The 458430-nt window shown below is 64.8% G+C and carries 410 protein-coding genes and 5 tRNA genes (1 of these 415 cut by a window edge); 178 read left to right on the top strand and 237 right to left on the bottom strand.

Features of this window, described 5'->3' with window-relative positions:
* Nucleotides 1-27: 27 nt before the first annotated feature.
* Entirely contained in the window at nucleotides 28-681 is a 654-nt protein-coding gene (locus FHS75_RS02915; protein ID WP_179406204.1) for a carbonic anhydrase, read from the bottom strand.
* A 65-nt stretch (nucleotides 682-746) separates the two neighbouring features.
* On the opposite strand from FHS75_RS02915, the gene lipA reads away from it, so the two are divergent.
* Together lipA and FHS75_RS02905 are read left to right on the top strand one after the other, a co-directional pair.
* Nucleotides 747-1673 (top strand): lipoyl synthase, encoded by a 927-nt coding sequence (gene lipA, locus FHS75_RS02910; RefSeq protein WP_179406203.1) that lies wholly within the window; start codon nucleotides 747-749, stop codon nucleotides 1671-1673.
* Entirely contained in the window at nucleotides 1673-2134 is a 462-nt protein-coding gene (locus FHS75_RS02905) for a type II toxin-antitoxin system RatA family toxin (RefSeq protein ID WP_179406202.1), read from the top strand. The genes lipA and FHS75_RS02905 overlap by 1 nt, the downstream gene beginning before the upstream one ends.
* Here FHS75_RS02905 and FHS75_RS02900 read toward each other — a convergent pair.
* Genes FHS75_RS02900 through FHS75_RS02890 form a run of 3 tightly spaced genes read right to left on the bottom strand, consistent with a single transcriptional unit; the run spans nucleotide 2095 to nucleotide 4283 of the window.
* Complete coding sequence (locus tag FHS75_RS02900; RefSeq protein ID WP_179406201.1) at nucleotides 2095-2592, bottom strand: CinA family protein; 498 nt, start codon at nucleotides 2590-2592, stop codon at nucleotides 2095-2097. The genes FHS75_RS02905 and FHS75_RS02900 overlap by 40 nt on opposite strands.
* A 3-nt stretch (nucleotides 2593-2595) precedes the next feature.
* Entirely contained in the window at nucleotides 2596-3126 is a 531-nt protein-coding gene (locus tag FHS75_RS02895) for a hypothetical protein (RefSeq protein WP_179406200.1), read from the bottom strand.
* Nucleotides 3127-3137: 11 nt separating this feature from the next.
* Nucleotides 3138-4283 (bottom strand): bifunctional 2-C-methyl-D-erythritol 4-phosphate cytidylyltransferase/2-C-methyl-D-erythritol 2,4-cyclodiphosphate synthase, encoded by a 1146-nt coding sequence (locus tag FHS75_RS02890; protein WP_179406199.1) that lies wholly within the window; start codon nucleotides 4281-4283, stop codon nucleotides 3138-3140.
* 77 nt (nucleotides 4284-4360) lie between these two features.
* On the opposite strand from FHS75_RS02890, the gene dusB reads away from it, so the two are divergent.
* From dusB to hflX, 7 genes are all read left to right on the top strand, one after another.
* Nucleotides 4361-5377, top strand: a complete 1017-nt coding sequence (gene dusB / locus FHS75_RS02885) for a tRNA dihydrouridine synthase DusB (protein ID WP_179406198.1) — start codon at nucleotides 4361-4363, stop codon at nucleotides 5375-5377.
* Entirely contained in the window at nucleotides 5374-6498 is a 1125-nt protein-coding gene (locus FHS75_RS02880; RefSeq protein ID WP_179406197.1) for a two-component system sensor histidine kinase NtrB, read from the top strand. The genes dusB and FHS75_RS02880 overlap by 4 nt, the downstream gene beginning before the upstream one ends.
* Nucleotides 6495-7913 carry a sigma-54-dependent transcriptional regulator gene (locus tag FHS75_RS02875; RefSeq protein WP_179406196.1) on the top strand — a complete coding sequence of 473 codons (1419 nt, stop codon included), beginning with the start codon at nucleotides 6495-6497 and terminating at the stop codon, nucleotides 7911-7913. Before FHS75_RS02880 ends, FHS75_RS02875 begins: the two co-directional genes overlap by 4 nt.
* Before the next feature lie 57 nt (nucleotides 7914-7970).
* Nucleotides 7971-10196: a sensor histidine kinase gene (locus FHS75_RS02870; protein WP_218845093.1), complete on the top strand. Its 2226-nt coding sequence runs from the start codon at nucleotides 7971-7973 to the stop codon at nucleotides 10194-10196.
* Nucleotides 10197-10203: 7 nt separating this feature from the next.
* Nucleotides 10204-11598 (top strand): nitrogen assimilation response regulator NtrX, encoded by a 1395-nt coding sequence (ntrX, locus tag FHS75_RS02865; protein WP_179406195.1) that lies wholly within the window; start codon nucleotides 10204-10206, stop codon nucleotides 11596-11598.
* A 120-nt stretch (nucleotides 11599-11718) separates the two neighbouring features.
* Nucleotides 11719-12282 carry an RNA chaperone Hfq gene (hfq, locus tag FHS75_RS02860; RefSeq protein ID WP_179406194.1) on the top strand — a complete coding sequence of 188 codons (564 nt, stop codon included), beginning with the start codon at nucleotides 11719-11721 and terminating at the stop codon, nucleotides 12280-12282.
* 18 nt (nucleotides 12283-12300) lie between these two features.
* Nucleotides 12301-13632, top strand: coding sequence for a GTPase HflX (gene hflX, locus FHS75_RS02855; RefSeq protein WP_179406193.1), 1332 nt, complete (start codon nucleotides 12301-12303; stop codon nucleotides 13630-13632).
* Here the strand turns inward: hflX and mazG are convergent.
* From mazG to FHS75_RS02805, 10 genes are read right to left on the bottom strand one after another with little or no spacing between them, the layout of a single operon-like run.
* The gene (gene mazG, locus FHS75_RS02850) at nucleotides 13609-14388 is read right to left on the bottom strand and encodes a nucleoside triphosphate pyrophosphohydrolase (protein WP_179406192.1); all 780 of its coding nucleotides are present in this window, start codon (nucleotides 14386-14388) and stop codon (nucleotides 13609-13611) included. The genes hflX and mazG overlap by 24 nt on opposite strands.
* Before the next feature lie 57 nt (nucleotides 14389-14445).
* On the bottom strand, nucleotides 14446-14616 hold the full coding sequence (locus tag FHS75_RS02845; protein ID WP_179406191.1) for a hypothetical protein: 171 nt from the start codon (nucleotides 14614-14616) through the stop codon (nucleotides 14446-14448).
* Nucleotides 14613-15392: an MBL fold metallo-hydrolase gene (locus FHS75_RS02840; protein WP_179406190.1), complete on the bottom strand. Its 780-nt coding sequence runs from the start codon at nucleotides 15390-15392 to the stop codon at nucleotides 14613-14615. The genes FHS75_RS02845 and FHS75_RS02840 overlap by 4 nt, the downstream gene beginning before the upstream one ends.
* Nucleotides 15389-16165, bottom strand: a complete 777-nt coding sequence (locus FHS75_RS02835) for a TatD family hydrolase (protein WP_179406189.1) — start codon at nucleotides 16163-16165, stop codon at nucleotides 15389-15391. The genes FHS75_RS02840 and FHS75_RS02835 overlap by 4 nt, the downstream gene beginning before the upstream one ends.
* The gene (metG, locus tag FHS75_RS02830; protein WP_179406188.1) at nucleotides 16165-17730 is read right to left on the bottom strand and encodes a methionine--tRNA ligase; all 1566 of its coding nucleotides are present in this window, start codon (nucleotides 17728-17730) and stop codon (nucleotides 16165-16167) included. Before metG ends, FHS75_RS02835 begins: the two co-directional genes overlap by 1 nt.
* A gap of 28 nt (nucleotides 17731-17758) precedes the next feature.
* The gene (locus tag FHS75_RS02825) at nucleotides 17759-18742 is read right to left on the bottom strand and encodes a DNA polymerase III subunit delta' (RefSeq protein WP_179406187.1); all 984 of its coding nucleotides are present in this window, start codon (nucleotides 18740-18742) and stop codon (nucleotides 17759-17761) included.
* A complete protein-coding gene (gene tmk / locus FHS75_RS02820; RefSeq protein ID WP_179406186.1) occupies nucleotides 18739-19377 on the bottom strand; it encodes a dTMP kinase in 639 nt (212 codons plus the stop codon). The genes FHS75_RS02825 and tmk overlap by 4 nt, the downstream gene beginning before the upstream one ends.
* Entirely contained in the window at nucleotides 19374-20522 is a 1149-nt protein-coding gene (locus FHS75_RS02815) for a D-alanyl-D-alanine carboxypeptidase family protein (protein ID WP_229735472.1), read from the bottom strand. Before FHS75_RS02815 ends, tmk begins: the two co-directional genes overlap by 4 nt.
* Before the next feature lie 47 nt (nucleotides 20523-20569).
* Nucleotides 20570-21583 carry a septal ring lytic transglycosylase RlpA family protein gene (locus FHS75_RS02810; protein ID WP_179406185.1) on the bottom strand — a complete coding sequence of 338 codons (1014 nt, stop codon included), beginning with the start codon at nucleotides 21581-21583 and terminating at the stop codon, nucleotides 20570-20572.
* Complete coding sequence (locus FHS75_RS02805) at nucleotides 21567-22604, bottom strand: lytic murein transglycosylase (RefSeq protein ID WP_179406184.1); 1038 nt, start codon at nucleotides 22602-22604, stop codon at nucleotides 21567-21569. The genes FHS75_RS02810 and FHS75_RS02805 overlap by 17 nt, the downstream gene beginning before the upstream one ends.
* Before the next feature lie 152 nt (nucleotides 22605-22756).
* Here FHS75_RS02805 and FHS75_RS02800 point away from each other — a divergent pair.
* The 7 genes from FHS75_RS02800 (at nucleotide 22757) to FHS75_RS02770 (ending at nucleotide 37568) form a co-directional block, all read left to right on the top strand.
* Nucleotides 22757-22846, top strand: a tRNA-Ser gene (locus FHS75_RS02800).
* A 402-nt stretch (nucleotides 22847-23248) separates the two neighbouring features.
* Nucleotides 23249-25471: a TonB-dependent receptor gene (locus tag FHS75_RS02795; protein WP_179406551.1), complete on the top strand. Its 2223-nt coding sequence runs from the start codon at nucleotides 23249-23251 to the stop codon at nucleotides 25469-25471.
* A 30-nt stretch (nucleotides 25472-25501) separates the two neighbouring features.
* Nucleotides 25502-27157: an alkaline phosphatase D family protein gene (locus tag FHS75_RS02790; RefSeq protein WP_179406183.1), complete on the top strand. Its 1656-nt coding sequence runs from the start codon at nucleotides 25502-25504 to the stop codon at nucleotides 27155-27157.
* A gap of 360 nt (nucleotides 27158-27517) precedes the next feature.
* Entirely contained in the window at nucleotides 27518-28762 is a 1245-nt protein-coding gene (locus tag FHS75_RS02785; protein WP_179406182.1) for a heparinase, read from the top strand.
* Nucleotides 28763-28951: 189 nt separating this feature from the next.
* Nucleotides 28952-33052, top strand: coding sequence for an Ig-like domain-containing protein (locus FHS75_RS02780; protein ID WP_179406181.1), 4101 nt, complete (start codon nucleotides 28952-28954; stop codon nucleotides 33050-33052).
* Between the two features lie 475 nt (nucleotides 33053-33527).
* Nucleotides 33528-37076, top strand: a complete 3549-nt coding sequence (locus tag FHS75_RS02775; protein WP_179406180.1) for an Ig-like domain-containing protein — start codon at nucleotides 33528-33530, stop codon at nucleotides 37074-37076.
* Between the two features lie 168 nt (nucleotides 37077-37244).
* The gene (locus FHS75_RS02770) at nucleotides 37245-37568 is read left to right on the top strand and encodes a PilZ domain-containing protein (protein WP_179406179.1); all 324 of its coding nucleotides are present in this window, start codon (nucleotides 37245-37247) and stop codon (nucleotides 37566-37568) included.
* A 21-nt stretch (nucleotides 37569-37589) separates the two neighbouring features.
* Here FHS75_RS02770 and lpdA read toward each other — a convergent pair whose 3' ends face one another.
* Together lpdA and FHS75_RS02760 are read right to left on the bottom strand one after the other, a co-directional pair.
* Nucleotides 37590-39002 (bottom strand): dihydrolipoyl dehydrogenase, encoded by a 1413-nt coding sequence (gene lpdA / locus FHS75_RS02765; RefSeq protein ID WP_179406178.1) that lies wholly within the window; start codon nucleotides 39000-39002, stop codon nucleotides 37590-37592.
* 23 nt (nucleotides 39003-39025) lie between these two features.
* Complete coding sequence (locus tag FHS75_RS02760) at nucleotides 39026-40342, bottom strand: pyruvate dehydrogenase complex dihydrolipoamide acetyltransferase (protein WP_179406177.1); 1317 nt, start codon at nucleotides 40340-40342, stop codon at nucleotides 39026-39028.
* A gap of 133 nt (nucleotides 40343-40475) precedes the next feature.
* Between FHS75_RS02760 and FHS75_RS02755 the strand changes: the two genes are divergently transcribed.
* Nucleotides 40476-40931: a universal stress protein gene (locus FHS75_RS02755; protein ID WP_179406176.1), complete on the top strand. Its 456-nt coding sequence runs from the start codon at nucleotides 40476-40478 to the stop codon at nucleotides 40929-40931.
* Nucleotides 40932-40938: 7 nt separating this feature from the next.
* Here the strand turns inward: FHS75_RS02755 and rnr are convergent, their stop codons facing one another.
* The 10 genes from rnr to radA form a co-directional block, all read right to left on the bottom strand.
* Nucleotides 40939-43197 (bottom strand): ribonuclease R, encoded by a 2259-nt coding sequence (gene rnr, locus FHS75_RS02750; protein WP_179406175.1) that lies wholly within the window; start codon nucleotides 43195-43197, stop codon nucleotides 40939-40941.
* Nucleotides 43197-44519, bottom strand: a complete 1323-nt coding sequence (locus FHS75_RS02745) for a M20/M25/M40 family metallo-hydrolase (RefSeq protein WP_179406174.1) — start codon at nucleotides 44517-44519, stop codon at nucleotides 43197-43199. Before FHS75_RS02745 ends, rnr begins: the two co-directional genes overlap by 1 nt.
* A gap of 39 nt (nucleotides 44520-44558) precedes the next feature.
* A complete protein-coding gene (locus tag FHS75_RS02740) occupies nucleotides 44559-45146 on the bottom strand; it encodes a DUF805 domain-containing protein (protein ID WP_179406173.1) in 588 nt (195 codons plus the stop codon).
* Nucleotides 45147-45160: 14 nt separating this feature from the next.
* A complete protein-coding gene (locus FHS75_RS02735) occupies nucleotides 45161-46702 on the bottom strand; it encodes an aminoacyl--tRNA ligase-related protein (protein ID WP_179406172.1) in 1542 nt (513 codons plus the stop codon).
* A gap of 47 nt (nucleotides 46703-46749) precedes the next feature.
* On the bottom strand, nucleotides 46750-47310 hold the full coding sequence (gene phaR, locus FHS75_RS02730) for a polyhydroxyalkanoate synthesis repressor PhaR (RefSeq protein ID WP_179406171.1): 561 nt from the start codon (nucleotides 47308-47310) through the stop codon (nucleotides 46750-46752).
* A gap of 103 nt (nucleotides 47311-47413) precedes the next feature.
* Nucleotides 47414-48463: an alanine racemase gene (alr, locus tag FHS75_RS02725; RefSeq protein ID WP_179406170.1), complete on the bottom strand. Its 1050-nt coding sequence runs from the start codon at nucleotides 48461-48463 to the stop codon at nucleotides 47414-47416.
* Entirely contained in the window at nucleotides 48456-49832 is a 1377-nt protein-coding gene (locus tag FHS75_RS02720; RefSeq protein ID WP_229735471.1) for an MFS transporter, read from the bottom strand. Before FHS75_RS02720 ends, alr begins: the two co-directional genes overlap by 8 nt.
* A gap of 46 nt (nucleotides 49833-49878) precedes the next feature.
* Nucleotides 49879-50295, bottom strand: a complete 417-nt coding sequence (locus FHS75_RS02715; protein ID WP_179406168.1) for an iron-sulfur cluster assembly scaffold protein — start codon at nucleotides 50293-50295, stop codon at nucleotides 49879-49881.
* 7 nt (nucleotides 50296-50302) lie between these two features.
* Nucleotides 50303-50824 (bottom strand): CvpA family protein, encoded by a 522-nt coding sequence (locus FHS75_RS02710; protein ID WP_179406167.1) that lies wholly within the window; start codon nucleotides 50822-50824, stop codon nucleotides 50303-50305.
* A gap of 12 nt (nucleotides 50825-50836) precedes the next feature.
* Entirely contained in the window at nucleotides 50837-52204 is a 1368-nt protein-coding gene (gene radA, locus FHS75_RS02705) for a DNA repair protein RadA (protein ID WP_179406166.1), read from the bottom strand.
* A gap of 72 nt (nucleotides 52205-52276) precedes the next feature.
* On the opposite strand from radA, the gene FHS75_RS02700 reads away from it, so the two are divergent.
* Nucleotides 52277-54610, top strand: a complete 2334-nt coding sequence (locus FHS75_RS02700; RefSeq protein ID WP_179406165.1) for a patatin-like protein — start codon at nucleotides 52277-52279, stop codon at nucleotides 54608-54610.
* Here FHS75_RS02700 and dnaJ read toward each other — a convergent pair.
* Entirely contained in the window at nucleotides 54607-55731 is a 1125-nt protein-coding gene (gene dnaJ, locus FHS75_RS02695) for a molecular chaperone DnaJ (protein WP_179406164.1), read from the bottom strand. The two genes, FHS75_RS02700 and dnaJ, sit on opposite strands and share 4 nt — an antisense overlap.
* Before the next feature lie 78 nt (nucleotides 55732-55809).
* Nucleotides 55810-57738, bottom strand: a complete 1929-nt coding sequence (gene dnaK, locus FHS75_RS02690) for a molecular chaperone DnaK (RefSeq protein ID WP_179406163.1) — start codon at nucleotides 57736-57738, stop codon at nucleotides 55810-55812.
* A gap of 202 nt (nucleotides 57739-57940) precedes the next feature.
* Here dnaK and FHS75_RS02685 point away from each other — a divergent pair, with 202 nt between their 5' ends.
* Nucleotides 57941-58453, top strand: a complete 513-nt coding sequence (locus tag FHS75_RS02685) for a copper chaperone PCu(A)C (RefSeq protein WP_179406162.1) — start codon at nucleotides 57941-57943, stop codon at nucleotides 58451-58453.
* An 80-nt stretch (nucleotides 58454-58533) separates the two neighbouring features.
* Entirely contained in the window at nucleotides 58534-58968 is a 435-nt protein-coding gene (locus tag FHS75_RS02680) for a vgr related protein (protein WP_229735470.1), read from the top strand.
* Nucleotides 58969-59025: 57 nt separating this feature from the next.
* Here the strand turns inward: FHS75_RS02680 and FHS75_RS02675 are convergent, their stop codons facing one another.
* The 3 genes from FHS75_RS02675 to hrcA form a co-directional block, all read right to left on the bottom strand.
* Nucleotides 59026-59313: a glycine zipper domain-containing protein gene (locus FHS75_RS02675; RefSeq protein WP_179406161.1), complete on the bottom strand. Its 288-nt coding sequence runs from the start codon at nucleotides 59311-59313 to the stop codon at nucleotides 59026-59028.
* Nucleotides 59314-59428: 115 nt separating this feature from the next.
* The gene (gene grpE, locus FHS75_RS02670) at nucleotides 59429-60019 is read right to left on the bottom strand and encodes a nucleotide exchange factor GrpE (protein WP_179406160.1); all 591 of its coding nucleotides are present in this window, start codon (nucleotides 60017-60019) and stop codon (nucleotides 59429-59431) included.
* 17 nt (nucleotides 60020-60036) lie between these two features.
* A complete protein-coding gene (gene hrcA / locus FHS75_RS02665; protein ID WP_179406549.1) occupies nucleotides 60037-61080 on the bottom strand; it encodes a heat-inducible transcriptional repressor HrcA in 1044 nt (347 codons plus the stop codon).
* A gap of 84 nt (nucleotides 61081-61164) precedes the next feature.
* On the opposite strand from hrcA, the gene rph reads away from it, so the two are divergent.
* Genes rph through FHS75_RS02645 form a run of 4 tightly spaced genes read left to right on the top strand, consistent with a single transcriptional unit; the run spans nucleotide 61165 to nucleotide 64564 of the window.
* Nucleotides 61165-61881, top strand: a complete 717-nt coding sequence (rph, locus tag FHS75_RS02660) for a ribonuclease PH (protein ID WP_179406159.1) — start codon at nucleotides 61165-61167, stop codon at nucleotides 61879-61881.
* Nucleotides 61878-62507: an RdgB/HAM1 family non-canonical purine NTP pyrophosphatase gene (gene rdgB / locus FHS75_RS02655; protein ID WP_179406158.1), complete on the top strand. Its 630-nt coding sequence runs from the start codon at nucleotides 61878-61880 to the stop codon at nucleotides 62505-62507. Before rph ends, rdgB begins: the two co-directional genes overlap by 4 nt.
* A gap of 9 nt (nucleotides 62508-62516) precedes the next feature.
* Nucleotides 62517-63668 carry a radical SAM family heme chaperone HemW gene (hemW, locus tag FHS75_RS02650; protein ID WP_179406157.1) on the top strand — a complete coding sequence of 384 codons (1152 nt, stop codon included), beginning with the start codon at nucleotides 62517-62519 and terminating at the stop codon, nucleotides 63666-63668.
* Entirely contained in the window at nucleotides 63665-64564 is a 900-nt protein-coding gene (locus FHS75_RS02645) for a tyrosine recombinase XerC (protein WP_179406156.1), read from the top strand. The genes hemW and FHS75_RS02645 overlap by 4 nt, the downstream gene beginning before the upstream one ends.
* Here the strand turns inward: FHS75_RS02645 and FHS75_RS02640 are convergent.
* From FHS75_RS02640 to rsmI, 4 genes are read right to left on the bottom strand one after another with little or no spacing between them, the layout of a single operon-like run.
* A complete protein-coding gene (locus FHS75_RS02640) occupies nucleotides 64543-65160 on the bottom strand; it encodes a DedA family protein (protein WP_179406155.1) in 618 nt (205 codons plus the stop codon). The two genes, FHS75_RS02645 and FHS75_RS02640, sit on opposite strands and share 22 nt — an antisense overlap.
* 18 nt (nucleotides 65161-65178) lie before the next feature.
* Complete coding sequence (gshB, locus tag FHS75_RS02635; RefSeq protein WP_179406154.1) at nucleotides 65179-66150, bottom strand: glutathione synthase; 972 nt, start codon at nucleotides 66148-66150, stop codon at nucleotides 65179-65181.
* A gap of 17 nt (nucleotides 66151-66167) precedes the next feature.
* Nucleotides 66168-66524, bottom strand: a complete 357-nt coding sequence (locus tag FHS75_RS02630; protein ID WP_179406153.1) for a YraN family protein — start codon at nucleotides 66522-66524, stop codon at nucleotides 66168-66170.
* Nucleotides 66521-67348: a 16S rRNA (cytidine(1402)-2'-O)-methyltransferase gene (gene rsmI / locus FHS75_RS02625; protein WP_179406152.1), complete on the bottom strand. Its 828-nt coding sequence runs from the start codon at nucleotides 67346-67348 to the stop codon at nucleotides 66521-66523. The genes FHS75_RS02630 and rsmI overlap by 4 nt, the downstream gene beginning before the upstream one ends.
* Before the next feature lie 40 nt (nucleotides 67349-67388).
* Here rsmI and FHS75_RS02620 point away from each other — a divergent pair, with 40 nt between their 5' ends.
* The 3 genes from FHS75_RS02620 to FHS75_RS02610 all read left to right on the top strand — a co-directional run bounded on the left by FHS75_RS02620 (nucleotide 67389) and on the right by FHS75_RS02610 (nucleotide 71921).
* Complete coding sequence (locus FHS75_RS02620; protein ID WP_179406151.1) at nucleotides 67389-68546, top strand: penicillin-binding protein activator; 1158 nt, start codon at nucleotides 67389-67391, stop codon at nucleotides 68544-68546.
* Between the two features lie 58 nt (nucleotides 68547-68604).
* Entirely contained in the window at nucleotides 68605-70590 is a 1986-nt protein-coding gene (gene parE, locus FHS75_RS02615) for a DNA topoisomerase IV subunit B (RefSeq protein ID WP_179406150.1), read from the top strand.
* Nucleotides 70591-70670: 80 nt separating this feature from the next.
* Nucleotides 70671-71921 (top strand): DUF3422 domain-containing protein, encoded by a 1251-nt coding sequence (locus tag FHS75_RS02610; RefSeq protein WP_179406149.1) that lies wholly within the window; start codon nucleotides 70671-70673, stop codon nucleotides 71919-71921.
* Nucleotides 71922-71938: 17 nt separating this feature from the next.
* Here FHS75_RS02610 and FHS75_RS02605 read toward each other — a convergent pair whose 3' ends face one another.
* Nucleotides 71939-72670, bottom strand: coding sequence for an NYN domain-containing protein (locus FHS75_RS02605; RefSeq protein ID WP_373284963.1), 732 nt, complete (start codon nucleotides 72668-72670; stop codon nucleotides 71939-71941).
* 64 nt (nucleotides 72671-72734) lie between these two features.
* On the opposite strand from FHS75_RS02605, the gene FHS75_RS02600 reads away from it, so the two are divergent.
* From FHS75_RS02600 to FHS75_RS02590, 3 genes are all read left to right on the top strand, one after another.
* Nucleotides 72735-73433: a DUF2238 domain-containing protein gene (locus FHS75_RS02600; RefSeq protein WP_179406147.1), complete on the top strand. Its 699-nt coding sequence runs from the start codon at nucleotides 72735-72737 to the stop codon at nucleotides 73431-73433.
* Nucleotides 73434-73503: 70 nt separating this feature from the next.
* Entirely contained in the window at nucleotides 73504-74352 is an 849-nt protein-coding gene (locus tag FHS75_RS02595; RefSeq protein WP_373284962.1) for an AAA family ATPase, read from the top strand.
* A gap of 9 nt (nucleotides 74353-74361) precedes the next feature.
* Nucleotides 74362-75543 (top strand): vWA domain-containing protein, encoded by a 1182-nt coding sequence (locus tag FHS75_RS02590; protein WP_179406145.1) that lies wholly within the window; start codon nucleotides 74362-74364, stop codon nucleotides 75541-75543.
* Between the two features lie 19 nt (nucleotides 75544-75562).
* Here FHS75_RS02590 and FHS75_RS02585 read toward each other — a convergent pair whose 3' ends face one another.
* The 3 genes from FHS75_RS02585 to FHS75_RS02575 all read right to left on the bottom strand — a co-directional run bounded on the left by FHS75_RS02585 (nucleotide 75563) and on the right by FHS75_RS02575 (nucleotide 77927).
* Nucleotides 75563-75976 (bottom strand): hypothetical protein, encoded by a 414-nt coding sequence (locus tag FHS75_RS02585; RefSeq protein WP_179406144.1) that lies wholly within the window; start codon nucleotides 75974-75976, stop codon nucleotides 75563-75565.
* A 209-nt stretch (nucleotides 75977-76185) separates the two neighbouring features.
* On the bottom strand, nucleotides 76186-77391 hold the full coding sequence (locus FHS75_RS02580) for an exo-beta-N-acetylmuramidase NamZ family protein (RefSeq protein ID WP_179406143.1): 1206 nt from the start codon (nucleotides 77389-77391) through the stop codon (nucleotides 76186-76188).
* Nucleotides 77388-77927, bottom strand: coding sequence for a DOMON-like domain-containing protein (locus tag FHS75_RS02575; protein ID WP_179406142.1), 540 nt, complete (start codon nucleotides 77925-77927; stop codon nucleotides 77388-77390). Before FHS75_RS02575 ends, FHS75_RS02580 begins: the two co-directional genes overlap by 4 nt.
* A gap of 48 nt (nucleotides 77928-77975) precedes the next feature.
* Here FHS75_RS02575 and tyrS point away from each other — a divergent pair, with 48 nt between their 5' ends.
* The 6 genes from tyrS (at nucleotide 77976) to FHS75_RS02545 (ending at nucleotide 84853) form a co-directional block, all read left to right on the top strand.
* Entirely contained in the window at nucleotides 77976-79208 is a 1233-nt protein-coding gene (tyrS, locus tag FHS75_RS02570) for a tyrosine--tRNA ligase (RefSeq protein ID WP_179406141.1), read from the top strand.
* 109 nt (nucleotides 79209-79317) lie between these two features.
* On the top strand, nucleotides 79318-79650 hold the full coding sequence (locus FHS75_RS02565; protein WP_179406140.1) for a PilZ domain-containing protein: 333 nt from the start codon (nucleotides 79318-79320) through the stop codon (nucleotides 79648-79650).
* 86 nt (nucleotides 79651-79736) lie between these two features.
* A complete protein-coding gene (locus FHS75_RS02560) occupies nucleotides 79737-81914 on the top strand; it encodes a TonB-dependent receptor (RefSeq protein WP_179406139.1) in 2178 nt (725 codons plus the stop codon).
* A gap of 55 nt (nucleotides 81915-81969) precedes the next feature.
* A complete protein-coding gene (locus FHS75_RS02555; RefSeq protein WP_179406138.1) occupies nucleotides 81970-83235 on the top strand; it encodes an MFS transporter in 1266 nt (421 codons plus the stop codon).
* Entirely contained in the window at nucleotides 83235-84152 is a 918-nt protein-coding gene (cysK, locus tag FHS75_RS02550) for a cysteine synthase A (protein WP_179406548.1), read from the top strand. The genes FHS75_RS02555 and cysK overlap by 1 nt, the downstream gene beginning before the upstream one ends.
* The gene (locus FHS75_RS02545) at nucleotides 84149-84853 is read left to right on the top strand and encodes a dienelactone hydrolase family protein (protein WP_179406137.1); all 705 of its coding nucleotides are present in this window, start codon (nucleotides 84149-84151) and stop codon (nucleotides 84851-84853) included. The genes cysK and FHS75_RS02545 overlap by 4 nt, the downstream gene beginning before the upstream one ends.
* Here the strand turns inward: FHS75_RS02545 and FHS75_RS02540 are convergent, their stop codons facing one another.
* The 3 genes from FHS75_RS02540 to FHS75_RS02530 form a co-directional block, all read right to left on the bottom strand.
* Entirely contained in the window at nucleotides 84854-86653 is a 1800-nt protein-coding gene (locus FHS75_RS02540) for an acyl-CoA dehydrogenase C-terminal domain-containing protein (RefSeq protein WP_179406136.1), read from the bottom strand.
* A 42-nt stretch (nucleotides 86654-86695) separates the two neighbouring features.
* Nucleotides 86696-87064 (bottom strand): phosphoribosyl-AMP cyclohydrolase, encoded by a 369-nt coding sequence (gene hisI, locus FHS75_RS02535; protein WP_179406135.1) that lies wholly within the window; start codon nucleotides 87062-87064, stop codon nucleotides 86696-86698.
* Nucleotides 87065-87422: 358 nt separating this feature from the next.
* Nucleotides 87423-88163 carry a ComF family protein gene (locus FHS75_RS02530; protein ID WP_179406134.1) on the bottom strand — a complete coding sequence of 247 codons (741 nt, stop codon included), beginning with the start codon at nucleotides 88161-88163 and terminating at the stop codon, nucleotides 87423-87425.
* A 75-nt stretch (nucleotides 88164-88238) separates the two neighbouring features.
* On the opposite strand from FHS75_RS02530, the gene FHS75_RS02525 reads away from it, so the two are divergent.
* Nucleotides 88239-89000: a class I SAM-dependent methyltransferase gene (locus FHS75_RS02525; protein WP_179406547.1), complete on the top strand. Its 762-nt coding sequence runs from the start codon at nucleotides 88239-88241 to the stop codon at nucleotides 88998-89000.
* Here FHS75_RS02525 and ppdK read toward each other — a convergent pair.
* The 3 genes from ppdK to FHS75_RS02510 form a co-directional block, all read right to left on the bottom strand.
* A complete protein-coding gene (ppdK, locus tag FHS75_RS02520) occupies nucleotides 88997-91666 on the bottom strand; it encodes a pyruvate, phosphate dikinase (protein ID WP_179406546.1) in 2670 nt (889 codons plus the stop codon). The genes FHS75_RS02525 and ppdK overlap by 4 nt on opposite strands.
* Nucleotides 91667-91794: 128 nt before the next feature.
* The gene (gene glyS / locus FHS75_RS02515) at nucleotides 91795-94068 is read right to left on the bottom strand and encodes a glycine--tRNA ligase subunit beta (RefSeq protein ID WP_179406133.1); all 2274 of its coding nucleotides are present in this window, start codon (nucleotides 94066-94068) and stop codon (nucleotides 91795-91797) included.
* Nucleotides 94065-94967, bottom strand: coding sequence for a glycine--tRNA ligase subunit alpha (locus FHS75_RS02510; protein ID WP_179406132.1), 903 nt, complete (start codon nucleotides 94965-94967; stop codon nucleotides 94065-94067). Before FHS75_RS02510 ends, glyS begins: the two co-directional genes overlap by 4 nt.
* A 110-nt stretch (nucleotides 94968-95077) precedes the next feature.
* On the opposite strand from FHS75_RS02510, the gene FHS75_RS02505 reads away from it, so the two are divergent.
* From FHS75_RS02505 to pth, 4 genes are all read left to right on the top strand, one after another.
* The gene (locus FHS75_RS02505) at nucleotides 95078-95989 is read left to right on the top strand and encodes a TraB/GumN family protein (RefSeq protein ID WP_179406131.1); all 912 of its coding nucleotides are present in this window, start codon (nucleotides 95078-95080) and stop codon (nucleotides 95987-95989) included.
* On the top strand, nucleotides 95937-96854 hold the full coding sequence (locus FHS75_RS02500; RefSeq protein WP_229735469.1) for a TraB/GumN family protein: 918 nt from the start codon (nucleotides 95937-95939) through the stop codon (nucleotides 96852-96854). The genes FHS75_RS02505 and FHS75_RS02500 overlap by 53 nt, the downstream gene beginning before the upstream one ends.
* A 112-nt stretch (nucleotides 96855-96966) precedes the next feature.
* Complete coding sequence (locus FHS75_RS02495; RefSeq protein WP_179406130.1) at nucleotides 96967-97632, top strand: 50S ribosomal protein L25/general stress protein Ctc; 666 nt, start codon at nucleotides 96967-96969, stop codon at nucleotides 97630-97632.
* A 48-nt stretch (nucleotides 97633-97680) separates the two neighbouring features.
* A complete protein-coding gene (gene pth, locus FHS75_RS02490; RefSeq protein WP_179406129.1) occupies nucleotides 97681-98250 on the top strand; it encodes an aminoacyl-tRNA hydrolase in 570 nt (189 codons plus the stop codon).
* Between the two features lie 12 nt (nucleotides 98251-98262).
* Here pth and FHS75_RS02485 read toward each other — a convergent pair whose 3' ends face one another.
* On the bottom strand, nucleotides 98263-98433 hold the full coding sequence (locus FHS75_RS02485) for a hypothetical protein (protein WP_179406128.1): 171 nt from the start codon (nucleotides 98431-98433) through the stop codon (nucleotides 98263-98265).
* Nucleotides 98434-98642: 209 nt separating this feature from the next.
* Between FHS75_RS02485 and FHS75_RS02480 the strand changes: the two genes are divergently transcribed.
* Both FHS75_RS02480 and FHS75_RS02475 read left to right on the top strand, forming a co-directional pair.
* Nucleotides 98643-98894, top strand: coding sequence for a PEP-CTERM sorting domain-containing protein (locus FHS75_RS02480; RefSeq protein WP_179406127.1), 252 nt, complete (start codon nucleotides 98643-98645; stop codon nucleotides 98892-98894).
* Nucleotides 98895-98906: 12 nt separating this feature from the next.
* Complete coding sequence (locus FHS75_RS02475; RefSeq protein ID WP_179406126.1) at nucleotides 98907-99617, top strand: cistern family PEP-CTERM protein; 711 nt, start codon at nucleotides 98907-98909, stop codon at nucleotides 99615-99617.
* Nucleotides 99618-99684: 67 nt separating this feature from the next.
* On the opposite strand, the gene FHS75_RS02470 is transcribed toward FHS75_RS02475, so the two are convergent.
* Entirely contained in the window at nucleotides 99685-101193 is a 1509-nt protein-coding gene (locus FHS75_RS02470; protein ID WP_229735468.1) for a tetratricopeptide repeat protein, read from the bottom strand.
* 141 nt (nucleotides 101194-101334) lie between these two features.
* Between FHS75_RS02470 and ychF the strand changes: the two genes are divergently transcribed.
* The 3 genes from ychF to FHS75_RS02455 all read left to right on the top strand — a co-directional run bounded on the left by ychF (nucleotide 101335) and on the right by FHS75_RS02455 (nucleotide 104100).
* Nucleotides 101335-102435, top strand: coding sequence for a redox-regulated ATPase YchF (ychF, locus tag FHS75_RS02465; protein ID WP_179406124.1), 1101 nt, complete (start codon nucleotides 101335-101337; stop codon nucleotides 102433-102435).
* Between the two features lie 75 nt (nucleotides 102436-102510).
* Nucleotides 102511-103335 (top strand): DUF1206 domain-containing protein, encoded by an 825-nt coding sequence (locus FHS75_RS02460; protein WP_179406123.1) that lies wholly within the window; start codon nucleotides 102511-102513, stop codon nucleotides 103333-103335.
* 3 nt (nucleotides 103336-103338) lie between these two features.
* Nucleotides 103339-104100, top strand: a complete 762-nt coding sequence (locus tag FHS75_RS02455; protein ID WP_179406122.1) for a MauE/DoxX family redox-associated membrane protein — start codon at nucleotides 103339-103341, stop codon at nucleotides 104098-104100.
* A 6-nt stretch (nucleotides 104101-104106) separates the two neighbouring features.
* Here the strand turns inward: FHS75_RS02455 and FHS75_RS02450 are convergent, their stop codons facing one another.
* From FHS75_RS02450 to mutL, 3 genes are all read right to left on the bottom strand, one after another.
* Nucleotides 104107-105192, bottom strand: a complete 1086-nt coding sequence (locus FHS75_RS02450) for a hypothetical protein (RefSeq protein ID WP_179406121.1) — start codon at nucleotides 105190-105192, stop codon at nucleotides 104107-104109.
* Nucleotides 105193-105296: 104 nt separating this feature from the next.
* Nucleotides 105297-105800, bottom strand: coding sequence for a hypothetical protein (locus tag FHS75_RS02445; protein ID WP_179406120.1), 504 nt, complete (start codon nucleotides 105798-105800; stop codon nucleotides 105297-105299).
* A gap of 83 nt (nucleotides 105801-105883) precedes the next feature.
* Nucleotides 105884-107686: a DNA mismatch repair endonuclease MutL gene (gene mutL / locus FHS75_RS02440; RefSeq protein ID WP_179406119.1), complete on the bottom strand. Its 1803-nt coding sequence runs from the start codon at nucleotides 107684-107686 to the stop codon at nucleotides 105884-105886.
* A 186-nt stretch (nucleotides 107687-107872) separates the two neighbouring features.
* Between mutL and FHS75_RS02435 the strand changes: the two genes are divergently transcribed.
* The 6 genes from FHS75_RS02435 to FHS75_RS02410 all read left to right on the top strand — a co-directional run bounded on the left by FHS75_RS02435 (nucleotide 107873) and on the right by FHS75_RS02410 (nucleotide 113771).
* On the top strand, nucleotides 107873-108919 hold the full coding sequence (locus tag FHS75_RS02435; protein ID WP_280526239.1) for a rod shape-determining protein: 1047 nt from the start codon (nucleotides 107873-107875) through the stop codon (nucleotides 108917-108919).
* Between the two features lie 64 nt (nucleotides 108920-108983).
* Nucleotides 108984-109877 carry a rod shape-determining protein MreC gene (gene mreC / locus FHS75_RS02430; protein WP_179406118.1) on the top strand — a complete coding sequence of 298 codons (894 nt, stop codon included), beginning with the start codon at nucleotides 108984-108986 and terminating at the stop codon, nucleotides 109875-109877.
* A complete protein-coding gene (locus FHS75_RS02425) occupies nucleotides 109874-110431 on the top strand; it encodes a rod shape-determining protein MreD (RefSeq protein ID WP_179406117.1) in 558 nt (185 codons plus the stop codon). The genes mreC and FHS75_RS02425 overlap by 4 nt, the downstream gene beginning before the upstream one ends.
* Entirely contained in the window at nucleotides 110432-112477 is a 2046-nt protein-coding gene (mrdA, locus tag FHS75_RS02420) for a penicillin-binding protein 2 (protein ID WP_179406116.1), read from the top strand.
* Nucleotides 112477-113589: a rod shape-determining protein RodA gene (rodA, locus tag FHS75_RS02415; RefSeq protein ID WP_179406115.1), complete on the top strand. Its 1113-nt coding sequence runs from the start codon at nucleotides 112477-112479 to the stop codon at nucleotides 113587-113589. Before mrdA ends, rodA begins: the two co-directional genes overlap by 1 nt.
* Nucleotides 113590-113695: 106 nt before the next feature.
* Nucleotides 113696-113771: transfer RNA gene (locus FHS75_RS02410), tRNA-Lys, on the top strand.
* 297 nt (nucleotides 113772-114068) lie between these two features.
* Here the strand turns inward: FHS75_RS02410 and FHS75_RS02405 are convergent.
* The 7 genes from FHS75_RS02405 to FHS75_RS02375 all read right to left on the bottom strand — a co-directional run bounded on the left by FHS75_RS02405 (nucleotide 114069) and on the right by FHS75_RS02375 (nucleotide 126748).
* Nucleotides 114069-116018, bottom strand: a complete 1950-nt coding sequence (locus tag FHS75_RS02405) for an outer membrane protein assembly factor BamB family protein (protein WP_229735467.1) — start codon at nucleotides 116016-116018, stop codon at nucleotides 114069-114071.
* Nucleotides 116019-116137: 119 nt separating this feature from the next.
* Nucleotides 116138-118333, bottom strand: coding sequence for a xanthine dehydrogenase family protein molybdopterin-binding subunit (locus FHS75_RS02400; RefSeq protein ID WP_218845091.1), 2196 nt, complete (start codon nucleotides 118331-118333; stop codon nucleotides 116138-116140).
* Between the two features lie 2 nt (nucleotides 118334-118335).
* Entirely contained in the window at nucleotides 118336-119349 is a 1014-nt protein-coding gene (locus tag FHS75_RS02395; RefSeq protein ID WP_179406114.1) for an FAD binding domain-containing protein, read from the bottom strand.
* Nucleotide 119350: 1 nt separating this feature from the next.
* A complete protein-coding gene (locus FHS75_RS02390) occupies nucleotides 119351-119950 on the bottom strand; it encodes a (2Fe-2S)-binding protein (RefSeq protein ID WP_179406113.1) in 600 nt (199 codons plus the stop codon).
* Between the two features lie 71 nt (nucleotides 119951-120021).
* The gene (locus tag FHS75_RS02385) at nucleotides 120022-120228 is read right to left on the bottom strand and encodes a hypothetical protein (protein ID WP_179406112.1); all 207 of its coding nucleotides are present in this window, start codon (nucleotides 120226-120228) and stop codon (nucleotides 120022-120024) included.
* Nucleotides 120228-124490 carry a translocation/assembly module TamB domain-containing protein gene (locus FHS75_RS02380; RefSeq protein WP_179406111.1) on the bottom strand — a complete coding sequence of 1421 codons (4263 nt, stop codon included), beginning with the start codon at nucleotides 124488-124490 and terminating at the stop codon, nucleotides 120228-120230. The genes FHS75_RS02385 and FHS75_RS02380 overlap by 1 nt, the downstream gene beginning before the upstream one ends.
* Complete coding sequence (locus FHS75_RS02375) at nucleotides 124490-126748, bottom strand: autotransporter assembly complex protein TamA (RefSeq protein ID WP_179406541.1); 2259 nt, start codon at nucleotides 126746-126748, stop codon at nucleotides 124490-124492. The genes FHS75_RS02380 and FHS75_RS02375 overlap by 1 nt, the downstream gene beginning before the upstream one ends.
* 84 nt (nucleotides 126749-126832) lie before the next feature.
* Here FHS75_RS02375 and FHS75_RS02370 point away from each other — a divergent pair, with 84 nt between their 5' ends.
* From FHS75_RS02370 to FHS75_RS02355, 4 genes are all read left to right on the top strand, one after another.
* On the top strand, nucleotides 126833-127939 hold the full coding sequence (locus FHS75_RS02370; protein WP_229735466.1) for a YihY/virulence factor BrkB family protein: 1107 nt from the start codon (nucleotides 126833-126835) through the stop codon (nucleotides 127937-127939).
* 81 nt (nucleotides 127940-128020) lie between these two features.
* Nucleotides 128021-129046 carry an acyltransferase family protein gene (locus FHS75_RS02365; protein ID WP_179406110.1) on the top strand — a complete coding sequence of 342 codons (1026 nt, stop codon included), beginning with the start codon at nucleotides 128021-128023 and terminating at the stop codon, nucleotides 129044-129046.
* 54 nt (nucleotides 129047-129100) lie between these two features.
* Nucleotides 129101-129523, top strand: coding sequence for a 6,7-dimethyl-8-ribityllumazine synthase (ribH, locus tag FHS75_RS02360; protein WP_179406109.1), 423 nt, complete (start codon nucleotides 129101-129103; stop codon nucleotides 129521-129523).
* On the top strand, nucleotides 129516-130439 hold the full coding sequence (locus FHS75_RS02355) for an aldo/keto reductase (RefSeq protein WP_179406108.1): 924 nt from the start codon (nucleotides 129516-129518) through the stop codon (nucleotides 130437-130439). Before ribH ends, FHS75_RS02355 begins: the two co-directional genes overlap by 8 nt.
* A gap of 19 nt (nucleotides 130440-130458) precedes the next feature.
* On the opposite strand, the gene eno is transcribed toward FHS75_RS02355, so the two are convergent.
* A complete protein-coding gene (eno, locus tag FHS75_RS02350; RefSeq protein ID WP_179406107.1) occupies nucleotides 130459-131745 on the bottom strand; it encodes a phosphopyruvate hydratase in 1287 nt (428 codons plus the stop codon).
* A 171-nt stretch (nucleotides 131746-131916) separates the two neighbouring features.
* On the opposite strand from eno, the gene FHS75_RS02345 reads away from it, so the two are divergent.
* The 5 genes from FHS75_RS02345 (at nucleotide 131917) to FHS75_RS02325 (ending at nucleotide 134079) form a co-directional block, all read left to right on the top strand.
* Nucleotides 131917-132459, top strand: coding sequence for a hypothetical protein (locus FHS75_RS02345; protein WP_179406106.1), 543 nt, complete (start codon nucleotides 131917-131919; stop codon nucleotides 132457-132459).
* A 28-nt stretch (nucleotides 132460-132487) separates the two neighbouring features.
* Nucleotides 132488-132871, top strand: a complete 384-nt coding sequence (locus FHS75_RS02340) for a phage holin family protein (protein ID WP_179406105.1) — start codon at nucleotides 132488-132490, stop codon at nucleotides 132869-132871.
* Nucleotides 132868-133164 carry a hypothetical protein gene (locus FHS75_RS02335; protein WP_229735465.1) on the top strand — a complete coding sequence of 99 codons (297 nt, stop codon included), beginning with the start codon at nucleotides 132868-132870 and terminating at the stop codon, nucleotides 133162-133164. The genes FHS75_RS02340 and FHS75_RS02335 overlap by 4 nt, the downstream gene beginning before the upstream one ends.
* Nucleotides 133165-133175: 11 nt before the next feature.
* Nucleotides 133176-133787 carry a hypothetical protein gene (locus tag FHS75_RS02330; protein WP_179406104.1) on the top strand — a complete coding sequence of 204 codons (612 nt, stop codon included), beginning with the start codon at nucleotides 133176-133178 and terminating at the stop codon, nucleotides 133785-133787.
* Between the two features lie 70 nt (nucleotides 133788-133857).
* Nucleotides 133858-134079 carry a DUF4170 domain-containing protein gene (locus tag FHS75_RS02325; protein ID WP_179406103.1) on the top strand — a complete coding sequence of 74 codons (222 nt, stop codon included), beginning with the start codon at nucleotides 133858-133860 and terminating at the stop codon, nucleotides 134077-134079.
* A gap of 89 nt (nucleotides 134080-134168) precedes the next feature.
* Here FHS75_RS02325 and greA read toward each other — a convergent pair whose 3' ends face one another.
* The 3 genes from greA to carA all read right to left on the bottom strand — a co-directional run bounded on the left by greA (nucleotide 134169) and on the right by carA (nucleotide 139285).
* Nucleotides 134169-134645, bottom strand: coding sequence for a transcription elongation factor GreA (gene greA, locus FHS75_RS02320; RefSeq protein ID WP_179406102.1), 477 nt, complete (start codon nucleotides 134643-134645; stop codon nucleotides 134169-134171).
* Between the two features lie 90 nt (nucleotides 134646-134735).
* Entirely contained in the window at nucleotides 134736-138065 is a 3330-nt protein-coding gene (gene carB / locus FHS75_RS02315; RefSeq protein ID WP_179406101.1) for a carbamoyl-phosphate synthase large subunit, read from the bottom strand.
* A gap of 53 nt (nucleotides 138066-138118) precedes the next feature.
* Nucleotides 138119-139285 (bottom strand): glutamine-hydrolyzing carbamoyl-phosphate synthase small subunit, encoded by a 1167-nt coding sequence (carA, locus tag FHS75_RS02310; protein WP_179406100.1) that lies wholly within the window; start codon nucleotides 139283-139285, stop codon nucleotides 138119-138121.
* A gap of 157 nt (nucleotides 139286-139442) precedes the next feature.
* Here carA and FHS75_RS02305 point away from each other — a divergent pair, with 157 nt between their 5' ends.
* The 3 genes from FHS75_RS02305 to rpoD are packed head-to-tail and all read left to right on the top strand — an operon-like array spanning nucleotide 139443 to nucleotide 143803.
* Nucleotides 139443-139895: a GatB/YqeY domain-containing protein gene (locus FHS75_RS02305; RefSeq protein ID WP_179406099.1), complete on the top strand. Its 453-nt coding sequence runs from the start codon at nucleotides 139443-139445 to the stop codon at nucleotides 139893-139895.
* A gap of 14 nt (nucleotides 139896-139909) precedes the next feature.
* A complete protein-coding gene (gene dnaG, locus FHS75_RS02300; RefSeq protein WP_179406098.1) occupies nucleotides 139910-141742 on the top strand; it encodes a DNA primase in 1833 nt (610 codons plus the stop codon).
* Between the two features lie 30 nt (nucleotides 141743-141772).
* Nucleotides 141773-143803, top strand: a complete 2031-nt coding sequence (rpoD, locus tag FHS75_RS02295; protein WP_179406097.1) for an RNA polymerase sigma factor RpoD — start codon at nucleotides 141773-141775, stop codon at nucleotides 143801-143803.
* A gap of 37 nt (nucleotides 143804-143840) precedes the next feature.
* Here the strand turns inward: rpoD and FHS75_RS02290 are convergent, their stop codons facing one another.
* Complete coding sequence (locus tag FHS75_RS02290; RefSeq protein WP_179406096.1) at nucleotides 143841-144206, bottom strand: response regulator; 366 nt, start codon at nucleotides 144204-144206, stop codon at nucleotides 143841-143843.
* Nucleotides 144188-145333 carry a PAS domain-containing protein gene (locus FHS75_RS02285; protein ID WP_179406095.1) on the bottom strand — a complete coding sequence of 382 codons (1146 nt, stop codon included), beginning with the start codon at nucleotides 145331-145333 and terminating at the stop codon, nucleotides 144188-144190. Before FHS75_RS02285 ends, FHS75_RS02290 begins: the two co-directional genes overlap by 19 nt.
* Nucleotides 145334-145554: 221 nt before the next feature.
* Between FHS75_RS02285 and rpiB the strand changes: the two genes are divergently transcribed.
* Genes rpiB through FHS75_RS02260 form a run of 5 tightly spaced genes read left to right on the top strand, consistent with a single transcriptional unit; the run spans nucleotide 145555 to nucleotide 148748 of the window.
* Nucleotides 145555-145989 (top strand): ribose 5-phosphate isomerase B, encoded by a 435-nt coding sequence (rpiB, locus tag FHS75_RS02280; protein WP_179406094.1) that lies wholly within the window; start codon nucleotides 145555-145557, stop codon nucleotides 145987-145989.
* Between the two features lie 16 nt (nucleotides 145990-146005).
* The gene (gene glyA / locus FHS75_RS02275; RefSeq protein ID WP_179406093.1) at nucleotides 146006-147304 is read left to right on the top strand and encodes a serine hydroxymethyltransferase; all 1299 of its coding nucleotides are present in this window, start codon (nucleotides 146006-146008) and stop codon (nucleotides 147302-147304) included.
* 4 nt (nucleotides 147305-147308) lie between these two features.
* Nucleotides 147309-147539, top strand: coding sequence for a hypothetical protein (locus FHS75_RS02270; RefSeq protein ID WP_179406092.1), 231 nt, complete (start codon nucleotides 147309-147311; stop codon nucleotides 147537-147539).
* Between the two features lie 11 nt (nucleotides 147540-147550).
* Nucleotides 147551-148012 carry a transcriptional regulator NrdR gene (nrdR, locus tag FHS75_RS02265; protein WP_179406091.1) on the top strand — a complete coding sequence of 154 codons (462 nt, stop codon included), beginning with the start codon at nucleotides 147551-147553 and terminating at the stop codon, nucleotides 148010-148012.
* Nucleotide 148013: 1 nt separating this feature from the next.
* A complete protein-coding gene (locus FHS75_RS02260) occupies nucleotides 148014-148748 on the top strand; it encodes an RNA methyltransferase (RefSeq protein WP_179406090.1) in 735 nt (244 codons plus the stop codon).
* Here FHS75_RS02260 and FHS75_RS02255 read toward each other — a convergent pair.
* Entirely contained in the window at nucleotides 148745-149059 is a 315-nt protein-coding gene (locus FHS75_RS02255; protein WP_179406089.1) for a chorismate mutase, read from the bottom strand. The two genes, FHS75_RS02260 and FHS75_RS02255, sit on opposite strands and share 4 nt — an antisense overlap.
* 238 nt (nucleotides 149060-149297) lie before the next feature.
* Here FHS75_RS02255 and rpsD point away from each other — a divergent pair, with 238 nt between their 5' ends.
* Nucleotides 149298-149912: a 30S ribosomal protein S4 gene (gene rpsD, locus FHS75_RS02250; RefSeq protein ID WP_179406088.1), complete on the top strand. Its 615-nt coding sequence runs from the start codon at nucleotides 149298-149300 to the stop codon at nucleotides 149910-149912.
* 66 nt (nucleotides 149913-149978) lie between these two features.
* On the opposite strand, the gene parA is transcribed toward rpsD, so the two are convergent.
* The 5 genes from parA to FHS75_RS02225 form a co-directional block, all read right to left on the bottom strand.
* Complete coding sequence (parA, locus tag FHS75_RS02245; protein ID WP_179406087.1) at nucleotides 149979-150614, bottom strand: ParA family partition ATPase; 636 nt, start codon at nucleotides 150612-150614, stop codon at nucleotides 149979-149981.
* A 78-nt stretch (nucleotides 150615-150692) separates the two neighbouring features.
* Nucleotides 150693-151817 carry a tRNA guanosine(34) transglycosylase Tgt gene (gene tgt / locus FHS75_RS02240; protein WP_179406086.1) on the bottom strand — a complete coding sequence of 375 codons (1125 nt, stop codon included), beginning with the start codon at nucleotides 151815-151817 and terminating at the stop codon, nucleotides 150693-150695.
* Between the two features lie 6 nt (nucleotides 151818-151823).
* Complete coding sequence (locus tag FHS75_RS02235; protein ID WP_179406085.1) at nucleotides 151824-152744, bottom strand: DUF481 domain-containing protein; 921 nt, start codon at nucleotides 152742-152744, stop codon at nucleotides 151824-151826.
* An 18-nt stretch (nucleotides 152745-152762) separates the two neighbouring features.
* Complete coding sequence (locus FHS75_RS02230; protein WP_179406084.1) at nucleotides 152763-153527, bottom strand: ABC transporter permease; 765 nt, start codon at nucleotides 153525-153527, stop codon at nucleotides 152763-152765.
* Nucleotides 153524-154471 (bottom strand): ABC transporter ATP-binding protein, encoded by a 948-nt coding sequence (locus FHS75_RS02225; RefSeq protein ID WP_179406538.1) that lies wholly within the window; start codon nucleotides 154469-154471, stop codon nucleotides 153524-153526. Before FHS75_RS02225 ends, FHS75_RS02230 begins: the two co-directional genes overlap by 4 nt.
* A gap of 124 nt (nucleotides 154472-154595) precedes the next feature.
* On the opposite strand from FHS75_RS02225, the gene FHS75_RS02220 reads away from it, so the two are divergent.
* Complete coding sequence (locus FHS75_RS02220) at nucleotides 154596-155822, top strand: aromatic ring-hydroxylating oxygenase subunit alpha (RefSeq protein WP_179406083.1); 1227 nt, start codon at nucleotides 154596-154598, stop codon at nucleotides 155820-155822.
* A gap of 4 nt (nucleotides 155823-155826) precedes the next feature.
* Here the strand turns inward: FHS75_RS02220 and queA are convergent, their stop codons facing one another.
* The 5 genes from queA to FHS75_RS02195 form a co-directional block, all read right to left on the bottom strand.
* The gene (gene queA, locus FHS75_RS02215) at nucleotides 155827-156861 is read right to left on the bottom strand and encodes a tRNA preQ1(34) S-adenosylmethionine ribosyltransferase-isomerase QueA (RefSeq protein ID WP_179406082.1); all 1035 of its coding nucleotides are present in this window, start codon (nucleotides 156859-156861) and stop codon (nucleotides 155827-155829) included.
* Nucleotides 156862-156908: 47 nt separating this feature from the next.
* Nucleotides 156909-157580, bottom strand: a complete 672-nt coding sequence (locus FHS75_RS02210) for a peptidylprolyl isomerase (protein ID WP_179406081.1) — start codon at nucleotides 157578-157580, stop codon at nucleotides 156909-156911.
* Between the two features lie 124 nt (nucleotides 157581-157704).
* On the bottom strand, nucleotides 157705-158229 hold the full coding sequence (gene coaD, locus FHS75_RS02205; RefSeq protein WP_179406080.1) for a pantetheine-phosphate adenylyltransferase: 525 nt from the start codon (nucleotides 158227-158229) through the stop codon (nucleotides 157705-157707).
* The gene (locus FHS75_RS02200; RefSeq protein ID WP_179406079.1) at nucleotides 158229-159137 is read right to left on the bottom strand and encodes a polyprenyl synthetase family protein; all 909 of its coding nucleotides are present in this window, start codon (nucleotides 159135-159137) and stop codon (nucleotides 158229-158231) included. The genes coaD and FHS75_RS02200 overlap by 1 nt, the downstream gene beginning before the upstream one ends.
* Before the next feature lie 2 nt (nucleotides 159138-159139).
* Nucleotides 159140-159394: an exodeoxyribonuclease VII small subunit gene (locus FHS75_RS02195; RefSeq protein ID WP_229735496.1), complete on the bottom strand. Its 255-nt coding sequence runs from the start codon at nucleotides 159392-159394 to the stop codon at nucleotides 159140-159142.
* Between the two features lie 86 nt (nucleotides 159395-159480).
* Between FHS75_RS02195 and purL the strand changes: the two genes are divergently transcribed.
* Nucleotides 159481-161697, top strand: coding sequence for a phosphoribosylformylglycinamidine synthase subunit PurL (gene purL / locus FHS75_RS02190; RefSeq protein ID WP_179406078.1), 2217 nt, complete (start codon nucleotides 159481-159483; stop codon nucleotides 161695-161697).
* 124 nt (nucleotides 161698-161821) lie between these two features.
* Nucleotides 161822-162181, top strand: a complete 360-nt coding sequence (locus FHS75_RS02185; protein ID WP_179406077.1) for a hypothetical protein — start codon at nucleotides 161822-161824, stop codon at nucleotides 162179-162181.
* Nucleotides 162182-162193: 12 nt separating this feature from the next.
* On the opposite strand, the gene serB is transcribed toward FHS75_RS02185, so the two are convergent.
* Entirely contained in the window at nucleotides 162194-163078 is an 885-nt protein-coding gene (gene serB / locus FHS75_RS02180) for a phosphoserine phosphatase SerB (protein WP_229735464.1), read from the bottom strand.
* Between the two features lie 64 nt (nucleotides 163079-163142).
* Here serB and miaA point away from each other — a divergent pair, with 64 nt between their 5' ends.
* The 6 genes from miaA to leuA all read left to right on the top strand — a co-directional run bounded on the left by miaA (nucleotide 163143) and on the right by leuA (nucleotide 169967).
* Nucleotides 163143-164078, top strand: a complete 936-nt coding sequence (gene miaA, locus FHS75_RS02175) for a tRNA (adenosine(37)-N6)-dimethylallyltransferase MiaA (RefSeq protein ID WP_229735463.1) — start codon at nucleotides 163143-163145, stop codon at nucleotides 164076-164078.
* Nucleotides 164079-164234: 156 nt separating this feature from the next.
* On the top strand, nucleotides 164235-165977 hold the full coding sequence (ilvB, locus tag FHS75_RS02170) for a biosynthetic-type acetolactate synthase large subunit (protein WP_179406075.1): 1743 nt from the start codon (nucleotides 164235-164237) through the stop codon (nucleotides 165975-165977).
* Nucleotides 165978-165988: 11 nt separating this feature from the next.
* Entirely contained in the window at nucleotides 165989-166504 is a 516-nt protein-coding gene (ilvN, locus tag FHS75_RS02165) for an acetolactate synthase small subunit (protein WP_179406535.1), read from the top strand.
* A gap of 105 nt (nucleotides 166505-166609) precedes the next feature.
* The gene (gene ilvC / locus FHS75_RS02160; RefSeq protein WP_179406074.1) at nucleotides 166610-167629 is read left to right on the top strand and encodes a ketol-acid reductoisomerase; all 1020 of its coding nucleotides are present in this window, start codon (nucleotides 166610-166612) and stop codon (nucleotides 167627-167629) included.
* A 90-nt stretch (nucleotides 167630-167719) separates the two neighbouring features.
* A complete protein-coding gene (locus tag FHS75_RS02155) occupies nucleotides 167720-168097 on the top strand; it encodes an I78 family peptidase inhibitor (protein ID WP_179406073.1) in 378 nt (125 codons plus the stop codon).
* Nucleotides 168098-168290: 193 nt separating this feature from the next.
* Nucleotides 168291-169967 (top strand): 2-isopropylmalate synthase, encoded by a 1677-nt coding sequence (gene leuA / locus FHS75_RS02150; protein ID WP_179406072.1) that lies wholly within the window; start codon nucleotides 168291-168293, stop codon nucleotides 169965-169967.
* A 3-nt stretch (nucleotides 169968-169970) separates the two neighbouring features.
* Here leuA and FHS75_RS02145 read toward each other — a convergent pair whose 3' ends face one another.
* The 3 genes from FHS75_RS02145 to FHS75_RS02135 form a co-directional block, all read right to left on the bottom strand.
* Entirely contained in the window at nucleotides 169971-170516 is a 546-nt protein-coding gene (locus FHS75_RS02145) for an AHH domain-containing protein (RefSeq protein WP_179406071.1), read from the bottom strand.
* 3 nt (nucleotides 170517-170519) lie between these two features.
* A complete protein-coding gene (locus tag FHS75_RS02140; RefSeq protein WP_179406070.1) occupies nucleotides 170520-171281 on the bottom strand; it encodes a hypothetical protein in 762 nt (253 codons plus the stop codon).
* 103 nt (nucleotides 171282-171384) lie between these two features.
* Nucleotides 171385-171867, bottom strand: coding sequence for a flavodoxin family protein (locus tag FHS75_RS02135; protein ID WP_179406069.1), 483 nt, complete (start codon nucleotides 171865-171867; stop codon nucleotides 171385-171387).
* 106 nt (nucleotides 171868-171973) lie between these two features.
* Between FHS75_RS02135 and recJ the strand changes: the two genes are divergently transcribed.
* The 3 genes from recJ (at nucleotide 171974) to FHS75_RS02120 (ending at nucleotide 174029) form a co-directional block, all read left to right on the top strand.
* Nucleotides 171974-173758: a single-stranded-DNA-specific exonuclease RecJ gene (gene recJ, locus FHS75_RS02130; protein WP_179406068.1), complete on the top strand. Its 1785-nt coding sequence runs from the start codon at nucleotides 171974-171976 to the stop codon at nucleotides 173756-173758.
* Nucleotides 173759-173837: 79 nt separating this feature from the next.
* Nucleotides 173838-173912 (top strand) — tRNA-Glu (locus FHS75_RS02125).
* 42 nt (nucleotides 173913-173954) lie between these two features.
* Nucleotides 173955-174029 (top strand) — tRNA-Glu (locus tag FHS75_RS02120).
* Nucleotides 174030-174039: 10 nt separating this feature from the next.
* Here FHS75_RS02120 and FHS75_RS02115 read toward each other — a convergent pair.
* Together FHS75_RS02115 and FHS75_RS02110 are read right to left on the bottom strand one after the other, a co-directional pair.
* Nucleotides 174040-174762 (bottom strand): hypothetical protein, encoded by a 723-nt coding sequence (locus FHS75_RS02115; protein WP_218845088.1) that lies wholly within the window; start codon nucleotides 174760-174762, stop codon nucleotides 174040-174042.
* 80 nt (nucleotides 174763-174842) lie between these two features.
* Complete coding sequence (locus FHS75_RS02110; RefSeq protein ID WP_179406533.1) at nucleotides 174843-175874, bottom strand: S66 peptidase family protein; 1032 nt, start codon at nucleotides 175872-175874, stop codon at nucleotides 174843-174845.
* Between the two features lie 136 nt (nucleotides 175875-176010).
* On the opposite strand from FHS75_RS02110, the gene FHS75_RS02105 reads away from it, so the two are divergent.
* Complete coding sequence (locus tag FHS75_RS02105; protein WP_179406067.1) at nucleotides 176011-178056, top strand: acyltransferase family protein; 2046 nt, start codon at nucleotides 176011-176013, stop codon at nucleotides 178054-178056.
* Here the strand turns inward: FHS75_RS02105 and FHS75_RS02100 are convergent.
* The 3 genes from FHS75_RS02100 to FHS75_RS02090 form a co-directional block, all read right to left on the bottom strand.
* Nucleotides 178053-178772 (bottom strand): extensin-like domain-containing protein, encoded by a 720-nt coding sequence (locus FHS75_RS02100; protein WP_179406066.1) that lies wholly within the window; start codon nucleotides 178770-178772, stop codon nucleotides 178053-178055. The genes FHS75_RS02105 and FHS75_RS02100 overlap by 4 nt on opposite strands.
* A 57-nt stretch (nucleotides 178773-178829) precedes the next feature.
* Nucleotides 178830-179027 carry a hypothetical protein gene (locus FHS75_RS02095; protein WP_179406065.1) on the bottom strand — a complete coding sequence of 66 codons (198 nt, stop codon included), beginning with the start codon at nucleotides 179025-179027 and terminating at the stop codon, nucleotides 178830-178832.
* A 76-nt stretch (nucleotides 179028-179103) separates the two neighbouring features.
* The gene (locus FHS75_RS02090) at nucleotides 179104-182607 is read right to left on the bottom strand and encodes an error-prone DNA polymerase (protein ID WP_179406064.1); all 3504 of its coding nucleotides are present in this window, start codon (nucleotides 182605-182607) and stop codon (nucleotides 179104-179106) included.
* A 162-nt stretch (nucleotides 182608-182769) separates the two neighbouring features.
* On the opposite strand from FHS75_RS02090, the gene FHS75_RS02085 reads away from it, so the two are divergent.
* The gene (locus FHS75_RS02085; RefSeq protein ID WP_179406063.1) at nucleotides 182770-183678 is read left to right on the top strand and encodes an alpha/beta fold hydrolase; all 909 of its coding nucleotides are present in this window, start codon (nucleotides 182770-182772) and stop codon (nucleotides 183676-183678) included.
* Between the two features lie 62 nt (nucleotides 183679-183740).
* Here the strand turns inward: FHS75_RS02085 and FHS75_RS02080 are convergent, their stop codons facing one another.
* From FHS75_RS02080 to FHS75_RS02065, 4 genes are all read right to left on the bottom strand, one after another.
* The gene (locus FHS75_RS02080; protein ID WP_425325953.1) at nucleotides 183741-185303 is read right to left on the bottom strand and encodes a DUF6504 family protein; all 1563 of its coding nucleotides are present in this window, start codon (nucleotides 185301-185303) and stop codon (nucleotides 183741-183743) included.
* Entirely contained in the window at nucleotides 185227-185961 is a 735-nt protein-coding gene (locus FHS75_RS02075) for a hypothetical protein (protein ID WP_179406061.1), read from the bottom strand. Before FHS75_RS02075 ends, FHS75_RS02080 begins: the two co-directional genes overlap by 77 nt.
* 85 nt (nucleotides 185962-186046) lie before the next feature.
* Entirely contained in the window at nucleotides 186047-187627 is a 1581-nt protein-coding gene (locus tag FHS75_RS02070; RefSeq protein ID WP_179406060.1) for an amino acid permease, read from the bottom strand.
* A 96-nt stretch (nucleotides 187628-187723) separates the two neighbouring features.
* The gene (locus tag FHS75_RS02065; protein WP_179406059.1) at nucleotides 187724-189157 is read right to left on the bottom strand and encodes a sodium-dependent transporter; all 1434 of its coding nucleotides are present in this window, start codon (nucleotides 189155-189157) and stop codon (nucleotides 187724-187726) included.
* Between the two features lie 107 nt (nucleotides 189158-189264).
* Here FHS75_RS02065 and panB point away from each other — a divergent pair, with 107 nt between their 5' ends.
* The gene (panB, locus tag FHS75_RS02060; RefSeq protein ID WP_179406058.1) at nucleotides 189265-190137 is read left to right on the top strand and encodes a 3-methyl-2-oxobutanoate hydroxymethyltransferase; all 873 of its coding nucleotides are present in this window, start codon (nucleotides 189265-189267) and stop codon (nucleotides 190135-190137) included.
* Here panB and FHS75_RS02055 read toward each other — a convergent pair.
* The 5 genes from FHS75_RS02055 to FHS75_RS02035 form a co-directional block, all read right to left on the bottom strand.
* Nucleotides 190134-191102 carry a bile acid:sodium symporter family protein gene (locus FHS75_RS02055; protein ID WP_229735462.1) on the bottom strand — a complete coding sequence of 323 codons (969 nt, stop codon included), beginning with the start codon at nucleotides 191100-191102 and terminating at the stop codon, nucleotides 190134-190136. The genes panB and FHS75_RS02055 overlap by 4 nt on opposite strands.
* Before the next feature lie 75 nt (nucleotides 191103-191177).
* Nucleotides 191178-192986, bottom strand: a complete 1809-nt coding sequence (locus FHS75_RS02050) for a tetratricopeptide repeat protein (protein WP_179406056.1) — start codon at nucleotides 192984-192986, stop codon at nucleotides 191178-191180.
* On the bottom strand, nucleotides 192970-194334 hold the full coding sequence (gene prsR, locus FHS75_RS02045) for a PEP-CTERM-box response regulator transcription factor (protein ID WP_179406055.1): 1365 nt from the start codon (nucleotides 194332-194334) through the stop codon (nucleotides 192970-192972). Before prsR ends, FHS75_RS02050 begins: the two co-directional genes overlap by 17 nt.
* Entirely contained in the window at nucleotides 194334-196448 is a 2115-nt protein-coding gene (prsK, locus tag FHS75_RS02040; protein ID WP_179406054.1) for an XrtA/PEP-CTERM system histidine kinase PrsK, read from the bottom strand. Before prsK ends, prsR begins: the two co-directional genes overlap by 1 nt.
* Entirely contained in the window at nucleotides 196448-197833 is a 1386-nt protein-coding gene (locus tag FHS75_RS02035) for a TIGR03013 family XrtA/PEP-CTERM system glycosyltransferase (RefSeq protein ID WP_179406053.1), read from the bottom strand. The genes prsK and FHS75_RS02035 overlap by 1 nt, the downstream gene beginning before the upstream one ends.
* A 244-nt stretch (nucleotides 197834-198077) precedes the next feature.
* On the opposite strand from FHS75_RS02035, the gene FHS75_RS02030 reads away from it, so the two are divergent.
* The gene (locus tag FHS75_RS02030) at nucleotides 198078-198629 is read left to right on the top strand and encodes a hypothetical protein (protein WP_179406052.1); all 552 of its coding nucleotides are present in this window, start codon (nucleotides 198078-198080) and stop codon (nucleotides 198627-198629) included.
* A gap of 16 nt (nucleotides 198630-198645) precedes the next feature.
* On the opposite strand, the gene FHS75_RS02025 is transcribed toward FHS75_RS02030, so the two are convergent.
* The 6 genes from FHS75_RS02025 to efp form a co-directional block, all read right to left on the bottom strand.
* A complete protein-coding gene (locus FHS75_RS02025; protein WP_179406051.1) occupies nucleotides 198646-199962 on the bottom strand; it encodes an amidohydrolase in 1317 nt (438 codons plus the stop codon).
* Nucleotides 199963-199980: 18 nt separating this feature from the next.
* The gene (locus tag FHS75_RS02020) at nucleotides 199981-200421 is read right to left on the bottom strand and encodes a hypothetical protein (RefSeq protein ID WP_179406050.1); all 441 of its coding nucleotides are present in this window, start codon (nucleotides 200419-200421) and stop codon (nucleotides 199981-199983) included.
* 12 nt (nucleotides 200422-200433) lie between these two features.
* The gene (locus tag FHS75_RS02015) at nucleotides 200434-201291 is read right to left on the bottom strand and encodes a hypothetical protein (protein ID WP_179406049.1); all 858 of its coding nucleotides are present in this window, start codon (nucleotides 201289-201291) and stop codon (nucleotides 200434-200436) included.
* 69 nt (nucleotides 201292-201360) lie between these two features.
* Nucleotides 201361-201445, bottom strand: a tRNA-Leu gene (locus tag FHS75_RS02010).
* 69 nt (nucleotides 201446-201514) lie between these two features.
* Entirely contained in the window at nucleotides 201515-202333 is an 819-nt protein-coding gene (locus tag FHS75_RS02005; protein ID WP_179406048.1) for an inositol monophosphatase family protein, read from the bottom strand.
* Nucleotides 202334-202359: 26 nt separating this feature from the next.
* Entirely contained in the window at nucleotides 202360-202923 is a 564-nt protein-coding gene (efp, locus tag FHS75_RS02000) for an elongation factor P (RefSeq protein WP_179406047.1), read from the bottom strand.
* Nucleotides 202924-202937: 14 nt separating this feature from the next.
* On the opposite strand from efp, the gene FHS75_RS01995 reads away from it, so the two are divergent.
* A complete protein-coding gene (locus tag FHS75_RS01995) occupies nucleotides 202938-203408 on the top strand; it encodes a hypothetical protein (protein WP_229735461.1) in 471 nt (156 codons plus the stop codon).
* A 25-nt stretch (nucleotides 203409-203433) separates the two neighbouring features.
* On the opposite strand, the gene FHS75_RS01990 is transcribed toward FHS75_RS01995, so the two are convergent.
* Together FHS75_RS01990 and FHS75_RS01985 are read right to left on the bottom strand one after the other, a co-directional pair.
* Entirely contained in the window at nucleotides 203434-205959 is a 2526-nt protein-coding gene (locus tag FHS75_RS01990; RefSeq protein ID WP_179406046.1) for a penicillin-binding protein 1A, read from the bottom strand.
* A gap of 53 nt (nucleotides 205960-206012) precedes the next feature.
* The gene (locus FHS75_RS01985) at nucleotides 206013-206879 is read right to left on the bottom strand and encodes an N-acetylmuramoyl-L-alanine amidase family protein (protein WP_179406045.1); all 867 of its coding nucleotides are present in this window, start codon (nucleotides 206877-206879) and stop codon (nucleotides 206013-206015) included.
* A gap of 481 nt (nucleotides 206880-207360) precedes the next feature.
* Between FHS75_RS01985 and FHS75_RS01980 the strand changes: the two genes are divergently transcribed.
* Entirely contained in the window at nucleotides 207361-210105 is a 2745-nt protein-coding gene (locus FHS75_RS01980; protein ID WP_179406044.1) for an Rne/Rng family ribonuclease, read from the top strand.
* A 37-nt stretch (nucleotides 210106-210142) separates the two neighbouring features.
* Here FHS75_RS01980 and FHS75_RS01975 read toward each other — a convergent pair whose 3' ends face one another.
* Entirely contained in the window at nucleotides 210143-210775 is a 633-nt protein-coding gene (locus tag FHS75_RS01975) for a class I SAM-dependent methyltransferase (RefSeq protein WP_179406043.1), read from the bottom strand.
* A gap of 193 nt (nucleotides 210776-210968) precedes the next feature.
* Between FHS75_RS01975 and FHS75_RS01970 the strand changes: the two genes are divergently transcribed.
* From FHS75_RS01970 to zapE, 3 genes are read left to right on the top strand one after another with little or no spacing between them, the layout of a single operon-like run.
* The gene (locus FHS75_RS01970; RefSeq protein ID WP_179406042.1) at nucleotides 210969-211751 is read left to right on the top strand and encodes a succinate dehydrogenase iron-sulfur subunit; all 783 of its coding nucleotides are present in this window, start codon (nucleotides 210969-210971) and stop codon (nucleotides 211749-211751) included.
* A gap of 18 nt (nucleotides 211752-211769) precedes the next feature.
* The gene (locus FHS75_RS01965; RefSeq protein WP_229735460.1) at nucleotides 211770-212231 is read left to right on the top strand and encodes a PaaI family thioesterase; all 462 of its coding nucleotides are present in this window, start codon (nucleotides 211770-211772) and stop codon (nucleotides 212229-212231) included.
* Nucleotides 212228-213346, top strand: coding sequence for a cell division protein ZapE (gene zapE / locus FHS75_RS01960; RefSeq protein ID WP_179406041.1), 1119 nt, complete (start codon nucleotides 212228-212230; stop codon nucleotides 213344-213346). The genes FHS75_RS01965 and zapE overlap by 4 nt, the downstream gene beginning before the upstream one ends.
* A gap of 283 nt (nucleotides 213347-213629) precedes the next feature.
* On the opposite strand, the gene FHS75_RS01955 is transcribed toward zapE, so the two are convergent.
* The 13 genes from FHS75_RS01955 to FHS75_RS01895 all read right to left on the bottom strand — a co-directional run bounded on the left by FHS75_RS01955 (nucleotide 213630) and on the right by FHS75_RS01895 (nucleotide 231748).
* Nucleotides 213630-215903: an EAL domain-containing protein gene (locus FHS75_RS01955; RefSeq protein ID WP_179406040.1), complete on the bottom strand. Its 2274-nt coding sequence runs from the start codon at nucleotides 215901-215903 to the stop codon at nucleotides 213630-213632.
* 88 nt (nucleotides 215904-215991) lie between these two features.
* On the bottom strand, nucleotides 215992-217887 hold the full coding sequence (locus FHS75_RS01950; RefSeq protein ID WP_179406039.1) for an XrtA/PEP-CTERM system amidotransferase: 1896 nt from the start codon (nucleotides 217885-217887) through the stop codon (nucleotides 215992-215994).
* Between the two features lie 14 nt (nucleotides 217888-217901).
* Entirely contained in the window at nucleotides 217902-219464 is a 1563-nt protein-coding gene (gene xrtA / locus FHS75_RS01945) for an exosortase A (protein WP_179406038.1), read from the bottom strand.
* Entirely contained in the window at nucleotides 219454-220689 is a 1236-nt protein-coding gene (locus FHS75_RS01940; protein WP_179406037.1) for a TIGR03087 family PEP-CTERM/XrtA system glycosyltransferase, read from the bottom strand. Before FHS75_RS01940 ends, xrtA begins: the two co-directional genes overlap by 11 nt.
* Nucleotides 220689-221765: a FemAB family XrtA/PEP-CTERM system-associated protein gene (locus tag FHS75_RS01935; RefSeq protein ID WP_179406036.1), complete on the bottom strand. Its 1077-nt coding sequence runs from the start codon at nucleotides 221763-221765 to the stop codon at nucleotides 220689-220691. Before FHS75_RS01935 ends, FHS75_RS01940 begins: the two co-directional genes overlap by 1 nt.
* Nucleotides 221762-222634 carry an XrtA system polysaccharide deacetylase gene (locus FHS75_RS01930; RefSeq protein ID WP_179406035.1) on the bottom strand — a complete coding sequence of 291 codons (873 nt, stop codon included), beginning with the start codon at nucleotides 222632-222634 and terminating at the stop codon, nucleotides 221762-221764. The genes FHS75_RS01935 and FHS75_RS01930 overlap by 4 nt, the downstream gene beginning before the upstream one ends.
* A gap of 21 nt (nucleotides 222635-222655) precedes the next feature.
* A complete protein-coding gene (locus FHS75_RS01925; RefSeq protein WP_179406034.1) occupies nucleotides 222656-223849 on the bottom strand; it encodes an XrtA/PEP-CTERM system-associated ATPase in 1194 nt (397 codons plus the stop codon).
* 14 nt (nucleotides 223850-223863) lie between these two features.
* Nucleotides 223864-225591, bottom strand: coding sequence for a preprotein translocase subunit YajC (locus tag FHS75_RS01920; protein WP_179406033.1), 1728 nt, complete (start codon nucleotides 225589-225591; stop codon nucleotides 223864-223866).
* A 2-nt stretch (nucleotides 225592-225593) separates the two neighbouring features.
* Nucleotides 225594-226601 (bottom strand): AAA family ATPase, encoded by a 1008-nt coding sequence (locus FHS75_RS01915; protein WP_179406032.1) that lies wholly within the window; start codon nucleotides 226599-226601, stop codon nucleotides 225594-225596.
* Between the two features lie 10 nt (nucleotides 226602-226611).
* Nucleotides 226612-228132: an XrtA system polysaccharide chain length determinant gene (locus FHS75_RS01910; RefSeq protein WP_179406031.1), complete on the bottom strand. Its 1521-nt coding sequence runs from the start codon at nucleotides 228130-228132 to the stop codon at nucleotides 226612-226614.
* 25 nt (nucleotides 228133-228157) lie between these two features.
* Nucleotides 228158-228802, bottom strand: a complete 645-nt coding sequence (locus tag FHS75_RS01905; RefSeq protein ID WP_179406030.1) for an XrtA/PEP-CTERM system exopolysaccharide export protein — start codon at nucleotides 228800-228802, stop codon at nucleotides 228158-228160.
* Between the two features lie 187 nt (nucleotides 228803-228989).
* Nucleotides 228990-230228: a pyridoxal-dependent decarboxylase, exosortase A system-associated gene (locus FHS75_RS01900; RefSeq protein ID WP_179406029.1), complete on the bottom strand. Its 1239-nt coding sequence runs from the start codon at nucleotides 230226-230228 to the stop codon at nucleotides 228990-228992.
* Nucleotides 230225-231748 carry an acyl-CoA ligase (AMP-forming), exosortase A system-associated gene (locus FHS75_RS01895; RefSeq protein ID WP_179406530.1) on the bottom strand — a complete coding sequence of 508 codons (1524 nt, stop codon included), beginning with the start codon at nucleotides 231746-231748 and terminating at the stop codon, nucleotides 230225-230227. The genes FHS75_RS01900 and FHS75_RS01895 overlap by 4 nt, the downstream gene beginning before the upstream one ends.
* 34 nt (nucleotides 231749-231782) lie before the next feature.
* Here FHS75_RS01895 and FHS75_RS01890 point away from each other — a divergent pair, with 34 nt between their 5' ends.
* From FHS75_RS01890 to FHS75_RS01875, 4 genes are read left to right on the top strand one after another with little or no spacing between them, the layout of a single operon-like run.
* Complete coding sequence (locus FHS75_RS01890; RefSeq protein ID WP_179406028.1) at nucleotides 231783-232796, top strand: GNAT family N-acetyltransferase; 1014 nt, start codon at nucleotides 231783-231785, stop codon at nucleotides 232794-232796.
* A 41-nt stretch (nucleotides 232797-232837) separates the two neighbouring features.
* Nucleotides 232838-233101 (top strand): acyl carrier protein, encoded by a 264-nt coding sequence (locus FHS75_RS01885; RefSeq protein WP_179406027.1) that lies wholly within the window; start codon nucleotides 232838-232840, stop codon nucleotides 233099-233101.
* A complete protein-coding gene (locus FHS75_RS01880) occupies nucleotides 233098-233778 on the top strand; it encodes an alpha/beta hydrolase family protein (RefSeq protein WP_179406026.1) in 681 nt (226 codons plus the stop codon). Before FHS75_RS01885 ends, FHS75_RS01880 begins: the two co-directional genes overlap by 4 nt.
* Complete coding sequence (locus FHS75_RS01875) at nucleotides 233775-234548, top strand: hydrolase 1, exosortase A system-associated (RefSeq protein ID WP_179406025.1); 774 nt, start codon at nucleotides 233775-233777, stop codon at nucleotides 234546-234548. The genes FHS75_RS01880 and FHS75_RS01875 overlap by 4 nt, the downstream gene beginning before the upstream one ends.
* On the opposite strand, the gene trxB is transcribed toward FHS75_RS01875, so the two are convergent.
* Nucleotides 234545-235516, bottom strand: a complete 972-nt coding sequence (gene trxB, locus FHS75_RS01870) for a thioredoxin-disulfide reductase (RefSeq protein ID WP_179406024.1) — start codon at nucleotides 235514-235516, stop codon at nucleotides 234545-234547. The genes FHS75_RS01875 and trxB overlap by 4 nt on opposite strands.
* Nucleotides 235517-235670: 154 nt before the next feature.
* On the opposite strand from trxB, the gene fumC reads away from it, so the two are divergent.
* Nucleotides 235671-237053 (top strand): class II fumarate hydratase, encoded by a 1383-nt coding sequence (gene fumC, locus FHS75_RS01865; RefSeq protein WP_179406023.1) that lies wholly within the window; start codon nucleotides 235671-235673, stop codon nucleotides 237051-237053.
* On the opposite strand, the gene FHS75_RS01860 is transcribed toward fumC, so the two are convergent.
* The gene (locus FHS75_RS01860; RefSeq protein ID WP_229735459.1) at nucleotides 237054-237449 is read right to left on the bottom strand and encodes a nuclear transport factor 2 family protein; all 396 of its coding nucleotides are present in this window, start codon (nucleotides 237447-237449) and stop codon (nucleotides 237054-237056) included.
* Nucleotides 237450-237582: 133 nt separating this feature from the next.
* On the opposite strand from FHS75_RS01860, the gene FHS75_RS01855 reads away from it, so the two are divergent.
* The gene (locus tag FHS75_RS01855) at nucleotides 237583-237930 is read left to right on the top strand and encodes a Rieske (2Fe-2S) protein (protein ID WP_179406022.1); all 348 of its coding nucleotides are present in this window, start codon (nucleotides 237583-237585) and stop codon (nucleotides 237928-237930) included.
* Between the two features lie 87 nt (nucleotides 237931-238017).
* Nucleotides 238018-238446, top strand: coding sequence for a nuclear transport factor 2 family protein (locus FHS75_RS01850; RefSeq protein WP_179406021.1), 429 nt, complete (start codon nucleotides 238018-238020; stop codon nucleotides 238444-238446).
* Between the two features lie 96 nt (nucleotides 238447-238542).
* On the opposite strand, the gene FHS75_RS01845 is transcribed toward FHS75_RS01850, so the two are convergent.
* Nucleotides 238543-241032, bottom strand: coding sequence for a TonB-dependent receptor (locus tag FHS75_RS01845; protein ID WP_179406020.1), 2490 nt, complete (start codon nucleotides 241030-241032; stop codon nucleotides 238543-238545).
* Nucleotides 241033-241179: 147 nt separating this feature from the next.
* Here FHS75_RS01845 and FHS75_RS01840 point away from each other — a divergent pair, with 147 nt between their 5' ends.
* Both FHS75_RS01840 and FHS75_RS01835 read left to right on the top strand, forming a co-directional pair.
* The gene (locus FHS75_RS01840) at nucleotides 241180-242184 is read left to right on the top strand and encodes an NADP-dependent oxidoreductase (RefSeq protein ID WP_179406019.1); all 1005 of its coding nucleotides are present in this window, start codon (nucleotides 241180-241182) and stop codon (nucleotides 242182-242184) included.
* 11 nt (nucleotides 242185-242195) lie between these two features.
* Nucleotides 242196-242993 carry a ThuA domain-containing protein gene (locus FHS75_RS01835; RefSeq protein WP_179406018.1) on the top strand — a complete coding sequence of 266 codons (798 nt, stop codon included), beginning with the start codon at nucleotides 242196-242198 and terminating at the stop codon, nucleotides 242991-242993.
* A 22-nt stretch (nucleotides 242994-243015) separates the two neighbouring features.
* Here the strand turns inward: FHS75_RS01835 and FHS75_RS01830 are convergent, their stop codons facing one another.
* Both FHS75_RS01830 and FHS75_RS01825 read right to left on the bottom strand, forming a co-directional pair.
* Nucleotides 243016-243780 (bottom strand): SDR family NAD(P)-dependent oxidoreductase, encoded by a 765-nt coding sequence (locus FHS75_RS01830; RefSeq protein ID WP_179406017.1) that lies wholly within the window; start codon nucleotides 243778-243780, stop codon nucleotides 243016-243018.
* 85 nt (nucleotides 243781-243865) lie between these two features.
* Complete coding sequence (locus FHS75_RS01825) at nucleotides 243866-246163, bottom strand: TonB-dependent receptor (RefSeq protein ID WP_179406016.1); 2298 nt, start codon at nucleotides 246161-246163, stop codon at nucleotides 243866-243868.
* A gap of 147 nt (nucleotides 246164-246310) precedes the next feature.
* Here FHS75_RS01825 and FHS75_RS01820 point away from each other — a divergent pair, with 147 nt between their 5' ends.
* Entirely contained in the window at nucleotides 246311-247321 is a 1011-nt protein-coding gene (locus FHS75_RS01820) for an NADP-dependent oxidoreductase (RefSeq protein ID WP_179406015.1), read from the top strand.
* A gap of 135 nt (nucleotides 247322-247456) precedes the next feature.
* On the opposite strand, the gene FHS75_RS01815 is transcribed toward FHS75_RS01820, so the two are convergent.
* Nucleotides 247457-248641, bottom strand: a complete 1185-nt coding sequence (locus FHS75_RS01815; protein ID WP_179406014.1) for an aromatic ring-hydroxylating oxygenase subunit alpha — start codon at nucleotides 248639-248641, stop codon at nucleotides 247457-247459.
* Between the two features lie 4 nt (nucleotides 248642-248645).
* The gene (locus FHS75_RS01810; protein WP_179406013.1) at nucleotides 248646-250046 is read right to left on the bottom strand and encodes an aromatic ring-hydroxylating oxygenase subunit alpha; all 1401 of its coding nucleotides are present in this window, start codon (nucleotides 250044-250046) and stop codon (nucleotides 248646-248648) included.
* Nucleotides 250047-250243: 197 nt separating this feature from the next.
* On the opposite strand from FHS75_RS01810, the gene FHS75_RS01805 reads away from it, so the two are divergent.
* From FHS75_RS01805 to FHS75_RS01785, 5 genes are all read left to right on the top strand, one after another.
* Nucleotides 250244-250621 (top strand): limonene-1,2-epoxide hydrolase family protein, encoded by a 378-nt coding sequence (locus tag FHS75_RS01805; protein WP_179406012.1) that lies wholly within the window; start codon nucleotides 250244-250246, stop codon nucleotides 250619-250621.
* Nucleotides 250622-250729: 108 nt separating this feature from the next.
* Nucleotides 250730-252124 carry an aromatic ring-hydroxylating oxygenase subunit alpha gene (locus FHS75_RS01800; protein WP_179406011.1) on the top strand — a complete coding sequence of 465 codons (1395 nt, stop codon included), beginning with the start codon at nucleotides 250730-250732 and terminating at the stop codon, nucleotides 252122-252124.
* Nucleotides 252125-252274: 150 nt separating this feature from the next.
* Nucleotides 252275-253408: an epoxide hydrolase family protein gene (locus tag FHS75_RS01795; RefSeq protein ID WP_179406010.1), complete on the top strand. Its 1134-nt coding sequence runs from the start codon at nucleotides 252275-252277 to the stop codon at nucleotides 253406-253408.
* 75 nt (nucleotides 253409-253483) lie between these two features.
* Nucleotides 253484-253876: a nuclear transport factor 2 family protein gene (locus FHS75_RS01790; protein WP_179406009.1), complete on the top strand. Its 393-nt coding sequence runs from the start codon at nucleotides 253484-253486 to the stop codon at nucleotides 253874-253876.
* A 22-nt stretch (nucleotides 253877-253898) separates the two neighbouring features.
* Nucleotides 253899-254750 (top strand): metal-dependent hydrolase, encoded by an 852-nt coding sequence (locus tag FHS75_RS01785; protein ID WP_179406008.1) that lies wholly within the window; start codon nucleotides 253899-253901, stop codon nucleotides 254748-254750.
* 14 nt (nucleotides 254751-254764) lie between these two features.
* On the opposite strand, the gene FHS75_RS01780 is transcribed toward FHS75_RS01785, so the two are convergent.
* The 5 genes from FHS75_RS01780 to FHS75_RS01760 are packed head-to-tail and all read right to left on the bottom strand — an operon-like array spanning nucleotide 254765 to nucleotide 260322.
* Nucleotides 254765-256045: a hypothetical protein gene (locus tag FHS75_RS01780; protein WP_179406007.1), complete on the bottom strand. Its 1281-nt coding sequence runs from the start codon at nucleotides 256043-256045 to the stop codon at nucleotides 254765-254767.
* 10 nt (nucleotides 256046-256055) lie between these two features.
* Nucleotides 256056-257255 (bottom strand): cytochrome P450, encoded by a 1200-nt coding sequence (locus tag FHS75_RS01775; protein WP_179406006.1) that lies wholly within the window; start codon nucleotides 257253-257255, stop codon nucleotides 256056-256058.
* Nucleotides 257252-258202, bottom strand: coding sequence for an NAD-dependent epimerase/dehydratase family protein (locus tag FHS75_RS01770; RefSeq protein WP_179406005.1), 951 nt, complete (start codon nucleotides 258200-258202; stop codon nucleotides 257252-257254). The genes FHS75_RS01775 and FHS75_RS01770 overlap by 4 nt, the downstream gene beginning before the upstream one ends.
* Nucleotides 258203-258236: 34 nt before the next feature.
* Nucleotides 258237-259166 carry a 3,5-dioxohexanoate:acetyl-CoA acetone transferase gene (kce, locus tag FHS75_RS01765; RefSeq protein WP_179406004.1) on the bottom strand — a complete coding sequence of 310 codons (930 nt, stop codon included), beginning with the start codon at nucleotides 259164-259166 and terminating at the stop codon, nucleotides 258237-258239.
* Between the two features lie 34 nt (nucleotides 259167-259200).
* The gene (locus tag FHS75_RS01760; RefSeq protein ID WP_179406003.1) at nucleotides 259201-260322 is read right to left on the bottom strand and encodes an NADH:flavin oxidoreductase; all 1122 of its coding nucleotides are present in this window, start codon (nucleotides 260320-260322) and stop codon (nucleotides 259201-259203) included.
* A gap of 225 nt (nucleotides 260323-260547) precedes the next feature.
* On the opposite strand from FHS75_RS01760, the gene FHS75_RS01755 reads away from it, so the two are divergent.
* Entirely contained in the window at nucleotides 260548-261363 is an 816-nt protein-coding gene (locus tag FHS75_RS01755) for a tyrosine-protein phosphatase (RefSeq protein WP_179406002.1), read from the top strand.
* Entirely contained in the window at nucleotides 261360-262154 is a 795-nt protein-coding gene (locus FHS75_RS01750; RefSeq protein ID WP_179406001.1) for an enoyl-CoA hydratase-related protein, read from the top strand. The genes FHS75_RS01755 and FHS75_RS01750 overlap by 4 nt, the downstream gene beginning before the upstream one ends.
* Nucleotides 262155-262163: 9 nt before the next feature.
* Here FHS75_RS01750 and FHS75_RS01745 read toward each other — a convergent pair whose 3' ends face one another.
* The 4 genes from FHS75_RS01745 to FHS75_RS01730 are packed head-to-tail and all read right to left on the bottom strand — an operon-like array spanning nucleotide 262164 to nucleotide 265542.
* On the bottom strand, nucleotides 262164-263000 hold the full coding sequence (locus FHS75_RS01745) for an SDR family NAD(P)-dependent oxidoreductase (protein ID WP_179406000.1): 837 nt from the start codon (nucleotides 262998-263000) through the stop codon (nucleotides 262164-262166).
* A gap of 33 nt (nucleotides 263001-263033) precedes the next feature.
* Complete coding sequence (locus FHS75_RS01740; RefSeq protein ID WP_179405999.1) at nucleotides 263034-263531, bottom strand: hypothetical protein; 498 nt, start codon at nucleotides 263529-263531, stop codon at nucleotides 263034-263036.
* Entirely contained in the window at nucleotides 263528-264625 is a 1098-nt protein-coding gene (locus FHS75_RS01735; RefSeq protein ID WP_179405998.1) for a phosphotransferase family protein, read from the bottom strand. The genes FHS75_RS01740 and FHS75_RS01735 overlap by 4 nt, the downstream gene beginning before the upstream one ends.
* Before the next feature lie 17 nt (nucleotides 264626-264642).
* Nucleotides 264643-265542, bottom strand: a complete 900-nt coding sequence (locus tag FHS75_RS01730) for an SDR family NAD(P)-dependent oxidoreductase (protein ID WP_179405997.1) — start codon at nucleotides 265540-265542, stop codon at nucleotides 264643-264645.
* A 224-nt stretch (nucleotides 265543-265766) separates the two neighbouring features.
* On the opposite strand from FHS75_RS01730, the gene FHS75_RS01725 reads away from it, so the two are divergent.
* Nucleotides 265767-265997 (top strand): biotin/lipoyl-containing protein, encoded by a 231-nt coding sequence (locus FHS75_RS01725; RefSeq protein ID WP_179405996.1) that lies wholly within the window; start codon nucleotides 265767-265769, stop codon nucleotides 265995-265997.
* On the opposite strand, the gene FHS75_RS01720 is transcribed toward FHS75_RS01725, so the two are convergent.
* The 4 genes from FHS75_RS01720 to FHS75_RS01705 form a co-directional block, all read right to left on the bottom strand.
* Nucleotides 265990-267441 (bottom strand): FAD-dependent oxidoreductase, encoded by a 1452-nt coding sequence (locus FHS75_RS01720; RefSeq protein ID WP_179405995.1) that lies wholly within the window; start codon nucleotides 267439-267441, stop codon nucleotides 265990-265992. The two genes, FHS75_RS01725 and FHS75_RS01720, sit on opposite strands and share 8 nt — an antisense overlap.
* Nucleotides 267442-267447: 6 nt before the next feature.
* Nucleotides 267448-268719, bottom strand: a complete 1272-nt coding sequence (locus FHS75_RS01715) for a cytochrome P450 (protein ID WP_179405994.1) — start codon at nucleotides 268717-268719, stop codon at nucleotides 267448-267450.
* Nucleotides 268720-268753: 34 nt separating this feature from the next.
* A complete protein-coding gene (locus FHS75_RS01710) occupies nucleotides 268754-270193 on the bottom strand; it encodes an aromatic ring-hydroxylating oxygenase subunit alpha (protein ID WP_179405993.1) in 1440 nt (479 codons plus the stop codon).
* A gap of 102 nt (nucleotides 270194-270295) precedes the next feature.
* On the bottom strand, nucleotides 270296-271054 hold the full coding sequence (locus tag FHS75_RS01705; protein ID WP_179405992.1) for an SDR family NAD(P)-dependent oxidoreductase: 759 nt from the start codon (nucleotides 271052-271054) through the stop codon (nucleotides 270296-270298).
* Nucleotides 271055-271467: 413 nt separating this feature from the next.
* On the opposite strand from FHS75_RS01705, the gene FHS75_RS01700 reads away from it, so the two are divergent.
* Nucleotides 271468-271911, top strand: a complete 444-nt coding sequence (locus FHS75_RS01700) for a nuclear transport factor 2 family protein (RefSeq protein ID WP_179405991.1) — start codon at nucleotides 271468-271470, stop codon at nucleotides 271909-271911.
* 23 nt (nucleotides 271912-271934) lie between these two features.
* Nucleotides 271935-272939: a hypothetical protein gene (locus FHS75_RS01695; protein WP_179405990.1), complete on the top strand. Its 1005-nt coding sequence runs from the start codon at nucleotides 271935-271937 to the stop codon at nucleotides 272937-272939.
* A 51-nt stretch (nucleotides 272940-272990) separates the two neighbouring features.
* On the opposite strand, the gene FHS75_RS01690 is transcribed toward FHS75_RS01695, so the two are convergent.
* The gene (locus FHS75_RS01690) at nucleotides 272991-273791 is read right to left on the bottom strand and encodes an enoyl-CoA hydratase/isomerase family protein (RefSeq protein WP_179405989.1); all 801 of its coding nucleotides are present in this window, start codon (nucleotides 273789-273791) and stop codon (nucleotides 272991-272993) included.
* A gap of 127 nt (nucleotides 273792-273918) precedes the next feature.
* On the opposite strand from FHS75_RS01690, the gene FHS75_RS01685 reads away from it, so the two are divergent.
* Nucleotides 273919-275460: an AMP-binding protein gene (locus FHS75_RS01685; RefSeq protein ID WP_179405988.1), complete on the top strand. Its 1542-nt coding sequence runs from the start codon at nucleotides 273919-273921 to the stop codon at nucleotides 275458-275460.
* A gap of 18 nt (nucleotides 275461-275478) precedes the next feature.
* On the opposite strand, the gene FHS75_RS01680 is transcribed toward FHS75_RS01685, so the two are convergent.
* A complete protein-coding gene (locus tag FHS75_RS01680; RefSeq protein ID WP_179405987.1) occupies nucleotides 275479-276636 on the bottom strand; it encodes a phosphotransferase family protein in 1158 nt (385 codons plus the stop codon).
* A 10-nt stretch (nucleotides 276637-276646) separates the two neighbouring features.
* A complete protein-coding gene (locus FHS75_RS01675; RefSeq protein ID WP_268234533.1) occupies nucleotides 276647-277408 on the bottom strand; it encodes an SDR family NAD(P)-dependent oxidoreductase in 762 nt (253 codons plus the stop codon).
* 179 nt (nucleotides 277409-277587) lie between these two features.
* Here FHS75_RS01675 and FHS75_RS01670 point away from each other — a divergent pair, with 179 nt between their 5' ends.
* Nucleotides 277588-278397, top strand: coding sequence for an SDR family NAD(P)-dependent oxidoreductase (locus FHS75_RS01670; protein ID WP_179405985.1), 810 nt, complete (start codon nucleotides 277588-277590; stop codon nucleotides 278395-278397).
* Nucleotides 278398-278409: 12 nt separating this feature from the next.
* Nucleotides 278410-279252, top strand: coding sequence for an SDR family NAD(P)-dependent oxidoreductase (locus tag FHS75_RS01665; protein ID WP_179405984.1), 843 nt, complete (start codon nucleotides 278410-278412; stop codon nucleotides 279250-279252).
* A gap of 52 nt (nucleotides 279253-279304) precedes the next feature.
* Here the strand turns inward: FHS75_RS01665 and FHS75_RS01660 are convergent, their stop codons facing one another.
* Entirely contained in the window at nucleotides 279305-280942 is a 1638-nt protein-coding gene (locus FHS75_RS01660) for a GMC family oxidoreductase (RefSeq protein WP_179405983.1), read from the bottom strand.
* A 127-nt stretch (nucleotides 280943-281069) separates the two neighbouring features.
* On the opposite strand from FHS75_RS01660, the gene FHS75_RS01655 reads away from it, so the two are divergent.
* From FHS75_RS01655 to FHS75_RS01640, 4 genes are read left to right on the top strand one after another with little or no spacing between them, the layout of a single operon-like run.
* Entirely contained in the window at nucleotides 281070-281888 is an 819-nt protein-coding gene (locus FHS75_RS01655; protein WP_179405982.1) for a hypothetical protein, read from the top strand.
* A 28-nt stretch (nucleotides 281889-281916) separates the two neighbouring features.
* The gene (locus FHS75_RS01650; protein ID WP_179405981.1) at nucleotides 281917-284160 is read left to right on the top strand and encodes a molybdopterin-dependent oxidoreductase; all 2244 of its coding nucleotides are present in this window, start codon (nucleotides 281917-281919) and stop codon (nucleotides 284158-284160) included.
* 7 nt (nucleotides 284161-284167) lie between these two features.
* Nucleotides 284168-284857, top strand: a complete 690-nt coding sequence (locus FHS75_RS01645) for a histidine phosphatase family protein (protein ID WP_179405980.1) — start codon at nucleotides 284168-284170, stop codon at nucleotides 284855-284857.
* Complete coding sequence (locus FHS75_RS01640; RefSeq protein WP_179405979.1) at nucleotides 284850-286019, top strand: sulfotransferase family protein; 1170 nt, start codon at nucleotides 284850-284852, stop codon at nucleotides 286017-286019. The genes FHS75_RS01645 and FHS75_RS01640 overlap by 8 nt, the downstream gene beginning before the upstream one ends.
* 3 nt (nucleotides 286020-286022) lie before the next feature.
* On the opposite strand, the gene FHS75_RS01635 is transcribed toward FHS75_RS01640, so the two are convergent.
* The 11 genes from FHS75_RS01635 to FHS75_RS01585 all read right to left on the bottom strand — a co-directional run bounded on the left by FHS75_RS01635 (nucleotide 286023) and on the right by FHS75_RS01585 (nucleotide 296799).
* Nucleotides 286023-286949 carry a DUF6473 family protein gene (locus FHS75_RS01635; protein ID WP_179405978.1) on the bottom strand — a complete coding sequence of 309 codons (927 nt, stop codon included), beginning with the start codon at nucleotides 286947-286949 and terminating at the stop codon, nucleotides 286023-286025.
* A gap of 6 nt (nucleotides 286950-286955) precedes the next feature.
* Entirely contained in the window at nucleotides 286956-287933 is a 978-nt protein-coding gene (locus FHS75_RS01630; RefSeq protein WP_179405977.1) for an alpha-ketoacid dehydrogenase subunit beta, read from the bottom strand.
* Nucleotide 287934: 1 nt separating this feature from the next.
* A complete protein-coding gene (locus FHS75_RS01625) occupies nucleotides 287935-288912 on the bottom strand; it encodes a thiamine pyrophosphate-dependent dehydrogenase E1 component subunit alpha (RefSeq protein ID WP_229735458.1) in 978 nt (325 codons plus the stop codon).
* Complete coding sequence (locus FHS75_RS01620) at nucleotides 288909-289331, bottom strand: cupin domain-containing protein (protein WP_179405976.1); 423 nt, start codon at nucleotides 289329-289331, stop codon at nucleotides 288909-288911. Before FHS75_RS01620 ends, FHS75_RS01625 begins: the two co-directional genes overlap by 4 nt.
* A 9-nt stretch (nucleotides 289332-289340) precedes the next feature.
* On the bottom strand, nucleotides 289341-290756 hold the full coding sequence (locus FHS75_RS01615; protein ID WP_179405975.1) for an aromatic ring-hydroxylating oxygenase subunit alpha: 1416 nt from the start codon (nucleotides 290754-290756) through the stop codon (nucleotides 289341-289343).
* 117 nt (nucleotides 290757-290873) lie between these two features.
* Nucleotides 290874-292007, bottom strand: coding sequence for an acyl-CoA dehydrogenase family protein (locus FHS75_RS01610; protein WP_179405974.1), 1134 nt, complete (start codon nucleotides 292005-292007; stop codon nucleotides 290874-290876).
* Nucleotides 292004-293209, bottom strand: coding sequence for an acyl-CoA dehydrogenase family protein (locus FHS75_RS01605; RefSeq protein ID WP_179405973.1), 1206 nt, complete (start codon nucleotides 293207-293209; stop codon nucleotides 292004-292006). The genes FHS75_RS01610 and FHS75_RS01605 overlap by 4 nt, the downstream gene beginning before the upstream one ends.
* Nucleotides 293210-293304: 95 nt before the next feature.
* A complete protein-coding gene (locus tag FHS75_RS01600) occupies nucleotides 293305-293835 on the bottom strand; it encodes a nuclear transport factor 2 family protein (protein WP_179405972.1) in 531 nt (176 codons plus the stop codon).
* A 20-nt stretch (nucleotides 293836-293855) separates the two neighbouring features.
* Nucleotides 293856-295301, bottom strand: coding sequence for an FAD-dependent oxidoreductase (locus FHS75_RS01595; protein WP_179405971.1), 1446 nt, complete (start codon nucleotides 295299-295301; stop codon nucleotides 293856-293858).
* Nucleotides 295298-295909, bottom strand: a complete 612-nt coding sequence (locus FHS75_RS01590) for a nuclear transport factor 2 family protein (protein ID WP_179405970.1) — start codon at nucleotides 295907-295909, stop codon at nucleotides 295298-295300. Before FHS75_RS01590 ends, FHS75_RS01595 begins: the two co-directional genes overlap by 4 nt.
* Before the next feature lie 92 nt (nucleotides 295910-296001).
* Complete coding sequence (locus FHS75_RS01585; protein WP_179405969.1) at nucleotides 296002-296799, bottom strand: enoyl-CoA hydratase/isomerase family protein; 798 nt, start codon at nucleotides 296797-296799, stop codon at nucleotides 296002-296004.
* 97 nt (nucleotides 296800-296896) lie between these two features.
* Between FHS75_RS01585 and FHS75_RS01580 the strand changes: the two genes are divergently transcribed.
* Nucleotides 296897-297349, top strand: a complete 453-nt coding sequence (locus FHS75_RS01580; protein ID WP_179405968.1) for a nuclear transport factor 2 family protein — start codon at nucleotides 296897-296899, stop codon at nucleotides 297347-297349.
* Here FHS75_RS01580 and FHS75_RS01575 read toward each other — a convergent pair.
* Nucleotides 297321-298577, bottom strand: a complete 1257-nt coding sequence (locus tag FHS75_RS01575) for an MFS transporter (RefSeq protein WP_179405967.1) — start codon at nucleotides 298575-298577, stop codon at nucleotides 297321-297323. The two genes, FHS75_RS01580 and FHS75_RS01575, sit on opposite strands and share 29 nt — an antisense overlap.
* 139 nt (nucleotides 298578-298716) lie before the next feature.
* Between FHS75_RS01575 and FHS75_RS01570 the strand changes: the two genes are divergently transcribed.
* Nucleotides 298717-299247: a VOC family protein gene (locus tag FHS75_RS01570; protein WP_229735457.1), complete on the top strand. Its 531-nt coding sequence runs from the start codon at nucleotides 298717-298719 to the stop codon at nucleotides 299245-299247.
* A 13-nt stretch (nucleotides 299248-299260) separates the two neighbouring features.
* Here the strand turns inward: FHS75_RS01570 and FHS75_RS01565 are convergent, their stop codons facing one another.
* Nucleotides 299261-299746, bottom strand: coding sequence for a MarR family winged helix-turn-helix transcriptional regulator (locus FHS75_RS01565; RefSeq protein ID WP_179405966.1), 486 nt, complete (start codon nucleotides 299744-299746; stop codon nucleotides 299261-299263).
* A 167-nt stretch (nucleotides 299747-299913) separates the two neighbouring features.
* Here FHS75_RS01565 and FHS75_RS01560 point away from each other — a divergent pair, with 167 nt between their 5' ends.
* Complete coding sequence (locus FHS75_RS01560) at nucleotides 299914-300702, top strand: SDR family NAD(P)-dependent oxidoreductase (protein ID WP_179405965.1); 789 nt, start codon at nucleotides 299914-299916, stop codon at nucleotides 300700-300702.
* Nucleotides 300703-300730: 28 nt separating this feature from the next.
* On the opposite strand, the gene FHS75_RS01555 is transcribed toward FHS75_RS01560, so the two are convergent.
* Nucleotides 300731-301504: an SDR family NAD(P)-dependent oxidoreductase gene (locus FHS75_RS01555; protein ID WP_179405964.1), complete on the bottom strand. Its 774-nt coding sequence runs from the start codon at nucleotides 301502-301504 to the stop codon at nucleotides 300731-300733.
* Nucleotides 301505-301615: 111 nt separating this feature from the next.
* On the opposite strand from FHS75_RS01555, the gene FHS75_RS01550 reads away from it, so the two are divergent.
* Nucleotides 301616-302134 carry a VOC family protein gene (locus FHS75_RS01550; protein ID WP_179405963.1) on the top strand — a complete coding sequence of 173 codons (519 nt, stop codon included), beginning with the start codon at nucleotides 301616-301618 and terminating at the stop codon, nucleotides 302132-302134.
* 17 nt (nucleotides 302135-302151) lie between these two features.
* Here the strand turns inward: FHS75_RS01550 and FHS75_RS01545 are convergent, their stop codons facing one another.
* On the bottom strand, nucleotides 302152-303474 hold the full coding sequence (locus FHS75_RS01545) for an aromatic ring-hydroxylating oxygenase subunit alpha (RefSeq protein WP_179405962.1): 1323 nt from the start codon (nucleotides 303472-303474) through the stop codon (nucleotides 302152-302154).
* 105 nt (nucleotides 303475-303579) lie between these two features.
* On the opposite strand from FHS75_RS01545, the gene FHS75_RS01540 reads away from it, so the two are divergent.
* Nucleotides 303580-304989: a phosphotransferase family protein gene (locus FHS75_RS01540; RefSeq protein ID WP_179405961.1), complete on the top strand. Its 1410-nt coding sequence runs from the start codon at nucleotides 303580-303582 to the stop codon at nucleotides 304987-304989.
* A gap of 6 nt (nucleotides 304990-304995) precedes the next feature.
* Here FHS75_RS01540 and FHS75_RS01535 read toward each other — a convergent pair whose 3' ends face one another.
* Nucleotides 304996-305763 carry an SDR family NAD(P)-dependent oxidoreductase gene (locus FHS75_RS01535; protein WP_179405960.1) on the bottom strand — a complete coding sequence of 256 codons (768 nt, stop codon included), beginning with the start codon at nucleotides 305761-305763 and terminating at the stop codon, nucleotides 304996-304998.
* A gap of 83 nt (nucleotides 305764-305846) precedes the next feature.
* Between FHS75_RS01535 and FHS75_RS01530 the strand changes: the two genes are divergently transcribed.
* Complete coding sequence (locus FHS75_RS01530; protein ID WP_179405959.1) at nucleotides 305847-306641, top strand: ThuA domain-containing protein; 795 nt, start codon at nucleotides 305847-305849, stop codon at nucleotides 306639-306641.
* Nucleotides 306642-306644: 3 nt separating this feature from the next.
* On the opposite strand, the gene FHS75_RS01525 is transcribed toward FHS75_RS01530, so the two are convergent.
* A complete protein-coding gene (locus FHS75_RS01525; protein ID WP_179405958.1) occupies nucleotides 306645-307739 on the bottom strand; it encodes a Gfo/Idh/MocA family protein in 1095 nt (364 codons plus the stop codon).
* A gap of 139 nt (nucleotides 307740-307878) precedes the next feature.
* Here FHS75_RS01525 and FHS75_RS01520 point away from each other — a divergent pair, with 139 nt between their 5' ends.
* Nucleotides 307879-308301, top strand: a complete 423-nt coding sequence (locus FHS75_RS01520) for a nuclear transport factor 2 family protein (protein WP_179405957.1) — start codon at nucleotides 307879-307881, stop codon at nucleotides 308299-308301.
* 10 nt (nucleotides 308302-308311) lie between these two features.
* The gene (locus FHS75_RS01515; protein ID WP_179405956.1) at nucleotides 308312-309166 is read left to right on the top strand and encodes an enoyl-CoA hydratase-related protein; all 855 of its coding nucleotides are present in this window, start codon (nucleotides 308312-308314) and stop codon (nucleotides 309164-309166) included.
* A gap of 129 nt (nucleotides 309167-309295) precedes the next feature.
* Here FHS75_RS01515 and FHS75_RS01510 read toward each other — a convergent pair whose 3' ends face one another.
* The gene (locus FHS75_RS01510; protein ID WP_179405955.1) at nucleotides 309296-311875 is read right to left on the bottom strand and encodes a TonB-dependent receptor; all 2580 of its coding nucleotides are present in this window, start codon (nucleotides 311873-311875) and stop codon (nucleotides 309296-309298) included.
* A 282-nt stretch (nucleotides 311876-312157) separates the two neighbouring features.
* Between FHS75_RS01510 and FHS75_RS01505 the strand changes: the two genes are divergently transcribed.
* Nucleotides 312158-313159, top strand: a complete 1002-nt coding sequence (locus FHS75_RS01505; RefSeq protein ID WP_179405954.1) for a DUF7064 domain-containing protein — start codon at nucleotides 312158-312160, stop codon at nucleotides 313157-313159.
* Nucleotides 313160-313188: 29 nt separating this feature from the next.
* Nucleotides 313189-313497: a DUF1330 domain-containing protein gene (locus FHS75_RS01500; RefSeq protein ID WP_179405953.1), complete on the top strand. Its 309-nt coding sequence runs from the start codon at nucleotides 313189-313191 to the stop codon at nucleotides 313495-313497.
* A gap of 1 nt (nucleotide 313498) precedes the next feature.
* Here FHS75_RS01500 and FHS75_RS01495 read toward each other — a convergent pair whose 3' ends face one another.
* Both FHS75_RS01495 and FHS75_RS01490 read right to left on the bottom strand, forming a co-directional pair.
* Nucleotides 313499-314314, bottom strand: a complete 816-nt coding sequence (locus FHS75_RS01495; protein ID WP_179405952.1) for an enoyl-CoA hydratase/isomerase family protein — start codon at nucleotides 314312-314314, stop codon at nucleotides 313499-313501.
* A 113-nt stretch (nucleotides 314315-314427) separates the two neighbouring features.
* A complete protein-coding gene (locus FHS75_RS01490) occupies nucleotides 314428-315840 on the bottom strand; it encodes an aromatic ring-hydroxylating oxygenase subunit alpha (protein WP_179405951.1) in 1413 nt (470 codons plus the stop codon).
* 188 nt (nucleotides 315841-316028) lie between these two features.
* On the opposite strand from FHS75_RS01490, the gene FHS75_RS18170 reads away from it, so the two are divergent.
* Nucleotides 316029-316886: a MaoC/PaaZ C-terminal domain-containing protein gene (locus FHS75_RS18170; RefSeq protein ID WP_218845086.1), complete on the top strand. Its 858-nt coding sequence runs from the start codon at nucleotides 316029-316031 to the stop codon at nucleotides 316884-316886.
* Nucleotides 316887-316896: 10 nt separating this feature from the next.
* Here FHS75_RS18170 and FHS75_RS01480 read toward each other — a convergent pair whose 3' ends face one another.
* Nucleotides 316897-318492: a class I adenylate-forming enzyme family protein gene (locus FHS75_RS01480; RefSeq protein WP_179405950.1), complete on the bottom strand. Its 1596-nt coding sequence runs from the start codon at nucleotides 318490-318492 to the stop codon at nucleotides 316897-316899.
* A gap of 106 nt (nucleotides 318493-318598) precedes the next feature.
* Between FHS75_RS01480 and FHS75_RS01475 the strand changes: the two genes are divergently transcribed.
* Nucleotides 318599-319369: a glutathione S-transferase family protein gene (locus FHS75_RS01475; RefSeq protein WP_179405949.1), complete on the top strand. Its 771-nt coding sequence runs from the start codon at nucleotides 318599-318601 to the stop codon at nucleotides 319367-319369.
* A gap of 4 nt (nucleotides 319370-319373) precedes the next feature.
* On the opposite strand, the gene FHS75_RS01470 is transcribed toward FHS75_RS01475, so the two are convergent.
* Nucleotides 319374-320459 (bottom strand): phosphotransferase, encoded by a 1086-nt coding sequence (locus FHS75_RS01470; protein ID WP_179405948.1) that lies wholly within the window; start codon nucleotides 320457-320459, stop codon nucleotides 319374-319376.
* A 106-nt stretch (nucleotides 320460-320565) separates the two neighbouring features.
* Here FHS75_RS01470 and FHS75_RS01465 point away from each other — a divergent pair, with 106 nt between their 5' ends.
* On the top strand, nucleotides 320566-321573 hold the full coding sequence (locus FHS75_RS01465; protein WP_179405947.1) for an alcohol dehydrogenase catalytic domain-containing protein: 1008 nt from the start codon (nucleotides 320566-320568) through the stop codon (nucleotides 321571-321573).
* Between the two features lie 27 nt (nucleotides 321574-321600).
* On the opposite strand, the gene FHS75_RS01460 is transcribed toward FHS75_RS01465, so the two are convergent.
* The 15 genes from FHS75_RS01460 to FHS75_RS01390 form a co-directional block, all read right to left on the bottom strand.
* Nucleotides 321601-323076 carry a phosphotransferase family protein gene (locus FHS75_RS01460; protein WP_179405946.1) on the bottom strand — a complete coding sequence of 492 codons (1476 nt, stop codon included), beginning with the start codon at nucleotides 323074-323076 and terminating at the stop codon, nucleotides 321601-321603.
* 61 nt (nucleotides 323077-323137) lie between these two features.
* On the bottom strand, nucleotides 323138-324412 hold the full coding sequence (locus tag FHS75_RS01455; RefSeq protein ID WP_179405945.1) for a cytochrome P450: 1275 nt from the start codon (nucleotides 324410-324412) through the stop codon (nucleotides 323138-323140).
* A 123-nt stretch (nucleotides 324413-324535) separates the two neighbouring features.
* Nucleotides 324536-325696 (bottom strand): epoxide hydrolase family protein, encoded by a 1161-nt coding sequence (locus FHS75_RS01450; RefSeq protein WP_179405944.1) that lies wholly within the window; start codon nucleotides 325694-325696, stop codon nucleotides 324536-324538.
* Nucleotides 325693-326166: a nuclear transport factor 2 family protein gene (locus FHS75_RS01445; RefSeq protein ID WP_179405943.1), complete on the bottom strand. Its 474-nt coding sequence runs from the start codon at nucleotides 326164-326166 to the stop codon at nucleotides 325693-325695. Before FHS75_RS01445 ends, FHS75_RS01450 begins: the two co-directional genes overlap by 4 nt.
* Nucleotides 326167-326190: 24 nt before the next feature.
* Nucleotides 326191-326967: an SDR family NAD(P)-dependent oxidoreductase gene (locus tag FHS75_RS01440; protein ID WP_179405942.1), complete on the bottom strand. Its 777-nt coding sequence runs from the start codon at nucleotides 326965-326967 to the stop codon at nucleotides 326191-326193.
* Nucleotides 326964-328175: an Rv3169 family protein gene (locus FHS75_RS01435; protein ID WP_179405941.1), complete on the bottom strand. Its 1212-nt coding sequence runs from the start codon at nucleotides 328173-328175 to the stop codon at nucleotides 326964-326966. Before FHS75_RS01435 ends, FHS75_RS01440 begins: the two co-directional genes overlap by 4 nt.
* Before the next feature lie 51 nt (nucleotides 328176-328226).
* The gene (locus FHS75_RS01430; protein ID WP_179405940.1) at nucleotides 328227-329660 is read right to left on the bottom strand and encodes an FAD-dependent oxidoreductase; all 1434 of its coding nucleotides are present in this window, start codon (nucleotides 329658-329660) and stop codon (nucleotides 328227-328229) included.
* A gap of 55 nt (nucleotides 329661-329715) precedes the next feature.
* Nucleotides 329716-330699, bottom strand: a complete 984-nt coding sequence (locus FHS75_RS01425) for an alpha-ketoacid dehydrogenase subunit beta (protein WP_179405939.1) — start codon at nucleotides 330697-330699, stop codon at nucleotides 329716-329718.
* Nucleotides 330700-330711: 12 nt separating this feature from the next.
* On the bottom strand, nucleotides 330712-331695 hold the full coding sequence (locus tag FHS75_RS01420) for a thiamine pyrophosphate-dependent dehydrogenase E1 component subunit alpha (protein ID WP_179405938.1): 984 nt from the start codon (nucleotides 331693-331695) through the stop codon (nucleotides 330712-330714).
* A gap of 25 nt (nucleotides 331696-331720) precedes the next feature.
* Nucleotides 331721-332866, bottom strand: coding sequence for an acyl-CoA dehydrogenase family protein (locus tag FHS75_RS01415; RefSeq protein WP_179405937.1), 1146 nt, complete (start codon nucleotides 332864-332866; stop codon nucleotides 331721-331723).
* Nucleotides 332863-333768, bottom strand: a complete 906-nt coding sequence (locus FHS75_RS01410) for an HpcH/HpaI aldolase/citrate lyase family protein (RefSeq protein ID WP_179405936.1) — start codon at nucleotides 333766-333768, stop codon at nucleotides 332863-332865. The genes FHS75_RS01415 and FHS75_RS01410 overlap by 4 nt, the downstream gene beginning before the upstream one ends.
* Before the next feature lie 4 nt (nucleotides 333769-333772).
* Entirely contained in the window at nucleotides 333773-334231 is a 459-nt protein-coding gene (locus FHS75_RS01405) for a MaoC family dehydratase (protein WP_179405935.1), read from the bottom strand.
* Complete coding sequence (locus FHS75_RS01400) at nucleotides 334231-335427, bottom strand: acetyl-CoA acetyltransferase (protein WP_179405934.1); 1197 nt, start codon at nucleotides 335425-335427, stop codon at nucleotides 334231-334233. Before FHS75_RS01400 ends, FHS75_RS01405 begins: the two co-directional genes overlap by 1 nt.
* Nucleotides 335428-335430: 3 nt before the next feature.
* Nucleotides 335431-336879, bottom strand: a complete 1449-nt coding sequence (locus FHS75_RS01395; RefSeq protein WP_179405933.1) for a 3-oxoacyl-[acyl-carrier-protein] synthase III C-terminal domain-containing protein — start codon at nucleotides 336877-336879, stop codon at nucleotides 335431-335433.
* Between the two features lie 10 nt (nucleotides 336880-336889).
* Nucleotides 336890-338056: an acyl-CoA dehydrogenase family protein gene (locus tag FHS75_RS01390; RefSeq protein ID WP_179405932.1), complete on the bottom strand. Its 1167-nt coding sequence runs from the start codon at nucleotides 338054-338056 to the stop codon at nucleotides 336890-336892.
* 316 nt (nucleotides 338057-338372) lie between these two features.
* On the opposite strand from FHS75_RS01390, the gene FHS75_RS01385 reads away from it, so the two are divergent.
* The 3 genes from FHS75_RS01385 (at nucleotide 338373) to FHS75_RS01375 (ending at nucleotide 340951) form a co-directional block, all read left to right on the top strand.
* Nucleotides 338373-339386 (top strand): aldo/keto reductase, encoded by a 1014-nt coding sequence (locus tag FHS75_RS01385; RefSeq protein WP_179405931.1) that lies wholly within the window; start codon nucleotides 338373-338375, stop codon nucleotides 339384-339386.
* 44 nt (nucleotides 339387-339430) lie between these two features.
* On the top strand, nucleotides 339431-339850 hold the full coding sequence (locus FHS75_RS01380) for a nuclear transport factor 2 family protein (RefSeq protein WP_179405930.1): 420 nt from the start codon (nucleotides 339431-339433) through the stop codon (nucleotides 339848-339850).
* A gap of 72 nt (nucleotides 339851-339922) precedes the next feature.
* A complete protein-coding gene (locus tag FHS75_RS01375) occupies nucleotides 339923-340951 on the top strand; it encodes an NADP-dependent oxidoreductase (protein ID WP_179405929.1) in 1029 nt (342 codons plus the stop codon).
* 3 nt (nucleotides 340952-340954) lie between these two features.
* On the opposite strand, the gene FHS75_RS01370 is transcribed toward FHS75_RS01375, so the two are convergent.
* Entirely contained in the window at nucleotides 340955-341269 is a 315-nt protein-coding gene (locus FHS75_RS01370; protein WP_179405928.1) for a YciI family protein, read from the bottom strand.
* Nucleotides 341269-341790, bottom strand: coding sequence for a MarR family winged helix-turn-helix transcriptional regulator (locus tag FHS75_RS01365; protein WP_179405927.1), 522 nt, complete (start codon nucleotides 341788-341790; stop codon nucleotides 341269-341271). Before FHS75_RS01365 ends, FHS75_RS01370 begins: the two co-directional genes overlap by 1 nt.
* Before the next feature lie 251 nt (nucleotides 341791-342041).
* Here FHS75_RS01365 and FHS75_RS01360 point away from each other — a divergent pair, with 251 nt between their 5' ends.
* Nucleotides 342042-343154 (top strand): alkene reductase, encoded by a 1113-nt coding sequence (locus FHS75_RS01360; RefSeq protein ID WP_179405926.1) that lies wholly within the window; start codon nucleotides 342042-342044, stop codon nucleotides 343152-343154.
* A 1-nt stretch (nucleotide 343155) separates the two neighbouring features.
* Here the strand turns inward: FHS75_RS01360 and FHS75_RS01355 are convergent, their stop codons facing one another.
* The gene (locus FHS75_RS01355; protein WP_179405925.1) at nucleotides 343156-343728 is read right to left on the bottom strand and encodes an SRPBCC family protein; all 573 of its coding nucleotides are present in this window, start codon (nucleotides 343726-343728) and stop codon (nucleotides 343156-343158) included.
* Nucleotide 343729: 1 nt separating this feature from the next.
* Nucleotides 343730-345358: an FAD-dependent oxidoreductase gene (locus FHS75_RS01350; protein WP_179405924.1), complete on the bottom strand. Its 1629-nt coding sequence runs from the start codon at nucleotides 345356-345358 to the stop codon at nucleotides 343730-343732.
* A 184-nt stretch (nucleotides 345359-345542) separates the two neighbouring features.
* Between FHS75_RS01350 and FHS75_RS01345 the strand changes: the two genes are divergently transcribed.
* From FHS75_RS01345 to FHS75_RS01330, 4 genes are all read left to right on the top strand, one after another.
* Nucleotides 345543-346286, top strand: a complete 744-nt coding sequence (locus FHS75_RS01345) for an enoyl-CoA hydratase/isomerase family protein (protein WP_179405923.1) — start codon at nucleotides 345543-345545, stop codon at nucleotides 346284-346286.
* An 81-nt stretch (nucleotides 346287-346367) separates the two neighbouring features.
* A complete protein-coding gene (locus FHS75_RS01340; RefSeq protein ID WP_179405922.1) occupies nucleotides 346368-347519 on the top strand; it encodes an aminoglycoside phosphotransferase family protein in 1152 nt (383 codons plus the stop codon).
* A gap of 158 nt (nucleotides 347520-347677) precedes the next feature.
* Nucleotides 347678-348460 carry an SDR family oxidoreductase gene (locus FHS75_RS01335; RefSeq protein WP_179405921.1) on the top strand — a complete coding sequence of 261 codons (783 nt, stop codon included), beginning with the start codon at nucleotides 347678-347680 and terminating at the stop codon, nucleotides 348458-348460.
* Nucleotides 348461-348464: 4 nt separating this feature from the next.
* The gene (locus FHS75_RS01330) at nucleotides 348465-349511 is read left to right on the top strand and encodes a helix-turn-helix transcriptional regulator (protein ID WP_179405920.1); all 1047 of its coding nucleotides are present in this window, start codon (nucleotides 348465-348467) and stop codon (nucleotides 349509-349511) included.
* 64 nt (nucleotides 349512-349575) lie between these two features.
* Here FHS75_RS01330 and car read toward each other — a convergent pair whose 3' ends face one another.
* A complete protein-coding gene (car, locus tag FHS75_RS01325; protein WP_179405919.1) occupies nucleotides 349576-353124 on the bottom strand; it encodes a carboxylic acid reductase in 3549 nt (1182 codons plus the stop codon).
* A 98-nt stretch (nucleotides 353125-353222) separates the two neighbouring features.
* Nucleotides 353223-354497 (bottom strand): MFS transporter, encoded by a 1275-nt coding sequence (locus tag FHS75_RS01320; protein ID WP_229735494.1) that lies wholly within the window; start codon nucleotides 354495-354497, stop codon nucleotides 353223-353225.
* A 278-nt stretch (nucleotides 354498-354775) separates the two neighbouring features.
* Here FHS75_RS01320 and FHS75_RS01315 point away from each other — a divergent pair, with 278 nt between their 5' ends.
* Both FHS75_RS01315 and FHS75_RS01310 read left to right on the top strand, forming a co-directional pair.
* Complete coding sequence (locus tag FHS75_RS01315) at nucleotides 354776-357169, top strand: TonB-dependent receptor (RefSeq protein ID WP_179405917.1); 2394 nt, start codon at nucleotides 354776-354778, stop codon at nucleotides 357167-357169.
* Nucleotides 357170-357252: 83 nt separating this feature from the next.
* Entirely contained in the window at nucleotides 357253-358419 is a 1167-nt protein-coding gene (locus tag FHS75_RS01310) for an acyl-CoA dehydrogenase family protein (RefSeq protein WP_179405916.1), read from the top strand.
* Here the strand turns inward: FHS75_RS01310 and FHS75_RS01305 are convergent.
* Genes FHS75_RS01305 through FHS75_RS01295 form a run of 3 tightly spaced genes read right to left on the bottom strand, consistent with a single transcriptional unit; the run spans nucleotide 358413 to nucleotide 360790 of the window.
* Nucleotides 358413-359288 carry an XdhC family protein gene (locus FHS75_RS01305; RefSeq protein ID WP_179405915.1) on the bottom strand — a complete coding sequence of 292 codons (876 nt, stop codon included), beginning with the start codon at nucleotides 359286-359288 and terminating at the stop codon, nucleotides 358413-358415. The genes FHS75_RS01310 and FHS75_RS01305 overlap by 7 nt on opposite strands.
* Before the next feature lie 17 nt (nucleotides 359289-359305).
* Nucleotides 359306-359968 (bottom strand): SDR family oxidoreductase, encoded by a 663-nt coding sequence (locus tag FHS75_RS01300; RefSeq protein ID WP_179405914.1) that lies wholly within the window; start codon nucleotides 359966-359968, stop codon nucleotides 359306-359308.
* Nucleotides 359969-360010: 42 nt separating this feature from the next.
* Nucleotides 360011-360790: an SDR family NAD(P)-dependent oxidoreductase gene (locus FHS75_RS01295; RefSeq protein WP_179405913.1), complete on the bottom strand. Its 780-nt coding sequence runs from the start codon at nucleotides 360788-360790 to the stop codon at nucleotides 360011-360013.
* Nucleotides 360791-360945: 155 nt separating this feature from the next.
* Here FHS75_RS01295 and FHS75_RS01290 point away from each other — a divergent pair, with 155 nt between their 5' ends.
* Nucleotides 360946-361869 carry an NAD(P)H-dependent flavin oxidoreductase gene (locus FHS75_RS01290; RefSeq protein ID WP_229735456.1) on the top strand — a complete coding sequence of 308 codons (924 nt, stop codon included), beginning with the start codon at nucleotides 360946-360948 and terminating at the stop codon, nucleotides 361867-361869.
* Between the two features lie 57 nt (nucleotides 361870-361926).
* On the opposite strand, the gene FHS75_RS01285 is transcribed toward FHS75_RS01290, so the two are convergent.
* Entirely contained in the window at nucleotides 361927-362730 is an 804-nt protein-coding gene (locus tag FHS75_RS01285; protein WP_179405911.1) for a 4-(cytidine 5'-diphospho)-2-C-methyl-D-erythritol kinase, read from the bottom strand.
* A gap of 103 nt (nucleotides 362731-362833) precedes the next feature.
* Between FHS75_RS01285 and FHS75_RS01280 the strand changes: the two genes are divergently transcribed.
* Complete coding sequence (locus FHS75_RS01280) at nucleotides 362834-363517, top strand: hypothetical protein (protein ID WP_179405910.1); 684 nt, start codon at nucleotides 362834-362836, stop codon at nucleotides 363515-363517.
* 66 nt (nucleotides 363518-363583) lie between these two features.
* On the opposite strand, the gene FHS75_RS01275 is transcribed toward FHS75_RS01280, so the two are convergent.
* Nucleotides 363584-365236, bottom strand: a complete 1653-nt coding sequence (locus FHS75_RS01275) for an electron transfer flavoprotein-ubiquinone oxidoreductase (protein ID WP_179405909.1) — start codon at nucleotides 365234-365236, stop codon at nucleotides 363584-363586.
* Between the two features lie 88 nt (nucleotides 365237-365324).
* Between FHS75_RS01275 and FHS75_RS01270 the strand changes: the two genes are divergently transcribed.
* The 4 genes from FHS75_RS01270 (at nucleotide 365325) to FHS75_RS01255 (ending at nucleotide 369561) form a co-directional block, all read left to right on the top strand.
* Nucleotides 365325-366131 (top strand): uracil-DNA glycosylase family protein, encoded by an 807-nt coding sequence (locus FHS75_RS01270; protein ID WP_179405908.1) that lies wholly within the window; start codon nucleotides 365325-365327, stop codon nucleotides 366129-366131.
* A 68-nt stretch (nucleotides 366132-366199) separates the two neighbouring features.
* Nucleotides 366200-367936, top strand: a complete 1737-nt coding sequence (locus FHS75_RS01265; protein ID WP_179406525.1) for a transglycosylase SLT domain-containing protein — start codon at nucleotides 366200-366202, stop codon at nucleotides 367934-367936.
* Nucleotides 367926-368453: a molybdenum cofactor biosynthesis protein B gene (gene moaB, locus FHS75_RS01260; RefSeq protein WP_179405907.1), complete on the top strand. Its 528-nt coding sequence runs from the start codon at nucleotides 367926-367928 to the stop codon at nucleotides 368451-368453. The genes FHS75_RS01265 and moaB overlap by 11 nt, the downstream gene beginning before the upstream one ends.
* A 73-nt stretch (nucleotides 368454-368526) precedes the next feature.
* Complete coding sequence (locus FHS75_RS01255) at nucleotides 368527-369561, top strand: sodium:calcium antiporter (protein ID WP_179405906.1); 1035 nt, start codon at nucleotides 368527-368529, stop codon at nucleotides 369559-369561.
* A gap of 1 nt (nucleotide 369562) precedes the next feature.
* Here the strand turns inward: FHS75_RS01255 and FHS75_RS01250 are convergent, their stop codons facing one another.
* Nucleotides 369563-370417 carry an arylamine N-acetyltransferase family protein gene (locus FHS75_RS01250; RefSeq protein WP_179405905.1) on the bottom strand — a complete coding sequence of 285 codons (855 nt, stop codon included), beginning with the start codon at nucleotides 370415-370417 and terminating at the stop codon, nucleotides 369563-369565.
* A gap of 77 nt (nucleotides 370418-370494) precedes the next feature.
* Here FHS75_RS01250 and FHS75_RS01245 point away from each other — a divergent pair, with 77 nt between their 5' ends.
* The gene (locus FHS75_RS01245) at nucleotides 370495-371574 is read left to right on the top strand and encodes a PA0069 family radical SAM protein (RefSeq protein WP_179405904.1); all 1080 of its coding nucleotides are present in this window, start codon (nucleotides 370495-370497) and stop codon (nucleotides 371572-371574) included.
* Nucleotides 371575-371676: 102 nt separating this feature from the next.
* A complete protein-coding gene (locus FHS75_RS01240) occupies nucleotides 371677-371985 on the top strand; it encodes a hypothetical protein (RefSeq protein WP_179405903.1) in 309 nt (102 codons plus the stop codon).
* Nucleotides 371986-372042: 57 nt separating this feature from the next.
* Here the strand turns inward: FHS75_RS01240 and FHS75_RS01235 are convergent, their stop codons facing one another.
* Entirely contained in the window at nucleotides 372043-373629 is a 1587-nt protein-coding gene (locus tag FHS75_RS01235; RefSeq protein ID WP_179405902.1) for a long-chain fatty acid--CoA ligase, read from the bottom strand.
* Nucleotides 373630-373651: 22 nt separating this feature from the next.
* Entirely contained in the window at nucleotides 373652-377164 is a 3513-nt protein-coding gene (gene dnaE, locus FHS75_RS01230; RefSeq protein ID WP_179405901.1) for a DNA polymerase III subunit alpha, read from the bottom strand.
* Nucleotides 377165-377319: 155 nt separating this feature from the next.
* On the opposite strand from dnaE, the gene FHS75_RS01225 reads away from it, so the two are divergent.
* Nucleotides 377320-378492: a Yip1 family protein gene (locus FHS75_RS01225; RefSeq protein WP_179405900.1), complete on the top strand. Its 1173-nt coding sequence runs from the start codon at nucleotides 377320-377322 to the stop codon at nucleotides 378490-378492.
* Between the two features lie 47 nt (nucleotides 378493-378539).
* On the opposite strand, the gene FHS75_RS01220 is transcribed toward FHS75_RS01225, so the two are convergent.
* The 4 genes from FHS75_RS01220 to FHS75_RS01205 form a co-directional block, all read right to left on the bottom strand.
* Nucleotides 378540-379022 carry a glutathione peroxidase gene (locus tag FHS75_RS01220; RefSeq protein WP_179405899.1) on the bottom strand — a complete coding sequence of 161 codons (483 nt, stop codon included), beginning with the start codon at nucleotides 379020-379022 and terminating at the stop codon, nucleotides 378540-378542.
* A 24-nt stretch (nucleotides 379023-379046) separates the two neighbouring features.
* Entirely contained in the window at nucleotides 379047-379331 is a 285-nt protein-coding gene (locus FHS75_RS01215; protein WP_179405898.1) for a hypothetical protein, read from the bottom strand.
* Between the two features lie 63 nt (nucleotides 379332-379394).
* The gene (locus FHS75_RS01210; RefSeq protein WP_179405897.1) at nucleotides 379395-380084 is read right to left on the bottom strand and encodes an ABC transporter ATP-binding protein; all 690 of its coding nucleotides are present in this window, start codon (nucleotides 380082-380084) and stop codon (nucleotides 379395-379397) included.
* Nucleotides 380077-381318: a lipoprotein-releasing ABC transporter permease subunit gene (locus FHS75_RS01205; protein ID WP_179406524.1), complete on the bottom strand. Its 1242-nt coding sequence runs from the start codon at nucleotides 381316-381318 to the stop codon at nucleotides 380077-380079. The genes FHS75_RS01210 and FHS75_RS01205 overlap by 8 nt, the downstream gene beginning before the upstream one ends.
* 196 nt (nucleotides 381319-381514) lie before the next feature.
* Between FHS75_RS01205 and purF the strand changes: the two genes are divergently transcribed.
* The 3 genes from purF (at nucleotide 381515) to FHS75_RS01190 (ending at nucleotide 384133) form a co-directional block, all read left to right on the top strand.
* The gene (gene purF / locus FHS75_RS01200) at nucleotides 381515-382984 is read left to right on the top strand and encodes an amidophosphoribosyltransferase (RefSeq protein WP_179405896.1); all 1470 of its coding nucleotides are present in this window, start codon (nucleotides 381515-381517) and stop codon (nucleotides 382982-382984) included.
* Nucleotides 382981-383700 carry an SDR family NAD(P)-dependent oxidoreductase gene (locus FHS75_RS01195; RefSeq protein ID WP_179405895.1) on the top strand — a complete coding sequence of 240 codons (720 nt, stop codon included), beginning with the start codon at nucleotides 382981-382983 and terminating at the stop codon, nucleotides 383698-383700. The genes purF and FHS75_RS01195 overlap by 4 nt, the downstream gene beginning before the upstream one ends.
* Before the next feature lie 82 nt (nucleotides 383701-383782).
* Entirely contained in the window at nucleotides 383783-384133 is a 351-nt protein-coding gene (locus tag FHS75_RS01190) for a PilZ domain-containing protein (protein WP_373284969.1), read from the top strand.
* Between the two features lies 1 nt (nucleotide 384134).
* Here the strand turns inward: FHS75_RS01190 and FHS75_RS01185 are convergent, their stop codons facing one another.
* Nucleotides 384135-385382, bottom strand: a complete 1248-nt coding sequence (locus FHS75_RS01185) for an SAM-dependent methyltransferase (RefSeq protein ID WP_179405893.1) — start codon at nucleotides 385380-385382, stop codon at nucleotides 384135-384137.
* Between the two features lie 37 nt (nucleotides 385383-385419).
* On the bottom strand, nucleotides 385420-386799 hold the full coding sequence (locus FHS75_RS01180; protein WP_179405892.1) for a cryptochrome/photolyase family protein: 1380 nt from the start codon (nucleotides 386797-386799) through the stop codon (nucleotides 385420-385422).
* Between the two features lie 51 nt (nucleotides 386800-386850).
* Between FHS75_RS01180 and FHS75_RS01175 the strand changes: the two genes are divergently transcribed.
* Entirely contained in the window at nucleotides 386851-387582 is a 732-nt protein-coding gene (locus FHS75_RS01175; protein WP_179405891.1) for a phosphatase PAP2 family protein, read from the top strand.
* Here FHS75_RS01175 and FHS75_RS01170 read toward each other — a convergent pair.
* The 4 genes from FHS75_RS01170 to FHS75_RS01155 all read right to left on the bottom strand — a co-directional run bounded on the left by FHS75_RS01170 (nucleotide 387579) and on the right by FHS75_RS01155 (nucleotide 392316).
* Nucleotides 387579-388244 carry a hypothetical protein gene (locus FHS75_RS01170; protein WP_179405890.1) on the bottom strand — a complete coding sequence of 222 codons (666 nt, stop codon included), beginning with the start codon at nucleotides 388242-388244 and terminating at the stop codon, nucleotides 387579-387581. The genes FHS75_RS01175 and FHS75_RS01170 overlap by 4 nt on opposite strands.
* A gap of 95 nt (nucleotides 388245-388339) precedes the next feature.
* A complete protein-coding gene (locus FHS75_RS01165; RefSeq protein ID WP_179405889.1) occupies nucleotides 388340-389284 on the bottom strand; it encodes a metal-dependent hydrolase in 945 nt (314 codons plus the stop codon).
* A 24-nt stretch (nucleotides 389285-389308) separates the two neighbouring features.
* The gene (locus FHS75_RS01160; RefSeq protein ID WP_179405888.1) at nucleotides 389309-390343 is read right to left on the bottom strand and encodes a 2-oxoacid:ferredoxin oxidoreductase subunit beta; all 1035 of its coding nucleotides are present in this window, start codon (nucleotides 390341-390343) and stop codon (nucleotides 389309-389311) included.
* 11 nt (nucleotides 390344-390354) lie between these two features.
* Nucleotides 390355-392316 carry a 2-oxoacid:acceptor oxidoreductase subunit alpha gene (locus tag FHS75_RS01155; RefSeq protein ID WP_179405887.1) on the bottom strand — a complete coding sequence of 654 codons (1962 nt, stop codon included), beginning with the start codon at nucleotides 392314-392316 and terminating at the stop codon, nucleotides 390355-390357.
* A gap of 228 nt (nucleotides 392317-392544) precedes the next feature.
* On the opposite strand from FHS75_RS01155, the gene FHS75_RS01150 reads away from it, so the two are divergent.
* Complete coding sequence (locus tag FHS75_RS01150) at nucleotides 392545-393027, top strand: RNA pyrophosphohydrolase (protein ID WP_179405886.1); 483 nt, start codon at nucleotides 392545-392547, stop codon at nucleotides 393025-393027.
* A 48-nt stretch (nucleotides 393028-393075) separates the two neighbouring features.
* On the opposite strand, the gene FHS75_RS01145 is transcribed toward FHS75_RS01150, so the two are convergent.
* From FHS75_RS01145 to FHS75_RS01125, 5 genes are all read right to left on the bottom strand, one after another.
* Nucleotides 393076-393618, bottom strand: coding sequence for a tetratricopeptide repeat protein (locus FHS75_RS01145; protein WP_179405885.1), 543 nt, complete (start codon nucleotides 393616-393618; stop codon nucleotides 393076-393078).
* A gap of 13 nt (nucleotides 393619-393631) precedes the next feature.
* Nucleotides 393632-394804, bottom strand: coding sequence for an RsmB/NOP family class I SAM-dependent RNA methyltransferase (locus tag FHS75_RS01140; protein WP_179405884.1), 1173 nt, complete (start codon nucleotides 394802-394804; stop codon nucleotides 393632-393634).
* 9 nt (nucleotides 394805-394813) lie between these two features.
* Nucleotides 394814-396271 (bottom strand): IMP dehydrogenase, encoded by a 1458-nt coding sequence (guaB, locus tag FHS75_RS01135; protein ID WP_179405883.1) that lies wholly within the window; start codon nucleotides 396269-396271, stop codon nucleotides 394814-394816.
* A 76-nt stretch (nucleotides 396272-396347) separates the two neighbouring features.
* The gene (locus FHS75_RS01130) at nucleotides 396348-397838 is read right to left on the bottom strand and encodes a M28 family metallopeptidase (protein WP_179405882.1); all 1491 of its coding nucleotides are present in this window, start codon (nucleotides 397836-397838) and stop codon (nucleotides 396348-396350) included.
* A gap of 65 nt (nucleotides 397839-397903) precedes the next feature.
* The gene (locus FHS75_RS01125) at nucleotides 397904-398659 is read right to left on the bottom strand and encodes a 3-hydroxybutyrate dehydrogenase (RefSeq protein WP_179405881.1); all 756 of its coding nucleotides are present in this window, start codon (nucleotides 398657-398659) and stop codon (nucleotides 397904-397906) included.
* Nucleotides 398660-398768: 109 nt separating this feature from the next.
* On the opposite strand from FHS75_RS01125, the gene ypfJ reads away from it, so the two are divergent.
* The 4 genes from ypfJ (at nucleotide 398769) to FHS75_RS01105 (ending at nucleotide 402388) form a co-directional block, all read left to right on the top strand.
* A complete protein-coding gene (gene ypfJ / locus FHS75_RS01120) occupies nucleotides 398769-399641 on the top strand; it encodes a KPN_02809 family neutral zinc metallopeptidase (RefSeq protein ID WP_179406523.1) in 873 nt (290 codons plus the stop codon).
* Nucleotides 399642-399674: 33 nt separating this feature from the next.
* Nucleotides 399675-400277, top strand: a complete 603-nt coding sequence (locus FHS75_RS01115) for a hypothetical protein (RefSeq protein ID WP_179405880.1) — start codon at nucleotides 399675-399677, stop codon at nucleotides 400275-400277.
* 77 nt (nucleotides 400278-400354) lie between these two features.
* Nucleotides 400355-401503, top strand: coding sequence for an alpha-hydroxy acid oxidase (locus tag FHS75_RS01110; RefSeq protein ID WP_179405879.1), 1149 nt, complete (start codon nucleotides 400355-400357; stop codon nucleotides 401501-401503).
* Nucleotides 401504-401569: 66 nt separating this feature from the next.
* Complete coding sequence (locus tag FHS75_RS01105; RefSeq protein ID WP_179405878.1) at nucleotides 401570-402388, top strand: hypothetical protein; 819 nt, start codon at nucleotides 401570-401572, stop codon at nucleotides 402386-402388.
* Here the strand turns inward: FHS75_RS01105 and creD are convergent.
* The 3 genes from creD to FHS75_RS01090 all read right to left on the bottom strand — a co-directional run bounded on the left by creD (nucleotide 402385) and on the right by FHS75_RS01090 (nucleotide 406007).
* A complete protein-coding gene (creD, locus tag FHS75_RS01100) occupies nucleotides 402385-403800 on the bottom strand; it encodes a cell envelope integrity protein CreD (protein WP_179405877.1) in 1416 nt (471 codons plus the stop codon). The two genes, FHS75_RS01105 and creD, sit on opposite strands and share 4 nt — an antisense overlap.
* A gap of 99 nt (nucleotides 403801-403899) precedes the next feature.
* Complete coding sequence (locus FHS75_RS01095; RefSeq protein WP_179405876.1) at nucleotides 403900-405624, bottom strand: M56 family metallopeptidase; 1725 nt, start codon at nucleotides 405622-405624, stop codon at nucleotides 403900-403902.
* Nucleotides 405621-406007, bottom strand: a complete 387-nt coding sequence (locus FHS75_RS01090) for a BlaI/MecI/CopY family transcriptional regulator (protein WP_179405875.1) — start codon at nucleotides 406005-406007, stop codon at nucleotides 405621-405623. Before FHS75_RS01090 ends, FHS75_RS01095 begins: the two co-directional genes overlap by 4 nt.
* Nucleotides 406008-406206: 199 nt before the next feature.
* On the opposite strand from FHS75_RS01090, the gene FHS75_RS01085 reads away from it, so the two are divergent.
* Nucleotides 406207-406671 (top strand): DUF305 domain-containing protein, encoded by a 465-nt coding sequence (locus FHS75_RS01085; RefSeq protein WP_179406522.1) that lies wholly within the window; start codon nucleotides 406207-406209, stop codon nucleotides 406669-406671.
* Nucleotides 406668-407177: a DUF6692 family protein gene (locus tag FHS75_RS01080; protein WP_179405874.1), complete on the top strand. Its 510-nt coding sequence runs from the start codon at nucleotides 406668-406670 to the stop codon at nucleotides 407175-407177. Before FHS75_RS01085 ends, FHS75_RS01080 begins: the two co-directional genes overlap by 4 nt.
* On the opposite strand, the gene FHS75_RS17775 is transcribed toward FHS75_RS01080, so the two are convergent.
* The 5 genes from FHS75_RS17775 to sdhC all read right to left on the bottom strand — a co-directional run bounded on the left by FHS75_RS17775 (nucleotide 407167) and on the right by sdhC (nucleotide 411303).
* Entirely contained in the window at nucleotides 407167-407631 is a 465-nt protein-coding gene (locus tag FHS75_RS17775) for a hypothetical protein (RefSeq protein WP_229735454.1), read from the bottom strand. The two genes, FHS75_RS01080 and FHS75_RS17775, sit on opposite strands and share 11 nt — an antisense overlap.
* A 97-nt stretch (nucleotides 407632-407728) precedes the next feature.
* A complete protein-coding gene (locus FHS75_RS01070; protein WP_179405873.1) occupies nucleotides 407729-408508 on the bottom strand; it encodes a hypothetical protein in 780 nt (259 codons plus the stop codon).
* Between the two features lie 180 nt (nucleotides 408509-408688).
* Nucleotides 408689-410512, bottom strand: coding sequence for a succinate dehydrogenase flavoprotein subunit (gene sdhA, locus FHS75_RS01065; protein ID WP_179405872.1), 1824 nt, complete (start codon nucleotides 410510-410512; stop codon nucleotides 408689-408691).
* Nucleotide 410513: 1 nt separating this feature from the next.
* Complete coding sequence (gene sdhD, locus FHS75_RS01060) at nucleotides 410514-410897, bottom strand: succinate dehydrogenase, hydrophobic membrane anchor protein (RefSeq protein WP_179405871.1); 384 nt, start codon at nucleotides 410895-410897, stop codon at nucleotides 410514-410516.
* Between the two features lie 10 nt (nucleotides 410898-410907).
* Nucleotides 410908-411303: a succinate dehydrogenase, cytochrome b556 subunit gene (gene sdhC, locus FHS75_RS01055; protein ID WP_179405870.1), complete on the bottom strand. Its 396-nt coding sequence runs from the start codon at nucleotides 411301-411303 to the stop codon at nucleotides 410908-410910.
* Between the two features lie 158 nt (nucleotides 411304-411461).
* On the opposite strand from sdhC, the gene FHS75_RS01050 reads away from it, so the two are divergent.
* The 6 genes from FHS75_RS01050 to FHS75_RS01025 all read left to right on the top strand — a co-directional run bounded on the left by FHS75_RS01050 (nucleotide 411462) and on the right by FHS75_RS01025 (nucleotide 416268).
* Complete coding sequence (locus tag FHS75_RS01050) at nucleotides 411462-412169, top strand: SDR family NAD(P)-dependent oxidoreductase (RefSeq protein WP_179406520.1); 708 nt, start codon at nucleotides 411462-411464, stop codon at nucleotides 412167-412169.
* Between the two features lie 5 nt (nucleotides 412170-412174).
* On the top strand, nucleotides 412175-413131 hold the full coding sequence (locus FHS75_RS01045; RefSeq protein WP_179405869.1) for a 50S ribosomal protein L11 methyltransferase: 957 nt from the start codon (nucleotides 412175-412177) through the stop codon (nucleotides 413129-413131).
* A complete protein-coding gene (locus FHS75_RS01040; protein WP_179405868.1) occupies nucleotides 413113-413784 on the top strand; it encodes a DUF2459 domain-containing protein in 672 nt (223 codons plus the stop codon). The genes FHS75_RS01045 and FHS75_RS01040 overlap by 19 nt, the downstream gene beginning before the upstream one ends.
* An 81-nt stretch (nucleotides 413785-413865) precedes the next feature.
* Nucleotides 413866-414393, top strand: a complete 528-nt coding sequence (locus FHS75_RS01035; protein ID WP_179405867.1) for a nuclear transport factor 2 family protein — start codon at nucleotides 413866-413868, stop codon at nucleotides 414391-414393.
* A 1-nt stretch (nucleotide 414394) separates the two neighbouring features.
* Nucleotides 414395-415219: a mycofactocin-coupled SDR family oxidoreductase gene (locus FHS75_RS01030; RefSeq protein WP_179405866.1), complete on the top strand. Its 825-nt coding sequence runs from the start codon at nucleotides 414395-414397 to the stop codon at nucleotides 415217-415219.
* 137 nt (nucleotides 415220-415356) lie between these two features.
* Complete coding sequence (locus tag FHS75_RS01025; RefSeq protein ID WP_179405865.1) at nucleotides 415357-416268, top strand: hypothetical protein; 912 nt, start codon at nucleotides 415357-415359, stop codon at nucleotides 416266-416268.
* Between the two features lie 24 nt (nucleotides 416269-416292).
* Here the strand turns inward: FHS75_RS01025 and ligA are convergent, their stop codons facing one another.
* The 10 genes from ligA to FHS75_RS00975 all read right to left on the bottom strand — a co-directional run bounded on the left by ligA (nucleotide 416293) and on the right by FHS75_RS00975 (nucleotide 427215).
* Nucleotides 416293-418359, bottom strand: coding sequence for an NAD-dependent DNA ligase LigA (gene ligA / locus FHS75_RS01020; RefSeq protein WP_179405864.1), 2067 nt, complete (start codon nucleotides 418357-418359; stop codon nucleotides 416293-416295).
* Nucleotides 418356-420020: a DNA repair protein RecN gene (gene recN / locus FHS75_RS01015; RefSeq protein WP_179405863.1), complete on the bottom strand. Its 1665-nt coding sequence runs from the start codon at nucleotides 420018-420020 to the stop codon at nucleotides 418356-418358. The genes ligA and recN overlap by 4 nt, the downstream gene beginning before the upstream one ends.
* A 62-nt stretch (nucleotides 420021-420082) precedes the next feature.
* Nucleotides 420083-420232, bottom strand: coding sequence for a hypothetical protein (locus FHS75_RS01010; RefSeq protein ID WP_179405862.1), 150 nt, complete (start codon nucleotides 420230-420232; stop codon nucleotides 420083-420085).
* A 211-nt stretch (nucleotides 420233-420443) separates the two neighbouring features.
* Entirely contained in the window at nucleotides 420444-421241 is a 798-nt protein-coding gene (locus FHS75_RS01005; RefSeq protein WP_179405861.1) for an outer membrane protein assembly factor BamD, read from the bottom strand.
* Nucleotides 421242-421328: 87 nt separating this feature from the next.
* The gene (locus FHS75_RS01000; protein ID WP_179405860.1) at nucleotides 421329-421814 is read right to left on the bottom strand and encodes a hypothetical protein; all 486 of its coding nucleotides are present in this window, start codon (nucleotides 421812-421814) and stop codon (nucleotides 421329-421331) included.
* Nucleotides 421815-421832: 18 nt separating this feature from the next.
* Nucleotides 421833-423602 (bottom strand): hypothetical protein, encoded by a 1770-nt coding sequence (locus tag FHS75_RS00995; protein WP_179405859.1) that lies wholly within the window; start codon nucleotides 423600-423602, stop codon nucleotides 421833-421835.
* On the bottom strand, nucleotides 423599-423955 hold the full coding sequence (locus FHS75_RS00990; RefSeq protein ID WP_179405858.1) for a hypothetical protein: 357 nt from the start codon (nucleotides 423953-423955) through the stop codon (nucleotides 423599-423601). The genes FHS75_RS00995 and FHS75_RS00990 overlap by 4 nt, the downstream gene beginning before the upstream one ends.
* Before the next feature lie 63 nt (nucleotides 423956-424018).
* Nucleotides 424019-425176, bottom strand: coding sequence for a transporter substrate-binding domain-containing protein (locus FHS75_RS00985; RefSeq protein ID WP_229735453.1), 1158 nt, complete (start codon nucleotides 425174-425176; stop codon nucleotides 424019-424021).
* A 49-nt stretch (nucleotides 425177-425225) separates the two neighbouring features.
* The gene (locus FHS75_RS00980) at nucleotides 425226-426425 is read right to left on the bottom strand and encodes a cytochrome P450 (protein WP_179405857.1); all 1200 of its coding nucleotides are present in this window, start codon (nucleotides 426423-426425) and stop codon (nucleotides 425226-425228) included.
* 19 nt (nucleotides 426426-426444) lie between these two features.
* Entirely contained in the window at nucleotides 426445-427215 is a 771-nt protein-coding gene (locus FHS75_RS00975; protein WP_179405856.1) for a hypothetical protein, read from the bottom strand.
* Nucleotides 427216-427713: 498 nt separating this feature from the next.
* On the opposite strand from FHS75_RS00975, the gene FHS75_RS00970 reads away from it, so the two are divergent.
* From FHS75_RS00970 to FHS75_RS00950, 5 genes are all read left to right on the top strand, one after another.
* Entirely contained in the window at nucleotides 427714-429204 is a 1491-nt protein-coding gene (locus FHS75_RS00970) for an Ig-like domain-containing protein (protein ID WP_179405855.1), read from the top strand.
* Nucleotides 429205-429244: 40 nt separating this feature from the next.
* Nucleotides 429245-431410 (top strand): SGNH/GDSL hydrolase family protein, encoded by a 2166-nt coding sequence (locus tag FHS75_RS00965; protein WP_179405854.1) that lies wholly within the window; start codon nucleotides 429245-429247, stop codon nucleotides 431408-431410.
* A 103-nt stretch (nucleotides 431411-431513) separates the two neighbouring features.
* A complete protein-coding gene (locus FHS75_RS00960) occupies nucleotides 431514-433265 on the top strand; it encodes an N-acyl-D-amino-acid deacylase family protein (protein WP_179405853.1) in 1752 nt (583 codons plus the stop codon).
* A gap of 65 nt (nucleotides 433266-433330) precedes the next feature.
* On the top strand, nucleotides 433331-434035 hold the full coding sequence (locus FHS75_RS00955; protein ID WP_179405852.1) for a hypothetical protein: 705 nt from the start codon (nucleotides 433331-433333) through the stop codon (nucleotides 434033-434035).
* A 366-nt stretch (nucleotides 434036-434401) separates the two neighbouring features.
* Nucleotides 434402-434611 (top strand): hypothetical protein, encoded by a 210-nt coding sequence (locus FHS75_RS00950; RefSeq protein WP_179405851.1) that lies wholly within the window; start codon nucleotides 434402-434404, stop codon nucleotides 434609-434611.
* Between the two features lie 18 nt (nucleotides 434612-434629).
* Here FHS75_RS00950 and FHS75_RS00945 read toward each other — a convergent pair whose 3' ends face one another.
* The 6 genes from FHS75_RS00945 to FHS75_RS00920 all read right to left on the bottom strand — a co-directional run bounded on the left by FHS75_RS00945 (nucleotide 434630) and on the right by FHS75_RS00920 (nucleotide 444006).
* Complete coding sequence (locus FHS75_RS00945; protein ID WP_179405850.1) at nucleotides 434630-435493, bottom strand: HNH endonuclease; 864 nt, start codon at nucleotides 435491-435493, stop codon at nucleotides 434630-434632.
* A gap of 55 nt (nucleotides 435494-435548) precedes the next feature.
* Entirely contained in the window at nucleotides 435549-436007 is a 459-nt protein-coding gene (locus tag FHS75_RS00940) for a PIN domain-containing protein (RefSeq protein WP_179405849.1), read from the bottom strand.
* Nucleotides 436007-437146 carry a helix-turn-helix domain-containing protein gene (locus tag FHS75_RS00935; RefSeq protein ID WP_179405848.1) on the bottom strand — a complete coding sequence of 380 codons (1140 nt, stop codon included), beginning with the start codon at nucleotides 437144-437146 and terminating at the stop codon, nucleotides 436007-436009. Before FHS75_RS00935 ends, FHS75_RS00940 begins: the two co-directional genes overlap by 1 nt.
* Before the next feature lie 99 nt (nucleotides 437147-437245).
* Nucleotides 437246-439063 (bottom strand): translation elongation factor 4, encoded by a 1818-nt coding sequence (gene lepA, locus FHS75_RS00930; RefSeq protein WP_179405847.1) that lies wholly within the window; start codon nucleotides 439061-439063, stop codon nucleotides 437246-437248.
* A gap of 75 nt (nucleotides 439064-439138) precedes the next feature.
* Nucleotides 439139-441289 (bottom strand): EAL domain-containing protein, encoded by a 2151-nt coding sequence (locus FHS75_RS00925; protein WP_179405846.1) that lies wholly within the window; start codon nucleotides 441287-441289, stop codon nucleotides 439139-439141.
* A gap of 131 nt (nucleotides 441290-441420) precedes the next feature.
* Complete coding sequence (locus FHS75_RS00920; RefSeq protein WP_179405845.1) at nucleotides 441421-444006, bottom strand: EAL domain-containing protein; 2586 nt, start codon at nucleotides 444004-444006, stop codon at nucleotides 441421-441423.
* Nucleotides 444007-444273: 267 nt separating this feature from the next.
* Here FHS75_RS00920 and FHS75_RS00915 point away from each other — a divergent pair, with 267 nt between their 5' ends.
* Nucleotides 444274-445584 (top strand): FAD-dependent oxidoreductase, encoded by a 1311-nt coding sequence (locus tag FHS75_RS00915; RefSeq protein ID WP_179405844.1) that lies wholly within the window; start codon nucleotides 444274-444276, stop codon nucleotides 445582-445584.
* Between the two features lie 19 nt (nucleotides 445585-445603).
* Here FHS75_RS00915 and dnaN read toward each other — a convergent pair whose 3' ends face one another.
* The 5 genes from dnaN to FHS75_RS00890 form a co-directional block, all read right to left on the bottom strand.
* Nucleotides 445604-446722 carry a DNA polymerase III subunit beta gene (gene dnaN / locus FHS75_RS00910; protein ID WP_179405843.1) on the bottom strand — a complete coding sequence of 373 codons (1119 nt, stop codon included), beginning with the start codon at nucleotides 446720-446722 and terminating at the stop codon, nucleotides 445604-445606.
* Nucleotides 446723-446890: 168 nt separating this feature from the next.
* Nucleotides 446891-447658, bottom strand: coding sequence for a 3-oxoacyl-[acyl-carrier-protein] reductase (gene fabG / locus FHS75_RS00905; protein ID WP_179406518.1), 768 nt, complete (start codon nucleotides 447656-447658; stop codon nucleotides 446891-446893).
* Between the two features lie 14 nt (nucleotides 447659-447672).
* Nucleotides 447673-448608: an ACP S-malonyltransferase gene (gene fabD, locus FHS75_RS00900; protein WP_179405842.1), complete on the bottom strand. Its 936-nt coding sequence runs from the start codon at nucleotides 448606-448608 to the stop codon at nucleotides 447673-447675.
* Nucleotides 448609-448681: 73 nt separating this feature from the next.
* The gene (locus tag FHS75_RS00895; protein WP_179405841.1) at nucleotides 448682-449209 is read right to left on the bottom strand and encodes a VOC family protein; all 528 of its coding nucleotides are present in this window, start codon (nucleotides 449207-449209) and stop codon (nucleotides 448682-448684) included.
* A 12-nt stretch (nucleotides 449210-449221) separates the two neighbouring features.
* Nucleotides 449222-450043: an LD-carboxypeptidase gene (locus FHS75_RS00890; protein WP_179405840.1), complete on the bottom strand. Its 822-nt coding sequence runs from the start codon at nucleotides 450041-450043 to the stop codon at nucleotides 449222-449224.
* 56 nt (nucleotides 450044-450099) lie between these two features.
* On the opposite strand from FHS75_RS00890, the gene FHS75_RS00885 reads away from it, so the two are divergent.
* On the top strand, nucleotides 450100-451515 hold the full coding sequence (locus FHS75_RS00885) for a glutamate ligase domain-containing protein (RefSeq protein ID WP_179405839.1): 1416 nt from the start codon (nucleotides 450100-450102) through the stop codon (nucleotides 451513-451515).
* Nucleotides 451516-451525: 10 nt separating this feature from the next.
* Here the strand turns inward: FHS75_RS00885 and FHS75_RS00880 are convergent, their stop codons facing one another.
* Nucleotides 451526-452491, bottom strand: a complete 966-nt coding sequence (locus FHS75_RS00880; protein WP_179405838.1) for a DUF808 domain-containing protein — start codon at nucleotides 452489-452491, stop codon at nucleotides 451526-451528.
* 279 nt (nucleotides 452492-452770) lie between these two features.
* On the opposite strand from FHS75_RS00880, the gene rpsF reads away from it, so the two are divergent.
* The 4 genes from rpsF to FHS75_RS00860 all read left to right on the top strand — a co-directional run bounded on the left by rpsF (nucleotide 452771) and on the right by FHS75_RS00860 (nucleotide 455575).
* On the top strand, nucleotides 452771-453130 hold the full coding sequence (rpsF, locus tag FHS75_RS00875; RefSeq protein WP_179405837.1) for a 30S ribosomal protein S6: 360 nt from the start codon (nucleotides 452771-452773) through the stop codon (nucleotides 453128-453130).
* Nucleotides 453131-453133: 3 nt separating this feature from the next.
* Complete coding sequence (gene rpsR / locus FHS75_RS00870) at nucleotides 453134-453358, top strand: 30S ribosomal protein S18 (protein ID WP_179405836.1); 225 nt, start codon at nucleotides 453134-453136, stop codon at nucleotides 453356-453358.
* Between the two features lie 13 nt (nucleotides 453359-453371).
* The gene (rplI, locus tag FHS75_RS00865) at nucleotides 453372-454007 is read left to right on the top strand and encodes a 50S ribosomal protein L9 (RefSeq protein WP_179405835.1); all 636 of its coding nucleotides are present in this window, start codon (nucleotides 453372-453374) and stop codon (nucleotides 454005-454007) included.
* Between the two features lie 140 nt (nucleotides 454008-454147).
* The gene (locus tag FHS75_RS00860; RefSeq protein ID WP_179405834.1) at nucleotides 454148-455575 is read left to right on the top strand and encodes an AMP nucleosidase; all 1428 of its coding nucleotides are present in this window, start codon (nucleotides 454148-454150) and stop codon (nucleotides 455573-455575) included.
* 4 nt (nucleotides 455576-455579) lie between these two features.
* Here FHS75_RS00860 and FHS75_RS00855 read toward each other — a convergent pair whose 3' ends face one another.
* From FHS75_RS00855 to FHS75_RS00845, 3 genes are all read right to left on the bottom strand, one after another.
* Entirely contained in the window at nucleotides 455580-456866 is a 1287-nt protein-coding gene (locus FHS75_RS00855) for an MgtC/SapB family protein (protein ID WP_179405833.1), read from the bottom strand.
* 85 nt (nucleotides 456867-456951) lie between these two features.
* Nucleotides 456952-457953 carry a YncE family protein gene (locus FHS75_RS00850; protein ID WP_229735451.1) on the bottom strand — a complete coding sequence of 334 codons (1002 nt, stop codon included), beginning with the start codon at nucleotides 457951-457953 and terminating at the stop codon, nucleotides 456952-456954.
* Nucleotides 457950-458430, bottom strand: partial view of a M2 family metallopeptidase gene (locus tag FHS75_RS00845; RefSeq protein WP_179405832.1) — the 3' portion only. The gene runs 1367 nt beyond the window's last position; only the last 481 of its 1848 coding nucleotides appear in the window; its start codon lies off the right edge, out of view; its stop codon occupies nucleotides 457950-457952. The genes FHS75_RS00850 and FHS75_RS00845 overlap by 4 nt, the downstream gene beginning before the upstream one ends.

The raw sequence follows: 458430 nt of genomic DNA, 5'->3' as shown, positions 1-458430 counted from the left end.
GGGAAACCGTCGCCTTTTTCTTGGCAATCAAGTGCAGGGCGAGAATTCGCCGGTGCCTTCATCCATCAGGTGAAGGACACCGTCCGAAATGGCGAAAAAGGCCCCGCGCAACTTCAGGGAACCGTCTCGCTCGCCCTGCTGTATGCAGGGAAAGGTGCGAAGGTTCTGCAGGCTGACCCGCACGCCTGCATGTTCCATCTCCCGTTCGGCCTCGCGGCTTTCCGTTCCGAGTCGTTCGGCGATGGGTGCGCGGGCATCGTCAAGCAAGCCGATCCAGTCCGCGATGAAGCCCCCTTCGCCGGGCCTCGTGCCGTGCATTTCCTGCGTCAGAGCAGCCTTGCAACCTCCGCACATACCGTGTCCCATCACCACGATTTCCTTAACCTTGAGCACCTGAACCGCGAATTCCAGGGCGGCGGAAACCCCGTGCAGGCCAGGTGTCGTCTCGAAGGGAGGGACCAATGCGGCGACGTTTCGCACGACGAAGATTTCACCCGGATCGACATCGAAGATTTGCGCAGGATCCACCCGGCTGTCGGAACAGGCGATCACCATCGTTTCCGGCTGCTGGCCTTTGCGCAGTTTGCTCCACCGCTCGCGGTGGGGGGTCCATCCGGTGTGCCTGAAGCGGCGATACCCATCGAGTAGTGTCGATAGCTCTTGCGAAACGTTCTCGGTCATTGGCGTCTATTGGCGTCGGGAATTGGGGCTGGCAAGCTCCGGCACATGTGATTATCTGCAATCACATGAACGATCTGTCCTCCGCTCCCCGTCCCGAACGCCAGCGCAAGCCCGACTGGATTCGCGTAAAAGCGCCAGTCTCGAAGGGCTATGGCGAGACGCGCAAGCTCATGCGCGACCTCAATCTCAACACCGTTTGCGAGGAAGCGGCCTGCCCGAACATCGGCGAGTGCTGGACCAAGAAGCATGCGACGGTGATGATCCTCGGCGATACATGCACACGCGCCTGCGCATTCTGCAACGTCAAGACCGGAATGCCGGGCAAGGTCGACGAGCAAGAGCCCGAACACGTCGCAGAGGCGGCGGCGAAGATGGGGCTCGAGCATATCGTGATAACTTCTGTCGATCGCGACGACTTGCCCGACGGGGGCGCAAGCCAATTCGTGAAGGTCATCGAAGCGCTTCGCCGCAACACGCCGGGCACGACCATCGAAATCCTTACTCCCGATTTCCGCGGTCGCATGGACGCCGCGGTCGAAGCGATCGTGGCGGCAGGACCCGACGTCTACAATCACAACCTGGAAACCGTGCCTCGGCTCTATCCGACGATCCGGCCTGGCGCGCGCTATTACGCCTCATTGAAGCTGCTCGAGCGCGTCAAGCAACATGCGCCGCATGTTTTCACGAAATCGGGAATGATGCTGGGCCTCGGAGAGCAACGGCTCGAGGTCCATCAGGTAATGGATGACATGCGATGCGCGGACATCGATTTCCTAACGCTCGGCCAGTACCTGCGACCGACGCCGAAGCACGCCGAGGTGAAGGAATTCGTGACGCCTCAGGCTTTCGACGCCTATGGCGCCATCGCGCGGGCGAAGGGCTTCCTGCAAGTTGCATCGACGCCATTGACCCGCTCGAGCTACCATGCGGGCGACGATTTCAAGGAAATGCGCGCCGCGCGCGAAGCCCGGCTCGCCAAGCAGAGGGCCTGATGCCCGGCATCCACGAATTCCGCAGGCTGCCGTACAGCGCGGAGCAGATGTACGACCTCGTCGCGGACGTGGACAGCTACCCGCAGTTTCTGCCTTGGGTGATCGCCACCCGCGTAAAATCGGACTCCGAGACCGAAATGGTCGCCGACATGCTTGTCGGGTTCAAGGCACTTCGGGAAAAGTTCACGTCGCGCATCACCAAGCGGCGCCCGGAAGAAATCCGCGTGCACTATGTCGACGGACCGTTGCGGGACCTCGACAACGTCTGGAAATTCCACCCTGCGGGGCCAGACGCATGCGAGATCGAGTTCGACGTACAGTTCACCTTCAAGAACCGCATGTTCGAGGCGCTTGCAGGTCAGTACTTTGATCGCGCCTTTCGCAAGATGGTGGCCGCCTTCGAGGCGCGCGCGGCCGAACTTTACGGCAGCAATAGTTCCAGCGCGCACAGCGCTGCCTGATGGCGCACGCCCGAACGGCTCGTTCCGTCGAATTGCCGCTCTTCCGCCTGTATCTCTTCGCTCTCGCGCTCGCACCTGGCGAATACGACCAGTCCCACGGGCTTTAGCTCGCTGCCGCCGCCGGGCCCGGCGATACCGCTGATCGACACCGCCACGTCGGCATCGCTTCGGGCCAGGGCGCCCTGCGCCATGGCCCATGCAGTAGCGGCCGAAACCGCCCCGAACGTCTCCAGAATGTCCTCTGCAACGCCAAGCAGGGCGCATTTCGATTCATTTGAGTAGGTGATGAATGCGCGGTCGAGGACCGACGAAGAGCCCGGCACCTCGGTGATCGCCGCGCTTACCAGTCCGCCGGTGCAGCTTTCCGCCAGGGCGACCTTGCGCCCGGCCTGCGCGTTTGCCTGCACTACCCTTTCGGCAAGCGCGTAAATGTCGCGAGGCAGGATACGGTCGGCCATCGCTCAGCTTGGGCAGATCGCGATCTTGCCGACCTTGGCCTTTTCGCTCTTGGATCCGAGGCCGACCGCCAGTGCGATCAGTTCGGCGGTATTTTCCGCGGGCAGGGGCGACAGCAGGCGTACGAAACGATCGATCGTCTTGCATCGCTCGAGCGGAATCTCGGAACTGACCATGCCTTCGATCACCGCATCGAGCATCTGCTTCATCGACTCGTCGGGCATGCGGGACAGAAGGTCGTTCGCGTCCTGGTTGGTGTCCGCGCTGAGCTTGAGGAATGCTTTCTTGGCGCCAGGCCACGACACGGGTTTGCGCTTGGCGTAGCGGGCGGCGAGCTCATCCCCGTTGGTGCGAAGATAGGCATCGGCCGAAAGCGCGCTTGCGCAACGCTGCGATGTGCCCTTGATCACGCTCGGCATCGAATATCCCGCAAGCGAAGAAAACTCGGCAGGTGTCAGGCACGGAGGCTCGGCCGCGTGGGCGGTTCCAGCGATCGCAAGCGAGCAGGCAGCGAAAAGTCCGGAAATTCTGCGCATCGAGTATTCCTTCAGTACTGGACGAGGCATGCCATGGCCTGTGCTGCGATCCCTTCGCCGCGACCGGTATAGCCCAGTTTTTCAGTCGTTGTGGCCTTCACGCTAACCGCACCGATGTCAACGGCGAGCAGTTCCGAGAGGCGCTGCCGCATCGCTTCCCGGTGCGGTCCGATCTTCGGGGCTTCGCAGATGATCGTCAAATCGACGTTCCCGATCCGGTAACCCGCTTCGCCGACGAGCTTCACGGCCTGCGCCAGGAAGCGGTCCGAAGCAGTTCCACTCCACTGCGGATCGCTCGGCGGAAAATGCTGACCGATGTCGCCCGCGCCTATCGCACCCAGGAGCGCGTCGACCAGCGCATGTATAGCGACATCGGCGTCGCTGTGCCCGGCCAGGCCCATGTCGTGATCGATCATGACACCGCACAACCACAGGTCCTCGCCTTCCGCCAGGCGGTGGACATCGTAGCCGGAACCGATCCGGAAGGCCGGACCGGACTTCTCGAAGTCCGATGAGAAAGTAAGCTTCGACAAGGCTTCGTCCCCTTCAACAAGCCCGATCTCGAGGCCCGCTGCCTGCGCCACTTGCGCGTCGTCTCCGGCGTCGGGCGGGCCATCCCAGGCGCGGTGGGCGGCCAGGATTTCGGCAAAGCGGAAGGCTTGCGGCGTCTGCACCCGTCGGAGCCCCTCGCGCCGAGCCGGGCTGCCCATAATGTCGGCATTTGCGTGGACCACGCTGTCCACCACCGGCAGCACGGGTATGACGCCGGGCTGGTGTTCCAAGGCTGCCAGTAGCCTGTCGATGACATCGGTAGACAAGGCCGGTCGCGCAGCGTCGTGGATCAATACCGCGGTTGGCATAGTGCCTTCCAGCGCCTCAAGCCCCTTCCTGACCGACAACTGCCTGGTATCTCCGCCCGCGAGAGTTTTCACGTCCAGCCCGGCAAGCGCTCCCGCCGCGACGTCGCGAAAGTCGTCCGGTATCACCACCACGACAGGCGAAATCCCGGAAGCGAGAAGTGCCTCCACCGAGTGCCTGACCAGCGGTTTCCCGCGCCAGATCGCAAACTGCTTTGGAACGGACTGCCCCGAACGCAGGCCTTTGCCGGCCGCGACGACCACCGCTGCGGTTCCACCGATTGATGCCCGGTAATTCATCGACCTGCCCGGTAAACCCTTGCCGTGGCAAGAGCAATCGCCTAAAGGCTGCCCGTTTTTTAGGCACATCATTTGTTATGACGCAGCTTCCGAATTCCCCCGCGCTCAGTCCGATCGACATCGGCCCGATCCGCATCGATTGCCCGGTTATCCTGGCACCGATGACGGGCGTGACCGACCTTCCGTTCAGGCGGATGGTCCGCAGGTTCGGCTCGGGCCTGAACGTGACCGAGATGATCGCCAGCCCCGCTGCCATCCGCGAGACGCGGCAGTCCGTTCAGAAAGCAGCTTGGGATCCGATCGAGGAACCGGTGTCCATGCAGTTGGTCGGGTGCGATCCGGTGCAGATGGGCGAGGCAGCCAGGCTCAGCGAGGATCGTGGCGCGGCTATTGTCGACATCAACATGGGCTGCCCGGTTCGGAAAGTGACCAACGGAGATGCCGGATCGGCGCTCATGCGCGACCTTGGACTCGCCGCCAGCCTGATCGATGCGACCGTGAAGGCGGTAAGCGTTCCCGTCACCGTCAAGATGCGGATGGGCTGGGACCACGATTCGCTCAACGCTCCGGAACTGGCGCGGATCGCGCAGGATCTCGGCGCCAAGATGATCACGGTGCACGGACGGACGCGCAACCAGATGTACAAGGGCGAGGCCGACTGGCGCTTCGTGCGGCGTGTGAAGGATGCGGTCTCGGTGCCTGTCGTGGTAAACGGTGACATCTGCTCGATCTCAGATGCGGCTACCGCGCTCGATCAATCCGGCGCGGACGGCCTGATGATCGGGCGTGGCGCCTACGGCAAGCCCTGGCTGCTATCGCAGGTCATGCACTGGTGGCGCAATGGAACAGCCAAAGCCGACCCGGACATGGACGAGCAGTACGCCGTGCTGACCGATCACTATCGCGAGATGCTCTCGCACTACGGCCGCGAAGTCGGCACGAAGATGGCACGCAAGCACCTCGGCTGGTACACGAAGGGACTGCCCGGTTCCGCAGACTTCCGCAACAAGGTCAACGTCATGGATGACGCGGACGATGTGATCCGCGCCCTTGCCGACTTCTACCGCCCGTTCCTGCGGCGTCAGGCGGCATGACGACGATATCCCGTCTGGCCGTGCCGGACGCGGGTCTGCAACTTGCCAGCCTGCCGCTAGCCGTCCTCCTGCTCGCGCCGCGCCTCAGGATCGCTTCGGCCAACCCCGCAGCCGAGCAATTCTTCGGGCAGAGCGTTCGCCGGCTCACCGGGCGCAAGCTGACAGAAGTGCTGGTATTCGGGGATTCACGCTTCGAAGAGCGGATCGCCGACTTCGAGACACCGGTTTCCGCGCGCGAGATCGATGTCCTTGTTTCGGGCTCGTTCGCCCGCCGAATAGACATGAGCGTGGCGCCCATCGCAGACGTGGCCGGCTGGCAGATGCTGACGCTTCACGACCACTCTGCCACCGAGGCTCTCGGAGAGGATTCGGGCGGAGCCGACAACGCGGCGCTCCGCGGTCCGGAAATACTCGCGCACGAAATCAAGAACCCGCTCGCCGGCATACGCGGCGCATCGCAGTTGCTGGCGCGCAAGGTCGGCAAAAGGGACCGCCCGCTCACCGAACTGATCACCGCCGAAGTCGATCGCATCGCACTGCTGATCGACCAGATGCAGACGCTCAGTCGCAGGACTGCTGCCCCGGTGGAACCGTGCAACCTGCACGTGGCGGCGCGCAGGGCGATCGCGGTGCTGGGCGCCGCCGACGGGAGATCGGCACCCAGGGTCGAGGTCATCGAGGAATTCGACCCGTCGCTGCCGCCTGTCCTGGGGAGTCCGGACGGACTCGTCCAGGTCCTCATCAATCTGCTTTCCAACGCGTTCGAGGCGTGCAGCGGCGAGAAGCGACCGCTCGTTCTAGTGCGGACACGCTTTGCCAGCGGCCTGCAACTCCACACGACCGACAGCGGACGGCCTGTCAGACTGCCGATAGAACTGCGGGTAAGCGACAATGGCCCAGGCGTCGATCCCGCCATGCGCGAGCACATTTTCGAGCCATTCGTGACGAGCAAGAATTCGGGCCAGGGGCTGGGCCTCCCTCTTGTCAGGAAGCTGGTCCGGGACATGAATGGGCGCATCAGTCACGAACGGGACGATACGCGCGGCCTGACGCACTTTCGCGTCCACCTGCCGCTCGCCGAACGCGACGACTCTGTTCAGGACGAGGGAGCGGCAGCGTGAAAATCCTGCTGCTCGAGGACGATCGCTCCATCGCCGTCGTGATCACTGCCGCGCTCGAGGCCGAAGGTTTCGAGGTGGTGCATTGCGAAACCATCGCCGAGCGGGACCGACTTCTGGCCGAAAGCACATTCGCGGCATTCGTGACCGATGTCATGCTGCCCGACGGCGACGGAATCGGCACGATTGGCGCCGTGCAAGCCGCCTGTCCCGGCCTGCCGATCATCATCCTGTCGGCTCAGAACACTCTCGATACCGCGGTACGGGCGACTGACACCGGTGCATTCGAATACTTTCCGAAGCCCTTCGACATAGACGAGCTTGCCCGGGCGGTGACCCAGGCCGTGGGCGATCGGAACGCCGCAGGGCAGGGGGGCGAAGACCCCGAAGCCGGAGGCTTGCCGCTGGTTGGCCGCAGCCCGGCCATGCAAGCGGTCTTCCGCATGATCACGCGGGTACTGCGCAATGACCTGACGGTCCTTGTGACCGGCGAATCGGGTACCGGCAAGGAGGTCGTTGCCGAGGCGATCCATCAACTGGGCGACAGGCGGAGCGGGCCGTTCGTGGCGATCAATACCGCAGCCATTCCTGCCGAACTGATCGAAAGCGAGCTGTTCGGACACGAGAAGGGCGCTTTTACGGGTGCGGTCGCTCGCCACATCGGCAAGTTCGAGCAGGCGAGGGGCGGAACGCTGTTTCTCGACGAAATCGGCGACATGCCGATGGAGGCCCAGACAAGGCTTCTCCGCGCGCTGCAGTCCGGCACCATCCGCAGGGTAGGCGGAACCGAGGATGTCGCAATCGACGCGCGGATAGTCGCGGCTACGAACCGCGACCTGAAGCCGATGATCGCGGCGGGACAGTTCCGAGAAGATCTGTTTTACCGATTGAATGTTGTGCCGATCGAGATGCCTCCGCTTCGCGATCGGGCGGAGGACATCGAGGCGCTTACGAAGCATTTCTTCCAGCTCGCAGCGGCAGAAGGTCTGCCGAGGCGCCAACTTTCGGCAGAAGCGATCGATGTACTCCGTCATCACTCCTGGCCCGGAAACGTGCGCGAATTGAAGAACTTCGTCTACCGCGTGGCGCTGCTTGCACGCGAAGAGACAGTGGATGCCCCATCGGTTTCTGTCCTGCTCAAGGAGGCCCCGGTCCAGGCCGACCAGAACCCGGCTGATGCTCCGGCGGATCTTGAGCGCGCCGTGCTGAACTGGCTCGCCAGCGAAGCTCCGCCGCGCGGCACGATTTACGCCAGCGCCCTGGCCGCGCTCGAGAGGCCATTGTTCGCGCAGGTCCTTTCGGAAACCGGTGGCAACCAGCTTCGCGCCGCCGAGGCGCTGGGGATAAATCGTAATACCTTGCGCAAGCGGCTGAACGATCTTGCGCTGGACCCCGAGGAATTTGCGCCGCGCCGATGAGGCGCATGAAGAAACCTCTTGTAAAATCGCAACAGCTACTGTTGTAATCTGGCAACGATGGATCGGGAGTTGCCTACCCAAAAGCGGCGCTGGCCGCGCTGGTGGCGGCGCGTGCAGGTTGCCGCGCGGCGCGCCAATTTTTTCGCCGTGATGGAAATCGTCTCGGTCATCGGTTTCCTCATCATGACCGCAGCGACGTGGATCGCTCTAGACGCGCAGGCTGCGAAAAGGGAATTGCTTCCTTCCGACCTCACGGCGACCCTGCTTGTCGGCACTCTGGTTCCGGCCATGGCGATACTGATCCTGCTGGGTCGTCGAATGGCGCTCAGGCGGGCGAAGGAAAGCATCGGCGGCACCGGTCGCATGCATGTGCGGCTCGTCTTCATATTTTCGCTGATCGCTGCGGTACCGACGCTTCTGGTGGTGATCTTCGCATCGTGGTTGTTCCAGTCTGGCGTGGAGTTCTGGTTTTCGGACAGCTCGCGCGGCATGCTCGAGAACGCAAACAAACTGGCGCGCGGATACTACGAGCAGGCTCAGCGCGACGTCGGCTACGAATCGATCGCCATGGCCGAGGATCTCGGCAGTTTTCTGAGCGAGGAGTCGATCGCCGGTCCGGATTTCGCAGAATTCTATTCCTTCCAGGTCATCAACAGGAAGCTTACTGAATCGGCCATTCTCCAGGAGTCGGACCAAGGTCAGCTGCGGACAGTGGCGATCGTCGATCCCGAAGGCAACAATACACACAAGCGGGTTACTCCGGACGTCGTGGCGCAACTCAGCCAGGGCAACCCGATGGTAGTCTCGGCCGACGCGAACCGTATCGAGGCTGTCATACCGATAGATCGCAGCGCCGGCATCTACCTGTACACCGCGCGCAGTTCGGACCTGCTCGCCTTCAGCCAGGGGCAGAGGGCCGAAAACATCGTCCAGGCCTATGAAGTACTCACGAGCAGGGCCCGTGTGTTGCAATTGCGCTTCAACGTCGCATTGTTCGTGGCGTCTCTGGCGCTTGTCGGACTGTCCGTTTGGTTCGCGCTTCGCTTCGCGGACCGGCAGGTCAAACCGCTGTACGAACTGGTCGAAGCGGCGAAACGCGTCGGCAGCGGCAATTTCTCCCTGAGAGTGGAGGGCCGTACCGGGGCCGACGAAATCGGGCTTCTCAACCGTGCCTTCAATCGCATGACAGCTCAGATCGAGAAGCAGACCAAGGCCCTGGTAGGCGCGAACCAGCAGTTGACGGAGCGCCGCGCTTTTATCGAGGCCGTGCTCGAATCCGTGACCGCGGGCGTGATTTCCCTCGACGAGCGAGCGCGCATCCTGCTGATGAACAGTTCGGCTCAAAAGCTGCTTCTGGACCGGCTCGGTCCTGCTCCGGTGGGCCTCGAACTGTCCGAACTGGCCCCGCAGATGGCTTCGCTAATCGACTCGGGCGGGCGCCACGGCATCGTCCAGTACAACAACGCGGGCGACTTGCTGACGCTAGCGGTGAAGATCAGCGAGGATCGAACGGGGTACGTGATCACGTTCGAGGACATCACGCGCCAGCTCCTCGACCAGCGACAGGCCGCATGGTCTGACGTTGCGCGGCGTATCGCGCACGAGATCAAGAATCCGCTCACTCCTATCCAGCTTGCGACCGAGCGCCTGAGCCGCCGTTACCGCAAGCAGATCGAGGACAATCCCGAACTCTTCGAGGAATTGACCAGCACGATCATCCGGCAGGTGGGCGATCTGCGAAAGATGGTCGACGAGTTCTCGTCCTTCGCCCGGCTGCCGAAGCCCGTTTTCCGGACCGAGGACCCCGTCGCCCTGACGCGGCAGGCGCTCTTCCTTCAGGAAGTCGCACGGCCCGACCTTGCGTTCTCGTTCATCGAGGAGGGCGAGATCGGGATGATCGCATGCGACCGCCACCAGTTCGGTCAGGCCATGACGAACGTTCTCAAGAATGCGGTAGAAGCCGTTGAAACAAGGATTAAAGACGAGGCAGAGAACTTTCGCGGAAAAGTCACGGTTTCGATCCGGCGCGACGGAGAAGACATCATCGTGTCGATCGCGGACAACGGCATCGGACTGCCCCAGGATCGCGAGCGGATCGTCGAGCCCTACGTGACCACGCGCGAGAAGGGCACCGGTCTCGGTCTCGCCATCGTCAAGAAGATCGTCGAGGAACACGGCGGCGACATGCAGTTCGCCCCTTCGGATAGCGGCGGCACGACGGTTTCGATGACCTTCGCGCGCGACCCTCTCCTGGGAAGACATAAAAACGAGGCAGCAGAATGAGGATCCAATGGCGCTCGATATTCTGATCGTCGACGATGAACGCGATATCCGCGAACTCGTCGCAGGTGTCCTGAGCGACGAAGGCTACGAGTGTCGCACGGCTGGCGACAGCCGGTCTGCGCTCGATGCGGTCGACGAACGGCGCCCGTCGCTCGTGCTCCTCGACGTATGGCTGCACGGCAGCGCGATGGACGGGCTCGAGGTGCTCGACGCGATCAAGGCAAGGGAGCCCGAGCTGCCGGTCATCATCTTTTCCGGTCATGGCAATATCGACACAGCGGTTGCCGCGGTCAGCCGCGGCGCCGTGGATTTCATCGAAAAGCCGTTCGAAGCGGAAAAACTGCTCCATCTCGTGGCCAAGGCCACCGAAACCGACCGGCTGCGTCGGGAAAATGCGCAACTGCGGCATGATTTCTCGATCGGCGAGGAGTTCACGGGCAATAGTTCGGCGATCAACCAGGTGCGCGCCACTCTGAAACGCGTTGCCAATACCGGCAGTCGCTTGCTGATCAGCGGCCCGGCCGGGGCAGGCAAGGAAGTGGCGGCCCGCCTGCTCCACTCATGGAGTCCGCGCGCCTCGAACCCGTTCGTGTGTGTCAATTCCGCGAGGATCACGCCCGAAAGGTTCGAGCAGGAACTGTTCGGCGAGGAGGCGGAGGGAAGCCTCGTCCGCCCCGGGCTGCTGGAAAGCGCCGACGGCGGAACGCTCTATTTCGACGAAGTTGCCGACATGCCACTGTCGACTCAAGCGAGAATCCTGCGGGTCCTCACCGATCAGGCTTTTGTCAGGGTGGGCGGCAACCGGCAGATACGCGTCGATGTCAGGGTCGTTTCCTCGACCTCGCGCGAGCTGGAGAAAGAGATAGCCGAAAGGCGCTTCCGCGAGGACCTCTTCTATCGTCTCAATGTCGTCCCCGTGCAGGTCCCGGCGCTTCGCGAACGGAGAGAGGACATTCCCTCTCTCGTCGACCACTTTTTCGCCCGGTTCGCCAACGAACAGGGGGTTCCACCGCCGGAAATCGCCGCCGAAGCCATGACTGCCCTGCAGGCGTACGAATGGCCGGGAAATGTCCGTCAGTTGCGCAATGTGATCGAGCGAACGGTAATCATGGCCCCGCGCGAGAAGCTCGGAAATATCGTCGTCGACATGCTTCCGCCTGAAATCCTCGACAACCGCGTCGAGGGCGATTCCCGCATTTCCAGCATGATGAGTTCGCCGCTCAGGGAAGCCAGGGAAAGCTTCGAGCGCGAATACCTGAAAGTCCAGATCCGGCGATTCTCGGGCAACATCTCGAGGACGGCAGCGTTCATCGGAATGGAGCGGTCGGCACTCCATCGCAAGCTCAAGCTTCTCGGAATGTCGGAAAAGCGGGAAACGGAGAAGGAAGAGGAGGGCAGTTGAACGGGCCGGGATTTTTCGGATTTACTGCACTGCAGCAAAACGATAGGATCGCCGGCATCGGCCTTTGAAGGGGCCAGAATGCGGACCGCAGAAGCGGCTGCCAAGAATAAGGAGCAAGACATGGCAGGACGTACTCTTTCAGCCCGGCCCCGGCCGGCACCGCCCGTTCCTGCGAAGGTCGAGGCACCGGCGAACGGAGGCAAGGGCCAGAACCTCCAGGACCAGTTCCTTAACCTCCTGCGCAAGAACAAGACTCCCGTAACGATGTTCCTGGTAAAAGGCGTCAAGCTTCAGGGCATCGTCACCTGGTTCGACAACTTTTCGATCCTGCTTCGGCGCGATGGCCAGTCGCAACTCGTCTACAAGCACGCAATCTCGACCATCATGCCAAGCGCTCCCATCGATGCGGCGCAATTTGGCGGCGTGACGGATGGCAGCAAGAAGGCACGCCTCCTTCAGGACGTCTTCCTGTCCAGCATCCGCAGCGCCGAGGTGCAAGTCACGATGTTCCTGGTCAACGGTGTCATGCTCCAGGGCAGGGTGGCGGCCTATGACCTGTTCTGCATGCTGCTCGAACGTGAAGGTTACGTGCAACTTGCCTACAAGCACGCCGTTTCGACGATACAGCCCGTCACTCCGGTCGACTTGCAGTCGCACGAGGATGACGGCGACGACGACGGTTGAACGAAAAAGCGAGACGATTTGGAAGAGGAACTGAAGGGAGAGGTGACGCGCGGCGCACGTGCCGTCGTAGCTTATCCGCATCTGCGCGGGCGATCGGACCTCGATCCTGACGCCCGACTGGAAGAAGCAAAGGGCCTGGCACTGGCGATCGGGATCGTGGTGGCCGATGCCTTCGTGATACCAATACGCGATCCGCGCCCGGGCACGCTCTTCGGTGAGGGGCAGGTCCAGAACATCGCCGTCGCCTGCGAACAGTCAGAAGCCGAGCTGGTGATAGTCGACGGCGCGCTTTCGGCTATCCAGCAGCGCAACCTCGAAGAGAAACTTAAACGCAAGGTCATCGACAGGACCGGGCTGATCCTCGAGATATTCGGGGAGAGGGCGGCCACTGCCGAAGGCCGCTTGCAAGTCGAACTGGCACACCTCGATTATCAGGCGGGCAGGCTCGTCCGAAGCTGGACCCACCTCGAGCGCCAGCGCGGCGGCTTCGGGTTTCTCGGCGGTCCCGGCGAGACGCAGATCGAGGCCGACCGCCGCATGATCCGCGACCGCATGGCGAAGATCAGGCGCGAGCTCGAGCAGGTTCGCAAGACCCGTGGCCTCCACCGCGATCGACGGGGAAAGGCACCATGGCCGGTAGTGGCACTTGTGGGCTACACCAATGCGGGAAAATCCACTCTTTTCAATCGTCTGACGGGTGCGGACGTCATGGCGGAAGACCTTCTTTTCGCGACTCTCGACCCGACGATGCGAGCAATTTCACTTCCGGCCGTCGAGAAGGCAATTCTGTCCGATACCGTCGGCTTCATTTCGGACCTTCCGACACAGCTCGTCGCGGCATTTCGCGCAACCCTCGAGGAAGTCACCGCAGCCGACATAATCCTGCATGTCCGGGATATCGCGAATCCGGACAGTGAGGCTCAGAAAACCCAGGTCCTCGACGTGCTTTCCGACCTCGGCGTCATTCAGACAGGGGAGGATGGAGAGCCGGATCTACCGACTGTACCGATTGTCGAAGTGTGGAACAAATGGGACTTGCTCTCGCAAGCAAGGCAGGTCGAACTGCGTAAGATCGTGGCTCGACGCGATGAGGAGATAATCGTTCCCCTATCGGCACTTACGGGCGAAGGTTGCGACGAGCTGCTGGATACGGTCGGAGCAGCCCTGACTGAAGATGCTACGACCTGTACCTTCCTGATTCCTGCCGCCGAAGGCAGGAAGCTCGCATGGCTTCATGCTCGCGGCGAAGTCCTGTCCGAGGAGATGGCAGGCGAGGGCGACAACGGCCCTCTCACGCGGATTACGGTTCGCCTTGCGCCTCGCGAACTAGGCCGCTTTTCCGCCCTCTGACTGCTTAACTCGTTGCCAGAGTTCTTCCTGCTCGCCAAGCGACAGGGCTGCGAATCCATCCAACCCGTCATCTGCCAGATTTTCCATGGATCGGAACCGGCGTTCGAACTTGGCATTGGCCGCCCGCAGCGCATTTTCCGGATCGATCCCGTAACTGCGCACGAGGTTGACGGCGGCAAACAGCACGTCCCCGGCTTCCTCGAAGCGCGAGTCTTCGCCGTCGGCCGCGGCGAGTTCCTCGCATTCCTCGCGAACCTTGTCAGCGGGTCCCCGTGGATCCGGCCAGTCGAACCCGACACGCGCCGCTCTTTTCTGCAATTTCTCGGCGCGCATCAATGCCGGGAGGGCCAGAGCGACGCCGTCCATTGCGCTCGTCGCGCCCTTCGCCTTGCGCTCGGCTTCCTTGAGACTCTCCCATCGCGCCGTCTGCGATCGTTCGCTCGATTGTTCGGACCCGAAGATATGCGGATGCCGCGCTTCAAGCTTGTCCGACACGCTACGGGCGACGTCCTCGAATTCGAACGCGCCGTCTTCCTGCGCGATACGGGAATGAAACACGACCTGCAGTAGCAGATCGCCAAGCTCGTCGCGCAGCGAAGAAAGGTCGTTGCGCGCAATCGCGTCCGCAACCTCGTATGCCTCCTCGATCGTATAGGGCGCGATCGTCCCATAGGTCTGCTCACGATCCCACTCGCATCCCGAAACCGGATCCCGGAGGCGAGCCATTATCGAGAGAAGGCGGTCGATCTCGGTCATGGACGACTCTCGACTGATAGATTGATAATATATATTATGTTAAATACCGTTGGATGTTCAGACGCCGATATGCGAGAGGATGAATGCCAGCCCCGCGATGATCAATGCCCACAGGCCCGCCATCCAGAACTTCCGCTCGGTCGAAACACCGTGCGATTGCAATCCGCGCCATGCCAGGATCAACGCACCCAGAAGGAACACGATCGAGGCAACGACGCTCCCGGTCATGCCGCCAGTTCCATCCCGTCGTGTCCGACGAGAACATGGTCTGGCGTCTCGTCGCTCAGGATTGCGTAGTCCATCGACTTGTCGAGATGTGTCAGCACGGCCCGCCTCGCCCGCGAAGCGTCTGCCAGCTCTATCGCCATGCCAAGATTTGCATGGGTCGGATGCGGCTCACGACGCAGGCAGTCGACGACAAGGATGTCGCATCCTGAGAACAAGTCGACCATATCGCGCGTGATTTCACTGAAGTCCGTCGCATAACAGATTGATTTGCCGTCACATTCAAACCGGAAGCCGGTAGACTGAGCCGGTCCGTGCGGCATCTGGCACGACTGGACGCTGAACCCGGCGAACATGCGAAGATTCTCGAGAGTTTCGATCGAGACTATGGTCGGATAGCCATGCTGGCCGGCAAAGACATAGCCGAATCGCTGCCGTAACCGACGAACGGTCTCATCGGCAGCGAATCCCGGTATCGGTCCACCGCGCCCATATCGCAGCGGCCTCAGGTCGTCGATTCCGTGGCAGTGGTCGGCATGGTCGTGTGTCCAGAAGACGGCATCGAGCTTTGCGATCCCGGTCGCGAGGAGCTGGCTGCGCAGGTCCGGCGATGTATCGACGAGCAGTCTGCTGCCTTCATCGTTCTCGACTACGATCGAGACGCGACTGCGCCGGTTCTTCGGATTGTCGGGATCGCAGGCGCCCCAGTCGATGCCGGTTTCGCCGCCAAGCCGGGGAACTCCCGTCGACGTTCCAGAACCGAGGACGATGAGCTTCACGTCGCTGCTTTCCGGAACAGTGAGTAGAAGTTGCGCGTCGTGACTTCAGCGAGTTCCTCCGGCGAGACGTCGCGCAACCCCGCAACGAACCGCGCCGTATCGGCCGTGTAGGCCGGCTCGCAGGTACGCCCGCGATGCGGAACCGGCGCAAGAAACGGAGAATCCGTTTCCACCAGCAGCCGATCGGAGGGAAGCTCCCCGGCGACTGCCTGAATGTCGCGCGCATTCTTGAACGTGACGATGCCCGACAGCGAAATCGACAATCCCAGATCGAGCATCGCGCTCGCAAACTCGGAAGATGCCGTGAAGCAGTGGATCAGGGCCGGAAACGCACCCTTCTCCATTTCCTCGCTCACGATGCGGATCGTGTCCTCTTCCGCGTCGCGCGTATGGATGATGACCGGTAGGCCAGTTTGGCGCGCTACGGAGAGATGCGTCCTGAACAATGCCTGCTGCGTCTCGCGGTCCGACTTGTCATAATAATAGTCGAGACCGGTTTCACCGATGCCGATGACTTTTGGATGCTCTGCCGCTTCCAGAAGCGCGGCTTCGCCAAGGTCGGCATGGGCATCGGCTTCATGCGGATGGATGCCGATGCTGGCCCAGACATCGTCCTCGCGCTCTGCCGTTCCTACCACGCGATCCCACTCGCGCCGCCGGGTGGATATGTTTAGAAATCCGCCGATTCCGGCTTCGCGTGCGCGCGCAAGTACGGCGGCCTGATCCTCGACGAGGCCTTCGTATTCGAGATGACAATGGGAATCGATCAGCATCAGGGTGCATCCTCCCCGGGCATTTCGAGCCTTGGAAAGACGCCGACCGGTTTCTCGACCGCGAAACGCGAATTGCAGAGCCTTTCGAACCAGGCGCGATCGGAAAGGGCCGCGAAGTCCCGCTCGCCCTCAGGGATACCCAACTGGTCGAGCAGGCGATCCGAAGAGGACGGAACCACCGGCCTCACAGCTATTGAAAGCGCCCTGACGCACCTGAACATCGTCATCAGGACGGCTTGCATTCTCTCGGGATCGGTCTTGCGCAAAGCCCATGGCGCCATCTCGTCCACGTATTGGTTGCAGGCGAAGACAGCCCTCATCCAGGCGCCGAGCCCCTCGGAAAAATCCAGTGTCTCGAACGCGGACGGCAAGTCTCTCGTGCAGGCTTCGAGGACCGCTTCCTCCAGCCGATCATCCGCCTCCAACGCCTGATAGTCCGTAGTCAGTCTTCCATCCAAATTCTTGAATATCATCGACAAACTGCGCTGCGCGAGATTCCCGAAGCTGTTTGCCAGCTCGGCATTGGCGCGCGTGACGATTGCCTCCTGCGAATAGCTTCCATCCTGCCCGAAAGCGATTTCACGCAGCAGGAAATAGCGCAGCGTGTCCACGCCGAACCGGTCGGCGAGTTCGACAGGATCGGTCACGTTGCCGACAGATTTCGATTCCTTCTGCCCGCGGTTCAGCAGGAAGCCGTGACCGTAGACCTGCTTCGGCAATTCGATCCCGGCGCTCATCAGGAAGGCGGGCCAGTACACCGCATGGAAGCGGACAATATCCTTGCCGATCAGGTGGAGATTCGCAGGCCAGAACTTGCGATAGTCTTCGGTATCGTCCGGATATCCCAGACCCGTCAGGTAATTGGTCAGGGCATCGACCCAGACATACATGACGTGCTTTTCCGCGCCCGGAACGCGAACGCCCCAGTCGAAGCTCGTCCGGGAAACGGACAAGTCGCGCAAGCCACCCTCGACGAAACGCATCACCTCGTTGCGGCGCGTTTCGGGTCGTATAAAACCGGGGTTCTCGCGATAGAGCGCAAGCAGCGGCTCCTGGTATCGCGACAGGCGGAAGAACCAGCTTTCTTCCACAGTCCATTCTACCGGGGTTCCCTGCGGCGAAAGCTTTTCGCCTCCCTCCCCTTCGGCGATCTCGCTCTCGTCATAATAGGCCTCGTCCCTGACTGAATACCAGCCCTCGTAGCGATCGAGATAGAGGTCGCCGTTCGCCTCCATCGCGCGCCAGATGGCCTGGCTCGCCTCGTGATGCTCAGCTTCCGTAGTCCGGATAAAGCGATCGTATCGGATATCCAGTTTGTCGAACAGATCCCTGAAATGGCGGGACATTTCGTCCGCAAGCTCGCGCGGTGACATGCCGAGGTCACGGGCCTTCTGGGCCATCTTGAGGCCGTGCTCGTCGGTTCCGGTCTGGAAACGGACTTCGCGTCCACGCGCGCGCTGGAAGCGGGCCATGACATCCGCCGCGATCGTTTCATAGGCATGCCCGATGTGCGGCTTGCCGTTCGGATAGTGAATGGCGGTTGTGATGTAGTAGGGCTCGGCCATCGATGGCGGGCAATCTTTCAAGGTCGTGTCAGCGGGCTTCGACGGCCTCTGTAGGCACCGCCGCAGATGCCAGCAACCCGCCAATTTCCATGACGAGCAAGCCCGGGTCGAAATTATAGGTCGGCGCTTCGGCGGAAAGCCGTGCCATTGCGCCGTGCGCTTCGATGATGAGCAGCTGCTGGCGACGCCCGGCGCCATCGAGTGCGCCTGTCAGCGCGGCGCGCGCGAGATCGAGAGCGCCAAGCAGCTTTTCGCGTGACGGCCGGGCCCCCATTTCATCCGCGAGCATGCCGCGCAAGGTAAAGTCCCGATCTCCTTGCCGCACGATCCGCTCCATAAGCTCATGGAGCTTGCCGAGGCTTTGTCGGGCGAAGGCAAGGGCCACACCGGGAGAGCCCTGCGCCGCAGCGATCGCAGCCTTGCGGGCGTCGAACGAGACATCCGGAGCTTGCTCGCGCAGCAGGCCATCGATCGCCTCGTCGGGGAGTGCCGGGAACCGCAAGATCCGGCAGCGCGAGCGAACTGTCGGCAACAGTCGTCCCGGACGGTGCGAAACCAGCAGGAAATGCGTACCGGCAGGAGGTTCTTCCAGACTTTTCAGCAAGGCGTTGACGCCGGCCTTTTCTAAATCGTCCGCCGGGTCGATGATGACCGCGCGGTTGGCACCCAGCGTAGCCCGCGTGGTGAGGCGCTGCTGCATCGTCCTTATTTGCTCGACCGTGATGTTCCGCTTCACCTGAAAGGGCTTGCCATCCGCCTTCTTGCGCGCCTCTTCATCGTTCGACGGCAAATGGTCGAGCACGAGGATATCGGGATGCGCGGACGGTTCCGGCTGCCTGCCTTCCCCTTTGCCGACCAGTTCGAGCGCAGCCTTGCGCGCAAACCCGCCCTTGCCGATGCCCTCCGGACCGGTCAGCAGCCAGGCATGATGCATGCGCTCCGAAGAGAGCGCAGTGCGCCATTCGCGCCAGGCTTCGTCATGACCGACATACCGGGCCGGAAGTTCGGTCATGCCTGCCCGACCCCGATCCGGGTCAACGCAGCCATGACCTTCGCATGGGTTTCGTCGGCATCGGCATTGCCGTCGACCCTCACGAACCGCTCCGGCTCCTGCCGCGCGAGCCGGGCGAATTCGGCCGCGACGCGCGCGTGATAATCTGCGGCGCGCCCCGCGATGCTGTCTGAACGGCCCTGGTCCCTGAGCGAGATCCGCTCGGCAGCGCGTGCGGGAGATACCTCGATCAGGATCGTCAGATCGGGCAGCAATCCTCCACTTCCCAGCTGGTGAAGGGCAAGGATGTCCTTGTCCCAAAGCCCGCCCCCGCCGCCCTGATATGCACGTGTGGAATCGATGAAGCGGTCGGAAATTACCCATTTGCCCGCGTTCAGCGATGGCAGAATTAGCCGTTCCACATGGTCCGACCTTGCAGCCGCGAAAAGCAGCGCTTCCGCGCGAGGATTCCAGCCGGGCCCGGGAGCTGCGAGGAGCAGGTCGCGGATCGCTTCTGCGCCCTTCGTCCCTCCGGGTTCGCGCGTGATGACTACTTCGTATCTGTGCGCTTCCAGAGCCTGGGCCAGCAGGCGCGCCTGGGTCGACTTGCCGACCCCCTCCCCTCCCTCGAACGTGATAAAGCGCCCCGGATTCACGAGAACAGCCCGTAGAGGCCATTCATGATCCGGTCGAGCGGTCCTGCTTCGCCCACGGGCTTTGCGGCCACAAGCGGAACCCTTCCGTCAGGCAAATTGTCTACGACGATTTCCAGACTGCCGACGCGCTGGCCTTTGCGGACCGGAGCTTCGAGGGGGCCATCGTAGCGTACGCGCAGCCTGATTTTCTCGCCGCCGGATACGGGCACGACCGCGTAGACCGGCGCTGTTGCGGCAAGTGGCACGGAGCGACTTTCCCCGCCCTGCACGCGGGCTGTTGCGACCGTCTTGCCGGCGGCAAACAGCGGGCGCGCCCGCCATTGCGTGAAACCCCATTCGATTAGTGCGCGGGCAGCTTCGGCGCGTTGTGCTCCCGTCTTGTTGCCGGCAACGACCATCACAAGGCGCCGTTGTCCGCGCTGGGCCGATCCGAGGAAGTTGTAACCGGCCTCGCGCGTGTATCCGGTCTTGATGCCATCAGCACCCTCGACGACTTCGATTGTCGGATCGTGGCTCTGGCGAGTAACGCCTTCGAAGGTCATGCGCTTCTTGCCGACGTATCGCGAATACAGATCGGGATACTGGCGGATCATCGCGCTCGCGAGCCGAACAAGATCTCGCGCGCTGACGAACGTTTTGCCTTCGTCCGGCCACCCGTTCGGAGTGTTGAAGCTGCTTTTCGTCATTCCGAGGCGGCGCGCCTCGCCGTTCATCATGGCCGTCCATACCGGGACGCTGCCCGCATATTCTTCTGCCAGCACGACAGAGGCATCGTTGGCGGAAACCGTCATTATGCCGCGAAGGAGCGTATCGACGCTGACTTCCTGCCCCGGGCGAAGGTACAGGCTGGTGCCCTTCCCGCTCCACTCCCGTGAGGTTCCCTCACCGACCGTGTATGTCCTGTCGGCACCCAGCCTTCCGGAAGCGAGCGCCCCGAACGCGACGTAAGCCGTCATGACCTTTGTCATCGATGCGGGAACGAAGCTCAGATTCTCCTGCCGGGCGATCAGTTGCTGGCCGGATCCGAGATCGACCAGCAGAACGACCGGGACATCTTCGATTTCAGGAGGGGGAGCAGGCAGTGCGGCAATCGCATCGCCGGCCAGCAAGAGGCCCGCAATCGATGCTATCAGAATTCTGGACAAGAAAGGGCTGCTCCGCGACGGACAATTCCGCGCGAAGGCCTGACGGCTCAGTCCGCGCGCTGGATTCGTGCGTCGGTATAGCCTGCGGATCGGGCCTTCGCCAAGGCGGTGTCGGCTTCTTTGGGGTCGGCAAAGGGGCCTATCCGCAAGTGCCAGAACCGGCCGGAGTGCCGAACGAAACCGCCCAGTGCGCTTGCGGCCTTCATGGCTCGCTCTTCGGTCGAGAATGCCGCTGCCTGGACCACGAGACCATCGACCGGCGCTTGCTGCTCCGATGCTTCGGCGACATTTCCGGTGCCGGCATCGATCGGTTCATCTGGCTTTAGTGCGGGCTCGGCAGCCTCTGCGACGGCATGTACCTCTGCCTTTGTTTCGGGAGAATCCTCGCTTGCCGCCACACTTGCCGTGGCAAGTGGCGCCACTTCTGACCGAAACGCTTCGCCGAATGTCGCCGCGGCATCCGGATCGACCGATTTTGGTGTGTCGAGCCGTTCGGCCACCTGCGGCTCCTGCTCGCGCAACTTGCGCATCAGGACTTCGCGAAGCGGCTTGGGCGTCGCCATCCGCTCCGGAGCGCGCTCTCCCCGACGAAGCAGCGCTCGCTCCAGCTCGGGAGGATTCACACGCCTGACCCTGACGGCGTTGCGCATAGCGGCATTGATGCCGAGCTGATCCGCGGCAGCACCCGAAAGCTCGAGAAGCGTGTCGTTGGACATCGGCCCCCGTTCCTCGACGCGGGCCAGGATCGTGCGACCGCTTTCAAGCGAAGTAACTTCCACATAACTGGGAAGCGGAAGGGTCTTGTGCGCCGCCGACACCTTGTCCCCGGCATCCTGCGACACCTCGGCATAGCCCACGGCGTCGTAATTCAACTTGTCTTCCGGACGATAAGTCTTTCCGTCGATGGTAAACGGCTCTCCGATGACCATCGGATAGTCGGCTGCCGGACCGGTGGGATCCGGCGGCGGCGCGACACTCGCGCGGCTGCCCCCTCCGAGCATGCAACCGTTCAGGAAAACCAGCGCCGCAAGCGGCAGGACGTGGTCAGCGGACAATCTCATCTGCAAGCAACCCCACGGACATCGCGTAGTAGTTCGAGCAGTTGTATTGCAGGATAACCCTATAATTCCCGGTTAATAGCCAAGCCGGAGTGCCGGGTCCGTCGGGCTGGAAAAGCGATGCCATCGTGTCGTTCGCGATCGAGGCCTGGGGACGGACGCCAAGCGCGATCCATTCGGATACCGGCTTCCACTGCGAATGCCTTTCATGCACGCGCTCGCACGAAGGGGCAAAGAGCTGGGCATCGTATGCTCCCGAATTGAAATTGGAAGGCACGCTCGCCCGCACGCCCCAAGGCTCGCCCTTCCGCCAGCCGGCCATCCTGAAGTAGTTGGCGATCGAAGCGAGCGTGTCCGCCTCACTGTTCCAGATGTCGCGATCGCCATCGCCGTCGCCATCGACTGCGGTCGTGAGATAGACGCTCGGCAGGAACTGCGGATTGCCGAACGCTCCGGCCCAGCTTCCCTTCAGCCGGGACATGGGAACGCCGCGATCGACCATCTTCATGAGCGCTATCAGCTCGCCCTCGAAAAGTTCGCGACGGCGGCCTTCGTAAGCCAGGGTAGCGAGCGAGCGCGGCAGATCGAAGTTGCCGGTGTAGCTGCCGTAATTCGTCTCGTGCCCCCAGATGGCGAGCAGCATCTTGCCGGGAACGCCGTACTCGCGCTCGATCCCGGGCAACAACCTGGCTACGCGACCGTAGCTCCGTTTGCCGCCGGCGATCCTGGCAGAGTCCACATGGCGGTTCAGATACGGCTGGAGCGGCGGCGGCGTGCTGCGTCGACCGGGCTGACCACCGTCAAGCTCGACGACCCGCGGGTTGGGCGTAAGGCCGCTCAGCGTCCGTGAGATCGCGGTTTCGCTGACACCCTCGTTCCGGGCCTTCGCGGCCACGAGCTGGAGGTAGGATTCGAACCCCTGCTGGCTGAGGATCTGGGCCTGCGAGCGGGGCATCGGCTGCGTAACCGCGAGCGCGACCGCACCCAGGGCGACGAGACTGCGAAAGTTGGCGAGGAGCTTCATGGAAGGCGATCTTGCACAGTTTGCCTGAACTGTGAATGGCGACCCCGGCGGTTAGAGACGTTATCGTCCCTTGCCAGCATCGCTTCATCGCTTCGACCGCCGCGCCCCGGCCTTGCGCGCCCGCTCTTTTCGGTTATGCGGCGAGAGCAGCGGGACAGGTGGCCGAGCGGTTGAAGGCACTGGTCTTGAAAACCAGCAACGGGGCAACCCGTTCGTGGGTTCGAATCCCACCCTGTCCGCCACCTTCCACTGGCTTCGTCGCATTTTCAGGGAGCGTGTTGTCGTCCGTGGTCAGCCGACAACTGCTCCAGCCGCGCGTGCCACCCGGTCGCAGCGGCGAGGCGTGCCTGTGACGCCCTTGGATACCGCTGTTTGCCTGAACTATTTCGCACTGCAGCACGCCGATCGGGTGATTGCGATAGGAAAAGTATTTCTCACAATCCGGTTCACTGAACCGTCACGGAAGGGACACCGGCTCGTCACAGGCCGGGAATATTCGCCGCATCGCAGCATGCAGGGGAGTATTCGTCGTGAAACGCAATCTGATTCGAGCTGTTCTACTGACCTCGGCCCTCTCGATTCCCGGCGCGGCGCTTGCGCAGTCGTCGGCGCAGGCTTCCGACCAGCCCAGCCCCGGCGACACGATGGCGCTAGGCGGAAACGAAATCATCGTCACCGCGCAAAAGTTCGAACAGCGGGCGCAGGACGTCCCCATCACCATCTCTGCCGTAGGCGGCCAGAGGATCGAGGAACTGGGCATCACTGACCTCGACGAGCTGTCGAACTACGTTCCCGGCCTCAATATCCAGGAGCAGAGCGCGAACAATCCCGGCATCGTCATCCGCGGCATTACTTCGGATTCGGGCTCGTCGCAGCAGGGGCCCCGCGTCACCCTGTACTACAACGGCGTAGACATCTCGCGCTCACGAGGTTCGTACCAGGCCATCTACGACGTGGACCGGATCGAAGTCGTGAAGGGTCCGCAAGCGACCTTGTTCGGCACTGCCTCCGCCGTCGGCGCGATCAGCATCATCTCTGCCCGCCCGCAGCCCGGCTTTTCAGCCGAGATCAAGGGTGGCTATGGCAATTACGATGCCACGCTGCTTTCAGGCTTCGCGAATGCGGGCAACGATGTCGTCGCCGGCCGCGTCGCCTTCGAATGGCGAAAGCGGGACGGTTATGTAGAGAACCTTGCATCCTCGCAAACGGACGACCTCTACGCGCAGGACCAGCTGGGCATCCGGGCATCGCTTCGTTTCACGCCTGGCGAACGTTTCACACTGGACCTGATCGGCACATACGACCGCCAGCGCAACGGCGGCACGCCGTTCATTTCCGGGACCTATCCGACGGAGGCCGGCCCGGCCGACCCGTTCGGTTCCGCCAACCTTGGCGGATCGCCGCTTTCGGAACAGGTGCTTGGAAATTCCCAGCTCGGCCTTGAGCGCGACGTCTACGACATCAACCTGACTGCCACATACGAGATTTCCGACACAATCAGCTTCACGACGGTGAACGGATACCGAGAGTTCGATAGCGCAGAAGTGTTCGATGCCGACGGGTCTGCCGCCTGGTATCTGGAGTTCGCCGAAATCGCCGAAGGATGGCAGTTCAGCCATGAGGGGCGGTTCGCCTACAACACGCCCGCGCTCCGTGCCTCGCTCGGCTGGAACTACTTTACCGAGGACGGGCGACAGAACGTGCCGTTCTCGTCGGAAGAGGGCATCTTTCTCCAGTGCGCTGCCAATATCATTCCCGGGCTTGGCTGCGTGGTCCCCGGCGGCGTCGTGACTGCAGCCCAGACAACCGCGCTTGCGACCGGCGGTGCGGTTTCGCAAATTCCCTACCGTTCGGTCTTCGAGAACCAGGGCCAGAACGACAGCTATTCCATCTTCGCCGATGCCACGTGGGCGCCGATCCCCGAGATCGAGCTGACTGCGGGTGTTCGTGCGCTATGGGAGAAGCGCAAGTCGGGCTACTACGCCGAAGTGGCGCCCTCGGTGCTGACCGGCGGCCCCTCTCTGATCCCCGGCCAGATCGATACGAACGGCCAGACGTTCGAGGCGAGCGAGGACTACTCGGCTGTCCTGCCGCGTTTCAACCTCCTTTGGCGCGCGTCGGATACGGTGAACCTCTATGCCACGGTCGCGAAGGGACGGCGTTCTCCGGTCGTCCAACTCAATGCGAGACGCGACCCGGCCGGCAATCCGGTTCCCAACCTGCAACTCGTTCCGCAGGAAACCGTTTGGAACTACGAGGGTGGCGTCAAGATCAGCTCGGGCTTCTTTTCCGGATCGCTTGGCGTCTACTATCAGAAGTACGACGGTTTCCAGGTGAGCGTGATCCAGGATGACGGCACGACGATCACGCAAAGTGCCGGTACGGCCAGCAATCTCGGCGTCGAGGCGGAAATGCGCGTGCAGCCGACCGACTGGCTGAGCGTGTTCTTCAACATCGGCTACATCGATGGCGGCATCGACGACGACAACACCTTCGCGCCGCAGGTTTCGGGAGCGCGCTTCCGCCTCCAGCCGGAATGGCAAGCTTCGGCAGGCCTTACGGTCGACTACCCGATCACCGAAAGCACGCGTGTTTTCTTCACGCCAAGCTTCACGCATCGCAGCCGCATCTTTTTCGAGGTGCCCAACAACCCGTTGATCTCGCAGGGTCCGGTTACGCTGGTGAACCTTCGCGGCGGCTTCAGCTTCGCCGACGAGCGGTTCGAGATCGCCGGCTTCATGCGCAACGCCACGGACGAGGACTACTTGCTCGACGCCGGCAACACCGGCGGTGCCTTCGGAATACCGACCTTCATTCCGGCGGAACCGCGCTTCTACGGCGTCGAACTGACCGCACGCATTTTCTGATTTGGGCCAGCTAGCACAGGGAATGAAGCCATGAAGATGAATCGAAGAGGTGCCCTTGCCCTTCTCGGCGGTGGCCCTGCCCTCGCCGTTCCGCGCATTGCTCTCGGTCAGGAGACCGGGCCGGTCGAGTTTGCGCATGGCGTGGCAAGCGGGGATCCATCCGCCGATGGCGCGGTCCTCTGGACCCGCGCGACGGCGAAATCCGAAAAGGCAGGCGACATACCGCTTACCTGGTCGGTCTCCCGTTCGCCCGACGGTGCGCCTTTGAAATCCGGTCGCGTCGTTGCCCGCGCCTCCGCGGATCACACCGCCAAGGTCGTGGTCGATGGGCTCGGTGCGGGTGAGGAATACCACTACCGGTTCGATGGCCCGAATGGTGAGCGGTCACCTGCGGACCGCTTTCGCACGCTCCCCGAAGGCGCCGTCGAAGACATCGTCGTCGCTGTCGCATCCTGCCAGCTCTACCCCGGCGGTCTGTTCAACGCGTATGCCGACATGGCTGCGCTCGACCGGCTCGACGCAGTCATCCACCTCGGCGACTACATCTACGAATACGGCGAGACCGGTTACGGCGCAGCCACCGGTCGCAAGCTGAACCGCCTTTCCGATCCGCCGCACGAGATCGTGACCCTTGCCGACTACCGGCGACGCCATGCACAGGTAAAGCGCGACCCCGACCTGCAGGCTGCGCACGCCCGCGCCGCGTTCATCTGCGTGTGGGACGATCACGAGGTCACGAACGACGGCTGGCTAGGCGGAGCAGAGAACCACCAGCCCGAAACCGAAGGCGCATGGTCGGCCCGCAAGGCGGTTGCGATGCAGGCCTACTTCGAGTGGATGCCGATCCGCGATCCCGAACCGCTCCGTGCGCACGAGGCGATTTTCCGCAGCTTTGAATTCGGCGATCTCGCAACACTTGCGATGGTCGAGACGCGGCTGCTTGCACGCAGCAGGCAGGTGGGACCGGAAGCCGGCATGCCTGCTGGAGAGGTCTACGCGAAGATGCTCGAGGAGCGCGACGAAACCAGCCGCGAACTGCTGGGAGCGCCGCAGCGGCAATGGCTCGAAGAGGTGCTTTCCGCATCTGTCCGTGCCGGGAAGCCCTGGCAGCTTCTTGGCAACCAGGTGGTCATGGCCCGGGTCGCGGGGCCCGACTTGAAGGCCAGCCTCGGAGACGAGAAATACGCGGGGATGCTGGCGCGCATTCCGGAGGACTATCGCGTTCCGGTCGAACGTGCGCAGGCCGGATATCGCGCTGGTGTCCCGTTCAACCTCGAGGGCTGGGATGGCTATCCGCATGCCCGCCAACGGCTCTATGAGACGTTCAGGCGAGCCGGATCGAAACCCATCGTCCTGTCTGGAGATAGCCACGCGGCTTGGGCCAACAACCTGCGCGACTCCTCGGGATCGCTAGCCGCAGTCGAATTCGGCTGCACCGCGATCAGCAGTCCGTCCTACGGTGCCCTGTTCCCCGGCCTCGGGAACCTGATCTCCGCTGCGAATTCCGAAGTCGCCATCTGCGATCAGGACGCCAAGGGCTACACGCTGCTGACCCTGACCGCCGAATCCGCCCGGGCGGACTTCGTTGCCGTATCGACAGTCATGGAAAAGCCATTCGATCGGGATGTCGTCGCAACATTCCGCGTCGATCCCGGCAACGGAGGCGGACCGCTCACAAGGGCCTAGGGTTTCGGTATCCCGAAGGTTCTTTCGAAGAACGGAGTGGCAATGGCGAATTCGGACAACGGCTGCCACGAATTGCCGCAGCGAACGAGAACGAGGAGGCAAGTTCTCGACGAGGCCCTTCGTGCGTCGGTTGCGGGAGCAGCGTTTTTCGCCGCCGGCTGCGGGGGAGACGGCAGCACGCCCGCTCCAGGTTCTCCCGCACCTGTTCCGGCTCCCACACCGTCACCGACGCCAACCCCTACGCCAAGCCCCAGCCCGACGCCGACCGGCCCGTCGGCGTTCGTGTCGCTGGCGGGGCCGAGGCCTTCGTCCATCGTGCTAAGCCGCAATTATCTGGGGCTCAGCATGGAGGGCGTCGCGATGACCTTTCCCGACTACTTCAGTCCTGCCAATCGAGACCTCGTGCAGCTTTTCAAGCTTATGGGCCCGAGCATTCTCAGGCTGGGCGCAGGTTCGGTCGAAGAGATAACCTGGAAGGGGTTCTCGCCCGTCAAGCGGACGCTCGATCCGGCCATGATCGACAGGACGGCGAACTTCGTCGCTGAAACCGGGTGGACGATCGTACACGGCATCAATTTCGCGAGAAATTCGCCTGCGAACGCCGCCGATGAAGCCGCGTATGTCTCGCAGCGCTATGGCGATCGCCTGCGCGCGCTCGAATTTGGAAACGAGGTCAACGGATACCCTTCGAACGTGCCGTTCGGCGGCCATCGCCCCACGACCTGGCGGTACCCGGACTTCCTCGGGGAATGGCATGCCCTGTATGAGGCAGTATCGAGGGCAGTGCCCCGAGCGCGCTTCGTCGGACCGTCCACGGTTGGCAACTACGAATGGGCGCAGCGATTTGCTGGCGATGCCGGTTCGCTTATCGCCGAACTGACCCATCACTACTATATCGATGACGGTGCCAAACCGACCTCGACGATCGAGAAGATGCTTGCGCCTGATCCGTTCCTTGAACGGATGACGACCGATCTGGTCCAGACGGCAGCCAGTCACGGAATCCGTGGTGGCCTCGTGCTCAACGAAGCCAACAATTTCTACAACTACGGAAGCGATGCCGTCAGCAACACTTATGCATCTGCATTCTGGGTGATCGATTTCACCTTCAGGACAGCGCTTGCGGGCTGTCGCGGCATCAACATTCACTGTACCGGGACCGGGCAAGGATACGCGCCACTGGTAATAACAACCGGCGGACAAGTGCTCGAAGTAAGGCCCGAATTCTACGGGATGGTCCTCCTCTCCCGCGCCATGGAAGGTCGGGTCGTCCAGACCGAGGTGGAGACCTTGAACACCGAAGCCCCGATCCGCGCCTACGGAATTGCGAGAAGCGACGGCGGCCGCAACGTTGTCCTGACTAATACCGACGCACGTTCGACAGTGCCCGTCGAACTGGATCTCGGAATTATGGCAGCCGAACTGGACCCGCTTTACCTCGAAGGACCGTCGCTTGCGGCGACTTCCGGGCAGACGCTAAACGGCTCGTCGATCAGGACCGACGGGACCTTTGCACCTGGTCGCCGGGAGCCTTTGCGCGTTAGCGGCGGTCGTGCCGTCGTGAGCGTGCCTCCGCTTACCGCAATCCTGCTGAAGTCGCGGTGACGCCAAGTTCCGCTTTTTCATCCAAGTCCTTAGGCACGTTACATTTTTCGTCATTGAAGCGTAATCGAACTGTCTTTCCGCGCGACTAGGTCTTGACGCCGTTCGGCCGGTTTCCGGCCTCGGGCGATTCGTGCAGGGCCCTTGCCGATGGCAGGGCCAGCTGGACACGCACCAGGAAAGGTCCTCGATATGGGTATGCTCTATTTCTCGCTTGCTTCCGGAAATTACAGCCAGGACTGGAGCGATACCGGACTGATCACGACCGACGACGACTGGTCTGGCGTCGACAACATTACCGGGTTTCGCGGCGACGGCCTGACCGGCAGCACCGGCACCGACCCTCAGACCATTCTCGGAGAGAATACGACCGAGATCGACGTCATTGCCAACCAGACCAGCACCGGGCTGTCCACCGGAGGCGTCGTCGAGTTCGAGCTGGCAGACCCGGTCGTGGCTTTCCAGGGCTCCGGAACGGCCGATGCGCCCTACCTCGTATTCTACATGGACACGACCGGCCGCGCGAACGTGACCTTCGCGGCGACTTTGCGCGACATCGACGACGGAACCTCCGCCGTGCAACCTGTCGCGTTCCAGTACCGTGTCGGCGAAACCGGTGATTTCACCAACATCGCCTCTGCCTTCGTTTCCGATGCCAACACCGGCGGCACAACGCCCGTGTCCTTCACGCTGCCGGGAGACGCGGAAGATCAGGCGCTGGTACAGATCCGGGCCATCACTTCCAACGCCGCCGGCTCCGACGCCTTCATCGGGGTGGACGACATCGTCATTTCGAGCGACGCGACTGTGGCCGCAACGACGATCTTCGAAGAGGACTTTACCGGTTTCACCGGCGCCGGATTCGCCCCCACGCCATCGGCAGGTCAACTCGACAGCGACATTTACTCGGTCACGGGTCTGAGCGACGGTGACATTGCCTTTGGCGGTACCGGCGACAGCGGCGACTTCGCGCGCGGAACGACGGCGGGCGGCGTGACCACGGGCGGTGTCTTTGCCATCGACCGCAGCGGCGACACCGGCATCTGGTTCCAGCCGGCGGGCAGCGACTTCACGCCCGGCGAATTCATCATTGCCGTCACCAACTCGGCCGGACCGACTGATACCTTCACCCTCGCCTACGACCTTCTGTTTCTGAACGACCAGGCTCGCGGCAACACGCTTGAAGTCGCAGTCTCGACGGACGGTACGACGTACACCGACTTGAGTGCATTCGATTTCGTGACACCGGAAGCCAGCGACGGATCTGGTGTCCAGACCGTGGCGTACTCCGACAGCTTCACCCTTGGCTCGAATGTTGCGACCGGCGATACGTTCTACATCCGCTTTGCCTCGGACGATTTAGTTGGCGGAGGCAGCCGGGACGAACTCGGCCTGGACAACATCGTCGTAACCACGGGAACTGTCGCTCCGCCTGCGACCGGCGTGCTCTCGATCGCCGATGCCGGCTCGGTTCTGGAGGGCGACAGCGGTTCGAAGACGGTCTCGTTTACCGTCACACGCTCGGGAGATACGACCGGCGCCGCTTCTGCCGATTGGACCGTGACCCCCGGGGACACCGACGCTGCGGACTTTGCCGGCGCCACCTCCGGTACGGTCAGCTTCGCGGATGGAGAGGACACCGCGACGATCGATATCCTCGTCTCGGGCGACACCGATATCGAAGACGACGAGGCCTTCGAGATCATCCTCACCAACCCGGTCAACGCGACCATCTCCGATGGCACGGCCACTGCGACTATTGCCGACGACGATGCGCCGCCCATCCCGATCTACGAGATCCAGGGTGCCGGTCACCTTTCGACTTACGAGGGGCAGACCGTGCTGACCACCGGCATCGTCACCGCCGTCCAGGACGACGGCTTCTACCTCCAGGATGCGGCAGGCGACGGCGATATCGCCACGTCGGATGCGATCTTCGTCTACACCCGGACAGCGCCGACCGTGGCGACCGGAGACGATGTGCGCGTCACCGGCATCGTCAGCGAATTCATTCCGGGCGGGGCGTCGAGCGGCAACCTGTCGATCACCGAAATCGTCAGCCCGACCGTGGTGACGGTCAGCACGGGCAATGCGCTTCCCGACGCGGTCGTGCTGGGCGTCGACCGCGTCGCTCCCACCGAGATCATCGATGACGACGGCCTGACGAGCTTCGACCCGGTGAGCGATGGCATCGACTTCTACGAAAGCCTTGAGTTCATGCGCGTATCGGTGAACGATCCGGTCTCGGTATCGTCCACGAACCGCTTCGGCGAGTTTTACGTCGTCGCCAATGACGGGTCGGGTGCGACGAACGTTTCGGCTCGCGGCACCGTGACGATAGACGGAACGGGCGGTATCCTCGGCGTGACCGATGTCGACACCGGCGATTTCAACCCCGAGCGGTTGCAGATCGACGCCGGAGACTTCACTCCTGGAGCCATCCCCGACGTAATTGTCGGCACTCAGCTCGAGAACTTGACCGGCGTCCTCGGCTACAGCTTCGGCAATTTCGAACTGCTCGCCACCGAAGGCGTCGCCATCCGGTCCGCTTCGCCGATTGCCCGGGAAGGCAGCCTGATCGTTGGCGACGCCGACAACCTGACGGTCGCTACCTACAACGTCCTCAACCTCGATCCGGGAGACGGTGCGGCCCGCTTCGAATTGCTGGCCGAGGACATCGCATATTCGCTCAATGCGCCCGATATCGTCGCCCTGCAGGAAGTGCAGGACAACAACGGCGCGACCAACGACGGCACGGTTTCCGCCGACGTCACGCTCCAGATGCTGACCGACGCGATCTTCGCCGAATCCGGCATCCGGTACGAGTGGATCGACAATCCCTTCATCGCGGACGGCACCAACGGCGGTGAGCCGGGCGGCAACATTCGTACGGCCTTCCTCTACAACCCGGACCGCGTCGACCTCGTTTCGGGTTCGATCCGCTCGATCGAGGTGGCGGGACAGCAGACCGACACCGACAACCCTTTCTATGATGCACGCCTTCCGCTCGTCGCGTCGTTCGAGTTCAACGGCAGCACGATCACACTTGTGAACAACCATTTCTCCTCAAAGGGCGGCTCCGATCCGCTTTACGGCTCGACGCAGCCGCCGGAAAACGGAAGCGCGGACGAACGCTTTGCGCAGGCGCAAGCGGTGGCCGACTTCGTCGCGACGGAAGAGGGCAGCGTCGACGGCGTAATCGTCCTTGGCGACCTCAACGAGTTCGCTTTCGAGGACCCGCTCGACCCTCTGCGGGATCAGGGGCTATCGGACCTGCTAGGGCTGCTTCCGGTCGAAGAGCGCTATAGCTACCTGTTCGAGGGCAACGCGCAGGCGCTCGACCACATTTTCGTAACCTCGTCGCTCCTCGGCCTTGCTGCCATCGATGCGGTGCACATCAATGCGGAGTTCGACGAAGGCGACGTCGCTTCGGACCACGATCCGCTTCTTGCCAGCTTCACAATCCCGGCAAACGCGGATCCCGTGGCGACCGACGACCGGGCGGAAACGAAATTCAACGGCTCGGTGCGCATCGACGTTCTCGCGAACGACACGGACAGCGATGGCGACCAGCTGGAGATCGTCTCGATCGCCGATCCCGGCCAAGGATCGGTTGTCGTCAATTCGGATGGATCGCTTACCTACACTCCCGATGCCCGGTCCCGTCGGGGTACCGATGAGTTCGAATATACCGTTTCCGACGGCAATGGCGGCTTCGACACTGCGACTGTGACGGTCGAGATTTCTCGGCGTGGACCGCAGCTCGACGACGCCAGGATCGGCGACGAGGGCCGCAATGTGCTTGCAGGCGGAAGCGGCGACGACTTCCTCGATGGACGCGGCGGCAACGACTTTCTGATCGGCAATTCCGGCGACGACATCCTGCTCGGCGGTGCCGGCGACGACATGCTGGTCGACCTGATGGGCAGCAACGTGCTGCGCGGCGGCGAAGGCCGGGACGTCATGAAGGGCGGTTTCGGATCGAACCGCTACGTCTTCGACGATGGCGACACGGGCGCCGATATCGGCAGCGCGGACGTCATCCATGGCCTCGAGGGCTCCATCGGGAACATCATCGACCTTTCGCTGATCGATGCGATCGACGGCGGCTCAGACGATGCCTTCACGTTCCTCGGCGACGGTGCCTTTACCGGCAGCTCCGGCGAGCTTCGGTACGAAAAGGACGGCCCTTTCACCCAGATCCAGGCGGACACCGATGGAGACCAGGTCGCCGACTACGTCATCCTTGCGTTCGGCCGGATCGATTTCATCGCGAGCGATTTCGCGTTCTGATCTCGCTCAAGGCACATCTCTAAGCGGTCGGCAGGCTCAGGTCCGCCGGCCGCTTTTCGTTTGGCGGTGTGCGACAGCGACGATCGGCAGCCGGTCATGAAGTGGTGTCGGCAGTTTTTCCAATCGCACGCCAATCGAATCGCCGATTTCGGCACCATATGCCCGCGTCGGACATGCGCTCCGGAGCGCCTCATCTGGGACGAAGCGTGCTCACAAATGCACGGTTTTTCCGGACTTTAGGCATTTCTCCCTAGAGTCGTCGCGACTGAACGCAGCGAAAACACGAGCCGTCGAAAACCTTTGGTTAAGTGTGCGATGTAACGGGCGATTAAGGATGGAAGGCCATAAGGGGCGACACGTTCGGGGGTCGTTTCTTTCATCGACCAGATATTGACAGCAGGCGGGGATATCCCGCCGCGCCCGGCCTTCGGGCTCGAGGACGCTTGACCAGGATTCACAGGAACAGGATCGTAATATGCCCGCGCCAACCGCACAGGAACAATACTTCCTGGAACTCATCAACGACACGCGTCTAGACCCGCTGGGCAACGCGGCTCGTTACATCACTTCCTACGGGACGCTGACGTCGAACGACCCTGCGATCCAGAACGCTCTGAACTTTTTCGGCGTGAAGGGTTCTGCGCTTCTTTCCGCGTACCAGTCGCTCGTGCCTGTCGGCCCGGTTGCCTGGAACGATGCGCTCGCAACGGCTGCGCATAACCACTCCGCCGCGATGATCTCGGCGGACGAGCAGTCGCACCAGGTCGCGGGCGAGGCAGGGCTTGGCCAGCGCGCCACCGATGCCGGCTATTCCTATCGCCTCCTCGGAGAGAACGTCTATGCGTTCTCCGAAAGCGTGATGTACGGACACGCGGGCTTCATGGTCGACTGGGGGAACGGTCCCAACGGCATGCAGGACCCCGCCGGCCACCGCATCAACATCATGGACGGTCGCTTCACCGAAATCGGCATCGACGTGACCATGGAATCGAACGCGTCGACCCAGGTCGGCCCGATGGTGGTAACGCAGGACTTCGGTTCGCGCGGCGAATTCTTCGTCACCGGTGTCGCCTACAACGATAGCGACAACGACGACTTCTACTCGGTCGGCGAGGGCGTCGGCGGCCTGAAGGCCACCTGGGGTTCGAGCTCGGCGACGAGCGGTTCGGCGGGCGGATATTCGCTCAATGTCGATACCGGCCCGATCACCGTCGTCCTCACCGGAGGCGGTCTGTCTGGCGCCGTCACCGTCAACACCACGATCTCCGGTGAGAACCTGAAGCTTGACGTGGTCGATGGCGACACGCTCCTGACCTCGGGATCGATCGTCGTGTCTGGCCCGCTCGACCACATCCGCGCGCTCGGCATCGAAGCGGTTTCGATCACCGCCGGCGGTGGCAACCAGACCATCGAGGGAACCGACGCGAACGATACGCTCAACGGCGGCGACGGTAACGACCTGCTGCTTGGCGGCGGCGGGAACGATGTTCTCGACGGCGGCAGCGGTAACGACCAGTTCCGCGGCGAGGCCGGAAACGACACCGTCAACGGCGGCGCCGGTGCCGACCTGATCATCTATAGCGGAAACCACACGGCCTACACGGTTTCGACCGCAGGCGGCGAAGCGGCCAAGATCGTCGGGTCCTCGACCGGCACCGACATCGTCAGCGGCGTCGAGACCTTCCGCTTCGACGACGGCGACTATCGCTACGACAGCGCGAGCGGCAAGCTGGTTTCGGCCACCGCACCGCAGCCGAACCGCGCTCCCACCGTCTCTTCGGGCCAGACCGTGACGGTCGCGGAGGACAGCTCCGTCGCGATCACGGTCGCGGCCAGCGACGCGGACAACGACAAGCTGACCTTCAGCGCCGGTACGGCAGCCAACGGGTCGGTCAACGGCGGCGGCGGAAGCGGCAACTTCACCTATACGCCGGACGAGGACTTCTTCGGTTTCGACAGTTTCGTGGTCACCGTCAGCGACGGCAAGGGCGGGAGCGCCAACCAGACGGTGACGGTCAACGTCACGGGCGTGAACGACAAGCCCGTCATCGCATCGGTGATCGACATCACCGTTCCCGGCGGAGTCACGACGCAGATCAATATCGAGGCCTACGATCCTGACGGCGACCCGCTGACCTTCTCGGCCGCGCCGATGTTCAATGGCTGGATGCGCGAAACCGACGTCGAGGGCGTCTTCAACTTCACGCCGCACACCGGGTTCACGGGCGAGGACAGCGTCCTTATCACCGTCACCGACGGCAAGGGGGGCATGAACTTCCAGACGGTGAACATCACCGTAACCGAAGGCACGCCCCAGAATGTCGCGCCGGTCGTGACTTCGAGCGTCAACGTGACGACGGACGAGGACAAGGCCCTCCAGGTCAAGGTGAACGCGAGCGACGCCAATGGCGACACGCTGACCTACACCGCCGGACCGGCGGGACACGGTACCGTCACGGGCGGTACCAATGGCCAGTTCGTCTATACGCCGTTCGAGAATTACACGGGTGTCGACAAGTTCGTCGTCACGGTGAGCGACGGTCGCGGTGGTACGGCGAAGCAGACCGTTAACGTCGGCGTCGGCCCCGTGAACGATGCGCCCGTTGCCGAGGATAGCGTGAGCTTCGTCGCAACCGAGAATACCTCGCGCCTCATCCAGATCGAAGCGACCGACCCGGATGGCGACCCCCTTAACTACAGTGCCGGTATCGCGAAGCACGGCTCGGTCTCGGGTGGTGCAAACGGCGAATTCACCTACACTCCGAACAACGGCTACACCGGACAGGACAGCTTCCTGGTCACGATCGCCGACGATTGGGGCGGCGTGAAGTACCAGACGGTCAATGTTACGGTTTCCGAGGGTATCGACACGTCCGAGCCGCTTGAAACCGATGCCAAGCTTTATGCGAGCAATGGTTTCTCCGGCGGCGTCGGAGGAGCGGTCGCAATTACCGGAACGAATGGTTTCCAGGACATCACCCTTTACGACGAACCCGGCGCCGTCACCTTCGACGCCTCGTTCAACCGCGGCGGCGACATCATTCGCCTCCCGCACAATGCCAGCGCCTACACCGCGAAAGTGGCCGGATCCTCGGTCATTCTCTCCGACGGCGATTCGGCCTACGCCATTCCGCTCGGTTCGGTCGGGACGTCGCTGGTGTTCACCGACGGCACCCGCACCCTGATCTTCGACATGGCGAGCGGTTCGGTGAAGATCGGCGGACAGTCGGTCGGTTCAGCGCCGACAATCCTCTCGACGCCGAGCGAATCCTCCTCGATGCCGGCCAGCGATACCGAGATCATCTCGCGCCTCTATCTTTCCGATGGAGCAGACGTGACCGTTGGCGGCGATTTCCGCATCTTCGGTACCACGCAGGGCGAAACGGTCACTTACCTTGGCGGCAAGGTAACGCTCGATCCGTCCTTCAACCGCGGCGGCGACACCATCGTGTTCGAGGAAGGCTATTCGGCCTACTCGATCTCGGTGTCGGGTTCGTCGATCACGATCTCGCGTAATGGCGACGAGATCGAGATCCCGTTCGGCAGCAACGGAACCCTGCTCGATTTCGACGGTGATGCGCGGATCCTGCGCTACGATGCCGTGACCAAGTCGGTGATGCTCGGCGACGTCGTTCTGCTCGGCACCGGCGGCGGGGAAACCGGTGGCGACGGCGACGATATCTCGCTCGACATCGGCAATGGCGCGCGCGTCGAAACCGTCTCGCTCGCCGGTTCGACCGAGTACGTCCTTTCCGACGATGCCTCCGTCGAAACCAATGTCATCATCAAAGGCTTCGACAGCGACGACATCATCGAGGTCAGCGGCGCGACGGGCTCGCAGTACAACTTCGGAACCGGCGATGCGGACCGCGACGGCGTGAAGGACGATCTCCTGATCTCCTACAACAATGCCGGAACCGCGAACCTGATCGCCATCACCGATGCGGTGAACCCGAACGATATCGTGTTCAACCTGAGCACCGCCGAAGCGGCCGTCGGGGACACGTTCATCACCTTTGGCTGAACCTGACACAGGTTCAGCCGACCGATCAGCCCCGCGTGAGCCGGCCCGTGCTCACGCGGGGCTTTTCCATGACCGACCGCTTATCCACAAGTCATTGCTGGTGAAAGGATTTCGCTAACGCCTTGGTAAGATTTGCGCTGCAAATCTGTTCTCAAGAAGGAGCGATTCTTGAAGCAGCAGCGCACGACGAAGGCGCCGCCCTCCCCTCGCGAGGACGGTGAAAGGGCAGACATTGCCCTCCGCTGCGAGGCGCGTCAGGGAACGCGGCCGTGGTCGCTCGCGACCTTGGGAGAGATGTCGCGTTCCGGCTTCCGCATATCCGGCATCCCCTCGCCATTGCCAGAGGTTCCGCTGCGCATACGCATACCGGGTTTTCAGACGCTCACAGCGCACATTCGCTGGATCGAAGGCGACACGATCGGCTGCGAATTCGCGCAACCGCTGCACGTCGCGGTCTTCGATCACATCGTCCGGATAGCCAGAGGGGGCTGAACGGCGCAGCCCCCGCTCGCGTCACATGTGGATGACCTTGCCGTACGCCGACAGCACCGATTCGTGCATCATCTCGCTCAACGTCGGGTGCGGGAAGATCGTGTTCATCAATTCGGCTTCGGTTGTCTCCAGCGTCTTGCCGACGACATAACCCTGGATGAGCTCGGTGACTTCGGCGCCGATCATGTGCGCGCCGAGCAGCTCGCCGGTCCTGGCATCGAACACCGTCTTGATGAAGCCTTCCGCCTCGCCCAGTGCAATCGCCTTGCCGTTGCCCATGAACGGGAACGTTCCGACCTTCAGTTCGTACCCCTCTTCCTTCGCCCTGGCTTCGGTCAGGCCGACCGATGCCACTTGCGGATGGCAGTAAGTGCAGCCCGGGATGTTGCGGCGGTCGAGGGCGTGAGGGTGGACTTCGGAATTGCCGAGTTCCCGCGCGATCGACTCGGCTGCGGTCACGCCCTCGTGGCTGGCCTTGTGCGCCAGCCAGGGCCCCGGTGTGCAATCGCCGATAGCCCACAAGCCGTCGACGCCGGTGCGGCCGTAGTCGTCGATCTGGATAAATCCCTTCTCGAGTTCGACGCCAAGTTCCTCCAGCCCGAGGTTTTCGGTGTTCGCCTGGATGCCGATGGCGACGATGACGTGGCTGAATTCGGTTTCCTCGACCTTTCCGTCCTTGCCCTTGATCTTCGCCTTCACATGATTCTTGCCGACATCGAGAGCTTCGACCCCGGCGCCCGACATGATCGAGATGCCCTGCTTTTTGAGCGACTTCTCAAGGAATGCCGAGACGTCCGCATCCTCGACCGGCACGATCCGGTCGAGCATTTCGACGACCGTGACGTCCGCTCCCATATCGTTGTAGAAGCTGGCGAATTCGATGCCGATAGCGCCCGAGCCGATGACGAGGAGCTTTTCCGGCATCTCTTTCGGCACCATCGCATGGCGGTAGGTCCACACGCGTTCGCCGTCAGCCTTGGCAAAAGGCAGGTCCCGCGCCCGTGCACCGGTGGCCACGATCACGTGCCTGGCGGAGATCGTCTCCGCCCCCTTCTCGCCTTGCACTTCGATAGAGGTCGGGGACTTCAGCGTACCTTCGCCCATGTGCACCGCGATCTTGTTCTTCTTCATCAGGTGCGTGACGCCCTGGTTGAGCTTGTCGGCAACCCCGCGCGAGCGTTTCACGACCGCGTCGAGATCGGCCTCGATCTCCTTGGCCGCGAGCCCGTAATCCTTGGCATGCTGCATGTAGTGAAAGACTTCGGCAGACCGCAGCAGCGCCTTGGTCGGGATGCAACCCCAGTTGAGGCAGATGCCGCCAAGCCGTTCGCGCTCGACGATCGCCGTCTTCAGCCCGAGCTGCGCGCAACGGATCGCGGCGACGTAGCCGCCGGGGCCTGAACCAAGGACGATGACGTCGTACTGATCGGACATTCGCTTCTCCCGAAGAACTCTGATTAGACGACCATGCCGAGCGGAGCTTCGACATAGTTCCTGAAGGCGGCCATGAGCCGGGCACCATCGGCACCGTCGACAGCCCGGTGATCGAAACTTCCCGTAGCCGTCATGACCGTCGCGACGGACAGGTCGCCGTCTGGCATGACCCATGGGCGCTTTTCACCTGCCCCAATGGCGAGGATGGTCGATTGCGGAGGATTGATCACCGCGGTGAACTGCTTGATCCCCATCATGCCCATGTTCGAAATGCTGGCGGTGCCGCCCTGATATTCGTCGGGCTGCAGCTTCCCTTCCTTCGCGCGCTGGCCGAGGTCCTTCATCGCAGCGGCGATGGAAGACACGGTGCGACCGCTTGCGTCGGACACGATGGGCGTGATGAGACCGTTCGGGATGCTGACCGCCACCGAGATGTCGGCGCGCGAATAGCGGATAAGTTCGTCGCCGGCGAAGGTCACGTTGCATTCGGGCACGTCGATCAGCGCCCGTGCGAGAGCTTTGATCAGCATGTCGTTGACCGAGACCTTGATGCCCTGCGGCTCCAGCGAGGCGTTGATCTCGCTGCGCAGCGCCAGCAGCTTGTCGAGCTGGATGTCGACGGTGAGATAGATGTGAGGCGCCTGCTGCATCGATTGCGCAAGCCTTCGGGCAATCGTCTTGCGCATGCCCGAAAGCTTCTCGACCGTGTGCGGGACACGTTCGTCGAGAAGCGCCTTGGTATCCTGCGCAATTTCGATTTTCGGTGCGGCGGCGTCCGGTGCCTTTCCGGCCGACTTCGCAGCGTCCGCCTTCTCAGGACCGTGCTTCGCGGAATCGATGTCGGCCTTCACGATCCGCCCATGCGGACCGCTGCCGGAAACCGTGGCGAGATCGATGCCCTTTTCCTTCGCGAGCCGGCGCGCAAGCGGGGATGCAATGATGCGTTCTTCGCTCTCGGATCGGGCGACGGGCTCGGGTGACGGCTCCGCTTCGACAGGAGCAGCAGCGTCTGCCGCTTTCTCTTCTGCCTTCTGTGGTTCCGGAGACTGAGGCGCAGGCTCCGAAATCTCGAGGGACTTGGCTTCCTCCGGATCCTCGTCCTCGCCGGCAATCACGGCAATGGTAGTGCCGACCAGAACGTGCTCGGTTCCCTCTTCGACAGTGATCCGGGCGACAGTGCCTTCGTCGACAGCCTCGAATTCCATCGTTGCCTTGTCGGTCTCGACCTCGGCCAGGATGTCGCCCGCCGAAACGCTGTCTCCCTCCTTCACCAGCCACTTGGCCAGCTTGCCCTCCTCCATCGTCGGAGAGAGGGCTGGCATCTTGATTTCGATCGGCATCGGCGCGGGCGTCCTCGAAAGGTCGGAGGTTCGTGGGCAAAGCTGTCCTTGGCCCAAAACGGGGGCGCGTAGCAAGTTCCTTGCGCCGCGCCGGGTTTATCAGGATAGGGAGGCAAATGGAGAGGAGATCGCCATGCGCGTATATCTCGTGATCGTCGATGAAAGCGAGGAAGCTCGCTCAGCCCTGCGCTTTGCGGCGCGTCGTGCAGCCAAGACCGGTGGCAACGTCCATCTCCTCGCGATCGTGCCGCCGCAGGAATTCAACGCCTTTGCGGGCGTCCAGGCGACGATCGAGGAAGAAGCGCGCGCGCGCGCGGAAACGCTGGTCACCGCCGCTGCGGGGAACCTGCTTTCCGAAAGCGGCCGCATGCCGATCATCTCGGTAATGTCCGGGGAGGGCGAAAAGGTTATCCGCGAATACCTGGCCGAACACCCCGAAGTATCGGCGCTGGTGCTTGGGGCCGCGAAGGAAGGCAGCCCGGGTCCGCTCGTAACCCACTTCGCCGGCGCGCAGGCAGGGCAGCTCCCCTGCCCGGTGTTCATCATCCCGGGCTCGCTTTCGACGGACGATCTCGACAAGCTGAGCTGAAGCCCGACTACTTCTTCCGCCTGCCCTGGTGCCGGATATTGCCGGGACGTCCGCGCTTGCCGGCAAGATGCTTTCCCTTGCGCTTGAGCGGAGAAGGCTTGCCGCGCTTCTCCACCGGCGCTCCCTCGCTGTCCGGGAGTTCGAACTTCAGCGCACCCGTCAGCGGATTGGCTTCGGCAAGCCGCAGCTTCAGGCGATCGCCCATCGCGAACGTCGTGCCACTCTCGTCTCCTTCGAGCGTCTGCTTGCGATCGTCGTAGTAAAAGCGCTCCGCACCCAGGGTCGATACGGGGACGAGGCCGTCGCCCCCGAAACCGAGAATGGTCGCGAAGAAGCCAAACTTCTGGACGCCGGTGATCCGCGTTTCGAATATCTCGCCGACCCGGCCGGCAAGCCAGGCGGCGACATACCTGTCGATGGTATCGCGTTCGGCCTCCATCGCGCGGCGTTCGGCGGAACTTATCGCGTCGCTGATCTTCCCCAGATCCTCGCGGTCCCGGTCCGAAAGACCCGAAGTCTTGGGAACGTCCGCTTTCGGTGCCGGCTGTTCGAGGGCGAAGGCATCGACCAGCGCCCGGTGCACCAGCAGGTCCGCATAGCGACGGATCGGCGAAGTGAAATGCGCGTAGGAGCCGAGCGCCAGACCGAAATGCCCTGCGTTGCGCGGCCCGTAATAAGCCTGCGTCTGGCTGCGCAGAACGGCCTCCATGATGAGCGCCTTCTCGGCCTCGTCCGAAACGTCCTTCAGCATCCGGTTGAACAGGCCGGGCGTGACGACCTGACCAAGCGCAAACTTCCTGCCGAAGGTCGCGAGGTAATCCTTGAGCGCGACCAGCTTCTCGCGGCCCGGCGTCTCGTGGATACGGTAGACGACGGGTGCGACCTTGCTTTCAAGCGCCTTGGCCGCGGCCACGTTTGCCGAGATCATGAAATCCTCGACGACGCGGTGGGCATCTAGCCTTTCACGCACCGCGATCTCGGCAATGCGCCCCTTCTCGTCGAGCACCACCCGCCGCTCGGGCAAGTCGAGGTCGAGCGGATCGCGGTCCTCGCGCGCGGCAGCAAGCAGCCGCCAGCATTCCCACAGGTTGCGAAGCGATTGCCCGGCGCTGCCGTCGTCGATCCGCGCCTGCGCATCCTCGTAGGCGATCGTCTCGGCAATCCGCACGATGGCCCGTGCAAACCGCCAGTTGCGTACCCTGCCATCCCTGTCGATCTCGAGGTGACAGGCCATCGCGGCGCGATCCTCGCCTTCGCGCAACGAGCATACATCGGCTGACAGCACTTCCGGCAGCATCGGTACGACGCGGTCGGGGAAATAGACCGAATTGCCGCGCTTCCTTGCTTCGTGATCGAGATCTCCGCCGGGCCGAACGTAGAAGGATACGTCCGCAATCGCCACGAGCGCGCGAAAGCCGCCGTTCCCATCGGGTTCGGCCCAGATCGCATCGTCGTGGTCGCGGGCGTCGGCCGGATCGATCGCAACGATCGGCAGGTCTCGCAGATCTTCGCGCCTTTCCTCCGAAAGGGGCAGCTTCGCGGCGACTTCGGCTTCCTCGACGGTCGAGTCGGGAAAGACGTGCGGTATGCCGTGCTTGTGGATGGCGATGAGGCTGAACGCGCGCGGCGCCAGCGGATCGCCGAGCACTTCGGTGACCTTGACGCCCGCTCTCGGCGAGCGCCCGACCCGCTCGGCAAGGACGAGGTTGCCTTCCTCGGCGCCGCCGATGTCGGCAATCGAGGAAGAATGGCGCTCGCGCTTGTCCACGGGTGCGAGCCAGGCCTTTCCCGATCCGTCGATCTCGACGATTCCGAGCATCTGTTCGGACCTTGTCGGCAGTTTCTTCATCGGATGCGCGCGCCAGCCCGATCCGGCTTCCTCGGTCCGGGCAAGGACCCTGTCGCCACGCTTGAGCGCGCTACCCCTGCCCTTTTCGACGATACGCAGGCGCATCGGGGGCTTACCGTCGTCGGGGTCCCAGTTGTCGGGTATCGCGATGGCCTCGCCATCCTCGATGTCGATCACGCGCAGGACGGTCACGCGCGGAAGGCCGCCCATCTTGTGATAGGCCGTCTTTCGACCGTCGATCAGCCCCTCGTCCGCCATGTCCCTGAGCAGCGCCTTGAGCTGGATTTTTTCCTGCCCCTTCACGCCGAAGGCACGGGCGATCTCGCGCTTTCCCGCCGAGGTCGGCGATTCCGCGATGAAGTCGAGGATCTGCTGCCGCGTCGGCAGGCCTTCGGGTCGCTTCGACTTGCCGGCCATCAGTCGGCGTCGCTCTTGTAGAAGGCACCGCCGGGCACTGCGGAAGCGACGGGGCTTTCACTTCCGTCTGCACCGATGGCACTGACGCCGAACAGCCAGTCGTCCCCGCGGACGCCATCGAGCCTGACCGCGGTCTGACCGGCCTTCGCCTCGGCGATCCGCTCCCAGTCGCGCGCATCGGTCCTGCGACGCCACACCGCATAGCCAGCAGCGCCGTCGACAGGCAGCCAGGAGACATCAGTAAAGGTCTTCACCGCTCCATCGGCGCTCGCGACGGGCGGCAGCGGTGCTGAAGCAAGCCGGTCGATCGTAGCCACGTTGAGCCGCGTCACCCCGGCAAGATAGGCGAAGTCCATCTCGTCCACGGTATCGCCGTACTTTATGCCGTTTTCGGTGCGCGGGTCCTGATGCTGGTGCTCGTAGTCCTCGATGGCGACCGAAAACCGCACGGCCGGAATCCCCTTGTCGAGGAAGGGAATCTGGTCGCCGCCGCGACCCATCCGGTCGGTTCGCCAGATCTGCCGCACCGTCAGCCCGTCGGGCAGCGTCTGTGCAAAATCGGCGATGTAGCGCGACAGGTTTCGGCCGGGGCTGTCGTTCTCGCCGCCATAGCGCCGCGAGTTCGCGCGCATCTCGTCCGTCGCATCGGCACGCGGGCCTTCGGAAAACACGCGCACATGCCCGTCCTCGACACGCCCGTCGGAGCCGCGCGAGCCGCCGACGATGTCGTTGTTGAGCACCGCCTTCACCGTCCAGCCCTGCTCCTCGGCATAGTCGGCCATCAGCTTTCCGCCGTACAGGCCCTGCTCTTCTCCGGAGAGCGCGGCATAGACGATGGTCGACGGGAAGCTCCGGGCGGAAAGTACACGGGCCGCCTCGAGGACCAGCGCGACTCCCGATGCATCGTCGTTCGCTCCGGGCGCATCGCTGATTGCGTCCATCACGTCGGTCACCCGGCTATCGATGTGGCCCTGGACGATGACGACTTCGTCCGGCCGCTCGGTCCCGCGCTGGATCGCGACGACGTTAACGAGCCGCGTCGGTTCGGGTACCCGCCGTCCTTCGATAATCCTCTCGGGCAAGGCGATTTCAAGGCACCCGCCGCACCGTTCCGAGGTTTCGCGGAACTCGTCCGCCGCCCAGCGGCGCGCGGCGCCGATGCCGCGCCGGGGATCGTCCTGCGCCGAAAGGGTATGTCGCGTGCCGAAGGAAACCATGTCCTCGACATCGGAGCGCAGCCGCTCCTCCGAGACCTCGGGTTCCTGGGCGACAAGCACGACGGGGGAGGCCAGCAGGCCCGCGAACAACGCTAGTTTCCTCATGCCCCGCATGTCGGGGTTCGAGGCGGCAATAGCAAGCGGTCAGGTCCGGACAGGCTGATCGCCATACCGGTTCGGTCCTTCGGTCGGCTTCAGCAATCCGAATACGAGGATGAACAACAGCGGGATCCAGCCCACGAGACCGTAAAGTGCGTAACGCTTCTGGCGCGCTACGATCGCTTCGAGGTTCTCCGGATTGGTGGCAACAGTCATGAAATCGCGCATCTCGTCGATCAGGCTGACAGTGATCGCAAGCGAGGCGAGTTGCGCTGCAAGCGGAAGGATAACCCACCAGCCGCTATGACCGGAGTCGTGAATTCGCCTGACCATCGCGGCTATGACGAGCGCCGCCATGAGGACGCCGGTTGCGACCGATATCCAGATCGTCGTTTCGATCCAGGCGCCCATCTCGGCCATCATCTGTTCGGTGACGGCCTCCTCCGGAATGCCGGAGCCGATGCCGCGAAACACGCCCTCCATCATGCCCGCCATCATCGGCACGCTGGCCAGCGTGGATATCGCGACATTGAGGATGACGAGCGCTAGGACGTAGAACCAGAACGTCTGGCGGCTGTCCCGCCCATCAAAACTAATCAGGTTCGAAAGACAATGGCGGACCGCTTCAAGCATGCATCAGGTCTCGCTCAATATGCGCGGGCGACATAGATCGTCTCGACCGCCGGCTTCCCGGTGAACAGGCAGGTGCCCGAAGGAGCGGCGGCTGCAATCGGCGTGTTGCGGATCGTGAGCTTCAGCGCCTTGAGCGTCTGCACGACCTGCTCGAGCTGGGCGCCGGTCGGCTTCGACCAGCCCAGCTCGACCCAGCCCGGATACCTGTTGTCCTCACCATAGAATTCGGCGAGCTGGTCCAGAGTCTCGATGCCGCGAACGAGATTGGCATCGCGGCGCTCGGCCGCTTCGGAAAACAGCGAGGACTGGATGTCCTCGAGCTCGCCCGCGGCGGTCGCGACGAAATCGTCGCGCGTCATGGCACGAAAATCCGCCTTGGCATTCTCGTTCCAGAGCCTGTCCCGGCGCAAAACCGAAACCTGGCCGCCACTTGCATCCCTCCCCCCGATCTCGAGGATGAGCGGCACTCCCTTCTTGACCCAGCCCCAGCGCTTCTGCGTTGCCTTGCCCGCGCGTTTGTCCAGCAGCACACGCACCGGTTCGCCGAGTGCGTACTGGCTCGCCAGTTCGCGGTAGATCGCTTCGCAATAGGCAAGCAGGGCCGCATCGCCATCGTCTTCGCGCAACATCGGCAGGATCACGATCTGGTGCGGAGCGAGCGTCGGCGGGACGCGCAGACCATCGTCGTCGCCGTGGGTCATGATGACCCCGCCGACCATGCGGGTCGAAGTACCCCAGCTCGTCGTATGGCAATACTGCTGCTCGCCCTCGCGATCCTGGTAGCGAATGTTGGCGGCCTTCGAAAAACCCGTTCCCAGGTAGTGCGACGTACCGGCCTGCAGCGCCTTTCCGTCCTGCATCATTGCCTCGATGCTGTAGGTCGCGACGGCGCCGGGAAAGCGCTCGTTCTCGGGCTTCTCGCCGGCGATGACCGGCATCGCCAGCGCCCTTTCCGCGAAGGCTCGGTACATTTCGAGCGCTCGCAGCGTTTCTTCCATCGCACCTTCGCGGTCGGCATGGGCAGTATGGCCCTCCTGCCAAAGAAATTCGGAAGTGCGCAGGAACATGCGCGTTCGCATCTCCCAGCGAACGACGTTGGCCCACTGGTTGGTGAGCAAGGGCAAGTCGCGCCAGGACTGTATCCAGCGCGACATCGCCTGTCCGATCACAGTCTCGGACGTCGGCCGGACGACGAGCGGCTCTTCGAGCTTCGCTTCGGGATCGGGAACCAGCCCCTTGTCGCCATCGGAGATCAACCGGTGATGCGTGACGACCGCCATTTCCTTGGCGAATCCCTCGACGTGTTCGGCTTCCTTTGCAAAATACGAAAGAGGAATGAAAAGCGGGAAATAGCAGTTGTCGACACCGGCGGCCTTGATGTCGGCGTCCATCAGCTTCTGGATGCGCTCCCAGATGCCGTATCCCCATGGCCGGATGACCATGCATCCGCGCACGCCCGATTCCTCGGCGAGTTCTGCCTCGGAAATGACTTCCTGATACCACTGGGCGAAATCGTCTTCGCGTTTCGTCGACAGGGCATGACGTATTGCGGGCACGGTTCGCGGCCTCTCCGGATGAATCTTCAGAGGTGGCGCGCTGCCGCCTATTTACCCAGTGCGTCAAGCCTCTTTTGCATTTCGGCCATTTGCTCGCGCAGAGCGGACAGGTCGTCCTCCCCCTTCGCCGATGCACCCTCGCCCTGATCCTTCTCGTTTTCGGGCATGAACGCTTTCGTGGCCGCCTTGAACATCGCCATGTTCTGCTCGGCAAGCTTGGCAAGGGGGTTGTTGCCCAGACTGTCCTCGAACGCCTTTGCAAGCTTGGTCTGGTTGGCCTGGAAATTCGCCATCGACGCTTCGAGATAGTGCGGGATCAGCGACTGCATCGAATTGCCGTACATCGAGATCAGCTGGCGAAGGAAACTGACGGGCAGCATCTGCTCGCCGCTGGCCTCTTCCTCCATGATGATCTGCGTGAGGATTTGGTGCGTTATGTCGTTGCCGCTCTTCGCGTCGAGCACCTTGTAGTCGATATTCTCACGCGTCATCTTCGCCAGGTGGTCGAGCGTGATGTAGCTTGACGACCGGGTGTTGTAGAGGCGGCGGTTCGCGTACTTCTTAATGACGACCGTATCGTCGTCCTTGTTCTTGTGCTTTTCAGCCATCTCTGAACCCCGCAGGTTTATCGTGACGAGACGTTAGCACCTGCAACAACTGCAATGCAACAAATCTGCTGCGCAGCATTGGCCGCAACATGTCACCGTTTGCCTAACGCTTCGCGCGGTCGAAGCGATCCCCGAGCAGCGTGAGCAATTCGTACTGCGATAGCCCGGTGGCTGCGGATGCCTCGGGGAGGTCGTATGCCACCTGAAGCCAGTCGCCCTCCCGCAAGTCGGCTGCATTGCCGATATCGACCACCGTCATGTCCATGCTTACCCGGCCCAAAATCGGAAGGTTCCGCCCGTTCGAGGTCATGCTGCCCTTGCCCGTCCAGGCGCGCAGGAAGCCGTCGGCATAGCCCAGCGCAACGGTTGCAACGCGCATGGGGCGTTCGGCCACGAAAACGGAATTGTACCCAACGCCCTCCCCCGGAGCGATGTCGCGCACCTGCATGATCGCGCATTCGAGCATCGCGACCGGGCGGACGCGATCGGCAAGCTCGCGACGCGGGATGCCGCCGTAAAGCGACAGTCCCGGCCTGGTGAGTTCCCCATGAAAAGCTTGGCCGAGGACAATTCCGGCGCTGTTCGCAAGGCTCGACCGGCGCCAGTCGAGCGCGGCTTTCGCCTCGTTCCACCGCGCGCATTGCGCCTCGTTCAACGCGATATCCTCGTCTGCGGAGGCAAGGTGCGACATGAGCAGATCGATATCCAGTCGGCCGATCGCTTCGTCGCCGATTTCGGCCATCGGAAGCCCCAGACGGTTTATGCCGGTGTCCACCATCAGGTCGCACGGCCCCCCGCCGGCATCGAGCCAGCGTCTCGCCTGCGGCACTGAGTTGACGACCGGCTTCGCGCCCGATGCATGGGCGTACCTGACGTCTTCCTCGCCAAGCGGACCGTGCAAGACCGAAATAGATTGCGGATCGACGTGATCCGCCACGGGTTCGACCTCGCTCCAGTGCGCCACGAAAAAGTCGCGGCAGCCTGCGTCGCGAAGCGCGGGGACGACGAGGTCGACTCCCAGGCCGTACCCGTCGGCCTTGACCGCGGCGCCGGCAGCCGCCTTGCCGGAAAGCGCATCGAGTGCGCGCCAGTTCGCTGCCAGCGCCCCGGTATCGACTCTCAGCCTTAGCGTTGCCGGAGGCTTGTCAGGCATGGTCTTCGACGAAGTCCTTCGGCGGACCGCCCGAAAGGCCCCAAGCGGAAACGACCAGCGCCATAAGAACGACCAGCCAGGTGTACCACAGCCCGGAATAGGGATCGCCTGTCCGGGAAACGATATAGGTAGCGATAAGCGGCAGGAATCCGCCGAAATAGCCAGTGCCGATATGGTAGGGAATCGACATCGAGCTATACCGCACGCGCGGCGGGAACATCTCGGACAGGAGGGCAGCAACAGGACCGTAGGTCATCCCAGATAGCGCCGACAGCAACAGCAGCGCCCCGATGATCACCGCGATGGCGAAGGGGCGTGGCATGATCGGTCCCTCGGTTGTGGCCAGCTGCGGCTCGAGCGCCCATCCCATCGCCCAGAAGCAGGGAAACAACAGGAGCAATGTCAGCGCATAGCCGACGACGATCGGCAGCTTGCGCCCGACACGGTCGGAAAGCTTCCCGAACATGATGAAAAAGATCATGCCGAAGAAGGCGGCAGTCCCGACGATGATTTCCGCCGCGGTTTCCTCTACGCGCATCGGGCCACGCAGGAAGGTCAGTCCCGAGAACATCGCCGTGTACCAGATCACCGTAAGGCCTGCCGCAACGCCGAACAGCGCGATAGCGATGCGGCGTTTGTTGCCGGGATAGGTAAAGCTTTCCTTGAACGGATTGGCAGATGTCTTGCCCTCGGCCTTCATCGCCTTGAACACCGGGCTTTCCGATAGCTTGACCCGCATCCAGAGCGAGATCGCGAGGAGCACGAGCGAAAGCAGGAACGGCACGCGCCATCCCCAGTCGGCCCAGATTTCCGGTCCCAGCGCCGCCCGGCTTCCAAGGACCACGACGAGGCTCAGCACGAAGCCTCCGACCACGCTCGCCTGGATGAAACTCGTGTAGAACCCGCGCTTGTCCGACGGCGAATGCTCGGACACGTAGATCGCCGCGCCGCCATACTCGCCACCAAGCGCGAGACCCTGAAGTATGCGGAGAACGATGATGATGACGGGAGCAACGAGGCCGATATCCTGAACCGATGGCACGAGTCCCACGCCCGCCGTCGCGATGCCCATCAGCGTGACCGTGACGAGGAACGTGTATTTGCGACCGAGCCTGTCGCCGAGAAATCCGAACAGGATCGCTCCGAGCGGACGAAAGCCGAAGCCCACGGCGAACCCGGCCCAGACGACGAGCTGGCGCACGAGTTCGTTGTCCGACGGCACGAAAGTCGCGCCGATCACGGTCGCCAGCGTTCCGTAGATGAAGAAATCGTACCACTCGAAAATCGTGCCCGCCGAAGATGCGCCGATAACCAGCCGGATATCGGACGAAGTCGGTTCTGCCTCTTCTCGCGCTGTAGCCTCGCTCAATTCCCGCCCCCGCCTTTTCGAAACGCACCCTCTAGCGGCGACACGGTCAAGAGGAAAGGCAGTCCGCAGCTGCTCTCCACGCAAGCAGTATCGCGGCGTGGCGGCCAGGATAGTCCCGTGCCCTTGCGATGGCATCGAGACCGGGCCAGTCCGGCGTGTTCCCCTCGCCTGAAAGCCAGGTGTCGATCTGCGAAAGCGCAGCTTCGACGTCTGCCCTGTTCAGGCCCTGCGCATGCGAGGCGAAAATCGCTGCGGCAGACTGCCCGATTGCGCATGCGTGCGAACGCACATGGACGCGTTCGATCCGTCCTTCGCGGTCCACCGAGAGGCCGAGGTCGATCACGCTCCCGCAGCTTTTCGAGCGGGCCTGCGCCTTCAGCGGCGCGGCCTCGTCCCACGGCCATTCGGATAGCCGCGTCGCCAGGCCGAGCACTTCGGGAGAATACAGGACCGCTGAAGACATCGGATGCTCAGCCCTCTCCGTCCTCCGCTTCGAGGCTTACCCGACGCCTTTCGGAGATCATCTGGACGAGCGCCTCGCTGCTGGCGTTGACGAAAGGATATGTTCGCGCCTGGGTGATCCAGTCGGGACGTCCCCCGACGCCCCAGACCGTATCGTAGCCCAGTACGAGCACGGAAAAAGCAAGCACCACGATGATCATGCCCTTGAGGCCGCCGAAACCGAATCCGAGCACCCGGTCGATGGGACCGAGGATCGACTTGCGGCTCTTGGCCCCCGCCCAGTTCGCCACGAGCTTTATCGCCGCGTAAGGCACGAGCAGAAGCAACGCAAAGGCGAGCACGGCCGCACCAGAAAGCGTGCCGACCAGCGGAATGAGAAATTGCGTCATCGGAGTGTGCAGGAAATGAATTGCGAAAAGCGATAAGACCCATGCCGCCAGCGCCAGGATTTCCTGCACGAATCCACGGACAAAGCCGGTGATAGCGCCGAAGCCGACGACCAGTAGAACAGCGATATCGAAGCCTGTCATTGCGCCGCGTACCTATGACGCGCCCATAACCCGGTCAACGAGATTTGGGAGAAGCGTGATCGCGGTGTAGGGAGCGTCCTTGCCGCCGCCGCTTTCGTCCGGAGGTCCGAAGGCGCGCCGAAATCCCAGCTTTGCAGCTTCCTTGCGCCGAACCGGAGCGTGAGCCACGGGGCGCACCTCTCCCGCGAGCGAGACTTCCCCGAACCAGACCGCATGGGATGGCAGCGGCTTTTCGCTCAGCGCGGAAACGAGGGCCGCAGCAACAGCGAGATCGGCAGCCGGATCGGCAAGGCGGTAGCCGCCAGCGACGTTGAGATAGACTTCGGCATTCGAAAAACTGAGGCCGCAGCGCGCCTCCAGCACCGCAAGCAGCATGGCGAGCCGCCCGCCGTCCCAGCCCACGACGGCGCGGCGCGGAGTAGCTCCGCTCGAAAGGCGCACTACGAGCGCCTGGATTTCGACGAGCACCGGGCGAGTGCCTTCCATCGCGGGAAAGACGGCGCTGCCCGGCACCGCCTCGTCGCTTCCGGAAAGGAACAACATCGAGGGATTGCCGATTTCCTCGAGCCCCTGCCCCGCCATTGCGAACACACCGATTTCGTCGACGGGACCGAACCGGTTCTTTAGCGATCGCAGGATCCGGTACTGGTGGCTCCGCTCGCCTTCGAAACTCATGACAACGTCGACCATGTGCTCCAGCACGCGGGGACCGGCGATCGCACCGTCCTTGGTGACATGCCCCACAAGGACCAGCGACACGCCGTTCTCCTTGGCATATCGGATGAGTTCGAAGGCGCAGCCGCGAACCTGGCTGACCGTTCCAGGAGCGCCCTCGATCTGGTCCGAATGCATCGTCTGGATCGAATCGATGACGAGCAGCGCCGGCGGCTCCATCGTGCCGAGCGTCGTGAGAATGTCCCTGACCGACGTCGCCGCTGCAAGCTGGATCGGAGCCTTGGCGAGCCCAAGCCGCTCGGCGCGCAGCCGCACCTGCCCCGCCGCCTCTTCTCCGGAGATGTAGACGGCAGTTCCGCCCGAGAGCGCGATCTTGGCGCTGGCCTGCAAAAGCAGGGTCGACTTTCCGATCCCCGGATCGCCGCCCATGAGGATCGCCGAACCAGGTACGAGACCCCCGCCCAGAGCCCTGTCGAATTCGGGGAGTCCGGTCGAGCGGCGCGACAGCTTTTTTGACGGCGCATCGAGCGGTTCGAACGATATGGGCCTTCCGCCGGACGAAAGATCGTGTTTTGCGGAGAAGACGGTCTCCGGTCGCTCCTCGATCAGCGAGTTCCATTCGCTGCAGTCCGGGCACTGTCCCTGCCAGCGGTTCGTGACGCTGCCGCAGGCCTGGCAGATATATCGGCGCTTGGGTTTGGCCATGGCAATCGCTTAGTCGGAACGAAATAAGAACGCAATTGCCTTCGTCGTCACGTTTCGCCTAAGCTTGCTGGCATGCAGCAGAAGGAATTGCGGATTGCCCTCGTCTGCTATGGCGGCATCAGCCTGGCCGTCTACATGCACGGGGTCACCAAGGAACTGTGGAAGGCGATCCGGGCAAGCCGCTCCTTCTGGTCGGAAGAAGCGGAGTCCGGCGGGACCGAAGCGGTCTACGCCGAACTGCTTTCCCTGCTCGAAACCCGGCACGGACTGCGCCTGCGAGTAATGACCGATATCGTCGCCGGGGCGAGCGCCGGGGGCGTCAATGCCGTGTTCCTTGCCCAGGCGATCCACTCCGGGCAGTCGCTCGAGCCGCTGACCGACCTCTGGCTCGAGCGGGCGGACGTCGACGTGTTGCTCGATCCCGATGCGCGACCCTGGTCGAACGCGGCCAAGTTCTGGGCGAAACCGATCGTCTCCTGGCTGCTGCGGCGTAAGGACAACGCTGTTTCCGAAAGCGTCGCTCCGGAAACGCGCGAGGAAGTGCGAACCAAGCTGTCCCGCCTGATCCGCTCGCGCTGGTTCGAGCCGCCTTTCAGCGGCATTGGATTCTCGCGGCTCATTTTCGAGGCGCTGGAGGCGATGAAGCGTACGCGAACCGGCAAGCCATTGCTGCCTGCAGGGCATCCGCTCGACCTTTTTGTGACCGCCACCGACTTCAAGGGGCATCTGGAAACTTTGCACCTGCATTCGCCGCCTGTGGTCCTGGAAAGCGAACACAGGCTGCCGATCGGGTTCCGGGCGCGCACCCCGGAGGACGCGGGCCACGACCTTGCCTCTCCTCTCGAGCTTGTTTTTGCCGCCCGCGCGACCGCAAGTTTTCCGGGAGCCTTCCCGCCTCTCGGACTCGGCGAGATCGAGACCCTTGCACAGGACAAGGGCGTCGCATGGGACAGCAGGGACCGTTTCGTAGAGCGGGTCATGCCCGAACATTCGACGCAGGGCGATGTCGGCGGCGTGGCGCTGATCGACGGCTCGGTGCTTGTGAACGCGCCGTTCGCCGATGCGATGGCCGCCCTGCACGACAGGCCTGCCTACCGCGAAGTGGATCGCCGGTTCGTCTATATCGACCCGAGACCAGACGCCATCGGCGGGAAGGAACGCTCCGATCCGACACCGCCCGGTTTCTTCTCGGTAATCTTCGGATCGCTGTCCTCGATCCCCAGGGAACAACCGATTCGCGATAATCTCGAGACGATCGAGAAACAGTCGCGGGAAACCGAAACGCTGCGTTCGATCGTGAGTTCGCTGCGTCCCGAGGTGGAGCAGGCGGTAGAAAAGCTGTTCGGCAAGACGCTGTTCTTCGACCGGCCCACGGCAAGGCGTCTCGCCAGCTGGCGGGCCAAGGCGCAGGCGGCGGCAAGCGTGCAGTCCGGATTCGCCTATCACGGTTACATGCAGGTCAAATTCGCCAGCATCGTGCAGTCGCTGGCCAGGACGATCCACATGTCGGCTCCGGGACTGAAACTGAGTTCGCCCGAGCCGATCCAGCGCCGCATCGCGTCCTTCCTCGCGACGAAGGGGCTCGATCGGATCGGAGCACTGCGCGGCGGGGCTTCGCCCGAAGCGATCGAATTCTTCCGCTGGCACGACCTGACCTACAGGATTCGTCGGCTCCGCCTGCTTGCGCGCCGCGTCACGCAGGAATGGGAAGGCGGAGAGGACATCGCCGAGGTCGACCGCGACGGCGCGCGCGAGACGATCTACGGGCTACTCGCGCTCTACCTTGAGCGCGAACCGGCATCCTGGCTCGGAGAGGACTTTCCCGACCTGGCCGAGCGCGTATTCGAGGATCCGGGCGACGTAATCGGAGCGATAGCCGACCGGAGGCAGCTCGTCTCTATCGATTCATATGCCGACGAGGTACTTGCCGAAGCGATGGCTGAAATGCCGCACCAACTGCGGCGACGACTGCTTCTCGCCTATCTCGGCTTTCCCTTTTACGACACGGCCACGCTGCCCCTGCTTCGCGGCGAGGAACTGACCGAATTCGACCCTGTGAAAGTCGATCGCATTTCGCCCGACGACGCGCCTTCGATCCGAGACGGAGGCACGCAGGAAACCTTGCGCGGAACCGAGTTCTACAACTTCGGCGCCTTCTTCAGCCGGGCCTACCGCGAAAACGACTACCTCTGGGGCCGCCTCCACGGTGCCGAACGCATGATCGACCTCATCGCATCGACGCTTCCGCGATCCCAAACGATCGAGAAGGCAAGCCTGGTGCGCCTCAAGACCAAGGCCTTCCTGGCCGTTCTCGACGAGGAGCAGGATCGCCTGACCACCGACCCGACGCTGATCGACCAGATACGCGGGGAAGTACTGACGGCGGCAGAAGCCTCCTCGACCTAGTCGGTCAGGTCGCTCCATGCCGTCTTTATGCGCTCGAAGAAGCCGAGCGACTGCGGGCATTCCTCGCCGGTCTCGGTCGATTGCAGTTCGCGCAGGATTTCCTTCTGGCGCGAACTGAGCTTCGTCGGGGTTTCGACGGTGATCTCGATGACCATGTCGCCGCGACCGCGCCCCTGCAGGACCGGCATTCCGGCACCGCGACGGCGAAGCTGCTTGCCCGACTGGATGCCGGCAGGAATGCCGATCGTGAGCCGCTCGCCGTCGACGCCGGGAATCTCGATCTCGCCGCCGAGGGCGGCGGTCGTGAAGGTGATCGGAACACGCGTGACAAGCGTGGTGCCCTCGCGCTCGAACACGTCGTGGCGCTTGAGGTGGACGAAGATGTAGAGGTCGCCGGGAGGCGATCCGAACGGCCCTGCCTCGCCCTTGCCGGTAAGCCTGATACGCGTTCCGGTATCGACGCCCGGCGGGATCGTCACTTCGAGTGTCTCGGGTTTGTCCACACGCCCTTCGCCGCCGCAGGCACGGCACGGAGCCTCGATGACCTCACCGCGCCCGTGGCACGTCGGACATGTTCGCTCGACCATGAAGAAGCCCTGCTGGGCGCGGACCCGGCCGACACCGCCGCACAGGTTGCAGCGCCGCGTGCCGGTTCCCGGTTCGGCACCCGAGCCGCCGCACGGCTCGCAGGTCTGCGAAACCTCTATCTCGATGGACGTCTCGGTGCCGTGGAAGGCTTCTTCCAGGCTGACCGCCATGTCGTAGCGCAAGTCGGCGCCGCGACGGGCCTGCTGGCGTCCGCCGCCGGCGAAGCCCGAACCGAAGATCGATTCGAAGATGTCCCCGATGTCGGAAAAGCCCGCGCCCCCGGCACCGCCCATCCCGGCCTGCTCGAAGGCGGCATGGCCATAACGGTCGTAGGCAGCGCGCTTTTGCGGATCCTTCAGGCAGTCGTAAGCCTGGCTGATTGCCTTGAACTTTGCTTCGGATTCCTGGCACCCGGGGTTCTTGTCCGGGTGATAGCGCATCGCCAGCCGGCGATAGGCGGACTTTATCGTCTTGTCGTCCGCGCCCCTTTCGACCTCGAGCAGTTCGTAGAAATCTATTTCAGTGGCTGACACGTATTCGTTCCCCGCATGCAACCTAGCCGCCACGGATGCGGATTGCACCCGTGGCGGCCATGGTTTTCATCAGGACCATCAGCCCTTGTTGTCGTCGACTTCCGAGAACTCGGCATCGACGACGTCCTCGTCGTCGTTACCGTCCGCACCGCTCGCTGCCCCGGCATCGCCCGGTGAACCGGCAGCCGCCTGCTCCTTCTCGTAGATCACCTGTCCCATCTTCATGGCCTTCTCCGTGAGGGCCTGGGACTTTTCGGTCATCTGCTCGGCGTCGTCGCTCTCGATCGCGGTCTTCAGCTCGGCAACGGCGGTTTCAACCTCGGATTTCAGCCCCGCGTCGATCTTGTCGCCGTGCTCGGAAAGCTGCTGTTCGGTGGCATGGACGAGGCTTTCGGCGTTGTTCTTCGCCTCGGCCGCGGCGCGCCGCTTCTTGTCTTCCTCGGCAAACTTCTCGGCATCCTTGACCATCTGGTCGATGTCGGTGTCCGAAAGGCCGCCCGACGCCTGGATGCGGATCTGCTGTTCCTTGCCCGTGCCCTTGTCCTTGGCGGACACGTTCACGATGCCGTTCGCATCGATGTCGAAAGTGACCTCGATCTGCGGCACGCCACGACGCGCAGGCGGAATGCCGACGAGGTCGAACTGGCCGAGCAGCTTGTTGTCGGCCGCCATCTCGCGCTCGCCCTGGAAGACCCGGATCGTCACCGCCTGCTGATTGTCCTCGGCGGTGGAATAGACCTGGCTCTTCTTGGTGGGGATCGTGGTGTTGCGGTCGATCATGCGGGTGAACACGCCGCCCAGCGTCTCGATGCCGAGCGAAAGCGGGGTCACGTCGAGCAGCAGGACGTCCTTGACGTCGCCCTGCAGGACGCCTGCCTGGATCGCCGCGCCCATGGCGACGACCTCGTCGGGGTTCACGCCCGTATGCGGCTCCTTGCCGAAGAAGTCCTTCACCGTCTCGCGGACCTTGGGCATGCGGGTCATGCCGCCGACGAGCACGACGTCGTCGATGTCCTTGGCCGAAACGCCGGCATCGGCGAGCGCCTTCTTGCAAGGCTCGAGCGTGCGCTGAATCAGGTCGGACACCAGGCGCTCGAGGTCCGAGCGGCTGATCGTCTCGACGAGGTGGAGCGGCGTGGTCGAGCCGCCTTCCATGCGCGCGGTGATGAACGGCAGGTTCACCTCGGTGGTCTGCGCGCTAGAAAGCTCGATCTTCGCCTTCTCGGCCGCTTCCTTGAGACGCTGGAGCGCGAGCTTGTCGCTGCGCAGGTCCATGTTCTCCTTCTGCTTGAACTTGTCGGCCAGGTACTCGACGATCTTGGAATCGAAATCCTCGCCGCCAAGGAAGGTATCGCCGTTGGTCGACTTCACTTCGAAGACGCCATCGCCGATCTCCAGGATCGAGATGTCGAAGGTCCCGCCGCCAAGGTCGTAAACGGCAATGGTCTTGCCTTCTTCCTTGTCGAGGCCATAGGCGAGTGCCGCCGCAGTCGGCTCGTTGATGATCCTCAGCACTTCGAGGCCGGCGATCTGGCCGGCATCCTTGGTCGCCTGCCGCTGGGCATCGTTGAAGTAGGCAGGCACGGTAATCACCGCCTGCTCGACCTTCTCGCCCAGGTAGCTCTCGGCGGTCTCGCGCATCTTCTGCAGGATGAAGGCGGAGATCTGCGACGGACTGTAGTCCTCGCCGCCCGCCTGCACCCACGCGTCGCCGTTCTTGCCCTTGGAGATCGTGTAGGGGACGAGTTCCATGTCCTTCTTGGTCATGGGATCGTCGAAGCGGCGGCCGATCAGGCGCTTCACCGCGAAAACCGTGTTGTCCGGATTGGTGACCGCCTGGCGCTTGGCCGGCTGGCCGATCAGCCGTTCACCGTCCTTGGTGAAGGCGACGATCGAAGGCGTCGTGCGCGCGCCTTCCGAATTTTCGACCACCTTGGGCTTGCCGCCGTCCATGACGGCGACGCAGCTGTTGGTGGTTCCGAGGTCGATACCGATTACTTTTGCCATTATCCCCATTCCTCACGTCTGGATTGACGCCGCGCAGGCAGCCTCCCGTCATGCGGCAAGACCATTCGGCGGCTCGATGACGTTCCACGTCGTCAGGCGCGATATAGGTGCGGTTTCTCTTGGCACAAGTCTACCGGCAGGGCATTACCCCACCCCGGTATCGGCAAACGACATATCAAGGAAAAGCAACGTGAAAGCTTTGATGAAAACCCTTCTCGGCCCCACACGGATCGGGGCGCTGGCGATAATCGGGGCGCTGGCGGGATGCCAGCAGGCGAACGAGCCGGAGGACGGCCTGCAGCCTGCGGTGGAAGCTTCTCCAGATGCCAAGCCGGGAATGGAACTGACCGACGTTCGCCTCGTCCTTCCGGCAGTTTCAGGCAATCCCGGCGCTGCCTATTTCGTCGTGAATAACGGTGGCGAGAATGGCGCGACGCTGGCCGGGGTCCATATCGACGGAGTGGGCAAGACCGAGATTCACGAAACGAGCGGCGGCAGCATGCGCAAGCTCGAGCGGCTCGAGATCGCGCCCGACGGTTCCGCCGTCTTCGAACCCGGCGGAAAGCATGTCATGGCTTTCGATATTTCCGACGAAATGAAGGCGGGCGGTGTGACCGAGATGACACTGACTTTCGCGGACGGCGACAAGATTTCCATGCCCGCGACGATAGAATCGGCAGGCGGAGCGATGCCCATGGGGGGAATGGAAAACTGAGCACGGCGGAACTCGGCGATTTCACTTCCAGCTGCCCGACAGGCGGCGAACGCCCGCTATCGCGCGGCGAGACGGAACTGGTGCGCTCGGTCTTCGGGACGGCGATCGATTGCGGCCCGGTAAGGATCAAGCGGCGCCGCTGGTTCCCGTTTCAACCGCGCGACACACTGATGGCTCCGACCGGGCACATCCATTTTCATCCCGGCACGGATCTCTACTGCGACGATTTCGCCGACGCGCCGCTGCCCCGGCAAGGGCTCTTCCTGCACGAGATGACGCACGTGTGGCAGGCGCAACGCAAGGGCCGATGGTATCTGCCGCTGATGCGGCATCCCTTCTGCCGCTACCATTACAGCCTGAAGCCGGGCTGGAAGCTAGAGCGGTACGGTATCGAGCAGCAGGCCGAGATCGTCCGCCATGCTTTTCTGCTGCGAAACGGATGGAAGCTGGCGGGAGCGCCGGATCCGGCTGCCTACGACATGCTCGTCGATTTCCCGGGCGTCACGCTTGCATAGGAAAAGGGCGGAGCACCGCTCCGCCCTTTCCGGGTATTAGAAAGACCGGCGCTCGCCTCAGTAGCGCGGATCGACCGGATAGCCCCGCGTGCCGTAGCAATCGTCGTCCAGACGACCGTCGCGGTCGTAGCCGTCGCACCCGTCGTTCTTGTCGATGAAGTAGCCGCCCGCTGCACCGGCAGCAGCGCCGATTGCGGCGCCCGTGGCGATGTCGCCGCCGGTCACGGCGCCGATCGCGGCCCCTGCCGCGCCGCCGGCCAGCGCGCCTTCGCCCGCATAGTTGCTTTCACACGCGCCGAGCGACAGGGCTCCGGCTGCGACGACGGGAAGGATCAAAGCACGCATTCCAAAATCTCCATTTGCGACCATACGGTTATGCAAACGTTGCTGGGCGGCTCCTGTTCCCCTTATCGTTCCTCGCCTTGTCGTGCGCCAGATGCCGATTGGCGCTTAACCTGGGTCAATCGGGCTTCTTGGCGACGGCAACCATGGCCGGGCGCAGCAGGCGATCCTTGATCGTGTAGCCCGCCTGCAGTTCCTGCACGATGGTTCCGGGCTCGGCTTCCTGCGACGGAATTTCGATCATCGCCTGATGGTGGTTGGGATCGAGCGGGAGGCCCATCGCCGCGACGCGCTTGATGCCGTGCGCGTTGAAGACCTTCTCGATCTCCCGCGAAGTCGCCTCGATACCCGCGACGAGGCCCTTCATTTTCTCGTCTTCGCGCAAGTCGGCGGGAATGGCATCGAGCGCTCGCGCCAGGTTGTCGGAAACCGACAGGATGTCGCGGGCAAAGCCGGTCGCCGCGTAGGCGTGCGCGTCGGCAATGTCCTTTTCGAGGCGTCGGCGTACGTTCTGTGCCTCTGCCTTCGCATAAAGCACTTCCTGCTTCGCGGCCTCAAGGTCATCGCGCAGGCGCACCAGCTCGCCCCCGAGTGCATCGCCGCTGGCCGCGGTTTCCGCATCGTGGTCCTCGAGCATTTCCTTCGGCACGCCCTTCAATTCCTCTTCGACCGCCGGATCGCCGTGCGGCTGTGTCTTGTCGTCGTTCATTGTCGATGTAGGTCCAGCTATCCGATGAGCTTGCCCAGGCTCTGGGCGGTGAAATCAACCATGGGGACAACGCGCGCATAATTCAACCGCGTCGGGCCGATGACGCCGACGACGCCGACGACCTTCCCATCGCGGTCGCGGTAGGGCGATGCAACCACCGACGATCCGGACAGGGCGAACAGCCGGTTCTCTGCGCCGATGAAAATGCGGGTCGACCGTGCGCTTCGCGCGGTTTCGAGAAGCTGGGCGATCGACTGCTTGTTCTCGAGATCGTCCAGCAGCGACCGGACTCGCTCGATATCCGACAGCGCGCTTTCGTCCAGAAGGTTCGCCTGTCCGCGAATGACGAGGACAGGGCGTTCCATGACGTCCTCGCTCCAGATCGCGAGGCCGCGTTCGACGAGGTCGCTGGCGGCCCGGTCGAGCGCCGACTTGCCGGAACTGATGTCGCGCTTCATCGCAGCTGCCGCCTCGGCGAGAGTGCGCCCCGCCAGGTGCGCGGTGATATAGTTCGATGCCGTTTCGAGGACGCCGGGAGGCACCGCTTCTGAAAGTTCGAGCACCCGATTCTCGACCCCGCCATCTTCGCCTACGAGCACCGCGAGCGCCCTGCCCGGCGAAAGGTTCACTAGCGAAAGTTGTTGCAGGCGCGGTTCGCGGCGGGGGACCATGACGACCCCCGCGCAGGCCGAAAGGTCGGAGAGCACCGCACTCGTTGCCTCGAGCGCCGCCTCGATAGGACCCGGTTCGGCAAGCCGGCGTTCGATCGCCGCGCGCTCCTCGGGCGTGGGCTCGGCAACCTGCATCATGCCGTCGACGAAAAGCCTCAGGCCGATTTCGGTCGGCATTCGCCCCGCGCTCGTGTGCGGCGCAGCGAGCAGCCCGGCCTGCTCGAGGTCGGCAAGGACCGAGCGGATCGAGGCGGGGGACAGGTTCAGCGCGCCCTCGCCCGCCAGCGTCTTCGATCCCACCGGTTGTCCCGACGCGAGGTAGCTTTCGACGACGAGCCGGAAGATTTCCCGCGCGCGGTCGCTCAGTTCGGTTACGGGAGCCCTGTCCATGACCTGCAATTTAGGCATCGGGCTTGCGGCCTCAAGCCTGTTCGGCCAAACGGCGGCGGCATCAGACACCAGAGGACCAGACCCATGCGACCTTCAGGCCGCGCCGCAGACGAAATGCGCGCGCTTTCCTTCGAGACCGGATTCACCAAGCACGCCGAAGGGTCGGTGCTGGTTTCCTTCGGGGACACGCGGGTTCTCGTGACCGCGAGCGTCGAGGAACGGGTGCCGCCGTTCCTGCGCGGCAAGGCCACTGGCTGGGTGACAGCCGAGTACTCGATGCTTCCGCGCGCGACGCACACCAGGGGCAGCCGTGAGGCGGCGAAAGGCAAGCAATCGGGCAGGACGCAGGAAATCCAGCGCCTGATCGGGCGCTCGCTTCGTGCGGTCACCGACATGGCGAAGCTGGGCGAGCGCCAGATCGTGCTCGACTGCGACGTGATCCAGGCCGATGGCGGGACCCGGACCGCAGCCATTTCCGGAGCATGGGTCGCGCTTCGCATCGCAGTCGACAAGCTCATGGCGTCCGGCGCCATCGCCGAAGATCCGCTGGAGCGCAAAGTGGCGGCGGTAAGCTGCGGCATTCACAAGGGCACGCCCGTTCTCGACCTCGACTATGCCGAGGACAGCAGCGCCGATGCCGATGCGAATTTCGTTCTGATCGAGGGCGGTCACATCGCCGAGGTCCAGGCGACCGCCGAAGGCGCGACCTACGACGAGGAAGCACTCCTTCGCCTGCTACGCCTCGCCCGGCTCGGCTGCGACCGGATTTTCGCGGCGCAGGACAAGGCTGTTGGCCGGTGACACGGCGGCTCGGCGGCGGCAAGCTCGTCATCGCGACGCACAATTCGGGGAAGCTGAAGGAAATCTCGGCGCTTCTCCAGCCTTACGGGATCGATTGCATCTCGGCCGGAGCGCTCGGCCTGCCCGAGCCCGCCGAAACGGGCAAGACCTTCGTCGAGAACGCGCTCATCAAGGCGCGCGCGGCGGCCGAGGCCGCGCAAATGCCCGCGCTGGCCGACGACAGCGGCTTGTCGGTCGCGGCGCTGAACGGACGTCCGGGCGTCTACAGCGCCGACTGGGCAGAGCGGCAGTGGTTCGAAGGCGATCCGGGGCGCGACTGGTACATGGCGATGGGCAAGGTCGAGGGCATGCTTAGCGAAGCCGGTCCCGGCGCCGATCGATCGTGCTGGTTCTCGTGCGTCCTTGCCATCGCTTGGCCGGAAGGCGACAACGCGGTTTACGAAGGGCGCGTCGACGGGACTTATTCATGGCCGCCGAGAGGGAACATGGGCTTCGGATACGATCCCGTCTTCGTCCCCGAGGGGCGCGACGCAACTTTCGCCGAACTCGATCCGGAAGAGAAGCATCGCATCAGCCATCGCGCCGATGCTTTTGCAAAGCTGGTCGCGGAGCAGTTCGGCGGGTAAAAGGCGGCAATGGCCCGCGCGCTCTACATTCACTGGCCCTTCTGCCTTGCGAAATGCCCCTATTGCGACTTCAACAGTCATGTCCGCGAAACAGTCGATCATGACCGCTGGGAAGCCGCCCTGCTGGCCGACATGCGTCACGAGGCACGCATCGCGGGCGGGGAAAAGCTCGAATCGATCTTCTTCGGGGGCGGCACCCCTTCGCTGATGCCCCCTTCCCTCGTCGGCCGCCTGCTTGGCGAAGCTGAAAAGCTCTGGGGCTTTTCCGACGAAATCGAGATCACGCTGGAAGCCAATCCCTCCTCGGTCGAGGCGGCCCGGTTTGCAGCGCTTGCGGGCGCCGGAATAAATCGCGTTTCGCTTGGCCTGCAGGCGCTCGACGACGAAACACTGAAGTTTCTCGGTCGCCTGCACGACGCCGCCGAGGGGATCGCGGCGCTGGAGGTCGCGCAGCGGCACTTCGGGCGGGTCAGCTTCGACCTCATCTACGCGCGCCCCGGCCAGTCTCCCGGCCAGTGGCAGCAGGAGCTGCGCAAGGCGATCAGCTTCGGCACGTCGCACCTGTCGCTCTACCAGCTCACCATAGAGCCGGGCACACGGTTCGAGACGCTCGTCCGGCAAGGCAGGTTCACGCCGCTGGATGAGGACGCCTGCGCCGACATGTTCGCGACGACGCGCCAGATGACGTCCGAAGCGGGCATCCCGGCCTACGAGGTCAGCAATCATGCCCGCAGCGGCGAAGAAAGCCGGCACAACCTTGCCTATTGGCGCTACCTCGATCACTGCGCCATCGGTCCCGGCGCGCACGGCAGGCGAAAGGGTGAGGCGACGGTTCGCCACCGCAAGCCCGAGAACTGGCTGTCCGAAATCAGCGCGAGCGGACACGGCATTCGCGAAGCGCGCCGTCTCGAACGTAAAGAGCAGGCCTCGGAAGCGATGCTGATGGGCCTGCGACTGACCGAGGGGATCGATCTGGCGGCATTGTCGGCGCGCTTCGCGATGCCGCAGGACCTGCTTTGCGACCCGCAGAAGCTCGACTTCTACCGGCGGAAGCACCTCGTCTGGAGAGAGGGCGATTTCATCGGAATTACCGAGGCCGGAATGCCGCTGCTCGATGCCCTGCTTGGCGAACTCGTGCCCGGCGCGCTCGTCGCAGCATGATTCGCGAAGACATTCTTGACGCCTGGCGCGCGCATCTTGCCGATGGCAGGCGCCGCAGCCCGCATACGGTCCGCGCCTACGTAGCGGCGGCAGCGAGACTGCTCGATGCCGAAGCGGACCGGAGGACCTGGGCGTCGCTGGCTTTCATCGACACTGCTACATTGCGCGACCAGCTTGCACGGCGCAGGGCGGAGGGCCTCTCCAATGCGTCTGCCGCCCGCGAACTTTCCGCCCTCAAGGGGTTCATCGCCTTCGCGCGCAGGCAAGCAGGCGTCGAGGATGCAGCACCGCCCCGGATGCGTGGCCCGCGCATCAAGAAGGGCCTGCCACGCCCGGTAACGCCCGACGATGCGCTCAACCTCGCCCTCGAAGTCGCCGCCGACGGCAGCGAGGCATGGATCGGATCGCGCGACCGCGCCGTCCTCCTGCTGATGTACGGTGCGGGCATGCGTATCGCCGAAGCGCTGTCGTTGCGCGGACACGCGCTGCCGCTGGGCGAGACGCTGACGGTTACCGGCAAGGGCAGCAAGCAGCGCGTCGTGCCGCTGCTGCCAGTCGTGCGCGATGCGATAGCGGACTATGCCAAGCTATGCCCTTGGCCGATCGAACCTGACGGCCCTCTGTTCATCGGCGCGAAGGGCGGCCCGCTTTCCCAAGGCATGGTGCAAAAGGCGATGGCGCGGGCGCGAACCGTGCTCGGCCTTCCCGCTAGCGCAACGCCCCACGCGCTACGCCACAGTTTCGCGACGCACCTGCTGGGTGCTGGTGCGGACTTGCGCAGCCTTCAGGAACTGCTCGGGCACGCCAGCCTGGGCTCGACGCAAATCTACACGAAAGTCGATGCCGCCACTCTGCTCGACGTCTATCGCGAGGCTCACCCGCGCGAGCGCCGCTGATCGCGCGGCTTCCAGCTAAGTACGCGCCAGATGTAGAGCGCGACGGAGATGACCAGGAAGGCCGCCGTCCCCCATCCCAGCCAGTGCTGAGCCTCGGCCAGCTTGTCGCCCAGCCACTCTCCGGCCTTGATCAGGATAACGTTCCAGACCGTCGCTCCCGCGGCGGTGAATATCAGGAACCTGGTGCGGCCCATATGGCTGAGGCCCGCGGGAAGCGAGATGATCGTCCGCAGGAACGGCGAGAACCGCATGAAGAAGACGACCCAGTGCCCGTGGTTGCGGAAGAACCGGCTGGCACGCTCGACGTCCTCCCATTCGATGGTGAGCCACCGTCCCCAGCGATCGATGAACGGTCCCGTCCGCTCGTAGCCCCACATGTGGCCGGCCCAGTACCATGCGTAGTTGCCGATTACGGTGCCGACGGTCCCGGCAAGCAACAGCGGCCAGAAATCCATGGCGCCGCGCGAAACAGCGACGCCGCCGAAGCCCATGATCACTTCCGAAGGTATGGGAGGAATGATGTTCTCGAGCGCCATCAGGAACACGATGCCCCAGTATCCCCCGCCTTCGATGACGGCGAGGATCCACTTATCCATCGGCGCCTCGCGCCAGGATCACATGGCGGCGTGACGCCTTTCGATCGCTTCCCAGATGAGCGCAGCGGTGTCCGTACCGTTGAACCGGTCGATGGCCACAATGCCGGTCGGGGACGTCACGTTGATTTCCGTCAGCCATTCACCGCCAATCACGTCGATGCCCACGAAAACGAGGCCGCGGCGCTTAAGTTCCGGCCCTAGCGCCGAACAGATCTCTTCCTCGCGTGGAGTGAGCCCTGCGGCCTCCGCCGATCCCCCGACGGCAAGGTTCGAGCGGAATTCGCCCTCTCCCGGCTTGCGGTTGATCGCGCCTGCGAATTCCCCGTCGACAAGGACGATGCGCTTGTCCCCATCGGCAACGCCCGGAAGGAAAGGCTGCACCATGAACGGCTCGGGCCAGACCTGTCCAAACAGTTCAATGAGAGCCCCGAGGTTGTCGCCGTCGGCCGGGATGCGGAACACCGCCTTGCCGCCATTGCCGTGCAGCGGCTTGACCACGAGTTCGCCGGGATGCCTTGCATGGAATTCCTGCACGTCCGCCAGTCCGCGCGCGATGAACGTCGGCGGCATGAACTTTGCAAAATCGAGTACGAAGACCTTTTCCGGGGCGTTGCGAACAGACGCCGGATCGTTAACGACAAGCGTCTGGCCGGCGAGCCTTTCGAGCAAATACGTGCCGGTAATGTAGCCGAGGTCGAAAGGGGGATCCTGCCGCATCAGGACGACGTCGACGTCGCGCGAAAGGTCGATCCTGCGATGCTCGCCCATGGAGAAATGGTCGCCCGCGACGGCGCGGACCTCTGCCGGCGCGGCACGCGCGGTCAGCAATCCGCCCGCCCCCTCGTGCGCGTCGTAGGCCAGCGTGCGGACATCGTAGTGGAGGAGTTCGTGGCCCCTCGCCTGTGCCGCCAGCATGAGCGCGAACGAGGAATCGCCGGCGATATTTATCCGGTCGATCGGGTCCATCTGGACGGCGACGCGCAAGCTCATGACGGTTCGATTCCTCCTCAGGGCATCCAGGCGTTGACGATGTGGCGCGGCCACTTGCCGGGCGCAAGCAGAAGGACATCGATGCGCATCTCGTCGCCATCGCCAGCGAAGCGGTGCGCCACGGCCTCTACCGCAGCGGCGACACGGCGCAGGCGGTAATCGTCGATCGCGCGGTCGCGTTCACGTACGGTGGAGCGCCACTTCACCTCGACGAAAACGACCTTGCGTCCTTTCCGCACGACGAGATCGACTTCGCCTCTCGGAGTCTTCACACGCTGGGCAAGCACCCGCCAGCCCCGAAGCCGGAAATACCAGGCGGCCAGCGTCTCGCCGCGCCTACCGCGGCCTTCGGCGCGCTTGCGGCGATCGCTCATTTCAGCTCGAGCGCCCGCGCGTAGAGTGCCTTGCGGTCCAGGCCGGTGGCCTTCGCGACCCGTGCCGCCGCCTGCGAGGCCTTGTGGGCGGCCAGTTCCGACAGGAGCATGGCGTCCGCCTCCGCCGCGCCGATTACCTTCTCGCCCGGCGGTCCGATCATCAGGACAATCTCTCCTTTCGGAGGATGAGTTCGGTAATGGCTGGCAAGTTCTTCCGCGCTTCCGGTACGGCATTCCTCGAACCGCTTCGTAAGCTCGCGCGCCACCGCGACGTCCCGGCCCGGCAAGGTTTCGGCAAGGTCGGCAAGCGAATCGCACAGGCGCGGGCCGGTTTCGTAGAAGATCAGCGTCGCCGCCACGTTGCCCAGTTCGCGCAGGACATCCTTCCGGCCCTTTGATTTCGGGGGCAGGAATCCTGCGAACAGGAACCGGTCCGACGGCAGCCCGCACAGCGTGAGCGCGACGGTGGCGGCCGATGCTCCTGGAATGCTCGTGACCGGAAGGCCACGTTCGCGCGCGGTGCGCACCAGTCTGTACCCCGGATCGGAAATCAGCGGCGTCCCCGCATCGCTGACGAGTGCCACGGGCTCTTGCGCGATTCGGGTCAGCAGCCGTTCGCGGTCCGTATCGCTTGCATGATCGTCATAGCGCACCATCCGCGTATCGATGCCGAGATGGTTGAGCAGCTTGCCGGTAACGCGCGTATCCTCGCACGCTATCGCGGCAGCGCCACGCAGCACCTCTATCGCGCGCAAGGTGATATCGCCGAGATTGCCAATCGGCGTGGCGACTATATACAAGCCCGGCGAAAGAAGCTGGTCCATCCGGGACCTTGTGGACCAGCCTTACCGGGAGCGGCAAGAGATGTTGAATTGGCTAGTCGATCGGCGCAAGCTGGCAATGACGGCGGCGCTGGCCTTCCTGGCCGGTTGTCAGGTGATCCCGAAGGGTCCCGCGCCCGAAGCGCCTCCGCCGGTGACCGTACCCACCCCGGATGCCCTCCCGGACGAGGATGTAGAGCGCCATCGCGTCGCGCTTCTCGTTCCGCTGAGCGGGTCAAACGCTGAGGTCGGCCAGTCGATCGCTAATGCCGCCACGATGGCGCTGCTCGATACCAATGCCGATAACCTGCGCGTGACTACCTACGACACGTCGTCCGATCCGTCTTCGGCGGCATCGCGCGCGATCAACGATGGCAACGCGCTGATCCTCGGACCGCTGCTTTCGGACAACATACCTGCGGTTTCAGGCGTCGCGAGCCGCGCGGGCGTGCCCGTGATCTCGTTCTCGAACGACGAGACGGCGGCCTCTTCGGACGTGTTCATCATGGGCACGCTGCCCAGCCAGTCGGTCGACCGGACGGTTCGCTATGCCCGCTCGCAGGGAATAGCCAGCTTTGGAGCGCTGGTGCCGCGCGGCGAATACGGCCAGCGAGCATCTTCGGCACTCATGTCCGCAGCTCGGGCTTCCGGCGCGTCGGTAATCGGCATGGAAGCCTACGACCGGGGCAACACCTCGCTCGTCAGCGCGGCCGAGCGACTGAAGGCGAAGGGCGGCTACGGGGCCGTGCTTATAGCCGACAGCGGACGGATGGCAGCACGGGCCGCGCCGGTCGTGAAGGCCGGAGCGGCCAATCCGCGAATCCTGGGCACCGAATTGTGGAGCGGCGAAGGCGCTGTCGCCAACACGCCCGCGCTCGAAGGTGCATGGTTCGCCGCCGTGCCCGACGCGCGCTTCCGCCAGTTCAGCGAAAGCTACAAGTCGCGCTTCGGCTCCCAGCCCTACCGTATCGCGACGCTCGGCTACGATGCCGTGCTGCTCTCGCTGCGCATCGCCCGCGAATGGACGCCGGGACGCGGTTTCCCGCGCAACCAGCTTCTCGACAAGGGCGGGTTCCTGGGTCTCGACGGCCCGTTCCGGTTTTCGCGCGGCGGCGTGATAGAGCGTGCGCTCGAAGTGCGCCAGGTGACGAGCGGCGGCTTTACGGTAGTCAGCCCGGCCCCGACCCGCTTCGAGGACTGAGGATAACGCATCGCGCTCCGCTTGCGGGCGGAATCGCGCGTGTTCTATAGACGTTCGCATGTCCGACGATCTGTTCGAGAAGCTGCCATCTTCGGGCGGCGAATCCTATGACGGCTCTACCATCGAAGTGCTCGAAGGGCTGGAGCCGGTTCGACGGCGCCCCGGCATGTATATCGGCGGCACCGACGAGCGGGCGCTCCATCACCTCGCCGCCGAAGTGCTCGACAACGCGATGGACGAAGCCGTCGCGGGGCACGCCAACCGGATCGAGGTAACGCTCGAGGAAGGCAACCGCCTGACGATCACCGACAACGGTCGCGGCATCCCGGTGGACGAGCATCCGAAGTTTCCCGGAAAGTCCGCACTCGAGGTGATCCTGTCGACGCTGCACTCGGGCGGAAAGTTCTCGGGCAAGGCCTATGCGACCAGCGGGGGCCTGCACGGCGTTGGCGTCTCGGTGGTAAACGCATTGTCGAGCCACACGCGGGTCGAGGTGGCGCGCAACAGGGAATTGTTCGCGCAGGAATTCGCGCGCGGTCAGGTTCTCGGCCCCCTCGAAAGCCTGGGAGGCACGCCGAACCGCCGCGGCACGAGCGTGACCTTTACCCCCGACGCCGAGATCTTCGGGGCGAATGCGAAGTTCAAGCCCGCACGTCTGTTCAAGCTCGCCCGCTCGAAGGCCTATCTCTTCGCTGGAGTTGAAATCCGCTGGAAATGCGCCGGATCGCTCGCAAGCGACGATGTCCCCGCCGAAGCGGTCTTCCAGTTTCCCGGCGGACTTGCCGACCACCTGACCGAACAGGTCGGCTCTCGCGAGTGCGTCACCAGCGAGTTCTTCTCGGGCAAGCAGGACTTTCCCGGCGAGCAGCAGGGCAGCGTCGAGTGGGCGATCGCATGGCCCCTGTGGTCCGATGGCGCCTATTCCTGGTACTGCAACACGATCCCGACACCCGACGGCGGCACGCACGAGCAGGGCCTGCGCGCGGCGCTTACCAAGGGCATCCGCGCATTCGGCGATCTCGTCGGGCAGAAGAAGGCCAAGGACATCTCCGCCGACGACGTGATGACCGGCAGCGAGATCATGCTTTCGCTGTTCATCCGCGATCCGCAGTTCCAGTCGCAGACCAAGGATCGCCTGACATCTCCCGAGGCCGCCCGGCTCATCGAGAACGCGGTGCGCGATCACTTCGACCACTACCTCGCCGACAACATGGATCGCGGAAAGGCGCTTCTCGGCCACGTCCTCGAACGCATGGACGAACGCCTGCGCCGGAAGGCGGAGCGCGAGGTAAAGCGCAAGACCGCGACCAATGCCCGGAAGCTGCGCCTGCCAGGCAAGCTGACCGACTGTTCGGGTGAGGGCGACGGCGAAACCGAACTGTTTATCGTCGAGGGCGATTCGGCGGGCGGCAGTGCCAAGCAGGCCCGCGACCGCAAGACCCAGGCAATCCTGCCGATCCGGGGCAAGATCCTCAACGTCGCTTCGGCCAGCGCCGACAAGATCCGCGCCAACCAGGAAATTGCCGATCTCGTCCTCGCGCTCGGTTGCGGCATTCGCAAGGACTGCGACACGCAGGCGCTGCGCTACGACCGCATCATCATCATGACCGACGCGGACGTCGACGGAGCACACATCGCCACCCTGCTGATGACATTCTTCTTCCAGGAGATGGCCGAGATCGTTCGCGGTGGGCACCTGTTCCTCGCGCAACCGCCGCTCTACCGCCTGACCGCCGGCAAGGAGAGCCGGTACGCCCGGGACGACGCGCACCGGCGGGAACTGGAAGAGACGGTGTTCAAGGGCAGGAAGGTCGATGTCGGCAGGTTCAAGGGCCTTGGCGAAATGAACCCGCAGCAGCTTCGCGAGACGACGATGAGCCCGGAGACGCGCTCGCTGATCCGCATCACGCTGCCGACCGAATACGAACAGCGGGCCGGGGTAAAGCGTCTCGTCGACGAGCTAATGGGCCGCAACGCCGAGCATCGCTTCAACTTCATCCAGAACCGCGCGGGCGAGCTCGATCCCGAAATGATCGACGCCTGAGGCACGGCCCTCCTGCGCAAGACCTGCTGCGCAAGCGGCGCGTTTCGTGGTAGGACCATGCATCGACGGCAGGGGCGGCCATGCGCGAGCACGAACTTCGACGCAGGATCATCGAGGAAATGCACCTGCGGCGCTGGCCGCGGCTTTCGGCGCCGAGCACCATCCTGCAAATCCTGCGCATCGTCGATGTCCCGGAGCGCGAGGCCGAAACGCGATACCTCGAGGAGTCCTTGTCCCCGCTTGGGATCGAAGTAGCCCGCTCGGCCCGCCATGTCGCCGGATCGCTGTCTAACGACGCCACCTTCGCATGGGAGCGCCACACCGAGGGTTCGAGTATCACGCTGTTCCTCTCGGGCGACGTCGATGCCGAAACGACGGACGAAGCGCGGCGCTGGATCGAGGACTTTCCCGGAAGAGTGATCAGGGCTACGCGCATCGCGATCGTCGGCGACGAGCAAATGGCCGCAGGGCCGCTGGAGGCGTTCAAGTTCAACCCCGACGAGCTCGTCTCTTGCCGCATCCGGGGCGGAATCCGGATGTGGTCCGATTTCAGGCTGCACGATGCCGGATACGGCCAACTGCTGGTGGCGGCAGGCGAGGCCGACCCCATCACGCTTTCGCGCATCGTGCAGCAGCTGCAGGAGCTTGGAAACTACCGCAACATGGCGCTGCTCGGCCTTCCCGAAGTGCGCGCCCAGTGGACCGGTCTCGATGCCATCGAAGCCCGGCTGCGCCAATTCGCGCTCGATGTCGGTGATCCCTCGATCCTCGACGACCTGCTGCTGGAACAGGTGTCGGGACTGGCGGGGGAGCTGGCGACGCTCAGCAACCGGATCGGATACCGGCTCGATGCCACGCAGGCCTACGCGACCCTCGTGGAGGAACGGCTTGCGGACCTGGGACCGATACCGATCGCTCACTACCATTCGCTTGCCGATTTCATCCGCCGGCGTTTTTCTCCCGCGGTACGGACGTGCGGGGCGCACCGCGAAAGGCTCGCCCAGCTCAACACGCGGGCGAGCGACCTGGCAGCGCTCCTGCGCGCGCGCATCAACACGCGGATCGAGAACCAGAATGCCCGGCTGCTCGAATCGATGGAGCGACGGACAGAGGCGCAGTTACGGCTCCAGCAGCTGGTCGAAGGGCTCTCGATCTTTGCGCTGGCCTATTACGGGATCGGCCTGCTCGGATATGTCCTGCGCGCGCTGGACATCTACATCGACATGCCGCCGCCCATGCTGATCGAGGGCGTGGCGGTTCCGCTGTTCATGGTCGCACTGTGGATCGCGGTTCGCTGGTTCAAGCGACGCATTCTGGGATCGCACGACTAGCGGCGCCCCGGATCTGCTTAGCGAAGGCGCTTTATGAACAGCCCCCCGTCGCGCTTGGACGTCTCGAAATTGGGCAGCGATTCGATAAGTTCCGAAAGGCGCGAAAAGCCGTAGCTGCGCGCATCGAAGCTCGACCGGTTGGCTACGCGCTGGCCGACTTCCGAAAGACTGGCAAAGCCGTCGTCGTCGCGCTTCGATGCCTTCCAGGCGTCACCCAGGAGCTTCACCAGTTCGTCATCCACCGCGGGCATTTCCCTGACGACGCCATTGTCCTCGTCATCGGGGATCTTGGTCATGTCGATGAAGCGGGTGCAAGCCTGCCGGAATCCTTCGGGAGCCTTGCTCGAACCGAAGCCGTAGACGGGAATGCCGTCTTGCCGGATGCGCATTGCCACGGGCATGAAATCGCTGTCGCTGGTCATGAAGCCGAAGCCATCGACGCGCCCGCCATAGAGCAGGTCCATCGCATCGATGGTGATCTTCATGTCGGTAGCGTTCTTGCCCTTGGTGATGTCGAACTGCTGCTGCGGCTCGATGGCATAGCGATGGATGATCTTGGCCCAGCCCGACAGCCCGGTCTTCTTCCAGTTGCCGTAGACCCGCCGGATATTGACCGTACCGAGGTCGCCAAGGATCGTGAGCGCAGTCTCGAGGTCGCGCGGCGAGGCGTTGTCGGCATCGATCAGCAGGGCGATGTTGCGGCCTTCGGTCGTCGTCGATTTCATTTCGCGGTGTTCCTCCCTGAGCATCTGCACCTCCATATCGCACGAAAGGCCATAGCGGCTCCCGGCCTTCGCCGCTAATCGTCCGCGCATGACGACCGATGCCGACACGAGCACCCTCGACCAGACCGGCTGGAGCGCCTCGCGCCTGCACCTGTTCCTGCTGCTGGTGCTGGAGGCGATCATGGCCGCAGAACTTGTGGCGCTGGTCGTTTCGGAACGCTGGATGCAGGTTGCCATAGTCACCGCTCTGATGGCGGTGATCGCGCTGCCCGTCGCCTTCCCGCACAAGATGCCGGTGCCGATCCCGAGCGAGATCCAGATTTTCGCGACGCTGTTCATCTTCGCGACGCTGTTTCTTGGCGAGGTGCAGGATTTCTATCACCGGTTCTGGTGGTGGGACCTCCTGCTCCATGCGACGTCGGGCGTCCTCCTGGGATTGCTGGGTTTCCTGTTCGTCTATCTCCTCAACGAAAACGAGCTGGTCGACGTCCAGATGCGACCGTCCTTCGTCGCGCTCTTCGCCTTCTTCTTCAGCCTGGGGATGGGCGCGGTCTGGGAAATCTTCGAGTTCGCGATGGATCAGCTTCTCGGACTTAACATGCAGAAGGCGATGTTCGACGATCCTTCGGGCCTGACCGACACGATGTGGGACCTGATCGTCGATGGCGCCGGCGCTTTCGTCATGGCCTGCGCGGGCTGGCTATACATGCGCCGCGCCCGTCGCGAACGCACCGATCACTGGCTTCGCCGCTTCGTCGAGCGCCATCCCCGCCTTTTCCGACGCTGAGCCGTCCCTTGTCATGCTGCGCTGCGATACCTATCGCAGGTGCGAAACGTTACGGACAAGGATGATCGAAATGCAGCGCTTCGAAGGCACCCGGAACTATGTCGCGACCGACGACCTCAAGGTCGCGGTCAATGCGGCAGTCATGCTGCGCCGGCCGCTGCTGGTGAAGGGCGAGCCGGGAACCGGCAAGACTGTGCTGGCTCACGAGATCGCAAAAGCGACCGGCGCGCCCCTGATCGAGTGGAACGTCAAGTCGACGACGAAGGCGCATCAGGGCCTTTACGAATACGACGCGGTCGCCCGCCTTCGCGACGGCCAGCTAGGCGACGAGCGCGTCCACGACATCGGCAACTACATCAAGCGTGGCAAGCTGTGGGATGCCTTCACCTCCGAGCAGCTTCCCGTCCTGCTGATCGACGAGATCGACAAGGCCGACATCGAGTTTCCGAACGACCTCCTGCAGGAACTCGATCGCATGAGCTTCGACGTATACGAAACCGGGGAGCGCATCGAGGCGAAGGAGCGGCCCATCGTGGTCATCACCTCGAACAACGAAAAGGAACTGCCCGACGCGTTCCTACGCCGCTGCTTCTTCCACTACATCAAGTTTCCCGACCGCGAGACCATGCAGGCGATCATCGACGTCCATTTCCCGGACATCCAGAAGACGCTTGTCTCCAGGGCGATGGACATCTTCTACGAGGTGCGCGAGGTGCCCGGCCTGAAGAAGAAGCCGTCGACCAGCGAGCTTCTCGACTGGCTGAAACTGCTGCTGAACGAGGACATGCCGCTCGAAGTGCTGCAGGACCGGGACACCTCCTCGGCCATCCCGCCGCTGCACGGAGCACTCCTCAAGAACGAGCAGGACATCATGCTGTTCGAACGGCTGGCGTTCATGTCGCGAAGGCAGGGCGGCTGAGCCGCAGCGATGTTCTTCAACTTCGTCGACGAACTGCGCGCCGCGGGCATTCCGGCCAGCTTCAAGGAGCACCTCGTGCTGCTCGAGGCGCTGGACAGGAACGTTATCGAGCAGACGCCCGAGGCATTCTACTACCTGTCGCGCACCACGTTCGTGAAGGACGAGGGCCTGCTCGACCGGTTCGACCAGGTGTTCCAGAAGGTTTTTCGCGGCGTCTTCACCGAATACGGTCAGCAGCCCGTCGACATCCCCGAGGAATGGCTCAAGGCCATCGCCGAGAAGTACCTCTCCCCTGAGGAGATGGAGAAGATCAAGTCGCTCGGTTCGTGGGACGAGATCATGGAGACGCTGAAGAAGCGGCTCGAGGAACAGCAGGGCCGCCACCAGGGCGGCAACAAGTGGATCGGCACCGGCGGCACGTCGCCCTTCGGCAATTCGGGCTACAATCCCGAGGGCGTGCGCATCGGAGGCGAGAGCCGGCACAAGCGCGCCGTGAAGGTCTGGGAAAAGCGCGAGTTCCAGAACCTCGACAACACGCGCGAGCTGGGCACCCGCAACATCAAGGTCGCGTTACGCCGGCTACGCAGGTTCGCGCGCGAAGGCGCTGCCGAGGAACTCGATCTCGACGCCACGATCCGCGGGACAGCCAAGCAGGGCTGGCTCGACATCCGCATGAGGCCAGAACGGCACAATGCCGTGAAGGTGCTGCTGTTCCTCGACGTCGGCGGCTCGATGGATCCGCACGTCAAGATCGTCGAGGAGCTGTTCAGTGCGGCGACCGGCGAATTCAAGAACCTCGAGTTCTTCTATTTCCACAACTGCCTTTACGAGGGCGTCTGGAAGGACAACCGGCGCCGGTTTTCCGAGCGGACGCCGACCTGGGACGTGCTCCACAAGTTCGGGCACGACTACAAGGTGATCTTCGTCGGGGACGCTGCCATGAGCCCTTACGAAGTCACCTACCCCGGCGGCTCGGTCGAACACTACAACGAGGAAGCAGGAGCCGTGTGGCTCGAGCGGGTGACGAACACCTACCCGGCCACCGTCTGGCTCAACCCCGTGCCCGAACGCCAGTGGCAGTACACGCATTCGACGCGAGTTGTCCGCGATCTGATGGGCGGATCGATGTATCCGCTCACGCTCGACGGACTGGAGGACGCGATGCGCGAACTGACGCGCAAGAAGCATTGAGCCGTGAGGCTCGCGCTCATCAGTCGCGCAAGGCGCTTTCGGTGCGCACTCGACCTGTCAGCGTAACGCCCTGAGGAAGCGGTTCAGCGGGCTTCACTTGCACGCGGCTCGCATCGAAGTAGAAGCAGTTGCCCGGCCTCAGGACCGCACTGTACTGACCATCCCAAGAGATGCGCAGCGGGTAGCCCTCGTCGGCTGCGCCCACGCCGCCCGGTTCGGGCAGGCAGAGTTCGACATCGCGCGGACTCGTATAGCGGATCAGCTCAGTGTCATCGTTGCTGTCCAGCCAGAATGTGCCGGCGGGAGCATTCATCCGGCTCCATTGAACGAGCGGGCTATTGGCATCGCCGTCCACATCCTGCGCAAACGCGGGCAATGCTATCGTGGCGGCAGCCCCGGCAATTACGGCAGTGAGCGTTTTCGTGAGTTTCATGTTCAGCCTCCTCATTGAAGATCGAGGGTGCGGGATACTAAGCAGTCTGTCGATGTTAAGTCGCCAGCGCTCTGGATCAGCGGGCACCCGCTTTTGAAATCCATGGAGGACCGTATCGTTCCCTGGCTCCACTGAGTGAAAACCGGAATTTAACTTTCGAATGCGCGTCTATAACCTTTGTTATTATCTTGAGATGTGCTCGGATCGACCTATGCGTATAGCAACAGGTTCTCGGTTTCTTCTCGCCAGGCTTTCTCGTTTCTCGCTGCCGCTTGATCGAGATCGCCGGCCCCGGCCTCGCTGTCGTCCACCCATTCGCGCAGGAGAGGTCCGCCATTGATGACGTCGATCGCCAGTCGGTCGAATTCGTACTCGTAGGGAAAGTCGCGCCAGAGTTCGTATCCGGGGTGGAGGTTACGGATCGCCTTGAAGGCAAGCGCCTGCAATCGCCAGGGCCGGAACGCATCGTGATCGTAGAATCTTCCCTCGGCGTGGACCATCAGCGCGCTGCAGAGCCTGCCGCTGTGCTTGTGGAAGGTCGGCTCGAAGAAGCACTCGCGCAGGGCGCATCCCGCCAGCCAGTGCGGAGCGATACGCTCCATCTCCGCGAGCACGTCCCTGCCTTCCAGATCGGGTGCTCCGAAAAGCACTTCGAGCGGGCGCGTGGTTCCACGCCCCTCGGAAAGCGTGGTACCCTCCAGCATTACCGTTCCGGCATAGGCCCTCGCCATGTTGAGATTGGCGGCATTTGGGCTCGGATTGATCCAGATCCGGTCCTGCGGCCAGCCGTGCCCCGGTCCGGCATGGGGCGTCCAGCCTTCCATCTCGATGACCCTGTAAGGCACGTCGATCCCGAAATGCCGGACGAACCAGTGCCCCATCTCCCCAAGGGTCAGTCCGTGCCGCATCGGCATCGGCCCAGCCCCGACGAAACTCTCCTGCCCCTCGATCAGCAAGGTCCCTTCCACCGGGCGTCCGGCGGGATTCGGACGGTCGAGCACCCAGACCTCCTTGCCGTGGCGCGCAGCCTCCTCGAGCATGTAGAGCAGCGTCGTGACGAAGGTGTAGATGCGGCAGCCGAGGTCCTGCAGGTCGAACAGGAAGACATCGGCGCTCGACATCATCTGCCCGGTGGGACGGCGCACCTCCCCGTAGAGACTGAAAACCGGAATGCCGTAGAACGGGTCGGTCTCGTCCCTCGTTTCGACCATGTTGTCCTGCTTGTCGCCCTTCAGCCCGTGCTGCGGGCCGAAAGCGGCGGTCAGGTTGATCTCCTCGCACGCTGCAAGCGCGTCGAGCGAGTGGGTCAGGTCCGCTGTCACCGATGCGGGGTGTGCGACAAGCGCGACCCGCTTTCCGGCAAGCGGGGCACGGAGCGGGGGTTCGGACAGGAGCCGGTCGATACCGAATTTCATCGGGTTGCGGGTGCCCCAAGCGGCAGCGCGAAGCAAGCCGGGTGATGGAAATCGGGCTCGTCCGTCGCGTGCGCCAGCGCCCAGTAGCTCTTCGTCCCGTCCCGCTCGGCGATCACCGCGCTGAGGCCGGCCGCCCTCGTTGCCTCAAGCGGTGGCGAAAAGAGCACGACCGTCTGGACAAAGAGGTATTCGCCCGATGCCGACGAGATTTCGGGCTGCGGATCGACTTCGACGGGTGCCATCCCCTCGCGCCGGGCCGCAAAGCCGTAGGCCGCCCAGCGACCGGAAGGGGAGAAGTTGTACTCACGGTATCCCGGCCCCTGCACGTCCTGCAGGAACAGTTCGAAGCAGGTGGTGCGCCAGAGTTCGTCGGCGCGCCCGCGACCGGCGTAGTCGGGCACATGGAGCGCGTCCTTTCCGTCGACCTGATACCGCAGCATCAGCCTGCCATCGGTGAATTCCGTCCAGCGCACCTGGACCGACCTGACCCCGGAGGGCGGCGTCTCCGGATGCGGGACGAGCCTGTGCGTTCCCAAGCGGACAACTCCATGCTAGTCGCGCGCCTCCGAAGAAGACGGCGAGCCATGACCCAATACGAATCGACATTGCTGCGCCTGCTCGACGAGCGGGGCTACATCCACCAGATGACCGATGCACAGGGGCTCGATGCTCTGGCGGCAAGGACGATCGTGCCCGGCTATATCGGCTTCGACGCGACCGCGCCATCGCTGCATGTGGGAAGCCTCGTCCAGATCATGATGCTGCGCCGGTTGCAGCAGGCAGGGCACAAGCCGATCGCCGTCATGGGCGGCGGCACGACCAAGGTCGGCGATCCGTCGGGCAAGGACGAGAGCCGCAAGATGCTGACGTCGGAGACGATTGCCGACAACATCGCCTCGATCCGCACGATCTTCGAACGCCTGCTGACGTTCGGGGACGGACCGACCGATGCGGTGATGATCGACAACGACAAGTGGCTGAGCGAGCTCGGCTATATCGAGCTGCTGCGCGATGTCGGGCCGCATTTCACGATCAACCGCATGCTGGCCTTCGACTCGGTCCGGCTTCGGCTCGACCGTGAGCAGCCGCTCACCTTCCTCGAATTCAATTACATGATCTTGCAGGCCTACGACTTCCGCGAGCTTTCGCAGCGCCACGACTGCCGGCTGCAGCTCGGCGGATCGGACCAGTGGGGCAACATCGTCAACGGCATCGAGTTGACGCGGCGCATGGACGGCAAGGAACTCTTCGGGCTTACGACCCCGCTGCTGACGACCGCCGATGGTGCGAAGATGGGCAAGACCGCGGCAGGCGCGGTCTGGCTCAACGAAGCGCAGCTTCCGGCCTATGATTTCTGGCAGTACTGGCGCAATTGCGACGACCGCGATGTCGGCCGGTTCCTTCGGCTGTTCACCGACCTGCCTCTGAACGAAATTGCCAGGCTCGAAGCGCTCGAGGGTGCCGAAATCAACGACGCGAAGGTCGTGCTCGCCAACGAGGTGACCGCACTGTGCCGTGGCGAAGATGCAGCGCGCGCATCCGAGGATACGGCGAAGGCAACTTTCGCGGGCGGCGGGCTCGGCCAGGATCTGCCGACGCTGGAAGTGCCTGCCGAAGGCATCCGCCTTGCCGCCGCTTGCACCGAGATCGGCTTCACCGCGTCCAACGGAGAGGCGAAGCGCAAGATCGCGGAAGGCGCAGTGCGACTCGACGACGAACCCGCAAGCGATCCGGGATTTCTGGTAACCGTTCCCGACGGTTTGACCCGAAAGCTGAGCGTCGGCAAGAAAAAGCACGGCATACTGCGCTGCGCCTGAGATGGCGCGGAGCCGCGGATTTGCGGCAAATTGCTGCCGGTTTACCGATTATTCGTCATTCCCGTGCATCTAAGCCGTTCAGGGCCACAGCAATCGCGATGAACGGAACATGGGCGCACAACTCTCGGTAACGGACCAGCGGCAAGCCGTAAGGCATCCGGTCGACCACAAGGTCATTGCCGAACATCGCCAGCTCGGGGACGTTCACCTGCACATCGTCAACCTGTCTGCGCACGGGTTCATGGCGAGCGGCGATCATGGTCTGGGTCGCGGAGAGCGCTTGACGATCCGCTTACCCATCGTCGGGAGGATAGAGGCGCACATAATCTGGACGCACGAGGAGCGTGCCGGCTTCCAGCTCGAACGGATAATCCGCGCCGACGAGTTCCTGAAGCTCGTCGACAAGCTCCAGCCCAATCCGCGGCTTCGCCCGCGACGCTGAAGCCTTTGGCCGCAGCAGTGCGGCAGGCCACATCACAAGCGCACCCCTCTCTTGTTATAATATAACATCTCGTTAAATTGCCCGGCATGACGAGAATCTCCTTGTGCCTCACCTCAGCGACAGCCATCGCCCTTGCCTCGTATCCGGCAAGCGCTCAGGAAGCCCCCTCAACCCCGCAAGCCTCGTCCGGCCCCGGCCATCGCGCAGCGCATTCGGAAGAGCCAGCCGGCAACGAGATCGTTGTCACCGCGCATCCCCCGATCGACTTCGGGCTCATGGCCGGGACCGAGTCGATCGAGGGCGACCGTCTCATCGCGCAATCGCGCGGGCAGATCGGGGAAACCCTGGCAAAGCTTCCCGGGGTCTCTGCCACATCGTTCGCGCCGGGCGCGTCTCGCCCGATCCTTCGGGGTTTCAGCGGCGCGCGAGTCACGGTGCTGACCGACGGCATCGGTTCGATTGACGCGTCGAGCGTCTCCGAAGACCACGCCGTCGTCCTCGATTCGCTGACCGTCGATCACATCGACATCCTTCACGGACCGGCAGTCCTGGTGTTCGGCGGTCAGGCGATCGGCGGTGCGGTCAATGCCCTCGACAAGCGGATCCCAAGGCGCGTTCCGGATGCGATATCGGCAGATTTCGTCGGCGGTTATGGCAGCGCGGCGGACGAGTGGTCGGTAGGCGGTGCAATCGAGTTGCCTCTTGGCGAACGCTTCGTCGCTCACCTCGATGCAAGCTGGCGCGATAGCGACGACCTCGAGATCGGCGGCTTCGTCAACTCGGCCCCGCTTCGCCGCGAATTGCTCGCCGAGGCCGAGGAACTGCGCGCCGAGGGCGAAGCCGGAGAAGCCGGAGAGTTCGAGGAACTCGCTTCGCTGCGGGGAGTCGTGCCGAACACCGCGGCAAGGACATGGACGGTCGGCGCGGGCCTCGCCTTCATCGACGCAGGCGGCAATCTCGGCATCTCGTACCACCGCTTCGACACGCGCTACGGCGTCCCCCTGCGCCCGGGCGCCGGCCATCACGGCGACGAGGAGCACTCCGAAGGCGAGATTCACCTGGGCGAAGAGGAGGAAGGCGATGGGCATCGCGCGGAAACCGTCTCGATCGATCTCGTCCAGGACCGCTTCGATCTGCGCGGCGCGATCGAACTGGGCGGCATCTTCGAAAGCCTTCAGTTGCGCGGTGCCTATGGCGACTATGAGCACGTCGAACTGGAAGGAGACGAGGTCGGAACCCGTTTTTCGGGAGAGGGGATCGAATTTCGTGCCGACCTGATCCAGAACGATCGCGACGGCTGGCGGGGACGCAGCGGTGTCCACTATCTGGGCCGTTCCATGGACATCGAGGGGGCGGAGGCTTTCACGCCCGACTACGACGTCGAAAGCGTCGGCTTCTTCACGTTGCAGGCGCTGGAAATCGGGAGCGGAATAGAGCTGGAGGCCGCAGGCCGTTTCCAGACCACGAAGGTCACTTCGAACGACGTCGATTTCCGTCGCAGTTTCGACCAGTGGTCGGCAGGAGCCGGTGTGTCCTGGACGCCTGCCTACGGCCTTAAGCTGGGGGCGAACTACCTGCGTGGAGCCCGCGCACCCTCGCCCGAGGAGCTGCTGTCGGACGGCCTCCATGTCGCGACGCAGGCCTACGAACTCGGCGACCCCGGCTTCGGCGTCGAGAAAAGCGACGGGCTGGAAGCATACGTCCGATGGGACGGCGAGCGCGGACAGGTTTCGATCACGGGATACGTAACCGAGTTCGACAACTTCATCGCGGCGATCCCCACGGGCGAGGAGATCGAGGACTTTCCCGTTTTCCGCTACCGCCAGCTTCCCGCGACCTTCAAGGGGTTCGAGGCATCGGCAAGCTATCGTCCGCTCGAATGGGCGGGCGGCTCGCTGCAAGTCGACGCGGCTGCCGACTATACCCATGCCAAGCTAGACGGCATCGGCCCCGTCCCGCGTATCCCGCCCCTCCGCTTGCAAGGGGGCGTCGAGGCCCGGCACGAGAAACTGCGCATCCGCGCCGAGGTGGAATGGAACGACCGGCAGGACCGCGTCCCGCAGCTCGCCAACGCGGTACCGTCCTTCACACACGTGAATCTCAGCGGCGACTGGCACCCGATGGGAGAGGACGGCCCCGTCACCCTGCTGGTGGCGGCGAACAACATCTTCGACACCACGGGACGCCGCGCAGCATCGTTCACACGCGATTTCGTGCCGCTGCACGGGCGCGACCTGAGAGCGACGCTCAAGGTCAGCTTCTGACGCTGCAAGCACAGGAGCGCTTGGCAATGGCGTGTGGCGCTGCCATTGCGCGCAGGTGACCGAGGCCACCTCCCCTCTCCAGATCCGGGATTACCGCTTCTTCTGGCTGGCGCGTTTCATCTCGGTCGTGGCGACGACCGGGATGGTCGTCATCATCGGCTACCAGCTCTACGACGTCGCCCGCGCCGACTACGGCATGAGCATCCCGGAAGCGGCATTCCAACTCGGCCTTCTGGGACTCGCGCAATTCGTGCCACTGTTCTTCCTGACGCCGGTCGCAGGCCTTGTCGCGGACAGGTTCGACCGGCGGCGCATAGCCGCTGCGGCCATGTCGCTCGATCTGCTGATCGCGCTCGGGCTCGGCGCGGTGACGGCGGCGGAGTGGCGCAGCCTGCCGGCACTCTATGTCCTCGCGGCACTTCATGGCACCGCACGCGTCTTCGTGAACCCTTCGCTGGCAGCGATTGCTCCGAACATCGTTCCCGCAAGCCTGATCCCGCGCGCCATCGCCTTCAATTCGATTGCCTGGCAGGCCGGGACGGTCGTCGGCCCGGCTGCCGCCGGCTTCATGTTCGCGGCGGAGCGGGAGCTTCCCTACTGGGTGTCCGCCGGGCTGCTTGTCGTGGCGGTGATCTGCACGCTGGCGGTCAAGCGCCTGCCGCCGCCGGTCCACCCGCAGAAGCGCCATCCGGTGCGCCAGATCGTCGATGGCTTCCATTTCGTGTGGAACGAGCGGTTCCTGCTGGGATGCATCACGCTCGACCTGTTTGCCGTGCTGCTTGGCGGGGCGACCGCCCTGCTCCCCGTCTTCGCACGCGATATTCTCGAGGTCGGGCCGGAGGGCCTCGGGCAAATGCGTGCGGCTCCGGCTGTCGGGGCCGCGCTGGTAGCGCTATGGCTTTCGTGGAGGCCGCTGGCGACGAACGTCGGCAACAAGATGCTCTGGGCGGTCGGCATCTACGGGGCCGCTACCCTGGCCTTCGGGCTGTCGCGCGAATTTCTCGTTTCGATGGGGTTCCTCGTCCTGCTCGGCGCAGCCGACATGATTTCGGTGTTCATCCGTAACACGCTGATCCAGCTCAACACGCCCGACGACGTGCGCGGCAGGGTCTCGGCGATCTCGGGCCTCGCCATATCGGCATCCAACGAGCTGGGAGAGATGCAATCGGGCATCGCCGCCGCCATCCTCGGGGCGACCGGCGCGGTTGTCTTTGGCGGGGCCGGTGCCATATTCGTGACCGTGCTGTGGGCGTGGCTCTTCCCCGAACTGGGACGCGCCAGGACCTTCGCCCCGCAATACCGGAAAAGGGAGCCAGGATGATGAAGGCCGACAATATCCTCGCAACGATCGGCAACACGCCGCACATCCGCCTGTCGCGGCTGTTTCCCGACCACGAGGTCTGGGTGAAGAGCGAGCGCGCCAATCCCGGCGGCTCGATCAAGGACCGCATCGCGCTCGCCATGGTCGAGGCGGCGGAAAAGGACGGCAAGCTCAAGCCCGGCGGAACAATCGTCGAGCCCACTTCGGGCAACACCGGCATCGGCCTTGCCATGGTGGCTGCGGTCAAGGGCTACCGCCTTGTCCTCGTCATGCCGGAATCGATGTCGATCGAGCGGCGACGCCTGATGCTGGCCTATGGCGCGAGTTTCGACCTCACGCCCAAGGAAAAGGGCATGAAGGGCGCCATCGAGCGGGCCAGGGAACTCGTCGAGGAGACCGAAGGCGCGTGGATGCCACAGCAATTCGACAACCCGGCCAACGTCGACGTCCACGTTCGCACCACCGCGCAGGAAATCCTGAACGATTTCGCCGACAGCCCGATCGACGTGATGATCACCGGCGTCGGCACCGGCGGACACCTGACAGGCTGTGCCGAAGCGCTCAAGGCAACCTGGGCGACGATGAAGGCCTACGCGGTCGAGCCTGAGCTGTCCCCGGTCATTTCCGGCGGCCAGCCCGGTCCTCACCCGATTCAGGGCATCGGCGCAGGGTTCATTCCCTCGAACCTGCACACGCAGGCCATCGACGGCGCCATTCAGGTCGATGCCGAGCAGGCCAAGGACATGGCCCGCCGCGCGGCTCGCGAGGAAGGGATGCTCGTCGGGATCAGCTCCGGCGCGACGCTGGCGGCGATCGCGAAGAAGCTGCCCGATCTCGCGGCGGGAACGCGCGTACTCGGCTTCAACTACGATACCGGAGAGCGCTATCTCTCGGTGCCGGACTTCCTGCCCGAATGATCCCGCTCGAGCGGGTCGGCTACCGCGACGGAGAAGTCGAGCTCACCGGGCTGCTCGCACGGCCATGGCCAAAGCCGCGCGCTGCCGTGATCCTGTTCCCGACCATCGCCAACCAGAACGACGCGGTCGAGCGCCGTGCCGAAATGCTCGCGGATGCGGGCTTTCTCGCCCTTGTCGCCGACTTCTACGGCTTCAACCCGGGTCCCGACGCAATGTTCGAGGCTGCCGAGCCCCTGCGCGCCGATGCGGAGGTGTTCCGCAAGCGCTTGCGCCCGGCGGTCGCCAGGATGCGCGAGATCGCCGGAGACGAGACGCCGCTGGCGGCGATCGGGTACTGCCTCGGGGGTCAGGCCGCGCTGGAGATCGCTCGCGACGGCGCTGACCTTGCGGCCGCCGTGAGCTTCCATGGACTTCTCGGCACGCACAAGCCCGCCGGTCCTGGCTCCATCAGGGGGCGCATCCTCGTATGCCATGGAGACGCCGACCCGCTGGCTCCCCGCAGCGACGTCATGGCGTTCTGGGAAGAGATGGACCGCGCGGGGGCGGACTGGCATTTCCACAGCTACGGCAAGGTTCGCCACGGCTTCACCGATCCCCTGAGCGACGAGCGCGACATGGACGCGGTCGCCTACGACGCCAGCGCCGATCGCCAGAGCTGGGCGGCGATGACGAGCCTGTTCGACGAGCTTTTTCCCGACTGATCAGGCGGTCGCAAAGGCCTCTGGCGCAAGCGCCATCATCGCTTCCGCGCCGGTCTCGATCTCGCGGCGAAGCGCGCCGGCCTGCGGCATGTGCCGCTCGGCGAAATAGCGCGCGGTGACGAGCTTGGCCTCGTAGAAGGGGTCGTCCGCACCGCCGTCCATGGCAGCCGTCGCCGCTTTCGCCATGCGCAGCCACATCAGCCCGACGGCGACGATCCCGGCAACGTGCATGTAAGGATAGGCACCCGCCCCGGCGTTGTTGGGGTTGGCCATCGCATTCTGCATGAACCACATCGTCGCGGCCTTCAGCTCGCCGTTGGCCTTGCCCAGACGCGTGGCGATGTCCGCAAGCCTCTCGTCCGGACCTGCTGCCTCGCATTCCTTGTCGACCACGGCGAAAAGCGCCTGGATCGCGCGACCGCCGTTTTTGGCGAGCTTGCGCCCGACCAGGTCCATCGCCTGTACGCCGTTCGCCCCTTCGTAGATCTGGGCGATCCGCGCGTCTCGTACGAACTGCTCCATGCCGTTCTCGACGATGTATCCGTGCCCGCCCCAGACCTGCTGCATGTCGGTTGCCACGGCATAACCCTTGTCGGTCCCGTAGCCCTTGATGACGGGGGTAAGCAGTCCGACCAGATCGTCGGCGTGTTCGCGCTCCTTTTCGTCCTCGGCCTTCTCGGACACGTCAACGAGCAGCCCGCACCATAGCGCCAGCGCGCGCAGTCCCTCGGTAAGTGCCTTGCCGTCCATCAGCATGCGCCGCACGTCGGGGTGCACGAACAGCGGATCGGCCTTTTCCTCCGGCTCCTTCGGCCCGGTCAGCGCCCTGCCCTGCCGGCGCTCCATCGCGTAGGATACGCCATTCTGGTAAGCGACTTCGGCCTGCGAAATCCCCTGGATGCCGACGCCGAGGCGCGCGGCGTTCATCATGATGAACATGGCGGCAAGGCCCTTGTTTTCCTCGCCGACCATCCAGCCCTTCGCGCCGTCGTAATTCATCACGCACGTCGCATTCGCGTGGATGCCCATCTTGTGCTCGATCGAGCCGCAGGAGACCCCGTTTCGCTCGCCCAGCGATCCGTCATCGTTCACCAGGACCTTGGGCACGACGAAGAGCGAAATGCCTTTCGTACCCTCCGGTGCGTCGGGCGTCTTGGCCAGCACCAGGTGGATGATGTTCTCGGCAAGATCGTGCTCGCCCGCCGAGATGAAAATCTTGGTACCCGTGATCGCAAACGACCCGTCGGACTGCGGCTCCGCTCGCGTGGTGATGAGGCCGAGGTCGGTGCCGCACTGCGGTTCGGTCAGGTTCATCGTGCCCAGCCACTGGCCGGACACCATGTTCGGGACATAGCGCTCCTGCTGTTCGGGCGACCCCTTCGCCAGCAGCGCGGCGACGGCGCCCTTGGTCAGCCCGGGATACATCGCGAACGACTGGTTTGCCGAGGACATGAATTCTTCGATCGCGAAGCCGAGCACTTCGGGGAGGCCCTGACCGCCGAACTTCTCGGGCGCGGACAGGGTGGCCCACCCAGCCTCGCGGAACTGCGCGTGGGCCTGGATGAAACCCTCGGGCGTGCTGACCGAACCATCCTCGTTGCGCTGGCACCCTTGCGCGTCACCCGAGGCATTGAGGGGCGCCAGCACTTCGGATGCGAACTTGCCCGCTTCCTCTATCACCGCATCGACAAGGTCCGCGCTGGCGGATTCGAAGCCGGGTTTTCCGGCCAGTGCGGGAAGATCCAAAACCTCGTTGACGATGAAGCGCGCGTCGCGCACGGGTGCCTTGTAGATCGGCATGCCTGTTGACCTCTCCTCGATGTTTCGGGGCTTATATAGGGATCAATTGCCCACCGGGATAAGCCCCTCCTCACCCAGTTTTCGATAAAAGCAGCTGCGCGCGCCGGTATGGCAGGCAGGCCCCTGCGGCTCGACGACAAGCAGCAGCGCATCCTGATCGCAATCGACGAGGATGTCCTCGACCTTCAGGAAATGACCGGAAGTCTCACCCTTCAGCCAGAGCTCGCCGCGCGAGCGCGAATGGAAATGCGCCAGCCCGGTCTTGCGAGTCCTGACGAGCGCTTCCTCGTCCATGAAGGCAACCATCAGGATGTCTTTCGTCGCGCTGTCGACCGCAATCGCCGTGAGAAGTCCGTTCGCATCGAAGCGAGGCATGAAATCGCTTCCGCTCTCGCGGACACTGTCGGCCATCGAAAATCCACCCATCGAAGCGTGCTGTTAGGATGTTGCATGATAACAACAACGCGCGGTCAAAATCCACGTGCCGTCGTATCCGCTCTTTCCATTTCGGGCAATTCGGTCGATGGAAGGCTCCGCAGCTGGGGGGCTGCAAACACCGACCGACGGTGCTCATTAACGAAGCGCCATGGTTCAGGGGCACGGAACGCGCGATTGTTCGCTGCGAACCGTGATGAGGGAAATTGGGCGAAGCGGTCACCAGGGGGGATCGCTAAACTGCAAAGGCAGCGCCTCACAGTTTCGTCACGAGGACGCCCGGAGCTTCGGTTCCGGGCGTTTTTGTTTGCATTCAGGGCGTCCCTTCCGGCTTTCAGGCGTGCGGCAGCGATTCGTCGAGGACCCGCGCGAAACAGGCGATGACGACCTTGCGTGCCCCGGCCCGTTTCAGTGCCGCAACGCAGGCATCGCTCGTCGCGCCGCTCGTCAGGACATCGTCGACGACCACCACGTTCGCGTCTCGCACGATGCCGGAATGGCGAGGATTGCATGCGATCGCTCCGGAGAGCGCCCGCGCTCTTGCCTTCTGGCCAAGTCCGCCCAGCGTCGGTGTGGCCTTCCTGCGCTGGAGCAGGTCGACGCAGAGCCTTGAGGATCGCAGCCTCGCAACCTCTTGAGCCAGCAGAGCGGCCTGATTGTAACCCCTGCGCCACAGGCGCCAGCGGTGAAGCGGCACGGGCGCCACAATCCAGTTCTCGTCCACCGCCTTCAACTTCGCCGACATCAGCCGCGCCATGAGCGGCGCCAGCGCGATCCGGTTGCCGTGCTTGAAGGCCAGCACGAGCTTTCGCGACGCCTCGTTGTAGAGAGTGCCCGCGGCAATCCCGTCGTGTCGCGGCGGATTGGCCATGCAGGGCGCGCAGGTGAGGCCGCTTGCCGCATCCTCGGCGAACGGCCGGTGACAGAGCGAGCAGGCCGGCTCGCCGGGGATGGCAAGCTCGCTCCAGCAACTGCCGCAAAGCCCCGACTGCGCCCCGATCGCATCGCCGCATAGCGGGCATCGGGGCGGGAAGACGAGGTCGACGATGGGCGCCAGCGTGTGGGCGATTGCCATGTTTCACGGTTCTAGGCACTTCGCATCGAAGGACAAGTGCTTGCGATGGCTGGACGTCGTCGCCACTCTTGCCCGATGGCATCCAATGCGCCCCCCAGGATTTTCGACCCGCAACGCCGCCTTGCCGCGAGGCGGCGGATGCGGGCGCCGCGATCGGCCTGCGATGCCCCCCGCTACATCATCGACGACATGGTCGAGGACGTAATCGAACGCCTCGCATTCCTGCGCATCGAGCCGCCGGCCGCGCTCGTTGTCGGCGACTGGACGGGCGAACTCGCCAAATCGCTTCGTAGCCTTGGAGCCTCGGTTTCCGAGGCCGAGCCGGCGGACGGGTTCGACATCGAGCGCCCCTATCCGCATGGCGGCTTCGATTTCGTCGCCAGCCTCGGCGTGCTCGATACCGCGAACGACCTGCCGGGAGCGCTGATCCACATCCGCAACGCTCTCTCGCCCAGAGGCATGATGGTCGCGAGCTTCGTCGGCGCAGGCAGCCTGCCGGTGCTGCGATCCGCCATGCTTGCCGCCGACGGAGAGCGACCCGCACCGCGCCTCCATCCGCAAGTCGACGTGCGCGCAGGCGGACAGCTCCTGCAACGGACCGGTTTTGCCGACCCGGTCATCGACAGCCGGCCGCTCAGGGCCAGTTTCCGCTCGCTCGACGCGCTCGTCGCCGACTTGCGGGCGATGGGTCTCGGCAACGTCCTGGCGAACCCCGGACCGCCCCTCGGCAAGGCGGCGCTCGACAGGGCACGCGCCGCGTTCCTGTCCGAGGGCGAGCACGGCAGGACCGTAGAGACTTTCGAGATCCTGACCCTCTCGGGCTGGCGTCCCGGCTAGTCCCTGGCCAGCGCAGCCTGCGCAGCGGCGAGCCTTGCGATCGGCACGCGGTAGGGCGAGGCGCTGACGTAATCGAGCCCGACTTCCTCGCAGAACGCGATGCTGGCGGGATCGCCGCCGTGCTCGCCACAAATGCCCAGCTTGAGGTCGGGCCGCTCCGCCCTCCCCCGCTCGACGCCGAGGCGAACGAGCTGGCCGACACCGTCGCGGTCTATGCTGACGAACGGATCGCGCGCGAACACGCCCTTCTCGACATAGGTGCCGAGAAAACGGCCCGCATCGTCGCGCGAGATGCCAAGCGTCGTCTGCGTCAGGTCGTTGGTCCCGAACGAGAAGAACGCCGCCTCCTTGGCGATTTCGGACGCCATGAGCGAGGCGCGCGGCAATTCGATCATCGTACCGACGTGGTAATCGAGTTCGCGGCCCTTTTCCTCGAACACGGCGCTGGCGACGCGCTCTACCAGCGTGCGCATCAGTTCCAGTTCGCGGCGCGTCGCGACGAGCGGGATCATCACTTCGGGGATCGGAGCCTCGCCGCTTTGCGCCGCGACGTCGCAGGCCGCCTCGAAGATGGCGCGCGCCTGCATCTCGTATATCTCGGGATACGTAATGCCGAGGCGACAGCCGCGATGGCCGAGCATCGGGTTGAATTCGTGCAGTTCCCCCGCCCGGCGCTTGAGCGTGTCGGCGCCGATGCCGATCGCGTCGGCGAGCTCCTCGAAGTCCTCGTCCTCCTGCGGCAGAAATTCGTGAAGCGGCGGATCGAGAAGGCGGATGGTGACCGGAAGGCCCGCCATCACCTCGAAGATCGCGTGGAAGTCGCCGCGCTGTTCGGGCAGCAGCTTGGCGAGTGCGGCGCGCCTGCCCTTCTCGTTCTCGGCAAGGATCATCTGGCGCACCGCACTGATCCGGTCCTCGTCGAAGAACATGTGCTCGGTCCGGCAAAGGCCGATGCCCTCGGCCCCGAACTGGCGGGCCATCCGGCAGTCGGCGGGCGTTTCGGCGTTGGTGCGCACCCTCATCCGGCGCTTGCCGTCGGCCCATTCCATCAGCGTCCCGAAATCGCCGGCCAGCTCCGGCTCGATGGTCGGGACCTCGCCCGCCATGATGTCGCCCGAGGCACCGTCGAGCGTGATGACCTCGCCTTCCCTGAGCTCGCGGTGGCCGATGCGCACCGTCCGCGCGTTGCGGTCGATCGAGAGGCCCGACGCGCCGGAAACGCAGGGGCGACCCATGCCGCGCGCCACCACCGCCGCATGGCTGGTCATGCCGCCGCGCGCGGTGAGAATGCCCTTCGCGGCGTGCATGCCGTGAATGTCCTCGGGGCTTGTCTCGATCCGCACGAGGATCACCGCCTCGCCCAGTTCGGCGCGCTTTTCGGCGGTATCGGCATCTAGCACGATCGCGCCCGAGGCGGCTCCCGGCGATGCCGGCAGCCCGCGCCCGAGAATGTCGCGCGGCGCATCGGGATCGAGCGTCGGGTGAAGCAGCTGGTCGAGCGCCATCGGGTCGACGCGGGCGACGGCGGTCGCCTCGTCGATCAGGCCTTCGCCGACCATGTCGACCGCCATCTTGAGCGCCGCCTTGGCGGTACGCTTGCCGGTGCGGGTCTGGAGCATCCACAGCTTGCCGCGCTCGACGGTGAACTCGATGTCCTGCATGTCGCGGTAGTGCGACTCGAGAGTGCCGAACACCTGCTCCAGCTCTCCGTAGGCTTCGGGCATCGCTTCCTGCATCGACAGGGGCTTGGCGCTGGCGTCCTCGCGCGCCTTCCTCGTCAGGTACTGCGGCGTGCGGATGCCCGCGACGACGTCCTCTCCCTGTGCGTTCGCGAGCCATTCGCCGTAGTAGGCCTTCTCTCCGGTCGAGGGATCGCGGGTGAAGGCAACGCCGGTGGCCGAGGTCTCGCCCATGTTGCCGAAGACCATCGCCTGCACGTTGACCGCCGTGCCCCAGTCGGCGGGAATGCCGTTGAGGCGGCGATAGATCTTGGCGCGTTCCGAATCCCACGAATCGAAAACCGCCCTGATCGCGCCCCACAGCTGGTCGTTCACGTCCTGCGGGAACGGCTCGCCCTGCTCGGCCACGACGATCGCCTTGTACTCGTCGACGAGCGCGTGCCACTCCTTGGAACCCATCTCCACATCATTCAGGAAGCCGTTGTCTTCCTTTGCGATTTCCAGCGCCTCCTCGAACAGGCCGTGGTCGAGGCCGAGGACGACGTCCGAATACATCTGGATGAACCGGCGATAGGAATCCCACGCAAACCGCTCGTCGCCCGAAGTCCTTGCCAGCCCCACGACCGTCTCGTCGTTGAGGCCGAGGTTGAGCACGGTGTCCATCATGCCCGGCATCGATACGCGCGCGCCCGAACGGACCGAGACGAGCAGCGGGTCGGCGGCATCGCCCAGCTTCTTGCCCACCGTCTTCTCGATATGGCCGAGCGCCCCGGCGACTTCGGCGCGCAGCGCGTCGGAAAAGTCGGCGCCCTCGTTCAGGTACTTCACGCACTCCTCGGTGGTGATGGTGAAGCCCGGCGGCACCGGCAGCCCGATCGAGGCCATTTCCGCGAGGTTCGCGCCCTTGCCGCCCAGCAGCAGCTTGTCCCTTGCGCGGGGATCGTCGTGCCGTGCATCGCCGCCGAACGTGTAGACCTGCTTCACCATCGTGCTCACCGCTTTCCGTTTTCGCAAAGGCGACGAAGTTGACACCCTGTCGCCCTTAACATCGCCTCCCAAGATAATGAGACGACGCGATTTTGTTCCCGCAGGTCAAGTTGACACCTTGTCGGGCATCATCCCTCGATCTTCGAGAAATCCGCCACATTGTGCACTGCAGCACGAAAGCGATCAAGCAGCGCAAGTCGGGCGCGACGCTTTTCCGCGTCGGGATCGTTGACCGTCACATTGTCAAAGAACGCGTCGATCGGCGCACGCAGCGATGCCAGCGCCGCCATCGCGCCCGCGAAATCCTCCGCCTCGATGGCGGCGGCAGCGCGCGGCTCGGCAGCGTCGAGCGCGTCGATCAGGTCCTTCTCGGCCGGTTCGGGCGTGTAGGACAGCGATTTGTCGGCGGCGTGGCGCATTTCCATCTTGGCGTCGATCACCGCCTTCAGGTCGGGATCGTCGACGAGCGCCAGCGGGTCCTCCTCGCCGGTCTGCGCGATCTCGCCCTCGATACCCTGCCAGTCCTCCTTCCTGAGGATGTTGGCCGCGCGCTTGTACCCCGCGAGCAGGTTCGCGCCGTCCGCGGTTCCCATAAAATCTTGAAGCGCATTTGCTCGGCTAACCATCGCTGGAACCGAACCTGCTTTCGAATATAGTACAGCTTCTATAAAATCTGGCCGTTTCCCTTCGACTTTAAGCTGGGCAATCATCCGCTTTCCGAAAAAAGCCCATAGCCTCGCACCTAAAAGAAGGTGAAGCGCGAAAATCTTATCTAGATGAATATCCCCTTGATGGGGAACTCGCGTCCGAAAGTCTTCAAGCGCTCGATCAGAAAACTTGGTAAAATCCATCGGACAACGATCAATGTGTGCGGCGTAATGCGCACCACTTATCTCGAGCGCTCGGCCAAAATCTAGCCGAACATCATTCCTCACTAAAGTGGAATTTATTCCGATCGCCGCTCTTCTCAACGCAAATGGATCTTTGGACCCAGTAGGCTCCTCCCACATCGAAAACATATGCAGGACGGTATCCAGCTTGTCCGCCAGCGAAACCGCAACCGTGACCGGTGCTGTCGGCACCTCGTCGCCCTGCCCCACGGGCTTGTAGTGGTCCCGAATGGCGTCGGCGACGGCGTCGGGCAGGCCTTCGGCGCGGGCGTAGTAGCCGCCCATCAGGCCCTGCAGCTCGGGAAACTCGCCGACCATCTCGGTGACGAGATCGGCCTTGGCAAGGCGCGCGGCCTGTTCGGCCATGTCCGGGTCCGCGCCCCTGACGATCCCCTCCTCGACCAGCCAGCGCGCCAGCTTCGCGACACGCTCCACCTTGTCGGCGACCGTGCCGAGCTTCTCGTGGAAAGTGATCCGCTCGAGGCCTTTCGCGTGCTCGGCCAGCGTCTTCTTGCGGTCCTGCTCCCAGAAGAAGCGCGCGTCCGAAAGCCGCGCCGCGAGGACCTTGCGGTTGCCCGCGACGATGGCCTCCCCGCCGTCCGCCGCGTCGATGTTGGCAGTGCAGACGAAGGCGTCGGCCAGCGTGCCGTCCTTCTCGCACACGAAGTACTTCTGGTTCACCCGCGCTGTAAGCTGGATGACTTCGGGCGGCACTTCGAGGAATTCGGGGTCGAACCGCCCGAGCAGCGGCACCGGCCATTCGGTCAGCCCGGCGTTCTCGATCACCAGCCCCTCGTCCTCGACGATGGCAAGCCCGGCGGCGCGGGCGGCCCCGGCGGCCTTCTCGCGGATCAGGTCCTGCCGTTCCTCGTGGTCGACGATAACGTGGCAGGCGCGCAGCTTGTCGGCATAGTCCTCGGCGCTGCCGATGGTGATTTCGTCGGGATGGTGGAAGCGATGGCCGAGCGTCGCATAACCCGATTCGATGCCGCCCACGGTGCAGGGTACCAGTTCCTCGCCGAAGATCGCGACGATCCCCGATAGCGGGCGCACCCAGCGCAGGCTCTCGGTCGAGATCGAGGCCGCGCCCCAGCGCATCGACTTGGGCCAGGGAAAGGCGCGCACGATCGCCGGAATCGCCTCGGCCAGCACGTCGCGCACCGCCCTGCCCGGCTTTTCGACCACCGCGAACCAGGTGTCCTTGCCCTTCACGTCGCGCTTCTCGAGCCGGTCCTTCGAGAGCCCGACCTTGCGGAGGAAGCCGTCGAGCGCCTGTTCGGGCGCGCTCGTCGCCGGGCCCTTGGTTTCCTCGCGCACGGCCTGCGTCTCGGCAGGCAGGTCCCTGGCGATCAGCGCAAGGCGGCGCGGTGTGGACCAGACGGTGACCTTGCCCACGGCGACGCCCGCCTCGTCCAGCTGCTTGCGGAACAGGCGTTCGAGATCGGCGCGAGCGCCGGCCTGCATCCGGGCGGGGATTTCCTCGCAGCGCAGTTCGAGAAGGAAATCGCTCATGCGCTCCACCCCTCGTTCTGCTCCGCCCATTGCGCCTCGTTCTTGCTGATCCACGCCTCGCACGATCCCTTGGCGAGATCGCGGACGCGGCCGATGTAGCTGGCGCGTTCCTGCACCGAGATCACGCCGCGCGCCTGCAGGAGGTTGAACAGGTGGCTCGCCTCGATCGCCTGGTCGTATGCGGCGAGCGGAACGCCTGCCTCGATACAGCGCACGCACTCGGCCTCGGCATGCTGGAACCCGCGGAACAGCTGGTCGGTGTCGGCAACCTCGAAGTTGTACTTCGAATGCTCGCGCTCGTTCTCGAGGAAGACGCGCCCGTAGGTCTCGCCCGCGGCGTTGAACCTGAGGTCGTAGACCCGGTCGACGCCCTGGATATACATCGCGAGGCGTTCCAGCCCGTAGGTCAGCTCGCCCGCGACCGGCTTGCAGTCGAACCCGCCGACCTGCTGGAAATAGGTGAACTGGGTGACTTCCATGCCGTCGCACCAGACTTCCCAGCCCAGACCCCACGCGCCCAGCGTCGGGCTTTCCCAGTCGTCCTCGACGAAGCGGATATCGTGATTCAGCGGATCGATGCCGATCGCGGCGAGGCTTTGCAGGTAGAGCTCCTGCAGGTTGTCGGGGCTGGGCTTCAGGATGACCTGGTACTGGTAGTAATGCTGCAGGCGGTTCGGGTTCTCGCCATATCGCCCGTCGGTCGGCCGGCGCGAGGGCTGGACGTAGGCGGCCTTCCACGGCTCAGGGCCCAGCGCGCGCAGCGTGGTCGCGGGATGGAAGGTCCCCGCGCCCATGCGCATGTCGTAGGGCTGGAGGATCAGGCAGCCCTTCGCGCTCCAGAAGCCGTGGAGCGTGAGGATCATGTCCTGAAAGCTGAGAGGTTCGGCGGCGTGCGACATGGTGCGGCGCTTTGGCCGATGGGCTCGGAACGGTCAATAAGCGAGCGCGCTGCGACGGGCCGTGCTCACCGTTCATCGACTGGCGAGAATTGCACCCTATATCCCGGTTCATGACCCGTATCCTTCGCAAGATCGTCGCGCTGTTCGCCTGCCTTGCCGCGCTGTTCCAGGTTCCCGCCGCCGCCGAAGTGCTGCGCCTGACAGAGGAAGGCCGCGCAGCGCAGGCCCGCCCCGCCCTCTGGAAGATCGCCGACAAGGACACCACGATCTGGCTGTTCGGCACGATCCACGCGCTGCCCGACGGCATCGCATGGTTCAGCGGGCCGGTATCCGAAGCGTTCGAGGCATCGGACGAACTCGTCACCGAGATCGTGCCCGAGGAACCGGCGACGATGCAGCGGCTGGTGCTCGACAAGGCGGTGATGGACGAAGCGACGACGCTGCGTTCGCTGATGGCCGATACCGACCGCGCCGAATTCGAGGCCGCGCTCGGCACGCTCGAACTGCCGCCCGAAAGCTTCGACCGGTTCGAGCCGTGGTACGCGGCGGTGACCCTGTCGACGATTCCGCTGCTGCGCGATGGCTTCCAGTCCAAGAACGGCGTCGAGGAAACGCTGGCGCTCCACGCGACCGAGGCGGAAATGCCGCACGCGGGGCTGGAGACGGCAGAGCAACAGCTTTCGATGTTCGATTCGCTGCCCGTCGATGTGCAGGTCCGCTATCTCGACGACGTGGTCGAGCAGCTTCCCGGACTGCGGCAGGACCTGCTCTCGATGGTCGAGGCCTGGAAGATCGGCGACGCGGCCAGGCTGGCCGAGCTGATCAACGCCGAGGAGGACGAGCCCGCGCTCGTCGAGGCACTGCTCACCGGGCGCAACAGGGCATGGGCGGGCTGGATCTCGGAACGCATGCAGAAGCCGGGCACGGTCTTCCTTGCAGTCGGCGCCGGTCATCTGGCAGGGCCGGGCAGTGTCCAGCAGCAGCTCGAAACTCTCGGCATTTCCGCACAGCGCATTCAGTAGCGCCTTGCGCGCCCTGTTCGCGGCGCTGCTTGCCGCGCTCGCTGCCGCCTGTGCGCCGGAGCCGGTGCCCGCCGATCCCGCGCTCTGGGAAGTGACCGGGCCGGACGGCGAGCGCGGCTGGCTGTTCGGCACTGTCCATTCGCTCGAGCGACCCGCCCGCTGGCGCACCGCCGAAGTCGACCGCGCACTGTCGCGGGCCGATACGGTGGTCGTCGAGATCGCCGACCTTGCCGACGGTTCCGGGATGGCAGACACGTTCGCGCGCCTCTCGCGCACCCCCGGACAGCCGCCGCTGAGCCGCCGGCTGAGACCCGAGCTGCGGCCGCGCCTTGCGCAGGTGCTCGCCGACACCGGACTGTCGGACGACGGGTTCCCCGATACCGAGACCTGGGGCGCGGCGCTCACCCTTGCGCAGGCCGGGGGCGGCGACCTGAAGGCGAAGTACGGGATCGACCGCGCTGTGATCGAGGTCGCAGGAAGCCGCCGGATCGTCGAACTCGAAGGCGTGGCAGGCCAGCTCGCCATCTTCGACACCCTGCCCGAGGCCGAACAGCGCGACCTCCTTGCCGCCATCGTGAGCGACGCCGGCGCGCTCGAAACCGAAAGCGGCGGGCTTGCCGACGCCTGGCTGGCGGGCGACATGGAGCGGATAGAGCGCGAGACCAATCGCGGCCTGCTCGCGGATCCGGAGCTGCGCGATGCGCTTTACGTCAAGCGCAACGAGGCATGGAAGGGACGCATCGTCGCGCTGCTCCTCTCGGGAGCGCGACCCTTCGTCGCGGTCGGAGCGGCGCACATGGCCGGGCCGGAAGGGCTGCCTGCGCTTCTGGAAGCTGCCGGGTACCGCGTCCGCCGCGTCGATTGAGCGTTGCTTTTGCGCCGTCCGTCCGTTAAGGGCGCGCGCTTCCCGTCATGGTCATCCCTGGAGGCGTGGCGGCGAAGAAACACGTATTCACCGTTTTCGAAAGGTAGTGAAGATGAGCGACACGCTTACCCTGCCGGCCGAGGCGCGCGAACGGGCTGGCAAGGGAGCCTCCCGTGCACTGCGTCGTGATGGCCGCGTCCCCGCCGTTGTATATGGCAACAACGAAGATCCGCTGACGATTCACGTCGAGGAGAAGGAACTGCGCCGCCAGCTCGGCACCGGTCACTTCATGAACTCGATCGTGATGGTCGAGGTTGGCGGCAAGAAAGTTCGGACGCTGCCGAAGGACGTCGCCTTCCATCCCGTGAACGATCGCCCGCTGCACGTCGACTTCCTGCGCCTTTCGAAGGACGCGAAGGTCGAGGTTGCGATCCCGGTACACTTCGCCAACGAAGAGAAGTCGCCGGGGCTGAAGCGCGGCGGCGTGCTCAACGTCGTTCGCCACGAACTCGAGCTGGTCTGCGAAGCGGACAAGATCCCCGAGGAAATCACCATCGACGTGACCGGGCTGGAGGTCGGCGATTCGATACACATCAGCAGCGTGTCTCTTCCCGAGGGTTCGGAAAGCGCGATCACCGACCGCGATTTCACCATCGCGACCATCGTTGCTCCGTCGGCGCTCAAGAAGGCCGAAGGCGCCGAGCGTGCCGAGGGTGAAGATGCCGAGGGCGAAGAGGGCACCGAGGCCACCGAACAGGCCGAAGATCCCGAAGCCTGACACTGACATGGGAGCCCCTCCCCTTGCGGGAGGGGTACTCTTCGCAAGATGCAAATTTGGGTAGGCCTCGGCAATCCCGGTCCGCAATACGCCATGAACCGGCACAACGTCGGCTTCATGGCCGTGGACACGATTGCCGAGGTCCACTCGTTCGGCCCTGTCCAGAAGAAGTTCCAGGGCTGGATGCAGGACGGCAGGGTCGGCGCAGAGCGCGTGATCCTGCTCAAGCCCGCGACATTCATGAACGAAAGCGGGCGCTCCGTCGGCGAGGCGATGCGCTTCTACAAGCTGGAACCCGACGCTCTCACCGTCTTCCACGACGAGCTCGATCTCGCGCCCTTCAAGGTCAAGGTAAAACAGGGCGGCGGGGCGGCCGGGCATAACGGCCTGCGCTCCATCGGGCAGCATGTCGGCCCCGATTTCCGGCGCGTCCGGCTCGGCATCGGTCACCCCGGACACAAGGACCGGGTGACCGGTTACGTGCTGGGCAACTACGCCAAGGCCGAGATGGACGATCTTGCCGGAATGCTGGGCGCAGTCGCCGTCGAGTCCGAATGGCTCGCGCAGGGCGACGATCCCCGCTTCATGAGCGACGTTGCGCTGCGCCAGGGCGCCTGAGCAGCCCGCGCGTCAGCGGCGCGCGTCTTCCGCTTCCAGTTCGTGCCGAAGCTCGCGCGTCTTCGCGTCGGTATAGGCATCGCGGCCTTTCGGGCGCTTCCAGTACCGGATAGTCGCGTAAAGGATCGCGCCGATCAGCAGGATCGGACCAATCACGACGGTTACAAACCATAGCCAGTCCATCGAAAATTCTCCTTTGATGATAGAATGATCGGCAGGCACCGGCGTTCCGAAAAGGCACCTGGCATGCCATCCGGACTGTCGGTCGATATTACAGGTCGAGAGGTCCCGGCGACGCGTTAACCACCGCAAGCCCTGCAAATCCTTGTTTGGCACACCCCTTGCGTCTGATGACGTCGAGAATTGTTAAGGGTTTCCAAAGGGGAAGAACGATGAAGAAGAAGGTACTCGTCCTCGCCGCCATCGCAGCTTCGATGGTCGCGACGACGACGCCCGCTCATGCGACCCGCTACTGGTTCAAGCACTCGCACTATTGCGGTTGCGGACACCAGACCTGCAACCCGCAGCCCCCGGGCTCCTCGAGCAGCGGCGGCAGCGAAGTGCCCGAGCCCGGCATGCTCGGCCTGCTCGGTCTCGGCCTCATCGGCCTCGGCTATGCACGTCGCCGCTCGCGCAACGCCTGAAAGGAAACTTCGATGAACCTTCGCGCCACTCTCGCATGCGCCACGGCGATCGCCGGACTCGCCCTGTCGAGCCCCGCGCTTGCCGACGCAATCACGCTCGATTCCTCGAACATCGGGGACAGCTTCACCGTCAATTACGATGGGTTCGCCGATGGCAACCCGATCGACGGGCTTACCGGCACGGCGACCTTCACCCTGACCGGGATCAGCGGATCGAGCTACATGTTCGACTACTCGGTTTCGAACACCAGTAGCATGGGTGTGGACTCACGCATCTCCAGTTTCGCGTTCGACGTCGATCCCTCGATCACCGGCGCCAGCAGCACCGGCGACTTCCCGTTCACCGTGCTCGACAGCAATTACCCGAACGGCATCGGCAACGTCGACGTCTGCTTCAAGGGCGGGTCGAGCAACAGCTGCGCGGGCAATTCGGGCGGCGTGACTGCCGGCAACACCGGTTCCGGCTCGCTCTCGCTCGATTTCGCGGGCGGCTCGCCCAATGCGATCACGCTCGACGACTTCTTCGTGCGCTACCAGTCGATCACCGGCGCGGGCAACGTCACCTCGGCGAGCGGCTCGGGCACGATCAGTTCGACCGGCGGCAGCACCGGCGGCACGCCGGTTCCCGAACCGGGCATGCTCGGCCTTCTCGGCCTTGGTCTTGCGGGTCTCGCGTTCGCGCGCGGCCGCGCACGGCGCAAAATGGTTCCGGCAGCGGCCTGAAGTCGCACCGGCTAATATCCCAACGGAATACTCGGGGCCTTTCCGCAATCGCGGGAAGGCCCCTTTTCTATCCCCGCTCGGCGGCGGCAAGATGCTTTGCGATGGTCCGGTTTCCGGGCGCCTTTCGCGCAGCCTGGCGGAGCAGCGCGAGACCGCGTGGCTTGTCCTTGCCGGTCCGGTGAAGCAGCCAGCCCGCCGTATCCATGACCGAGGGATTGTCGGGCGCCAGCGCCAGCGCCTTCTCGGCATAACCCAGCGCCTTTGCCGGATCTCCCGCCTCGCTGTGCGCGAACGCGAGGTTGTTGAGGACGAGCACGTTGCGCCCGTCGGTCGCGCCAAGGATCGTCTCGTAGGCGGCAATCGCGGCATGCCAGTTGCCCGCCCGGATCGCGGCATCGCCGCGCGACAGTTCGCTGGCGAGCAGCTCGGGCGTCGGGAAAGCGGCCCGCGCGCTGTAGTTGCTGGCCTCGGGCGCTCCTGCCTCCCTGGCTGCCTTCGCGACGAGCGCGAGTTCCTCGGGCTTCGCATCGGGACGCGCGGCCAGCGGGCGGAGCGTTTCCAGTGCCCCGGAGGCGTCGCCCGACTTCAGCTTCGCTTCGCCAAGCAGCCGCGTCACGTCGCGATCGCCGGGTTCGCGCAGGGCCAGCGAGGAAAGCCGGATGCGCGCCTGCTCGGCATGCCCGAGTTCCATCATCGCCTTGGCGTAGAGCATGTTCGCGGCGGGCCGGCCCTCCAACGTCTGCTCCAGAGGCTGCAGCATCTTGCGGACCTTGCCCCAGTCGCCGTCCTCGCTGGCGAGAAGCGCGGCGAAATACGTGAAGTCGGGGTCCTGCGGGTTGCGTTCGAGTGCACCCGAAACCAGCGTTCGCACTTCGTCGAGCCGTCCGGTCTCGCCCAGCACGCCGATCCGGCCGATCGTTGCTGCACGGCTCTCTGGATAGGCGGCGAGCGCGCGGTCGTAGAATCTGAGCGCATCAGCCGTGCGTCCGCGCGCCATCGCGACATCGGCGTTGACGATGATCGCCTGAAGCGCCTCGGGCTTTTCGGCGAGCGCCTTCGAGGCAAGCTTCGCAGCGCCTTCGAGGTCGTCCTGCGCCATGCGGAAATGCGCGTAGTCGGCGAGAAGGCGGCCCTTCGCTCCCCTGGCCTGCGCGCCCTCGGCGAACGCCTTCGCGGCGGCATCGAGGTCTTCGCGGCCGACGTGGGCGAGCGCGCGAATCCGGAACGCCTCTGCCGATTCGTCTCCCGCTACCCGCTCGAGCGCCTTGTCGAACTGGCCGCGCATGAGATCGGTCTCCGCGTAGAGATTGTGCGCATCGGCAGGCAGCTTGCCGGTAGCGGCCAGCCTGTCGAGCACGGCGGCGGCGGAAACCGGGTCCTGCAAGGCGAGGTGCGTGCGCGCCAGCATTTCCAGCGCCTGCACGTTCGCCGGATCGTCCTTGATCGCGGTTACGAGGTCGAGCCGCGCTTCGGAATAGCGATGAGCCTCGAACGCTGCCTGCGCCCTTTCGAAACGTTCCTCGGGAGTAACACCGCAAGCCGTCAGGAGAACGGCAGCGGCAAGCGGAAGGGTCATGCGAATGGCGTTTTGCATGGTCCGGATGCGTAGCGCGGCGGAGTGAAGATTAGGTGAAACTGGCCAAGTCGCGCTGCGACCGCTATGGGCGCCCGCTTGGAGCGGCGGCCAGGTCCGAAGGCCCGCCAGCAGGAGTGTGAAATGGGATTTCGTTGCGGGATCGTCGGCCTGCCCAATGTCGGCAAGTCGACCTTGTTCAATGCGCTTACCGAGACGCAGGCGGCGCAGGCGGCGAACTATCCCTTCTGCACCATCGAGCCGAACGTCGGCCAGGTTGGCGTGCCCGATCCCCGGCTGGACAAGCTGGCCGAGATCGCGGGTTCGGCGAAGATTATCCCGACCCAGCTGAGCTTCGTCGACATCGCCGGCCTCGTGCGCGGCGCATCGAAGGGCGAAGGCCTCGGCAACCAGTTCCTCGCCAACATCCGCGAGGTCGACGCGATCGTCCACGTGCTGCGCTGCTTCGAGGACGACGACATCCAGCACGTAGACAACCGCGTCGATCCCATCGCCGATGCCGAGACGGTCGAGACCGAACTGCTGCTTGCGGATCTCGAAAGCCTGGAGAAGCGCGTTCCCGCGGCGCAAAAGCGCGCGACCGGCGGCGACAAGGAAGCGAAGATCGCGGCAAGCGTGCTCGGCCAGGCGCTCGAACTGCTGCAGAACGGCAAGCCCGCGCGGCTCACCGAACCGAAGGACGACGAGGAAGCCCGCCTGTTCGGCCAGGCGCAGCTACTCACCGCCAAGCCGGTACTTTACGTCTGCAACGTCGAGGAAGACGCTGCCGCCGAGGGTAATGCCCATTCGGCTCGCGTCTTCGAAAAGGCGAAGGCGGAGGGCGCCAATGCGGTTATCGTGTCGGCGGCGATCGAGGCCGAACTGATCGGCATGGAATCCGCCGATCGCCTCGATTTCCTGGCCGAGATGGGGCTGTCCGAAACCGGCCTGTCGCGCATCATCCGCTCTGGGTACGACCTCCTGCACCTGATCACGTTCTTCACCGTCGGCCCCAAGGAAGCGCGGGCGTGGACCGTGCATCATGGCGCAAAGGCTCCCGAGGCGGCCGGCGAAATCCATTCGGACATGCAACGCGGCTTCATCCGCGCCGAAACCATCGCCTACGACGACTTCGTTTCGCTCGGTGGCGAAAGCGCGGCTAAGGATGCGGGCAAGCTGCGGCAGGAAGGCAAGGACTACGTGGTGAAGGACGGCGACGTCCTGCATTTCAAGTTCAACGTGTGATTCGTTGCTGACCCGGCCGGTGGGCACCATCCACCCGTCCGTGCGTTGACCTTCCTGAAAGCAGGAGGATCAAACGTGGTCGACAAGTCTGAAAAATTCCGCTGGCTCGCACGGCTCGGCTTTGCCGCGCGCGGCGTGGTCTACACACTCGTGGGCTACCTGTTCCTGACGGGAGGAAGTGGCGGAAACAGCGGCAGCGGCGGCGCGCAGAGTGCTTTCGCGTGGATACAGGAAGTGCCCGGCGGCACGGTCATCCTCTATCTCTGCGCGCTCGGCCTGTTCGGCTATGCGCTCTATCGCCTCGCCTCGCCTGCATTCGACATCGAGAATTACGGCAGCGACAAGAAGGGCGTCGGCCACCGCATCGGCCATGCCGCGAGCGGTGTCGCCCACCTTGTCCTGGCCTATACCGCCTTCCAGTTCGCCAGCGGCGACAAGCAGTCGTCGGGCAGTGGCAGCGGCGGTGGCGGCGCGCAGGAAGCGGCAGGAACCGTGCTTTCGGTCGAGTTCGGGTCGGTGATCCTCGGCATTGTCGGCATCGGCTTCCTGATCGCGGCATTCGCCCAGGCAAAGAAGGCAGTATCGGGCGATTTCATGAACCGCGTTTCCCCGCGCGCGCCGGGCTTCGTGAAGCCGCTCGGCCACGCAGGCTACGCCGCGCGCGCAGTCGTCTTCGCGATCATCGGCTGGTCGCTCGTTCAATCGGCCTGGATATCGAGCAGTTCGCAGGTCAAGACGCTGGGCGATGCGGTCATGTCGCTGCGGGACGACGGCATAATTTTCACGCTGGTCGCACTCGGCCTGCTGCTCTTCGGCATCTTCAGCCTATTCCTGGCGCGCTATCGCATCGTGCCCGATCTCGGCCCGGACGGACGCACGCCGACATATCGACTCGGGTGAGCCATGGCGAGCGACGCGAAAGCGAACGAAAGCACCAGGGCCTCGCTCTACCGGATGGTGATGGACAAGCACGTCTGTCCCTACGGCCTGAAATCGAAGCACCTCCTCGAAAGCGAGGGCTTCGAGGTCGAGGATCACTGGCTGACCACGCGGGCGGAAACCGACGCCTTCAAGGAAAAGCACGACGTACCGACGACTCCGCAGACCTTCATCGGAGGCGAGCGGATCGGCGGTTACGACGCACTTCGCAAGCATTTCGGCAAAAAGGTCAAGGACCCGGACGCGACGAGCTACAAACCCGTCCTTGCCGTCTTCGCGACGGCTGCGGGCATCGCCCTGGCGGTAAGCTATTTCGCTTTCGGAACACCGCTGACCGTCCGCGCCGCCGAATGGTTCGTGTCGATCACGATGATGTTGCTTGCCATGCTCAAGCTGCAGGATGTCGAGAGTTTCTCGACCATGTTCCTCAACTACGACCTGCTGGCGAAGCGCTGGGTGCCCTACGGATACGTCTATCCGTTCGGCGAGTGGCTGGCGGGCGCGCTGATGACCGCGCATTTCCTGCCGTGGCTGTCCATCCCGATCGCACTGTTCATCGGCACGATCGGCGCGGTCTCGGTCTTCAAGGCAGTCTACGTCGACAAGCGCGAACTCAAGTGCGCCTGCGTCGGCGGGGGCAGCAACGTGCCGCTGGGCTTCGTGTCGCTTACCGAGAACCTGTTCATGATCGGCATGGCGATCTGGATGCTGTTCACGGCGGGGTGAACGAAGTCAGCCGAACTTGCTGATGCTTTCCAGCTTCTTGTAGCCGGCGAAGACTGAAAGCTGCGCACCGCCTGCGGCAATGTCGATGAAATCCAGGCCCGGCTTGGTACCGTCGAAACCCGCGCAAGTCAGGAGCGTCTTGGCAAGCTCGACATCGTTCATCCTCTTGAGCGCGTCGACGAAGCCCTTGTCCTTGCCGAGCGACCAGTAGATTTCCTTGCCCTTTTCCAGCAGCGCCGTCCACTTGTTCGACAGGTCCTTCAGTTTCTTGACTTCGTCGAAAATCTTTTTCTGCTGTTCGAACTGCTTCAGCGTCTTGTTCACCGATTCGTATGCATTCGCGTAAAAATTGAGGCGGCTGAGCGCAGGCCCGTATTTAGTCGCCGACTTGGCGAGGTTCTTCCAGCTCGGGCCGGCATCGAGCGAGAAGTCGACCTCGAAGGACACCCGGTTCTTCATTTCGTCGATGTTCTTGTAGCCGGGAAGCAGCATGATACCGCCGCCGCCCGAAGCACCGGCGCCAAGCGCCGCATAGCCGCCCCAGCCCGCCACGAGGTACTTCTTCTCGAAATTGCCGAGCTTCCAGACCAGCCCGAGGAAGAAGGAGCCGCGCATCGCCCAGGCGGACCCGCTGAAGCCGAAATAGGGGCCGATCCAGAAATTGGAGACTTCGGGAGTTGTCTTGCACGACCACAAGCCCACCGGCTTCATCGCATCGTAGTTCAGGACACGGGTGGAACTGCCCTGATTGCCAAGGCTCTTCACGGTTTTCAGGTCCAACAGGTAGGCGTTGGCCCACTCTGTGTTGGCGGGGATATTTATCGCCGGATTGCGTCCGAGGGCGAGACAATGCTTGTGCGCATTGATGTTCAGGAGAAAATGATCGTAATGCACGAAGCCCGGCGGTGGAGGAACGAAATAAACCTGCCCTGTCAGCGACGTAACGAGCTTTCTATGGGGGATTGGCTTGATGACCCGCCACCCCTTCCGCTCTGTCATCGTTATGAGGTAATCGTTCATGCCGATGGTAGCGTCGGCATCGATATTCGTGAAATCGCCGCCAGGTTGCCAGATCGTCAGGGTTTTCATCATGCCCTCCGTTAGCCAAAGTAATCGTGAATACTAACGGAAGCAAAGTCAAAGCCTATCGGGCAGTATAAGTCCTCACACGTACGGGATCGGGACAGTCGGCAAGTCTAGGCCCCGCACTGTACCGTGCCGGCGGCGGTGTAGACGAGGCGTCCGTGGGCGTCGCGAAGCGTGACGCGGCCGGAGTAGTCGGTCGTCTCGTCTCCCGATCGCTCGCCCTCGCCCGACAGTTGCAAGTCGAGCGACATTTCGCGCCCGTCGTAATGGGCGCGCGCTCCGTATGGCAATTCCTCGCTACCGGTATCGGCGGAGAACTGGATCATCAGGCCGTCGGGCTTGAGCCAGGCTGCTTCAGCCATTGCTATGACGACAGGCGGTTCCTGCGACGATGCCGTGAAGGCGCAACTCGCCCCGAAAGCCTCGCTCTGCTCGATATCCTCGAACGTGATGGGAACGAGCCGGACGATCTCCACCGGCGGCACGGGATCCTGCGCGGCCTCGACCTGTGCGATGGCACGCGTGTCCATGCCCTCTTCGTCCGGCGACTGTGCATCGCACGCCGACAGCATGAAGGCCGGAAGTCCGAGCAGACAGCTTGCCCAGCGGATCATTTCCGAAATCCCCGATCACGTTGCCACCGTGCGAAAAAATCATGCATTGCCGAACGGTTGTCAATCCACTTGACATTGAAACGCTATTTTCGGCCGAACAGCTTTTCAATGTCCTCGTGCGCGAGCTTGACCCACGTCGGTCGCCCGTGATTGCACTGCCCCGAGCGTGGCGTTCGCTCCATTTCGCGCAGAAGCGCGTTCATCTCCGCCACCGACAGCGAACGCCCCGCCCTTACCGACCCGTGGCAGGCCATCGTCGCGAGCACCAGGTCGAGCTTCTCGCCGAGCAGGAGCGCATCGCCGTGCCGTGCAAGGTCGTCGGCGATATCGCGCACCAGCGCTTCCGCGTTGCTCCTGCCGAGAACCGAAGGCACCGCCCGGACAAGCATCGCGGCAGGACCGAACCGTTCGATCGCCAGGCCCAGCTTCGCCAGTTCCTCCGCGCGCTCCTCGAGCCGGTCGCACGCCGGTTCGTCGAGTTCGACCACTTCGGGCATGAGGAGCGCCTGCGACCGCGCCACCGCGTCTCCGGCCCCTGCAGCACGCAGCCGTTCGAGGACGAGCCGTTCATGCGCCGCGTGCTGGTCCACGATGACGAGGCCGTCGTCGGCTTCGGCGACGATGTAGGTCTGCGCGATCTGCGCCCGCGCAGCGCCGAGCGGAAAGTCGGTCGGCCCATCGTCGGTTGTCTCCCCGCGCGCCTCGACCCTTGCGGAAGGCTCGATCAGGTCCCGCTCCAACCCGCGCCATGGCGCGGCGCTTTCGCCGACCCGGGCCTGCGGCATCGAGTGCTCGCGCGCGAAGAGAGCCTGCAGCGAGGGTGCCTTGGGAGTGGCGGATGCGGGCTCCACCTGCCAGTTCGCCATGCCGGAAGCCGACGGCGTCTGCGCGCTGCGCTGGCCCGCCGCTTCCAGCGCTTGGCGCAGCGCGCCGACGATGAAACCGCGCACGAAGGCGGGATCGCGAAAGCGGACTTCGGTCTTCGCCGGGTGGACGTTCACGTCGACATCTTCGGGCGGCAGGTCAAGGAACAGCGCCAGCACAGCGTGCCGGTCGCGCGCGAGCATGTCGGCATAGGCACCGCGCACCGCGCCGACGAGCAGGCGGTCCTTTACCGGCCTGCCGTTGACAAAGAGGTACTGGTGATCGGCGACGCCGCGATTGAAGGTCGGCAGGCCGGCAAGCCCGGTCAGCCGCGCATTCTCGCGCTGCGCATCGATGACGACGCCGTCCTCCGACAGTTCGCGCGCCACGATCCGCGAGACGCGCGCCGCCAGTTCCTCACCCGCCTGCACTGCCAGCGTTTTGCGCCCGTCGTGTTCGAGCACGAAGCCGATGTCGGGCCGCGCCATCGCCAGCCGGCGCACCACGTCGAGGCAGGCGGCGTATTCGCTGCGCGGGGTGCGCAGGAACTTGCGACGGGCGGGGACCTTGCCGAACAGGCGCTCGACCCTGATGCGCGTTCCGGGCGGGAGCGCGGCGGGAGCGTCCTCCGTGACCGCGCCGTGATCGACGACCCGGCGCCACCCTTCGGCACCCGCGCCCGGACGGCTCTCGATGGTCAGGCGCGCGACGCTGGCGATCGATGGCAGTGCCTCGCCCCGAAAGCCGAGCGTCGCCACCTGTTCGATGCGCTCGTCGGGCAATTTGGAAGTCGCGTGCCTTTCGAGCGCCAGCGCGATTTCGGCGGGAGACATCCCGCAACCGTCGTCGGTCACCTCGATCAGGTCGAGGCCCCCCGATGCGAGTCGCACCGCGATCGACCGCGCCCCGGCGTCGATGGCATTCTCGGTCAGTTCCTTGAGCGCGGACGCGGGGCGTTCGACCACCTCGCCAGCGGCGATTCGGTTGACGAGTTCCTCGGGAAGGCGCCGGATTTCGGGCATATCCGCAACCTAACGACCAGCCGCAGTCTTTTCGAGACGGAAGCCCAAGCTTATCCGCCGATTCCGGCACAAAATTTTGGCGTTTCGCCAAAGCATCGGCTAAGGAGCCGCCTTCCACGCTCCACGGCCCGTCGGATTCAGCCGCTTCCTGTGCGGTAAGTGGCGGGCAAATCTATGGTTTCTTCAATGGCTTCGATGATGTCGCGATTCTTCAAATTCGGTTCGCAGAACATGGCGATCGACCTCGGTACCGCCAACACGCTCGTCTACGTGCAGGACAGGGGGATCGTGCTCAACGAACCTTCGGTGGTCGCGATCGAGACGCTGCACGGCATCAAGAAGGTCAAGGCGGTCGGCGACGACGCGAAGATGATGATGGGCAAGACGCCCGACAATATCGAGGCGATCCGACCCTTGCGCGACGGCGTCATCGCCGACATCGAGATCGCCGAGGAGATGATCAAGCACTTCATCCGCAAGGTGCACGGCAAGAAGAGCCTGTTCCGCTATCCCGAGATCGTGATCTGCGTTCCCTCCGGCTCCACTTCGGTCGAGCGCCGCGCGATCCGCGATGCCGCATCGAATGCAGGCGCGAGCCAGGTCTACCTGATCCTCGAGCCGATGGCCGCCGCGATCGGCGCGGACATGCCGGTGACCGAACCGGTCGGATCGATGGTCGTCGACATCGGCGGCGGCACCACCGAAGTCGCGGTGCTTTCGCTTCGCGGCCTTGCCTATACCACTTCCGTCCGCGTGGGTGGCGACAAGATGGACGAGGCGATCGTCTCCTACGTGCGCCGTCACCACAACCTGCTGATCGGCGAAGCGACTGCCGAGCGGATCAAGAAGGACTATGCGACCGCGGTCGTCCCGGCCGACGGCACCGGCGAGACGATCACCCTCAAGGGCCGCGACCTCGTCAACGGCGTGCCCAAGGAAATCACGATCACGCAGGCGAACATCGCAGAGGCGCTGTCCGAACCCATCGGCGCGATCATCGAGGGCGTGCGCATCGCGCTGGAAAACACCGCTCCCGAACTGGCCGCCGACATCGTCGACCAGGGCATCGTGCTCACCGGCGGCGGCGCGCTGATCAAGGGTCTCGACGACTACCTGCGCGAAGAGACCGGCCTGCCTGTCAGCATCGCCGAAGATCCGCTATCGTGCGTCGCGCTCGGTACGGGGCGTGCGATGGAGGATCCCATCTATCGCGGCGTCCTGATGACCGCCTGATCCAGCAACACCCGCGGTCCGTCCTGGCAGCTCAGGCGGGCCGCCCAGGAGGGAGACGACCGCAGTGGCGCCCCCGTCGAAACGGCGCTCAGGCTACTCGCGAAGGGCGCAGTACAGCACCTTTTTCGGCTATATCGCCGGCGTTGCGGGCGTGCTTGTTGGAGCGGCGTTCCTCCTCGTATCCTTCCTCGAGCCCGGAGCGTTCTCCTGGGCGCGCAACGCCGCGGCCACGGCGGCCGAACCGGCGGGCGGCGCATCGGCAAGGGGACGCTCCGCCGGCAAGAGCGTGATCGACGTCGTCGAAGGGTACATCCTTGCAGGGAGCGAGAACGCACGGCTGCGGCGCGAACTGGCCGAATCACGCACCCGCCTTGTCGAAGCCGAAGCCGCGCACGAGGAGAACGAGCGCCTCAAGGCGCTGCTCGGCCTCGCCCGCCGCGATCCCGCACCGGTCGCCCTCACCCGCCTGACCAGTTCGAGCGCGTCGAGCTCGCGCCGTTTCGCGACGCTGGGAGCAGGAAGCGCTGACGGCGTGGAAGCGGGCATGCCGGTCACGTCCCCGCTCGGCCTGATCGGCCGCGTCCTCGAAGCCGGTCCGTCCACTTCGCGCGTGCTGCTCGTCACCGACACCGAGAGCCTCGTCCCGGTCCGCCGCTCCGGCGACGGCGTTCCGGCGTTCGCGCAAGGACGCGGCGACGGAACGATTCAGATCAGGCTCATCAACCTCGGCATAAACCCGCTGAAGAAGGGCGATGTCTTCGTCACTTCGGGATCGGGCGGGCTCTACCGGCCCGGCACGGTCATGGCCGTGGCGACCGAGGTGACGAGCGACGGGGCAATAGCACGCGTGCTCAGCGATCCCGCGGCGACCGAGTTCGTCGCCGTCGAGGATGTCTGGGGCCCGGTGCCGCAGCCCGGCCCGCCGCCATCGGAGGAAGAGGACCAAGACGGCGAATGAACGGCCTGCGCTTTCCCGGTCAGCGTTCGCGATGGCGCGCGAAACAGATCAACCGCGCCCCGTCTCCGGCGCTGGCGGTCGGGCTGCCGTGGCTGAGCATCATGGTCGGCTCTCTCGTCCCGGGCTGGATCATCATCGCCTCGGCGCCGGTGCTGCCGCCGCTCGGCTTCCTCATGTTCGTGGCGTGGCGACAGCTTCGCCCCGGTCTCATGCCGGTCTGGGCGGGTCTTCCGCTCGGCCTGTTCGACGATCTCTACAGCGGGCAGCCGCTCGGCAGCGCCGTGCTCCTGTGGTCAGCCACCGCGATCACCCTCGACGTCATCGAGGCGCGCCTTCCCTGGCGCAATTTCTTCATAGACTGGCTGGTAGCCGCAGGCCTCATCGCCGCCTATATCGTACTGGGCCTCGGAATCGCGAACATGCTGGGGGGGTCGACACCGCTTCACGTCATGGTGCCGCAGATTATCGTCTCGATCTTTTTCTATCCCCTCGCGGGCCGCATCGTCGCCTTCGTTGACAGGGTCAGGCTCAGCCGCATCCTGGAAATCGGCTGAATGTTCGGAAAGCTGCGCCATGTCAGCCTGGCGACGCTGCGCAACAGCTTCGACAGGCGCAGTGCCGTCCTCGGCACCTTGCAGGGCACCATCGGCGTGCTGCTCGCCGCGCGGCTCGGCTACCTTGCCGTCGCGCAGAACGAGAAATGGGAGCTCGAGGCCGAAAGCAACCGCGTGAACCTGTCGCTGATCCCTCCGCGTCGTGGCTGGATCCTCGACCGCAACGGTGCACCGCTCGCCTCGAACCGGGCGGACTTCCGCGTCGACATCATTCCCGATCGCATGGGGAACAACGGCAAGACGATAGACACCCTGGGCGAGCTCCTGAACCTCGACGAGGTCGAGCTTCGCGACTTGCGCGACAAGATCGAGAAGTCGAGCGGCTTCGCCCCGGTCGAGGTCGCGTCCGGGCTGGACCTCGAACGCTTCGCGGCGGTGAGCGTGCGCCTGCCCGAACTGCCCGGCGTGGTCACGCAGCGGGGATACTCTCGCTTCTACCCCACCGGACCCTCGGTCGGACATCTCATCGGCTATGTCGGTACCGCGTCTGCCGAGGACTACGAGGAGGATCGCAACCCGCTTCTCATCACGCCCGGCTACAAGATCGGCAAGGACGGTCTCGAGAAGCAGTTCGAGAAGGACCTGCGCGGATACCCCGGTGCCCGCCGCGTCGAGGTGACCGCCAGCGGGCGGATCATCCGCGACCTCGAGACCCGCGAGGACGTGCCCGGCAAGCCCGTGAAGCTGACCATCGACGGGCCGCTGCAGGATTACGCCGCGCGCAGGCTCGGCCCGGAATCGGGCTCGGTCGTCGTCATGGACTGCCACAACGGCGACATCCTGTGCGCGTCCTCGATGCCCAGCTTCGATCCCAACAGCTTTTCGGACGGCATCGGTCGCATCGAGTGGAAGATGCTGTCGGACGACGACCACGTGCCGTTGCGCAACAAGGTGCTGCGCGGGCTCTATCCGCCAGGCTCTACGGTCAAGCCGATGGTCGGTCTCGCCTTCCTCGAAGCGGGACTCGATCCCGAGGAGACGGTTTTCTGCGGCGGCGGCCTGCGCGTGGGCAATCGCGTGTTCCACTGCTGGAACCGGCGCGGCCACGGCACCGTCAACATGGCCAAGGGCATCTACCAGAGCTGCGACGTATACTTCTATTACTTCGCGCAGAAGATCGGGATGAACCCGATCGCCGCGATGGCGCGCAAGCTGGGCCTTGGCGCGGAGTATCCGCTGCCCGTGGTCGGCCAGTCGTACGGCACGGTTCCCGATCCGCAGTGGAAGGAAAGGAAGTACGGCCGCGAGTGGCAGACGTTCGACACCGTCAACGCCACCATCGGCCAGGGCTATTTCCTCGTGAACCCGCTGCAGCAATGCGTGATGGCCTCTCGCATAGCCAGCGGAAGAAATCTCATGCCCCGGCTCATCCATGGCCAGGGCGGGCAGGACGCGGCATCGCTCGACATTCCGCAGGAACACCTCGACTATATCCATCAGTCGATGTCCGACGTCGTCAACGGCCCGGGAACCGCCGGCCGCGCGAGACTGCCGATCGAGGACGTGAAGCTCGCTGGCAAGACCGGCACGGCGCAGGTCGTCTCGCTCAGCGTGTCGAGCGGCAAGACCGGCCCCTGGAAGTACCGCGACCACGGCCACTTCATCTGCTACGCCCCGTTCGACAAGCCGCGCTATGCATGCGCCGTCACCATCGAACACGGCGGCGGGTCGGGCGCGGCCTACCCGGTCGCGCGCGATGTGATGACGTTCCTCTACGACCCCGGCAAGGCGATGGAAAAGCTTTACGAGTTCGAGGAAGGCTGGGGCGGCACAGCGCGCGAGCGGCTCGACCGCAAGTACGCTGCCTACGTCGAGCAATACGGGCCGAACGCGCCCAAGGTCGGCGATGCGGCCGAGAAGAAACAGGCCGAAGCCGCCGCCGCTTCCGATGGCGAGCCGTCGCAGCCCATCGTCCGGACCGCGCAGTCGCCGCGACCCGAGCCGGGAGCCTCGGGCGCTCCCTCCACCGCGCCTGAGGCCGACTGATGGCGCTCGGCATAATTCCCGATCCGGTCGCGCGGCAACCCTGGCGGGTGATCCTGCCGCTGCTGGCGCTCGTCCTGCTGGGCGCGGCGGTGCTGTATTCGGCGGCGGGCGGGCATCTGCAGCCCTACGCGGCATCGCACATGGTGCGTTTCGGGATTTTCCTCGTGATGGCGTTCGTCATGTCGTGGCTGCCGCGAGACTGGTTCAAGATGGCAGCCTACCCGGTTTACGGCGCGGTCTTCCTGCTACTCATGCTGGTCGAGGCAATCGGTGCGATAAACGGCGGCAGCCAGCGCTGGCTGAACCTCGGCTTCATGACGCTGCAACCTTCCGAACTGATGAAGCCCACGATCGTCCTCGTCCTGGCGCGCTTCTACGACACGCTGCCTGCGCCGATGACGGCAAGCTGGCGCGGCCTCATCCCGGCGGGCGCTCTGATCGGACTGCCGGTCGGGCTGGTGATCCTGCAGCCCGACCTCGGCACCTCTCTGGCCATCGTGTTCGGCGGAGTGGTCGTGATGTTCCTTGCCGGTCTGCCGCTGCGCTGGTTCGTGGGCGCGGGCGTGGCTGCGGGGATCGCCGCGCCGGTGGGCTTCTTCACCTTTCTCCACGACTACCAGCGCCGCCGCGTGACTACGTTTCTCGATCCCGAGAGCGATCCGCTGGGCGCTGGCTATCACATCACCCAGTCGAAGATCGCCATCGGTTCCGGCGGCATCTTCGGCAAGGGCTTCGGCAACGGATCGCAAAGCCATCTCGAATACCTGCCCGAGGCACATACCGACTTCGTGTTCGCCACTATGGCGGAGGAGTGGGGCATGATCGGCGGCGTGTTCGTGCTGCTGGTCTTCGCCGCGCTGTTCCGCTGGGGCCTCGTCGTCGCGCGCCGGGGGCCGGACAGGTTCTCGCGCCTGCTCGCCTCCGGCATGACCGCGACGATCTTCTTCTACGTCGCGATCAACCTGATGATGGTGATGGGCCTCGCGCCCGTGGTGGGCATTCCCCTGCCCTTCATGAGCCATGGCGGGTCCTCGATGCTGACGGTGATGATCTGTTTCGGAGCGATCCTGGCCGTCGACCGCTGGAGCAAGCGCCCGACAGGCCTCACCTGAAAAATCCGCGTTTCTCGAAAAATTGTCGCGCGCCCCCTTCACCTTCGCCGCGCAGCCGCTATATGGGCCGCTCCTGTCGATTCGGGACCGTCCGAAACCGGACAGTGGACGCATAGCTCAGTTGGTAGAGCAGCTGACTCTTAATCAGCGGGTCCTAGGTTCGAGCCCTAGTGCGTCCACCATTTTCTCCCATCCATCCCCAATACGTATTCGCAAGCCGGACGCCGAAGTTTTTCCGGTTTTCGGGAACCTTTCGTCGTTCCTGCGCGTAGATTTGTTGCTGCCGTTTTCCGGCTCCCTGGACCAAGGCTCAAAGAGGAGAGCGGCAGCGAATTCCCTTTCGGACAGGACGACGCAGAACACGGACGACGCGTGCGCGGCTCCCTTTCGGGAACCGCTATGCGTCACGACATAACCGGCGGTGTCTCCGGCCGCGCAGACTGCTTGCGCGCGTCGACTGATCGCCTGCGAAGCGGCGATCAGTCGACGCCGTAGACCAGCAGCACGTTGCCCGTCATCTTGGCGGTGAACCCGTACCCCGATGGAACGATCAGCATGCCGTTCCAGGCGATCGGTGCGACGCCGCCGGCGATCGCGCCGCCGTTGCCCGTGGAACCATTGACGGTCTCGTAAGTCGTCGCGGTGTCGGTTTCCCAGAGGACCGTGCCGGTATCGGCATCGAAGACCCTGAGATACCCGTCGATGCTGCCTGCCATCACCAGTTCCGAGGTCGCCGTCACGGCGCCCGAGTAACCGGGGCTGCAAAGCGGCTTGCCCTCGCAGGTGTCGAGCGGCGAAGGAGCCTCCCAGAGACGCTCTCCGGTCGCGATGTCCAGCGCGTAGACGCCCGGCTTGGCTGCCATGTCGTATTCCACACCATCGGCGCTGTCGCTGACCGGAACGAAGACCTTTCCTTCCGAAGCGGCGATACCGAAGTGGATGCCGCCCATCACGCCGCCACGACCGACGCGGGTCTTCCAGGCCAGTTCGCCGGTGTCGGCATCGATCCCGTAGGCGATGCCCGATTTCTGTCCGGCGAGGACGTACTCCTTTCCGTCCTTGCCCTTCGCGATCGCGACGTTGGCGCCGAAATCGAAGTCCGGCCCGGCATCTTCGGGGCAATTTGCCTTGTTGACCTCGCTGCACGAGGCGTTCCAGGCATCGCCTTCGAGCGCCTGGTAGGACCATTTGATCTCGCCGCTCTTGAGGTCGAGCGCAACGATCGCGTCGCTGAGGTCGGTCGTGGGCGTGGTGTAGTTGTCGCCGGTCGCGAAGACGAGAAGTCCGCGCTTTTCGTCGACCGAGGGCGTATTCCACACCGCGACGCCGGAGGGTCCGTAATTGCGCGCGCCGGCGGAATTGACCTCGGTGTGCTTCGGCTCGTCGACAAGGTAGGTTCGCCAAAGCTCCTTGCCGGTCAGCGGATCGACCGCGAGGATCGAACCGCGAAAGGTGCAGCATTCGTAAAGCGGATCGCCCGCCGCGCCTTCCTCGAGCGACGATACCGGGATGTATAGGATACCGTCGTACAGCGTCGGCGAGGCCGTGAGCGTCGTGCTCGGGTGCGGGTCGCCGCGAAGCCGCCAGACCTCCTCACCCGTTCGCGCGTCGATGCCGTAGGCGTTGCCCACGATGTCGGAGAAATAGGCCATCGGCCGCGCGTCGGCATCGCCCGCTTCCCACGACGAAACGACAATGCCGGTACGCACCTCGCTGCCGGCGTGGAAGACCCACTTGATGCAGCCGGTTTCGGCATCGACCGCGTAGACGGAACCGTCATGCGTGCCGGTGATGATGCTGCCGCCCGCAATGGCCGGCTGCGAACGCATCCTTATCGTGCTGGGGAAGGCGACGGCATATTTCAGGCTGAGCTTGCCGACATTTTCGCGGTCGATCCCGGCCACGTCATCCGGGATCGCGTGTGTGCCGGCATTGTCGAGGCCCCACCCCGCGAAGGCCGGCGGCTGGTCGAGATCGAATGCCGCCCTGTCGCCGGTGCACATCTTCAGGTCGGCGGCGGCATCGGCATGACCGAAGGTTCGGTTGGCGACGTATTGCGAAACCGCTTTCTTCTCGTCGTCGGACAAACCGGTCGACATCGGCGCCATGACGCCGGTCGTCAGCGCGCGATATATCGATTCCGGCGTCATCTGCGAAAGGATGTAGCGCTCCGGAGCGCGGTCCGCGCCGCCCGAATGGCATGCGACGCAGAGCCCGTCGTAGACGCGCTGCCCCGTCGCCGCGACCGCCGGGTCGAGCTCGTCTCCGACATCGCGATAAGTATCCGCCGCAGCCACCTTGCCGCCCGAAGCGGGCGCGGCGGAGAGTTCACCGGAAATCGAAAGGGCGCTGGTGCCCACGGCCAGGCCAAGGGCCGCCAGCAATGCTGCGCGCCCGAAAGGCATGCGACGTGCAATCAGGTTTTTCATCGACCCCGGTCTCTCCTCATCCCACCCGGTCTCCTTGCCGGGCGAAGCCCGTCTAGGGCGTTATCGCGCCCGAGTGACCTGATCAATAGTGGGGGTAAGGAGGTCCTGCCTGGGGTCCGTCAGAGCAACTTGTCCATGGTAACCGGCAATTCGCGAATACGCCTTCCGGTGGCGTGGTAGACGGCGTTGGCGATCGCTGCGGCGGTACCCACGTTGCTGACCTCGCCGATGCCCTTCACGCCGAGCGAATTCACCTGGTTGTCGACTTCGGGGACCATGATGATGTCGACTTCGGGGACGTCGGCATTCACCGCAACGAGGTATTCCGCGATGTTGTCGTTGATGTAACGGGCGCGGAGCAGGTCGAGTTCGGTCTTTTCCAGGAGCGCCTGCCCCAACCCCCAGATCATGCCGCCGAGATACTGGCTGCGCGCGGTGCGCGGATTGACGATCCGGCCCGCCGCGAAGGCCCCGGTCATCCGGGGCACGCGGATTTCGCGCGTGAGCCGGTGGACGCGGACTTCGACGAACTCGGCTCCGAAAGCATACATCAGCGGCTTTGGCTCGTCGCCGCCGCCACCGCCGAACTTGCCCTTGTAAAGCGCCTTGATCGCGTCTTCGCCCGAGCCGGGCGGCGCCCATTCGGCGTATTCCTCGATGCGGTTGCTGCCGAGCTTGCGGAAGGCGGCAGACATGTCGTCGACCGCGGGAACGGTGCCGCCGAAACGCTGGCGCACCTTCTCGCACGCGGCCTTCACGGCGGAACCCGCGCTCGCCGTGGTCATGGAACCTCCCGAAACGGGACCGGGCGGGAGGGTCGTATCGCCCATCCTTACTGTAATCGCGGCAGGGTCGATGCCAAGCTCGTCGGCGGCGATCTGCTGCATGACGGTGTAGGCACCGGTGCCGACGTCGTGCGCCGCGATCAGCACTTCGGCCCTGCCTTCCGGCGTCAGCACGATGCGCGCAGTGGCGGGCATCATGTTGGTGGGATAACATGCGGTCGCGCAACCGTATCCGATCAGCCAGTCGTCCTGCGCCATCGACATCGGCTGCGGGTTGCGCTTGCTCCATCCGAAGGAGCTGGCCGCCTCGTCGTAGCATTCCATCAGCGAGCGGCTGGTATAGGGCGCGCCGGTTGTCGGGCTGGTTTGCGTGTCGTTGATCCGGCGAAACTCGACCGGGTCGATACCCAGCTTCTCGGCCATCTCGTCCATCGCCGATTCGAGCGCGTACATGTACGGCGTCTCGGGCGGGGAGCGCATGAAGCCCGGTGTGTTCCGGTCGGCCTTCACAAGGCTGACGCCGGTGCGGATGTTGGGGCAGGCGTACATCTCCGCCGTGGCGGTCGTGCCAGCGACGAAATAGTCGTCCTGCCGCGAGGTGACTTCGCTGCCCTCGTGAGACAGCGCAACCAGCTTGCCGTTGCTTTCCGCGCCCATGCGGATGCGGTGCCTGGTTTCGGCGCGATAGGTCGCAAGGGTATAGCCCTGGTCGCGCATCACCACGTTCTTGACAGGGCGGCGCAGGTCGCGCGCGATCGCCGCGATCAGGCCGGTGCGCTGCGTCATGATGCCCTTCGATCCGAACGCGCCGCCGACGAAGGGGTTCTTCACCTCGACCTTGGCGGCATCGACGCCCAGCGTTTCGGCCGCGCCGTTTTTCAATTGCCAGACGAACTGGCTGGGCTCGTGAATGACCAGGTTGTCGCCGTCCCAGGCCGCGGCGGTGGAGAACAGCTCCATCGGGTTATGGTGCATCGTCGGCGTCTCGTACTCGACGTCGAGCGTGACCGGAGCGGAACCGTACGCGGCATCGAAGTCGCCGACATCGTGCTTGCCCGCCGTAATCTGCTTTTCCTCGGCCCCGGCGCTGCCGAACGTCGTTGCGGGCTGTTCTGCCTGATAGGAGATCTTCAGCCGGTGGGCGGCGTCGCGCGCGGTCGCGAGATCCTCTGCCACCACGACCGCGACGATCTCGCCATCGTTGACGATATTCGGGCCGGCGAGCGGCATCACGCTGTCAGCGACGTAGCCGCCCTTCATGAAGTGCCGCAGGTCCTGCCGCGACGGAGCATTCTCGTGCGTGTAGACCTTGAGGACGCCCGGCAGGCCTGCTGCTTCCGACGTGTCGATCGACGTGATCGATCCTTTCGCGATGCCGCTCGTCACGAAAAGTGCCGTCGCCGGATTGGGGAGCGGCATGTCGTCGGCGTAGAGCGGCGCGCCGGTGACCTTGGCGCGCGCCTCGTAGCGGGGCAGCGCCTTGCCCATGTTGGTGCCGGGTTCGGGGACGGGCGGTGTCGGATCGGCCATGCTCAGATTTCCATTGCCTTGGCTTCGGTAAGCGCGCGGACCAGCGTCGCCTTGCCGAGCGGAACCTTGAATGCGTTGTGTTCGTGCGTGACGGCATCGGCGAATTCCGCCTCCGCCGCAGCTTCCATCGCCGCCTCGCCCAACGGGCGGCCGCGAAGCTGCGCCTCGGCCTTGCTCGCGCGCCAGGGTACCGTTGCAAGACCGCCGAGCGCGATGCGCACGTCGGTGGCGATATCGCCTTCCATTTCGAGCGCGACTGCCGCGCTGGCGTTGGCAAAGGCGTACGACTCGCGGTCGCGGACCTTCACATAGGTAGATCGCGGCCAGGGGCCGTCGGGGATGGTGAAGCCCGTAATCAGCTCGCCCGGCTTGAGAGTCGTTTCGATATGCGGAGCATCCGACGGCAAACGGTGCAGCCCCGAGAACGGCAGCACGCGCGGCCCGTCGGGCCCCAGCACCGAAACCGACGCATCCAGCGCGACGAGGGCCTGCGCCCAGTCGCCGGCATAGGTCGCGATGCAGGACCCGCTCGTTCCGAGAACGGCATGGAGCCGGTTGAACCCGTCGAGCGCCGCGCATCCCGACCCCGGAACGCGCTTGTTGCACTGATCGTAGGTCGTATCGCGGAAATAGGGGCAGCGCGTGCGCTGAAGGACGTTGCCGCCAAGCCGCGCCATGTTGCGAATCTGCGGAGACGCGGCTTTCCACAAGGCATCGCGCAGCACCGGGTAATCGCGCTCGATCATGCCGTTGTCGGCCAGTTCGGCCATCGACACCAGGGCGCCGATGTGAAGGCCCTGATCGGTTTTCTTCACCGCGTTCAGGCTGTCGCCCCCGATCCCGTCGATGGCGACGACGCGCTCGGGACGCATGACGCCCAGCTTCATGAGGTCGAGCAGCGTCGTGCCGCCGCCGATGTACTGGACGGGGGAACCGACGTGCGACTGCGCTGCGGCTTCCGAAAGCGCCACTGCCTGGGCCGCGTCCTGCGGAGTCTCGTAATCGAAAGGTCGCATCTCAGCCCTCTGCGTCTCGCGCCTGCTCCACGGCGGCGACGATGTTGGGATAGGCGGCGCAGCGGCAGATGTTGCCGCTCATGTATTCGCGAATTTCGGCGGGCGTTCGCGCATGGCCTTCAGCGATGCAGGCGACGCCGGACATGATCTGGCCGGGGGTACAGTACCCGCATTGGAACGCGTCGTTGTCGATGAACGCCTGCTGCAGGGGGTGAAGCTCATCGCCGTTCGCAAGGCCTTCGATCGTCGTGACTTCCTTGCCCTCCAGCCCGGCCACGAGCGTGAAGCAGGAGAGCATGCGCTGACCGTCGACATGCACGGTGCAGGCTCCGCACTGGCCGTGATCGCAGCCCTTCTTGCTGCCCGGCAGGCCGAGCGGGCCGCGCAGGGCATCGAGGAGCGTGAGCCGCGTATCGGCCTCCATCTCACGCCGGTCCCCGTTGACGGTGAAGGACACGGTCCGTTTCTTCGCCCGGTCTGCCGAAGCGGAAGACTGGGCCTTCGCTTTGCCGGCTCCCACCGATCCTGCGGCGGAGATGGCAGCGGCGCTGCCGCCGATGAAGCTGCGCCGGCTTACCGGCATTGCGGGTCTGGAACTCATGAAATACCCCTGCGCGCACTTGGCTGCCATATGATGACAGCGCTCTTCATCGGTCAACGAGGCTCGGGCGGTCAGGTTCCAGCCTGTTTCTCCGCATTCTCGGCCTGGTCAGCCGGAGCATCGGTCGCCTGTTGCGACGCCCTGGTCGCGATCTCTTGGTCTATCTCCTTGGCGGTAGAGCGAATTTTCTCCTCCGCCGCCTCGTACCGCTGGTCGAAGGTCGGCTCGCTCTTGCAGGCCGCGACCAGGGAAAAAAGGATGATGGCCGCAAGGCGCATCAGTAGCTCTTCTTGATACGGACGTTGAGGTTGCTGACACCCGAACCGCCCGCCTGCGCGAGAAGCGAGAGCCAGCGCGTCAGGCTGATTTCCAGCTGGGTCGCGGTGAAGCCGCGCGCATCGGTGATGAGTTCGATGTAGACATCGTCGGTCAGGTACTGCCCTGCCGCCAGTGCGGTCCCGCGCCCGGTACTCTCGTCCTCGCCAAGGATGCGCAGGCGGTCGATCCCGGTGGCGGAACGCAGCTTGCCGAGCGGATTGAGCCCGCCCCCGCCCGATCCGCGCAGCGAGTTGAGCGACGCTGCAAGCTGGACCGCCTGGATCGCCGACAGGTTCTCGATCGAGCTTCCGAACAGGATGCGCGAGACGATCTCGTCCTGCGGCAGGCCCGGCGTGCTGCTGAAGGCGATCTGCGGGTCCATCGCGCGACCCGACACGTTCACGTTGACGGTGACGTCCTCGATGTCCTCGGTCGCGACCATGCGCACGACCGGGTTGATTTCCGCACCCCCGGTGAAGGCGACGCGACCCTCGGTCAGTTCGAAGGATCGCCCGGCGAAACCCAGCGTGCCTCGGATCAGCTCGACTTCTCCCGAGAGACGGGGATCGGCGCTGGAACCGCCAACGTTGAGGTCGGCGCTCCATTCGGATTCGAGCCCCATGCCCGAAACGTAAAGCCTTTCGGGCGCGCGCAGGTCGATGTCGAGGCGGATGAGATCGAAGATGCCACCGGAGGGTTCGGCAGGCTCGTCGCCGGTGATCCGTTGCCGTCCGCGCGGCGGCTTGAAGCGCACGCCCGTCAGTTCGGGCACTTCTGCCGCACCCGAGGTCACGATCTCGTAGCGCGTTTCCGGCAACCTGATCTGACCGGCGAGCAGCGCCGTCTCACCGGCGCTTTTCGACAGGCGCAATTGCCCGGTCGCGCGCGCCGAAATGGCGTCGCTGCGCGCGAGCCGCGCATTTTCGAGCGTCATCGAGACATCCATCGGGTAGCCCGCGTCGGAGGCAAGGCTGACGTAACCGCTGGCGCTCACCGTCCCGTCGCCCGCCGTCGCCTCCAGGGTCTCGATCTGCAGGCGATTGCCATCGAACCGGCCGGCAAGCTGCATGTTCGACAGCCGCGTCCCGTAGGTCAGGTTCTCGTAGACGAGGTTGTTGCCCCGGACGATGCCGTTCAGGCACGGATCGGCCACCTGGCAGGAGAAGTCTGCCGCAACGCCGATCGGGCCGGACAGGCGCTGGTCGGGCTGGCCCGCGAACGAGAACAACGTCGCGGCCGGCCCGTTGTAGCGGATACCGCCGCCAAGCGGAGCTTCGAGCAGGCGCTCGGTCCACGGTCCCGCACCGGGCGGCAAGGGCCGCAACGATGCGACCATGCGTCCGATGACGGTGCCGCGGCTGCGCATCACCGCCCGCGCCTCGCCACCGTCCGCCAGCAGCTTGCCGACGAAGTTGACGTCTACCGGGCTGCTGACCGATGCAGCGGTGGTGCGCGTGAAATCGTCGATCTTCAGCCGGGCATCGGCGCGAGGGAACGCGGTCGCCGTGGGTTGAGCGAAATCGAGGCTGCCGCTGGCCCTGCCGCCGAGCCCGAGGCCCGGCACGAAGCTGTTTACCAGCGACATGTCGAGGTTCTCGAGCCGGCTCTGCAGCTTCATTCCGTCGCCGTAGGTACCCGCGAGCCGAACGTTGCCGTCGCCGAAAGCGATGCGGGTGGGGAGCAGTTCGTAGCTGCCGTTGCCGGGCACGATGCGTGCGGGGCTGGTCGTGCGGAATTCGATCCCGCGTACCTTGCCCCGGATCGCGGCCTTCCAAAGTTCGGGTTCGAGCACGGCATTGGCCGATACCCGGAACGGCGCGCCGCTCGTCCCTTCTAGCAGGGCCTTCGCATGGCCGCGGCCGTCGCGGTAGTCGACGATCACGCGGCCCGCGTTGATGTCGAACGCCCCGTACCGCGTGTTCGCGAGTTGCACGTCGCCCACGACGTAGGGCTGTTCGTAAAGCACGACGCGCGCGTCGATGATCGCCGAGCCGATGGAAAGCCGCGCCGGTCCCTGAAAGACGGTGTCGTTCGCGCGCAGGTTGACGATGGCTTCCTGGTACCGGCCTTCGGCCCCGAGCCTTACCACGCCGCCGAGGCCGTTGCCGTTCGCCGTCAGTTCGCCCGCGAAGGGTCCTGCCGCCGTCTGGCGCAGCGATCCCGCGAAATCGATGCCCGCAAGGTTCGCGCTGTTGATCTGGAGCGAGAGCCTGTCGCCGGTGCCAAGCGTTACGTCGGCCTGCAGCGGGCCGTAGTCGGTGTCGCCGGTCAGGTCGAGCCGGTAGCCACCCCTTGCCCCCGTGATCTCTGCGTCGAGATTGGCAAGACCGATGCCGAGGTCCGGGCGATCCGCGGTGATACGCGCCTGCGGGTCGCTGATCGTCCCGGCGACGCGAACCCCGATATTGCCGTACCGGTCCGAAATCGCATCGGCATTCAGCGCGATGCGTCCGTCGGGATTGTAATAGCCCGATCCGCCGACCACGCGCAGGTCGGGCGCCTCGAGCCGCAGGTTGGCGAAGCGTACGGTGCCGTCGCCGCCATAGCGGACATCGGTCGACGCAACGAAATTGCCGCCGAGATAACTCTGCAGGCTGTCGTTGAGCAGCCGCGTCGAGCGGGCGCGCACCCGCCCCTCCATCGCGAAACCCCCACCCTGCTCGGTGCGCAGGTCGATATCGGTCTCGATGTTGAAAATCCCGACGCTCTCTACCCGGTAATTGTCGATCCGCCCGTCAATCGCGCCGGTATAAAGGCCGGTCGAGGTGTCCGCGAGCAGGATCGCGGTCGCGTCGATGCGGTCGGATCGCACGCGCATGTTGTCCGAAAGTACCCGCGTGCCGTCGATCGCGACATCGCCGTCCAGGCGGACGTTCGTAAGGGTGCCGCCCGCGACCGAATCGAGGCCGGTAATCCGCGCTGCCCGGGCGCTGACCGGGATCAGTATCCGGTCGGCGTTCACCTGCGCCGCGCCCGTCGCGTTGAAATCGACAAGGCCCATGTCGTTCATAACGATGCGGTTGGCATCGATCGCGTATTGCACCGTCGGCGTCGCGAATTCGCCGTCCAGAGCGAGTTGGGCGCGCAGGCCGCTCCCTGCCAGATTTTCGGCCAGCGCGGAGGGACGCAGCAACACGAAGCCGAGGCGCATGTCCTCGAAGCTGTTGTCGGACAGGTCGACGAGACCGTTCACGTTCAGGCGGAAGGCATCGCTGTTGACGTTGCCGGCAAGGTCGGCGCGGCGCTCGTCCAGCGCGGCGGTAAGGTCGAGATTGGTGACCGGGCCGAGCAGGTTCGCGACCGGGCCCGACTGGAACAGGCGCGCAATCCGGGTCGGGCCTTCGACGGCAAACGTGCCGTCGCGCGCGCGGAGCGCAAGGCGGGCGAACTCCGCGCCGCCAAGGTTTGCGGCGAGCCTGCCGTCCCATGCCTGCCAGTCGCCGCTTCCCTTCAGGCGAACAGTCGCCGACTGGCCGAGACCGGCTAGCGAAGCGACGACGCCGTCGGCCGGTGCATCGAGGACGAGATCGACGGCAAGGCGGTTTGCCTCGGGCACGGCATCGAGCGTCAGGTCGATCCGGTCGCCGCCCGCCATGCCCGGCCCGGCTATCGTGCGCCCGTCGAAATCGACCTGCGCGCGGCCATCGGCGATGTGCACCTCTCCTCCGAGCGATGCCACGCGGCGCTCGCCCGTCACGGGTTCCTCGAGGATGAAGCGGTCGACCTGCAACCGGCCGATGTCGATATCGAGATCGGGCAGCAGCGGCTCGTCGCTCGGCGGGGTCTCGTTGAATTCCGGGAGCCTGCGCATGACGATGCGCTCGGCGGTGAGCGAGCGAACGTCGACATGGTTGTTGATGAACCTGAACGGACGCCAGTCGACATGGACCTCGGGCGAGAAGACGAACTCGCCCTTCGGATCGCGGATCGAGAGGTCGTGAACGACCATCTCTCCGTAAAGCGATCCCTCGATCCGCCCGATGCCGATCTGCATCCCGTTCTCGAATTCGAGGCCCTGGATCTGGTCGGCGACGAAACGGCGACCGGGTCCGGTGTCGATCAGGAACACGACGAGTGCCACCAGTGCGACGATGCCGAGCAGCGTCAGCCCGACCCACTTGGCGATACGCCGCGGCCAGCTGTGACGACGCCGCACCGGTTCCTCGTGTACGTCGCTTTCGGGTGCGCCGGCCACCGGTTCGGGTTCGAGCTCGTCCGCCATCAGAACGCCTGGCCGATCGAGACATAGACATTGATGCGGCTTTCACCCGGTCGCCGGTCGAGCGGGGTTGCCACGTCGAGGCGGAATGGGCCGAAATTCGTGTAGAAGCGCCCGCCAAGCCCGACGCCGAAGCGCAGGTCGTCGAACTGCGGCATCGTCGATGCGTAGGCCTGCCCGACATCGACGAAGCCGACGATGCCGAAATTGCCGAACCGATAGCGAACCTCGGCCGCAGCCTCGTTCAGGCTGCGCCCGCCGATGGGATCGCCATCGGGATCGAGCGGTCCGAGCTTCTGGTACGCGAAGCCGCGAACCGATCCGCCGCCGCCCGCGTACATGCGGCGCGACGGCGCGATGTCGAACCTGTCGACGCCCTGGATCGTGCCGAGCCTGATGCGCCCGGCAAGCACGATGCTTTCGCTTGCCGGGAAATAGCCCGATGCATCGATCCTCGCGCGGACATAGGGATTGAAGCCGTCCTCCAGCGAGCCTTCCGGCTGGACGAGCGCCGTGACGCGGAAGCCCTCGGTCGGGTTCAGCAGGTCGTCGGTGAGGTCGAGGCCCACCTGTCCGCTGAGGCCGGCGATGTAGAATGTTCGCCGGTCGCGCCTTCCCAGCGCGAAGTCGTAGTCCTTCTCGGCCGTCGCGAGCAGCTCGACACCCAGCGAGTAGGTGAGCGTCTTTTGCCAGATAGGCGTGGAATCGTAGCGGATCAGCCCTGCCAGCCTGCCCGTGTAGGCATCGTACGCGTCGTAGTCGCTGCGCAGCGCCTCGGCAGTCAGTTCGAAGGTCCGGTCGCGCCTGCCCGCGTTGGACCGGCGAAAAGTGACGCCCGCACCCTGCTCGGACGTACCCGCCACGCCATGGACGATCAGTGCGCCCTCGGGCGGGAACATGTTGCGATGGGTCCAGCTCGCCTCGAGGCGCAAGCCCTCGCCCGTTCCGTAACCGGCTGCGCCAGCGATGGTTCGCGGCGGACCGGCATTCTGTTCGGCGTTGACCGTCACGTACTCCGTGCCGTCTCCCACCGCTTCGCCGGTCCGTTCGGGAGCGACGGTGACGGTCGAGAACAGGCCGGTCGCGACCATCGCCTTGCGCAGGTCGTCGACCTTGCTGGCATCGTAGAGTTCGCCCGGCTTGAAGCGCGCCAGGACGCCGACATGCTCGGCATCGAAGGCAAGATCGCCTTCGGTGGTAATCCCGCCGAAACGGGCGCGCGGTCCGGTTTCCACGGGCAGCGTGTAGACACCCTCGCCCGTATACTGGTCGAGCAGGATGTCGCGCTGGCCGACTTCGGCGAAGGGATATCCGTTTTCGGGAAGCGCGACGGCGACCTGCGCCTCGGCACCCTGCACGCGCTGCGCGACGATAGGCTCGCCCACCTCGAGCGCGAGGTTGTCGCGAATGAGGTCGGAAGGTTCGGTCGGCTGCGCTTCGATGTTGATCTCGGAGAACGCGAACCGCTGGCCCGGGTTCACGTCGAGCACGGCGACGATCCGCTGGTCGCCGCCGTCATCGGTGGGGCGGTCGATCCGCGTCTGCACATCGGCTTCGTACCAGCCTTCGGAGGCCAGTATGCGCTTCAGCAACTCGCTGTCTTCGGTCAGCCGCGCGGCGATCATGGCCACGTTGGCCGCTTCCCCGTCGCCGTCGCGCAGGGCCGACAGGTCATTGAACATCGACCGCATCGCCGCGTCGGTTTCCTCGTCGGCATCCTCGAGGCCGTTGACGGCCACGCGGTAGTCGATCTCGACGGTCTCGCGGTCCTCGGCATCCTCGGCGAACTCGACGGGCTCGACCTCGAATTCGCCGAGCGGGGGCAGAGGTTCGGTCAGCGCCGTATCGGATATGGGCGCATCGCCGATTTCCTCTACTGGGTCGCCATCGGCCAGCGCGGGATCGCCAAGCGGCGCCTCGGACCCCTCCGCGGGTTCGGCGTCGGATTGCTCGGCGGCAAGACGGCGTTCGAAAGCCTCGATGGATTCGAGCGGCCGGTCGAGCTCGGGATCGTCCCCGGCGTCGAGATCGGGGACCGTCTCGTTGAACTCCTCGTCGGGAATGATCGGCTCGACTTCGGGAAGCGCGACTTCGGGCGGCGGCGGGGGCACCGGGACGGACCCTGCGCGCAAAGCGTCGGACTCCGGCGCATCGCCCTCGCCTTCCTGGGCGAGTGCGGGTTGGGTTGCGAGAGCGACTATAATTGTAGTCAGCACGGTCCGCGAAACGCGGCGCCGGGAACCGGATATGCCGTTAATCATTAGCTTGGGCATAGACCCCCGGGACACCCGTTTCTACCATCGAGGCATTCCTTGCTAAGCGCCCCATCCGGACCAGAAGCGGACATGACGACCAAAAGTTCCCGCGCGATTCCGGAACATTACGACCAGGACGACGCCGAAGACGCGGTATCTTCGCGCACCACCGCCCCCGGCGCAACCGCCGAGTCGCCGTGGCATCTGCCCTGGCGAGCCTGGATACAGGTGCTCAAGCGTGTCTGGATCATGATCGGCTTCCACCAGATCAGCCTGCTTTCGGCGGGTGTCGCCTTCTTCGTCTTTCTCGCGATCACCCCGCTCATCGCCGCGACGACGCTCATCTACGGGCTGATCGGCGATCCGGCGACCGTGGCCGACCAGATGGCGAGGATCGTCGAGGTCGTGCCCTCCGACGCCGCACAGCTTATCGAGGAGCAGCTGATCGGCGCAGTCACGACCAGCAAGGGCGTCGTCGGACTTGCGCTCATCATCGCGCTGTTCTTCGCGCTGTTCGGCGGTATGCGCGCGGCCAACGGCATGATCGCGGCGCTGAACATCATCAACGAGGAGCGGGAGACGCGCGGCATCGTCTCCCTCACCCTGCGCGCAGCCTCGCTGACGCTCGCGGCGATCTTCATCGCCATCGTCGGACTGGCGAGCGGCGGCGTCTTCGCGTGGCTGCAGACCCAGACCAGCTTCCTGCTGGGCGGTGGTACCGCGTTCCTGTTCAAGGCGCTGACCTGGATTGCGGCCATCGCGCTCGGCAGCGCCGGCTTCGCGCTCATCATGCGCTACGGACCGGACAGGCGACCGGCCAAGTGGCGCTGGCTCACGCCGGGATCGGTGCTGTCGACGCTGCTGTGGATTCTGATCAGCTTCGGCTTCTCGCTCTACGTCGCCTACATCAGCGACTACAACGCGACCTACGGCTCGTTGTCGGCCATCGTCGTATTCCTGATGTGGCTGTTCCTTTCGGCCTACGGCGTGCTGCTCGGCGCGCTTCTCAATGCCGAGATCGAGCGACAGATCTACTGCGACACCACGATCGGCCCCGACCGCCCCGCAGGACGTCGCGGCGCCGTACTGGCCGACATGATCGATGCGTCGATGCCCAAGGAAGAGGCGTTGGAAAAGCGGCGCCACCGGCAGGCCGAACGCGCGCGTCACAAGGCCGACGAGGGCGAGAAGCTCTGACGCGAATTAACCGGTCGTAAGCCATGTTCGCCCTATCGTCGGCCGGTCATGGCAGACTTGCCGCCAGCAGACCGGCCCGCGATGCCGGCACGACGCCTCGAAGGCCTCGACGCCCTGCGCGGGATCGCGGCGCTGTGCGTGTTCCAGTTCCACGCCTCGTTCATCCTTGGCGGCGCTACTCCCGAAGCGAGCGGCGCGGGTTACCTGGCAGTCGATTTCTTCTTCATGCTCAGCGGCTACGTCATGGCGCGCACGTACGAGCAGCGGCTGGCGAAGGGCTTCGGCGCGATGCGCTTCCTCGGGGCGCGATACCGGCGCCTGTGGCCGATCATGGCCATCGGAGGCGTCATCACCGCGCCGATGCTGGCGATGGACCTTGGCGACCCGGCGACCTTCGCGGCGATTTTCGTTGCCAACCTGCTCTTCATCCCGGTCTTCTTCACCGGCACGATCACCTTTCCGCTCAACAGCGTCGCGTGGTCCATTCTTGCCGAGCTTTTCGCGAACGCGGTCCACGCGGTCGTGCTCTGGCGCTGGCGCACGCGCGCCGTCTTCGCGCTGGCGGCGTTCTGCCTCCCGGCCCTTGCGGCCACAGCCTGGTATCACGGCACGCTCGACCTCGGCGCGGGTGTCGACAACGTCTGGGCGGGGTTACTGCGCGCGCTTTTCGCCTATGCCATCGGGATCGTGCTTTACCGAAAGTGGCGGGACGAACCGCCTTTCCGCCTTTCGCCGCTGCTGGCGTTCGCCGCGATGCCGGCACTGTTCGCTTGGTCGCTGTGGGTCGGCGAGAGCTCGTGGCTTTTCGATGTCGCCTTCGTCGCGCTTGTCTGCCCGCTGCTCGTCGGCGCCGGACTGGCGTGGCAGCACAGCCACTGGCTCGCACGCTGGCTGGGGCTCCTGTCCTTCCCGCTCTACGCCGTTCACCTGCCGATGCTGCAGTGGGGTCGCGGGCTGCACGTCGAACCCGTGCTGACCATGGCGGCGACGATCGCCCTTGCGTTGTACATCGCTTGGCGCAATGAGGCCCCCAAGCGTGGCAAGTCGCCGCGCAACCAGCCTGCCGCAGCGGCAGAGCCCGTACCGACGCCGCGCGGCCTCGCCTGAGGACCTTCCGCGCGGCCAGCCGGAGAGGCCGTCCGCCAACCGGGAAGGAAGCACATGGCGAAATTCCTCATTGTCGAGGCGCGTTTCTACGACCACCTCAACGACATGCTGAACGAAGGCGCGCGCACCGCTCTGCAGGCTGCCGGGCACGAGGCGGAAATCCTCACCGTCCCTGGCGCGCTGGAGATACCGGGCGCGATCGCACTCGCCGAACCGACCGGCCTCTACGACGGGTTCGTCGCCATCGGCGTCGTGATCCGGGGGGAAACCTATCACTTCGAAATCGTCGCAGGCGAAAGCGCGCGCGGCATCATGGCGCTGACCATGGACGGCATTGCCATCGGCAACGGCATCCTGACGGTCGAGAACGAGGAACAGGCCCTCGTCCGCGCCGATCCCGCGCAGAAGGACAAGGGCGGCGAAGCGGCGAAAGCGGCCATCGCGCTGCTGAACCTGAGGAGCAGGTTCGATGGTTGAGCGGCACCCTTCCATCGCCGGCCTGCGCTGGGTCTTCGGCGGCAACGTCTTCGGCTGGACACTCGACCGCGACGCAAGCTTTCGCATCCTCGATGCCTTTTACGAGGCAGGCGGGCGCATGATCGATACTGCCGAGGGGTACTCCTCTTGGGTGGAGGGCAATTCGGGCGGCGAGTCCGAGGCGATCATCGGCGAATGGCTCGAAAGCCGCGGCGTGCGGGCGGACATGCGCATCGGCACGAAGACCAACCAGAACGGCGAAGCGGGCGGTCTTGCCGCCGATCGCGTGAAGAAAGCGCTCGAAGGTTCGTTCGAGCGCCTGCGGACCGACTACGTCGATCTCTACTACGCTCACCAGAACGACCCCGAAACGCCGGCAGATGAGGTCGTCGCGACATTCGACGAGCTGGTGAAGGCCGGAAAGGCCCGCGAACTCGGATGTTCGAACTTCGAGACGGCCCGGCTCACTGAATTCCTCGACGCCGCAAAGTCCGCCGGGCGACATGGCTTCACGGTGATCCAGCCGTTGTACAATCTCGTGACGCGCGAGGCTTTCGAAGGCGCGATGCAGGACCTCTGTGTCGGGCGCGACATTGCGGCGCTGCCCTATTTCGGTCTCGCCTCGGGTTTCCTCACGGGCAAATACAGGAGCGCCGGCGACTGGGCCGGAAACCCGCGCGCCTTCGTGCTCGACGGGATCGCCAGCGACCGGTCGTGGGCCAAGCTCGAAAGGCTGCGCACGGTTGCAAGCCAGCTCGATGCAACACCGGCGCAGGTCGCATTCGCCTGGCTCAATTCGCGCGCAGGCGTCGCGGCGCCGATCGCCAGCGCGACCAGCGTCGAGCAGGTATCCCAGCTTGCCGAGGCGACCCGGCTCGAACTGTCGGCGAAGCAGCGCGCATTGCTCGACGGTTGAGCCGGATGATGCCGGGCTCTCAGACGCTCAGGCGTCCGAAAGCCCCCTCGCCCGCGTAAGTCGCCGCATCGCCCAGTTCTTCCTCGATGCGGATGAGCTGGTTGTACTTTGCCAGCCTGTCCGAACGCGCAAGGCTTCCCGTCTTGATCTGTCCGCAGTTCGTCGCGACCGCGAGGTCGGCGATCGTCGCATCCTCGGTTTCGCCAGAACGGTGCGACATCACTGCCGTGTACCCGGCGCGCTGCGCGATGGACACGGCCTCGAGCGTTTCGGTCAGCGAGCCGATCTGGTTGACCTTCACCAGCAACGAATTGGCGAGCCCGTCGGCGATGCCCTGCGAAAGCCGTTTGGGGTTCGTCACGAACAGGTCGTCGCCGACCAGCTGGACCTTGCCGCCGACCTTGCGGGTCAGCGCCGCCCAGCCTTCGAAATCGTCCTCCGACATCCCGTCCTCGATCGAGCGGATCGGGTAGGCGTCGCAGAGTTCCGCCAGGTAGTCGGCCATTTCCTCGCCGCTCAACGACAGCCCCTCCCCCGCAATGTCGTAGCGACCGTCCGAGAAGAACTCGGTACTGGCGCAATCGAGTGCAAGCGCGATTTCCGAGCCGGGCTTGAAGCCAGCCTTCTCGACCGACTCCATGATGAAATCAAGCGCATCGCGTGTGCCTGCAAGGTTCGGCGCGAAGCCGCCTTCGTCACCCACGGCGGTCGACAGGCCCTTCTGCGCAAGGCCCTTCTTGAGCGTGTGGAAGATCTCGGCACCCCAGCGCACCGCCTCGGCCAGCGTCGGGGCGCCGACGGGCATGACCATGAATTCCTGAAAATCGATGGGGTTGTCGGCATGCTCTCCGCCGTTGATGATGTTCATCATCGGAACCGGCATCACGTGGGCCGAGACCCCGCCGACATAGGCATAGAGCGGCAGCCCCCGGGCGTTCGCCGCTGCCTTGGCGACCGCGAGGCTGACACCGAGGATGGCGTTGGCGCCCAGGCGGCCCTTGTTCTCGGTCCCGTCGAGGTCGATCAGCGCAAGGTCGATATCGCGCTGGTCCTCGGCATCGGCGCCGATCAGGCTCTCGGAAATCTCGCCGTTCACCGCATCCACGGCCCGGGTCACGCCCTTGCCCAGGTACCGGTCCTCGTCGCCGTCGCGAAGCTCGACCGCCTCGTGCGCGCCGGTCGATGCGCCGGAGGGAACCGCGGCGCGTCCAAAGCTGCCGTCCTCAAGCAGGACGTCCACCTCGACCGTCGGATTTCCCCGGCTGTCGAGAATTTCGCGGCCGTGGATGTCGATTATCGCGGTCATCGGTGATTCCTCCTGGCAAGTGTCTGCAATTGCTGCGTTGCGGCGCTCTTAGCAGGGGAACTTTCGCTGACAAGTTGCGTTGCAGCAGTATGCGAGTCTTGTGTTACCATGGTAACATATCGATATCGAATGCAGGCTTCCATCAACACGAATACCGACAGGAGCGAGTACATGGCCGATCCGACCACCACTCCAGAGACCACTTCCACCGCCGGAGCCGGCGGTGAAGCAGCCAAGAGCCACTTTGCAAAGGCGATGGAAGAGGCAAAGGCCGGTGCCCGCGCCCTGCGCGACGAAGCCCAGGTCCGCGCCGACACCTATCGCGCCAAGTACGACGAGAAGCGCGGCGAGTATCGCGCCAAGTACGAGGAAACGAAGGGCGAGGCCAAGGTTCGCGGCGACGAGGCCAAGGAGCGCGCCGCCTACTACGCGAACGAAGGCAAGACCCGCGCCAGCGCCGGGCTTTCGAGCCTTGCCCGGACCATTGAGGACAACGCCGCGATGATCGACGAGAAGGTCGGTCCCAAGTACGGCGACTATGCCCGCAACGCCGCGCGCTCGATGAACGATACCGCAGGCTATCTCAACGAACGCGAGCTCGAACAGCTAGGCGAGGATGCGATGGACTTCGTGCGGCGCAACCCCGGCCTTTCGGTCGGCATTGCGGCGGTCGGAGGGTTCATGCTGGCGCGTATGTTCAAGGGCTCGGATTGATCGCGGCGGCGTATAGAACGGCGTCACGATGAACGACCAGTCGCAGAACTTCACGCCCCCGCTCGACGAGGCCAAGGAGCGCTCGCTCAACGAAGACGTCCGGCAACTCGCACAGGACGCCCGCGTCTTGGCCGAGGCGGAGCTTGCCTACCAGAAGTCGCGCGCGTCCTACGCCGGACAGGAGGCAAAAGGGATCGCGATCCTGGGGGCTTCGGCCCTCGTCCTGCTGTTCTTCGCCACGATGGCGCTCGTCGTGGGCCTCGTGCTCGCGCTTGCACCCATCCTCACGGCGTGGGGTTCGACTGCCGTTGTCACCGGCGCGCTGCTGCTCCTTACCGCGATTTGCGGTCTGTCGGCGGCAGGCAAGTACAAGCGGATGATGGCAATGATATCCGACAAGAAGGCTGAATGATGGGGCAACTGGCGCGACAGCTCGAGCATGACAAGGCGGTCCGCGATTCCGCCCGCTCGCAATTCGACACCCGTCTCGCGCAGGTGAAGACCGATCTCGAGGCACGCGGAATCGGCGGTCGCATCGCCGACAAGGTGGCCAACGATGCCATGGCAATCGCCGACGAGGCATCGGATGTCGCCAGCGAGCATCGCGGCGTCATTGCAGGAACCATCGTCGCGCTGGCGCTTTGGTTCTTGAGACACCCGATTATCGCCTGGATCGACACTCTTCTGGGCGATGAAGACGACTGAGAGGCAACGACATGAGCGAGACCCGGACCAACCCTCCCATCAGGACCGTTCCCGACCCCGAGGCCGAGCGTGACGATAATGTTGTGCCGATGCGCACGCGGGTGAAGGACGATTCCAGGGCCGCCTTCACCGATTTCGTCCGTGACCATCCCGGCATCGCCCTTGCCGGCGGTATTGCCATCGGCATGGTGGTAAGCGCGCTCCTGCCGCGCCGCGCACCGCAGAAGCTCGCGAAATCGACCGCCGCGCTGGCTGAGGCCGTGAGCGCTTCCGCATTGCTGCTCGGCCAGCAGGCACTCGAGCGCGCCGAGGCGGCAGGTCATAGCCTGAAGGAAACCGGCGAAGACCTGGCAGGGCGCGCCGAACACCTCGGCGGTCGCGCTCTCGGCAGGGCCGAGCGCGCCGGATACGCCGCCGCAGGCCGCGCGGAGCGGTTCGGGAAGCGTACCGCCGGCGAGGCCGAACGCTACGGCGAAGCCGCCATCGGCCAGCTGGAGCGCCTCGGACAGGCTGCTATCGGCACCGCCGAGCGTTTCCTTTACCCCGCTGAGAAGAAGGCCGAGACGACTGGCAATCGCATCGCGCGCCGCGCGCGGGAAATGCGCAAGCGCGTCCGTCGTTAAGAGCCTTGCAGTTCGCGACTGCACAACGCTATCAGGCAGAAATTGCCCTCGTTAAAGGGAATAACTCCTGATGCAGAAACTACATCTCGTGATGGGCGGAAGGGTCACCGACCCGCGCGGTTTCGATTTCGTCGATCTCGACGAGGTGGATCTCGTCGGCATCTATCCGGACTACTCGTCCGCCGAGGATGCCTGGCGTTCTCAGGCGCAGCGTACGGTCGACGATGCGGAAATGAAGTACGTCATCGTTCACCTGCACAAGCTGCTCGAACCCAAGTTGCCCGACGCCTGACAAATACACCGTCCGAACGATAAATGCGGAAAGGGCCGTACCGGCATGACCGGTGCGGCCCTTTTTCCGTTACGCGCCGGCCACGGGGGTCAGACGAATTCTATTTTCTCGACGAGATAGAAGCGGTCGCCCGAGGGCACGGTGACCTCGATCTCGTCACCCACCTTGCGGCCGATCAGCGCCTTGCCCAGCGGCGAATTGTAAGTGATGCGCCCCTTTTTGGCATCGGCCTCGTAGGGGCCGACGATCTGGTACTTGACCGGCTTGTCCTCGTCGTCGAGCAGCGTGACGGTGGCTCCGAACACGATCCTGTCGCCCGAGAGCGTCGTCGGATCGATGATCTGGGCGCGGCTCATCTTGTCCTCGAGGTCGGCGATCGTGGCCTCGACCTGCCCCTGTCGCTCCTTGGCGGCATGGTACTCGGCGTTCTCCGACAGGTCGCCGTGCGCACGAGCTTCCTCGATGGCGTCCACGATCTTCGGGCGTTCCTGCCGAAGTGCCTTCAGCTCGGTCGTGAGCATCTCGTAGCCCTCGGCGAGCATGGGGACCTTTTCGACACTTGCCATACAAATTCCTCCTGCTGCCTCCGCCACCGGGACTAGAAGTCCGGCCGTTCCGATGGGGAACGGTCCCGGACGTCCGCAATGTGGGGAGGATCAATTGGTGCTATAATAATCTTGTAACGAGCGTACTTCAAGCTGGCTGCCTCGCATGGCGGCGATGGCCTCGCTCGCGGCCCGGCTTGCCGCCGCGGTCGTGAAGTACGGAATCTTCTCGGTCAGCGCCGTCGCGCGGATCGAATGCGAGTCCTTCAGCGACTGCCAGCCTTCGGTCGTGTTGAAGATCAGCGCGATCTCGCCGTCGATCATCTTGTCGACGATATGAGGGCGTCCCTCCGCCACCTTGTTGACGCGCTCGACCGGCAGGCCGGCATCGGCGAGGTACTTCTGCGTGCCGCCCGTCGCGACGATGCGGAAGCCCTGTTCGACGAGCTCCTTTACGGCAGGCAGGATGTACTCCTTGTCGCTGTTCTTGACCGACACGAAGGCGGTGCCTTCCTCGGGCAGGTGCATGCCCGCACCGAGCTGGGCCTTGGCGAACGCCAGCGGGAAATTCTTGTCGATTCCCATCACTTCGCCGGTGGACTTCATTTCCGGACTGAGCACCGGATCGACACCGGGGAACTTGGAGAACGGGAAGACCGCCTCCTTCACCGCCATGTAGCTGATGTCGCGTACGAGCGGCGGGAAATCGGCCAGTTTCTCGCCCGCCATGATGCGTGAGGCGATCTTGGCGACCGGCTGGCCGATGGCCTTGGCAACGAACGGAACGGTGCGGCTGGCGCGCGGGTTCACTTCGATGAGGTAGACTTCCTCGTCCTTCACCGCGAACTGCACGTTCATCAGCCCGCGAACCTTGAGGCCGCGGGCAAGCGCCCCGGCCTGCCGGATCATCTCGTCGACAACCGCCTCGGACAGGCTGTGCGTCGGCAGGGTGCAGGCACTGTCGCCCGAGTGGATGCCCGCCTCCTCGATGTGCTGCATGACGCCCGCCACGACGACCTCGTCGCCGTCGCAAAGCGCGTCGACATCGCACTCGATAGCGTCGCGCAGGTACTGGTCGATCAGTACCGGGCTGTCGCCCGACACGGTAACGGCGCTGGCGATGTAGTCGTCGAGCTGCGACTGGCTGTCGACGATTTCCATGGCGCGCCCGCCCAGCACGTAGCTGGGTCGGATCAGCACGGGATAGCCGATGCGGTTCGCCACTGCGACCGCCTCGTCGCGGCTGCGTGCGATGCCGTTAGCAGGCTGCTTGAGCTTGAGCTTTTCGACAAGCGCGGCGAACCGCTCGCGGTCCTCGGCCAGGTCGATGGCGTCGGGCGACGTGCCGAGGATCGGGATTCCCGCATATTCGAGCGCGGCCGCAAGTTTCAGCGGCGTCTGTCCGCCGAACTGCACGATCACGCCTGCAAGCTCGCCCTTCTCCTGCTCGACGCGCAGGATCTCCAGTACGTCCTCGCCGGTCAGCGGTTCGAAGTAGAGGCGGTCGGACGTGTCGTAGTCGGTGGAAACCGTCTCCGGGTTGCAGTTGATCATGATCGTCTCGTACCCGGCATCGGCAAGCGCGAAGCAGGCGTGGACGCAGCAATAGTCGAATTCGATGCCCTGCCCGATGCGGTTCGGACCGCCGCCGAGGATGACTACCTTCTTGCGGTCGGAGGGCATCGCCTCGTCCTCGGCTTCGCCGAACAGCGGCGTTTCGTAGGTCGAGTACATGTAGGGCGTGATCGCCTCGAATTCGGCGGCGCAACTGTCGATCCGCTTGAAGACGGGGAAGACGCCGTGCTTCCAGCGCAGCGCGCGCACTTCGGACTCGCTCGTCGCGCCCGCCATCGCGCGCAGCGTATCGTGCAGGAGGCCCGAGCGCAGCGCCTGTGTCTCTCCCAGGCCGCCGGCGACGTGGACAGAGCGCACCGCCAGCTTGGCGAGGCGAGCGTCGGAAAAGCCCATCGCCTTCAGGCGGCGCAGGCCCGCCGCGTCGTTGGGCAGTCCCTCGCTGATGATATTCTGCTCCTCGAGGACGATGTCCTCGATGTGCCGCAGGAACCAGCGGTCGTAGTGCGTGATCGCGTGGATGTCCTCGACCGTGAAGCCTTCGCGGAACGCCTGTGCAGCCTTGAGCAGCCGGTCGGGCGTCGCCCTGGCGAGCGCGGCGGCGATTTCTTCGCGGCTTGCGCCTTCCAGTTCCTCGACCCGGTTGAAGCCGTCCAGCCCGGTTTCGAGGCCGCGCAGCGCCTTCTGCACCGATTCCTTGAAGTTGCGGCCGATCGCCATGACCTCGCCGACCGACTTCATCGCGGTCGAAAGCTCGGCCTTCGCGCCCTTGAACTTCTCGAAGGCGAAACGCGGGATCTTGGTGACGACGTAGTCGATGGTCGGCTCGAAGCTGGCGGGAGTCGCGCCGGTGATCTCGTTGGTGATCTCGTCGAGGGTGTAGCCGACCGCCAGCTTGGCCGCGACGCGCGCGATGGGAAAGCCGGTGGCCTTCGAAGCGAGCGCCGACGAGCGCGAGACGCGCGGGTTCATCTCGATGACGATCAGCCGCCCGGTCTTGGGATCGACTGCGAACTGTACGTTCGAACCGCCTGTTTCGACGCCGATTTCGCGCAGAACCTCGAGCGAGGCGGTGCGCATGATCTGGTATTCCTTGTCGGTCAGCGTCAGCGCCGGGGCGACGGTGATCGAATCGCCGGTATGCACGCCCATCGGATCGACGTTCTCGATCGCGCAGATGATGATGCAGTTGTCGTTCCTGTCGCGAACGACCTCCATCTCGTACTCTTTCCAGCCGAGTAGCGATTCCTCGATGAGGACTTCGGTGCGCGGGCTGGCGTCGAGGCCGTCACGCACAATCTGCTCGAACTCGGAACGGTTGTAGGCAACCCCGCCGCCGGTGCCGCCGAGCGTGAAGCTGGGGCGGATGATCGCGGGCAACCCGGTCGTTTCGAGTACCTTGTAGGCCTCGTCCATCGTGTGCGCGACCCCCGAGCGCGCGGATTCGAGGCCGATGCTGTCCATCGCCTCGCGAAACCGCTGGCGGTTCTCGGCCTTGTCGATGGCGTCCGCGTTGGCACCGATCATGGTAACGCCGAACTTCTCGAGCGTGCCGTTCTCGAACAGGTCGAGCGCGCAGTTGAGCGCGGTCTGGCCGCCCATCGTGGGGAGCAGCGCGTCGGGCCGCTCCTTCTCGATGACCTTGGCGACGACCTCGGGCGTGATCGGCTCGATGTAGGTGGCGTCGGCCATGTCGGGATCGGTCATGATCGTGGCCGGGTTGGAGTTCACCAGGATCACCCGGTAGCCTTCTTCCTTCAGCGCCTTGATCGCCTGCGTGCCCGAATAGTCGAACTCGCACGCCTGGCCGATGATGATGGGCCCCGCACCGATGACGAGGATCGAGGAGATGTCGGTTCTTTTGGGCATACGGCGAAATGTCCCGAAACTAGAATGTGGTCAGTGCGATGCGGGCGGCGCGATCAGCGCAACATCCCCACGAATTTCTCGAACAGGTAGAAGCTGTCCTGCGGGCCGGGGCTGGCTTCGGGGTGGTACTGCACGCCGAACGCCTTCCTGCCGGTGAGCGCGATGCCGCAGTTGGTGCCGTCGAACAGCGAGACGTGGGTCTCCTCGACGCCTTCGGGCAAGGTCTTGCCGTCGACAGCGAAGCCGTGGTTCATGCTCGTGATCTCGACCACGCCGTCGGACTTGCGCTGCACCGGGTGGTTGGCGCCGCGGTGGCCCTGGAACATCTTGGCGGTCTTCGCGCCCGCCGCGATGGCGAGCATCTGGTGGCCGAGGCAGATGCCGAACAGAGGGATGTCGCGATCGAGCAGGCCCTTGATCGTCGGCACCGCGTACTGCCCCGTCGCCGCCGGATCGCCCGGCCCGTTCGACAGGAACACGCCGTCGGGCTTCAGTTCGAGGATCTTTTCGAGCGACGTTTCGGCGGGAACGACGGTAACGCGCGCCCCGGCCTTCACCAGGTTGCGGAAGATGTTGTCCTTCGCGCCGTAGTCGATCGCCACGACGTGCGGCCGCTCGTCGCGCGGGGAGCGCCCGTAGCCTTTTTCCAAGGTCCAGGTTGAACCTTCCCAGCCCTCCTCGATCTGGCGGCTGACGATCTTTGCCAGGTCCATGCCCTCGAGGCCCGGCCAGGCCTTCGCCTTCTGGACCAGCGCGGGCACGTCGAACGCGCCGTCGGGGTGGTGCGCGATGACCGCGTTGGGCGCGCCCGACTTGCGGATGCGGCGGGTAAGCGCGCGGGTGTCGACACCGGCGAGGCCGATCTTGCCGTGATCGCGCAGCCAGTTGCCGAACTCGCCGCGCGAGCGGAAGTTCGATGCCTGCGTCACGTCCTCGCGCACGATGCAGCCGACGGCGCTGTCGACGCGCGATTCGATGTCTTCCTCGTTGATCCCGACGTTGCCGATATGCGGGAAGGTGAAGGTGACGATCTGCCCGGCATAGGACGGGTCGGTAATCACTTCCTGGTATCCGGTCATCGAGGTGTTGAAGCAGACCTCGCCCACGGCATCGCCGATGGCGCCGAATCCGCGGCCCCAGATGACCTGGCCGTCGGCGAGGACGAGGACCCCCGTCGCTCCTTCGGGTTTGGGCGCGTGCGAAGATGCGGGGTCGGCCATGCGGGTCGCTCCGTTCGTTGGGTCCGGACAATGGGTGCTAAGGCCCACCGGCTAAAGGTGGACAGTGCCCCCGTCAAGCTGGCAAAACCGGCACGAAGCGCCTAGGTTCCCATGTTCCGCCGTGCTTTCGGCGACGATCCTTTCTAATGAGAGACTTATGCTACGCGACTCCCTCAAGTCCGCGCAGGTCGCGGCGATGAAATCGGGCGACAAGCCCCGCCTGCAGGCAATCCGGCTCATTCTCGCCAAGGTCAAGGACCGCGACATCGAGCTGCGCACCGCCGAAAAGAAGCCCGAGGACGATGCGCTCATCGTCGAGGTTCTCCAGAAAATGGCGAAGCAGCGCCGCGAATCCATCGACCTGTTCGAGCAGGGCGGGCGCGAGGAGCGCGCGGCAGAGGAACGCGCCGAACTCGCCGTGATCGAGGAATTCCTGCCGCAGCAGATGGGCGAGGAGGAAACGAAAGCCGCGATCGAGCAGGTCAAGGCCGACACCGGGGCCGAGGGCATGAAGGACATGGGCAAGGTCATGGCCGAGCTGAAGGCGCGGCACGGTGCCCAGCTCGACATGAGCAAGGCCAGCGGCCTCGTGAAAGCCTCGCTGGCCTGAGGCGGGCGGGCGGCATGGCGCTTTCCCCCCAATGGCTCGACGAGCTGCGCTCTCGCCTGACGCTTTCGAGCGTGATCGGGCGGAGCACGCGGCTTACGAAGGCCGGGCGGGAATTCAAGGCCTGCTGCCCCTTCCATAACGAGAAGACGCCCAGCTTCACCGTTTCCGACGAAAAGGGATTCTACCACTGCTTCGGCTGCGGCGCGCATGGGGACGTGATCCGCTGGATGACCGACCAGCGCGGCCTTTCGTTCATGGACGCGGTGAAGGAACTGGCCTCGGAGGCGGGGATGGACGTCCCCGCCCCCGACCCGCGCGAGGCCCGCCGTGCCGAACAGCGCGCCTCGCTGCACGACGTCATGGCGGCGGCGCAGGAGTGGTTCGTCGCGAACCTGCGGGGTCCGGATGGCGAGAAGGCACGGCGCTACCTTGAGGGGCGCGGCTTCGATGCGCATACGATCGCGCGGTTCGGTTTCGGCTATGCGCCCGAAGACCGGCAGGCGCTGAAGGCAGCGCTCCTGCAGTTTCCGGACGAGATGCTGGTCGAGGCGGGGCTGCGCATCGCGGTCGACGGGCGCGATCCCTACGACCGCTTCCGAGGGCGCCTGATGCTGCCCATCGAGGATACGCGCGGGCGCGTGATCGCGTTCGGCGGCCGCATTCTCGACGCGCAGAAGACCGACGCGCCCAAGTACCTCAACTCGCCCGATACGCCGCTGTTCGACAAGGGACGCACGCTATACAACCTGCACCGCGCCGCGCCCGCCGCGCGCCAGTCCGGGCGGCTGATCGTCGTCGAGGGGTACATGGACGCCATCGCGCTTTCCGCCGCCGGGATCGACGAGGTCGTGGCCCCGCTCGGCACCGCGCTGACCGAGCAGCAGATCGAACTCCTCTGGCGGCACGTGGAGACCCCCGTGCTCTGCTTCGATGGCGACGCGGCGGGCCAGCGCGCCGCGATGCGCGCCGTCTCGCGGGCGCTGCCGCTCCTGCGGCCCGCGCACAGCCTGCGGCTGGTGACGCTGCCGGCGGGTCTCGACCCCGACGACCTTTTGAAGAAACAGGGCGTTGCGGCGATGGAGCGCCTGCTGGCCGACGCGCGCGGCCTGCTCGACACGCTCTGGCTGCACGAGCGCGATGCGGCACCGCTCTCAACGCCGGAGGACAAGGCCGGCCTGAAGGCGCGATTGCTCGACCATGTCGATGCCATCGCGCATCCCGATATCAAGGCTCTCTACAAGCGCGAACTGCTCGAACGCTTCTCAGCCTATGCCTTTCCGCCGCGCCAGCGGACGTGGCGCGGCAAACCTGCCGATGGCGCCGTTTCCCGGCCTCCGAGCGCCGAGAACGTCGCGAAACTGCGTGCCGCCATCGGCACCGGGGGCCGGGATGCGCTCTCGGCTGCGGTGATCGCCGGTCTCATCCGCTTTCCGGAGGAGATCGCCCGTCACGACGAATCGCTCGCCCGCCTGGCTGCGAGCGATCGGCGATTCGGCATCCTGCTCGATAGCTGCGACGCCGTGGATTCGCTTGAAAGCGAAGGCCTTGCGCCCATATTGTCCGCAAAAGGACTGGAAGTGCCGGCACCTTCCGAGTACGCCGCCCGTCCCTTCGGTTTCCTGCGTCCCGATACGCCGCGCGATCTTGCGGTTTCGGAGCTTGCGCAGGCGATCGATCTCCTGGTCGAGCGGCCCGCGCTGGAAGCGGCCCTTGCCGAGGCGACCGAACGGTTCGAAAGCGAGCTTTCGGAGGAGGCATACGAGGAACAGCAGCGCTTGCTGAAGAGAAAACTGGAATTTGACGCAAGGCTCAGGCAAATGGCCAGTTCGCGCGCGGCGGTTCCCTGAACGATACCCTCGAGGAATACGGCTTAGTACATGAAGCTCGACAAGAACGAAGAAGCACAGGGCGACAAGGCGGACGGCAACGACGCACCGCTGATCGATCTCAACGAAGCCTCGATCAAGAAGCTGATCGCGCGCGCCAAGCGCCGCGGCTACATCACCTATGACGAGCTGAACGAAGCGCTCCCGCAGGGCGAGATGTCCTCCGACCAGATCGAGGACATCCAGTCCGCGATTTCGGAGATGGGCGTCCAGATCGTCGAGAACGACGAGGATGCGCAGGGCGAGGACGACCAGGGCCCCGACGAGATCGACGACAGCAGCGATTCGAGCTCGCCCAAGCCGCCGACCGAGACCAAGAAGAAGGAAACCGTCGAACGCACCGACGACCCGGTGCGCATGTACCTGCGCGAGATGGGCGCGGTCGAACTGCTCAGCCGCGAGGGCGAGATCGCCATCGCCAAGCGCATCGAAGCCGGGCGCGACACGATGATCCTGGGGCTGTGCGAGAGCCCAATCACCTTCCATGCGATCATTCTCTGGTCCGAGGCACTCAACAACGGCGAGATGCAGCTTCGCGAGATTCTCGATCTCGACGCGATGCTGACGAAGGAGCCTGCGCCGGAGAGCCTTTCCGACGACGAGGACGACGACAGCGGCGAAATCAACGAGGCAACTGCAGGCCCGTCCTACAAGGAAGACGACGACGAGGACGACGAGGAAGAGTCCTCGGGCGACGACGACGAGGACGGCGAAGGATCTTCGAACCGCCGCAACGACGACGACGAGGACGACAACACCCTCAGCCTCGCGCAGATGGAAGCGGCGCTGAAGCCCGAGGCGCTCGAGAAATTCGCGACGATCACCGAGCTCTTCCGCAAGTTCGAGAAAATCCAGACCGAACGGCTCGATGCGCTGGGTGTCGGCAACGATTTCCCTGCCGCCCGGGAAAAGAAATACCAGGAACTGCGCGAGGAACTGACCGCGCAGGTCGAATCGGTGCAGTTCCATGCGACGAAGATCGAGTACCTCGTCGACAACCTTTATGCTTTCAATCGCCGGCTGACCGCGCTGGGCGGGCAGATGCTTCGCCTTGCCGAGCGTCACAAGGTGCCGCGCAAGGATTTCCTTCAGCAGTACGTGGGCCGCGAGCTCGACGATGTCTGGCTCCAGGACATGTCGAAGAAGGACAAGAAGTGGGCTGCTTTCGCCGAATCCGAGGGTGACACGGTCGAGCGAATCCGTGCCGAGGTTGCGGACATTGCCGCTGCGACCGGCATGTCGCTCCCCGAATTCCGCCGCATCGTCAACATGGTCCAGAAGGGCGAGCGCGAGGCGCGTATCGCGAAGAAGGAAATGGTCGAGGCCAACCTGCGCCTCGTCATCTCGATCGCCAAGAAGTACACGAACCGCGGGCTGCAATTCCTCGACCTCATCCAGGAAGGCAACATCGGCCTGATGAAGGCGGTCGACAAGTTCGAGTACCGCCGCGGCTACAAGTTCTCGACCTATGCCACCTGGTGGATCCGGCAGGCGATCACCCGCTCGATCGCCGATCAGGCGCGCACGATCCGGATCCCGGTCCACATGATCGAGACGATCAACAAGCTGGTGCGGACGAGCCGCCAGTTCCTCCACGAGCAGGGCCGCGAGCCCACGCCCGAGGAAATGGCCGAGCGCCTGTCGATGCCGCTCGAGAAGGTTCGCAAGGTGATGAAGATCGCCAAGGAGCCGATCTCCCTTGAAACGCCGATCGGCGACGAGGAGGATTCGCATCTCGGCGATTTCATCGAGGACAAGAACGCGATCATCCCGGTCGACGCCGCGATCCAGTCGAACCTCAAGGAAACGGTCACGCGTGTCCTTGCCAGCCTCACCCCGCGCGAGGAGCGCGTGCTGCGCATGAGGTTCGGCATCGGCATGAATACCGATCACACGCTCGAGGAAGTGGGCCAGCAGTTCTCGGTCACGCGCGAGCGTATCCGGCAGATCGAGGCGAAGGCGCTGCGCAAGCTCAAGCACCCGAGCCGCAGCCGCAAGATGCGCTCGTTCCTCGACCAGTAGGCATCCGGGGGCGATTGCCGTCCCCTGCCATGCAAGGTCAGGCGGGTTCGAGCAGCTTCGATACCATTTCGGCGATGCGTTCGCTCGACGCGGGCTTCGATACGATGGGCGCACCGATCCGTTCGACGAGTTCCCCGTGCCGATCGAGGTCGCCCGTGTGCAGGAAGAACGGGATTCCCCGCTCCTTCAGCAGTTCCGCCGCCGGTTCGCACGTCTCGCCCCCGCCAAGGTTGACGTCGAGGATCGCCGCATCGATTCGCTCTCGCCCGATTGCCTCGATGGCTTCCTCGCACGAGCTTGAGGTGACAGCGGCGTAGCCGGCATCCTCAAGCGCGAACGACAGATCCATGAGGATCATCGGTTCGTCCTCGAGGATGAGGACCTTCACGTTCCTGTCGTCCATGTATTGACCTGGATTTCGCTCGGATGGCGAACCGGAAGCCTTAGCCTTGCCTGCAGGCCGGAGCGGTCCCATTCGCGCCTGAGTTCCCCCGAAGTGGGGCCGAGCAGAGTGTCGATGATGTTGAAGCCGGTTCCCTCGTCGGCGGCCGGCGGCTCCTCGATGGCAGGTCCGCCCTTCTCGGCCCATTCGACAACGAGGAACTGCTTCGATGCCTTCTCGTCGTTCTCGGCAAACCAGTCGACCTCGAGCTGGCCGTCGTCGTTGGACAGCGCGCCGTACTTGTGCGCGTTCGTCGCGAGTTCGTGCAGGGCGAGACCGAGCGTCGAGACGACGTTCGGGTCGACCCGAAGGCCGTTACCCCTGAAAGCGATGCGATCCCCGGCGACGTCGTAGGGGGCAAGGACCGCCTTGATCGCCTGTCCGACCTCGATCGTCCCGTGCGACGCTTCGTCGAGCGTCGGCTCGTATGCCCTGGCAAGCGCGTGGATGCGCTCGTTGATACGCCGGGCGATCGGCCTCCCGTCCATCAGGCGCCCGGTCACGCTGACGATACCGCCGATGACCGAGAACATGTTCTTCATCCGGTGCGACAGTTCGCGAGCCATTGCCTTGGCGTGCTTTTCGTCGGCACGGGCGATCATGACGTCCGATACGTCCCACTGACTTCCAAAGAAGTAGATCAGCCTGCCGTCATCGCCGTAGATCGGACCGAGGTGGAGCGCGTTCCAGAAGGTGCTGCCGTCCTTGCGATAATTGAGGAGTTCGACAACGACCACGTTCTCGTTCTCGATGGCGTGGCGTATCTTGGCGACCTGCTCCGGGTCGGTGCCGGGGCCCTGAAGGAAGCGGCAATTGCGGCCGATAACCTCCTCCTCGTCGTAGCCGGTGAGTTGCCGGAAAGCGCGGTTGGCAAACACGATGGGCTGGTCCGGCCCATCGGGATCGACCAGGCATATCGCCATGCGGGTCTGCGCCATCGCCTGCTCGAACAGGACGCCCGAAGCGCTGGAGAAATCCTCGCTTACGTGCGAATTCCTGAATCGTGAGGGGCTGTCGTCGAAGACCTGGTGCGCCTGGCGGCTGTCTCTTGGTTTACGAGTGTCGTCGTTCGCGCTGTCGTTGCTCATCTGGGCCCTGAAGTGAATTGTGAGGGTCGGAACGAGTAACGCGGAAGTCCGGATTTTGCTCCCGGACCCGGGCTTCTGCCGACGCAGGATGCGGAACGCCGGTGCCCGGAGTAACGCCGTGGTGCCAGCGTCGATTTTCCCCGGCCAGAGGTGGCCAAGCGAGGCCTTTGCCCCTATCTCGCGTGCGACAAACGAGTCACCATCCTGTAAAGAACGTCTTCATGCGCATCGCCATCGCTTCTGACCATGCCGCCGTCGACCTGAAAGCCGAACTGCGCGAGCACCTGATCGAGCAGGGACACGAGGTCGCGGACCTCGGCCCGGACACCGCCGACAGGGTCGATTATCCCGATTTCGGCTACAAACTCGCCGCGGTCGTGGCCGATGGCACGGCCGAACGCGGCGTCGCGTTGTGTGGTTCTGGCATCGGTATCTCGATGGCGGTCAACCGCAATCCGGCGTGCCGTTGCGCGCTGGTATCGGAGCCGCTTTCGGCCGCCCTCTCGCGCGAGCACAACGATGCGAACTGCATCGCGATGGGCGCGCGCCTGACCGGCCCCGACATGGCGAAAGCCTGTCTCGACGCCTTTCTCTCCACCGATTTCGGCGGCGGTCGTCATGCCGGCCGGGTCGAAAAGCTCTCCAACCCTTCCTGAAGTAAAGGCTCGCGCCATGACCACCGAAACCCTCGTCCGCGCCCCCGGCTTCTTCACCGACAGCCTTGCGACAAGCGATCCCGACGTCGCCGCCGCCATCGGCAGCGAGCTCAGGCGCGAGAGGAAGCAGATCGAGCTGATCGCGAGCGAGAACATCGTCTCGAAAGCCGTGCTGGAAGCGCAGGGCTCGGTCCTCACGAACAAGTACGCGGAAGGCTACCCCGGCAAGCGCTACTATCAGGGTTGCGGGCCGTCGGACGAGGTCGAGACGCTGGCCATCGACCGCGCAAAGAAGCTTTTCGGCTGCGATTTCGCCAACGTGCAGCCCCATTCGGGCGCGCAGGCCAACGGCGCGGTGCTGCTCGCCACAGTCAAGCCGGGCGACACGATCCTGGGCATGAGCCTCGATGCCGGCGGCCACCTCACCCATGGCGCCAAGGCCGCGCTTTCGGGCAAGTGGTTCAACGCCGTGCAGTACGGCGTGACCCGCGACACGCACCTCATCGACTACGACGAGGTCGAGCGGCTGGCCAAGGAACATCGTCCCAGCCTGATCATCGCGGGCGGCAGCGCCTATCCGCGCATCATCGACTTCGCCCGATTCCGCGTGATCGCCAACGAGGTTGGCGCGATCTTCCATGTCGACATGGCGCACTTCGCGGGGCTGGTCGCGGCCGGCGTGCACCCCTCGCCCTTTCCGCATGCGCATATCGCGACCACAACGACGCACAAGACCCTGCGCGGTCCGCGCGGCGGCATGATCCTGACCAATGACGAGAAGCTTGCAAAGAAGCTGAATTCGGCGGTGTTCCCCGGCCTGCAGGGCGGCCCGCTGATGCATGTCATCGCCGCCAAGGCTGTCGCATTCGGCGAGGCGCTCCGCCCCGAGTTCAAGGACTATTCGGCCAGGGTGGTCGAGAACGCGAAGGTCCTTGCTGCGACCCTGAAGGACCGCGGCGCCGAAGTGGTCGCGGGCGGCACCGATACGCACGTGGCGCTGATCGACCTCACTCCGCTCGGTGTCACCGGCAAGGATGCCGACGAGGCGCTGGAGCGCGCCGGTATCACCTGCAACAAGAACGGCATTCCGTTCGATCCGCTGCCGCCCGTCAAGACAAGCGGCATCCGCGTCGGCACGCCCGCCGGCACGACGCGCGGTTTCGGACCCGCAGAATTCCGCGAGATAGGTCATATGGTCGCAGACGTTCTCGACGGGCTTGCCCGCAAGGGCGAGGAAGGCGACCCTGCGCTGGAAGCCGAAGTCCGCTTGCGGGTCGAGGCACTTTGCGACCGCTTCCCTATCTACGAAGGATAAGGTGATGGAACAGGACAATCGTGATCCCCGTGGCGGCAGCAGCTTCAGCCGCGATGCGCGTGAGGAACTTGCCGGAATGCTCCAGGACGGCTTCGACCACCCTTCGACCAAGCCGGTGCTTGCCTGGGGCGCGATGGGCGCGGTCGCGGCCGCGATCCTGCCGGTCGTGGGCGTTCCGCTCGGCTTTGCGGCGGGTGCGGGATACAAGTTCTACAAGCGCATTCGTCCCGACTGATGGCGGCATAGATGCGCTGCCCGTTCTGCGCGCATGACGACAGCCAGGTAAAGGACTCGCGCCCGACCGACGATTCCACCGCGATCCGCCGGCGGCGCCAGTGCTCCGGCTGCGGTGCGCGCTTCACGACCTTCGAACGCATCCAGCTTCGCGAAGTCACGGTCGTCAAGTCGAACGAAAAGCGCGAGGCGTTCGACCGGTCGAAGCTGGAGCAATCGGTAACGCTTGCCTGCCGCAAGCGCGCCATATCGCGCGAACGCATCGACCAGCTCGTTTCCGGCGTCCAGAGACAAGTCGAAACACTCGGCGAAAGCGAGATCGCCTCCAAGGAGATCGGCGAGATGGTGATGGACGGGCTGCGCCAGCTCGATACCGTCGCCTACATCCGCTTCGCCAGTGTCTACCGCGACTTCACCGAGGCGCGCGACTTCGAGGAATTTGCCAGCACGGTGCGCGATGCCGGAAGTTCCTGAGATGACCGACACTGTCGGCCCCCCGCCCGCCATAGTCCTCGTCCGCCCGCAACTGGGCGAGAACATCGGCAAGGCGGCGCGCGCGATGCTCAATTTCGGGCTCACCGAATTGCGGCTGGTCGCTCCGCGCGACGGATGGCCCAACCCTAGCGCCGGCCCGGCAGCAGCGGGCGCCGACACGGTGCTCGAGAGCGCACGCGTGTTCGATACCCTGGCCGAGGCAGTCGGCGATTGCCCGCATGTCTATGCCACGACCGTGCGCAAGCGCGGTGTGACCAAGCCGGTGGTCTCGCCCGAGCAGGCGGCCGCGGGAATCCACGGCGTCACCGCGCGATCCGCGATTGTCTTCGGCCCTGAGCGTTCGGGCCTGGAAACCGACGAGGTCGCCCTTGCCCGCTCGATCCTCACGGTTCCTATCAATCCCGACTTCGCCTCGCTCAACCTCGCGCAGGCGGTGATCCTGTGCGCCTACGAATGGTCGAAGGCAAAGGGGCTGGTTCAGCCGACCGCCGAGGAGCAGTTGCCGCCTGCTCCACAGGAGGAACTCGAAGGCCTCGTAGGCCATTTCGAAGCGCTGCTCGAGCCGCGAAAGTACTTCTGGCCCGAAAGCCGCGCTGCCGCGTCGCGCCGAACCTTGCGCAACATGCTGACCAAGCCGGGCTGGAACTCGCTGGAAGTGCGGACCATGCGCGGCGTGCTCTCCACGCTCGAACGCGAGCCCGGCAGTCGCGACTAGCCTTCGCGCCGCTCGTCCCAGCGGTCGAATTCGTAGGCGATCGATCCCTCGACGAGCCGTTCCCAGATCTCGCCCACGACCTCGGCCGGTATGGCGTGCGCGTCCGCATGCGCGCGCGCATTGGCGATGACTTCGGCCTTGCGCGCCTCGTCGCGGACCTGGCCGCGTTCGGGCTTGATCCGCGCGGCGGCGCGCATGTATCCGAAGCGGGTGGCGAGCAGGCGCACGATCTCGGCATCTAGGGCGTCGATCCCGGCACGCACTTCGGCCATGGTCTCGCATTCGTCGGGCGGCAGGGTCTTGTCCGGCATGGAAGGCCCCTAGCCGCGCTCCGCGCCCGCGTCGAGTGGGGCCTGCACATGCTTGACTTTCGCGCAAACCATCGTAAGGGCACCCCTTCACTTGGACCCCGCCCAACCGGCGGGCTCGTCCTGTCGGCCCCGCACCCCGGTGAAGCGGTGGCCGCGCTGCGCAGCAAGGCGCAGCGGTGCGCCCCGGGACATTGAGAGCGCTGCCATGCCGGCGGCGACAGCAGATTGGAGACGACTTATGTCGAAGCGCAAGAGCGCCAAGTACAAACTCGACCGGCGCATGGGCGAGAACATCTGGGGCCGCCCGAAGAGTTCGGTCAACCGCCGCAGCTACGGCCCCGGCCAGCACGGCCAGCGCCGCAAGGGCAAGCTTTCTGACTTCGGTATCCAGCTTCGCGCCAAGCAGAAGCTCAAGGGCTACTACGGCGACGTTACCGAGAAGCAGTTCAAGCGCACCTACCAGGAAGCGTCCAAGATGAAGGGCGACACCGGCCAGAACCTGATCGGTCTGCTCGAGCAGCGGCTGGACATGGTCGTCTATCGCGCGAAGTTCGCCCCGACGATCTTCGCCGCGCGCCAGATCGTCTCGCACGGCCACATCCGCGTGAACGGCGTGAAGTGCAACATCGCCAGCCGCCGCGTGAAGATCGGCGACGTCGTGTCGCTGGGCGACAAGGCCAAGGAAATGGCCCTCGTGATCGAGGCGCAGGCCCTGCCCGAGCGCGAGATTCCCGATTACGTCTCGCCCGAGGGCAACGACAAGATCACTTTCGTGCGCGTGCCCACGCTCGACGAGGTGCCCTATCCCGTGAAGATGGAACCGAACCTCGTCGTCGAGTTCTATTCGCGCTGATACTCTCGCACAGGCGAACGACAGGGGCGGTCCTTGGGGGCCGCCCTTTTCGTATGCGCGCGACAATCAGCCCTTGGCGGGCATGCCGAGCTGCTTGCGCGTCCACTTCCAGAGAGCGTCGACCTCTCCGGCGGCCTTGCCTTCGGGTTCGGCCTCCGAAGCGACTTCGCCCGATGCCGACGACTTGTGGAAGGCCGCGCGCTCGCCGAAGCGGACAGGGCAGACCTTGAGGCCGAGCTTCTCGACGAACCGGGTCGTCTCGTCGATCAGCCTGGTTGCCCGCGCGGGTACGGCATTGAGCACCACGAACGCCGGCTTGCGGACGAAATTCACAAGTTCGGCGGTCGCCTCGGTCGCGTGCAGGTCGAAAGCTCGCGGACGCGCCGGGATCAGGACGAGGTCGGCCGCCCGCACCGCTTCCCGGGCCGAGGAATCGCCGAGCGGGGGCGTGTCGATGACGACGAATTCGGCGCCGGCGCGGGTCACCCGCTGGATCGTGCTGACGATCCGGACCGGCGGGCAGGTCACCACCTCGGGAAGGAAATCGCCGCGCCAGTCCCCCCACGCGGCTGCCGTCGCCTGCGGATCGGTATCCACGATGCACGCCTGCCGCCCGCTGTAGGCGGCGCAGGTGGCGAGATGGAGTGCTAGCGTCGTCTTTCCCGAACCGCCCTTCTGGCTGACGATGGCGACGGTGGGCATGTGGCGAGACTCCCTGATTGACGGGTCGCCCATATTCCTATGCTGCAACTGCGAAGTCCAGCCCGGCGGCAGGACTTGTCAACCGTTGAGATATTCGCGCCGGAACTGCGTGGCGAAGCCGGCGAACCGGCCCTCTCCGATCGCTTCGCGCATCGCCTGCATCAGTTGCTGGTAGAAGCCCAGGTTGTGCTCGGTCATCAGCATCGCGCCGAGCATCTCCCCCGCCTTGACGAGGTGATGCAGGTAGGCGCGCGAATAGGTCGCGCAGGTCGGGCACGTACAACGCTCGTCGAGCGGCCCGGTATCCTCGGCAAAGCGCGCGTTGCGAAGGTTGATCGCACCGTTCCAGGTGAACGCCTGCCCGTTGCGCCCCGAACGCGTCGGCAGCACGCAATCGAACATGTCGACCCCGCGCTCGACTGCACCCACAAGGTCGTCGGGCTTGCCGACACCCATGAGGTAGCGCGGACGGTCCGCGGGAAGCTGGTCAGGCGCGAAGTCCAGCGTCGCGAACATCGCTTCCTGCCCCTCGCCGACTGCGAGGCCTCCGATCGCGTAACCGTCGAAGCCGATATCGACGAGTGCATCCGCGCTCTGCCGGCGGAGTTCCTCGTCGAGCGCGCCTTGCTGGATGCCGAACAGCGCCGCTCCTTCCGCGTGCTCTCCGCCCGCATAGAAGCCCTCGCGGCTGCGCCTGGCCCATCGCATCGACATTTCCATCGAACGGGCGATCTCGTCACGCGGCTGGTCGGCGCGCGGGCACTCGTCGAACGCCATGACGATGTCGGAGCCGAGCAGGCGCTGGATTTCCATCGAGCGTTCGGGCGTCAGCAGGTGCCGCGATCCGTCGAGGTGGCTTGCAAAGGTGACGCCTTCCTCGGTGATCTTCCTCAGGTCCGACAGGCTCATCACCTGGTACCCGCCGCTGTCGGTCAGGATCGGGCGGGGCCAGTTCATGAAGCGGTGGAGTCCGCCAAGCTTCGCGACCCGCTCCGCGCCGGGGCGCAGCATCAGGTGATACGTATTGCCAAGGATGATGTCGGCGCCGCTTTCCCGCACCGCCTCGGGCTTCATCGCCTTTACCGTCGCGGCGGTGCCGACCGGCATGAAGGCGGGCGTGCGAATCTCGCCGCGCGGCATCGCGATGGTACCGGTACGGGCCCCTCCGTCGGTCGCCCGGATCGTGAAATCGAAACGCGCCATCCGCTCTCAGAAACCGTAGACCAGCGTGAAGCGTGACAGCGTATCGGTGCTGACGGCTCCGGCCGGCGGGTCGGTGTCGTGCTCGACGGTATAAGAGAGCCGTGCTTTCAGCCCGTCGGACATCCCGGCTTCGAGGCCGGTCGCCGAAATCAGCGTCGTATTGTCGGCTTCGAGGTAGGCGCTGGCGTCCTGCGTCAGCTTGACGGCCTCGGCGATCTGCCAGTCGAAATCGAGCGAGGCGAGGCCCGACCACGAGGCATCGGATGCGCCGCCGACGAACTCGGTCCGTCGCCATGCGGGGCCGGCTTCCACCGCCAGGGTCATGTCCTCGCTGTCCACCAGCTTGTAGCCGACGCCGCCGGACAGCGTGTAGCGGGCGCTGTACCCCTGGAACCGGTCGCGTTCGTACTGGGCGAGCCCGAAGAGGAAGAACCCGTCGTCGACGGTGTAGCGCGGACGGTAGGCCGCCAGGTACTGCTCGCGCGTGGTGCGGCCCCGGTCGCGCTGGTAATCCGCGCGCAACCGCAGTTGATGCTCCCAGTCGATCCCCTTCCGCTCCAGCTTGAGCCCGACCGCGAAGCCGAGATTGCTCGTATTACCGGTCGCGCGGAAAGCCCCGATCTCGCCCTCGCCGGTCCAGAGTTCGAGAATACCGGCGTCGCGAACGCGTTCGGTTTCCTGCGCGGCTTCGCGTTTGGCAAGGCGCGCCTGCCGTTCCTCGAAGCGCTGGTACATGTCGTCGATCTCGGCGCTTTCGCCGGGTAGCGTGTCCTTGGCGACACGCACGACGGCATCGACGCTATCCTTGTCGCCGGTGCGCATCGCATTCTCGAGCATCGCGCGGACGGCCTCGGGCAATGCAGCCTGGGCCGGCGTGGCAAGGACGAAGCTGGCGACGAGCGGTACGGCAATTGCGGGCAGTCTCATGCCGCGCGTGCTAGCGCCTCATTCGCGAAGCCGCCAGCCCGTGCGGAAAATCCACGCGATGATGGCAACGCACAGGACGAGGAACGCCACTGTCATGCCCAGCGACACTCCGATGGAGATTTCCGAAGTGCCGGTGAAGGTCCAGCGCAGTCCGTTCACGAGGTACACGATGGGATTGATCAGCGCGACCGTCCGCCAGGGCTCCTCGAGCATGTCGATCGAGTAGAAGGTGCCCCCAAGGAACGTCAGCGGGGTCAGCACGAGCAGCGGGACGATCTGCAGTTTTTCGAACCCGTCTGCCCAGATGCCGAGGATGAAGCCGAACAGCGAAAACGCCGCCGCGACGAGGAAGATGTAGGCCACCGCCAGGACCGGATGGACGATGGAATAGTCGACGAACAAGGTCGCCGTGGCCAGGATGATCGCGGCCAGCAGCAGCGACTTCGCGACTGCCGCTCCGACGAAGCCGAGAAGTGTCTCGGTGACGCCGACAGGCGCCGACAGCAGTTCGTAGATCGAGCCGGTGAAGCGCGGCAAGTAGATGCCGAAGCTGGCGTTCGACGTGCTCTGGCTCAGCATCGTGAGCATGAGGAGGCCGGGCACGATGAAGGCGCCATAGGCGACTCCGTCGATTTCCTCGATCCGTCCTCCGATCGCCGCGCCGAACACGATGAAATAAAGTGCCGTCGTCAGCACCGGGGATGCGATGGAAGCCCAGAACGTGCGAAACGCGCGCAGGATCTCGTAGTTGAAGATCGCGATGGTACCGCGCCAGTTGATCATGCGGCGTCTTCCCTGCGCTCGTCCTCGACCAGGTCGACGAAGATTTCCTCGAGGCTCGATTCGGCGGTTTCCAGCGCCTCGAAGACAATTCCCGCCTGCACCAGCGCGCGGGTCAGGTCCGCCACCTCGCGCTTGCCCCTGCCCGTTCCGTCTCCGCCGCGATATACGAGCGTCAGGCCCTCGTTCTCGAGATGGACGGGAAAGCCGGAGACCGGCTCGGGCAGTTCGGTGACCGGTTCCTCGAGCGTGAAGCGCGCCTCGGTCCGGCCGAGCCGCGCCATGATCGTGTCCTTGTCGTCGACGAGAAGGATGCGCCCGTTGCTGATGACGCCGACGCGGTCGGCCATTTCCTCGGCCTCCTCGATATAATGCGTCGTCAGGATGATGGTGGTGCCGCGCTGGCGCAGCGCCTCGATCTGGCGCCACATGTCGCGGCGCAGGCCGACGTCGACGCCGGCGGTCGGCTCGTCGAGGAACAGCAGGTCGGGATCGTGCGCCAGCGCCTTGGCAATGAGCACCCGGCGCTTCATGCCGCCCGACAGGTCCTTGATGCGCTCCTTGCGCTTGTCCCAGAGCGAGAGCGACCGCAGCACTTCCTCGATCCGCCCGGCATCCGGCGCGCATCCGAACATGCCGCGCGAATAGGCGACGTTGCGCTCGACGAGGTCGAAGATGTCGAGGCCCATTTCCTGAGGCACCAGGCCGATCCGCCTGCGCGCCGTGCGCCAGCTTTTCGACAGGTCCTCGCCAAATGCGCAGATGGTGCCTCCCGACGGTCGCACGAGGCCGCATATCGCGCCGATCAGCGTCGTTTTGCCCGCCCCGTTCGGCCCCAGCAGCGCGAAGATTTCGCCCTTGCGTATCTGAAGGTCCACGCCGTCGAGCGCGGTCACGCCGTTCCGGTACGTCTTGGTCAGTCCGCGAATGTCGAGGATCGGTTCCATGAGCGACCTAGATGCGGGCGAAGTCACCCATATCCAAGCCCCATCGGGGACCAGTCCACCAAAATGGCAGTTGGCCTGCGCAAATTCAGTCGATATCCCGACCGAAACGACGAGAGGACATTCGATGAAAGCCGCGCACGCTTCCGCCCTTCAGGAGCAGATCCGCTACGAACTGCAGCGCAACACGCATCCTGAAGGCTTTCCCACGCTGCCGGAAATCCCGGGCGGCCGGTATACCAGCGACGAGTTCTACGCGCTCGAGATGGAGCAGTTGTGGATGCGCAGCTGGCTGGTCGCGGGCCGCGAGGAGGAGATCGCGAAGAGCGGGCAGTACAAGCTGTTCGACAGGCTGGGCAAGCAGGTCATCATCTGCCGCGGCACCGACGGCGAAATCCGCGCGTTCCACAACACTTGCCGCCACCGCGGCGCGCCGATTGTCGGCGACAAGTGCGGCAAGTCCAACCTGCTCGTGTGTCGCTATCATTCGTGGTGCTACGACCTTACGGGCCGCCTTATCCGCGTGCCCGAGGAGCATGACTTCGGCGAGTTCGACAAGGCCGAACACGGCCTGCTCGAAGTACGTTGCGAAACCTGGGACGGCTGGATCTTCCTCAACTTCGACAGCGGGGCGGCCCCGCTGCTCGACGACCTCGGCCAGCTTGTCGAGGACCTGGCGCCGCTGGACATGGCGAACCTGCGCATCAAGGGATACCTGCGCTACGAGATCACCTGCAACTGGAAGGCCGCGCTCGACGCTTTTCTCGAAGCCTATCACGTCAAGGCGATCCATCCGCAAACCGTCGACAAGCTGCTCGACGGCAAGGGTACCTCGATTGCCATGTTCAAGGGCGGTCACACTCGCATGGCGCTGCCCAAGCGCTACAGCGCGCAGGGCGGAACCTGGGGCACCGACGACGTCGAACGATACGATATCGAGACTGTCCCCGAGATCTTTCGCGCCAACAACTGCGCCTACGGCATCTTCCCGAACTTCGTCGCGCCGTTCGATTCGGGCGGCTTTCCGCTCGTCACCTTCTGGCCGACGAGCCGGGGCACCTGCGAATGCGAGCTGATCTTCGTCGGCGCCGGGCCGGAGGAGGAAAACGCCGAGAATTCAGAATACTGGCGCACGTTCGTGGAAAACTACGACAAGATCCAGCAGGAGGACTTCCAGTTCCTCGCCGGCATCCAGCGCTCGCTCGATTCGGGCGCGTTCACCGGGATGACGCTGTGCTACCAGGAGCGGCGAATTTACTGGATGCACGAGGAATTCGACCGTCGCATCGGTATCGACCGCATTCCCGAGGACCTGCGGGTGAAACAGCTGCTGGCCCCCTTCACCGCCGACTGATCCGTCAGGAGCCGGGCAGGAGCAGCGAAGCGTCACCATACGAGTAGAAGCGATACTCCCCGACCACCGCATGCGAATAGGCCGTTTGCATCGTATCGAGGCCCATCAGGGCGCTGACGAGCATGAACAGCGTCGAGCGCGGCAGGTGGAAATTGGTCATCAGTCCGTCGATCGCCCTGAAGCGATAACCCGGCGTGATGAAGATCGAGGTGTCTCCTTCGAAGGGCCGGATGATGCCGTCGTCGTCCACGGCGCTTTCGAGCAGGCGCAGGCTGGTCGTGCCGACCGAGACGATACGCCCGCCGCCGGCACGCGCCGCGTTCAGGCGATCAGCGGTCACCGGATCGATCCGACCCCACTCGGCATGCATGCGGTGGTCCTGCGTCTCTTCGGCCTTGACCGGCAGGAACGTACCCGCCCCGACGTGGAGCGTCAGCGTCTCGTGCCCGACTCCGGCCTTGTCGAGCGCCTCGACAAGCTCGGGCGTGAAGTGCAGCGCCGCCGTCGGCGCGGCGACCGCGCCTTTCTCGCGCGCGAACATCGTCTGGTAGTCGGAACGGTCCGCCTCGTCGGTCTCCCGCTTTCCCGCGATGTATGGCGGCAACGGCATGCGGCCCGCCCTTTCGAGCAGGAGTTCGACCGGCTCGTCGCCTTCGAATCGGAAGGTCCAGCTGCCGTCGGGCAGTTGATCTTCGGCAATCGCCGTGACGCCCGCCGGAAATTCGACGATATCACCCGTTCGCAGCCGCCTGGCGTTGCGCACGAAGGCCTGCCACCGGCGAAGGTCGATCCGCTTGTGGAGCGTTGCGCCGACACGCGCCTCCCCCCGACGACCCTCGAGTTGCGCGGGGATGACGCGCGTGTCGTTGAAGACCAGCACGTCGCCCTCGCGAAGGATGGCCGGCAGGTCGCGCACGCCGCGATCCTCGAGGATGCCTCCTCCCCGCACAAGCAGCATGCGCGCCGCATCGCGCGGACGCGCCGGGCGCAGGGCGATCCGCTCGGCCGGCAGTTCGAAATCGAAAAGGTCTACGCGCATGCCGCGCCTCTAGCGCAGCGGCGCGGCGCCGCAAGTCCTCCGGACGCTCAGTCGGACTTGGAGTTGCTCAGCTGATCCGCCGTGATCGCCGCAGTGTTGACGGGCGCGCGCGGGCCCGGCCTGGGCTTGTTGTCGCTGGCCAGCGATGCCTGGACGATGCGTGTGGGGTTGGCAGGCGGCTCTCCCCGCTGGATGGAGTCGACGAATTCCATGCCGTCGATCACGCGACCGAACACCGTGTATTTCCGGTCTAGCGAGAAGCGCGGGTAGAACACGATGAAGAACTGGCTGTTCGCGCTGTCCGGATCGTTCGTCCGCGCCATCGAGACCGTGCCGCGAAGGTGCGGCAGCTTGTTGAACTCGGCCTTCAGATCGGGAAGTTCGGACCCGCCCGCGCCGGTCCCGGTGGGGTCGCCGGTCTGCGCCATGAAACCGTCGATCACGCGGTGGAAGATGATACCGTCGTAGAAGCCCTGACGGACCAGCGTTTTCACCCGCTCGACGTGCGTCGGCGCCCAGAGCGGCATCAGCCGGAAAGCGACGCGGCCCCCGTTGGACAGGTCGAGATAGACGACATTGTCCGGATCGTGCGCGACGTCGGGATCGACGAAAGTCGGCGGAACCGGTGCCGGCGGCGGGGGCGCATCCTGCGCTGCGGCGGCGGACCCGGAAACCATTGCCAGCCCCAGGGCAAGCGAAACAAGCGGGCGCATCTTCATCGGCAGATCTCGATCCTGTTGCGCGGCACGGTAAACCCCGCCGCAATCTTTTCGCCGCGCCGGATAGCGCCGCGTCGCTGTCGTGGCAATGAACGGTATGCGGCGAGCCACATGGAAGAGGCGGTCAATAGTCGCCCTTGCGGCCGATCGTCTCGATCCGCGAAACGACGTCGTTGCAGACTGCGTCGCTGACGAAGCGCGAGATGTCTCCGCCGAACATCGCGATTTCCTTCACCAGCTTGGACGCAATCGGCTGGAGGCTAACGTCGGCCATCAGGAAGACGGTCTCGATGTTCGGATTGAGCTGCTGGTTCATCCCCGCCATCTGGTATTCGTATTCGAAGTCGGCGACTGCGCGCAGGCCCCTGACGATGACGGTCGCACCCTGCTTCTGCGCGAATTTCATGAGCAGCGCGTTGAACCCGACCACGCTGACGTTGTCGATGCCGAGGCTCGCGACCTCGCGCTCGACCATGGCGATCCGTTCCTCGGGCTGGAACATCGGGTTCTTCGAAGGATTGGTCGTCACCCCGATGATAAGCCTGTCGACGAGCTTGGACCCGCGCCGGATGATGTCGGCATGACCCAGCGTGATCGGATCGAATGTTCCGGGATAGACGCCGACGCGCTCCCCCTCGTGCGACGCCATCAGTGATCCCTTTCGACGATGTAGCGCGCGATCGAACGAAGCAAGTCGGCCTCGCGCCCGTGCTGCGAAAGATGCTCGATCGCCTGATGGACGAGCATGCGCGCCTGATCGCGGGCACGCTCCGCACCCAGCAGCGACACGAACGTTTCCTTGCCGGCAGCCGCGTCCTTGCGAAGCGCCTTGCCCGCGGCTTCCTCGTCGCCCTCGTGATCGAGCAGGTCGTCGACGATCTGGAAAGCCAGACCGATGTCGCGCGCATAGCCGCGCAGGTGAGTGCGGCCCTCCGCCGGCACATGGCCCAGAATCGCGCCCATCTCCACGGCGGCGCCGAGCAGCGCGCCGGTCTTCAACTGCTGGAGACGGGTGATCGTCTGCAGATCGAATTCCTCGCCCTCTGCCACAAGGTCCATCATCTGACCGCCTGCCATGCCCTGGAAGCCGCTGGCATGGCCGAGCGCACGCACCAGTTCGATGCGCACGAACGGGTCGCTGCTGATCGCGGGATCGGCCAGGACCTCGAACGCGAAGGCATGCAGGGCATCGCCGGCAAGGACCGCCGTGGCCTCGTCGAAAGCCTTGTGTACCGTGGGCTTGCCGTGCCGCAGGGCATCGTCGTCCATGCACGGCAAGTCGTCATGGATCAGGGAATAGGCGTGGATCGATTCGATCGCCGCCCCGGCACGGATGGCGGCTTCGCGGTCGACGCCGTACATCTCGGCGGTCGATGCCAGCAGGAGCGGCCGCACCCGCTTGCCACCGCCGATAACGGCATAGCGCATCGCCTCGACCAGCTTTGCGCGGGCATCGAGCGGAACCGGCAGGAGGGCATCGAATGCCTCGTCGATCTCGGCGGCAATGCGTTTGAGGCCGTCGGCGAGCACGTCGTCTGAAACCGGAGCAAGACCCACGATCAAGCCCCCGGCCCGTCGAACGACTGGGTTCCGGCGGGCTGACCGTCCGGCCCGGCCACGATCTTCTCGATCCGCGCCTGCGCTGCATCGAGCCGCGCCTGGCAGTGCTTGCGCAACTTTTCGCCACGTTCGTACAGGCTGATCGAATCGTCGAGCGGCACATCGCCGCTCTCGAGATCGCGTACCACCGTCTCGAGTGCGCGCAGAGCGTCCTCGAAGCTCATTTTCCCGATTTCGCCGTCGATTTCCTTCATCCGCCTAGCAATGACGACGCTCCGGACGCCGGTCAAGCGCGCCGGTCTCTAGCGTCCCGCGATGGACCTCGCTAAGGCGCTGGGCCATGTCCGGAATCACCCCCGAAGTCGTCGAGGCGCATGGCCTCAGCCCCGAGGAATACGACCGCGTCGTGAGCGCGATCGGTCGCGAACCCAACCTGGTCGAACTCGGGATTTTCTCGGTCATGTGGTCGGAGCACTGCTCCTACAAGTCGAGCCGCATCCATCTCAAGAAGCTGCCGACAGAGGCGCCGTGGGTGATCTGCGGACCGGGCGAGAACGCCGGGGTCATCGACATCGGCGACGGCCCCGACGGGACGAAGCTTGCCGCGATCTTCAAGATGGAGAGCCACAACCATCCGTCGTACATCGAACCCTACCAGGGGGCCGCGACGGGCGTGGGCGGCATCCTGCGCGACGTGTTCACGATGGGCGCACGGCCTATCGCCAACATGAACGCGCTGCGCTTCGGTCGCCCCGGGCACCCCAAGATGAAGCACCTCGTCAAAGGGGTCGTCGCGGGGATCGGCGGCTACGGCAACTGCGTCGGGGTGCCGACAGTCGGCGGCGAGACGAATTTCCACAAGGCTTACGACGGCAACATCCTCGTCAACGCCATGACCGTCGGGATCGCGGACGCCGACCGCATCTTCTATTCGGCGGCGACCGGCGTCGGTAACCCCATCGTCTACGTGGGATCGAAGACCGGCCGCGACGGCATCCACGGCGCGACCATGGCAAGCGCCGACTTCAGCGAGGATACCGAGGAAAAGCGCCCGACCGTGCAGGTCGGCGATCCCTTTACCGAGAAGTTGCTGATCGAGGCGTGCCTCGAGCTGATGGCGACAGACGCCATCGTCGCGATCCAGGACATGGGCGCGGCCGGCCTCACCTCGTCGAGCGTCGAGATGGCGACGAACGGCAAGGCCGGCATCCGCCTCGACATGAGCCGCGTGCCCTGCCGCGAGGAGGGGATGACGCCCTACGAGATGATGCTGAGCGAGAGCCAGGAGCGGATGCTCATGGTCCTGAAGCCCGGCAAGGAAGCGATGGCCGAAGCGATATTCCGCAAGTGGGAGCTCGATTTCGCAGTCATCGGCGAAGTCACCGATACCGGGCGCATGGTCCTGGACTTCGAAGGCGAGACCGTGTGCGACATCCCGCTCGGCCCGCTGGCGGAGCAGGCGCCTTTATACGACCGGCCGCACGTGCCTACGAACAGCCCTGCCCCGCTCGCAGCCGTGCCCGAATGCGAGGATGTGGCGAGCGACCTGAAAGCTCTCATGGGCTGTCCGGACCTCGCTTCGCGCGAGTGGATCTGGCGTCAGTACGACAGCCAGGTCGGCGCGGATACACTGCAGAAACCGGGCGGCGATGCTGCTGTCGTTCGCGTCCACGGCACGCGAAAGGCGATCGCCATCAGCACCGACTGCTCTCCGCGCTACTGCTTTGCCGATCCGGTCGAGGGCGGCAAGCAGGCGGTCGCGGAAACCTGGCGCAACATCTGTGCGGTCGGCGCAAGGCCGCTCGCCATCACCAACTGCCTCAATTTCGCCAATCCCCAGCGCCCCGAGATCATGGGACAGATCGTCGGCTGCCTCGAAGGCATGGGAGAGGCATGCCGGGCGCTCGATTACCCGATCGTTTCCGGCAACGTCTCGCTCTACAATGAATCGAAGGCAACCGGCGGCGGTTCGGCCATCCTGCCGACGCCCGCGATCGGCGGTGTAGGCCTGCTCGACGATCACGAGCACATGGCGACCCTACGCTTCAAGGCCGAAAGCGAGACGATCCTCGTCATCGGAGGCGAGACGGGACACCTCGGCCAGTCGCTCTGGCTGCGCGAACTTCATGGCCGGGAGGAAGGTCCGCCTCCGCCCGTTGGCCTCGATCTCGAGCGGCGCGCCGGCGAGACGGTACGGGAACTGATCGCGGCGGGCAGCGTCACGGCCGTGCACGATTGCTCGGACGGCGGCCTTGCAGTGGCGCTGGCCGAAATGGCGCTTGCCGGAGACATCGGGTTCGCTGTCGCCATGCCGGAGGATCGCTTGTCCGCCGCGGCATTCTGGTTCGGCGAGGATCAGGCGCGCTACGTCATCACGACCAGTGTCCCGGCGATGGTCGAGGAAGTGGTCGAGAAGGCCGGACTGTCTGCAATCGCGCTCGGCCAGACCGGCGGCGCGCGGGCCGTCTTCCGATCGATCCGCGGGGACGCCTCGCTCGAACTCGCCGAGCTGCGCGAAGCCCATGAGAGCTTCTTCCGCGACTGGATGGAAGACTGAGGACCATGCCGGCGGGCTATTCCGGTACCCCACCGCGAAAACCGGTAGCGCTGCACGATTGGCTTGCCGAACCCGCCCCCTGCGTTAGTCTCTTTTCGGGGCACGCTATTTCGGGGGAATTTTCATGAAGAGAATTGCTGCGTTTCTCGCCGCGCTGAGCGCTCTTTTCGCTGCCCTGCCAGCCAGCGCCGAAGAAGTTCTGACGATCGTCAATCGGACCGGCTATCCGTTGGCCCAGATCTATATTTCGCCCTCCGATACAAACGATTGGGAGGAAAACCTGCTGGGCAGGTCGGGACTTGCCAACGGGCGTCAATGGCGCATCGATTTCAGCCGTTCGGCCAACACCTGCATCTGGGACATGCGCATCGTCTATGCCGATGGCTACGTCTACGACTGGGGCGGCCTCAACCTCTGCCGATTCGCAACTGCGATCATCACGTACGACGAAGCGAGCGGCGAGACCTACGTGCAGACCCGCTAGCCCCGTCCGGCTTCAATCCCACGTCCATTCCTCGCGCTTGATGCCGAGGAGCTGGAGGATCGCGGTGAGGTCGCCGCGGTCGATCCAGCCGTCGGCGGCTGCGCGCGCTTTCGGCTTCGCACGATAGGCAATGCCATAAGTCGCCGCCTCGATCATCGGGATGTCGTTTGCACCATCGCCCAGGGCGAGGCTCATCGCGCCGTCGCCTAGCACGTTCATGGCATCTAGCAATGACCGCTTCTTCACCGAACTGTCGGTGATCGGACCATCTAGCCCCCCCGTCAGCTTGCCGCCCGCAACCTCGAGCCGGTTGGCTACGACTTCGTCGAAGCCCAGTTGCTCGGCGACCGGATCGGCGAACTGGTGGAAGCCGCCGGTGACGAGGATCGTGCGGCAACCCTTGTCCTTCAGCGTCTGCACCAGCGTTCGCGCTCCCGGCATCATCGCGATCCGGGTTTCGAGGCATTCGTTGATGGCCGCCTCGGACAACCCTTCGAGCAGGCCGACGCGCTCTCGCAGGGCCGCCTCGAAATCGAGCTCGCCGCGCATGGCACGCTCGGTGATGTCTGCGATGCGATCCTTGATGCCCGCGAAGTCGGCCAGTTCGTCGATGCACTCCGCCGCGATCATGGTCGAATCCATATCGGAGACGAACACGCGCGGCACTAGCGGTTCATGGTCGGCGACTAGCAGGTCGGAGCGCCCGAAGACCTCGTCGACCACTTCGCGAAGCCCGTCGGCGTCGTCGCCGGGAAAGCCGAGCTGCATCGTCTCGCTGCAGAAGTCGAGCATTGCCGCCGAGGCAAGTTTGAGGCCGCGCCCTTCCATCGCGGCGCGGGCGCGTTCGAGTTTTTCGGACAGGTCGTCCGGTTCTGCTATCAGCCGGGCAATGAGCACGGTTAAGTCCCCTGGATCGTCATCAGGTCCCCCAACGCGCGAAGGGGCCGAATTGTTGTCTTGCATGCCCGATGGCAGGCCGCCGCTGGCGCTCATTGCAGGGCCGACGGCGAGCGGCAAGAGCGATCTTGCAGTGCGCCTTTCTCTTGAACTGCAGGCTGCGGGCAGGCGCGCCGTGATCGTGAACGCCGACAGCGCACAGGTCTATGCCGACCTTTGCGTGCTGAGCGCGCGGCCTGCGGAAGAGGACATGCAGGGCATCGAGCATCGTCTCTTCGGAGCCTGGGACGGCGCGGTCGCCTGTTCCGCCGCCGACTGGGCGCGAGCGGCCCGGCGCGAGATCGAGGAAGTGCATTCCCTCGATGCCGTGCCGATCCTCGTCGGGGGTACCGGCCTGTACGTCCGGACCCTGCTCGAGGGGATCGCGCCCATCCCCGGAATCGAACCGGCCGTTCGCGATGCGGTCCGCAGGCTTCCCGTGGTCGACGCCTATGCAGCGCTGCTGCAGGAGGACCCGGACCGGGCCGCGCAGCTTGCCCCCGCCGATACTTCGCGCATCGCCCGTGCGCTCGAAGTCGTCCGGTCGACGGGCAGGACTCTGGCGCAATGGCACGAGGAGAAGGCCGGCGGCATTGCGGATAGCGTTCACGTTGCGCCACTTATTCTGCTTCCGGACCGGGAAGCCCTTTACCGGCGCTGCGATGCGCGGTTCGAAGCGATGCTGGAAAACGGAGCGATCGCCGAAGTCGAAGCGCTGCTTGACCGGAACCTCGATCCTGCCCTGCCCGTCATGCACGCGATCGGGGTGCCCGAAATCGCGGGCTACCTGCGTGGCGAGTGGACGCTCGGCGAAGCGTGCGAGAGGGGCGCTCGGGCGACGCGAAACTACGCGAAAAGGCAGTATACTTGGCTACGTCATCAGCCGCCCGCGCATTGGCAGCGAGCCAAGCCCGAAAATTTCGAGAGTGACTGCCTAATTGACATAATGTTTCGCAATTAGGTCTTGACATATTATTTTGTGTGCCCTACCCGCGCCGCAAATAAAGTTGCTCCCTGGAAGGCGAAGGGTTGGAGAGGATGACCCGGCACGGCGGTTGTCGTGCCGGGTCATGTTGTTCCGGGGGCATGGTAAGAATTGCTTTTGAAGGACATTGACGTGACTGAGGAGCGCAGCGGCGCAAACATCCTGGTCGAAAGCCTCGTTCGGCAAGGCGTCGAATTCGTTTTCGGCTACCCCGGCGGCGCGGTGCTGCCGATCTACGATGCCCTTTTCGACGACGAGCGAATCCGCCACATCCTCGTGCGGCACGAAGCCGGTGCCGCGCATGCGGCGGAAGGCTACGCGCGGTCGACGGGCAAGCCGGGCGTAGTTCTCGTCACCTCGGGACCGGGCGCTACCAATGCGGTCACCGGCATCGCCGATGCCTACATGGACTCGATCCCGCTTGTCGTGATCACCGGGCAGGTGCCAACCGCGCTCATCGGTTCGGACGCGTTCCAGGAAGCCGACACCGTCGGAATCTCGCGCCACTGCACCAAGCACAATTACCTCGTTAAGGACCCCGAGCTCCTCGCGGACACCATCGCGGAAGCGTTCCAGATCGCGACCGAGGGTCGACCCGGCCCCGTCCTCATCGACATTCCGAAGGACGTGCAGATCGCCTCGGCCACATGGGCCGACCAGGAACCGCGCCGCAGCGCGCGCTATGCCCCGCAAGTCGAAGGCACCCAAGACGAGATCGCGCGCGCCGTCGAGATGATCGCGGCTGCGAAGCGCCCGGTGCTCTACACCGGCGGCGGCGTCGTCAACTCGGGGCCGCGCGCAACCGAACTGCTTCGCGAGCTTCAGAAGAAGACCGGCGCGCCTCTCACGTCCACGCTAATGGGCCTTGGAGCATTCCCCGCCGACCATCCCGACTGGCTGGGCATGCTCGGCATGCACGGCACGTTCGAAGCGAACATGGCGATGAACAAGGCCGACCTCGTCATCGCGGTCGGCGCCCGGTTCGACGATCGCGTCACCGGCAGGCTCGACGCCTTCTCGCCGCATTCGCAGAAGATCCACATCGATATCGATCGTGCGTCGATCAACAAGACGGTTGTCGTCGATCTTCCCATCGTGGGCGATTGCGCCAAGGTGCTCGGCCAGATCCTGGATGCATGGGGATCGCGCAAGGCAGGCGACCTCTCGAAGTGGCAGGCCGAGGTCGGCGAGTGGCGCGAGCGCAGGAGCCTCGCTTACCCGAAACCCGATACGATTATCATGCCGCAATTCGCGGTAGAGCGGCTTTTCGAGCTGACGAAGGATCGCGACCCGATCATCTCGACCGAGGTCGGCCAGCACCAGATGTGGGCGGCGCAGCACTTTCACTTCTTCAGTCCCAACCGCTGGCTGACGTCGGGCGGGCTCGGGACGATGGGCTATGGCCTGCCCGCCGCGATCGGCGCGCAGCTCGGCAATCCGGACGACCTCGTCATCGACATCGCGGGCGACGCATCGATCCAGATGAATATCCAGGAGATGGGGACTGCCAGCCAGTACCGCCTGCCGGTCAAGGTCTTCATCCTCAATAACGAATGGATGGGCATGGTCCGCCAGTGGCAGGAACTGACCTATGAAAGCCGGTACTCCAGTTCCTATTCGGACAGCCTGCCCGATTTCGTCCGCCTGGCAGAGGCATATGGCTGGAAGGGCATCCTGATCGAGGACCAGTCCCAGCTGGATGACGGCATCAGGGCGATGGTCGACCATCCCGGCCCGGTCATCGTCGATTGCCGCGTCCACAACGAGGCGAACTGCTTCCCGATGATCCCGTCGGGCGCAGCGCATACCGAAATGCTTCTCCACGGCGACGCCGTCGCCGGCACGATGGACGACGAAGCCAAGGCGCTGGTCTGAAAGCCGACATGATGAAAATCCACCACGAGGAATCCGAACGGCACGTCCTGACGGTCGTTGTCGACAACGAGGCGGGCATCCTTGCGAAGATCGCCGGGCTCTTCACCGCCCGCGGCTACAACATCGACAGCCTGACCGTCGCCGACATCACCGAGAACCATGCCGTCAGCCGGATCACGATCGTCACTCACGGCCCTCCCTCGCAAATCGACCAGATCCACGCGCAGCTCGAACGGCTGGTGCCCGTCCACCGGGTTTCGGACCTCACCGAACTCGGCCCGCACGTCGAGCGCGAGCTTGCACTGATCAAGGTCTCGGGCGAAGGCGACGACCGGGTCGAGGCGCTGCGCCTTGCCGACGTGTTCCGCGCCAAGGTCGTCGATTCGACGATCACCAGCTTCATATTCGAGATCACCGGCTCACCCGAAAAGGTCGACAGGTTCATCGCGCTCATGCGCGAACTCGGCCTCGTCGAGGTTGGGCGCACCGGGATCGTGGGCATGATGCGGGGAGCCGAGGCTCCCTGACCAGTTCCAGCAAACCGCCGTCGCCGCCCTCGCCTGACGGGAAGCGGGATCGACGGCATTCTTTCCAGAGCCTTCGCCAGCGGAGGCGGACCAAGGGGTAGAACGATGAAGGTCTATTACGACGCCGATTGCGACATCAACCTGATCACGGACAAGAAGATCGCGATCGTCGGTTACGGCAGCCAGGGCCATGCCCATGCCCAGAACCTGCGCGATTCGGGCGTCAAGGAAGTGGCCGTCGCGCTGCGCGAGGGTTCGGCGACCGCCAAGAAGGCCGAAGGCGCCGGCTTCAAGGTCATGACAAATGCCGATGCGGCCGCCTGGGCCGACATCATCATGATCCTCACCCCCGACGAGCACCAGGCCGCCGTCTGGGCGAACGACCTCCAGGCGAATATCCGCCCCGGCGCGGCGCTCGCCTTCGCGCATGGCCTCAACATCCACTTCGGCCTCATCGAGCCGAACGCGGACATCGACGTGATCATGATCGCGCCCAAGGGCCCGGGCCACACCGTCCGCTCCGAATACCAGCGCGGCGGCGGCGTTCCCTGCCTTGTCGCCATCGCACAGGACGCGACCGGCAACGCGCACGACATCGCTCTTGCCTATGCCTCCGGCGTCGGCGGAGGCCGTTCGGGCATTATCGAGACCAACTTCCGCGAGGAATGCGAAACCGACCTGTTCGGTGAGCAGGCGGTCCTCTGCGGCGGCCTGACCCACCTGATCCAGGCCGGTTTCGAAACGCTGGTCGAGGCCGGGTACGCACCGGAAATGGCCTATTTCGAATGCCTGCACGAAGTGAAGCTGATCGTCGACCTGATGTACGAGGGCGGCATTGCCAACATGCGCTATTCGATCTCGAATACTGCCGAATACGGCGACATCACCATCGGTCCGCGCATCATCACCGACGAGACCAAGGCCGAGATGAAGCGCGTCCTCGCCGACGTCCAGTCGGGCAGGTTCGTCAAGAACTTCGTCCTCGACAACCGCGCCGGTCAGCCCGAACTGAAGGCGAGCCGGAAGGCCGCGGCGGCCCACCCGATCGAGGAAACCGGCGCGCGCCTGCGTGCCATGATGCCCTGGATCGGAGCCAACAAGCTCGTCGACAAGGAAAAGAACTGAGGCTAATTGCCGCGCCGGCTCCGGGATTTCCGGAGTCGGTTTCGGACCGGACAGGTCATGATTGGTGGAAGGTCGATAGCAATGCGTTCCATGTCGATAGCCGTTAAGCCCCTCGCTCTGGCTCTTGCATCGTGTCTGGCGCTTGCCGCCTGCAACCAGCAGGCAGGCGAGTCCGAGGACGACTTCGAGATCGTAGTGCCGACCGCGTCACCGACCCCGGCGGTGGAACCCGGCACGGTAACGGACCCCGCCGCCTCGACCTGCGGAGCGCCCGACGGCGCAGAGTTCGTCGGCCAGACCGACACGCCCGAAGTGCGCGACCGGATCACCGCTGCACTTGGCGAGAAGGCTCCGGCTGGCATCCGCTTCGTGACACCGAACGACGTCGTGACGATGGACAATCGGGCAGACCGCCTGAACGTTATGATCGACACCACCGGCGTCATCCGCGACCTGCGCTGCGGCTGATACGCCTGGAGGGTTCCCGGCACTTTACTTTTGGGACCGCGCACCGCATAGGCTGCGGCATGATCATTCGGCTTGGCCTAACCCTGCGACTTACCCGCCCTTGGGCGTGAGCTGACGCGTCGGTGAGCCGGGCGCGTCACGGCGCCCAGGGGATGGAAACAGACCTTCGCAGAACCGCCGAACGAGTATCGCCATGACCATGCTGAAAGACCCCGCGGCCAAGTACAGGCCCTTCCCCCAGATCGACCTGCCCGACCGGCAATGGCCGAGCCGCACGATCACGCAGCCGCCTCGCTGGCTCTCGACCGATCTTCGCGACGGCAACCAGGCGCTGATCGATCCGATGGGGGCGGAGAAGAAGAACCGCTTTTTCGACCTCCTCGTGAAGATCGGGGTCAGGGAAATCGAGGTCGGCTTCCCGAGCGCCGGGCAGACGGAGTTTGATTTCATCAGCGGTCTGGTGAAATCCGGACGCGTGCCGCAAGACGTGCTGGTGCAGGTCCTCACCCAGTCGCGCGCCGACCTGATCGAGCGTTCGTTCGAGAGCCTGGAAGGCGCGCATGCGGCGATCGTCCACCTCTACAACGCCGTGTCGCCGCTGTGGCGGCAGGTCGTCTTCGGCATGGACCGGTCCGAAGTGCGCCAGATCGCGCAGAACGGCGCGAAGGTGCTGCGCGACCAGGCCGCGCGCTATCCCGATACCAACTGGCACTTCGAATACTCGCCCGAGACGTTCTCGACAGCCGAGGTCGATTTCTCCATCGAATGTTGCGAGGCGGTGATGGCGGTCCTCCAGCCCACGCCCGAACATCCGATCATCCTCAACCTGCCGGCCACGGTCGAGGCGGCGACGCCCAACATCTACGCCGACCAGATCGAGTATTTCTGCCGCAACCTTCCCAACCGCGAGAGCGCGGTCGTCTCGCTCCATACGCACAACGATCGCGGGACAGGCGTTGCGGCGGCCGAGCTCGGCCTGATGGCAGGCGCGGACCGGGTGGAAGGATGCCTCTTCGGCAACGGCGAGCGCACGGGCAACTGCTGCCTCGTGACCGTGGCGCTCAACCTGTACACGCAAGGCATCGATCCGGGCCTGGATTTCTCGGACATCGACGAGGTCATCCGCACCGTCGAGTACTGCAACCAGTTGAAGGTCCCCGAACGCCATCCCTATGGCGGCGAACTGGTCTTCACCGCGTTCTCCGGCAGTCACCAGGATGCCATCAAGAAGGGTTTCGCCGCGCAGGAAACGCGCAACGACGAATTCTGGGCGGTTCCGTACCTGCCGATCGATCCGGCGGATCTCGGCCGCACGTATGAGGCGGTGATCCGGGTCAACTCGCAATCCGGCAAGGGCGGGTTCGCCTGGGTGATAGAGCAGGACCAGGGCCTCAAGCTGCCCAAGCGGTTGCAGGCGCATTTCTCCCGCCATGTGCAGGAGCTGGCCGACAAGCTCGGCCGTGAGTTGCAGGCCGGGGACATCTGGGACGTGTTCCAGCGCGTTTACCGCCTGAACGACCCGCAGCACTATCAGCTTGTCGGCTACGACGAGACCCGCGCGCCCGATGGCTCGCGCGTATTCTCGGGCAAGATCGGCGTCGATGGCAAGGTCCAGACGGTGTCGGGGCGCGGCAACGGCCTCATCTCCTCGGTCATCGCCACCCTCGACCAGGCGTTCGGCGTGAAGCTCGAGGTGCGCGACTATTCCGAACATGCGATGGGGCACGGATCGGATGCTCGCGCGGCGGCCTACGTCGAATGCGTCACCGCATCCGGCAGCACGATATGGGGCGTCGGCATCGACGAGGACGTTGCCACGGCGAGCGTGCGCGCCGTGCTTAGCGCTGCGAACATGGCTGCGGAAGGCTGATGGTCAGGTAGCGGCGGACAGCGCGGCCGTCGCGCTCTCCGACCCTTGCCAGAGCAATTCGGCCATCGCGTCGAGATCGGAAAAGTCTAGCGGCTGGCCGAAGGGATCTCGCCGATTGAGTGTGATCGGCCGCGCATCCGTATCGAGCAGCCTTCTGCGGAGCGCCTTCTGCAGCAACGCAAACTGCATGAGGGCCTGTTCCAGTGCCGCTTCGGGAGCCCTTCCCCGCCTCCTGGTCCAAAGCTGTTCGATCCTGCCGACGCGGGCGATGACCATTTCGTTGTAGGTGCGATGCGGCCCCCGGTGAAGCGGCAGCCCCATGCGGATCGCAGCAGCGTCGCTGGCGGGCAGGAGCAGCCCGTTGCGCCGGAAATCCTCGAAGCCCACGGGGTTGCGTCCGATCAGGTCGAACATGCGCCCAAAGCATCGTTTCGACAGCAGTTGGCGCGGAAGCAGGTGATGCCTCTGCAATCCGGGATCGTAGTCCGGAGCACCGCGGCGGTTTACCGCGCGGAACGGTATCCGCGTCCTATCGAAGCCCCCGGTCATCGTTCAACTCGCGATACGGACCCAGAGCGTGCCGGGATCTTCCTCGGCGGATGCGATCAGCGTGACGCCGTCGGGCAAGGTCATGCTGCGTTGCCCTCGCAAGGCGCCCTCGGAAACGAGATGGTCGATAAGCCGCATGGCCAGCTTGGCCGCCGTAGCGCCATCGGACCCTTCAGTTTCCAGCACCAGTTCCTGTCCGATGAGGTGGAAAAGCCCCGTCGTGCGCAGGGTCCCATCGGCCTTATGGGTCAGTGAGGTTAGTCCCAGCGCCGGAAACGCGCCTCCGCCGAGCCATGCATTGACGGTCTTTGCGAAAAAGTGCGGTTCGACCCAGGAGCCCGCCGGTTCCCAGCAGACCGCCCGCGCCGAAAGCGAAACGGCAAGACCTGCTCCCAATCCGGCCATGGTGCGTACGACGGGCATCATCGTGGCCCCGCTGGCGATATGCTCGCCGGGCATGAGCGAAACGGCCTCCCATCCGCTGCCGCTTTCCTCGCCCATTCCGATCCGCTGGACCGGACGATCCGGCACCAGAGCGTCGGCAGGCTGAAGCGCGACCAGATCGAATGTCAGACCGCTGGACAGGAGCTCGAGCCATCCTTCGGAGACGTCGGGACGGTACGAGATGCTGCTCTTGACACCATTCGCGGCTGCACTTTCGAGCGCATCTTCGACCGCGGTCGCATCGGGACGCTCGCCCGCGGCGAAGAGCAGCGACATGCCGCGCCCGGCCCGCCCCCTTCCAGCAATCGTACCATTGGCCACTTGCGCCGTCCCTAACCCGTAACCGGTTCGGGCATTGGCACTAATTCCCCGCATGCGTCGAGTCCCGCAAAGACAATATCGCTTCGCATTTGGCGGGATCGGCTTAGAAAATGCCTAATCGCAGGCCTTCGCCCATCGCTTCGCCGAGTTCGCGCGCTTCCTCGATACGGTTTTCGGGAACGGTTTTCTCCGCGAGAATCGCCTCGGGTGTCTGCGCATCCATGTTGACGATCACGGGATCGGCAACGCGCCGCAGGCGCCATCCGGTTGCGATCCGGTCGATCTGCGCCTGCGCCCCCGTTCCGTCCGATCCGGCGGCAATCAGCGTGGCATACGGTCGCCCCTCGATCCGCCCCAGGACGGGGTAGTAGCAGCGGTCGAACATTTCCTTCATCATCCCGCTCATCGTCGCCAGATTCTCCGGGCAGCAGAACAGGTACCCGCCCGCGCCCAGCAGATCGGAGGGCTGCGCCTTCTCGGCAGGCACGAGCCGCGCATCCTCGCCGGCGCCCCGATGCGCCGCCTCTGCAAGTGCCCGTGCCGTTCCTGTGCGCGAATGCCAGACGACAAGGAGATTTTCCGCCATGTCCGCCACATCGGCCTCCACGATGCGAAAGGCAACACCCCGAACGCCCGTCGAAAGCGATGCGCCAACCCTTTGAAGAGACGTTTCGATAAGCTAGTCCGAGGCAATGAGCCTACCTGTTTCCCATGTCTTCGGCATAGAACGATCCCTCTCCGGCAAGGGCTGGCGCTGGCGCGGCGGGAACATGGACCTGGCGGCGAGCGGACCGGCCGGGCTCGATACCGACATCGTCACCCAGCTTCTGCTGTCGCGGGGCGTGGCGGCGGAGGACATCGAGCGCCATCGCAGCCCCTCGCTTCGGGCGTTCCTGCCCGATCCTTCCGAATTCCGGGACATGGACGCAGCCGCCGAGCGGATTGCGCAAGCCGTTCTCGCGCGGGAGACCATCACCGTCTATGGCGATTACGATGTAGACGGAGCCACGAGTTCGGCCCTGATGATCCGGCTGCTGGCCATGCTCGGCCACGATGCCCGCCACTACATTCCCGACCGGCTTCTGGAAGGCTACGGCCCCTCGGGCGAGGCGCTGGTACGCATAGCCGAGGAAGGCAGCAGCCTCATCGTCACGGTCGATTGCGGCGCGATGGCGCACGAGGCGCTGGCGATGGCCGGAGAAGCCGGTGTCGACGTCATCGTGGTCGACCATCACAAGTGCTCGCACGAACTTCCCCGCGCGGCTGCGCTGGTGAACCCCAACCGGCTCGACGAGGGGCCTGTCGCCGCGGGGCACGGCCATCTGGCTGCCGTCGGTGTCGCATTCCTGCTTGCGGTAGCGACGGTCCGCACCTTGCGTAAGCGCGGCTATTTCGCCGAGCGGCCCGAACCCGACCTGCTCGGGCTGCTCGATCTCGTCGCACTGGGCACCGTCGCAGACGTCGCGGCGCTGCATGGCCTCAACCGAGCGCTCGTCGCGCAAGGGCTCAAGGTCATGGCGAGGCGGGAGAACATCGGGCTGGCGGCGTTGATCGATGCAAGCCGGCTCAACCGCGCGCCGACCTGCAGCGATCTTGGCTTCGCGCTCGGCCCCCGGATCAACGCCGGCGGCCGCGTCGGCGAATCGACGCTCGGCGTGCGCTTGCTGTCAACCGCCGATCCGGACGAGGCGCGCGCCATCGCCGAGCAGCTTTCCCGGCTCAACGAGGAACGGCGCGCCATCGAGGCCGCCGTCCAGGAAGCCGCCGAGTTGCAGCTGGAGCGGCAGCACAACCGCGCGGTAATCGTCGTTGCGGGCACGGGATGGCATCCGGGGGTGATCGGGATTGTCGCCGGACGGATCAAGGAAAAGACCGGCAAACCGACCCTCGTGGTTGCGCTGGACGACGACCGGCACGGCAAGGGATCCGGGCGGTCCATCGCGGGAGTGGACCTCGGCGCTGCGATCATTGCCGCGCGCGAGGCCGGACTTCTGGTTGCGGGCGGCGGACATGCGATGGCTGCGGGGCTCAGCGTGGACGCCGACAAGCTCGACGCGCTTGGCGACTGGCTGGACGAGAAACTCGGGAGCGCCGTGCAGTCCGCGATGACATCGCAATCGATGCTCCTCGACCTTGCCCTCGCGCCCGGTGGCCTGACCCCGGATCTCGTGACGACGCTCGAAAGCGCAGGACCGTTCGGCATTGGCTGGCCCGGCCCGCGTGTCGCCATCGGCCCGGTGCGGCTCGTCAAGGCAGACCTCGTCGGCACCGATCACGTGCGCCTGATTGCGGGCGGAGAGGACGGATCGCGGTTCAAGGCCATCGCCTTTCGTGCGGCCGAAAGCGAGATGGGCCAAGCTCTTCTCCATGGATCGGCGGGCCGGCGGTTATGGCTTGCAGGACGCGCGAAGATCGACGACTGGGGTTCGCGTCCAGCGGCCGAGCTCCATCTGGAGGATGCCGCCTGGGCGGACTGACGGATTTGTCGTTGAAGGGCTTGACCCTCCAGCCTCGCTTGCCTAAGTGCGCGGCCTGCCTCGGGTGCAAGCTCGGCACGGCCCCTTCGTCTAGCGGTTAGGACGCGGCCCTTTCACGGCTGAAACACGGGTTCGATTCCCGTAGGGGTCACCATCCTTCGCTCCATCTGCGAAGGTCCGCCGAACAGCCCTCCGTGGCCCCTTCGTCTAGCGGTCAGGACGCGGCCCTCTCACGGCTGAAACACGGGTTCGATTCCCGTAGGGGTCACCAGATTTCCAGGTCAGCCGCCTTCGACGAATGCGTCGGGCACGACGTAACGCTCAGGGCCGTATTCGATCGTTGTTTCGTCGCCCTGTCGGTTCGCGACAAAGTCCCAGCCTGCCGAACCATCGGCCTGCGCACTGTCGGCGCCATAGGCCTCGGTCCCGCGGAAGAAGATCGCTCGCTTCCTGCCGTCGGCCCTGGTGACTTCGACAAGCGTTGTGCCGTCCTCTCCCCACTTGCGCTTCACGCCTGCTGCGCAGCTTAGCGGCGTGCCGGCGCCCTCGAAGCCGCAGCGGATTTGCGCGGTCGCGTTGTACTGCGTTCCGGGAACCAGCGCGTCTGCGTCACCGGCGGACGCCGCTCCACCCGCACCGCCCTCTCCCATACCGGCATTGGCATCGCCCATCGGCACCGAGACGATGGTTATGCCCTCCACCGTGCCGACGATCTCTCCGCCGAGCGCGCGGGCGCCTGCTTCGGTGGGGCAACCTGCGAGGGTGGCGCTGTCGTCGAGCCATTTCGACGTGGCTTCGCTTTCTCCGAGTCTCCGGCACTCGTCCCCGGTCGCCGGATAGCCATCGCCGAAAGCTGCGAGGCTTTCCGGGAAGGCCACGGCAGAGGATTCGGCCGCCGGTTCGTCGGATACGTCGGCCTGCGTCGCCTCATCGGCCGAGCACCCCGCCGCCATGAGGCCCAGCGGAGCGACAATCATCGCAAATGCGTTTCTTCCCCGTGACATACTTGAACCTCCATTCCACCTGCGACCGGCAACATCGCGGCCACCGTATTCGAACATTGGGTCAGTTCGATTGACACACGTCAACCTACCGCCGGCTCGAGCATGCGAATCGAGCCGGCCTCGGCATCGATTTCGGCCTCCATTCCCACCGGGAGGCTGAGATTTCCGGCGATATGGCCGAACAGGTCCGCCTGAAACGCCGGTACGCCGAGCGCCCCCAGGTGATGGTCGAGCACCTCGTAGATCGTGAAGTTGCCATAGGACGGTCCGGGATTGGAACAGTTGGTGCAGGCACCGAAGACGACTCCGGATACTTTCCCAAGGACGCCGGCGAGCGCGAGCTGCGTCAGCATGCGGTCGATCCTGTATTCGGCCTCGTTCACGTCCTCGAGAAACAGGATCGCGCCGGAAAAATCCGGGAGGTAGGGAGTGCCGACCAGCGCCGACAGCACCGAAAGGTTGCCGCCCAGCAAGCGCCCGCGCGCCGTACCGGGTCGGAAAGTCGTCGTCCTGTTGAGGCGCTGGACCAGCCGGTCTTCCCGCGCTTCGGGCAGGCTGTAGGTTGGCGTCGCCGCCTCGAAAGCGATGGTGCGAAACGCCTGCCAGGTCCTGTCGGGCCACGATGCCGAAACCCCGGGTCCGTGGACCGTGGCGAACCCGGCTCGTGCGGCGAAGGCGAGGTGGAGTGCGGTGATGTCGCTAGACCCGACGAGCAGCTTGGGATTGCCGCGGATCGTCTCGTAATCGAGATAGGGGAGTATCCGCGCGCATCCCCACCCGCCCCGGATCGCGAAGACAGCCTTGACCGCATCGTCCGCGTACATGGCGTTGATGTCGGCTGCCCGCTCGGCATCGGTGCCCGCGAGATAGCCGTTGCGCTTCAGAACGTGCGGTGCCGTTTTCGGCGCGAGACCCATTGCCCGCACCGTCTCCTCGACGGTTTCGACGCCGAAGCGATCGGCCACGAAACCAGCGGGTGCGATGAGGCCTACCGTATCGCCGGGCACGAGCCTCGGTGGCTTGCGCTTGGGCTGGCCCGTTGCCTGAAAGGGCAGAGCGGACAGGATTGCGGCGGCGCCGATCCCGCCGATGGCCGAACGTCTGGTCAACATTCCGCTCAGGCTAGCGAGGAACTGCGCCGCGAGCGACAGGAAATCGTCCACGGCGCCTATCGTTCATGGTTGACGCGAATTTAACGCCTCGGCGGGTAGAGCGGTCCGGTTCGAACTGGTCCTTTCCGGAAACCCGATGGCCTCCAAAGCTCTCGCGACAGCGCCCACCGTCCAGGCTCCAGCCGGGGCGACCGCGCCTGCACAGGCCGCCGAGCACGTTGCCGCGATCACGGGCTTGCGCGCCATCGCGGTCCTTGCAGTCTTGCTGTTCCACATCGACGAAAGCTGGATGCCGGGCGGCTTCGTCGGCGTCGACGTCTTCTTTGTCATTTCGGGTTTCGTCGTCGCCCATTCGGTGATGGAACGGCAGGCCGGGAGCTACCGCCAGTTCGTGGCCGACTTCTACCGGCGGCGCATCGCGCGGATTTTCCCGGCAGCCCTAGCCTACATCATCGTCGCGACGACATTCAGCGTGCTGTTGATCCCCTTCGTCGCGCCGACACGCACGTTCGAGGACACGGCGTTATGGGCGGTATTCGGGCTTAGCAACTTCGCGCTGCTGGAAAGTTCCGGCGACTATTTCGGCGTCGCCAACGGGTTCAACCCCTTCACGCATACATGGTCCCTTGCGGTCGAGGAGCAGTATTACCTGCTGTTCTCGGTCTTCGCGTTTCCGCTACTGGTCCATGAGAAAAGCGCGATCCGTCGCTGGACCCTGATCGCGGTCGCCGTCACCGCGACAGCCTCGCTGGCCTACGCCGCCGCCCGGACGCCCGAAGCCCAGGCTTTCGCGTTCTACATGTTGCCCACGCGTTTCTGGGAGCTGGCGCTCGGCCTCCTGCTTCGCGTTGCGCTGGAACAGCGCGGCGCGACGGGAATGCCGGCCAGCGAACCGGTGCGCGAGACGGGAAGCTGGATCGCGCTCCTGCTCGTCCTGTGGGCCTGTTGGGCGACCGCGCAAGGCGGCTTCCCCTACCCCGGGGCGCTGCTTCCCTGCCTTGCTAGCGCCGCCCTGATCGCGTGCGTGTGGCTATGGCGCGATACCCTTGTCTGGCGCCTGCTGGCGAGCCCGGTGCCTCTCTGGATCGGAACGATCAGCTATTCGCTCTACCTCTGGCACTGGGGAGTGACGGTATTCATGCGCTGGACGGTCGGCCTCGACAGTCCGGGCCTGAAGCTGCTGGCAATCGCCCTGACGTTCGCGATGGGCTGGGCCAGCTATCGCTTCGTCGAGATCGCATTCCGGACGCGCGGCTCGCGCAAGGGCGCTTCGCTCGTGCACGTGGCAGGCCTCGCGGCGCTGGCCGTTGCGGTCTGCATTCAGGGCAAGTCGCTAAAGCCGCAACTGAGCCTTGCCGCGGCGAGCGCTCTCGAAACCTGGAACCCCTACAGCGCGCCTGCGGGAGACCGACCGTGCGCGGCGACCATGACGCAGGAAGCGTTCGCGGGCGGCTTGTCCATCGCATTCGACGCGCCCTGCACCGTTGACGATGCTCCAAGGCTGATCGTTATCGGCGATTCGCACGCCGGAGCTTACCAGCGCATGCTTTGGGGAGCCGCCGAGACGGGGCGGTGGGACGTGCGACTTCTCACCCGCAATGGCTGCGGCATCCTCAATTTCCGCTTCGAGCGGTTGCCGAACGGCTGCGAGGACTTCGCACGCGCTGCGCAGGAAGAAGTCGCCCGGACGGCCACCGCCGGCGACGTGGTGTTCCTCTCGGCATTGCACACGCCGCGCATGCGCGACAACTGGACCGGTGAGGCGATTCCCTACCAGTACGCCGATCTCGGCCCCCGCATCGTCTCGGCCAATCGCCGCCGTATCGAAGCCATTGCCACCGGCGGTGCGCGGGTGATCGTGGAGGATGCCAAGCCGCTGATGCCAGTCGCCCAGTACCGCTGCGCAGACTGGTTCAACCGGACGCAGGCCTATTGCGCCCCCGGGTCGTCGGTTTCGCGCGAGAATATGGAGGCGAGGATGGCGCCGGTCTCCATGGCGATCGACGAGGCGACACGCGGGCTCAAGGGCGTCGAAGTCTGGGACCCGACGCCCCTGCTCTGCTCGGACGCGACCTGCGAAGGGTATCGGGACGGCAAGCCGCTTTACATGGATGCCGATCACCTGAGCGGCTTCGGAAACGACCTGCTGCGTCCCGATTTCCTCGGGACCATCGAGCCCTAACGGCAGAACGTCCAGCCACGCCCTCTGCCTGCCTGGTCGAGGTGAAGGTGGTCGGCATGGGCGGCGTTGTATTCGGGCGAAAGCACCGTGCCGAAAATACCGCAGGCATCGTCGCGGACCTGCCTCAGGAACCGGCTCGCCTCGTTGCCCCCGTCCCAGTCCTGCAGCACGGCTATGCGCTGTCCGTCCTCGAGCACGAATGCGGCGATATCGATGGAATTGCCGGTCGCGTGCTCGCTCCAGGTGCCGCTCTCGCCACCCCCGATCCGGCGGCACGAATATGTGCCGAGGTGCCCGATCCGCTCGACGCGCGAACCCAGGTGCCTCTGTGCGGCGGGCTGGACCGACTGCCGCATCCACAGGGCGAGCCCGGCATTGACCGGGCATGTCGCGGCGGCACCCGCAGGTCGCAGGTCGAGTCCGGCCCCGGGATCAGGATCGAGCGCAAGCCGGTCGTCGCGTCGGCACTGTCCTTCACCTATGGGGTCCAGTTCCTCGAACGCGATATCGCTGCGAACGAGGAAGTTTCTGCACTCCTGCGGGTCGTCGCGCAACGCGGCGACCTTGCGGGCCGTTGCCCAGCCGGGTGGATCGTCGATGCTCAGCGGTGCCCAGGGATTGTGCTCGGGATGATCGTGAAGCCATGCCCGTGCGGCAAGGCCGAGGGCCGCGAGGACGAGCAGCGCGACGATCCAGTTGTCGAAGGGAAACCGCATGGACAGGTAACGTCCCGCCCGCAGCCTGGCTCCGGATTTAGGCGATCTGCCCTGAATTCATTCCATCATCGCGAAGATCGCCCAGGAAATCCCGGTGCCGATCAGGAACAGTGGCCACGACCAGTAGAAGTCGTGACCCTGGTAATAGATGTGCTCGATCGAAAGCCAGCCGCCGTTCGACCGGTTCGATCCGATGATGCCCGCCACCACGAAGGTCAGCAGGAAGCCGGGTATGAGTCCCTTGAGAAATGCCATTGCCCGTTCTCTCGAGAATTACCGGCAGGGGGTATAGTGCAAACCGGATAAGGAATGGTTAGCGGCAGCTTACGGTTCAGTGAAAGTCGCGCGACTTCGGGATTATCCGCACGTCGCGCGGGTGGGCCTGGTGAAAGCCGCATTCGCGGTTGCCCGGACCGGGCGGCTGCCACGGTTCGACCGGCCGGTAGGGATCCTCGCTCCCCTCGCGCAGGTTGTCGCGCGGATTGAGCTTTGATGGCAAGGGACTGTTGACGTGATCGGCGCGCGCGATCGGCGTGTTGATGAGGTCTTCCGAAAGCTTGTGCAGGTCATGGGTCGCGTCGGTCATGTGCCGGGCGATGACGTGGATCACCTCGTCGTCGTACTCGACGCGCCCGCGCACTTCCATGAGGCGCGCCCCCATCACCACCCGGCGCTGCTTCTCCTTGAGGTCCGGCCATACGACGAGGTTCACCACACCCGTCTCGTCCTCCAGCGTGATGAAGCACACGCCCTTCGCGCTTCCGGGGCGCTGGCGGATGAGGACGACGCCCGCGACCTTGACCATCGAACGGTACTTGCGCGCCCGCAGGTCGCAGGCGCGCACGAAGCCGCGTTCGGCAAGGCCGGCCCGCAGGAACGACATGGGATGTGCCTTCAGCGAGAGGCGCTGGGTCTGGTAGTCGGCGACGACTTCCTCGCTGAGCGGCATCGCCGGAAGCTGCGTTGCCCGGATCTCGGCACCCTCGTCGCGCGCCTCGGCCGCAGCGAAGAGCGGCAGGTCGCTGCCCGCGATCAGGCTGCGCGCATCCCACAGCGCCTGCCGCCGCGGCAAGCGAAGCGAGGAGAACGCATCGGCGGAGGCCAGCTTCTCGATAAGCGCCGGGGACAGCCCCGCCTGCTCCTTCAGCGAGGCGACATCGGGATAGTCGCCCGCGTCCTCCCGCGCCGCGACCAGCCTTGCCGCAGCCGCTTCCGGAAACCCGTCGATCTGTCGAAGGCCGAGGCGAAGGGCGATTCGCGACGTGCTCTCCAGTGTGCAGTCCCACTCCGACCGGTTCACGTCGGCGGGCAGGACCTGAACGCCGTGCTCGACGGCATCGCGGACGATCTGGGCAGGCGCGTAGAAGCCCATGGGCTGCGAATTGAGCAACGCACAGGCGAACGCTGCCGGAAAGTGACACTTGAGCCAGCTCGACACGTAGACGAGATGGGCGAAACTGGCCGCGTGGCTTTCGGGAAAACCGTATTCGCCGAAACCGCGAATCTGGTTGAAGCAACGCTCGGCGAAGTCGCGGTCGTACCCGCGCCCCACCATCCGCTCGACCATCATGTCCTGCAACTCGTCCACCATCCCGCGCGAGCGGAACGTCGCCATCGCCTTGCGTAGCCGGTTCGCTTCCTTCGACGAGAACTTCGCTGCGTCGAGCGCGATCTTCATCGCCTGTTCCTGGAAGATCGGGACGCCGAGCGTCCGTTCGAGGATGGAGGAAAGCTCGTCTGGCGGCCCGTGCTCCGCCCCCGGTGCGGGAATGACCACCTGCTCCTCTCCCCGCCGTCGCTTGAGATAGGGATGAACCATGTCGCCCTGGATCGGGCCGGGCCGAACGATGGCGACCTGGATGACGAGATCGTAGAACTCGCGCGGGCGCAGGCGCGGCAACATGTTCATCTGCGCGCGGCTTTCGACTTGGAAGACGCCGAGCGAATCGCCCTTGCGGAGCATCGCGTAAGTCTCCGGGTCCTCGCGCGGGACGGTAGCGAGCGTCAGGCGGTGATCGTGGTGGGCTTCGAGGAGGTCGAGGCACTTGCGGATGCAGGTCAGCATGCCCAGCGCCAGCACGTCGACCTTGAGGATGCCGAGCTCGTCGATGTCGTCCTTGTCCCACTCGATGAAGCTGCGCTCGGGCATGGCGCCGTTGCCGATCGGCACGGTTTCGACGAGCGGCCCCTGCGTGAGGATGAAACCGCCGACATGCTGGCCAAGATGTCTTGGCATTCCAATCATCTGCTCGGTGAGTTTAAGGACGCGACGCAAGTGCGGATCGGTCACGTCCATGCCGGTTTCGGCAACGTGCTTCTCACCGATCTCCCTGCCCCAGCCACCCCATACCGTGCGGGCGAGCGCGCCGGTCACGTCCTCGGAGAGGCCCATCGCCTTGCCCACCTCGCGGATCGCCATGCGCGGGCGATAGTGAATGACCGTGGCGCAGAGCCCCGCCCGCTGGCGACCGTACTTGCCGTAGATGTACTGGATGACCTCCTCGCGCCGCTCGTGCTCGAAATCGACGTCGATGTCGGGCGGCTCCTTGCGTTCCTCGGATATGAAGCGGTCGAACAGCAGGGCGTGGCGCGCCGGGTCGACCGAGGTGATCTCGAGGCAGTAGCAGACCGCCGAATTGGCCGCCGATCCCCTCCCCTGGCACAAGATTGGCGGATCGCACCCGCGCGCAAAATCGACGATGTCCTTGATAGTGAGGAAATAGCGCGCAAGGCCCAGCTTGCCGATCAGCGCCAGCTCTCGCTCCAGGGTATCGCGCACGGTTTCGGGCAGACCCTCCGGATAGCGGCGGAGAGCGCCTTCCCATGTCAGCTTGTCGAGATAGCCTTGCGGGTCGAGGCCGCCGGGGCAGATTTCCTCCGGATATTCGTACTGCAGTTCCTCGAGGCCGAAGGTGCAGGCATCGGCAAGGTCGCGCGCGGCCTCGATCGCATGCGGCCAGCGCTCGAACAGGCGGACCATCTCGGCAGGCGATTTCAGGTGCCGCTCGGCATTGGCCTCGAGCGCCAGTCCGGCGCGCGCCACCGTGGTCTTGTGCCGGATCGCGGTCATCACGTCCTGCAGGGGACGGCGTTCGGGTTCGTGGTAGAGCACGTCGTTGGTGGCGAGGATCGAAAGCCCGTGCGCCTTCGCCAATGCATCCAGCGCCTCGATCCGCGCGATGTCGTCGCCGGTGTAGAGGTACGACGCAGCGATATGGCGCAAGCCGGGCAGCCGCCGCGCCAGGTGCGGCACGACCCCGGCAAACGGGACGGTCCGCTTTCCTGCGCCTTCCGATGAAGCCGCTTCGGCCCCTATAGGCACGACGTTGCTTTGCGTCGCGATCGTGAACGGCTCGGCCAGGTCGCGCGGCGGCAGCAGGACGAGCCGAACGCCCTCGCCATGACCGGCCAGCATCTCCAGCGAGATGTCGCAGGCGCCCTTTTCCTGCCACTCTCCGTCCAGCGTCTGCATCCGTCCGTCCGAGATCAGCCGGCACAACCGCCCATAAGCGGCGCGATCCAGCGGATAGGCAAGGAATGCCAGCCCCTCGACCGTCTCGACCCGGCAGCCGATCACCGGCCTGAGCTTGAGCGCCCTCGCCTCGGTATGGACGCGCACCACGCCCGCCATCGAATTCGCATCGGCGATGCCGATCGCGTCGTATCCCAGATCGCGGGCGCGCATCGCCAGGTCCACCGCATCCGACGCGCCGCGCAGGAACGAGAAGTTGCTGACGAGGCCAAGCTCCACGAACGGCGCGCGGGGCGGCGGCTCGATGCTGTCCGGATCGACTTCGATCCGGCGGCGGTCAGGGGTCAGCGATCCGTCTGGCATGGTTCAGGTCGCGAATCGGGCGCGAGTGTTCTTTATATGTTCTCGCGCATCGGGATGCGAGTCTCGTCTTGTCCCGAGCGACCACCGGAGCGGCGAGAGGTGTGCAACGGAGACGTCGCCATGTGCGTTGGGCATGCAAACGCAACGCAGGAGAACTACCCCATGCCGATGATCCAGACCCGCGACGGAACCAGCCTCTACGTCAAGACGCTGGGCCAGGGACGGCCCGTGGTGCTGATCCACGGCTGGCCGCTTTCGGCCGATAGCTGGGACCCGCAGATGATGGCGCTGGCCGACGCCGGATTTCGCGCCATCGCCTACGACAGGCGCGGGTTCGGACGCTCCGACCAGCCGCCGGGTGGATACGACTACAAGACGTTCTCGGACGATCTCGCCGACGTGATGGAAGCATGCGAGGCCATGGAAAACGCAGCGCTTGTCGGCTTTTCCATGGGTGGCGGCGAAATTGCCCGGTACATGTCGCGCCATGGCGGCAAGGGCGTTACGCAAGCCGTACTCGTCAGTTCCATCGTGCCTTACATGCTGCAGACCGACGACAATCCCGACGGAGTGCCGGACGACGTCTTCCAGCAGATGACACAGGGCATGAAAAAGGACTTCCGCCACTTCTTCAAGAAGTTCTTCCAGGATTTCTACGGTGTCGGCTGGGTCAGCCAGTCGGTGAGCGACGAGGAACTGCACTGGGCATGGATGACCACGATGCGCGCGGGCCAGTACGCCACGCTGCAATCGGCGGCCGCATTCGCCTACACCGATTTCCGGCCCGACCTTCCGAATTTCAGGGTGCCGACGCTGATAATCCACGGCACCGGCGACAAGACCGTGCCGATCGATGCGACCGCGCGCGAAGTCGTGAAGAAGGTGCCGCAGGCCGAACTGGTCGAGTACCATGGCGAGCCGCACGCCGTCTTCGCCACGCAACGCGACCGGCTCTCGCAGGACCTCGTCAACTTCCTCGGCAGGCCGGGGGCGCAAAAGACCGTGCGCACGCAGCCGCAGGCGGTGACGGATGCGGTGACCGCAGACGCGATTTCGGCCGATCCCGTCTGATCCCGGCCCGTGACGAAGGAGAGGCCCCGCCCTGCCGGCGGGGCCTTTTTCCTGGGCTGCACTCAGGCGCAAAGCCCGTGCAGGAACCACAGCGGTGCTCCGCCCCGTCCGTCTCCCGCGATGCCGTCGCGGTAGATCCAGTAGCGCCGCCCTTCCCCGTCCTCGATCCGGTAGTAGTCGCGCAGCCGCACGCATGACCGCTCGCGCCACCATTCGGGGGCGATCCGTTCCGGCCCCTCGGCCCGCGCGATCTCGTGCACGGAACCGCGCCAGCGAAAGCGGCGCGGCAGGCCGTCGGGCGTGGCATAGAGCACCGCGATCGGCTCGGCACGGTCGAACAGCTTGAGCGGGCGGGCATGGAATTCGAACTCGCCCTGCGACGACTTTTCGGTTTCGAGCGGCCCCTGCCAGCGCTGCGCCCGCTCGGGCAGGTGGCTGGCATGCGGGACCGGGCGGCGCACCGCTTCGGCCCCCAGTCGCACGCTCAGCCGGTCGATGCAGGCGGCAAGGCTGGTACCGTGCGTCTCGGCGGCTTCCTCGAAATCCCCCTGCCCGAGAGCCAGCGGCTCGGTCCACGCGCTGCGCAGCCGGACGAGTTCGATTCCGAATCCCGCATCGACATCGTCGAGCTTGCGGCCGAACAGGCCGGCGATATGCGCAGGCTCGCGGCTGGCGGCAGCCAGTTCGAGCCTCCTCGTCACGACTTCGCCGTCGACCCGCCACATTCCGAGTTCGAGCCGCCGGGCGCCTTCCCCCCGCCCTTCGAGCTGGCGCGCCAGGTCCTCTGCAAGGTCGGCCACCACGCGATCCAGCAGGTCGCGATGGCGGATCGGTTCCATCAGCCGCCGCTGGACGAGGGGCACCTCCACGCTCACCACAGGCAGCAGCGGTTCGGGCACCCGCCCCAGCAACTGGTCCATGCGGACAAGCGGGCTGGCGGCGGGCGCGCGGCGATTGCGAAAGCGGCGGACCAGCGCCTCCCGCGCAACGCCGTGGAGATCGCACAGCCGCTTCAGCCCCAGCCGCTTGAGGACGGTCAGTGTATCGTCGTCGAGGCGGAGCGCCGCCACCGGCAGGTCGGCCAGCCGCGCCGCTGCATCGTCCCGCGGTTTCAGGATCGCACCGTCCGGGCCGTGATGCGAAAGCGCCCAAGCCGCGCCCGCAGTCGGCGCGATGGCGAGCCTCACCGCAATCCCGCGCTTCTCGAAGGCCGCCTTCGTATCGGCGACGAGCGACCGTTCGCCCCCGAACAGGTGCGAAACGCCGGTCACGTCGACCACGATGCCGTCGGGCGGATCGAGCGCCGACCACGGCCCCCAGCGCTGCGCCCACAGGGCCAGCCGCTCGAGGAATGCCAGGTCCGATGCCGGATCGGCTGGCGCAACCGCCAGTTCGGGACACAGCGTACGCGCATCGGCGAGCATCATTCCTTGGCGCGCCCCCCCCGCCGCGCCCATGCCGTTGGCAGCGGTGATGCGGGGTCCGTGCGCGGTTTCGGCGATCAGCGCGAGCGGTGCGGCATCCGCTCCCTCGCCCTCCCCGATGCCTTCAGCCAGCCGCCAGCGATCGATCGCCAGCCGCCGACACCAGATCGCGAGAATCCGGCGAGCGGGGGCGCTCGGCAACGAGCTTTCCGTCATCGCGCAAGGTCCATTGTCCGGGCGGGTGGTTGCGGGAGCGGAACAGCTCCGCGCGCCACGACGGCGTGCCGGGCGCCTGCGGGTTCCAGCGCGGCGCAGGCGATGGCGCGGCCCGTACATCCCAGCGCATCCGCGCCGAGGAAAGATCGCGCTCGGCATCGAGCCGGACGAGCCACAGCGGCACTCCGTGCCGTTCCGCTGCAAGGCTGAGGCGACGCGAGGCCGTGAAGTCGAGCGCACGGGGATTGCCCGCGATCTCCCCGACCACGAAGGCAAGGTCCCGGCAGCGCAGCCCCTCTTCGAGAGCGAACAGCGCATCCTCCGCGTTTTTCGCCGCGACATGGACGAGCCGGTGCCGCAGCGGACGCGGCAGGCCGGGGCGGTAGGGCCGTCCACCGCGCCGCAGCGCTTCCCTGTCCTGCACCCACAGCCATGCCCGCTCGTCCGGGACGTCCGCCACCGGATCGGGCGTAGCGGCATCCAGCGCATCGAGTGCGAAGGCGATCGCCGCCGCAGCGCCGGTCGCTTCCCCCGCGCAGGCGAACACTTCGGCATGGCGGACGCGCCCGGCAGTAAAGCCGGGGCGCCACTCGGCGGCGCGCGCACGCGCAAAGGCAGCGGCTGAACAAGGTTCGGCACTCATCGAATCGTCTCCGTTGTTCCTATTATGTTCTCAACGGAAGCGATTCGCAATCGTGCCTGTTCCCCTCCCCTCCAAAAAGGCGAAATCAGGCGTCCTTGCCGCCCGGCGTGTGGGCTCCGGGCATTGGCGGCACCGGCATCGGCGGCGCGTCCGCATCGTCCTCGTGGATCTCCACCAGGCCGCGCGCAACATGGCTCATCCGGAAACCGTAGGCGAAATAGACCACGAGGCCGATCGCGCCCCAGACCGGCAGGACCAGCTTGGCATCGAACGGCAGGTTCCAGAACAGCCCGAGCGTGCCGAGGATCGCGAGCGGCGCAACCACCCAGACGAGCGGAGTGCGGAACGGACGCGGCCTGTCGGGCTGCGTGCGCCGCAGGATCATCACCGCCAGCGCGACCATGAAGAAGGCGAAAAGCGTGCCCGAGTTCGAGATATCCGCCAGCTTGCCCACCGGCAGGAAAGCGGCAAAGAACGCGACGGCGACACCGGTGATCATCGTGACGATGTGCGGCGTTTTCCACCTCGGATGGATCGAGGCAAGCTTCTCGGGCAACAGGCCGTCGCGCGCCATCACGAAAAAGATGCGCGTCTGGCCGAACAGCATGATCAGGATCACCGACGGCAGCGCCAGGAAGGCGGCAAGGCCGATCAGGTTGCCGATCGCCGGATGCCCGATCTCGCGCAGGACGTGGGCAAGAGCCTCCTTCGAACAAACCAGCGGCTCCGATCCCATCGCGGCGAGCGACTGGCACCGCTCGGCAAAAGGCGTACTGCCTGGCGCGAGCAGTTCGCCGGCAGGACCGGTGATCGGCTGCGCGCCGAGCGTACCGATGGCTCCCGCCGCCACCAGCACGTAGAAAACGGTGCAGATGCCGAGGCTGCCGATGAGGCCGATGGGCACGTTGCGCTGCGGGTTCTTCGTCTCCTCGGCAGCGGTCGAGACCGCGTCGAAGCCGACGTAGGCGAAGAAGATCGAGGCGGCAGCACCCACCGCGCCGAAGCCGCGCTCGCTTCCGAACCAGCCGTTGGGCATCATCGGGTCGAAGTTCTGCCCCTGCAACATCGGGACGGTCAGCACCACGAAGACGCTGAGTGCCGTCACCTTGATCGCGACGAGGATGGCATTGACCCGCGCGCTTTCGGTCGTGCCGATCATCAGCAGCATCGTCACCAGCAAGGCGATGACGAGCGCAGGCAGGTTGATGAAGCCTCCGGGCGCGTAAGTCCCGACGGTGAGCGCGACGGGCAATTCTATCCCCGCATTGGCGAGCAGCCCGACGAAATAGCCCGACCAGCCCACCGAAACCGCGCTTGCCGCGACGGCATATTCGAGGATCAGCGCCCAGCCGACCATCCACGCCAGAAGCTCGCCCATCACCGCGTAGGTGTAGGTGTATGCGGAGCCGGATACGGGCACCATCGACGCGATCTCGGAATAGCAGAGCGCAGCCACAGCGCAGACCAGCGCGGCGATCACGAAGGACCACATCATCCCCGGTCCCGCTTTCTGGGCGGCTTCTGAGGTCAGCACGAAGATACCGGTGCCGATTATGGCTCCGACGCCCAGCAGGGTAAGCTGCACCGCGCCCAGAGTGCGGGTCAGCGATTTCTTCTCTGCGGTCGCGAGGATGGCATCGAGCGGCTTGATGCGGGCAAAGCTCATTTTCGGGTAATCCCTGCCCGGACGCGGACTGCCCGCCCCGAAGGCCAGATCATCGATCTATCGGCTTTTGCAATCCGCGCAATCGGGAAAATCGCGTCAGCCCAGGAGCCAGGGAAACAGGCCGAAGATCAGGATGAGGAATACCGCGAAGGGGGCAAGCCAGGCCACCAGCCCCCGCCACAACAGGAAGGCACCGCCGGTCAGCCCCGTCTGCGCCTCGATCAGCCGGCGATCCGCACGCCAGCCGGCGAAGATCGAAAGGCCGAGGCCGGCCAGCGGCAGCATGACCTTGCCGGTGAAGCCGTCGATCGTGTCGAGGATGTCGGTTTCGGCGAAAATGGCCCAGAAGCCGAGCAGGCGCACGTCGGACCAGGCCCCGTAGCCGAGGATGCACGCGACGCCGACGACGAACGATGCCAGCGCGACGATGACAGCCGCGGGCCTTCGCGCAATGCCGAACGTATCGATGGTCCACGCGACCGGCCCCTCGAGCAGCGAGATCGAACTCGTCAGCGCGGCGAAGAAGATGAGCAGGAAGAAGGCGAACCCGATCAACGCGCCCGCGGGCATCGTCTGGAACGCGATCGGAAGCGACTGGAAAATCAGTGCGGGTCCCGCGGACGGATCGAGCCCGGCGGTGAACACTATCGGAAAGATCATCAGCCCGGCCAGGATCGCGACCCCGGTATCGGCTGCGGCGATCATCCCTGCGGTCGGAGCAAGCTTGACGTCGCTGCCGACATAGGAACCGTAGGTGATCAGCGCCGCGGACCCGAGGCTGAGCGAGAAGAAGGCCTGGCCCAGCGCTTCATTGATTGCCGTCGGGGATAGGCGCGAGAAATCGGGGGTGAACAGGAACGCGAGCGCGCGCGCAAAATCACCGGTAAACGCACCGTAGATAGTGATGAGCACCAGCAGCACGAAGAATGAAGGCATCAGCCAGCTTGCCGCCTTCTCGATGCCGTCGTGGACGCCCACGGCCACGATACCGAGCGTCGTCGCCATGAACAGCGCGTGGAGCAGCAGCATGCGCCAGGGGCTGGCGAACAGTTCCCCCATCAGGCCGGTAACGGCCTCCTGCGGCTCTCCGACGTGCGCTCCCGCAAGCGGTGCGCCCGAGAACAGGCTGCCGAAGAAATCCGCGCCGGAGATGAAGACGAAGTTCAGCACCCATCCGGCAACGACCGAGTAGAACGAGAGGATCAGGAATGCGGCAAGGACCTCGCATCCTCCGAATATCGACCACTTTCGGCTGACCTTCGACTGTTCGGCAACGTCGGCGACCGATCCGATCGCGTTCGCATGCCCGCCGCCGGCGCGACCGAGCATGATTTCGACGAGGACCATCGGCAGGCCGATCAGTATCACGCAGACGACGTAGACGAAGACGAACGCGCCGCCGCCGTTCTCGCCCGCGAGCGTCGGAAACCGCCAGATGTTGCCGAGGCCGACAGCCGCGCCGATGGCTGCCAGCACGAACGCCGTCCGTGACGACCAGCCCTGCTCTCCACCCTGCGTTGCTGCAACCATGCCTGCCCGTTCCTTGCCAATTCCGGAAGAAGGGTGGGTAGCAAGTTCGTGCAGGGCGCGCGAGTGCCACGGTTTGCGCAATCCCCCGCCCCGGCTAAAAGAGCGCCATGTCCACGACCTTCCAGCTCGATTCCGCCACCAGCCGCGCCAACCCGACCCCCGCCCCGATGCGGCGGCTTACCGTTCCGGCAATCCGCGACCGCAAGCAGGATGGGAAGACCGAAGAACCGGTCGTCATGCTAACCGCCTATACGGCTCGGCAGGCACAGCTGCTCGACCCGCATTGCGACGTGCTTCTCGTCGGGGACTCGCTCGGTCAGGTGATCTACGGCCTGCCGTCGACGATACCCGTGACGCTCGAGATGATGGCGAACCACGCTGCCGCCGTGGTGCGCGGCAGCTATCACTCGGTCGTCGTCGTCGACATGCCGTTCGGCTCGTACGAGCAGTCGCCCGAGCAGGCGTTCGACAGCGCCGCGCGCCTTCTGAAGGAAAGCGGAGCGGCGGCGGTGAAGCTCGAAGGCGGCGAGGCGATGGCGGAAACCGTTTCGTTCCTGGTCAATCGCGGCATTCCCGTGATGGGCCACGTCGGCCTCACACCGCAGGCGGTCAACGTGCTGGGTGGTTACCGGGCGCGCGGTCGCAGCGACGCCGAGGCGGAAAAGATCGTTGCGGACGCCGTAGCGCTCGAACAGGCCGGCGCATTCGTGGTCGTGGTCGAAGGGGTGGTCGAACCCATCGCGATCGAGGTGACCGAGACGGTTTCGTGCGTCGTCATCGGCATCGGCGCCTCGGCGAAATGCGACGGGCAGGTCCTCGTGACCGACGACATGCTCGGAATGTTCGAGCGCGTTCCCCGCTTCGTCAAACGCTATGCCGACATGGCCGAACTCGTGTCCGATACGGCTGCAAAGTATGCCGAGGAAGTCCGCGCACGGACCTTTCCGGGCCCGGAGCAGACCTATCAGCCGAAACGCTAGTCTGCGACTTCGGAAGGCGGATTGAGCCGGGATGCGATGACGGCTGCGACCATCATCTGTATGAGATGATAGGCTAGCAGCGGCAACAGCACGATCCCGGCAAGCGCGGCGGGAAACAGGACCGTGGCCAGCGGCGCTCCCATCGCGATGCTTTTCTGGGCACCGCCGAACAGGAAGGAAATCCGCTTCTCGCGCGCTAGGCCGACCAGTCCGCCGACAGTCCACGCACCGGCATGGGCAAAGGCCAGCAGGACCGCGACGCCCGCGAGAATGGCAGCCCACGCCTTCGCGCTTACACTCGTCCACACGTCCTGTTCGACCGCGCCTGAAAAGGCGACGTAGACGGCAAGTCCGATCACCCCGCGATCGAGCAGCCCGATCAGCTTGCGATGATCCTGTACCCAGCTTCGCGTAAAGCCCTGCAATCCCTGACCGAGCAGGAACGGAAGAAGCAGGATCACCAGAATCTTGACGATGACATCGCCGGCAAGGCCCGCTTCCGAATTCCCCGCGAGCAGCGAGAAGAGCGGAGCGCTAACGAAGACGCCTGCGATATTGAGCAGGGCCGCCGCGATCACCGAACTCGCCACGTTGCCTCCCGCGATGGAACTGTAGACCGTGGCGGACTGCACGGTGGAAGGCAGCACGCCGAGGAACAGGAAGCCAAGCGCAACGTCGGCGGGCGCCAGTCCGGCGATGCCCTTCCATACGATCCAGCCCGCCAGCGTCATCGCGCCGAAAACCCAGAAAACCAGCGGGACCAGGAAGACATGATCGCCGAGCCCTTCGATCACGTCCCGGCGGGGCAGTCTGAGGCCGTAGAGGAAGAAGAGCATGAACACGGCAACATTCGCGACGCCATGCGCTAATTCGAGGCCTCGGCCGGTGACAGGCAACACCGACGCGAGCAGGATCATCCCGAGGATCAGTCGTATCAGCGGATCGATTCTGCGAAATATGGACAAGGAACCGGACGGCCCGTTCAAGCGAAAGGATTGATCCCGCTAGCCTCACGGGACGGCGATTGTCGAGGGCGCGCTTCAGCCTCGCTGCTTGCCGAGCAGCAGCCGTCCTTCTGCAATCAGAGAATTGTCCCCCATCATTGCGCGCGCTTTCGCAAGCAACGCGCCCGCCTTTGCCTCGCTGCCACCGGTTGCGGCCAGGGCCAGCCCCCAGTTCTGCGCGGCGACAGGGTTTGCAGGCTGCATTCGATAGGCTTGCCGTGCCGCCTGCTCCGCCCCTTCGGCATCGCCGGTTCGCAAACGCGCGAGCGACAGGTTTCCAAGCGTGGTGACGTCTTCTTCGCCGTTCGCGGCAAGGTACTCGAAAAGCTGGCGCGCCCGGTACCATCGACCGAGTTCCATCGCCATCTCCGCAGACAGTCTCGCTGCCACCCGGCTTTGCGGATTGGCGCGCAGGTAATCCTCGGCGAGCCGCGCCGCATCGGACGTCTCGCGCAGCGACAGATGCGCCGCCGCCATCTTCAGCATCAATGCCTCGGGCAACCTGATCCGGGCCGCCAGGTCGTAGCGTTCCAGCGCGCCTTTCCCGTCCCCCAGCGCCAGCCGTGCGTCGCCTGCGCGGACCTGAATGTCGTAATTGCCGGGCGCCATGGCGCGATAGCGTTCCGCAGCCGTCGAAGCCTCAACCAGTCTGCCTTGCGAGACCAGTTCGCCGATCTCGGAGGATGCGGCTGTCAGCGGGAGCTGACCGGATCGCACAGAAGCAGCCCGGTCGAGATAGCTGGCGGCGCGGGAGCGGTCGCCAAGCTGCTCGAACGCTCGTCCCATCAGCGTGAGCAGGTACGGTCGGGCCGCCTCGTGGTCGGCAAAATCGCCGAACCGCCGGACCAGCTGCCGGTAGTCCCCGGCCCGGAACAACGTCCGCGCCAGCAGGACCTGTGCGTTCGCATTGGCCGGCTGTTCTCGGAGCAGCTTCTCGAAAGCTTCGCGCGCCAGCACGTGATTGCCAGCGCGAAGCTCAAGGATGCCTTGCAGGAGTATTGCTCCGGGAAGGTCCTCGAGCCGATTGCCGGTCTTGAGCAGCAGTTTTCGGGCCAGTTCGTTCCGGTCGGCGCGGGCGGCCATGACCGCCTGCAGGTAATAGGCGCGCGCATTGCCGGGATCGATCTCGAGGATCTTGCGGGTCGTCGTCAGCATTTCGCGGGCACGTCCGAGATCGCCCAGAGTGGCGGCATATTCGACAAGGACAGAAATGTCGTTCGGCGAGCGTTCGAGAGCCGCTTCGAACCACGGCAAAGCGGCCTTCAGACCGTGCCGGTCGCGCACTATCTGGCCCGAAAACTCGAGCGCTCGCACATTGTCCGGATCGAGGGCAAGGGCCGTGTCCGCCGCTTCCAGCGCCAGCATGTGCTCGCCGCCTTCGTAGCGTAGTCGGCCGATTTCTACCCACATGGTTGCATTGGCGGGATCGATCGCGACCGCCTTGTCATAGGCTTCCCCGGCTTTTTCGAGATTATTCTCGATCCGCTCGAGCCTTGCGATCACCCGATAGCCGAGCGCGCGGGTTGCAGGGGAGAACCGCTCTCCTTCGAGCCACTCGCCAGCGCGGCGCAATTCGCCCTGATCGATCAGCGCATCGCCCATCAGCGCCGCGACGTCCTCGCGGGATGCCCCTTGGGCAAGCGCCTTCCGCAGGCGCACCTCGGCCCCGATGGCATCGCCCGACAGCAGGTCTGCCCTTGCGCTCGCGATCAGCGAAGCTGCTTCGCGGGGCGGCTCTGCTATGGCTCCGGTCGCGACAAGCAGTCCTAGCCCCAGGCACAAGGCCGACAGGGCGGCGCCGAGGCGCTGGCTCCATCCGGATCGACGGTCAGGCGTGCAGGTCATACTGCTTGAGCAGGTCGTAAAGCGTCGGCCTGCTGATGCCGAGCATCTTTGCCGTGCTCGAAATATTGCCCTCGCTTCGCGCCAGGGCATGGCGGATCACCTTCCTATCGGAGGTTTCGCGGGCTGACTTGAGGTTCAGCGCATTGAGCACTTCCTCTTCCGGATTGTCGAGATCGAGATCGGCGGCGGACACGAGTTTCTCGTCGGCCATGATCACCGCGCGCTTCACCCGGTTTTCCAGTTCGCGGACATTGCCCGGCCATTCCCACGAATCGATCGCGGCCAGCGCCTCGCTGGAAAAACCGCGGACCTTCGGGTTCATTTCCTTTGCGAACCGTGAAAGGAAGACCTTGGCGAGCAGCGTGGCATCGCCGGGACGTTCGGAAAGGCTCGGTATCTTGACGACGATTTCGGCCAGCCGGTAGTAAAGGTCCTCGCGGAAGCGGCCATCGGCGATCATCGTTTCTAGGTCCTGATGGGTCGCGCAGACGACCCGCGTATCGACCGGGATCGAGGACCGCGATCCGATGCGTTCGATCACGCGCTCCTGCAGGAAGCGCAGGAGCTTCACCTGCAGTTGCAGCGGGATGTCGCCGACTTCGTCGAGGAAGAGCGTGCCGCCGTTGGCCTGCTCGATCTTGCCTTCGGTGGTCTTCACCGCGCCGGTGAAAGCTCCCTTCTCGTGCCCGAAAAGTTCGCTTTCGAGGAGGTTTTCAGGGATTGCGGCGCAGTTGATCGCCACGAAGGCGCCTTCTGACCGGTCGCTCGCGTCGTGCAGTCCGCGGGCGAGCAATTCCTTGCCGGTGCCGCTTGCACCCAGCAGCATGACCGAGACGTTGGTGTTCGCCACGCGCTCGACAGTGCGGGCGACCTTCACCATTTCCGGGGCCGCAGTGACCATCCGGCCGAGTACCCGGTCGTTCTTGCCGGCCTCGGCCGCCAGCTTGCGGTTCTCGTCCTCGAGCCGGTGCAACTGCAGGGCGCGCCGCACGATGAGGCCGATCGCCTCGATGTCGACGGGCTTCTGGTAAAAGTCGTAGGCGCCTCTGGCGATCGCCTGCAGCGCGCTTTCCTTCGCGCCGTGCCCGGTGGCGACGACGACCTTGGTGTCCGGCTTGATCGCCATGATCTCGTCGAGGATCGCGAAACCCTCGCTGGTGCCGTCGGGATCGGGCGGCAGGCCGAGGTCGAGCGTGACCACCGGCGGGGCATCGTGTCGCAGGGCTGCAAGGGCTGCTGCGCGGTCGCCCGCGATAGTCACGTCGAAATCGTCGTAGGCCCACTTGAGCTGAGCCTGCAGGCCCGGATCGTCTTCCACGACGAGGAGCTTGGGTTTGCTGTCGCTCATTAGGCCACCTTCTGGTCTGTACTTGCAAAATTCTCGTAAAGCCCCGTCGCCGCCGCCAGCGGCAAACGGATTGCGAAACGCGAGCCGAGGCCTTCGCGCGATTCCACCTCGAGACGCCCCCGCATGGCCCTGACGAGTTCCCGAGCCTCGAAAGCCCCGATCCCGAAACCACCGGACTTCGTCGAAACGAACGGCTTGAACAGGCGCGAACGGACGAATTCGGGGGACATCCCGCAACCGGAATCGACGATCTCGATCCTGCCATGCAGTCCGTCTGCCGTCAGCGCCACGAACACCGGGCTGTCCGGCTCGCTGGCGTCGATCGAATTCTGGATGAGGTGCACCAGCACCTGCTCCAGCGATTCCGCATGGGCCGTCACCGTGCACGGCTGGCATTCGGCGACCATCACGGGATGGTTCCTCGCAAGCCGCCCGACGACCTCGTGTATGAGGTCCGCCGCCTCCACTTCGGTGAGAGCCTCGATCTGGCCTCCGCGATAACGCGAAAGGCGGGCGATGAGGTTGTTCAGCTTGTCAGCCGAATTGCGGAGCGTGAGGAGCATGTCGTCGCGAAACTCCTTCTTGTCCGCGTGCAGCTCGGCATTGCGGGCAAGCAGGCTGAGCTGGCTGGCGAGGTTCTTGATATCGTGCATCACGAAGGCGATGCGCCGGTTGAAATCGTCGAACCGGCTGGCCTCGGCGAGCGCATCCTGGCTCGAATTCTCGGCTAAGTAGGTCGCCAGCTGCTGGCCGACCACGCGCAGGAGGTCGAAGTCCTCCCAGTCGAACTTGCGTTTCATCGGCGGCCTGGCGAGCACGACCATGCCGACAAGCCTGTCGTAGTGGATGAGCGGTACGAGTGCCCAGGCTCGCGGATGGTCGCGAAGCCAGGCTGGCACCTCGATCTCGGCGTGCGCTTCTCCGGTCCGCACTTCGTCGAGATCGGCGATGTAGCCCTCGCGCTCGAAGAACGAGACCGCGCGAAGCGGGAGCGCCGTCGCCGGGACCTCGATTTCCGGCCATTGCCAGCGTGCCGCCAGAGCAAGGTCGCCCTGTTCGTCGACAGTGAGGAGCAGGCCTGCCGGGGCCTCCGCAATGTCGGCAACCGACTGCACGATGCGCTCTGCCAGCGGCGAGGCGCTGTCCCCGTGGTTGCTCAGCGTCCGGGTGAAACGAAGCCACTCGGACCGGTAGTCGTAGCGGTGCTGAAAGAGGTGCTTCGCAAGCGTGACCTTCAGCCAGCCGCGCACGCGCTTCGATGGCAGTACGAGCATGGCCGCCACGCTGGCAATGGTCAGGAACGCCAGCTCCATCAGCTTTGCGAAGTCGCCGCCGACATATGCCAGCCATTGCGCCACCGCGACCATCGCGACGAGATATATGCCGATGACGAGCAGCGAGAAGGTCTGGAACGTCACCGCCCGCGACGGCCGGAGCCTCACCCCCTCGCGGTCGCGGCTGACGCCGATACCAAGCAGCAGCACGAGCGCGAGGACCGAAAGCCCCCGCAGCGAAGCGATCTCGGCCGGCCAGTTTCCGCTCAGGTACGCGATCGTGTAGAGGTTGAGGTCGAATGCGCAGACTGCGGCAAGGCCAGATGCAGGCCAGCGCAGCGATGCGCGCGACTGGCGCGAGGCGCCAGCATACAGGTTGTGGACGAGGACCAGCGCACCCACTGTCACGAGCAGCCGGATCATCACGTCGAACTGGAGCGCGATCGCTTCAGCCTGCACGTTGAGCACGACCCGGTCGAGCAAATAGGACACGGCCAGGTGCAGGAATTCGACGAAGGCCAGCGATACCACAACCGGCCGGATCGGCGCGAGACTGGTGTGCCTGCCGTCGCTTGCGAAAAGCCGGTAGATGACCAGCAGCCACGCGAGGTTGCGAACCGATTCGAGCAATCCGGCAGCCATCGTTCCGCGACCGATCGCCGCTTCGGCAAGACACCAGATCGCGGTGATCAGCAATGCGATCACGATCGACGAACCGGCTTTTCCGAACCTCTCGCGTCGGGGATAGAGCCAGGCAGCCACTGTCGCGGCACAGATCGCGCCCGTCACGTAGAGCGCGAAGCCCACAAGGTACCAGAGGCCGTCGAAGATCTCGGGCATCAGCGCGCTCCGTCGTTCCAGAGGATCACGCGCAGCGTCTGCAGCAGGATCAGGAGATCGAGGAAGGGCGTGTAGTTCTTGGCGTAGTAGAGATCGTACTCGAGCTTGTGACGCGAATCTTCCATCGACGCGCCGTAGGGGTAATTGATCTGCGCCCAGCCGGTGATGCCGGGTTTGACCATGTGCCGTTCGGCATAATAGGGCAGTTGCTGTTCGAGATCGGACACGAACTCCGGCCGCTCCGGACGCGGTCCAACGAAGCTCATCTCGCCCTTCAGGACGCTCCATGCCTGGGGCAGCTCGTCGATCCGGACCTTGCGGATGAACTTGCCGATGCGGGTCACGCGCGGATCGTCCTTCGTGGCCCACTGTGCCCCGGCCGCTTCGGCGTCGGTGCGCATCGAACGCAGCTTGATAAGCTCGAAATCCTGGCCGAACAGGCCGACGCGGGTCTGCTTGAAGAATGCCGGCCCCTTGCTGTCGAGCTTCACAAGCAACGCGAACAGCGCGATAACCGGTCCCGTCGCGACGAGCAGCAACGCGCTTGCGCTCACGTCGAACAGGCGCTTGGCAACGCTCGACACCGCCCGACCCGACGAGAAGCCATCGGAGAATATCAGCCAGCTGGGGTTCACGGTGTCGAGATCGACACGACCGGTTTCGCGTTCGACGAAGCTGGAAAAGTCGTTCACGTGGACGCCGGTCGTCTTGATGCGAAGCAGGTCCTTCAGCGGAAGCGAATTGCGTCGCTCCTCGATCGCGAGCACCACTTCGCTTACTCCCAGGTTCTCAACGAACCGCGTGAGATTGCTGATCGCTCCGCGGGCAATGGCTTCCTCGACGACAAGGTGGCTCTCGTTCATGGCAATGTAGCCGACGATCGCAAAGCCGCTTTCGGGCCTTTCGCCCAGCTCTCGCAACCGCTGGGCACGGGTTCCGGCACCGAGCACGAGGACCCGTCGACGGAAGGCCGACGTTCCGAGCAGCCCGCCAAGGACAAGACGGTTCAGCATCAGGAAGATGATCGCGAAAGCCATGCTGTAGGCGAGGGTCGACCGCCAGAAATTCTGTTCGCCGAGCAGGAAATCAAGGAATGCCAGCGCGATCACGCCAAGCGAGATCGCGACGAGAAGCCGCGCCCCGGCATAACGCATCGACCGCAGAGCATCTGCTCCGTAGACGCCGACCGAGACCATGGCGGTGACCATCATCGCGGCAAACGCGCCGTGAAGCGCGAGACGGTCTGCGAAAGGCCCCGCGACCATGCCGATCTGGCTGGCGCGAAGTTGCCACGACGCCTCGCCGGCCCCGACCAGGAGGAGGACGTCCACCAGCCACAGCAGCACGACGGCGTGCGGGATATAGTGCTTGAACAAGCGGATCATTTCGCGCTTTGGCCCTCCAGCCCGGTGACCCGGGAATCCGGCCTTAGGGAAAAGGCGTAAAATGTCGGTAAATCTGACAGCGTTGTCAGAAGACTTTTCGCTTTTTCCATTCTTTCGCGGCAGGATTGTCGGAAGATTTGACACCTCTCGCGCCCGGTCGCTTTCCGGTACGTGGAGTCCGGCAACCTGGAATTAACCCTGTTGCGATGCGCACGCTTTAACGCTTGCGCGGTATCGGGTCGTCATGGCCCGTGTCGCTCCCGCTCCTGCGCTCAATGCGAAGGTATATCGCCATTTCGCGATCGTTACGCTCGTGATCACGGCAAGCCTCGCGCTCTTCGCCGACGGCGAGAAGCGGGAAGCGATTGCCGACCGGGTCGCCGAACGCGAGGCAAAGACGGAGTTGCAGCGAGCCGATCACGAACGGCAAGGCGGAAAGACCGGCCGCAAGGGCTTCGAATTCCGGACCGACCGGGCGCCGACCGGATCCTTCGGCACCGACGAGATGATAGGCGCGCCCACGAGTTATGTGGGGGGCGGTAGCCAGGCGAGCGCCCCGCCGATGCCCAGCGACATGGCGCTGCCTGTCGCACCCGCGGCCGCATCGGGCGATGCTCCGCGCATACCTCCCCCGCCCCCGGGAATGTCCGCCGAGGAGTATCGCAAGCGGCTGGAGGAAGCGCGCAAGAAGGCAGCCCAGCGTGCGGACAAGATGTCGCCCCGCGAAGTGGAACAGATGATCGAGGCGTCGCGCCGGCGCACGGGCGAAGCGGAGGTCGAGGAAAGCTGGTTCTAGATGGCCACGGGGCCTGTCACTTCGGCATCAGCCGAAGCGCGGTGAGCGTCAGGGCTTCCGCCCCTGCCCCGATCACAGCCTCTGCGTCGGGAGCCCAGAAGGGGCTGTGCAGCGAAGGTATCGGGTCCCCGCCGTTCGCGGCTTCGCTCAACCGTTCGGCCGGAGTTCCGCCCACCCAGAAAATGAACGACTCGATCGAATCCTCGTCCGCGCGCCTGAACTCGCCGAAATCCTCGCCGCCCATGACCGGCGGCACGGTACGCACGCGATCCTCGCCCATGTTCTGTGAAAGGTGCGCCATGGTCTGCTCGGTGAATACCGGGGAATTCCAGGTCGCGCGAGTGTAGGGTTCCTTCACGGACACCTCGGGCATCAGATCGTCCGGCATCCCCGCTGCCATCGCCTCGCCCCGTGCAATCCGGCGGATGCCGTCGAGAAGCTTCCTGCGCGTCGCGTCCGAGTAGCTGCGAACCGTCAATTGCAGTCTGGCCTCGTCCGAAATGATGTTGTGCTTCGTCCCGGCATGGAAACTCCCGACCGTCACCACCACGGGATCGCTCGGATCGATTTCGCGGCTGGCCAGCGTCTGCAATTTCATGACGATTGCACTGGCGAGCACGATCGGATCCCTGGTGGTTTGCGGATAGGCGCCGTGCCCGCCCACTCCCTTTACGGTCACATCGACGCTGTCCACGTTGGCGAGCATCCATCCGGGCGCGGCACCGATCGTTCCGGCGGGAAGCTGCGGCGTGTCGTGGAAGGCAAGTGTGTAATCGGGCTTCGGAAACCGCTCGTACAAGCCGTCGGCGAGCATCTCGCGGGCCCCGAGGCCGAGTTCCTCAGCAGGCTGGCCGATCATGACCAGCGTTCCCGACCACTCGCCGCGCCGTTCCGCCATCTGTCGTGCCGTGGCGATCCAGCCGGTCATGTGCGTATCGTGTCCGCAGGCATGCATGATGCCGCTCTCGACGCCGGATTCCGGAACGCCCGTGCGGGTCGAGGCATAGGGTAGTCCGGTCTGCTCCGTAACCGGCAAGCCGTCCATGTCCGCGCGGATGAGGACGGTCGGACCGGGCCCGTTCCGCATCAACGCGACGATGCCGGTTCGTCCGACGCCCTCGGTCACTTCGAACCCCGCATCGCGCGCCGCCCTAGCCATCACACCGGCGCTGCGCTCTTCCTGAAAGCTGAGTTCAGGGTTGGCATGAAGATCGCGGTAGATCTCCATGAGGCCGGGCATGTCGTCGCGGATCGCCTCCGCGACCGTTTCGGCATTGGCCGTGAGGGGCAGGGAAAAGGCGGCCAGCGCCGCTGCAATGTCATGTGGCTTCATGCAAGGAGCTTAAGCAGGCTATGTGGCACCGGCAAGCATACTTTCGGGACACGCCGCGGGCTCCCGAGCGAAGAAAAGAGAAGGGAAAAGGGATGACGAATTATCGGCACATCGCATGTAGCCACGAGCCTCGAGCATAGGCGGAACGACCTTATAGAGGCCCAACACCGCAAGCGGCCCCGCAACGATGAGGAACAGGGAAATGCGCATGAGCGAACGCAGCTTGGGCTTTGGTTCGCTCCGAATTCCTGAAAGACTGGAATAGGCAAGAAGCAGTAAAACAAGCGAAAACGGTATTGCCAGTGCCGCGCCGGTGTCCAGTTTCGCCACCGGTCCCGCTGCGCCCAATACCGCAAAGAACCCGGTGAGCCACTCGATCCAGATAGCCGAAAGTGCTGCGGCAAGCAGTACCAGCACCGCCGCAAGTCCTATGCTGGACCTTCTGGAAACCTCATGCATGCTTGCCAGAGCCTACAATCGGGGTAGCGGCATTCGTCGCCAGAGCTCGTCCACTTTGCGACGAGCGTACCTCGAGAGCGAGTCCACCGCGAGGTCGATCAGTCCGTTCGCGAGATTCCGCACTCCGTCCTCGAAACGGTCTATCGCGCCCTGCTTCGCCCGCTCGGCGGCCTGCCTCGCCTTTTCGGAGTATTCGTCGATCGCCTTGGACAGGGATTCGGTCCATTTGTATTTCGCATCGAGCGCATCGAGAACGACGGCAACGCCTATTCCGACCGCTACCGCGACGATCAGAGGACCAAGCGCGAATGTTCCGATCACAGTGCCGACCGCCGCCGCCCCCGCCATCGCACCGACGCCGGCAGAAACGGCAACCTTCGTGATATCTGTCGCAATCGTTCCGAGGAGCTGGCCGAGTGTAGCGCGGTCGTTGAGCACGTAATCGGCGATGTTCCAGGCAGTCAGCAGGAAGATCGAAATAAAGGCTCCGCCCTTGGAAGCGGCTTTCACTCCTGCCTTGCCGATGCCGAACTTGACGACCTTGGCATTCTTCACCGAGTATTTCGTTCCAGTCAGGACTTTGCGCAATCCCGGCCTGCCCTTGAAGACCACATGGAGCTTGCCGCCATAGCGCTTGAAATAGACGCGGCCCAGCGGGGTGCCGAGGTCATTGGCAAGTTTAGTCAAGGTCGCGATGTCACCGGCAGCGGCGAAGTAGCTGGCGAGAAAGCGAGAACCTCCCCTGCCGTAGTCCGACCAGAACTTGTCTGCCTGGGCCTGCGTCATCCGACCGCTTGCGAGCTTCTCGGTCAGCCAGAGCCTGACCATCGAATCCTCGGAAAGAACGTAGACTTCTTCCTCTTTCGCCATGCCTGCCTCCGTTTGCCCTGACTCAGCATCGGCGCATTGCAAAGCGATTACAAGCGAGGCCGTCGCCCTTGGTGCCCCTGGCCCGACTCGAACGGGCACTTCCGAAGAAAAACGATTTTGAGTCGTTCGCGTCTACCGATTCCGCCACAGGGGCTCCCGGGCGCGCGTTCGTCTAGCCGCAGCAACCGGCGCGTTCAAGCCGCCGCGGGCGGCCGGCAACCGCTCAGGCCTTGAGCGCTCCGGCAAGGATCTTGTGAAGCCGCGTGTGCAGAGCATCGTTGCCCGCCAGCACCTGTGCATCGCAGATCGGCTGAGAGCGGCCGCGCCAGTCCGAAACGAACCCGCCGGCCTCGCGAACGAGGAGACAGCCGGCGGCAGTATCCCAGGGATTGAGCCCGCTCTCCCAGAAACCGTCGTACCGGCCCGCCGCGAGCCAGGCGAGGTCGAGCGCTGCCGATCCGTAGCGCCGGATACCGGCGACTTGCGGGCCGAGCGCCTGATATATCTTCATCCATTCCGGCAGGCTGCCGTGATCGGCGAAGGGAATGCCCGTCGCGATAAGGGATTCATCCAGATGGCGGCGCGCCGACACGCGCAGGCGACCATCGTGCAGCCATGCACCCCGGTTCTTCTCAGCCCAGAAGCTCTCGTCGGTGATCGGCTGGTAGACGATGGCGGCAACCACGTCGCCCCATCCCTTGCCGTCGAGCCGCGGCTCCTGCGCGGCAATCGAAACCGCGAAGTGCGGGATGCCGTGCAGGAAGTTCGTGGTGCCGTCGAGCGGATCGACGACCCAGCGCGGCTTGGTTTCGTCGCCCAGAATCTCGCCGGCCTCCTCCATTAGGAAGCCCCAGTCGGGGCGTGCCGCGAGCAATTCGTCATAGATAGTGCGTTCCGCCGCGCGATCGGCCTTCGAGACAAAATCGGAAGGTCCCTTGCGGGAAACCTGAAGATGCTCGATTTCACCGAAGTCGCGCCGCAACCGCTGCCCCGCCTTGCGCGCGGCTCGCTCCATCACGCGGATAAGTCCGGAAAGTGCCATCTGGATACGTACCGTTCGACTAGCGTTCAGTCCGCCTTGCGGACGTAGGTACGTTCGTAAACGTCAACGACGATGCGGGTTCCGCTTTCGATGTGCGGCGGGACCATCACCCGTATGCCATTGTCGAGTACGGCAGGCTTGTAACTGGATGACGCCGTCTGGCCCTTCACCACCGCATCGGCCTCGACGATGTCGGCCTCGACCTGGTCGGGAAGCTGAACGGAGATCGGCCGTTCATCGTACATTTCAAGCTGCACGGTCATACCGTCCTGCAGGAACGCGGCGGCATCGCCCAGCAAGTCGGTCGGAAGCTGGATCTGCTCGAAGGTCTCGGTGTCCATGAAGACAAGCTGGTCGTCGTCGGCGTAAAGGTACTGGAAGTCCTTGGTTTCGAGGTGAACCTTCTCGACCGTGTCGGCGCTGCGGAAACGCACGTTGGTCTTGCGACCGTCGATCAGATTCTTCATCTCGACCTGCATGTAGGCGCCACCCTTGCCCGGCTGGGTATGCTGCGTCTTGGCGACTTTCCAGATGCCGTTTTCGTATTCGAGAATGTTGCCGGGACGGATGTCCACGCCGCTGATTTTCATGGAGAGAACCTTTGATGCGAAAGAGCGATATTCGGGAAAGCCGCGCCCATAGCCCCTTGCCGCGCTGCTGGCAATCGCGCGGCCCGGGTGATAGCAGACGCGCCATAAAGAACGGGAAGAGCCTTGTCCTCGCCCTGGCAACATCGCTTGTCGCCGCGCCTGCCGCGGCGGTTCCCGGCGGCACGCTGGGCACCCTCGAAAAGGGCTGGTACGCGTGCGAGGCGCCCGGCGACGCCCTTGGACCGGCAGGCGATCGCATGCCCGAAGCAGACTTCAAGGTCGTCAGCGCATCGAGCTATCGTGCCGGGGGAACGCGCGGGACCTACCTACTTACCGGCGACCGCGTCGTGATGACGAGCGGGCCGTTCGAAGGTCGCAAGTTCCATCGCCAGTCGCGCGGCTTCTTGCGAGAAATCGACGGGTCGGGTGCGCCGGGCAGTATCCGGTGCATCCTCGGGACACGGAACAACCGCACGGCGGACTAGCTGCAGCGTCCGCACACTGACGTTCTCAGTAAACCCCGCCCTGCTCTTCCGCGAAATTCTTCGGTTCCTCGCTCGCGGACGCATTGCTCCGCGTGGCGGACTGCTGCGCCTGACGTCCGCGCCGGATCGCCGCGATCAGCGCATCGCGCTGCTGCGCGAATTCGTCGGCGGTCGACCGCTTGGGCTCGGTATCGGGCTGGAAAGCTTCCCAGATCACCGAGGCCTTCGGGTCCGAGCCGGGTTCCGCGCCGAAGACGCGCTTGCCGGTGCGCCGATCGATCTTGACCATGCGCACCCCTTCGGGAGCGATGAACGGCTGTGTTCGCCAGCGGTCCTTCGTTTCCTGGACCAGCTGCTTGAAGACGGGCGCGGCCAGCCGCCCGCCCTGAGCATAACCGCCCATCGAGCGCGGCTGGTCGAAGCCCAGATAGACACCTGACACGTATTTCTGCGAACCGCCGACGAACCAGACGTTGGTCGGCCCCGTGGTCGTACCGGTCTTGCCGAACAGGGGCAGGCCAAGGTCCCGAAGGACGACGGCGGTGCCGCGCGTCACCACGCCGGTGAGCATGTGCACGGTCTGGAATGCGGTGCGCGGGTCCATGACCTGCTTGCCGCGCGGTTCCAGGCGCGGCATCGGCTTGCCGTCCCATTCATCCATGTCGCACCCGACGCAGCGACGCGAATCCGCGCGCCAGATGACCTTCCCGTTCCGGTCCTGCACGTAGTCGATCAGCGTCGCATCGTACTGCACGCCCTGGTTGGCGAGCGCGGCATAGGCATTCACCATCCGCAGCACCGTGGTTTCGCCGGCGCCCAGCGCGAACGACAGGTAGGGCTTGTAATCGCCGATGCCGACGTTGCTGAACGTCTTGGTCACCCGATCCATGCCGGAATCGTTGGCGATGCGGACGGTCATGAGGTTGCGTGACTGTTCGAGGCCCCAGCGCATCGTGTGCGTGCCGCCTCCGCCCCCGCCGAAGTTCCTGAAACACTTCTGGCCGAGCGCTGCGCCCTGATAGACGCAGAACTGCCCGTCGAGGACCATCGAGGCAGGCGTCATGCCGGCTTCCAGACCCGTGGCGTAGACGAACGGCTTGATCGTCGATCCCGGCTGACGCATCGCCTGTGTCGCGCGGTTGAACGAACCTAGCCCGGAATCGAACCCGCCCTGGACCGCGACGACACGACCGGTGTCGACTTCCTCGACGACCATGCCTCCGGCAACTTCGGGGATCGTGCGCACCGCGTAGGACCCGCTTCCGGCCGGAGCCGCGGCTATGAGATCGCCCGTCCGCAGGCGATCCGGTATGTTGGTCAGGTCGTAACTCTCTCCATCGGCGAACCCGATCCGACCACGGTTTCCGTCGAGCGAAAGAACCACTCCCACGCGCCAGTCCTCGTAATCGACCGACTTGTTCGCCAGAATGACCTGCGATTGCCAGCGGTCGGGATCGAGATCCGTGATTCGGTCGATCGGACCGCGCCAGCCCTTGCCGGCATGATAGCGCAACAGCCCGGCCCGAAGCGCGTTGCGGGCCGCGCGCTGCATTTCGGTATCGAGCGACGTGCGCACCCAGAGTCCGCCGGCGTAGACACTGTTGTCGCCATCCTCGGCGGTCTCGCCGTAACGTTCGATAAGGCGGCGGCGCACTTCCTCGACAAAGTAGCCGCCCGCCGAATCGTACGATTCACTCTGGCGACGGATCAGGCCCAGCGGCTGGGCCTTGGCCGCATCCGCTTCGGCACGTGTCGCCCAGCCATTCTCGACCATCTGCTCGAGAACGTAATTGCGGCGTGCTATCGCAAGATCGGCGTGTTTGGCACGGCTGTAGCGTTCAGGCGCCTTCGGCAGGATCGCGAGGAACGCCGCCTCGTGAAGTTCGAGTTCCCCGACGTCCTTGCCGAAATAGGCTCGCGACGCGGCCTGCACGCCGAAGCTCTGGCGGCCGAGCGGGATTTCGTTGAGATAGAGCTCAAGAATCTGCTCTTTGGTGAGGACGCTTTCGATCCGCCGCGCAAGCACCATTTCCTTGAGCTTGCGCGTGACCGAGTATTCGTCGCCGATCAGGATGTTCTTGGCGACCTGCTGCGTGATCGTCGATCCGCCCTTGGCGCGCTGGCCCGATCCGAGTTTCGATACATAGTCGACCACGGCCCCGGCCAGACCGGTCAGGTCGACGCCGCCATGGCTCCAGAAGGTCTTGTCCTCGGCTGACAGGAACGCGTTGGTAAGAGGCTCCGGGAAGTCGACGAAGCGCAGCTGGACGCGCCGTTCGCGGGCGTAACTGTAGACAATCTCGCCGTCGATACCCCGCACCATCGTCGGCAGAGGAGGCTGATAATCGAGCAGCTTGTCGGCGGAGGGCAGGCTGCGCACGATTATGGTCCATGCGATTAGGAACACGACCACGAGGATGGCGGCAGCAATCAGCAGACGCCGCAGCCATTTGCGTTCGCGCCACATCCTCGCCAGACGCGAGGCCAGGCCGCTCGCTTCGCGGCGTACCTTGTAGCTTAAGTTTTCTTCGGCTTCTGAAGGTTCGCTCATGTCGTCGTGGTCTCTAGCACGGGGCTTTCGTCATAGGCCAGCGGTATGGAGCCTCAGCTGTCCGATCGGCGGGCGAAGTAGACGCGGATCGCCTGCGCGGCGGCCCGGGCAATCTCCGCCTGCCCTTCCTCCGACGTCAGATAGGCTTCGTCGGATGGATTGCTGATGAACCCGGTCTCGAAAAGGATCGAAGGCATGTCGGGTGCCTTCAGCACGCCGAAGGCGGCCGACTGCACTTGCTCGCGATGCAGCCTCACGGTTCCGCGCAGCTCGCGAAGAAGCAGCCGGGCGGCCTGCGCCGAACCGGTCTGCGTTTCACGCTGCGACAGGTCCAGAAGGATCGCGTCGACCGTGTCGTCGGTCCGGGTGAGCGATACCCCGTTCAGGGTATCCGCCGCATTTTCGCGCGCCGCCATCTTCTCGGCAGCTTCGGTCGACCCCTTTTCTGACAGTACGTAGACGCTTGCGCCCCGGGCGACGTTGCTGTCGACGCTGTCGGCGTGGATCGAGACGAAGAGGTCGGCGCCGAGCTTGCGCGCCATGGTGAAACGCTCCGCAAGCGTGAAGTACTGGTCGGTTTCGCGCGTCATCGCGACGCGGATGCCGCCATCGTCAAGCAGGATGTCCCGCACCTTCGAGGATATCTGGAGCGCAACCGTCTTTTCCCTTATGCTGCCCTTCCCCGATCCGGGGTCGTGTCCGCCGTGGCCGGCATCAAGCACCACCAGCGGCCGACGGGCGTCGCGCGGGCCGCGCACTTCGGGAAGCGCGGCATCCATGCCGGCGGGCGGGAGGTCAAGTCGCACCACGTATGCGTGCCCGCGTCCGGGCGTGCCGTACGTCGCATCGAGCCATATGGCGCCGGCGAGGACCGCAAGCGGCACCAGGAACAGAAACAGAAGCTGCAATTTTCGCGACATTTGCAGCGAGCGTTAGCGTCATGCCTTGGCGGCGCGCAAGAAACTTGCCGTTCAAATTTATGGATGCTAGGCATTTTTCGCCGGAGCCGACGAAGCTCTACCTCGAAACCGGACAGGGACCGGTCGAAGGAAGACATGGGGGCAAATCCATTCGTCGCCGCTCCGGAAAGAGTTATCCGGGAATACTCTTTCCCGACCCGAACCAGGTTGACGCGAACCATGAGAAGCCATTTGCCGCCCTGCAAGCCGCAACCCGCAAGGGTTCCGGCTCGAACGGCGCTTGGCGCTGCGTGCCCAGAATCGCCACGCTCTCCTGATTTCGCGGACACGAATTTATCCTCCGGAGCAAACTCCGGTTCCTACCACGCTTCCTTCCGCAACCCGGCGCCTCCGGCTGCCGCGCGTTCCGGCGGGACATCTGAACAAATCCGCGCCGGCATGTCGGCAATATCCGCTTCGCGGCGCGGCTGGAGACTACATAATGGCCATGCGCATGCTAATCGATGCGCGCCACCCGGAAGAAACGCGGGTGGCGGTGCTCAAGGGCAACCGTATTGAAGAATTCGATTTCGAATCCGCAGAACACAAGCAGATTAAAGGCAACATCTACCTCGCGAAAGTAACGCGGGTCGAACCTTCCCTTCAGGCAGCCTTCGTCGATTTCGGCGGCAACCGTCACGGCTTCCTGGCGTTCAGCGAGATCCATCCCGACTATTACCAGATTCCCAAGGAGGACCGCGAAGCCCTTCTCGCCGAAGAGGCTGCGCATGCCGAGGAAGAAGCGGCTCTGCGTGCCGCCGAAAACGAGGACGACGACGCGCCCGATGCCGATTTCGAGGACGAGGGTGACGACGACGAGGATCTCGACGAGGACGATGGCGGCCTGACCGAGATCGACACGTCCGAGAAGGACCAGATCGCGACGATCGAGGCCGGGCATGTCGAAAACGGGTTCGACGACAACGGCGAATCCGACGGCCCGGACGACGAAGCCGGGTCCGGTTCCGGCGGCAGGCGACGCGGTCGGGGGCGGCGGCAGGGTCGTTCGGGCGGACGCTCGAAGCAGGTCGAGGAAGTTCGCGCCAAGCGGATGGCGCTTCGCCGGCGCTACAAGATCCAGGACGTCATCCACCGGCGCCAGGTTCTGCTCGTCCAGGTCGTCAAGGAAGAGCGCGGGAACAAGGGTGCGGCGCTCACCACTTACCTCAGCCTAGCCGGCCGCTACTGTGTTCTCATGCCGAATTCGAGCCACGGCGGCGGTATCAGCCGCAAGATCAATTCGGCATCGGATCGCAAGCGCCTCAAGGGCATAATCTCGGAACTGAACCTGCCCCGCTCGATGGGATGCATCGTGCGGACCGCCGGGCTTTCGCGCACCAAGAACGAGATCAAGCGCGACTTCGACTACCTTGCGCGGCTCTGGGACGAAATCCGCGAGAATACCCTGCAATCGGCTGCTCCCGCCCTGATCCATTCGGACAGCGACCTGATCAAGCGGGCCATACGCGACATCTACAATCGCGAGATCGAGGAAGTTGTGGTCGAGGGCGAGGAAGGATATCGCTCCGCCAAGTCCTTCATGAAGCTGCTCATGCCAAGCCATGCGCGACGGGTGAAGGCCTATTCGGATCCCGTCCCGCTGTTCCAGCGCTATGGAGCGGAGGACCAGCTCACCGCGATGTACGATCCGGTGGTGCAGCTCAAATCGGGTGGCTACATCGTGATCAACCCGACCGAGGCGCTCGTCTCGATCGACATCAACTCTGGCCGCGCCACCAAGGAGCACGGCATCGAGCAGACGGCGCTTGCCACCAACCTCGAGGCCGCGCGCGAGATCGCCCGCCAGTTGCGCCTGCGCGACATGGCCGGGCTCGTCGTCATCGACTTCATCGACATGGAGTACGGATCGAACGTCCGGAAGGTCGAGAAGGCGATGAAGGACGCGCTCAAGACCGACCGCGCCCGCATCCAGGTGGGCCGCATTTCCAGCTTCGGCCTCATGGAAATGAGCCGCCAGCGCTTGCGCACCGGCGTGCTCGAGGCAACGACGCGCAGTTGTCCGCATTGCGACGGTACCGGCCTTGTCAGGACGGCAAGTTCCGCCGGCTTGTCTGCGCTGCGCCTGATCGAGGACGAAGCCGCCAAGGGCAAGGGCTCGGTCATCACGCTTTATGCGAGCACCGAGGCAGCGGTCTACCTGCTCAATTCGAAGCGCGGCGACCTTGCCGAGATCGAGGCACGTTACGGCGTTTCGGTCGAAGTCATCCCGGAGGGCGAGAACGAAGGCGCCAAGATGCGCGTGTCATCGTCCGGCCCGCGTCCCGATTCGGTGCCCGACTTCGCGCCGATCATCGACGACGACGACAATGACGTCGAGGACATCGAGGACGACAACGACGAGGCCGAAAGCGATGAGCAGGACGGCGAACCCCGTCGCAAGCGCCGGAAACGGCGCCGCGGCGGTCGCGGTCGCAATCGCCGGAACGATGATCGCCAGGCTTCCGATGGCGACAACGACGACGAAGAAGAAGAAGAAGACGGCAAAGACGAAACCGACACGCCCTCTTCGGATCAGGACGACGAGGACGACGACGATATGCCCAAGAAGCGTCGCCGTCGCGGCGGCCGTCGCCGTCGCGGGGGTCGCGGTCGGGGAAGCCAGTCGGGCGAAGCTTGGAACGACGATGAAGAACCGTCGAGCGACGGCGAAACCGATGGCGGCGAAAATGAGACGACGGCACAGGATACGCAGCCCGATGCGGATCAGGAAGCCGAAGCTGTAACCGAAGAACAGGCCGAAGCGGCAGCCGAGGAAGCGCCGGCCGAACCCAAGAAGCGGCGTACGCGCCGCAAGAAGGCGGACGTTCCTGCCGAAGCCGAAACCGCCGTTCCGTCCGAAGGCGGCAAGGACGTGGAGGAAGCGCCGGAAAAACCCAAGCGCACGCGACGCAAGAAGGCCGATGCTCCGGCAGAAGCCGAGCAGGCCGGAGATGCGCCTGCCAAGCCGAAGCGCACGCGGCGCAAGAAGGTGGACGCTCCCGCGGAAACCGAAACTGCTGCTGCCGCCGATCCCGAACCGGTCGCCGAACAACCGGCAGCTTCCGAACCTGCTCCTGAAACAGAGGCACAGGATCGGGCCGAACCCGAGCCTGCCGGTGCGGCGGGCGATGACGAGACGGGCGATCAGCCGCGCCGCGGCTGGTGGCAACGGACCTTCGGGAATTGAACGATGGACGTCCCGGAAACGATTCCGGGACGTCCGTTCAGGCCGGTTTGACGGCCCGGCCCCATTCCACCCAAGTCGCGAACCGGGGACCGGGCAGAAGGTAACCCGATCCCGCAGGTTCACTGTCGAAGCCGGAATCCGCGATGGCCGGCGAAATCGGGCGCGACAGGTGGCAACCTCCGAACACTCGCTTCCAGGCCGGTTCTATACGATCCTGCCACCTGGCGACGTTTCGATCGGGCGAGCGTCCATGCTCGGCGAACAGGAACGTTCCGCCGGGCTTCAACACCCGCCTGAGCTCGCCGATCGTTCGCGCATGGTCGGAAACCGAGCAGAGCGTGAAGGTGGAAACGACAGTGTCGAATGTGTCGTCCGCGAACGGAAGCTCCTCGCCGAAGCCCTGCCTGATATCCGAATTCATGCCGCGCTTCGCCGCCGCTTCCCGCGCATATTCGATGCCTTTTTCGGAAGGATCGATGCCGGCGAACGCGGTAACGCGGGACGTATCGTAGAGTTCGAGGTTGATCCCCCCGCCGCAGCCGAGCTCCAGCACCCGGCCTGCTGCCGAGGGGACGAGTTGCGAGCGCAATTCCATGATCGGTTTCGCGCCGCACGCAAACCTGATGCAGCGTGGAACGACCTTGTCGTCCCACCACGATCCGAAGCCCATCGGACAAACCCCTTTCAAGATGCGAGCCTGTTCCTAAATGGACCGGGAGACAAGCATCCTTTCGCAAGTCGGCTTACTGACGAAAATCGCAGGGGTTATCTCGCCAAGCGTACACTTGCCCGATGCGGATGAATCGCTAGAGAGGAGCGACGGGACGCGGCCTGCCGCATCGCAGCAATCCAGGAACGACAAGATGGCTACCTTTACCCTTCCCAAGAACAGCAAGATTACCGGAAAGTCCCGGCATCACGAGGCGGAAGGCGGCGGCCGCATCAAGAAGTTCAAGGTCTATCGGTACGATCCGGACAGCGGCGAAAATCCGCGCTACGACACCTTCGACATCGACCTCGACACCTGCGGCCCGATGGTCCTCGATGCGCTCATCAAGATGAAGAGCGAGCAGGATCCGACGCTCACTTTCCGCCGGTCCTGCCGCGAAGGGATTTGCGGCTCGTGCGCGATGAACATGAACGGACGCAACGGTCTTGCCTGCACGACCGCGATCGAAGACCTCAAGGGCGAAGTGCGGATCACCCCCCTGCCTCACATGGAAGTGATCAAGGACCTCGTTCCCGACTTTACGCATTTCTACGCGCAGTACGCCTCGATCCGCCCCTGGCTGCAGACCGTGTCGAACACGCCGTCGGGCAAGGAACGTCTGCAGAGCCCGGAGCAGCGCGAAAAGCTCGACGGCCTTTACGAGTGCATCCTGTGCGCTTGCTGCTCGACCTCGTGCCCGAGTTACTGGTGGAATTCCGACAAGTTCCTTGGTCCGGCGATCCTGCTCCAGGCCTATCGCTGGCTTGCCGACAGCCGCGATGAGATGACCGGCGAGCGGCTGGACGAGCTCGAGGACCCCTTCCGGCTCTATCGCTGCCATACGATCATGAATTGCGCGAACGTCTGCCCGAAGGGTCTCAGTCCGGCGCGGGCGATTGCCGAGATCAAGAAGATGCAGGCCGAACGCCAGATCTGATCGGCGCCGGGTTTTCGCGTGAAATTGCCGTCCGAAGACAGTCCGTTCGTATGTATCCGCTCTGCGGAGCATCCCGGCTGGATGACGTGGGACGTTGCCGACGCCAGCGTTTTCAACAGCGTGGTCATGGCTCCGCTCCTCGTACGGCGTGATGGCGAGAAGGGTATTCTTCGCTTCTTTCCGGACCGTCGCCATGCCAACCTGGTTGACGGGCTCCACGGGGGCGTGATCGCCGCACTCATCGATATTGCCCTGTTTGCCGGATATTTCGCTCTTACCGGCAAGGATCCCAGCAACGCTGTGACGCTCGACCTGACGACGCAATTCGTAGGCGCCGGGACCATCGGCAAGCCCACCGATGCCGAGGTGGAACTGGTCAGGGAAACCGGACGCTTCGGCTTCCTGCGGGGACTCGTTGTCCAGGACGGCACCCCGATTGCCAGCTTCTCGGGCACGATCCGCAAGCCTTCCCGGCGATGACCGGCCTCATTCACCGGTACGAGGCGCTGCTCGCTTCCGGAGAGTTGCGACCGGATGCCGAGCAGGCAGCGGCTGCAGAGATGCTCGAGAAACTGCAGCGCGAACTGGAAAGCTCTCAGGCCAGTGCGAAGGGGCTGCTCGCCAAACTGCGCGGGAAAAAGCGCGAGGCAACGCGCGGCATCTACATGTGGGGCGGAGTCGGCAGGGGCAAGTCCATGCTGATGGACCTGTTTCACCAGACGCTGAAGATCGACGAAAAGCGCCGGGTACATTTCCACGCCTTCATGATCGAGGTCCACGCCCTGCTTCGCGAGGAGCGGGCGAAGGAAATCGGCGATCCGATACCGCCGGTCGCAGCCAGGATAGCCGAAAAGGCGCATTGCCTGGCGTTCGACGAAATGGTCGTGAACAATTCCGCCGATGCCATGATCATGAGCCGGCTGTTCACGAAGCTGATCCGCGATGAAGGCGTCACCGTCGTTACCACGTCGAACCGCCCTCCCCGCGACTTGTACAAGGACGGCCTCAATCGGGAGCACTTCCTGCCGTTCATCGCGCTGGTCGAGGAGGAGATGGACGTCGTCACGCTTAACGGCCCGGTTGACTACCGGCTGGACCGGCTGGGCGATATGGAGACATGGCATCACCCACTCGGTCCCGCTGCTACCGACCAGGCGCGGGAAGCGTTCTTCCGGCTGACCGATTATGCGCCGGAAGATGCCGCGCACGTGCCTTCCGCCGAGCTGGACCTGGGCGGCAATCGAGCGCTTCACGTTCCGAAAAGCCTCAAGGGCGTCGGCGTTTTCAGTTTCAAGCGGCTTTGCGGCGAGCCGCGAGGCGCGGCCGACTACCTTGCGATCGCGCGCGCCTATCACACCGTCATTCTGGTCGGCATACCGATGATGGGACCCGAGAACAGGAACGAAGCCGCGCGTTTCGTGACGCTCATCGATGCTCTGTACGAAAACAAGGTGAAACTGATCGCCGCGGCAGATGCGGAGCCCGAAGACCTCTATACGTCAGGCGACGGCAGTTTCGAGTTCGAGAGGACGGCCAGCCGGCTGCAGGAAATGCGCAGCGCGGAGTACCTTGCCTTGGGGCACGGCGAAGACTGAGCCGGGTCCGCCGAAAGGCGGCTCCAATGAAACTTCCTGGGTAGGAGCAGAACGCAAAACCCCGGCGAACACTTCGCCGGGGGCTTCGCGACCCTGACCAACAATGGTCAAGAGTAAATTTTGCGACTCGACCTCGGGAACCCCGATGTCAAAAGTCTTTCAACCCCTTCAATTCCACCAAACCGATGGAAATCAGCGGGTTAACTTAGCTGAAAAGATATTTCCAGATCGACCAGCCGATTTGCATAGCTGCCTCCATGTTGGTTGGAGGCTCTGGTTAACATCATCTTAAGCGGTTAACAAGTCCTAAAGATTCCACAGGAAATTGCCGCCATGCCCCGAACTGGGATCGCAACTGGTCGATAGGTTGCGGGTGGGCGATGTAATAGCCCTGCCCTACGTCGCAGCCCATTTCGCCGAGCATCGAGAAGACGCTTTCGTTCTCGATCCCCTCCCCGACGACGGTCTGGCCAAGATCGTGCGCGAGGCTGATCGTGCTGGCGACGATGCGTTTCGCCCTCGGATTGCTCGTGATGGCCGAGATGAAACTGCGGTCGATCTTCAGTTCGTTGCTCGGCAATTCGGCAAGGTAGCGCAAGCTTGCCTCGCCGGTGCCGAAATCGTCGATTGCCAGGCGAAAGCCCATCGCCTGAAGCTTGCGCAGGTTCTCGACGGCGCGCGGCCGGTTGTAGACGCTGGCCGTCTCGGTCACTTCGATCGTGAAGTTACGACAGTCTATCGCGTGCTTGCGCGACAGTTCGGATATCGAACTGATCAGCGAAGCCTTGTCGACGAGCTGGGCCGAAAGATTGATGCTGATCTTGAAGTCCGGCCGGACGGTCGCGAACTCCCGCGCGGCGGAAACCGCCTGTTCGAAAACCCAATAGGTCAGCGCATCGATGCGGCCGGCCTTCTCCGCCTGCACAATGAAAGCGGCGGGACTGATCGGACCACGCGCCGGGTCGTTCCAGCGTATAAGCGCCTCGGCGGCGCAGACCTGCTGCTCGGCAAAGCTCCACTGCGGCTGATAGGCCAGCCAGATATCTCCGTTGCGCATGCCCTCGTCGATACGCGCCAGCAGCGAGAGCTCCCACGGCGCGTCGGCCAGCCGGCGCGATTCGAACTGCTCGACCGTCTGGCCCGTCTTCAGCGCCTCGGTCGAACTCGCAAGCGCCATGTTTAGCCGGGTCAGCGTGTCCGCCTCATAGTTGCGGTCGAGACCGAAATGCACGTTCGTGTCGAACATCCGGTCGCCGATGAGCAACGGAGCCGAAAACAGGGCGCGAAGTCCCTCGAAGTGATCGAACTGTTCGCGCGTATCTGCCGGGCCGTCGATCCAGGCGAAGTGCCCGCCGTCGCCGTGATAAACCTCGGTCGCGTTGCTGCCGACGGTGAAGCGTCGCGCGATCTGGTTGGCGCATTCCTGATGGAGCGAGGATGGGAGGGTTGCCAGGAATTCCTCGTATCGGCTGATGGTCGCGACCACGACATCGTGTCCTTCCGGCACCTTTCGCGCCGCAAGCGCGACAAAGTTGGGCAGTCCCGAGGCGCTCGTCTCGATCACCCGGCGGCGCCACTTGCTCCAGAGCTTCAGCATGCCGAACAGGAATAGCGCCACGAGAACCGGGCCGACGTTGCTGTACAGCCCGACTTCCTGAAGCAAACCGGGCCCGACGAGGCAGGTAGCCACGATTGCGCCGTAGGCTATGCGACGCACCCTTGTCGAAGCGATGCCGGAAGCCCCCCAGGCGAGGCCTGCGAAAAGACACAGAAGGCCAATCCACCCCACGTTGGTCGATCGCCCGGACTGCACGCCTACCGATCCGGCGATGTCGAGCGCCACGGGGGAAATACGGCCGTGACCGAAATAGCCAAGCCTGCGGCCCGGTGCCGCTTCTGCGTGAACCACGACGACATTCTTGTCGGCGAGCGATACCGGCGCCACCTGCCCTGCGATCAGTGCATGCGCCGATATGACAGGAATGCTGTTCGGATCCATCGAGAAGTCGGGCATGAAATATTCGGCCGCATCGCCCCTGCGGCCTGCTATTTGCGGGGCCAGCGCCGGAAGGATTCGTCCGTCCACATCAACTTCGTAAGGCGAAGCAAGCGCGTAACCGAGGAAATTGGTGTACCAGCCCGAAATCGCGATGTCGGCATCCTGCAGTTCCGTCGCATTGGGAAAATCTATGTTGTCCGCACCGAAATTGTCCGGCGATTCGAAGCGAGCGACGATCGTCAACGGGGCCTTGAGCGCCGAAATTCCCGCCGCGAGCGCGGAAACAGTGTCGGCGTCGCTACCAAGGTCGAGATAGACGCGACGCGGGTGCATCTCGTTGAACTTTTCGAACAGTTTTCCGACCGGCGGGGCACCCGCTGCCGCATCGTCGTCACCGATTTCGACGAGAACCACGGACTGGGGCGCGGCTTCGTTTCCGAACCAGCGGAAACGGTTATTCCAATAGAGGAAATCGAGCGGCTCGACGAGCCGAAGCACCCCGCAAAGACAGGCGAATATCAGTGCCGCGACAAGAGGCTTCTTGAGGTAAGCCAGCATTTTCCGCCCGTTTGGAACCTTAACATCCTGCTAATAGTGCAGGAGGCTTAAGATCGGCTTACCATCGCATGATGCTTTACGGCGGGGCTCACGCGATGCCGAGCCGGGCGAGCGATCGATCGAGCATGAGCAACTGCCAAAGGAGCCGTCCGTGGTCCGAACTTCCGGCGATATGGGCCTGCGCAAGACCGTCGATTACCGACCTTTCGAACCAGCCTGTTCGCGCCAGCGAGGTGCTCTCCCCGATCTGTCGGGCTACGCCTGCGAGTGGTCCGCGAAACCAGTCGGCGATGGGCGTGACGAAGCCCTGCTTCTGGCGATAGAGGATTTCCTCCGGCAAGTAGCGTCGCATCGTTCGCTTCATCAGCCATTTGCCGGTGCCTGACCGGACGCGCATCGCTTCCGGAAGCGATGCCGCGAATTCGACCAGCCGGTGATCGAGCAGCGGCTCGCGCGCTTCGAGGCTGACCGCCATGCTCGCCCGGTCGACCTTGGTGAGGATGTCACCGGGAAGCCAGAATTTGAGATCGGCGTACTGCGCGCGGTCTAGACCGCTACGCGCCGGTATCGAACGCATCAACGCGACCACTTCGGCCTCTGCCCGGTAATCGCCGCGCACACGCTGGAATTCCGGCGAAAAGAGGCGATCGCGCGCCTCGGCGGACGTCACCGAAAGCGAGCGGGCATACCCCTCCTCGCTCGAGACCGCGAGCGACTGGAAGGTCGACTTGGCCCTGAATGCACGCGGAGCCCAGTCCGCTTTCGGATATATCCGGCCGAGGGTCCCGAACAACGGCGCGCGAAGGCCGGTCGGAAGCAGCCTGCGCAGCCGATCCTCGCCTTGCTGGAAAACGTGACGACGGTAGCCTGCAAAGGCTTCATCCGCTCCGTCGCCTGAAAGCGCGACGGTCACGCTCTCGCGCGCAAGCTGGCAGACCCGCCATGTCGGCAGGGCCGAAGCGTCGGCAAACGGCTCGTCGAACATGTCGACGAGCGCATCCACATGCTCGAAATCGTCGCGCGATACGATGCGGCTTCGGTGATCCGTGGCGAAAAGCTCCGCAACCGTGCGGGCGTGGCTCGTCTCATCCAGCCGCGCCACATCGAAGCCTATGGAGCAGGTCCGCACCGGTTCGCTGCTCGCTTCGGCCATCAGCCCGACCACGGAGGAGCTGTCCACCCCGCCGGAAAGAAATGCACCCAGTGGCACGTCGGAGACCATTCGCGACCGCACGGCCCTACGCAGCAAGTGAAGCAGTTCAGCCTCGAGATCTGCCGCACTTTCCTTCCTCCGGTCCGCGAACGACACATCCCACCATCGCGACGGGCGCGGCGTCGGCTTGCCGTGTTGCAGCAGGAGCGAATGGCCCGCCGGAAGCTTGGTCACGCCTTTCAGGATCGAGCGCGCATCGGGAACGTATCCCCAGGCAAGGTAGTCCTCGATCGCCAGCGGATCGACTTCGCGCCGCAGCATCGGGTGGGCCAGCAACGCCTTCAGTTCCGAACCGAAGATCACGCTGCCATCGCTCACTTCGGCAAGGAAGAGGGGTTTCACGCCCAGACGGTCGCGCGCAAGGAAAAGCGATCGGTCCGAACAGTCGTAAATCGCGAAAGCGAACATCCCATGCAGGTGGTCGACGCATCCCGGACCCCAGCGCTGCCAGGCGGCAAGAATAACCTCGCTATCGCCATCGGTAAGGAACTCGGCACCGGTAGCGCGCAGCTCCTCGCGCAATTCGCGAAAATTGTAGATCTCGCCGTTGAAGACCAGCACCGCGCGTCCGTCTGCCGATACCATTGGCTGCGGCGAGCCGGCGACATCGATGATCGACAGTCGGCGATGCCCCAGCCCTACCCCCCGAGCGGTCCAGACGCCGTGGCCGTCGGGCCCGCGATGGACCATCGCGTCGCACATGCGTTCCACGCGCGCCGGATCGACCGGCTTCGGCGTGGAAAGATGGAAGATGCCGGCGATGCCACACATAGGTCGGAAGGTGCCTAGCGGAGGCCTGCCACGCGGTCCATCCACTCGTCGAGCGGACCCATGGCGCTGCGGAAGCTCCGTAATGCCTCACCAGCGGGATAGCCGGATTTCTCCTCGGTCGAGAGAATGAGCATCGTCGTCGGCTTCTCTTTCAGCAGCAAGCGGTCGGCCATCACGTCCAGTTTGAGCCGGACATTGCTGCCGGTCGTCATGTCTCCGGTGCGGTAGTGCGTCTGCGCGAGGCGACCGGTCCGACCGAATGCGAGAAGCTGCTCGCTCTTGCCATGCTCGACACCCGGACCGGCAGCCAGCCAGGCCCAGTCGCTTTCGGGCATGAGCGCACCTTCTCCGAAGCCGCCCGCCTCGCGTCCCTCTCCCTGCGATGCATAGAGCGCCACGAATACGTCCACTTCCCGCCCGGTTGCGTCGCGATAGCGGCCCAGGAGCCGATGGTCGGCTCCGGTTGCTCTCGGCTCCCACCAGACGGTCGGTTCGTAGTCCACACGGGTCCAGCCTTCGACTTGCGGAAGCGCGATCCGTTGCGGAAGGTCGGCGGCCAGGGCGTCCGCTGCCCGCGCCCACAAAAGGATGGCAGCGACCATCGCAACAAGCACTGCAACCGCGTGGAGCGGGCGAATCCGCAGACCCGCCAGACGGTCGAAGACAGGAGAACGAGCAATGGCTTGCGCATCGATCATCGGGTCCTCGATCGGCCGGTCGAAAAACCGCCAGGATGCTGCAAGGACGATGGCCAGCACGATGGCGAAGAAGACCCAGCCATAGACGATGTGATCGAAGCCTGCCGCAGCCTCGATCCCGAATATCTGCGCCGCATAGACCGTCGCCCATGCCCGCACTCCGTTGGCAAGGATCGGCACCACCATGCAGGCGACGAGGAACAGGACCCGCCGGGTCCACGACAGGAAGCAGACATTCGCAACGAGCAGTCCGAAGGCGATCATGGCGATGAGGAACTTCACGCCCGAACATGCCTCGGCCACTTCGAAAAGCCCCGCAGGCGTATCGATGAAGACGCCCTCTATCACCGCCGGAATGCCGCTTGCCGTTACGAGCGCGATTGTGATGTCTGCGGTCAGCATCTGCAGCGCGGGAACGAGTTCGTCGCCGAACGGCACGAGCAGCAGCATGTAACCGAGCGGAAACGCCAGCCCCTTCCCGACCTTGGGCCCGAGCAGCGTCAGCGCCGACCCGATGAGCAAGGTAACCGCCCCGAACTGTCGCGCGATCGAAAGGCCTGAAAAGGCCCCGAGCAGCCAAACCGCAAGAGCGCCGGCGCAGAGCAGAAGCCCCGGCCACCACCCACCGGGCCGCAACCGCGCCAGTTGCGGGGCGCGCTGCCACGCCAGCCAGCCAAGGATCGGCGGGACGAGGAGGATGTGGTTGAAAGTGGACGAATTCCACCACTGGCCCGCCATGTCGGACCAGTCGGACCAGAATAGAGCGATCAGCAGCAGCCAGCATGCGCCGAGTTGCAGCAACGGCGCGCGCCAGGCATCCGGCACGCGCGAAAGCGCTCCGGCGATATCCCGTCGATCCGGCAACGTCTCAAGCCGCATGACGGGCAGGTCCTCCTGCAAGGCCGACGATCTCCGCAAGTGCGGTGAGCGATGCGTCCCAGCTGACGTGCTCTACCACGAAGCGACGGGCCGAGGAGCCCATCGCGGTGGCCCTTGGCTCGTCCTCGAGCAATTCGATGGCCGTCGTCGCAATATCCGTGTCGCTTTCGGCAATTGCGAAATCCCGCCCGTCGGCCGCATCGATGCCCGTTGCCGCTTCCGGCGTCAGCACCAACGGGAGTTCCATGGCCATCGCCTCGAGCACCTTGTTCTGCACGCCGCGCGCCAGCGAAAGCGGGACGAGCGCAAGGTCCGCGCCCTTCAGCCACGTCCGCATATCCTCGACGGCGCCCCACACGTGGACCCCGCCTGCTCCGTCACGAGCGCTCAGGCGGGCGGGCGGATTGCGGCCGACGATATGAAGGCTGGCGTCTGGAAAGCTTTGCCGGATCCGGGGCAGAATTTCGTCCATCGCGCGGAAAGCGGCTGCGACGTTCGGCGCATAGTCCATCTGGCCCGTGAAAACGATCCGCGGACCCGGCAGTTCAGCGAGGCGCGGTTCGCAGCGTACCTTTGCGGGATCGAAAAACACGCTGTCTATGCCGTTTCCGAGCACACTGATCCGCGATTGCTCGCAAACGGTCATTGGCAAGCGGGATGCGAACAGTTCGGCTTCGGCGCGGCTAATCAGCGTCACGCGGTCGGCACGTCCGCTGAGCCGTGCCTCTTCGTTGCGGAGTAATCGTCCTTCGCGCGCGTTGACGAAACGCATCGGTCCCGAGCCGCTTTGGGCGTAGGCTTCGAACTTGGCGGAATCGACATCGACGAGATCCACGATCACGCGTCCGCCGAAATCGTCCGGGACATACTGCCCCATCTGGCCCGAGAAGACGTAGATGGCTGTAACGGGCCTCGTGGCGAGCAGCTCGTCGATGTAGCCTTGAAGCGCACGGCTGTGGAACGCCGCGACCGAAACGGGCCGTCCGCGCATCAACGCTTCGACGCCCGCGAGCGCCAGCGGCTTGGAGCGCCGGACCAGGCGATGGCTTGCCGCGATAACAGCGAGCTCGGCCTGCGCGGCCATGTCGCGTTCGTCCTCGCCGAAGGTCGCGACGTGAACCGGTGCCAGGCCGGCAAGCTTTTTGAGTATGTGATGCGAACGGATCTTGTCGCCACGGTCCGGCGGGAAAGGTACCCGGTGCGCGATGAAGAGGATTTCGCCCATTAGCCGAGGCCGCGTGCGATGAAGGGTCCCAGCCCGTTCGCAACTCTCAGCGGCAACTTCTGCCAGGCGGCGACCTGCAAGCGGTGCCTAGCGCTCGATGGATTGGCATCTCGCGGATCGAATCCCGGCGCCGTCCAGGCCGCGTAAGCCAGGGGCGCAGGTTCGAAACCCCAGTTCTTCTTGAAGTAGTAAGCCCCGCTATCCGTCTTCGAGCGTCCGAAATCGAAACGGGTACACCCGCGCCGCCGGGCATGGAGCATCAGTTCGAAATACATTCGCTCGTTCGCGCGCAGCCGCCGGGCGTCCCAGGTACCTCCGCCCCAGTACGGCATCACGGTTCCGCGATGATAGAGCGACAGGACGCTTGCAACCGCCTTGCCTTCGTGAGCCACGGTAAGGATGTCGGCGGCATCACCGAATGCGTCGAGCACTGCGTCGAACAGCGATTTCGGGAATACCGGGGTCCCGAGATTGCGCACGCTCTCGGCATAAACCCCGTAATGCGCTTCCCGATCGGCAGGCGTAGTGCCGGTGCGGACTTCGAGGTCGGCATTGAGGCCCTTGCGAACCTCGGCACGCTGCTTGCGCGGGATAGCCTTTAATTCGGCCTCTTCGTCGGTCGCAAGCTCGCGGTCGAAATTGCAGTGCGATGCGGTCTGGACATGCCAGCCGTCGCGCCCTTGCGGAAGCGCGCCGCCGCGAAGTTCGATACTGGGGCAGGACTGGCGCTCTGCCAGTTCCCGCGCGGCAGCGAACAGTTTTTCGGCCTTGTCGGGCGCCTCCGTCAGCAGGCCCCCGCCGACCGCGAAGCCGCTGGAGGCGAGGACCCGCCCGAAGATCGGCGAATGTATCTCGTTGAACGGAAGGTAAGCGCGAATTGCGCCGCGCGCTTCGTCAACGAGGGCACCTGCACGGTTGCCTGTGCTTTCGGCCACGGCGCAAAGCCATTTCGGACCGTGGAACGGGCTCGAATCGTCCCGCTCGGCCAGGAACGCGTCGATACGCGCGCATTCGAGCGGATCGCGCAGGTCGGCGAGCCGGATACCGTCGCGCGAGAGGACGAAGGGGGCATTCATGCCGCAAGCGTGACGGCCCGTGCCGCCTCCCGTGCCGCGAGGACGTCCATCCGACCCCACTGGAATTCGTCGATAAGCTGGCGAAGCTTGTCGGCCATGCAATCGAGGTTCGTGTAGTGACGAAAGCGCGAACGGGCAGAGGCGCCGGCGACGCGCGGTTGTTCGGGATCTATCTCCCAGGGATGGAAGTAGAATACGGCCGGGCGCCCCTCTCGGCGGATTACCTGCCTGATCGCCCAGCGCGAGAAGCCGTAGGGGAGGACGCGAAAGAATCCACCGCCACCCGCAGCCAGCCTGCGTCCGGCGAACGTGGCCGTCGTAACCGGCACCTCGACGAGGTCGGACCAGGGAAGTGGGCGGAAGGCGAAGCGCGGCGCATCGCGCCACCCGTAGTGATCGTGTGCGACCGGAGCGACGCTCGAACTGTATTCGAAGCCCTGCTCGGCCAGCGTCATGTAGGCCCACGGCGTACGCTGGTCGATCGAGAAGCTCGGCGCGCGATAGCCGGTTACCCGCACTCCCGCGATGTCTTCCAGCGTCTTCTTGCTGCGCTCGATATCCTGCTCGAATGCCTCGCGACCCAGCCGGAAGACGCGCGCGTGATCCCAGCCGTGGCTGGCGAGTTCGTGGCCCTCACCGGCGATCCTGCGCATCAGGTCTGGATGGCGCTGCGCCACCCAGCCCAGCGTGAAGAAGGTGGCATGCACGTCGGCATCGGCGAACATCTGCAGGATGGCATCGCAATTGCGCTCGACGCGGTCGGTCAACTGGTCCCAGCTGCCGCGCTCGATCACATCCTCGAACGCGCCGACCTGGAACCAGTCCTCCACATCGACCGAAAGGCCGTTGGTAGGCGTGAAGGCCTGCACTTCGATACCTCCCGGCCCCGGTCAGGCCGCGGCGCGATGATAGTCGTCGGTCTCGATCCACTCGATCAGCATGGTCAGCGTGTGGCGAATGGTGCGGTCCTGCTCCATGACGCGGGCCTCCATCGCCGACAGCTTCTCGGACAGCGCGGCGATCTCCTGCGCGGCCGAAGTGTCGGGAGCCTGCGGTTCGGGCACTTCCTCGATGGAGTTGGCCAGTTCGATCACGGCCTGCTGGAGTTCGGCGATCTGCGCGTCACGCTCGGCAAGCGCTGCCTCGATCTGCTCGGCGGCCATGGTTGCGAGAGCCGGCTCGGCAGCTTCCGCTTCGGTTTCCGGGGTATCGGTTTCGGCCAGCGAGGCGGTCGCCGCCGTTTTCGATCCGGTCGGAAGCGGCGTCGGCGTGCCGTCCTCGCCCAGTTCCTCGACAACCTGCTTGAGCATCGCCCCGTCGATCCGCGTACGCTCGTCGACCGCGCCAAGCAGGAGCAGGCGGTTGAGAATCTGGTTGATACGGCGCGGCACGCCGCCGGTGACGGTATGTATCTCGGCGAAGACGCGCTGGTCGAAAGCCGGATTGCCGTCCCACCCGACGCACTTCATGCGGTGCTCGATATAGGGCTGGACTTCCTTGGGCTGCATCGCCTCAAGGTGGTGCGTGGCGATCACGCGCTGGCGAAGCTGGTCGAGATCGGGATGCTCGAGGAGCGTCGTGCGGAATTCCGGCTGGCCCAGCAGGAGTGTCTGGAGAAGCGGGTGCGAACCGAGCTGGAAGTTCGACAGCATCCGCAATTCCTCGAGCGCATCGATCGAGAGGTTCTGCGATTCATCGACGATCAGCAGGCACCTGCGTCCCGCGCGTGCTTCCTCGTGCAGGAAGCTTTCGATCTGGCCGAGGGCCGAAGCCTTGTCGTGCCCCTCGACCATCAGGCCGAACGACTGCGCCACGACGTGCACGAGTTCCTCGCCGTCGAGCTTGCTCGTCACGACCTGCGCCGCAGTGAGGCGGGCGGGATCGATCGTTGCCATGAGATGCGCGACGAGCGTGGACTTGCCCGCCCCTACCTCGCCGGTAATGACCACGAAGCCCTCGCCCTGCGCGAGGCCGTATCCCAGGTAAGACAGCGCCTTGCGGTGCGTCAGGCTCTCGAAATAGAAGGCCGGGTCTGGCGTAAGCTGGAAAGGCCGCCCGGTCAGTCCATAAAAGTCGTCGAACATCGTTCTACCCCTGCTCAAAAGCTGTAGCGGACGCCCACCAGCGCCGACGCGGTCCAGAAGTCTTCGTAAGGATCGTCGCGGTTCACCCCGTCGATACCGAGCGCGGCATTCGCCGAGAGGTGTTCGGTCAGATACCGGTAATAGGCTGCAGTAGCCCCCAGCGAGGTGGCATCGCCACCGAAGCCCGCTCCGGTTTCGAACCAGTTGGCGTAGATGTTCGCCGAATAGCCCGATTCCTGGTCGATGCGACCGTTGAGATAAGCGGACAACCAGTAGTTCTCGTCGATCACCCCGTTCGCGGATGCGAGGATCGTCCCGGGCGCGGCGAGGAACTTGCGCCGGTCGTATCCGGCACCGATGCCGGCGCCGATCCGGCCAAGATCGATCGCATAGCTTGCCATCACCCCGCGAGCGCGAAATGTCGCCGAGCGGATCGAGCCGAGCCCGCTGTTGAGGCAATTGCTGCCGACGCCTTCTGCACCGCCCTCACCCTGCACCGGCGCCACGCAGCCGAGAAGATCGCCGCTGAGCGGATTGCGCACGACGCTGAACTCGGGCGTAAGGTCGAACAATGCCCGCGTTACCTGCCCACCGAAACCGGCGACATTGTCGTAAACCGAGACATTGAGCGAGGATCGCGGGCTCGGCGCGTAGGCGAAGCTGCCGTAGACGCTTGTCGCGCCGTAACGGCGGCCGACGTGCGCCTCAAGCGCGGTTCGGCGGCTCGGACGCCAGATTACGCCGGCATCCCAGATGAAGCCGCTCGTGTCGTATGCGATGGAGCGCGGCTCGCTCTTGTCGGTGACGTAGCGTCCGTCATTTCCGATGACGGGGACGCCGTCCGCATCGCGCAGGGCGTCGCGGCTCGAAATCTCAACGTCCTCGTAACCAACTCCGCCAACCAAGGCGACCGTCTGGCTGACGGGAAGCGTGAGGTCGACGCGGGCCATGAGATCTTCGACGCGCTGGTCCAGATTGGAAATGTCTTCGCGATAATAGCTCGCGCCTGCCGCGATACCGACGGGGAGGACCTCGTAGGGCTTCACGCCTGCGCGCACGCTGGCCGAATGCGAAATGCTGTCGTCGAACACGTCGACCGCCTCGCCGCCCGGCGCCGCGACGAATGCGTCGGGCTGTTCGACCTTGGTGTAGCCGACATGGTAATTGGCACTGAGCGCGACATCGCCCGCGTAAGTCGAAACCGAAGGTCCGGCATAGAGCGAGTATATCTGGGTCACCTGGTCGTCGTCGCCGAAACCCGCGACCGGCGATCCGCTGTCGACGCGGGTACGCGTGGCAAGCGCGCCGGCATCGAGCTGGACTCCCGGCGCGACCGCCACGTAACCGCGAGCGACGCCGCTGACGATGTCGGCATCCTCGGCCTCGTCGCCCCAGCCGATCACCCGCTCGTAGCGTGCCGAAATCGACGCCGCCGAATTGCGACCCGAGATGCCGGCATCGACCCCGGCGGCGAGACGCGTGTAGGTCAGGACATCGTTACCAGGCGAAAGCTCCGCGGTGACGACCTGCGCGGCTTCGATATACGGCGTGACGTAGGTTCGCTTGCCCCCGTTGCCGCGAGAACCGCGCTCCTTGCCGCCGCCGTCCGGGGATGCGGCCGGAGCGTCTCCCCCTCCGGAAACGCTGCCGTATGGAATGGACTGGCCGTGTGCCACGCCCGGCAGCGCGAGGGCGGCAGCGGCGCAGAAAGCCGCAAGGCCGAAAGGAAGGCGTGCCCTCATGGTCATCCCCCGTACCCGTAGTAGGACCCGAAGCGGCGACCGCTCGGGCTGAAATTGACTGCGTTGAGCAGAAGCTCGATGTTCGGGCAGGCCGAAAGCAGCGAGATCGCATCCTCGAGCGCGCCCTGCCCCGTCCGGTCGGCGCGTACGACGACAACCGACTGCCCCACGTACTTCGCGAGTTCCGCCGCCGGTGAAGCGGCCAGCGCTGGCGGAGAATCGAAGATCACCATCCGATTGGGCGCGCCTTGCGTCAGCCGTTCCAGAACCTTGCCGGTCCGCGACGAGGAAAGGTATTCGCTATCGGAATTGGTACCGTTGCCTGCCGGGAGAACGTGCAATCCCGGTACGTCGGTGTTCAGAACGAAGTCAGCCACATCGGCTTCGCCATCGATAAGTGCGTCCATGAGCCCCGGCCCCCCCGGAAGGCCGAGCGCGCTCAGGATCGAGGGCTTGGCGAAGTCGGCATCGACCAGAAGGACGTCGCTTTCCTTCTCAGCCGCCATTGCCAGCGCAAGGTTGACCGAGCAGTAGGTCTTGCCTTCGCCGGGATGCGGCGAGCAGACGAGGATGCGCTGGGCCGCAGCACCTTTCGACTGCCGGCGGAGGTCCGCCGACTGGGCGAGAAGCTGGCGCTTCACGATGCGAAACTCTTCCATCAGCCCGGTGACGATGCCTTCGGGAACGATCAGGCCCTGCGCGCGAAGATGCTCGCGGTCGATCGCGTGCGCCTCGCCGGTGAAGCGGACCGGCTCCACCACCGGTGCGGGCGGGGTCGCCTTCACAGGCTCCGTCACGACCGCAGGTTCTTCGAGTGGCGCTTCGGGCGTTTCAGGCGCGCGATGGCGCATGGCCGGCTTCGGACGCGCCGGCGCCAATGCCTGAGGAACGGGCGACGGGGCCAGCCGGTTGAGGTCGTAGCGGCCCACGGCCCGCTCGATGAGCGTCTCGGCCGCCCTTTCCGCCTTCTCGCCTTCAGGTGGCACGGGGATCTTGCTCTGTTTGGTCATGCTTACCCCCTCAGGCCACCGTGCCGCGCTGGATGAATTCGACCGCCAGCAGCAGCGCGAAAACGACGCCGAGGCCCGCAGTCGCAGCGTAAAAATAACGCTGGCGCTTGCGGCGCAGTTCGCGCTTGGCTTCGGTCAGAGTGCGCGAGATCGCGCCGAGTACGGGAAGGCCGGTGGACTTTTCGAGCTTGGCAGTCGTTGCGAATGTCGAGCGGAGCTGACCGATGGCGAAAGCTGCGCCGGCACCTGCACCGAGGCCGGCCACGAGCACCGCAAGCAACAGGATGGGACGGTTCGGCGCGACCGGGCTGCGCGGAGTCGTCGGGGGATCCACGACTTCGAATTTCACCGCTTCCCTCTCGGTCTTGATCTCGCCCCGCAGGCGCAGTTCCTCACGGTCGCGAAGCAGCTTGTCGTATTGCTGCCGCAGGACATCGTAGTCGCGGCCGATCCGCTGCGCCTCGGCAGCGACTTCGGGATTGTTGATCGCGGTGGCGGTGAGCGAGGCGATGTCGGCCTGCAACGCCGCTCGCCGCGCCTGCAACGCCTGGACGTTGGCCTCGCGCTCGGCCTGGATCGACTGGAGCGACGAATACGCGGGATTGGGCATGCCCGAGACGCTGGAAGCCTCGTTCTGCACTGCCGATTGCAGGGTCGCGATCTGGTTCTTGAGCGCGATGATGTCCGGATGGCTATCGGTAAGGCCGCGCGAGCGCATTGCCGCCAGCTCGCCTTGCGCCTTGGCGAGCGAGGCCCGCGAACCTACCGGAGCCGCACCGGGCAGCATCCTGGGCGTACCGGAGATCTGGCCGCCGATCGCCGCCAGCGCGCTCTGGGCCGCTGCAAGGTCAGCGTCGACGTTGCGCAACTCGCTTCGCGAGGCTTCGAGCCGGGCCTGGTTGGCCGCACCGCCCTGGATCATCTCGGGATGCTCGGCCTCGAAGGTCAGGCGGCGCTGCTCGGCGACTTCCAGTTCCTTCTCGCGCTGGGCGAGCTGCTGGTTCACGAATTCGAGGGTCTCGGTCATCTCGCCGCGATTTCCGGCGAGGTTTTCCTCGCGGAAGATGTCGATCATCTTCTGGACGACGTCCTGCGCGAGGGCCGCATTCTCGGCATCGGACAGAGAGCCGTCATTCGAAACGGCGGAAATCTCGAACAGGTTGTCCTGCTGGCTGACGACCTTGATGTCCTTGGCAAGCTCCAGAACGGCCGCTTCCATGTCCTTGGGCGAATTGATCGTGTCGCCGATACGCGTCGAGCGAACCACCTTTTCAAGGTTGACCGCGCTCGTCAGCGTCTGGCGAATACGCTCGATGTCGCGCTTTCTGTCGGCAACGCCGATACCGACCTGCTCGGCGAGGGCATCGTCGAGCTGGACGAAGATCCTGGAGCGCGATTCGTAGCTGTTGGGCACCATCGCCACGGCCAGCCAGCCCAGCAGGCACACACCCCAGGCGACCGCAAGTGCTATCCACCTGCGATGCCAGACGCTGTGCAGCGCTGAAAGCGCTTCGTCGTAGAGCGAATTCATAGGCCGGTCCCGGTCTCCATCTCGCTCAGAACATGCTTTCGGGGATGATGATGACGTCGCCGGGGTTCAGCATGACGTTCGCCTTGCTGTCGCCCTTCTTGAGCAGGTCGCCGAGGCGCAGCGCGTACTCTCGCTGGCGGCCCTGCTCCTTGTCGAAGCGGATGAGCCGCGCGCGATTACCCGATGCGTATTCGGAGAGCCCGCCGACCGCGATCATCGCATCGAGCAGCGTCATGTTGGCGCGGAACGGCAACGAGGCCGGTTTCTCGGTCGCGCCGACGACGCGAACCTGCTGGCTGAACGTGCCGGCAAACTTGTTCACGATCACCGAAACGATCGGCTCCTCGATGTATTGCGAGAGCTGGAGCTTGATGTCTTCGGCCAGCATCGAGGGGGTCTTGCCCACTGCCGGCATGTCGGTGATCAGGGGCGTGGTGATGCGTCCGTCGGGACGGACCTGAACTTCGGCGCCGAGTTCCGGATTGCGCCAGACGAAAACCGTCAGCTCGTCGAGCGGGCCGATCACGTACTCCTCGCCGGGGCCTTCCTGCAGCGCCACGAACGAGGCGGGCGGCAGCTGGGGCCCGGATGCGGTGGAGGCGCATCCGCCAAGGGCGAGCGCGGCCATCGCGCTTCCGGCGAGCATGCGGGTCAGGCGGTTGTCTGTCATTGTCAGTCCCTCAACTGCGTCGCGCTTCGCTCGGGCAGTTGAGGTTTCCCGGTGCGAAGTGCGACGAATTCAGCCCTCGCTATCGGGAAAAAGGGTGAACATTGCGTTAGCCTTAAACGGCAATTTCGCGCGGGTCCCGTTACGGGACAGGCGAAAACCCAATCGTTACCGGGGTTTGTCGGTCAGCTTACGCGGCAGCATCTACGAGGATCTCGCGCGCAGGTCCCTGGCCGAGGAAGTTGGCGGGACTGGCTGTCGCGCCATAGGCACCGGCACAGAAGACCGCGACGAGATCGCCCCTGTCGGCCCTTGGGAAGCCCCCCTTGTCCGCAAGCCGGTCGAGCGGCGTGCACAGGCAACCGACGATGCTGGCTTCCTCTTCGGGTTCGGCATCGAAACGGGTCGCGATGGCCGAGGGATAGTTGCGGCGAACGACGGTGCCGAAATTGCCCGAGGCAGCCAGCTGGTGATGAAGGCCGCCATCGGTGATCAGGAACACCTCGCCGTGGCTATCCTTGCGGTCGACGATGCGAGCGACGTAGACACCCGCTTCGCCGACGAGGTAGCGACCCAGCTCGAGGCAAAAGCGCGTCTCGCGCAGAACCTCAGGCAAGGCCTGCAGTTTCTCGCTCAAGGCCCTTCCAATAAATGAAATATCGAGAGTATCGTCCCCCGGGAAATACGGAATGCCGAAGCCCCCGCCCAGGTTGCAGTGCGGAAGCGGATGCCCGGTTTCCTTTGCGAGGCGCGCGGCCAGCTCCAGCGTTTGCGCCTGCGTAGCGGCAATGGCCTCGGCATCGAGCGCCTGGCTGCCGGCGAAGATGTGAAAGCCGCGCCATTCCGCACCGCTTTCGATGACACTTCGCGACAGCGCTGGGACCCTTTCTGCATCGATGCCGAACGGCTTGGCGCCGCCGCCCATCTTCATGCCCGAACCCTTGAGATCGAAATCGGGATTGACCCTTATCGCAAGGCGCGGCGTCAGGCCCAGCCGGTTTGCAATGCCAAGCGCCCTGTTCGCCTCGCCCTCGGACTCGATGTTGAGCGTGACGCCCGACCGGATCGCCGCTTCGAGTTCCGCATCGCGCTTTCCCGGCCCGGCGAAGCTCACGATAGCAGGATCGATCCCTGCCTCGCGAACGATCTCCAGTTCTCCGCCCGATGCGATATCGAAGCCGTCCACGAGTTCGGACATTACCTGAAGTAATGGCCTGTAAGGATTTGCTTTCACTGCATAATGTAACGATATCCTATTCGGCATCGCCGCTCTCAGGTCGGCTATCCGGGAGCGGATCATGTCGGCCGAATAGATGAACACCGGCGTCCCCCCGGCTTGCTCCACGAGCTCGGTCACCGGCACACCGCCAACTGCGAGCACGCCGCCGACTGAAGTGAAATCCTTCGGGACAGGCCCTAGCTTCTTCACGGCGCGATCTCTTTCATGAGCGCCATGCGGTCGACCTTTCCGTTGGGGCCGACAGGCAACGCATCGCGCCAGTGGATGACCTTGGGTTGCATGAAATTCGGCAATTCCTGCATAAGCTTGCGCGACAATTCTGAAGACGCTTCCGAACCACCGGACGTTGCCCTGACAACAAGGTGGACCGCCTGTCCGAGGCGCTCATCGGGAATCCCAAGCGCTACCGCTTCGGCGACGAGTCCGGTGGCAAGCGCCGCTTCCTCGACCTCCTGCGGGCTGATTCTGTTCCCGGCACTCTTGATCATCGCATCGCGCCTGCCGACGAAGTGTAGCAGGCCCAGCGCGTCACGCCGGACCCTGTCGCCCGACCAGACAGCGGTGCCGCCATATCGCGATGCCTCCGGTGCCGGTCGAAAACGCTCCGCCGTCCGCGACGGGTCCTGCCAGTAGCCTTGCGCGACCAGCGGGCCGCAGTGGACGAGTTCGCCCTCCTTGTCAGGCGCGGCGACTTGCCCCCGATCGTCGACAACAAGGATTTCGGCATGCGGGATGGCCTTGCCGATCGAAGTCGGATGGTTGTCGACGAGGTCGGGATCGAGAAAGGTCGAGCGGAATGCCTCGGTCAGCCCGTACATCGGAAACACTCGCGCCTCCGGAAAGAGGGCGCGCAACCGGCGGACCAGCCCCGCCGTGAGTGCGCCGCCGCTGTTGGTCAGTCGCCTGAGTTTTGCCGCAACGGGCCCGGCCCATTCGAGCTCCGCAAGCTGTATCCACAGCGGCGGAACGGCGGCAAGAGTGGTCACGTCGTGTCGGCCGACCGCCTTCATGACGTCGCGCGGCGTCAGGTAATCGAGCGGAACGACACTTCCGCCGGAATACCAGGCCGACAGGAGCTGGTTCTGCCCATAATCGAACGCGAATGGCAGGACCGCGAGCGTCACATCGGACTCGTCCAGACGGAGGTAGGTCGCGACGCTTTCCGCACCCAGCCAGAGATTGGCGTGACTGAGCATGACGCCCTTGGGCTTTCCGGTGGAGCCACTGGTATAAAGGATCGCGACAAGATCGGCAGGATTCGCGCTCGACGGCGGCATCGCCCCTGCTGCTTCAGCGAGCGCCAGCGCATCGTCCTCTGCAACGACGACGCAGCCATCGGGAACATCACCTTCGTCCAGAGAGGCAAGCCGCGCGGGCGTTCCGATGAGCATGCCCGCTCCGCTGTCCGACAGGATATGCGCGACTTGCGCCCGCTTCAGGAGAGGGTTGATCGGCACGTGGACGAACCCGGCGCGCGCCGCGGCGAGCGGCATGAGGCATGTCAGCTCGCCCTTGGCCGCCCAGCTCGCGACGCGGGCGCCGGGTTCGCGCACCATATCGGCGAGCCAGCCCGCAAGGCGGGAGACACGGGTTCTTAAGTCCTCGAAGGTAAGGGTTTGGCCGCGCAGCACGAGCGCCGGCGCGCTGCCGTTCCCGCGAAGGACGAGGTGGTCGAGCGGCAGGATCGTGGTGTCGGTGTCGCCGCGCACGGGCAAGGATGGCTCCGAAGTCAGGGAAACGCGAATGGTCGCAGTCGAGTATCACGCCGATCTTAAGGAAGTGCAATCCGATGCCGCACTTGCCCGCGTGCTGGGCGAAGGTTCCGGCGCGGCTCCGTTCGACCGGCTCGAATGGTGGCAGATGCTGGCGACCCATTGCGGCAAGTCGCCAAGGATCGTCGTTGCGCGGTCCGAGGCGGGATACCTGGTGCTGCCGCTCGAAGATACAAATTCCCATCTCGAGGGAATGGCGAACTGGTACACGTTCCGGTTGCGTCCGGTTGCGTCCGCAGGCGCGGACCGCGAGGCGCTGATGGCGGCGATCGCCGCCGACCTTGCCGACAGGTCGCACCGGATCGTACTCGGCGGTGTTCCGAACGAGGACCGGAGCGCCGACCTGATCGAGCGAGCCTTCAGGTCGGCGGGATGGACCGTCCGGCGCGAACAGTGCGATGTGAACCACATCCTGAACGTTGCCGGTCGCAGCTACACAGACTATCTCGCCGCGAGGCCGGGCCGTCTGCGTACCACCCTGAAGCGCAAGTCCGGCAAGGTCGATGCCGTCGTGCTCAACCACTTCGACCACGAGGTCTGGAACGCCTACGAAGCGATCTACCGACAGTCGTGGAAGCCCGAGGAAGGCTCGCCCGAATTTCTCCGGGCTTTCGCCATGGCCGAGGCCAAGGCCGGGCGGCTCAGGCTCGGGATCGCCCGGGCAGGCGGCGAGGCCATTGCCTCACAGATGTGGACCGTTGAAGGCGGCACCGCATTCATCCACAAGCTTGCCCATCTCGAGGCCGCAAGGGCGCTTTCGCCCGGTACCGTCCTGTCGGCGGCACTGTTCCGGCACGTGATCGACGTCGACCGCGTCGACCTCGTGGATTTCGGCACCGGCGACGATGGCTACAAGCGTGACTGGATGGAAGAGGTCCGGCCCCGCTACCGGCTGGACATGTATCGTCCGCTCGCTCCGCAGAACTGGCTCGTCTTCGCGCGGTCCGGTCTGCGACGGCTTGCCGACATCGGCAAGCGCGGCTAGAGCGCGGGCCTTTCCGATCCCATGTGCCTTTAGGGGGGCCCATGCACAGCGATATTGACCTGCAGTTGCGTCGGATCCTGACCGACGTACTGGGCCTGAAGCCCGGGCAGGCCGAGACTTTCGATGCTGAAACCGGGCTTTTCGGACACTTGCCCGAGCTCGATTCGATGGCAGTCGCAGGCCTCCTCACCGAGATGGAGGACCGGCTCGACATCCTTATCGAAGACGACGAGATCGACGGCGAATTGCTGGAGACATACGGCTCGCTCCTCGCATTCGCCGAGGCCAAGCGCGCCGAGGCGTGACCCCGCAGACATGGCCATGCCCCCTTCCGGGAGGCGAAACGGCGCAGGAATATGCGCTCGCCTTCGACAAGGAACGCACCGGCCGACTGCTTATCGTGCCGGCGCTTTTCGATGAAGCGAACCGGATGCGCAGGCTTACAGTAGAAACCATGCGACGGCTCGATGCGGCAGGTATCGACAGCATGCTGCCCGATCTGCCCGGAACGAACGAGAGCCTGCAACCACTCCTCGGCCAGACGATCGATGGCTGGAAAACAGCAGTCCGTTCCGCTGTGAGCCATTTCGGAGCGACGCACGTTCTTGGTGTCCGCGGCGGCTGCCTCCTCGTCCCGGACATGCTTCCGGGCTGGCTCTATGCGCCTGTCAGGGGAGCGAATATCCTCCGGCAGATGATGCGGGCCCGGATCCTGGTCTCTCGCGAAATCGGCAGGGAGGAAAGCCGGAGCGAACTTGTGTCGCTGGCGGAAACCGGCGGCATCACACTGGCGGGTTACGATCTCGGCGCGGACCTCTTTGCCGGACTGAATGCGCTCGAGCCCACGGCATCGTCCGATCTGACGGCAATCGAACAGGAAACCGTTGGCGGAAGCGGCCTGTGGATGCGGGCGGAACCTTCGGAGAGCGCGAATCAGGCCGATGCGCTTGCAGCCACGATCGCCATCGGAATACGCCAATGACGCGGCGCCACGTCGCTTTCGAATGCGAAGGCTCGCGCCTTGCAGGTACGCTCGACGAGGGTGGCGCACGATCGGCGCTGCTGATCGTCACGGGTGGCAACGAGGTACGCGCGGGAGCCTGGGGCGGACAGTCGTGGCTGGCGGCGCGCCTGTCGGGCGAAGGCTATCCCGTCTTCCGCTTCGACCGGCGCGGAACAGGCGACAGCGAGGGCGCGAACGGCGAGTTCCGGTCCAGCGCAGCCGACATCGCTGCGGCGCTTTCGACCTTGCGCCGTGAATGCCCGGACGTGCGCCGCGTAGTGGGTTTCGGCAATTGCGACGCCGCCAGCGCGCTGATGCTGGCTGAGGGTGCCGGATGCGATGCGTTGGCGCTTTCGAATCCCTGGACGATCGAGCAGGACGACGCCGCCCCTTCGCCGGAAGCGCTGCGCGACCACTACAAGCGCCGCCTCGCCGATCCGGCGGCGGTGAAGCGCCTCTTTACCGGCAAGGTCTCACCGAGAAGGCTGGCGGGATCGCTGCTCGGCGCTCTGCGCCCGCCCCCGCCCCCGACATCGCTTGCGGAAGCGATGAAGTCTGGCATTGCGCGCTACCAAGGCAACGTGCGCTTCCTCGTTGCCGAGCGCGATCGCACGGCACAGGCGTTCCTCTCGACCTGGGACAGGTCCGATCCGCAGATCGAGCGCTGCCCCGATGCCACACACAGCTATGTCGAACCGCACGCGCGTGAATGGCTGGTGCAAAGGCTGCTCGGGGCGCTGGCCACCTAGCTGTCGGTGAGCGCCCGCTTCTCCGCCTCGAATTCCCTTTCGGCCAGGTAGCGCTCGGCATCGAGCGCGGCCATGCAGCCGGTACCGGCGGCGGTTACGGCCTGCCGGTACACATGGTCCATCACGTCGCCACATGCGAATACGCCGGGAACTGCGGTTTTCGGCGTGCCCGGTTCGACGATCAGGTACCCGGAATCGTCCATCTCGAGCTTGCCCTTGAACAACTCGGTCGAGGGGGCATGGCCGATCGCGACGAAACCGCCTTCGGTCATGAAGTCGCTTTTCTCGCCGGTCTCGGTGTCCATGAGCTCGACCTTGTTCAGCATCCCGTCCTCGCCGGCGACGAAGCGCTCGACCACCTTGTTCCAGAGTACCTTGATGTTGGGATGAGCCAGCAAGCGATCCTGCAGGATCTTTTCGGCGCGAAGCGAATCGCGGCGATGGATCAGGGTTACATCGGGGCTGTGATTGGTGAGGTAGAGCGCTTCCTCGACCGCCGTGTTGCCGCCGCCGATCACCACCACCTTCTTGCCGCGATAGAAGAAACCGTCGCATGTCGCACAAGCCGAGACTCCCTTGCCCGACAGTTCCTGCTCGCCCGGTACGCCCAGCCATTTCGCCTGCGCGCCGGTTGCGATCACCAGCGTGTCGCCTTCATAGACGTCGCCGGAGTCGCCTTCGGCGCGGAACTTCGATCCCTCGAGGTCTACCGAGGTAATAGTATCCCAGATCATCCGCGTTCCGACATGTTCGGCCTGCGCCTGCATTTCCTCCATCAGCCACGGCCCCTGGATGACATCGCGGAAGCCGGGATAGTTCTCGACATCGGTGGTAATGGTAAGCTGTCCACCGGGCTGGAGCCCCTGCACGACGATCGGTTCCATGCCTGCGCGCGCGCCATAGATCGCCGCGGAAAGTCCGGCCGGACCCGATCCGATAATCAGCATTTTCGTTGTGTGTGTCGTCATGAGTACCTCCGCAGCGCGAGATAGGGCGTAGAGCAGCGGATTGCCAAGCGCGAGCGAAGATGTTCCACGATTTACCCGGAAGGCTTACCGGAACGAGGGATGGCACCGGGTGTTGGACAAGCGACAGGACACGACGACCGAACGGGGATCGAGCATGGCAGACACGCGAACCGAAACCGACACCATGGGAGACATCGAGGTTCCCGCCGACAGGCTGTGGGGCGCGCAAACCCAGCGCTCGCTCCGGAACTTCCGGATCGGCGACGAGCGGATGCCGGTCCCGGTCATCCGGGCACTCGGGATCGTAAAGCGAGCGGCGGCCCGGACCAATGCGAGGCTCGGCAACCTCGAGGGCCGCCTTGCCGACGCGATTGGACAGGCAGCCACGGAGGTCGTCGAAGGACACCTCGACGATCACTTCCCGCTGGTAGTCTGGCAGACCGGGTCGGGCACCCAGAGCAACATGAATGCGAACGAGGTGATCGCCAACCGGGCCAACCAGATTCTCGGAGGCAGGGCGGGGGAGAAGATTCCCGTCCACCCGAACGATCACGTCAATCGCAGCCAGTCTTCCAACGACACGTTCCCGACCGCGATCCACATCGCCGCAGCGACAGAGATTTCGCGTTCGCTGCTGCCGGCCTTGCGGGGCTTGCACGGTGCACTGGACGGGAAAGCCCGGGCATGGGGCGAAATCGTCAAGATCGGACGGACGCACACGCAGGACGCGGTGCCACTGACTCTCGGGCAGGAGTTCTCCGGCTACGCGGCCCAGGTCGGCAATGCGATCGAACGTATAGAGCTGGCCTTGCCGGGCATCCTGCAACTTGCTCAGGGCGGAACGGCGGTCGGGACCGGGCTGAACGCGCCCGAAGGCTTTGCCGAAGGTATGGCACGGGAAATCAGCACCGCGACCGCGCTCGACTTTACAAGCGCGCCGAACAAGTTCGAGGCGCTGGCGGCACAGGACGCCCTCCTGTTCTGCCACGGAGCGATCAACACGGCTGCCGCGAGCCTTTACAAGATCGCGAACGACATCCGCTTCCTGGGATCGGGGCCGAGATCGGGCCTTGGCGAGCTTGCACTGCCCGAAAACGAACCGGGGTCGTCGATCATGCCGGGCAAGGTCAACCCGACGCAGTGCGAGGCGATGACACAGGTCTGCGCGCAGGTCTTCGGAAACCACACGACGCTGACTTTCGCGGACAGCCAGGGGCAGTTCGAACTCAACGTCTACCGTCCGGTGATGGCTTACGCCTTCCTGCAGTCGGCCAGGCTCATGGGCGATGCCGCTGCAAGCTTCACCGCGAACCTGCTCGAAGGTCTCGAACCGCGGCGCGACAACATCGCGGATTTGGTCGAGCGGTCGCTCATGCTGGTGACCGCTCTTGCGCCGCATATCGGATATGACAACGCAGCCGCGATCGCGAAGGCCGCGCACAAGGAAGGCAAAACCCTGCGCGAGGCCGCGATCGCCAGTGGGCGCGTATCGGCGGACGAATACGATCGCATCGTCCGCCCGGAAACGATGGTGTAATCAGGCCTTCTGGCTCGCTTCCGCTGCGGCGCGGACCGGAGCCTGATCGAAATAGAAGGGCTTGATCTCGGCGAGCTTACCATCGCGGAAGCGGAAGGCTTCGCACAAATCAGCAGACGTGCCATCGGCAAAGTTCATCTGCAGGATGGCCACGGCCCAGTCCTCACCATAGGTCGTGTCCACGAAGTCGACGCTGGTGATCTCGAGCATGCCGAAAACCTTGGTGAAAAGGTCGCGCAGTGCGTGCTTGCCCCGGTACACGCCCTCCATCGGAAGTCCGGGAGCTTCGGTGATGAAGAGGTCGTCATGGACCATCTCGGCAACCTTGTCCCAATCGCCGGCCTGCGACAGCGCATAGAGTTGTTCGACGGCGACTTTCATTTCTGCTTGGTCCACGATGCTCTCCCAGAGTTGCGTTGCGGCGCGAATGTCTGCATTCGGGCACAAATCCGATAGCTAGCGTTATGTATAGCGTTCGTGCAGCTACCGGGCCAGCTAAAGGGCACAACAGATCACAGAGAGGCACGTTTTGAGCGAGAACTGGCAGACCCTGATTTCCGAGGACGAGTTTCCCGAAGACGGCAAGCTCGCCACGAAGGTGGACGGCTGGTACGTCCTGGTCGGCAAGACCGACGCAGGCTATCACGCTGTGAACGATCGGTGCACGCACCAGGCAGCGCTGCTTTCCGGAGGCCGGATCAGGCGCGGCGCGATCATGTGCCCCCTGCACGGCGCCCGCTTCGAACTCGCAACCGGAAAGTGCATCGGCGGCGCCTACAAGGACCTGCGTTCGTTTCCGGTGCGCGTCGAAAACGGATCGATCGAAGTCTCCGTGCCCAACGAACCGCCAGGGATGGAAGAGCTGCCCGTCGGCTGAACCGGCGATACCTGCTGAAATTCACAGTATCGGGGCGGGTCGACAGGTCTAGGCTCCGCTCGCCTCATTATACGGGAGAGAGAGCCAATGGCATTTAAAGGACCCTTCGAAGACCGCCTCGCCATCCGCGAATTGCTGGAAACCTACGCCGACGCCGTCATGCAGCGCGATGCGGATGCGTGGGGATCGACCTGGGCGGAAGACAGCGAGTGGGCGATGCCCGACTACCCGGAGTTTCCTGCGCAGAAAGGCAGGGAAAACATCGTCAACCTGTGGACCGCCGCCATGAAGCAGTTTCCCGGAGTGAAGTTCGTCGCTTGGCCCGGCACGATTGAAATCGAAGGTAATCGAGCAAAGATGCGCAGTTACACCTCCGAAGTCTATGACCAGGAAGGCAACACCGTACGCGACATGGGCGAGTACGACGACGAATGCGTCAAGATCGACGGTCGCTGGTACTTTTCCAAGCGCTTCTTCAAGAACATTCACAAGCAGGTCGCGCCCAAGGGCCTCTGATCTTCGGCACTTGAGACCCGCATTCGATCAAGCGGGTTCCGGATACAAAAAAGGCGGGGCGCAATGCCCCGCCTTTCTTTTTGCGAGCAATCCGGCTCAGAACCGCTTGGTCAGTTCGACCATGACGGTGCGGGGCACGCTGCCGAAGCCGAGCTGGTCGGCCTTGATGCCGTCGGGCGTACCGGTGCCGCCACCGGTCGACGGACCGTCGACCACGCCGGTCACGTAGAACTCGTTGGTGAGGTTCTTGCCGATGACCGCGATCTGCCAGTTGCCGTCTTCGGCGCCGAAGCGCACACCGGCATCGAGCGTGACGTAGCTGTCCTGCTTCGAAAGCGGATTGCCGAAGCCCGAGGCAAGGTACGAACCCGAGTAGCGCGCATCGGCGTTGAAGCCGATCATGTAATCGGCACCCACCGCCATATCGTAGGACACGCCAAGGTTTCCGGTCCATTCCGGCGCAACCGACAGCTCGGTACCGGTGAGGTTCTGACGCGAGGTGATCGGGCCAAGTGGCGTACAGCCCTCGGCAGGCGTCTGGCCGGCGTAGCACGGACCTTCGTCGAAGTCGGTGTACTCGGCTTCGGTGTAGTTGATCGAGCCATACACGTTGAGGCCGTAGACCGAGCGCGGCGCGAACTCGAACTCGACCTCGACGCCGCGGGTGCGCGCATCGGCCGTGAGCGTCTGGAACGCGAAGATCGGCGAGTTGAAGAAGTCCACCTGCAGATCGTTGTAGTCATAGGTGAAGATCGTCGCGTTGAGACGCAGCTGGTTGTCGAGGATCGTCGACTTCACGCCGATCTCGAAGCCTTCGACGGTCTCCGGATTGAACGTGAGGTCACCTTCCGGGTCGTTCGAGAAGCCCGAGTTGATGCCACCGTTCGAGAAGCCGCCCGACTTGTACGCGGTCTTGTACGCGCCGTATACGAGCAGGTCGGGAAGCGGCTTCCAGGTCAGCGTCGCTTCGGGCGACCAGTCCTTGAAGTGCTGGCTGGCCGTGACCGTGCCGAGCGGCGCGTCGGCCGGACGGAAGATCGCGGTCAGCGCGGCGTTGTTGTAAGGCTGGGCGAAGAAGCTGTCCTTCGTTTCGTCGGTGTAGCGGACGCCGCCGGCCAGTTCGAGGGTCGGCAGCAGTTCGATCGTTGCCTGTCCGAACACTGCGAAAGTCTCGCCGTTCGTGTAGCTGGTCTTCGACGTCGCGACGTAGCGCAGGTTATCGGGCTGCGAGCTGTCCTCGATGTTGGCGAACATGATCCACTGTTCGAAATCGCGCTTCGTCTTCTGGTAGAGCGCGCCGAGCAGGAAGTTGAACGGACCGTCGAGCTGCGAAAGCACGCGGAACTCGGTCGATACCGCTTCCCAGCTCGAATCCTCGGTCGCCCAGGTGCCGGCATCGCTCGACTGGAAGTCGCACGCGCAGGTCCAGGCGTTGTCGTTGCGCTGGTAGTTCGTGACCGACGAGATGTTCAGATACTCGGAGTCGTAGTTCATGTTGAGCGTGACGCCGTACGACTCGTAGTCGTTGTAAAGCTCGCCGCCGTTCTTCGCGAGCGGGAACACAGCCGCGATGTCGGCGGGCATCCGGTTCTGGTGCGTCACGAAATCCTCACCGCACGGATAGCCGGTCAGCTGGGAATTGCCGCTGGGAAGACCGCATTCGTACGCGGCGTAGTTCCACGAAGAACTGGCAACTTCGTTGCGGTTGTAGCTGCCCTTGAGGCTTACGGTGAGGTTGTCGTCCGCTTCCCACTTCAGCGTGGCGCGGGCGAGAATTTCTTCCTCGCCGGGCTGATCGCTCGTCGAAGGCTGGGCGATGTGCGAAGTCGTGACCCCTGTGGCGATGTCGAACGTGGCGTAGTTACGATCTACGCTCACGTTGTCGTAGTAGCCGCCTTCCATCTTGGAATAGCGGCCGGCCAGCCTGAAGCCGAGGCGATCGGTCAGAGGGGTCGAGGCGATCGCTTCGAGGCGGTACTGCTGCGCCTTGAACTCGTAGCCCGCGCGCACGATGAACTCGGGGTCCGGCCCCGGATCGTTGGTGGTGAGCGAGATCACGCCGGCGGTGGCGTTCTTGCCGAAGAACAGGGCCTGCGGACCCTTTAGGACTTCGACCCGCTGCAGGTCGAAGAAGCCTTCGTTGATGATGCGGCCCTGACCGTAGTAGGCGCCGTCGACGACCACCGCGACCGACTGTTCAATGCCGATCGAGGTCGAGGAAGAGCCGATGCCGCGAAGCGTGAGCTGCGCACCCGAACCGTTCGAGGCGCGGCCGACGTTGAACTGCGGCGCGATGGCGGCGATCTTCTCGACGCTGGTCACGTCGCGGTTGAGGATGACTTCCTCGGAAATCGCGGTAACCGCGACCGGCGTGTCCTGCACGCTTTCCTCGCGCTTACGCGCGGTAACGACGATGTCCTGAAGGCCGCCCTGCGGCGCGGAACCCTGCAGCACCTCGGATGCGCGGTCTTCCGTCTGACCAGGCGCCGGCGACGCCGCGACCTGCGCGTGAACCGGCGCGGAAAAAACGATCGGTGCAAGAATGCTGCCGACAAGCAATGCCGGCTTCAGCGAAACTTTCGCCATATCAAACCCTCCCATAACGACATAAACCCTATGCCTTGGGACGCCCGATACAGAATTTGACAACGCAGTCGTCCTATCGGTTGTGACAGGTGGCCCGAATTGCACAGGACCGTAGCATTTGTGCAACGCATGGAGAGGACACCCTGAATGACGAAAAACCGGTACTGGCGGCTTGATCGCAACCCCGAAGGCAACGACTTCGATTCAGCGCTGAGCCTCGTCGACGGGGAGTTGCCGCCGCTGGAAGACGGTCAGGTCCGTATACGGAACGAGTACCTTTCGATGGATGCCGGGACCCGAATGTGGATGGGGCCGCGCGAAGACGGCTACCAGCCGCCGCTGCCGCTCGGCCAGCCGATGGCCGGCCTTGCCATCGGTCGTGTTACCGAGAGCCGGGACGACCGGTATCCCGAAGGCACGATGATGCGCGCGTTCGGCCAGTGGGCCGACTATTCGACCATAGTTCCCGACGAGGCATGGGCGGTAGCGCTCGACGAGAGCGTGGAGGACATTCGCGACCATTTCGGCGCGCTCGGCCTCAACGGGTGGACGGCGCTCCATGGCCTGCAGGACGTGATCGGGATCGGGGAAGGCGATATTCTCGTCGTCTCGGCAGCTGCAGGAGCTACGGGAATGCTGGCCTGCCAGGCGGGGCGCAATCTTGGCGCGCGCGTTATCGGGATCGCCGGTGGCCCGGAAAAGTGCAGCTTCCTGGTCGAGAAGATCGGCTGCGAAATGGCGATCGACTACAAGAACGAGGATGTAGCAAAGGCCATCCGGGGCTTTGGCGAAAAACCGACGGCGTACTTCGAGAACGTGGGCGGCGAGATTCTCGACGCCGTCCTGCCTAACATGGCCCTGCGCGGGCGGATCGGCATCTGCGGCCTTGTGGCGGGCTACGACCTCGACGAACCGATGCCCGGCCCCAAGCACTTCGACAAGATCCTGATGAACCGCCTGCGCGTGGAGGGCATTTTCATTCCGGATGTGCCCGAGCGTGGTCCCGCACTTTATGAAACGCTGCTTGGCTGGCTCAGGGAAGACCGCATCTTCCTTCCTTTCGACGAGACCGAAGGGCTCGACAACACGCTTGTCGCCTACAACCGGATGATGACCGGCAAGAACATCGGCAAGGTCATCGTCAAGCTCTAGGGAGGCGGGACATGCCCATCATCGAGTACGGCGCGCCGATCCAGGCGCTCGTCGCAGTGCGCGGCCATCCGTTCGACCGAACCGTGTTCGATGCCATGTTCCAGGCAATGGACGGCATCTCGGCCACGATGGTCGATCAGCCGGCCGCTTCGAGGCTGATGACCCCGCATGGCATGCGCGGTTTCGACGTTCTCGTGCTTTACGACATGCCCGGCCTCGACTTCACCGGAGGCGAGAACACGTTGCGTTTCGTCGACCCGCCGGATGTGCTGCGCGAGGGGCTGCCGGCGCTGCTTGAGGCTGGAACCGGCATCGTCGCACTGCACCACGCGCTTGCAGGCTGGCCGACGTGGGGTGACTATCACGATTGGCTCGGAGGCCAGTTCCTCTATCGTCCGGGGACCGTGCAAGGGAAGCAGGTACTCGACAGCGGCTACGCGCACGATGTCTCCTACGAGATCGAGGTCGTTGCCGATCATCCCATCACGGCGGGGCTGCCGCCCCGGTTCGAACTGACCGACGAGCCCTACCTCGCGCAGGTCTTCGAAGACGATGTCACCCCCCTGCTGCGCGCGGACATGCCGTTCACGCGCGACCGCTTCTACTCGGCGGAACTGGCAGTGGGCGGCCGGATGTACGAGCGCAACGGGTGGGACCATCCGCCGGGATCCAACCTTGTCGGCTGGACGAAGCAGGTCATGAACAGCCGGCTCGTGTACCTGCAGCCCGGCGACGGTCCGGGCGCCTACGACAATCCGAATTACCGCAGGCTGCTGGAAAACGCGATCCGCTGGGCGGCGGACGCCTGATCGTCCGCCGCTATCACCCTGCTCACTGCGCCGTCGCGCCGCCGTCGACCACGAGTTCAGCGCCGGTGATGTAGTTGCCTTCATCCGAAACGAGGAAAAGCGCCATGTTCGCAATGTCCTCGGGAAGGCCCATTCGACCCATCGGGATCGCTGCGACGATCTCCTTGAAGCCGTCAGGATTGTCGGTGCGCGCCACGTTCTGCATGTTGGTGTCGATCATCCCCGGATGAAGAGAGTTGACCCGGATCTGGTCGCGCGCGCACTCCATCGCGATGGTCTTCGAGAACATGCGCACCCCGCCCTTGGCGGCTGCGTAGGCACCGCACATCGGCACGCCGACAAGCCCTGCGGTGGAGGAAAGATTTACGATCGAGCCGCCCTTGCCCACTTCGCGCATGACCTTCACCGCGCGCTGCGTTCCGAAAAAGACGCTGTCCATGTTGACCCGCATCTGCTTTTCCCAGTCGGCCGTGGTGAACGCCTCGATCGGGCGAAGCACGGCGATCCCCGCATTGTTCACCAGGCCGTCCAGACGTCCGTGCTCGCCGACGATTGCGGACATGACCGCATCCCAGTCGGCTTCGCTGGTGACGTCGTGCCTCATGGCCGTGGCACTTCCGCCGGAATCGCGGATCGAGGCGGCAACCTTCTCGACGCCCTCCCCGTCGAGGTCGGTGACGTACACGACCGCGCCTTCTTCCGCGAAGCGTCGCGCCGTCGCACTGCCCAGCCCGGGAACCGAGGCGCCGCCGGTCACCAGCGTGATCTTGCCTTCGAGCCTACCCATGAATTTTCTCCTTCGGTCAGAATTAAAGGAAAAGGGGCGCGACCTTTCGGCAGCGCCCCTTCCGTCCCCCCTTCGGTGACGTTTCCTAGAACCGCATGCCGACGGTGAAACCGTAGGTGCGCGGCTCGCGAGCGGTGGCGAACGACCACAGACCCGCAACAGTGAAGCCCGAAGTCATGCCGCGATCGTCGAGCAGGTTGCGGGCAAAGGCCGTCGCATAGGCCTCGACCGTACCGCCAAGTTCGAAGTTCACGGTCAGGCTGGCATCGAGCAGGTTCTGCTTATCGGTGCGGACCTGAGGCGCGTTGCCGGTCACGACGACCGGCCCATTGACGAGGTCGCCCGTCACACCGCCCAGCGAGATCTGCTGGTCGTAGCGGTCGATGAAGCGGTAGTTCACCGAAGCGACGAGCTCTGCCGCACCAACCGGCTGCGTGTAGGTGGCACCGAACGAAGCGGTCAGGTCCGGGCTGTAGATCGGCTCGTTGTTCGAATAATCGAACGGCAGCAGCGTCGCACCGTCAAGCGTGTTGCCCGCGATGAAGTCGTCGAACTCGGCGTCGAGCCAGCCGATCGCACCGTTGATGCGCAGGCCGTAGGTCGGCGTCACCGTGAAGTCTGCCTCGATACCCTTGATGGTGGCCGAACCGACGTTCGAGGTGATCGTCTGGTTGCCGGTCGGACCGCCGGGGATCGTGGTGTTCTGCTGGAGCCCGTCGTACTTCGAGACGAAGCCGGCGATGTTGAATGCCAGAAGCCGGTCGAACAGTTCCATCTTCGCACCGACTTCGTAGCTGTCGACGACCTCGGGGCTGAACGAGAGAGCTGCGGTCTCGGCCGTCTGGGCGCGCGGGCTGAAACCACCCGAGCGGAAACCCTGCGACCAGCTCGCGTAGAACATCAGGTCGTCGTTCGGACGGAAGTCGATGCCGACCTTCGGGGTGAACTTCTTGAAGGTGTCGCGACCTTCACCGATCAGGCCCGAAAGCAGGAAGCCGTTGTTGAGGTACTTCTTGTCGTGCGTGTAGCGACCGCCGAACGAGAGGCGGAAGCGGTCGATGAACTCCCAGTTGAAGTCGCCGAAGACGGCGTAGCTCTTGACGCCGCCGTCGACGAGCTGGGGATCGGAGTCGAAGTCACGCGGATCGACACCCTCGGAAAATCCGAAGACCTTGGTGTACTGCGTGAGGCTGTAGTCGCTCTTGAAGTAGTACAGGCCGACGACGTAGTCGAAGCGCGAGCCGAAGTCGCCCGAGGCGCGAAGCTCCTGGCTGAACTGCTCGTAGCTCTGGATACGGCGACCGACATAGAGATCGACCGAATAGGTGTCGAAGTCCTGAAGCTGGTTCTCGCTCGACTTGCGATAGCCGGTCACCGAGGTGAACTTGATGTCGGCGACTTCTAGGTTCGCCTCGACCGTCAGCGCAGGGGCGGAGTACTTGCCGCCCTGGTCGCCGAGGAAGGTCGTGTACAGATCGGTCGTCGTGTTCCGGTTGCACTCCTCGGCGGGAACGAAATCGCAGAACAGTTCGCCGGTACGCGCAATGCTGACGGTGACCGGGTCGTAAGTCGATTCCAGCTTCTCGCCGGTGATCAGGATGTCGAAGTTGTCGGACGGCTGGACGGCGATGGCGACGCCATACGTGTCGTTCTTGTAGCCGCCGCGACGCTCACCGGTCTGGGCCTGGGTGTAGAAGCCGTCCGATTCCGAGCGGAACCAGAAAGGCTTGATGCCGATCATGCCGTCCGCAAGCCCGAAGTTCATGACCGCGCGGATCGCTTCGGTGTTGAACTTCGAACGCTGGTATTCGAACTTGCCGCCCAGTTCCATGGTCGGACGCGTCCGGCGGATGTTGATGACGCCGCCGATGGTGTTGCGGCCGAAGAGCGTTCCCTGCGGACCGCGAAGGACTTCGATCTGCTCGACGTCGAAGAAGTCGAGAAACTGGCCGGTGCTGGTGCCGAGGAACACGCCGTCGACGACCACGCCGACTGTCGGCTCCTGCGATTTCTCGACGTCGGCGTAGGTCAGGCCACGGATGGAAAGGTTGGCCGCCGATGCGCCCGCTGCCTGCTGCGTGATGAGCAGGTTCGGAGCCTGGCCCTGCAGCTCGCCAATGTTCAGCGTGCCCTTATTCTCGAGCATGGCGGCATTGATGGCGGTGACCGCGACAGGCGTTTCCTGGAGCGACTCGTTACGACGACGCGCGGTGACGATGATCTCGTTCGCGGACTGGGCGATCGGACCGCCAACGTTCGTAGGCCCTTCCGGATCGGTGACCGTATCGGTGTCGACTTCCTGCGCGAGCGCCGGCGCGGCGATGGAAATGGCACTGCTTGCAAGTGCAACGGATACCAGACGACGAGCGAAATTCTTTCGCATAAACCCCTCCCTGAGCAACAACCTGCCGAAATTTCGGCCCCGCGCCGCCCTACAGGACGCGGAAAACCGCTCTAGCTGCCACTTTTGACAGGTCGCGGCGATTGGCAGAGCATGGTCACATCTGCGCAACAGTCGGGAGAGTGTAAAATGCAGAACCGTAGATTCCTTCTCAAGCGCCGACCCAAGGGCGATCCCGTTCCCGAGGATTTCGACCTCGTGACCGAGGACGTGCCTTCCCCGCCTGCCGGGGGCTTCGTAATGCGCAATCACTACATCTCGCTCGATCCGGCGCAGCGCGGCTGGATGGACGATGCGCCCAGCTACATGCCGCCCATTCCGCTTGGCGATCCGGTGCGCGCGACCTCCGTCGGCGTCGTGCATGCGAGCGACAACCCGGACTACGAGGTCGGGCAGTGGGTCATGGGTCTCAACGGCATCGAGGAATTCTCGTCTGTCGTACCCGAGCATTTCACCGCCAAGATCGATCCGACGATGGTCGACAGCCCGGCCCGCTTTCTTTCCGCGATGGGTGCGGTTTCGCTGACCGCCTATTTCGCCATGATGGAGGTGGCCAAGCCGAAGGAAGGCGAAGTCCTGTGCGTGTCGGGCGCCGCGGGAGCAGTCGGCTCGGTGGTCGGCCAGATCGGCAAGATCCACGGTTGCAAGGTCATCGGCATCGCGGGCGGTCCTGACAAGTGCAAGCGCCTGATCGACGACTACGGCTTCGATTTCGCGATCGATTATCGCGGCAAGGACCGTCATGCTCTCGCGAAGGAAATAGCGAAGGCTGCTCCCGACGGGCTCGACATCGTGTTCGAGAACGTGGGCGGCGAAGTAATGGAAGCCGAGGTGATGAACCTGGCGCATTACGCCCGCGTCGTCCTGTGCGGCCTTATCAGCGAGTACAACTCGGTCGAGAAGCACGGGCTGCAGGGCCTCTGGCGCATCCTCACCCAACGGGCAACGATCCACGGTTTCCTGATCATGGACTATGCCGACCGCTTCCCCGAAGGCGGCGCGCAGATTGCCGAGTGGATGGCCGAAGGCAGGATGCGTATCGACGAGGACATCTACGAGGGCATCGAAAACGCATACGAAACCTTCATGCGCCTGTTCAGCGGCGACAAGGACGGCAAGCTCGTCCTGAAGGTGGCGTAGACCGCAGGGCAACCATCCTCAGGTGCGCGGGTAACGAAGCGGCCTTGCCGGCCGCGCGCCTGGGCGGACCGGAGACAAGAGCGATGGCGCGGCAACCCGTGGTGCCGCGCCAGTTTCGCCGCTCTCGCTGAAACCCTACCCTTTCATGACGGGTTTCGGAGTCTCGCCGGTTTCGTCGAGGTAGTAGTCCAGCCACTTGTGGAAGAACTGGTTGCCCGGTTCGTTGCGACCGAAGGTCTGGTGGGTCATCGCTCCCGACTCCAGGCCGTTCTGCACCTGCAGCCCGAGCATGTAGTCTTCCTCCTCCACCACATTGAAGAAGAAGTCGCACATTTCGTCGAGGCGCTGGAGATCCTCGTCGGTCTCCGGCTTCCTGGGAAAGATGTAGTTCATGACCGTCACGTTCCTGTCCGGAGCATCGCCCGGAAAGAGCTGCGCGAACTGGCACATCTCCGGCGCAAGGAAGAACGCGAAGTTCGGGAACAGCATCCGGATGAAGTCGTACCCGTCGTTCTCGTGGCCGCCCCACTCCTCGCGCGGCAAATCCTTCAGTTGCGTGATCGAAATCTGCGGGAACGCGAGCCGGATATGAGGGCCGAACCCTTCGTAGTGCGCCCGGTTCGAAGGCGAGCGCGGGGCAACCGTATTCGTGTGCGCGGCCTGGAAGTGATAGCCTTCGAGGTATCCGTCGTAGGCGACCTTCCAGTTGGCACCGCGCATCTCGCGCGACTTGTGATAGTACCAGTTCTCGAGGCCCAGCGCCGCGAAATCCTCATACATGCCGCCCATCCACGCCCTGGCGTCGATGTCGAGGCCCGGCGTCAGGATCACGAAGATCATGCCCGCCGCCTCGTCGCAGGGCAGCTCGGTCATGTGCAGGGTCGAGCGATCGACCTCACCGAACGTGCTGCCTTCGGCGATACCGATCAGCTTGCCGTCGTTGGCGTAGGTCCAGCCGTGGTAGGGGCATGCGAAGCGCGAACAGTTGCCCTTGCCGTCGGGCGCGAGATGCGCGGCGCGATGCTTGCACACGTTGAGGAATGCGCGCGCCTTGCCGTCCTTTCCGCGCGTGATGAGCACGGGCATGTCCATCACCTGCGATGCCTTGTAGTCGTTCGGCTCGGGCAGTTCGACACTGAGCGCCAGCATCAGGGGAAGCCGCTTGAAGACGCGGTCCTTCTCGCGCTGCCAGCGATCCGGATCGAGGTAGTTCGAAACCGGCACGCGCATGATGTCCGGTGCCTGGTCGGTCGTCCTGGTCTCGACGAAATGCATCACGCGTTCGGCGATGTCGCCGTACTTCTTGAAAAGTTCGGTCATGGTCTCAGTCCTTCACATAGCGGTCGAGCGCCTGGTGAAAGTGGCGGATGCGCACTTCCTGGTAGTCGCCGAGTTCGACGCGCTGGTTCTTCGAGGCCTGCAGCCCCTGATGGGTCAGTTCCATGTTCTCCATGTCCTGATCGACCACGCCGCCGAGAACGCCCAGTTCGGGCGCGTCGGACCAGCATTCGTCATCGGACAGGAGATGCATTTCGACACCGGTCGGGCGCGGTTGGCCTTCGGGCACGCGCGCGATGACGCGCACTTCCATCAGGCAGCGGTCCTGGTCGGGCCACGGCCGCCAGCGATAGACGATGTTGGGCATGAAGCCGCCCCAAGGCGCGAAGTTGGGGAACACGTTGTAGACGAGCGCGTCGAGCAGCTCGGATTCCGAGACCCCGCTGTAATCGCCGCCGAATGCCCGCGCCGAGGAATCGCGCATCGCCTGCCCAAGTGCCTGCCGGGCAGTGAGGCCGTCGGGCACCTGCAGGTTCATCTCGTCCTTTTCGGGATCGTAATTGTCGGCGGAGCGGCCATTGTACTTGACGAATTCGTCGACGATCCATTGCTGCGGCAGCTGGCTGTTCTGTACGTGCGGGGACATCGTCCCGAACGGCGTGTAGTTCACGTTCACATTGTCGCCGAGCACATGGTATGCGGCGTTCGCGTCGCCGGTGAACGGCATGAGCTGCGGATGCGTGACGTAGGCGTGGTAGCTTTCCATGAAAGCTTCCATCACGATCTTCCAGTTGGCGTTCACCACCTTGCCGACCCACGCGACGGTCGCGCAGTCCTCGTGACGCCATTCGGTGAAGAATTCGGGCAGCGGATCGAGCCATTCCTCGATCGAGGGACCTTCCGGGTTCTCGCGCAGGAAGATGTAGCCCCCCCACTGCGCCACGGTGGCTTCGGGAAGCTGCATCTTCTCGTCGGTCAGGTGCCCGAAGTCCCAGCGGCACGGAATGTTCTTGAGCGCTCCGTCCTTGTTCCAGGCAAAGCCGTGGAACGGGCAGACGAACTGGTCGGCGCTGCCGCTGTCGGTCTTGAGCTTGCGCCCCCGGTGAAGGCAGACGTTGTGGAACGCGCGGACCGAACCGTCGTCCTGCCGCACCACGAGAAACGAGCGCCCGGCATTGTCATACGTAACGTAATCACCCGGCTCGGGCATGTCCTCTTCGCGCGCAACGAACTGCCAGACGTTCGGCCACATCTTCTCGCATTCCAGCTTGAAGAATTCGGGATCGTAGTAGCGCGCGGCGTCGATCGCCTCGGAGCCGAGGTAGCGATACCGATCCTCGGACATGAACGGCGGCGGCGCGATGTCGTCGTCCTTCAGGATATCTTCCCAGCCCGGCCCGGGGCAGCGCGACACGGTGAACTTCCCGCGCGGATCGTCTTCGGCCACTGAACGTCTCCTCTCGGTGAGATAATGCCCGGTATCGATAGGACCGGTCCGACCGGCGGTTGTTGACCAAGGTCAACTTACAAGAAGATTCCTCTGCGACCGCCGGCGCCTTCAAATTGCGGCCTGACGCGGTCCTGTCTGGCCGTGTCTGCTGCCCTGCTATACTGCGGGCGAACTGTTGCGAGGGAGAGAGCAAGATGGACAACAAGGCCGTGGTCACTGCCTTCATCGATGCATGGAACGAACTGGACTGGACGACGATCGAAAGCCTGCTTGCCGAGGATATCGCTTACCAGAACATGCCGTGGGAACCGTATCACGGGCGCGAGGCGGTCATGGAAAGCCTGAAGTCTCTCGGCGTCGAGGAATCGGACTGGATCACGCACAACCAGATCGGCGAAGGCGATCTGGTCATCAACGAGCGTACCGATCGCGTGAGAATGAACGGAGTGTGGAAGTCCGTAAAGCTGATGGGCATTTTCCGCCTGCGCGACGGACTGATCTGCGAATGGCGCGAGTACTTCGATCCCGGCGAGCTCGCCCACGACATTCCTCCACCCGAACACGCTCGATAGTACCGGAAGGTCCCCAAGAAAAAGGGACGCATGCGCATCAATTTGACCGGCGTCAAAGAGCCGCGTTTTGGCGCGCCGTAATCTGGCTCGAGAAAGAGGAGTCGGAAAATGGCAACCAAGGTCGAACGCGAACAAGACTATCTCAAGGGTTTCGGTACGGACCTTTCCCCTACCTGGCGCGCGCTCGCCGAGGCTGACAGTCACACCGTCGAACCATCGCTGTGCAAGGAGAACTCGCCGTTTCTCGGCGACGAGCCGATCCCCGCGCAGCGCTACACCTCGCACGACTACCACCGGCGCGAAGTCGAAAAGGTCTGGAAGAAGACCTGGCAGGTCGCCTGCCGCGAGGAGGAGATTCCCGATGTCGGCGACCACCTCGTCTACCGGATCGCGGGCTTGTCGTTCGTCGTGGTGCGGACCGCGCCCGAGGAAATCAAGGCCTTCCGCAATGTCTGCCTCCACCGCGGTCGCGAACTGGTCGACTGCAGCGGCAAGGGAGCGGAATCCTTTCGCTGTCCGTATCACGCCTGGACGTGGAGCATCGACGGTTCGCTGAAGGGATTTCCCGGCAAGTGGGACTTTCCTACCGTCCAGGACGGCAGCCACGACCTGCGCGAAGCGAGGGTTGGCCGCTGGAACGGCTTCGTTTTCATCAACCCCGACCGAGATGCCGGTTCGCTGGCCGATCACCTTGGCGGCATCGACATGCATTTCGCCGACTGGCCGCTCGACCGGCGCTTCACGCTCTGGCACGTCCGCAAGACGATCCGCTCTAACTGGAAAGTCGCGATGGAGGCCTTCCTCGAAGCCTACCACCTCGCCATGACCCACCCGCAGGCGCTGCCCTCGGTGAGCGAGCACGGCACGCAATACGACGTATGGCAGGAGGGCGATGCGGCCTACAGCCGCTCGATCACGCCGACCGCCGTGCCGAGCCATCACGCCCGGAACGGCTCGACGAAGGAAGCGCTCGAGGTGCAGTGGGCCTTGCTCAACGGCCTGCGCATGGACGAACTCCCGCCCCTGCCCGAGAACATCACCGACCGGGCGAGCCTTGCCGAGTGGCGCCGCGAAAAACTCGCCGAGATGACCGGCGCGGATTACTCGGCGCTGTCCGATGCAATGGTGCTCGATTCCATCCAGTACTGGCTGTTCCCGAACTTCTGCCCGTGGCTTGGCGAGGGCCTGCCGCTGACGTACACGTTCCGGCCCGATCAGGACTCGGCCGATACGTGCTACATGGACGCGTGGATGCTCGTGCGCTTGCCCGATGGCGCCCCGACCCCTGCCGCTCCGGCGATCATCGAACTCGGACCCGACGATCCCTTCGAGCCGCACATCGGCGCGATGGGCGAAATCTTCGATCAGGACGACTTCAACATGCCGATGGTGCAGCAAGGCATGAAGCAATGGCCCGAGGATGTGCCCGGTGTGACGCTGGGGCGCTATCAGGAAAGCCGCATCCGCTTCTTCCATCAGGTACTGGAGGAGCGTCTCGCGTAACGGTTTCACCGCGCGCGCCGACACGCAAGCGCGTTTCCTGCGGCCTCCGAATCCGCGAACGAAAATTCGCTAGCATACGACTGGACCTGCTGGCCTGGTTGGCCGATAGTGCGCCGGCGCAAGATCGCGCCGGCCCTGTCGGAGTTCCACTTGTCCAGAATAGAACCCTATCAGATCGCGGTGCCGCAGGCCGACCTCGACGACCTGCGCGAAAGGCTGGACCGCACGCGCTTCCCCGAGGACGAAACGGTGGATGGCTGGGTGCAGGGCGTCCCCCTTTCCCGGATGAAGGACCTCGTCGCCTACTGGCGGGACGGGTACGACTGGCGAGCATGCGAGGACCTGCTCAATCGCCACGGTCAGTACCGCACGACGATCGACGGCCTCGATGTTCATTTCATGCACGTCAGGTCGCGTCACGAAAACGCGTTGCCTCTGGTCCTGACGCACGGATGGCCGGGATCTATCCTCGAATTCCTCGATGTCATCGAGCCCCTGACTGATCCCGAAAGTCACGGGGGATCGGCGAACGAGGCCTTCCACCTCATCATCCCCTCGCTACCTGGCTACGGTTTCTCCGGCAGGCCTGCAGAAGCGGGCTGGGGCGTGGAACGTATCGCGCGGGCGTGGGCTGAACTCGTTTCGCGACTAGGCTACGATCGTTTCGTCGCCCAGGGAGGGGACTGGGGTTCGGCTGTCACCATCCAGCTCGGCCGGCTGGCCCCCGATGGCCTTCTGGGCATCCACCTAAACATGCTATCGGCAAGACCGGCGACACTCGACGAGGAGCTCGACCCCGACGAGGTAAAGGCGGTCGAGAAGCTGGATCACTTCCAGAATGTCGAGTCGGCTTATGCGCGACTGCAGGCGACGAGGCCCCAGACCCTGGGTTACCTGCTGGCCGATGCACCGGCTGGCCAGGCCGCGTGGATCTACGAGAAATTCCAGCGGTGGAGCGATTGCAACGGCGATCCCGAAACCATCTTTTCGCGCGACCGGATGCTGGACAACATAACTCTGTACTGGCTGACGAACACGGGCGCATCGTCTGCCCGCCTCTACTTCGAGAGCATGGGGAGTTTCCGGCCCATCACGGTCGATCTGCCCGTCGGCCTGAGCATTTTCCCGAAAGAGATTATCCAGGCACCGCGCAAGTGGGCAGAAAGCGTGTTCTCGAACATCGTCTACTGGAACGAGCCCGATCGTGGAGGGCATTTCGCCGCATTCGAACAGCCGGAGTTGTTCGTCAACGAATTGAGGACCTGCTTCGCAAGGATGCGCTGAGCCGACGTGCGGCCTGCAACAACCGGATGCGATGCATCGAAGAGTGCGATACATGTTTTGAAGAGGAGATGGATGATGTCGCAATTGACTGCACGACAGGTCGTCGAGGCCTTTTTCTCCGACTGGGAGACCGGGTTCGTCGGCTCTTTCGAAAAATGGATTGCCGAGGATGCGGTGTGGCAGAACACCGGCATGCCGGACGTGGCAGGCAAGCCGGCGATCATGGAGCATCTGCGCAAGTACAACGATATCACAAACATGCCTTACGGACGGGTGGAAATGATCAACATCATGTCCGAGGGCGATACGGTGCTGACCGAGCGCATCGATCACCTCTGGGGCGAGGGCCCTGAGCGGCACAGCGTGAAGATCATGGGCGCGTTGCAGGCACGTGACGGCAAGATCGTGCGCTATTCCGACTACCTCGACATCCGGGCATTCGAGCCGGAAAAATTCGAGGACGCCTGACACCCGAAAGGGGTACCCAGCGATGCTTACCGTTCGCAAACCGGAACTGGACCAGCGGTCGACGCCACTGGTGTGGTCGCGCGTTCCGGAATTCGCGCTCTACAACAACGGCTCCTCGATCTGCATTCCGTACTACGAGCACTTCCTGAACAATGTCGCGAAGGAAGTGCGTGACGAGCATTGCGGTTCGCGCCCGGAGCTCCGCGAAACGCTGGACCTGTTCATCAGGCAGGAAGCGACACATGCGCGCTATCATACGGATTTCAACCGGCGGCTGCTGGGCGATGACAATCCGGAGCTGGAAGCGATCGTCGCGGAACTGGTCGAGGATCTGAGGAAGCTTCGCAAGAACCGATCGCTCGCCTTCAACATGGCATTCTGTGCCGGATTCGAGAACACGGCGACGTTCTCTGCACTCTACCTTTTCCAGCATTGCGACGACCTGTTCGAAGGCGCCGATGCGCGGGGGGCGAACCTTTTCCTGTGGCATGTCGCCGAGGAGTTCGAGCATCGCAGCGTTTGTCACGACGCATTCCACGCCATCTCGGGGAACTGGCTAGTTCGCGTATCCGCCCTCGCCTATTCGTTCTGGCACGTCGGCCACTATTTCGACCGCGCCGCAGCAGTCGTGCTCAGGCAGTGGCGCGAGACACTTTCGGAAGAAGAGCGCAGCGCCTCCGTGCAGCGTGAGCGAATGCTCAAGCGCAGGCAGATGCGGTTCATTCTGCCGCGCCTGCGTCACCTGGTGATGCCCGGCTTCGATCCGGCAAGCTTCGAGGTGCCTCCAAAGATCGCAGCGGCGCTCGACCACTTCGCTGGCGAAGAGCCGATTCACCGGCACTTCAATCAGACATGGGACGAGCGGACTGCCTGAAGCTCAATCGACGCTCAGCCGACCTTTTCGATCAGCGCCCCAATATCCTTGCGTCGCCATTCGGAAAGGAAAACCCGCATGAGCTGAAGCTGGGCTCGCGGAATGAAAAGCTGCCTCAGCCTCGCATCGGCCCGATCCTCCAGCTTCTCGAAATCCGGAATCTCATTGGCAAGGAGCGATGGCGCGTCGAGCATCCAGGCTGATCCGAGTACCGCTATCGCCAGGCTAACGTCCTCGTCGAAGCGGGATGCATCGAGCGCGGGCCCGCCCTTCGCCGCATACTCGGCGAGCAGGAGCGACTGGAGGTGCGCGTCGTGCCTGGCGATGAAACCGGTCTCTGCCGCGCAATACATGCCGTAGTACGATTGCGCGATGTTGCCCTGACCAACACCGCCCCAGTCGAGTTGTCCCGATTGCATCGTCCCGTCGTCACCGCGCCAGAACCAGGCATTGTCGGGATTCATGTTCCAGTGAATCAGAGCGATCGCATCGTCATGCGAATAGATGCGTTGCCAGATCGACCGCTCCTTCCCAAGAACGCGTCGCGCTCCATCGGCGAACGCGTCCAGAAAGGCGGAGTCGGCCAGACCATCGGGAAGCAATTGCGGAGCACGGTCCGCAAAATCCCGCAGGATCGCAAGCTTCTCGTCGAGTTGTGCCCGGTCGAAGGGAATGACCTGAAGCAACTTCTCGTTCGAAGGATCGAAGGGGAATGCCTCTTCGACTTCGCCTTCGAACCTACCCGATTTGTGAAAGGCTGCGAGCGCCGCAATCGCGCGGGTCTGGGCCTCGTAAACCGGCAGCAGATCATCGTGCTCGTAGTCGACCGCCTTGTCCATCGCGTGAAGCACGCCGCCGCGCCCGTAAGGAACGCGGCTCGTGATGAGCAAACCGGTCTTGTCCGCCGCGCTGTACCCGGCGAACATGCATTCCGGAACGTTGAGGGGAAACTCCGAACGGCGCGAGAGCAGTGCGAAGCGCACCTCTGGATCCATGACGGGCGAAAAGAGGTCGCGCAGAGGATCTCCGAACTCGCGGGTGAACTTGGCAAAGAGCTCGGTGGGTCGGTCGGTCGGCTTATCGTAGCGAACGTCGAAGACGACCTTGCGGCCCATTCCCCCGCCGAAGAACTCCTCCCACCGGGTGATCGCCGCGACGGAATTGTCTGGAGCAAGCGAGCCGATGGAATGGAACAGGCGAGTGAGCATAGCCGCGCCGCCCGCTTCGAGTTCATCGAGACTCACCGGGAAGACGGTGCCCGTGTGATCGCAGGTTACTTCGGTCGGATAGGTCATGAGCCGCCGCCTACGAGGGCCACTGGAGCGGGAGGTAATTCACCGTGTTCGCACGACCGGAGAATACCCTCGGCACTTCCCCCGGCTTGATCTCGAATTCCGGGATCCGCGCCAGCCACTCCCTGAGGAACACGCGCAATTCGGTGCGCGCAAGGAATGCTCCGATGCACTGGTGAGGACCGTTGCCGAAAACCAGGCTGCGCTTGTTCTTGCGATCGAAATCGACGGTCAGGGGATCGTCGTACTGGCGGTCGTCCACGGAATCCATCGAGGTCGGGGTCAGGATCATGTCCCCGGCCTTCATCGTCACTCCCTCGTACACGGTATCGGCTACCACCTCGCGGGCGATGTTCGCGGTCTGGTGGCGGCGCATCAGTTCCTCGGTTGCGGAATGGATGCGATCGGGGTGCTCGGCCAGGAGCCGGCGATGATCGTCGTGGCGGGCCAGGTGCATCGCGAAGAAGCTCATCATCCCGGCCACGGTATCGAGCCCGCCGGCAAGTAGCAGGGCACCCATCAGCCGCGCTTCCTCCCCGGTGAGTTTCCGCCCGCCATCGATCGTGCCCGTCACGATGGCGCTCAGCATGTCGCTGCCGGGATTCCTGCGCCGCTCTTCGAGCTTTACATCGAGGTAGGCGAAAGCCTCTTCAAAACCCTTCGCCTGCTCGATCTCGTCTCCGCGCACCATCTTCTCGGCGATGCCGAGCAGTTCGAGCCGGTCGTCGGCAGGCAGATCGACCAGGCTCAGAAAAATGCCGATGGGCATTACGAGCGCGAATTCGGACACGAACTCGCACTCGCCCCTGTCGATGAAACCCTCGATCAGTTCGATGCATAGCGATTTTGCATCCTTCTCCATCGTCATCATCGCCTTGGGCGTGAACCATGGGGCGATGAGCCGCCGGAATTCGCCATGCAGCGGCGGGTCGATCTCGATCGGCGGCAGCGAGAAGGGCTTGCCGGCTGCCGGAACGGTCTGGCGGCGAGAGGAAAACCTCTCGTAGTCGGCAAGGACCTCGGCCAGCGTATCGTGCCGGGTCACGACCCAGTGCCCGCCATTGTGCGGCGTATAGAATATTTCCGGATAATCGTGGAGCCGCGCCCACCAGTGCCAGAGCTCTTCGCCCTCGACGTGGGTCAGGTAATTGAAATCACGGACGAGGTGCGGATCGACGTGGCCGGGTACTGGCAAGGTCGCGGTGTCGCTCATGCACTTTTCTCCGGCTTGCGCACCCAGGACGGAACCTCTCGCTCTTTGGCTTCGCGGTAAACCGGGTTGCGGCATTCCTCGAGCAGGTCGAGCCGATCCTCGCGCGGCGCCCAGCCCAGTTCCTCGCGAGCACGAGGGCTGCGCTGCCGGCTGCATGAGGGCAGCACGATCTTGGCCATGAAGGGATCCCAGATCTCGCAGCCCTCTTCGACGCTGACGCTTCTCGTCGGAACATCGAGCTCGTTCGCGATGACCATGGCCATCACGCCGTACGATACTTCCCCGCTGACGGCGAAGTAGAGCGCCCCTGCCCGCCCCTTTTCGATGGCGAGCCGATAAAGCTCCGCCAGATCGTCGACATGGACGTTCGAATAGACGTTGAGGCCGCGCCCGATGTGGCAAACCGCGCCCGTGGCGCGGGCAGAGTGGTAGAAGTCCTCGACCATCCTGCACCCGCCGTTGCCCCAGATCAGCGGCGGGCGCACGACGATTCCACGTACCCCACGCTCGGCGGCCCTGCGGACCTTGCCTTCGATCTCCAGACGCGGGGCGATCTGACGGCGCGGCGTGAAGGGTTCGTCCTCTGCGAAGCTGCGCTCGTCCCAGTCGCCGCCGGTGGGGATCGACATAAGGCTGGTGCCGCTGGTGAAGATGAAGCAGGCGTCGGTCCCGGCCATCGTGTCGAGCATGACGCCGGTAACCCGGTCCTCGTCCTCGAGCATGAGTTGCGCTGCCCACACGACGGCATCGTAGCCTTCGACGAGGCCCGGTATCGAGGCGTCGTCGGACAAGTCGCCCATCACAGGCTCGGCACCGATGGCCCGCGCGGCCTGCGCCGCCTTTTCGGAGCGCGCGAATCCCGAAACCGCATAACCGCTGCGAACGAGGTGCTTCGCGATGTGCTCACCCACGTAGCCGCTCGCACCGAAAACCATGACCTTCTTCATCGTAAATCGCCTTCCGGGGACAAGCGTCCCGCCTTCAGAACGCCACCTTGTCGCCGCCCTTGAGAGAGAGGATTTCGCGCGCTTCGTCGGGAGTGGCGATTTCGCCGCCCAGCCCCTCGATGATCTGGCGGACCTTGTGCACCTGCGCGGCGTTGGTTTCGGCAAGCTTGCCCTTGCCGATCCACAGGCTGTCCTCGAGCCCGACGCGAACGTGGCCGCCCATGCTCGCCGCCATCGCCGCGACCTTCATCTGGTTGGCGCCGGCACCGAGGACCGACCAGCGGTAGTTTTCGCCGAAAAGGCGATCCGCGGTCCGCTTCATATGCATCACGTCCTCCTGATGCGCGCCGATGCCGCCCAGCAGGCCGTGGCAGGTCTGGATGAATAGCGGCGCCTGGACCAGCCCCTCGGTCCAGAAGTAATGCAGGTTATAGAGGTGGCTGGTGTCGTAACATTCGAACTCGTAGCGGGTGCCGGTCTTGTTCAGCGTATCAAGGGCGTAGCGGATGTCCTTGAACGAGTTCCGGAAAACGAGGTCGTGGCTGGCCTCGAGCATCTCCGGCTCCCATTCGAACTTGAACTCGGTGTGCCGCTTCAGCATCGGGAAAAGCCCGAAGTTCATAGAGCCCATGTTGAGCGATGCGACTTCCGGCTGCCATGTCTCGGCCGGCTTCACGCGAAATTCCACGGGCATGTAGGGCGAGGCGCCGGTCGTGATGTTCACGACGACATTCGACCCCTGCTTGATGACCTTGAGGAAGGGATCGAAGTCCTCGGGCGTATGGACCGGCTTGCCCGTTTCCGGATCGCGGGCGTGGAGGTGGACGATGGCTGCGCCGGCCTCCGCGGCTCCGAGTGCGCTCTCGGCAATTTCCTGCGGAGTCACCGGCAGGTGCGGCGACATCGAGGGCGTATGGATCGATCCGGTGATCGCGCAGCTGATAATCGTCTTGTTACGGGCCATCTTTCTCGTTCTTTTCCGTTCGTCGTTGTCTGGGTCAGTTGAGCGCGAGGAGGACTTCCTTCGTATAGGGAGCGGCTTCCGCCAGCCGCCCTTCGCGCAGTTTCAGGGGCCATTGGGGGTCAGCCAGAAGCGCACGACCGATGGCTATCAGGTCGAATTCGTCGCGTTCCATGCGGCGCAGAAGCTCGTCGACGTCGGTCACGTCGCCGCCCTTCCCCTCGAGGAGCGATTCGAGCATCTCGCTCGACAGCCCGACCGAACCCACCGCGATGGCGGGCTTCCCGGTCAGCTTCTGCGCCCATCCGGCAAGATTGATGTCCGACCCGTCGAATCCGGGCTCCCAGAACCGCCGCTGCGACGCGTGGAAAATGTCCACGCCCGCATCTGCCAGGGGTTCGAGCAGCGAGGCGAGCTCCTGCGGAGTCGAAGCCAGCCTGGCTGCGTAATCCTGTTGTTTCCACTGCGAAAAGCGGAAAATGATCGGGAAATCCGGCCCTGTCGCGGCCCGGCAGGCGCGAACCGCCTCGATCCCGAAACGGGCGCGCTCGGCAAGGGTGCGCCCTCCCCATCCATCGCTCCGGCGATTGGTAACGTCCCAGAAGAACTGGTCGATCGCGTAACCGTGCGCACCGTGAAGCTCGACAGCGTCGAACCCGGCAGCCATCGCTTGCCGGGCGCCCTTGCCGTATGCTTCGATCGCGTCCTCGATCTCACGCTCGGTAGACCCGTTGGAAATCTTCTCGTCGACCCCGATGTAGCCTGAGGGGGTCAGTTTGACCGTGCTTACGTCAGTCGCTGCTTCGTAGAGGTTTTCGAGATCGTGCTTCTGCGTCAGCCCCACGTGCCAGAGTTGCGGCGCGATCTTGCCTCCGGCCTCTTGTACGGCGGCTACGACCCGGCGCCAGCCCGCGATGGCGTCTTCCCCGTAGAAGCGGGGAACGGCTTCCTCGTTCGACGCACTGGGGTGGTCGATCCACGTACCCTCGGTGATGATGAGCCCGATGCCGGCGGCAGCGCGCCGCGCGTAGTATTCGGCGACATCGGCGCCCGGCACGCCACCGGGCGAAAGTGCGCGGGTCATCGGCGCCATGACGAGGCGGTTGGGCAGATCGAGCTTCGGCGAGCGAAAAGGTCTGAAAACGACAGATGCGTCCACTGGCAGGTTTACCTCTCCAAGTTCTGCGGTCGCAGTGCCGTCGCCGATGCCAGGCAGCGCACACGGCCCGATTGTTTTCTGGCTCCCGAGATCAAGGCCGTAACATAGCGTATTATCTCCCGCAAGATCGCCCGACGGCTTGGCAATACCGTGTGACAGCAGTTGTGCTGCAGGACGTTTCGATTATGTACGCCGGCATACCATTCCGGCGCGGAGGCAAGCAAAATGACCGATTCGACGCGCGATCCCCGGCATCTTCCTCTCGCGGGAGCGCACAACTTCCGTCGGATCGAGGGCTGGCGCAGCCCGGATGGTGCGCGGATCGCTCCCGGCCTGCTTTACCGATCCTCCGGACTGCAGGACCTGACCGACGACGACCTGTCGGTCGTTCGCAGCCTGGGCATATCCCATATCGTCGACCTCCGCAGCCAGGACGAGCGCGAACGAGAGCCGAGCTGCTGGCCCGAGGACAGCAGCGCGACGGTCTGGGCGCGGGCAGAGAGCGCGGCAGCTGCGGACCTGAGGCGCTACATCAGTCTCGGCATCTCGGACGTCGAGGAACTGGCAGCCAGATTGAAGGGCCTCTACGGGGATTTCCCCGTCGACCTCGCGAGCGCCGTCAGAGAGTCGCTGCGGCAGATGATCGAAAAGCCGGGAGCACCGGTCATGATCCATTGCGCTGCCGGCAAGGACCGCACCGGGTTTGTCGTGGCCGCGGTACTCCAGGCGCTGGGCATCGCCGAAGAGGATATCGTTTCCGACTACCTGATGACCAACCAGAGTTACGATGCCGCCTGCCGCCGCTTTTCGGGCCGCCTCCACCTTGCCGAACTCGAAAAGCGGTCGCCGGGTGCGATGCACGTGCTGCTCATGGCGCATCGCCACTACCTCGACGCCTCGTTCGACCGGATCGCCCGCGACTGGGGCTGCTTCGACGCATACCTGCAAGAAATGGCCGGCATCGGGCCGGAGGAAAAGGAACACTTGCGGAGCAGCTTCCTTGTCGAGAGGGCCGCCACAAAAGATAGCTTTCGGCAATGAGCGACAAAGTGCCCGCGAGTGAACTCCGTTTTTGCAGCGTGGAGCGCGATGGTGCCGTCGCCACCGTCACGCTCCTTCGCCCCGAACGGCTGAACGCGCTTCACCCTGCGGCCCATCACGAATTGCATGCGGTATTCGAGGACCTGGCGGGAGACCGGGACCTGCGCTGCATCATCCTGACCGGCACCGGCAAGGCCTTCTGCGCCGGCTACGACCTTCTCGACAACCTCGAGACGGGGGTAATGGAACTCGCCGAGACGGGATTTGCGGGACTGACGCTCAGGGCTTCCTACCCCCTGCCGCTGATTGCCGCGGTCAACGGCATCTGCATGGGCGGCGGCTTCGAGCTTGCGCTGACCTGCGACCTGATCGTCGCATCGGAAAAGGCCGTTTTCGCATTGCCCGAAGCGAAGGTCGGATGGTCGCCTGTGGGCGGCGGTGCGCAGCGGCTGCCGCGTGCCATCGGGGACAAGCGTGCGGCGGCGATGCTGCTTACCGGGATGAACGTGACGGCAAAGCAAGGCGAGCGCTGGGGCTTCGTGAACGAAGTGACCGCGCCCGAAGACCTGATGGCGGCGGCCCTCTGCTGGGCCGATCGCATCGTCGAATGTGCGCCGATCGCGATCCGCTGCAATCGCGAGGTGTCGCGCGAATCGTTCACGATGCCACTGTCCGAAGCTCTCGATCCCGGCCGCTGGCCGGCCGCCGACGAAGTCATGCGCAGCGAGGATGCGCAGGAGGGGAAGCGCGCCTTCGCGGAGAAGCGAAAGCCCGTCTGGAAGAACCGCTGACGGCTCCGGTCAGCCTGCGAACATCTGAGCGAACATCGCGTCCATGTCGCGATCGGACAAGCTGCCCGCCGCTCCGACAAGCTGCCCGGCATCGTCGCCGACGAGGTAGCGCGGCTGCGGGTCTTCGCTCGTAAGCGCTTCCACGATGGCTTCGGCAACGGCTTCGGGCGGCGAGGCGGTTCCTTCGTGACTTGCCTTGGCTGCGGCCTGAAAGCCCCTGTAGAGCGAACCGTAGCGAGCGTCCTCCTCCGCACTCAGCGACTCGATGGCGGCGGCGTTGTCGCGCAGCTGCGCGTCGACCATGGGCGTCTTCACGCCCCCCGGCAGGACGAGCGAAATCGACACGCCTTGCGGCGTGGCCTCACGTCGCATCGCATCGCCCAGCCCTTCAAGCGCGAACTTGGACGAGCTGTAGACGCCAACGAACGCCATCGATGCCTTGCCCGACATCGAGGATACCATGACGAGCCGTCCCTTGCTCTTGCGCAAGGCGGGCAGCGCCGCCTGGTAGATCGCGAGGTCGGAAAGCACGTTCACGTCGAACACGCGTCGCGCAGTCTCGAGATCCGCCGACTCGAGTGGCCCCAGCGGCGCAATGGCTCCACATACGGCTACACCGTCGAGCGTATCCAGCTGATCGATCTGCCTGGCGAGGACGGTCCGGACCGCCTGCGGATCGGACAAGTCGATGCGGAGGGTCTCCACGCTGTCGTCCGCCTTGCGAACGGCAGTATCTTCGGCCTCGTTCAGCACTGTCGCGATCACGCGGTGCCCTCCGGCACGAAGAGCCGCAACGGTGCTCGACCCGACGCCGCCCGCGCCTGCGACTACGATATAGGTTGCCATGCTCGGTCCTTTCCCAACTGTGATGGTTTTGATCTAGCGTCGCGGGCCCTGGCCCGAGAATGCCGGCTCGATCAGCTTCGCTTCGTCGGTAAGCTGCAATCCGATGTATTCGCGCACGGCCTCGTGGATGTCCGCCGCTTCGCTGTCGCCTTCGTCGCGAGCATGGAGGAGCTCCTGCACCTCGACGAGTGCGCCCCGCAGCGCGAGCGCCGCCGAGCCCAGCGCCTCGAGACTGCGATAGGACCCGACCGCCCGTTCTTCCCCGGCAAGCAGGTCGCGGACGGAACCGGGATTGCCTGCGCCTCGCGATTCCATCCAGTCAGCGGTGCGGGAAAGCAGTGCTGACAGCCGGGCAATGTCGGTCGTGAGGAATTCGCCTTCGTGTTCGATCCGTAGCGCGACATGGCGGAGCAGATGCTCGATCGTCGCTGCCGCGCTCCGCGCCTCGATGTCGTCGAGCTTCGGGACAATGTCGCGGCTGAAGGTCGTCTGCACCGTGGCAAGAACTTCGAGGCAGGTGGGATGGATCATCCGCTCTTCTCCCGATCCTTGTCGAACATCTCGATCGATTCGTTCATCTCTTCGAACAGCGCCGGGTCTGCGGGCGGGCCGATACCGATGGCGTGCGCCATGACGCGGCGCACCGTGTGCTGCGGTTCGGTGGTCGTCCAGCTCTGCCGCACCGTGGCATCGCGGCTGGCGCGCACGACGGTGGTGGTATAGGCGAACATGACCATCCGCCCGAACAGCCGGGCGAGCTGGTAATAGCGCACATTGTCCATCGACACCGGGACACGCGCGCACTCGTTGTAATAGGCCACGGCCTTCTCGTGATCCCAGACGCGCTCGCCGCCGATATCGATGGGCTCGACGAAACCCTGCACCATCGCAAGATCGCTGGCCGGATCGCCGACGATCGCTTCTTCCCAGTCGCTCATTGCGACGATGCGACCGTCGCGGAAAACCTCTTCGCCGAGGCCGTTCGTGCCCTTGCAAAGGCTGACCCGCCCCGCGACCGGCGCCTTTTCGCGCAGCACCGCCAGCGCCTCGAGCATGAGTGGCTGCGGCTCGCCCCGGAAGCGCTCGAACCGCTTCATCAGCAGGTCGAGATAGAACAGGGCAGCGCGCGATTCATCTTCGGGCGCGCCGAAGAATTCGCCGAAGCCTGCCGCGCGCCAGTCGGCATCGTGGACGACGGCAAGGGCGCGCATGTGTTCCTGCGAGGCAGATAGCCGGGCCCGCGCCCCGTCCTCATCCGAACCCGTGAAGCCGGCGACCTGCCACGAGCCCTCTACGGTTTCCCGCAGGTAGAACGGGCGCGGCGTTTTTGCCGGATCATCCTCCCAGATAAGCGCGCGGGCATGCGGCACGTCGGTTTTCCCGAGCGCGGCATAGCAGGCATATTCACGGTCTAGCGGCGTCGGATCGCCAGCCCCTGCCGGGTGATCCGCGCGCAACGTCACGCGTTGCTCGGCACCGTCGTCTGTCTCGTAGCGAGCGAACCACGTCTGTCGCGAGGTGCCGCGCGTAAATCGCTCGAATTGCGAAACCGAAACCGGCTCGCCGAGCGCATTGCCCATGTATTCGGCGAACCACTCGGCGGAAAAGTCGGCAGGGATAACCATGCGCTCTTCCCGGCGGATCAGACGTCGTGCCAGGTGTCCCTGTCAATGCCGGCGTTGGGACGCGCGAAGCGGACGATCTTCTTCATCTCTGCATCGATTTCTGTCGGGTCCATCGAGGCATCGGTGCGTGGGCCGTGCTGCCAGCTTTCGAGCACCGAGTATCCCCAGCCCCAGGCTTCGAACACCCGGCCGCTGATCGGGGCCGACTGCGTGCTCGACAGGTAGGCGACCAGCGTCGCGATCCAGTCGGGCGCGCGCAGGCGCTCCTGTTCCTCGGTCAACTCGCGCAGGCCCTCGGTCATGCGGGTCTGGGCACGCGGTGCGATGGCGTTGAGGCGCACGCCGTAGCGACCCAGTTCGCGTGCCGCGACGATCGTCATCGTGGCGATACCGGCCTTGGCCGCCGCGTAGTTGGTCTGGCCGATGTTGGCGAACATGGCGCTGTGCGAGGTGGTGTTGACCACGGTCGCGTCGAATTTCTCGCCTGCCTTGCTCTTGGCCCGCCAGTAGTTCGCCGCATGGTGAAGCGGTGCGAAAGTGCCCTTGAGGTGGACCTTGGTGACGTTGTCCCAGTCCTCCTCACTCATGTTGATGAGCATGCGGTCGCGGATGATGCCGGCGTTGTTCACCAGCCCGTCAAGGCTGCCGAAGGTGTCGACGGCCTGGTCGATCATCTCCTTGGCGGCATTCCAGTCCGAGACGTCGGCGGTGTTGATCGCAGCCTTGCCGCCGATCCTCTCGATTTCGGAAACGACTTCCTGCGCAGGAGTCTGGTCGGCCCCTTCGCCGGCGGCCGAAGAACCAAGGTCGTTCACGATCACGTTGGCGCCGTGCTTGGCAAGCATCAGCGCATGTGCGCGGCCGAGACCACGGCCTGCCCCGGTAACGATGACGGTACGACCTTCAAGCAACGACATTGCAATCTCCCATGTCACGATTTCTCGCTTCGCCCAGCAACAGGGCCCCGAAGCACGATCCAGAAAAGCTGGCTAATCAGGCAGGATTGCAGAATCAAGGAAAAACGTTCGCTGGCGCACCTTCTTTCGCGGTCCGTCATCACACGACCGGATGTCGCCATTGACGAAGGAAGTAAGCTTGCGTATCGGATTGGCGAAACGCCTTGCCGGGGAAGGACTGACAGATGGCTACCGAGGTTGTACTACCGAAACTGGGATTTTCGATGAACGAGGGCGTCTTGGCTGAATGGCTCGTCGCCGACGGCGGGGAAGTCAAGGAAGGCGAGCCGCTGTTCGCCCTCGAAAGCGACAAGTCGACCCAGGAAGTCGAAGCGCCCTGCTCGGGCACGCTCAAGATCATCAAGGAGACCGGCGAAACCTACCCCGTCGGCACGGTCCTCGCCGAGATCAGCTGATAGCGTGCTGCTTTCCGGACGGTGAGCGGGCAGCCACGCCAGAAGCGTTACGTCCCGCCACTCGTCCGAAGAATGACCCCGACGACAACGTCATCCCGCTGCCATAACCCTTGGCGCTGGCGATGATCGAGACCGCGCAGCTGCCTGCGGCATAAAGTCCCGGTATGACCTTGCCGTCGGTTCCCAGAACCCGTGCTTCGGCATCGACCTTGAGGCCGCCCAGCGTGTGGTAATGATACTTCGCGGCGCCGACCGAGAGGTCGAAGGCGGCGTAAGGTGGATTGTCTAGCGGAGCGAGCCAGTCGGCGTACTTGCCGAGCAAGCGGTCGCAGCCGTCCCGCGCATCCTCGTTGTATTGCCGAACGGTATCCTCGAGCGAGCCTGCCGGCATCCCTAGTCCGCTTTCGGCCTCGGCCAGCGACTCCCACGCATCGATGAGCGAATAGTTGAAGAACTCCGCCAGTTCGGGATAGCCGAAGCACTCGCTGTCGAGCAGCAGGTAGGCCTTGCGCCCCGGTTGCTCGAAAATGTGTGCTGCGGTTCGCCCGTGATAGCCGTCCTCGGCCACGAAACGCTGGCCGAGCGCGTTGACGACGATCCCGCGGATTAGCTTTGGCGGCGGATAGAACGAGGCCGTCGCGTGCACCGCATCGAGTGCTTCGAGCGCCGCACCGACCGATGTGCCAAGCTCGATCCCCGAACCGTCGCTGTACGGCGTACCAATGGGTTCGGCGGCCTCGACCAGGAACGATGCCGATTTCTCCATCATCGCGGCATTCATCTGGTAGCCGCCGGTCGCCAGGATCACCCCGCCCCTTGCCCGTACTTCGAACTCCTCGCCTCCGGAGCGCAGGCGCGCGCCTACGATGCGCCCGCCTTCATCGCTCAGCAGTTCGGTGGCGCGCGTATCGGGCAGCACGTCGACTCCGGCCTCGGTGCACCTCTCGATCAGCGCTTCCATCGCGGGGAGTCCGGCATTGTCGCCTTCGCGATCGACGCGGTGTCCGCGCATCGCCGGCCGCGCAATCTCGCGGAAAGGCCAGACTTTCTCGTTGCCGGTGGACAGCAGCCCTTCCGGCGTCGGCGGGCACAGGTGCTTGTCGGGATAGAGGCTGCGCTGGAAGCGGATGCCTTGTGCCTCCAGCCAGTCGAAATGCTCGGGGCATCCCTCGCAGAACACGCGCAATATCGTCGGATCGCTCACTCCGCACGACGCTGCCATGAAGCGGAACATCTGCTCGGGATCGTCGTCGACGCCGAGGTCGCGCTGCAGCGCCGTGCCGCCGCCCATGTAGAATATGCCGGAGGACATGGCGCTGGTGCCGCCACCGCCGCCTGCCCGCTCGGCGATGGTGACCCGCGCGCCCCCGGCCCGCGCCGCCAGCGCGGCACAGGCGCCGGCGATCCCGTAGCCGATCACGAGAACGTCGGTTTCATGCTCCATCGCTGCTCAGGCCCGGGACGAGCGGTGAAAGATCACGGGAAGCTCGCTGATCGCGCGGAAGCCGAAAACGGGATCGTACGAAATATCTTCGGCGGGCCTCGCCAGCTCGATCCGGTCGAAGTTGTCGAGGATGGCGTTGAAGGCCTGACCCAGTTCCTCGCGCGCAAGGGCGCTGCCGGCACAGTGATGCACGCCCATGCCGAACGTGGTGTGAGCGGACTTGTTGGAGCGGTCGATGTCGAAGGCCAGCGGATCGTCGAAATGCTGTTCGGCATGGCTTCCCGATCCCCATAGCACGAACACGACATCGCCCTTCCTGAGCTGTACGCCGCCGAGTTCGACATCCTTAAGGACCGTGCGCGGCGTCGTGGTCGCCGGTGCGTCGCGGCGCAGGACTTCGGTGTAGAAATCCTTCACCAGGCTGCGGTCGGCCTTGAGCCGTGCCCAGAGGTCCGGGTCCTTCGCCAGGGTGAACAGCGCCGAGGACAGCGCGTTGCGGGTCGTTTCGTTACCCGCAATGATTGTGACGTGCGCCATCGACAACGCCTCGTCCATCGTCGCCAAGCGGCCGTCGAACTCTGCATTCGCATAGGCGCTCAGCAGGTTGTCGGCCGGGTTCTCGCGATACTCGAGCATGCGCTCGCGGAGGTAGGCGTATCCCTTTACGATGGTGTCGGTGGCCTTGAGCGCTCGATCCATCGGGTGAGTCGGGTCGACCAGATGGGTGAACTCGTCCGAATAATAGCGAAAGAACGCCGAGTCGGAATACGGTATGCCGAGGATAAGGCAGATCACCTTGAGCGGCAGCGGGACCGAGAATGCCTCGACGAAATTGAAGGGCTCACCGTCGGGAATGTCGGCGATGAGGCCTTCGATGATCTCTTCGATGCGAGGGCGCCAGTTCTTCACACTTCCCGGGCCGATCACCTCGGAGAGAACGTTTCGGTAGTGCAGCGAATCCGGCGGATCGGTCGACTGGAGCGTCATGACGACATTCATGCCGGCCGCCGCAAAGGCCTCGGCGATTTCGTCGGGAAAGCCGTCCCCCCAGCGCCAGACGCTCGCATCGGGCCGCGTGCTGAAATGGTCGTTGTTCCGCGTGATGAACTCGATCTCGTCGCGCCCGGCGGCTACGTAGACCGGCACCTTCGCGGGCACCGGAATGCGATAGACCGGTGCCTTCTCGCGCAGCATTTTCCAGCCGGCATGGGGGCAGGCCAGGTTCTGCGGATCGAAGAACTGGTAGCCTTCCGGGGTGGTCGGGTCTGCTTCTGCCATATGCGCTCTCTCGCTCCGGGGCTGCGTTCCCGGCCTATTTTTCGTTGTTGAGGTAAAGATCGAGCTCGGCGAGGAACTGCTGGATGCGGCGTTCCTGTTCCGAGAAGACGATCTTGCCCTTGAGGCCCTTGCTTTTAAGGCCCCTGTGGAAGGTGACCATGTTGTCGAGGTCCTGGATAAGGAGCTCGCTGCTGGGCGGATCCGCAACGTCTGCATGCTCGCGCGCCGGACGTGTCTCGCCGGTCACGTCGGCATCGGGATCGGCACCCATGTAGGCAGGCGGACGTCGTCCATCGGCAAGCTTGCGCGCCAGCACGATGTTGTCCCAGAAACCCTTCTCGGGATCGGTCGGATGCGGGCGGAAACGCATCACGAGGATGCCCTCGGGGTGCATGTTGAGCGTGACATTGGGGAACAGCGACGGATTCCAGTCGTCGGTCAGCTGGTTGTCGGTGAAGCCCTCGTAGGACATGCCGAACGGCTCGTTCTCGCGCTTGGCTTTCTGCATCGCGCGGCGGACCTGCGTGGCATCGCCCTTGAAGCGCGAAGCCTTCAGCCCGACCTCGTCCATCATGAACGCCAGCGCGGCATTGATGAAGCGCTGGTCGGGCCAGCGCTCGCTCACGACGCCGAGCGCGAAGAGGTTGCGGTTGTGCCCGTTCGGATAGAAATCGTACTGGACGAAGTGATCGTCGAACATCAGCTTCGCCTGTGGATGCGTGGCATGCGCATGGTAGGTCTCGTTGAAGACCGAGTACATCGTCTTCCAGTTCGCCGGGATCTCGACGGTGAGTTCTTTGATCACGAACATCTCGTCGATCCGGTAGGACGCGAGCATCGGAAGGAGATCGCCGTAGTATTCCTCGAACGGCATCGGGTCCTCGGAAAGGTTCACGAAGACCATGCCGTTCCATTCGCGCACGCTGACCGGTGTGAGGTCGAGATTCTCGCCCAGCGCCTCGCGCGAGAAGCTCTCGCGATCGGTGACGCGCACGTTCTTGCCCTTCAGGCTGTAGCGCCAGGAATGAACGATGCAGGTAAAGCAGTCGAAGCCAGAGCCGAAATCGTCCTGGACCAGCTCGTTGCCGCGATGCTTGCACACGTTGTAGAACGCCGAAACATCGCCCGGCGACGAGCGCACGACGATGAGCGACTGCGGCCCGATGTCGAACTTGAACCAGTCGCCCTTTTCCTTGAGGTCGCTCGAAAAGCCGGCGAGCAGCCAGGTCCGGCTCCACAGCCGCTGCTCCTCGATCGCCTTGTCGGCCTCGCCGATGAACCGGTCGGTCGAAACGACGCGATAGTCGGCGATATCGGGGTAGAGTTCGTCGAGGCGCCGGTCGGGCTTTTCCTCGTAGTCGGCGGTGTTTTCGCCGGGTTCGAGAACGAAGCTCTCCGGATCGGCCAGCACGTTCTTGATCGGCCGGTCGTTGAACCGGATCGCCGCGTAACGGGGTTTCGACTTGGTCGCCATCCTCTACTCCCGGCCTTTATTCCGGCCCATGTTTCGTTCCGGGCTTGCGGAACGTCCGGCGACGGAGGCGATCGCCCCGCGCCGCCGGCGAACCAACCCTGCTTAGAACTGGATGCGCTTGGTGAACCCGCCGTCGATGATCAGGTTCGCGCCGGTGATGTACTTCGCTGCCGGGCTGGCGAGGAAGACGAGCGCGGGTGCGACGTCGTCCGGATTGCCCATGCGGCCGAGCGGAATCTGCCCCTCGATGTTGTCGTACAGCTCGGGCATCGCGGCCTTGATGCCGTCCCAATTGCCGCCCGGGTAGGTGATCGGGCCGGGCGAGACGCTGTTGACGCGGATGCCCTTGGGGGCAAGCGCCTGCGAAAGCTGCGAGGCATAGGTGAGGAGGCCCGCCTTGATGGCGTTGAATGCCTGCGGGACGATGAAAGTCTCGACCGCCGCGGTGCTCGACATCATGATGATCGATCCGTCGCTCGACTTTTCGAGGTAGGGTTCGAGAGCCTCGACCGCGTCGACAGCGCCGAGTATGTCGATGCGAAAGCTTTCCTCCCAGTCCTGCGCACCCTGCGCGCCCGACGAGCTGATCGAGTGGACGAAGACGTCGCAGCCGCCGAGTTCGTCGGCGAGGCCGGACAGCATCGACTTGTAGTCGTCGCGATCCTCGAGCGAGAATTCGCGCGTGACGTACTTGCCGCCGTGCGAGCCCAGCTCGGAGGAGAGTTCCTTCAGCCCGTCGCCGCTGCGCGAGAACATGCCGATGTCGGCGCCTTCCTGTGCGAAGACCTTAACCGACTCGCGGCTCAGCCCCCGGGTCGCGCCGCCGATGATGACCTTCTTGCCCTTCAGTCCGAGATCCATCTAATTGCTCCTTGATTTCATGTAGGCAGGTTGATTGCCGCTAACGCGGGGATCGGAATCTTCAGGAAAGACGAGGGGTCGCGGGCTAGCCGGCGACCATTCTGGCAGCGCGGATACATTCGGCCGCTGCATGTTTCCTCTCCAATTCAGTCTTCCGCGCATTTCCCGGGCGGGTTGCATAATGGTATGCACGCATATCTTTTTGAGGACAAGCCTTTCGTCTCACCCTTTTGCGATCAACCAGCCAGGAAATGCGGTTCACGGCGCGTGCAACCTAACAAACTTGGGCGCGTCCGATACATGCCAAAAAGCTAGGGCGCGACGCGCGCTTGACTCGGCTTCGCCGAAGGTCATATTTAGTTCGCAAGCGACCCATATCTTCGAGGGCGCACGTCCGCGAGGGGAAGCGAGCAATGCACGACGACATCGAGGCAATCCGCCGGTTGAAGGCCCGGTACTTCCGCTTGATGGACGAGAAGGACTGGGCCGGACTGCGCGGACTTTTCGCTGACGACATCCATTTCGACGTGCGCGGCGGGCTGGGTCCGAGCAAGAAGGACGACACTTACGACGAACCGGCAATCGAGGGTGCCGATGAAGCCGTGGCGTTCCTGCGCAACGCGCTCGATGCGGTAGTCTCGATCCACCAGGGCTTCATGCCGGAAATCAGCATAGGGGAAGAAGGTCGCGCATCGGGCGTCTGGGCCATGGCCGACATCATCCGCGCTCCCGAAGGCGCGCCCTTCAGGGAACTGCGCGGTTATGGCCACTACCACGAGGAATACGTTCGCGCGGCAGACGGCTGGAAGATCGCAAGGCTGCGCCTGACGCGGCTTGCCGTCGACATCACAACCTGACGAGGATTCAAGGGAGACAACCAATGCCGCACGTGCCGGTGAACGACTATCCGTGGCAGGGGGAATTTCCCGACACGCCCAACTGGAGCGAAAACTTTCTGCTCGCCGGTCAGGACCCGAAGGCCGGCGTCGGTTTCTGGCTTCATTGCGGTCGCTGGCGCAAGGACCTCGAGATGTTCCGGGAGACCGTTCTTGTCCGCTTGCCGGACGGAACGGTCGCGGCGTCGCGGGCGATCGGCAACGCCAACTCCTCGCCCGAGGGACCGGGCGGACCGCATTACGCGATCAGGATCGTCGAGCCTGGCAGCAAACTGACCTATCGTTACAACGGCGGCGTGCGGCGCATTCCGTCCGAGCAGATGAAGCGCGAACTCGTCCCCGAAGGATCGCGCACGCCGATGAAATTCGATCTGGCTTTCGAATCGAATGCGGACGTCTGGGACCTGCACAAGGTGGGCGGATCGCAGGACTTCCTGCCTGCCGGGCACATCGAGCAAATCGGCCGGGTAACCGGTACGTTCACGGTCGGCGGCGAGGTTTTCGAGATCGACACGATCGCCAACCGTGATCACTCGCTCGGCCCGCGCGACAACAAGGAACTGAAAAATCACCAGTGGCACCAGGGATACTTCGAGAACGGGATAAGCTTCCTCGTCTTCGATGCGGTGGTGCGGACGGGCGACAGGGTCGTCTTCTCCGAAGCGGCGGTCTACGAAGGCGACAAGCTCTACGAGGCGGAACTCGAACTGCCCTGGCGCTGCGAGGATGCTGCGCGCGACCATGATCCGGTGCGCTTCAAGCTCCATTACGCCAACGGCACGCTCGATATCGAAACGACCGAGTACATGTCCGATTCGTACGGCTCGCTGACTTCGCCCAACGACCAGTACGTCGGCGTGTACCAAAGCGATGGCGAACCGACACTCGTCCTGGCAGAGCAGTCGGTGCGTCTCATGCTGAACGGCTCGGTCCCGGGCTACGGATGCTTCGAACGGACCATCAACGGCCGGGTGATACCCGAGGAATAACGACGCGGAGGGCCGTCGCTGTGCCGACGGCCCTGCCCGTTCCGCTTCCGGTCAGGACCAGTAGGCCTGGTCCATCGTTTCCCCGTCGGTAAAGCGCTTCTGGTAGGATCGCATGCGCTCGACGCTGTCCGGATTGGCGAAGAGCGACTGGCTGATCGTCTGGTCGTTGTCGATGCCTTCGCTTTGATTGAGGTCCTCGTCCTCGCCGAGCATCTTCTTCATGCCGGCGACCGCCTGCGGCGGATGCGAGGCGATGAGCTTCGCCATTTCCAGCGCGGTTTCGACCGCCTTTCCTTTCTGCACGACGCGGTTGATGCCGCCGAGTTCATAGACTCTTTGCGCCGTCAGCGGCTGGCCGGTAAGGACGACCTCCGCCGTCACCGTGCGACCAATCAGGCGCATCAGGCGCGAGGTGCCGCCGATGCCGGTGCCGACGCCGATGATGACTTCTGGCTGGCTGAAACGGACATGATCCTCCGCCACGCGGAGGTCGCAGGCCCAGCCGAGCTCGCAGCCGCCGCCCGAGGTATCCCCGTCGATCGCGGCAATCGTGACGACCGGCCCGCGGTTCAGCGTCTGGAGGCTACGGAACCATCCGGCCGGATCGCCCGTGGCCTCCCTGCCCTCGACCAGGTTCACGATGTCTTCGAGATGCGAATGGTGGAGCCAGTGGCCCTCCACCGACGAGGCCAGCACGACCACGCGTGCCCCCTTCCCGATCGCTTCGTCCAGAGTGTCGGCAAGGTGCGACGTGGTCGCGCACGTCGTGAGATGGGCAGCCACACCGCCGTCGCCGACGGTCAGGAGCGCCACGCCGTCTTCCGGCCATTCCAGTGTGACATTGCCAGACATTCAGCCGATCTCCCAGATTGGTGCGGCGGTCATTCGCCGCCTTGCGTTATGGTTCGCTTACACACTATCTTGGCGACTACCAATGTCAATTCGATGACTCGCCGCAATCGAGAGAACTGGAAGGCACGTGACGCATACGCTGCCCTGGGCCGGGATCGAGGTGCCGACGCTGCATTCCGTCGTGGCGCGACATGCCGCCGAACGATCCGGAGCCCCGGCCACCCTGTTCGAGGGCCGGGCGCTGACCTACGGCGAACTCGACACCCTTGCGAACCGGGCCGCCGCAATGCTCGCCGCGCGCGGTATCGAAAAGGGCGAGACGGTAATCCACGCGGGGAGGAACAGCGACGCGGTGCCGGTCATGGCACTCGCCTGTAACCGGATCGGGGCGATCCCGGTGCCGCTCAACTGGCGTCTCGCTTCCGATGAGATGTCGGCGATTGCGACGGACTGTGCGGCGAGGCTGATCCTTCACGACGACGAGTTCGGCGATTGCGCCCGCGAAATCGCAGCGGCACTGGGCGTCCCTTCGCTGCCTTCGCAAGCGCTGTTCCGGCACGAGGGTGGACCCGCAGATGACTTAGAAGCACACGATGCCGAAGCCACGGCGCTGATCGTCTACACCTCGGGCACCACCGGAAACCCCAAAGGTGTGCTCCTTTCGCATCGTGCGCTTCTCGGCATCAACGTGCTGCGCCCCACGCTCGACTGGGACCGCTGGAGCGAGGACGACGTCACGCTGGTTTCTGCGCCTCTCGGCCACATCGGCGCCTACGGCATGATGGCGCGAACGCTGCTTTTCGGCGGCCTGTCGGTGATCCAGCGGCAATTCGGCGTCGAGGAAACGCTGGACGCCATCCCGGCGGATGGCATCACCAAGCTTGCGCTCGTGCCCACCGCAATCAAGATGCTGCTCGACCATCCGCGTTCGGCGGAGATCGATTATGCCAGCCTCGACACGATCGTGTACGGCTCCGCGCCGATCACGCCCGATCTTCTGCGCCGGGCGATAGCAGCGTTCGGGTGCCGCTTCGCGCAGTCGTACGGGCAGAGCGAGACCGCCGGGCCCACCGTAGCCCTCCCTCCCGACGACCACGACGTCCGGGGGAACGAGCGGATGACCGGTGCCGGTCGGCCCCTCCCCGCCACCGAACTGAAGATCGTGGACGAGCGCGGGCGATCCCTGCCGACCGGGCAGACCGGCGAAATCTGGATCCGGTCGATCGCGAACATGAGCGGCTATCTCAACCGGCCGGAAGAGACCGCCAAGGCGCTCGACGCCGCAGGCTGGGTGCACACGGGCGATGCCGGCTTCCTCGATCCCGACGGGTACCTCTACGTGCGCGGACGCCTGAAGGAAATGATCATCACCGGGGCCGAGAACGTCTACCCGGCGGAAGTCGAAAACGCGCTGGCCGAGCATCCGGGTATCGCCGAAGTGGCGGTGGTCGGCATACCCGATCCACACTGGGGAGAGGCGGTCACCGCGATCGTCGTCGTCGCGGCGGACAACCCGCCCGGCGGCGACGACCTGCGAGAATGGCTGCGCGGAAAGCTCGCGGGATACAAGATCCCTAAGACCTTCCGTTTCGCCGACGCGCTCCCGCTCACGCCGATGGGCAAGATCGACAAGGCCGCTCTGCTGCAACGATTCGGGCCACCCGCATGACCGGGTGACCAGAACGCATCATTCCGGAACGTCGAGCGAATCGAGGTCGTCTATCGCGATGACGAGGCGGCGGATGAATTCCACCGTGGTATCGTAGGGCTGCATGTCCGGCATGTCGCCCGCCGGCGTCAGCGTCATCGTCCACCACGCCAGCGCCGACAGCATCTGCTCGCGATAGTGGTCCCACGCCTCGTCGAACGAGACCTTCGGCCCGCCGGCGGCATGCAGCCGGTCCAGGTAGTAGACGATCAGGTCGCGCTCCATCTCGCGCCGCTGCTCGGGCGTGAGTGCGGTGCCGATGGTGTAGGCAAGGTCGCGCGACCAGTGACCCCGGCAACTCACCTGCCAGTCGCCCAGTCCCATGCCGTTCCCGCGAATATACCAGTTCTTCAGGTGTACATCGTTGTGCGTCAGCGTTTCGGGCAGACCCTTGTGGCGGTCGACCGCTCGGATCGTAGCAGGCCAAACCTCGGCCTCGCGCGCGAACAACCGCTCGGGCACGAACTCCTTCGATGCCGCGAAGCCGTCCTCGCAGCATTTCTGAAACCCGTTGCGCTCGCAAAGCAGGTGAAACCGGTCGCGGAATACGATCATGTCGGCAAATTCGTTTTCGAACCGCGGGCTCTGGTAGTAGGTTCCGTGAACCTTGCCGAGCAGATCCATCTGGCTGTGCGCCAGATGCTCGGTCATCACTGTCTTGTGCGAACAGAACTCGACCTCTGTCGCGAGGTCCTTGAGCACGATGATCGAGGCCCAGCTTTCCGGATCGTAGCCGGCGAAAAAAGCCTCCGGCGCGTCGATGTCGAGCGTCGGCCTTATCTCGTTGAAGAACCGCGTCTCGCTCTTCGTGCCGGCGGTGGACAGCAGGATGCGGTTGGCAAGGTCGTGCGTCGCCTTGCAGAAGACCGACGGCGGCAGGCCCGCCTTCCTGCCCGCCTCGTTGTATTCGACGTAGATCCGCCGCCGGTTCGATGTGCCGCTGTCGACGTCGCCCAGCCGAACCTCGGTGACTTCGGCGCCCGGAGTATCGCGGCACAGGATTGCGGTCATCCATTGCGGCGTGATCGCTTCGTACGAGACGGGAATGTCGCCGTATTCGCGCGCCTTGGGCTGCTCGATCTGCTCGCGCTCGTAGATTTCCTTGATGCGCTGGAACTTGTCCTGATTGTCGGTCACTTCGATCCTCTCATTCCGCCAGCACGCCGCCATCGACGACGAGGGCATGTCCGTTGACGTAGCTTGATTTGTCCGAGGCCAGCCACAACGCGGCCTCGGCCATTTCGCCGGGTTCCGCCATGCGCCCCATCGGCGACAGGTTTTCGAGCATGCTGCGCACTTCGGGCGACTGCGATGCCACTTCCTCGACCATCCGGGTCCGCGTCACTCCGGGGCACAGCGCGTTCACGCGAATGCCTTGCGACGCGTATTGCAATGCCGCCACCTTCGTAGCGCCGATGACGGCGTGCTTGCTGGCCGTGTACGCCGGCTGCGGCCCCGTGCGAGAACCGATGAACCCCGCGAGCGATGCCGTGTTGACGATGGTGCCGCCGCCCCCCGCGATCATGACGGGAACCTGGTGACGGATACAGCGCATCACGCCGTGAAGGTTGACGTCGAGCAGCCTCCGGCTCGATTCCTCGCTCCATTCGCCATCGTCGGCGGCGGTAATCCCCGCATTGTTGAAAGCGCATTCAAGCGAACCGAAATGGCTTGCCGCGCGTTCGATCATGGCGGCGATTTCTGCATCCTGCGTGACATCGACGCACATGGACAGGGATTTTCCGCCCTTTTCCCTGATCGTTTCGGATGTCGCCTCGGCGGCATCGGCGTCGGCATCGGTTACGAGCACGTTCGCGCCGCGTAGCGCGAAAAGCAGGCTGGCGGCCCGACCGATACCGTCTCCGGCACCCGTGACCGTCACCGTCTTGCCAGTGAACCACTGCTCCAGAATTTGCCTTCTCCCCGCCCGAGGCGATTGTGACCTTTACTAGCCGGCCAATCGCAAGCAATATGCTTGTGTACTATTTTCGGGGCGGAGGCCAGCCCCCGTCCGCGCAGCGCGGTGCGGGGGTACGGACTTGCGGGACGGGCGGCTTTCGAAGGGCCGCCGGCACCAGGGAGGAATGCTTGGATTTCCGCGGCAAAGTCGCAATCGTGACCGGCTCGACCCGGGGAATCGGGCTTGCGACCGCACGGATGCTGGCGGCTGGCGGCGCGCACGTTGCGATCAGTTCACGAAAGGCCGATGCCTGCCAAGGCGTTGCGGACAAGCTCAACGAGGAAGGCTTGTCCGCCCTTGCGATACCCGCCCATGCCGCGCGCGACGAGGACCTCGCAAGGCTGGTCGGCGCAACAATCGACCGATTCGGCTCGCTCGATATCGTTGTCGGCAACGTTGCGATCAATCCCGTGTTCGATCCGCTTGCCGACGTCGCTGAGGACAGCTGGGCCAAGGTCCTCGATACGAACGTTTCAGGCCCTCTCCGGCTCGCCCGGCATGCTTATGCATACCTGAGCCGTCCTGGCGGGGCCTTCGTGCTGGTCTCCTCGGTGAACGCACATTTCGGCTTCGTGGGAAGCGGGGCGTACGGCATTTCGAAGGCCGCCGTCGAACAGATGGTGCGCCAGCTCGCGGTCGAATGGGGTCCCGAAGGGCTGCGCGTGAACGCCGTCTGCCCCGGAACGACGGACACCGACATGATCCGCGAACTCGCAGATCGTCCGGGCTTCGCCGAACTGACGGCCCGGTCTACGCCCCTGGGGCGGATCGCACAGCCCGAGGACATCGCCGGGAGCATCTGCTTCCTGGCATCGGCCAAGTCCCGCCACGTGACGGGACAGGTCCTCGTCGTCGACGGCGGCCAATCGATCATGCGCGGGCAATACGGCCCCGACGTGAAACGTATTCGGGACACCAGTCCAAATTCAAAAGAATGAGAGGAGAATCGCATGCGTGATCTGAGCGGAAAGACGGCTGTGGTACTGGGCGCGTCGGCTGAGGGCGGCACCGGATGGGGCATTGCCGAGGCGCTGGCGGCGGCAGGTGCGAATGTCGTGGTCGCGGCGCGGAGCATGGGCCCGCTGCAGAAGCTGGCCGACAAGATCGGCGGTCTGGCGGTCAGGTGCGACGGAAGTTCGGACGAGGACATTGCCTCGCTTAGCGACGCCGCCGCCGAGAAATACGGCAAGATCGACATCGCGGTGAACTCGGCCGCGACTCCCACCCTGTCGATGATCCGCGACATCACTCCCGAGCTCATGCAGCAGGCCGCATCTTCGAACCTGTTCGGCATGGCCTATTTCCTGAAGCACATGACCCGCAACATGCCCGACGGCGGATCGATCGTCCTCATCTCCTCGATGAGCGCCACGCATCCGATCGCGCCGCACTTCTCCTATGCCGCAGCCAAAGCGGGCACGGAGTGCATGATCAAGTATGCCGCGCTCGAATTCGCCGACCAGAAGGTCCGCGTGAACGGTATCCGCATCGCCACCGTCTATTCCGAAATGGCCAAGAGCCACTACGACTCGCCGGGTATCAGCGAGCGTTTCATCCACGAGATCCCGGCCGGCCGGCTCGGCACGCCCGAAGACATGGCCGACACCGTGCTCTGGCTGGCAGGCAACGACTACATCACCGGCAGCATGCTCGACATAGCCGGCGGAAACCAGATCAATCGCTTCCCCTTCCTCGAGGAACTGCCGGGAGCTGGCGAAAGCTACGAAGGCGCCGGTGCCCTCGCCGACCGCGAATCGGGCAAGGGCTTCGATTCCAACACCCTCAAGAAGTAGCCGGGCACGAGGGGGAGGCACCGCCCGGAGGCGGCGGTGCACCTCCTTCGGCTCACGCTGCGGCGGGAATGTTCCGCTGCCGGGCATCCTCGATAATTAGGTCAGACGCGCGCCAGCCGGTCGCCATCGCCGGCCCGTTGGTATTGCCCGAAATCAGCCCCGGCATCACCGAACAGTCGACCACGCGCAACCCGCTCACCCCGCGAACGCGCAGGCGCTGGTCGACCACCGAAGCCTCGTCGCGGCCCATTCTGCAGCTGCGTACCGCGTGCGTGCCGCACAGCGCATGCTTGCCGAATGCGTCGAGGATTTCCTCGTCGGTCTGGACATCGGGCCCGAAAGAAATCTCGCGCTCGATGTATTTCCGGATCGCCGGCTGCCCCATCAGTTCGCGGATGTAGCGAACAGTCTCGACAGCGGTCTTCCTGTCGTCCTCGGTCGCCAGCCAGTTCGGGCTTATCGCCAGGGGCGCATCCGCATCGGATGAGGTGATCTCGAGATGCGCTTCGCTTTCGAGGCCGACAAGCTGCGCGGTAATCGACATGCCCGGATCGCGCTCGACTTCCTGCATGGGCGCAATCGAGTCGTTGACTTCCGCGATGTGCAGTGTCCACCCGCTCCCGTAAAGTTGCAGGTTCGGGCGCGGCCTTTCCGGGCTCGATTTCACGAACGCGCCAACCTCCATCGCGCCGTTCGACAGCGGCCCGGAGCGGAATAGCATGTACTGCGCCAGGCTCCGGGCAAGCCCGACACCGCGCAACCGGTGATTGACCCCGCGTTCGTCGCGCAGCCGGTAGGTCATCATGATGCCGAGATGCTCGAGGATGCGCCTGCCGACGTCCGGACTGTCATGGATCACGTCGATGCCGTTGCGCTTCAGAAGGTCGGCCGGGCCGATGCCCGAAAGCTGGAGCAGCTTGGGCGAAATCAGTGTCCCCGCGCTCAGGATGATCTCGCCCCGGCAGTTTATCCGCTTCGCCTCGCCGTTCACGGTGCAGTCCACGGCAACCGCCCGCCTGTCCTCGAACAGCACGCGGCGCACCTCGACCCCGGTCATCACCTCTAGATTGGGGCGCGAACGGACCGGATCGAGAAACGCGACCGCGGAGCTCTGCCGCTTGCCGCCCTTGATGTTGTAGCAGTAGTAGCCGATCCCCTCCTGATCCTCGCGGTTGAGGTCCTCGTAGTGGCGGGGAAGGCCCATCTGGGTCCCGGCCTCGATCAGGGCTTCGGAGAGAGGGTAGCGAAACTTGTTCGTGCAGATGTGAACCGGCCCGCCCTCGCCGCGAATGCCGTCGTCGCCGAGTTCGTGGTCCTCGATGGAGCGGAAAGCCTGCTTCATGGCGTCCCATCCCCACTCGTCGCCGGCTTCGGCTTGCCAGTTCTCGTAGTCCTGCGGCTGGCCGCGAACGTAGATCATGCCGTTAATCGCCGAGGATCCACCCAGCCCCTTGCCTCGCTGCCAGGTCTCGGCCTTGGACTTGCCGCCACCCACGGCGTAGTTCCAGCAGTGCTTCGGGCTCATTACCAGCTTGCCGATGCCCTTGGGCATGTCGACCAGGAAGTCGCGATTCTCGCCCCCGGCCTCGAGAAGGAGGACGCGGGTGGACGGATCGGCGGAAAGGCGGTTCGCCAGCACGCAGCCTGCGGACCCCGCACCCACGATGATATAATCGAAAGCCTCTGGCATGTGTCGTCCCTTCCCGTTCACTTGCGGCCTCTCGATGATCGATCCCGATGTCGCCCGAGCCGTCTGGACTAGTATAGTAACATGACATACTATCTCGTCCAGAAGCATAAGAACACTGGGAGAACCGATGCGCGACGCCGGTCTGGAAAGCATCCTCGTCGTGTACCAGAACCCGTTGGAAGGGCGTCTTTCGGCCTACGACGACTGGTACACGAACGTGCACATTCGCGACGCCATGCGCCTCGACGGTGCGATCGCGACACAGCGTTTCGCGGTCCATGCCCTGCAACCGACGATCGAAGGACAACGGGTGACGCCGAGATTCTGGGCGCACACCATTTACGAATGGGAAAGCGCCGCCGCCTCGGTGCAGGGGCATTCCGAACGGGCGGGCACGGAGCTCATGCAGATCACGGGCGATGCCAGTTTCACAGGCCTTCGGGATTTCTTTTTCCGCCCTGAGCACCTCTCGCACGGTTGGGAGCGCGAGGCCGGCTTTCGCGGCAGCGCGAGCGCGGTGATGACCGCGCTTCTCGAACCGGCTGGCGATCCCGACGATTTCGCGAAGTGGTTCGCCAGCGAGCACGCCCCGCACACCACCTCCCTGCCGGGAATCGGGAGCGCTTCGCTCTTCAGCCTGCACGAGGAGCAGTCGCTGCCGGTCGCGAGCGAGTTCCCGCTGGTCGCTGTCTACGGCCTGTCCGACGCGGCGCAAGCGATCGCGGCCTGGAGCGAGCGCCACGCGGCCGGCGATCCCAACGACCTCGGCTACAGAACTGCGCGCTACGAAATCGGCTGCTGGGAGCCTCGCACGCCGCGCCTGATGGCCCGTGACGTTCTCTCCCCCTCGCCCGCCGCCCTCGCCGAGGAAACGCGCGCGCGGGCGGCCTATGCCGATCGCTATCTCGCAACGCAGCAACTCGAACAGCGACTGGCCTCCATCTGATCATGGCGGGGCAAGGAAGGACTTACGCATGACATCGGGCACCCAGCTTCATTTCCGCTCGTGCCCCTTCTGCGAAGCGGCATGCGGGACGCGCGTGACCGCCAATCACGTCCTCAGAACTATCGAGGACGTCAGAGGCGACCACGAAGACCCGTTCAGCAAGGGCTTCGTCTGCCCCAAGGCCTACGCGCTGACGCAATTGCATTCGGACCCCGACAGGCTGCGCAAGCCGCTTCGCCGCAAGGGCCGGGACTTCGAGGAGATCTCGTTCGAGGAGGCCATCGCAGAGGCTGGCGACAGGTTGCGGGCCATCCAGCAGAAGCACGGCCAGCACTCGGTCGCCTACTATTTCGGCAACCCTACCGGCCACAAGCCACCGTTGCTGCTGTATGGCCCCGTTCTGATGAAGGCGCTGGGATCGATGCAGGTCTACTCGCCCGGCACGCTCGACCAGATCCCGAAGTTCTACAGTGCGGTCTACATGTTCGGCGGGCCGCTGATCCAGCCTCTCGCCGATCTCGACCGGGTGCGGCACCTGATTGTCATCGGCAACAATCCGGTCGTCTCGCAAGGCTCGATGATGGTCGCGCCCGGCATCCGTCGCCGCCTCGAAGCGATCCGCGCGCGTGGCGGCAAACTGGTCGTCATCGACCCAAGGCGCACCGAGACGGCGGCAATCTCGGACGAGTACGTCGCGATCCGGCCGGGCACCGATGCTCTGCTGCTGCTGGCGATGGCGCACGTGATCGAGCGCGAAGGACTGGTCGACCTCGGCAACGTCGAGGGGATCACGCGCGGCCTCGACGATGTCCTGGCCATCGCGAGCCGCTTCCCGCCCGAACGCGTCGCGGCAGCTACCGGGATAGCGGCGAACACCATCGAGCACCTCGCCCTCGAATTCGCGCGGGCGGACGGCGCGGCGATCTATGGGCGCACCGGAACCTGCACGCAGGCTTTCGGCAGCGTCACGTCCTGGCTGATCGACGTGCTCAACACGATCAGCGGCAATCTCGACAAGGTCGGAGGAAATCTCTTCACCGGCGGCGGCATCCCGCTCGGCGTCCTGTTCGAGGACAATTGCGTCGACGGCGTATTCCCGTCCGGGCGCTGGCATTCGCGCGTGGACGGATTGCCCGAAACCGTCAGCATGCTGCCGACCGCAGGGCTTGCGAACGAGATGCTCGTGCCGGGCGAAGGCCAGGTGCGGGGCTTCGTGACCCAGGCCGGCAACGTGATGCTCTCCAACCCGAACGCCGCCAAGCTTGAGCGTGCGTTCGAAAGTCTCGAGTTCATGCTTTCGCTCGACATCTACGTGAACGAGACGACGCGCCATGCGGACATCATCATACCCGGCCCTTCATATGCGGAGCACTCGGACTTTGCAGCGGTCACGCCATACGAAACCATCCGGAAGTTCGTGAAATGGGCGCCACCCGTCTTCGCGCCCGAGCCGGGAATGCCGCACGACTTCGAGATCTTCAACGGCATCGCTGCCCGGCTCAAGGAAACGACCCCCGAGGAAATCGAGGAAGCCTACGTGCGCGAGACGATCCAGGTTGCACTGGACAACGGACGCCCCGAAGCACGCGAGGTCCCGTACGAGCAGGCGCGCGCGGCAGTGGGCGACGAGCCCGGTCCGGACCGCATATTCGACATCCTCATCCGCGGCGGACCGATGGGTGATGCTTTCGGAGCGGTGCCGGACGGCCTTACTCTCGAGAAGGTGAAGCAGCATCCGCACGGTCTCGATCTCGGCCCCCTCGACGAGGGCATGCTGCCCGGCATCCTCAGGACGCCCGACAGGAAAGTCGATCTCGCGCCCGGGCCGCTGGTCGAAGATGTCGCGCGGCTCGAAGCCTCGCTCGCATCGCTCGAAAACCGCGACACCATGCTGATGATCGGTCGTCGCACGATGCGCTCCAAGAATGCGTGGATGCACAACATTCACCTGCTGGTGAAGGGTAAGGACCGCTGCACTCTCAGGGTTCATCCGGACGATGCCGAGCGGCTCGGCCTTGCAACCGGCGGGAGTGCGAGGGTCGCGACCGATATTGCCGAAGTCGTCGCACCGGTCGAGGTAGACGACGAGATGATGCCCGGTGTCGTCAGCCTGCCGCACGGCTGGGGGCATGACATGGACGGGGCGCGCCAGCAGGTTGCGCGCGAACATCCCGGTGTGAATGCAAACTCGCTGATCGACGAATCGATGATCGACGTTCCTTCGGCATCGAATATCCTCAACGGCGTGCCGGTACGCATAGAGGCCGCCTGACCAGACGATGACCGACAACGCCGACGAAGAAAACATCGCGCACCGGTCGCAGCGACGCTTTCGCCTTGGGAGCGGCGCGCGCCAGATCGTGCTCGTCCGGCACGGCGCCAGCATCGGCCCGACAGTCGATACGATCGAACTCGGATCGCTGACCATCAGCGACCCGGTCCTCTCCGACGACGGGCAGGTGCAGGCGCGCGCTCTGGCCGAAGCGATCCGCCACGAGGCAATCGATCACCTGTTCGTCACGCCGCTGCGCCGCACGCAGCAGACGATCGCACCGCTGGTCGAAGCCATCGGAATGGAGCCGCGCGTTGTCGAGGACCTGCGCGAAGTGCATCTCGGCGACTGGGAGCAGGAGTTCTACAAGCATGCTGCCGCCAGACACCCGCTGATCGACCGGATGCATGCCGAGGAAACGTGGGACGTCATCCCCGGTGCCGAGCCGATGGCGGAATTCTCTCAGCGCGTCAGGCGCGGGATTGCCCGGATCGTCTCCATGACCGAGCCGGGCGAGACGTCGCTGGCAGTGTCACACGGAGCCACCATCGCGGAAATCTGCCGGCAGGCGACCGGCAGCCGCGGCTTCGCCTTCATCGCGCCCGAGAACTCCTCGGTCTCGCGCCTCATCGTTCAGGCCGACGGGAGCTGGAAGCTGCGCAGCTTCAACGACGTTTCGCACCTGCGCCATGTCTGACGGGCCGGGCACCGGACGGGCCGAAGGCCTGATCGAGTGCGCGGCGCAGGCAAGCGGGCTGGAGCCACGCGGTGTCGATACGCTACTTCCCGGCCTCGCGCGCTTCTGCGAGGCCTACGATCGCGAATCGACGCCGACGCCGGACGGACGCAGGACGACCGATGCACTCATTCTCGAAGTACTGCAGGCCCGCTTCGCCATCGAGGACTGGATCGCAAACCGCCCCGAGGTCTTGCAAGCGCCCGTGAAGCGCCCCGTCTTCATCCTCGGCCTGCCGCGCGCAGGCACGACCGCGCTGTTCAATCTCCTCGGCCACGATCCGCAGCGGCGCTTCTACTGGAGCTGGGAAAACAACCGCGAAGTTCCCCCGGCCCTCGCCGCGCACAAGACGACCGACCCGCGCATCGCCCGCAAGAAGGCGGAAATCGAAGCGGCGCTCGAAGCCGGTCTGCTCGATCATCGCCAGCACGTCGAGATGGGCGACCAGCCTGCCGAGTGCATCATGCTGATGGCGCAGGACTTCAAGTCCTACCTCTGGCTCGCCCGCGGGCTCGTCCCATCGTACTTCGAATGGATGCTGCACGAGGCGGACATGGACGCGGCCTATCGTCACCACCGGCGCGCGCTGCAGGTCATGCAGTCCGGGACGCCCGGCAAGTGGACCCTGAAACTGCCCAATCACGCACAGGCGATAGACGCGATCCTGAGGGTCTATCCGGATGCCCGGATCGTCGTGACCCATCGCGACCCCGTGAGGTCCGTCGGCTCATCGTGCGATGCGGAGCTCTTTTTCCTGAACCAGTGCAACGAGGGCATCGACAAGGCCGCCCTCGGCCAGCGCACACTTGCCTTGCTTGCGACCGAGATGGATCGCATCGATTGCGCGCGTACCGGGCGCGAGGCGAGCTTTCACGATTTCCATTTCCGCGACTTCATCGACGATCCCGTCGGCGAAGTGCGCAGGCTCTACGCCTTTCTGGGCGACGATCTGTCGCCCGAAGTCGAGTTGGCGATGCGCGGAGAACTGTCCGATGCCGAAACATTGCGAAAGGAAGTCGGCAGGCACGAATACGACCTTGCCGATTTCGGCCTGAGCACTGCCACGGTGCGTGATGCCTTCGGCGACTACATGGACCGGAACCGCGTAACGCCCGAAGCCTGATCGTCAGGCGAACTGCCGCACCACCGGTTCGAGCGCGGCTGCCGCGTCCTCGTGCATCTCGGGCGAGGGATAATAGTAGTTCTTCGAATAATCGATGTCGTATTCGGGTCCGTCGCGCCGCCCCGAATCGCCGAATGGCTTGCCGGTGAAGCGGTTCACAAGCGGGCCGCCCATGCCAAGGTCGCTGCGGCATTCGGCATAGGCATCGCACCGGTCCGCCACGGCCTGCATCGTCTCGTGATCGATCAGTTGCGGGAATTCGCCGACAAGGCCATCGACAAAAAAGCTCGTTTTCTTTCCTGCAGCCTCGGCAGCGATCTGGTCGCGGATCGCTCCGCGGTCGATCTCGTAATCGGGTCCCCGCCGCGAATACCAGAAGAAGATCACCGGCACGCTCAGCCTTTCGATCAGCCTGAGCGAACTGTCGATCCAGCTTTGCCGTGACTCCCGCATACGCTCGATCGCGCCGTCAATGTCCTCGGCAACCAGCGTCTTCCAGGCTTCCGACGAAGTGACCTGCTCTCCGCTCCGGCGATCGCGGACGAATTCGACAAAGCCGTCCGCCTCGTAGCGGGCATTGCTTTCCGACCGCGCGGCCATCGCCTGAAGCACGACGAAGCGCCCGCGGTTCATTGCCTCGATCAGCGAATCGAACTGCGTGTAGAAGCCCGGCCCTGCCCCGCCGACCGCAAGGTTGAGTGCTGGCATGCCGAGGCTTTCGGACAACAGCGTGGGGAACGGACGCGGGAAGAAGCAGCCGTAGGTCTGCGCCGCGCCGATGCACGAGAAGAACGATCCTTGCTCCGCCTCGAACGGATCGAAACCCGGCCCGCGAAACGGAACGTCACAATCCCGCACATGGAATTCCTGATAGTCGACCAGGTCCCAGTCGCGCGGCTGGTAGTTTGGATGCCAGGTCGCCCTTGCCACAACCGTCTACGCCACTGTTTCCCTGATCGCGTCCACGATGCTCTCTACCGACGGGTAGAGCCCCTTTTCCATGACCGGAGCGAACGGAATGTGGGTGTCGGGCGTGCATACCCTGCGCGGGGCTGCCTTGAGGCTCGCGAACGCGGTTTCGGTGACGCGGGCGAGGACTTCTCCGGCAAAGCTGCCGGTCCTGTGAGCGGGATCGACAGCCACGATACGGCCGGTCTTTCGAACCGACCGGAAAATGGTTTCCTCGTCGAGCGGCTGAATCGTCTGCGGGTCGATCACTTCGACCGATATGCCTTCCTGCCCGAGCTTCTCGGCGGCCTTCATCGAAAGCCCCACGCTCGCCGCGACGGCGACCACGGTCACGTCGGCGCCCTCGCGCTTCACTGCGGCGCGGCCCAGCGGGACTGTCCGGTCGGCCTCATCGTCATGATCGCATCGAACCGAGGTGCTCCAGAGGTTGAAATCCTCGAAGAAAAGCACCGGGTCGTCATCCCGGATCGCGGTTTTGAGCAGTCCCTTCGCGCTTGCCGCATCGGAAGGGACGACGATCTTCAGGCCAGGCACGCCAAGGAAGAACTGGTAGGGCCGGTCGGAATGCTGTGCCGCGCTGCCTGCGTTGTAGAACAACGATGCGCGCAGCACGATGGGGACGCTGGTCTGCCCGCCGTAGATGTATCGCGACTTTGCCGCGATCGAGATGATCTGGTCGCACGCGGGATAGAGAAAAGGCGAAATGGTTATGTCCACCACCGGTCGCATTCCGACCATGGCCGCCCCGATTGCCGTTCCGATGACTCCCGCCTCGGCGAGGGGCACGTCGCGGACCCGGACCGGCCCGAATTCGTCGAGGAGACCGGCGGAAGAGCCGTAGAGGTTCTGGCGCAGGTCTTCGCCCATGACGAAGACGTCCGCGTCCCGCCGCATCTCTTCGGCCATCGCATCGCGCAGCGCCGCCAGGAAATTGAGCTTCGCCACCTCAGGCCCCGGTTTCGAGCGTGGTTGCATAGACATGGTCGAAGGCCTCGGCCGGGTCCGGATCGGGAGAGGAACGCGCGAATTCGATGGCGTCGCCGATCTCGGCTCCGACGTCTTCCTCGGCCTTGTCGAGATCGCCCCTGGAAATGACGCCTTCGTCGAGCAGCCTGTCGCGGAACAGCGCTATCGGATCGCGCTTGCGCCATTGCTCGACCTCCGCGTGTTCGCGGTAAGAGAGGTGGTTCAGACCTATGGCGTGTTCCTCGAACCGGTAGGTCTTCGCCTCGACAAGCGAAGGCCCGCCTCCCGAGCGTGCCCGGTCGACCGCAGATTTCACGACCTCGTAGACCTCGAGCACATCCTGCCCGTCGACGACATGTCCCGGCATGTCGTAACCTGCGGCGCGCGCGGCGATGTGCTCCACCGACACGGTTTCGCGCGCCGGGGTCGAGATCGCGTAGAGGTTGTTCTCGCAGAAATAGACCACCGGCAGTTTCCAGATCGCTGCGATGTTGAGCGATTCGTGGAATGTCCCCTCGCTCGACGCGCCGTCCCCGAAGAAGCAGAGCGACACGCGGTCTGTGCCTTTCATCTGCGCGCCAAGGGCCGCACCCGTGGCGATCGGCAAACCCGATCCGACGATGCTCGTCTCACCGAGGCTACCGACCGAAAAATCCGCAAGGTGCATCGATCCGCCCTTGCCCCTGTTCACCCCGGTGGAGCGCGCCATCAGTTCCGCCATCAGGCCGCGCAGCGATGCGCCCTTGCCGATGGGGTGGCCATGCGAACGATGCGTTCCGACCATGTAGTCGTCTTCGCGAAGGGCCACGCAAGCGCCCACGATCGCGCCTTCCTGCCCGGGCGTGGTGTGCAGGCCGCCTGCCAGTTCACCCTTGGCGAGCAGGTCCACGGCTGCCGCTTCGAAACGACGGATGCGCACCATGCGGCGATACATCTCGAGATGCAGGCTGTTCTTCACTGAACACCGTCGATCAGGACCACGGCCATGCGCACGATGCCCTTCCCGCGATTGAGCCACCCGTGGTTGGCAGCGCGTTGCACGAAGGTATCGCCGGATTTCAGCACGGTCTCTCCCTCGTCCATGACGAGCGTGAGCTCGCCTTCGAGGATGATGCCGAAGTCGATGGTCTCAGTCAGGTGCATGTAGGCCGCCTCGCCCTCGGTCGCCGGCGGAAATTCGGCCACGCGAAAGACGCTTCCGCCCGCAGGAGGCATCAGTTCCCAGTCCTCGCCAGATTGCTTGGGTCCGGCTGGCTGGGGCGAGCGCCAGATTTCGTAGACCCGCGCGCCGCCGCCCATGTCGGTTGCCGGCACCGCGGCATCCTCCGCGATGGCCCCCCGGCCCATCGCCTGCGCGGTTACAATTCGGCGCAGCATGCTCCGGCCTTATCCGTCGAGCTCTGCCACCCTGTCGACGATCAGGTTGTTCCAATGCTGGATGAGCTGTTCCTGGTAACGGCCGAGCCTGGTGAACGATTCCTCGGGGTTCGCGGCATGCGCGCCCTTCTGGATGAGCGGCATGTTCGACATGTCCTGATCGAAGATGAAGCCGAGAAAACCGAAGGGGGGTACGTTCTCGAAAACGCTGTCGTCCGGTCCCAGTTCGACCAGCTCCGCCGGGGGCGGCGTCTCGCGGCCTTCCGGGCAAGGCAGCATCAGGCGAACCTCGAAAAAGGCTTGTTCCGGATCAGTCGGATGCGGAGTGAACTGGTAGGTCATAGGGACCGCTTCCGTCATCCAGAACGCGGCATGCGGGAACATGAAGTACAGAAAGCTGTCCAGCATGGCGGCATCGGGTATTTTCGAATCGCGCCCGTAAAATTCCTTGATTGTCTTGCGATGCCACTCGGCTGCCTGGAGACGAAGATCCTTGTCGGGATCGAACTCCGGATATTCGTGCCCCGGATAGTGCCAGTCGACCATGGCCTGAGCGAACATCTGCGCCGCCTCAACCGCAGAGGCATCAGCCGGAGCGTGCATGCTCGGCTGGGCGGAAGGCGTGACGTTGCGACCTACGTGGCCGTTCTCGCCGGGCCAGACGTCGTATTGCGCCTGCGCATCACCTGTGAAGGGCACTGCCTCCGGATGGGTCGCGTAGAGGTGGTAGGCTTCCTGGAAGGCCTCCTGAGTGACCTTCCAGTTCGCCTTGACTTGCTTGCGAAAGCGCCCCGCAGTGTAGCGCCGCTTGAACTCGAATTTCTCGAAGTGAGACTTCAGGACGCTAAGCGCCTCGTCGAGAGGTGCGCAGTCCGGATCGGCATTGATGAAGATGAATCCCCCCCAGCGATCGAGCTTGACCTCGGGGAGTGAGGCGTTGTTGCGATTGAGGTCGGCGAAGTCCCAGTGACTAGGGATGCGCTTCAGCCGTCCGTCGATGTTCCACTCCCAGCCGTGGTACGGGCAACGGATCGTATCGCCCGCCTCCTGCTTGGCGCAAAGCATCGTGCCGCGGTGGAGGCAGCTGTTGAAGAAGGCCTTGAACTCGTCCTCGCCCGTGCGGACGATGAAATAGGAGTCCTTGCCCACCTGGTACGGCGTGCGGTCGCCGATGTTGGGCAGATCTTCCTCCCGGCAGGCGTAGAGCCAGGACTTGCGCCAGATTGCCTGCTGTTCGGCCGCGGCGAACTTCGGGTCGTAATAGATACTGAAATCGACCTTGCGCTTTTCGGGTTCGAAGTCGCTGGCGTCCTTGAGCACGGGATGGTCGGGATCGAACTTCTCGCGTGCCCAGAGGACCTGCGCCAGCGGTCGTTCGTCGGAGCCGTAGCCCTTGAGAAACTTCTGCGGATCTGCCTCGGCCATGAAAACCTCTCTAGTGCGTGTGTCCCGCCGCGCCGCGATGCGACTCCATCGCGCACGTTCTTATGTCGGTCGATATGATATGCCTGCATATCATATTAAATCAAGGCGTCGCTTCGATCAGTCCCGGTCGCACCGGTCCGTGGCTTCGGCGAAGCGATTGACGTGCATATCGGTGCCGCCGAACAGCCGTGCAATCACGAAAAGTCTTCTGTAGTAATGGCTTATCGGAAGCTCTTCGGTTACGCCGATACCGCCGTGAAGCTGGATCGCCTGGCTTGCCACGAAAAGTCCGCCCTCGGCGACCTGCACCTTCAGCGCCGAAACCGCTGCAGAGCGCTCGCCGGGGGAGCGTTCGACCGCGCACAGGGCGTGGAAGAGCAGCGAGCGCGTCATCTCCACTTCGATCAGCATGTCGGCCATGCGGTGCTGGAGCGCCTGGAACGACGACAGCGTGGTGCCGAACTGGGTCCTTGTCTTGAGGTAGTCGCGCGTGTCCCACAGCGCCGAGTGCATTACTCCCAGCGCTTCCGCGCCGAGTGCGAGAAGCCCGTGATCGACCGCCAGCGCCAACGCGGCCGAAGCGGCATCGCCCCTGGCCAGCATTGCTTCGGCTGCAACCACAAGATCGAGATCGACATCGCAGACCCGGTGGCTGTCGAGCAGGCGGTAGGGGTTGAGCGCAACGCCCTCTCGCGAAGCATCGACGAGGAAAATCGCCGGACCCTCGGGACCGGTTGCCGATACGATCAAATGCCCGGCAAGCGAGGCCCCTTCGACAAGCGACTTGCGGCCGACGATGCGGAACCCGTCTGCAACCGCTTCGTAAGTCGTTCGCACGACGGTGTAGTCGCCACGTCCCTCCGCCTCTCCCAGCGCGAGCGCAAGCCGCGCCTCGCCCATGACGAGGCGCTCGATCAGATCCAATGCGGCGGGTGTTTCGCAGGCGGCAAGCAGTTGCGAGATCGCCACGTGCGCGGCGAACGGTTCGGTGACGAGGCCCTTGCCAAGCTCCTGGGCGATAACCGCATTCTCGACCGGACCGCCACCGAAGCCGCCCGCCTCTTCGGGCAGCCCCGCGCCGAGCCAGCCGAGTTCGGCGAAAGTGGCCCAGTGACCGGGATCGACGCCCTCGTTTGACCTTATTGCGGCGGTGCGCTTGTCCCAGTCGTACTCGCGCTCGACGAAACGGGCGACGCTGTCTGCCAGCGCCTGCTGCTCGGGCGAGTAGTCGAAATTCATCGGATCGCTCATAGTCCCAGCGCCATCTTCGCGATCAGCGTCCGCTGGATTTCGTTCGCTCCGCCGTAGATCGTCGTAGCCCTGCGGAACATCGCTTTCGCGCTTATGCCGACGCCGTAATCGGGAACCGGCGGCGCCAGGTCCTCGTCGAGCATCCTGTGTTCGCCCTCCGTATTGGGGCGCACGGCCAGCCCGGCATCGCCGAGCGCCTCGGTCGCAAGGTCGGCAACACGCTGGCGGAGTTCGGACCCGCGCACCTTGACGAGCGAGGCGACGTTGGCATTGGCGGGATCGTCCTCGTTCGAAAGGACGCGCAGCACCGCGTATTCCAGCGCCAGCGTATCGATCTCGATCCGCGCCAGCTTGCGGCGGAACGTCTGGTCCTCGATCAGCGGCCTGCCGTCCTTGCGTTCGAGTCCTGCGATCTCCCGCAGTTCGGCAATGTCGCGCTTGGTGTGCGGTACCTCGGCGCTGTTCGTGCGCTCGTTCATCAGCAGGAACTTCGCGTAGGTCCAGCCCGACCCCTCGTCCCCGACGAGGTTTTCTGCCGGGACGCGCACGTCCTCGAAGAACACCTCGTTCACCGAGACGCCTTCGTCCATCGTCCAGATCGGACGCATCTGGATGCCGGGGCTCCTGAGGTCGACAAGCAGCGCGGAAATGCCTTGCTGCGGCTTTGCTTCGGTATCGGTGCGAACCAGCAGGAATATCCAGTCGGCGTGGTGACCCTCGGTGGTCCAGGTCTTCTGGCCGTTGACGACGTATTCGTCGCCTTCGCGAACCGCGCGGGTCCGCAGCGACGCGAGGTCCGACCCGGCGCCGGGTTCGGAGAAACCCTGAGCCCAGAACGTCTCGCCCGAGCGGATGCCGGGGAGGAAGCGATCCTTCATCTCGTCGCTGCCGAACGAGTAGATCACGGGAGCGACGAGCTCTGGCCCGATCCGGTCGACAGTCGGCGCGCAGGCAAGCCGCGCTTCTTCCTCGAAGATGAACTTCTGGATGCCGGTCCAGCCCGGCCCGCCGTATTGCTTTGGCCAGTGCGGCATCGACCACCCCTTGGCATCGAGGATGCGGCACCACTGCGCCTGGTCGTCGCGGCGGGGATGGTAGTCCCAGCGCGCCCGCTTGCGCAGATCCTCGGGCAGGTTTTCGCGGATGAAGGACCGAACTTCGGCCCGGAATTCCTCATCGGCCTTGCTGTAACAGGGCTGCATCTCTTCCTCTGATCGGTAGCACGCGCCGGGCGCGCGCGAAATATGGTGCGCAAGTATACCAGTTGGCGGGGATTGGCAAACCGGCGGCGGCGACCTTAGGTGCCGCGCTGCATCAGGGGAAGCGCATCATATGAATAGTCGTCCTCCGCCTTTCCGGTTTCTCCGAGCGAGGCGAGCAGCTCCTCCTCGCTCTCCTGCACCGGTTGCGAGACGATTGCGTCCCAGACCAGCTTGCGACGCGCGATCCGCCATTCGCCGCCGCGTTTCTCGTAATTGTCGAGGTAGCGACCGTGGACGACGAGGTGCGTCATTGGCTCGATGGTCTTGTGATAGGCGGTGAAATAGAGCTCGCCGTCCGCGCGATTGCCGTCGATGCGGAAGGACCTGGTGTGAATCTGGTGCTGCGTGACCGAGAAGTTCGCCATCAGTCCAGGCATCGCCTCGATAAATCCGTCCACCTCGCCGGCGTAGGCCGTACCATGCTCGTCATGCGCACCGGGATGATAGACCGAGCGGAGCAGGTCCATGTCGCGACGGTCGATTGCGCGCGAGTAGCGCCCGGCCAGATCGTCGAGCGCGATCCGCGCCATGAGATAGTCGATGTCGGCATTGCGGACTTCGGACACGGTCGTCTCCCTTTGCGCTTCTACGCCGCCGGTTCGCTCGACCGGGCCGCAAGGGCCTGCTCGCCCGCGACGGTCCCGGCATGACGCCCGAAAATGACTGCGCTGCCGATGCTCGTACCGCCGCCGGCATATCGCTTGCCATGAAAGCAGCCGAGCGTTTCCCCGGCGGCGTAGAGGCCCTCGATCACTTTCCCTCGGGTATCGAGCACCTGCATGTCCGCGTTCACATCGAGCCCTGCCGCCGTAAAGCCGATGATCGCGGGGCGCACCTCGACGGCGTAGAAAGGCGCCTCTTTCACGGGGCTGAGCGGCCTGCCGTTGCCGTCCTTGCGGAACACGCGATCCTCGCCAAATTCCTCGATATCACGGTTGTATACGCGGATGGTTTCCTCGACCGCGTCGGCGTCCAGCCCTGCCATCGCGGCCACCTCGCGGATCGTGTCCGCCTTGTGCACGACGCCCTTTTCGACCTCGCGCTCGATGGTGATCTCTTCCCAGCTCGATGTGGCAAGGCCGCTGTTGTAGGGATCGGCATAACTGAGGTCGTCGCCATTCTCGACCATGGTCTTGCGATCGAAGATCGCCCAGCACCGCCGACCGGGCTGCTCGTTGATCAGGTAGCCGCATACGGCATACGAATCCCACTCGGCCATGAACCGCTTTCCGCTCTCGTTCACGGCGACGATCCACGGCGGCAGGAACGCCTCGACGTAGCGGCTGTCGAAGCACGGAGTGGGCTGGATCAGCCCTCGGTCGTAACCGGTGATCTGCGCGTCGACGCTTTCGCCAAGCGTGATACCGTCGCCCAGGATGAACGGGGCGTCGCGGTGGACTGCCCAGGTTCTCTCGCCGTGATAGGCGGCAGAGGGAAACCACTTTGCGAGCATCTCGGGGCTGTTGCCGAACCCTCCCGTCGCGATGACGACGCACGGCGCGCGCAGCTCGGTCTCGCCGCTGCGGATGCCGACTGTCCGACCGTCCTCCATGAGCAGGCCATCGACCCGCGTGCCCAGCGCGGTCTCGACACCCAGAACGCCTGCACGGTTGATCAGCACATCGGAAATGCCGAGGCCGAAAGTCTTCGAGGTATGGCCGCGCTCGACACCGCTCACGTCGGAGTGGACGAGCATGTTGGCCGGAAACTCGCAGCCCAGAGACGTCAGCCAGTCGACCATGCCGGACGACCGGTCGGCGTACATGCGGATCAGGTCTGGCCTGACCGCATACTGGTTGAGGACGAGCACGTAGTCGTAAAGGGCGTCGGCGCTGTCCTCCACGCCCGCTTCGGCCTGTGTCTTCGTATCCGCAGCATAGACCACCCCGGTCGAATTGCGTGTAGCGCCACCAAGGTGATCGTCCGCCTCCACGACCATGACCGAGGCGCCGGTCTCGGCTGCCTCGATCGCGGCGGACAGGCCTGCGGCGCCCGATCCGATGACGATAACGTCGTAGTCGAAAGCGCTCATTCGGCGGCCTCCCGCGCGGGAATGGTGTTGAGATAGACGGGATCCTGCCTGTCGCGTCGACCGGGCAGGTTGAAGTCGGCAACGCCTCCCTGGTCGGTTATCCGCATGCAGGGGCGAATATCGTTCCACTCGTTGGTGATCTTTCGGCGCAGGATTTTCCATTCGCCGTTCCGCCGCTCGAACAGGTCGATGTAGCGACCGCCGCAATAGTAGTCGTGGAAGTTGTCGATCAGCCCCTGCTCCTTGACGCGCGCGGCATAATCCTCGCCGAAATAGGGAACAACCGCCTCTTCGCCGCCATGGCAACGCTGATAGGCCCAGTAGTAGGCCTCGGACGTCGCGAAATCGCCGTCGACGTCGATCAAACAGTGTGTCACGGTGTGAATCCCGTCGAGGATCACCTGCCGCAGCGTCGGAATGATGAACTCGGCGAACTCGTGCGCGTTGCCGGAGAACGAGCCGTGGTCGTCGGTCGCCTCGGGGTGATAGACGGTCTTCAGCAATTCCAGATCGCACCGGTCTATCGCCCGGCAATAGGTCATGAGAACCCTTTCGATTTCCTGGCGATCGAGAACGAGACGAAGCTGGGCCTCGAGCGATTGCGACATGATATCCCTTCCCGTTTCAAGCAGCCGGCGCTCCCGGCCTTTAGGAAGATAGTAGCCTATCGAACTATCTCCGGAAAGCCCCTTGCGAAAAGTCAGCGTCCCTTGAATTCAGGCCGGCGCCTTTCGAGCATTGCGCCGATTCCCTCGCGGAAGTCCTCGGTATCGAGGCACAGTCCCTCGTAGGCCGCGCCGATCTCGAAAACGGTCGAGAAAAGCTGTCGCAGCGGCGCGTTGGTGGCCATCTTGGTATAGCGGATCGCCGATTGCGCCCCGCGTGCGAGCCTGGCGGCATATTTCGAAACGCTCTCGTCGAGTTCGTCGGCGGGAACGGCGAAAGTGATGAGGTTCATGTCCTCGGCGTCCCTGGCCGCGATCGCCTCGCCAGTGAGCAGGTAGTGCTTTGCCTTCGCATAGCCGATCAGCTGCGGCCAGATGAACGCCCCGCCATCGCCCGCCGCCAGCCCCACCTTCACGTGCGGATCGGCAAACCGTGCGTCCTCCGCTGCGAAGATCACGTCGCAGATCAGCGCGATAGACGCTCCGAAGCCGAAGGCGTCGCCATTGACCTTGGCGATGATCGGCTTGGGGCAATCCAGCACAGACTGGACGATGCGGCGAATCACCCGGATTTCCCGGACGAAGGGCTCGCGCTCGCCGCGCATCTGCTTGCCCAGCCAGTCGCTGTCGCCGCCGGCGGAAAACGCCCTTCCCGCGCCGGTCAGGACAATCACGTCGCTGTCGGGGTCGTCGGCTGCCTCGTCGAAAACGCGCCCGAGTTCGACATGCATTGCGTGGCTCACCGCATTCAGCAACTCGGGACGGTTCATCGTGATGGTCAGGACGCGCCCCTCGCGCGAAAATGCCAGGCTCTTGTAATCTTCGAAATTCACGCACGCTTCTCCTCAGGGTTCGGTCCAGACGTGACAACCGGCTCCGCCATGCATAGGAACGAGGTAGTTCGCATGGCAACCATTGTCTGGAGGTCCGATGCCGTCAACCGCCGAAACCCTACTCGCGATCGAGGAAATCAAGAAGCTAAAGGCCCGGTATTTCCGGTTCATGGACTTGCATGACTGGGACGGTCTCGCCGAGGTCTTCGCGCAGGACTGCGTGTTCGACCCGCACGGCGCACTCGAAGAAGAGCCTGACAAAACCGGCCTCGAACCGATTCGCGGCCGGGAAGCTGCGGTCGATCACATCCGCAGCGGCATCAGTCCCATCAAGTCCGCCCACTTTGGCCACATGCCTGAAATCGAGATACTCTCCGACACCGAGGCAACCGGCATCTGGTCGCTGCTCGATATCCTGCGCCCGCCCGGCGGCGAGCCCTTCGTGCTGTTTCGCGGCTATGGCCACTACCACGAGACTTACAGCAAGGCCGACGGGACATGGCGCATCGCGAGCCTGCGTATCACGCGGATGCTGGTGGAGATGACGTGACGGTCGCCGCTACGGGGCGATAGACCAACATCAGGAGGCCGATGAGCACGAAGCTGGCGACGTGCAGCATGATGGTCGCCGCGTAGCCGCCCGTCGCCTCGAACATCGCACCGGCAAGCGGCGGTCCACCGAACAGGAACGGTATCTGGAGAAGGTAGCACAGGCCCATCGCCAGCCCCAGGTTGCGGCTCCCCAGCCATTCTCCCATCGTGGCGCCGAACAGGGGCACGATGCCGTTCGAACATATCCCGACGAGTATCGTCAGGCCGAGCAGAAGCGGCAGCGTGTCGGCAAAGAGCAGCCCCAGCCAGCCCGGGATGAGCGCGAAGGACAGGACGCCGAATGCTCGGCCGCCGCCGATCCTGTCGGAAAGCCATCCGAATATCGGTGCTCCCGCAACACCCGCCAGGCCGAAGCCCGCGAGCAGTATCGACGCTTCCTCGAGCGGCAGACCGCGCTCCATGCCAAGCGAAACGATCTGGGTCACCATCACGAGCCCTGCCGCGCTCAGAACCGCGACAGCAAGCGTCAGGACGAGGAACGGCATAGAGCGCAGTATCTGGCCGCTGGTCATGGTCGCGGCCGCTTCTGATGCTGCTGCGTCCACGACGCTTGTCGCTCCACGCGCGCTCTGCCCGATGCGGGCGGGATCGTCGACGAGAACCAGGATCAGCGGCAGGAGCGCCAGCAACACGAATGCGCCTGCGGCAAAACTCGAGGAGAGGCCGAAGTTGGCCAGCGCGAAAGCGGCAAGGATCGGAAATGTCGCGTTTCCGAAGGGCATGCTGATGATCCCCAGCGCCCGCCCTCGCCCTGCGACGAACCAGTTGCCGATCACGGCAGTGCACGGAATGACGGCGTAAAGGCAGAAGCCGGGTCCGACGAGCAGCAGGTAGGCTCCCAGGAGCACGAAGATCTCATTCGTCTGTGAAACCACAAAGAGTCCCGCCGCGTTCAGCACGACGCCCACGGCCATGAGGACCTTCAGCGGATACTTGCGCATCAGCGAACCGACGAGCGGCGACATCAGCCCCATGCTCAGCGTCAGCATGCTCACGCCGGCCGATGCCAGTGCGCGGCTCGTGTCGAACTCTCGGTCGATCGCCCCCACGAGCGCTCCGTACCCCGCAAAATTGACCCCGAGCGCGACATTGAGGATCACGAAGCAGATCGCGACAGCCCGCCAGCCGTGAAAGGCGGCGTCCCGATCGATTTCAGGTCCGGTCATTGCAACTCTCCCTCCCCGCCACGATCGCTCCCGGCAATCGTTTGCCATCGTACTATCTGCAGGATATGGCTCTTGGCAATACAGCCGCGCGGCGCTTCTTCCGGTGACGATGCGATCGCGGTGGAGCAAGGAGAGAGCCATGTCGTTCCTGCCCGGCGGACCTGCCCGCCAGATCGCCTATTTCGTGCCCGATGCGATCGAGGCCGCAACGCGGCATTCTGCGCTGTTCGGCTCCGGCCCGTACTATGTGGCCGAGCATATCCCGCTGGTGACGTGCCTCTACTACGGTGAACCCTCGCACTTCGACCATACCTCCGCTTACGGCCAGTGGGGCGAGGTCATGGTCGAATTCGTGCAGCAGAACAGCACCGAACGATCGTGCTTCACCGATCTCTATCCCGACGGCAAACAGGGCATGCATCACGTCGCGCTGATCGTGGACGATCTGGCTGCGTCGATGCGGGGTTTCGAGGAAGCCGGGCACCCCGCCGCGCTCTACGCCGAGGTCCAGCCGGGCGCAGGGTTCGCGATGATGGATTTCGTCAAGGAACTGGGCCACTTCATCGAACTATACGAGCCCACCGAAGCGCTGCTTGGCGTCTACGACCTGGTCAGATCGGCCTCGATCGGATGGGACGGCAGCGATCTCATCAGGAAATTCGGCTTCTGAGCGACCGCCCGTGTCACTGGCTTTCGCTGCGCAGCATATCGATCAGTTCGGACGCGAGATGGCTCATGTCCCGCAGCCTTTCCTCCCCGAATTCCGATACGAGAATGCGGTCCATGTCGGCGCTCGCCCCCAGCAGCGGCTCTCGAAGCGACCTGCCCTTTTCGGTCAGCGCGATCATGATGACCCTGCGGTCGCGAGGATCCCGCTTGCGCTCGATGAAACCCGCCGCTTCCAGCCGGCCGAGCGTCTTGCCCATGGTCGCCTTGCCGATTTCCAGCCTGCGCGCGAGTTCGACTTGCGAAAGCGGTTCCTCGAGCCAGAGTTCGCCGAGGACATAGGCCTGTGCCGGCGCGATGCCGGTAGCCGCGATGCGCGCCATGTAGTCGGCCTGCAATATCCGGGCGAGAAGCTGCATCTTGTAGGGAAGCGAGTCCTTGAAAGTGCCCGGGCTTGCCTGTTCCCGGTCATCGGCGGACTGTATCAACTGGCTTGCGTTCATCGCCCCGTTCACTCGCTAGCGGCCGATGTCACGCCAGACCGCGCTTCCCGTTCGGGAAGGCCTTCCAGCATAGGAAATAGAGCAATTCGGCGCAAACGCTTTGCCCGCGCCTTCCCCGACTTTTCGATTCGCCCTTTTCCCAGCGAAACAACAACCGAGGAAGCAAAATGACAGGAAAGCTCGAAGGACGCATCGCCGTAGTCACCGGCGCCGCTCGCGGTCAGGGTGAAGCCACCGCGCGCATATTCGCCGAGGCCGGCGCGCGCGTCGTGCTCGCCGACGTGCTCGAGGAGGACGGCCGCAAAGCCGCCGGGCGGATCGGCGATGGCGCCATGTTCCGCAAGCTCGACGTCTCCGACGAGGGCAGCTGGAACGCACTGCTGGAAGCCACGCGCACCGAGTGGGGCACGCCGGACATCCTGATCAACAACGCCGGCATCGTTCATCCGGTCGATGCCCTCAATCTGGAAAAAGCCGATTTCGAGCGGGTGCTCGGCATCAACCTGATCGGCTCCTGGCTGGGCATAAAGGTTCTCGCCCCCGGCATGATCGAGAAGGGCAAGGGCGCGATCGTCAATATCTGCTCGTCGTCGGCCCTGATCGGGATGAACGGGCTGACCGCCTATGCCTCGAGCAAGTGGGCGCTGCGCGGGCTGACCAAGAACGTCGCCATGGAGCTTGGCTACCGGGGCGTTCGCGTCAACGCCATCTTCCCGGGCGGCATCAACACGCCGATGGGCAACATCACCGAGGAGCCCGCCGAGGAGCTCAACAAGTACTATGTCGGGCAGACGATCCAGCGCATCGGCGAGCCCGAGGAGGTCGCCCGCACGAGCCTGTTCCTGTGCAGCGACGATGCATCGTACCTGGCGGGCGCCGAGATCGCCGTCGATGGCGGCCAGACGCTCGGCCCTTACACGCCATTCCTGCCCGGCGCGCCCAACTCGGTGGTCTGAGGAAGGCGATGCCCTCCGGACGGCGCGGTCAGACGTTGCTGATCGCGCCGTCGACGAAGTACTCGCCGCCGGAAATGTAGGAGGCCGCATCGGAAACGAGGAACGCGACGAGCGTGCCCGTTTCCTCGGGCCTTCCCATGCGGCCCATCGGAATGGCCCTGACCACTGCTTCGCGAACCGACGGAGGCGCTTCGGCGAGGCCCGAACGCACCATCTCGGTATCGTGCGCGCCCGGATGCACCGAATTCACGCGGATCCCGTCTCCCCCGAGCGTGGCGGCGACGACCTTCGTCAGGTTTGCGACCGCAGCCTTGGTCGACGAGTAGATCGTCGTCGAGGGCACGACCTTTCGCGTGGAGTTCGAGGATATGTTGACGATCGACCCGCCGCCCACGCTGCGCATGTGCGGGATGACCTTTTGCATGCCGATGAAGGTGCCGACGACATTGACGTCGAGAATGCGGCGGAACTGGTCCTCCGTCGCGGTCTCGATCGTCTCGACGAAGTTGATGCCCGCGTTGTTGACGAGGCAGTCGATCCGCCCGAACTCGGAGATCGTGGCGGCCACCGCATCGTCCCATTCGGTCGCATTGCTGACATCGTGCCTGCGAAAGCCGGCCGAATGGCCTTCCTCGCGGAGGTCGGCGGTAGTGGCCTCGCCTTCGTCCGCAAGGACATCGGTGAGCATCACCGCCGCCCCGTTTTCGGCGAGCGCCCAGGCAATGCCAGCCCCCAAACCCCGCGCCGCCCCGGTCACGATCGCCACCTTGCCGGTAAGGTCCGGGCTGTTGGTCCTCCGCATCGAAATCTCTCCCTCCACAAACGCGCACGTTTATCGCGCCGAAAAAGGTTGCTAGCATATCTTCTCCGGCCGAACAGGGCCTGCTGCATTCACGGGAAGAGGATTCGAGAGATGAGCGAGACAGGCGTACTGAACCAGATGGCCTTCGTGGTGCCGAACATCGAGGAAGCGATCGACTTCTGGACCGGGACCATGGGCGTCGGACCGTTCTTCGTGTTTCCCGACCTCCATGCCGAGCGCGCCGACTATCGCGGGCAGGACCTGATCTACAAGTTCGGCGCGGCCATCGCCTATTCGGGCGATCTCAACGTCGAGCTGATCGAGCCGCGCGGCCCTTCGATCTTCGACGACTTCCTCAAGGCGGGCGGCAAGGGCGTTCATCACACCTGCCGTTTTGTCGACGACATGGAAAGCGCCCAGGCCGAACTGGAGGCCAGAGGCGGCAAGCGAATTCAGGGCGCTACTTTCGGGCCGGGGTCCGAAATCGCCTACTTCGACATGACCGGCGACGAATCGGTCATCCTGGAACTCGCGCAGCTTCCGCCCGAATCGCAGGGGCTGTTCGAAGCCGTGAAGGCAGCGGGCGCGAACTGGGACGGCAAGACCAAGACGATGTCGCTTGCCATGTAGGCGCGATGGCCCGCGCCTTAGGCAGCTTCGCGCGCGCCCCTGGGAGCCGGGCGATACCCGTCGATATAACGGTCGATCATGTCGTGGTACTGCGCCACGCGGCGTTCCTGCCTGGCAAGAATCGCACCACGATAGCCTCTCGACCGCATGCCTTCCTGCTGCCCGGCCATGACCCAGGCATCGCCGTCGAGCACGACGCCGAGGCTTTTTTCGCCGAACTCGATGACCTCGCGCTTCGCCTCGGTGATCGCGCCTTCACCGCCCGCCGTGACGAGGTTGATGTGCGAACTGGAGGCGCCGAACAGGTAGTACCAGCAATCGAAGACGCATTTCTCCGGGTCCGTGCGGTCCGGCAGGGAACGCAGGAACAACATCCCGTCGGCATTGAGCGACGTCGCGAAGTTCGGAAACACCGTGTAGTGGAACACGTCGGTCAGCTGGTCGTCGCTCAACCTGTCGTAGTGTGAAAGGCCGCGTTCGGGGGCGAGTTTGCGCTTTTGCGCCTGCACTGCCTTGCGCGCGTCCTTTTCGCGACCGAGGAAATCGGCCGGGTCGAGGTCCCATGCCTTGAGGTCGGCCTCGATCGGCTTGGTCATGCGCGGCTTGCTTTCGGGCAGGCGATCCGCCGGCAGGCAGCAATGCGTCTGGCCGAGGGCGTGCCCGTTGTCGAACAGCGTCAGCGGCGTTTGGCTGTAGTGATCCTCTGCATACTCAATGCCCTCGGGATGCGCGGTGGGGAGATGGTAGGTCTCGTGGAAGTTGTCCATCAGGAGCTTCCAGTTGCACGGCATCTTCACCGACATCGCCTGAACGCGGACCATCTTTTCCAGCGGGTATGCCTGCCACTCGTCCCAGATCTGACCGAGCGAATCCTTGAGCGGCGCGCAATCCGGGTCCATGTTGATCCATACGAACCCGGCGAAGACATCGCATTCGACCTCGACCAGCGAAGCATGCGGGCACGGGTCGCCGCCGGCGAAATCCTCGGGGTCCTGCGCATAGCTGCACGTCCCGTCGATCTCGAACCGCCATGAGTGATAGGCGCAGGTAAAGGACGGCATGGAGCCTTCGGGCTCGTGGACCAGCTTGTTGCCGCGATGCTGGCAGACGTTGTAGAACGCCTTGATCGAGCCGTCCTTCTGGCGGACAATCAGGATCGATTCGCGGCCGATCTCCTCGACCATGAAGTCGCCGTCTTCGGGGATGTCGTCGGCGCGGATGGTGAGCAGCCACGTCTTGGTCCAGACGTTTTCCCACTCCGCCTCCATGAACTCGCGCGAGGTATAGCGCTCGCCGCCGAGCGGGCGCGCCATGCCCTGCGTTACGTTGCCATCCTGCATCGAAGCGTCTCCCAAAGCTGTCGCACATAGGACCATTGTCCTCTATCATCGATTGTATACTAGGTTACTATCTCCGGCAAACCGGAATCGGGAGGGAACGGGTAGATGGGCATTTCGCAGTATCTCTGGTCGACCGCGCGCGATTTACGCGCCAACGTGATGCCCAGGATCGAGGACGGTACGGCCCGCGAAAAGCTGCACAACGGCCTCCGTCTGCTCACCTGGGTCGCCAACGCACTGGAAGAAGCGGCTCCGGACGGTAGCGTGCCGCCGGGTCCCGGTAAGATGGTCGCGGATACCGACCGGCTTTCGGGCCCGGCCGAGAACGCCGCCGCCTGGCGGACGAGCGGCACCGCCATCGCCGAGGCCGCGAAGAGCATTTCCGCAACGGATAGCGCAACCGCACTGGAGCAGCATGCCGACGTGATCGAATGGGAGAAGGCGGCGCTCGACCAGGTCGTCGCCCGCGTGGATGCGATCGAGTACGGAGACCTGCCTTCCGACAGCCTGACCGGCGCCGAAATCGATCGCGATCGCTTGCAGGACTACCTGCGCGAGCGCTGCGGCAATCCAGGCCTGACGATCGCCTCGTTCACTCCGGTCCATGGCGGCCGGTCGCGGCAGACCGCGCTTTTCTCGGTTGAAGGGGCATCCACCATGCCTGCGGACATGGTCGTTCAGCGCGGCCTTCCCGGTGGCGGAGGCGGCGGCGGTTTCGTCAAGGAAGACGTGCAGTTCGACCTGATGAAACTGCTGTACGATGCCGGCGTGCGCGTGCCCGAACCTGTGCTGATCGAGAACGACGAGAGCCACCTCGGCGCGCCTTTCCTGCTGACCGCGCGTGCGTCCGGCTCCTGCGCCGAACCCGATTTCTGGCTGGTGCCCGACGATCCCTCGCTGGTCAGCGACCTCGCCCGCGAGATGGCCCTGCTCCACAGCCAGCCGATCGCGACAATCGAAGCGCGCCTTCCCCAGTCGCGCCAGCGCTACGACGTGGAGGGCTGGCGAGAGGAACTGGAAACGTTCGCCCGACAGTGGGATGAAATGGCGCACTGGCCGTCGGTCACGATGTCCGCCGCCATCGCCTGGATGCGCGCCAACGTCGATTGTCTCGAGGATCGACGCACCCTCGTTCACAACGATTTTCTCTTTCACAACATCATGGCCGATGGCGGCCGAATCACCGCCGTGCTTGACTGGGAAATGACCAGCATCGGCCATCCGGGCGAGGATCTCGGCTATGCCTATCCGCAGATCAGCCGCTGCGGCGACTGGTCGACGTTCCTCGACGCCTATCGCACGGCGGGCGGCCCCTTCATCTCGCAGCGACAGATCGACTATTTCGCGCTGCGTGCCGGTCTGCGGCTGATGATCCTGGTGATGCGCGGCGGCCGCGATGCCTTCGAGAAGGGACTGGCCGACGGCGTCCTTCCCGCGACCGCCGGCGCGCATTTCTCGCAGCGCCTGCTCCACAGGATCGCGACCATCCTGGCCGACGTCAGGGCACGGGGCTAGCCGCTCTCATTCCGGCATCGGCATCTCGTCGATCCTTGGCGCGCGCGTCATCTGGTTGCCGCCGCTCACGGGGATATTGAGCCCGGTCACGAAGGCAGGGCCGGAAAGCCAGAGCACCACGTCGGCGTAGTCCGCCGGCTCGCCGATCCGGCCGAGCGGGACCTCGCGGGCGAATACCTCTTCCATGCCGGGCACGGCCCAGAGTTCGCTCGCCATGTCGCTGCGGATGGGTCCCGGAAGCACCGAGTTCACCCGGATTCCACGCTTCCCGTATTCCGTCGCCGCGTACATGACGAGGCAATCCATCGCCGCCTTGGCGCACGCGTAGGGAAAGAAATCGTGGACGGGCTGCTGGGCCGAGGACGACGAGATAAGGACGATCGATCCGTGATCGTTCATGATCCGCCCCATCTCGCGGATGAAAAAGACGTTGCCGATGTAATTGACGTCGAGCGCGGACTGCACGTCCCCTAGCGTCGCATCGTCAATCGAGGTCTGGACGGGAAGCCCGGCGGCATTGACCGCGATGTCCACCGCGCCGTAGCGATCCCTCACCGCGCTTGCCAGCGCGACGACATCGTCCTCGGCGGCGACGTCGCACGTCACCGCCGTGCCGCCGATCTCTTCTGCCAGAACTTCCAGCTTTTCGCGCGAACGGGCGGCTGCGACCACCGTTGCGCCTTCCTTCGCAAGGCGCTGCGCGATCGCCCATCCCGTACCGCCTGGGGCGGAGCACCCCACGACCACCGCCACCTTGCCCATTAGTTCTGCCATCGCATCTCACCCCTTGCCGGATATCGTTTGCTACCGCACTGTATCGCCCACGACGCGCAGATCAAACGGGAGGTTGAGTACGCATGACCGGAAGAGCAGACGTCCACCTGATCGTCCGTGCCGAATATCACGACGCCGACTTCGTGCGCCGCGAGCTTCTTGCGCTTCTTGCCGAGGACACGCGGGTTCGCGTGCGATGTGACAGCGACTGGGGCAATGCGGATGCACTGGGCGACGCGCGCATGCTCGTCACGTATACGAGCAACGTCTTCCCGAACGACCGCCAGCGGGTCGATCTTGAACGGTTCCTTCGGAACGGCGGGCGCTGGCTAGCGATCCACGGCAGCGCCGCGCATACCGAATTCAAGCCGCCCGAAGTCGACATTGGCGGCATTCGCCTTCCCGGCCTCACCGATACGCCCGACCGACAACCCGAATACATGGACCTCCTGGGATGCCGGTTCGTCTCGCACCTCGCGCAGCAGGAGATCGAACTGAAGCCCGTCAGCGAGCACCCGCTCGTTGCCGGGCTTTCACCCTTCTCGGTCGTCGACGAGCCCTACATCCTCGAGATGCGCGGCGAGTGCGAAGTGCTGTTGGAATCGCGGTTCACCGGCGAGGCACCCGGCTACGTCGAAGGCCCCTGGCTCGAGGACCTGCCACGGCCGCAAATGCTGCTGCACAGGGTCGGCAAGGGCGAAGTCGTCTACCTCGCCCCAGGCCACGCCTGCGGTCCGTACGACCTGCGCCCCTTCATCGACCAAATGCCGGTCCAGCATGGTCCATGGACGAACCCGGCGTTCCGCGAAGTTCTTTCGCGCGCGGTACGCTGGGGCATCCGGGCGGACGAATTCGCGGAGGCGGGCGAAGCCGCCTGAGCGTCAGACCGTCCGTCGCTCTCCGGCAGCGGCGGACTTCTCGATCGCGTCAAGCAGCTTGTGACGGATCACCGCATCGTCGAAGGTCGGACATTCGGACGTGCCTTCGCGAATGTCGGAAGCGAGCAGAGCATAGGCCTGCGCCACGTTCTGGGCGAAATCCTCGAGTTTTGGCGTCCAGCGATACTTGTCGGGAACCTCGAGCGGGGCGACCGCCTGATCTTCTCCCCTTCCCCCGCTGATCGTCATCGGGAACATCTGCGCGTGACCGGCGATGCCCGAGATCACGATGTCGCCCTCGGTCCCGTTGATTTCGAGCAGCATGTTCGTACCCCGCGAAACACCACCGCGATAATGGATCGCGCCTACCGCGCCGCTCGCGAAAGTCGCGTTGACGATGACCTGATCCTCGGCAGTCAGTTTCAGCGGCGTGTTGTCGGGCACGAGCACGGCGTCGGTCCGCCGATTCGCGAGCAGCGCTCCGACTTCGGAAATCTCGCCCAGGCAATAGCACACGGCATCGAGCGTGTGGCCGACCGGGATCGACAGCATGGTCGCGCCGTTGGCCTTGTCGAACGTGTAGGCGTTGGGCTGGTCGACTGCCGGCCCCCAGTTCATCCCCGAGCCGATCAGCGTGACCGAGAGCACCTCGCCGACGTACCCTTCGTCGACGAGGTCCTTGAGATACCGAAAGATGGGCGCAGAGCGAGCCTGCATGCCAACTGCCGCGGTGACGCCCTTTTTCCTCGCCAGCTCCGCCATGCGCTCCGCTTCCTCCAGCCCGTTGCCGAGTGGCCATTCGCAATAGACGTGCTTCCCGGCCTCGATCGCCGCAGTCACGAGTTCGAGGTGGTGGGGCACCTTCACCGTCACCACCACGAGATCGACCGCCGGATCGTTCACGAGGTCGTCGTGGTTGTCATACGCGGAAGCCACGCCGAACTCCTCGGCTGCGGCTTGCGCGCTTTCCATCCGCGTCGTGCTCAGCGCCACGATGTCGTAGTCGGGAAGCGCGCGCAGCGCCGGAATGTGCGAGATCGCGGCCCAGCTTCGTCCCGGCGCGACGCCGATAATTCCCACCCCGATCTTGTCCGCCACTGCATCTCTCCTGTTACCCGTATCGCAGACGGGCCCGTTCGGCCCGAAATCTCGTCTGGCTGTGTAATTCGTAAGCTTGCATACCGCAACGCGTTACCGCTACCCAATGTGTCAGCGGATGCATGAGGAAAAAGATCAGATGAGCGAAGTCGAAAAGAACAAGGCAACGGTTCTCCGGTTCCTGGACCTTGCGGAAGCGGGCGAGGATATCTTTCCGCTCCTGTCAGAGGAGGTCGAATGGTTCGTCCCGGGAAGCTGGGAACTTGCCGGGACTTATCGCAAGGACGAACTGGCCGACGTATTCGGCCTTGTCCTGAGCGACCTGACGCACCCGCCGGTCTTCACGATCCATTCGGTCACCGCCGAGGACAACCGCGTTGCCGTACACGCCCGGAGCCGCTCGACGTTCAAGGACGGAGAGGCTTTCGAAAGCACGTACCATTTCCTCTTCCACCTCGATTCCGGCAAGATCACCAGGGTCTTCGAATACAACGATACCGATTACATGAGCCGCCTGGTGAAACGCCGCTTTCCGAAGGGCCTGGGACAGCGCGCCGGTTGAGGAACTGCCGATGACGAATCCCGAGCACTTTGCCTACGAGGTGACCGAGCGGATCGCCACGATCACGTTCGACCGCGCGGACAAGATGAACGCCTTCACGCGCAGGATGGGCGAGGACTTCATCTCGCTCATCGACCGCGCCGAAGCCGACGAGGAGGTTCGTTGCATCGTCGTCACTGGCAATGGCCGCGTGTTCTGCGCGGGGGCAGACCTTTCGGCGTCCAAAAGCTCCTTCACCGGCGGCACCGGACAGGACGAGATCGAGTTCCGCGATTTCGGCGGCGTGATCGCGCTCCGCCTGTTCGATTGCCTCAAGCCGGTCATCGCCGCGTACAACGGGCCTGCCGCCGGCATGGGTGTGACGATGATGCTGGCCGCCGACATCCGCCTCGCCTCGACCACCGCGAAGTTCGTGCTGCCCTTCGTGCGCAGGGGCATCGCGAATGAATCGTGCTGCAGCTGGTTCCTGCCGAAAATCGTTGGTGTATCGAAGGCGCTCGAATGGATCCTGACAGGGCAAAGCGTCTCGGCTCGAGAGGCTCTGGAGAGCGGCCTCGTGCGTTCGTTGCACGAGCCTGCCGATGTCCTGCCCGCTGCACGCGCCATCGCGACGACGATAGCTCAGAACACGGCCCCGGTGTCCGTAGCGCTTTCTCGCCAGATGCTCTGGAAAATGTCGGGCTGCGAGACGCCGCATGAGGCGCACCGGATCGAGAGCATGGGCATCCACTCGCGTTCGCAGTCCGATGACGTGAAGGAAGGCGTCGCCAGTTTCATGGAGAGGCGCGACCCGGACTTTCCCGAGACGGTTCCTGCGAACCTTCCGGACTTCTTCCCGTGGTGGGACGCCGAAGCCGACCGCTGACCCGCCGCGTTCGACGACCAGCAGGGCAATCCGAACGGCAGTGGCCGAGCGAAAGGGGGCGGAAAGCTCTCGCTCCCCGCCCCCCCGGAAATCGGCAGGAGACCGAACCGGCCGGTCCGGTCTTCCCGATCAATTGCCGCCGAAGCGGTAGGACAGCCGCAGCATGACCTCGCGGCCACGGCTGATCGACCCGAAGCGGTCGAGCAGGGTGCCGGTGCCGGTCGGATCGAATGCGAACGGCACGAGGCTGCTGGCGACGATGTAGTACTTGTCGGTGAGGTTCCGCCCGATCACCGCAAGCTCCCACGTATCGTCGATGTCGGAAATCCGCGCGGTCGCGTTGAGCAGCGTATAGCCGCTCTGGCGACCGTTCGGCGCCGACGAACCGTCGGTCAGGTAGCTGCTGACGTAATTGACGTTGCCGTTGAGGCCGAATTCCATCGCGCCGCCAACGGGAGTGTTGAAGTCGAAGCCGCCTGACAGGTTCCAGTCGGGCGCGCGCACCAGCTCGCTGTTCGAAAGGTCCTGGATGCCGCCGACGCAGCCGGTGGCCTCGTTCTGACCGCCGTAGCACGGAGCGCCGGGGTAGGAGAGGTACTTGCCGTCGTTGTAGGCCGCAGCGCCGTTGATCGAGAGGCCTTCGAGCGGAGTATCGTAGTTGAAATCGAACTCGATGCCCTGCACCCGCGATTTCGCGGCATTCCGGATCGAGTTGGTCGCATTGAACACGACCGTCACCTGCTGGTCGTCGATGTCGTAGCGGTATGCCGCCAGGTTCACCCGCAGCGCGCGGTCGAGCAGGTTGGCCTTCAGGCCGGCTTCGAAGCCCTTGATCGTCTGCGGATCGTAGCTGAGGTCGAGGTCGCCGTCGGGCTCGTTGAAAGTCACCGAAGCCGAGTTGAAGCCGCCCGACAAGAAGCCGTGCTTGTACGATGCAAACAGGGTCAGGTCGTCGCTCGGACGGTAGCTGATCGTGACTTCCGGCGAGAAGTCGGTCCAGCTGTCCTTGCGGCGGACCAGCGTGCTGAGCGGGTAATCGAAGCCGTCGCCCATCTGCGCCAGCTCGTCCGCGGTGAGAATGACGTACCCTTCATCGAAGAACGGCGTGCCCGGAATAATGCCATCGGACAATCCGCCGCCGGAAAGCACGACCGGAAGCCGCTTCTTTTCCTTCGAGTAGCGACCGCCAACCTCGATCGAGACGGTCTCGACCGGCTCGAAGCTGACCTGGAGGTAAGCCGAGTAAGCCTTGGCCTTCTGCTCGAAGAAGTAGTTGTTCACCAACGCGGGCGAGGTCGGCCCGCCGAAGCCCGGTGCAATCAGATCGAAGTTGCCGCCGAACAGGTATGTGATCGACCCGGTCGTAGCGTCGGTGCTTGCGTAATAGAGGCCGCCAGAGATGTTCAGCGGGCCATCGAAATCGGTCAGGAAGCGCAGTTCCTGGCTGATTTCCTCGTAGTCGAGCACATTGCAGCTCGGCAGGATGACAGTCGCGTCGTTCTCGTAGTTCTGGCACTGGTCGAGCGAGACGTCGTAGTAGCCGGTGACCGACGTAAGGGTCACGTCGCCGATCCGATAGTTCATTTCCAGCCCGGTCAGGAACTGGGTCTGGTTCTGGAAGTTCGATCCATCGTCACGGAACAGGCTGATGTCGCCACCGATTCCGCTCAGGAACGTACCGTAGCCGGCGTTAGAGTTCGCGCCGTCGCTCGCCGAACACTGGTCGATCGTTCCACCGAGGAAGTTCGAGAAGCGCTGACCGTAGGGGCAGCTCGTGAACGCGGTCGTCGCGGCCGGGCCATTGCCCGACAGCTCGCCGTAGTTGACCTTCAGCCGTGCGTCGAAATCGCCGCCATCGTCGTAGCGGAGCGTACCGCGAAGCGCCCAGTCGCGCATGTTGGGGTTGCGGCTTCCGTCGTAATACGGCGAGTCCGTGGGCGTGAGGTCCCTCACATCGCCCTTCATGTCCGAGAAGACACCGGCGAGCCGGACGCCGAGCGCGTCGGAAATAGGGCCGGATACATAGCCTTCGACGCGCACCTGGTCGGCGTTGAATTCGTAGCCCGCCGAAATCTTGGCTTCGAGTACGTCGGTCGGATCGGCGGTACGGATGTTGATGATGCCCGCCGGGCTGTTCTTTCCAAAGAACAGGGCTTGCGGGCCCTTCAGCACCTCGACCTGCGCGATGTCGAAGTCGCTCATGCGACGTACCATGGCCTTGGCGATGTTGACGCCGTCGATGTTGAAAGCGACCGCCGAACTGCCGAACGGGTTCTGGTCGGGACCGGAAACGCCGCGGATCGCGATGTTGCCGCCCTCGACCGAGCCGCCCTGGTTGCCGATCAGCAGCTGCGGCGTGATCCGCGCGATGCCGTCGAGGTTGGTGATGCCCTGCGCCGCAAGCTGCTCGCCGCCGACTGCCGTCACCACGACGGGAACCGAGATCAGTGTCTCGTCGCGCTTACGGGCGGTAACGATGATCTCGTCGCCCGCCGCCAGTCGCACCGAGCGCCGGTCCTCGACCACCGTCTGCGTATTGGAATTGGGATAGGACGAAGCGTCGCGCTGGCGATCGTCATCGACCGGAGCTGTCGAGGTGCTGTCCGTCGACGGGATATCGAGACCCTCGGACGTGGTTTGCGCGGAGGCCTGACCTCCGGCGATCGAAACGGCAACTGCAGCCAGGCTCACCGCCCGCAAAATTCGCATTGATTCCCTCCCATATCGACATCGAAATGCCCGTCGGCACACCCTGGCCCATTCGCCGATGTCGATCCTCAATTCGACATTCGAGGCCGGATTGCCTTTTACCGGTTCGCGCGTTGCTGCACCGGTAACCCCAGCAATATATGGTAAGCTCGCGTACGTCTAGCATTTTCGTACGCCAGGCCGGCACTCGTCCACGAGCATTCGCGATTGATCGCTCCGATGACGTAGTCTAGCGTACGATCACGCCGGCAGACGCGAAAAATTTTTTGGGAGTAGTGCCTGATGTCCGACACCGACTGGAACAGCAATCTTGGTGGCGGCTTCGGCCGGCACGAGCCCGGCGACGAGTTCTACCACGGCACCGGGCCGAATGGTGATACCCTCACTGAGACGTGGTTCTGGAACTTCCATGTCCCGGAAGCGGGGATAAATTGCTTCGCCTATTGCTGGGTTCATCCGAACCTCGACGTCGTTTCGGGCGGCGCCATGATCTACAAGGGGATCAAGCCCGGCCACCTGGCCTGCGAGGTTTTCGACTACCGCGACTACATGGGAATGGACGTCGTCGGTGACGGCAGCAGGATCGCCTATCCGAACGGCTTCTCGGTCACCGTCGAGGAGCCGCTGCAGAAGTTGCGCATGCAGTTCGACGATCCGTCGCGCGACAGCAGCTTCGATCTGGTCTGCGATGCGGTGGATGTGCCGATCATGCGCGCCAACAACCGCCACTTCGAACAGCTGATGCATGTAACCGGCTCGCTCCGCCTGCGCGGCGAGGAGCACAGGGTCGACTGCTTCGCCGTGCGCGATCGCAGCTGGGGCGAACTGCGCCCGGAAACCAATGCGCCGGTGCCGCCCTACACCTGGGTGACCGGAGCGTTCGGGGCCGACTTTGCGTTCAATGTCGGATCGCATGACGATCCTTCCCGCGATCCCGAATGGATGGGCGTGATGGACGTGCCGCAGCGCATCTTCAACGATGGCTGGGTGCTCGTCGGCAAGGACCAGCGCCGCATCGCCAAATCGAGCAAGCTGACGCGCCGTACCGGCGACCGGAACGCTCCGGTCTCGCACCACTACTCTTTCGAAGACGACAAGGGCGACACCTACGATATCGAGGGCAAGCTGATCGCGCAGATGGAATGGGGCGGGTGGTCCAACGCCACCTGTCACCTCGGCCTCGTCGAATGGTCGTGGAACGGCAAGACCGGGTACGGCGAAAGCCAGGAAGTCAGCTGGAACGAATACAGCTACCGGATGCATCAGGACCGACTGCGCGGCTGAGCGAACGGACCTGCAGGAGAGCCACGTACATGCCAGCCTACATGATCGTCACCATTGATTACACCGACCCTGTCTGGGTCGAGGCCTATCGCCGCGAGGTGCCGAAGATGATCGAGCGCGCGGGCGGGCGTTACCTCGCCCTGTCGCGTGCGCCGATCCAGCTCGAGGGCGAGCACCCGGTGCCGCAGACGGTCGCGATCGTCGAGTATCCCTCGATCGAAGCCGCGCAGCAATTCATGGCCTCTGAAGAGTACCGGCCTCATGGGGAAGCGCGGCGCAAGGGCGCGAAGACCACGATCTACCTCGTCGACGACGTCCTGCCCCCGCCGGGCCAGTAGCTCAGCGCGCCGAAGGGTAGTCCGGCTTGCGCTTTTCGAGGAACGCCCTGACGCCTTCCTCGAAATCGTCATTGCCCACACAGCGAACGATTGCATCGGTTTCGGCATCGAGTTGCTCGGCGAGGGTGCGGTCCGGCGTTGCGTTGATAAGTCGCTTCGCCGTTCGCAGCGCGAACTGGGGGGCCTTCGCAAATCGCCTGGCGATCCTGAGCGCCTGTTCGTCGAGTTGTTCCGCCGGAACGATCTCGTTCAGCATGCCGAGCCGAAGGGCATCGTCCGCGTCGACCTTGGCGGATGTCATGACGAGAGTGCGCGCCATCCTGACGCCGACGATCTGCGGGAGCACCGTGGTCAGGCCGCCGTCCGGGGTCAGGCCGACGCGCTGGTGAGCGAAGACGAAAGTCGCGGTTTCGTCGCCGATGGCGTAGTCCGCGACCAGCGGATAGAACAGTCCCGCGCCGGCGGCGGCCCCACGTACCGCCGTCACGATAGCGCCTTCGAACCCCGAGATCGCCTCGACGAGCTTGCGCGCCCTTCCGAGGCGCGCCCTGAAATCCTCCTGCCGTTCGGCCTTGTCCTGCTTGATCGACTTGCCGAACGCCGCGACGTCGCCGCCCGCCGAGAAAACCTTACCCTCCCCGCGGATCAGGATGCACCGCACGGCCGGGTCTTCCTGCGCGCGGCGGAAGAGCTCGGTGAAGGCGGGGACGTTCTGCGACGGTACGGCATTGCCGAACTTTGGCCGGTTGAACGAGAGGCGCAGGACGCCGTCGTTCAGGTCGACGAGATAGCTCTCGTCCTCGGGCGTTTCGTACATGCAATCCCCTCCGGCCGGACTATCCGGCGGACCATTGCACCGGAAATCCGGTACGCTTTATCACGACTTGCGCGGCGGGGTGTCAAGATGCGGCCGGCAGGATCCGGGCCGGATCAGAACCCCGGCGCATCCGAAGGATCATCCGATACATAGCGGCCGAGCGTGTGATGCAGCAGCCTGATACGCGATTCCTGGTACCGGGTGTAGCGGATCGGCATGTCGCCGCCGTCGCGCATGCCTTCCTGGCACGCCTTCAGCCCCTCTGCATCCTGATCGTAGATCAACGCCTGCCATGGTGGCATCATATCCGCATCGGCATAGCTTTGGGTTTCCTCGAGTTCTGCGATCCGTACTTCGGGCACCTCCTCGCCCTCCACCTTTGGCCTGAAGATATAGAATTCGAACATCGTCAGTCCTGGGTCTTCGCGATCCGGCAGGAAGCGATAGATGAAGGGATAGGGCAGCGATCGGAAGATGATGAAGTTCGGGAAGAGGTGATACTGGATCGCATCGCCGGCCTCGACGTCCGAAAGGTCGGAATAGTCCTTGTCGTGCATTTCGCTGTAGGACGCGCGCATCGCGGCGACCATCGCCTGACGCGCGCTTACGCCTTCCGGCAGGTCGTCCACTTCGACTTCGCCCCCGGCGACGACCTTGGTCGCAAGCTCGACTATCTCCTGCTCGCTCAGGTCACGCGGATACTGGTCGCTCGAGAATCCGACCGGTTCGAGAAAGCGGCTGACGTGCGGCTGGTCGGGCCAGACATCGTACTGCGTGCTGGACTCGCCGCCGAAGGGCAGAGCCTGCGCATGAACGCCGGACAGGTGATAAGCCTCGAGGAAAGCCTCGATGCAGGATTTCCAGTTTGCCCGGATCGGCCGGCGGATGATCGATTCGACGTAGCGTTCGCCATGGTCCCAACCCTCGAAATGAGGGACCAGCTTGCCCAGGTATTCGGCCAGAGGCGGAGCGTCCGCGTTCTGATTGACGAATACGAAGCCCTGCCAGACGTCGGCCCGTACTTCGGCCAGCTTGAGATCGTCGATGTTCGTATCGGCAAAGTCCCATCGCGCGGGGACGTGATCGACTTTTCCGTCGAGCGTCCACCTGATCGAGTGGAACGGGCACTTCACCTTCTCGACCGACATCTGACCAAGGCACAGCTTCATCCCGCGGTGCGGGCAGCTGTTGTAGAACGCCCGGACCTCGCCGTTCTCGCCGCGAACGACGAGGATCGAGGCGGCAGGACCGTCGTATGCGATGCAGTCGCCCGGTTCGGGAATCTGTTCCTCGCGGCACGCCATCTGCCAGACGCGCGGCCACATACGCTCGCGCTCGAGGCGGAGGAATTCGGCGGAGGTGTACCGCTCCCGGGACACTTCGGCGTTGTCGAGTTCGCTCTCGGAATACTCGGAGAACAACGCGGGCGCGGGCTTGTCGTCCTGCGCCGCGATATGCTGGAAGTGAGGAGAAGGGCTGTCGCGATACTCTGGGCCGCCCTCGCCCTTCATCTTCTGCATTTCCATCGAAAACATCCTTTCCCGATCGTGCCGGCGAGTCTTTTATCGGGTGCCTGCATACCTTGTCATCGTGCCTTTCGCAAACATCGTATGCTAGGACACGGTTCTCAGTTTCCGCTTGCGATGGCGGTTTCCGGCCATATGGTGCGCTTGCAAACCAAAAACAGTCCCGAATTTCGCAGGGAGGCGACCCAGTGGACATCGAACGCATCCGGACAATGTCGATCGAACCGATCGTGCAGACCTACACCTTTCGCGACACGATCCTCTATGCGCTCGGGCTGGGATACGGCGCCGATCCTCTCGATACCTCGGAGCTGCCCTTCGTCTACGAAGGCGATCTGAAGTGCCTGCCGTCCTACGCCAACGTGCTCTGCCACCCAGGTTTCTGGGCGCAGAAGCCCGAGTTCGGGATTGACTGGGTCAAGATTCTCCACGCCGAGCAGGATTTCCACATGCACGGGACGTTGCCGCCGCAAGGGTCGATCCGCGGCGAGTACAAGGTGGCGGGGATCGAGGACAAGGGGCCCGAACGCGGCGCTCTCCTCCACCAGCTCAAGGAACTGTACGACGCCGAGAGCAACGAGCACCTCGCCACCGTGCGCTCGACCCTGTTCCTGCGCGGGAACGGCGGCGAAGGCAGCTTCGGAGACGCGATGCCCGCTGCCGACAAGCTTCCCGAACGGGAGCCCGACAAGGTCGTCGAAATCCCGACCCTGCCCCGCCAGGCGCTGATCTACAGGCTGAGCGGGGACTACAACCCGCTCCACGCAGATCCGGCAGTGGCCAGGAAGGCCGGGTTCGAAATGCCGATCCTGCACGGCCTGTGCACGAACGGGATCGCGACACGCGCCATCCTGAAGACCTATTGCGGCGACGAGCCGGCCAACCTTACCTCGATGTTCGTGCGGTTCAGCCGTCCGGTCATGCCCGGCGAGACGATCCGTTGCGAATTCTTCGAGGAAGGCGCCGGATCGCTGCGGTTCCGGGCCATCGCGAAGGAGCGCGATACCGTGGTCCTCGATCGCTGTTCGGCGCGCTACTCGGACTGATCCGAAGGGTTCACGACGCCTCGTCCGCGTCAAGGAAGTGCTGGCGGATCTTGCCCCGCTGAACCTTCCCCGAGGCGGTTCGCGGCAATGTGACGCCGATCTCGATGCGGCGCGGCACCTTGTAGGCGGCGAGCGATTTGCGGGCGAACGCGATCACCTCGTCGGGCGTTGTCGAGGCGTCGGGCCGAAGCTCGAGAGCGGCCGTCACGCCCTCCCCCCACTTGGGGTGCGGCAGCCCGAACACCGCGCAGTCCTGCACCGCCGGATGGTCGCGAAGAACGGCCTCCACTTCGGCGGGATAGACGTTCTCGCCCCCCGAGACGACCATGTCCTTGATGCGGTCGGTGAGGAAAAGGTAGCCATCGGCATCGATCCGCCCGCCGTCGCCGGACTTGTACCATTCGCCCTCCATCGCGGCCTCAGTCGCCTCGGGACGGTTCCAGTAGGTGCGGAAAAGGCTGGGCGAGGCAATCCAGATTTCGCCCGGCACGTCGACAGGCAGGCGCTTGCCGGTTTCGGGATCGTGGATCGCGATGCGGATCCCGGGCAACGGCCGCCCGACCGAACGCAGAAGCTGCGGGCGCGAGGTGTCGTGGTCCTCGGGCTCGAGCACGGTGGCCGTACCGCCGATCTCGGTCATCCCGTAATACTGAAGGAACAGGCACCCGAGGCGATCTACCGAGCGTTCGAGCAGTTGCGGGTCCATTGCCGCAGCGCCGTAATGGATGCTCTTCAGCGTCTCGACGCGGACACTGCGCTTGTCCATTTCCTCGATCAGCGCCCTCACCAGCGTGGGCACCATGAACGTGCGGGTCACGCCGTGCTCCAGGCACATGTCGAGCAGGCCGGCCGGCGTGGTGTTGGCCGTCATGTAGACTGTAGAGCCGCGACAGAGCGCGGTCTGCACCCACGACAGCCCGCCGATGTGGAAGACCGGCAAGGGAGAAAGCAGGATCTCGTCGTCGCGCCAGCCTGCAAAGCCCGACAGGAACCGCTCGACATGGCGCATGAACGCCATCGCGTATTGCGACGTCATCACGCCCTTGGGCTTGCCTGTCGTCCCGCTGGTATAGAGCTGCAGCCAGTCGGCATGCGGATCGATCTCGTCACGCGGTGCAGGCTCGCAAGCCGACACCAGTTCGGGAAGCCCTTCGGGACCATCGTCGTCGACGATGATGCAGGGCGCGTCGTTGACATTGGCATCGGCGACGACCGCCTCGAACTCGCGGTCGGCAATTATCAGTTTCGCACCCGAATCTTCGAGGACGAAGCGGGTCTCCGGAGCGGTGTTGCGCCAGTTGACCGGGACCATGACAACGCCGCACCGGGCTGCGGCGATGGTCGCAACGATGAACAGGCCGCTGTTCTTGCCTTTCCACGCGAACCGGTCGCCGTGCCCCACCCCGCGCCTTGTAAGGAAGGCTGCGAAGCGGTTGCAGTCCTCGTCGAGTTGCGCGTAGGTCCAGCTCCGGCGATCGTCGATCATCGCCAGCCGCTCGGGCCATTTCGCGGCGAAATGATCGGGGTAATCGGAAATCAGGATGAAGCCGGTTTCGTCGAACGGCGCCCCTTCCGAATAGGCGCCTGCGGCCTCGCTATCTGCCATTCCAAACTCCCGTCAATCGCGGCGTCCATTGCATTGCGCCGGGATAGGTCGCTAGCATACGCTTTTGAAACGCCGCAAGATGCGCGGCTCGCATCGGGAAGAGAAGATGTCCGATTTCACGCCCGTTGACGTTGCTCGCAAGGCCGGGGGAATGCGGCTGATCGTCACAGCAGGGATTCCCAATCCGTGGGGGGAGGCCGCGAAGGGCATCTTCCGCGTCAAGCAGATCGAGCACCTCCGTGTCGCCCAATTCGCGGGCGAGGAGAATCCCGAAATCGTGGCCTGGACAGGTCTCAACAGCGGCCCGATCGCGGTATGGGAAGAGGAACCGGCGCGCGATGGCTGGGCCGACATCCTGATGCTGGCCGAACGCATAGCGCCGGAGCCCTCCTTGCTTCCCGGGCTTGAGCACGAGCGGGCGGAGATGTTCGGGCTATTGCACGAGCTGTGCGGGGAAGACGGGTTCGCCTGGAACCGCAGGCTGTTCCACTTCGCCTCGCTCCCCCGGTCGCCGGAGGTGACGAACGATCCGGGCCTGGCGCGCCTGCGACGCAAGTACGGCCACGGCGGCGACGTCGATCACTGCAAGCGAAGAATGATCGACGTGCTCGGACTGCTCACGCATTATCTCGTGCAGCAACGCGACCGGGGCAGCGGCTTCTATTTCGGCAACGACCTGACCGCGGCGGACATCTATTCCGCCTGCTTCATGGCGATGATCAAGCCGCTTCCGCTCGAGCTTTGCCCGACCGACCCGGCCCTTCACGCCAGCTACGGGCTGAAGGATGCCGACGTGCTCGCCGCCGCCGACCCCATCCTCCTCGAGCATCGCGACCGGATCTACGACCGTTGGCTGGAATTGCCGATGCGGCTGTAGGTCGTCAGGCTCCGAGAAGCCCGAAAGCGTCGTGGTCCATCGCAGCGGTCGCGGCACGTACAGCGTTGACCGTGTTGACCGCCTCGGGCTGCCAGATGCCGCTGTTGTTGAGCCATGTCACCACCGGATAGAAGGTGGCGCAGCGGTACATGAACCACGCGTCATCGAGCGAAGGCGCATCCTCGACCCCATAGGCCGAGAGCCGCGTGACGTAGTGCGAGACAAGCGCGCGATCCCACTTGCGCCGGTCCATGACGTCGAGGCTGCACAGCAGGAAATAGGAGACGCCGAGCGGCCAATGTTCGGGCCGTGCGACCCAGTCGATGACGCCGGGCGTCCCGTCACCGGTGACGAACAGGTTGCCGAGATGCTCGTCGCCGTGGATCATCACGAGCGCCGATTGCCCGAGCAGCGACCACATCGCGTCCCATGCAGCCTTGGCGCGGTCCATGTCCTGGAACGCCATCGGCAAGGCACGGCCGCGCGGCAGATCGACATAGGACTGCCAGTTCTCTTCCTTGAAGAAGCCGGGGAAGTAGACGTCGTTCACCAGCCGGCGGTTCTCGCCTGCGAGCGTATCGGGTCCCATCTCGCCTCCCGGTTCGAATGCGGGGCTGTTCCACCGGCTTGCATGAAGCCGTGCGAAAGCGTCCATAAAGGCCATCGCCTGCCCGAGATCGAGCGGACGGTAGGCATCGAAGAACGTCGCCTCATCGGGGCCGAGGTATTCCATCACGATGTCCGAAGCCTCTTCGGTCACGTTGATGTGGTGCCACTTCGGCATGGCCGGGGCATCGACCATCGGCACGAGGTCCCGCAGCGAGCGCAGTTCGTTCGCCATCGCCCAGGCCGATCCAGTCTGCGGATCGTCCTCGCCGGGGAAATTGCCCTTCACGATGAATGCCGAAGGCCGCTGCCGGTCCCCGTCGGCATAAGTCACGTCGATGCGGAACTTGTTCTTCTTGAACCCGAAGATCGGGCCGCGCTCGACCGAGGAGACCTCGACGCCGGGAAAGCTGTTCGCCAGGGCGGCGCTCAGCCATCCGGACGTGACGTCGGCATAGCGTTGCAACGGTGGCGGGTTCGTCATCGTCCTCTCCTTCGCGCCCTTTCGGGGAATCGGTTTCGCCGGTCTGGCATAGTATGCAAGCGTACTCTATGGTCGCGGTCAATGCATCGCAACGGAGAGGCTGGCAATGCGTAGTGCGATTTTCGTCGAACCGGGCAAACCCCTGGCGATCGAGGACGTGCAGATGCCGCGTCCGGCCGCCGGGCAGGCGGTGATCCGGGTTTGCCGGTGCGGCATCTGCGCATCGGACCTCTCGATGACGAGCGGCTCGCCTTTCGACATGCCGTGCGGAACCGCTCCGGGCCACGAATACGCCGGCGAAGTCGTCGAGACAGGAGAGGACGTGTCGCTCAAGGTGGGGGACCGGGTTACGGCGATCCCGATAGGATCGTGCGGCACGTGCCCGGCCTGCCGCGCCGACGCTCCGCTGCAATGCCAGACGTTCCGCTCGATGGCAGGTGGATATTCCGAGTACACGCTCGTCGATGCGCGGGCTGCGTTCCATCTGCCCGAAGCGCTTTCGTTCGAGGACGGCGCGCTGGTCGAGCCGCTCGCTTCGTCGCACCGCGGGGTTGCAAAGCTCGATCTCGGGCCGGAGAGCCGCGTCGCCGTCTTCGGAGCGGGCGCAATCGGGGCGGGCGCCATATTCTGGCTGAAGCAGCGCGGCGCTGGCAAGGTCGTCGCCATCGCCCGGTCGCGGCGCGGGGCCGGTCTTGTCGACACGATGGGGGCCGACGCGCTGCTGACCACCGGCGAGGATCTCGCCGGCGAGATTGCGGAGGCTCTTGGCGGAGCGCCCGACATCGTCGTCGACGGGGCGGGCGCGCCCGGCATCCTGCAGCAAGCCATCGAGTGCATCGGATGGAACGGCACGATCCTGTCGCTCGGCGGATGCATGAAGCCCGACCCGATCCTGCCCCTGCTCGGCATGGTCAAGGAAGCGACGATCCGGTTCAGCGTCGCCTATGGCGCGTCCGATTTCAGGACCACGCTCGACACGCTCGATGCAGGCCACCTCGAACCGCGCGCGATGGTGGGCGACACCATCGGGCTTGCCGAACTTCCCGAGCGGTTCGAGGCGATGCGCACGGGATCGCATGCCGCGAAGGTCATGGTGGACCCGCAGTTGCCCTGAGACGCCCCGCAGTAGTGAGCGGGACACTCAGGGCCGGTCGAACACCGACTGGATGGCGGTGAGGAACATCGGCGTCATCGAATGGCCGACGTGGGCGACCTTGATGTCGTCCAGCCTTCCGACCTCGTAGGCATTTGAACTCAGCTGGCTCGCGCTGAGGTTGCGCAGGTGCCCCCATATGCGGAAGAACCGCAGCCGCTCGGGGTCGACATCGCGGCCGCCGGCTTCGCGGTAGTATTGCATGAACTTCGACCAGTCGAGCGAGGCGCCGACCGTGTTGGCGATGTAGCCAAGGTCGTCGGCGGGATCGCCGATGTGCGCGAATTCCCAGTCGACGACCGCCGTCAGTTCCCCGTCGTCGACGATGAAGTTGTGAAATCCGACATCGCCGTGCAGCAGCACCGGCTGTCCTTCGGGGTCGGGAACGTTGTTGAGCAGGTACCCGTAGAGACCGAGGACGGCGGGCGTGGGCTCGTCCATTTCCTCGAGATAGAGATCGCGGAACGAGCGAATGTAGCTGCTCGTCACCTCCTTCAGCGACATGTCCCACAGGTCCGGCCGGATGCCCGTGCTGATCGTGCCGAGCTCGCGCATCTGCGGGAGCGAATGCAGCGCGCCGACGCTTGTCGCGAGAAGCCTGGTCAGATCGTCGGAGACTTGCCCCGATGCTCCGAAAACGTCGCCACCGGTCGTTCCCGCGGCGCGGCGCATGATCAGGAAATTGCCGCCGGGCAGCAATGCGTGCTCGGTGTCGCACCAGATCGCCTCGGGCGCCGGAAAGCCGGCCGCGTATGCGGCTTCGATGACCGGAGTCTCGTTCTCGATGCGGTGGCAATCGTTGTCGATCGTCGGCGTGTCGCGGTCCCGCCGCATGACGTAGTCGCCCGAGAACTTGTTGCCCATGACGGAAAACAGCGTGGTTTCCTTGCCGTATCCGCCCGGCAGCCGGCGAAATTCGGTAACCTTGATCGTCGCGTCGTCGAAGCGGTCGGCAAGGTAGGCCTTCAGCCTTTCCGGAGATATGTCGCTCGACGCGCTTTCATCCGACAGGACGCCCTTGCCCATCCGTTCGTCGGTGCGCTGCAGCTCGGCGCGGGTGAGTTCGATGGCCAGCCTGTCTCGCTCGGCCTGCGCGATGCGCTCGTCGCCGTTGAGCTTCTCGCTGAGCAGGCCCCACTGCTTGAGCAACCGCCGTTCGGCGCTGTCGAGTTCCGCCTTTTCCTCAGGATCGGCAGCGGCGATCGTCGCCCTGAGACGGTCGATGGCCGTGGACAGATCGGGAGCGATCTCGGCGAGCCGCAGGCGTTCCTCTATTTCGACCAGATAGGCGTCGAGGCGCTGCGTCCACTTGTCGAACACTTCGCGCCCGTGGACGTATCGCGTTTCGAGCAGGCTCAGCGTGGCGCGTATAGCCTCCTCGTCGCTCGCATAGCCGACCGAATCTCCTATGACGCGGCGCGAGGCGTCGTTGAGTGCGCTCAACAGGCGCGGTGTATCCAGCATTGTCTCTCCCTCGAACCGTATCGCTAACCCGGGGGGCCGCCCGGGTCGCGCATCTTCGTGCTCACTTGCGGGCCTTGACGAGCCCTTCCAGCCTGGCCCCGACTTTCGGGCCCGGATCGAATTCGAGGTTGAGATGGCCGATCACGTGGAACAGCAGCGCCGGCATGTAGTCGGTCTGGCTGCCTTCCGCGATGCGGATGTTCTTCATCCGGGAGAGAATCTTCGGCAGCGCGATGTTGAGCTCCTTGCGGGCCAGCATCTGCCCAAGGCACCGGTGCGGGCTCGGTGCGCCGAACGCGAAGTGCCGGTTCGCGTTCTTGCGGAAGATATTGAACTCCTCCGGGTTCTGGAAGATCGCGGGATCGCGGCTGGCAGCATCGTAGCGCAGCAGCAGTACCGCGCCTGCCGGCAGGTCCACGCCTTCAAGCGTGGTGTCGTGCCGCGCGATCCGCCACATCGAACTCGCCGGCGTCTCGTACCGCAGCATTTCCTCGACCGCGTTGCCCGTCAGCGAAGGGTCGTCGATCAGCGCCTGCATCTGGTCGGGATGGCGGATGAGCTGCACCATCCCGCTCATCAGCGTGTTGCGCGTGGTTTCGTTGCCGGCAACAGACGTCTCGAACGCGAGCGCGCCCACTTCCAGATCGGTCAGTGGGGTCACACCTTCGACATCGACGTGGATGAGGTTTGAGACGAGATCGTCGCGCGGTTCCCTGCGCCGCGCGGCGACCATGTCCTTGATGTAGCGGCGGGTCTTCACGATCAGCTCGGCCGCGGCGATCTCGCTTTCCTTCGTGCCCATGCGACCGACAAGCCCGATGATCGCATCTGACCATTCCTTGACGCGCCCGTAGTCCTCGCGCGGGAGGCCGAGGATGTCGGCGATGATGTAGGTGGGCAGCAGGACCGCGAACTCGTCGGTGAAGTTGCAATGCCCCTTCTCGATGAAGCCGTCGATCAGCTCGTCGACCAGAACTTCGATGTCGGGCGCCATGTTGGCGACGCGGCCGGTGGCGAAGGCGGCGTTGACCTGGGCACGGAAGCGCTTGTGGTCGGGATCGTCGGTGCTCAGCAGCAGCCCTGTCCCGAGTTCTTCCTGCTTGAGGATTTCCTCGACCTCGGGGTGCGCGTTCCCGGCCATCAGCAGGTGGCTGAACTGGCTGGAAAAGTCGTCCATGCGCCTGGCGACATCGGAAACCGCGCTCGCGCTGGTGACGATGTAGATTTCGCGTCCCACCGGATCGACGGTGCGGCGCACGGGCTCTTCCTCGCGCGCCTTGGCGAAATACTCGAACGGATCGCTCAGGGTTTCGGCTTCGTAGAAAGCGTCGTGCATCACATCATCCTCATGGCTTGGCGGTCTTCACGACCGCGCGAAATCCCATATCGTACTATAGCATACAGTCTGTCGCGAGGCTGCGAAAGGGCGATTGTGGCTCGCCCCGCCCGCCCGCGCAGATCATCTCGCCCCGGCAAAGAACGTGCGGTATTCATCGACGAGGGTTTGCGGCCTTTCCGCCGGCAGGAAATGCCCGCCTTCGTCGATGACCTGCCAGCGCTGCAGGTTGGTGTGCCTCTCGACTATCGCTCGAGGCACGAACGCCACGTCCTTGCGCGCAACGCCGACGCCGGTGGGCACGGGAATGGGCGGCGAGCCATCGTGGGCAAGCGGCCAGTCCATCGCGAATCCCATCCCGGTGAACATCTCCTTGTAGATGCGCAGCGACGAACCGATCGTGTTGGTCAGCCAGTAGATCGAGGCCGTTGTGCACAGGAAGTCGCGATCGTAGGCCGCCAGCACGTCGTCGTTGCAATCGCTCCAGTTGCGTCGCCGCTCCCAGAGCCATGCCGCGGTACCGACAGGCGAATCCGCCAGCGCGTAAGCAAGCGTCTGCGGGTCGCTGCTCTGTACCGAAACGTGGCTGACGATGGTCGGCAGGCGGTCCATCGTCCGCTCGAGCATCCAGGCCTCGTCGGGCGCGAAGTCCTCGGGCGAGATCGACGACGGGTCGAGGCCCGGCAGGAGGACCAGCGACATGTAGATCGCGATCAGCCGGTCGGCATGCGCATGGCCCAGTTCGGCGGTCACGCCGCCACCCCAGTCTCCTCCCGCCGCAGCGAACGTTTCGTATCCGAGCCGCTCCATCAGTTCGACCCACATCGCCGCGATCCGCCGCAGGCCGATGCCCGCCGTTTGCAGGGGAGCCGAAAAGGCGACTCCGGGCAACGACGGCACCACGATGTCGAAGGACGGCACACCGTCCCCGCCCGCCACGAGCGGTTCGATCAGCGCGTTCCAGTCCCAGAACGTCCAGGGCCAGCCATGCGTCAGGATCAGCGGGATAGCGTCGGGCTTGCCGCTCTTCAGGTGGATGAAGTGGATCGGCACTCCGTCGATCGTGGTGCGGAAGTGGGGGAAGCGGTTGATTTCGGCTTCCTGCGCGCGCCAGTCGTAGTCTTCGGTCCAGTACCGGACCATGTCCTGCAGCCAGCCCTGCTCGACGCCGTAGCGCCATTGCTCGTTGCCGAAGTCGCCTGGCCACGATGCCGATTTCAGCCGCGCTCGCATGTCGTCGAGACGCTGGTCGGGAATCGCGATCCTGAATTGTTCGATGGTCATGCACCCTTCCCTTCCTTGACAGGCGTGCCCTTGCCGAGCCAGCTCGCGAACCGCGAATCCGGACGCGACCATTCCATCGTGGCGCGGCGCCGCATGATCAGCCAGCGGTCGCCCGACTTCACGAAGTCGTCGTCGTACCTGCCCGTGTGATCGAACCCCAGTTCGGTCACCACTATGATGTAGGTCAAAACAATTGCCGTGTCGGGTCCGGTAAATTCGATCATCGTCGTCGTGAGATTGTGGCGCTGGAAATTGCCTTCGTCGAAAGCTTTCCGCTTCAGCGCGCCGGGCTTGAGCATGGCGATGATCGCGTCGGGTCCGCGCACTTCGCCGAGGCCCTGCACTTCGAACACGCCGTCGGGATGAAAGACATCGTGGTGCCGCTCGTAGTCGGCGGTGTCGGCGTTGCGGTTGTAGAGCTCCAGTGTGTACCGGATCGCCTCTCGCGCAAGCATTTCATCGTGGGTCATGCGATCCTCGCCGTGCCGTCCGCTTCAGAAAAGGCCGCGCGTCCAGCCGCCGTCGACGGCGATCGTCTGGCCGGTGATGTAGCTTGCCCGCTCCGAGCAGAGGAAGGCGGCAAGGCCGGATACCTCGTCGGGACGGCCGTTGCGTCCCATCTGGATGACAGGCGGATCCTCGCGCCGGGAGCGTTCGCTTCCGCCGCCCGACTGCGCCTCCTCGTTGAGGCCGGTGTCGATGCTGCCCGGCGCGATGGTGTTGACCGTGATGCCGAAGGGGGCGAGCTCGTTCGAAAGCGACCGAGCAAGCGCAACCGCTGCGGTGCGGTACGTGTTCGACAGCACGATGCTGAAGAACCGGTGCGGCTCCTTGGCGCATACCGAACCGATGTTGACGAACCGTCCGAACCCCTTGGCCTTCATCGCCGGATACGTCTCTCTAGCAAGGAAGGCCATAGAGAGGACGACCTGCTCGTTGCTTTGCCGGAAATCGTCGGGAGCGGCTTCCTCGAAGCCGTAGCGCAGGATCGAACGGACGTTGAAGATAACGACGTCGGGATCGCCGAAAGCCTTGCGGGTTTCGGCCACGGCGCGGCGAACATCGTCCTCCTTTGCCATGTCGGCACTCACCCAGGCCGCGGCACCGCCGGCCTTCCCGATTTCCGCGGCGACGTCTCGCAGCGGGCCTTCGCGCCGCGCGGCGATCATCACCTTCGCGCCCTCGGCGGCAAGCTCGAGCGCGATCGCGCGCCCCATCCCCGCGCTTCCCCCCGAGACGAGGGCGACCTTGCCTTCGAGGCCGAGCCTCATTCGAAGCCGTAGGGGTCGTACCGCCCGTTGATGAACAGCTCGACCTGAGAGGAGCCGCGCGTCACCGTCCCGTCGGGCGCATGGGTGGTCACGCGCGCCAGGTATTCGGGTCCGTGCACCAGGTTGCCCTTGGAAGTGCCGGTATTGAACCCTTCCGACGCCGCCGCGCCGCTGACGGCATGCGGGGTGTATTCGAAGGGCTGGACCGAGTAGTCGGCCTCCTCCCATTCGATCGCGAGTTCCTCGGAGCCGTGATAGGTGAAGAAGGTCCCGCCGTCCTTCCAGCTTCCGGGGAAGGCACCCATCGGCTGCACGACCCAGGGAGGGGTCTCGATGTCGAAGACCTGCTTCCAGTCGCGTCCCTCGCTGTCCTTCAGGTGGAAGATCGCCTGTTCGAGGACGGGTGAGCCCTCCCTGAACTTCATCTCGTGCCGACCGGAGACGAGCTCGACCGTCTCCTCGTTCCAGCCCTTGAAGATGCGCCCGCCGAAAGGCGTGCCGAACACGTCGTTCATCTTGCACTGAACGCCCTCGGCGGTTTCGTGCACGTGGTAGAAGCCGCTGTATTCTTCGGTACGGAAGCAGGTCCAGAAGCGCATCGCGCGCTTCGGCCCGTCACCTTCGGGCGGCGGCAGCAGCGTCGGTAGCGGGGAAAGCGGCGGGCGCGAGGTATAAAGTCCCCAGCTGTGATCGCGTGCGCCAGACCAGCTTTCCGGCTCGACCTCCCAGCGCCGGTCGCGCGACTTGATCCAGCCAGAGCACTTGCCCGGCTGCGAGTAGCGGCTCTGGTCGGTCGTGCGGCGACCGCGATTGGTCGCGATGTGATGGTCCTCGAGAAAGGCCGGCGAAGTTCCTTCCCACATCAGGTCGAAGCCGATCCCGCTGTCGTTGTCCGCCAGTTCGAGGCGGATGCGACGCAGCGGTTCGACGATCGTGACCCTGAACGGGCCGACCTCGAGCGCGACATTGCGTCGCCAGCACCGGTTGAAACGCAAGGTCGTCTGGTGTCCGGCCACGTTCAGCAGCACGCAGCCGCCGATCATGTCGGTATTGGGGTTGATCCGCAGATAGGTCCCGAGAAATACCTTCTCGTCTGCGTTGAACGCCGCGAACCAGTACCCTTCGTCCCAGGCATAGTCGGTCGAGGGAATGTAGCTGACAGGATAGGGGGTCTGGTGGACCGGAAATTCGTCGTAGATGGTCAGCATGGCGTGGTTCCTTGAAAGTATATGGCCGCCCGGCCCGAAGGCAGGGACGGATCAGGCGGTCTCGAGGCCGGGCAGCGGATCGTTCGCAAGGACCTCCTTCGCCACTTCCTCGCCGGCGATGCGCCCGAAGGTGAGCGCATTGCCCACGCCCATGCCGCCACCCGAATAGCGCTTGCCCTGGATACAGCCGACCGTCTCGCCCGCAGCGAACAGGCCAGGTATCGTCGCGCCATTGCGGTCGCGGACGCGGGTGGTCGCATCGATGTCGACGCCTGCGCTGGTCTGCCCGATGACCGAGGCGCGGACCTCGACGGCGAAGTACGGGGCCTCGTCGATCGGGAAGTGCCTGGGCGCGTTCTTTTCCCACTCGGTATCGACGTCGTTGCGCGCGTCCGCGTTGTAGCGCTCAGCCGTCGCGCGCAGGGCAAGGCGATTGATGCCGCACATGTCGGCGATTTCCTCGAGCGTATCGGCAGTCTTGATGCGCCCTGTCCCGACGTGCTTGCGAATGAGGTCCTCGTCCCATGTCTGCGACACTTCGCCTGTGTGGTAGGGATCGGAGAACCGCTTGTCGGCGCTCCCCTCGACAAGCGTTTTCTCGTCGAAGATCCCGTAGGCGCGCGCGCCCGGCTGCTCGTTGATGAGGTAGCCCGAAACCGCGTAGGGCGCGTTTTCCGGCATGAAGCGATGCCCGTCGACGTTCACGAGCATCATCCACGGCGGCAGGAACGCCTCGACCGAATTCGGCACGAGCGCCGCCGACGGCAGCACGAGGCCGGTGTCGATGCCGGTGATCTCGGCACCGACCTGCTCGCCCAGCTTGATCCCGTCTCCGAGGATGAAGGGCGCGTCGTCATGGACCGCGTAGACGATGTCGCCATGCTGCGCGGCGGACGGGAAGTACTTCGCGCGCATCGTCGGGCTGTTGCCAAGGCCGCCGGTCGTCAGCACGACGGCCTTGGCGTGCAGATCGACACCGTCGGCATGGACGCCGCAGACCCGGCCATTCTCGAAAAGCAGCCGCTCGACCCGGGTGTTGAGTGCGGTCTCGATACCCATCGCGCCGACTTCGTTCTTGAGCAGTTCGCCGATGGTGAAACCGGCGCCCTTGGTGCAATGACCGCGCGGGACGGTATCGACGCCCGACTTCACTACCCATTCGTACTCGGCGCCGAGGCTGACCATCCACTCGACCGCCTCCGCGCTTCGTTCGGAGAAGGTGCGGATAATGTCCGGACGCGTCTGCCAGGCGTTGAGCGTCATGATGTAGTCGTACATCGCCTGGGGCGTATCCTCGATCCCCAGCTTCTTCTGGACCGAGGTGCCGGCCGCGTAGATCACGCCGCCGCTCAGCCAGGTCGCGCCGCCGAGCTTGCCGTCGGCCTCGAGGATCATGACGCTCGCGCCGGCTTCGTGCGCGACCAGCGCGGCGGTCATCCCTGCCCCGCCACCGCCGACGACGATCACATCGTAGTCGTAGTCCATCTTACTCTCCCGATCCGGACCCGCGCCGCCGGTTTCCGGCGGTCGCAAGGCAAGGTCAGCCCATCATGTCCTTCGCCATCGCGCCGATCTTCGCGGCATTGGGGGCGAAGGCCTCTTCCAGCGGCTTGGAGAACGGCACCGGGCAGAAGGCCGAGCCGATGCGGCGCGCCGGCCCCTTGAGTTCGCCCCAGAGGTTCTCGTTGACCACCGATGCGATTTCCGCGCCGATGCCGTGTTCCTTCACCGCTTCGTGCGCGACGATCACCCGGCCGGTCTTGCGGGCCGAGGAGAGCACGGCTTCCTTGTCCCAGGGCGCGATGCTGCGCAGGTCGATGACTTCCATCGAGATGCCGTCCTTCGCCAGTTCCTCCGCAGCCGCCAGCCCCTGTCCGACGGTGAGCGAATGGCCGACAAGCGTGATGTCGGTACCCTCGCGCGCGACGCGTGCTTTGCCGATCGGGATGCGCTGCTTGGTCACTTCGCCCGGCGTCCAGTACGAAGGCAGGTGCTCGATGAACAGCACCGGGTCGGGATCGTCGATCGCCGATCGCATCAGGCCATAGGCGTCGTCAGGGTTCGACGGCGCGACGACCTTCATGCCCGGCGTATGCGCGAACCAGGCCTCGAGATAGTCCGAGTGCTGACCCCCGGTCGAAAAGCCCGAGCCGGTCATTGTGCGGATGACGATGGGAACGTTGGTCTGCCCGCCCGACATGAAGCGCAGCTTCGCCGCGTGGTTGAAGATCATGTCCATCGGCACCGCGATGAAGTTCATCAGCATGATCTCGGCAACCGGCTTGTAGCCGCCCACTGCCGCACCGATGGCGGCACCGATGATTGCCTGCTCGGAAATCGGGGTGGACTTCACGCGGTCCGTCCCGAACTTGGTGGACAGACCCTTGGTGACACCCATGACGCCGCCTTCCTGCTTGTCTCCCACTTCCTCGCCCAGCACGAGTACGGTTTCGTCCTCGGTCATGGCGTCGTGCAACGCGGCGTTGATGGCGCCGATCATGTCCATTTTGTTCGTATCAGTCATTGTCCGGCACCCTCAGTCGATTTCTTCTGCATAGACGTCGCGCTTCAGTTCGATGACGTCCGGGAACGGAGCATCGAACGCGGCCTTCTGGGCGGCATCGATCCGCGCGGTGATGTCGGCCTCGATCGCGGCGATCTCGTCCTCGCTCGCGATGCCTTCGTCGACGAGGCGCTTGCGGAGGATCGGCATCGGATCGTCGGCCTGCGCCTGGGCGTAAAGGTCCTTGTCCATGTAGGCGCCCGACTCGCCAAGGAGGTGGCCGTTGAAACGGAAGGTAGTCGCCTCGATCAGTGTCGGACCCTCGCCGGCCCGGGCGCGGTCAATAGCGACCTTGGCGGCGCCGTACATCTCGTCCGGATCGTTGCCGTTCACGGTGACGCCCGGCATGCCGTATCCCTCGGCACGGATCGAGATCGTCTCGACCTTCGAGGAATCGTCGAACGAGGTGTGCTCGGCATAGCGGTTGTTCTGGCAGATGAAGATCACCGGCAGTTCGTAGAGTGCCGCCATGTTCAGCGATTCGTGGAACGCGCCGATGTTGGCCGCACCGTCGCCGAAGTTGGCGACCGACACGCGGTTCTTGCCGTCTAGCTTGGCCGCCCAGCCGAGGCCTGTCGCGATCGGCATCGAGGAACCCACGATCCCGGTGGTCACCATCATGCCGCGTTCGGGACAGGTCAGGTGCATCGGGCCGCCCTTACCCTTGCAGGTCCCGGTCTCGCGCCCGGCGAGTTCGGCCCACATCTCGTCGAGCGGGAAACCCTTGGCGAGCATGTCGTGCAGGCCGCGATAGATCGTGCAGATGTAGTCGTCGTCCTCGAGGCTGGCCGAAACCGCCGAGGGTATGATCTCCTGCCCGCGCGGCGAATAATACGGCATGACGAGCTTGCCCGCCATCATCAGCTTGATGATGCGTTCGTCGTTCTGCTTGATCAGGTTCGCCGTCCGATAGATTTCGAGCAGCGTTTCGTTATCTGGCTTCGGATAGTTGGACATCGGGGACCTCTCGACTGGAAATTCTTTATGTGTTGGCGAACAAGTCGCGGCTGATGATCTGCTTCATGACTTCGGCCGCACCGCCCGCGATCCGCGTGATCCGCGCATCGATGAAGGCGCGCGCGATGGGATATTCGTGCATGTAGCCGTATCCGCCGAAGAACTGCAGGCACTCGTTGACGACCTTGTTGTGCAGGTCGGTAACGCAAAGCTTTACCTTCGCCGCCGTCACGCCGTCGAGCTCGCCCTTCAGGTGCTTCGCCATGCAGTCGTCGGTGAAGACGCGCATCGCGGTAGTCTCGGCTGCAAGCTGCGCCAGCACGAACTGCGTGTTCTGGAAATCGGCGATGGTCTGTCCGAAAGCCTTGCGCTCGGAGGTGTACTTCACCGTCCATTCGATGGCCGCTTCGGCCACGCAGATGCTGCGTACCGCCTGCACCAGCCGCTCCTGCGCAAGCTTGGTCATCAGCATGCGGAAGCCGGCGCCCTCGTCGCCCAGCCGGTTGGCCACGGGCACGCGAAGGTCGGAGAAGAAAAGCTCCGAGGTGTCCTGCGCCTTGAGGCCGATCTTCTCGAGATTGCGCCCGCGCTCGAAACCCTTGCGGTTCGATTCGGTCAGCACGATGGAAACGCCGCGGGCACCGGCTGTCGGATCGGTTTTGCAGGCCAGCAGGATGAAGTCGCAGGTCTGGCCGTTGGAAATGTAGGTCTTCTGCCCGTTCACGACATAGTCGTCGCCGTCGCGAATGGCCCTGGTGCGCAGTTCCTTGAGGTCGCTTCCCGCGCCGGGCTCGGTCATGGCGACCGCGCCGATCGCCTTGCCCGCGACCATCTGCGGCAGCCACTTCTGCTTCAGGTCCTCGGAACCCCAGGCGAGGATGTAGGGCGCGACCATCTCGGAATGGACCATGAAGCCGGGGCCGCTCATGCCCTTCTTCGCAAGCTCCTCGATCACGACGACATTGTAGAGCCAGTCGGCGCCGAAACCGCCGTACTCCTCGGGAACGTCCGGGCAGAGCAGGCCCGCTTGCCCTGCCTTTTCCCAGACTTCGCGCGGGACGACCTTGTCCTGTTCCCACTGTGCGTGGTGGGGCACCAGCTCGGTGTCGACGAAGTTGCGAACCGAATCCCGGAAGATTTCGTGCTCGCTCGAAAACAGGGTGCGCTTCATGCAACGTCAGCCTTGTAACGCTCTGCCTGCGCAAGGACGCCCTGCGCCTGCTTGAGGTGCGGGATATCGATCATCTTGCCGTCAAGGCCGACGGTGCCCGCGCCCGGTTCGGCCGCGAATGCCTCCACCACGCGCCGCGCGTGCTCGATCTCCTCCTCGCTGGGCGTGAAGCTCTCGTTGATCGGGACGACCTGAGCCGGGTGGATTGCAATGCGACCGGTGAAGCCCTCGGCCCGGGCCGCGCGGCAGGACGCGCGAAGTCCCTCGTCGTCGCGATAGTCGACATAGAGCGTGTCAATCGCCTGCACGCCCGCCGCATGCGCGGCCAGCAGGCACTGCGCGCGGACCATGCGGTAGGTCAGTGCCCAACCGCCGCTGGGATCGAGATTGGTGCTGGCACCGATTGCCGCGGAAAGGTCCTCCGCACCCCAGGTCAGTCCGCCAAGCCTTGCCAGACCGGCTTTCGCGTATTCGCCAAGCGCGAACGGCGAAATGGCCGTCTCGGTCGCGACGGGCAAAATCTTTATCGAGCCTGCCTTCACGCCGCCCGCCTGCTCGAACGCGTCGAGATAGTGGGATGCCTGGAGGACGTCCTGCGGCCCGTTGCACTTGGGCAGCATGATCCCGTCCGGCCCGTGCCGGATCACCGCCGCCATGTCCTCGAGCGTCATCCCGGTGTCGAGCGGATTGACCCGGACCCAGAGCTGAGAACTGCGTTTTCCGCGCGGTCTTTCGCCAAGGAAGGCCGAGAGCATCTCGCGCGCCATCGGCTTGTTCGCCGGGCTCACCGCATCCTCCAGGTCGAAGATCAACGCGTCGGCCTCCGACGCATCGGCCTTGCCGAGCTTCTTCTCGCTGTCCGCAGGGATAAACAGGAACGACCGGATCGGGGCTGCTGTCACGGCTTCAGTCTTTCGGCTTCTTGAGCTGCAGGCCGGAGCGCTTGCACGTCGCGACGAGCTCCTCGTGCTGGTTGAAGGCCCGGTGCTGGAAGGTGACGATGCCCTGGTTGGGCCGCGACTTCGATTCGCGCAGTTCGAGGACTTCGGTCTCGACCCGGATCGTGTCGCCATGGAACAACGGCTTGGGAAAGCGAACCTCGTCCCAGCCGAGATTGGCGACAGCTGTGCCCAGCGTCGTTTCGTTCACAGAGATGCCGACCATGAGCGACAGCGTGAAGCCGCTGTTGACCAGTCGCTGACCGTACTCGGTTTCTTCCTGCATGTACTTCTCGTCGAGGTGCAGGCGGGCCGGATTGTGGGTCATGCAGGTGAACATGACGTTGTCCGTCTCCGTCACCGTGCGCCGTATCGCATGATGGAACACCTGTCCCACCTCTAACTCGTCGAACCAGACACCCGCCATCAGATCAGCCCCAGAATGGAGACGGCCGCGATGCCCTGGTAGGGCACGCCGCCGAGGTTGTGCGTGACGCCGAGCGAAGGATTGGGAAGCTGACGCTCCCCGGCCCTGCCCTGCAGCTGCGTATAGATTTCATAGGCCATGCGAAGGCCAGACGCCCCGATCGGATGGCCGAAGCACTTGAGGCCGCCATCGATCTGGCACGGTATTTTGCCGTCGCGATCGAACTTGCCGTCGAGCACGTCCGTCACGGCGTGGCCGTCTTCCGAAAGGCCGAGGTCTTCCATGGTCACCAGTTCGGTGATCGAGAAGCAGTCGTGCACCTCGGTCAGGCTGACCTGTTCCTGCGGCCTGGTGATCCCCGCCTCTTCGTAGGCAGCCTTGATCGCGGTCCGCGTGTTCGGGACCGACGCCCCGTCCCAGTCGGAAAGCTGCGTTTCGCGGCCGGAGCTCGTCGAAATCTGGAGCGACTTGATCGTGACGATGTTCTTCTTGCCCAGCGCCTTCGCGATCTCCGGGGTGGTCACGATGGCGCAGGCCGCACCGTCCGAAACGCCCGAGCAATCGAACAGCCCAAGCGGGTCCGCGATCATCGGCGCGTTCATGATCTTGTCCATCGGCACCGGCTTCTGGAAGTGCGCCTTTGGACTGTACTGCCCGTTCTGGTGGCTCTTCCAGCTGACGTGCGAGATCGCGCGCTTGAGGTCTTCCTTCGAGATCTGGAAGCGCGTGCGATAGCCGTCGGCCAGCTGCGCGAAACCTGCCGGGGCCGATCCCATCGGCATCCACAGGTCGTTGAAGGTGCCCTTGAACGGCGGCGGCAGTCCGCCGAAGCCGGTGTCCTTGAGTTTCTCGGAGCCGATGGCGAGCGCGATGTCGACCGCGCCCGAAGCCACGGCATAGGCTGCGCCGCGCAGCGCCTCGGTCCCGGTGCCGCACATGTTCTCGATCCGGGTGACGGGGATGCCGTCGAGCCGAAGCGCGACCGCTGCCGGGATCGATGAATTGCCGACGTTGATGCCGTCGCCCCAGCAGCCGAACCAGGCCGCCTCGATGTCCTTGCGCTCGATACCGGCATCGGCCAGCGCTTCCTCGAACGCTTCTGCCATGATCTCCGGCGAGCCGACGTCCCAGCGTTCACCGAACTTCGAACAGCCGGCCCCCAGGATCGCGACCTTGTCCTTGATACCCGTTGCCATGACTCAAGCCTTTCCGGCGCCCGTGGCGGGCACCGCTTTCCAGAAATAGCGGTTGTAGCCGCGCTGCCGATCGCGTTCCTTCACCCGGTACACCATTTCGAGCGGCGTCCCGATGTCGAGTCCTTCGGGCCCCACGTCTACCACCTCCATTTGCAGGCGCGCGCCGTTTTCGAACTGGACGAACCCGACATAGAGCGGTGGCGACGGATAGTAGCTCAGCCAGTCGGCGGTCTGCGTCATGACCTTGGCAGGTTCCTCGCGCAAGGAAACGTCGCTGAACTGGTCCGACGGCGCGTGGCAGCGCGCGCAGTACTGCAGCTGCGGGAACTGGATCGTGCCGCAACTGCCGCACTTGCCCGCCATGAACGCCTCCATCTGCCCGCGCGAGCGATACTGTTCGGTAAGCGCGGTCTTGGCGGGCTTCTCGGACCGCATGCCCCATTCGAGGTCGATCCCGTCGGCGAAGGAAAGCATCCGGAGATAGGCGTCGGTCACGATCCCCGCCGCGAGCGAACCCGACACGCCGCGCCGCGGCCGTGCCTGCTCGATCGCATCGGTCACCTCGAACACCAGGACGTCGGCGCCCTGCCCGAAGCTGACCACCATGATCTTGTCGCCAGGCTTCGCCGTTTCCAGCGCCAGCGCCAGCATCAGCGGCGCCTGCGCCGCGCCGGCATAGCCGCAGCCGTCGGCGATCTCGTCGACGAGGTTGCCTTCGAATTTGAGGAGCTTCGAGACCTGCGCCGCACCGCCGCGCAGCATCGAGGCCATCGCCAGGTGATCGATATCGCCGATCGACAGCCCCGCATCCTCGAGAGCCTCGCGCACCGCGACCGGGATCAGCTTCGCGTATCCCTCGTCGCGGATCCACCGCTCTTCCCAGTGATAGTCGAAATCCTCTCCCGCATCGCGGAAGTGGTCGACGAAGTTCGAGATGCTGCTTCCAGATCCGACGAGCCGCGCCGCGACGTTCTCGTGCCCGAGCACGAAAGCCGCCGCCCCCGCTCCGAAGGTCATTTCCTGCTGGCTGGCGGGCTTCGCCCTGGGATTGTCCGAGGCGATGAACAGGGCAGGCTCGCCGGCGGCAAGCGCCGCAAGCAGCCCGGACGTACCGGCGCGCTGGGTCAGCCCGCTGTCGACCGATCGCAGCCGAAGCGGCAAGGCCAGCGGCCCCGAAACGATCGCGGACGGCTGGAGATCGGCATAGGGCGGACGCGTGCTGGCGAAACCGAACGCTTTCAGTCCGGAAACGTCGCGGCCTAGAATGGCATCGCGGCCAGCCTCCACGGCCATGGTGATCGCGTCCTCGTCCCAGTTGCAGAACGAGCGGCTACCCTTGGCCAGCCCGCGCAGGCCCGGCGCCATCCACTTGTGCGCAGCGGCGATGGCGGCCCGGTCGAGCCGCATGCGGGGGATGTAGGCGCCGAAGGATGTTATGCCGAAGTCGGTCATTGCAGGGATCTCAATATGATTTCGGAAGGTCGAGCACGCGCTCGGCGATGTGGCTCAGGATGAGCTGTTCGGTGATCGGCGCGATCCTCAGCAGGATCGATTCCCGGAAGAGCCTCTCGACCTGGTACTCGGTCGAATATCCCATGCCGCCATGCGTCATCACGGCGCGGGTGCAGGCATCGAACGCCGCCCGTCCGCCAAGGAACTTGCCGGCATTCGATTCAGCGCCGCACGGCTTGCCGGCGTCGTAAAGGTAGGCAGCGCGCATGATCATCCAGTACGCCGATTCGAGGTAGGTCCAGTTCTCCGCAAGCGGATGCTGGATACCCTGGTTCTGTCCGATCAGCCTGCCGAAGACCTTGCGCTCCCCAGCGTACTTTGCCGCACGTTCGAGAGCGCCGCGGCCAAGGCCCACCGCCTCGATCCCGACAAGGATGCGTTCGGGGTTGAGGCTGTGAAGGATGTATTTGAAGCCCTGCCCCTCTTCACCGATGCGGTCTTCCTCCGGCACGAAATAATCGTCGATGAAAGTCGCGTTGGAGTCGACCGCGTTGCGCCCCATCTTGGGAATGCGCCGCACCTCGACCTGCGTCTTGTCGAGGTCGGTATAGAAGAGCGTCATGCCGTCGGTCGGCTTCCTGCACTCCTCCTTGGGAGTGGTGCGCGTCAGCAGCAGAATCTTGTTCGCGACCTGTCCCGAGGAGGTCCAGATCTTGCGTCCCGTGACGCTGTATCCGCCATCGACCTTCGTGGCGAATGTCTTGATGCTCGTCGTGTCGAGCCCCGCGTCGGGCTCGGTGACACCGAAGCAGGCACGGTCCCTACCCTCGATCAGCGGCTTGAGCATGCGCTCCTTCTGCTCGTCGGTTCCGTGCACGACGACGGCATGCGGCCCGAACAGGTTCAGGTGCAGTGCGCTGGCCGCCGAATAGCCCCCGGCACTGGCCGAAACTTCGTGCATCATGATCGCGGCTTCGGTGACGCCGAGTCCCGCGCCGCCGAGTTCCTCGGGCATGGTGATGCCGAGCCAGCCGTTGTCTGCCATGGCGCGATGGAATTCGGTGGGAAACCGCTTTTCGGTATCGCAATCGCTCCAGTACTCGTCGCCGAATTGCGAGCATGTACGCCGGACGTTTTCCGCGATAGCCTGTTGATCTTCTGACAGCTCGATCAGCACTCAGGTGCCTCCTTGGTGTATCGGTCGAAGCTTCGCCGTCGCGGTGCCTTGCCGATCACGATTTCACGATGGTCGCTTCCGGCCGTTAGGTCCCCTCCTCGCCCATTCATGCGCGCCCCGGAAGCGCCCGGGCGGCAAGTGGTACATTTGCGTACTATACCATCGGATGGCCGAGTCAACCCGTCCGGGGCGATGCACGGCACCAGCCGGAAAGACCCGCTTGAAATGGTATGTTGTATTACCACTATACAAGCGCCTAGCCTATGTGCGAGCGCGAGCGGGACCATGTCGCGCGCCTGTCTCGAGGAGGATCGAAATGTCGCTGCCGCACCGCAAGCTCGGACCGTTTTCGGTCTCGTCGGTCATCCTCGGCTGCATGAATCTGAGCCATGCCTACGGACAGAAGCCGAAGCGCGAAGATGCGATCCGGTTGCTGAATCGCGCGCTCGACCTCGGTGTCGACATGCTCGACACGGCTGCCCTTTACGGGATGGGCACCAACGAGGAACTCGTTGCCGAAGCAGTGGGCCACAGGGCTGACGAATACGTCCTTGCCAGCAAGTGCGTCCTGTTCGCGGAGGACGGAAAGCGCCAGCTCGACGGCAGGCCGGAGACGATAGCGCGGGTGCTCGAAGGCTCCCTGAAGCGCCTGAACCGCGATTGCATCGACTTGCTGTACCTGCACCGCCTCGACATGTCCGTGCCCATCGAGGACAGCGTGGGCGCGCTCGCAGATGCGAAGGCGGCGGGCAAGATCCGCCACATCGGGCTTTCCGAAGTGGGCGCGGAAACGATCCGGCGCGCCCATGACGTGTCACCCGTGGCCGTGGTGCAGAGCGAATATTCGCCCACCGTGCGCAATCCCGAAGTCGCCGTGCTCGATACCTGTGCCGAACTGGGCATCGGCTTCGCCGCATTCTCGCCGCTCGCGCGCGGACTTCTAGCCGATGCGATACGCTCGGACGATTACGTCAAGGGCGACCTGCGCACGATCATGCCCCGGTTCTGCGAGCCCCTCCTTACGCACAACCTGAAAGCTGTGGACCGGTTCAATGCGCTTGCCCGCAGCCACGGTCTGACCCCCGCGCGCCTTTCCATCGCATGGGTGCTTGCACAGGCCAAGCATGTTGTGGCGCTGCCCGGAACCCGCTCGCTGGACCACCTCGAGGAAGATGTCGCCGCCGCGCACGACACGATCGAACCATCGGTGGTCGAAGCGGTGAACGAGATCTTCGACGGCGATGCCATCCGCGGACCTCGCTATCCGGCGCGAAGCCAGGAGCAGATCGATACAGAGTTGCTGCCGGGCGAAAAGCTCGAAAACGCCTGAGAACCTCGCCCCTCGATACAAACGAACAGGAAAGGATTGCCGTAATGCCCATCGACAACAAGGATGTCATATCGCGGTTTCTCGAATCGCTCGGCAAGGGCGACATCGAGGGCATAGATCAGGTCATATCGCCGGACATCAAGGCGGTGGCCAAAGGTACGGGCACGTTCTCAATCACGCGCGGCCACGACGAGGTGCTCGAAGCTGCGGGCATGCTCAAACACGCCATTCCGGAAGGCATCCGGTTCGACATCGTCAGCCTGATCTCCGAGGGAAACCGGGTAGTCGCCGAAGTGGAAGGTCATTCCCGGCTTGCCGACGGAACCGAGTACAACAACTGCTACGCGTTCGTGGCAACGGTCGAGGGCGGCAGGATCGTTCACATGAACGAGTACTACTGCACGAAGCTGACCGAGGATTTGATGGTCCCCTTCGCCGCGCGCATGGCGCAAGCCGCTGGCTGAAGTGCCGCCCACCCCAGTAAAGCCATACTCAACAAGGTGTTCCGCACCTTCCACCATGATCAAGGACCCGACGTGACAGCCCAGATTCCCGACTACGATTTGCCCGAGACCAATCGCCAGGTCCGCCTGGTGGCGAGGCCCGTCGGAACGCCGAAGGCTTCCGACTTCGAGATCGTCTCGACGCCCGTATCCGAACCGGGCGACGGCCAGCTCCTGGTGCGCAACCTCTACCTTTCCGCAGACCCCGTCCAACGCGGGTGGGCCGCAAACGACGCGGTGCAGAAGATCGGCGATCCGATGCGCTCGCTCGCGGTCGGAGTGGCGGTGAAAAGCCGGGTCGAGGGCATTGCGGACGGCGACCTGGTCTACGGGTTCTTCGGCTGGCAGGACTATGCCATCGCCAGGCGCGCCGATGTGTTGACGCGGATCGGCAAGCCGAGAGTATCGGTATCGTCCTACGCAGGCGCGCTCGGCATGCCGGGCGTTACCGCCTGGCTCGCCTTCAACGGTCTTGCACCCCCGACCGAGGGGCAGACCGTCCTCGTATCGACCGCCGCCGGCACCGTCGGCAGCATCGTCGGCCAGATCGCGGCACGTGCCGGAGCGCGGCCGATCGGCCTGACCGGCAGCGACGACAAGGTCGCGATGTGCAAGAAGCGGTTCGGGTACGCCGAAGCCTTCAACTACAAGACTGTCGACCTCGACGAAGCGCTGTCCTCTGCCGCGCCCGATGGACTGGACACCTTCTACGACAACACCGGCGGCGCAATCCTCGATACCGCGATCCGGCACATGAAGCGCTACGGCCGCATCATCGCGTGCGGCACAGCGGCGACGCCCAGCTGGTCGCCCCCGCCGACGGGCCTGCGCAACGAGCGCGAAATCCTGTTGCGGGCGCTCACCTGGTCGGGCTTCGTGATATTCGACCATGCCGACCGCTTCGAGGAAGCGGTGGAGCGACTTGCCGAATTGTCCCTGGATGGCGAACTTCAGTTCGAGGAGGACATCGACGAGGGAATGCCCGCGGTACTCGACGCCCTGCCGGCGCTCTTCTCGGGCGCGAACCGGGGAAAGAAGCTGGTCTTCGTGGGTAAGGCCTGAAATTCAGTCCTTCGCCGAAGCGGCGAACCATTCGCCGATCGCGGGCCGGATGCGCTGGACAGTGACGTCGCTTCCGAAGATTCCTTCGGTCGTGAACGGGTCGCCGGCGATCAGCTCCCGCACTTCGCTCTCGTCGCTCGCCTCGATCAGAAAGCTGCTGCCGACGGGCACCGCGTCCTCGCCGTCGTCCGACATCATGGCGCCGGCGACCTTCAGCCTCGATCCCTGCCCGATCCAATAGTCGACGTGCCGCTGGCGGTGCCCGGTGCGCAAGGCAGAAGCACCATCGGCATCGCGGGCAAGGACGAGGAAGTGCATCAGCTGTCCTTTGGAAGCGTGCGTCGCTCGGCCCGGTGCCGCTCGATGATCTCGCGAAGGTTTTCCTTCACGCGGTGCAGGATGTCCTCGATCTGCTTGCGCTCCTTGGCGCTGATGCCTTCGAGGATTTCCTCGTTGAGAGGATCGGCCACGTCTATCATCTGCCGGATGGTCTCGTACCCCTTTTCGGTGATGAAGACGCGCTTGGCGCGCTTGTCGCTCTCGTCGTCGCGGCGTTCGACCAGACCAGCGGTTTCGAGCCTGCTGACAAGCCCCCCGGTGGTGACCTTGCCCAGCCCCATGATGCGCGCGATCTCCGCCTGCATCATGCCGTTGTTTGTCGAGCGTGAAAGCGTCGCGAGCAGCGACCATTGCGACCGGGTCAGCCCGAGGGGAGCGACTGCGTAGTCCATGGCCGTGCGGCGCATGCGCGACACATCGTGAACCAGGTATCCGAACTTGAACTGCGGTGCGCTGGGTAGCGGATGCCCGCTCTCAGCCTTCTTTTTTGTTTTACCCAACGCCGGTTGCCCCTTTTCAGACCCTTGACCTTCTCCGCAATGCGATAGCGTTATCGGCACTGCGTGCCGCCTCGCACCTTGTATAGTTTGCTTGCCTTCGGAATTTGTCAATTGCGGTGCTGCCCGCGGACGGCTGAAAAGACCCCAGGCACTGGAACGATCGTTCGCCCTTGACACCGGGGCGGCCATCGTTTGCATGCGCACCAAATCGCGATGGACCAGAGCGATCGACGATCAGGAGGATAGCGCGAATGCCAGCCGAATCACTTTTCTCGCCCGTCTCACTCGGTGCAATCGAATGCCCCAACCGCATCGTCATGGCTCCCCTGACACGCGCCCGGGCGACCGAACAACACGTGCCGACCGAAATGATGGCGGACTATTACGCCATGCGCGCCGATTGCGGGCTCATCGTCTCCGAAGCGACCGCGGTCGATCCCCTCGGAATGGGCTGGTACCGCGCGCCCGGCATCTGGACGCAGGAAATGGTCGATGCCTGGCGGCGCGTCACCGATGCGGTGCATGAGGCTGGAGGCAGGATGGTCTGCCAGCTCTGGCACATGGGCCGCCTCGTGCTTCCGGACTATCTGGGCGGAGAACTGCCCATCGCGCCATCCGCGATCGCCGGGGAAGGAGAGACGTTCGCGCCCCGCCCCGCCGGAGATGACAGCCACTTCCTGCCGATGAAGCCCTATGTCGTCCCGCGCGAAATGGACGCGGCGGACATCGCCCGTGCGCTGGAAAGCTATGCGATAGGGGCCGCCAACGCCAGGCGCGCCGGGTTCGACGGCGTCGAGATTCACGCGGCCAACGGGTATCTGATCGACCAGTTCCTGCAGTCGAAGACGAACCATCGGACGGACGGTTACGGCGGCGACGTGAACGGCAGGACGCGCTTCCTCGCCGAGGTCATCGGCGCCGTCTGCTCCGAGATCGCGCCGGACCGCGTCGGCATGCGTGTCAGCCCGACGAGCGAGCGCAAGGGCATGGGCGACGAGAACCCCGACGCCCTTACCGGCGCAATCGGTTCGATCGCGCAGAAAGCCGGCATGGCCTATGTCCACCTGATCGAGCCGATCGCCTCGGGCTTCATGGAAAAGCCTGATAGGCCCGTCATGGACAAGCTGCGCGCTGCCTACTCGGGAGCCGTCATCCAGAACGGCAGCTTCGATGCGCAAACCGCGGACGAGTTCATCGCGGCCGGACAGGCCGATGCGGTATCTTTCGGCCGCCCCTACATCGCCAATCCCGACCTCGTCACGCGCTTCAGGCAGTCGCTTCCGCTCGCCGAGGCCGACTTCGATTATGCCTACGTCGGGGACGAGAAGGGCTACATCGACTACCCCGACTACGCGGGGAGCTGAGTCAGGCCTTCGCTTCGAGTGCCGAGACGATCCGGTCCGCCGTATCGCTCGCCACTGCCTCGAGAATGCCGGGCAGCAGCAGGTTGACCATCGGCCCCGAGCCGCCGTGGGCCAGGACCTCGAGCGTGCATGACAGCCGCGAAGCAGCCGCGCCGGGAGCTTGGGGCGCACCCCGATCCGGCTTCCTGCTCCCGATCAGGAACCGGGTGATCCAGGCGACAAGGCGCGCGAAAAGCCCGCGCCTTGCAGGTTCCCCGCTTTCGGCGACCTGATCCGGCAGCTCGCCCGTCCCGATGGCGAACCGGCCCGACCCCGTGAACGGCTCGTCCAGTCCTTCGAGCCTGAAGGCGATTGCATCGGGCTCGTTCCACTCGGTGATCGCGACGGCGAACTTCGCCACCCGGGACAGCCCCGCAAGCTCGCCGCGGACCGTCCATTCGGAGTGAACATCGTCGATCACCCGATGATCGACGTACCCGGTCAGCAGCGGTGCCCAGTTGTCCATCGCGGAGACGAACGACCATGCCTGCGACGGTGAGACCCGCACTTCCCGCGCCGTTTTGACCTCGGGCATTTCAGAAGCGATTGCTGCCGCCGGCGGCGGTCTGTCCGGCAATGTAGCCGAAGGTCAGCGCCGGACCGATGGTCCCGCCAGCGCCGGGATAGGACATTCCGAAGAACGCTGCCATGGCGTTGCCCGCGGCGAACAGGCCCGGCACGATGCCCCCGCCCTTCGCCAGCACCTGAGCCTGGCTGTTGACGCGCGGGCCTCCCCGTGTGCCGATGGTCCCGACGCGGATTTCGCAGGCGTAGTACGGGGGTGTGTCGAGCGGCCCGAGAGTCCGGAAGGCCCCTTCCCTGTCGGGATCGCCGTAATAGCGGTCGTATTCGTTGGTCCCGCGCCGGAATTCGGGATCGACGCCCTTGGCCGCATTGGCATTGAAGGTCGCTATCGTTTCCTCGAGCCCGTCGGGGTCCACGCCGATCTTGGCGGCAAGCTCGCGCGGGGTCTCGGCGCTCGTCAGCCAGGAAGGCACCGGGTCGCCCGGCATCCGCGTCAGGAACGTGTACTTTTCGAGATAGCCGCCGTGCACGATCACGAAAGCGCGCGCGTTGGGGAATTCGAAGGTCTGCGGATCGTGTGTGCGCATCGCCAGGCAGACGTCGTGATAGGACAGCGCCTCGTTCACGAACCGACGGCCCTTGCCGTTGACCATGATTGCGCCGGGCGAATGGCGCTCCGCCGAAGTCAGGCGATTGAGCTGGCGACCTTCGTATTCCTCGCCCGGTATCCGCATCGAGGCGTGATAATGCGTTTCGCTCATGTTGCCGAGTTCCGCGCCCGCATCGATCGCGATGCACAGCCCGTCGCCTTCGTTTATCGGCGGGCTGATCGGTGCCGGTGTTGGACCGTAGACGAAGTCCTTGAGAAGTTCGTCGTTCCATTCGAACCCGCCCGAGGCGATGATTACGCCGCGCCGCGCACCGTAGCGGCGGGTCGCCCCGCCCTCCTCGACCTCGATGCCGACGACAACACCGTCTTCCATGACGGGTCGCTTTGCCCGCACCCCCAAGCGAAACGCGATGCCCTTGTCGTTTGCCGCCTTGATCAGCCCTGCCATCAGCGCATGCCCGGTTCCTACGAGATCGCGCTCAAGCCTGTCGGCGATGACCTGCGGATCGAACAGGTTGACCTTGCCGTCCGTCACGTCGGCCAGCGAAACCGGGAACGGGAAGTGCGGGCTCATGCGCAGGGCCGGTCGCAGATCGCCGAGGCCGCCCGCCGGGAAGACCCGCGCGGTGAGCGAGCGCCCCGTCTTTCCGCCTTCCAGCTCCGAATGGTAATCGGGTATGTCGAGCGCGACGAATTCCAGCTCCGTCCGGTCCTCCAGGAACTTGATCACGTCGGGCGCGGTGTCGACGTAGGTTTCACACAGCTCTTCGTCCGCCTTTCCGGCGGACAGGCGCTTCAGGTAGGCGAGCGCCTCTTCCCTGCTGTCGCTTGCCCCGATCTCGGCCATGTGGTGGTTGTTGGGCACCCATGGCAGACCGCCCGATACCGCGCTGGTGCCGCCAAGCTTGTCCGACCTTTCGAGGATGGTCACGTCGACTCCCCGGTCGCGCGCGCTCAGCGCCGCGGCAAGTCCGGCGGATCCGGATCCGATGACGAGGACGTCGGTCTCAAAGTCCCAGTTCGATGCCATTTCTCTCTCCCCTGGCGGTCCAACCGTCGAGCGCCGCCACTTTGGTATGCTAGGACACTATGTCGCAGCCACCTTTCCCGCAAGCTGCAATTCGCTCACCTTCCGCGTTCGAGACGGCAATCCGATTGCAGCATGCAGCGGGAGAATGATAGCGAGCGTACCAGCGGCGCGACAGGAGACAGCCTTGACCCTCGACGACATCACCGTTTTGTCACCCGAAACCGCCCGCGGCGTGCTGCGCGTCGTGCTCGACCGGCCACTGCAACGAAACGCGATGACCTGGCCGATGGTCCGATCGCTGTTCGCCGTGCTCGAATCCGAGGCGGGCAGAAACGCGGGCGCGATACTGCTCTCGGGCGAGGGCAAGGGGTTCTGCGCCGGAAGCGACCTCAAGGAACTGGCCGGCATGAGCGTTCGCGAACGATCGCTGTTCGAGGCGGATTGCGGCCGGCTTTCGCGGGCGATCGTCGCGCATTCCCGTCCGGTCGTGGCTGAGGTATCGGGCTTCGCCATCGGCGGCGGCCTGACGCTCGCGGCGGCATGCGACATCGTCGTCACCGCGCCCGATGCGAAGTGGAGCCTGCCCGAGGTCCCCATCGGACTGTTTCCCGCGTGGGGCCTCGGCCCAGTGCGGCTGCGGACCGGTCCCGCTTTCGCCAGACGCCTCTCGTTCGGCATCGACACCTTCGACGGGCGCGAGGCTCAGGAGTCAGGCCTGGCCGACATCGTGTGCGACGATCCCCGTCGGATTGCCGCCGAGACCGCGGAAAAGCTGGCGCAATTGCCGACCGAACAGGTGGCCGCGGTCAAGGAGTACTTCGCATCCGATCCAGCGGGCGAAGAGGCAGACCGGCATGCGAACCGCCTGTTCGCACACGCAAGCGAAAGCGAGGATGCGAAACGAAGCTTCTCGAGATTCGCCCGGTAGATTTCTACGGGGAGGTATTGACCGAAAGGAGGATCGCACCGACAAGGTTCGCAAGCGTATCACAAATGCGGGAGAGGACTTATGCTCGTCGATGCGAAGCGAGTGCGCGAAGCGTTCGAGGCCGAGGATCACGGACGCTCGGTAACGCGCGCTGAGGAAGTGCCGCCGAACTATGCGTCGATCACAGGGCAATGGCTGGACAATGTCCTGTGCAGCGACAACCCCGACGCCCACGTCACGGACTTTTCCTTCGACGAACGCGACGACGGATCCTCGAACCGCCGCCGGATTTTCCTGAGCTACAATGCCGCCGGCGATGCGGCCGGCCTGCCCCGGACCGTTTTCTGCAAGGCGGCGGAGACCCTGGAGAACCGGCTGGTTCTCGGGGTATCGGAGACCGCCAAGGCCGAGGCGGATTTCTATAATCTCGTCCAGCCGCGCCTCTCGATCCCGACGCCGACACCGCGATACGCGCGGTTCGATCCCGAAACCTTCGCCTACATGATCATGATGGACGACATGGCGGACAAAGCCGCCTTCCCCGACGAGCGGACGACTCTAACGCGCAGGCAGGCGGAGCAGATGGTCGAGACGCTTGCAGGCCTGCACAGCCGCTTCCACGAGAGCGACGAGCTTGGAACGGAATCGATCCCTTTCAAGCGCTGGCCCGCCTGGTGGGCCGAGATGATGCACGGCGCTCCGGACTTTCCCGACTTCTGCGACCGCGGCTTCGAGACGATCGCGCCGCAGCTGCCGGAAGGATTGCGACGCCGCCGCGCCGAGGTATGGCTCGCCACCGAGAAATCGGTCGCCCGGCACAACGAACTTCCGCACACGCTGATCCACAGCGACGTCCATCTCAAGAACTGGTTCCTGCTTCCCGACGACCGCATGGGCCTGCACGACTGGCAGGTGGTCACCATCGGGCACTGGTCGCGCGATTTCGTGTTCGCGACAACGACCGCACTGACCATCGAGCAGCGGCGCGACTGGCAGCTCGACCTGCTCAGGCTCTACCTCGAGAGGATGCAGGAACACGGCGTGCCCCCGGTTTCCTTCGACGACGCGTTCCTGAACATTCGCCAGCAGCTGATGACCGCATTCGCGTTCTGGACGATCACGATGTGCCCGACAGGCGACATGCCCGCGATGCAGCCGGAACGCACCACCGTCGAATTCCTTCGCAGGTTCGGAGCGGCGATGGACGACTACAACTCGCTCGACGCGTTCTGACCGGCCCTTACGCGTGACCGCGCGCGATTGGACGATCTGTTGCCTATGCAGGAGTTTTGGTATTTCCCACTATGTAGTGATATAGATTACTATCTATCGTCCGAGAGAGACGAAAACCGAACCGGCGCCCCGGGCTCCGGTGAAAGAGGAGAGTGATCGTGAGCGCAGATTTCAAGGGCAAGGCCGCCATCGTTACCGGGGCATCCAGCGGTATCGGCAAGGCCATCGCAATCGAGCTGGGGCGTTGCGGCGCCGATGTCTGGCTGATCGGACGCTCCGACGAAGGGCTGGCCGATACCGCCGACTCGATCGCCCGCGAAGGCGGTCCGGCGGCGACCAAGGTATCGATGGACCTCCAGCAACGCGGTCCGCTTCAGGAACTCGTCGCGAAGGTCGGCAAGGATCACCCGCACCTGTTCACCGTCGTCAACAATGCCGGCGTCATGTATCCCGAGCCCCTGATGGACGGCACCATCGACCGCTGGCAGGCGATGCTCGACATCAACGTGATGGCGATGCTCGAAGGTAGCCAGGCCGCCGTCAAGGCGATGCGTGCGCACGGCAAGCCCGGCCACGTCATCAACATCGGTTCGGTCCAGGGCCGGTTCGAGGAGCCGGGCGTCTACGGCATCTCCAAGAAGGCGGCCGAGATGATCGGCGATACGCTTCGCAAGGAACTGGAGCATGACGACATCCGCGTCGCCACCGTCATCCTCGGAGGCTTCGCCACCCAGCTTTCGCGCGACTTCATGCCCGACACGATGGTCAACCTCGCCAACAATCTCGAGCGACTCGGTATCGACCGCGAGAGCCCCGAAATCAGCAGGATCGTAGGTGACCCGCAGCACGTCGCGAACGTCGTTCGCTACATCCTCGAGCAGCCCGTCGACATCAACCTGCACGAAGTCTTCATACGGCCGCCGATCAGCACGAAGGCCTGAGGCGATGGGCGCCTACAACCCCTACCTCGTCCGGCCTGAGAAAGACGCTCCGGCATGGCGGCCCGGCGGCGACCCGGATTGCGAGGCCGGCGCATGCAACGCCGATGCTCCGGCCCGCTCCGTCAAGGAATCGTCGCTTTCGGAACTGTTCATGCAGGACCTGCGTGTCGAAGGCGGCAGCATGCGGTTCCTCCACCTTGGCGACGCGACCGCCAAGGTACCGGCGTCGCGCAAGCCGACCATGTACCTCGCCTGTTCCGGCGAGACCGCGATCACCACCGACAAGGGTTTCTCGACGCTGATCAAGCCCGGCGAGATCGCGATCGTGTTCTACGGCGATGCCCACCTGGTCGGCATCGGCCCCAGGATGGTCAGGCTGTCCACGCCTGCGTCCGAGCGGCCCGCAAGGGACGATTTCGAAACCGTGCGCCTGGATGACAAGGGGCCGGAAGCGTGCGTCCTGCAATGCGTGCTCGATCTCGGGTATTTCGGCTCCAGCGCGCTTTCGAACCGGGCTGCGCCCGATCTGTTCGCGCTCATCAAGGAGGAGCGCGAAGAGCGCGCGTACACGATGAAGCCCTTCCCCTTCGATCACGGAACGATCCTGGAGGAGTTCAAGGGACCTGGCGGGAAGGCATTCGCCTTTGCCTTCGTGAACCTTCATCTCTGCCACGTCCTGAAGCAGTATTCGATGGCCCTCAGGCAGAATGAATATCGCGACATGCGCAATCCGAACCAGCGACGGATCGGGACGATCCTTCGCGAGATGCGTGGACACCCGGAGAGGAACTGGACGGTCGAGAGCATGGCGGCGCACGTCGGTCTCTCGCGCTCGGCTTTCGCCGCGGCCTTCCAGGAGATCATGGGCGAGGCGCCGATGAGCTTCCTGACCCGCGAACGCATGGAGCGCGCGGCGCGCCTGCTGCAGGTCGAGACTCTCAGCATGCACGATGTCGGACGGCGCGTGGGCTACGAGATCGAAAGCTCGTTCGCGCGGGCTTTCAAGCGACACTGGGGCGTCGCGCCCCGCTCCTTCGCCAGGCAGCACTAGCGCGGGCGAGCGAGGAGAGACCGAAAGGCCCGCGGCCGTCGTTAGGTCGCGGGCCTTTTCCGATTCAGGTCATCGCGGGTTCGGGCGCTTCGATGAAGCCGCGCACCTGCATGTCGGCCAGGTACTTGTGGATATAGGCCTCGTCGAGTTGCGGGATGTCGGGCCCGACCTCGAGCGATTTCACCGTCTGCGCGTAGACGCTGCTGTTCAGCGCGCTTTCGCTCGCCGCGTGCGGCTGCGCGAAGTGGCCGAGGATGTTGATCGAGCTATGCTGCCTTTCCTCTTCGGCGAGGTTGCGCAGCTTGGCCTCGAAGCGCGAGTGCCAGTCGCCATGGTCCTCGACCCGGTCGACCGGATAGCCGGCGCTCTCGACCCAGTCGGCGAAGCTGTCGAGCGAGTAGCCGTCGTCGTGGTCGTTAACCATGTTGTAGGTGTGGAAGCCCTCGTAGGGCTTCTCGCTCACTTCGCGCATGACCGCAGCCAGGAAATCGACCGGCTGGCCATCGTAGTGCGTGCGCTGCCTGCGGCCATCGGCGTCCAGTTCGTAGAACGAGCGGGGCGCCAGTCCCGTCTTGACGAGACTGAACAACAGGCGGGTTATCATGTCGGTTTCGTTGTACTGGCCCGCGTACCGGCGATGCGGCATGATCATGTTCGGCCTGAACACGTTGACCGGCAATCCGAAGACCGCATTGGCTTCGCGCAGCAGGACTTCGCCCGCCCATTTGCTGGCGGCGTAGCCGTTCGCGTAGTTGTCGCTCAGCCCGACCGGCTCCGGAACATCGCGCACGTCGGTTCCCTCGGGCGCGCTGGTAAGCGATGGCAACAGTGCCGGCACACCGACCGTCGAGACATAATCAAACCGCTTCTGCCGCGTCTTGAGCGCCAGCGCGATGAGCCTTGCCGTGCCGACGACGTTGGGCGCGAACAGGTTCTCGTACGAAAGCCTGTGGTTCACGAGTGCCGCGGGATGGACGATCTGATCTGCCTCGCGCGCAAGCATCGCGTATGTATCCGCGTCGAGGCCGAGGTTCGGCTCGGCAAGGTCGCCGCACAGCACGTCGAGGTGATCTGCGGCCAGTTCGCGGAAGCGCGCCAGCAGGTCGGGATCGCCCTTGTCGAACGCGGCTTCAAGGCGCCGGCGTGCCTCGGGCTGCGACTTGCCGCGGGCAAGGCAGAAGACGGTCCCGTCATGCTTCGCCGCGTGCTCGAGCCATTCGAGGCACAGGAACCGGCCGAGGAAACCGTTCGCACCGGTAAGCAGGACGTTCTTCACCTGCGAGGCGGGCGGCTTTGCCTCCGACGCGGCGGTCAGCTCGTCCTCGTCGAGGAACATGTGCAGCTTTAGATCCGAGGCCTCGAGTATGCCCTCCGTGGGATGGACATCGCGCATCTGGATGGCATCGCCCGACTGCATTCTCTCGACGAGGTCGGACAGCCACTGGACGCTCGCCGCCGGGTGCAGGATCGCGCTGACCGGGACCGACACCTCGAACATCTCTTCGAGCAGCAGCGAAAGCCCCACGGCACCGAGCGAATCCCCGCCAAGGTCGCCGTAGCTGCGCGGATTGTCCTCGGCGATCGCGGCCAGGCCGAGGTTGGCCTTGAACGCACCGGCGACGCGCTGGGCGATCGTCCCCTCGGCGCCCTCGCGCAGGCGCGCGAGTTCGGCCTGCTGCTGGCGATCCATCTCCTCGTACATCGCCTCGAGCCTGTCGACGTACTTGCGCTGGATGTTCGGGCGCAGCGGCTTGCGCGCGCTGGACAGCAGCCCGTTCTCGTAACTGAACGGCTCGCGCTCGATGAGGACGTCGCGCGGAATCTCGAAATTCTTGAGCTCCGCCTTGCGCGCCACCTTCTTGAACTCGCTGAGCACGATCTCGCGAAGCTGTTCGTCGGTCGGCTCGTCGATGCCGAGCATGGCGCGGGCCACGTCGAGGTCGGGCACGACCACGGAGAGCAGGTAGGAGCGGTAGGCGCTGCCATAGACGAACGCCTGCTCGATCAGCGAGCTGTTGCCGAGATAGGTCGTCTCGAGGGGCCCCACCGCGACGAACTCGGCCTGGCTCAGCTTGATCACGTTCCCGCGGCGGTCGACCCAGACGAGGTGGTCGGGACCGCGCTGCTCCATGATGTCGCCGGTCTTCAGGAAACCGTCCTCGCTGAAGACCTTCGCGGTGATGTCGGGCCGCTTGTAATAGCCTTTGAACAGCTTGCAGGTCTTCACGTAGAGCTCGCCGCGCGGATAGGGTTTGTCGGTCGTGAAGTAACCCAGCTCCGGAACATCGACGAGGCGATACTCGGTGTCCATGTAGTCGGTCAGGCGGTTGGCGAAAGTGATCGCCGCCGCGCCGGCCTCGGTCTGGCCATACCCCTCGATGAAGGGCATCTCGAAGCATTCTGCGATGAAGCGCCGCACCTCGGGCGCGGTGGGCGAGGATCCGACGCCGCCGCCGCAAAGCCGGTCGCCCAGGTGGTTCTTCTTCATCTCGGCCCGGACCGCCGCGTCCGCTTCGGCCTCGTCCTCGCCCCGCGCGATGCGCCGCTGCACTTCGGACTGGTAGTGCTGGTAGACGAGTTCGCACACGCGCGGGATGAACAGGATCGATGTCGGACGCGCGATGCGGAAATCCTCGAACAGCGTCGACATGTCGCTTCGCAGCGTGAAATAGGCCGTACCACCCTGCGCCAGCGTGGAGTGCACCATGTTGCGGCCCATGAAATGGTTCATCGGCGCGTAGGCGACCTGGACGCACGGCACGTAGGCGGGGATGGTCTCGTTCCAGAACTGCGAGCTGATCCGGTCGTGGATGATGGCTCCCTTGGGCTTACCGGTACTGCCCGACGTGTACATGATCATCGACACGTGGTCGGAACCGGTCTCGGGAAGCGGTTCGAAGGCCTGCCGGTGGCCCAGCTCCACCGCGTCCTCGAACAGGATGAGCGAGACCCTGCCGCCTGCGTCGGCAAGCTTCTTCTTCGCCGCCGCGATCGCCTCGCGATCCTCGTCGATCCGTTCATCGGCATCGAGGACGATAAGGCTGTGAATCGTCTCCTGGTCGAGCGCGTAGTTCGCCGAAAGCTCGAGGTTGTCGATCGAGGCGGCAAGCACGCGCGGCTCGATGTCCGAAAGGATGTCGCGCATGTCCGGCGCGGGAAGGTTCGCCTGGAGCGGGACCGACACCGTCTGCGCCCAGTTGCAGGCGAGATCGACCGTCGCCATCTGCGCTCCGGTAAACGCGATGAAGGCGATCATGTCGCCGGGCTTCGCGCCGTGGTTCCCGTCGTGCTGCCACAGGCTGGCGATGCCGAGGATCCGGCGCTCGAGTTCGGCATAGGTTATCGTGTCGAATTCGGAGGTATAGCGGCGAACTGCGCGGCCGGACCTGTCGGTCTCGATCTCGTAGCGCCGCGAACCGAGCGCGGGCCGTTCGGCGTATCCCTGAAGGACGGTCTCGATGATCTGGCGATAGGACAGGCCGGGCGACTTGATCGCTTCGGTCACTTCCGGCCTGGGGGTGCGCGCCCTTATTTCGGGATCGTTCTCCATCATCCACTGCATGCGCGCCTTCGCCAGTTCGACGAGGTGTTCCTGATTGAATTCGGCAGCCATCTTCTTCTATCCCGTTGAATTTCGACTTGTTCTGATCTGTAAGCTCAAGGTACCGGCGTGCCGGGCGATTGCCACAGGCACTATCGCACCGATCGTCTTCAAGAAGACACCGCATCGCCGATCTTCCGCGGCCGGAAGAACGCGAACATGAGACCGACGAATACGAACGTCGCGATGTGGATGATGACGGGCAGGTCGTACCCACCCGTCCGGTCGTAGAGGTACCCGGCCAGCGGCGCCGCGCCGAACAGGAAAGGTACCTTGTAGAAATAGACGTAGCCCATGGCCGCCGCAAAGTTCTGCGATCCCAGCCAGGCCGAGACGACGACGCCGCACAGTCCGACGATGGCTCCCGATATGAGGCCGAGCAGGCCGGCCACGATGATGAGCGGCGCGGCGCTCGCGCCCAGCAGCAGGAGCGCCGCCCAGGGGAGCGTCCAGGTGAATGCCTGCACCACGATCGCCTTCTGCCCGCCGATCCGGTCCGCGAGCCAGCCGAACAGCAGCGCACCTGCCGCCGCGCATACCCCGAACGAGGACAGGAGCAGCGAGGCCGCCGGCAGTTCCAGCCCCTTGTCGAGTGCGAGCGGAACGATGTGCGTCGTCATCATCACGCCGCCCGCCGTCAGCAGTCCGATGCCCAGCCAGATCACCTGGAACGAGCGACTGGCGTTGATCTGCCGGCCCGTCAGCACCGGGCCTTCGGCGTCCGCGCCCGCGTTCTGTGCCTCTGCCTCGCCTTCGCTCTCGCCATAGCGTTTCAGCCCGCGCTCGCCCGGTGAGGAGACAACCATCACGAGGGCAAGGACAAGGAGGAGCGAAATGGCCGCAGCCATCAGGAACACGCCGACGAGCCCGAAGCGCTCGAGCACGAGAGCCGTCAGCAGCGGGAAGATCGCGACGAAGACGGGCATGTTGACGAAGCCGAGCGCCCGCCCCTTGCCGGCCAGGAACCAGTTGGACACCAGGCTGGACGAGGGAATGACGCCGAGCAGGCAGACGCCGGGACCGATCACCGCCCCGTAGATCAGCAGCACCACCTCGATGGATGGCGCGAATGCGAGCAGCACGTAACCGACCGCGTTAACGAGCGTGCCCGCGATCATCAGCGTACGGATCGAGTATCGTCGCACCAGTTCGCCCGCGACCGGGCTCAGCAGCCCCATGACCATGGTCATGACGGCCAGCCCCGACGCGGCCAGCGCCCTCGACGTCTGGTAATTTGCCTCAAGCGCGGCGACGATCGTGCCGTAGATACCGAAATTCATCCCGATCGCGCAGTTCTGCGCAAGGAACGCGATAATCAGCATTCTCCACGCAGGGTGCGCGAACCGACCGGCATTCACCGGCATCGCTCCCGGCGCACTCACCATACGCACCAGCGCCCCGTGGGCCTGTCGATCGCGTCGCGCAATGTCGCTCTCCCGTTTGCTTTCTTGTCTGCCCGCCTCTTCGTCGGACTGGGGCAAGTATCCCAATGGCAGGGCGCCATTGGAAGGCCGAACCCTTGCTTCGGCGTTTCGGTCTCATTTGCTGGACGAACTGCGATTTCCGCAATCCCCGTCTTGCGGCAACAATACGTCATCGAAAGCGACCCGTCTGCAACTTTGAGATCAAGACAGGCGGTGGGCTTCAGAGAGGGAGAGAGACAATGAAGGATTCAGCCAGGTTTTCGAGCTCGCTTCTTGCCATAGCCGCAGCGGCGGCTGCGGTGCCGGCGGCGGCTCAGGACAACACCCAGGGCGACCTCGTCGAACGAACCGCGGCCGGAGCCGAAATCGTCGTCACGGCCCGCAAGCGCAACGAGACGCTGATCTCCGTGCCTGTGGCCGTTACCGCATTCACCGGCGAAAACCTCGAGAAGCGCGGCATCGACAATGTCGACGGACTGGCAGCGAATACGCCCGCGCTCGTCGTCGGCGAAGGCGGCGGCACCGTTCAGGGCGGTTCGATCGCCCTGCGCGGCATCAGCGCTTCGGACTCCAACCCGTTCGGCGACCAGGCGGTCTCCTTCAACATCGACGGCGTTCCTGTCGCGCGTGCCTCGGTCCGGCGCATGGGCGAGTTTGACCTGCAGCAGGTCGAAGTCCTCAAGGGTCCGCAGGCGCTCTTCTACGGCAAGAACAGCCCGGGCGGCGTTATCACGCTCAGGACCGCCGATCCGACCGACGTCCTCGCGGCCAAGATTTCGGCGGGATACGAGTTCGAGGCGCGCGAATGGGTGGTCGACGGGTTCATCTCCGCACCGCTAACCGATTCCCTCGGCGTCAGGGTCGCCGGCTACTATTCCGACATGAAGGGCTGGGTGACCAACACCATCCCCGATTCCGCGCAGCTCCAGCCGAACACGCGCCGCATGCCGCAGCAGGAAGACTGGGGCGTTCGCGGCACGCTCCAGTTCGATAACGGCGGGCCGTTCGACGCCACCCTGAAGGTCACCTACGGCGAGCGATCAGGCGATGCCTCGACCGCCAACGTCCAGTTCGTCAATTGTCCGCTGGGCTCGCCGCAGAACGGCGCGATCGACGATTGCACCGCCGACGACCGGGTCTCGGTCGCCGATCTCGGGCCGGGCTACGACGAATACGCGCCCGAGTTCGGGGACGGCACGACGTTCCTCAACCAGGAACAGTTGCTCGGCTCGCTGGTGATGAACCTCGACCTCAACGACAGCCTGACGCTGACTTCGGTGACCGGCTACTACGACGTCTACCTGCGAAACCTCGGGAACTTCACCGCCAGCTACGTCCCTTCGGGACTGCTTCCCAGCCTCAACCGGATGGACATCACCGAACTGTCGCAGGAATTGCGGCTGACCACCAACTTCGGCGGCCCGGTCGAATTCGTCTTCGGCGGCTTTCTCCAGGACAGCGAAGTCACCAACGGCTCGCACACGTTCCTGGGCGCGCCGGGATCGGGGCCGGTTTTCCCGCTGGAGGTCAACCAGTACCTTCTCCAGCAGGACGGCTTCGCCTGGTCGATCTTCCTGTCGACCTCGATCAACCTGACCGAGACCGTCGAGCTTTCCGGCGGCATGCGCTATTCACACGAGAAGAAGAAGCTCGACTTCCTGCTCAGCGACCCGAACGGCGCGACGCCCGTGAGCCGCACGACCGGGATGGTGGACGTCACTCCTGTCGTCGACAGCAGGACCTTCTCGAACCTGTCGCCCGAAGCGACGCTAAGCTGGCGCCCCAACGCGAACCTGACGGTGTACGGATCGTACAAGGAGGGCTTCCTGTCGGGCGGCTTCAACTCGGGCGCGACAAACTTCGCCACGAACCTGACCTACGAACCCCAGATCGTCCGCGGTTTCGAAGCGGGCGTGAAGGCGATTACCTTCGACAACCAGCTTCGCCTCGGCCTTGCCGCCTACACCTACGAGATCACCGACCTGCAGGTTCAGGTGACGGTCGAGGGTGTCATCCAGCGACTGACCAATGCGGGCAGCGTACGCAGCAAGGGCATCGAGTTCGACTTCGACTTCTCGCCGCGCGGCCTCGACGGGCTGACACTGTTCGGCGCACTCGCCTATAGCGACGGCAAGTACACCGACTACCAGGGCAACTGCTATCGCGGCCAGAACGCCAATTCGCCGGTACCGTGCGTACCGCAGGTGAGCCGCCAGACCGGGGCGACGATCCTTGCGCAGGACCTGTCGGGAACCGAGCTGATCCGCACCCCCGAATGGGCGGCAAGCGCGGGCTTCATCTTTGAGCAGGAAGTGTCGAGTGCGCTCAAGATCGGGCTGACCGGCGATGTCCAGTACTCGGACAGCTACGTCACCGACGCGACTTCGTCGCCGGGCGGGCGCTCGCCGAGCTACACGCTCGTCAACGGATCGATCTCGGTCGGAACCGCCGACGACCGCTACACGCTCTCGCTGATCGGCCGGAACCTGACCGAGGAGTACTACTGGACGCGTACATCGGATGCGCCGTTCACCGGTACCGCGCCGGGAGCGGTGCCGGGCGTCCTCGGCGACTCGGTATCGTCGATCAACCGCGGACGGGAGATCATGCTGCGGGCCACGTTCCGCTATTGATCGCGACAATCGCAAGCGACATCAGGGGAACCGGCGGCGGTCGAACGCCGCCGGTTCCTCCATTTTCGACGCCGGAGCAGACAATGGAAATCAAGCTTTCGTCCGATCACGAGACCATCAGGGACGAGGTTCGCAAGATCGTCGACAAGTTCGACGACGAGTACTGGTCGAACGCGAGCGAAAACGAGCGCTTCCCGGAGGAATTCCACCGAGCGATGGCGGATGCCGGATGGCTGGGCATCACCATGCCGGAAGAACTTGGCGGCGCGGGGCTCGGCGTCACCGAAGCGGCGATCATGATGCACACGGTCACTTCGGGTGCGGGCGGCTACAACGCGGCGAGCACGCTGCACCTCAACCTGTTCGGCCCGCACGCGGTCGTCGTCTACGGCAACGACGAGCAGAAGCGCCGGATGCTGCCGCCGCTCATTGCCGGCACCGACAAGGCCTGCTTCGGTGTCACCGAACCCGACGCTGGCCTCGACACCACCAGCATCAGCACCTTCGCCAAGAAGGTGGAAGGCGGGTACCGGGTCAGCGGGCGCAAGATCTGGACCTCCACGGGGCAGGTGGCGAACAAGATACTCCTGCTCACGCGCACAACGCCCAAGGCCGACTGCAAGAAGCCGACCGACGGCATGACGCTGTTCTACACAGACCTCGACAAGACGCAAATCCAGGTCACCAAGATTCCGAAGATGGGCCGCAACGCCGTCGATTCGAACCTGACCTTCATCGACGACTATTTCATTCCCGAGGAGGACCGGATCGGCGCGGAGGGCGAAGGCTTCAAGTGCATCCTGCACAGCCTCAACCCCGAGCGCATCCTCGTCGCGGTAGAGGCCATAGGCTTCGGCCAGGGCGCCCTTCAGCGCGCGGCGAAATACGCTCGCGAGCGCGTGGTGTTCGGGCGACCCATCGGCCAGAACCAGGGCATCGCGCACCCGCTTGCCGAAAACTGGATGGAGCTTGAATCGGCCTTCTGGATGGCGATGCGCGCGGCCTACCTCTACGATGCCGGAATGCCCTGCGGCGCGGAGGCCAACACGGCGAAGTTCCTTGGCGGCAAGGCCTGCTTCAATGCCTGCACCCGCGCGGTCATGACGCACGGCGGCATGGGGTACGCAAAGGAGTACCAGGTGGAACGGCTGTTCCGCGATTCGATCCTGCCGGTGATAACGCCGGTAAGCCCCGAGATGATCATGAACTTCATCGCGGAGAAGGTGCTCGGCCTGCCGAAGTCCTATTGAGGCCGGTCGGCAGCCCTGCCGCGCATTCCTTCGTAGGCCCCGACGACTTCCGAGAGGATCGACAGCGCCAGCGTGCGCGCGTCGCGGGTATGGCCGATAAGGCCGACGGGGCCGCGGACGCGCGCGATCTCTTCCGACCCGCGCCCCTGCCCTCTCAGCATGGCGATCCGCGCCTCGCGCGATGCCTTGCCGCCGATCGCGCCGATGAAGAACGCCGTGGTGTCGAGCGCCCAGTCGAGGAGCGCGCGTTCCCACTCGTGGTCGTGGAACAGCAGGACGATGGCTGTCCACGCATCGGCAGAGAGCGCCGGCTTGCGACCGAGCGCGAGGTCCTTTCCCGGCTCGGGGCAAACGGTCTCGATGCCGTATGCCCTCGCCAGCCGGTCGAGTTCGCGCGCCTCCAGGCTTTCTCCGAGGACCACCAGCCGCAGCGAGGGCTCATAGGACCTTTCGGCCAGCAGCCCCTCGCCCGTAGCGGCCAACGGTACCGTCGCCGCCTCGCGCGCATCGAGCCTTGCCACTGCATCTCCGAGCATGTCGCGGTCGGGTTCGGGATCGATCAGGATATCGACGCCGGAGCCGCAAGGGAGCCGGAAATCGACGATGGAGGAGCCGGCTCCGTAGCGCACGATGCGCGGCTCGGCCCTGGCGCGCGCCTCGTCCGCCTGACTCGCCAGCTCGCTTTCCAGGCATCCGTCAGCAAGGCTGCCGACGCAGGTCCTGTCCGTAAGGATGGCGATCTGCGCTCCAACCCGCCGGGAAAAGCTGCCGTCGAGGCGCACGATCGTGCACAGCGCGGCATCGCTCTGCGCCGCACAGCGCAAGGCCGCCTGGTCGGGATCGAAGGTGCCCTCGTCCGGGTTCGTCACCGCGATGTCTCCAACGGTCAGACGCGCCCCGTGACAGGGACGCTCGCGCCGGTCACGCCGCTCGCCGCATCGGAAAGCAGGAACGCGACGACCTGCGCCACTTCCCCTGTCGTCACCCAGCTGGCGGCATCGTCCGCGCCCATCGCCTCGCGGTTGGCAGCCGTGTCGATGATCGAGGGGAGCACGGCGTTGACGCGCAGCCTGCGCTCCTTGAGTTCCTCTGCCAGCGCCTCGGTCAGCCGCGCCACGCCGGACTTGCTTGCCGTGTAGGCGCCCATCCCGGCTCCAGCCCGCGCCGTGGCCGCCGCTCCGACATTGACGATCGCTCCCTGCTCCGTGAGCAGCGGCACCGCCGCGCGGCAGGCATTGAGCGTGGTGAGGACGTTCATCCGGAACATGCGCTCCCAGCTGACCACGCTCCCGTCCATGACCGTCTCCCACGCAAAACCGCCGGCGATGTTGGCAAGCCCGGCGATACCGGAGCCGGCCGCCGCGCTGGCGAACGCATCGGAGACGGCGGCCTGATCGGCAAGGTCGACCCCGCCGATGAATGAGATGCCTGCGGGACCGCCTTCGGCAAGGTCGATGCCGACCACATCGGCACCGCGTTCGCGCAGCACTTCGCATACCGTTCCGCCAAGAGCTCCGGCAGCCCCTGTCACGATCGTCTTGCCATTCATGCGCATCAATCCTCCGTGCCGCTTGTCCGGCAACAATGCATATCAGACGATGGAGTGCCCGCCGTCGACGACGAGCCCGTGCCCCACCATGAACGCTGCCTTCCCCGAACAGAGGAACAGCGCGGCCTCGGCCTGTTCGGTCGGTTCGGCGATGCGGTTGGCAGGGGCCGATGCCGCCGCATCGCTTTCCGCGACACCCATGACCGCGAGCGAGGTCATCGCCATCGGCGTGCGGGTAAATCCGGGGCAAAGGGCGTCGACGCGGATACCTTCGGCGGCATGATCGGCGGCGGCGCACTTGGTCAGGCCCATGACCGCGTGCTTCGACGCCACGTAGGCGGCATTGCCCGGCACCGCCACGTAGGCGGCTCCCGATGCGACGTTGACGATGGCGCCGCCGTTCCCCGCAGCGAGCATCGCCTGCAACTGGTGGCGCATGCACAGGAATACGCCGGTCACGTTCACGTGCATGACGCGCTGGAAATCCTGCACGTCCGCCATCGCGGTGGGACGCGTATCGCGAACAGCGAGGCCGGCGGCATTTACCGCGCAGTCGAGCCTCCCCGCCTTGCCGACGAGTTCCGCCACGAAGCGTTCGACGTCGCCGTCGTCGGTCACGTCGAGGCGTCGCGAGAGAACCGCCGCATCGCCGAGGAGCCGTTCGGTCTCGGCAAGGCCTGCGGTGTCGAGATCGCCGATACCGATTGTCGCTCCTTCATTGACGAAGAGGAGGGCCACGGCGCGGCCGATGCCGCTGGCCGCGCCGGTGACCATCGCCACCTTCCCGGCCAGTTCGCCGCCTTCGATCGTCTCGTCTGCCATGGTTTCCGCTCCTGCCCCGCGCGCTCCGCCCTTGTCAGGGAGACCATGCTCCCGGGCGATGTTTCCAATCGAACGGAGCGATGCTAGGCGCTCGGTCCTCGATTACAAACTGGAGTCCGCACCTGTCACGCCCTGATTTCCTGAACGGGCTTCGCATGCCCGTGATCGCCGCGCCGATGTTCATCGTGTCGACGCCGCAACTCGTGATCGCGCAATGCACTGCGGGGATCGTCGGCTCGATACCGTCGCTCAATGCCCGCACGCCCCAGCAGCTCGATACATGGCTCACCGAAATCGGAGAGGCGCTGGCGGACCACGACCGCCGCAACCCCGACCGGCCGGCCGCGCCCTTTGCGGTGAACCTTATCGTCCACCGCACGAACCAGCGGCTGGAGGAAGACCTCGCGCTTTGCGAGAAGCACCGGGTGCCCATCCTGATCACCTCGCTCGGGGCGCGGGAAGACGTGTACGAACGGGCGAGGAAATACGGCGGATTCGTATTCCACGACGTGATCTCCGACATGTTCGGGCGAAAGGCGATCGACAAGGGCGCGGACGGCCTCATCGCGGTCGCAGCCGGCGCGGGCGGCCATGCTGGAACGACATCGCCCTTCGCGCTCATCGCCGAACTGAGGCGGTGGTTCGACGGCCCCATTGCGCTTTCGGGCTGCATCGCCACCGGCGGAGCGGTGCTGGCTGCCGAAGCGATCGGCGCCGACTTCGCCTATGTCGGGTCTGCCTTCATCGCGACCGAGGAGGCCAATGCCGACGATGCCTACAAGCAGATGATCGTCTCCGGCCAGGCGAGCGATATCGTCTACACCGATGCATTCATCGGAGTGGCCGCCAATTACCTCAAACCCTCGATCGAACGTGCCGGCATCGATCCCGCAACGCTCGATGCGAAAAGCGGGAAGACGATGAGCGTCGAGGACGGCGGCGCGAAGGCCTGGCGCGACATCTGGGGATCGGGACAGGGCATCGCAGTGGTGGAGTCGGTCGTGCCGGCCGGAAAGCTGATCGCGCGCCTCGAAAGCGAGTACCGCGCGTGCCGTGAGCGGCTCGGCATTACGTCGTAGGCGGAAACGGCTCCGCGCAACCCCGGCCCGATCCGCATCAGCCGGAGGATCTGGCGGTCACCGCAGCCTGCCTGCCATCGTCCACCAGCCGGGATGGCGGCGCACGATCTGAAGCTGCGCGGCGGCGAGTGCGTCCGGCTCCTCGAACAGGGCAAAGCACGTCGCGCCCGAACCGGACATGCGCGCCAGCAAGGGCCGCGTGGCATCCAGGCTCGCCAGGACGTCGCCGATCACGGGCTGCAAGGCGATCGCCGGCGCCTCGAGGTCGTTCCTGCCGGCAAGCGCGATATCGAGCGGCTTCCCATCGGTAAGAGCGCCACGGTCGCAACCGTCCCAGCCCCGGAAGACCGGCCCGGTCGGCATCGCCACGCGGGGATTGACGAGCAGCACGGGCGTCCCGGCGATATCGCCGCCGAGCGGCTCGATCTCGGTGCCGGTGCCCCTGCCGATGCAGGTTCGGCTTGCGACGCAGGCGGGCACGTCGGCGCCCAGCTTCGCGGCGCGCCTGCGCCAGTCTGCGGGCAGTCCGTGCTCACGCTCGACCATGCGGAAGACCGCCCCGGCATCGGCCGATCCGCCGCCCAGACCCGCCGCGACGGGCAGGCGCTTTTCCAGCGTCATCGCCCAGCCCCGCGGTCGCGGCAGCGCGGTCAGCGCCTTGGCGACGATGTTGCCGAAGGGATCGTCGACCCGGTCCGCGAACTCGCCGAAGGTATCGAGCGCGTCGCGGTGCGCGGGCGTCGCGGTCAGCCTGTCGCCATCGTCGACGAAGGCGAACAGCGACTCGAGTTCGTGATACCCGTCCTCGCGCCGCGCCCTTACGTGCAGCGCGAGGTTGATCTTGGCGTAGGCTGTTTCCATCGGAATTTAACTTATTAAAAACACTGAATAATAACTAATTGATATCAAATCTCTTATTGCGTTATCTATATTATCCACACTCGATATAGCGCGAGGCTTTGCTATGGGCCATATTATTGCTGAGGAAACTTCCAATGGAATTTCTCCTGCAGAAATCCGCTTCGAGTTGGACGCGCCAAGCTTAATAGTTATATCTGTATTCGCCAAGACCAGACTGTATTGGCAGAGTGCTTGGCTAAAATGCACTTTAAATGATGGTTCTTCAGAAATTTCCAAATCTGAATGCCATCCCACCGCGCCTTGGATCGGATTTCACAGTGTCCAAACTTCGTACTGCTTTACAGGGAATTCAAATTACGAATACTTTTTTTCGGGGGCTGTATCACAGCTCGGGAGTGCTGGCGGTCACTCAGATTTTGTTCGTATTACAGCAGAAACATTTACAATCGAAGATTTAGAGATTTTTGCCAGTGGAAATCCGGAAGCCTCAATTGTTTTAAATCTTCAGAACCAGACATTACTCAATTTAGCATACACTGCGACTGCACATTTCCATAGGACAGATGGTTCTTTTCGGATCATATCTGAAATAACACATCATGATCCACATAATTTTGGAACTAAGTCGAAGTCGCCTGCATCTGGTATGACTCAGTTTACGTGCCACGCGGGACAACGCATTTTGGCAAAGACGAAGTTCGACGGAAACACACATGTCGCAAGCGCAGGCGTAGAAATGGCTATCGGGACAAAAAATTTTAATACGCTTATAGCTGATGAAAACTAGATCATCACGTTCGGTACTTCAGTTTGCGGTTGGATCATCCCAACTTTTTAAAGATCACATTATAATTCACATGTTCGGGTAGTTCGGCCCGCCGCCGCCTTCGGGCGCGGTCCAGACGATCTGCTGGCCCGGATCCTTGATGTCGCAGGTCTTGCAGTGGACGCAGTTCTGCGCGTTGATCTGGAAGCGCTTTTCGCCCGTGTCCTCGTTCTCCACGTACTCGTAGACGCCCGCCGGGCAGTATCGCGTCGAAGGACCGCCGTAGACCGGCAGTTCGACCTTCTCCGGGTAGTCCGGGTCCTTCAGCTTGAGGTGGCTGGGCTGGTCCTCCTCGTGGTTGGTGAACGAGAATGAGACCGAGGTGAGACGGTCGAAGGTTATCTCGCCGTCGGGCTTGGGATAGTCGATCGGCTGGTAGAGATCGGCGCGCCCCGTTGCCTTGTAGTCGGGATGGTGCTCCATCGGTTTGGCGACGCCGAAACCGAACAGCGTGCGCAGCCACATGTCCGCGCCCGCCAGGATCGTGCCGAGTTCGCCGCCCCACTTCGCGACGAGCGGCTCGGCGTTCTGGACGAGCTTGAGTTCCTTGGCGATCCAGCTGTCGCGCACCGATGCATCGTACTCGGCAAGCTCGTCCTTCTCGCGCCCGGCCTCGATCGCGGCGGCGATGGCGTCGGCGGCGAGCATGCCGCTTTTCATCGCGGTGTGCGTGCCCTTGATGCGGGGAACGTTGACGAAGCCCGCCGAACAGCCGGCCAGTACCCCGCCGGGGAAGGCGAGTTGCGGGACCGACTGCCAGCCGCCCTCGTTGATCGCGCGCGCGCCATAGGCAACGCGCTTGCCGCCTTCGAGGATCGCGCGGATTTCTGGATGCTGCTTCCAGCGCTGGAATTCCTCGAACGGGTAGACGTAGGGGTTCTTGTAATCGAGCGCGGTGACGAAGCCGATCGCAACCTGGTTGTTCGCCTGGTGGTAGAGAAACCCGCCGCCCCAGCTGTCGCTTTCGGACAACGGCCAGCCCTGCGTGTGGATGACGCGACCGGGCACGTGCTTGTCGGGATCGATGTCCCACAGCTCCTTGATGCCGAGGCCATAGACCTGCGGCTGGCAATCGCGTTCGAGGTCGAAGCGCGACTTGAGCAGCTTGGTAAGGTGGCCGCGCGCGCCTTCGCAGAACACGGTGTACTTGCCGTGCAGTTCCATGCCCGGCTGGTAATCGGCCTTGTGGCTGCCGTCCCTAGCCACGCCCATGTCGCCCGTTGCCACGCCGTAGACCGCGCCGTTTTCGTCATAGAGCACTTCGGAGGCCGGGAAGCCGGGGAAAACCTCGACTTTCAGCTCCTCGGCCTTGCCCGCAAGCCAGCGGCACAGGTTGCCTAGCGAGCCGGTGTAGTTGCCCTCGTTCGACATGAACGGCGGCATCAGGGCGTGCGGCATCGAGTACTTCTTGCCGCGCGACATGTACCAGTGCCAGTTGTCGGTAACCGACGTTTCGGCGAGCGGGCAATCGTCGTCGCGCCACTCGGGCAGCAACTCGTCGAGGGCCTTGGGATCGACCACCGCGCCCGACAGGATGTGCGCGCCGATTTCCGATCCCTTTTCGAGGACGCAGACGGACAATTCGGAATTGATCTGTTTCAGCCGGATCGCGGTGGCAAGGCCGGCCGGGCCGCCACCGACGATTACGACGTCGTAAGGCATCGATTCGCGTTCGCTCATCTTGCAGTCCTGTTCTTCTGTCTTTTTTACGTATCGGCTCTGTTCGAACCGCCTTGATTGCTGCGACGCGGCAGGTCAAGACCGCACAATGGAGAGCCGCCCCGATCTTCCGCCCGAAGAGGCCGTCGCAGCTGCGCTGGACTGGTGGCGGCTGGCGGGCGTCGATTGCGATTTCGCGGACGAACCGCAGGAGTGGCTGGCAGAGCCCGCACCCGTCGCGGAAAAGGCTTCGGAGAAGCAGCCGGAGCAACGCGACAGGCCCGTCGCTGCCCGGAAGGCGGTACCCGAACCGAAGCCGGGGCCGGTCGTTCCCGACAAGGCAGGCTGGCCGGGCGACCTCGATACGTTCCGCGCCTGGTGGCTCGCGGAAAGCTGGCTCGACGGCGGACGGACCGGGGGGCGCGTGCCTCCGCGCGGCAAGGCGCACGCCGAACTGATGGTCGTCGTGCCCGAGCCAGAGGCCGAAGACGGCGAAAGATTGCTGTCGGGCGCTCAGGGGCGGCTGCTCGACGCGATCCTGGCGGCGATGGGCATTCCGGCGGAAGCGGCCTGCGTAGCGAGCGCCCTTCCCCGGCACACGCCGATGGCAGACTGGGACGCGGTGGCGGCGCAGGGGCTCGGCGAGGTGCTTCGCCATCACATCGCCCTTGCCGCTCCGCGCAGGCTTCTGGTGCTGGGGAACAACATCCTGCCGCTCATCGGCAACGATACGGCGCAACGGCCTGCCGTTTCACTCAATTTTAACCATGAATCTACGAACATTCCCCTGCTTGCCGCGCGCAGCCTTCCGGCCCTGATGAGCCGACCGGCCTGGAAAGCGGAATTGTGGCGGGCGTGGCTCGACTGGTCCGCGGGGGACCGGCGCGCCGGGGGACCGAAGGATACGACTACGTGACGATTAGAAAGCCTGCCAAATCCAAGATTTCCCGGGGTATCGCCGCCATTGCATGCGCGGCGGTATCGATGCTCGCCGTACAGGTCGCTCCGGCAAAGGCGAACAGCGCGGCCGCCGACTATTTCCGCAATCGCGCCGATCGCACCGCCGTCCCCTCGCTCCTCAGCCAGGACGACCGGGCCTATTACCGCGAAATCTTCGCCGCCATTGACCGCAACGACTGGTCGCGGGTGCAGGAACTCTTCGCGCAGCGCCCCGACGGTCCGCTGCACCAGGCGGCGCTGGCCGAATACTACCTCGACGCCTCGTCGCCCCGGATCGAGCGCGAGACGCTCGAAAGCTGGCTGGCCAAGGGCACCGACCTTCCCCATTCGGAACAGATCGGCCGGCTTGCGGTGAAGCGCGGGGCGCAGGTCGTGCCGGGCCTTCCGTCCGAGCAAAGCTTCATGCGCCTGCCGACGATCCCAAAACGCGTGCGCCCGCGCACCGTTGGTGACGGGACCATGCCGGGCAGTGTCTCGGCGGGCATACTCGACCGGATCAAGAACGACGATCCGATGGGCGCGCACCAGCTGCTCGACGGGATCGATTCGATGCTGTCGAGCGAGGCGCGCGCGGAATGGCGCCAGCGCGTGGCGTGGAGCTACTACATCGAGAACCAGGACGCGCCTGCCTACCGACTTGCCCAGCTGGCGACGCAGGGGTCGGGCGGCTGGGTCGGCGAGGCGTGGTGGACCGCCGGCCTCGCTGCGTGGCGCCTTGGCGACTGCGACGGCGCGACCGACGCGTTCAAGCGGGCTGCCGGCACCGGAGAGAACTCCGAACTCGTCGCCGCCGCGCTCTACTGGCAGAGCCGGTCGCTCGTGCGCTGCCGCAAGCCCGAGGACGCCGCCGAGCCGCTGCGGCTTGCCGCGATGCGCGACGAAACGCTCTATGGCATGCTTGCCGCCGAACAGCTCGGCACCGGCCTGCCCGAACAGCACGCCGAGGCCGACTTCGACCAGCAGGACTGGCAGTCGCTGCGCAACGTGCCCAATGTCAGGGCCGCCGTCGCGCTCGCCGAAGTCGGCGAGGACGGCCTTGCCGACGAGGTCCTGAGGCACCAGGCGCGGATCGGCGATCCCGCCCAGTACCAGCCGCTGACCAGGCTGGCGCGCGACCTCGGCATGCCCTCGACCCAGCTCTGGATGGCGTACAACGCGCCCTATGGCGGCAAGCCGCATCCGGCCACGCGCTTTCCCACGCCGAAGTGGACGCCCGCCGGCGGCTGGCGCGTCGACCCGGCGCTGATCTACGCGCATGCCCTGCAGGAATCGCTGTTCCGGGCGACCGTCGTCAGCCCCGCCGGCGCGCGCGGCCTGATGCAGATCATGCCCGCCGCCGCCCGCGACCATGCCGGCGCTCTGGGAGTGAGCGGCAATGCAAGCGACCTCAACAAGCCCGAGATCAACCTCGCCTTCGGTCAGCGCCACCTCGAGATGCTGCGCGATTCGAGCGGCACGCAAGGCCTGCTACCCAAGGTCATGGCCGCCTACAATGCCGGGCTCACGCCGATCACGCGCTGGAACAGCGAAGTGAACGACCAGGGCGATCCGCTGCTCTGGATGGAATCGCTCCCGTACTGGGAGACGCGCGGCTACGTGAATATCGTCATGCGCAATTACTGGATGTACGAGCGGCAGGCGGGCGGTCCGTCCGAAACGCGCGCCGCGCTCGCCCAGAACGCCTGGCCGTCCTTCCCCGGCCTTGCGGGCGCGACTGCCATCCGCATGGCGCCCAACGGGACGCTGCTTCGTGGCCGTTGATCCCGAGCGGCAGTTCAAGCCGGTCGCCATCGCGCTCCTCACCGTATCCGACACGCGCGGGCCCGAGGACGACACTTCGGGCGACATCCTTGCCGAGCGGATCAAGGCCGCCGGACACCGCCTTGCCGCCCGCGCGATCGAGAAGGACGATGCCTCGCGCATCGCCAGCCGTCTCAACAACTGGATCGACGATCGCGGGATCGACTGCATCGTCACCACCGGCGGTACCGGCCTGACCGGCCGCGACGTGACCCCCGAAGCGCTCGACCGCGTGAAGGAAAAGGACATTCCCGGCTTCGGAGAGCTGTTCCGCTGGATCAGCTACAGAACCATCGGCACGTCGACCGTCCAGTCGCGCGCCTGCGCGGTCGTCTCGCGCGGGACCTACATCTTCGCGCTTCCCGGCTCGAACGGAGCGGTGAAGGACGGCTGGGACGGCATCCTTGCCGAGCAGCTCGACAGCCGCAACCGCCCCTGCAATTTCGTCGAGCTGATGCCGCGCCTGCGCGAAAGCTGACGTCCGGCCACCCTTGCGGGGAACCTAAACCCCTCCCCCGGATTGCCTCCTTCGACACGCGGAAGGGGGCAGGATGCCGGACGCAAGCCAGCTATCGATCACGGTCCTCTTCGCCGCATTCATCGCGGCGGCGATCGTCATCGCGTACTTCGGCAGCAAGATGGCGGGCATCGCCGACATCATCGCCGACCGCACCGGCCTTGGCGAGGCGCTGATCGGCTCGGTCCTTCTCGGCGCGGGGACCAGTATTTCGGGCATCGTAACCTCGATCAGCACCGCCGCCAGCGGCGCGCCCGACCTGAGCGTCTCGAACGCGATGGGAGGGATCGCCGCGCAGACGATGTTCCTCGCTCTTGCCGACATCTACTATCGCCGCGTCAACCTTGAGCATGCCGCCGCCAGCGCGGTGAACCTCGGGCAGTCGACGATCCTCATCGTGCTCATCTCGATCCCCGTGCTGGCCGCGTCGGCACCCTCCTTCACGCTCTGGTCGGTACACCCGGCGAGCGTGCTGATGATCGTCGCGTACCTTATCGGCCTGCACAACGCGCACCGCATCCACCTCGAGCCGATGTGGCAACCGCGCCGCACCGACGCGACGCGGCTGGAGGACGAGGACGAGGAGCAGGACAGCCGCTCGACCGGGTGGCTTGCCTGCCTTTTCGCCATGCTCGTCGGCGTGGTCGGCCTTTCGGGCTGGGTCGTGGGCGAGACCGGGCTGGAGCTTTCGGCACGGCTGGGCATCTCGCAGGGCGTCGTCGGAGCGCTGGGCACCGCCGTCGTCACCTCTCTGCCCGAACTCGTCACGACGCTCGCCGCTGTTCGCGCCGGGGCATTGCAGCTCGCGGTCGGCGGGATCATCGGCGGCAACATGTTCGACGCGCTGTTCGTCTCGGCGAGCGACTTCGCCTATCGCGAAGGCAGCATATTCCATGCGATGTCCGAGCGCTCGGTCTTCTGGATGGCGCTCGTCCTGCTGATGACGTCGATCCTGCTGCTCGGGCTGCTGCGCCGCGAGCGGCAGGGGCCGGTCGGGATCGGCTGGGAATCGGTGCTGCTGCTCGGCCTGTGGCTCGGCGGTGCGGCGCTGCAGATCTCGCTCGGCTGATCTAGCCGGTAAACAGCGGAAGCGCCGCGATGTCCTCGTCGTCCAGAGCGATGTTGAAGACCTCGTCCAAAGTCTCCGCATAGTCGGACGGGTCCGCAATCGAGCGCTTCGTGGTCTCGCCCCCGCGATGGACGGTCAGTTCGCGGTCGACCATCGATGCAAAGCCGTCCGGCAAGGCGATGCTGGCGATGTGGAGCGTCGTGAAGCGCGTTTCGGCGCGCGTAGAGGTCCAGTGGTTGCACTGTTCAAGGTCGTCGGGGGCGACCAGCGACAGGTCGAAGCTGTACTGCTGCTGCCAGTCGCCGGTGTCCGCCGCGCGCCCGTCCGTCGCCTGGGGATTGCCCGATCGTTCGAGCATCCATTCGCCCTCGAGCGTACCCGGCATGCCGACCGCGCGCAGCCGGTGCCGCGCCCCGTCCCCGGTCTCGGCATGCGCTCCGTCCCTCAGCGGCAGGGGCGGGAGGTAGCTGCCGCCGAAGCCGGCGTCGGCGATCCAGCGCACGCCGCCAAGGTCGACGAGCAGCAAGGTATGCGTGCGCGGCGGGGTGAAACCGGCGGCAAGGCCCATCCGCACCCGCGCCAGCAGCGGCCGCACGGCAAAGCCCGTCGCTTCGAGCATGTCGGCGAAAAGGCGGTTCTGTTCGAAGCAGTAGCCGCCGCGACGGCTGGCCACGATCTTCTCGAAGACGGCATCGCTGCCGACCGCGATGCCCCGCCCCAGCATGATGTCGAGGTTCTCGAACGCGATCGCGCGGCGCTGGGCCGCCTGGATCTGCGCAAGTCCCTCGGCATCCGGGCGCGGCGGACTGCTCATCCCGATGCGGGCGAGATAGGCTTTCAGGCGGTCGTCCGTCATGCGGGCGGTTCTGGCGCACCGGGCGGCCCGACGCAATGCGCTTGCCCTTTGTTCTTTTTATGTTCTAACCCGTGGACATGTCGAATCGCAGCCCGGTAAAGGGGCGCGGCGCGCAGTCGGGCGCCGTGCCGCAACGTTTCGGTCTCGCCACGCGCGAAGCCGACGGCGACTGGCTCGACGAGCGCGATTCGCTCGACGGTGAAGCGCCCCCGCTGCGCACGACGGTGACCGAAGAGCATCCGCGCACGATCCTCAGCTTCAACCGCTCGCCCGACATACCCTTCGACCGTTCGATCAACGCCTATCGCGGGTGCGAGCACGGCTGCATATACTGCTTCGCGCGCCCCACCCACGCCTACCACGACCTGTCGCCGGGCCTCGACTTCGAGACGAAGCTGTTCGCCAAGCCAGATGCGCCGCGCCTCCTGCGCGAGACGCTGGCCAGGCGCGGCTATCGGCCTGCGCCCATCGCGATGGGCACCAATACCGACCCGTACCAGCCGATCGAGCGCCGCTACGAGATAACGCGCCGCATTCTCGATATTTGCCTCGAAGCGCGGCACCCTGTGACGATCACCACCAAGTCCGACCGTATCCTGCGCGATATCGAGGTGCTGGCGGAAATGGCGCGGCACCGCCTGATCGCCGTCGGCATCTCGGTGACGAGCCTCGATCCGCACCTGTCGCGCCTTCTCGAACCGCGCGCCGCCTCCCCCGCAAAGCGGATCGCGGCGCTGGAACGGCTCGCCGCCGCCGGAGTCCCATCGCACGTCTCGGTCGCGCCCGTCATTCCCGCGATCACCGACGAGTTCATGGAGGCGATCCTCGAAAAATGCGCCGCGCGCGGGATCGAATCCGCGACTTGGATCATGATGCGACTTCCGCACGAGGTCGCGCCGCTGTTCCGCGAATGGCTCGCCACGCACTATCCGGACCGCGCCGAAAAGGTCATGGGCATCGTCCGGTCGGTGCGCGGCGGGCGCGACAACGATCCCGAATTCTTTACACGGATGAACCCGAAGGGCGTCTGGGCGGACCTGTTTCGCAAGCGCTTCCGGGTGGCGACGAAGCGGCTCGGGATCAACCGCGTCGCGGTCGACCTCGACTGCTCCCGCTTCCGGCCGCCGCCGCCCGATGGCCAGATGCGCCTGCTGTAGCGGGCTTCGATGGTTACCGCCCCGGACACCATCATTTTCGGCAACCGCGTGCTTGAAAAAGCGTTTTCCTTTCATCGCAATGGCAATGGAAGGAGGCCGTACGTGGCCGAAGAACGCATTACCACCACCGAAACCGGCGGGCGAAGTCCCGACACCACGCACACGACCGTTATCCAGGAACGCGCGCCCGACAACCGCAGCGGATCGGGATGGCTGATCGGCATAGTGCTGCTCATCGCCGTCGTCGCCGGCATATTCATCTTCTCGCAGATGGGCGGAGCCGAAGCTGCGAAGGACAACGCGATCGCGGACGCGGCCAGCGATGTCGGCGATGCCGCCGGTCAGATCGGCGAGGCCGCTGGCGATGTCGGCCAGGCCGCCAAGGACGCGGCGGACAACGTCTCGGAATAATTCGATCCGCACAATCGAGGGTCCCGCCGGCTGGCGGGGCCCTTTCTGCCGCGCCGGTCAGGACGGCAGACGGTAGTCGGCGAACTGTTCCCGCAAGTCCTTCTTGCTGATCTTGCCGGTTCCGGTGTGCGGAATGCCCTCGACGAACTCGACCGCGTCGGGCAGCCACCATTTCGCAACCTTGTCCGAAAGAAACGTGCGCATTTCCTCCGCGTCGAGTTCCGCGTCCGGCTTTCTCACCACGATCAGGATCGGCCGTTCGTCCCACTTCGGGTGCGCGATGCCGATTGCGGCGGCCTCGGCCACGCCGGGATGCGCGACGGCTGCGTTTTCCAGCTCGACCGAGCTGATCCACTCGCCGCCCGACTTGATGACGTCCTTGGTCCGGTCGGTCAGCTGGACCGATCCATCCGGGTGGATGAGCGCGACATCGCCGGTGTCGAACCACTGGCCGTCGCAGACCGCGTCCTCGGCCGCCTTGAAATAGCGCTTGATGACCCACTGTCCGCGCACCTGCAGCGCGCCCGCAGTCCTGCCGTCGCGCGGCAGGACCTTGTTGCGATCGTCGAGATCCACCGCGCGTACTTCGGTGCCGTAGGGGACGCGGCCCTGCAGCGACTTGATGCGCACCTGTTCGTCGAACGACAGATCGTCCCAGTCCGCCGTTTCGTACGCGATGCTGGCGACAGGCGACGTCTCGGTCATGCCCCATGCATGGCCGACCCGGATTCCCGCACGCATCAGTCGCTCGATGATCGCGGGGGGCAGCGCAGAGCCGCCCGATATGGCATGCCGGATCGGCGGCATCTCCCCGCCCGTCGCGTCGAGGTATTGCAGCATCGCGAAATAGACGGTCGGCACGCCCGCCAGATGCGTCGAATTCTCGGTCCGGAGCAGATCGAACAATACCTGCGGCTCGTTCACCTGCGAATAGAGCAGCTTCGCGCCTACGGCCGCGCAGGCCCAGGGCAGGCCCCAGTTGTTGGCATGGAACATCGGCACGACCGGCAGGACGACCGACCGCGATTCGAGCGCCAACGCCTGCGGCGCGACCCCCATTAGCGTGTGCAGGATGTTGGAGCGATGCTCCATCAGCACACCCTTGGGATTGCCCGTGGTCCCGCTGGTATAGCACAGCATGCAGGGATCGCGCTCGACCCCGCGCGCCCACTCGGCGGCGCCGTCCTCGGACCCGATCCAGTCGAGGAACTCGCCGTCGTCGAAGCAGATGAATTTCTCGACCGTGGTGAGGCGGGGCTTCAGCCGCTCGACGATGGGCCTGAACATCGCGTCGTAGACAAGGACGCGGTCCTCGGCATGGTTGACGATGTATTCGATCTGGTCGTCGAACAGGCGCGGGTTGATCGTGTGGACCACCCCGCCCGCTCCGGTCGCGCCGTACCACGCGACGAGGTGGTGCGCATGGTTCATCGCGAGCGTTCCGACGCGGTCGTGCGGCTTCAGCCCGATCCGCCAGAGCGCCTGCGCCATCTGCATCGCACGGTGGCGCGTTTCGGCCCAGTTGCTGCGGGTCTCGCTGCCGTTTGCCCAGCGTGTGACGATCTCGCGCTGGCCGTGCTCGCGCGCCGCGTGGTCGATAAGACCGGAGACGCGAAGTTCCCAGTCCTGCATTCCTCCAAGCATCCTGCCCTCTCCCCAGAGGTGATCAGGCCGCGACTTTCAGGTGACCTCCCGGCCGCTGCGGCTTGAGCGAAAGATTGCCGATCCCGTCGATTGCCGCAAGCCGTTCGACAAGATCGCCGTCGAGCGCGAAGTCCCAGCCGAGCCTCACGGGCTGGCGCGTGCCGTCGCCGAGCAGCAGGTTGGCGACGACTTCGCCCCGCCGCTTCTCGCCCCGGGGAAGCAGCAGCGCCAGTTCCTGCACCGCCTCGACCCGGTCGACGTCTAGCGAGAGCCTGAGGCGCAGCGAGCTCGAAACCTCGGCGATGGGCCGCGCCCCGCGCACGGTCACGCGCGGCGGCTCGTCGGGGTTGGGCCGGTCGAGCTCAACCTGAAGGAGCACGCAGGTTCCGTCCGCTGCCCATTTCTGAAAGTTCTCGACCAGCGATTTGTCGAAGCATGAAGCGGAGAACTGGCCAGACTGGTCGGAGAAGTCGGCCATGACGAAGTCCTTGCCCTTGCGGGTCTTGCGCTTCTGCACGTTCTCGACGAGCGCGGCCATCACCGCCCCCTGCCGACCGCCGCCTCCCCCGCCGCCGCCTTCCTGCCCCGCGCCGTCCACGGTCACGATCGACGCATGCGTCCGCGCGCCGTTGGCCGATGCAATCGCACGGAACTGTTCGACCGGGTGCGCGGCGAAGTAGAAGCCGAATGTCTCGCGCTCCTTCGCCATCTGGTCGGCGCGGTTCCACGGCTCCGCATCCTCCAGCCGCAGCGAGGGTTCGGCATGGTCCTCGCCGCCGAACAGGCCCACCTGCCCGCTGCTGCGCGAGCGTTCCGCCTCGTCGGCGACGGCAAGCAGCATGTCGGCATTGGCCAGCACTCTAGCTCGGTTCGGTTCGAGCGAATCGAATGCTCCCGCGCCTGCCAGGCTTTCGAGCTGGCGGCGGTTCATCGATCCGGCGGGCACGCGGCGGAAGAGGTCGTGCAGGCTTTCGAACCGGCCGCTGGCCTGGCGTTCGGCGACGATCGTCTCCATCGCCTTTTCGCCGACGTTGCGCAGGCCTGCGAGCGCGTAGCGGACCGCATGCCCCTCCTCGGTCTGCTCGACCATGAATTCGGCCTCCGAGGCATTCATGTCGGGCGCGGCGAGGGCGATGCCGTTCTTGCGCATGTCGTCGACGAAGACCGAGAGCTTCTCCGACTGGTGCATGTCGAAGCACATCGACGCGGCGTAGAATTCGTGCGGGTAGTGCGTCTTCAGCCAGGCCGTCTGGTAGGCGAGCAGCGCGTAGGCGGCGGCATGCGACTTGTTGAAGCCGTAGCCGGCGAACTTGTCGATGAGGTCGAACAGCTCGTTGGCCTTGGGCGCGTCAATGTCCGACACCTTCTTGCAGCCTTCGACGAAGATGGCGCGCTGCTTGTCCATCTCGGACTGCTTCTTCTTGCCCATCGCGCGGCGCAGCAGGTCCGCTTCGCCGAGCGAGTAGCCCGCCAGTACCTGCGCGGCCTGCATGACCTGTTCCTGGTAGACGAAGATCCCGTAGGTTTCGGCCACGATGCCTTCGAGCTTCCGATGCGGGTACTCGATGGACTCCAGCCCGTTCTTGCGGCGTCCGAAGAGCGGGATGTTGTCCATCGGGCCCGGCCGGTAAAGCGATACGAGCGCGATGATGTCGCCGAAATTGGTGGGTTTCACTGCCGCAAGCGTGCGGCGCATGCCTTCGGATTCGAGCTGGAACACGCCGACCGTGTCGCCGCGCTTCAACAGTTCGTAGACTTGCCCGTCGTCCCATGCGAGGCCGTCGAGGTCGACCTCGATTCCGCGCCGCTTCAGGAGGTCGACCGCCTTCCTGAGCACGGACAGCGTCTTGAGGCCGAGGAAGTCGAACTTGACGAGGCCTGCGTCCTCGACGTGCTTCATGTCGAACTGCGTTACCGGCATGTCCGACCGCGGGTCGCGGTAGAGCGGGACGAGCTGCGCCAGCGGCCGGTCGCCGATGACGACGCCCGCCGCGTGGGTCGAGGAATTGCGCGGCAAGCCTTCGAGCTGCATCGCCAGGTCGACGAGGCGCTTGACCTCGTCGTCGTTGTCGTACTCGCGGCGGAAGTCGGCTGCGCCGTTGAGCGCGCGATCCAGCGTCCACGGGTCGGTCGGATGGTTGGGCACCATCTTGCACAGTCGGTCGACCTGGCTGTAGCTCATCTGCAGGATGCGCCCGCAATCGCGCAGCACCGCGCGGGCCTTCATCTTGCCGAAGGTGATGATCTGCGCGACCGTGTCGTGCCCGTACTTGCGCTGCACGTAGCGGATCACCTCGCCGCGCCGGGTTTCGCAGAAGTCGATGTCGAAGTCGGGCATCGAAACGCGTTCCGGGTTCAGGAAGCGCTCGAACAGCAGGCCGAGCCTGATCGGGTCGAGATCGGTGATGGTCAGCGACCACGCGACGAGCGACCCCGCGCCCGATCCGCGCCCCGGCCCCACCGGGATGCCGTTGTCCTTGGCCCACTTGATGAAGTCGGCAACGATCAGGAAATAGCCGGGAAAGCCCATCCCCTTGATGATGTCGATCTCGAACTGGAGGCGGTCCTCGTAGACCTTGCGTTCCTCCGCCGACATCTCGCCATAAAGGGAGAGCCGCGCCTCGAGGCCCGCCTTCGCGTCCGCTGCCAGCATCCGCTCCTCGCCCTCGCGGTCGCCGGCGAGGCTGGGCAGGATCGGCTTGCGCTCTGGCGGTGCGAAGGCGCAGCGTTGCGCGACGACCAGCGTGTTGGCGGTCGCCTCGGGCAGGTCGGAGAAGATTTCCTCCATCATCGGCGCGGACTTGACCCAGCTTTGCCGGGGGGAGCGCACGCGCTCGGCCGCATCGATGTGAGTGGAATGCGCGATGCACAGCATGGCATCGTGCGCGGCATGGAAATGCGGTTCGGCAAAGCGCGCCGGGTTGCTCGCGACGAGCGGGATGTCGCGCGCGTAGGCAAGCTCTATCAGCGCGTTCTCCGACGCAGTCTCCACCGGATCGCCGGTGCGCGCGATCTCGATATAGAGGCGGTCGGCGAACAGCTGCTGGAGCGTGTCGCAACAGGCCTCCGCCGCATCGTGGCGCCCGTCGGCGAATAGCCGCGCCAGCGCGCCCTCCGCAGCGCCCGTCAGCGCGATCAGGCCGTCGGTGCGGCCCTCCATATCCCCGAGCAGGACGTGCGGATCGAATTCGAGCGGGCGGTCGAGGTGCGCGCGGCTGACGAGGTGGCACAGGTTGTCCCAGCCGGTCTCGTCCTGCGCATAGAGCGCCAGCCAGTCGATGGGCGCATCCTGTCCCACGACCGGCTCCCCGCCCCGCGCCACCGCGAGCATCGTGCCGACGATGGGCTGGATACCTTCCGCCCGGCAGGCCGCTGCAAACGCGACCGAGCCGTAAAGGCCGTTGCGGTCGGCGATGGCGATGGCCGGAAAACCGCGTTCTTTCGCGAGCCTGGCAATCGCCTTCGGCTCAATCGCGCCTTCGAGCATCGTGTAGCTCGAAAAGACTCGCAAGGGAACGAAGGGAGCGTGCGCCATGGCCTCCCCGACTAGCCCGCGGACAACCGCGCGATCAAGCAATGCCATCCCGGAAGCTGTTGAAACATGCGCAAAGTCAAGTCCCGTGTTTACTTGCAATATTTCTTCGATCTGTTCCAATTACCGGGACGGGAACCGGTAGTTAGGAGGGACTCATGGAAACGTCTGGCGCTTCGCCGCACAAGTCGATGGTGGACCGTATCAAGGCCATCATACTCAAACCCAAAGAAGAATGGCCGGTGATAGAAGCCGAACCTGCGACGCAGGGCGGCATTCTCACCAAATGGGTCATGCCGCTTGCCGCGATCGGCCCGGTCGCCACGCTTGTCGGGACGATGCTGTTCGGCCTTGGCGGGATCTTCGTGACCATCCGGCCCAGCTTCACGAGCGCGCTCGGCACGGCGATAGCGACCTACGTCCTGTCGATCGTGGCGGTCTTCGTGCTTGCCCTTATCGCCGACTGGCTGGCGCCCAAGTTCGAGGGCCAGAGCAACAAGCTCAACGCCTTCAAGCTGATCGCCTACGGCATGACGGCGGCGTGGCTGGCGGGCATCCTGGGTCTTATCCCTTCGCTCGGCCTGTTCTCGATAATCGGGGCCATCTACTCGATCTACCTCGTCTACCTGGGCAGCGGTCCGCTGATGAAGGTGCCGGAGCAGAAGCAGGCGGGCTTCGCCATCGTGCTGTTCCTGATCGCATTCGTTCTCAACCTGATCGTCGGTATCATCGTCGGGGCAGTGATCGGCGTTTCCGCGCTGACCGGCGGCGCGGCATCGTCCTACACCTCCGGTTCCAGCGACGACGATGTGACGATCAGCATTCCCGGCGTCGGCTCGATCGACACGGGCGAAATGAACAAGGCCGCCGAACGCATGGAAAAGGTCCAGCGCGGCGAGATCAGGCCTGTGGAGACGCAGGTCCTGCAAGCCATGCTGCCCGAACAGATCGGGCAATTCCAGCGTACCGGGCTTTCCAGCCGGAAGATGGGCGGCGCCGGATCGGGGGTCGAGGGCACCTACAAGGCCGGCGACTACCGCTTCGACCTGCGCGTCAACGACATGCTGGCGCTGTCCGGCATCGCCGGGATGGGCGCAGCGATGGGCATCGAGAGCAGCGAGGAGGACGAGAACGGCTACAAGCGGATGGGCACGGTCGACGGCCAGTGGCGGTCAGAGGAATGGAACAGCCAGCGCGAACGCGGCGAATACGCAGTCATGGTCGCCAACCGCTTCCAGGTGCTGGCCAACGGCAACGTACCGTCCATCGACGTTCTCAAGCAGGCGGTCGCGCAGATCGACCAGGGCGACCTGGAGGACATGGCCGAATGATCGGGCCGAATGATCGGGCCGAATGATCGGGAACGCATGGGTGTAACTTACAGCAGGGCCTCGATATCCTTTTCGAGGCCCTGCGGCTTGTCGGTGGGGGCGTACCGGCGCACCACCTTGCCCTCCCGGTCGAGAAGGAACTTGGTGAAGTTCCACTTGATCGCCTGCGTGCCGAACAGGCCGCGCGCTTCGGACTTCAGCCAGTCATAGAGCGGCGGCGCGTCGCTGCCGTTCACGTCGATCCTGGCCATGACCGGAAATTCGACGCCGTAGTTCACGCTGCAGAACTCGGCGATCTCGTCGGCGCTGCCCGGCTCCTGCCTGCCGAACTGGTTGCACGGGAAAGCGACGATCTCGAAACCGCGATCGCGATAGGTCCGGTAGAGCTCCTGAAGACCCTCGTACTGCGGCGTGAACCCGCACTTGCTGGCAGTGTTGACCACCAGCACGACCTTGCCGGCCAGCTCCGAGAGGGCATACGCGCTCCCGTCGGGCTTTGTCGCGGTGAAGTCGGAGAGGGTCCCGGCCACGTGCGTTGACGGACGCCTGCCCGGTCAGCCCTTGTTGCCGGGAAAGTCGGGCCGCGAGAACAGAGCGCGGATTTCGCCGATCTCGAGCCGGTGGTCTCCCGCCTTCTGGATCGAGTAGCGCGGCTGTTCATCCTCGGGCAGGTCCATCACCACGTCGATCAGCTCGGCCAGGGTGCCGCGCCGGATCGTCTTGAAGCGGTGAAGGACACCGCCGTTGTCCTCGTGCAGGTGCAGTTCGGAGCTGTCGTCCCAGTCGACCGGCTTGCGGTCGCCGGGCTCGCCGTGGAATGTGGTGGGGTTCGAACTCATGCGATTTGGTCTCCGTGGAAATCCGTCTCTGTCAAGAAACCCGCGGTTTGCCCGCCGGTTCCGCTACGCCAGCCTGCCTTCCGAAAGGCGCAGGACGCGGTCCATCGACGATGCTAACCGCTCGTTGTGGGTCGCGACAAGCCCGGCGCTGCCCTCCCCGCGCACGAGTGCGAGAAACTGCGCGAGCACGCGGTCGGACGTCGCTTCGTCGAGGTTGCCGGTAGGCTCGTCGGCAAGCACGAGGCGGGGCCGGTTGGCCAGCGCCCGGGCGACGGCAACCCGCTGCTGCTCCCCGCCCGAAAGCTGGCTGGGCCGGTGCGAAAGCCGTTCCGCCAGGCCGAGCGCGCCGAGCAGCTCGTCGGCGCGTTCCTCGGCCTCCTCGCGCGACTTGCCGGCGACGAGTTGCGGCAGGACGACGTTCTCGCGCGCATTGAAATCGGGCAGCAGGTGATGAAACTGGTAGACGAAGCCGAGGTGGTCGCGGCGCAGCGCGGTGCGCGCGTTGCTGCCCAGCTTGCTTGCGTGGGTACCCGCGATCTCGATCCGGCCGCCGAAGCCGCCCTCGAGCAGGCCGATTGCCTGCAGCATCGTCGACTTGCCCGAACCCGACGGCCCGAGCAGCGCAACGATCTCGCCGGGGCCGATGGTCAGGTCCACCCCGCGCAGCACGTCGATGGTGACGCCGCCCTGCTCGAAGCTGCGCGTCAGCCCCTCGATCCGCACGACCGCCTCGCGCACCGGTGCCTCACTCATAGCGCAGCACCTGTACCGGATCGGTGCCCGATGCCTTGAAGGCGGGGTAAAGCGTCGCGAGGAAACTGAAGATCAGCGCCATCACGCTGATCACCGTGACTTCCACAGGGTCGGTCCGGCTCGGCAGTTCGGTGAGGAAGCGGATCGAGGGGTCCCACAGGTTCTGGCCCGAAACCACCTCGATGAACCGCACGATCGGCTGGCGGAAATAGAGGAACACGAAGCCCAGGATCAGCCCCGCGATGGTGCCGAGCGCCCCGATCAGGAAGCCCGTCGTCACGAATATCTTGAGCAGCGAGGTTCGCGTCGCGCCCATCGTGCGCAGGATCGCGATGTCGCGCGTCTTGGCGCGGACCAGCATGATGAGCGAGGACAGGATGTTGAACACCGCGACCAGGACGATGATCGAGAGCACGACGAACATCGCCACCCGCTCGACCGCCAGCGCCTCGAACAGCGTGGCGTTGATCGTCTTCCAGTCGGTGACGATGGCCTGCCCGGCAAGCCTTTGCGCCAGCGGTGCGAGGATTTCCCCGACCCTGTCCGGATCCTCTGTCGTCACCTCGATCATTCCGATGCTGTCGCCGATGAGCAGCAGCTGCTGCGCATTCTCGATGGGCATGACAACGAAGGCCTGGTCGTAGTCGTAGACGCCGATCTCGAAGATCGCGGCGACAGTGTAGCCGATCTGCCGCGGCACCGTGCCGAACGGGGTCGAGCGGCCCTGCGGATTGATGATCGTGATCGTGTCGCCCAGCCGCACGCCGAGGTTTTCGGCCAGCCGCGCGCCGATGGCGACGGTGCTGGTGCCGGCCTCCAGTTCGGAGAGCCTTCCGGCCTTGAGGTTGGGCTGGATCGCCGCGATGTCTTCGTCCGTGTTTCCGCGCACGAGGATCGCCTCGACCCGGCCGTTGTAGCTTGCCAGCAGCGGCTGCTCGATCAGCGGAGAGGCGCTGGTGACGCCCGGCGTCTTGCGCACGTCCTCCAGCACACGCTCCCAGTTGTCGAGCCGCCCGCCGTAGGCCTGCACCAGCGCGTGCCCGTTGAGGCCGACGATCTTGTCGAAGAGCTCGGCGCGAAAGCCGTTCATCACGCTCATGACGATGACGAGCGCGGCGACACCCAGCATGACCGCGACCAGGCTGATCCCCGCCACCAGCGCGATGAACGCCTCTCCCCTGCCGGGAAGCATGTAGCGCTTGGCGATGGTCCATTCGAAGGGGGAGAGGATCAAGCAGCTGGCCTTGTCGGTCATTCGTGTCGGCGCGTCGATGTAGGGCGTGCGCCGGGGGCTGGCAAGCGTGCGGGCCGGCGCGCCATTTGGGCACAAATGTTACAGCCCCCTTGCTTTCGCCGCGCACTCGTCCCAAATGCGCGCGTAACGCTCACCACGAGTGCGCGATGAGGCGCCCGGCGGTCGGATTGACTGGATGAATCTCACACACCCTTTCCTTGATCGCGACGGCGACAAGCTGCGCGAGGAATGCGGCGTTTTCGGCGTCATCGGTGCGAAGGACGCGGCCTCGATGGCCGCTCTCGGGCTTCATGCGCTGCAGCATCGCGGGCAGGAAGCCTGCGGCATGACCAGCTTCGACGGCAAGGATTTCTTCGCGCGGCGCGGTCTCGGCCATGTCGCGCAGGTTTTCGGCAATGCCGAATCGATAGCCGAGCTTCCCGGCCACATGGCCTCGGGCCACGTGCGCTATTCGACCACCGGCGGATCGGGCCTCAGGAACGTGCAGCCGCTGTTCGCCGACCTCGCTTCGGGCGGCTTCTCGATCGCGCATAACGGCAACATCTCCAACGCGATGAGCCTGAAGCGCGAGCTCGTGCGGCGCGGCGCCATCTTCCAGTCGACCTCGGACACCGAAGTCATCATCCACCTCGTCGCGACGAGCCGCTATCCGACGCTGCTCGACCGCTTCGTCGATGCGTTGCGCATGGTGGAAGGCGCCTATTCGCTGATCTGCATGACCGACGAGGGCATGATCGCCTGCCGCGATCCGCTCGGCATCCGGCCGCTGGTCATGGGCCGCATCGGCGATGCCATCGTTTTCGCCAGCGAGTCGGTGGCTCTCGACGTCATCGGTGCCGAACTGGTCCGCTCGATCGAGCCGGGCGAGCTCGTCCAGGTAGACCACAAGGGCACGATTTCCAGCCACCGCCCGTTCGGCAACCATAACCAGCGCCCCTGCATCTTCGAGCACGTCTATTTCAGCCGGCCCGACTCCACGCTCGACGGCAAGTCGGTCTACATGGTGCGCAAGCAGATCGGCGCCGAGCTTGCCAAGGAATCGCCCGCCGACGCCGACCTCGTGATCCCGGTCCCCGACAGCGGCGTTCCCGCCGCCATCGGCTACGCGCAGGAATCGGGCGTACCTTTCGAACTGGGCATCATCCGTTCGCACTATGTCGGGCGCACCTTCATCCAGCCCTCGGACGGCGCGCGCAACGCCGACGTCAAGCGAAAGCACAACGCCAACCGCCCGCTCGTCGAAGGCAAGCGCATCGTGCTCATCGACGATTCGATCGTGCGCGGCACCACCTCGCTCAAGATCGTGCAGATGATGCGCGATGCAGGCGCTGCCGAAGTGCACATGCGCATCGCCAGCCCGCCGACCTCGAACAGCTGCTTCTACGGCGTCGACACGCCCGAGCGCTCCAAGCTCCTTGCCGCCAAGATGGACGTCAAGGCGATGGCCGAGTTCATCCATGCCGACAGCCTCTCTTTCGTGTCGATCGACGGCCTTTACCGCGCGGTCGGCGAAGCGGGCCGCTCGGCGAAGTGTCCGCAGTTCTGCGATGCGTGCTTCACCGGCGACTATCCCACGCGGCTGACCGACCTTTCCGAGCGCGATACGCCCGACCTCCTGACCCTGCCGGTCAACAAGGTCGCGTGACGGACAAGCCGTTCAGCGGCCAGATCGCTCTCGTGACGGGAGCGAGCCGGGGCATCGGCGCGGCGACCGCAATCGCGCTCGCCGGGGCCGGCGCACACGTCGTGCTGACCGCGCGCACCGCGAAGGCGCTTGAAGGGGTCGAGGAGCAGATCCACGAAGCCGGCGGCACCGCCACCATTGCGCCCGCCGACGTTACCGAGAGCGATGCGGTATCGCGTCTTGCCGCCGCGATCGCGGAACGCTGGGGCAAGCTCGACATCCTCGTCATCAACGCGGCGGTGCTGCCCGAACTGACATCGGTGCCCGACATCGACCAGAAGGCCTTCGGCAAGGCGCTGACCACGAACGTGCTGGCGACCCAGGCGATCATCGGCGCGTTCGACCCGCTGCTGCGCAAGAGCGAGGATGCGCGCGTCGTCGGACTGACCAGCACGGTCGCGCAGTCCCCGCGCGCGTTCTGGGGGGCCTACGCTTCGACCAAGGCCGCGTTCGAGGTGCTGCTCGATTGCTATGCGCAGGAAACCGCGAAAGTCGCGAAACTGCGCGTCGCCATCGTCAATCCGGGAGCGACGCGAACCACGATGCGCGCGCGCGCCTACCCCGGCGAAGATCCCGCGACGGTCAAGCCGCCGGAAGTCGTGGCGGAGCGACTGGTTGCCTTGCTTGGTGAACAGTTCGCCTCGGGATACCGCGAATCGGTTAACCATACCGCTTAGGGACCGATAAACCCGGATTGGCGATTCTTTGCCAAGCAGACTCGCGATGGAGTCGGCAAAGCTTTTCCGAGGCACGGCCATGATGACCACCCAGGGTTCGCAAGACCGTTACGCGATTGCGGCGCAGGAAGATCGCAGTGCCCCGCGCACAAAGATCACGATCCCGGCGCAGCTTCGTCCTTCGGGTTCGAAGGGCTACCAGACCGTGGTCAAGGACCTGTCGCTGTCGGGGTTCTCGGCGATGGCGATCAACCGCCTGCATCCCGGCACGCTGTGCTGGCTGACCCTGCCCGGCCTGCAATCGATGCAGGCGCAGGTGGTGTGGTGGGAAAACGGCCTTGTCGGCTGCGCCTTCAACGAGCTGCTTTCGCCGATCATCCACGACAACGTCCTTGCGCGCTGGCGCGGCGACGGCACCTACCCGGGGGCCTGAGTTACGCTCCCCTGACCAGCGTGACCTGCGCGACGTCGATCCCGCCGCCCAGGAAGCCGCCTTCGCAATACATCAGGTAATAGCGCCACAGGCGGCAGAACCGCGCGTCGAAACCGGCGGGCAGCCTGCCGTCGCGCTCCGCGGTATCGAAGGCCTCGCGCCATAGCCGCAGCGTGCGCGCATAGTCCTGCCCGAAGCTTTCCCGGTCGCGCCATGCCAGCCCGCGCTCTTCGGCAAGGCGGCGCAATTCGCTCTCGCGGATCAGCATGCCGCCGGGGAAGATGTAAGTCTGGATGAAGTCGGCGCTGCGCGCATAGCGCTCGAAAAGCTCGTCGCGGATCGAGATGTACTGGATAGCCGCGCGGCCGCCCGGCTTCAGGCAGCACGCGATGCAGTCCATGAAGTCCGGCCAGTATTCCTGCCCCACTGCCTCGACCATCTCGACGCTGGCGATCGCGTCGAAGGTGTCGCGAACGTCGCGGTAGTCCTGCTTGCGGAAATCGATGGCGAGCCGGGAATGACGCTCGCGCGCCCAGTCGAGCTGGCCGTCCGAGATGCTGATTGCGGTGACTTTTGACCCGGCCTTCGCGAGATGCGCCGAAAGCGCACCCCAACCGCATCCGATCTCCAGAAGCGTCGGCGCGCCGGCGACCCGCTCGCGGATCGTTTCGAGCTTGCGCGCCTGCGCCGCCTCGAGCGACGTGGCATCGCCTTCGAAACGCGCGCTCGAATAGACCATCGCCGGGTCGAGCCACGCAGCGTAGAAATCGTTGCCGAGATCGTAGTGCGCATGGATGTTCCTCTGCGCATTCGACTTCGTGTTGCGCCGCAGCCAGTGCAGTGCCCGCGCCGCGATCCGCCAGGGACCGCGCGCCCGCGCAGCGTTGCCGAGCGAGACTCCGTTGGCCATGAACAGCGCGAACAGCGGCACCGGATCGGGGCTTTCCCACTCGCCCGCTTCCCACGCCTGGTACCAGCCGACTGATCCGCCCGTCGCCAGCCGCAGCATGGCGCGGTAGCTGTTGAGCCTGACGGTGCAGTCGAAGCCGGGCGCCCTGCCGCCGAGGAGCCGCCGCGATCCGTCCGGCAGGATCGCCTCGATCGAGCCGGTTTCGAGGCCTCGGTCGACGCGGTCGAGGATCCTGCGCGCACCGCCCGACCATGCGCTCGCCAGCCATTGCGGCCCGATGCCGAGCCTGCGCCCGGCTGCCACCAGCCTGCTTCCCCTCTGAGACACCCGCGCGTCCATGCGGGCAGCCTATGGCTTCAAACCGCTGCCGGGGCAATCAGTCCTTCATGTCGCGATAGGCGGCCAGCGCGCGCTGGCGCGCTTCCTTGTGGGCGATGATCTTTTCCGGGTAGTCGCCGCGCTTTTCCGCAGGAGGATCGTGGATGTCCTCGTCCGAAAGACCGGCAAGTTCGGGCACCCATTCGCGGATGTAGTCCTCCGCATGGAACTTGGGCGACTGGGTCAGCGGGGCCATGATCCGCGGGAACATGTTCGAATCGACGCCGGTCCCCGAATTCCACTGCCAGTTGACGCCGTTGTTGGCGTAGTCGGCATCGACCAGCGTGTCCCAGAACCACCGCTCGCCGTGGCGCCAGTCGATCAGCAGGTGCTTGATGAGAAAGCTCGCCGCGATCATTCGCACGCGGTTGTGCATCCAGCCGATCGCCCAGAGCTGGCGCATCCCGGCATCGACGATCGGGTAGCCGGTGCGGCCCCGTTGCCAGGCTTCCAGCTCGCTTTCGATAACGTGGCCACGGTTCGGATTGCGCCATGAAAACTCGTCGAACCGGTCTCGGTAGTTCTTCTCGGGATAGTCGGGGAACTGGTAGATCACGTTCTGCGCGTAATCTCGCCAGATGATTTCGCCGCGAAAGCTTTCGGCGCCCTTGCCCCTGCGGCTGCCGACCGCCTTCCACACCTGCGTCGGCGAAATCTCGCCCCAGTGGAGGTGCGGGGACAGGCGGGAGGAACCGTCTGTCGAGGGATTGTTGCGATCCTTTTCGTAGTCCGCGATGCGATCGAGGAAATCGTCGAGCCGTTCGTGCGCGGCCTTCTCCCCCCGTTTCCAGAAATCGCGCATGCCGCCCGCCCAGTCCGGCTTCGACGGCTCGAGCTCCCAGTCGGCAAGCGTGTCGGAGGCAGGCCAGCTTTCGGGATTCGAAAAGCTCGGCTCGTCGAGCGGATCGCGGCCGGGCAATTCCCTGGCCAGCGCGCGCGCAAACGGGGTGTATATCTTGTAGGGCTCGCCCGATCCGGCTTTCACCGTCCCCGGCGGCAGCAGGTAATTGCCGTCGTACAGGTGCAGGTCGAGCTTGTCGGCCAGCGCCTCCTCGGCTTTTCGCCACCATGGTTCGTAGTGCCGGATGGCATGAACCTGATCGGTACCAAGCTCGTCCGCCAGCCTGCACAGTTCCTTCACTGCGTCGCCGCGCCGAAGGATCAGCTTGGACCGGTGCCGACCGAGGCTCGCGTCGAGTGATTCGAGGCTGCCGTGCAACCACCAGCGCGACGCGCCGCCCAGCGCGCGGTCGTTCGTCCGCTCGTCGTCGAGGACGTAGACCGGAACGACGGGTCCGCACGCAGCGGCGGCATGGAAGGCAGGCTGGTCGGTTAGCCGCAAGTCGCGGCGCAGCCAGACGATCTGGGGTGAGGACATGTTTGCTCCCGGTATTCGTCACGCAACGCGGCGCGTGGTAGGCGGTTCCCCATGCCCCTGTCCGAGGAACAAGTCACCCTGCCGGCGCGCGGCTTTCGCATTGATCCGCGCCATGCGGGACTCGCTGCGGTGCTATGCTGGTTCGCTTTCGCTGCCGTCGCCTGGGCGGTGGAGACGGGTCATACCTCGACGCTCGACAGGACGGGACTGCTGTTCTGGCGCGGGCCGGAGCTTCGCCCCGCCGGCCCTGCCTACCTGCTCGAAGCCGTGCGCGACATCACAGCGCTGGGCGGCGTGCTCCTGCGCAACCTCTTCGCGCTGGGCGCGGTGGCGGCGCTGCTGTTCCTGCGGCTGCGGCGCGAAGCGATGCTGTTCGCGCTCACCGTCGCGAGCGGCTGGGCTGTGGGCTACGGGCTCAAGCTGCTCGTAGGGCGCGAACGGCCCGAGATCGTGCCGCACCTGACACACGCAGGCGGCGCAAGTTTTCCGAGCGGGCACAGCTTCAACGCGGCTGTCGTCTACATCGCGATGGCCCTCGCCTTCGCGGCGATGAGCGGCCGCAGGGCGGTTCGCGCCACGATCATCGGCGTCGCGCTTGCCGCCAGCCTCGCGATTGCGTGGAGCCGGGTGTGGCTGGGCGTGCATTTTCCCAGCGATGTGCTGGCCGGCTGGCTGGGCGGCGCGGCCTGGGCATTCAGCGCGGCGGTTCTGTTCCACAGCCCCGCGCGAAAGGCGGCAGGCCTTGCCCCTGCGGACACGCCCGCCGGCCTGCGCGACGACTAGCCGAGCTGGCTTTTCGCGGTCTGGAACTCACTCTGCGAAAGGTACGTGTCGCCGTCCTGGTCGTAATAGAAGAACGACTTGCCCGCGCTGTTGATCTGGTCGTCGCTCAGGTAGGGCTTCAGCGCATCGTTTCGCTTGGGCTCGTCCGGATCGACCGGCACTGCCCAGATCGCGTATTCGGCGACCGAAAGTTGGCTGTCGTCGTTGCGATCGAGGTAAGCGAAATCCATCTGCGCGCGCGGGATCATGCCGCTGGCGCCCGTCGCCATCCCGCCGCCGGAACCGGACATGCCGTCCCCGGACGATCCGCCGGACGCCGCGTCTTGCGATCCGGCCATGTCGCTGCCCGACGCGTCGCTTCCGCTTCCGTCCATGTCCGACCCATCCATGCTGTCGGCATCGCCGGACGCCGCGCCGGTCATTCCCGGCGAGGGCGTGGCGACGGCGGTGATCGCCATGTTGTCGCGATACTCGCCGTATTCCTGCTGCATCGCGTCGCGGTCCATCGCGTCGTAGCGCGCCTGCTGCTCGGTCGAGAGCATCAGGTCGTCGACGGTCATCACGTCTTCGGGCACGGGCGCCTCGGCGGTTTCCTGCCCGCAGGCGGAAAGCGCAAGCGCCATCGCGGTCGCGGAGGCAGTGAGAATTCGTTTGTTTAACATAGGTTTATATCCTGTCCGCTGGTTCGGTATGTCTCACCTCGTCCAACGGATGAAGGCCGAAATGGTTCAGGATTTTTTGTCGAACTGGCGACGCACTATCGCCTCGCAGGGCACGCATAACCCGGCAACGCGACGCTGAAGCGATCGCCGCCGAAGCCTGCGAAGCGCGCATCGCGCAGCATCGCGCCCCTGCCCTCCGCCATCGGTTCGAGGAACGGCGCGCGCGCCCAGAACAGGAAAGCCGCCGCGTCCGGACCTCCGGCTTCGGCAATGGAGCCGCGCGCCGGGCACTGCCCCCCGGGAGCCAGCGGCGCGAATTCGCCGGGTATAGTGCCAAGGCCCCAGCGGCTGCCGTACCATGTGCCGTCCGCCGTCTGCACGAGCAGGTCGCGCTGCCACGAAGTCAGTGGCACGGGATTGACGATGGCCCGCACCGGGTAAGGCGGGCTGATCATCGCCGTGTCGCGCGCAACGCTGCTGAGCAGCCAGTTCGCGCCCATGTAGGCGACCGCGATGCACAGCGTTATCTTCGCAGGCGCACGCCAGTCGCCGCCGGTCTTCTTCTCCTTGCGCAGCGACCACCACGTCGTCAGGCCGAGCAGCGCCCAGAGCCAGACGTCGATGATAAACAGAGTATCGCCATAGAACAAGCGGCTCGAAAACGGCTCGAGCAGGCGGATGCCGTAGCTGTTCATCCAGTCGAGCGTCGGGTGCGTCAGGCACGCGACGAAGGCCAGCACGAACAGCCATCCGAAGCGGACCGGCGGCCTTGCCGCGGGCCGCTTGCCGCGCCGTGCCTGCCAGCGGTCGAACCCGTAGAGGATCGCCGCCAGCGCGAGAGGCAGCAGGACGAGCGCGATCGGGCCGTGCGTCAGGCCGCGCCGCATGGCGAGGCTTTGCGTGCCGTAGATCGTGCAGGTCGCGTCGATGTCGGGCAGGTTCGCGCCGATCACCAGCGCGGGCATCGACAGCCCGGTCAGGCGCTTTGGCCCGGCCTGCCCGATCAGCGCTCCGACGAGGCTGTGCGTCAGGTTGTCCATCGGTCGCCCCCGCCGGAGCGAACGTCAGACCGGGTCGGCGGCGGTCCCGCTTACGGTCCAGGTCTGGCCCTTGGAAAGCAGCTTGCCGAGATCGGCCACCTTGCCCTCGCGCGACTTCACGTCCTGATCGAGAACCGCGTCCTCGTAGGTCGGGCGCGGATCGTCGTAGATCACGCCCAGCGCCATCGGGAACGGCCCGAACGGCAGTTCGACGAGCATGTGCGCCAGCGCCCGGTTCGTCACGTCGTGACGCTTCACGCCCGCCGCTTCCCAGTCTCCGTCCACGACGTCCACGACCTTGAGCGTCATGTTCTGGACGTCGCGGGCAAGGCCCTTGGTGCCGTTGGCGAACAGCATCGGCTCGCCGTGCTGGAGCCAGAGCTGCTGGTCCTCGGCACCCTTCGGCGCGGCGAAATCATGGAAGACGTCCTTGTTGTAGACGATGCAGTTCTGGAAGATTTCCACGAAGGCTGCGCCCTTGTGGGCATGCGCGGCCTTGAGCACGTCGGGAAGGTTCTTCGAGACGTCGAAGCCGCGCGCCACGAACCGCGCGCCGACGCCCAGCGCGAAGGCGCAGGGCTGCACCGGCCGGTCGACCGATCCGCCCGGCGTCGAGGGCGAGCTGGTGCCGAGGCGGCTGGTGGGCGAATACTGCCCCTTGGTCAGGCCGTAGATCTCGTTGTTGAACAGCATGATCTGCATGTTCACGTTGCGGCGCAGGGCATGGAGGAGGTGGTTGCCGCCGATCGACAGGCCGTCCCCGTCGCCGGTGACGAGCCAGATGTCGAGTTCGGGGTTGGCCAGCTTCATGCCGGTCGCGAAAGCGGGTGCGCGCCCGTGGATCGTGTGGAACCCGTAGCTTTCTACGTAATACGGGAAGCGGCTCGAACAGCCGATGCCCGATACGAAGACGGTCTTCGCCGGATCCGCGCCGAGCTGCGGCAGCGTGCGCTGCACCGCCTTCAGGATCGCGTAGTCGCCGCAACCTGGGCACCAGCGCACTTCCTGGTCGGTTTCCCAGTCCTTGAGCGTGGTGGTGATGGTGGTCATCTCGTTCATCGTAATTCCCCTTACGGGTTCACCGCTTTGACGCTGGGAAGCTGCTTCTTGTTCGGATCGACGTCGCCGCCCTCGTTGCCGGGAACGTCGTCGAAGAAGGCTTCGATGGCGCGCTCGATCTCGGCGATGGCGAAGGGCTGGCCCGACACCTTGTTGAGCGGCCGTGCATCGACGAGATACTGGTCGCGCAGCACCGTCTTGAACTGGCCCGAGTTCATCTCCGGCACCAGCACGCAATCGTAACCGCGCAGCAGCTCGCCGAGGTTCTTCGGCAGCGGCCAGACGTGGCGAACGTGAACGTGGCTGACCGCCAGCCCCTTGCGCCGTGCGCGCCGCACCGCCTGGTGGATCGGGCCGTAAGTCGAACCCCAGCCGACAACCACGAGTCCGCCGCTCTTGTCGCCGAGGCTGACGTCCTGGTCGGGAATGGCGTTCGCGACATTCTCCACCTTCTCGCGCCGGGCATCGGTCTGGGACTGGTGCACCGCCGGCGAGTAATCGATGTTTCCGGTGTCGATCGCCTTCTCGATCCCGCCGATACGGTGCATCAGGCCGGGCGTTCCGGGCTTGATCCAGGGACGCACGCCGCGCTCGTCGCGCCTGAACGGCTCGACCTTGCCGTCGGCCCCGTTGGGCGCATCGAGGTGCTTGACCGGGAACGGCTCGAAAGCCTCGGGATCGGGCACCTTCCACGGTTCGGCGGCATTGCCGATGTAGCCATCGGTCAGCAGCATGACCGGGGTCATGAACTGCGTCGCGATGCGGCATGCCTCGATCGCGCATTCGAAGGCGTCGGACGGAGACCGCGCGGCGATGACCGGCAGCGGCGCATCGCCGTTTCGACCGTAGATCGCCTGGTAGAGGTCGGACTGCTCGGTCTTCGTCGGCAGGCCGGTGGACGGGCCGCCGCGCTGCGAGTTGACGATGACGAGCGGCAGCTCGGTCATGACCGCCAGCCCCATCGCCTCGCCCTTGAGCGCGATGCCGGGGCCGGACGACGACGTCACGCCCAGCTTGCCGGCGTAGGATGCACCGATCGCGGCACAGATGGCGGCGATCTCGTCCTCTGCCTGGAAGGTGGTGACCCCGAATTCCTTCATCTTCACGAGGTTGTGAAGGATCGCCGAGGCCGGGGTGATCGGATAACCGCCGAAGAACATGTCGACGCCCGCCAGCTTCGCGCCGGCGACCAGGCCAAGGCTCACTGCCTCGGCACCCGTCACGGTCCGGTAGACGCCCGGTTCCTGCACGAAGCTTTCGACATGGAGCTTGCGCAGCGGACCCGAAAGCTCAGCCGTTTCGCCATAAGCGTGGCCCGCGTCGAGCGCTGCGATGTTGGCATCGGCGAGAACCGGGTTCTTCTTGGCGAACTTGGCCTTCAGCCATTCATGGATGGGCGCGCGCCTGCGGTCGAACATCCACAGCGCCAGCCCCAGCGTCCACATGTTCTTGCAGCGCAGGGCCTCCTTGTTGCCAAGGCCGAATTCCTTGACCGATTCGAGCGTCATCGCGCTGATGTCGAAGGCGAGGACATCCCACTTGGCGAGGCTGTCGTCCTCGAGCGGGTTGGTGTCGTACTTCGCCTTGTCGAGGTTGCGCTTCGTGAACTCGCCAGTGTCGGCGATGATCAGGCCGCCGGGCTTGAGCGACTGGACGTTCACCTTGAGCGCCGCCGGGTTCATCGCGACGAGCACGTCGGGCGCGTCGCCCGCGGTCGTGACCTCGCTCGACCCGAAATTGATCTGGAACGCCGACACGCCGAACAGCGTGCCCTGGGGCGCGCGGATCTCGGCAGGAAAGTCGGGGAAAGTCGCAAGGTCGTTGCCCGCGAGCGCCGTGGAGAGCGTGAACTGCCCGCCGGTAAGCTGCATGCCATCACCCGAGTCGCCCGCGAAACGGACCACGACCGCTTCGGGGGATGGGCTTTGACCGGAGATGCTCGCTGGTCTCTTTTCGGCTGAAATCGTCGCCATTTTGATCCTCTGCTGGCTGGTGCCGCCATAGCTGTTCAATGCACCTAGCTCTTCCCCGCTCCGGCGCAATTTAGAAAAACTCTTTCGCGCCAAACCGTAACGATCCGCAAAAAACCTTGATAGGCCGCTAGTCAAGTCCCGATGCTGCGGTTTTCCGGGTATCGATCCGATTGATCACCGCACCGCCACGGGCGATAAGCGCTTGCCCCGACCGGAGCGAATCGCCTGATGACCGACCTTTCCAACCTTGCCTACCGGCCCTGCGTGGGCGTCATGCTCGTCAACCACGAGGGCAAGGCCTTCGTCGGACGCCGCATAGACAACAAGGATGGCGACTGGTGGCAGATGCCGCAGGGCGGCGTCGACAAGGGCGAGGAAATCAAGGACGCGGCGTTGCGCGAACTGCACGAGGAAACGGGCGTCACCCCCGACCTCGTCACGATAATCCGGCAAACCCGCGAGGAAGTGTTCTACGACCTTCCCGACGAGCTGATGGGCAAGCTGTGGGGCGGAAAGTACCGCGGCCAGCGCCAGCACTGGTTCCTGGGCCGCTTCAACGGCAGCGACGAGGACGTGAACCTGGAAGCCCACGATCCGCCCGAATTCTGCGAATGGAAATGGGTCGCGCCCGAACTGCTTCCGGACCTGATCGTGCCGTTCAAGAAGCGCGTCTATCGCTCGGTCTTCGAGGAATTCCGCGAGCTGATCTAGGGTTGGCGCAAGGTCCCTGCCTGCACGGGGACCGGTGACCGGTTCGCCTCAGTTATCCGAAACGACAGGCTCCGGGGTCACCGCCTCGGCGGTCAGCACGCGCGGCGCCACGCCACGAGAAAGCGCGGTGGCAAGCTGCCGCGTCGCCGTGCAATCGTCACCGCACAGTCCCTTGAGCCGCGCAAGGTTGCGCTGCGCCTTTTCGGTAGCGCCCTTTTCGGCGAGCGCCGCACCCTCGCCCGCGATGGCGGCGAGGTTCTTGGGCTCCCTTGCCAGCGCGTCGCGATAGTAATGCAGCGCCTTGCCCTGCATGCCCTGCTTGCGGCGCACTTCGGCAAGGTTGACGAGCACCGGAACGCTTCCCGGCTGGAGCACGAGCGCGGCTTCGTATGCATCGATCGCGCCGTCGTAGTCGCCCTTGGCGAAGTCGGCGCGGCCATCGGCCAGGAGTGCTGCTGCCCGCGGGTCAAGCTCCTCGCGCGGTTCGGACCAGCCGACGCTGGACGTCACGGCGACGAAAAGGGATAGGGCAGCGGCAACGGGGGTATAGCGCATCAGGACATCCTTGGCCGAGAGCTTGGTCTGGGTCATTGTCGTCAGGCTATCATACGCGAGTTAAACGCGCGATGAAAAACCCGTCGGTCCCGTCGTGCGCGGGCGTCAGGCGGATTCCGTCTCCGCGATCGCGTCCGGCGGGGAGCGCCGGCGGTTCGGCGCGCCAGCCCTCGCTGGCTGCCAGGAACGCCGCGATCCTGTCCGGCCCCTCCTCGTCGAGCAGCGAGCAGGTGACGTAGACCAGCCGCCCGCCGGGACGCACCAGCTCCGCCCCGATCTCCAGCAGCCGCGCCTGCACGTCGGCGAAGCGGCCGAGGCGACTGTCGTCGAGCCGCCAGCGCGCCTCGGGATTGCGACGCCAGGTGCCGGTACCCGAGCACGGGGCGTCGATCAGGACCGCATCGGCCCGCTCGCGCCAGCCTGCCAGCGCCACGCGCTCGCGCCCCGGATCGAGCAGCAACGTCTCGATCATCGTCGCGCCGGCGCGCGCGGCGCGCGGGGCAAGCCGCGAAAGCCGCGCGCGGTCGGTATCGCAGGCCAGCAGCGTGCCTGTTCCCGCCATCGCCGCCGCTAGCGCAAGGGTCTTGCCGCCCGCGCCGGCGCACAGGTCGATCACCGCCTCGCCCGGCTGCGCCCCCACTGCAAGGCAGGCGAGCTGCGAGCCGGTGTCCTGCACCTCGATCGCGCCTGCCGCGAAAGCCTCCGACTGCTCGATCCTCGTCTCGGGCGGATAGCGCCAGCCGTGCGGAGCGACGGTCTTCTCCGCGCCCTCCGGCAGGTCGGCGACGGCCTCGCGCAAGGTGTTGACGCGGACGTCGAGCGGCGCGCGTTCCAGCAGGGCGGCCGCCTCCGCGCCCCCGATCCCGCTTTTGGCGAGCCTTGCCGCGAGCCAGCGCGGCGCGATGCCCGCGTCGGCGACCGGCTCGCCATCGGCAGGCGGCCCGGGCGCGTGCCGCGATCCGTCGAACAGCGATAGCAGTGCCGCATCGTCCCGTGCCAGCCGCAGCATCGCCGCCCTGCCCGTTTCGGGCACCGGGCCGCAGGCGCGGATCGCGCGGTAGGCAAGCTCGCGCACCGCGCGGCGGTCCTTGCTTCCGGCAAAGCGGCGGGTGCGGAAATACTCGGTGACGATGCGGTCGGCGGGCGGGCCGTTGTCGCGCGCGGCGGCCACCACGCGGTCGAGTATCTCGATCGCCGCCTGCACCCGCGCGGCGGGCGTCATCGCAGAGCCTCAGCGCGAGGGATAGTTCGGCGCCTCGCGCGTGATGGTGACGTCGTGAACATGGCTCTCGCGAAGCCCGGCGTTGGTGATGCGGATGAACTGCGCCTTGGTGCGCAGGTCGTCTATCGTCGCCGACCCGGTGTAGCCCATCGCCGCCTTGATGCCGCCGACGAGCTGGTGGATCACGTCCTTAGCCGGCCCCTTGTAGGGCACCTGCCCCTCGATCCCCTCGGGAACGAGCTTCATCTGGTCCTTGATGTCGCCCTGGAAATAACGGTCGGCCGAGCCACGCCCCATCGCGCCGACCGATCCCATGCCGCGATACGACTTGTACGCGCGGCCCTGGTAGAGGAACGTCTCGCCCGGAGCTTCCTCGGTGCCCGCCAGCATCGATCCGACCATGATCGTCGAGGCCCCGGCGGCCAGCGCCTTGGCCGCGTCGCCCGACGTGCGGAGCCCGCCGTCGGCGATGCACGGCACGCCCGCCTTGTCGGCTTCCTCGGTCGCTTCCATCACGGCGGTAAGCTGCGGCACGCCCACGCCCGCGACGATCCGCGTCGTGCAGATCGATCCCGGCCCGATGCCGATCTTGACCGCGTCCGCTCCGGCATCGATCAGCGCGCGCGTCGCCTCGGCGGTCGCGACGTTGCCGGCGATGACCTGCACCGAGTTCGACCGCTTCTTGACCCGCTCCACGGCCAGCGAGACATTGCGGTTGTGGCCGTGCGCGGTGTCGATGATGACCACGTCGCACTCGGCATCGATCAGCGCCTCGGTCCGCTCGAAGCCGCTGTCGCCGACGGTCGTCGCCGCCGCCACGCGCAGGCGGCCCGCGGCGTCCTTGGTGGCGTCGGGATAGTTCACCGCCTTCTCGATGTCCTTGACGGTGATGAGGCCGATACAATGGAAGTCGTCGTCGACGACCAGCAGCTTCTCGATGCGGCGCTGGTGGAGAAGCTTGCGCGCCTCTTCCTGCGTCACGCCGGGGGAGACCGTGGCGAGGTCGTCCCTGGTCATCAGTTCGCGCACCGGCTGCCTGGCATTGTCGGCAAAGCGCACGTCGCGGTTGGTGAGGATGCCGCACAGCCGACCACTCGCCTCCACCACGGGAATGCCGCTGATGCGATGCGTTTCCATCAGCGCCTGCGCCTCGCCCAGGGTCGCGTCGGGCGCGATGGTGATGGGGTTGACCACCATGCCGCTTTCGAAGCGCTTGACCGCGCGTACCGCCGCGCACTGCTCGTCTACCGAGAGGTTGCGGTGAAGCACGCCGATGCCGCCCATCTGCGCCAGCATGATCGCCATGTCGGCTTCGGTCACGGTATCCATCGCGGCAGAGACGACGGGAATGTTCAGCCCGATCTCACGCGTCAGGCGCGTGCGCATGTCGGCCTGGTTGGGAATGATGTTCGATTCCGCCGGGCGCAGCAGGACGTCGTCGAAGGTAAGTCCGAGGGGAATGTCCATGTGCGCCACTTGCTGCCTTTGTGCGGGGGATTCGTGGCGGCCCATGTAACCAAGAGGGGGCTGCGCCGCTAGGGGCTTATCGCGGCGGAAGCGAAACCCTGTCGGCATCGGCGAACCAGCGAGCAAGGCCCGTCAGGAACTGCACGTCCTCCGCCGCTCCGCCAAGCTCTATCCGGCGCGAGAGGTCGTCGCTGGGGCGGTGGTAATCGCCTTCGAAGAAGCGCTCCACCCGCTTGATGTCGCCATAGGCGCTGGTGACCATCACGGCGGGGATGTCGTGCTGGAGCAGCGCCCACCCGTCCTGCCGCTTGACGTACTCGTTGGCCTCGTCCCCCGAGACGATCTTGCGGCGCATCGAGCGGGCAGCCTTCTCGATCTCAGGGTCGAGCGCGGTCATGCCCCTGCCGACAATACCGAGCGGCGTGCCGCGCGGCGCAAGCGCGATCGAATCGATGTTGATCGCCGCGACGATCCGGTCGAGCGGCACCGGCGGGTTCTCGGCAAAGGCGTGCGCGCCCAGCAGGCCCAGTTCCTCGGCGGTGGTGGCGAGGAAATAGATGTCGCGGTCGGGGCGCGGCCCGCGCATCAGGCGGCGCGCGATCTCGGTCAGCGCGGCGACTCCGCTCGCGTTGTCGACCGCGCCGTTGCAGACGAGGTCCTCGGCCGGTTCCTCGGCGCAGACCCCGAAGTGATCCCAGTGCGCGACGAGCAGCACCGCACCCGCATCCGGCTTGCGCCCCTCGATCTTGCCGATGAGGTTGTGGGTGCGGATCGTGGTTTCCTGCGTGGTCGCTTCGAGCGAGGCGACGAAATCGAGCATCTCGGGCACGAAGCCCGGTTCGGACGCGCGCGCCTCCAGACCGGAGAGCGTCGCCCCGCTGCCCCTGAGCAGCGCTTCCATGCCTTCGCGGGTAACGAACCCCTCGAGGTCACCGCCGAGGTTCTCGTCGGCCAGCGCATAACCCGAGCGCTGCCTGCGCGCGGCGATGCCTTCCAGCGTCCTGTCCCCGTCGAGCACCGTCAGCACCGCCGCCGCGCCCGCGGCAAGCAGCGCGTTCTGCCGCTCGCCATCGGTCCGGTCGGCATCGAGCAGCAGCGCGACCCTGCCGGCAAGCTCTCCGCGCGCGGGGCTTTCGATGTCCTGCTTGCCGACGAACAGGACAGGCGCGCGGCGGATGAGCGCCCGGCGTCCCGAGGTGAGCATCAGGACCGAACCCGCGGGCAGGCCGATCGCCGTGCCCTTGCGCGAGAACACCGCCTGCGATGCGGCGGGCTCGCGCGCGACGAGCGTGACGGGGGCGAACCACTCGTTGGCGGGGTCGTTGGTGCCCGAAGCGAGACCGATGTCGAACCACTGCTTGCCAAGGTAGCGCAGCGTCTTCGCCTCGCCCTCGGTGCCGGGCTGGCGTCCCTCGAACTCGTCGCTGGCGAGGACCTCGATATGGCGGCGCAGTTGCGCCTCGAGCTCGCTGTCGCGGCGCGCGGCTTCGGCAGGCATGCCGAGGCAGAGCGCCAGCATCGCTGCCAGCGCCCACGTCCCGGTCGATGCGAGCCTGCCCCTGTTCATCGGTTCCTTGCTATAAACGCCAATTCTGTCCGCAGGGTGAAGCGCGCGGGAATTGCGGCGGTTGCCTACTCGGCGGTCCAGCCGCCGTCGACGTTGAGATTGGCGCCGGTGACGTTGGCGGCGGCGTCGCGGCACAGGAACACCGCCATTTCGCCGATGTCCTCCGGCTGGACGAACTTCTTGGTGGGCTGGCGCACCAGCATGACGTCGTTGATCACTTCCTCGCGCGTCATCCCGCGCGCCTTCATCGTGTCGGGGATCTGGTCCTGGACGAGCGGCGTCCAGACGTAGCCGGGGCTGATGCAGTTGGCGGTGATGTTCTCCTGCGCCAGTTCGAGCGCCAGCGTCTTGGTCAGCCCGGCAAGCCCGTGCTTGGCGGAAACGTAGGCGGCCTTGAACGGCGATGCGGTAAGCGAATGCGCACTGGCGATGTTGATGATACGCCCCCACCCCGCGCGCTTCATGTGCGGTACGGCGAGGCGGCAGGCATCGAACGCGGCGGTGAGGTTGAGCGCGATGATCCTGTCCCACTTGTCGACGGGGAAGTCCTCGATCGGCGCGACGTGCTGCATGCCCGCGTTATTGACGAGGATGTCGGTGTCGCCCGCCCTCGCCATCAGCTCCTCCACTCCTGCGCGGGTCGAAAGGTCGCTGCCGACGTGCGAGGCTTCGAGTTCCTCGCACAGCGCCGCGATCTCGCCCTCGTCGCCGAAGCCCGAGAGGACGACCTGCGCGCCCTCGGCCCTCAGCGCACGGGCGACGGCAAGCCCGATCCCCGATGTCGACCCCGTGACGACCGCGCGCTTGCCCGAAAGGAACATTCTCGACTCCTGCTGATTACCTGTGCCACCTTCCGGACGATCCAGTCGCATCGCCCGGCCCCGCAAGGATCGCGGGGTTTCGCATGCGCAACATAAGAGGGGAATGGCGGTGCGGCTAGACAGGTTCAACCCGGCGAACATCAGCGTGCGCAATCGCGGCGGGGGCGGCGGGTTTCCGGGTGGCGGCGGCGGCAAGCTGGGCTGCGGCACGATCGTGATCGCGCTGATCGCCGCGCTCGTCTTCGGCATCGATCCCGGCCAGATGCTCGGCACGATGGAAGGCATGCAGCAGGGCGCGCCCGCCCAGCAGCGCGAGGTGCAGGGCCAGTCCACGACCGAGATCTGCGAGCAGAACCAGTATTCGCTCGAATCGTGCAACGCGCTCAGCTCGCTGAACGAGACGTGGGAGCCGCTGTTCGCGCAGGCCAACATCGCGTTCCGGCAGCCGACGCTCAACTTCTACCAGGGCGGCACCCGCTCGGGCTGCGGCGCGGCGGCGGCATCGATGGGGCCGTTCTACTGCCCCGCCGACGAAGGCATCTACATCGACACCAGCTTCTACGACCAGCTCGCCAACCAGCTCGGCGCGCGCGGCGACTTCGCGCGCTACTACGTGATGGCGCACGAGTACGGGCACCACGTCCAGCACGTGACCGGCCTTGCCGGCCAGGTGCGCAGCGCCCAGCAGCAGAACCCGCGCGGCGCGAACCAGCTGCAGGTTCGCATGGAACTGCAGGCCGATTGCTACGCCGGCGTCTGGGCGGGCCGGAACCGCAACCTGATCGAGCAGGGCGACATGGAGGAAGGCCTGCGCGCCGCCAGCGCCATCGGCGACGATGCGCTGCAAAGCGGCTCCGGGCGGGCGGTCAATCCCGAAAGCTTCACCCACGGTTCAAGTCAGCAGCGTATGGAATGGCTGGAGCGCGGCCTGCGTACCGGGAACGACGAGGCCTGCGACACGTTTGCAGACATGCGGAGATAGCATTTGTTTCCGCGCTAGCGAAGAGGAACCATCATGCGCGGATTCATCCTGACGGCAACGGCGGTCGCCATGCTCGCGACGTCTCCCGCTATGGCGCGCGACGACGAGGACGACAAGGAGCGCGACCCGATTACCGAGCGCGATCCCAGCGCGGTCGACGTCGCGGCGACGCCCGTGACCGACCTCAACCTGCGCAAGGACGAGATCCCGCAGATGCTGATCGACGCGCAGGACAAGCCCTACGACTTGCAGGGCCTGCGCACCTGCCGCCAGATCATCGCCGAAGTGCGCGAGCTCGACACGATGCTCGGCGACGACATCGACCTGCCGCAGGACGCGCGCCGCAACATCTCCGCCACCCGCGTCGCGCAGTCGGTCGTCGGCTCGTTCATCCCCTTCCGCGGCATCATCCGCGAGATTTCGGGCGCCAACGACCAGAAGCGCAAGGTCGAGGCCGCCGTGCAGGCAGGCCTCGCGCGTCGCGGTTTCCTCAAGGGCGTCGGCCAGGGCAAGGGCTGCGGCTATCCCGGGCGCCCTGCCCCCGATGACGTGATCGAACAGCGCCGCAAGGAAATCGCTGCCGAGAACAACGACGACGACGACAAGAAGAAAAAGAAGGACAAGGACGACGACTGAGTTCGTCGCGCGCCTTCGCCTCCCCCCGGTCGCTTAGACGATTGCCGAAAGGACAATTCCCCGGCTAAGCGCTGCCCATGCGCCTTACCGACTGTCACAACATCGACGATTTCCGCCTGCTCGCGAAACAGCGGCTGCCCTGGCCCGTGTTCGACTACATCGACGGCGCCGCCGACGACGAGATCACCAAGGCGCGCAACACCGATGCCTATGCCGACACAGACCTCGTGCCCGACGTGCTCGCCGGGGTGGAGGAGATCGACACCTCGATCACGATCATGGGACGGCAAAGCGCCCTGCCGCTGATCCTTTCGCCCACCGCGCTGCAGCGCGTGTTCCACTGGCAGGGCGAGCGCGCGGTTGCCCGCGCCGCGCAGAAGTTCGGCCTCTGGTTCGGCATATCGAGCCTCGCCACCGTCTCGATCGAGGAAATCGGGGCGATGGGCGACAACCCCAAGATGTTCCAGCTCTACGTCCACAAGGACAAGGGCCTCAACGCCTCGATGATCGAGCGGTGCAAGGCCGCGAAGTTCGATGCCATCGCGCTGACCGTCGATACCATCGTCGGCGGCAAGCGCGAGCGCTGCCTGCGCAGCGGGTTCTCCTCCCCGCCGACCTTCACGATGAGTTCGGCGCTGTCCTACGCGATCAAGCCGCGCTGGGCGCTTGACTACCTGTTCCGCGAGAAGTTCGCGCTGCCCAACCTCGACACGCACGTGAAGGAGGGCACCGCGGAGTCGGTGTCGATCCAGAAGTACTTCTCCGAGATGCTCGACCAGTCGATGGACTGGAAGATGGTCGAGCAGATCCGCGACGACTGGGGCGGCACCTTCTGCCTCAAGGGCGTGATGAGCGCCGCCGACGCGCGCCGCGCCGCCGACATGGGGATCGACGCGATCATGGTATCGAACCACGGCGGTCGCCAGCTCGACGGCAGCCGCTCGCCCTTCGACCAGCTGCCCGAGATCGTCGATGCGGTCGGCGGACGCATGGAAGTGATCTGCGACGGCGGCGTGCGACGCGGCACCCACGTGCTCAAGGCGCTCGCCACCGGGGCCGACTGCGCCAGCGGCGGCCGGCTCTACCTCTACGCCCTCGCCGCCGCAGGCCAGGAAGGCGTCGAACGCGCGATCCTGCTCCTCAAGGAAGAAATCGAGCGCGGCATGAAACTGATGGGCGTGACCCGCGTGGACCAGCTTACGCGCGAGAGATTGCGGAGGCGGTAGGTCAGTCCACCCGCTCAGGCATCGCAGCGCTGGACGCGGGTTGGCGAAGGGGCGTAAAACCGATCCATGAGACATCGCCGCGTCGCCATCGCTTCCGCTCTGCTCCTCGCCGCCTGCTCCGGCGGTGACGGCGAGCAAAGCGCGGGCGAAGCAGCAGCGGGCGACACGACCTCCCCTGCCGCCCAGCCGGACTCGCGCACCAAAACGCCCCTCGAAACCGACCGCCACCCGAAGCTCGTCCGCATTCCCGCCGAGTTTCGCGGGACTTGGGCGCGGGCGAGCCAGGCATGCGCGGTTCGCAATCACGGCCGCCTGACCGTGGGCGCGAAGTCGGTCGACATGTTCGAGGGCGGCGGCGAGGCCGCGTCGATCTCGCGCGACGGCAACGCGCTCGCGGTGACGCTGGAGAACGGCGGCGCGGTCTATCTCGCGCTCGACAACGGCAAGCGGATGCGGGTGCGGCAGGGCGGCGGCGAAAGCCTGCTCTACGGGCGCTGCCCGGCTTCTGCCATCCGCAGCGAAGCTCAAGTCGGGGAGCAACCGGGCGAAGGTGCTTCGGGCGCACCGGCCCCGGCGGTCGTGCCCGCGCGCTTCGTCGGCCTCTACGCTCCCGACCGCACGGCCTGTGCCGAGGATTACGAGTACGCGCCCGCCTTCCGCAACGTCCGCGTCGGGCCGCGAGAGGTCAGATTCTTCGAGACCGGCGGCCCGGTCACCGACGTCAACGTCGAGGGCGACCAGATCGCGATCACCCTGCGCGAGCGCATCGGCGAGGGCGAAACCACGCGCGCCGTCTACTTCGCGCTCAACGGCGACGGCACCGCCCGCTACCGGCCCGGCCGGACCGAGCCGCCCGCCGTCTTCGTGCGCTGTCCCGGCGGCTAGGCGGGGACCGCCTCACGCCGTCCCACGCCGCCCCAGTCGACGCGGCGGGTGGCGTACATAACGCCCGCCAGCGCCACGAAGAGCAGCAGCGCGCCGATCAGCAACGACCACGCCTCGAGGTTGAGCAGCACGAAGAGCAGCGCGTAGAGCCCGGTCAGCATGGCGCCGATGAAGCCCGCGCGCCGCCATGTGCCCAGCACCGCCGCGCTGTAGGCGGTCAGCAGGCCGATGATCGCGGCGCTCGCGACCAGGTAGGCGGCGGTGAAGCCGACGACTTCGGCGAAGGCGAGCAGGAGCACGAAGAACAGCACCAGCCCCGCTCCGGTCATCAGGTACTCCGCCGCCGCGACGCGCGCGCCGCCGACGATGTCGAACAGCAGGAAGGCAAGGAAGGTGAAGCCGATGAAGAGGAAGCCGTACTTCACCGCGCGGTCGACCTTCGAATAGAGGTCCACCGGCTCGACGAGGCCGACGGTGACGGCGAGCGCCTGCCCCTCGCCCATCGCGGCGGGAACTACGACAGGAGGCGGCGCGCGGTAGTCGCCGCCGGAGATCGCGGGCCGCTGCTCGTCGGTGGTCACTGCCGCCTGGCCGAGCGCCAGCTTGTCTATCGTATAACGCGCGGTGAAGCCGTCCTCGCCGATGCTGCGCTCGTCGGGCAGGAACGCGCCGCCGAAGCTGGGGCTGTCCCAGCCCGACGCGATTTGCCAGACGGTGCGCCCGCCGCGCGGGACGATGGCGAAGGAACCGCTGCCGCGCAGGCCGAAGCCGTATGCGACGCCCAGCTCGCCCTCGCCGTCCCACGGCAGGAACGCGAAGAAGCCCTGTCCGCCGGTCGCACCCGGTCCGCGCCCCGGCTCCACGCCGAGCGTTTCCCCGTCCGCGACGATGCGCCCGCCGCCGGTCAATCCGCGCGGATCGGACGCTCCGATGCGAACTTCGGCCCGGTCCCAGCGCAACGCGCCGCGCGCCACGCCGAAGCGTTCGAGGTCGGCGGGCAAGGCGAAGCGGGCGGTGCCCTTGACGTCGGCCTCGAACAGCACGCTCGAATAGATCGACTTGCGGCGCTCCTCGGGATCGAGGCGCGAGGTTATGCGGTTCTCGACCGGCGAGATGTAGAGGTTGCGCTCGACCTCGACGGTGCGCGAAGTGGTCCGGCCGTTGACCGTCTCGTTCTGCACTTCGGTGGTGGTGAAGGGCACGACGACGACCGGGCCGGCAATCACCTGCTCGCCACCCCAGCCCGCGTTGATCGCGGCCTGCGCGGTGCGCGACTGCTCCTGCCGGTCGTAGACGAGCGCGTAGACGAGGATGAGCGGGACGATCAGCGCCGCCGCGACGAGTGCTGCGAAAAGGAGCTTGATCCCGGGCGAACGTTCGCGCCTGCCGGTCTGGTCGTCGGCTTCGGACATACAAGACTCCCCGTTGATCGAGCGACGAAACGTGCCGTGCGCGCGATGAACGGGGAGTTAATCGGGCGGGACCATTGCCCGATCAGGGGTTTCGGCCGGTCAGGTGATGTCGAGCTCGGCCTTCGCGGCGGAAATCTCGGCGTCCATGTCGCGCAGGATTTCGGCCTTGGTTTCCTCGCACATCGAGGTGTCGGCCTCGATCGCGGCGCGCGCCTGCGCCAGCGCGTTGGCGACGAGCTTGCGCGGGATGCCGGTGCAGATCTTCACGTAGGACGCATCGCCCGAAACCTGCCGGTGGTCGTTGGCGCTGCCCGCCTCGCACGATGCGTCGATGACCATCGCCTGCGAGAAGGTGGCATTTCCGTTGCGATCGCGGTGCTCGATCCTGATCTTCTGCACCTTGCCGTCGCGCGAGGTCCAGCGCTGGACGTGCGGAGCCGCGGCGACGGCTCGGCGGGCGGCCTGCTCGGCCTCGCGCCCGGCCCTCTCGGCCTCGCGTTCCGCGCGTTCGGCTTCGCGTTCGGCCTGCCCGGCTTCCCGCTCGGCGCGCGCCAGTTCGCGCTCGACCCGGCGTTCGACGGCGCGTTCGGCCCGCTCGGCTTCGCGCTCCGCACGCTCGGCCCGACGCTCGACATCGCGTTCGATGCGCGCTTCCTCCGCGCGGTCGAGGTGGGCGATGCGCTCGGCGCGCGGTTCGGCGAAGCGGTCGAAGAAGTCCCAGGGACTGTTCTCTTCGGACTGCCGCACGTCCACGACCCGCTCGACGACCTCGTGACGGATTTTCTCCACGCGCGGCGCATCGGGTGCAAGCGGAGCCACGGGAGCGACTCCCGGCGCGGCCGGTGCAACCGGCGCGACCGGCGCTTCGGGCGCGACAGGCGACTCGATCGCAGCATAGGTCACCGTCGCGGTCAGCGGCAGTGCGAGCGCCGATCCGGCGAGCAGCGTCCGGCCGAAAGCGCGGCGGCGCGGCGAGACATCGCCGGTCGCGAGGCTCTTCAGGCGAGTGATGATCGGCTTGTCGCCCAGCAGCGGGCCTGCCATCGGCGCGGCGAGCGAGTGCCTCGGCGCTCCGGCGAACGAGGCGATCAGCCGCCCGTAGGTCTCGCGCACTTCCTCGCCATCGAACTGGGCGACGACGCGGGCGTCGCAGGCGGCTTCCTGGTCCGAGCGCATCGCGCGCCAGGCCGCCCATGCCAGCGGGTTGAACCAGTGCAGCGCCAGCAGCGGCTGCATCGCGATGTTGGCGGCAAGATCGTTGCCGCGATGGTGTTCGAGCTCGTGCGCGATGGCGAGATCGGACTCGTCGGTGTCCGCCTCGGCAAGGAAACCGACGGGCAGCGCGACGACCTTGTCGAACACGCCGAAAGCGACCGGAGCATAGGCTTCCGGACTTTCGACGATGCGCACCTTGCCCGACGACGCGACGTGGCGTGCGTCCTCGAGCAGCTTGCGCCGCATGGCGACGTAGCCGTTGGCGCGCATCGCGAGGTAGGCGATCGCCCCGCCGAGCCAAAGAACCAGCAGGATCGTGCCGAGCGCGAGCGCCGGTTCCGCCTGGACCGTCCCGGTCGTCGCCGAGGCGAGCAGGAACTCGCCCGCGGGGGCATCGCCGGCAGCGGCGGGCATCAGCACGAAATCGGGCTGCGGCGCCAGTTCTCCGGGCAATTCGAGCGGCGGCAGGAACAGGCGGATGAGCGGCAGCGCCCAGAGCGCGTAGGCCACGCCGGGGCCGAAATGCCTTGCGACCGGCTTGCGGATGACGAGGACCAGCGCGATCAGCGCGCCGGTCGTTACGAGCGTGTCGAGAAGCCAGTCGGTCATTGCTTCATCTCCTTGAGGAGCGCCTCGATCTCGGCGATGTCCTCTTCGCTGAGGGCTTCTGCTTCGGCGAGATGGGCGAAAAGCGGTGCCGCACGCCCGCCGAACAGGCGTTCGACGAGGCGGCGCGATTCGACGCCGACGTAATCGGCGCGCTCGATGCGGGGTGAATAGAGGAAGCGCTTGCCGTCCGGCTCGGTGGCGACGGCGTTCTTGGCGACAAGGCGCGACAGCAGCGTCTTGACGGTGGCGAGGCTCCAGTCGCGCTTGTCGCAGACCTGTTCGCACACTTCGGCGGCGGAAAGCGGCGCTGCGGCCCACAGGGCCTCCATCACTGCATGCTCGGCCTCGCTGATCCGTTCGGGCTGCGCCGACTCGCCGGCCATCGCTCTCTCCTTCGTTTACACACGTAGTCGACTACGTCTGTAAACATGAACGCCGGGTGAATGTCAACGCCCTCGATTTCGCACCGACGGAAACCCTTTTCCGGACATCGCATTGAATCATTGAGACGTAGACGGGAGAACCGGCATGGCAGACATGCAGCATGGCCGGGGCGAAGGCCCCTACTGGAAATTCATGGCGATGATCGGGACGAGCACGGTGGTGATGTTCGTGCTGATGTACCTCAACACCTTCTCGGTCGAGCACGTCCTGTGGAGCGAGACGCGGTTCTGGATGGCCTTCGTGATGGGCGCGGCGATGATGGTCGTCATGCTGCTCTTCATGTGGGGCATGTATCGCAACCGCACGAAGAACTGGATCATCCTCGGCGTCGCGGCGATCGTCTTCGCGCTCGCGCTGTGGCTGGTGCGAAGCCAGACCACGGTGACCGACACCGAGTACATGAGTGCGATGATCCCGCACCACTCGATCGCGATCATGACCAGCGAGCGCGCGCATCTTCGCGACCCGCGCGTGCGCAAGCTCGCTCACGACATCATCCTCGCCCAGCGGCGCGAGATCGCCCAGATGAAGTACCTGATCGAGGACATCGAGGCGAACGGCGTGCGGACCGAAAAGCAGCTGCCGCAAGGAGTCGCGAAATGAGAACCGTCCTGATCCTTGCCGCGCTGGCGACTGCGCTCGCCGGCTGCAACCGAAACACCGCCATCGGCAACGACCGCGAGGCGCAACTCGATCCGGCACCGAAGCCCGCACCGCAAATGCCCGCCGAAAGTGCGCTGCGGAACGTCGCCACCGCAATCGTCAAGCCCGAGACGATGAGCGCTGCGGACGTCAACGCGCTGGGCGGCCTTGACGGGAAGTGCACGATCCGCCTGACGGAGATAGCCTTCCCCTCGCTGTTGTACGAGCCGGGCCGGTCGGCGGCGATCAAACTCAACGCAAAGCTTATCCCGCTGCAGGCGGCGGGCGAGAACCGCTACGAAAGCGGCGGCCTCGTCGTCACGCTGCGCCCGCTGGAGCCGGCATCGGACGACGATGCGCTTCGCAGGACCGAGATGATCGTGGTGCCGCCTGCTGCTGAGGACGAGATCGGCTATCGCGGCTTCTCGAAATGCTACCTCGCTGGCGGCGGCGGCCCTACTCCGTGATCATCACGTCGGGGATCGTCGCGAGCGTCCTGTCGCCGCAGCGGATCATGATCTCGCGGATGCGGTCGTGCGGCGTGGGCTGGCGATAGCTGACCTCGGTCGGCGTGACGACTTGCGTGACAATGCCCTGCGGCGCGCCCGTCTCGAGGCGGAAGCGCAGGCCCGGCGGCATCATGCGGTCGGCAGGCCCGGCGCGCAGGATCGTCGTGTAGCCGGGCGTGGGCAGGTCCACCTCGCCGCTGATGTTGAGCGTCGGCGTTGCGTCCGGCCCCGGCATCCGGTCGATCCAGGCATGCCAGTTGCGGCTTTCGATTACCGGGCAACCGGAGGTCGGACCGGCAGGCGGCCCTGGTACCGGAGCGGGTTCGGGCGCGGGAGGCGCAGGCGTGGTGCAGGCAGCGAGCGCCAGCAATGCGGCTCCGGTGGTGAGCTTATGTCCTGCGATCGCGTACAATGCCTGCCTCCATCCTGCGGCTATCGAACCGGCAGGGATGTTGGCAGCGAAAGGCCGGGCCTGCAACGCATCGGTCGCAGGCCCGGTCAGGGCCTCGTCAGCAGCGCGGGTGCTGGCCGATGTCGCGGATGTCGTAGATCCTGCCGTCGGCGAAGGTCACCTGCAGGCACTGGTTCGATTCGCGACGGGAATAGATGCCGTAGCGGGTGTTGCCCGAGGTGAAGTTGTCGACCTGGGTGAAGCCCCGGCGGCCGAGTTCCTCCGTGGCCCCGGCGGCACGCGCGCCCTGCAGGTCGTTGTATCGCACGGTCTGGTAGTATCCGCCGCGATTGTGGTGGTGGCTGAGGTTCGCCTGCCGCTCGTCCACGCCCTTTTCGTAGCCGTGCGAGTACGCGTCGGAGCGATCGTAGTTGTGATAAGCCGCGTTGTGGAGCCCGTCCTTGTATCCGCGATCAAACGCGCCGGTCTGCTCCTCGTTGTAGTCCTTGCCCTCGCGGTGGTGCGACTTGCTGGCGAGCAGCGCACCGAGGATGGCAAGGCCCGCCACCGCGCCGACCGCCGCGCCGGTGCTGCCGCCCGAGTGATTGCAGTCCTTGTCCGTCGCATCCATCAGCGTCTCGACCGTGTCGTTGTAGACTTCGGCGCGTACGCAGTTGTCGTCGGCATCGTCCCACCAGTAGCTGTAGGTATAGCCGCGCGAGTTCTTGTGGCTCGAAATGTGTTTGAAGCCGCGATCCTTGAGCGCGCGCTCCGCACCCCAGGCGTCCATCCCGGTAATCGATTGCAGCCGGTTCGCCTTTTCGGCCAGCACCGGCGTCGCGACGAGCGCGCCGCACACGGTGGTCGCAACCATCTTCGCGATGATCGACGTCTTCATGACATTTCCCCTCGATTGAACAGAACTTCACGAAAGTAACAGGCCGCAAGACTATGTGCACATTGTTACAGATCAAGGCGAAAATGCAGGAGCGTGGCGACCGGGTCCGGAGCAGCTAACGCGATACAGGGCAAAAGGGCCGGGAAATCCCGGCCCTTCGCGTCTTTTATGGAAGTCGCGTCAGTAAACGCGCTTCTTGGGCTTGATGTATTCGACGTCGTCGGTGAGCGTGTATTCGTGGACCGGGCGGTAATCGATCTTCACCGCGCCGCCCTTGCCGCCCCAGCCTTCGAACCAGGCGGCGGTGTGCTTCATCCAGTTGGCGTCGTCGCGATCGGGGAAATCCTCGTGCGCGTGGGCGCCGCGGCTTTCCTTGCGGTTGTAGGCCGAGGCCATGGTGACGTTCGCCTGCGCGATGAGGTTGTCGAGCTCGAGCGTCTCGACAAGGTCGGTGTTCCAGACAAGCGACCTGTCCGATACGTCGATGTCTTCCATCCGGCGATAGGTCTCGCCCAGCTTGTCGACGCCTTCCTTCATCGTCTCGTCGGTGCGGAACACCGCGGCGTACTGCGACATGCCGCGCTGCATCTGCTCGCGGATCCTCGCGGTCGGCGATCCGCCCTTGGCGTTGCGGAAGTGATCGAGGCGGGTGAGCGCCAGGTCCGCCGAATCCTTGGGCAGCTCGTCGTGCGCCTCGCCCGGCTTGATGAGTTCCTTGAGGCGGAAGCCGGTCGCGCGGCCGAAGACCACGAGGTCGATCAGCGAGTTCGAACCGAGACGGTTGGCGCCGTGGACCGAAACGCACGCCGCCTCGCCCACCGCGAACAGGCCGGGGACGACCGTGTCGGGGTTGCCGTCCGGCCCCACGGTGACGACTTCGCCGTGGTAGTTACACGGGATGCCGCCCATGTTGTAGTGCACGGTCGGGACAACCGGCAGCGGCTGGCGCGTGAGGTCGACATTGGCGAAGATCTTGCCGGTCTCGGTAATGCCCGGCAGGCGCTCTGCCAGCACCTTTGGATCGACGTGGTCGAGGTGCAGGTAGATGTGGTCGCTCTCCGGCCCGACGCCGCGTCCTTCGCGGATTTCGAGCGCCATCGAGCGCGACACGACATCGCGGCTGGCAAGGTCCTTGGCCGAGGGTGCGTAGCGTTCCATGAACCGCTCGCCCTCGCTGTTGGTCAGGTACCCGCCCTCGCCCCGCGCGCCCTCGGTAATGAGCACGCCCGCGCCGTAGATGCCGGTGGGGTGGAACTGCACGAACTCCATGTCCTGCAGCGGCAAGCCGGCGCGCAGCACCATGCCGCCACCGTCGCCGGTGCAGGTGTGGGCCGACGTCGCGGTGAAGTAGCAGCGGCCGTAGCCGCCCGTCGCCAGCACGACCGCCTTCGAGCGGAAGCGGTGGATCGACCCGTCGTCGAGGCACAGCGCGATCACGCCCCGGCACTCGCCGTTCTCCATGATCAGGTCGATGGCGAAATATTCGATGAAGAAGTCCGCCGAGTACTTCAGGCTCTGCTGGTAGAGCGCGTGCAGCATGGCGTGGCCGGTACGGTCCGCCGCGGCACAGGTGCGCTGCACCGGCGGGCCTTCGCCCATGTTCTGCATGTGCCCGCCGAAGGGGCGCTGGTAGATCGTGCCGTCCTCGTTGCGGCTGAAGGGTACGCCGGCGTGCTCCAGCTCGTAGACGGCGGCGGGAGCTTCGCGCGCGAGGTATTCGATCGCGTCCTGGTCGCCCAGCCAGTCAGACCCCTTGACGGTGTCGTACATGTGCCAGGACCAGTGGTCGGGCGTGTTGTTGCACAGCGAGGCCGCGATGCCACCCTGCGCCGCGACGGTGTGCGAGCGGGTGGGAAACACCTTGGTGATGCAGGCGGTCTTCAGCCCCGCTTCGGCGCTGCCCATCGTGGCGCGCAGGCCCGACCCGCCCGCGCCGACGACGACGGTGTCGTAGGTGTGGTCGATGATCTTGTAGGCAGGCTGGGTCGAGGAATCGGTGGCCATCTTATGCGCCTCCCAGCGCGAGGCGGATCACGCAGAACAGGCCGAATGCGGCCCCTGCGAAAGCAACGAGATTGAGGATGAGGATCGCGGCGAACTTGTTCCCGCCCTCGTGCACGTAATCCTCAAGCATGACCTGCATGCCGAGGCGCGCGTGCCAGAAGAAACTGATGATGAGCAGGCCCATAGCGACGGCGGGAAGCGGGCTCGACAGCCATTCGCGCACGGTCGCGTAGGACAGGTCCGGCAGCATGATCAGCGATACCGCCAGCCAGACGAGGAGCAGCAGGTTGCCGACAGCGGTGAAGCGCTGCACCAGCCAGTGGTGCGTGCCTTCCTTCGCGGCGCCGAGGCCGCGGACGCGGCCGATCGAGGTTCCGTTACCCATTGTGCGTTTCCTATGCGAGAAGCAGCAGCGCCCAGAAGATCGCAGCGAGCGCGACGCCGATCACCGGGCTGAGGATCGACCACATCTTGTTGGCTTCGAGTTCGTAGCCCGCGCCGATGTCGAGCACGAAGTGCCGGACGCCGGAGGCCATGTGCGTGAACAGCGATGCGCTGACGCCCGCGAGCACGACGATGCCGTACCATGACGACGCATGACCGGCGAACGTGGCGTAGGCGCCCGGCCCGCTGACCAGCGCGCCCAGCCACCACAGCAGGATGGCGAGGCCGACGACGGCGTTCGCGTTGCCGGTGACCCGGTGCAGGATCGACACGAACATGTGCGGACCCCAGCGCCAGATCTGGAGGTGCGGCGAAAGCGGTCGGTTGCGGGTACCGGCTTGTGCCATGTGGTGCGAATCCCCTTTGTCGGGCGGCGGATGGTGGCACCGCCGCAATTGGTGCCCCACTTAGCCAAATCGTCGGGCGGTGCAAGTGATGCGGCGATTAGCCCTTTGCCGCACCCCGCAGAAAAGATAGCGCAAACCGCATGACGCACGACCTGACCATGACCGCGCTCGTCACCGGATCGAGCCGGGGCATCGGCGCGGCCATCGCCGCGGCGCTGCGCGAGCGCGGCGTGCGCGTCATCGGCCATGCCACTTCCCTCGCCGACGAGGAGACAGTCGCCGCGGACTTCGCCGATCCCGCCGCCGCCCCGGCGCTCTGGGCCGGGGCGCTGGGCCGCGCGGCCGGCCGAATCGATGTGCTCGTCAACAATGCAGGGCTGTTCGAGGGGGTCCCGCTCGATACCGGCGACGACGAATGGCTCGCCGCGTGGGAGCGCACGCTGGCGATCAACCTGACCGCCGCCGCGCAGCTTTCGCGCCTCGCCGTCCGGCACTGGCAGGAGACCGGCAACGGGGGCCGGCTCGTCCATGTCGCCAGCCGGGCAGGGCACCGGGGCGATTCGCCCGCGCACTGGCACTACGCGGCGGCCAAGGGCGGCATGCTCGCGATGCACAAGACCATCGCGCGCCAGTACGCCGCGCACGGCATCCTCAGCTTCGCGATCACGCCGGGGTTCACCGACACCGCGATGGCGGGCGACTACCTCGCCGGCAGGGGCGGCCCCGGCCTGCTGGCCGACATCCCGCTTGGCCGCGTCGCCGAACCGGAGGAAATCGCCGCCATCGCCGCATTCTGCGCACTCGATGCGCCTCCCAGCATGACCGGAGCGACCATCGACGCGAACGGAGCGAGCTATGTCCGGTAACTGGTATGTCCGGTAGCTGGAAAGTCTCCGCACGGGCCCCGCGCGCCGCGGTCGAAGCCGCGCTGCTGGCGCACGAGGACGCGCTCGACTGGGATGCCGACATCGTCATTTCGGGAAGCGAAATCGCAGAGGATCGCCCCGACGACTGGCAGATCGAGGCGTGGCTCCCGCGCCGCCCGAACGGGCGCGACAAGGCGGCACTCGCCGCGCTGTTCGCAGGCGATGCCCCCCCGTTCGCGGTGGAGAAGCTGCCCGACACCGACTGGGTCACGCAAAGCCAGGGTGTTCTCGAGCCGATCCGCGCGGGCCGTTTTCACGTCCGCACGCCCGATCATCCGCCCACAAGCGGTGCCATCGATTTCGTCATCCCGGCCAGCCAGGCCTTCGGCACCGGCCAGCACGCCACGACCGCCGGTTGCCTCGCCATGCTCGATGCGATGAAGCGGCAGGGCGTGGTGGTGCGCAACCTTGCCGATATCGGCACGGGTACCGGCCTCCTGGCCTTCGCCGCGCTCCGCCTGTGGCCGCGCGCGCTCGCCACCGCCAGCGACATCGACGAGGTCTGCGTAGAAGTGGTCGAGGACAATGCGGCGGCCAACGGCTTCGAACTTGGCGGACACGCGGGGCAAGTCGCGATGACCGTGGCCGATGGCATGAACCACCCGCTGATCGCGGCGCGGGCGCCCTACGACCTCGTCATCGCGAACATCCTGGCAGGGCCGCTCGTCGAACTCGCGCCCGATTTCGCCCGGTCGCTTGTGCCGGGCGGGCACCTGCTGCTGGCCGGGCTTCTCGATACGCAGGAGCGACAGGTGCGCCGCGCCTGCCGCCACGCCGGGCTCCGGCTTGCCGCGCGCATGGTGGCGGGAGACTGGTCGATCCTGTGGCTGCGCAAGCGCGCCTTCGCCCGCGTGCGCACGACCCGGCCCGGACGGCTGCCCGAATGGTCGCGCGGCTGGTAAGGATCGCGCGCGCCGTTTTGGGCTGGCTGGCGCTGGCCGCGGGCGCGTGGATGCTCTCGATCTGGATCGGCTCCTCGATCCCGCGCAATCCGGCGTGGACCGAACCTGCCGACGGCGTAGAGATCATGGTCGAGACGAACGGCGTCCATACGTCGATCGTGATGCCCAAGGTCACGCCGGTGAAGGACTGGCGCGACGACCTGCCGGTCTCCGACATCGCGGCATCGCGCCGCCCCTATACCCACGTGTCAGTAAGCTGGGGCGAGCGCGAGGTCTTCCTCAACACGCCCACGTGGGGAGACCTCTCGCCGCTCACGGTGCTGCGCATCGCAGGGATCGGCGGCGAAGGACTGCTCCACGTGTCGCACTACGTCCGCCCCGCCCCGGCCGGGGACATCCGGCCCGTTCGCCTCACTGCCGCGCAGTACGCCCGTCTCGTCCGCAGGATCGAGGGCTACCTGCCGCCAAGAGAAGCCCGCCGCTCACACCCCGGCTACGGCGACTGGGACGTCTTCTACGAAACGGGGGGCACGTATACCTTCACCAACACCTGCAACCAGTGGACCAGCGACACGCTGGCCCATGCCGGCATGCGCATCGGCTGGTGGACGCCGCTCGCGGGCGGCGTGACCAAGTGGGTGGAGCGGCCCTGACCCCCCTCGCACAACGAACAGGCGAAAGCCCCGCGTGCCTCCGATAGCCTTCGCGCGAATAACCAGAAGGAGGTTCCGCGAATGACGGACCGGGAGAGGGAAGACTTGCCGCCGGCGCTGCGCGCGCTGGTCGACCGCGAGGAAATCTACGAAGTCCTGACGCGCTATTGCCGCGGCGTCGACCGCTGCGATGCCGAGCTGCTGAAATCGGTCTACCACGACGATGCGACCGACGATCACGGCATGTTCAAGGGCCTGGGGCACGACTTCGCCGAATGGATCGTCGCCTGGGAGCTCGAGAACCTGCGGATGGGCCAGCACCTCATCGGCAACTTCCGCTGCGACCTGCAGGGCGACGTCGCCTGGACGGAAACCTACTGCATCTCGTTCAGCGAGGATCACGAGGGCCGCAACGCCACCGTCTACAACCGCTACGTCGACAGGTTCGAAAGGCGCGGCGGCGAATGGAAGATCGCCGACCGCACCGTCGTGATCGACATGACCCGCATCGACGAGCCCGGCCCGCCCTTCGGCGACGTGCCCGGCTGGGAATTCGCGTTCGGCAAGCGCGATACTTCCGACCTGTCCTATCGCCGCGAAGGAGCCTGACATGTCCCGTGATTTCGAAGGAAAGTCCGTCATCGTCACCGGCGCCGCGCGCGGCCAGGGGCGCGAGATGGCGCTGCAGTTCGCCGCCGCCGGCGCAAATGTCGCGATATGCGATCTCGGCAGGGACCGCGTGCCCACGGTCGATTACGAGATGTCGGGTTCAAGCCTGCTCGACGAGGCTGCCGAGGCCCTGCGCGCTCACGGCGGCAAGGTGATCGCCCGCACCTGCGACGTGCGCGACCAGCAGGCCGTCGATGCGCTCGTCGAAACAGCAGTTGCCGAGTTCGGCGGGCTCGACATCGTCGTGAACAACGCAGGCATCCTAAGCGGCAACAGGCCGGTGCACGAAATGTCGGACGAGCAGTTCACCACGATGATCGACATCAACCTGACGAGTGTCTGGCGCGTCAGCCGCGCCGCCGTGCCGCACCTCATCGCGCGGGGAGGCGGGCGCATCGTCAACGTCTCGTCGGCGGCGGGCCTCGTCGGCGCACCCGGTTTCGGGCACTACTGCGCGGCCAAGCACGGCGTGGTCGGACTGACCAAGACGATGGCGGCGGAGCTTGCGCCGTACTCGATCACGGTCAACGCGATCTGCCCCGGCCTCGTCGACACGCGCATGGTCGAGCACTCGGCGGGCCAGCTGGCCGGGCAGATGGGCATCAGCGAGGACGAGGCCTACGACGCCTTCCTCGCGGTCCATCACATCAAGGAGCGGATCACGCCCTCGCAGACGGCGGCGGCGGTGCTGTTCCTCGCCAGCGAGCCCGCGCGCACCACGACGGGCGCGTGCATCCCGGTCGACGGCGGCTGGACCGCGACCTGAAAAAATATAACGCTTCGATCTGAACCGGTTGGCGCAAATGGCCTCGCTTGCGCCTTTTGCAACGGGAAATCTGCCGTTAGCCTGCGTGCCAAACAGGGTCGCATTGTACCGCTTGTCCGCTGCCGGAGGAGGTATCGATGCCCAATACCCTGCGCGAATGTCGCGAGACCATGTCCGGAGGATGGCATGGCGCGATGTGCGATTACTGCGAGGATCCGCCCCGCCCTGCCGGTCTCATCCACACGAAGGGGACCGAGTGGGAAATCGGCATTTCCAAGAAGGACAAGCTCGAACGGCGCCTTCAGCGCCTCGCGGGTGAAATGGCCGCTCACCGGACGCTGGTCGAAAGGCTTACCGAGGTCCGGCGCATCGCCCTGCGCCGCCAGCAGATCGCCGAAATCCCGCTGCGCAGCGGGATGCTCTTCAATGAGAAGGTGCTGGCCTACCAGAAGCAGCTGAAGCGCGACATCATCTTGGGCACCGCGTTCGCGGTATCGACGGTGCTGAGCATGGGAACGGGCACGCTCGTCACCAACTTCATCACCGCCACCTGGACCCGCGCGGCGGGCAGTTCGGTCGTCGCGTTCCTGTCGAGCGCGGGCATTCGCATGGCTGCGGGCAGCGCCCTGCAGATGGCTGCGACCAAGGCCGGCACCGGCGAGGCGACCACCGTGGTCAAGCGCGGACTGGAGATTGCGCAGGAACAGTACCGGCGCACCCTGTGGACCGGGATCGACGCTGCCAGGCGCATGTCCTACCCGCTCGCGCGCTTGCTGGTCGTGCGCAGCAACGTCGAGTACTACGATATCGCCGTTGCCACCGCAAAGCTCGCCAAGCGGCACGCAAGGGGGCGCATGCCCGGCGCGTCCGAGGAAGAAATCCGCTTTGCCGCCGCGCACGAAACAAGCTTCATCTGGTCCGACACCGCCTACGAGGCATACCAGATGATCGGCAAGTCCGAGGTGACGCTCAAGGCCCTCGAAGCCGTGGCAAAGCGGCTCAAGGGCGAACTGGCCCACGAAGGGGCGCACCAGTCGCGCAAGCATTGAGCAACGCGGCGACCGTACGCCGCCCTATCCCGCCGCCTTGACGATATCCGCCCAGGCCGCTTCGTCGATCACCCGGATGCCGTGCTTTTCGGCCTGCTTGAGCTTCGATCCCGCCCCCGGTCCCGCCACGACGAGGTCGGTCCTTGCCGAGACCGATCCCGCCGCCCGCGCGCCCAGCCGTTCGGCCTGCGCCTTGGCCTCGTCGCGGCTCATCGTCTCGAGCTTGCCGGTAAAGACGACGGTCTTGCCCGCGACTTCGCTTTCCTTCGTTTCGACCACGTAGGGCGGCGGCGACACCTCGTCGAGGATGTCGTCCCAGACCTGCCGGTTGTGCTCTTCGTGGAAGAAGTCGCCCAGAGCCCCGACCACCACCGGGCCGACGCCGTCGATCGAGGTCAGCTCGCTTGCCGCGTCCTCGTCGCCCGCGCGCGCCCTTTCGGCGGCGTCGCGCAGCGCGGGCAGGGTCTCGAACCGCTTCATGAGGTCGCGCGCGGTCACGCTGCCGACGTGCCGGATGCCGAGGCCGAACAGAAGCCGTGCGGCATCGGGCTGCCGCCGCGCCTCGATCGCCGCCAACAGGTTGTCCACAGACTTGTCCTTCCATCCCTCGAGCGCGACGATCTCGTTGCGGCGCGACTTCAGCCGGAAGATGTCGGCGGGACTTTCGAGCCAGCCACGCGCGAAAAAATCGGCGATCGTGCGCTCGCCCAGCCCGTCGATGTCGAGCGCGCCGCGGCTGACGAAGTGCTCGAGCCGCTCGGTCCGCTGCGCCGGGCAGATCAGCCCGCCGGTGCAGCGCACGTCGACCTCGCCTTCCTCGGCGACGGCCTCGCTGCCGCATTCGGGGCAATGGTCGGGAAAGTGGTAGGCTTCCCGTTCCTCGTCGCGCGTAAGGTTCTCGACCACCTGCGGGATGACGTCGCCCGCGCGCTGGAGCACGATGCGGTCGCCGGGCCGCACGCCGAGGCGCTCGATCTCGTCGCGGTTGTGCAGCGTGACGTTGGTGACGGTGACGCCGCCGACCAGCACCGGCTTCAGCCGCCCGACCGGCGTCAGCTTGCCGGTGCGACCGACCTGGATGTCGATCGCCTCGATCGTCGTTTCGGCCTTCTCGGCGGGAAACTTGTGCGCCAGCGCCCAGCGCGGCGCCTTGGCGACGAAGCCCAGCCGCTGCTGCCAGTCGAGCCGGTCGACCTTGTAGACGACGCCGTCGATATCGTACGAAAGGTCGGGCCGCGCATTCTGGATCGCGGCATAATGCTGCAGCATTTCCTCGAGCGTGCCGCAGCGGACTAGGCCGGGCGATACGCGCACGCCCCACTCCATGATCTGCTGCATCATGCCGAACTGCGTCGCGCACGGTACCTCGCTCGCCGCGCCCCAGCCGTGCGCCCAGAAGCGCAACGGGCGCTCTGCGGTGACGTTCGCATCCTTTTGCCGCAGCGAACCGGCCGCAGCATTGCGCGGGTTGGCGAAGGTCTTGGCACCGGCTTCATGCTGCGCAGCATTGAGTGCGGTAAAGTCCTGTTTCGCCATGTAAACCTCGCCGCGCACCTCGAATACCCCGGGCACTTTTCCGCGCAGCATTTGCGGGATGTCGCCGATGAAGGCGACGTTCGCGGTCACGTCCTCGCCGACCTGCCCGTCGCCCCGCGTCGCGGCGCGCACCAGCCGGCCCTCCTCGTAGCGGAGCGAGCAAGACAGGCCGTCGATCTTGTCCTCCGCCGTCATCACCACGGGCTCGTCTTCGGGCAAGGCGAGGAAGCGGCGGACGCGCGCGATGAAGTCGGCCACTTCCTCCCGGGAAAAGGCGTTGTCGAGGCTCATCATCCGAACCTCGTGCGTGACTTTCGAAAGCGGCGAGCCCGCCACCGCATGCCCGACCTTGCGGCTCGGGCTGTCTTCGCGGACGAGATGCGGGAAAGCCGCCTCGATCTCGGCATTGCGGCGCACTAGAGCATCGTATTCGGCATCCGGAATCTCGGGGTCGTCATCGGCATGGTACAGGCGGTCATGCCGCGCGATCTCGCGCGCCAGCCGCATCAGCTCGTTGGCCGCATCGGCCTCGTCCATCCGGTCCGCGTCCTTCATGCCTTTTCCAGCAACCTGTCGGCCTGCGCGCGGGCTTCGTCGGTTATTTCGGCGCCCGAGAGCATGCGGGCGATCTCTTCCTGGCGGCCCGCCTCGTCGAGCAGTTCGACCGAGGTGCGGGTGACCACCCCCTCGCTCGATTTCGCGATCATGTAATGCTGCGCGCCGCGCGCGGCGACTTGCGGGCTGTGCGTCACGGCGAGGAGCTGGCCCTGCGAGGCAAGCCGCGCGAGCCGTTCGCCGATGGCGCTGGCGACCGCGCCGCCGACTCCCCGGTCGATCTCGTCGAAGATGATCGTGGCAGCGCCGCCCTCCTCGGCCAGCGCAACCTTCAGCGCGAGGATGAAGCGCGAAAGCTCGCCGCCGCTGGCGATCTTGGCGAGCGGCGCGAAATCGGCACCGGGGTTGGTGCTGATGAGGAACTCGACCGCGTCGATCCCGTGCGGGCCCCAGCGATCTTCGGGCAGGTCGCTCACCGAGGTGCGGAACTGCGCGGCGTCGAGTTTCAGCGGCGCAAGCTCGGCGGCAACCGCATCGTCGAGCCTGAGCGCGGCGGCGGCGCGCACCTCGTGCAGCGCCTGCGCCCGCGTGCGATAGGCCTCCGCGGCCTTGCGCTCCGCCTGTTCGAGGGCACCGATCTCGGCCGTGCCGCCTTCGATGGCGTCGAGCGCGGCGCGCATTTCGGTCATCTTTCCCGGCAGGTCATCGACCGTGCAGTCGTGCTTGCGCGCCGCTGCGCGAAGGTCGAACAGCCGTGTTTCGATGCGGTCGAGCGCGGCGGGATCGTGCGTCAGGGCTTCGGCTGCGCGCTCGAGCCTGTCCTCGGCCTCGCCCGCCTCGATCACCGCGCGGTCGAGCGCAGCGAGCGCTTCGGCAAGCAGCGGATGCTCACCCGCGATCCGGTCGAGCCGCCGCGCCGCGCCGCGCATCGTGGCGAGCGCGGAATCCGAACCCGCCCAGAGATGGCGCAGGTCCTCGAGATCGCCCGAAAGCCGCTCGCCCTTCTGCATGTCCGAGCGCGCTCCGGCGAGTTCCTCCTCCTCGCCCGCCACCGGAGCCAGCGCGTTGAGTTCCTCGAGGTAGGCGAGCAGCAGGTCCTGTTCGGCAGCGGCCTTCGCTACATGTTCGCGCGCGGTCTCGAGCGCGGTGGCGGCATCGCGCCAGCCGGACCATGCCGCCCCGACCGAGGCGACGTCGGCTCTGGCAAAGCGATCGAGCAGCATGCGGTGCCCGCGCGGATTGACGAGGCCGCGATCGTCGTGCTGCCCGTGCAGCTCGACGAGGTGGCCGGCGATCTCGCGCAGCAGCGCCACCCCGACGGGCTGGTCGTTGACGAAGGCCTTGCTGCCGCCGTCGGCGCGAAGCTGGCGGCGCACGATGAGCGGCTCGCCCGGCTCGATCTCGACCCCGGCATCGTCGAGCGCGGCGACGACGCCATCGGGCAGTGCGCCGAATTCGAAGCTGGCGGTGACGCCTGCGCGCTCTTCGCCGGCACGCACGAGTCCGCTGTCCGCGCGATTGCCAAGCACGAGGCCGAGCGCGTCGAGCAGGATCGACTTGCCCGCCCCGGTCTCACCGGTGAGCACGCCGAGCCCGGCGGCGAAATCGAGGTCCAGCGCCTCGATCAGGACGATGTTTCGGATGGAAAGCCGGACGAGCATGTTCGCACGCCGTTCTAGCCCATCGCGCGCGGGCCGTCACCCGGATTAGCGATGCGCCGAAGTCAGGTGATCGCGTGCGCCAGATTGAGCCAGCTCAGCGCGAAGATCGACATGATGGAGACCGTCTCGACGGTGAGCGAAGGCCGTTGCTGCGGCCGCTCCCACAGCGGTACGACGATTTCGGCGACGGGTTCGACCGGCCCCATTTCCATAAAGCGACCCCTCCGTTCCGGCCCCGCTTTTTGCCGGGTGCCGGCGTGTTGCATGGCTTAACTTACATCGTCTAACTTGCCTGTCCACAGACTGTCACACGTTTTCCATAGAAACGGTTAACGTCGCCACAGGCAGGATCGCGCATGACTTGCCGCGAAGCGACAAGCGACTGAAAGAAAACAGCTTTTTAGTGGGCGAGCGCCCGGCGTTTCAGCTCGCGCTGGCGCCCGGCGCGTGGCGGTTCATCAGCCTGAACGCATCGCGGTACCAGCGGCTGTCCGGGTAGTTGCTGCCGAGCACGGCGGCCGCCTTCATCGCCTCTTCCGGGATGCCGAGCGACAGGTACGATTCGACGAGCCGGTACAGCGCCTCGGGCGTGTGGCTCGTCGTCTGGTAGTCGTCGATCACGTTGCGGAACCGGATGGTCGCGGCCAGCCACTTTCCGCTGCGCTGGTAATAGCGGCCGACGGTCATCTCCTTGCCCGCGAGGTGGTCGTTCACAAGGTCGATCTTGAGCCGGGCATCGGCAGCGTAGCGCGTGCCGGGATAGCGGCGCACCGTCTCGGTCAGCGCCTGCAGCGCCTGGTCGGTCACCTTCTGGTCGCGGGTGACGTCGCTGATCTGCTCGTAGTAGCTGATCGCGATCAGGTAGTAGGCATAGGGCGCGTCCTTGTTGCCGGGGTGGATCGACAGGAAGCGCTGCGCCGACTGGATCGCCTTGTTGTAATCGCGCGCGGCGTAATAGCTGAACGCGCTCATCAGCTGGGCGCGGCGGGCCCAGGGCGAATAGGGGTGCTGGCGCTCGACCTCGTCGAACAGCACGGCGGCCTGCTTTGCCGATCCGCGGTCGAGCCTGTCTTTCGCGGCGGCGTAGAGCGTGTTCACGTCGCGCGCGACATAGGACGTATCGCTGGCATCGCCGCTCCGCCCTGCGCAACCGGCGGTAAGGAGAAGCGCGCCCGAAGCGGCGGCAAGGACAGCGATCTTGAGCGGAGAACGGTCGGACATGGCCGGTCCTATAGCCAGCGCCCGCCTGAACGCCAAGTGAAGTATTGGCAGCCCCGCAGCCTTATTCACGGTCGGAAATGCATGCCGTCAGCCAGGGCCCGTCACCTCGACCCTCGCCACGTTGGATTGCTGGCCGGCATAGGTGACGCACACATCATAAATTCCGGGCGGGAGCTGGCGACTCACCATCTTCTGGGCATCGACGTAGAAGTAGGCGTCGGATACGCGCCCCGCGAGGTTGGAGCGCTTCATGGGCGGCGGTTCGGGAGGCGGTGCGAGCGGTTCGTTGTCGCCGTCCTGCAGGACGACAGGTCCCGACATGGGTGGCACGTCCGGCCTTGAAATACTCCTCACATGAACTGCCATCCGCTCTCCGTCCAGGACGACCGCTGTCGGCAACTGGTAGTAACCGCAGATCGGCAGGATCACGGCTTCGCCATCCTCGATATGGATCTGTTCGGGGACCCGTATGACGACACCGTTGAAGTTCGGCGTCACCTGTGGCGCGCACTCCGCCTGTTCGATCGACCCGAAGGGCACCGAACCGAAATCGGGAGGAATATAGTCGCTCATCGTTCGTTCTCCCGCGCCCTAGAACCCGCCGCCGATATCGACCTTGTACATTCCCGGAGCGCAATTGCCGCAAAACGCGGTCTTGCCATTGCTCGTTCCGAACATGACGCATTGCGAAGCGCTGACGTTGGCACTCGTTCCGTAGTCCGCCTGCCCCGACGCGCACCCCTTGTGACAATGCGAGCCCGCGTGCCCGCTGCCGGTGTACTGCGTGGCCGAGGCATCGGGTTCGTCGCCGGTTCCGGTTGTGCACTGGTCGACGATATGCCCCATTTCGTGAATGGCGACACCGATCTGGTCCGCATCGCTTTCGGTTCGCCACCATGCCCTGGTGCAGATGCAGATGTTGGCATTGCCGCTCAGCGCAAGGCCGGCCCGCATGCGATCGACGACGTTGACGAAAAGGTCCACCGTCCCCCGACCTGCCGGCAGGTTCTCAAGATCGATGTCGACTGCATAATTGCTTGTCGGAGTGATGTCCCCGGTGTCGATCGACACGGCTCCGCTGCCGTCGTCAGGCGTATACACTGCGTCGACGAACCAGCTTTCGCCGGTGACGATCGAATGCCAGAGGTTCTTTCGCTCGACGTTGTTGGGGGGAAGGAGGCTCGCTGCCACGATATCCATGGTGACCGTGCCCTTGCCCGGCCCGACGTCGACGTTCTGCTTGCGTTGCCGGACGTTCGGGTTCTTGACCGCCAGGTGATCGGTGTACGCGATCTTCACAAGGTACGGAGCCTTGGCCTTCGTGGCCGCGCTGCCGTTGAGCGCCGAGGCGATATTTCCCTCCAGCGTAGCCTTGTCGGCGTTGTTTCCGATGTTCTCCTGATGCGGAATGCCGAGGTCCGGCATCTGTTTGAGGACCATGTGATACTTGGCGAATTCGGCGTCCATCGTCGCAGTGCTGGACAGGACCGTCGTCAGCCCCGTCATCGGCAGCTCGACGTACCAGAACAGGCGCTTGGTGGTGATGACGCCTGACTTCACGACCTTGCCCTTGACGTCCTTGGCCTCGATCTTGAACTTGTATCCGCCGCCCGCGACCAGCTTGGCCTTGTCCTTCATGATCATCTTGCCTTCGGACACGGACCCGCTCGTCCAGTCTGTCGGCGTCGCCTTGAAGTCCGAATTGCGCCCTTCTTCTGCGCCGGTGTAGTCGGGCGATCCGCCCGCGACCTTGATGAGCCGCCACTGGAATCCGGCGCTTTTCGGCTTGTCGAACTTGACGAGGAAGCGCGGCTGGATGCCCAGCCGGTCGATGTTGGGGATACCGCTGTCGGCCAGCCATTTCGCGTCCTGCGGCAGGTTCACGAACTGCTCGCAGTCGCCGATGACGATTTCGACGCCGCCGTTCAGCCAGTCGACCGAGACGATGTTGATGTCATCGTCCTCGTCATCGTCGGTGTCATCCTCGTCGTCGCCGCCGCCGCTCGCGCCGCCGCCCGATCCGCCGCCGGAGCCCCCACCGGCTCCGCCGCCGCCTCCGGCAAACGGGCATGCCTCGATCACCCTGCCGATCACGTTCCGGCCGAAGGCGAGCAATGACGAGAACGCGCCTATCGCAAGGTTGACGATCTTGCCGCCTATGCCGACGAGCCTCCTTCCGACTGTCGCGGCAAGCGCGGCTGCCCTCTGCGCGGCGGAAAGCGCGGTATCGACCACGGCCTCGGCAATGTCCCTTGCCCGGTTGACCGCATTCCTTACGCCTCGGGCAGCGGCCTTCGCGACTTCCCTCGCCGTCTCGGTCGCGCTGTCCCACGCGTTTGCGAAGGCGGCTCCCCAGCTCACAGCGGCGTCGCCAGCTTTTCGAGGATGTCGAGCGTGTAAGCCTCCAGCAGGTCGGCCTTGCGCTGTTCGCCGGCAGCGCGGAACAGGATCTTGCGCGCGCCGTCGAACTTGTCGACGAAATCGAGACCCAGGTGCGCGGCGGTGAGGACGTAGGTCGCGACGGTGCGCTCGGTCGTCAGCCCGTAGCTGTTCGCCTGCTTCTTGAGCTTGCGAATCTCGCCGCGCAGTTCCTCCTCGGGTTCGTCGGCCATATAGGGCAGCTTCTCGCGCAGGAACGCGGCCATCCTGCCGACGAACTTCTCCTCCTCGGCCCGCTCGAACGTCGAAAACGTCTGGTCGGAAATCTCGAACATTGCCGCTCCCCGCCAAATTGCGCGGCGCGACCATGCCACAGCATTACTTGAATAGGAACGGTCCTATTCGCCCGACTTATTGTCGCCGCCATCCAGTTCGCGCTTGAGCATGTTCTGCCATTCCTCGCTTTCCATGATGCGGAGCATGGAAACGTTGATTTCCTCGCGCATTTCGCTGCCCGCCGGCAGGGCGATCCCGTAGTCTTGCCTGCCGACCGAATCGGGCAGCACGCGAAGATCGTCGCCGAAGCCGGTGGCGACATGGTACTGCAGCAGCGGCGCATCGTAGATGAAGGCATCGATCTTCTCGTCGGCGAGCGCTTCCAGTCCCGACTCGACGTCGGGATAGGGCGTGAAGGCTATGCCTTCCATCGCCAGCCATTCGTCGGCGGCGGAATCGCGAATGGAGCCGACGGTCTTTCCGGGCAGGTCGTCCATCCCGCCGATGGCGCCCTGCAACTGGCCCGCGGTGAGCGAAGATGCGATCATGCCCGTGAACGTCGAGATGATGATGATCGCGGCGAACATCCAGATCAGCGCCACGATCTTGCCGCCGACCGTGCGCGGCGCCTTGTCCCCGTAGCCGACCGTGGTCATCGTCACGGCGGAGAACCAGAAGCCCGAACCGATGCCCTTGGCGTCCTCGGGAAACTCCTCGCTGTTGGCCTTGCGCTCGAACAGCCAGAACAGCACGCCGACAATGAACAGCAGCAGCGACAGCAGGGCGACCGCCTGCAGGAAATCCCAGGTGAAGAAGCTGCCGATCAGCGAGAGCCAGCCGGGCGCGGCCTGCCGGGTCGCGATGCCGAAGCCGGTGGCGTAGTAGGGATGCGAGAAATCGACGCGCTGCTCGCGCAACGGCGTGATGGTGAGCGCGCCGACGCTGGCATCGTACTGGCCCGATGCGACGCCTTCGACCATCCCTGCAAGGTCCGCTTCCTCGAAGCGATAGCGATAGCCGCGATCCTCGGCGACCTGCGCCCAGAGGTTGATCGCGATCCCCTTCCACGCCCCTTCGGCCCCCTTGATGACGAAAGGCGGTGCCTCGCGCGTGGCGATGGTCATTTCGGGACCGGACGGCTCGGGCGGCGGCGCTTCCTGCGCCAGTACCGGCGGCGCGAAGGCCGCTCCGGCGGCAATCGCCACGGCGAGGAGAATGGAAAGGAGCGCGCGCGCCGCGCCGTCGAAGCCAGTGTTTCCGCCCTGCATGACGGCCAGCATGCAGGTTCGCGGGCGCAACCGCAACCGGCGCGGTGCTACCGCGCGGGATCTACCAGGACAGGCGAAGGTCGGTCAGCGCCGCGACGTTGCCCCCGCGAAAGCGCGGCTTCGTCCCCTCGGCGATGCGGAATTCGGGAATGCGGTCGAGCCATTCCTCCAGGAACGTGATCGCCTCCATGCGGGCGAGCCCCGCCCCGACACAGCGGTGCGCGCCGACGCCCATCGTCGTGTGCCGCACCGGCTGGAGGTTCCGCGCGAAATCGACCCTTTCCGGGTCGTCGAAGCAGTCCGGATCGAGGTTGTGCAGCGCGCTGCTGAGGTAGACGAGGTCGCCGTCCTTCATCGTGATCCCGTCGACTTCGACATCGGCGACAAGGTTGCGCGTGACCGAAACGGTCGGATAGCGGCGCATCAGTTCGTCGGCGGCCTGCGGGATGAGCGTCCGGTCCTCGCGCAGCAGCGCCTGGTCCGCCGGGTTCTGCGCAAGGTGCATCGCGAAGTTGCCGAGCATCGCGACCACCGTGTCGAGGCCGCCGAACAGCAGGTTGCGGCACATGCGCTGCGCTTCCCCGAAGGTCCACGCACGTCCCTCGATCGGCACCGACAGGATGCGGCTGAACAGGTCCGTGCCGGGATTCTCGAGGCGGGCGCGCACGTAGGGCTCGAGGTAGGCGTCGGCGGCGTCACGCAGTTCGACCACGGTCATCGATCCGTCCGGGCGGGTGAGCTGCTGGCCGAGCGGGCGCAGTTTCGTGCGGTCCTCGGTCGGCACGCCGATCAGCGTCAGGAAGACGTGGATCGGCAGGATTTCGGCGAACTCGCTCATGAACTCGCAGCCGCCCTTCGGCGCGAGGCCCTCGGCAAGCTCGCTCGAGACCTCGCGGACCAGGGGCTCCATCGCGGTGACGTATTGGTTGGCGAAGCCCTTCATCACCGCCATGCGGAACGGCTTGTGCTCGGGCGGGTCCTGCTGGAGCGGGATGAAGTCCATCACCTCGCCAAGGCCCGGAGTGACCGCGAGCGACTCGCTCGAAAGCCGCTCGGCATCGGCCCACAGGTCGCGCGTGATCGCGCCGTCGGTGGCGATCCAGTGGCCGCCGTTCGCCGTCGTCCAGACGATGCCGTGCGGCCCGCGCAGCGACTTCCACGCGGCCCAGTAGTCCTCCTCGACGCCCGGCGGAGCGAAGATGTCGAAATCGACGACGCGGTCGGAGGGGACGTGGGCGGGAATCCCGGCGATCGTTGCCATGTCTGGTAAAGCCTTTCGGTCAGTATTCGAGAGGGAGGCCGATGACCTCCTCGTACACGCGGTCGCGGTGGGCGATCAGCGCCGGATCGAGCGCGGCCGCAATGTCGTCGGGGAGCGAGGCATACATTCCCCGCAGCCAGTCGGGCATCGGGTTCCTGTCCTGCGAAAGGGGGTCCAGCATCATCGAGAAGCATGCCCAGAACAGGTCCAGCGCCGATGGCGCATTCCCGACCAGCCACTGCGAGCCTGCCTGCTTCTGCCGCTCGAGCTGGGCCGCAAGCTCGCGCAGGATCGCCACGATCCGCGCGTTCGACTGCGCCAGCGCCTCTTCGGTGACGCCGTAGCCGCACAACACGTCGGCAAGGCCCGGATTGTCGGGATCGGCAGGCGCATCGAGCATCGGGGCGCACATCAGGATGCGGCGATGCCAGCCAAGCCCGTCGCGACCCGCGATCTCGGTAAGGAAGCCCAGGCACTCGACGCGCCTGCGCTCGTCCGCAGGAAGCAGCGACGGTCCGGAGCCGAGGCGTTCGGCAAGGTCGATCATGTCGAGCCAGCCGGTCACCGGCGGTTCGTCGTCGAGAACGGCGATGGGCGCGTTGCGGTGGCCGGTCCATTCGAGCAGCTCCTTGTTGGGCTGCATCGGTGCCTGCTCGACGGGGACATAGTCGACGTTCCTGAAGCCGAACACCGCCTTGGCCGCCTCGCCCCAGGGACCGGGAACGCCCGCGCTCAGCACGAGGCGCAGCCCCGGCATCGAGCGCGCTTCCGAAACCGGATAATATTGCATCTACCTCTCCTCGGGCCTGCCGCACCGGTGTTCCGGCCGTTCTTCACGCGGGGGTATGCATGGTCGGGAGGGACGCGGCAACCTGATCCAAATGCTGGCTTCGACGCGCGGCCCATGCTCCGGAAATGCAAGCGGCCCGCCTTCGCGAACGAGGGCGGACCGCAGGCAATGGAGTTGTAGCCACAGGAGTACGCCCCTCGCCCGCGCCTGCCAACCGCCCCGTGAACGACTCACCTTGCGTGAAAGGCGGCTCGCTTCATCGGCTCGTCGATTTTGCGGAGCGCGGCAAGTCAAAAACGCCAGATGCCGCTTGCAGCCCCCCGCCCCCTTCATCTAGTTCGCGCGCATTGGCTCCGCGTTCAGCGAAGCGACAGAATGACGGCGCGAAAGCGCGCTGGAGCGTAAGCGCCGGTTTCCGACCGGCTTTTCCGCCCGGTCAACAACAAACCAAGGGCGAGGCGGCCACTGACAGGCGCACTCGCGGTTCAGGGGAACGACGTGGCGATTATTCTTCGTATCATTTCGGCAGACGGCAGGCGCGTGATCGAAAAGACGCTGCCCGCGCTTCCGGCGAACATCAAGCTGCCGGTCGGCGCCAGGGTCGAGGTCGAGGACAAGGACAGCGGCGTGGTGAAGTCGCTGCCCCGCTACATCAACGAGATGTCGGACGAGGCCTACGAGGAAAAGGCCGACGATACCGATGGCCCCGTCGGTCCGCCCGAAGTCACCATCGAGTCGGTGCCCGACTGGGGCATGGCCGAGGCATGGCTGGAAACCGTCGGGCAGGACGTCGAGGCCGAGCCCGCGCGCTCGACGCGCTATTACGATTCGCCCTACGACGACGAGGGCACCTCGGTCATGGGTTTCGACGGCAACACGCTGCTTATCGGCGGTCTCGTCGGCGGCGCGATCGGCGCGGGCGCGCTGCTCCTGACCGACAGCGACGGCCCCAGCGACACGGTACCGCCGGTCGCGCCGTCGGGCCTTGCGCTCGCGGCCGAGGACGACACCGGCGCCGAGGACGACGACAGCATCACCACGCAGACCGAGGACCTGACGATCACCGGCACCGCCGAGGCTGGCGCGCGCGTCGAACTGTTCGAGGGCGAGGAAAGCCTCGGCACCACCACGGCGGATGAGACCGGCAACTTCTCCTTCGACCTCGATCTCGACGAGGGTGTGCACCGGTTCACCGCCGTCGCCACCGATGCCGCGGGCAACGTCAGCGCCCCGTCGGCGGTGTTCGCGATGTTCGTCGACCTGACGCCGCCCGCCGCGGCGACGAATCTCGACCTGGCCTCCGCAGACGACACCGGCGCGAGCCAGACCGACAACATCACGTCGCGCACCACCGGCCTCACCATTTCCGGAAGCGCCGGCGCCAATGCCTCTGTCGAGCTGTTCGACGGCGAGACCAGCCTCGGCACGGTCACGGCCGGGGCGGACGGGCGTTTCACGCTCGACGTCAGCCTCGCGCCGGGCGTCCACCAGGTGACCGCCGTCGTCACCGATGTCGCCGGCAACGAGGGCGAGGCATCCGCGCCGCTCACGATCACGGTCGATACGACCGCTCCCGCCGTTCCCCCCCTGCCCGACCTCGCCGCGGAGGACGATACCGGCAGCAGCAACACCGACAACATCACGCTGCAGACCGAGGACCTGACCATCCAGGGCACGGTCGAACCCGGCGCCTTCGTGCAGGTGTTCGACAATGGGACCGCGGTCGGCAACGGCGTGGCCGGACTGAACGGGGCCTACAGCATCGACATCGACCTCGACGTGGGCGACCACACGATCACCGTCCGGGCAAGCGACGAGGCCGGAAATATCAGCGCGTTCTCGCAACCGCTGCTGATCCAGGTCTTTCCCTCCGCCGCGTCGATGATGGCACCGCAATCCGCCACTGTCGTCGACACGTCATTCTCGGCTGATCTGATCGACAGCGATCCGGGCCTCGACGGCGCGGCGGCGTTCGGCTCCTTCGGCTGACGTCGCGCCCCGCCGGGCCTCCGGTGCAACGGAGGAAACCGTGACGGGTACGATTTCGCTACTTGGCGGCAACGGGTTCGGGTTCGCGCCCGACCAGCTGCTTGCCGGCGCGACGATCGAACTCGGCCCGAAGAACGGCGATCCGCTCCAGACAGGACCGATCGTCCCGAAAGACGATCCGGCGGTGCGCCTGCTCGGCGGAACCGTGGGGGCTTTCGCAAACAGCTTTCCGCAGAACCTCGCGCTGACGACTTACAACGTCGCAGCCGGTGCCGACGTGCGCGCCGGGCTTGGCGGCCGCGTCGAATTCCGCACCGATGCCGACAGGTTCGACCTGTCGATCTATGCCAACGGTTCGAATGCCGATTTCAGCCTCTTCGTCGATGGCCTGCTGGTTTCCCGGATGTCGCCCGACGTCCCTGCCGACGGCTCGCTTCGCTGGGTTCGTGTCGACTTGTCGGAAACTGCCGTCGCAGGCGACTGGAAAACGATAGAACTGGAATTTCGCGGCGGCGCGAATTTCGGCGGAATGGTACTCGAACAGGGCGCCTCGCTCGCGCCGACGCCCGATCCGGGACCGCGCATCGTCTTCCTGGGCGACAGCATCACCGAAGGCGGCGGCGCACGATCGCCGGGCGAGGACTGGGTGTCGCTGGTCGCGCGCCAGCTTGGCCTGCGCGACGTCTGGCAGTCGGGCCTGGGCGGTACGGGATACGACCGCGAACAGGGCCCGCGCCCCGATCTTGCCGACCGCATCGCGGCGGACGGCGTTGCCGCCGAAGGGGATATCTACGTCATCGCCATGGGCCTGAACGACCAGCCCGGCGTGTTCGACGAAGCGGTCGCCGTCCTTTCGGCGCTCGGCGAAGCGCGTCCCGCAGCCCGGATCCTCGTCCTCACATCGTGGAATCCCGGCGCTCCCAACCCCGGCATCCGGCCCGAAGTCGATGCCGAGATCCGCGCGGCGGCGGAACTGTTCGACGGCGTCGTCGTACTCGATGCCTCGCGCGTCGCATTCACCACCTTCGACGGCACGCATCCCGACGCGGCGGGCCAGTGGCAAATCGCCGAATGGCTCACCGCCGAACTGGAGCAGATCTTCGCCCTCCCCGATCCCGTCGAGCAGCACCGGCCCGGCGATGCCGTGGGAACGCTTTTCGCCGAAGGATACGATCCGGCGCAGCAATGGTCCTGGGACGTCCTCGAAGATGGCGTTCCCACCACCCGCTACGAAATCGTCGATGGCGGCGATGCCTTTCCGCTGCTCGCCCTCGCTCCGGGCCGGGCAGAGCCCGATGCGGGCGAGCACGTCCTGACAATCACCGGCACCGGATCGGACGGCACGATACTCGCAGGCGAGGTTCGGTTCGAGGTCTCCGCCCTGCCCGGCACCGGGACGAACGGCCACGGCTTTCGGCTGTTCGCCCCGGACAGTCTTGCCTTCGAGATCGGCGGAACGGGCACCGTCACCGGCACGCGGGGGGTTCAGGACGTGACTCTCCTCGACGTGGCGGGCTTCATCGAACTGGACCCTTCGTTCAACGCCGGGGGGGATATCGTTCGCCTGTCGGGCGATGCTTCCGACTGGACGATAGAACGCGCCGGTTCCTCCGCGTACCTGAGCGATGGCGACACCGCGCTTGCGGTGCCCATCGGTCCTGCCGGCATCGCGCTGGCCTTCGACGACGGGACGCGTACGCTGTTCTTCGATGCGCAATCGGGCAAGGCGATGATCGGAACGCAGGCGCTGGTCTTCGAAGCGGTGCCGGTCTTCGCGGCGAGCGAGGGACAGCCCCCGCCCCCGCCCGCCGACGGGTCCGCCGGGCGCCTCTGGCTTGCCGAGGGCGGAAGCGCGGCGATCGGCGGCGACTTCCGGGTGGCCGGTTCGCGACTGGCCGAGAATCTGTTCGTGACGCATGGCGAAATCGTCCTCGATCCCTCGTTCAACGCGGGCGGCGACCGCATCGGGCTGCCCGATGCAGCTCCGGAGCACGAGGCCTGGCGCGAAGGATCGTCGGTCATCTTGTCGGGCGGCAAACTGCTCCTGACCATACCCTTCGGCCCCGGCCAGACCGTGCTCGCTTTCGACGGGGACGAGCGCTCGCTGCGCTACGAAGCCGATCCCGCCGCACCGGTGATCGGAAACGACATCGTGTCCGGCGTTCCGGCAATCCTGTCCTCGGCCATGTTCGGCGACGCCTTCTGACCGACCGTCGCGTGCCCGGACAGGACCACCGCAAGCCGCATTGCGTCCTGACCGCCAGAATGTAGAACGCGTGTTCAAATCGACAGAACATCCGGAGAGAAGCATGCACGACATCGTCATTCGCGGCGGGACGGTAGTGGACGGAACTGGCGAGGCCGGGCGCACCGCCGATATCGCCATCGCGGGCGACACGATCGTCGAAGTCGGCAGGGTTTCCGCACCCGGCAGGCGCGAGATCGACGCCGACGGACTTCTCGTCACGCCCGGCTGGGTCGATATCCACACCCATTACGACGGACAGGCGACCTGGGACGCGTTCCTCGATCCCTCGTGGTCGTCGGGCGTGACCACCGCGATGATGGGCAACTGCGGCGTGGGCTTCGCACCCGTCAGGCCCGGTTCGCACGATCGCCTGATCGAGCTGATGGACGGCGTCGAGGAAATCCCCGGATCGGCCCTGCACGAAGGGCTGGCGTGGAACTGGCAGTCCTTCCCCGAATACCTCGACGTCATCGATTCGATGCCGCGCACGTTCGACGTTGCCGCGCTGCTGCCGCACGGCCCGTTGCGCGTCTACGTGCTCGGCGACGCGGTCGACGGCGACGTCCCGCCCACGCCCGGGCAGATCGCCGAAATGGCACGCTATGTGGACGAGGCGATGCGGGCCGGCGCGTTCGGCCTGTCGAGCACGCGCACACCCGTCCATCGCACGGCGAGCGGCGGGATGACGCCCGACTACGGCGCCGATGCCGACGAGCTGCTCGCACTCTCCCGCGTGGTGGCGGCGCACGGCGGCTACATGGAATTCGCGCCCGACGGCGTGGTCGGAGAGGACGTCGAGGCGATCAAGAGCGAGATGAAGCTCTACGACCGGCTGGTGCGCGAAACCGGCGTCGACGTGCAGATGCTGGTGCTGCGCCCCGGCCTCAACCCCGAGTACTGGCGCGAGCAGCTGGCCTGGATCGAGGGGATCAACGAGGGCGGCAGGAGCCGCGCCTTCGCGCAGGTCTCGGGCCGCTCGATCGGCTCGCTGCTCTCGTTCTTCGGGACCCATCCGTTCATGGAGCGGCCCACCTTCAGGCGGCTGAAGGCGGCGTTGGAGCGCGAGGCGCTGCTCGCCGAACTCGCCCGGCCCGAGGTCAAGGCGACGATCCTGGCCGAGAGCGATCCGGAGGGCACCTTCGGGCATTTCCTCAACCAGCACTGGGGCCGCTGCTACGACATCGGCGAGGAGGGCGACTACGAGCCGGACGAGAGCCGCAACATGGTCACGCTCGCCGGCAGGCTCGGCACCACGCCGCAATCGGCGACCTACGACGTGATGCTGGAGAACAGCCGCCACCCGACGCTGCTGCTGGCGATCAACAACTACGACCACACCGGGCTTGAGAACTTCAAGGAGCTGATGCTGCGCCCCGGCTCGATCCTCGGCGCATCGGACGCGGGCGCGCACGTCATGACGATCTGCGACGGCTCGCTCAACACCTTCATGCTCACCCACTGGGCGCGGGACCGCACGCGGGGCGAGACGCTGCCGGTGGAGCGGGTGGTCAACATGATGACGCAGCGCACCGCGTTTGCCGCCGGTATCCACGACCGCGGCGTGCTTCGCCCCGGCCTGCGCGCCGACGTCAACCTCATCGACTTCGACAACCTGCGCCTCTCCAGCCCCGAGGTGGTGGACGACCTGCCCGACAACGCCAGCCGCCTCCTGCAGCAGGTGACCGGCTACCGCGCCACGATCGTCGGCGGCACGGTGACGCGGGAGGACGACGCGGGGACCGGCGCGCTGCCGGGAAGGCTGCTGCGCAAGAACCGGACGAACGAGGCGAGGCCGGGGGCGCGCGCGGCCTAGGGCTGTCCTACAGGCGCTCGTCCGGGGCATAATCGCTGGGTCCCTTCCCCCGAGGAGCCGCACCGATGACCGACCAGTCCCGCCTGCCCGTCCCCGTCCCCGCCGACGCCATCTCCGCCGAGGCCATCCCCTCCGAGGCCGACCCGCCGGAAAAGCGGCGGCGCGGCACGCTGCCCGATTTCGATCCCGTCCCGCGCCAGACCTCTCGCCACGACGGCTGGACGGCCGAGCGCCAGCGCGCCTTCATCGCGGCGCTGGCCGACACCGGCAGCGTCAAGGCCGCGGCGCACGCGGTGGGCAAGGCGGCGGAGGGCGCGTACCTCCTGCGCCGCCACCCTCAGGGCCGGGGCTTCCGCAAGGCGTGGGAGGCCGCGCTCGCCATCGGCGTCCAGCGGCTCGAGGACGTGGCGATGGAGCGCGCGCTCAACGGCGTGGAAGTGCCGGTCTACCATTTCGGCGCGGTCGTCGGCACGCGCCGCGTCTACAACGACAGGCTGCTGATGTTCATGCTGCGCAACCGCGCGCCCAGGCGCTTCGCCGCCGACTCGCTCCACAACGCCGACGCCGCCACGCGCAGCCACCTTGCCCGGCTGAAACGCGAATGGCGGCGCGAGTGGGAGGAGGAACAGGCCGCCCGCGACGAGGCCGAGTACGAGGAAGTCTTCGCCTCGATCGACGCCAAGCTAGACCGGATGCGCCAGCGCCACCTCGAAGCCCAGGCCGCCGAGCGAGAACAGGATGACGACAATCCCGAGCAGGATCAACCATGAGGCACCCCGGTCGGCGCCCAGCCGACCGCAAGGGCGACCGCCCGCCCGAAGCGCACGCGGAGGAAAGCCAAGCGAGCCGGATGGCTCGCGCCCGGCGCCTGAGGGCCCAAAACAAAAAAACCGACCGCAAGGGCGAACGCCCGCCCGGACCCCGGACCTGATCCGGGGGAAGGGAGCCAAGCGGGCCGGATGGACCGCGCCCGGCGCCTGAGGGTCAAATCAAAAAGCAACCGCCCGCACCGCCACAACCGTCATCCCCGCGAAGGCGGGGATCCACGGCAACCCGGCACACCCCGGAAGTGGATTCCCGCCTTCGCGGGAATGACAAGGGGGACCGGCAAGACCCGAACATCGAGGAGACCGAGAATGACCATCCGCCCCCTGCCCGACTTCCTGAAAGCGGGCGACCGCGACCTCGGCATGCCCCGCCGCAAGGGCCTTGCCCATATCATCGGAACCGCCATCGAGCAGGAGCCGCCCCCGGCGCTCGACAGCCTCGACCAGCCCAGCGCCGACCGCGCCATCGTCCGGGACTGGCTCCGCCATGTAGCGGCGGGGAGGATTGGAAAATCGTAGGATGCAGAAGCCAAAAAATCAGAATCCGTGGTGATCGCGGTGCCACGCCAGAAATGAGCAGTGCGGTTGATCGGACTCTCTCTGAGGCGCGATCAGTTTTCTCGTGGGGTTGATGATCGCTTCCACGCCCCCGCGATCGTTGACTTTTCGGTGGATAAGGATGTCCCTGCTTTCGCTTACGCCAATCAGACCCCGGTCGAACATCCAGTGGGCGGTTCCAGACAGCGCAAGGCCGTTGCGGATTGAATCCGGTCCGCCGTGTTCGACCGGGCGAATATGCGCGGCTTCTGCTTCAAGGCGTCCCCCGCCGTTGATCAATTTCCAACCTGTAACCGCACAGCGTCCGTCATAAGCACTCAGAACGGCACGACGGAACGCGCGGTCACGAAATGGGCGGTTGACGAGCGACTGTACGATAGGACGCTCCACTTCGAAAGGAACCTGACGCTCATGAACCCGCTCGACCGGTTCAATCTCGCCGACGCGCGGCAGTGTATTGTCTTCGGGGAGCCCCAGCGCGATAATGCGTGCGAAATCGGAATTGGAGAGCGGACGGATCGACCACTGTGAGTTGTAGCAATCTCGCTCAACTGGCTGACCGTTGAGTACTCGCGGTACCGTCGGCAAAAACGGTAGAAATGTTCCGACTTCAATTAACGCTCGAAAGCGACCACTAACATCTGGATCAGGAACAATTTTCGCGACTTTGGCCACTGCGAAGAACCCTTTGGAATTTCGCTCTTTCGCTGGCTCCAGATAAACGATCCACTGGTTAACCAAGGGACGAACACGTGGAAGATGATATTCTTTGAATTGATAATGCACTTCGGGGATATCGTCGTAGATCGAGCCATCCTTGTGCATGAAAACGCCGAAGGTCACGACTGTGATCCTGCTTTACAGAAGTGATTACTAGTCATTAGGAACTTTAAAACTCCTAGCCTTCCCGCTCCATGAATTGCTCCACTGACAGACACTCTACGCCGAAGTGAGCGCAGATATTTGGTATCTTCGCGCCATTGGGCTTAAATCGCTCCATTGTGACGACTGCGCGGTTGTCAGTCCCGGCTTTGGCGATAATAAAGGGGTCGGCGTTCCTCCCACCATTGAGCAATTTCCTCTGCTCAATGTTTTGCTGAAAATGCGGGACGGAGTAAATGAGGCCGACATAAGTGCCCTCGGCGGCACCCGGCGTATGGAAAAAGCCATCCTGATCATTCACCCAATCCCGTAACGCGTCGGCCGGACCATCATTGCATTCATGCTTACACTCACGCGTTGAAACGATTCTCTTGTCCGCAACCAGGCCATCAAAACGGTCCCACAGACTTGGAAATCTGCTCCGATAATAGTTCTCAAAAAGTTTGATCAACGGCGAGGTGTCGAACACATACATCAGGCGGTCCCCCTGCTGTAGTATTCTTCTAATGTGCCGACATACCGCGGCTTGGTGTTGAGAAATTCGGCTAGTTGCGTCTCGTCGATACGGTTGCGATGATACTGGCTCAACGCAAGGGCAACATACTCACGCCCGAGGTAAGCAAGCGTGTTCCAATACTGGTTACCACCCGGAGTACGCGAGACATTGCGCTGGTCGTTCCATCGCTGGACTGCTGCGTCGTAATCTCGCTCGGTCACGCTGCCTTGATCGAGTAGGCGACGAAAGATCACTTCGCGGCTGACATTGAAGCGGGCCGCGAGCGCTTCCGCCGTAGCTTCGCTGGCGTCACGCCCTGTCATCGCTTGGTTAAAGGCGTTCTCAGGGACTAAAAACTGACCGGCGAAGCTATTGCACGCGATCTCAATCTGGCGGGCGTCGCCGACCAAGCGCGCGATGTAACCATCTCGCGCAGTGTCGATGCCGCTGGTGTGAAATATTAGGTGTGCAAGCTCGTGGAAATACGTGAATATCTGTCGCGTCTTAGTGACGCTGTTGTTCACATATATGATGGGGAATTCCTCGTCGAAAAGACAGAACCCAGAGAAGTTCTCTAGGCGGAAAGCGTCTTTAAAAACAAATACGCCCGCTTCGAGTAGTGCAGTGCGCCAAGCCTTGAGAGCATCATCAGTGGTGCGCCAACTCATTTGGTCGTCTAACGTTACGCCAAGGTAGTCGCGCACGACCGCCGCCATCTCAGCGATGTCGACGTTCGCTGGGAACGTTAAGTCGTTCGTAATCAGCCGTTCTGCAGGGTTTCGACCGTCTGTCAGGTCTGCAAGATTGAGCTGCATTGCCTTCGCTTTGCGGAGGAGCATACGAAGACGGCTGGGTAGTTCGTTGAGGGCCTCCTCGGGCAACGTTCGGAAAGTCTCATTGATAGACGGAACTTCGGGTGGCTCCGGGAAGAAGAACACCGCGATTGGTACCTTGAACGCGTCGGATAGCTGTTCGAGCTGGGGATAGGTTGGCGAAGCAGTGCCCGCCTCCCAGTCGACCCACCGCCGAAACTTCTGCGCAGCTTCCTCAACGCTTTGGCCCGCACGTTCGCGCGCCCAAGCCAGCAAGGCGGGATTAACGGGTAGCTGCTCAGACATAGACTGGTTCTGTATAACGAACCTTGCTCAATTACCTACTTCCAGAGCGAAAAAGTTGTTTGGATCTCCAGTTTGCAAAGAGCAGAAACTGAAGAAGCCTCACTCCTCCCCCATCCTCAACGCCGCAATGAACGCCTCCTGCGGAATGCTGACGTTGCCATACTCCCTCATCCGGGCCTTGCCCTTCTTCTGCTTTTCCAGAAGTTTCTTCTTGCGGGTGATGTCGCCGCCATAGCACTTGGCGGTGACGTCCTTGCGCAGGGCGGCGATGGTTTCGCGGGCGATGACCTTGCCGCCGATCGCGGCCTGCACCGGGATCTTGAACAGGTGGCGGGGGATGAGGTCCTTGAGGCGCTCGCACATGCCGCGGCCGCGCTCTTCGGCAACCGAGCGGTGGACGATGAGGCTGAGCGCGTCGACCGGTTCTGCGTTGACGAGGATGTTCATCTTGACGAGATCGCCCTCACGCAGGCCGATCTGCTCATAATCGAAGCTGGCGTAGCCGCGGCTGATCGATTTCAGCCGGTCGTAGAAATCGAAGACGACCTCGTTCAGCGGCAGCTCGTAGGTCACCTGCGCGCGGCCGCCGACGTAGGTCAGCTCGCGCTGGATGCCGCGCCGGTCCTGGCAGAGCTTCAGGATCGCGCCGAGGTATTCGTCGGGCGTGTAGATCGTCGCCTTGATCCACGGCTCCTCGATCCACTCGATCCGGTTGGGATCGGGATAGTCGGCCGGGTTGTGCAGCTCGATCGTCTTCGCTTCCTCGTTCTTCGTGTGGCCGAGCTGGATGCGGTAGACGACAGACGGCGCGGTGGTGATGAGGTCGAGATCGTATTCGCGGCTGAGGCGTTCCTGGATGATCTCGAGGTGGAGGAGGCCGAGGAACCCGCAGCGAAAGCCGAAGCCCAGCGCCGCGCTCGTCTCCATCTCGTAGCTGAAACTGGCATCGTTGAGGCGCAGCTTGCCGATCGAATCGCGCAGCTTCTCGAAATCCGAGGCATCGACCGGGAACAGGCCGCAGAAGACCACGGGCTGCACTTCCTTGTAGCCCGGCAGCGCCTTGTCCGCGCCGCCCTTTACCGTGGTGATCGTGTCGCCGACCTTGGCCTGCTCGACCTCCTTGATCTGCGCGGTGATGAAGCCGATCTCGCCCGGACCGAGTTCGGAAAGGTCGGTGCGCTTGGGCGCGAAGCAGCCGACGCGGTCGATCAGGTGCTCGGTTCCGCCCTGCATGAAGCGGACCTGCAGGCCCTTTTTGATGACGCCGTCCATCACGCGCACGAGGATGACGACGCCGAGGTAGGGGTCGTACCAGGAATCGACGAGCATCGCCTTGAGCGGAGCGTCGCGCTCGCCCGAGGGGGGCGGGATGCGGGCGACGACCGCCTCGAGCACGTCCTCTATGCCGATGCCGGACTTGGCGCTGGTGAGGACGGCCTGCGACGCGTCGATGCCGATGATGTCCTCGATCTCGGCCCGGACCTTGTCGGGCTCGGCGGCGGGGAGGTCGATCTTGTTGATGACGGGCACGATCTCGTGGTCGTGCTCGATCGACTGGTAGACGTTGGCAAGCGTCTGCGCCTCCACCCCCTGCGCGGCATCGACGACGAGCAGCGCCCCCTCGCACGCGGCGAGGCTGCGGCTGACCTCGTACGCGAAATCGACGTGGCCGGGCGTGTCCATGAGGTTTAGCTCGTAGGTCTCGCCATCGGAGGCGCTGTAGGAAAGGCGCACCGTCTGGGCCTTGATGGTGATGCCGCGTTCGCGCTCAATGTCCATGTTATCAAGGACTTGCTCGCTCATCTCGCGCTCGGTCAGGCCGCCGGTGAGCTGGATCAGCCGGTCCGCAAGCGTCGACTTGCCGTGGTCGATATGGGCGATGATGCTGAAATTGCGTATGTTCTTGAGGTCGGTCATCTACTGCAGCTTGTCGGAAGGAAAGGAGCGCACCGGGCGCTGTCCCCTGCCCTTTAGCTACACATTGCAAGCCTGTCAGCCATCACCTCGCTTCGCCGGCTTGTGCAGGGTGGAGCCGACTTCCGCGAACTTCGGAGAGCCGAGGCCGCGCTGGCCCTCGCCGGAAAGGCCCGCGGATGCCAGCGCTTCCTTCGACAGGCGGTTGCGGGTGACGAGGCCCCCGGCGCCGTCATCAACGAGGGGAAGCTCGAACTCGAGCCCCTGCATCGATCCCGCCGAGCGGCGGACGCTTGCAACAGCCACCTCGCCCTCTCCGAAGTCGACGACGAATTCGGTGCCGACGGGCACGTCGAGCAACCCCTCGATCAGACACCCGGTGCGCGACAGGTTGCGCATGGTGACGACGTAGCGATAGTCCTCGTGGATGACGCCCGCCTTGCGCAACACGGTCCGGCGCTCTTCGCGGTAGCGCGCCGGCCCGGACGGCTCGATCGTCCACACGCCGCTCGCAAGGGCATCGAGGACATCGGCCGACGGCATGGGATCCGAATAGATCGGCCCCTGAATGCTATCGACATTGCGCTCCTTCAGGAGGTCGAGTTCATCATGCGCCGCCACCCCCTCGGCGATCGTGGTCAGCCCCAACGCCCTGGCGAGGTCGGTCATCGCCTTGATGACCGGAACCGTCCGGCTCTCTTCCTCGCAGCAACTGCGAATGAAGCTGTCGTCGATTTTCAGTTCGTCGAAGGGTAGTTCGCACAGATTCCGGAACGAGGAAAAGCCGGTCCCGAAATCCTCGAGGATCAGGCGAACGCCCAGCAGCTTCAGGGCATTGAAGTGGTCCTTCGCAAGGGCACCGGCGTCGACGACGGCAGCTTCTGCGAGCTTCAGCTGCAATCTTTCAGGGGCGAGTTCGGCATTGGTGAGCGCCTGCGCGACAACGGAAGGAAATTCCTTTTCGGCGAACATGTTGGAACAGACCCGCACGGTGACCTTTACCAGCCCCGGCCAAAGTACGGCATCCGCGCACGCCTGTCGTAGCGACCAGGCTGTCAGGTTCTTCTCGAGGCCGGTCTTCGCGGCCAGTGATCGGAAGAGCTCGCGCGGAACGATCCCGAATTCCCGGTGCTTCCAGACGAGGTCCGTTTCGAGAGCGATCACGCGGTTGGACGCCACTTCGATGACCGGTTCGTAAACCAATTCCATCTCATCGTCGTCAAGTGCGCGCCGAAGGTCGACTTCGAGTTGCCTCCTTCGCTGGTTTTCCTCTTTCAGGTCGCTCGTGTAGAAGCGGTAGCGGCCACGCCCTCCCGCCTTGGCGGCGTAAAGCGCGATATCGGCGTTCTCCGTTATTTCCTCGACAGTCGATCCGTCATGCGGCGCAACCGTGATCCCGACCGACGCGCCGATCAGGCACCGCCCCCCGCCTATGGAAAACGGTTGCGAGACGATCGCGATCATTTTCCGCGCAAGCTCCGCAAGTTCCCCGCGATCTTCCAGGCTCGGAAGGACGGCCTGGAATTCGTCTCCGCCAAGACGACCGAGCTGGCCGCAATCCTCGAAGAGCGGGCGCAGGCGGTCGGCGACCTGCCGAAGCAATTCGTCGCCTGCCGGGTGCCCCAGCGTGTCGTTGACCTGCTTGAAGCGATCGAGGTCCATCATGATCACCGCGCAAGACCGCATCGCCTGCGAAACGGGCCCGATGGCCCGCGCAAGCGTTTCCTCGAGGGTCCTGCGATTGGGCAGGCCGGTCAGCGGGTCGCTCATGGCGAGGCGCGAGGTTTCCCGCTCGGACTTGCAACGTTCGGTGATATCGGCACCGTTCCCGAGGTAGCCGGCGAAATTGCCATCCTCATCGAATTGCGGGCGACCCGATATTGTCCAGTAATGCGTTCCCTCGCAGTCGCTCGGTTGCACGAGAACGTCGCTGAAAGTCTTGTGACCATTCAGGATGAGGGGAAGCGTGCGTTCGCTTTCCTTGTTGTCCAGTTCGAAGAGCTCGGTCAGTGGCCGACCGAGCAAGCGTTTGCGATCGGTGTCCAGCGCTTCGACGACGCATTCGGAGATGTATTCGAGCTTGCCGTCCCTGTCGGTTGCCCAGAACCAGGACAGGCCAGCCTTCTCGAAATCGCGCAGCAGCAAGGTGGCGAGACCCGCTTCGTCCTCCGAAACGGACGCGCGGGACGCAGGCGGCGTTGCGTGACCTTTGCCCCAAAGGCCGCGCACCCTCGCCATTCCCTTGTTGCCGCCCGGAATCAACGCTTCTACCCATCGCCATGTGTTACAATGTGAACGCAGTAACCGAATGAGGTTTACGGTTAACTAAGGGTTAGCCGGAATTTCGGTTTTCGGTGCGATCAGCCGGCCTTGCGCATGACAGGTGCCTCTTCCCTGCCCACCACCCGCGTCCGGGAAGCGAACGAGACGGCACCGGTCGTGTCGAGTTCCAGCGGAGTCCTGAATTCGAGCCCGAGCCGGTCGTCCTTGCACCAGCGCGTCACGGCCTCGGCCTGGTATCCCTTGGACAGATGAACGTTGAAAACGGTCCCGACGGGCACGTTCCACAGGCCCTCGACCATTGCCCCGCTTTCGGAAATGTTGCGGATCGTGCCGTTGTAGCGCTGACCGCGATGCTCGAGCAGGACCTTGCGAAGCATCGTCTGACGCGGTGCTCGCGCCGACTTCGGACCGCGAGCTTCGGCAACGAGCCCTTCGGAAAGGCGCTCGGTCGCCTTTTCGCCGCTCATCGGGCGCTCGTAGATATAGCCCTGGACATGGCTGCAACCGAGCGCACGAACCAGTTCCAGCTCGTCGAAGGTTTCCACGCCTTCGGCAGTGGTCTCCATGTCGAGAGACTCGGCGAGGCTGACTATGGATGCGATGATCGCCCCGTTCCGGCTCCCCTTGATCGTTGCCCCGCGCACGAAGCCCTGATCGATCTTGATCTTGTCGAATGGCGCCTTCTTGAGATAGCCGAGCGACGAATAGCCGGTGCCGAAATCGTCGAGCGCGAGCCTGACGCCGACGCGCTTCAGCGCCGCGAACATCGCCTCAGTCGAATGGTTGTCGTCGAGGAAGACGCTTTCGGTGATCTCAAGTTCGAGCCGGTCGGGGTTCACCTGCGAGGCGGCAAGCGCGTTCGTCACTACCGACGGCAGGGCCGGATTGGCGAATTGCAGCGGCGATACGTTCACCGCGACCCGGACACTCTCGGGCCAGCGGGCAAGATCGCTGCAGGCAGTCCGTAAGGCCCATTCGCCGATCTGCGTTATCAGTCCCGCGTCTTCCGCAATCGGGACGAACTTGGCCGGAGATAGCGGTCCGAGGCGGGGGTGGTTCCACCTGAGCAGCGCCTCGAAACCGGTAATCACTTCGGTCCTGGTCTTGACCACCGGCTGGTAGTGCAATTCGAGGCCACCGGTTGCGAGCGCATCCTGAAGGTCCTGTTCGAGCTGGCGTCGTTCCTCCGCCTCGCTGTGCAAGTCCTCGGCATAGAAGTGGTGACGCCCCCTTCCCCCGTCCTTGGCTGCGTAGAGCGCCAGGTCGGCATTGCGGATGAGGTCTTCGGAGGTCGTTCCGTTTTCAGGGCACAAAGCGATGCCGAGCGACGCTCCGATGCTTACCCGGTGCCCCTCGATCGAATAGGGATGCGAAAGGCTCTCGATGATGCGCGTGGCAATGTGCGACAGATGGTCGTGCGCGATCTTGCCCGGCAAGATGACCTTGAACTCGTCACCTCCGAGCCTGCCGACCCTTCCCTCTTCGCCGACCGTGGTCTGGAGGCGCTGGGAAACCTGCTTGAGCAGAGCGTCGCCTGCGGGGTGACCCAGCGTATCGTTGACTTGCTTGAAGCGATCTAGGTCGAGCAGGAATATCGCGCAGGAACGCTGCTCCAGCCTTGGTGCATTGAGGATCTTGGCGAGCATTTCGGACATCTGGAACCGGTTCGCAAGGCCGGTAAGCGAATCGTAGTGCGCAAGGCGCGATGCATGTTCCTGCGAGCGCCGCTTTTCGGTCAGGTCCGAACCCGAACCGCGGAAGCCGAGAAAGTTCTTGTATTCGTCGTGCACCGGGCGTCCGGTGATCGACCACCAGCGCTCTTCCGTGTCGGTGGCAGCCCGTACGGCCAGGTCCTGGAACGACGAACGCGTCGACAAGTGGAACGTCAGGGTCCGTTCGCTCTCGTTCTCATTGGCCTCGAGGATGAACAGGTCGGTCAGCGGCCGACCCAGCAGCGACGACGCCTTGCGGCCGAGGGTGCGGCATACGGTCGGGGACACATAGGTTATCGAGCCCCGGCGGTCTGTCTCCCAGAACCAGCCCTGCCCCGTGGTCTCGTACTCGCGAAGCAGTTCCTCGGCGCGGCGCTGGGCATGCAAGAGTTCGGACTGCCGCGCAGCATCGGCGATCGCATTGCGGGTCTGGATGACGGAGAACCACATGGTGGCAGCAAAGCCAGACAGGAGCAGCAGCGAGGTAACGATGTTCCCGCCGAAGAACGATGCTCCCAGCCACAGCGACAACTGGGCGGACAGGATCGAGGGAAGCCTGCCGTTCAGTGCCGCGGTTACGCAAAGTCCGACCAGGACGAGGATGGCTACCGACAGGTCCCATTCCAGCGATGGCAATCGGTACGTCCAGCGCGCGACCGCAAACCCGTAAAGCGCCATCGGGAGCCCCACGGCTCCCGCAAGGACGGGAAAGCGTTCCCACGAGTCGCTGTCGAAGCGCTTCTCGAGTGCGACGAACCATCTTGCCGACGACACGATGCCGATCGCCAGTGCCGCGATGCAGAGCGAAAGGATGCTGGGAAGGCTCCACGAGATGCTCCCCGCCAGCACCAGCAAGGCCGCCATTGCGACCGCAACCCATGACCAGAGCGGGTCGAGCAGGTAGTGCTTTTCCGCCTGGACGCCGCCCTTGCCGGGCCGCGCTTTTCTCATTGCAGCGGACGCATTCGGAGGTCGCACGTGATCATCACGGCGTGCGGGCACCGTGCCCGCGTCCCGGTTTTCGCTGCGCGTCATGCGCTCCAGATGCAACAGCGGCGCTTGCGAAACGGTTAAGCATGCCGATTTACGAGGCTCCCGAACGAGATCGATCCACGTGCAATGCCAACCGGTTGCTTGCCGCCGCGCGTCGTCTAGGCTTAACCCTACGCTCCGGAACGCTTGATCGGCGTCCGCAATGGCAATCGAGAGAGGAAGCGCGTGAGGCAAATCGCAATCATCGGTTCGGGTCCCGCCGGCTACTACACCGCAGAGGCGGCGCTCAAGCAGTGGGGTGAGGACGTTCATGTCGATATCTTCGATTGCCTGCCCGTCCCCTATGGCCTGATCCGCACCGGCGTGGCGCCCGATCACCAGTCGATCAAGAACGTGTCGCGCCGTTACGAGGCGACCGCGCTTTCCGACAACGTGCGGTTCCTCGGCAACGTGCTGGTCGGCGAACATGTCTCCGTCGCCGAACTGACCGGCCTTTACGACGCGGTCGTCCTTGCCACCGGCGCGCCGCACGACCGCAAGCTGGGCCTCGAGGGTGAGGACCTTGCAAACGTGTACGGCAGCGCGGCGTTCGTCGGCTGGTACAACGGCCACCCGAATTTCGCGACGCTCGATCCGGACCTCTCGCACGACACCGCGGTGATCGTCGGCAACGGCAACGTCGCGCTCGACGTGGCGCGTATCCTTGCCAAGACCCGCGAGGAGTTCGCCGGGTCCGACATCGTGACGCATGCACTTGAGGTGCTCGACACCTCGAAGCTGGAGCGCATCGTGATCCTCGGCCGGCGCGGCCCCCACCAGATCGCCATGACACCCAAGGAACTGGGTGAACTCGGCAAACTCGACCGCGCCACTCCCGTGGTGGAGGCCGCCGACCTGCCGCCCGAAGCGGAGGACGACGCCCTCGATCCCGGACAGCGAAAGTCGGTGAACCACCTTCGCACCTACGCCGGGCTGCCGGACGATGAACGCGCCGGAAAGCCGCTCAGGATCGAATTCGACTTCTTCGCATCGCCCCGGGCGATCGAGGGCGACGACCGCATATCGGGCGTGGTCGTCGAGCGCACGAGGCTGGAGAACGGGCGCGCGGTCGGCACCGGCGAGACCTACACGATCCCGGCGGGCCTGCTCGTCGCGTGTATCGGATACCAGACCTCGCCCATCGAGGGGGTGCCCTACGACGAAGCCGGCGGACGCTTCGCCAACGAGGAAGGCCGCATCGGCGGCGGGCTCTACTGCGTCGGGTGGGCGCGGCGCGGCCCATCGGGTACGATCGGCACCAACCGGCCCGACGGGTTCTCGGTAATCGAGATGATCGCCGGCGACATCGGCGAAGGCGGCGGCAAGCGCGGGGCCGACGGGTTCGACGCCCTGGCAAGCGAGCGCGACCTTTCAGTCGTCGAATTCCATGACTGGAAGAGGATCGAGGAAGCCGAAACGGGCCGCGCGCGCGAGGATTCCCCGCGTGAGAAGTTCGTCCATGTCGATCACATGATCGCGGCGGCGAAGAAGGGCTGAGGCCCCTTCGCCCGTCCGATCAGACGCGCATCGGCATCAGCACGTAGAGCGCGGGACTCTTTTCGTCCTGGCGGATGAGCGTCGGCGCGCCTGCGTCGGCGAGGTGCATCTCCACCGAATCGCCTTCCACCTGGGCAAGGATGTCCTTGAGGTAGTTGGCATTGAAGCCGATTTCGAAGCCGTCGGACTGATAGGCCGCGGGCACTTCCTCGGCGGCAGTGCCGTTGTCCGGAGACGTTACCGACAGCACGACCTTGTCGGTTTCCAGGGCCATCTTGACCGCACGGGTCTTTTCGGTGGCGATCGTCGCGACGCGGTCGACGCCTTCGAAGAAGGACCGCGGATCGACCTTGAGCAGCTTGTCGTTCCCCGTCGGGATGACACGCGTGTAATCGGGAAACGTGCCGTCGATCAGCTTGCTGGTCAGGACGACGCCGTTCTCTCCGCCAAGCGTGAAGCGTATCTTGGATGCCGAAAGGTCGATCTCGACATGGGTGTCGAGCGATTCCTCGAGCAGCTTGCGAAGCTCGGCCACGCCTTTGCGCGGGATGATCACGTCGGGCATGCCGTCCGCGCCCTCCGGGCGGGCGAGCGTGAAGCGCGCCAGCCTGTGCCCATCGGTCGCCGCCGCCTTAAGTTCGTCGTCGGAAACGTGCAGGAAGATGCCGTTCAGGTAGTACCGCGTCTCCTCGGTCGAGATCGCGAAGCGCGTGCGATCGATCAGCTGCGCCAGCGTTGCAGCCGGCACCTCGAAGCTCGTCGGCAATTCGCCTTCGACGATCACCGGGAAGTCGTCGCGCGGCAGCGTAGGCAGCGAGAATCGGCTGCGCCCGGCCTTTACCGCCATCCGGTTGTCGGCGGTTTCCAGGCTGACCTGCGAACCATCGGGCAGCTTGCGCGCGATGTCGAAGAGGAGATGCGCAGAAACCGTGATCGCACCCGGGCTCTCGACCGAAACCGCGCTCATCGTCTCGACCACCTGCAGGTCGAGGTCGGTGGCCATGACCTTGAGCGCGCCGCCTTCGGCAGCCTCGATCAGGACGTTCGACAGAATCGGGATGGTATTGCGCCGCTCAACGACCGACTGCACGTGGGAAAGGCACCGCAGCAGCGTTGCACGTTCGATGGTGGCCTTCATGACGCTCTATTGTCCCCCTTCGGCGGCACGGGAGATTCGCCTCCTCCCTCGCAAGTCAGGACCACCTTCCTTAACGCGGAGACCACGGCGGGCAAGCCGCAACCGCGCGCAAAGGCGTGATTCTGGGGATAAATGGCGGATTCGCAGGGCGCGACCCGCGCGGTCCGGTCAGGAGATCATGGCCATCCCGCCGTTGACGTGGATGGTCTGCCCGGTGACGTAGCCAGCCTCGCGGCTTGCCAGGAACACCACGGCTGCCGCCACGTCGTCGCCTGCGCCCATGCGGCCCATCGGAATGCGCGAATTGAGCGCCTCCTTCTGGGCGTCGGGCAGGTCGTCGGTCATCGCGGTGCGGATGAACCCCGGCGCCACGCAGTTCACCGTCACGTTCCGGCTCGCCAGTTCCTGCGCCATGCTCTTCGACATGGCGACGAGGCCGCCCTTGGCCGCCGCGTAGTTCGCCTGGCCGGGGTTGCCGGTCGCCCCGACGACGCTGGTGATCGTGATCATGCGGCCGAAGCGTGCCTTCATCATCGGCTTCATCGAGGCGCGCATCAGTCGGAACGCGGCCTCGAGGTTGATGCGCATCACCGCATCCCATTCCTCGTCCTTCATCCGCATCGTCACGTTGTCGCGAGTGATCCCGGCGTTGTTGACGAGAATATCGATCCCGCCCAGCGAATCGACCGCGGCCGGCACGAGCTTCTCGACATCGTCGGCATTGGAGAGATCGCACCTGATCGCGATGTGATCCTCTTCCTGCAGGTGCTGCGGCGTATGCTCGTCGAGTTCGTCGCGGAACACGCGCAGCTTGTCGTAGTTCGAGCCCGACACCGCCAGCCTTGCGCCCTGCCGGGCGAGCGCCCGCGCGATCGACGAGCCGATCCCGCCCGATGCGCCGGTAACGAGGGCTTTCATTCCATGAAGGTCGAACATCGTATCCATTTTTCTCAAAGCTCCTTCGCGAGCGCTTCGATCTCGTCCATCGTCGCCGCGTTGTGGACGGTCACGTCGCTGGCGCTGCGCTTGATCATCGGTCCGACGACCTTGCCGCCCAGTTCCACGACCGTGTCGACCCCCGCTTCCTGCATCGCGATCGCGCTTTCGCGCCAGCGGACGCGGCCAGTGACCTGCTCGACCAGCAAGCGCTTCACCTCGGCGGGATCGCTGACCGGTGATGCGGTGACGTTGGCGAAAACCGGGAGGCGCAGCAACTCCGGCGGCGTCTTGTCGAGAGCTTCTGCCATCGCGTCGGCGGCGGGCTGCATCAGCGGGCAGTGGAAGGGCGCGGACACGGGCAGGAGCACACCGCGCTTGATGCCGTGTTCCTTCACCAGCGCCACCGCGCGCTCGATCGCGGCCTTGTGTCCCGACAGGACGACCTGCGAAGGATCGTTGTCGTTGGCGACGGTACACACCTCGCCCTCCGCAGCGGCATCGGCGAGCGCCTGCGCCTTTTCGAGGTCCGCGCCGAGCAGCGCCGCCATTGCACCCACGCCGACGGGAACAGCAGCCTGCATCGACTGACCGCGCAGCTTCAGAAGGCGCGCCGTGTCGGAAAGGCCGAACGCGCCGACGGCGCACAGCGCGGTATATTCGCCAAGGCTGTGGCCGGCGACGTAGTCGGCCTTGTCGGCGATCGGTATCCCTGCGTCACGCTCGAGAATGCGCAACACGGCAATGGCATTTGCCATGATCGCAGGCTGGGCGTTCTCGGTGAGCATCAGCTCGTCCTCGGGCCCCTCGCGCATGATCCGCGAGAGGTTCTGGCCCAGCGCCTCGTCCACTTCCTCGAACACTTCGCGCGCCGTCGCGCTCGCGGCCGCCAGCTCGGCGCCCATGCCGACCTTCTGGCTGCCCTGCCCCGGAAATACGAATGCGCGCATGACTGTCCTCTCGCTGCCCGTCGAAACGGCTTGAAGCGGCAGCGCTTATTGGCAGCGCCACCGGGGCACAAGCCTAGCCGAGCGAAATGTCGACAGTCACGCCCTTCGAGAAATCGCCGGCCTTCTTCTTCACGTAGCCATAGAACCCGGTAAGCGAATCCGCCGGCTCGTACAGCTCGAGCATGTGTCCGTAGGCGGCGACGGTATCGACGAAGGTGTAGCGGAACCCGTCTGGCATTTCGGCGTCGAGCGCGAGTTCGAAGCCCTCCTTCTCGAACCGGGCGGAATCCTCGGCGACCGAATCGACGAACAGCGCGACGTGGTGGATGCCGGTCCTCCCCGATCCTTCGGGATAGACATCGTGAAAGGCCGAGGGGCCGGGATTGTTCTGCTGGACGAATTCGATCATCACTTCGCCCCACTGGCCGTAGGCGCTCGTGTGGTCGAGTTCGCGCGGTGTGCCGCGATGAACCGCCTTCACCAGCGGGATGTTCTCGGCAACGAAATACGGCCCCGACCCGAAGAGGGCCGAATGCCGCTCCGCCGCAGCGCGGACGTCGGGTACGAAATAGGCGATCTGGCGAACGGGCAAGTCGGGCATCCTCGAAGTCTCCTATGTACTGTCGCCCCGGCTTCCGAACGGAACGATCCTGTTGTCGGCATCGTGGCCGATTTCGGCGCTGCCGAGAAAGGGTATCGCATGGCGCGCGCACCAGTAGCGCGCGATTTCCCCGGCATCGGCACCGAACGGCCTGTCGTTCTCCGGCACGTCGCTGATCCGTCCGAGCCGCAGCCCGGCGATCCCACCGAGATGCGCGGTCACGTGAAAAAACAGCCGGTCGATCGCGTAGAAATGCTCCGCCACTTCCTCCACGATCACGACGTGACCCGCAAGGCCGGGCATCAGCGAGGTACCGCACAGCATCGCCAGCGTGATCAGGTTGAACGCGACGGTCGGCCTGTCGTCGAGGCCGGGTTCCAGTCCGCTTTCGTCGCCTTTCAGAAAGGAAAGCGCGCGCAAGATGGCATCCTCGCCACCCTCGCGCCGGATATCGACGGGCATCGGGCCGTGCACGGGCCTCCCGATGCGCTCACGATAAAGCCCGCCGAGCAGATAGCCGGCGTCGGAATAGCCGAGCCAGGTCTTGCCGTCCGCCCCCGGCCCCATCCCCGCCAGCGCGGCATCGGCGATGCGGCAGGCGCCATAGCCGCCGCGCGCGAACCAGACCGCGTCGAAGGAGGGATCGTTGGCGCATTCGAGCAGGGCGGCAAGGCGCACCTCGTCTTCGCCGGCGAAGTGGCCATGCTCGGCACGGACCTGCGGGTGGAAATGCAGTTCGAAGCCGGGCGCGTGGCGGCTCGCCAGTTCCAGCACCTGCTCGATATCTTCGGCGTCGATCGGTCTCGACGGGGCGCAGATGGCGACGCGGGTCATGCCCCTCCTCTAACCGCCTTGTTGTGTTGTTGCGAGGGGGCGAATACGGCAGCGCCATGACTCCGGACGAAATCACGACCCGCCCCTGGTTCTTCTGCGGCATCGGCGGGTCCGGCATGCTGCCCCTCGCGATGATCCTCAAGGGCCTTGGCGCACGGGTCGCCGGCTCCGATCGCAGCCGCGACCAGGGCCGGATGCCGGAGAAGTTCGCCTGGCTCGAAGCGCAGGGTTTCACCCTCCATCCGCAGGACGGCAGCGGCATCACCCGCAGCGAGCAGGTGCTCGTCGCTTCCGCCGCGGTCGAGGACACCGTGCCCGAAGTCGTGCGCGCCAGGGAGCTTGGCTGCGCCCGGATGAGCCGCGCCGAACTCCTCGCAACGCTCTTCAACGCGTCCGCGCAGGGCATCGCCATCGGCGGGACGAGCGGCAAGTCCACCGTTACGGGAATGACCGGCTGGATCATGGAGGAGGCCGGGCGCCGGCCGACTATCATGAACGGCGCGGTGATGAAGAACTTCGCCTCGCCCGACGCCCCGTTCGCCAGTGCGAGGATCGGCGACGGCGACCTGTTCGTTTCCGAAGTCGACGAAAGCGACGGCTCGATCGCGCTCTACAGGCCGAGCGTGGCCGTACTCCTCAACGTCAGTCTCGATCACAAGCCGATGGAAGAATTGCGGCCGCTGTTCGCGAATTTCCTCGCCGCCGCCGACGCGGCAGCGATCAACGCCGACGACAGGGAGGCTTTCCGGCTGGCGAGCCATGCCCGCAACGTGACGACGTTCGGCATCGACAACGGTTGCGCCACGATCGTGGTGAAGGACGGCTCGATCCGCGACGAGGGCATGCGCCAGTCGGCCACTGTCGTCGACCGGCGAGCGGATACCCAGGCGGACCTGCTACTGCGCATGCCGGGACGCCACAACCTGTCGAACGCGCTTGCCGCGATCGCTGCCGCGACGGCCGCCGGCGTGGACTTCAGACAGGCCGTCGAAGCGCTCGCCAGCTTCGAGGGGCTGGCGCGCCGTTTCGACGTCGTCGGCACCAGCCCGTCCGGGATCACGGTGATCGACGATTTCGGGCACAATCCGGAGAAATGCGCGGCGACCCTGCGTACGCTCAAGGCACATCCGGGTCGCGTCATCGCGTTCTTCCAGCCCCACGGGTACGGCCCGCTGCGCAAGATGGGCGTCGAGCTGGCCAGTACTTTCGCCCGCGAGCTCGACGGCGAAGACATCACGATCCTGTGCGACCCGGTGTACTACGGCGGCACCGTCGATCGCAGCATGGGAAGCGAGCGGATCGTCGCGATGATCGGCGACGCGGGCGGCAAAGCCGAGCATATCCCCGAACGATCCGACTGTGCCGACCGCATCGTCCAACAGTCCCGCTCCGGCGACCGCATCGTGGTGATGGGTGCGCGCGACGATACGCTTTCGAAATTTGCGGCGGATATACTCGACAGCCTGCCCTAGCGCCTCGCGCTCAGTGCGCGCCCTTGCCGCGCAGCGACTGGACCGTGTGCACTGCCCAGGCAATCGCCGCCCCAAGTATCAGGCCGAACACCGCCGACACCACTGCAAGGCTGAGCCAGCCCAGCACGCCGCCGAGCGCGCCCGTCGCATCGTGCACCGCATGCTCGATCCCGTGCGCAATGTCGTAGAACAGGTCGAAGCCCAACTCGTGCGTGCCGTGCAGGATGATGCCGCCACCGACCCACAGCATGGCGAGCGTCCCCACTGTCGAGAGCAGCGCGAGCAGCTTCGGCATTGCCCGCAGCAGGAACCGGCCCACCTTTTGCGCCGTTTCGCTGGCTCGCTTCGCCAGATGAAGCCCGATGTCGTCCATCTTCACGATCAGGGCGACCGCACCGTAGACCACAACGGTGATTGCCACCGCCACCACCGCCAGAATCACCCCGCGCATCAGCAGCGTGGTCGGGGTCCCGTCCGCCATTGCGGTGACTTCATTGAGGGCAATCGCCATGATCTCGGCCGACAGGATGAAGTCGGTGCGGATGGCCCCCGCCACGCGCTGCTTCTCGAACTCGGCGACGTCCTCGATAGGATCTTCAAGCGTCTCGCCGTGTTTGGCCCCGCCGAATTTCTCGATGACCTTTTCCGCCCCTTCGAAGCAGAGGTAGCCCCCGCCCAGCATGAGCAGCGGCACGATCGCACCGGGCAGGAATTCGCTGAGGATGAGTGCGATAGGCAGCAGGACCAGCAGCTTGTTGCGCAGCGATCCCTTGGTGATCTGCCAGATGATCGGCAATTCGCGATTGGGCTCGAAATTCGTTACGTAAGAAGGCGTTACCGCTGCATCGTCGATCACGACGCCGGCTGCCTTGCTGCCTGCCTTGGCCACGCCTGCACCGATATCGTCGATGGACGTCGCCGCCATGCGCGCGATGACGGAGACGTCGTCTAGGAGGGCGACGAGACCGGAGGGCATGACGGTTAATCCTTGCTGAAATGACGTGGCGTTTGGTGTATCGTCGCGACAGTGGAGTCGCCTGCTCGACGATCCCAGGTCGGACAGTGCAATCCTGTCAGGCAGTTGGCAAGCTCTTCGCCAAGGCCCTTGCATTCGTTCGCGAATGCGCTAAGGGCCGCTGCTTCCCGGGTCCGAGCCACCGAACCGGACCCGGGAAGTTTGCCAAGAAGGCCGGAGGGGCCCCTGCGATCCGCGCGGGACAAGCCAGCGATCGGCATAGAATGAAAGGAAACCGCCGTGCCGCTTTACGAGCACGTGTTCCTGGCTCGCCAGGACCTCAGCCAGTCGCAGGTCGATGCGCTGGCCACCACCGCAACCGAGATCGTCGAGTCGAACAACGGCAAGGTCGTCAAGACCGAGACCTGGGGCCTCAAGAATCTCGCATACAAGATCAAGCGCAACCGCAAGGCGCATTTCGTGATGCTCAACATCGAGGCCCCCGGCGACGTCGTCGAGGAACTCGAGCGCCAGACCGCGATCAACGAAGACGTGATCCGCTGGCTCACGATCCGCGTCGACGAGCACGAGAATGGCCCGTCGGTGATGATGCGCAAGAGCGACCGCGACAACCGCCGTCGCCGCGACCGGGAGAACTGATCCATGGCCCGCGCCTTTTTCCGCCGCCGCAAGTCCTGCCCCTTCTCGGGCAAGAACGCGCCGAAGATCGATTACAAGGACGTGCGCCTGCTGCAGGGCTTCATGTCCGAGCGTGGCAAGATCGTGCCGAGCCGCATCACTGCCGTTTCCGCCAAGAAGCAGCGTGAGCTCTCGCAGGCGATCAAGCGCGCCCGCCACCTGGGCCTGCTGCCCTACATCGTGAAGTAAGGAGGAAACGACCATGGACATCATCCTCCTGGAACGCGTCGAGAAGCTCGGCGGTATCGGCGATGTCGTCTCCGTCAAGGACGGCTACGCCCGCAACTATTTGCTTCCGAACAAGAAGGCCCTGCGCGCCAACGAGGCGAACAGGAAGGTCTTCGAAGCCAATCGCGCGCGTATCGAAGAAGAGAACGCAGCCCGCCGCGGCGAGGCCGAGAAGCATGCCAAGAACGTCGACGGCACGCAGGTCGTCCTGATCCGTGCGTCTTCGAACTCTGGCCAGCTCTACGGTTCGGTCGCGGTTCGCGACATCGTCGAGGCGCTCAACGAGAAGAACGCCGACGTCACCAAGCAGATGATCGTGCTCGAACGCCCGATCAAGTCGATCGGCATGTACGACGTGCGCGTCAACCTGCACCCCGAGGTTTCGGTCACCGTGCAGGTCAACGTGGCCCGCTCGCCCGACGAAGCCGACCTGCAGGCGCAGGGCGTCGACGTGATGGCCGCGATGTTCGAGGAAGAAGCCGCTCCGACCGGCTTCGTCGAGGAGTTCGACCCGAACGCCGAGCCTGGCGAGATCGCGACGCAGGAAAGCGAAGATGCCCCTGCCGAGGACGGCGAGGAAGCCACTTCGGACGACGAGGAACAGGCCTGAGCCTCGCTCTTCCTCATCGAATTCGGAAAAGCCCCGGCCTGCTGGTCCGGGGCTTTTCCTTTGCAACGCATCGCGTTGCTGCCTGGATCGAGGATCACAACGTCCTTCCGCTTGTCATGGTGCTGGACTAGGGGCGGGACATGCACTCTCCCAAGGCCATCGTCCTCGAACTGAAGAGCGTCTACGACGACGCGGTTTCCACGCTCAGGTCCGACATCGAAGCCTATGTCGCCGAGGGCACGCTTCCGCCCTCGCACCGCACCGCGGATCGCGCGTGGTGCTATCCCGAACTGCGCATCCACTACGATGGCGACGAGACCAACCCCGAGCACTCCCGGGCCTTCGGGCGCCTGGGACATGCGGGTACCTACAGCACGACGATCACCCGGCCCGTACTGTTCGCCGACTACCTCGAGGAGCAGCTGGCGCTGCTGTCCGCGGATTACCGGATAACTGCCGAAGTCGTTCGCTCGGATCAGGAAATCCCGTTCCCTTACGTGCTCGACGGCGCGGATGTCGGGGGCGTGCGTCCGCAGGAGCTGGCGCGTCATTTCCCGACGACCGAGCTTGCGAAGATCGGCGACGAGCTTGCCGACGGGATCGAGCTCGACAATCCGGACGATCCGATCCCGCTGTCGCTTTTCGACGCATTGCGCACCGATTTCAGCCTCGCACGCCTCGCGCACTACACCGGCACCCGGCCGGAGCATTTCCAGCGCTACATCCTGTTCACGAACTACCACCGCTACGTCGACGAGTTCGTCGGCTGGGCGGCCGGGCAGCTCGGCAACGGCGCCTCGGCGCTTGCGGGAGCGGGTGGGCTTTACCTGGAGAACCCCGCCGACGGAGAGAACGTTCACCTCAACGATACGGCATGGCGCCGGCACCAGATGCCCGCCTATCACCTGATCGCGCCCGACCGGATGGGCATCACGCTGGTCAATATCGGCGTCGGTCCCTCGAATGCGAAGACGATCTGCGACCACCTCGCGGTGCTGCGGCCCGAGGCATGGCTCATGATCGGGCATTGCGGCGGCCTGCGCGACACGCAGCGGATCGGCGACTACGTGCTGGCGCATGCCTACCTTCGCGACGACCACGTGCTCGACAGGGTTCTGCCGCCCGAAATCCCGCTGCCGGCCATCGCCGAAGTGCAACAGGCGCTCGCCACCGCGGCCGAGACGGTGAGCGGCACCGCAGGACCCAACCTCAAGCGGCGCATGCGCACCGGGACCGTGGTGACGACCGACGACCGCAACTGGGAACTGCGCTTCACGCAGTCGGCCCGGCGCTTCAGCCAGTCCCGCGCCATCGGCATCGACATGGAAAGCGCGACGATCGCTGCGCAAGGCTATCGCTTCCGGGTACCCTACGGCACGCTGCTGTGCGTGTCCGACAAGCCGCTCCACGGCGAACTCAAGCTGCCGGGACAGGCGAACCGGTTCTACGAGGAGGCCATCGCCGCGCACCTTTCCATCGGCGTGACTGCGGTCGACCTGCTACGCGAGGAAGGCGACAGGCTGCACAGCCGCAAGCTTCGCGCCTTCAACGAACCTCCGTTCAGGTAGGGCTTCAGCCGAACAGGACGACTGCCCGGTAGACAAGCGCAGCGCACAGCACTGCCAGGCTGGCGAGCAGGGCGACAAGGGCCGTGCGGCCCCTGAACGCACCGGCATAGGCAAACACGATCCCCGCCTTGAAGGCCATGTTGACCGCAACGGTGCCGGACAGTGCCAGCGCGGCAACCGCGAGCGGGACCGAATCCGCCGGTAGCGTCGAGTAGGCAACCATCGCCGCGTCGACATCGAAGCTGCCCGCGATGAAAAGCGAGATCGCGCCGCCCGCTTGCCCGAACTCGACCTGCGCCCACCTGACGAGCAGCGACGCCGCCGCGACGGCCAGCAGGAATCCAAGTGCCGGCAGAAGTTCGAATGGCCGGGATTTCAGTTCCGTCCGCTCGCTCGGGGTATCTGCCTCGCGCCGCCATGCAAGGCCGGCCGCGACGAAGGCCGCGATCGCCGCCGGACCCAAAAGCAGCGCTATCGATGGCGCTATTCGGGGAGCGAGGACCAGCGCGAGCAGTGCCACCCGGAGGTACATCACCGCGCTCGCAAGCGCGATGCCGGTGGCGAAAGGTCCGGGATCGCCGTTCTTGAGGCGCGTCGAGAAGGCTGCCGTTACCGCCGTCGAAGAATAGGCGCCGCCGATCAGGGCAGTCGCGATGGTGCCCCTCTCCTGCCCGACGACCCGATTGGCAATGTAGCCGAGCACCGAGAAGCCGGTGACGAGCACGACGACCAGCCACAATTTGAAGGGATTCCACGCTTCGTAGGGGCCATAGGATGCGTCGGGAAGAAACGGCAGCACGGCACCGGCTATCACGGCATAGCGTGCAATCGCCCTCACCTCGTCCTGGCTCATCGAACGGAGCAGGCCGTGCGCCTGCGTGCGCGAGGCAAGGACCAGCGCGGTCACTGCTGCCCCCGCCAAGGCGATCGCCGGGTATCCCGCGCCGGCCAGAAGGCCAAGACCCAGGGTCACGAAAGCGGCGACCATCGTCGTCGCATCGTTTGAATTTCGCTGCCGCGCCGAGCGCAGGAAGACAACGACCAGAAGAACGACGATCGAGCTGAAAAGGATCGCCGAGATTGCCGGGGAAACGAGCCGGGCCGCTATGGCGACAAGTCCGCCGAGGCCTCCCAGTAGCGCAAAGGTACGCACTCCGGCGACGCGTGCGCCGTCCGCCTCTTCACGCAGCTGCCATCCGCGCTCGATGCCCGCAAGCAGTCCGGCACCCAGGGCAGCGAGCAGGTCGAGCGCGACATGCCCCTGCGAAGCCAGTGCATCGGTGTAAGTCATTGCCGCGCCGCCACCCCTGCGTCCCGACGCTTCTTAAGCGTCCTTGCGCAGGTTTTGAAGCTGCCTTGCCACGAATGGGGACTGGTCAGCGATCGAGGATCGCGAGCCCGTCTCCGCCCTTGCCCGCATTCAGCCGGCGCAGGACGTTGCCGGTGGCGAAATCAACTTCCGCGACAGTGTCCGTTCCGGTTTCTGCGACATAGATCCGTTCACCGCCGTCCGAGAAGAGGATGGTCACCTGCTGGGCACTCTCCGCCCCGGCGCGACCGGAGACGGCGATCGTCCTCACGACCTTTCCGGCAGCAAGGTCGATGACACTCAGGCTGCCGTCCTCGAGGTTCGAGGTGACACCGAAATCGCCCTGCGGCCTGATCGCAAGCCGCAGCGGGAAGGCGCCCGTGGACGTCTCGCGCCGCACCTCGAGAGTGCGCGGGTCGAGTTCGATCGCCTTGTCGGAACCGCGCGCCGAAACCCAGAGCGCCCGCCCGTCCGGCGATAGCGCGATGCCCTCCGGTTCCTCGCCGACCGCGACGGACTTGATTTTCCGCCTCGCCGCGAGGTCGATCAGCGTCACGGTGCCGTCGCCCATGTCCATCGTCCAGGCCCGGCTCTCGTCCGGCGCGACGGCGAGCATGTGGCTTCCACGCTGTCCGGTGGAGATTTCCGAAAGCCCCGCCTTGCCGAGTGGATCGGCGACGACGAAGATCGAGTTGCGGCCCTCGGCGGTGGCGTAGAGCGTGCCGCTGTCATGCCACACGATCCCGTGCGGCCTTGCGCCGCTTCCGAGTTCGATTCGCCCGATCCGTTCGAGGCTGTCGGTCGCGAAGATGTCGAGCGAGGTGCCGCCATAGCATGCGAGCGCGACATGCCTGCCGTCGGGAGAGGATGCCAGCTCGTGGGGATTGGCGCAGCTTTCGACGCGCCGCACTTCCGTTCCGCTCGACAGGTCGATCCTGGACAGGCTGTCGCCACGCTTGTTGGCAACGAACAGCGCCGGGCCGTCGGTGCCCGCGACCCCGGCCTCTCCCGAGACCGGGGCGCATGCGGCGATTAGCGCCGCGACTGCAAGCGCGGCGCCCCTTGTCACCAGCCCGCCGTCTTGCCGCGGTTCTGCCTGTCGAGCCACTTCTTGAGCGGCGCGAAGTATTCGAGCATCGGCTTCGCGCTCATCCGGCGGGTGCCGGTGAACGCTTCCAGAGCATCGGGCCACGGCTTCGAAGCGCCCATCTCGAGCATCGCGTTCAGGTTCTTGCCGACCGTCTCGTTGCCATAGAACGAACAGCGGTGAAGCGGGCCTTTCCACCCGGCCTGATCGCACGCAGCCTTGTAGAACTGGAACTGGAGGATGCGGGCGAGGAAGTAGCGCGTGTACGGCGTGTTGCCCGGGATGTGGTACTTCGCGCCCGGATCGAAGGCGTTCTCGGGCCGCTCGACCGGCGGCACGATACCCTGGTATTCGGTGCGCATGTCGGTCCACGCCTTGTTGTAGTCCGACGTGCCGATCGAGCCGTCCATGACGCCCCAGCGCCAGCGGTCGATCAGCAGGCCGAAGGGCAGGAAGGCA

The organism is Novosphingobium marinum (assembly GCF_013408095.1).
GTDB classification, from domain to species: Bacteria; Pseudomonadota; Alphaproteobacteria; order Sphingomonadales; family Sphingomonadaceae; genus Novosphingobium; species Novosphingobium marinum.
This window is presented reverse-complemented; position numbering and strand designations above follow the sequence as displayed.

Bases quoted from the DNA above. Each gene is read 5' to 3' on its own strand.
- FHS75_RS01940 (WP_179406037.1), bottom strand. From the start codon at position 220,689: ATGGGCGAAATCCTCTTCATCGCGCACCGGGTACCTTTCCCGCCGGAC.
- FHS75_RS01800 (WP_179406011.1), top strand. From the start codon at position 250,730: ATGGCAACCAAGGTCGAACGCGAACAAGACTATCTCAAGGGTTTCGGT.
- fabD (WP_179405842.1), bottom strand. From the start codon at position 448,608: ATGCGCGCATTCGTATTTCCGGGGCAGGGCAGCCAGAAGGTCGGCATG.
- FHS75_RS01030 (WP_179405866.1), top strand. From the start codon at position 414,395: ATGTCCCGTGATTTCGAAGGAAAGTCCGTCATCGTCACCGGCGCCGCG.
- FHS75_RS02545 (WP_179406137.1), top strand. From the start codon at position 84,149: ATGATCCCGCTCGAGCGGGTCGGCTACCGCGACGGAGAAGTCGAGCTC.
- FHS75_RS02235 (WP_179406085.1), bottom strand. From the start codon at position 152,744: ATGAGACTGCCCGCAATTGCCGTACCGCTCGTCGCCAGCTTCGTCCTT.
- FHS75_RS02210 (WP_179406081.1), bottom strand. From the start codon at position 157,580: ATGAAGATGCGCCCGCTTGTTTCGCTTGCCCTGGGGCTGGCAATGGTT.
- FHS75_RS01815 (WP_179406014.1), bottom strand. From the start codon at position 248,641: ATGACCGAACTTTTCAAGAAGTACGGCGACATCGCCGAACGCGTGATG.
- coaD (WP_179406080.1), bottom strand. From the start codon at position 158,229: ATGGCGTCGCACGAGGGGGAGCGCGTCGGCGTCTATCCCGGAACATTC.
- queA (WP_179406082.1), bottom strand. From the start codon at position 156,861: ATGCGCGTAGACCTTTTCGATTTCGAACTGCCGGCCGAGCGGATCGCC.
- FHS75_RS02185 (WP_179406077.1), top strand. From the start codon at position 161,822: ATGAAGAGAATTGCTGCGTTTCTCGCCGCGCTGAGCGCTCTTTTCGCT.
- sdhC (WP_179405870.1), bottom strand. From the start codon at position 411,303: ATGGCACAAGCCGGTACCCGCAACCGACCGCTTTCGCCGCACCTCCAG.
- FHS75_RS01925 (WP_179406034.1), bottom strand. From the start codon at position 223,849: ATGTTCGACGACTTTTATGGACTGACCGGGCGGCCTTTCCAGCTTACG.
- FHS75_RS00890 (WP_179405840.1), bottom strand. From the start codon at position 450,043: ATGACCCGCGTCGCCATCTGCGCCCCGTCGAGACCGATCGACGCCGAA.
- FHS75_RS01785 (WP_179406008.1), top strand. From the start codon at position 253,899: ATGCTTACCGTTCGCAAACCGGAACTGGACCAGCGGTCGACGCCACTG.
- FHS75_RS01555 (WP_179405964.1), bottom strand. From the start codon at position 301,504: ATGCGGAGGACCAACAGCCCGGACCTTACCGGCAAGGTGGCGATCGTG.
- FHS75_RS01620 (WP_179405976.1), bottom strand. From the start codon at position 289,331: ATGCTGCGCCGAATTGTAACCGCGCAGGCGATGGGCCGGGGGGCCATC.
- FHS75_RS01080 (WP_179405874.1), top strand. From the start codon at position 406,668: ATGAGAACCGTCCTGATCCTTGCCGCGCTGGCGACTGCGCTCGCCGGC.
- FHS75_RS01755 (WP_179406002.1), top strand. From the start codon at position 260,548: ATGACCGATTCGACGCGCGATCCCCGGCATCTTCCTCTCGCGGGAGCG.
- dusB (WP_179406198.1), top strand. From the start codon at position 4,361: ATGACGCAGCTTCCGAATTCCCCCGCGCTCAGTCCGATCGACATCGGC.
- FHS75_RS00940 (WP_179405849.1), bottom strand. From the start codon at position 436,007: ATGTATGTGTTCGACACCTCGCCGTTGATCAAACTTTTTGAGAACTAT.
- FHS75_RS01825 (WP_179406016.1), bottom strand. From the start codon at position 246,163: ATGCGAAAGAATTTCGCTCGTCGTCTGGTATCCGTTGCACTTGCAAGC.
- xrtA (WP_179406038.1), bottom strand. From the start codon at position 219,464: ATGCGGCTTGAGACGTTGCCGGATCGACGGGATATCGCCGGAGCGCTT.
- FHS75_RS01010 (WP_179405862.1), bottom strand. From the start codon at position 420,232: ATGGAAATGGGGCCGGTCGAACCCGTCGCCGAAATCGTCGTACCGCTG.
- FHS75_RS01890 (WP_179406028.1), top strand. From the start codon at position 231,783: ATGGTCGCAGTCGAGTATCACGCCGATCTTAAGGAAGTGCAATCCGAT.
- FHS75_RS01480 (WP_179405950.1), bottom strand. From the start codon at position 318,492: ATGGCAGATAGCGAGGCCGCAGGCGCCTATTCGGAAGGGGCGCCGTTC.
- FHS75_RS01980 (WP_179406044.1), top strand. From the start codon at position 207,361: ATGGCCATGCGCATGCTAATCGATGCGCGCCACCCGGAAGAAACGCGG.
- FHS75_RS01250 (WP_179405905.1), bottom strand. From the start codon at position 370,417: ATGACGGACGACCGCCTGAAAGCCTATCTCGCCCGCATCGGGATGAGC.
- rplI (WP_179405835.1), top strand. From the start codon at position 453,372: ATGGACATCATCCTCCTGGAACGCGTCGAGAAGCTCGGCGGTATCGGC.
- FHS75_RS02450 (WP_179406121.1), bottom strand. From the start codon at position 105,192: ATGATGAAAACCCTGACGATCTGGCAACCTGGCGGCGATTTCACGAAT.
- FHS75_RS01045 (WP_179405869.1), top strand. From the start codon at position 412,175: ATGTCCGGTAGCTGGAAAGTCTCCGCACGGGCCCCGCGCGCCGCGGTC.
- FHS75_RS01110 (WP_179405879.1), top strand. From the start codon at position 400,355: ATGCGCCTTACCGACTGTCACAACATCGACGATTTCCGCCTGCTCGCG.
- FHS75_RS02075 (WP_179406061.1), bottom strand. From the start codon at position 185,961: ATGAGTGCCGAACCTTGTTCAGCCGCTGCCTTTGCGCGTGCGCGCGCC.
- ilvC (WP_179406074.1), top strand. From the start codon at position 166,610: ATGAAGGTCTATTACGACGCCGATTGCGACATCAACCTGATCACGGAC.
- FHS75_RS02565 (WP_179406140.1), top strand. From the start codon at position 79,318: ATGGGCGCACAACTCTCGGTAACGGACCAGCGGCAAGCCGTAAGGCAT.
- FHS75_RS02805 (WP_179406184.1), bottom strand. From the start codon at position 22,604: ATGAAGCTCCTCGCCAACTTTCGCAGTCTCGTCGCCCTGGGTGCGGTC.
- FHS75_RS01700 (WP_179405991.1), top strand. From the start codon at position 271,468: ATGCACGACGACATCGAGGCAATCCGCCGGTTGAAGGCCCGGTACTTC.
- FHS75_RS02015 (WP_179406049.1), bottom strand. From the start codon at position 201,291: ATGGCGAAAGAGGAAGAAGTCTACGTTCTTTCCGAGGATTCGATGGTC.
- FHS75_RS01950 (WP_179406039.1), bottom strand. From the start codon at position 217,887: ATGTGTGGCATCGCCGGCATCTTCCATCTTTCCACGCCGAAGCCGGTC.
- FHS75_RS01180 (WP_179405892.1), bottom strand. From the start codon at position 386,799: ATGTCCTCACCCCAGATCGTCTGGCTGCGCCGCGACTTGCGGCTAACC.
- FHS75_RS01005 (WP_179405861.1), bottom strand. From the start codon at position 421,241: ATGTCCGACCGTTCTCCGCTCAAGATCGCTGTCCTTGCCGCCGCTTCG.
- FHS75_RS01970 (WP_179406042.1), top strand. From the start codon at position 210,969: ATGGCTACCTTTACCCTTCCCAAGAACAGCAAGATTACCGGAAAGTCC.
- FHS75_RS01435 (WP_179405941.1), bottom strand. From the start codon at position 328,175: ATGCTGACCATCTACGACGAATTTCCGGTCCACCAGACCCCCTATCCT.
- FHS75_RS00950 (WP_179405851.1), top strand. From the start codon at position 434,402: ATGACCATCCGCCCCCTGCCCGACTTCCTGAAAGCGGGCGACCGCGAC.
- fumC (WP_179406023.1), top strand. From the start codon at position 235,671: ATGGCAGACACGCGAACCGAAACCGACACCATGGGAGACATCGAGGTT.
- FHS75_RS01040 (WP_179405868.1), top strand. From the start codon at position 413,113: ATGGTCGCGCGGCTGGTAAGGATCGCGCGCGCCGTTTTGGGCTGGCTG.
- zapE (WP_179406041.1), top strand. From the start codon at position 212,228: ATGACCGGCCTCATTCACCGGTACGAGGCGCTGCTCGCTTCCGGAGAG.
- grpE (WP_179406160.1), bottom strand. From the start codon at position 60,019: ATGAACGACGACAAGACACAGCCGCACGGCGATCCGGCGGTCGAAGAG.
- hrcA (WP_179406549.1), bottom strand. From the start codon at position 61,080: ATGGACAGGGCTCCCGTAACCGAACTGAGCGACCGCGCGCGGGAAATC.
- FHS75_RS02085 (WP_179406063.1), top strand. From the start codon at position 182,770: ATGCCGATGATCCAGACCCGCGACGGAACCAGCCTCTACGTCAAGACG.
- FHS75_RS01640 (WP_179405979.1), top strand. From the start codon at position 284,850: ATGTCTGACGGGCCGGGCACCGGACGGGCCGAAGGCCTGATCGAGTGC.
- FHS75_RS02640 (WP_179406155.1), bottom strand. From the start codon at position 65,160: ATGGATAAGTGGATCCTCGCCGTCATCGAAGGCGGGGGATACTGGGGC.
- FHS75_RS02585 (WP_179406144.1), bottom strand. From the start codon at position 75,976: ATGAAACTCACGAAAACGCTCACTGCCGTAATTGCCGGGGCTGCCGCC.
- glyS (WP_179406133.1), bottom strand. From the start codon at position 94,068: ATGAGCGATTTCCTTCTCGAACTGCGCTGCGAGGAAATCCCCGCCCGG.
- FHS75_RS01430 (WP_179405940.1), bottom strand. From the start codon at position 329,660: ATGGACTACGACTACGATGTGATCGTCGTCGGCGGTGGCGGGGCAGGG.
- guaB (WP_179405883.1), bottom strand. From the start codon at position 396,271: ATGGACATTCCCCTCGGACTTACCTTCGACGACGTCCTGCTGCGCCCG.
- FHS75_RS02035 (WP_179406053.1), bottom strand. From the start codon at position 197,833: ATGATCCGCTTGTTCAAGCACTATATCCCGCACGCCGTCGTGCTGCTG.
- FHS75_RS02760 (WP_179406177.1), bottom strand. From the start codon at position 40,342: ATGCCGATCGAAATCAAGATGCCAGCCCTCTCTCCGACGATGGAGGAG.
- tgt (WP_179406086.1), bottom strand. From the start codon at position 151,817: ATGGCGCGTTTCGATTTCACGATCCGGGCGACCGACGGAGGGGCCCGT.
- FHS75_RS00860 (WP_179405834.1), top strand. From the start codon at position 454,148: ATGCACTCTCCCAAGGCCATCGTCCTCGAACTGAAGAGCGTCTACGAC.
- metG (WP_179406188.1), bottom strand. From the start codon at position 17,730: ATGGCCGAGCCCTACTACATCACAACCGCCATTCACTATCCGAACGGC.
- FHS75_RS01520 (WP_179405957.1), top strand. From the start codon at position 307,879: ATGAGCGAAGTCGAAAAGAACAAGGCAACGGTTCTCCGGTTCCTGGAC.
- FHS75_RS02595 (WP_373284962.1), top strand. From the start codon at position 73,504: ATGCAGCGCTTCGAAGGCACCCGGAACTATGTCGCGACCGACGACCTC.
- FHS75_RS01160 (WP_179405888.1), bottom strand. From the start codon at position 390,343: ATGAACGAGATGACCACCATCACCACCACGCTCAAGGACTGGGAAACC.
- FHS75_RS00955 (WP_179405852.1), top strand. From the start codon at position 433,331: ATGACCGACCAGTCCCGCCTGCCCGTCCCCGTCCCCGCCGACGCCATC.
- mrdA (WP_179406116.1), top strand. From the start codon at position 110,432: ATGTTCGGAAAGCTGCGCCATGTCAGCCTGGCGACGCTGCGCAACAGC.
- FHS75_RS01460 (WP_179405946.1), bottom strand. From the start codon at position 323,076: ATGCTGGATACACCGCGCCTGTTGAGCGCACTCAACGACGCCTCGCGC.
- FHS75_RS01140 (WP_179405884.1), bottom strand. From the start codon at position 394,804: ATGACGCCCGCCGCGCGGGTGCAGGCGGCGATCGAGATACTCGACCGC.
- FHS75_RS01070 (WP_179405873.1), bottom strand. From the start codon at position 408,508: ATGAAGACGTCGATCATCGCGAAGATGGTTGCGACCACCGTGTGCGGC.
- FHS75_RS01920 (WP_179406033.1), bottom strand. From the start codon at position 225,591: ATGAGGGCACGCCTTCCTTTCGGCCTTGCGGCTTTCTGCGCCGCTGCC.
- FHS75_RS01215 (WP_179405898.1), bottom strand. From the start codon at position 379,331: ATGAGTTCGAACCCCACCACATTCCACGGCGAGCCCGGCGACCGCAAG.
- FHS75_RS01830 (WP_179406017.1), bottom strand. From the start codon at position 243,780: ATGGGTAGGCTCGAAGGCAAGATCACGCTGGTGACCGGCGGCGCCTCG.
- FHS75_RS01540 (WP_179405961.1), top strand. From the start codon at position 303,580: ATGGGCATTTCGCAGTATCTCTGGTCGACCGCGCGCGATTTACGCGCC.
- FHS75_RS01655 (WP_179405982.1), top strand. From the start codon at position 281,070: ATGCGCGACGCCGGTCTGGAAAGCATCCTCGTCGTGTACCAGAACCCG.
- FHS75_RS02115 (WP_218845088.1), bottom strand. From the start codon at position 174,762: ATGTCACGGGGAAGAAACGCATTTGCGATGATTGTCGCTCCGCTGGGC.
- FHS75_RS02790 (WP_179406183.1), top strand. From the start codon at position 25,502: ATGAAGATGAATCGAAGAGGTGCCCTTGCCCTTCTCGGCGGTGGCCCT.
- carA (WP_179406100.1), bottom strand. From the start codon at position 139,285: ATGGCCGACCCCGCATCTTCGCACGCGCCCAAACCCGAAGGAGCGACG.
- FHS75_RS01560 (WP_179405965.1), top strand. From the start codon at position 299,914: ATGACAGGAAAGCTCGAAGGACGCATCGCCGTAGTCACCGGCGCCGCT.
- FHS75_RS01990 (WP_179406046.1), bottom strand. From the start codon at position 205,959: ATGAGCGAACCTTCAGAAGCCGAAGAAAACTTAAGCTACAAGGTACGC.
- recN (WP_179405863.1), bottom strand. From the start codon at position 420,020: ATGCTCGTCCGGCTTTCCATCCGAAACATCGTCCTGATCGAGGCGCTG.
- carB (WP_179406101.1), bottom strand. From the start codon at position 138,065: ATGCCCAAAAGAACCGACATCTCCTCGATCCTCGTCATCGGTGCGGGG.
- FHS75_RS01835 (WP_179406018.1), top strand. From the start codon at position 242,196: ATGCCCATCATCGAGTACGGCGCGCCGATCCAGGCGCTCGTCGCAGTG.
- pth (WP_179406129.1), top strand. From the start codon at position 97,681: ATGCAAATTTGGGTAGGCCTCGGCAATCCCGGTCCGCAATACGCCATG.
- tyrS (WP_179406141.1), top strand. From the start codon at position 77,976: ATGACCCAATACGAATCGACATTGCTGCGCCTGCTCGACGAGCGGGGC.
- ppdK (WP_179406546.1), bottom strand. From the start codon at position 91,666: ATGGTGAAGCAGGTCTACACGTTCGGCGGCGATGCACGGCACGACGAT.
- FHS75_RS01535 (WP_179405960.1), bottom strand. From the start codon at position 305,763: ATGGCAGAACTAATGGGCAAGGTGGCGGTGGTCGTGGGGTGCTCCGCC.
- FHS75_RS02775 (WP_179406180.1), top strand. From the start codon at position 33,528: ATGCCCGCGCCAACCGCACAGGAACAATACTTCCTGGAACTCATCAAC.
- fabG (WP_179406518.1), bottom strand. From the start codon at position 447,658: ATGTTCGACCTTCATGGAATGAAAGCCCTCGTTACCGGCGCATCGGGC.
- hfq (WP_179406194.1), top strand. From the start codon at position 11,719: ATGGCAGGACGTACTCTTTCAGCCCGGCCCCGGCCGGCACCGCCCGTT.
- FHS75_RS02580 (WP_179406143.1), bottom strand. From the start codon at position 77,391: ATGAAATTCGGTATCGACCGGCTCCTGTCCGAACCCCCGCTCCGTGCC.
- FHS75_RS01780 (WP_179406007.1), bottom strand. From the start codon at position 256,045: ATGACCTATCCGACCGAAGTAACCTGCGATCACACGGGCACCGTCTTC.
- FHS75_RS01910 (WP_179406031.1), bottom strand. From the start codon at position 228,132: ATGAATTCGCTCTACGACGAAGCGCTTTCAGCGCTGCACAGCGTCTGG.
- sdhA (WP_179405872.1), bottom strand. From the start codon at position 410,512: ATGGCCACCGATTCCTCGACCCAGCCTGCCTACAAGATCATCGACCAC.
- purL (WP_179406078.1), top strand. From the start codon at position 159,481: ATGTCCGGAATCACCCCCGAAGTCGTCGAGGCGCATGGCCTCAGCCCC.
- FHS75_RS02525 (WP_179406547.1), top strand. From the start codon at position 88,239: ATGGCATCCAATGCGCCCCCCAGGATTTTCGACCCGCAACGCCGCCTT.
- FHS75_RS01465 (WP_179405947.1), top strand. From the start codon at position 320,566: ATGCGTAGTGCGATTTTCGTCGAACCGGGCAAACCCCTGGCGATCGAG.
- FHS75_RS01695 (WP_179405990.1), top strand. From the start codon at position 271,935: ATGCCGCACGTGCCGGTGAACGACTATCCGTGGCAGGGGGAATTTCCC.
- lepA (WP_179405847.1), bottom strand. From the start codon at position 439,063: ATGACCGACCTCAAGAACATACGCAATTTCAGCATCATCGCCCATATC.
- parE (WP_179406150.1), top strand. From the start codon at position 68,605: ATGTCCGACGATCTGTTCGAGAAGCTGCCATCTTCGGGCGGCGAATCC.
- FHS75_RS02645 (WP_179406156.1), top strand. From the start codon at position 63,665: ATGATTCGCGAAGACATTCTTGACGCCTGGCGCGCGCATCTTGCCGAT.
- FHS75_RS01580 (WP_179405968.1), top strand. From the start codon at position 296,897: ATGCCGTCAACCGCCGAAACCCTACTCGCGATCGAGGAAATCAAGAAG.
- FHS75_RS01265 (WP_179406525.1), top strand. From the start codon at position 366,200: ATGCTCGCCGTACAGGTCGCTCCGGCAAAGGCGAACAGCGCGGCCGCC.
- FHS75_RS02715 (WP_179406168.1), bottom strand. From the start codon at position 50,295: ATGTCTTCAGCGGTCCTGTATTCTCCCGAAGTGCTCGGCCTGGCGACG.
- FHS75_RS02895 (WP_179406200.1), bottom strand. From the start codon at position 3,126: ATGCGCAGAATTTCCGGACTTTTCGCTGCCTGCTCGCTTGCGATCGCT.
- FHS75_RS01190 (WP_373284969.1), top strand. From the start codon at position 383,783: ATGACCACCCAGGGTTCGCAAGACCGTTACGCGATTGCGGCGCAGGAA.
- FHS75_RS01440 (WP_179405942.1), bottom strand. From the start codon at position 326,967: ATGAGGCTCGGCCTCGAAGGCAAGGTCGCCCTCGTCTCGGGGGGAAGC.
- lpdA (WP_179406178.1), bottom strand. From the start codon at position 39,002: ATGTCCGATCAGTACGACGTCATCGTCCTTGGTTCAGGCCCCGGCGGC.
- sdhD (WP_179405871.1), bottom strand. From the start codon at position 410,897: ATGGGTAACGGAACCTCGATCGGCCGCGTCCGCGGCCTCGGCGCCGCG.
- FHS75_RS02400 (WP_218845091.1), bottom strand. From the start codon at position 118,333: ATGGCCGATCCGACACCGCCCGTCCCCGAACCCGGCACCAACATGGGC.
- efp (WP_179406047.1), bottom strand. From the start codon at position 202,923: ATGAAAATCAGCGGCGTGGACATCCGTCCCGGCAACATTCTCGAATAC.
- FHS75_RS02780 (WP_179406181.1), top strand. From the start codon at position 28,952: ATGGGTATGCTCTATTTCTCGCTTGCTTCCGGAAATTACAGCCAGGAC.
- FHS75_RS01840 (WP_179406019.1), top strand. From the start codon at position 241,180: ATGACGAAAAACCGGTACTGGCGGCTTGATCGCAACCCCGAAGGCAAC.
- FHS75_RS00975 (WP_179405856.1), bottom strand. From the start codon at position 427,215: ATGCAATATTATCCGGTTTCGGAAGCGCGCTCGATGCCGGGGCTGCGC.
- FHS75_RS01405 (WP_179405935.1), bottom strand. From the start codon at position 334,231: ATGGCGGGTGTCTGGTTCGACGAGTTAGAGGTGGGACAGGTGTTCCAT.
- FHS75_RS02685 (WP_179406162.1), top strand. From the start codon at position 57,941: ATGAAAACCCTTCTCGGCCCCACACGGATCGGGGCGCTGGCGATAATC.
- FHS75_RS00985 (WP_229735453.1), bottom strand. From the start codon at position 425,176: ATGCTGGCCGTCATGCAGGGCGGAAACACTGGCTTCGACGGCGCGGCG.
- FHS75_RS01575 (WP_179405967.1), bottom strand. From the start codon at position 298,577: ATGACCGGACCTGAAATCGATCGGGACGCCGCCTTTCACGGCTGGCGG.
- rnr (WP_179406175.1), bottom strand. From the start codon at position 43,197: ATGGCCGGCAAGTCGAAGCGACCCGAAGGCCTGCCGACGCGGCAGCAG.
- recJ (WP_179406068.1), top strand. From the start codon at position 171,974: ATGAGCCTACCTGTTTCCCATGTCTTCGGCATAGAACGATCCCTCTCC.
- FHS75_RS01320 (WP_229735494.1), bottom strand. From the start codon at position 354,497: ATGGTGAGTGCGCCGGGAGCGATGCCGGTGAATGCCGGTCGGTTCGCG.
- radA (WP_179406166.1), bottom strand. From the start codon at position 52,204: ATGGCCAAACCCAAGCGCCGATATATCTGCCAGGCCTGCGGCAGCGTC.
- FHS75_RS01710 (WP_179405993.1), bottom strand. From the start codon at position 270,193: ATGGCGACCAAGTCGAAACCCCGTTACGCGGCGATCCGGTTCAACGAC.
- FHS75_RS01730 (WP_179405997.1), bottom strand. From the start codon at position 265,542: ATGTCGTTGCTTGAAGGTCGTACCGTCATCGTTACCGGGGCAGGCCGT.
- FHS75_RS01510 (WP_179405955.1), bottom strand. From the start codon at position 311,875: ATGCGAATTTTGCGGGCGGTGAGCCTGGCTGCAGTTGCCGTTTCGATC.
- FHS75_RS02380 (WP_179406111.1), bottom strand. From the start codon at position 124,490: ATGGCGGACGAGCTCGAACCCGAACCGGTGGCCGGCGCACCCGAAAGC.
- FHS75_RS02105 (WP_179406067.1), top strand. From the start codon at position 176,011: ATGGCCTCCAAAGCTCTCGCGACAGCGCCCACCGTCCAGGCTCCAGCC.
- FHS75_RS01935 (WP_179406036.1), bottom strand. From the start codon at position 221,765: ATGAATGCCCCCTTCGTCCTCTCGCGCGACGGTATCCGGCTCGCCGAC.
- FHS75_RS01495 (WP_179405952.1), bottom strand. From the start codon at position 314,314: ATGTACGAAACGCCCGAGGACGAGAGCTATCTCGTCGACCTGAACGAC.
- FHS75_RS01165 (WP_179405889.1), bottom strand. From the start codon at position 389,284: ATGGACAACCTGACGCACAGCCTCGTCGGAGCGCTGATCGGGCAGGCC.
- FHS75_RS02470 (WP_229735468.1), bottom strand. From the start codon at position 101,193: ATGACCCTTCCGCTTGCCGCTGCCGTTCTCCTGACGGCTTGCGGTGTT.
- FHS75_RS01665 (WP_179405984.1), top strand. From the start codon at position 278,410: ATGCGTGATCTGAGCGGAAAGACGGCTGTGGTACTGGGCGCGTCGGCT.
- FHS75_RS02795 (WP_179406551.1), top strand. From the start codon at position 23,249: ATGGCGCTAGGCGGAAACGAAATCATCGTCACCGCGCAAAAGTTCGAA.
- FHS75_RS02475 (WP_179406126.1), top strand. From the start codon at position 98,907: ATGAACCTTCGCGCCACTCTCGCATGCGCCACGGCGATCGCCGGACTC.
- FHS75_RS02070 (WP_179406060.1), bottom strand. From the start codon at position 187,627: ATGAGCTTTGCCCGCATCAAGCCGCTCGATGCCATCCTCGCGACCGCA.
- FHS75_RS01295 (WP_179405913.1), bottom strand. From the start codon at position 360,790: ATGGCAGACGAGACGATCGAAGGCGGCGAACTGGCCGGGAAGGTGGCG.
- FHS75_RS02290 (WP_179406096.1), bottom strand. From the start codon at position 144,206: ATGGACGACAGGAACGTGAAGGTCCTCATCCTCGAGGACGAACCGATG.
- FHS75_RS01115 (WP_179405880.1), top strand. From the start codon at position 399,675: ATGCGCGGATTCATCCTGACGGCAACGGCGGTCGCCATGCTCGCGACG.
- FHS75_RS00980 (WP_179405857.1), bottom strand. From the start codon at position 426,425: ATGGCAACGATCGCCGGGATTCCCGCCCACGTCCCCTCCGACCGCGTC.
- FHS75_RS01770 (WP_179406005.1), bottom strand. From the start codon at position 258,202: ATGAAGAAGGTCATGGTTTTCGGTGCGAGCGGCTACGTGGGTGAGCAC.
- FHS75_RS01610 (WP_179405974.1), bottom strand. From the start codon at position 292,007: ATGAGCGATCCGATGAATTTCGACTACTCGCCCGAGCAGCAGGCGCTG.
- miaA (WP_229735463.1), top strand. From the start codon at position 163,143: ATGCCCGATGGCAGGCCGCCGCTGGCGCTCATTGCAGGGCCGACGGCG.
- FHS75_RS02255 (WP_179406089.1), bottom strand. From the start codon at position 149,059: ATGCCGGACAAGACCCTGCCGCCCGACGAATGCGAGACCATGGCCGAA.
- FHS75_RS02220 (WP_179406083.1), top strand. From the start codon at position 154,596: ATGAAAGCCGCGCACGCTTCCGCCCTTCAGGAGCAGATCCGCTACGAA.
- prsR (WP_179406055.1), bottom strand. From the start codon at position 194,334: ATGAGCGACAGCAAACCCAAGCTCCTCGTCGTGGAAGACGATCCGGGC.
- FHS75_RS01875 (WP_179406025.1), top strand. From the start codon at position 233,775: ATGACGCGGCGCCACGTCGCTTTCGAATGCGAAGGCTCGCGCCTTGCA.
- purF (WP_179405896.1), top strand. From the start codon at position 381,515: ATGAATCTCACACACCCTTTCCTTGATCGCGACGGCGACAAGCTGCGC.
- FHS75_RS01650 (WP_179405981.1), top strand. From the start codon at position 281,917: ATGACATCGGGCACCCAGCTTCATTTCCGCTCGTGCCCCTTCTGCGAA.
- FHS75_RS02005 (WP_179406048.1), bottom strand. From the start codon at position 202,333: ATGGCACTTTCCGGACTTATCCGCGTGATGGAGCGAGCCGCGCGCAAG.
- FHS75_RS02745 (WP_179406174.1), bottom strand. From the start codon at position 44,519: ATGAGGAAACTAGCGTTGTTCGCGGGCCTGCTGGCCTCCCCCGTCGTG.
- FHS75_RS02405 (WP_229735467.1), bottom strand. From the start codon at position 116,018: ATGAAAAACCTGATTGCACGTCGCATGCCTTTCGGGCGCGCAGCATTG.
- FHS75_RS01145 (WP_179405885.1), bottom strand. From the start codon at position 393,618: ATGACCCAGACCAAGCTCTCGGCCAAGGATGTCCTGATGCGCTATACC.
- FHS75_RS00960 (WP_179405853.1), top strand. From the start codon at position 431,514: ATGCACGACATCGTCATTCGCGGCGGGACGGTAGTGGACGGAACTGGC.
- FHS75_RS02900 (WP_179406201.1), bottom strand. From the start codon at position 2,592: ATGGCCGACCGTATCCTGCCTCGCGACATTTACGCGCTTGCCGAAAGG.
- FHS75_RS01330 (WP_179405920.1), top strand. From the start codon at position 348,465: ATGGGCGCCTACAACCCCTACCTCGTCCGGCCTGAGAAAGACGCTCCG.
- FHS75_RS02100 (WP_179406066.1), bottom strand. From the start codon at position 178,772: ATGCGGTTTCCCTTCGACAACTGGATCGTCGCGCTGCTCGTCCTCGCG.
- FHS75_RS01605 (WP_179405973.1), bottom strand. From the start codon at position 293,209: ATGCAGCCCTGTTACAGCAAGGCCGATGAGGAATTCCGGGCCGAAGTT.
- FHS75_RS01455 (WP_179405945.1), bottom strand. From the start codon at position 324,412: ATGCACGACGCTTTCTACGAAGCCGAAACCCTGAGCGATCCGTTCGAG.
- FHS75_RS02710 (WP_179406167.1), bottom strand. From the start codon at position 50,824: ATGACAGGCTTCGATATCGCTGTTCTACTGGTCGTCGGCTTCGGCGCT.
- rpiB (WP_179406094.1), top strand. From the start codon at position 145,555: ATGCGCATCGCCATCGCTTCTGACCATGCCGCCGTCGACCTGAAAGCC.
- FHS75_RS01615 (WP_179405975.1), bottom strand. From the start codon at position 290,756: ATGGCCGAGGCAGATCCGCAGAAGTTTCTCAAGGGCTACGGCTCCGAC.
- FHS75_RS01290 (WP_229735456.1), top strand. From the start codon at position 360,946: ATGCCCGTGATCGCCGCGCCGATGTTCATCGTGTCGACGCCGCAACTC.
- FHS75_RS01385 (WP_179405931.1), top strand. From the start codon at position 338,373: ATGTCGCTGCCGCACCGCAAGCTCGGACCGTTTTCGGTCTCGTCGGTC.
- alr (WP_179406170.1), bottom strand. From the start codon at position 48,463: ATGCCTGACAAGCCTCCGGCAACGCTAAGGCTGAGAGTCGATACCGGG.
- FHS75_RS01400 (WP_179405934.1), bottom strand. From the start codon at position 335,427: ATGGCAACGGGTATCAAGGACAAGGTCGCGATCCTGGGGGCCGGCTGT.
- FHS75_RS02845 (WP_179406191.1), bottom strand. From the start codon at position 14,616: ATGACCGGGAGCGTCGTTGCCTCGATCGTGTTCCTTCTGGGTGCGTTG.
- FHS75_RS00920 (WP_179405845.1), bottom strand. From the start codon at position 444,006: ATGAGAAAAGCGCGGCCCGGCAAGGGCGGCGTCCAGGCGGAAAAGCAC.
- FHS75_RS01735 (WP_179405998.1), bottom strand. From the start codon at position 264,625: ATGGTTATCCCTGCCGACTTTTCCGCCGAGTGGTTCGCCGAATACATG.
- FHS75_RS02370 (WP_229735466.1), top strand. From the start codon at position 126,833: ATGACGACCAAAAGTTCCCGCGCGATTCCGGAACATTACGACCAGGAC.
- FHS75_RS01775 (WP_179406006.1), bottom strand. From the start codon at position 257,255: ATGAGCGACACCGCGACCTTGCCAGTACCCGGCCACGTCGATCCGCAC.
- FHS75_RS02030 (WP_179406052.1), top strand. From the start codon at position 198,078: ATGGCCCGTGTCGCTCCCGCTCCTGCGCTCAATGCGAAGGTATATCGC.
- FHS75_RS02305 (WP_179406099.1), top strand. From the start codon at position 139,443: ATGCTACGCGACTCCCTCAAGTCCGCGCAGGTCGCGGCGATGAAATCG.
- FHS75_RS01025 (WP_179405865.1), top strand. From the start codon at position 415,357: ATGCCCAATACCCTGCGCGAATGTCGCGAGACCATGTCCGGAGGATGG.
- FHS75_RS02755 (WP_179406176.1), top strand. From the start codon at position 40,476: ATGCGCGTATATCTCGTGATCGTCGATGAAAGCGAGGAAGCTCGCTCA.
- FHS75_RS02510 (WP_179406132.1), bottom strand. From the start codon at position 94,967: ATGTCGCACGCCGCCGAACCTCTCAGCTTTCAGGACATGATCCTCACG.
- ribH (WP_179406109.1), top strand. From the start codon at position 129,101: ATGGCGAAATTCCTCATTGTCGAGGCGCGTTTCTACGACCACCTCAAC.
- FHS75_RS01975 (WP_179406043.1), bottom strand. From the start codon at position 210,775: ATGGGCTTCGGATCGTGGTGGGACGACAAGGTCGTTCCACGCTGCATC.
- glyA (WP_179406093.1), top strand. From the start codon at position 146,006: ATGACCACCGAAACCCTCGTCCGCGCCCCCGGCTTCTTCACCGACAGC.
- FHS75_RS01690 (WP_179405989.1), bottom strand. From the start codon at position 273,791: ATGTCTGGCAATGTCACACTGGAATGGCCGGAAGACGGCGTGGCGCTC.
- FHS75_RS02540 (WP_179406136.1), bottom strand. From the start codon at position 86,653: ATGCCGATCTACAAGGCACCCGTGCGCGACGCGCGCTTCATCGTCAAC.
- FHS75_RS00880 (WP_179405838.1), bottom strand. From the start codon at position 452,491: ATGCCCTCCGGTCTCGTCGCCCTCCTAGACGACGTCTCCGTCATCGCG.
- FHS75_RS01515 (WP_179405956.1), top strand. From the start codon at position 308,312: ATGACGAATCCCGAGCACTTTGCCTACGAGGTGACCGAGCGGATCGCC.
- FHS75_RS01360 (WP_179405926.1), top strand. From the start codon at position 342,042: ATGCCAGCCGAATCACTTTTCTCGCCCGTCTCACTCGGTGCAATCGAA.
- FHS75_RS01720 (WP_179405995.1), bottom strand. From the start codon at position 267,441: ATGGAGCATGAAACCGACGTTCTCGTGATCGGCTACGGGATCGCCGGC.
- FHS75_RS01725 (WP_179405996.1), top strand. From the start codon at position 265,767: ATGGCTACCGAGGTTGTACTACCGAAACTGGGATTTTCGATGAACGAG.
- ilvN (WP_179406535.1), top strand. From the start codon at position 165,989: ATGAAAATCCACCACGAGGAATCCGAACGGCACGTCCTGACGGTCGTT.
- FHS75_RS01035 (WP_179405867.1), top strand. From the start codon at position 413,866: ATGACGGACCGGGAGAGGGAAGACTTGCCGCCGGCGCTGCGCGCGCTG.
- FHS75_RS01885 (WP_179406027.1), top strand. From the start codon at position 232,838: ATGCACAGCGATATTGACCTGCAGTTGCGTCGGATCCTGACCGACGTA.
- FHS75_RS02050 (WP_179406056.1), bottom strand. From the start codon at position 192,986: ATGACCTGCACGCCTGACCGTCGATCCGGATGGAGCCAGCGCCTCGGC.
- FHS75_RS01745 (WP_179406000.1), bottom strand. From the start codon at position 263,000: ATGGCAACCTATATCGTAGTCGCAGGCGCGGGCGGCGTCGGGTCGAGC.
- FHS75_RS01395 (WP_179405933.1), bottom strand. From the start codon at position 336,879: ATGACCGACTTCGGCATAACATCCTTCGGCGCCTACATCCCCCGCATG.
- FHS75_RS01845 (WP_179406020.1), bottom strand. From the start codon at position 241,032: ATGGCGAAAGTTTCGCTGAAGCCGGCATTGCTTGTCGGCAGCATTCTT.
- leuA (WP_179406072.1), top strand. From the start codon at position 168,291: ATGACCATGCTGAAAGACCCCGCGGCCAAGTACAGGCCCTTCCCCCAG.
- FHS75_RS01905 (WP_179406030.1), bottom strand. From the start codon at position 228,802: ATGACAGACAACCGCCTGACCCGCATGCTCGCCGGAAGCGCGATGGCC.
- hisI (WP_179406135.1), bottom strand. From the start codon at position 87,064: ATGGCCGACAGTGTCCGCGAGAGCGGAAGCGATTTCATGCCTCGCTTC.
- FHS75_RS01740 (WP_179405999.1), bottom strand. From the start codon at position 263,531: ATGATCCATCCCACCTGCCTCGAAGTTCTTGCCACGGTGCAGACGACC.
- FHS75_RS01300 (WP_179405914.1), bottom strand. From the start codon at position 359,968: ATGAATGGCAAGACGATCGTGACAGGGGCTGCCGGAGCTCTTGGCGGA.
- FHS75_RS02345 (WP_179406106.1), top strand. From the start codon at position 131,917: ATGGCCGATCCGACCACCACTCCAGAGACCACTTCCACCGCCGGAGCC.
- FHS75_RS02485 (WP_179406128.1), bottom strand. From the start codon at position 98,433: ATGGACTGGCTATGGTTTGTAACCGTCGTGATTGGTCCGATCCTGCTG.
- FHS75_RS02530 (WP_179406134.1), bottom strand. From the start codon at position 88,163: ATGGCAATCGCCCACACGCTGGCGCCCATCGTCGACCTCGTCTTCCCG.
- FHS75_RS02340 (WP_179406105.1), top strand. From the start codon at position 132,488: ATGAACGACCAGTCGCAGAACTTCACGCCCCCGCTCGACGAGGCCAAG.
- ychF (WP_179406124.1), top strand. From the start codon at position 101,335: ATGGGATTTCGTTGCGGGATCGTCGGCCTGCCCAATGTCGGCAAGTCG.
- FHS75_RS02915 (WP_179406204.1), bottom strand. From the start codon at position 681: ATGACCGAGAACGTTTCGCAAGAGCTATCGACACTACTCGATGGGTAT.
- FHS75_RS01370 (WP_179405928.1), bottom strand. From the start codon at position 341,269: ATGCACTTCCTCGTCCTTGCCCGCGATGCCGATGGTGCTTCTGCCTTG.
- FHS75_RS01985 (WP_179406045.1), bottom strand. From the start codon at position 206,879: ATGTCGCGAAAATTGCAGCTTCTGTTTCTGTTCCTGGTGCCGCTTGCG.
- FHS75_RS01105 (WP_179405878.1), top strand. From the start codon at position 401,570: ATGAGACATCGCCGCGTCGCCATCGCTTCCGCTCTGCTCCTCGCCGCC.
- FHS75_RS01245 (WP_179405904.1), top strand. From the start codon at position 370,495: ATGTCGAATCGCAGCCCGGTAAAGGGGCGCGGCGCGCAGTCGGGCGCC.
- hemW (WP_179406157.1), top strand. From the start codon at position 62,517: ATGGCCCGCGCGCTCTACATTCACTGGCCCTTCTGCCTTGCGAAATGC.
- FHS75_RS01350 (WP_179405924.1), bottom strand. From the start codon at position 345,358: ATGGCATCGAACTGGGACTTTGAGACCGACGTCCTCGTCATCGGATCC.
- FHS75_RS01645 (WP_179405980.1), top strand. From the start codon at position 284,168: ATGACCGACAACGCCGACGAAGAAAACATCGCGCACCGGTCGCAGCGA.
- FHS75_RS02385 (WP_179406112.1), bottom strand. From the start codon at position 120,228: ATGCGCCTTGCGGCCATCATCCTTTTTTCCCTGGTCGCGGCCTGCAAG.
- lipA (WP_179406203.1), top strand. From the start codon at position 747: ATGAACGATCTGTCCTCCGCTCCCCGTCCCGAACGCCAGCGCAAGCCC.
- FHS75_RS01315 (WP_179405917.1), top strand. From the start codon at position 354,776: ATGAAGGATTCAGCCAGGTTTTCGAGCTCGCTTCTTGCCATAGCCGCA.
- dnaG (WP_179406098.1), top strand. From the start codon at position 139,910: ATGGCGCTTTCCCCCCAATGGCTCGACGAGCTGCGCTCTCGCCTGACG.
- FHS75_RS02870 (WP_218845093.1), top strand. From the start codon at position 7,971: ATGGATCGGGAGTTGCCTACCCAAAAGCGGCGCTGGCCGCGCTGGTGG.
- phaR (WP_179406171.1), bottom strand. From the start codon at position 47,310: ATGGCTGAAAAGCACAAGAACAAGGACGACGATACGGTCGTCATTAAG.
- FHS75_RS02785 (WP_179406182.1), top strand. From the start codon at position 27,518: ATGACCTTTCCCGACTACTTCAGTCCTGCCAATCGAGACCTCGTGCAG.
- FHS75_RS02355 (WP_179406108.1), top strand. From the start codon at position 129,516: ATGGTTGAGCGGCACCCTTCCATCGCCGGCCTGCGCTGGGTCTTCGGC.
- FHS75_RS02390 (WP_179406113.1), bottom strand. From the start codon at position 119,950: ATGAGTTCCAGACCCGCAATGCCGGTAAGCCGGCGCAGCTTCATCGGC.
- FHS75_RS02110 (WP_179406533.1), bottom strand. From the start codon at position 175,874: ATGTTGACCAGACGTTCGGCCATCGGCGGGATCGGCGCCGCCGCAATC.
- FHS75_RS02835 (WP_179406189.1), bottom strand. From the start codon at position 16,165: ATGCTGATCGATTCCCATTGTCATCTCGAATACGAAGGCCTCGTCGAG.
- FHS75_RS02195 (WP_229735496.1), bottom strand. From the start codon at position 159,394: ATGAAGGAAATCGACGGCGAAATCGGGAAAATGAGCTTCGAGGACGCT.
- gshB (WP_179406154.1), bottom strand. From the start codon at position 66,150: ATGAGCTTGCGCGTCGCCGTCCAGATGGACCCGATCGACCGGATAAAT.
- FHS75_RS01565 (WP_179405966.1), bottom strand. From the start codon at position 299,746: ATGAACGCAAGCCAGTTGATACAGTCCGCCGATGACCGGGAACAGGCA.
- panB (WP_179406058.1), top strand. From the start codon at position 189,265: ATGTCCACGACCTTCCAGCTCGATTCCGCCACCAGCCGCGCCAACCCG.
- FHS75_RS02825 (WP_179406187.1), bottom strand. From the start codon at position 18,742: ATGACCGAACTTCCGGCCCGGTATGTCGGTCATGACGAAGCCTGGCGC.
- FHS75_RS01425 (WP_179405939.1), bottom strand. From the start codon at position 330,699: ATGACTGATACGAACAAAATGGACATGATCGGCGCCATCAACGCCGCG.
- FHS75_RS02605 (WP_373284963.1), bottom strand. From the start codon at position 72,670: ATGCTCAGGGAGGAACACCGCGAAATGAAATCGACGACGACCGAAGGC.
- FHS75_RS00935 (WP_179405848.1), bottom strand. From the start codon at position 437,146: ATGTCTGAGCAGCTACCCGTTAATCCCGCCTTGCTGGCTTGGGCGCGC.
- trxB (WP_179406024.1), bottom strand. From the start codon at position 235,516: ATGACGACACACACAACGAAAATGCTGATTATCGGATCGGGTCCGGCC.
- FHS75_RS02325 (WP_179406103.1), top strand. From the start codon at position 133,858: ATGCAGAAACTACATCTCGTGATGGGCGGAAGGGTCACCGACCCGCGC.
- FHS75_RS01505 (WP_179405954.1), top strand. From the start codon at position 312,158: ATGTCCGACACCGACTGGAACAGCAATCTTGGTGGCGGCTTCGGCCGG.
- FHS75_RS00895 (WP_179405841.1), bottom strand. From the start codon at position 449,209: ATGCCCGACTTGCCCGTTCGCCAGATCGCCTATTTCGTACCCGACGTC.
- FHS75_RS01285 (WP_179405911.1), bottom strand. From the start codon at position 362,730: ATGGAAACAGCCTACGCCAAGATCAACCTCGCGCTGCACGTAAGGGCG.
- FHS75_RS01310 (WP_179405916.1), top strand. From the start codon at position 357,253: ATGGAAATCAAGCTTTCGTCCGATCACGAGACCATCAGGGACGAGGTT.
- FHS75_RS00990 (WP_179405858.1), bottom strand. From the start codon at position 423,955: ATGTTCGAGATTTCCGACCAGACGTTTTCGACGTTCGAGCGGGCCGAG.
- FHS75_RS02090 (WP_179406064.1), bottom strand. From the start codon at position 182,607: ATGCCAGACGGATCGCTGACCCCTGACCGCCGCCGGATCGAAGTCGAT.
- FHS75_RS00885 (WP_179405839.1), top strand. From the start codon at position 450,100: ATGACTCCGGACGAAATCACGACCCGCCCCTGGTTCTTCTGCGGCATC.
- FHS75_RS01915 (WP_179406032.1), bottom strand. From the start codon at position 226,601: ATGACCAAACAGAGCAAGATCCCCGTGCCACCTGAAGGCGAGAAGGCG.
- FHS75_RS02375 (WP_179406541.1), bottom strand. From the start codon at position 126,748: ATGATTAACGGCATATCCGGTTCCCGGCGCCGCGTTTCGCGGACCGTG.
- mazG (WP_179406192.1), bottom strand. From the start codon at position 14,388: ATGACCGAGATCGACCGCCTTCTCTCGATAATGGCTCGCCTCCGGGAT.
- rpsD (WP_179406088.1), top strand. From the start codon at position 149,298: ATGTCGAAGCGCAAGAGCGCCAAGTACAAACTCGACCGGCGCATGGGC.
- FHS75_RS02590 (WP_179406145.1), top strand. From the start codon at position 74,362: ATGTTCTTCAACTTCGTCGACGAACTGCGCGCCGCGGGCATTCCGGCC.
- FHS75_RS02880 (WP_179406197.1), top strand. From the start codon at position 5,374: ATGACGACGATATCCCGTCTGGCCGTGCCGGACGCGGGTCTGCAACTT.
- FHS75_RS01125 (WP_179405881.1), bottom strand. From the start codon at position 398,659: ATGTTCCTTTCGGGCAAGCGCGCGGTCGTCACGGGGTCGACATCGGGG.
- FHS75_RS01420 (WP_179405938.1), bottom strand. From the start codon at position 331,695: ATGTCCAACTATCCGAAGCCAGATAACGAAACGCTGCTCGAAATCTAT.
- FHS75_RS01210 (WP_179405897.1), bottom strand. From the start codon at position 380,084: ATGAGTGAGGCACCGGTGCGCGAGGCGGTCGTGCGGATCGAGGGGCTG.
- ligA (WP_179405864.1), bottom strand. From the start codon at position 418,359: ATGAAGGACGCGGACCGGATGGACGAGGCCGATGCGGCCAACGAGCTG.
- FHS75_RS01275 (WP_179405909.1), bottom strand. From the start codon at position 365,236: ATGAGCGAACGCGAATCGATGCCTTACGACGTCGTAATCGTCGGTGGC.
- FHS75_RS02425 (WP_179406117.1), top strand. From the start codon at position 109,874: ATGAACGGCCTGCGCTTTCCCGGTCAGCGTTCGCGATGGCGCGCGAAA.
- FHS75_RS02620 (WP_179406151.1), top strand. From the start codon at position 67,389: ATGTTGAATTGGCTAGTCGATCGGCGCAAGCTGGCAATGACGGCGGCG.
- rodA (WP_179406115.1), top strand. From the start codon at position 112,477: ATGGCGCTCGGCATAATTCCCGATCCGGTCGCGCGGCAACCCTGGCGG.
- FHS75_RS02600 (WP_179406147.1), top strand. From the start codon at position 72,735: ATGACGACCGATGCCGACACGAGCACCCTCGACCAGACCGGCTGGAGC.
- FHS75_RS01170 (WP_179405890.1), bottom strand. From the start codon at position 388,244: ATGTTAAACAAACGAATTCTCACTGCCTCCGCGACCGCGATGGCGCTT.
- FHS75_RS02155 (WP_179406073.1), top strand. From the start codon at position 167,720: ATGTCGATAGCCGTTAAGCCCCTCGCTCTGGCTCTTGCATCGTGTCTG.
- FHS75_RS01850 (WP_179406021.1), top strand. From the start codon at position 238,018: ATGGCATTTAAAGGACCCTTCGAAGACCGCCTCGCCATCCGCGAATTG.
- cysK (WP_179406548.1), top strand. From the start codon at position 83,235: ATGAAGGCCGACAATATCCTCGCAACGATCGGCAACACGCCGCACATC.
- FHS75_RS02505 (WP_179406131.1), top strand. From the start codon at position 95,078: ATGACCCGTATCCTTCGCAAGATCGTCGCGCTGTTCGCCTGCCTTGCC.
- FHS75_RS01235 (WP_179405902.1), bottom strand. From the start codon at position 373,629: ATGCTTGGAGGAATGCAGGACTGGGAACTTCGCGTCTCCGGTCTTATC.
- FHS75_RS01570 (WP_229735457.1), top strand. From the start codon at position 298,717: ATGTCGTTCCTGCCCGGCGGACCTGCCCGCCAGATCGCCTATTTCGTG.
- FHS75_RS01415 (WP_179405937.1), bottom strand. From the start codon at position 332,866: ATGAAGCGCACCCTGTTTTCGAGCGAGCACGAAATCTTCCGGGATTCG.
- FHS75_RS00855 (WP_179405833.1), bottom strand. From the start codon at position 456,866: ATGACTTACACCGATGCACTGGCTTCGCAGGGGCATGTCGCGCTCGAC.
- FHS75_RS01450 (WP_179405944.1), bottom strand. From the start codon at position 325,696: ATGACCATCGAACAATTCAGGATCGCGATTCCCGACCAGCGTCTCGAC.
- FHS75_RS01820 (WP_179406015.1), top strand. From the start codon at position 246,311: ATGCAGAACCGTAGATTCCTTCTCAAGCGCCGACCCAAGGGCGATCCC.
- eno (WP_179406107.1), bottom strand. From the start codon at position 131,745: ATGACCGCGATAATCGACATCCACGGCCGCGAAATTCTCGACAGCCGG.
- nrdR (WP_179406091.1), top strand. From the start codon at position 147,551: ATGCGCTGCCCGTTCTGCGCGCATGACGACAGCCAGGTAAAGGACTCG.
- FHS75_RS02810 (WP_179406185.1), bottom strand. From the start codon at position 21,583: ATGAGATTGTCCGCTGACCACGTCCTGCCGCTTGCGGCGCTGGTTTTC.
- FHS75_RS02020 (WP_179406050.1), bottom strand. From the start codon at position 200,421: ATGCATGAGGTTTCCAGAAGGTCCAGCATAGGACTTGCGGCGGTGCTG.
- creD (WP_179405877.1), bottom strand. From the start codon at position 403,800: ATGTCCGAAGCCGACGACCAGACCGGCAGGCGCGAACGTTCGCCCGGG.
- FHS75_RS02095 (WP_179406065.1), bottom strand. From the start codon at position 179,027: ATGGCATTTCTCAAGGGACTCATACCCGGCTTCCTGCTGACCTTCGTG.
- FHS75_RS01790 (WP_179406009.1), top strand. From the start codon at position 253,484: ATGTCGCAATTGACTGCACGACAGGTCGTCGAGGCCTTTTTCTCCGAC.
- FHS75_RS02905 (WP_179406202.1), top strand. From the start codon at position 1,673: ATGCCCGGCATCCACGAATTCCGCAGGCTGCCGTACAGCGCGGAGCAG.
- FHS75_RS01500 (WP_179405953.1), top strand. From the start codon at position 313,189: ATGCCAGCCTACATGATCGTCACCATTGATTACACCGACCCTGTCTGG.
- FHS75_RS01445 (WP_179405943.1), bottom strand. From the start codon at position 326,166: ATGACCCACGATGAAATGCTTGCGCGAGAGGCGATCCGGTACACACTG.
- rpoD (WP_179406097.1), top strand. From the start codon at position 141,773: ATGAAGCTCGACAAGAACGAAGAAGCACAGGGCGACAAGGCGGACGGC.
- FHS75_RS02395 (WP_179406114.1), bottom strand. From the start codon at position 119,349: ATGCGACCTTTCGATTACGAGACTCCGCAGGACGCGGCCCAGGCAGTG.
- FHS75_RS01000 (WP_179405860.1), bottom strand. From the start codon at position 421,814: ATGAGCGACTATATTCCTCCCGATTTCGGTTCGGTGCCCTTCGGGTCG.
- FHS75_RS01550 (WP_179405963.1), top strand. From the start codon at position 301,616: ATGAGCGAGACAGGCGTACTGAACCAGATGGCCTTCGTGGTGCCGAAC.
- FHS75_RS01185 (WP_179405893.1), bottom strand. From the start codon at position 385,382: ATGGACGCGCGGGTGTCTCAGAGGGGAAGCAGGCTGGTGGCAGCCGGG.
- car (WP_179405919.1), bottom strand. From the start codon at position 353,124: ATGGCTGCCGAATTCAATCAGGAACACCTCGTCGAACTGGCGAAGGCG.
- FHS75_RS01545 (WP_179405962.1), bottom strand. From the start codon at position 303,474: ATGCAGGATGGCAACGTAACGCAGGGCATGGCGCGCCCGCTCGGCGGC.
- FHS75_RS02675 (WP_179406161.1), bottom strand. From the start codon at position 59,313: ATGCGTGCTTTGATCCTTCCCGTCGTCGCAGCCGGAGCCCTGTCGCTC.
- FHS75_RS02270 (WP_179406092.1), top strand. From the start codon at position 147,309: ATGGAACAGGACAATCGTGATCCCCGTGGCGGCAGCAGCTTCAGCCGC.
- FHS75_RS01475 (WP_179405949.1), top strand. From the start codon at position 318,599: ATGTCCGATTTCACGCCCGTTGACGTTGCTCGCAAGGCCGGGGGAATG.
- FHS75_RS02455 (WP_179406122.1), top strand. From the start codon at position 103,339: ATGGCGAGCGACGCGAAAGCGAACGAAAGCACCAGGGCCTCGCTCTAC.
- dnaK (WP_179406163.1), bottom strand. From the start codon at position 57,738: ATGGCAAAAGTAATCGGTATCGACCTCGGAACCACCAACAGCTGCGTC.
- FHS75_RS02560 (WP_179406139.1), top strand. From the start codon at position 79,737: ATGACGAGAATCTCCTTGTGCCTCACCTCAGCGACAGCCATCGCCCTT.
- FHS75_RS02700 (WP_179406165.1), top strand. From the start codon at position 52,277: ATGCAGCAGAAGGAATTGCGGATTGCCCTCGTCTGCTATGGCGGCATC.
- FHS75_RS01130 (WP_179405882.1), bottom strand. From the start codon at position 397,838: ATGAACAGGGGCAGGCTCGCATCGACCGGGACGTGGGCGCTGGCAGCG.
- FHS75_RS02630 (WP_179406153.1), bottom strand. From the start codon at position 66,524: ATGAGCGATCGCCGCAAGCGCGCCGAAGGCCGCGGTAGGCGCGGCGAG.
- FHS75_RS02890 (WP_179406199.1), bottom strand. From the start codon at position 4,283: ATGAATTACCGGGCATCAATCGGTGGAACCGCAGCGGTGGTCGTCGCG.
- FHS75_RS01340 (WP_179405922.1), top strand. From the start codon at position 346,368: ATGCTCGTCGATGCGAAGCGAGTGCGCGAAGCGTTCGAGGCCGAGGAT.
- FHS75_RS01750 (WP_179406001.1), top strand. From the start codon at position 261,360: ATGAGCGACAAAGTGCCCGCGAGTGAACTCCGTTTTTGCAGCGTGGAG.
- mutL (WP_179406119.1), bottom strand. From the start codon at position 107,686: ATGCCCGAAATCCGGCGCCTTCCCGAGGAACTCGTCAACCGAATCGCC.
- FHS75_RS02740 (WP_179406173.1), bottom strand. From the start codon at position 45,146: ATGCTTGAAGCGGTCCGCCATTGTCTTTCGAACCTGATTAGTTTTGAT.
- FHS75_RS02285 (WP_179406095.1), bottom strand. From the start codon at position 145,333: ATGAGCAACGACAGCGCGAACGACGACACTCGTAAACCAAGAGACAGC.
- FHS75_RS01270 (WP_179405908.1), top strand. From the start codon at position 365,325: ATGGAGAGCCGCCCCGATCTTCCGCCCGAAGAGGCCGTCGCAGCTGCG.
- FHS75_RS01255 (WP_179405906.1), top strand. From the start codon at position 368,527: ATGCCGGACGCAAGCCAGCTATCGATCACGGTCCTCTTCGCCGCATTC.
- FHS75_RS01090 (WP_179405875.1), bottom strand. From the start codon at position 406,007: ATGGCCGGCGAGTCGGCGCAGCCCGAACGGATCAGCGAGGCCGAGCAT.
- rsmI (WP_179406152.1), bottom strand. From the start codon at position 67,348: ATGGACCAGCTTCTTTCGCCGGGCTTGTATATAGTCGCCACGCCGATT.
- FHS75_RS02435 (WP_280526239.1), top strand. From the start codon at position 107,873: ATGGCTTCGATGATGTCGCGATTCTTCAAATTCGGTTCGCAGAACATG.
- FHS75_RS02230 (WP_179406084.1), bottom strand. From the start codon at position 153,527: ATGATCAACTGGCGCGGTACCATCGCGATCTTCAACTACGAGATCCTG.
- FHS75_RS01155 (WP_179405887.1), bottom strand. From the start codon at position 392,316: ATGGCGACGATTTCAGCCGAAAAGAGACCAGCGAGCATCTCCGGTCAA.
- FHS75_RS01470 (WP_179405948.1), bottom strand. From the start codon at position 320,459: ATGACGAACCCGCCACCGTTGCAACGCTATGCCGACGTCACGTCCGGA.
- FHS75_RS02145 (WP_179406071.1), bottom strand. From the start codon at position 170,516: ATGACCGGGGGCTTCGATAGGACGCGGATACCGTTCCGCGCGGTAAAC.
- FHS75_RS02610 (WP_179406149.1), top strand. From the start codon at position 70,671: ATGCGCGAGCACGAACTTCGACGCAGGATCATCGAGGAAATGCACCTG.
- FHS75_RS01380 (WP_179405930.1), top strand. From the start codon at position 339,431: ATGCCCATCGACAACAAGGATGTCATATCGCGGTTTCTCGAATCGCTC.
- FHS75_RS02445 (WP_179406120.1), bottom strand. From the start codon at position 105,800: ATGATCCGCTGGGCAAGCTGTCTGCTCGGACTTCCGGCCTTCATGCTG.
- FHS75_RS01530 (WP_179405959.1), top strand. From the start codon at position 305,847: ATGACCGGAAGAGCAGACGTCCACCTGATCGTCCGTGCCGAATATCAC.
- FHS75_RS02225 (WP_179406538.1), bottom strand. From the start codon at position 154,471: ATGGAACCGATCCTCGACATTCGCGGACTGACCAAGACGTACCGGAAC.
- parA (WP_179406087.1), bottom strand. From the start codon at position 150,614: ATGCCCACCGTCGCCATCGTCAGCCAGAAGGGCGGTTCGGGAAAGACG.
- rpsR (WP_179405836.1), top strand. From the start codon at position 453,134: ATGGCCCGCGCCTTTTTCCGCCGCCGCAAGTCCTGCCCCTTCTCGGGC.
- FHS75_RS01955 (WP_179406040.1), bottom strand. From the start codon at position 215,903: ATGCTGGCTTACCTCAAGAAGCCTCTTGTCGCGGCACTGATATTCGCC.
- kce (WP_179406004.1), bottom strand. From the start codon at position 259,166: ATGGCCCGTAACAAGACGATTATCAGCTGCGCGATCACCGGATCGATC.
- FHS75_RS01225 (WP_179405900.1), top strand. From the start codon at position 377,320: ATGGAAACGTCTGGCGCTTCGCCGCACAAGTCGATGGTGGACCGTATC.
- FHS75_RS01150 (WP_179405886.1), top strand. From the start codon at position 392,545: ATGACCGACCTTTCCAACCTTGCCTACCGGCCCTGCGTGGGCGTCATG.
- FHS75_RS01095 (WP_179405876.1), bottom strand. From the start codon at position 405,624: ATGACCGACTGGCTTCTCGACACGCTCGTAACGACCGGCGCGCTGATC.
- rph (WP_179406159.1), top strand. From the start codon at position 61,165: ATGCGACCTTCAGGCCGCGCCGCAGACGAAATGCGCGCGCTTTCCTTC.
- FHS75_RS02365 (WP_179406110.1), top strand. From the start codon at position 128,021: ATGCCGGCACGACGCCTCGAAGGCCTCGACGCCCTGCGCGGGATCGCG.
- FHS75_RS02135 (WP_179406069.1), bottom strand. From the start codon at position 171,867: ATGGCGGAAAATCTCCTTGTCGTCTGGCATTCGCGCACAGGAACGGCA.
- FHS75_RS01280 (WP_179405910.1), top strand. From the start codon at position 362,834: ATGGGCCATATTATTGCTGAGGAAACTTCCAATGGAATTTCTCCTGCA.
- FHS75_RS01995 (WP_229735461.1), top strand. From the start codon at position 202,938: ATGCGAAAGAGCGATATTCGGGAAAGCCGCGCCCATAGCCCCTTGCCG.
- dnaE (WP_179405901.1), bottom strand. From the start codon at position 377,164: ATGGCGCACGCTCCCTTCGTTCCCTTGCGAGTCTTTTCGAGCTACACG.
- FHS75_RS01705 (WP_179405992.1), bottom strand. From the start codon at position 271,054: ATGGATCTCGGACTGAAGGGCAAGAAGGTCATCATCGGCGGCGCGACC.
- FHS75_RS01595 (WP_179405971.1), bottom strand. From the start codon at position 295,301: ATGAGCGCTTTCGACTACGACGTTATCGTCATCGGATCGGGCGCCGCA.
- FHS75_RS01590 (WP_179405970.1), bottom strand. From the start codon at position 295,909: ATGTCGCAATCGCTCGAGGCCCAGCTTCGTCTCGTTCTCGATCGCCAG.
- FHS75_RS01715 (WP_179405994.1), bottom strand. From the start codon at position 268,719: ATGGCAGAAGCAGACCCGACCACCCCGGAAGGCTACCAGTTCTTCGAT.
- FHS75_RS01660 (WP_179405983.1), bottom strand. From the start codon at position 280,942: ATGCCAGAGGCTTTCGATTATATCATCGTGGGTGCGGGGTCCGCAGGC.
- FHS75_RS02025 (WP_179406051.1), bottom strand. From the start codon at position 199,962: ATGAAGCCACATGACATTGCAGCGGCGCTGGCCGCCTTTTCCCTGCCC.
- greA (WP_179406102.1), bottom strand. From the start codon at position 134,645: ATGGCAAGTGTCGAAAAGGTCCCCATGCTCGCCGAGGGCTACGAGATG.
- FHS75_RS01490 (WP_179405951.1), bottom strand. From the start codon at position 315,840: ATGGAAATGCAGAAGATGAAGGGCGAGGGCGGCCCAGAGTATCGCGAC.
- FHS75_RS01050 (WP_179406520.1), top strand. From the start codon at position 411,462: ATGACCGCGCTCGTCACCGGATCGAGCCGGGGCATCGGCGCGGCCATC.
- dnaN (WP_179405843.1), bottom strand. From the start codon at position 446,722: ATGAAGGCCACCATCGAACGTGCAACGCTGCTGCGGTGCCTTTCCCAC.
- FHS75_RS01355 (WP_179405925.1), bottom strand. From the start codon at position 343,728: ATGCCCGAGGTCAAAACGGCGCGGGAAGTGCGGGTCTCACCGTCGCAG.
- FHS75_RS02330 (WP_179406104.1), top strand. From the start codon at position 133,176: ATGAGCGAGACCCGGACCAACCCTCCCATCAGGACCGTTCCCGACCCC.
- FHS75_RS01805 (WP_179406012.1), top strand. From the start codon at position 250,244: ATGGACAACAAGGCCGTGGTCACTGCCTTCATCGATGCATGGAACGAA.
- FHS75_RS01175 (WP_179405891.1), top strand. From the start codon at position 386,851: ATGCCCCTGTCCGAGGAACAAGTCACCCTGCCGGCGCGCGGCTTTCGC.
- FHS75_RS02480 (WP_179406127.1), top strand. From the start codon at position 98,643: ATGAAGAAGAAGGTACTCGTCCTCGCCGCCATCGCAGCTTCGATGGTC.
- FHS75_RS02335 (WP_229735465.1), top strand. From the start codon at position 132,868: ATGATGGGGCAACTGGCGCGACAGCTCGAGCATGACAAGGCGGTCCGC.
- FHS75_RS01085 (WP_179406522.1), top strand. From the start codon at position 406,207: ATGATCGGGACGAGCACGGTGGTGATGTTCGTGCTGATGTACCTCAAC.
- FHS75_RS02065 (WP_179406059.1), bottom strand. From the start codon at position 189,157: ATGGTTGCAGCAACGCAGGGTGGAGAGCAGGGCTGGTCGTCACGGACG.
- FHS75_RS02260 (WP_179406090.1), top strand. From the start codon at position 148,014: ATGACCGACACTGTCGGCCCCCCGCCCGCCATAGTCCTCGTCCGCCCG.
- ntrX (WP_179406195.1), top strand. From the start codon at position 10,204: ATGGCGCTCGATATTCTGATCGTCGACGATGAACGCGATATCCGCGAA.
- prsK (WP_179406054.1), bottom strand. From the start codon at position 196,448: ATGCCCGAGATCTTCGACGGCCTCTGGTACCTTGTGGGCTTCGCGCTC.
- FHS75_RS02495 (WP_179406130.1), top strand. From the start codon at position 96,967: ATGAGCGACACGCTTACCCTGCCGGCCGAGGCGCGCGAACGGGCTGGC.